Source organism: Rickettsia finnyi, from assembly GCF_049668125.1.
Classification (GTDB): Bacteria; Pseudomonadota; Alphaproteobacteria; order Rickettsiales; family Rickettsiaceae; genus Rickettsia; species Rickettsia kotlanii.
Genome location: NZ_CP187160.1, coordinates 1 through 461373 on the forward strand (window position 1 = coordinate 1; position 461373 = coordinate 461373).

Sequence of the window (461373 nt, forward strand, 5' to 3'; positions counted from 1 at the left end):
TGCGGCTCGACCGCGATATCTTAGGACATAGTCTGTGATGCAAGATCCCCCGTGGTCATAAGCCACGGGATGACAATGGAACTGTACAACGGCAGGTATTTAGCCGTTTAATGGCTATTAAGGAACTTATCCAATTAATCTAAGTTAAAATTAATTAAACAATTATGTCGACTCACATAAATCTGCTATATTAGCTTTACCTTTATCCATTCCTTTATCTTTATAATGTTCCATAACGGAATGATAAATTACCTAACTGCTCATCTAGAATATCTCCGGATTTACCTTTTAAATTAGGTAATCTTGACACTAAGCTTTCAATATCTTTTTTGGTACCTTCAACATCTACTTTAGCAGAGTTTGAATTTGATTCTTTCATAATTTACTCCTTTATTAGTTTACATTTTGCATTTTGTTAAGCAAATTATTTTGCCTACAAAACTTATACGATACTCCTCTTATAAGCACTTTACAATAGCCTAAACAATAAAAAAACCGAATCTAAACTAGATTCGGCTAAATTTAATGATTTTTTATTTCGTATTACTGCTACTTACTACCGAACGAAGAAACAATTTTATTAATTAATGATTCAATATTAATTGCTGATTGAGTATATTTTATCTCTTCATTAGCCGCTAAATTTTCATCGTCATTACCTGGTACAATTGAAATATATTTACCTCCAAGTAACCCGCTGGTGACTACTTGGGCTTTAGAATCTTTAGGTATTTTAACATCATCATTAATATTTAGATACACACTTGCATAAAAGCTATTTGGATCTAAAGTAATTTTCTTTACACTACCGATTTTTATACCTGAAATCATTACGTCGCTTCCAACTGCTATCCCTTCTGCACTTTGGAAATGAGCAGTTACCTGATAGCCTTTTGAGCTAGTTATAGAACTACCTGTTTTGTAGGCAAAAATCAAAAATAGCAAAGCAATAATTAATACTACAAAGCCTATAATTGTTTCAATAATGTTCTGTTGCATTGTTTTTTATATTTTATTAATTACGCGGTTGCCATCTATTATATTTAAGATTTGATGTTTTAGGCAACTTTTTAACTATTTTATTATTCTTTTGCCATGGAAAAAGCTGAATATTTTTTGGTATCTCATTTACTAAATGATGTAACCAAGCGTGCCAACTTGGCGGAATTTTTGTAGGTTCATTTACATTTTTATAAATAACAAACCTCCTTGGACGCCCTACATAATCAATATTACGGCTTTCATAATATTGATTTAAAAACTCATCTTCTCCTACTTTTTTGTGAAAAAAAGTAATAAAAAACTTATCTATCCACGACATTTTAAAATTTCTATAGCAGTTTCTCTTCCTTGCACTGCAAGTTTATCGGCAACAATATTACCGCTATTATTTGCATGACCTTTTACCCATTTCCAAATAATAGTATGTTTACTCAATTCTGCGTATAATTTTTGCCATAAATCGGCATTTTTAACGGGTTCATTGTTGCTTTTACACCAATTATTTTTTATCCAATTATGAATCCAAGCGGTAATTCCTTGTTGCAAATATTTACTATCGGTATAAATCTCAATATTACAAGATTTTTTTAAAATCCTCAAGGCTTCAAGTGCTGCCGTAATTTCCATACGATTATTAGTCGTATCTAACTCATACCCAAATACTTCTTTGCTAGTATCATTAAATTGAAGCAAAGCTCCCCACCCTCCGGGACCTGGATTACCCGCACATGCACCATCAGTATATATCACTACTTTTGAATCCATAATATGCATTAACTAGGTTTAGGTTTAGAAGAATTACGAAACTTATCTAACATTATAACATTTGGACTTGAGGATGATGAAGTCTGATAACTTTTATTATTACTTATTTCCTCTTCATGTTGAGGATTTTCGTGTATATTTAACGACTGATTAAAAGTGAGACTGTAATTATTATTGGAATCAACAAAACTAATAAGTGCATCAAAAGGTACGTAAATTATTTCTTTCACACCGTCAAAACTTACCGTTAAAGAAAAGCCCGTATCATTTACTATTAAATTTTCAAACTGATATTGCAGTACTATTGTTATCTGTTTCGGATATGCCTGTTTAACTTTTGAAGATAAAATTACCGCGGGGTTATCGGTTCTGTACGATATGTATATTAACTGATCCCAATATAAATTTTCATGCTGAATTTTTGTTAGAATTTTTTTCACAAATTCTAGCATATATTCATGCACAAATTTTTTATATTCAATATTCATACGAGAAAAATAAATAAAAATAGGTCGACGAAGTTTAATTTGAACAGTTTACGTCATTGCGAGGAAAAACTGTAAGTTTTGACGAAACAATCTCAGGAGTCCTACTGTATGAGATTGCCACATTCTCTACGTTCGCTTGCAATGACGAGATCAACCATTTTTAGGCAATGCCAATTTTTCAAATTAAACAAGTATTAAGTGAGGGTTTTTCTGTTGCCCGGCACACCCTCCAGCCGCGTAGGGTTAAGCTGCTAAAGCTAAACGACCTACAGAACGATTATTATCGTTTGCGTTTCTTTGTTTTGACCCATATGGCAAAAGCCATCGGCGGAATCATCCCGAGTAAAAGCAATCTTTTTATTAGGCACGTCGATCCTATTTCGCCCCCCAAAAATACTCGATGAACTTATTTAAACTTTTCTACATAATGTAGCTAATAAAGAGAAATTTGAAGGCGACACGGAACGCAGAACTGCAGCGTACACGCAAGTAACGTGAGGATTCGAGTACCGGATCAACGTACAAATTACCTTTAGGAGCAAGTTATTTAGAAAGTTTTGGTGGAGGCGTCGGGTACTGCCCCCGAGTCCGCAACCTCTATTCTAAATTACGTTTATTACTATAGCTATATTAGCACCAAATATTATGCCTTAATTTGATTAAAATGTAAAGGTCAAATAAGAATGCTAGATTTATATTAAAAATGGACTTATAATAAATGTTTAGAATTCTAAATTAAAAACTTAATTATGCTACCAAATCTTGGGATTATCGCCGGCAGAGGTTCATTACCTTACTTAATAGCAGGTAATTATACAAAGCAAGGCGGTAATTGCTATATAGCGGCAATTAAAGACGAAGCTGATATAGATCAAATTAAAGATTTTGAATATAAGATTTTAAAAATCGGTATGGTCGGGGAAGCTATAAAATATTTTAAGGAGCATGAGGTAAAAAATATTATTTTTATCGGTGGAGTTAATAGACCAAATTTTAAAAATTTAGCCGTAGATAAAATAGGCGGTTTATTGCTTTACAAAATAGTTGGGCAAAAAATTCGAGGAGATGATAGTTTGCTAAAAACAGTAGCGGATTTTTTTGAAAGTTACGGTTTCAAGGTAATTTCAAGTAATGAAATATATAAAAATCAACAAGATAACTCCAATATTATAACCAATACTAACCCTATAAGTTCAGATAAAAATGATATTGAGCTTGGAATAAAATTATTGAATCATCTAAGTGCATTCGACATCGCACAATCGGTTATAGTTGAAAGTGGCTACATACTTGGTATAGAGGCTGCCGAAGGAACGGATAATTTAATAACGAGATGTGCAGATTTACGTAAAAATCCTCATGGAGGAGTATTAGTAAAAATAGCGAAATTAGGTCAAGATAATAGACTAGATATGCCGACGATCGGTCCTAATACTATAAAAAATCTTGCTAAAGATAATTACAAAGGGGTAGCGATTCAAAAAAATAACGTAATTATAGTCGAAGAAGAATTAACTATAAAACTCGCTAATGAACATAAAATTTTTATAACAAAATGTTAGCAATAGGTATTACCGGTAGCTATGCATCGGGCAAAACTTTTATGTTGGATTATTTAGCGGAAAAAGGATATAAAACTTTTTGTGCCGATAGATGCATAAAAGAATTATATCAAGATGTAGTTTTGCAAACTCAGATTTTAAAATTACTACCTGAACTTGAGTCTTTCAATATTAGAAAAATCAGTAATTTAATTTACAATAACGACCTAGCTAGAGAAAAACTACAAAATTTTATTTACCCCTTACTAATAGATAAACTCATTTTATTTAAAAAAGAAAATGCTAATTCCAAATTTGGCTTTGCCGAAATACCGTTGCTTTATGAAGCTAAATTTGATAAATATTTTGATTTTGTCGTAACAATATACTGCTCTGAAGAAATAAGAATGCAAAGAGCAAGAACGAGATCTTCGTTTGATATAGAAATTTATAATAAAATCAAAGAAATTCAACTATCACAAGAGAGCAAAATAGCAAAAGCAGATTTTGCTATAAATAGCGGCGTTGATATGTTAGACTTGGAAAAACAAATAGCGAAGCTAATAAAGAATTTGGAATGTCGAGTTTAAGAGAAATAATTTTAGATATTGAAACTACGGGACTTGACCCACGACAAGGTCATCGAATCGTTGAGATCGGTGCTATTGAGATGGTAAATAAGGTATTAACAGGCAGAAATTTTCATTTTTATATTAATCCTGAGCGAGATATGCCATTTGAGGCTTATAGAATTCATGGCATATCCGGCGAATTTTTAAAAGACAAGCCTCTATTTCATACAATAGCCGATGATCTTTTAGAGTTTATTTCAGATAGCAAACTGATTATTCATAATGCTCCTTTCGATATTAAATTTCTAAATCACGAATTATCATTATTAAAAAGAACCGAAATTAAACTCTTGGAACTAGCAAATACTATTGATACTTTAGTAATGGCTAGAAGCATGTTTCCAGGCTCAAAATATAATCTTGATGCATTATGTAAAAGATTTAAAATTGATAATTCAGGTAGGCAGCTTCACGGAGCTTTGAAAGATGCAGCATTACTTGCAGAAGTATATGTAGAGTTAATGGGCGGTAGACAATCCGCTTTTAAAATGGTTGATAAATCTGCCGGAATAAATAATTTAGCAACTAATCAAGTAAATAACAAAACAGAGCAAGCTACTATTGTTATTAAACCTACAAAAGAAGAGCTGCAAAAACATAAAGAGTTTCTCAGTAGGATTTTAAAAACTGCTTAGTAAAACATCATTGCGAGGAGAGGCAAAGCCTCGACGTGGCAATCTCAGGAATTTTATATTATTTCATGAGATTGCCACGCTCCTTTTAGTCGCTCGCAATGACGATTATCAACAAGCCCCTTAAAACTTATCTATGAAAACAAATTTTCTTGTATTTATAACCTTTACAATACTTATCTCTTTAGGCTTTTGGCAGCTTAGTCGTTTAAAAGAAAAGAAATTATTTTTAGCTTCAATGCAAGCTAACCTAACCTCACCTGCAATTAATTTAGCAGAAATTCAAGATGGTTTACCTTATCACAAAGTAAAAATTACCGGTCAATTTTTGCCTAATAAAGACATATATTTATACGGTAGAAGGTCAATGTCGAGTGAAAAAGACGGATATTATTTAGTTACTCCTTTTAAAACCATAGAAAATAAAGTTATTTTAGTAACACGAGGTTGGTTCAGTAATCGCAATAAAAATATTATCACGCAAGCTACAAACGACCAGCAGCACGAGATTATCGGTGTTACCATGCCATCAGAAAAAACTCGTATCTACTTACCTGCTAACAATATAAAAAATAATGTGTGGCTAACGCTAAATTTAAAAGAAACATCCAAGGTGTTAGGCTTAGATCTTGAGAATTTTTATATTATTGCGGAAGGAAAAGATATTAGCAATCTAGATATTTTATTACCTCTTACAATAAATCATTTAGCAGCAATCAGAAATGACCATTTAGAATACGCCCTAACTTGGTTTGGACTTGCTATTTCTTTAATCGTAATATATGTAATTTATCGGCGTCGTTATATGGCTGTGGATGTCATCCCGCGAGCTTGTAGCGGGATCCAGAAAAATAATTAAAAAGACTGGCCCCCGTGGTCAAGCCACGGGGTGACAGTAGAAAATCGATACATAAATGAGTGATTTACAAAGAGAAGCATCCGATCCTAATTACTCCGTTTGGGTATCAGCATCTGCCGGTACCGGTAAAACCAAAATCCTAACCGACCGATTTCTACGTCTGTTAATAAAGGGCGTAGAGCCTTCCAATATTTTATGCCTTACTTTTACTAATGCTGCAGCTATAGAGATGCAAGTAAGAATTAATAGCAGACTTAAATATCTTTCTCTTTGCAACGCCGAGCAACTAGAAGAAGCACTTTTCTTAATGAGCGGCAATAAGCCATCGCCACAAGAAACAGAAAACGCAAAAACTTTATATGATAAAATACTAAATAACAATAAGCTTTTAAATATCTATACAATTCATGCTTTTTGTCAAAAAATCCTTAACACTTTTCCCTTAGAAGCCGGCATAACACCAGAATTTAAAATCCTTGAAGAAACTAAATTACAAGATATCTTCCTAAATATCAGAAACGAAATTTACTTAAGCGATGAACATAATGACTTAATTAAAATTTTACTTAACCGATTTCATGAAATAACTCTGCAAGATATTTTTACCGAGATAATCGAGCAGAAAATTAAATTCAGAAAGTTATTTATAAATAAGCAAATTCCCAAAGAAATATCTAATAAAAGATTAGCGTTAGGGGAATTAAATAATATTTACGATAAGGTAAAAAACTTATTTGCCGAGTATGATGTGGAGATAGCACCGAAAGAAATTTTTTTTACCAAAGACGGAAAAAAACGACAAAGCCTTTTATCAAAAGAATTACTAAGGAAATATCCTAAATTATTACTAGAGCTAGAAAAAATTACCTCTGAAATTTACCGATTAGATGAGCTGCGTCGCATAGAAGAGCTAGAATATCATACGAACTTACTTACTAAACTTGCGCATATTATTTTAAAAAAATACGATTCATATAAGGCAGAAAATAATTTACTCGATTACGACGATTTAATTTACTACACCGAGAAATTACTAAATAATAAAACTACTCATGAGTGGTTGCTGCATAAGCTGGGAAGCGAGATAAATCATATTCTTGTCGATGAAGCACAAGACACAAGCCCCCCGCAGTGGAATATTATTACTACTTTAATAACAGAGTTTAATGCTGTAGAGAGGCCAAATAATAGTGTTTTCATAGTCGGCGATGATAAACAATCGATCTTCAGTTTTCAAGGGGCTGATCTTCATAATTTCAACTTAGTAAATGAGCGACTAAAAGCAAATCTTACAAATGCTAATAAGAAATTCAAAAATATCACACTTGAATATTCTTATAGATCATGTACAGAGATTTTACAATTTACTTATAATGTTTTAAAAAATATAAAATCCAATTACCCGAGTTTATTCCTTTCGAATAATCCTTTAATATCCTCATTTCGTACACATCAAGGCTCTGTAACGGTTTGGCCATTAGTGACGAATGAAAAACAAGAAGAGCTTTTTTGGGCACTACCTGAAGATTATGAAAATTCTAAATCTGCTGCCGATTTACTAATAGAAAAAATCGTAAATTTTATAAAAGAACAAATAGAAAGCGAAGAAATTTTACCGTCTACTGCAAACAGAATATCTGAAAAAGATTTCATGATATTAGTCAGGAAGAGAGATGAATTTAGTAATAATCTGATCAAAGAACTTAGCAAAGCTAAGCTTAAAGTTGAGGTAAGCGATAGAATGAACCTTAAGGAAAATCTAATTATAATGGATTTAATTTCATTAGCTAAATTTGTGTTACTACCTGATGATGATTTAAATCTTGCCGGTTTACTAAAATCACCGATTATTGGAATAAACGAGCAGCAATTATACGAACTTCTTGTAAATAAAAGTGAGAATAGCTTATGGGATATACTCTCTTCACATGAGGAGATATATAATAAGTTAGATTCTCTAATTGAAATTTATAAAATATCGATTGTTGAGAACTTCTTTGATTTAGTGGTGCATAATCTAAATTTACGCGAAATTTACGATGATGATAGTGATGATATGATAAATGAGCTATTAACATTAAGCAAAAACTATGCAAATGATATAGATAATTCACTGCAAGGATTCGTTGCTTGGTTTGAAAATAACGATATCTATATTAAACGTGATATGGAGCATTCAGACAAAATAAGAGTAATGACCGTCCACGGCTCTAAAGGACTTGAAACTCCTATTGTTATATTATGCGATTCTACTACTTTACCGATAAGCAACAATAAATTTATTTGGGATGATAAAGGAGAAATATTTTTCTCTGTTAATGCTGCCGATACTCCTGAGTTTTTGCAAGAGCTGAAAGAAGCTGAAAAATTAAAAGATTTGCAAGAATATATAAGACTACTCTACGTTGCAATGACAAGAGCTAAAGACAGGCTGATTATATGCGGTTTTAGTAATAAATCTACCACTCCTGAAAATTGCTGGTATGAAATAGCCAAACAAACTTGCGATAAATTTCTCAATTAGTAGCTGCGATATTAATATACTACTAAAACATACATATATTTAAATAGCGTCTTATGTTAAAAATTTTAGAAAGTTTCTTTGAAAATAAAGCAAGAATTAAAATAGAAAGGTTAAACAATTACCATCCCTGCATTATGCTTATGAAAAAGGTAATAAGGAATAATACTTAAATTTTTTTAAGGCTTGTTTATACTTTGTTATTTTAGAAATAACAACTACAACAAGAAAAATCACAATACTTATTAACAGAGGATATAAGATATTTAACTGATCAAACATCATTAATTTCACAGAATTTAGTTAGATACTACATAATAGTAGTAACATTTATTTCAATTTAACTCCTATATCTTAAATTTAAATCATTTATATTTAGATATTGTCATAAGAAAATTAATAAGATTTTTATTGAAACCGCTACTTCTAAAATAGATAGCATAATAATTTATGCATTATGATAATAATCATGCCCTGATAAATCAGATTTAAGAATACCACAATTATATTCATATGAATCTAAATAAGCGTGTAATTCATGAACATTTTGTTCTATTTTTTCATAATTATATTTATATGAGTTTTGGAATTTTTCAACTAATTTACCTTTATTAACAACTTTTTTATAAATATCTTCTTTAAAAAAACCATCTTTTTGTTCTTCACTACAAAAGTAATCTTTAAATTCACTATGTTTTTTTGGTAAATTAGAGATAAATTCTACAAATTTTGCTAATTGAATATTGGTCATTAGAGTAAATACCAAACCTATATTTTCTTTATATTGGTTAACTCTGGAAATTTCATGCTCTATTGTATCTTTTTGTTCAATTTCAATAACATTATTAGATAAAATAACTAAATCTTTTTTATTAACCTCTTGCTTTTCAGATTCCTTTAGTTTTATATTCAATATTTCCTCTTCTAATGCCTCTTTACTAAATAATTTTTTAAATGCAGCAAGCCACGAACCAAAAGCTGTACTTTTTAAAATATTCTTTTAACTTCATAACTAATTTCCTTGTTTATATTTTCTTAGTTTAATTTATAGTACTAGTTGGAAGTAATCAAGTTATAGAGCTAAGAAAAATTAATACTTTTGTAAAAATTATATATAGCGTAACAATTGAAACACAGCTTTAAAATACTAAAAATAATTTGACTATTTTAGAAAATTTTAATTAAATCTATTAATAAACTCAATCGATAATACAAAATATGAAAACAGCTTTTATCTTCCCCGGTCAAGGGTCGCAATTGATCGGCATGGGAAAAGATTTTTATGATAATTTTAAACCCGCCAAAGAAACTTTTCAAATCGTTGATGAAGTACTAAACCGAAAACTCACTGATATAATTTTTAATGGACCTTCTGAAGAACTTACCTTAACCACTAACGCACAACCGGCATTAATGGCAGTATCTATGGCAATAATAAATATTATCAAAGCTGAAACCGGTAAAAGTTTGGATAGTCTTTGCGATTATGCTGCCGGTCATTCGTTAGGTGAATATAGTGCTTTATGTAGTACCGAAAGTATTAACCTTGAGACAGCAGCAAAACTACTTCATATACGTAGTACATCTATGCAGGAAGCATGTCCTGAAGGTGAGGGGAGCATGGCGGCTTGTATCAATATTCCACTTCAAAAACTTGAAGAAATATTAGAAGAAATCAACAAAATAAATTTATGCCAAATTGCCAACGATAACATCGAAGGACAAATAGTTATTAGCGGCAAGACCACAGCTATAGATCATGCTATTAGTATAATTAAAGATTTAGGTTATAAAGCGATAAAGCTGAAAGTCAGCGCTCCATTTCATTGTAGCTTAATGAAGCCGGCAGAAGAAAAAATGCGAGCAGTTCTTGATCAAGCTGTAATTAATAAGCCTCTGATACCGATAATCCTCAATTATACCGCCAAACCTACTCTAAATCCTACAGAAATCAAACAAAATTTAATTCTTCAGATATGCGGGCGAGTTAGATGGCGTGAAACTTTAGAACTATTTCACAAATTAGAAATCGCTCATATAGTAGAAATAGGGGCAGGAAGCGTACTAACAAATATGCTCCGGAAAATTAATTATCCATATAAGTTAAGTAATATAAGTAATTTAGAAGAACTACAGAATTGTTTAGATAACGTTAGTCAATAACTGTCTCTAATAACTTCTGATTCATAAAGTTTTTAAATTAACTTAATATTATTATATGCAAATTAGTTTTAGTTTTTTTAAGCAATTGCTAGAATTATTCACTAGTGATTGGCAGAGCTATTTAGACAAGGTAATAGAGGATTTTAAAATTTAGCCTTAACAGATACTAATGATACATTTTTAAAAGAAGAATGTTATAAAAAAATTGCTCTTATCCAAAAAGACATTAAAGAAGGTGAATCTCCATGGTATGTTGCTCCTTTTAATAAAATAGATCATGCAAGTTTATTACTTACCAATATTCATATATGAGAGTATGAGAGCTTGATTATCTAAATCAAATACGGTAAAAGCAGTAAAAAATATGCTGCGAAATAACTTCAAAGATATATATAATCCGAAAATTTATATTATTGCTAATTATGAAGAACCTATAATTAAAAACTATACAATAATTAGTAAATAATATTAGAACACTAGACAGCGAGTTAGTAGCAGATATTCAAATATCATCAATTTTATTTTGTAGATTTTCTTATTACTCAGTGTACAATCATTTTTATGGCTGCATATTTTGAAGAATTACAAAATTTTCATCAAAATTTAGATAACCTCAATTTTTTAGTACCGTTACAAAAATATATTCCCGAATGCCAACCAAAAGACTATAAGAGTTTTGTCAATCTTAAAGCAATAACTGGGAATAGATTTTTAGTTAAATATCAGAAATTATTTGAGAACATTCAGAAATATTATTTAGCATCTGTAGTGATAGTGAGAATTTTGTACAATTGTTAATTTCAGACTCTTATCATCTTAGCTTAAACAAACGAATCGAAATTATAGAGTACTGAATAGATAAATATAAAAATGATACTAAATCTATTTATTATATAACCCAACAACTTTTTGATATTTGTGATGATAACACGGATATTAAAACTACCAAAGCCACGGCTAAACAGTTTTACAAATATATTGAATATTTCCGTAGTTGGGATGATTTACCTAGTTATTGGTATATGGACTTTAAAGGGCTACCCGGATGTGATAAAGAAACTGTAATTATGGACAATTCCGTAAAACCGGGGAATGATTATATTTAGTTAGAAACATTATAAAATAATTCTAGAAATTTTGCTTATTAGATGATATAAAATAAAGCCATAACCGGAGAGATGGCCGAGTGGCCGAAGGCGGCGGTTTGCTAAACCGTTATACGGGTCATACCGTATCGAGGGTTCGAATCCCTCTCTCTCCGCCAGTCTGGACAGTTAGCCAATTCTTGTAGTGCTATCTAAGTATAATCTTTATCACCAAGCATATTATAGCTTTCCGGCATATATTTATGTTTCAGCCAAATCTCAAGGCTACTGATAATATAAAGGTTATTTTTAGCTCTGCTAATACCGACGTTTAGGACGTTTGGCTTTTGCGTCATGATATTTCTTGCACCTTTATCAAGAGGATGCTGAGCTCCTAGTAGTATTATTACCGTATCGTTTTCTTTGCCTTGAAATGCATGATAGTGCCGATATTTTTATATCCAAATGCTTGAATTGTTTTCTCATATCTTGAATTGTCATATATTTCATTCAATTTTCTACGAATAGATTCACTGTAATCTTTATACATTGTAATAATGTAAATTTGTTTGAGCAAATCATCCCCATTTTTCTCTTTTAATACTTGTTTTAATAACGCTAGTAATTTTTGGCTTCCGATTCATATTTATAACGTTGAACCTTATTATCTTTTATATCTATCCATTTTGAAGTACCTAAAATCGTTCTAATATCAGAGTTACAGTCAGAGGTAGCAAAAATCATTTTGTCACCGTAAGCTATTTTGTTACATATTTTAAACATCGGATTTTGGCATCTTCTATGCACTAATAATAAAGGCAAACCAACCGTAACATCATCTATTTTTGTTTGATATAAAGAATTACGGTCAACTAGGTTTTGCAATGAAACTTCTGAAGGTGACCACTCAAGATATGAAACCTTAAAATGTTCACATAATTTGTTCATTAAATCTTGCTTTAATATAGAAATAGGATCTGTTTGCAGCGGATCACCGACTACTACGACTTTTTTTTGATTATTATAGCGGTATCTGTCCTCCTGCTTCATCAATAAATAACCAAGGAATTTCATTATGTTCGGATGTTGCCAACATTTTATCGAATAAGTAAAAAGTTGTAGACATAACAGGTATGACCATAAATTTTGCCAAGCAATTTTGTTTATCTTAGGGTCACCCGATGAATGCACTGCCATATCAAAGAAATATTGCAGGCTATGCCAAAAATTATCAGCATTAGCATTTATAAATATCTCATGTAATCTTACAGCACTTATGAATAATTTTGATCTTAATTTTTCAAACTCTTTATCAAAGTAAGGAGTGACTTTATTTAAATCTTCAAAATTTTCTTGCCAATTTTTTCCAAAATAAATCTTCTTCAAAATCCTTAATATTGAAATATTTATCTTTTAAACTTACGATAGCCAAGCTTATATCGTCGTTAAGCTGTTTTATTTCTTCTACAGAAGCCTCAATTTTCTTAATTGCAGCTTTAATATTCTTAATATCAGTTTTTATCCGGTCAAATTCTTCTGAAGATTTATTTTTTAGCTTAATTAAATCCCGTTTTTGCTCATAGCAAGAATTGTATTTTGCAGTTTTAAAAAATGCATGAATTTTTTCAAAAAAAACCAAATTTAATAATTTTATTTCACAATCAATTTCAAGTATTTTAGAGCTTTTATAATCAAGCTCTAATTCTAACTCATTTTGCTCTTCTTTTTTTCTGCATATATCGCTCCTAAATCCTCTTCCTTAATTAACTCTCTTTTCTTTTTATTAAATTCAATAACTGACGCAATATTTTCATAAACTTTATGAATTTCACTGTATAAATTGTTAAAATCAGCACACGCTTCTTTCCATTCATTATTAATTTCATCTATAGAATTACAATATTCAGGTTTAAATGTACAGGGACTTTATCTTTACATTTATTATTAACTAGCAGATTAAGATATTGCAGCATTTTATGTTTTTCATCATTCTTATCATCGTTTCCTTCTTCATCTTTATATTTCTAAAACTTATTTGAAAATCTCTTTTTATTTCCATGATTACCGAGCACCGCAGCAAATATACCCCAATCTTTCTCTTTTTCCTCTTCCAATAAAAGTTGTTTAAAATAACTTAAATTTTTATTCTTATATAGAAAAAATGAGAAAAATCCCACGGGCAGGTAAGTAAAGTCAGAGTTTTGATAAATTTAGGTATAAGTACGTTTGTAGCTATCGCAAGGTTACCGCCAATACAATGTGACCTATTAAATTAATGTCTTTAATTTTCAAATTATCTATTACTTCGATTATTTTATGCACATAATCGTCTAGTAAATATTTAGGTTCCTCAATCTCTAGCCAATCTATTAAATAAACTTCACCGTAGCCTCTCAAATTTTCAATAAAACTTTGTCACGAGCTAAAAAAATATTTCCAGTGAGTTGAAGATAGAGGGGATGATTAGGAAAGTTTTGATGTCATCCTGACTTCTTTCTATGTCATGCTCGACTTCCCCTTTGTCACTCTCACGAAAGCGGTTTTACTGGAACCCGTGGACAAACCACAGGATAACGCCGAGTAATACAATACCTATAATGCTCTGTTTGCATTACTATTTTACCTGATTTTAAATATTTATTACCTAAATTATGTGTCTTTATATAATTATTATAAAGGTTAAAATATTCCTGTAGTTTATTACTATCTAGCATTGAGAGTATCTCATCTTATTATTAGTAATTCTTGACAAAAGGCTAAATATATTGTATAAGTTCAGCACCGTCAGAATGTAATAACAATATATAGGCTCTAAAGTTTTAGGGGAAATATCTTTTCATAAAATCTTGAAGTGCTTAAGTTTTTTTTTTGTCCTTAGGGATTTATAATGCTAAGTACCTCATCACGATCGTTTAAAAACAAATTCAGAACGGCATTTTGGCCTGTGCATAATTACGAACTCGGAAAGTTTATTCCAATGAGTACCTTAATGTTTTGTATTTTATTTAATCAAAATGTTTTACGAATCTTAAAAGATAGTATTTTAATCTCCGAGATTAGTGCAGAAATAGCAGGTTTTGCTAAAGTTTATTGCGTTACGCCTGCCGCTGCTTTATTCGTGATTATTTATGCTAAAATGATTAATTATCTTACTTTTGAAAAAATCTTTTATTATTTAAGTGCATTTTTTATCAGCTTTTTTGTTTTATTCACTTTTGTAATCTATCCTAATATTCATATTTTTCATATACATCCCGATAATCTAGCTAACTGGATGGAACGTTATCCTCATTTTAAGTGGTATATCTCATTAGTAGGTAATTGGGGTTATATAGTATATTATAGTCTTGCCGAGCTTTGGCCTAATGTTTTTTACGTATTATTATTTTGGCAGTTTGCTAATGAACTGACTACTACCGAAGAAGCAAAAAGATTTTATACTCTCTTTTCGCTATTCGGCAATTCTTCTTTAATATTAGTCGGCTTTTTAATGATGAATCTATCATCAGAAGATACTATTATTAAGAAGTTTATGAGTATTTCGGATAGTAAAATCACTTTAGTTCAAGTATCCACAACAATTGTGGCAATTGTTGCTATTATTTGTTGTTTGTTAGTTAGATTTATTAGCAAGAACGTTTTTACTAATCCGTTATTTTATGCTAAAGCAAAAAGTGGTAGATCAACTTCAGAACGTATGGGGCTAATTAAAAGCTTTAAATATATTGCGAAATCAAAATATTTATGGCTACTTTTAATTTGTTCGGCAGCTTTCGGATTTGCTATTAACTTAGTCGAAGCCGTATGGAAAGCAAAAATTAAGGAATTATATCCGACTGTAAATACCTATGCTGAATTTAACAGTCTATATATACTTTGGACAGGCGTGGCAATAATGGTTATGACCATCATCGGTAATAACGTTATGCGTATGCACAACTGGTTTGTAGCAGCAGTTATTTCACCGGTTATAATAATGGTGACCGGCATTTTGTTCTTTGTACTTATCGTATTTGACCAACAAATTTTATCATTATTTGATGGAGCAATTTTAATGTCACCTCTTGCTCTTGCCGTTTCAATCGGTGGTATTCAAAATATTTTAGCTAAAGGTACTAAATATTCTATATGGGATACTTCAAGAGAAATGTTATATATCCCTCTTGATGAGGAGCTTAAAACCAAAGGCAAAGCTGCGGTTGACGTGATAAGTGCAAAAGTCGGCAAATCCTCTAGCGGTCTTGTGCAATCTATTATTTTTACTTTAGTTCCAACCGCTACTTTTATCTCAATCTCACCAATTCTAATGGTGGTATTTACTTTTGTATGCTTAGCGTGGATTTATGCAGTAAGAAAAATATATTTTGAATATCAAAAAATAGCATAAAATAAATTATTGTCATCCCGCAACTTAATCACGGGATCTAAGGATACAGCCTGTGACCAAGATACCGTGGTCAAGCCACGGTATGACACTGAACGCGTTTTTTGATCCACACGGGCCATACCCTTTTTAGCTAGGAACCTTACAGCATAAAACTATCGATGTTACTATGAATCAATCTCTCCTAAAACTTTAGTCTCTATATTATCTAAGAAAAATCTCCATCTTTTAAGATAGGATCAAATTCGTCTTTACTTTGAGAAGAAGGCGGTTTAAATGAAGTTAGGGTAACTTTTTCACTCTTTATAAAATTATGAGGCTGAGGCTGATCCTTAAGTTTAATAGTAACAACTTCGCCTACTAGAGAGTTCGTATGTCTGTTCTCATTAATTGAATCTGGATGCGTAATTTCTAGGTTTTTTGGAGTGTTATCTTCCTTGTTCTTACTACGGAATGAAACAATTCTAGATGATGGCATTTGATTTACATTTTATTTAAAAAACGCTATTATAGGGCAATAATTTATATTTAACAAGCAGGATGGTTAATTGTCATAAACTTTTCTATCATTCTAGTAACGGAACGTTCTAGCTCAATATCTAATTTCGAATAATCAGAAAAGTTAAACCATTTAAGTTCATTCGATTCGTTATTTTTTATAAAATTATCATTATTTACTGTTTTTAGTAAAAATCGTACATCATAGTGATAATGAGCAGGCTCCTTATGAGTTGGCGGAATATAATGGGTGTCTATATCAAAAATCTCCTTATTTATCGTTTTGATTTCATTAATTCCGGATTCTTCTATAGCTTCTTTAACCGCTACATTTAATATATTACTATCTCCATCACAATGACCGCCTGGTTGAAGCCACTTATCAAGCTTTTTATGGTGCATCAATAAAAATTTAGTTTTATCATTATTAAGTAAAAAAGCCGAAGCAGTGAAATGTCCTATTTGTAAATCTCAGCTAAAAGGGTTTTCATATTCATTTAAAAATTCAAGCATTTTTGTTTTTGTAACCATTTCTTCAGGATATGTACTACTGTAATTTTGTAGTTTAATATGTAATTCATTCATAATAATAATTTTTTATGTATAGAGCTTCGATATTTAACTCAAATTTCTCTGCTAAGTCAAATGAAAATAATGTCATAAAATTATATTGTCCATGTTTCATGGTAATTATCATTGACAATTAGTTAATGTTTAGTTATATATCGCATAACTAAAATTTAATATTAACTAATTAGGTTGATTTTTTAACAAAATAGTCAAGTCATTTAGAAGTGATGCAACCCCTTGATATGGTAAGCTTGCAGTAGTAGGAGCATGTGCTGTTGGAATTTATGTGATAGCAGGTGATTTACTTAAATCTCCGGCTTTTATTCTCAAATGTGGTGCCGATGTAGTAACAACAATGGGAGCAATTCTAGCATATGAGCATTATACAGAAGCAACTTCGCAAGGAAGTCCGATGGAATTGATAGGAAATGAAGCACAAGCTGAAATATAATAATAAAATATTTTTAACGAATTGAGAGGACACACCGACTCTAAATTTGTATTCATTTACCATTCAAACCGTTTTTTAGTCTAATTTTGACTTGTTTTAAAGAACGAGGAGTTGCGTCCGTAACTTCAATTTCAATATTTTCTGAAATATCTATTCTAGTACCGATAGCCGGAACACTACTGACTCTAGTCAATACTAATCCACCTATCGTATCAAACTCGTCATCATCATTTTGTAGCTTTTCTCCTGTTATTTCTTCAAGCACTTCTACTTCAACACGTGCATTTGAAATAATTGTTGAGTTATTAATAACCTTGAAATTATCGCTATCTAATTGCTCATCATGCTCATCATCTATTCGTCCTACTATTTCTTCTATAAGATCTTCAATAGTAACTAAACCGTCAGTACCGCCATACTCATCAACAACTATTGCAATATGTGTTCTCTCACGACGCATTTTTGCTAACAAATCTAATAATTTCATAGAAGGAGCTGCAATTATATGCTTACGTATAAGCTTTTTTAAATGACCGTTTTGCTTTGTAGCCAATGCTTTAAATAAATCCTTGATATGAATGAACCCTACTACATTATCCAAAGTACCGTCATATATAAGAGTTCGTGTATGTGGGACTTCTAACTTAATAGACTCACTTAATTCTTCTAGATTCGTAGTTAATTTTATTGCCGCAATATCGGGACGTGGTACCATTATATCTTCAATAGTTTTATCTTCTAGCTCCAATAAATTAGCTAAAATATTACGTTCGTCTAAAGTCATTTTTTGGCTATTAATTTTAAGGCGTTTTATGACACCAAAAAAATTATCGGGCGTTTTTGTTTTTCTAAAAAAATTTTTTATCGGAGAGAATAATTTTCGTACAGTAAAAATTAACTTATTATTTTGATTTTTTTTACTAGAATCTTCTTTTTTTGAAGATTTTAACATAAATTTTTTTATTTAGTTAATAAGGGGAGAAAATACCGAAATATGATAATATTTCAATTTCTAGATTTTCCATAATATTTGCTTCTGTGTCATTTTGATGATCAAACCCCATTAAGTGTAAAATACTATGTATTAAAAGATGAATAAAATGATTCTCAAAAGTTTTTTGCTGCTCGCACGATTCATTATATATTACCTCATAACAAAATGCTATATCACCTAAATGCATATAATCAGAGTCACCTAAAAATTCAAGTTTAGAATATAAATCCTGCCAATTTAATTCATTGCTTGGAAAAGAAAGAACGTTAGTAGCTTTTTCTATATTACGAAATTGTTTGTTTAAGGTCAATATTTCTGCAGCATTTGTTAGTAAAATTGATAATTCAAATTGTTTTATTTTACTAAAATTATCAAACCGCAATAAAATATTTTGAGTTATTTTTTTGATTAAACTCTTATTTATCTGCTTATGCTCACGCCATTTGTTGTAGTTTCTTACAATTTCTACGTTTATCATTGTACCAAATATTGAATGAATAGCCGTTATAGACTTAGCTGCAACTTAAGAGCATATTTTAAAAACTGTATATCTTCATTAGAGATAACGTTAATTTTAGATTTTAATCTTAATTTGCTTACTGTCATTATTTGATCAGTTATGACTTTACCTTTTTTGCTACCTATCATTACGTGTGCTTCACAAGGAATAGCATTTATCGATGTTACTAGTAAAGGTATTACCTGCACACGATTTAATGAAGCATTTGAGTAATTATTGCCGGTCTTACCTTAGCGACTTCCCCACCTAACACAGGATTAAAGTCGCCCACCATACCTCACCTCTTGTCATAAAAATTGTGTCCTATTAACTACCCACTCATTGGCCTGCTCCTCAGCTTTTGTATCTTGAGCCCTGGCTTTGTAAGCGACTCCAAGCTCCTCATTAATTACATAAGGTTTTAATTGCTCAATAAATTTGCTAATTTTACGTTCACCTATTACAAGAATAAAGCCTATAATAAACCGCTTCATCTATAGTAATGGATTTCTTCTGCATAAAATGCTTGTATACACGTGACACGTATGATATCATATATAAATTAATCAACATGAGGATTATTTACTTTAGTAAACCAAGATAATAGCTATGAAAACTGACCACACAGGCAATAAGCATGATATTTTAAGACACCAGTTTTTGTTGGTAATTCTCTTTTAATTTTTGAAAATCCTCATCGGCATGGTATGAAGAACGAGTTAGTGGGCTTGCCGAAACCATCAAGAATCCTTTTGTTTTTGCTACTCGCTCTAGATATTTAAACTCTTCCGGCGTAACATATTTTGTGACCTCAGCATGATTTTTGGTAGGCTGCAGATACTGCCCGATAGTTAGAAAATCAACCTTTGCTTCTCTTAAATCATCTATAACCTGTACTACTTCATTTATTTCTTCCCCAAGTCCTACCATCATACCGGATTTTGTAAAAATTTCAGGAGATAATTTTTTGATATTATGAAGTAAGCTTAAAGAATTATAATATCTAGCCCCCGGTCTAATCGTTTTGTATAAAGACGGTACTGTTTCGACATTATGATTAAAAACGTCAGGTTTTGCATTTGCTATTATTTCAGCTGCTCCTTCTTTTCTTAAAAAATCGGGTGTTAGAATCTCAATAGTAGTATTTGGCGATGATTTTCGGATTTCGCTAATACACTCCGCAAAATGTGAAGCTCCGCCATCCTCAAGATCATCACGATCGACGGAAGTAATTACTACATGCTTAAGATTTAGCTTTTGTACCGCCTCCGCTAACCTTCGCGGTTCATGCGGATCAAGTAAATCCGGTCTACCCGTTTTAACGTTACAAAACCTACAGGCTCTAGTACAAACTGAACCTAAAATCATCACAGTTGTATGTTTTTTTGACCAGCACTCACCAATATTAGGACAAGCAGCTTCCTCGCACACAGTATTTAATCTCAGATTCTTTATTAAATCTTTTGTATTATAGTACTCTGTAGAATTAGGAGCTTTTACTTTTATCCAATCAGGTCGTTTATTTAAATTAGCCATAAAACGGAAATAATTCAATTAATTTTGTCACTTCATTTAATACTTTCTGCTCAAGATCGCTATTATCTTCATTATTTTTTAAGCCGTCTAAAATATCTGCTACCATATGACCGACTAATACAAAATCCTTTTCTTTAAAGCCTCTAGTAGTACATGCGGGAGTACCAAGGCGAATACCTGAAGTGATAAAAGGCGAAGTGTCATCAAACGGGATAGCATTCTTATTACACGTAATCCCTGCTCTATCCAAAGAATTTGCAGCACGCTTACCCGTGATTCCGTCTTTACGCAAATCCACTAAAACAATATGATTATCGGTACCACCTGTTAATATATCATATTCTCTTTCTTGCAAGCTACTTGCTAAAGCTTTAGCGTTACTTATTACCTGCTGAATATAACTTTTATATTCAGGCTGCAAATTTTCTAAAAAAGCTACGGCTTTTGCGGCGATTATATGCATTAACGGACCACCTTGTAGTCCTGGAAATAATGCAGAATTTATTTTTTGACCTATCTCTTCATCGTTAGATAAAATTAAACCACCTCTTGGCCCTCTAAGTGTTTTATGAGTAGTAGAGGTAACAACGTGAGCGTAAGGAATAGGGCTTTGATGCTCACCTGTGGCAACAAGTCCTGCAATATGAGCAATATCTGCCATAAAGTAAGCTCCTACTTTATCCACGATTTCTCTAAATTTTGCAAAATCAATATTACGAGGATAAGCAGAAAAACCGGCTATAAGTAATTTTGGTTTATGCAAATCCGCTAAGCGTTCAATCTCATCATAATCGATTAAATAAGTCTCTTTATTTACGCTATAAGAAACGACGTTAAACCATTTACCGGACATATTAGGAGCTGCACCGTGCGTTAGATGCCCGCCGCTATCTAAGGACATACCAAGCACCGTATCACCCGGCTGTAATAAAGCAAGATATACAGCCTGATTTGCTTGTGATCCTGAATGAGGTTGGACATTTGCATATTTGCAGTTAAAGAGTTTTTTTACTCGTTCTATAGCTAAATTTTCAGCTTTATCTATTTCCTCGCAACCGTTATAGAATCGCTTACTTGGGTATCCTTCAGCATATTTGTTAGTCAGAAGCGACCCTTGAGCTTCAAGCACAGCAGAACTTACGAAATTTTCTGATGCAATAAGTTCGATTACGCTACTTTGACGTAGCTTTTCATGCTTTATTATTTCATTAATCTCGTTATCCGTTTCGTGTAAATTATTATTAAAAATATTCATTCATCCTCATATTTTTTTGGTTTTGTTGTGTGGATATCTAATAGTCATTGCGAGGCAAAATTGAAAATTTTGACGAAGCAATCTCGTACCAAAATCCTGAGATTGCCACGCAGCCTACGGCTGCTCGCAATGACAGTTATTTATAAAATTAATTGCAATCTCAAGCCCCCGTCCATCTATTGAATGAGCAAGAGACGTTAATTTATGTCCGCTATGCTCTATATGCAGCTTAGATAAATAGTTTGAAGCATTATACATCTCGCTAACACCGACCACCTCATCTAATTCCCCATGAATCAAGCATATAGGAGTAAACTTATTATTAACTTCCATAGGTGGAATTAATGCACCCGAAAAACCTATAGTACAGAAAAACGGCTCTTTTTGAACTAGTGTTAAATATAACCCTATCATCGTACCTTGAGAAAAGCCAATAATGATAGTATCTTTGTTGGTTAGATTTAATTCGTCCTGCTTTTGCTTTATTATATCTTCAACCTTAGAAATATTATTTGCAATTAGCTTTGCCATAATATGCGGGCTGCGGTCTTGCAAACTAAACCATTGTCTACCATAAGGCATCATATCATAAGCCTCGATACCATGCGGGGAAATAAAATAACAATGGGGTAAATAATTTTTGATATAAGGCACAAGTCCTATTAAATCATGTCCGTCTGAGCCGACACCGTGCAGTAATACTACTAGCTTCTTCGGCGGCTGCTCTTTACTTTCTACTTCGGGGTATTCTAAATATTTGCTCATGTGTTTATATGTTTATGTACTTAAAATATTAAGGTTGAGTAGTAGTATACGAAGGTCAATTTCAAAAAGAGCGAGGAGTCTGCAAGGCAAGGAGCGGAGCGTATACTGAATACGTGAGCACCGCAGAACTTGCTAGACGACTACGCCAATTTTTGAAATTCACCGAGTATACGCTTTCAACATCTTCTCAAGTTCTCCACTTTGATATAACTCTCTAACAATATCACATCCACCAACTAATTCTCCGTTAATGTATAATTGTGGGAATGTCGGCCAGTCACTAAATTTTTTTAAATCTTCACGTAATTCAGCATCAAAAAGTACATTAATATCACAAAATTCTACACCTAATTTATTCAAAATAGCTACTACGATTCCTGAAAATCCGCATGCAGGCGACTCTTTAGTACCTTTCATGAACAATACTACTTTATTATTTTTTATTTCATTTTCTATAAATTTAAAATTTTTATTTTCTAGCATTTTAAGACTCAATAATTTATCTTCTAAAATACACTTTCTATAGCAATATATGCAAGCACAAATAGTTAATAAAATTTTTGAGATTTTTAGCCAGAATAATCCAAATCCGAAAACCGAATTAATATATAAGAATGATTTTACCTTATTAGTAGCAGTAATATTATCTGCTCAAGCCACCGATATATCAGTAAATTTAGCAACTAAATCTTTATTTGAAACTTATGATACACCAGAAAAAATTTTAGAACTCGGCGAAGAAGGACTTAAAAAATATATAAAATCTATCGGACTATTTAACAGCAAAGCAAAAAATATTATTGCATTATGTAAAATATTGATCAGCAATTATCAAGCTTCAGTACCGAATGATTTTAAGGAATTAATTAAACTACCGGGCGTTGGCAGAAAAACTGCTAATGTTGTGCTAAATTGCTTATTCGGCATGCCTACAATGGCAGTTGATACGCATGTCTTTAGAGTAGCCAAAAGGATCAGGCTTGCTAAAGGCGGTACTCCTGAAATAGTAGAAAAAGAGCTACTGCAGATTATCGATAAAAAATGGCTAACACATGCCCATCACTGGCTAATTCTGCACGGCAGATATATATGCAAAGCTAGAAAACCCGATTGCGACATCTGCCCTATTAAAGAGTATTGCAATTATTATTTTCACCTTAAATAAGAGTTATAGTAAATCTTATAAATTACCAATTATTTCTGAATAATATTCATGTTCTATAGAATTAGGTTTAAGATCAAACGTTGCTAATGTTTCTAAATGACAAGTAACGAATGGTGCACCTTTTACCTTACTCCCTGAATAGATACGGATGTTTGCAAAACCAAGCGAATTCTCCTTCCATTTGTGCACTAGTTAATTCATGTAATATATTACCGTTTTTATCATAAAGACTAAATAAAGTTTTGTCATTATCCTCAATAAGTTTTATAGGGTTTTGTTTATTATCTAAATTTTCGTGCTGATGTCCTATATATTTTTTATCTAAAACTCCTTTTTTCTCATATTCTTTAAGAATTATTTGTGTCATTTCCTTTACCGGTACAGTAATCATATATTCTTTTTTATTAGAATAAATACTTTGGCACAGGCGGCAATAAAACTATGAAGTTTAACTGCAAGATTTTTATGTTTTATAATAAAAGGTTTTGCTTGATATATTGGAAGTCTTGCTATACCAGAATGCGAGATAAAGCTTGCATTTTGAGAAGTCAGCATGGTTATAAACATCTCTATAGATGAAGTATCACGCGAGTCACCTTTGTGTCATATTTTATTGGAAACAAAGGCTCTACACATCGGCTAAGCCTTGATCATGATAATCTAAGCTAGCGGAAAAGGCATACTTCCCCTTATCAAAATTTTTTATCACCAGATCTATTGCCTTGATAAGCACTTTGAAAGCTACTCTGCTTACCCAAAAAATCTTGCCAAACAGACATATTCGCTCCGTTGACTTTTACCATATAAAAATGTAAATCATCTTCCTGTTTATAATGATGAATTTCTGAATTTACTTTTTGTATTTGTGCCTCTTGTAACTTTTTAAAAATACCCTGTAAATCAGAATATTATTTATCTATTTTACTGAAATTATACTTAGAACCAAGCCGTAAAGCTCACCCATACTGCATTTTGATTCCATCTGGGGTTTTAGCTTCTTTACATGCAGCTTTTATAAATTGACTGAACTGTTCTTCATCTTTAGTAAAATTATTTTTTAAATCGCTCTAAGAATTTTTTTAATAAAGCCTCTTTTCTGCGATCTGTCATATTAACATTCAGTATGATTAGTAATATTTATGCCTGTTTTTAATCTTAAATTAAAAATATCTTCCATATATCTATAGAAGGTATAAATTGCTATAGTTTGGGGCTTAAAAGATGAATTATCATTTAAGTGCAAAATAAAATCATTTACTTCTTTCCAATTTTCATAAGTTGATATATCATTTTATCCTTGACTATATAAGGATTTTGAAGAAAATTAAAAATCTCTTGTAAGCTTATTCCCTCTAAATTTGTACAATTTAAGACACCGTCTTTCATAGAAGATAGTGCTTCTTTCGATTGATCATTGATTTCTTTCATTTTATAAATCTTTTAAAGATTAATTCTTAAAGAAATTAATATTTTGTCAACAAAATATCTTATGTGATTATAAAGATACGGCTAAGTGATGTGTACAAATACTTTAAATTTTAATATATTTGCAAGTTGACAATTTTTGGCTTACTTCATAATATCTAAGCTCAATTTGATAAAGGTAAAATTTATGCGTTCAGCACTTATAACTGCTATATTAGTAGCTGTAGCTTTCTTAACAAGTGCTTGTAATACAATGCAAAGTGCAGGTCAAGATATGCAGGCAGCCGGTAAAAAACTTAAAGATTCAGCAGCAAGCAATAAGCCTCAAAAAGGTTGCGGCTGTCCTCACAGCTCAGCTAACTAAATATACTGTTTTTTATAATGAGTCGTCTGCCGATTCTTCATTTACTCGGAGTATATATCGCAGACGACTTTTTATTTTTCCGCCTTATCAATTTCTGCTTTTAGCTTTGCTATTTCTTCTTTTGCAAGTATTGTTTCTAGAGGCTCTTTATCAATTAGCATTTCTTTTGCTATTTCAATATTTCTTCTAGCTTCGCCTTCAGCTCTCCCTTCCTCTTTCACCTTTTTAAAAGCACTAGTTTCAATTCTAAGCCACTCTAAACGATTTTCATATTCCTCTCTTTCTGCATATTACCTCAATCAAGCACGGTTAATGCTTTTTTTAATACATCATTATCCAATTCTTTCGGTAAATTATCTTTATTTAATAAATCATTACGTGTTAAAAATGCTAGCCATATACTAAAGCATTTTTAACTTTCTTGACGACGTCAGATAACTCCTCCTTAGAATTCTTAGCAAATTTATTAAGCTCTATCGTATGTAACTCTATATCTTTAAAATATACTAAATCACTTTTTATTTCCTTTAACTGAAAAGACTTAATATTCATCTGTATCTGTAATACTGGTAAAGTTAAGTATGTGTATCCCTATTATTTTATTTAATGCCGCATAATCTGATCCCTATTTCAGTTGCTCCGTATACATTTTTGCCCAGTAATACAAAGCTCTGTTATCGTAATCCGTTGCATCGGTTACTTGGATTTCGATATTATACCTTTTACTGCTCTCACTTTTTGGCTTTTATATCAAGTATAGATAGTGTATCGGCTTTAAAATTCTTTGGATTATACGGATTAAGTAATGTTACTTCTACAATCTGATCTTTCTCACTTACTTATCGAATTAATAAGCGATATCAATAAATCTTTATGCTCTTCTACTCCGAAGATTTTTTTAAACACTAAATCTACTCTCGGATTAACTTTTGACATATTATTATGTTACTGAATATTACTTTCTCTCTATTTTTGCATATTCTGAGGTAAATATTCTACTATAAATTTATATTAAATCTTTTGCTTATTCACCAATCTATATATCTCTTTTTTACTATAAACATCTTTGAATTTGTCATAAACAAGTTCGGTAGTAGTTTTGCTACTTAAGTTTTTACTCAAGCAAAGTTCTATAAATTTTTCTAAATTTTTTTGTTGGTTTTGTTCCTGTATATTTCCTGAAATCAACAATACTATCTCACCTTTTAAAATATTATTTTGATAGAACTCTATTATTTCATCTATATCCCCTGTTTTTATTTCTTGATACAGTTTAGTTAACTCACGAGCTACACATATGTCTCGGTTTCCTAGTATTTCCTTAGCTACCGATAAAGTATTTATCAAACGAGGAGCCGTTTCAAAAAAAATCAAAGTAGCCTTAAGATTTACTAGTTCATAAAAAATCTTTTTCTTACTTTCTATAGTTTTAGGTAAAAACCCGTGAAATAAAAATCGATCAGTAGGAAGAGCCGATAAAGTTAGAGCAGTAACCGGTGCAGATACTCCCGGTACTACGTCTATATGACAATTAAGATTACATATATCTCTAACTAACTTGTAGCCGGGATCAGAAATTAAAGGAGTCCCTGCATCAGAAATTAAGCTTATTATATTGCCCGATTTTATTAAACTTATGATATTTTCTCTATCTTTCTTGTCACTATGATCATTATAAATTTGTAATTTTGTATGAATGTCATGTTTTGCTAGCAATTTTTGTGATATTCTAGTATCCTCACATAAGATAATATCCGAATTTTTTAAAGTCGATATAGCACGAAGCGTTATATCTTCAAAATTACCGATCGGTGTTGAAACAATATATAATCCCGGTTTGGAAAGATATCTAATCATAGTTTTTTAATTTTAAGTAACATTATGGCTAGTATAAAACATAAACTACGAATCGTTCTATCATTTTTTTGCTTGATATATTTAACGTCCTGTCAAACTCCTAAAGAAGAACCTATAAGTTTTCCTAAAAAAGAACAAACAGAAATTGAGATTGCAATTTTAATGCCAAATCAGGGCCCTGATAGTATTGTCGGGAAACAATATAAAGATTTAATTAAAATGGGACTTAACGACGGAATCAAATCTTACATACATGTTACTTCTTACGATGGTTCAGACGAAAAAAACGTTTTAGCCGCTATGGATAAAATAGTAGCACGTAAAACTAAGATTATTTTAGGTCCTCTATATTCTAACTTTACCTCTCTAATAGCTGAAAAAGCAAAGGCAAATGATATTATTATAATAACTATGTCAAATAATCCGGCTCTTGCAGAAGATAAATTATTTGTATTCGGTCATGCACCTTTAAAACAACTGATACGTATCATTAATTATTACGCAAGTAACGACCATAAAGATTTTATGGCATTATTACCTAAAGGGAAGCATTCGCAAACTATTAGTCAAGTAATGCAAAATATATTGATTCAGAACAATGCATCATTATCACACACTGAATTTTATGAGGATAATCCTGAATCTATAGCAAAAGCCGCAAGAAATATTTCAGACAATACCGATATTATAAATGAACGTAGCGACACGACAAAACCAGTTATTTATCTATCAGACGATCCAAAAAATTTAAACCTACTCGCTGATAGTATTCGTAAATATAATTTAGATAAAAAGGCTATTTTAATCGGTGATAATCGTATTGATATCGATTACCCTGAAAATATCGATATTAGCTTTACCGGCTCTTTAAATTTACTCAATAGCAACGTTCCGGATAGGGCAAAAGACTTAGGTATTAACCATATAGGCTTCATGCATCTTCTTTCTTATGATTTAGGATGTATGACTGCAAACTATATAGGCAATGAATTTGCATCTGAAAGGTTTTTAAATAGAATGAACAGTAGACAACCTTATATAGGTTTATCCGGTAATATTCATTTCATCGATGGAGTAGCTCAGAGACGATATGATATTATTAGGAAAGAGAATGGGATATATTATACTGTTTCAGGAAATTAGGGCGTTGTTGTATCTTGGTCATTCAGTGGCCTGACCATGTGTTGTACGAACGTTCAGGATGTCATCCCCGCTTCCGCGGGGATGACATTGAGTAGGTTTTCAAGCCATGCAACAAGGCTGGTCAAGCCACGGGATGACAAAGGGACACTAAAGATTAATTATTTATTTTTATCACTACCATCGTCTTTCATGCCGTCTTTAAAAGCTTTAAGACCTTTAGCAAGATCAGACATGACTTGCGGTAATTTGCCGGCACCGAATAATACAAAAATAATTAATAAAACTATTAATAAATGGCTAAAGCTCATTCCCATGATATTTTTGCTGTATAAGTTAAAATTTAATTATATAAGATATTATAGCTCTAATCTAGGATAAAATAATTAAAGAAATGTTGACTAAAAAACAATTTTCAGAATTTTTTGCTACTTTTTTTTATATCGGGAAAATAAAATACTGCCCAGGCACTTTTGGATCGATTGCCGCTTTCCCTCTAACTTATTTCTTAATATATTTTATTGTTAATAACAAAATAATCATTCCTTTCTTAAGTCTCACTCTCGGTGAAGCTCAACTTGTCAGTATATTTATTATAAGCTTTAGCCTATGTTTGACACTCTTAATACTCGGCACTTATTTTACTAAAATATATTTAAATTATACAAATTCAGAAGATCCTAAAGAAGTGGTAATTGATGAAGTAGTAGGGCAAATGCTAACTATCGTTTTAGTATTTTTTTCTGCTTTATTTGCTAATGAATCGTATTTAATTAAATATTTTAGTCCGCTAACAATAAATATTATATTACTTTTCATATTACCTTTTGGTCTATTCCGATTTTTTGATATAGTAAAGCCCTGGCCTATTAATTGGTTGGACAAAAATATTAAGGGTAGTATCGGCGTTATGCTTGATGATTTGCTAGCCGCAATATTTGCTGCGGTAACTCAATACGCAATTATATTTGTGTTAATAGATATTCGACAATAGATTTGCTATAAAAAAAGATCATTGACTAATTTCTAATATAATAATATGATACGATAAATATTTATTAATTTTTAAAGAGATAGTTTTCATGTTCGCAGTTATAAAAGCAGGTGGAAAACAATATAAAGTAGACAGAGATAGTATTATTAAAGTCGAAAAAATTGATGGAGAACTTGGCTCTAAAATTCAGTTTGATCAAATTTTAATGATTGGCGAATACTCAAAGCCTTCTTTTATTGGGACTCCAATAGTTAAAGGGGCTGTAGTTACGGCTGAAATTACTAACCAACTTAAAGATAATAAAATTATAGTCTTTAAGAAAAAGCGTAGGAAAAATTATCGTCGTAAAGCCGGTCATCGCCAAGAATTGACGGAATTAAAAATATTAGATATTACCAAACAATAATAATAACTTAAAAGGAATTATAAAATGGCAACCAAAAAAGCCGGTGGTAGTTCTAGGAACGGAAGAGACTCAGTCGGTCGGAGGCTGGGAGTTAAAAAATCCGATGGACAATATGTAATACCCGGTAATATTATAGTTAGACAACGCGGTACAAAAATTCATCCTGGAACGAATGTAGGGCTCGGCAAAGATCATACAATATTTGCTTTGATAGAAGGTAGAGTAGAATTTTTAACTAAGCGAAATCATAAAATCGTGAATGTTAAAGAAATTGCCAGTGCTTAAGTATTGCAGTTTGATCTACTAGTGTTACGTGGAACGCAAAATGCTTTTTATGGCATTGTTGCGTTGATTGGTAAAATCTACTTTGTCACCCCGTGGCTTTACTACAAGATCCATAAAAACAATTTAAAGTACTCAATTATTAGTATTTTAAGCTGGATCTCGCGATTAAGTTGTGAGATAACAACTGAAAACCGTTCCACACAATAATGTCTGTAAGCAAGCTAGATGACAACAGGCGGAAATTAATTATATAACATAATATTCTATTAGGCTTTCTTTACTTATGGCCTTAATAATTCAAAAGTTCGGTGGCACTTCCGTTGCAAATATTGATAGAATAAAAAAAATCGTTCCTATCATAAAAACCGAAATAGCTAAAAATAACCAAGTAATTGTAGTAGTTTCGGCTATGGCAGGTGTTACTAATCAACTTGTCACATTGTGTAATGAAGTATCAAGCCTTAACAACATTTCTCAATTTGCAGAATATGATGTAGCACTTTCTAGCGGTGAAATAGTCACTGCTTCATTACTAGCGCTCGCTCTTCAAGAAGAAGACATAAAGGCGCGATCATTTCTAGCTTGGCAATTACCGATACTCACCGATAATAATCATAGTAAAGCTTTAGTAGAATCAATTACTACAGATTTACTAGAAAAATATTTACAGTTAAATACCGTCCCTATAATAGCCGGTTTTCAAGGAATTAACAAATCCAATAGGTTAACTACTTTGGGCAGAGGAGGATCTGATACTACTGCCGCCTTAATCGCTGCAGCTATGAAAGCTGATAGATGTGATATTTATACGGATGTGGAGGGAATATTTACTGCTGATCCAAGAATTATTCCAAATGCCAAGAAGATAAAAGAAATAGATTTTTTAGAAATGTTAGCACTAGCATCAAGTGGAGCAAAAGTACTACACCCTAGAGCCGGAGAGTTAGTAATGCGGTATAAAATAGATATGCGTGTTCTGTCAACATTTTCACCAGATACAGAAGGTACGTTAATCACTTCAAAGGATAAAAATATGGAGAATGGGATTATTAACAGCATTACTTCTAATAAAAATTTATTAAAAACATCTGTAAAGAGCATTTCTTTAAGTTTTTTGCAAGTTGCAAATATGATTACACAAAATAATAATCATATTGAGTTTATGCAAGAGATAAAAAATAATGCAGAATATAGTTTTATTACAAATTTAACCGATAAAAATAATTTACACGCTTTACTGACTAATTTAAAAGATGATAAGCAGATACAAGGTTTTACTTTTGATACCGAAATTGCTACAATCTCTCTTATTGGTTATGGGATTAAAAATGATTGTAAATTACTTGAAACGATATTATCAAAGTTAACGAAAGATAATATAAATGTTAACATGATACAATTATCAGAAGTTAAAATTAACTTATTCATAAATGATCAAGATGCAGAAAAAACAATTTTTAATTTATATAATCTTTTTAAAATATCTTAGATTCTACATCTGAGATTTAATTTATAGTAAAAGAAGTGGAAAAGACATGGCTCCTACTACAAAAAAATTTTATAATTTGTAACAAAAAAAGTTAAAATAGATTAATTTAAATTTCATATATTAAGACCTAAATACTTCATTCAATAGCTTAAATTTATTATTTTCATTATAATTATCTTCTATTTACTATTTATTAGTTATATATTAATAAATAAGTCTAAGAGGTTATCTATGAAGTTATTTTAACTCTCAATTTTTAGGAGTAAATTTTACAGGAAAAAATAATGAGCGCAGAAGATATAAGGTCAAAAGAAAGATTTAATCGGATTAACGATATATCAGAAACAAATAAAGATGATTCAGAAGAAATTAGAAATAATTTTAAAAAATTTGTACTGAATATATTAGAAACAGACAATATAACCCCGTATAAGTTAAGTGAAAAAACAGGTACTCATGAAACAGCGTGGAAAAATTTTCTAGATGGTCGTACAAAAATGCCTGATATGGGAGCAATTGTTGCTCTTGCAGATTATAAAAATGTTCCACTAGATGAAGTCATAGGCAGAGATATAAATAAAGCAAAAAAGATAACGATAGAAATAAAACAAACTCCGGAAATATCGGCATCTATAGCTAAACTACCAAAAGATATACTTCAAGAAGCCATGTTGATAGGAGAAAAAACTAGAGGATTTATTCATAAACCAACAAATAAAAAGACAAAATCTTTTGCTGAACAAGTTAAAAGCTCTAATAAACCGAAAGGAAGGTCTATCTAAATAAAAATCTGTTTTTCAATATTGATACTAATATAAAACTTAAAACCTTACTTGATATTCTAAAATGGGAAATAACTTCAAAACGACCAAAAGGGCCAACAGCACTGCCGCTTACTTCCACTGTGATATTCCACCACAAAAAATAACTAGCAGTAAAAATACACAGCTAAATCTCGATCGCTTCAGACAAGATGAATTTAAGGACGAGTCTGCACATTGTACATTAGTACATGACTACAGACAAGTTTCACGAAATTCATTAGTATCAAGCAATCGAGATTACGCTGTACGAGTAGCCTACATAAGGCATGTAACCTTTTGAATTCAAATAGACGGTTTAAATATCTTAACCGATCCGGTATGGTCAGAGCGGGTTAGTCCTTTTACTTTTGCAGGACCAAAAAGAGTGGTAAAACCCTGTATTAATTTTACCGACTTACCTAAAATAGATGTTATATTAATAAACCATAATCACTATGACCATTTAGACATCAGAACAATTAAAGATTTATGGGTACGAGATACTAAATCATCAAGCTTTTGTGTTCTAATATCTTTGTGGTGCAATAACTTAACTCTTAAACCATTCTTCTGCATTGCTAAAGAAATTTCTTGCTGCAACAATTCTTCCAAATGATCTTCATAGTCATATTCACGTTCTTTGCAATTACCAATATCTAGATACTTCTGTTTGCATCGGTAAAACTAATATTTCCTTGTATACATAAGATAATAAAAATTATAGATTTATGAAAAATTTTATGCATAATATTTAAAGTTAAAAAAAATACAAATAAAGATACTTACATTCATTATTTTCGTCAAGATTTATTTTTTACCTATCACGGTTAAATAATATGATCATAGAATAAGCAAGTACGGCAAACATGCAAAGATATAAAATCGGGAATAGGTTAAAATCAAATGATTTTATTACCTTTGCACAAATATAATTAGCAGTACCAGACATTAACATTGAGCCGATATTATGTCCTAAACTTATAACACGATAGCGTTCTTTAACTACAAAAGACTTAATAACTATACTATGAGCAAGAGCATTAAAAGGTGCAACTGATGCAGCTAACATTAAACTAGCTGCAAGCCCTAAATTAGTCATTTGATATTTTACTGCTATCACAAAAAATACACTTGCTGTAATAGTACATATAAATGCGATTTTTAATACCGAATTAACTCCTAAGCGATCGGCAATAAAACCGGCAATCGGCATGCAAACAGCAAAACATATTACTATTAAGACCGAAAAAGCACTCATAATAATACCGACTGAAGGTAATACGAGCGGTAAATATTGCTTCATAAAGATGATCGCAATTTGATATGTTGCTCCAAAACCTCCAGCTAAAAATATTAACCGTGCAATATTTTTCCATTGCTTTTTAATTATAGAGCTAAGTTTTTCAATAGAATCTTGGCTATAGTGTGCTTTTTTAAACTCCGGTGTTTCATCAAATTGCCGGCGATAATAAAGAGTTATTAATGCAAATGGTAAACTTAGTAAAAATGGGATACGCCAACCCCACTCCGGAAAAATATGAGAATTAAAGAAATTAGTTGCACCGATTCCGCATAATAAACCCATTACTCCTGTACATCTAGTTATTGCCGAGGCAGTAAATCGGTATTTTGCTCCTAAATGTTCAATAACATAAATCGCTGCACCGTCATATTCCCCTCCAATAAAAATACCTTGCATGAAGCGACATAAAACTAAAATTATTGTACTCCAAACTCCTATCGAGGGATAATCGGGCAATAAACCTATTATTAAGGTAGGGATTACAATACCGATAATCGTAAAACTTAAGGCTTTTTTTCGACCGTATATATCCCCTATACGTCCAAAAATATAAGCACCCATAGGCTTTGATAAATATGCTGCTGCATAAACGGCAAAAACATTTACAAGCTTTGTTAATAGATCAGTACTGGCTGAAAAGAATTTATCAGCGATAATTGCCGCTGAAAAACCATATAAACTATAGTCGTAATATTCAATAATAGTGCCTAAAAAAGCACCAAGAACTTTATTGCATGATTTTGTTTGTTTCATTTTAAAGGTATACTGTGAGTAAACGAAAAGTAGGTAGACGAAGTTTAATTTGGAAAAGAGCAAGGCATCTTGAAGCTGATAACCGCAGCATACATACTAGTACGTGAGGATTATCAGCAAAAGACAACGTAGCCAATTTTTCAAATTAAACGAGTATACATGACCACTTTGGCCGTTACTTAAAATCCTTCAAAGACCTTTATGTAAAGGTGGACTTCATATATCTAAACTGAATTAGTATTAGACAGGGACGATGTCCTGAAAGTTAGTGGTAGTCCTAGGTTAATATTAAGCTCACGAACCAAGCAGCCAAGAACTAGTATATCACTTTCCCATTTTACGTGCAAGGTTTTCTAGGTAACCTGCTATAGTAGCTAAGGTTTCTGCGAATTTTTCTTCGTCGGGATGATTTTTGTGAAGACCGTTTTTATTAAGTTTTTCTGTTAGACTAGTTATTTCAGCTTGCGCATTAAGTGATGCCATAACTAATAATAGCTCAAAAGAGGCTGTGGGACTACCAAGTTTAATTTCCGCTATTTTATCATTCAATTTATTCGCTAAAGATAGTAACTCTTCCTCATCTCCATTATTACAATATAATTGAAAACTCTTGTTATTTAATGTTACCGTAACAATTGACATAATTATTTTTGCTGTTTTTTTATTTCTTCAAGTTCATTAATATAAATGTTAATTTGATCTAGCATTGTTATATAATTATCTTTTAATGCTTTATTTTCGTTTTGTAATTTTTGAACTTCATTTTGATTATTTACAAGCATACTCAACAAATCATCGAGTTTATGTTCTACTTCTTCCATTAATTTCTTTAGACTGCTTACATAATTTGCTTCTAAAGGTAATTTGTACGTCGATCCTGTACTCGCATCCTCACATACGTCTATGTACGCTGCGGTGCCGTGTTCCGTGTCTCCTTTAAATGCCTCTTTATTAGCTTCGTTCTGTAAGCAGTCTAATATTTCATTATCCATCTTCGTTTAAGCGTTAATTATGAATGGATGACTTACCATAATAATTGATAACATTATAATAGATATCAATACTAATTGCTTTTTACGTTTATAATTTATCAATATCGTAGCTTTTTTATTATTTAATAATTTTTCGGTTTCGTTCTGTTGAGTAGCTTCTATCTGCTCTGCATTTCTATCTTTTACATTAAGATAATCCAAGTATAATTTAAGTAACCTCTTACATATACTTCTCCTGGTAAAACATCAAAATCACCATCTTCTAAAGCTACTAAATATTTTTTTCTAATTTTTAAATCACTAGATACCTGATTTAAAGTTTTACCTGAATCTAACCTAATTTGCTTAAGCATTGACGACATAATTTACTCAAGTTTTTGTAAGAATATTTCAAATTTCTTGTTTGCTAAAATAATTATATTTAAGTCTATAGTTTCTTGAGCTTTGATTTCTTTAATAAAATCAAGAAAATTTCTAACTAAGTTATTATTATTATCAATCCATAAATCTAAATCAATAGTTGTTTTAGATTTATTAATTATTTTTATTAATAATCTACGTTGTTTGTCATATAAATCATCTTTTAACGATTGAATACCTAAGCGACGCCAAAATGAATCGTTCAATTGCCTATCACAAGCTTTACGTAACCAATCAAGACTAAACATATCACTTATAATAAAATAAGCTTTTGCTATCTCTTTATTATTCCCTGAAGTCTGTTTTGTTACATATATAATGTCAAATACTGAAATTAAATTGTCAAATGTAACGATAGTAGCAGCCAATGATTCCGCTACCCCACTAGTGGTATAATAATTCAATTTTTCTTCAAATCTTATTTTAGTTTCTCCGACTAATAAAGTATCTACCGTTTTTCTTAAGTTTTGTGCAGGAACTCTAAACTCTTCTATAGTGTCACTAATATTAATAGGATGTTTTAAATTTTTAATAAACCATGAAATACCTCGACGCATTAATTTCGTTATTTCGGTAAACATGTCGATTTTTACATTGTAATCAATATTAGTAGGTAGCTTACTTATCGTTTCCCATATATCATCAAGATCAAAAATTTCACAAATAATGGTATATGACCTTATTATATCACAAAGAGGAGCCCCAATCTCACGCTTTACAATACTAATAAGCGGTCCACCAAGCTGATTCATTATTTTATTTATAGTAACGGTTTTAATAATCTCATGTTTAAGTGGATGAGATAAAATTTCATTACGAAACTTTTTTTGCATCATTTCAGGGAAATAATCTATAAGATATGCATCAAAATATTTATCATGGGAAAAAGTAGAATTAATTAACTCATGATAAGCAGATCTCTTACTATATGATAGCAATATGCAAAGCTCAGGACGAGTTAATACTTCACCGCTAATAGCTCTGCTATTCAATTCTTCTGCACTAGGCAAGAATTCATTTTCCCGCTCTAATACTTTTTCTTCTTCTAAAAGATCTATAAATTGACTAAGTATATTAACAGTTAAAGTAGGAGATAGTTGCATAATTGTTATTGCTTCGGTTTGCTTATAATTATCAAGTAATACTAACTCTTCAACTTGCTTTGTCATATCGTTTAGAAGTTTATTACGTTCTTCTAAAGTAATTTTTCCTGAGGTTATCGCACTACTTAAAGCAATCTTGATATTTACCTCATGATCAGAGCAATCAACACCTGCTGAATTATCAATAAAGTCAGCATTTATGCGCCCGCCTTTTTTAGCATATTCAACTCTACCTCTCTGTGATACCCCAACATTACCGCCTTCTGCTATAACTTTTGCTCTAATTTCTTCACCGTCACATCTAAGGTTATCATTTGCTTTATCACCGATTTCTAAATTATTTTCCGTTTTAGCTTTGATATAAGTGCCTATTCCGCCATTCCACAATAAATCAACATCTGCTTTTAAAATAGCTTTAATTAATTCTTCCGGTGATAATTCATTATCATTTATATCAAGTAATTTTTTAATTTCCGGTGATAATTTTATTAATTTACTACTGCGTTCAAATACTTTGCCTCCTTTAGAAATAAGCTTAGAATCATAATCAGACCAATTAGAACCCTTTAAATTAAATAAACGCAAACGCTCATTAAAACTTGATAAAGGATCAGGAGTAGGATCAATAAATATATGTTTATGATTAAAGGCAGCAACTAACTTAATAGCCTCTGATCTGAGCATACCGTTACCAAACACATCTCCCGACATATCTCCTATACCTACGACGGTAATAGGGTCTTTTTGGACATCTAACCCTAAAGTTTTAAAGTGATTAGTTACGGAAATCCAAACTCCTTTGGAAGTAATAGCCATTTTTTTATGATCGTAACCTGCAGAACCACCAGAAGCAAAAGCATCATCAAGCCAGTAATTATATTCTCTTGCCACACTATTAGCATAATCCGAAAATGAGGCTGTACCTTTATCGGCAGCAACCACTAAATAAGGATCTTCTTTATCATAAATAATAACGTCTTTTGGATGTACTACTTTACCGTCAATGATATTATCAGTTATGTCTAATAAACCTCTAAGGAAATTCTTATAGCATTCTACCACTTTTTCCATATATTCATCACGAGTAAGCCCTTCCTCAGTAAAATGAACATAAAAGCCGCCTTTAGCACCGACAGGGACAATAACGGAATTCTTAGTCATTTGTGCTTTCATAAGCCCAAGGACCTCAAGCCTATAATCTTCTGCTCTATCCGACCATCTAAGCCCTCCGCGTGATACGGGACCGCCTCTTAAATGAACAGCTTCAAAATTTCTAGAATAAACAAATGTTTCGGCAAACGGAACAGGTTTAGGTAAATCCGGTACTTTTGAAGAATCAAACTTAAATGAAAAAATATGTTTATGTGGTTGATAGTAATTTGTTCTAGTAATAGCATTAACTATACCAAGCATATTACGTAGTACTTTATCTTCACTACTCATCTCAACGGTTACTAAGTAATTATTTAGTTTGTCTTTAATTACGTCACAATTATTATCCAAATGTTTAGGATTAAATTTTATATCAAATAGATTTACCAACATTTTTGTATATTCGGGATGTTTAAGTAACGTTAACTGTACATAGCCTTTACCGTAACTAAATCCCGTTTGATGTAAATATCTTGTTAAAGCTTTGACGAGTTTAACTTGCTTCCAATTAAAACCGGCAAGCACTATTAATTTACTTAAAGAATCATTAGCAAGAATCCCAAGTGCCATTTTGTCCAAAGCTTCTTCAACATTTATTTTTAATTCGGTAATATTATCCTTTACAGGTACAATAGAAGTTAAGATAAAATTATATATCCAGCTTTCTTTGATTTCGAGAGCCTCATTAATTGCAAAAGTTTGTTCATCAATTGCTTTAAAACCTAAATTTTCTATTGGCGGCAATATGTTAGAAAGTGCAAGTTTTACTTTTGGACTATATATTTTTAAGTAAAATTCCGTTTCATTTACAGAAACTAGATTAAACATATATTTTTGTGACTTACTTGCTTCCGTTAGATATTCAATATCTACTAAAGCTATTTCCGGAGAAAATTTTTGCCGATAATCTGCCGAAAAAATATTATCAAAAAGCTTTAAATTAATACCTGCCTGATATTCGCCAAATTTTTTAGAAAACTTAAAATAAAAATCTTCACTCCAACGTGTAGAGATACGATCTAAATCTTGCTGTATTATTTCTGCTTCAAAATTTATTTTATGTTCCCCTTGTGCTTCAAGCGTTACAAAAAGATAAGAAAAATTACCGGCTACTTCGGTGATATAGTTGGATAAAATTTTACTACCGAATTTTTCTGCTAAATAACAATCTATCATATTATGCATTTCAGCCGTTAAACGTTCTCGTGGCAGAAAAATTATGATATTAAGAAAAGAACTAGACCAATCATATTGAATAAATAATTTAAGCTTCTTACTCATCATACTTGAGAGCATATGTAAACACATACAATATAAATCGCCTTGATCAATTTGTATTAAAGCTTCTCTCGGTAACGACTCCATTAAAATTCTTAACTTATCAGCATTATAACCAGATAATGCAAAACCGGCTTTCTCAATTACAAAATTAAATTTTTGTCGTAGGATTGGAATATTACTTATTGAATGGTAATACATATTTGAATTATATATACCGAAAATTATACTTCCCGAAATATATTCACCCGAAGAGTCAAATTTTTTCACTAAGATATAGTCGATTAAATTATCTGAATAGATAAGCGACGCACTATTTATTTTACCGAGTATTATTAATTGATTTTGATATAAAGGATTAGCAGAACATTTTATAATATCATCAATCTCGTCTTTTACTTCTTGCCATATTTTTGCTGCTCCTATTTCATTGCTTAATTTTAAAGATTTTACTTCAAAATCAAGAGTCCCTAATAAAACCAAATTATCGTTTTGTAACCAATTTAAGAATTCTTTAGCCTCTTTAAAATTTAATTTATAATTATCAATTATATTTTTAGATAAATCTTGTAATTTTGTGAGTAATTGCGGTAAATGGCTATAGCTTTGCTCTAACTTTTCTAATCTTTCATTTATAGCCTCGGTTAAAAATGTAGTAGTTTTATCGTCAAAATTGCCTAAAATGGTTAAATGTAGTATTGATTCTGATTTTTCATCCGACACAGCATTTTCTAATATTTTTTCTAATTCTCCTGTACTATTTCGGACACAGTTTATTACCGGATGGAGTAAAAACTTAGTTTGCAAATTCATGTTTTTAAGCAGACATATGATAAAATCAACAATATGCGGCTTATTATCAAGTAATATCAAGACATTTATTGCCGGATCATTTTCGATAACTGCCTTTGTTATTGCTATTTTTCTTGCTCTTGCTATCCTTTGCTTAAAAAACTTAAAGGCTTCATCTGCAAAATTTTGAAATAATTTTGCTCTATTCTCAAAATCATAATCTATCGGAATATAATTTAAAAACCTTTGAACAAAATCTATATATATGGAATTTGACTCACGTTCCTTGCTAAGTTCTAGAATTTTAGTTTTATAATTCGGGATTTGACAATTTAAACGACTAAAGTTTAAAGAGGTTGTTTTTGGGGTCATGATTTTCTTAAGTAATAATAATATGATTATTTCTGTTGTTATTATATTATATAAAATAACTTAAGCAAGAGGCATAGAAAATAAGTGGAAACGATATTTGCACAAAGCTCTGCATTCGGTAAAGCAGGCGTAGCGGTTTTTAGGATTTCTGGTCCTAAAAGTTTAGAAGTTTTACAGCTACTTACCGGTAGAAAGGACTTTAAATCGAGATTAATGTATTATCAACAAATTACAGTCCCTGAAACTAAGGAGCTAATCGATAATGTTATGGTTGTTTATTTTAAGTCACCTGGTAGCTTTACCGGGGAAGACGTAGTCGAAATTCACACGCATGGCAGTAAAGCTATATCTATAATGCTGACAAATGCATTATTAAATATAGCTGGTATTCGTTTGGCAGAAGCAGGAGAGTTTACCAAAAGAGCTTTTTTAAATAACAAATTTGATTTAACGGCAGCAGAGGGGATAGCCGATTTAATTAATGCCGAAACTATAATGCAGCATAAGCAAGCAATTAGACAAGCAAGCGGCAAACTTGAAGAATTATATAATAATTGGCGTAGTCAGCTTTTAAAAATTATCTCTCTGCTTGAAGCTTATATAGATTTCCCGGATGAAGATATACCTGATACCGTCCTTAATGAAGTTACTAATACTCATACAATTCTTGTCAATACAATATCGGAATATCTTAATGATAACAGAAAAGGAGAATTACTACGAAGTGGTCTTAAGCTTGCAATTATCGGTCCGCCAAATGTTGGTAAGTCTAGCTTACTAAACTTCTTAATGCAGAGAGATATAGCGATTGTCTCAAATATTGCAGGAACTACTAGAGATATAATTGAGGGACATTTAGACATTGGCGGCTATCCTATTATTTTACAGGATACAGCAGGTATAAGAGAAGAAAGTAGTGACATTATCGAGCAAGAAGGTATAAAACGAGCTATAAATTCAGCTAAAACAGCAGATATTAAAATTATAATGTTTGATGCCGAAAAATTAGACTCCTCTATAAATGAAGATATTATTAATTTAATTGATGAAAATACTATCACAATAATTAATAAAATCGATTTAATCGAAGCTAGTAAAATCTTTGCTATTGAAAATAAATATAAATGCTTAAGAGTTTCAGTAAAAAATAATATTGCTCTTTCAAGCATATTAAAAAATATTGAAAATATTGCCAAAAACATGGCAGGATTTACCGAAACTCCTTATATAACAAATCAGCGTCATCGTAACTATTTACAACAAGCTCTCTCACATTTAACGGCTTTTAGCTTAGATAATGATTTAGTTCTAGCAACTGAAGATATTAGAATGACGGCACGCTGCATCGGTGCAATTACGGGTGTTATCAACGTAGAAGAAATACTAGGCGAGATCTTTAAAAATTTCTGCATAGGTAAGTAATATTGTATAGCTCGTTCTATGTCATTCCCGCAAGGTATTATTGCATGGACACCAAATCGTCATTGCAAGCAACTGTAAGGAGCGTGACAACCTCATGAAACAGTAGATTTCTTGCATAACCTCTTTCTAAAGATAATTTGTATGTCAATCCGGTACTCGCATCCGTTTCCTGTAAATTCCTCTTTATAAGATAGGTTATGCAAGAAGTCTAGTACAAAATGCCTGAAATTGCCACGTCGAGGCTTTGCCTCTCCTCGCAATGACGAAAAAACGAAACATTACAGCATAACAATCATCTTTCTCAAATCTTTCCAATTAATTTATTTTAACTTTATCTTGACAAAAATATTAACATATTTTAGAAACCACCTTTTATTAATTAAAGGAGTAACATTATGGCATCTATATTAAATATAAATTTTAAATGCGTTATGCCTATATTTGGAAATGAAATAGTAAGCAGTTTACCGGGTAATATAAGCCACATCATTCATAAATTAAGTGGTACTATATTTTCATCAGTATATAGTACTGTTGCAAGAACTTTTAAAAAAGGTTATATAGTGGATAATACACAGTGTAATTGGAAAAACATTGCACAATCTTTCAATGAGTCCCCAAATGATTTTTCAATACTATACCAAGAGTGCAACAATGGTTTAAATACTCCAATAAATAATATTTTTATCGATGCTGAAAATAATCCTCATATACTTTTACAACAAGCCGTAACACCTCATCAAAACGGTACGGCTAGTATTCTTGGACAACTTTATAAAGTAATGAATGATTATATGTTCTCTCAAGGCAATATTACCGAAACTAGCGGAGCTGATTTCTTAGGTTTAAATGAATGCACTACAGAAGAAGCTATGAGTGCTTTACAAAACTATAACGCTTATAAAGAAACTTTAATCCCTCGTGAATCGTTTATAAATACTCTTGAAAATACTCTAAATCACTTAGGTCTCTCTTTAGATAATGTCTCTCCTACAGAAATAGGTAAAAATATTTTAGATCAACTCGGTAAAGCTTACACTGCCTCTACTACAGAAAGACCTAACGATGATACAAATGACGGTGGATATAGCGGTGCTTATATAGCTGGAGTAGCATTAGGAACATTAGCTGTAGGTACTATCTTAGGGTATTGCATTAAACATGGATGGGATTGGTATAAGGGAAGAAATATAAAAAATGAAAATTTAGATTTAGTAATGAAGAATAAAGAATTAGCATTTATAAAACTACTACATGAAAATTTTAAGAATAATGCAGTTATATTAGATGAAGTTATAAAAATTAATAATTTACATGATATTATAAAACTAGCAAAATCTATTAAGGGATATGAATTCTCAATACTACCACTAACTAATTTAAATAATGAAATTGTAAAATTAAATTCCCCATCCGCTATAGCAATAAACTTAGATTCTGCAAGCGGAATATTGCATGAAATATGTAAGAGTCTTGGCGGTGATGATAGTCTTAAGACTATCAGCAATTTTGCACGCTTAATAACAATTATACGAACAGTAAATCCTAAGTCTGAAGAATATAAAGGAAGCATTACAGAAATATTTGAGATATTTAACCCTCGTTACACAGATATTGACTATCAAAATTGCAAAACGCCGTTATTAGCTGATGTATCATCACCATACGACTCCTCAGGTATAGAAAGTATAGAACGTTGTTAGTACCATAACAAACCATCATTGAAAAGAATAGAATAACGCTTAGCAGAATTAGAAAAAATATTTAGTAATGATTTATAGCCTTGAAAATATCATCATCTCATTTTATTAACTACCTACTATAAAAATAAGCACTAAGATCATTATTAACCATTATGGTAAATAGTGCAAAAATAGCAAAAGATGCTAAGGTTTCTATACCAGTTCATCATATTAATGTAGAGAGGTAGATGCTTTAAAAGGAGGAAGAACATACATAATCACACCCGCCAATATTAGCATGATTATTCCTAGAATAATACTTACTATATTAAATGCATTTATAAAAGTAACATTAACCTCCTTAATTAATGCGTGAGCAAATGAAGGTGGTAGTTGATAATTATTCCTTCACTGATTGAGTCATGAGCTATTTCTGCCATTGATACAGAAACACCGTGAGGGATTACTAGATTGTTACTATATATAAAAGACAATACTCACAATAACAGCTATACCTAATACATTACCTAATTCATATGCTGTTTCTTGTAATGCTGCTGCACCTCCGGATCTCTCTGCCGGTACTGCATTCATCATAACTGTTACGGTGGTAGAGAGCCATAGACTACTTCCTATACCAAGCAATCCAAGATATATCATATAGTATTCGATAATAAATCTCTATAGTCTAATATACTAGATAAAATCAATGATATAGTAGTAAAGATAAGCCCACTAAACATTAATTACACGTGCGATAAATCGTGTGAGTAAATATGGCATAACTAAAGATACAATTAAAACAAAAACTGCTGCAGGCAACATATTAAAGACCTGCATACAAAGGGCTTAACCCTTTGATAAACTGTAACCATAAGATACATTATGAATCCTAAGGCACACGTAATCAGCAAATAAACTATTACTCCTATACTAAATGCTAATTAAGAATAAACGCATATCCACTAACGGATCATCACTTTTAAGTTGGCGTAAGGTAAATATTATTAGTAACACAATGCCAATTAATAGCATCCCGCCGGATGCTAGATTCATAATACCGTATTTAGCCAACATCTTAATGCCTTGAACTAAAGCTGCCATCCCACAAAATGATTGAAATACTCCTATCCAATCCCATGGTTCACTACTAGGATTAGATGATTCAGGAATCCAAACTATGCTGCCAAAAACAATAATTACTAATGCAATAGGTGCATTTATAAAAAATGCAAACTGCCAACTTAAAAGCTCAACCAATACTCCTCCTAGTACTGGTCCTATAGCTGCTCCTACGGTTGCCATTATTCCCCACACGAATATTGCGATCATACGTTCATGTGTATTATAAATCATCACTGATCCTCCTAACCCAAGTAAAACACAACATAATACTAATCCCCATGCACTATCAAATACATAAACTAACATTGAAGCGATGGAAAAAACTAGAAGTCCCACAAAGTAATAATCTTTTACGCCCAAATCTATCTCCTAATGCACCTGCGGTAATTAGAAGACCTGATAATACTAATGCATATGCATTGATTATCCATAATTGTTGTAAATTAGATGGTTTTAAATCAAGGATTATAGTAGGCATAACAACATACAAGACTGTAGCATCCATCGATACCAAAAGTAAGCAAATGCTTAAAATAATTTAAATATGCCATCTAAATTTATATAGATATAGATGATGAATTATCTTTAGCGATATATTCAGTTTGCGGGAATTGTGATACCATATGTGATAAGTTATTTAATAAGGGTTTTACTAAATCTATCTTTTTTGAGAACTATGGAACTGTTAACAAGTAATTTAATTAGCTTTAAAATTTATTTTGTTAATAGTCCTAGGTTAATTCAGTTGGTAACATAGTAAGCAAGTCCAAATCAATTAACCATAACACAAGTAAATTTAACATCTAAGCATCACCTAGTATGGAAGTCAAGATTTAATCTTACAAGCACAATAACATAAATAAAATTTGATTTTTCTTTCTCAAACTTATATTTTAATTGGTAAGTTTATAATATGGAAATTTATGTCAAATACAGATAAGGAAAGAGCCATTGCTGCAGCACTCGCACAAATTGAAAAAAGCTACGGTAAAGGTTCGGTAATGAAACTAGGGCAGCGTCCGAATATTGATATAGAGGCCGTATCGACCGGCTCACTTGGGCTAGATATAGCTCTTGGAATCGGCGGTGTTCCCAAAGGTAGAATCATCGAGATTTTCGGTCCTGAAAGCTCAGGTAAAACCACTCTAACATTGCATTTAATTGCAGAAGCTCAAAAAAAGGGTGGTACATGTGCTTTTATTGATGCCGAGCATGCATTAGACCCTGCTTATGCTAAAAAATTAGGTGTAAATATTGATGAGCTTATTATTTCACAGCCCGATACAGGTGAACAAGCCCTAGAAATTGCCGATACATTAATTCGCTCCAGCGGTATTGATATGATAATAATAGATAGTGTTGCGGCTTTAGTACCAAAATCAGAGATTGAGGGCGAAATGGGTGATGCTCAAATGGCTTCTCAAGCAAGGTTAATGAGCCAGGCTTTGCGTAAACTTACCGCATCAATTAATCGCACCAATTGTATTACTGTTTTCATCAATCAAATCAGAATGAAAATAGGTGTGATGTTCGGTAGTCCTGAAACTACGACAGGCGGTAATGCCTTAAAATTCTATGCTTCTGTTAGGATCGATATAAGAAGAATCGGCTCCATTAAAGATAAAGAAGAAGTAATAGGCAGCCAAACCAAAGTAAAAGTAGTAAAAAACAAAGTATCTCCTCCATTTAAAACTGCAGATTTTGATATAATGTACGGTTCAGGTATTTCAAAAGAAGGCGAGATAATCGACCTTGGAGTTAAGCTTGATATTGTTGAGAAATCCGGCTCTTGGTTTTCCTACAAGAACATACGCATAGGTCAAGGGCGTGAAAACGTCAAACAATATTTAAAAGAACATCCACAAATTTCCAACGAAATTGAGCAAATAATACGTGAAAAATCGTCAAAAATTACTAATATAAATCTTGGTCAAACGGAGGAAGCAAATGATTGATTTAACAGGTAAAACTTCCTTAATTACGGGAGCTTCAGGAGGCATAGGCGGAGCTATAGCGAGGTTACTGCACAAACTCGGAAGCCATGTAATTATTAGCGGTAGTAATGAGGAAAAATTAAAATCCCTTGGAAAGGTTGTAAAAGATAATTATACGATAGAAGTATGTAATCTTGCCGATAAGGAAGAATGTAGCAATTTAATATCTAAAGCATCAAAGTTAGATATTTTAGTATGTAATGCCGGTATTACTAGCGATACGCTAGCAATTAGAATGAAAGATGAAGATTTTGATAAAGTTATTGATATTAACTTAAAAGCAAATTTTATTTTAAATCGTGAAGCAATAAAAAAAATGATACAAAACAGGTATGGACGTATTATTAACATATCTTCAATAGTAGGCATTTCAGGTAACCCCGGGCAGGCTAATTATTGTGCTTCTAAAGCAGGTTTAATAGGTATGACCAAATCGCTCTCTTACGAAGTTGCAACCAGAGGGGTTACGGTTAACGCAGTAGCTCCAGGATTTATTAAATCAGATATGACCGATAAACTAAATGAAAAACAAAGAGAAGCTATAGTACAAAAAATTCCGCTAGGCACTTACGGTATGCCGGAAGACGTGGCAAACGCAGTCGCATTTTTAGCAAGCGATCAGGCATCATATATTACCGGTCAAACTATACATGTAAACGGCGGTATGTTAATGGTATAAAAATTAATAAGATTATTTTGTGCTAGCATAAAATAATTTTTTGTGCTAGAAGTTCTTTTAAAGATAAAATGCAATGTTTTAAATAAATATTCATACAAGTTAAAATAAGGTCTAATAGCTGCATAACCGCTATTATACGGCATATAAAATTAAATGATTTATGGAGTTCAAAATTATGAGTACAACGGATAAGATCGAACAGAAAGTTATTGAAATGGTTGCTGAAAAGCTAAATAAAGATAAATCGATAATAACTACGGATTCAAGATTTATAGAAGATTTGAAAGCCGATAGCCTTGATACCGTAGAGTTAATGATGGCAATAGAAGTTGAATACGGTATTGATATCCCTGATGATGAAGCCACTAAAATTAAAACCGTATCCGATGTTATAAAATATATCAAAGAACGCCAATCTTAATCTGCATAAATTAAATCCCTAATAGATAATTAAAAATGTCGAATCAAAGAGTAAATAAAAGAGTAGTTATTACCGGACTTGGACTTGTTACTCCTGTTGGACTGAATGTTAGCTCATCTTGGAAAAATATTGTAGATGGAGTAAGCGGTATAAAAACTATTACAGAATTTGACACTTCTAAACTTGCGTGTAAAATTGCCGGACTTATAGATAACTCTGAGAAAGATGGATTTAAACTTGAAAATTTCACACAAGCAGATGACGTTAATAGACTAAGTAAAATGGATAAATTTATCCATTACGGAATAGCAGCCACAACCGAAGCAGTTGAAGATAGCGGCTGGTTACCCGACGATGAAAAATCTCGTGATAGAACCGGCTTGATATTAGGTTCAGGAATCGGCGGGCTTAAAATGATCGAAGATACCTCTATCAAACTTTATCAAGAAAATAACGGCAAAGTTAGTCCTTTCTTTATCCCCGCTTCATTAATTAATCTTTTATCCGGTCTTGTTTCTATAAAATACGGTTTTAGCGGTCCAAACCAAGCGGCAGTAACAGCTTGCTCTACAGGGGCACATGCTATAGGCGATGCTATGCGTATAATAAAGCACGGCTATGCCGATGTTATGATCGCAGGCGGTGCGGAAGCTCCAGTTACACCTGTCGGAGTTGCAGGTTTCGTTGCTGCTAGAGCATTATGTACTAAATATAACGATAATCCTGAAAAAGCCTCAAGACCTTGGGATAAAGACCGCAGCGGCTTTGTTATGGGTGAAGGAGCAGGCGTTGTAGTCTTAGAAGAATATGAGCATGCTTTAAATCGAGGGGCTAAAATTTACGGTGAAGTTATAGGATACGGCTCTACAGGTGACGCCTATCATATGACAGCTCCACATCCTGAAGGTAGAGGAGCTTATAGAGCGATGAGAGACGCAATGCTAGATGCAAATATCATGCCCGATATGATTGATTATATTAATGCACACGGTACTTCTACTACACGTGGTGATGGGATAGAATTAGCAGCCGTACAAAAATTATTTTTAGAAGCGAATCCCAAAGTTTTAATGTCTTCTACTAAATCATCAATAGGACATTTGCTTGGTGCAGCAGGAAGTGTTGAGTTTATCTTTTCAGTTCTTGCAATTAGAGACCAGATTGCACCGCCAACCTTAAACTTAGATAACCCTATGGATGAGGTGAATATAGATTTAGTTGCACTTAAAGCTAAGAAAGCTAAGATAGATTACGTGCTTTCCAACTCGTTCGGATTCGGTGGTACTAATGCTAGTTTAGTGATTAAGAGTATACTCGTTTAATTTGAAAAATTGGCACAAAGTCCTATACTGTGGTACTCACGCATTAAGTATACGTTCCGCTCCTGGTCTTATGGATTCCTTGCGCTTTTCCAAATTAAACTTTGTCTACCAACCTTTAACTAATGTCATTCCTACGAAGCAGGAATCCAGTAAAACATATAAAAACTTATTTTTATTCTATCAAATATGTAATTTTGTACCAATATTAAGGTTAGTTTTCTAGATTCCTGCTTTCACAGGAATGACATAAAAACTAGCCAATAATCAACTATGACCCCAATTTATTACATTAAAGACGGTAACTTAAGTTTTGCGGATAAAGTAATTTTATCTGATTTAGAGCTTTATTTGTACAAAGGCGATAAGATTTGTCTTATAGGACGTAACGGTTGCGGGAAATCAAGCTTAATGAAAGTCATATCAGGTGATTATGAGTTAGATAACGGTGAATTATTTCAAGATCCTTTAGTTACAATCGGTTATTTAAGACAAGATATTTCTATAAAAACTCATTTAACTGTTTATGATTTTGTCTTACAACAAACAGATAGTACAAAAGAAATAGATAAATACCAAATCGATATAATTCTAGAAAAATTACAAATCAACGGAACAGATAATTTATCCACCTATTCAGGTGGTCAACTGAGAAGAGCAAGCCTTGCTAAAGCTTTAATATTAGAGCCGGAAATATTACTACTTGATGAACCAACTAACCATCTAGATATTGCAACAATCGAATGGTTAGAAGAATTTGTTAAATCTTATAACGGTGCTATTATTTGCGTTAGTCATGATAGAACATTCCTCTCAAAGGTTACTAATAAAATTTGGTGGCTTGATAGAGGAATTTTACGTAAATCCGATAAAGGATTTAAATTTTTTGATGAATGGCAAACAATTATCATAAACCAAGAAGAAGCCGCTCTTCGGAAATTAAATAAAAAATTATCTCAAGAAAATGAATGGTTAAATGCCGGTGTTACTGCTAGACGTAAACGGAATCAAAAGAGACTTGTGGATTTGAAAGCTTTAAGAGCAATAACACAAGAACAGACTGCAAAACTAGCTAGTGCAACACAAAGAGTTAGGGCAGAACTTGCCGAAAATATAGCTAAAAGTAAATTCATTATTGAAGCAGATAATATTACTTTTAGTTATAAAAATACTAAAATTATTGATAATTTTAGCTTTCGTGTAAAAAAAGGCGAAAAAATTGGTATAATCGGTGCAAATGGCTCAGGCAAATCTACCTTTATCAAACTAATAACAAAACAGCTTACCCCTGAAAGCGGCAAAATTATATATGGCGGTCATTTAGATATTTCATATTTTGATCAACATAGAGAAAAACTAGAGTCTAATCATACATTACAACAAACTTTATGTCCTACAGGCGGTGATCAAGTATTTTTGCCAAACGGTAAAACCATGCATGTTGCCGGTTATTTAAAACAATTCATGTTTAATCCTAAACTACTTAATGCAAAAACTGCTATTTTATCAGGCGGTGAAGCTAATAGATTATTACTTGCAAAAATTCTAATTCACCCTGGAAATCTGTTAATTTTAGATGAACCAACTAATGACCTCGATATGGATAGTCTGGAAATTTTACTAGATATACTTGCAGATTATTCAGGTACTATAATAGTCGTGAGCCATGATCGTGACTTTTTAGATAGGTTAGTTACTAGAACTTTAGTTTTCGCTCAAGGTAAAATTCATGATTTAACAGGAGGTTATGAAGATTATAAGCAGTATTTTACTACCTCTCCTATAGCCCAAAAAGCTTCAAAACCACTACCACTAACTTCTCAAAAAGAACCTCTAAATAAAAAGCTATCTTATAAATATCAGCGTTTGCTTGAAACATTGCCCAACGATATTGAAAAGCTAGAAATATCCATCAAACACTTAGAAAAAGAACTTGAAGACGTTAATCTATATTTAGATAATCCTCAAAAATATAACCGCATTACTAGCCAATTAATTAATGATAAAAAGACACTAGACGAGTTATTAAATCAATGGCTAGAAATATAAGATTAATTTTTATTAAAATTTTCTTGACTTGATTATTAACTTTTGTTAACGTTTCTTGGCGTTAATATTAAAGATGATGAGCATGTATGTCTGATATAACAGCTACATTAAAATATAAATTCGATAATTTAAAAGAGCATCTTAAAAATTCTTATTCGCGCTCTCAAATAGAAACAATTCTAGGAGAATTGAGTAGTTTACAAAACGAAGCAGCTTCATATGGCTTGAATTTTGATATATCCAATCTAAAAGAGAATGCTGAAACTAAGCTCAAGAACTATGAAGTAGAACAATCTATTGAGAAAGCTAGGGTTCAAGAAGAAGAATTTCTAAAATCACAAAGTGCAATAAAACTTGCCGAAGAAGAAAAAGAAATCGCACAAAGAATTGCTGCACTTAATAATTTGCATAATGAATTTATAAAAAATATTACTAAAGATACTAAAAGAATTAAAGAAAGTAATAAACGTTTAGATAAGATAATAAATAAACTGGAAAAGGAAAACATTATTGATCATGAAGAGTTAAATCGTGAAATATTAACTCATGAAGAAATATTTAAACTAAATCAAGCTTATAAAGTATTACATAAAAACCATAAAAAAATAACTGAAGAACACAAAAAAGCACATACAGAATTAAATGAATTAAATACAACAATAACGAATTTATCACAAAAATTACAAGAAAAAGGCTTAGCACCAAAAAAAGTTAAAGAATTAAAAGGAGAATTAGAATTTCACCAAGAAATGCTAAAAATACATAAGGCATATGTAGAGAAGATTGACAATAGTAAAAAAATATTAGATCAAGAAATTATTAAACTTGAAAAAGAACACAACATAAATAAAGATAAAATAAAGAAATTAGGAAGTGATATTAAAGAGCGTTATAAAAAAGCACCAGAAAAATATTTAGACGCATATGAAAAATATGTAGTTCTAAAAAATCAGCATAAAGCAATTAAGACAAACGGCGTTGTAAAGGATATAGAGCATCATAATAAAGTAATAAATAAAATTAACGTGGATAAAACTAAATCTTTAGCTAATAAAATCAGAGAACAAACACAAGTAAAAGATACTAATACTGGGAGTTTATCTCCTGCTCGTACTCCTAATATTAAAGTTACAAATAATAAAACGAGAGGAATTTAACTAAAAATAGTAATATTTAACTAAATAGTAATATTTTATGTCTAAATTTAAAAATTTAACTCCTGAACAAAGAAAAGCAGCTTTAGAAGCTGCAAAAGTACAATTTGAAGCACAACAAAAACAACATAACGCAATATTTAACGACGCTATGCAAGCGAGTAGTCAAATCCACCAATATAATCAAGATTTAGGTAATTGTGTGGATAATGCTTCCAAAGATATCAAACTTGCCGGTAAAGCTTCTAAAGGCGGATGTGAAATAATATAACATTCTAAAAGCTGTAACTATATAGTTGCAGCTTTTGTATCACTTTGAATTAAGCTTGAAAGACCTATTGCCTGTATTTTTTCTGATAATTTAAAGCTAATCTCACCTGGAAATATTACATTAATTTGATCAAGTTTTAAATCTTCTAAAGATATTTGCATTGATTTTGTAATGCTCGGTGTATTTGTATATTTAATTTCAAACCCCAACCGTTTTCCATTTTTAAAAATTAAAAGATCTATTTCCGCTCCATTATGAGATGACCAAAAATAACATTCTTCGGGTTCGGCTTTATAATATCTAATAATTTGTTCTAAGGCAAATCCTTCCCATGATGCACCTATTTTAGGATGAGTGCTTAAAGATTCATAATTATTTAAGCCTAATAAAGCGTGATATATTCCACTATCTCTAAAAAAGATTTTTGGAGTCTTAACTTGTCTTTTTTTAAGGTTTTCATACCAAGGCTGCAAGATACGGATCATAAAAGTTCCCTCTAAAATATCTAAATAATGCTTTGCGGTATGATATGAGATAGATAAAGAATTTCCAAGTTCTGAAGCATTAAATATATTAGCGTGATAATGGCAAAGCATTAACCAAAATCTACGTAACTGCATAGACGGCATTGTAAAACCTAAATTTGGTATATCTCTTTCTAAAAATGTTTTAATGTAATTCTGACGCCATAAAGCACTTAACTCTTCATCATCGGCAAGATATGATAAAGGAAATCCGCCGCGTATCCATAATTGCTGAGTACCTGACACTTCAGATAAGGTAAACGGTGTCATTTCAATATAACCTATTCTACCTGCTAGTGTTTCAGAACCTTGTTTAATTAAGTCTCTTGATGCACTGCCCAATACTAAAAATTTAATATCAGTTGTATCAACAAGAACTCTTAAAATAGGGAATAGATTTGGCGTATACTGAATTTCATCAATAATAACAAATCCTTTTAGATCAGACAAAGCAAGCATCGGTTCATTTAATCTTGCTAAATCTAAAGGATTTTCAAGATCAAAAATATTGATTTTAGGAATATTATAAGCTTCTACGAATTGTTTAGAAAGTGTAGTTTTTCCGCACTGCCTTGGTCCTAACAAGGCACAAACTTTATGAGTTTTAAAATGTTTTATTATTGATGAAAGGAATTGTTTTCTAAGCATTTAAATTAGTACCATGAAAATTAGAAACATAATATCTAATTCTCAGTATAGAAAGAAAAAACGACAAAGTCAAAACGCTTTTTCTCGTTCTGCAACTATAATCGCATGTATTTTTTTAAGCGTCCGGTCAAAGTCATCGTTAGTAACTACATAATCATACTCATTAGCATGTGATATTTCGTTTTGTGCCGACTGCATACGTAATTTTATTGCTTCTTCATTATCGGTCGCTCTATTTCTTAAGCGTTGTTCCAATACTTCAATATTAGGAGGCAATACAAATATAGCAACAACCTTAGTAGCATTTTTCTTAATACTCCTTGCTCCTTGCCAATCAATATCAAACAAAACATCCAAGCCTTGATTTAATAATATTTCGACATATTCTTTAGGCGTACCGTAATAATTATCGTATATTTTAGCATATTCAAGGAATTTATTCTGCTTAACTAATTCGTCAAACTCTAGACCGGTCTTAAAGTAATAGTTTATGCCCTCTACTTCTCCTAAACGTGGTTTTCTTGTAGTTGCCGAAATAGATAAACGCAAATTATTATCTATTTTCAATAATGCTTTAGCTAAACTCGACTTACCTGTACCTGAAGGGGAAGATAAAATTATAATCAGTCCTTTAGAGTTCCTCGAAAGTTCTACTTCTAGAGGTAATTTAGACGTCGCTGCGATGCTACGTTCCATGTCTCCTTTAAATTCTTCTCTATAAGCGAATTTCTGCAGAACTCTTGTCTTTTTTGTTGTCATATTTTATGTTTTATTTCGTAGGTACAGCATATTTTAGAAAGATTTAGACAAGATGAATTTAAATGCAAGCCTGCGAAAACAGTAGGTAAACTACATGAGTACAGGCGAATTATGCAAAATTCGCTTGTATCAAGCTTTATGAATTATTCTGTACTTTTCTTTTTATTACCTCATCCATAGTACAATTAAAATATTTTGCTATTTTTAAAATAGTATCTATTTCAGGGTTGAATTCACGATTAGCTTCCGCTCTCATAATTCTGCTAACAGTCGTATAAGGGATATTAGTGACTTCGGCAAGATATTTACGATCTATCTTTTCTTGTTTTAATTTTTCTTCTAAAAATTCTTTTACTTTAGTAGCAAGTGCCATATTAATAACCTCTGAATAAATAAAGGATAGATAGATATATACAAAGTGTGTCGAGTATTACCAGCCTTGTTACATGGATCGAAAAGCCTACTCAATGTCATTCCCGCGTAGATGAAAATCTAGTAACACCATATAAAAACAAGTTTTTATATGGTTATTTTATCAAATATATAACTTCTGTAACAATATTGAAGTTATTTTGCTAAATTCCCACCTACACGGGAAAGCTTTGTTGCGTGGATCAATGCCACCTCTGTCATCCTGCGACTTGATCGCGGGATCCAGTTAAAAATACTAAAATTATTAGTATTTTTTATTGTTGTTTGGCCCCCGTGGTCAAGCCACAGGGTAACACACAGGGGATGGTACCGGTCCATGCAACAAAGCCCCGATTCTGCGGTAATGACAGAGTACAAAAAAACAGAAATTACTCCTTAGGCAATAATACTTGTACAAATTCCGTTTTAGATAGATCAGCTGCTACGTTTACCATCACATCATGTTCCGTAACTTTAGACACATAGCCCACTAAAATACCTGCAGGATAAATATTACCGTGTCCAGAGGTTACTATCTCCTCATCTTTCTGTACTAAATGATTGCTAGGCAAGTATAAAATTTTACTATTATTATTATTACCTGCTAAAATACCTTGTTCTCTTGAAGAATTAGCTTTAATAGGTATTCTAGAATTAACATCACTAATTAACATTACTTTAGCATAATTATTACTCACTTCTATTACTTTCCCTACTAATTTTCCTGAATTAACAACGATTTGATCAGGTTCAATGCCTTGCTTTTTACCTGCAGCAATCAAAGCAGTTCTAGAAAAGGGATTAAAGGAAACACTCAGTAATTTAGTAGTAATATATTCAAATTCTTCTTCCTCAGCAATCGTTAACAAATCTTTTAATGCAATGTTTTCAGCTCTTACCGATTCTACTTCACTTTGTAAATGTTGTAATCTTGCTATCTCAAGTTTAAGTTCTATATTTTTTCGTTCTAAATCTTGAAAATAAACAAATTTTTGTGTTATTGAATTTATATATTCAAATATATCTTCATAAACTGCTAAACCAGTTGATACTATACTACCAGTTACTTCAAGTGATATACTAGATATTTTTTTAGGTGTAGTAAAAAATAAATATACAGACAATCCAAGCCCAAATATAACAAAAAAACGCTTAAGAGTATTTGATATTATTCTTATTAATTCTAATGAATTTGAAGAATTTTTTACTCTATTTGCAAGTATTGCCATTTTTAATCCTGTTTAAATAGTACATGTTTTAGCTTTGTAAAATCTTCAAGTACTTTTCCTGTTCCAAGCGCTACACAAGAGAGGGCATCATCTGCAACTATTACTGGCAATTTAGTGGCTTCACTAAGAACAAAATCAAGATTTTGTAATAATGAGCCGCCGCCCGTTAAAACAATTCCCTTATCAACTATATCTGAAGATAATTCAGGAGGTGTGGCTTCTAGTGCTACTTTTACCGCTTCAACAATTTGACTTACCGGTTCAATTAGACTATCAGCAATTTGTCTTTCGTTCAATATCATTTCTTTAGGAATACCGTAAATTAAATCACGTCCTTTAATTTCCATCTTTCTCGGCTCAGCATTTTCATCTACATAAGCCGTACCTATTTCTTGCTTTATTTTTTCGGCAGTAGCCTCACCTATCAATAGGTTATAGTGCCTTCTTATATATGAGATAATAGCTGCATCCATCTTATCACCGCCGACTCTTACCGACCTTGCATATACTATGCCCCCTAGTGACAAAACCGCAACTTCGGTAGTACCTCCTCCAATATCAACAATCATCGAACCGGTCGCTTCCGTTACGGGTAGCCCTGCTCCGATTGCTGCCGCCATAGGTTCTTCAATTAAATAGACATCCCTCCCCCCTGCACTTTCTGCCGCTTCTTGGATAGCACGACGCTCAACCGGCGTAGAACCGGAAGGCACACAAATAACAATTGTCGGCCCAAAAAAAGAGCGACGATTATGCACCATTCTAATAAAATACTTTATCATTTCCTCTGCACCCTTAAAATCAGCAATAACACCATCTTTTAAAGGTCTTTTTGCTTCAATATCCGTAGGAGTACGCCCAAGCATCATTTTTGCTTCATGACCATAAGCATAAGGCACAAAAGCACCGTCTTTTTTTATTAACGCAATAACAGAAGGTTCCCTTAGAACAATTCCACAATTTTTTTGATAGACAATAGTATTTGCCGTACCAAGATCTATGGCCATACCGGAAGAAAACCCTTCCAAAAATTTCATTATCATTTTATTTTTTCTCTCTAAATTCTAAAAACACTTCTATAGAACTGTTGACAAAATAAACAGTCCTATATTAAATTTCTTTATAATGTAACATAATAAAGTTACTAATAAAAAATATTAGCATACTAGGTAATAAAATAGCAGCAATTAAAGACAAATTATTATAAGTAAGTATTTTTAATAATATTTCTGATAACGAATATGCTATAAAACCTGAAAATAAACCTAATAGCAGTATTTTTTCTTGGGAATTATCATGCTGTTTAAGACTAATAAAACAACTTGCTAAAATTACGGTTGCCATCATCATTATAGGCTTAAATAATTGCTTGTAATAATAAATTTGATAATTAATAGCTGGTAACCCTGAATTTAATAATTCATTAATTAATTTAGGTAAAGCCCAAATAGAAACCATTTCAGGACGAATAAATTTATTTACTAAACTATTAATTGATAAATTTGTTGGCATAGTTAAATTATTGTAAGCCTTAGTTTCCTCTTTTGTGAAAACTTTAACTCTATTTAAATGTAACATTTTATTTTCAATAATACCGTATAATGCATCAATTCTCTTTAAAAAAGAATTATTATGATCAACAAATAAAATTGTAATATTATTTAATTTTTTCTCGGCAACATTAATAAATTGTGTGTGGATAATTTGAGTTTCATTATTTAAAGATTCAAAAAATAATAAGCCTGATTTATATATTATACCCTCACTCAAGGCTTTTTTAGTTAGTTTTGCTTCTAATAACTCATATTTTTGTAAGCCTATAGTACCGATAGGATTCAATATAGTCGTAAACACTATACCTAACATTAAAGTTACAATACATGGAATAACAAGCACTTGCCAAATATGAATACCGCTAGATAACATAGCCGTTAATTCATTATTTTTTGTTAGATTTCTAAGAAAAAATAACATAGCGGTAAAACTAATTAACGAAGATACTTGACCTAGTAAATAAGGAATCTTATATAAGATAAGTCTCCAAAAAAAACTAAAAGGAACATAAATATTTTTGAATTTTTGTAAAAGATCAAAAATATTTGAGATAATTAATAGCCCGATTAAAAGAAATAATATAATAAAGAAACACTTAGAATATAATTTAGTAAGATACCAAGAAAGTGTTTTTAGATTAATCATTATAAATTCAGTGCTAAATGCGAATTTAAATAAGAATTTGTGTGGTGGGGCTGGTAGGACTTGAACCTACGACCACACCGTTATGAGCGGCGTGCTCTAACCAACTGAGCTACAGCCCCTTTTCATTTGAAGTTTATATAATTATAATGCAGTTAAGTCTAGTAAAATTTTTATATTTTTGAGGTATTGCCTAAAACACAGGGCAATATGGTTCAGTTTTTTCGTCATTGCGAGGAAATTACAAAGTAATTGACGAAGCAAAATCTCAGGAGTTTGTTGTTATTTCATGAGATTGCCACGCAGCCTATGGCTTGCAATGACGATTTGGTATCCACGCATCAACGCTTTCGCAATAAATAATAACATCAAGTTATAAATAAAAAAGGCCGAGTAGTAAAATCGACCTTTTAGGATACTATAATTAGTAAATAATTTTAGTGGTGTACAACTGTTACAGCTCTACGATTATAAGCAAAAGCTTCTTCAGTATTACCCATCATAGCAGGTCTATCTTTACCATAAGAGATTGTATTTAATCTGTTATGATCGATTCCTTTATGAACTAAGAATTTTTTCGCTGCTGCTGCTCTTCTTTCACCTAAACCTAAGTTATATTCTCTGGTACCTCTTTCATCGCAATGTCCTTCAACAGTAACTTTTACTTCAGGATGCTTTGATAACCAGCAAGCTTGTCTCTCTAGTTCTTCTTTAGCCTTTGGTGATAAAGCAGAGCTATCAAAAGCAAACCATACTGCATTTCCTGCATGCTTCTCGAAATCTTTCATTAATGAAGTTTCTTCACCTTGGTTCATATTACCGTCAAATTGTGGTACTCTTTTTGTTGTATTACACCCTGCAAGCACAAATAATGCAAGAAAAGCTAATGTAATTTTTGTTTTCATAATTAAACTCCTTGAGATTATAATTTATTAATATTGAATTCATTTTAGCTAGTCATAAAACTAAACTAACCAAAAGCTATGTGAGTTAGTATATATCATTATTTTATTAGTTTAAAGGCTAAAATATTATAAAATGCAATTACTCATGTATAAATGTGGTAAAAATATCATTTTTATAATATAAGTATATACTTTGGATAAATAGATAGATGAAGTTTAATGGGGAAAAGAGGAATCAATTTTGAAGCTTATAACCGCAGCATATATATAATATGTTTATAAGCAAATAAGTAGCGTTGCCAATTTTTCAAATAGACATCTTCAGAAACTCGCTTATAAAGAGGCATTTGAAGGATACACGGCACGCAGAACCGCAGCGTACATAGAGGTACGTGAGGATTCGAGTACAGGATCAACATACAAATTACCTCTAGCAGTAGCGTTTCTGAAGATGTCTAATAAAATGAGTATATTCACCATCTAATAAATGCACTACCCCAAGTAAGACCTGCACCGATAGCTGAAAATAGTAGAATATCACCTTTTTTTATTTTGCCTGATGCTTTGAGAGTGCTCAAAGCAAGCGGAATAGAAGCAGCAGAGCAGTTAGCATGTTTTTCTACAGTTTTTACTACTTTATGCTCTTCTATATTTAATAGTTCAGCGAGTTTATTTATAATACGGATATTTGCTTGATGAGGTATAAAATAATCAATATCGCTTACACTGAATTGATTAGCATGCAGTAAATCTTTTATAGATTGTTGCATTTTTTCTATTGCATGACGAAATAATTTTTGCCCCTGCATAACTATTTTGCCACTAATACCGTTCATACTTACACCACCGTTTGTGTATAAAATTTCATAATCAGCTCCGCTTGAGAAGATATTACTATCTATTAAACCGGAATCATCACTACTACGCTGTAATATTACGCTACCGGCCCCATCACCGAATAAAACGCAAGTAGTCCTATCATTCCAATCTAATAACGACGTCATTTTCTCGGCTCCTATAAGCAAAATAGTTTTATATTTACCTGATGAGATGAGAGAATTTGCTACTTGTAAACCATAAACAAAACCAGCACATACTGCTTGTAAATCAAAAGACGGTATATTAGTTAAACCAAGAGAACCTTGAAGCTTAGAGGCAACCGAAGGGAAGCTATTATCGGGAGTAGTAGTACATGTAATAATTAAATCAATATCATTTACCGATATCCCTGCATCTGCTATAGCTTTTTCAGCTGATTTTAAAGCAAGATGGAAAGTATATTCTGTATCACCTGCTATATGACGCTGCGTAATACCTGTTCTTGTTCTAATCCATTCATCGTTAGTATCTACGAATTTTGCAAGCTCGTCATTACTAACTATTTTTGAAGGAAGATACCCGCCGCAACCAATAATTTTACAGGTCATAAATCTTTTAGGCTACTTCTTCAGTTTTAATTTTCTTTGTTACTACTGGACGATTATTATAAGTACCGTCGACTAAAGAAACGTGATGCGAAAGCTTATATTCACCGGTTTGCGAATCAACTATTACGTTAACTTTACCAAGTGCTAAGTGCGAACGTCTCATATTACGTCTTGATTTTGATGTTTTTTTCTTTGGAACTGCCATTATTAGCCTCTCTAAATATAAATAAAAAGTATTTGTCAAATTAGTGGAGCAGTATATTATAATCTTGTAATAAAATCTAGATAAAATTAAACTTATGAAAATTTTTATAACATGCATTTTTAGTATATTAGCCTTTTGTTCCTTAAGCGGCTGCAAAACTATCGAAAATAGAGGACAATCCATAGATGATTCGGCACTTGTAAAATTAGAGTCTAAAAAACTAAATAAAACAGAAGTTGTAGAGTTAATAGGTACGCCTACTATGATACCGGAATATTCCCAAAATACCTGGTATTATGTTGAAAGAGTTATGTCTCAAAGAGCTTGGCTCAATCCAAAAATTGAAAAGCAGAAGATAGTAAAAATTACGTTTGATGCTAATAACTTTATGCAGGAAGTAGTAGTAATAGATGATTCTCATAGACAAGATATAGAAATAGTCCATGAATATACTAGGACATATGGCACGGAACTTAACGGACTACAAAAATTTGTTAAAAATTTAGGTAGATTCAATAAAACCACTGACGGAAATAAAAACAAAAGCAAAAATAAGAAAAAGAGATAAGTACCTTCTTAATCATCATTGTGAGCCATAGGCTGCATGGCAATCTCATGAAATAACAATAAACTCCTGAGATTGCTTCGTCAATTACTTACGTAATTTCCTCGCAATGACGATTTGATACTCACGCAGGCGTAACACCAATACCCATAAAAATACCCATAAAACAAAAAACTATCTAATATGATTTCGATATTTAGTAAATTAAAACAAAGTTTATCTAAAACTTCTAATAAAATATCAGGAGGTATCGACAAAATATTTTACAAGAAAAAATTAGATGCAGAAACTCTAGAAGAGCTAGAAGAACTACTTATCTCAAGTGATATGAGCGTTTCGGTAGTAACTAATATTATTGAAGAGTTTAAAAAGATAAAATTTGACAAAGAAATAGATAGTGATACAGTAAAAGAAGCCCTTGCTAAATTAATAGAGCAGCAGCTATCAAAATCAGAAATTCCTTTTACTTTAAGCGAAAATAAATTAAACGTAATTTTAGTTTGCGGTGTTAACGGAGCAGGTAAAACCACGACTATAGGTAAGCTTGCTGCAATGTACTCGGCACAAGGGAAAAAAGTAGCAGTTGCAGCCTGCGATACTTTTAGAGCAGCTGCCGTAAATCAGCTAAGTACTTGGGCAGATAGAGCAAATGCACTACTTATTACCAGTGCAGAATCGGCTGACCCTGCGAGTGTTGCTTATCGCGGGATGGAAGAATCGATAAAACAAAATATCGATATACTTTTTATCGATACGGCAGGTAGGCTTCATAATAAGAAAAATTTGATGGATGAACTGTCTAAGATTGTAAAAGTTATAAAAAAACTAGACGAGAATGCCCCTACTCATAGCGTTTTAGTCATTGATGCTATTACCGGACAAAATACTTATAACCAAGTAGAACATTTTAATGATGCTACTAATTTGACGGGGCTTATCGTGACTAAACTAGACGGCAGTGCTAAAGCGGGCGTAATTGTCGGAGTAGTACAAAAATTTAATTTACCCTTATACTTTATCGGTATAGGCGAGAAGATAGAGGACTTAAAAATATTCAACCGACATGATTTTGCTAGAAATCTAGTGGGATTGTGAGGTTTTGCTACGTCATTGCCCGCACGAATATTGAGTCGTCATTGCGAGCAGCCGTAGGCTGCACGGCAATCTCATAAAATAATAAACTCCTGAGATTGCTTCGTTAATTGCTATGCAATTTCCTCTCAATGACGATTTAATTAAAAATAAAATCATAAAATGACTCAAAAAAATACTTTATTGCTCATAGACGGATACGGATTTGTTTTTAGAGCCTATTATGCACAACAACCTTTAACTTCACCAAAAGGCGAGCCTGTCGGTGCTCTTTATGGTTTTACTTCAATGCTGCTAAAATTACTGAGCGACTTTAAGCCTAAACATGTCGCTGTAGTATTTGACAGCGGCGGGAAAAATTTTCGCCATCAGATTTATCCCGACTATAAAGCTAACCGCCCTCCACCCCCTGACGATTTAATTGTACAATTACCTTTAGTTCGTGATGTTGCAAGTAACTTAAATTTTCCTATTCTAGAGAAGAACGGTTATGAAGCCGATGACATTATCGCAACTTTTGCTACTAAAACTGCTGCACTTGGCAAACATGTAGTCATTATCTCTTCCGATAAAGATTTATTACAGTTAATGACTGAAAATATCAAGATATATGATCCGTTAAAAGGGAAATATATTACGGAGGATGATGTTGTTAAAAAATTTGGCACTACTTCTGATAAATTACGTGAAGTAATGACTTTAATCGGCGATAGATCGGATAATATTCCAGGTGTGCCATCTATTGGACCAAAAACTGCAAGTAGTCTTATAACGCAATTTGGTTCTGTAGAAAATATATTTAACTCTTTAGACAAAGTCTCAAACATAAAACAACGTGAAACTTTACAAAATTCAAGAGAAGCGGCGTTAATTTCATGGCAGTTAATAGGGCTTGATTCTAATGTTGATTTAGATTTTCAGCTAAATAATTTAGAATGGTCACCTCCAAATAGCGATAAATTAACAGAATTTTTACAGGAATACGGTTTTAGATCTTTATATAAAAGAGTAGAAAATTTATTGGATATTAAAATTAATGACCACAAAGAGATAGCGGATAATAAAGTAATGGAAATAAAAGAAATTAATAATGCTAATGAGTTAGCAGACTTTGCTAAAGAAGCCGAAAAAATAGGAATATTCGGGATATATTTATTACAGCATAAAGGAGCTAATCTTGCTTTTATTTTATCACTGCAAAACCAAAGCTATATTATTAAAATTTCAAACACTTCTCATGATCTATTTTCTTATAATACTAAAACTAATAACAACTGGTTTTCGGATATAATCTTCAATTTACTAACCGATAAATCCATAAAAAAAATTACTTACTCTCTTAAACCTCTACTTAAATTTTATGCAAACCAATCTCATGACGTTACTGCTATAGAAGATTTAGAATTAATGCAGTATGCATTATCTGCCGGTTTAGCACAGAAAAATTTATTTAAAGAAGTTTTGAAAGAAACTTTGATAGCAAATATAATTATCGAATCAGCAAAAATAGTAATAAACTTTATCGCACTTTATAAGCAAACTATATTGGAGCTTAAAGACAACAAAACCTTTAGACTGTATAGCAACATTGATTTACCTATTTGTTTTATTTTAGATAAAATGGAGAAAGTGGGTATTACAGTAGATGCTAATTACCTAAAACAATTATCCGCTGAATTTGGAACAGAAATTCTAAAACTTGAAGAAGCAATTTTTGCTCTTAGCGGAACTAAATTTAATATTGGTTCGCCAAAACAATTAGGCGAAATCCTGTTCGAAAAAATGCAATTACCTTTCGGTAAAACTTCAGCTAAAGCAAGCTCTTACTCAACAGGAGCGGAAATACTAGAAAAACTTAGTGAGCATGGATATAATATTGCAGATTTGTTATTAAGATGGCGGCAACTGACAAAATTAAAGAATACCTACACCGATAGTTTGCCGAAACAGATAGATAATATAACACATAGAGTACATACGACATTTTTACAAACTTCTACCACTACAGGAAGACTTAGCTCACAAGAACCTAATCTACAAAATGTACCTATTCACTCTAGTGAGGGGAATCAAATCAGACAAGCTTTTATTGCTGAAGAAGGTTATAAATTAATATCTGCCGATTATTCTCAAATTGAGCTTAGAATATTAAGCCATATCGCAAATATAGATGCACTAAAACAAGCATTTATCAATAAAAACGATATCCATACTCAAACTGCTTGTCAGATCTTTAACTTACAAAAACACGAACTAACTAGCGAACATAGACGTAAAGCAAAAGCTATAAATTTTGGTATCATTTACGGTATAAGTGCTTTTGGGCTTGCTAAGCAATTAAACGTTACTAACGGTGAAGCATCCGAATATATCAAGAAATATTTTGCTGAATATAAAGGAGTGCAAGAATATATGGAGCAAACAAAAGCTTTTGCAAGTAGCAACGGCTATGTCACAAATTGCTTTGGCAGAAAATGTTTTGTACCTCTAATTCATGATAAAAAGCTTAAACAATTTGCAGAACGTGCGGCTATTAATGCTCCGATTCAAGGAACTAATGCCGATATAATTAAAATTGCTATGATCAAGCTAGATCAAGAAATAGAAAAACGTAAACTTAAAACAAGATTAGTACTGCAAATTCATGATGAATTACTATTTGAAGCACCGATTGATGAAGTAGAAATTATAACACCTATTATTAAAAAAATCATGGAAAATTCTACTCATATGGATGTACCGATTATAACCGAAATTAGAGCAGGTAATAACTGGATGGAAATTCATTGAAGGTGTATTATTTTCCTAGCTAAAGGCGGCGTTATTGCATGACCTGATGTCATTCCCACTTTTGCTGGAATGACATAAAACATCATATATTAATATAACATTTGAAGAATTTTATATTCACGTCTGAGTCAATTTCTGAAGGACATCCGGACAAAATTGCCGATCAAATTTCAGATACGGTACTTGATGAGATTCTAAAACAAGACCCTAACGGTCGTGTTGCCGGTGAAACATTTGTAACAACCGGTCTAGTTCTAGTGAGCGGCAAAATTACTACTAGTACCTATCTATGTGGATATTGAGCAAATAGTACGTAGCAAGATACAAGAAATCGGCTATAATAATCCAAATTATGGATTTAACGGTAGCTGTTGTGCCGTAATTTCAGCTATCATTAAACAATCACCCGATATAGCTATGGGTGTTGACAATGCAAATGACAATGAAATAGGTGCAGAAGACCAAGGTATGGTTTTCGGTTATGCCTGTAATGAAACGGATATTTTCATGCCCGTACCGATTTACTACGCTCATTTATTAATGAAAAGGCAAGCATATTTACGTAAACAAAATATCTTGGCTTAGCCGATGCAACACAAGTCACGTTACGATATGAAAATAACAAACCAATTGCCATTGATGCAGTAGTTTGATCAACTCAGCATCATCCGGGAATACAACAAAAAGACCTTATTGACAGTAATGGAAGAAATTATTAAACAGGCATTACCAAGCAATTTACTTCATAAAGATACTAAATACCTAATTAATCCGACAGGCCGGTTTGTTATAGGCGGTCCCGTTGCAGATTGCGGTTTAACCGGTAGGGACATTATCGTGGACAGCTATGGAGGAATAGCAAGACACGGTGGCGGTTGCTTTTCTGGAACAGATCCAACAAAAATAGATAGATCGGCTGCTTACATGACACGCTATATTGCTAAGAATATAGTAGGAGCAAGACTTGCCGATCGCTGTGAAATACAAATATCCTACGCAATAGGCGTAGCTGCTCCCGTATCTGTTTATACTAAAACTTTCGGTACTAGCAAATTAAGCAACGAACAAATTACTAAGCTCATAACACAGCATTTTGATATGCATCCAGGAAGAATTATTAAACATCTTAAGCTTCGCACTCCATATTATCAAAAACGGCTTCTTACGATCATTTCGGCCGAGAAGACAAAAATTTTACATGGGAACAATTAGATAAAGTAGATATATTGAGGTGAGTAATTATTGACATTTATTTATTCGTAATACATGATTATTTTTATCCCTGTTTAACTAATTAGTTAAAAATATGGCTGAGAATATAAATAATGATAATCAACTTACAAATACTGCTCTAAAAGAGAATAACCAAAATAAGCTGAAAGAGCATTATGAAAATATCACTCAAACCTTAAATAACACGGAAATATGAGTATGAAGCAAAAGCAACTCAGTACTGCGAAATGCTTGACGATGCCCGTACCTATGATAAATCTACAAAAGATTATAATTTAGGCTCAGCTCATTTTATAACGGCTAGTGTATAAAGCTTAAAATCCTGACGAAAATACAGGTAAAAAATTAGACCATTTTATGGATGGTTTAGATGAGCTTTATAAGCAATCCTTTTTAGTACGTAATTTAACTAGCTCAAATGAATTACCACCAGCAGAACAGTTAAAAAAATTTTTAGAAAAAACTACAGATGAAATATATGATAAACTACAAAAAACTGGAGAAGTATATTTATCATATTCTAATGCTCCTACTAATACACGATTACATGCAAATGTTATAAAATCTTCTAAAGAAAACGGAAAAAATTATCGTATATATATAATGCCGGTGCTGGGGTAAGAGCAGATAATTCAAAACTAAATCAAACACCAAAAGATCAATTATCTAAAATAAATGAAACAATAGAAGCAAGAAGTAAAGCAAAATTCAGCTCAATTAAATATGCACTCAAAAATCAAACAGATAAAGAATATTATATTTTCTATATTATCTATAAATGAAATAGAAACAATAAAAGCTCATAATAACGAAATCAACAGATTCAAATCGGAGCAATTTATTAATCCAATAGCTGATTCAAGAAGAACAGTTACCGGACAAACTTTAGGGAATTGTAGTAGCAGGTCAATAAGAGAAGCTTTAAGAGACAATGTACCGGATTCAGAATTTCGTGAAATATATGATTTTATTATACAAAATCAAGTATCACAAATAATATCAAACTTAGCAAGTGAACAAAAAAATTTAGCAAATATCTTAAATATACCTTTAATAAAAGAACTAAGTATCTCAAATACAACTTATCAAAATCAATTTCAAAAAGATATTGCCAATTCAGCTACTAATTATTTTGATACTTTTTTTTATAATGAAGGGCATACACCCAGCACAAAAGAAAAGTTATTTAATAAAGTTGCTAAAGAATCTAATTTAAAGTATATCAAGATTGATCTAGTAGATTGTTTATCTACTGTGTTTTCCCTATAAGGACAACGATTTACCTATTACCGAGGATCTTTTAAAGCCTGTTATAAACCATATCCAAACTTGTTTTGAAGATCATGAAATCACTCCCTCAAAAAAAATTTTAGAAAATTATAGATTATATAAATCTAACAAAGAACAAATCATTAAAGAGCTATCAGCAAAATGCTTAAATGATAAAAAATGATAAAGATGTAAATATACTTATCAAAGCACAAATACAAGTGAAAATAGCAAACCGCCCGGCTATAGATATTTTCCAACAAATGAAACAAAGTAATACTAACCCTAAACCGCTAGAGCTATCGGAAGAATATAAGAAATTGGATGATGTCATAAAAGATATGGCACAAAAATACAAAATGACTATACCGGAAGCAAAAGCATCTGAAGAAATCACTCAAATGGTCAAAGATTTATAGTAAAAATAAATTTAATGAAGAAATAACACCTATAAAAGCTCAAAAATTAGTAGATGAATTTACGCAGCAAACTCTAGATATTTTTGGAGAGAATAAATTCAGAGACTCACCTATAATTGAAACAAAAAACGAGCATATTAATATACCGCTCCCGAACGTAGCAAAACAAGAAACTACTAACCTTAACTTGGATACAAAATATACTCAAAAAATTCGCCTGTATCAAGCTTTTTGAATGACGCTGTACTTAAAGAAGAAAAACAAAATTTAATAAATGCACTAATAACTGAAGTTAATAAAAATCGATCTAATAATACAGGAGTATTAGAAGATAAAAAACAAAAAGTTAAAGCCGATAATACATTCAATAAAAATTCAGAACCTAAAAAACAAACTATCAAAAATAAATTTTATAAGTATTTAAGTAAATTAACGAGAAAATTGAGATTAAAATCCATAAGTAATTATTTTAAAGAATTAATTAAAGATCCAAATCTTGAGCAAAATATCAATTTAAAAAAAGAAGCAAAGTTAATAGCAGACAAACATCGACTAACAAAATATATAGAACTTAGCGATAATAAAAATAATAATGCAGTATTTAGCGGAAAAAAAACATCAAAGAATATTACTCAATTATAGATTCATTTTACCGTTAATTCAGGTATTGCCTATAAAAAATTGACTCAAGGTTTGTCATTCCTACAAGGCATTGGATTTGTTGCATGACTCGGTTTTTTCGTCATTGCAAGGGAAATTACGCAATAATTGTACGTCCGCAATCTCAGGAGTTTGTTATTATTTCATGAGATTGCCACGCAGCCTATGGCTGCTCACAATGACGACCCGGTATCCACACAACAATGCCTTGCGGGAATAACAGCGGAAAACCGAACCAAGCAACAACTACGCTATTTACTATATCCTTTTAAAATCTCAAAATCTTGCCCTTGGAGTAAGAATTTTTCAGGTAATGTAATTTTTGCTACAAAATTCTTTACATCTGCGCTTTGTAAATAGATTGTAGCTTTAGCATTACTCTGATCTTCGTTATTTATACGAGCTGCAAGCAAGGTAACTATCTGCCGTAATTCTTCATGATTTTGTGGATAAAACTGTAGTTCAAATTGTTTATTATTAATTGCATCCTCAATTGATGAAAAGCTTTTTGCCGTTAGTTTTATTCCTCCCTCATCTTTAACTATGTCACAATCAACAACTACCAAACTTTTAACATCAAGCAAATGTACATAATCTTTTAAAACTTCCTCACTAAAAATACTAAGTTCAAAGATATTCTCAGGATCGGAAAGCACGAGCGTCACAAACCTACCTCTTGCCGACATACGAGAATCCTTTTTTTGTATTACACCGGCAAGATTTACTCGGTTAGTACCATCAGGTAAGTTATTATGCAAATCCGCAGTATTTAAAATATTTAAACGACTAAATATTTCTTGATATTCCGTAAGAGGATGATTAGAGATAAATAAACCCATAGCCTCAAATTCATAAAAGGCTAAAGTATTTTTATCGGCATAATCGCTTGATACTAAAATAGTTGGACTTAAACTAGAAATTTTAATTAAGCTCAATTGATTAGATTCCTGCTCTTCGTGATATGAAGTTGAATAAGAAAGCAATTTTGGAATGCTTGACAATAATTGCAATCGATTATCATGCAGCTCATCAAAACAGCCTGACTTGATTAAATTTTCCAATAATTTACTGTTAATAGATTTGGGGGGTAATCTTTCAATAAAATCAGTAATTGATTTAAACGCCCCTCTTGCTTTTCGCTCATCCGTTACTAACTTACCGAAATTCGGCGTGACTCCCTTAATAGCACCTAAAGCGAAGATTATTGCACCCGCGATGTCATACCGTGGCTTGACCACAGTATCTTTTGAAATTTCCTGGATCCCGCGATCAAGTCGCGGGATGACAGTGTCCGAAAACTTTACACTAAAATACCCTTCAGAAATATTAATATTAGGTGCAGTAATTTTTATGCCGTTATCTTTTGCTTCTTGTAAAAATAAATTAATTTTATCGTGATTATTCAATTCAAGATTTAAGCATGCTACTAAAAATTCAGTAGGATAATTAGCTTTAAGATATGCAGTTTGGTATGAAATAACACCGTAAGACGCAGCATGTGCCTTATTAAAACCGTATCCAGCAAATTTAGCCACGGTTGCAAAAATGGATTTAGCTTGAGATTCCGAAATATTATTAGCAACTGCTCCTTTAACAAAAATTTCTTCCTGCTCCTCCATTTCTTTTTTTATCTTCTTACCCATTGCTCTACGAAGTAAATCGGCAGCTCCTAGCGTATAACCTGCAAGAACCTGAGCAATTCTTTGTACCTGCTCCTGATATATCACCACGCCGTAAGTTTCTTCTAAGATTGGCTTCAATAGCTCATGTAAATAATCAGGCTGTTGTAATTTATGCTTACAAGCTATATAGGTAGGAATATTTTCCATAGGACCAGGACGGTATAACGCACCAAGAGCTATCAAATCATGTATAGAATCAGGTTTAAGGCGTCTAAGTGCATCTTTCATCCCGATACTTTCAAATTGGAAAACGCCGACTCCTTTACCTTTACACAACATTTGATAAGTCTTATTATCATCAAACGTCATATTGTTAAAATCTACTTCTATCCCTTGCTCTTTAAGCAGTTTCTTACAATCGGTAATAACCGTTAGGGTTTGTAGCCCTAAAAAATCAAATTTAATTAAACCGGCAATCTCGGCATATTTCATAGAATAACCGACTACCAGCATATCGGAGTTAGCATCTTTATATACCGGTACTATATCGACTAAATCAGTACCTGCTATTACGATTCCTGCAGCATGAGTTGAGGAATGCCTATGCAGCCCCTCAAGAATTAACGAAGTATCAAGCACTAGCTTAATTAACTCCGCTTCACCGTCTAAATTATACAACCCATTACCTTTAGCGGCATTTGCAAGCTCCGGGACTTCACGCATTGCCTGTTCTAAGCTAACTGGATTAACTGCACTAAAAGGGACAAGCTCCGTTAGATAATCAGCGAATTTATAAGGTAAGCTAAGCACACGAGCGACATCCTTAATTACAGCCTTTGCCTGCATCTTACCGAAAGTTATAATCTGTCCTACTCTATTATTACCGTATTTGGAACGTACGTAATTAATTACTTCCTCACGCCTTTCCTGACAAAAATCAATATCAAAATCAGGCATTGAAATACGTTCAGGATTTAAAAATCTTTCAAATAATAAGCCAAATTTAATCGGATCGAGATCAGTAATAAGCAAGCTCCAAGCAACAACCGAACCTGCTCCCGATCCTCTACCTGGTCCGACTAAAATACCCTCTTTTTTACTCCATTTAATAAAATCAGATACAATCAAAAAATAACCGGCAAAATTCATATTACAGATAATATCCAGCTCATAATTAAGACGAGCAAAATATTCGGTTTTTACTTCTTCTTGATTCTCTAACGAAATATTTTCAGATTTAAACTTTGTAGCAAGCCTTGCAAGCAACCCTTCTTTTGCATCTTTTCTAATTAAATCCGTTTCACTAATATCTTTGGTGGCAAAATTAGGCAGCATCGGCGGGTTTGGATGTGCGGCAAAATAACAACGCTCTCTTAAATTCACGGTATTTTGGATGGCACTAGGTAAATCGGAAAAAAGCTCTATCATCTCATGCGGTGACCTAAAATAACAATTTTCACTAACTGTTTTTCGATCCAGATATTCTTTAGTAACACCGGCTGATATACATAACAATACATCATGTGCATCATGCATGCTTTTCTCACTAAACAAAACTTTATTAGTAGCAACAAGCGGAATAGCAAGCTCGGCAGCAATTCTAATATAACTATCCTCAATAAACTGTTCTTCCGGTAGCTCATGTCTCATAATCTCAAAGTAAAAACGATCTCCTAAAATTTCCTGTAATTTACGTGCAAACAGCATCGCTTGTTCCTCGTTGCGAGCTAGCAAGCATTGCCCGACAATACCGTCGGTATAACAGCATAATCCTATTAATCCTTCTTGATATTCGATTAAATCTTCAAAATCAATGTGATCGCATATCTTACGATCATTTTTAGTAAAAGTAAGGCTTGATAGTTTGAGTAAATTTTTATAGCCAGTTTCATCTTTAGCTATAAGCAAAATTTGAGCAAAAATATCTATATCGTATTTTATATTTAGAATAACTCCGTGTATCGGCTGCAGTCCCTTTTTTATTGCATATAATGCAAACTCTAATGAGCCGAATAAATTTCCCTTATCTGCCAAACAAATAGCAGGCATTTTATTCGATGAAGCAAGTTCTACTACCTTCTCAATCGTTAATGCACTTTCTAGAAAAGAATAAGAGCTTTGAGTTCTTAAATGAATAAATTCAGGTCGCATTTTAAATTAATGTTAAAGTTTATTGTATACTGTATGACTCTTTATGTTATTCCCGCGTAGGCGGGAATAACATCAGCAGCCTTAACGACAAGACTAAATTTTACTTCCGACTGCATAATATCTAAAACCGATTTTTTTCATTGCTTCATTATCTAGTATATTTCTAAGATCAATGATTATCGGTGATTTTACTAAATCATAAATTTCTTGCCAATTAAGTTCTTTAAATTCTGACCATTCAGTTGCAATAACTATAATATCTACTGATTTACAGGCTTCAACTGCTGAATCTAAATATAGCAAATTTTTATGTTCCAAATTCTTTTTAGCATTTTCAAGACCGATAGGATCAAATGCTTTAACATATACATCTTTATTTAATAAGATCTTTACAATTGCGATGGCAGGGCTTGTTCTCACATCATCGGTTCCTGCTTTATATGTTAAGCCTAAAATTGCTATATTTTTACCTTTTAAATCTCCGTCTAACAAAGTAGCTATTTTATCTACCATATTACTTGGACGCTGCTTATTACTTTTAATTACTGCCTTAAGAATCCTACAATCTATATGATGATTTTCTACAAGATTATTTAATGCTAGAATATCTTTTGGAAAGCACGAACCACCAAAACCAGGTCCTGCATTTAAAAAATTTTGACCGATTCTTTGGTCAAGTCCTACACCTTTAGATAAATCTTTAATATTACCGCCGATTTTTTCACATAAATCAGCCATCTCATTAATAAAAGCAATTTTGGTAGCTAAGAAACTATTTGAAGCATATTTAATAAGTTCGCTCGTCACTAAATCGGTAACCACAAACTTTGCACCTTGTAAAGGTGCATAAATTTTTCGCAATATTTCCTCTGATTCTTTATTATTTACACCGATAACTATACGATCAGGATATAAAAAATCTTCTACCGCACTCCCCTCTCTTAAAAACTCAGGATTAGAAGCAACATTAAATGAAAAGCCTCTTGATTTTAAATAAGCTATAATATTACTGCAACTACCTGGCGGAACGGTAGATTTTATGACTATTAAACAATCTTTATTTATATGCTCGAAAACTTTATCAATAGCATCATAAACATATTTTAAATCCGCTTCTCCCAACCCTTTTGAAGGTGTACCGACCGTAATAAATATTGCATCAGCATTTTGAAGTTCATTATTATAAATATTTGTAAATTTTAACCTATCAGATTCTAAAGCTTGCTTAAGATACTCATCAAGTTTAGCTTCATAAATCGGTAATATTTGCTTATTTAATTTGGATATTTTAACCTCATCATTATCAAGACAAGTAACATTATGACCTAAATACCCCATAATAATACCTGAGACTAATCCCACATATCCGCTACCGATAAATGTAATATTCATAATTTTTTGTGATTTTTATATTAAATTTTTAAATTATACGTTATATTCCAAGTGTATACCTCAAATAAATGAAGAGTAGTATAGACGAAACTCAATTTCAAAAAGTGCAAGGAGTCCACAAGACGAGGAACGGAGCGTATACTTAATACGTGAGTACCGGAGTACTTGTAGGATGACGTAGCCAATTTTTGCAGTTCTATCCGAGTATATAAAGCTTTTATCATATTTCAATAGATTTACAAACTCAAATGAATTTGATTAAAAAAACCTTTATTAGTATTGTTATAATTCTGATTTCATTATCTTTGGCTATAACTCTAACTGTTTATAGTGCAAATAAAGGACACTTAAATGAACCTTTGAAAAAAATAATTGAATTTTATTTAAGTAAAAATGATATAAAGGCTGTACTACATAATTTAGAATTTAAAGAAAACCGATTATCCATAGATAAAATTTCCTTAAGTCTTATAGATAATGCTAGAGGAGAAATTAACGATTTTAATCTTTTCTTTAATTTTAAAAATTTCTTCTCTAATTCGTTAATAGAGGCTAATTTTAATATCGATAAAATTTCTGTAATTTCAAATAACGATGAAGAAATTATAAATACTTCAACGACCGGTGATTATTCGTTAAATATAATTAAAAAAGATTCCCTAACCGACATACGACTAACTTCAATAAAAAGTGATATCTTAACTGATAAACAAGGAGTAGACTTACCTCTAGGAAATGCTTTATGCTCATATAAAACCACCTATTCTAAAGATAATCCAAAGACCGTTAATTGCAAACTCACCTTTGGGGACAAAGCTTTTTTATCACTAAGCGGTATAATAACCGATAAAAATATCGATGCAAGTGCAGCTGCCACAAATATGCCTTTAATAATTTATCAAACAGTCGAAAAAATTATTCCGGATAATCCTATAATCTCATATTTACGAGAACATATAAAACAAGGTTACATCCAAAACGGAGAATTAAATATTAAATTAGATAAAAATTTTTTAAAAAAAAATATTTTAGTAGAAGATAATTTAAAAGCAAATTTACATATCTCGAATTTTGAATATAAATATCATACAGATTTACCGCCTTTGACTAAAGTTGATATTAATATAATCATTTCAGGACCGGAAATAAAATTTCTAATTAATGAAGCATATAGCGGTAAAAGTGTCGTTTCAGACGGTATTATGACTTTCAAATGGGAAGGACCGGATAAATCACAATTTGTTTTTAATGCTACTGCTAAAGGTGAAATTAATGACTTAATTGCCTTTGTTCCAAATGATACATATCAAAATATTAAAGCTCAAAATATTGATCTTAAAAAAATCAAAGGAACGGCAAATTCAATAATAGAGCTAATAATTCCTATTAGCCCCAATATCCCTAATAGCTATAATGTTTTGTCGACATTAACAAATATCTCTTTTAACACCTTAGACAATAATATCCTATTACAAAACGGTGAAGCCAAAGGTAGTTTTAAAGATAATAAACTAAATATTAGCGGTAAAGGTAACATTAATAATTATGCAAGCAGCTTTACTTATGATCATGATATATCGGATAAAAATAATGAGTGTTTACTTAAAATAAAAAGCAATATTGCAGCAAATAATCAAAGATTTGGAGTATTCAAATTAATTTCAGGCAGCACCGTTTTAAATTTTGAGTATAAAAAACAGCATAATAATGAGAGTTTTATTACTGTTAATTCTAATCTTAATAATTTAGAATTTTATATAGATAAAGTATCTATTCATAAAAAATTATATAAAAAAGCCAATTTATATTTATATACTAAATTAAATGATAAAAATTTTGATAGAAATATTGAATTTAACCTTTCAGGGCAGGATAATCTAAAAATTAACGGTAATGCCTTAATTAAGAAAAATATTTATAATATTAATCTAGCCTCTGTTAAACATAATCATACGGATTTAAAAGGACAAATAATCATAGATAACCATAATCTTAATACGGCACTTTATGGAAGCGTATTAGATTTATCAAATGCTAATATGATGCAGTTTTTAGAAAAAGCGGGAGATTCTACACGTAATATTAATTTAAAAACTAATATATCAAAAATACTTTTAAAGAATAATATAATTCTAGGTAATCTTGATTTAGCAATTAAATGTGATAAAGTGCGGTGTTTCTCCGGCTTTCTAAATGCTAATATTGATAATAAAAAAGTTAAGATGTCGCTTACCGCTAAGGAAACTTTTGAACAATGGTTAATTGAATCCGATAATGCCGGAGCATTGCTTAAGGGACTCGGAATGTATACCACTATGCAAAACGGTCAGATTAACATCAACTTAAATACAAAAAGATATGAAGTAAAAAAAGGTGAAATAGTGCCAATATTAGACGGCAAATTTTCTATAAAACATTTTACGGTAGTCGATACTCCTTTTTTAACACGGCTTGTTTCCTTTGTTTCGTTGCCGGGTTTTCTTAGTTCAATAACTAATAATAAAAATATTTTATTTGAAGATATGAGCGGTAAATTTAATTATAGAGGAAATATAATTACAATTTTTGATACGGAAGCACATGGACCATTTTTTGATTTTACTATGACAGGTAATATTGATACTAAGCAGCAATTAATTATGGTTAAAGGAAATGTTATTCCTTCCTTTTTCTTAATCAGCACTATTGTAACTAAAATACCGGTAGTCGGTAAAATATTTTCCAAAGTCGCTCCTTACTCCCTAAAAATGAAATATTAAGTAACTATTTAAAGCTATTAGATTGCGTGTACAAAATTTTTAATCATTCCTTTATGTCATTCCTGCGAGGCATTATTGCTTGTGTACCTCATCGTCATTGCGAGCGACTGAAAGCGTTGTTGTATGGCTTAAAAAACGTGTTCGGTGTCATACCTTGGCTTGACCACGGTATCCAGAAAACAACTAAAAAGACTAACAATATTAGTATTTTTAACTGGGGCCTGCTACAAACTCATGGGATGACAGAGGTGGAAGTAAGCCATGCAACAAATCCACAGCTACAAGGAGCGTGGTGGGAATCCAGAAATAATAATAGAATATTCTGTAAATCAGAATTTTTTACTGGATTGCTGCGTCGAAACTTACAGTTTTTCCTCACAATGACGTTGAAGATCAATTCACGCAAGAATGACATAAATAACCATACATATTTAATCGGTATTTTACTTTTAGGCTTAATTTCCGGTCTTACGTTCAATTTAATTTTTTTTACAGTTCCATATCAATTATCCGAAGCAAAATACACCACTGATATAATAGGTTCGATATCACTAGCTGCATTTCCGTATTGCTTAAAGGTCATATGGTCACCTTTTATAGATAAATACTCTATACCTTTTTTATGTTCTAAATTCGGTCACAGGCGTGGCTGGGCATTGGTATCACAAATATTTTTAATCCTAGCGATGACAGGGTTCTTAAATATAGGCCCTTGTAATAACTTACATATTACTGCAATTATCTTATTTATTATTTCATTCTGCAGTTCTACACAAGATATTGTACTTGATGCATATAGAATTGAGAGACCTACATCTAAAGAAGAGCTTTCAATGGCTTTTACCTTTAGTAGCATAGGGTTTCGTTTAGGTATGTTACTTGGCAGCGTCGGTACTTTATATTTATCAATTATTTTCGGCTGGAATACAGTATATAAATTTGCTCTATTCATTACTCTAATTGGACCTATAGTAATTTTATGTATCCAAGAACCACAATCAAAAGAAATACACCATACAACTACTAATTTAATAGGATTACAACAATATTTTGAAGTTATTAAAAAAAGTATTATCTCCTTAAAAAATGAACAACAATATTTACTGCTAATTATATTGTTTATCTTTTTATATAAAGCTGCGGATTCTATACCTATGGCTATGAGTTCGCCTTTATTGCTAGATTTAAGTTTTACTACTCATGAAATTGCCGTTATTTACAAAGCTTACGGGTTACTAATCATGATCATCGGAGGAGCTTTAAGCGGCGTTTTAGCTGCAAAAATGGGTATATTTCATAGTGTCTTAATTGGTGGAGTTATTCAATTATTGTCACCTCTTATGTTTATGATTCTTGCTACTATCGGCTATGATATAAAGACATTTATAATAACTGTTACAGTACAAAATTTTTGTGCAGGCTTTGCAGGAACTATTATCTCTATCTATTTTGCTAGCCTTTGCAATAGTGAATTTGTTGCCACACAATATTCTATTATTGCATCTTTTAGCTCTCTTAGCCGTATTATTCTAGCTAGCCTTGGCGGTATTTGTGCAAAATATCTTACTTGGCCTGTATTCTTTTTAGGTAATACTCTGTTTAGCATGTTATTTATCCCGATATTTTATAAAATATATAGAAAGAAACTAGGCTTTGTGAATATTTCTAAAAAGATATGACAATTATTAAAAAAGGTTTATAATATTGATATACATATTTCTGCAAAATGAAGAGTCAGAATTTTTATGAAACTATATAGTTTTCAAGAACATTTATTAGAATTAAAAATAAGGCTTCTTAGAATATTTACTACTTTTATAATTATATTTGCTATTTGCTATTATTTTAGCGACAATATTTATAGTGTTTTATTAAAACCGCTTGCTAAGCTAAGCGGTGATACGGCACGAAATATAATTTATACAGGACTTACAGAAGCATTTTTTACCTATATTAAACTTGCAGCTTTTACTGCTTTTACTATTATTATACCTATAATTGCTTTGGAGTGTTATTTATTTATCAGTCCCGGGTTACACCGCCATGAAAAAAAAATTATCGCTTTTATTCTTTTTATGTCGCCTATTTTATTTTGGTGCGGTAGTATTTTTGTTTTTTACTTTGTAATGCCGAAAGCTTGGAATTTTTTTCTTAGTTTTGAAAAACGTGATATGATAGTACCGATAGTTTTGGAAGCAAGAATTAGCGAGTATCTAAATTTAGTTATTCATTTAATTATTGCTTTTGGAGTCGCTTTTCAACTACCAGTTGTGATAATGATATTAAATATACTAAAAATAGTTAAGGTACAAACACTTAAGCAAAAAAGACGCATTGCCGTGGTAATTAACTTTATTATTGCAGGAATATTAACACCTCCTGACATTTTCAGCCAGTTTGCTCTTGCAATACCGCTACTTTTATTATATGAAACTTCAATAATGATATGTAATTTTATAGAAAAACCGAGGACACTAAATGTTAAATATCAAATGGATTAGAGAAAATCAAGAATTGTTCGATCAAAAGCTTAGCCAAAGATTTATTGAACCTATGTCTAGTAAAATTGCTATGCTCGACGGAGAGAAAAGAAAAATTACGAGTTTAATTCAAGAATTTCAGCATGCACGTAAGGTAAAATCAAAGATTTTAGGTAATATGGCCTCTAAAAGCGGCGAAGAGTTTGAAGGGTTACAAAGAGATGTCAAACATATAAATGAGAAGTTGGAAGCACTTGAACAGGATTTAAATAATAATAACGAATTAAATGAACTATTAAATATGCTTCCTAATATTCCAGACGAAGAAGTACCTTACGGAATGGATGAGAGTATGAATAAATTAGTTCGTACTTACGGAGAGATAAATCCAAATGCTTTGAATAAACAGCATTTTGAACTAGGTATAAAATTAAATTTAATGGATTTTGAACAAACTGCTAAAATTTCTGGAACTAGATTTGTAACATTAAAAGGTGATTTAGCAAAGCTAGAACGTGCTTTAATTAATTTTATGATTGATGTTCATACTAAAGAGTTGGATTTCTTTGAGATATCACCTCCGGTATTAGTTCGAGATAATGCTATGTATAATGCAGGACAACTACCTAAATTTGCCAAAGAATCTTTTGCAACAACCAATGGTTACAGACTAATTCCAACCGCAGAAGTATCTTTAGTAAATATAGTCGCCGATACTATTATACCAAGAGAAAAATTACCGATACGTTATGTTGCTTACACCCCGTGCTTTAGATCAGAAGCAGGTAGTAGCGGTAGAGATACAAGAGGTATGATTAGATTACATCAGTTCGGTAAAGTTGAGCTAGTATCTATTACTACCCCTGAAGAATCAAAAAATGAGCATGAATATATAACTAATGCATCAGAGACTATTTTACAAAAACTGAATCTTCCTTATCGTGTTATGTTACTTTGCACCGGAGATATGGGATTTGCAGCAAAAAAAACCTATGATATAGAAGTATGGCTTCCGGGACAAAAGCAATATCGCGAAATTGCTAGCTGTTCTAATTGTGGAGATTTTCAAGCACGTAGAATGAAAGCAAGATATAAAGAATTCGGCAGTAACGAAACTACCTTAGTTCATACTTTAAATGCTTCAGGATTACCTATCGGAAGAACTATGGTCGCAATACTTGAAAATTATCAGAATGAAGATGGATCAATAACTATACCGGATGTCTTGATAAATTACATGGGAGGATTACAAAAAATCACTGCCTATAGTGAATAAGTGTTTATCAACTATAAATATAATAAGGTAAAGTTTCTAGTTGTTGTTAAATTGGCTTTGTTGCATGGCTCTTATGTCATTCCCGCTTTCGCGGGAACGACATCGAGTAGAGGCCTACGGTTGCTCGCAATGACGACTCTAGCATCCACGCAGGCAAAGCTCATTAGTATATACTCCTGTGAAATGAAGAGTTGTTATACGAAGTTCAACTTGGAAAAGAGCAAGGAGTCTGTAAGCGCCGAGCGGCAGAGCGTATACTTAATACGTGAGCATCCGAGGACTTACACAGACGACGTAGCCAATTTTTCAAGTTGAACGAGTATACAAAACGATAATTTAAATTCAGGTTATTTGTGTTTAGTGGTTTACGAAAATTTGACAAAGATATATATAATTATAATGCTCCTAATTTTATACCTATAGCATGTCATTATAATGAAAATACTTTACTTACCAAAGACGGTAAATTACTACAAATTATCAAAATACACGGCATTAACTCAGAGAAAATAAGCGATAACATACAAAATTTACGTGAAATGGTTAGAGTTTCTATAAAAAAGAATATAACCAATTATGATTTTGCTTTTTGGCTACATACAATACGAGAAAAACAAAACTTAGACGATTTAACTCCTTACAAAAAATTATTACCGGCAAATATTCATAGCCTATGGCAAAGAAAAAACCATTGGAATGATAAATTCGTTAATACTTTATATATATCTATAGTACATGATTCTGCTAAAGTTAACATCACAAATTTTAACTCTTTAATAAATTCTTTATCTAAAAAATTAATTACTGATTTTGAAAATAACTACTTAGATTCAGCTTTTCAAAAATTAGACAATATCACTAATAATATTTTAAATGATTTAAACGAATTCAGTGCTGAAAAACTCGGTATAATATTTGAAAATGATAATGTTTTTTCTAATCCTTTATTTTTATATAATCGAATAGCTAACCTTAATAATAATGATTGTTTGGTACCTATCATAGATTTATCTGATGCACTAGGTAGAAGTATTTATACAATTAGCGGCGATAAAATGGTAGTTACGGATCATAAGAAAAATAATAAATTTGCTTCTTTACTATCTATAAAAGAATATCATGAAACTCCTTCTAATACACTGGATAAATTTTTACAGTTACCAATTGAATTAATAATAACTGAAATATTTTACTTTATTAGCAAAAAACAAGTAATATCCAAATTGCATGGTCAAGATTATATTCTAAAAATTACTAACGACTCAACTTTACTTAATCACAAAGGGATTAATAAGCTTGATACAGCTAATTTAGATTTTCAATTTTGTAATCAGCAAATTTCAATTGCCGTTATAGAAGAAGATGAAAATAAACTAGATGCAGCCGTAGCTAAAGCATCAACCGAACTTTTTAAACTTGGTATTATTCATGTAAAAGAAGATCTTAATATTGAGCAAATATTTTGGTCGCAATTACCTGCTAACTTTGCCTTTATACGTAGAATGTCGCCATTATCCGTAGAGCATATTGCTTCTCTTACCGCTCTTCATAATACTACACTTGGTAATCAATATAATCCTTGGGGTAAGGCTATAACTTTACTGCGAACCGAGAAAGGCACTCCATATTTCATGAATTTTCATGATAAAACGAATAAAGGTAATACTTGTATCTTTGGTACGGAGAAAACCGGCAAAACCGTATTATTGAACTTTTTAATATCAGAATCGACTAAATACGATCCAACAATAATTTATATCTCTAATAATAATGATTCTAAAATTTTTATCGAGGCAATAGAAGGCAAATGGTTAGAACCGGACAAACAAATTATCAATCCATTTTTAGTAGATGATACAGAAAAATCACAAGCATTCATTTTAGAATTTTTAAAATTAATCAGTGGTCATTATATTTCACCTCTTAGCGAAATAGAGATATCCTTTCTAGAGAAATTAAAAAATAAAATTTTATCAATTGAAAAAGAAAAACGTATTTTTTCCGATATTTTAAAATTAGAAGATTTTAAGGAGGAAGGAGGAATACAAATACTTGATAAACTTAAAGTTTTTACTGAAGAACAATTATATTCCGGATTATTTGACGGATCGTCTCTTAACATTGAAGAAGGGAAAGTTATAGGGTTTAATTTATATAAACTTTCTGATGAGCCGTTTTCTAAACAATTTTACCCAACGGAGAGAAAATTTTTAGAACAATTCAATAATAATTTAAAGAAACACCAAAGTATTAGTGCAGCAGTAATTTATGCTTTTACTTATCATTTAAGTTTAGTTGGCACAAAACCCAAAATATTTGCTGCCGATAATTTTGATAAACTTTACAGACCTGAGGTTTATTATGATAATATAAATTTAATCTACAATAATTTGTCTCAAAATAACGGTATTTTCGTCAGTAATTTCAATTTTATTTATCTTAAGTCATATCCAAAATATACTATAAAACCTTGGCTTGATTTAATTAATACTAAAATTATTCTACCATCTGACGTTAAAATAGAAGATTTAGATAAAATTTTAGGTTTAAGCGAGCCGGAAATACGAAAATTATCACAGCTAATACTTTCTGCAAGAATGTTCTTAATTAGTAAAGACAATGTATCAATAGCTTCTGAATTAAGTATTGCCGCTTTAATAGGCGTTGTCCGTATTTTATCAAGCAGACAGGAGGAAATGGATATTTATAAAAAAATACTTGAACAACACCAAGGCCCTCCAGATAATTGGGTTAATTACCTATATAATGAGTTAAATACGGACTAATATTTCACTCTGTCATCCCGTGATTTATTATGGGATCCAAAAAAGATTAAAAAGGACTGGAGCCCTCTACAAGCTCGTGGGATGACAATAATTTATTATGAACTATAAAAACAACGAGCATAAAGAATATCCAAAGTGTTAAAAAAATATTTACTATTTTTCTTATTTTCATTTTTCTCATTTAATGTATATGCATCTATTTGGGATGATATAGTCAATTGTCTTAGCGATCCATGTAATTGCGGTCAAAATGAGAGAACGGAAATTTGGAATAAGGATGGAGGCATCAATGCAAAGCCAAGAGGGCCTTTTAAACCAAACACATTATGCCCTCCTTGGAATAAAAGCGACGGTCGCGATAATGATACTTGTTTATTAAAATTTGATTACCCAGGTACATTTATCGGTTTTTTACTCCATAGATGTGCGGAAGAAGCCCCTGATAGTAGTTACTTTACTCCCAAAATTCGTATTAGAATTCAAAGCTGTAATGCCGTAGCTTGTTGGCATCAAAACTCTACTTTAAATTGGGATGGAGAATGTGTATTATGGCCTACAGGTTACGGTCTACCTCTAACTAGAGTCTGTGCTAGAATTGCCGTACCGGATATGCCTCCACCTCCCGGGATAAATGTCCCGCCTTCCCCTGCAGATCCAGGTTATACCGATGGAGTACATCTCAATAAAGTCGGTTATACAGAAACTGATAATAAGATAATCGGTGTCGACGGAAAAATAGTTACTTTAAAATCTCCTAAACTTTGTGCTTATAGCGATCCTGGACTTGTTAACCTTGTTTCAGATTCCGGTGTACATCTTGATCCGATGGACTGGAATCCTAATCGTCAACCTCTTCATCACACTAACGAACTTAGCCCTATCGCAAAAGTATTAAAATTTTTAGTTGAAACGATAAAAGGAGCCAGTTTACCAAGTTTATTAGGGCAGCTTCTTGGTATGATAAATCAAAATTCAGAATTTATAAAAGTACTTCAATCAATACTTAATGCAATAGGAGAACTTTTTAATTTTTTTCCTACTTTAATAATAAAAATTATTGAAACACTTGGGTCATTAAACGGTTCTGTAGATAGCTATTCTTTTGGTTGTGTACAATTACCTTTAGGACCTTTTCCACCGCCATATTGTCCAAATTTAAATTATATTAGCATTAATCCGCGTGTTAATAATGTATGTAGTATAAAAGATGCAAGCGGCAAGTTTGACCAATCTTCTACTAGTCCGGCTTGTGTAGTGCCATCTAATATTAATGTTAAAAACAATATTGTTAATAATACCATACGTGTCAGCTTTAGCAATCTTGTCCCGCTTTGCACGAGTTCTCGCTCTGACCTCGAAACTTGTGTAGAACCACGTAATATAGATTTTTCTTCAGCAAAAATTACTCATACTAACACGGCTTTTAAAGATTTAATTAAATCGTGTAAGAATACTTCAGGCAACACTCCATGTATTAATACAGAAATTTCTACGCCATGTAGTGTTACGGCTAACGGTTGTAATGAGGGATTTAGAATAGTATATTCGCAGAAAATTGGAAATGTAGAAACACCCAGCGATTACTACATAAGCGATATACCAGACTGTCCAAGTTCTAATTCAACTACTTGTCAAAAAGTGTGGGGAGTTAATATCGGCGAATTTAAGGATGTAAGCGTAAAATTTCCTAAGGTACAAAAGCAAGATACAACTAGCTTAATGCCTATAAAGACAGATGTCACCTTAAAAGACAATAACGGTAAAGATAGAAAGCTTTATGTCTCTATTAGTAATACCGAAGACGATAAGCAAAATCCTAATAATATTTGCTTATTTGAGTCTGGTAATTTAATAGATTGCGTACCGAGAGTAAATCATTCTTACAGCTTAGCTACTTATGAATGTGCAAAGCAATATGCCGGAATTACCTGTACTAATAATAGCAATCCCAACGATGCTTATTATAAACCGCAATTCATTGCGTCAGTACAAGTCAGAGAAGGCAACAATATCATAGATGAAACAAGCACCCTTGTAACGCCGTTAGCATACGCCGGACCTCCACCTCCCAACCCCACTGACACAGAAAGCATAGTAATGCTTGCTGGTTATAAGTATAGTTCTTCCGTTGTGTTTATACCTAAAGATCCAAAGGAAGATAAATATATTGCTATGCCGTTTTCAGAAGAGCATGCTCTAAATCAGTTGACTATTTACGGTAAATATAAAGACAATAAAACACCTTATAATAGTAATGGAAAGCCTGACTCAAGTGCGGTATATTTAAAATATTTAGAATATATAAACGGTAAATATATCCAAGGTGGAACACATGCCTGCTTGATGCCGAAAAATTTCCAACATTGTAACCCTATGCTGCGTCCTACTTTACCTGATGGATCACCTATGCCCGGTTACAATAATGATTCGACAAATTGTGTACTTGCTAAACTCAACAACAACAATACTATAAATTGTAAAGATTTTAAAAATAAATATAACGTTAAATATCCAAATCTTGGCTTATGTAAAAAAGATACAGATCTAACGCGCTGTACTCTAGAAGAAACAGTGTCAGGTCCAGGAAGAGGTATTACAATTTATACTTGCAATATAAATAATATTCCGAGTAAATGCTATACCAATAACGATAAGGCTAATACTCCAATCTGTGTTTTAAGTAGGAATTATACAGATAGAATCGAGCCAAAACCTAACATAGGACCAATATTAGTACCGCTAGATCCTTCAAAATATTATACAGTGACATATACAAAAGGAGATAACAATACTCCTCCTGAGCCGACATACAAAGCTGAGACTGAGGATGTAAGAGATAAAACTTGGCAAGAGCTAAATCTTTGTGTTCCTATATTAGTACCTACTTGTGCTAAAATTCCTAGCACAGAGGAAGCTCCCTCCGGTAACAATCACGGTAATGCAGAATGGCCTGAAAGCGATATAGGAGAACTTGCAACAGGAAAATGCCCGACGAATTGGATACCTATTGATCCTAATAAACCTTTAGAACGCTATTGTTTATCATATTTTGATAGAAAGGTTGTCGAGTTTGAACCTTTAGGCAAAAATGTTGGCTGTAGAGAATCTAAAGGATTACCTATAAAAGTTAGTTATAACGACTTTCCATCAGACCAATTACCTGAGACCCCTTATAATCCGGTAACTAAAATAGGTGACTATATCTTAAACAAAAAACCGGTACCATATATGAGCATTATGGCATTTCCACAGGATGGAGCACGTATAGATGCAGGAGATCACCTAAACAATACAATATTGCATACTGTAGAATTCAAAGTAACTTTAGATGCAATAATAGACGATATTGAGTATTTTAAAATAAAAGATTTATGGTATGATGATTGCATATTAATATATGTCAACGACATAAAGTTACTTAGCCTCCCTACTAACGTTGATTCTCTAGATGAGCAAAGGTACTGTAACAATGGACAGGACCAAGGTCAAGCATTACAAGCTAAAAATTTACCGCTTGATATAAAGCATTATTTAAAACAAGGAGAAAATACTATAAAATTCCAGCTAAGAGTTATGTTTAGTGGAGGACTATATTTCCACATGCAATATAAAATGAAGAGATAAATAAATGAGTTGGATTATTTTTTATACGGTAATCGCTGCTTTACTGATTCTCGATTTGGGAATAATACACAAAAAAAACACCATAATGAGCTTTAAAGAAAGCATACTTTTCAGTCTTTTCTATCTTGTAATAGCTTGTTTATTCGGTATCTATGTTTACTATAATACGGGGGTAGATCATGCTCGTGAATATTATACTTGCTTTCTCATTGAGAAAGCTATGTCACTTGATAATATTTTTATTATCTCTATTATATTCCAATTTTTCAAAATTCCCGGACAATATCAACATCGTGTTTTATTTTTCGGTATAATAGGCGTAATAATATTCAGAGCCGTAATGATTTACGGCGGTATTATTCTTATAAATAAATTTGCCTGGTTATTATATATTTTTGCCGTAATACTTATTGCTACAGGTATAAAAACTTTCTATGTATCACATAAAACTTTTGATATACAGAATTCTTATATTTACAAGTCAATAATAAAAAATCTAAATATTACCCCTAACCTTGCAGGGAATAAATTTGTTGTTAAACGTAATAACAAACTATATTGTACCCCCCTTTTTATATCTCTAGTACTGATAGAAGCAATAGATTTAGTCTTTGCTATAGATAGTATACCGGCAATATTCGCAATTACTAATGATGTTTATATAATTTATACTTCAAATATTTTTGCTATTTTAGGGCTTAGAGCGTTATTTTTTTGTTTAGCAGAAATTGTAGAATGTTTCAGTTATATAAAATATTCTTTGGCTTTAATTTTAATATTTATCAGCTTTAAAATATTTATTCATCATTATATAGCGATTCCGGCATATGTTGCGCTCACTGTAACTATTACTTTATTACTATTTGGTATAATTGCTTCCATAATTAGGAACAATATGATTGACCATTAATAAAGGAGGTATATAATATTTTTTTATTTTTTAAGCAATTATAATGGCTAAATTACTAAAATTATTTTTTATTACTATCATCATTCTTAATAACATTGCTTTCGCAAAAGAAATAGGGTTTTATATAGGAGCAGAAGGCGGAATAGTTGAACCGGTCGTTAGTAAATTCCGACATAAACACTCAAATACCGAAATAATTTTAAAAAAATCAAGTATGTATAGTGGGAAAATAGGCTATATAATATATCCAAAGATAGCTATTGAATTCTCAGCAACTTATCAACCTAAATATCATCTGCATTACGTATTACCTCAGCAAAATTTAAGTAATGGTCTCACTATTCCTAAAACCCCAGGTAATACTACCGTATTATCAAATATATATATGCTAAATCTTATTTATGATTTAGAAAAAATAAAAACTTTCACACCTTTTGCAATACTTGGAGGTGGAATAGCACAAGTAAAAGTTAAACCTACCTCTTCTAGGTGGAGTGTTATAAATAGCGATTATTTTAAAGTAAGAAAAACTCATAAAAATTGTGTTGCTTGGCAAGCAGGTCTTGGAATTTCACAAGATGTAACTTCAAATTTAAATATTGATGCAACTGCAAAATTACAAACAGCATATAGAGTAAGAATTAATTATGATACACTTGATATGAAAACGGGGCAATTCGTGTCAGCAAATCCTATCAAAAAAACTATAGCCGTTGGAGAATTTGGCGTAGGATTTACTTATAGATTGCCATTTTAATAATTCTGTGAAATATTTATATGAAAGCTATAATGTCATCCCGCGGCTTGACCGCGTGATGACACGAATAATTCAACTATATAAGGAAAAAATATGTCTCCAAAAGCTACTAACTCTTCCCCTAACGGTCATGATAAGATGGCAAAAAAAACACATTCCGTACAATCTGTTGTTAACGGTGCGGTTTCAGATCATAACACTTATGATGAAGTACCGTATGAAAGCTACCCATATGCTCTTACAAATCCTTATCACTTAAGTACACTTGCAACTCTTTTCGGTGTAAATGCTCCTGAAGTCGAGAATGCTAAAATATTAGAGCTTGGTTGTGCAGCAGGCGGTAATTTAATACCACATGCAGTTCTTTATCCAAAAGCTTATTTTGTTGGGGTTGATTTGTCTAAGGTACAAATTGACGAAGCAAATAAAAATGTTAAAGCACTAGGATTAAAAAATATAGAGTTCCATCATTGTTCGATAACCGATATTAACGATTCTTTCGGTAAGTTTGATTATATAATTTGCCATGGCGTAATTTCTTGGGTACCAAAAACCGTTAGAGATAAAATTTTTGAAGTTTGTAATAAAAATCTTAGTCCAAACGGAATAGCATATATTAGCTATAATACCCTCCCTGGCTGGAATATGGTCCGTACTATTAGAGATATGATGATGTATCATTCTAGCTCATTTGCAAATGTACGGGATAGAATAGCTCAATCTAGATTGTTACTAGAATTTGTTAAGGATAGCTTAGAAAACTCTAAAACTCCTTATGCAGAAGCATTAAAAACCGAAGCAGGGCTACTGGCTAAACAAACCGATCATTATTTACGTCATGATCATCTAGAAGAAGAAAATGCTCAATTCTACTTCCATGAATTTATGAATGAAGCAAGAAAGCACAATTTACAATATTTAGCCGATTGTAATCTTTCGACTATGTATCTCGGTAATATGCCGCCGAAAGTAGTAGAGCAGTTAAAAACGGTAAACGATATAGTGAGAACCGAACAATATATGGATTTCATTACGAATCGTCGTTTTAGAACCACTTTACTATGTCATAGTGATGTGAAAATTAATAGAAATATTAACAATGATGATATAACGAAATTTAATATAATCTTTAATATAGTGCCTGAAAAACCACTCAAAGAAGTAGATCTTAATAATGCTTCCGAAAATTTAAAATTCTTCTTAAACGGCAATAACGACACTAACTTAACAACTAGTTCGCCTTATATGAAAGCTATTTTATACACTTTCAGCGAAAATCTAAATAATCCGTTAAGCTTTGAGAAAATAACCACTGAAGCTAATAAAAAGCTACATAATACTAAATTAAATGAAATCAAAGCTGAGCTTTTAAATAATGCAATGAAGCTAGCACTACAAGGTTATATTAGTATTACAAATCAGAAGCATCGAAATAACCCTGAGCTTGATAAGCCTAAAACAACAAAAATGGTGATACATCAAGCAACCCATACACCTTCTATGTGGGTTACAAATTTAAAACATGAACCGATCGGCGTTAATTTCTTTGAGAAGTTTGCACTTAGATATATGGATGGTAAACATGATAAAAAAGCAATCATTGAGGCTGTACTTGGTCATGTAGAAAAAGGTGAACTCACTTTAAGTAAAGAAGGTCAAAAAGTAGAAAATAAGGAAGAAATACGCAAAGAACTAGAAAGCTTATTTATTCCAATGATCAAGAAATTTGCTTCTAATGCTTTGTTGGTGTAGCCAATTTGTACTATGTCATACCGTGGTCTTGCCACGGTATCCATGATACTAAACAAAAATTATTTATTGATTCTCCTACGCCAATGGCGTATAATTATTATGAGTAAAAAACTGATTTCAGTTGTTGAGCTTCCAGAGTTTCAAAAATTTGCTAAGAATAATTTAAATGAAAAAGAATGCTTTGAAATAATACATTACATTGCTGCTAATCCTAACCAAGGTGATATAATATAAAGGCACTGATTAATAATAAAGGTAAAAGTGGCAGTATAAGAATAATTTATTTTTACTACAATGAAAATATGCCGGTATTTTTAATAACCGGTTTTATAACCAGTAAGATGGACAATATTAATCATAATAGTTGTAATGAATTAAAAAAACTAACTGAAGAATTGGTAAAATTATATGTCGGACGAGGCAAAAATAAATAATAAAAATACTAATCAAACCGACAAAAGTATATTAATTGGAATGCAAGAGGCTGTTTTATACACTAAAGGAAAATTAAAAGTAAATAAACATGATATAAAATTATCTAATATAGACGTGCATGAAGCAAGAGATAAGTTAAAATTAACACAACAACAATTTGCTACAACATTTGGAGTGAGTGTTGCAACTTTAAGAAACTGGGAACAAGGCAGAAGATTACCTACCGGAGCTGCAAAATTACTTCTTAAGATTATTGAGAAAGAACCTAATGTTGTAAAACGAGTTTTACGAGGATACAAATAGAGATAAGACACAACCTATATAAACACCATGCCTATATTTTTTTATTTATTTGCAACATTAATAACTATCAGTAGCTTGTGCGTTGTCTTAAGCAAAAATTCCGTATATTCAGTATTATGGTTAATTTTTGCATTTATTAACGGTGCAGGGCTTATGATTTTGCTTGGAGCAGAATTTTTAGCTATGATGCTGATAGTGATTTATGTTGGAGCTGTATCAGTATTATTCTTATTTGTGATAATGATGCTAGATATGCATTTTAATAAGACAATAACACAGCTAAAAGCAAATCTAGCTTTAAGTATTTTTATAGCTTTGATTATGTTTGTCGATTTAGTAATAATTATTTTACTTGGTACTAAAAATATTAATTTCAACTCCAATGTATCGTTTGCCATAACAAATAATATCTCAAATACTAAAGCAATAGGAGGCGTACTCTACACAGACTTTATGCTACCGTTTCAAATGGCGGGCCTTATATTATTTGTCGCTATGATTGCATGTATTACGTTAACACTAAAGAAGCGTGAGGGAGTAAAACGTCAAGATATATCAAAACAACTACGTCACAATAAAGAAAATACCATATTAATGACAAAACCTATTCTAAATAAAGGTGTTGAGAATATTAAATATGAATGAATATATTTCGCTTAATCATTATTTAATCTTAAGCAGCTTAGTTTTTACTATCGGAATGTTTGGATTATTTATGCATCGCAAAAATATTATCAATATATTAATGTCTATTGAGTTAATGCTGCTTGCAGTTAATATAAATTTTGTTGCATTTTCCGTATATATGCAAGAATTATCGGGACAAATTTTTAGTATTATAATCTTAACCGTAGCAGCTGCCGAAACCTCAATCGGGCTTGCAATATTACTAATATATTTCCGTAATAAAGGCTCAATTGAAATTACCGACATTAATCAGATGTGGGGATAATGATGTATCAAAATATTTCCATAATGATCATCATGTTACCGCTTGCATCTAGCATAATAAACGGGTTATTCGTAAGGTTAATAGACAAAAAATTAGCGCAAGTAATTGCAACCGGCTTTGTATCTTTATCTGCCTTATTCTCATTAATAATATTTTACGATGCGGGCTTAGACGGGAATATAATCCATATTAAATTATTACCATGGATTGAGGTTGGAAATTTTAAAGTAAATTGGTCGATTTATATTGATCAGCTAACTAGCATAATGTTTATAGCAGTAACATGGGTGTCAAGCGTCGTGCATATCTACTCGCTTGGCTATATGGCCGAAGATAAAGGGATTATACGCTTCTTGTCTTTTCTTTCTTTATTCACTTTTTTTATGTTAATGCTAGTATCTAGCGATAATTTCTTACAGTTATTTTTTGGTTGGGAGGGCGTCGGCGTTTGCTCATATTTACTAATAGGTTTTTGGTATTCAAAAGAATCAGCCAATAAAGCAGCGATTAAAGCTTTTATAATAAATAGAGCCAGCGATTTTGCTTTTATCTTAGGCGTAATGACGATTATTGTTTATTGTGACTCGGCAAATTACAAAGATGTATTGTCATCTGCAGAATTATTATCTAATATAAAAATATTTTTACATTTTTCCATTCTAGACATTATTTGTTTATTATTATTCATCGGTTGTATGGGTAAATCTGCACAGATCGGTTTACATGTATGGCTTCCTGATGCGATGGAAGGACCGACTCCGGTATCTGCACTTATTCATGCAGCAACCATGGTAACGGCAGGAGTATTCTTAGTAGCACGCTGCTCGTATTTATTTGAATATAGCCCTTTAATTCTACAATTTATTACGATTATCGGCGGTATTACTTGTCTTTTTGCTGCAAGTATTGCTATTATGCACAGCGATATCAAGAAGATTATTGCTTACTCAACTTGCAGTCAGCTTGGTTATATGTTCATGGCGTGCGGAGTATCTGCCTATAATAGCGGAATATTTCACTTAGTAACTCATGCCTTTTTTAAGGCCTTATTATTCTTATCAGCCGGCAGCGTAATACATACCGTTCACGAGCAAGATATTTTTAAAATGGGTGATTTAAGAAATAAAATGCCGGTAACTTATGGCAACTTCTTAATCGGCTCACTTGCACTAATAGGGATTTATCCTTTGGCAGGATTTTACTCTAAAGACTCGATTTTAGAAGCAACTTATAGTAGCGGCTCGTTTATGTTTATTTTTGGAATAGCAACAGCAATACTTACCGCTATTTATTCAATGAAGATTATTATGTTGGTATTTCATGGCAAAACTAAGCTAGAAAAAGATGTTTTTGAGCATGCTCACGAACCGGCTAAAGTAATGAATAATCCACTTATATTACTTGTCGCCGGAAGCTTTTTTAGCGGTATGATCGGTTATTATTTACTTGCTATGGACAAACCAAACGGTTATTTCCATGCAAGCCTATTTAATTTACATATTTATAAATTACTAATTAGCCACCCACCTTTATATATTAAGCTACTACCTATGGCAGTCGGTATAGTGGGGATTACTACTGGGATTTACTTATATAAGTCAAGTACTGTTATGTCATTCCCGCAAAAGCGGGAATCCAGTAAAAATATTAAAAACGCCCGGATCCTGCGGTCAAACCGCGGGATGATACCCCTTGTATTAATTTCCAACATATTACGCAATAAATATTACTTCGATGAAATATATAATTGCTTAATTGTGAAACCTATTAACTGTTTAGCTTCTTTATTTTATCTTGGCGATCAGCAAATAATCGATCGTTTTGGACCAAACGGTTTTTTACGAGTCGTTAATTGCTTTAGCGTGCTTACCGGCAAAATACAAACAGGATATGTTTTTAATTATGCTTTGTATATAGTATCATTTATTGTTGTCACAATTAGTTACTTTGTTTGGAACAACATAATGTACTGATGTTATTTGCGTTAAAAACTAAAACCGTCATTGCGAGCGAACGTAGAGAGCGTGGCAATCTCATGAAATAATAACAAATTCCTGAGATTGCTTCGTCAATTACTTCGTAATTTGTCTCGCCATGACAGAAAAAAACTCATAAAATCTTAAAGAATGTTAGAATTACCTATTATATCTATCAGTATTTTGCTGCCGCTAATAAGCGTGCTATATATTTTGCTGTTTATTAGTCAAAGTAAAAAAGCAGATAAACCGATATATGTAATGTATGTTGCAGTGCTTAGTTCTGTTTTAACATTCATCTCAACTATCTATATTTTAATAGAGTTTAACTCCTCAAACCCCGCTTATCAATTTGTTGAACGCTACGCTTGGCTTGATAAGATCGGGCTTGAATTCCATGTAGGCGTTGACGGTATATCAATATTTTTTGTAGTTCTCACTTCTTTTCTTACTCTTATTTGTATAATTGGAAGCTTATTTACTGTTAAAAAATATATTAAAGAATATTTGGTATGTTTTTTATTAATGGAATCTTTTTGTATAGGGGCATTTACCTCGGTAAATTTACTATTATTTTATCTGTTTTTTGAAGCAATATTAGTGCCGATGTATATTATTATCGGCGTATGGGGTGGCGAGAATAGAATATATGCGGCTCTTAAATTCTTCTTATATACGTTCTTTGGTTCTGTATTTTTCCTACTTTCATTAATTTATATTTATAGCAAAATGCATAGCTTTGATTTAACCTATATCTTTCAGCTTACCGATAATATTCCATTATTTGCTCAGCAAATTTTATGGTGGGCTATCTTTATTGCTTTTGCCGTTAAAATCCCTATGATTCCTTTTCATACTTGGCTACCCGATGCACACGTACAAGCTCCAACCAGCGGCTCGGTTATTCTTGCCGGTATTTTGCTAAAACTTGGCGGTTACGGTTTTTTAAGAGTATTACTACCTCTATGTCCGAGTGTATCACAAGAATTTGCAATCCACGTAATTTACCTTAGCGTTATTGCTATAATATATGCATCACTCGTTGCTCTTGCTCAAAAAGATATGAAGAAGATGATAGCATATTCATCTATTGCACATATGGGATATGTTACAATAGGTATTTTTAGCTTTACTGAAGCCGGAGTTAGCGGAGCAATATTTCAGATGCTTAGCCACGGCTTGATTTCTTCATGTCTATTCTTAATAGTCGGTACTTTGTACGAAAGATTACATACAAAAGAAATAGCTAAATATGGTGCTGTAGCAAGTAAAATGCCGGTGCTTGCCACATTTTTTATGATTGCAATGCTCGGCTCTGTCGGGTTACCCGGAACTAGTGGATTTATTGGAGAATTTTTAAGCCTGCTTGGGATTTATAAGGTGAATGTAGTAGCAACCTTTATAGCAGCTCTCGGCATAATCTTCGGGGCGGTTTACATGCTGAAATTATACAAAGCAGTAATGCTCGGTGAAATTACCAATAAAGAAATTATGCATTTCAGAGATTTATATAAATATGAAATAATCTCAATAGCTCCTTTAATATTATTAATTATTTACTTTGGTCTAATGCCGAGTTCTATTTTAAATGTATTTAGCTTATCGGTGGAAAATTTGCTGGTAAAATTTTAATTGCTTACAAAAAATATAAATGCTACTTTAATTATAGAACTTAAAAGTGAGATTTATATAAAAAATAGTAAAAGAAGCTAAAAAATCAACTATGAATTAAACAATACAACTAAAAACTAGGTCAAGAAGCTAATAAGGTAACAGGCATAGATATAAGTCATGTGGTAAATCCTGATGCATCAGATCATAAAGAAGCTTGAAGAGATGCTCGTGAGAAACTTGGAATTGGTAATAATAATCAACAAGATAATACAGAATTAACTGGGGCCACACCAGAAGAGCATCATGAAAATTAAATTTATTAAAAAGCAACAGATGTCATACCGTGGCTTGACCACGATATCTAGTAAAATTATTAGTATTTTGAATTGCGTTTATGGATACCGTGGTCAAGCCACGGTATGACAAGGACATGCTATCACTTCATCAATTACAATTTAAAAACTTATTTGATCTAAATATTACTTTTCTTCCTTCTTCTATCACATATATAAAAGGAGCTAACGGTTGTGGGAAAAGCTCGTTGCTACGAATGATAGCAGGAATTATGCAACCGAGTAGCGGTAATATCTACTATAGAAACTGTAATATTAACAATATCGCTAAACTTTACTGCACTTATATCGGTCATAATTTAGGTCTAAAATCAGAAATGACTGTTTTTGAGAACCTAAAATTTTGGTCGGAAATTTATAATTCCGCTGAAACCCTATATGCTGCTATTCATTACTTCAAATTACATGACTTATTAGATAAAAAATGCTATAGTTTGTCTAGCGGAATGCAGAAAATCGTAGCCATAGCAAGGCTTATTGCTTGCCAATCTGACTTATGGCTACTTGATGAAGTTGAAACTAACTTAAGCAAAGAAAATAGGGATTTACTAAATAATCTAATTGTCATGAAAGCAAATAGCGGCGGTATTGTTCTCCTATCCTCTCATCTAGAAAGCTCTATAAAATCTGCACAGATATTACAGCTTGATTAATTATTATTGTTTTGCATATTTTTATAAATCTCCCAATGTACAATAAAAAATATAAGGCTAACTATAATTCAAATTGAACAATCAATTATTTTGTACTTACAGCATGTATTTTAGTTAACTTCTATATATTATTCTTATAACTAATTCTCTTGTCTTCTAGCTCTTTTGGAGGCAACCCTTTTAATTGTTCATATAAATCCTTATCAATATGATTTTAGCTTTAAATATTGCTCATTAGTATTATATTTTATAAGTTCCTCTTATTCCGGTAGGAATAATGTAATGAATGCATTCAATGTAATAGAGAGCGTTTCAATAAAACTATAGTAGTAACAAAACAAACTACCATACTATAAATCTGTTTTATAAACATAATTTTTTAGTTTTTATAATTATTTACAATTAAGAGAATAAAAATCAAAAAAAAGAAAAGCAATAATTAAATTACAAAGGTTTATGCAATCTCGAATGCAAGGTTCGAATTTTCATGATATATTTTTTTAATTTAACTTTTTTGAAATGAACCTATTAACAGAATCACAATAGCATAATATACGTATATATTCCGAATAAATGAATAGTAATTAAACGAGTATATTACCTATACTCGTAATCTTTGTGTAGTTTACTAGCAAGTGCCTGTTCCCATCTATTGCCATTTTGCAATAATCTTTCCTTATCGTAAATAAGTGCGGTATGAGTTAGACTTGCAAACTCAAAATTAGGACCTTCAACTATTGCATCTACAGGGCAAGCTTCCTGACATAATCCGCAATAAATACATTTTGTCATATCTATATCATAACGAGTAGTACGCCTGCTGCCGTCTTCTCGTTCATCCGCTTCAATTACTATCGCTTGTGCCGGACAAATCGCCTCACAGAGTTTACACGCAATGCAGCGTTCTTCACCGTTTTCATAGCGACGCAGGGCATGTTCACCCTTAAATCTTGGACTAACAGGGCTTTTTTCATAAGGATAATTTATGGTAACTTTGGGCTTAAAGAAATACTTTAAAGTCAAAACCATCCCCCTTACTATCTCATATAGAAAAAACGATTTTAAATAGTTTATCATAAAAATTATATATTAAAGATCGATGTATTTCTGCGGGGCATCATCCGCATGGATACCGAGTCGTCATTGCGAGCAGCCAGCCATAGGCTGCGTGGTAATCTCGTCAAATATCCTGAGATTACTTCGTCAATTACTTCGTAATTTCCTCGCAATAACTGGTAAACCAATGACAATAACACCTAAATACTCGGTAAATTATCTGTATAAACAAGCACGCTTGATACTAACACCACCCAAAATAAAGTTAGAGGTAAAAATACTTTCCAGCCAAGTCGCATTAATTGATCATAGCGATATCTTGGTAAGGTCGCTCTAATCCATAAAAAACAAAACAATAAGCATCCAACCTTAAATACAAACCAAAAGAACCCCGGAATACAATCTAACCACGATATATTAAAGGGCGGCAAGTAACCTCCTAAAAAGAAAGTCGTAGTCATTGCACTAACTAATATCATATTAGCATATTCACCTAGAAAAAATAAAGCAAATCCCATAGAGGAATATTCAACATTATAGCCAGCGACTAACTCCGATTCTGCTTCAGGTAAATCAAAAGGTAATCTATTTGTTTCGGCAAGCACCGAGATAAAAAACACGACACCCATAGGTAGTAGCATTAAATCAATCCACCACGGCATTGTTCTTTGTGCTTCAATGATCTCACTTAAATTGAGAGTACCGGTAGTAAGTAGCACGGTAATAATAACCAACCCCATCGACACTTCATAAGAAATCATTTGGGCAGAGGAACGTATAGCTCCTAAAAAAGCATATTTTGAGTTACTAGCCCAGCCAGCAATAATAATACCGTAAACACTTAAAGAGGAAATAGCAAGAATATATAAAACACCTACATTAATATCTGCCAGAACTACGTCCTTTGCAAAGGGGATAACTGCCCAGCCAATTAAACTTAATATAAAAGTTATCATCGGTGCTAAAATAAATAATATTTTATCGGAATTGGTTGGAATGATCGGCTCTTTGAATAAGAGCTTAACCGCATCAGCAATAGGCTGAAGTAATCCAAACGGACCGACAACGTTAGGTCCTCGTCGAAGCTGCATTAATCCAATAACACGACGCTCTGCATATGTTAAATACGCAACGCACAATATTAAAGGGATAGTAATTGCAACTACCTTTAGAGCGATGATAATTAACGGAAAAATATATTCAAAAAAGAGTTCTAGCATAATTGTACCCTTATTATATCATTCCCGCACAAGTGGGGATCCAGAAAATAATTTATAAAAAAAGAGCTGGATTCCCACTTGTGCGGGAATGACATACGGGGGGAGAATAGCATATTTTTCATCATGCCGCCTCCTTGTCTCTTGCTTCCTTAGCCTTAACACACTTAGCCATAGTGACCGAATTTTTACTAATCACGTCCGTCATATAATAATTAATAGGTTCTGCAATTATAGGCTCTTTTGATAACTTATCTTCAGAGCTAAACTTACTAAATTTATTTTCTATAATTCTATCAATACTAGCAAATACCTTATATTCTTTAGCAAGCCTTACTCTTACTTCTTGCAAATTATCCATTCCGATATCTATTTTTAGATAACCGGCAAGCTCTTTAATAATTTCTATATCTTCTTTAGCTACTCCTACAGGCGATACTGCTTTTTCTGCTATTTGCGGTCTACCTTCTAAATTTACGTAAATTCCGCCCTGCTCGGTATAAGCAGCCGCAGGTAAAATTACATCAGCATTGCTAGCACCTGCGTCCCCGTGGTGTCCTTGATATATTATAAAAGTCGATTTCAGCTTATCAAATGGGACGGCGTCCGCTCCAAGTAAATAAGCAAGTTCCAACTCTTCAAGCCTAATAGGAGTATTAAAACCAATATCAAGACCACCAACTATAGAAGCGTGATTATGCAATATATTAAAGCCTTTCCAATCATCACGCATAATATTATATTCAGTCACTATCTTATGAATAAGCGACAATATAGCATATCCGTCATCTCTTGCATATACACCGTCACCTACTATAATCATCAGATATTTTGCCGCTTTTAAGGCTTTCGTAAACTCATGAGTACCAATGGCTAGTTCCTCAATAATCTTAATATCACTTCCTAAATCCTGAATTTTATAGGTTTGGTTATGCCCTCCACCTATTCTTGCTACTTTTAGTGAGTCGGCACGTACTCGCATACCTATTCTACTATTTAACACTGGAGCTATTTGCCTTGGATTTGCTCCGATTAGCAAACATAAATCAGCCTTTTCTATCTCTGCAATAGTAGTATTAAATAAATAATTGCCTCGCTGCGTGGTATCTAGTTTATAGTCAAACTGATTAACGCTGTAATTATTAGAGCCAAGCTTTTGCAATAATGTTTTTAACATAAACATTGCTTCAACAGAAGAGAGAGAACCAGCAATAGCAGCAATCTTTGCTGGTTTTACGGATTTTATTTTATCCGCTACTGTCTTTAAAACTTCACTCCAGCTAGCTTCTACTAACTTACCGTTTTTTCTGATATAAGGACGATCCAAGCGCTGATATTTTAAACCGTCATAACTAAAACGATTCTTATCCGCAAGCCACTCTTCATTTATTTCTTCATTAACACGAGGTAATATCCTCATTACCTCATCGCCTCTACTATCAATACGAATATTAGAGCCTTCGGCATCATGCACTCCAATGCTAGCGGTATGTTTTAGCTCCCATTTACGAGCTTTAAAAGCATAAGGCTTAGAGTTCAAAGCACCGACGGGACAAATATCGATCATATTACCAGAAATTTCGGAATCTAAAGTTTGCTCTAAATATGAAGTTACTTCCATTTGTTCTCCACGGTGAATAGCTCCCATTTCCTCTATTCCCGCTATATCGCTCGCAAATCTAATACATCTTGTGCATTGTATGCATCTAGTCATCGCTGTTTTAATCAGCGGTCCCATATATTTATCTTTAATAGATCTCTTATTTTCGTGGAATCTATTAGTACCTTTGCCGTATCTGAAAGCCTGATCCTGTAAATCACACTCTCCGCCCTGATCACAAATAGGACAATCTAAAGGATGGTTAATCAGTAAAAACTCTATCACCCCTTCACGTGCTTTTTTTACCATAGGCGTATCGGTATGAATAACCATACCGTTACTTACCGGCATAGCACAAGAAGCTATAGGCTTTGGTGATTTGTCCATTTCAACCAAGCACATACGGCAATTACCAGCGATTTTTAGACGCTCATGATAACAAAAATGAGGGATTTCTTTTCCTGCTTGTGTACAGGCTTGATAAACGGTGCTACCTTCTAATACTTCTATTTCAGAGCCGTCTATGTTCAGCTTTATCATTTTTATTTTATCCAATAAGTCATAGGGTTTGGGTATGCTTTGTCTTTTATCATATATTTAAAACCGATTGCAACACGAAGTATATACCAAACAGCGAGTATAAAATATAGTACTACTCCAATCATGATAAACGTAAATATAAAACATACAATCCACCCAAGAACCCCAAGGCAAAAAGTATGAAATAAAAACACGTAATGACTAATTGCAAAGTTATCACCTTTATCTTTGTTAAGATATGCAAAAAATACCCCGATTAACGGCAATATCGGAGCTACGATCCCACATAAATATAATATATATACCACAATTAAATTTTTCTTACCGCTCTCGGTATATTCTTTAAGATGCTTGTCCATATTTTTACCTTTTTATGTCGTTCCCGTGTAGCGTTATTGTATGGCTATCTGAGTTATCATTGCGAGCAGCCGTAGGCTGCGTGACAATCTCATGAAATAATAACAAACTCCCAAGATTGCGTACGTACAATTGCTACACAATTTCCTCGCAATGACGATACCAGCAAATTACCCCTTCAAACTCTCTACCACAAAATGCATAATACTGCCGTGCTTTATATAATTTATCTCATTATCCGTAAATATTTGCAATATTAAATCGATTGTTCTTATTTCACCGGTTTGTTTTTTTATCACGCATTTAACAGGATTATAAGAGCTTATATTCTCGCTTAAGCCTATAATGTCAATAGTTTCTGAACCGTCTAACTTTAAATCTAGTCTTGTATTATTGCCGTTAAAAGTTAGCGGTAAAATACCCATACCTACTAAATTTGAGCGATGTATTCGCTCAAAGCTCTCGGCAATCACTGCCTTTACACCAAGCAACCCAGGTCCTTTTGCTGCCCAGTCTCTAGATGAGCCGCTACCATATTCTTTACCTGCAAAAATCACTACCGATACATCATGAGCTTTGTAGTCCATAGCTGCATCGTAGATAGTTTGCTGCGTACCGTTTAACTGGTTTATGGTAAACCCGCCTTCTACACCTTTACACATCTCATTTTTTATACGAATATTAGCAAATGCGCCACGCATCATTACTTCATGATTTCCTCTACGTGATCCATAAGAGTTAAAATCTAGAGGCTCTATATGATGGTCCGTTAAATATTTAGCAGCAGGGCTGGTTTTACTAATACTACCTGCCGGCGAAATATGGTCGGTAGTAATAGAATCACCGAGAATTGCTAGAATTTTTGCAGATTTTATATCTTGTATATTATTCTTGCTGCCTATATCCTCAAAATAAGGCGGATTATTAATATAGGTACTATTCTTATTCCAGGTATAAGTAGAACTATTAGTAACCTGTAAATCTTTCCACTCTTTCGTTCCGCTAAATATATCAGAATATTTTTCTATAAACATAGAGGAATTAATTGAATTTGCAATAACTTCATCTATCTCTTCTTTGCTTGGCCAAATATCTTTTAAATAAATATTTTCTCCTATGGGCATATTTGTTAGATCTATATTAAGAGTGCCGCTAAGTGCATATGCTACGACTAAAATAGGCGAGCCGAGATAGCTTGCTTTAGTAAGCGGATTAATTCGCCCTTCAAAATTCCTATTACCAGATAAAACAGAAGCAACAACTAACCCGTGTTTGTTAATAGTTTCCTCTATTTCCGGATTTAGAGGTCCGGAATTACCGATGCAAGTAGTGCAGCCGTAACCTACTAGATTAAACCCTAATTCATCTAAATATTTATCAAGACCGCTAAGCTTCAAATATTCCGTTACGACTTTTGAACCAGGAGCAAGAGAAGTTTTAACCCAAGGCTTTACCTTTAACCCGTGTTCTAGTGCTTTTTTAGCAAGAAGTGCTGCACCAATCATAACCGAAGGATTAGAAGTATTAGTACAACTAGTAATTGCTGCAATTACCACATCGCCGTTACCGATTTCGTAATTCTGATTTGCTACAGCATATTTTTTATCAATGTCTTTATTTTCTAAAGCAAAATTCGGTAATTCATATTTAAAATTACTTGCTACATCGTTTAAGTTTACTCGATCTTGCGGACGTTTTGGACCGGCAAGTGAACTATGTACCGTAGATAAATCTAGCTCTAAAACCTCGGTATATTCCGCTGCATGTTCAAAATCATACCAAAGATTCTGCTCGGTTGCGTATTGCTCTACTAATCTGATTTGCGTTTTTTCTCTACCTGTTAGCTCTAGATATTTTATAGTTGCTTGATCAATCGGGAAAAAGCCGCAAGTAGCACCGTATTCAGGCGACATATTAGAAATAGTAGCACGATCGGCAATCGTTAGGTTTTTAAGCCCCTCACCGAAAAACTCGACAAATTTACCTACTACTTTCTTTTTCCGCAACATCTCGGTAACGGTTAAAACTAAATCGGTTGCGGTAGCTATGCCTGTTAATTTTCCTGTTAGTTTTACCCCAATCACCTCCGGCAGGATCATAGTAAGAGGTTGACCTAGCATGGCAGCTTCTGCCTCTATTCCGCCGACTCCCCAACCAAGCACCGATAAACCGTTCACCATAGTTGTATGGCTATCTGTTCCAACTAAACTATCAGGATAAAGGGTGCCGTCTTTATGCCACACGACTTTTGCTAAATATTCTAAATTTACCTGATGACAAATACCTGTACCCGGCGGCACTACTTTAAAATTATTAAATGCTTGCTGTCCCCATTTAAGAAATGTATAACGCTCTATATTACGTTTCATTTCCATTTGAACATTTTTATCGAATGAATCCTTAGCTGCATAAGAATCAACGCTTACGGAATGGTCTATTACCAAATCAACAGGAATAAGCGGGTTAATTTTTAACGGATCGCCTCCTATTTTCTTCATCGCATCACGCATAGCCGCCAAATCTACAATAGCAGGCACACCGGTAAAGTCCTGCATCAAAACTCTTGCTGGCATAAAATCTATTGCCGCATCAGATCTTTTAGTTTTTAGCCATTCTTTAAATACAAGTAAGCTTTGCTTTGAACCATTAGAACGTAATACATTCTCAAATAATACTCTTAAACTATATGGAAGCTTTTTTAAGGGAAGATCGATATCGCTTGCCACTTTATTTATATCGTAAATTTTGTATGAAGTATTATCGACTGATAACTCTTGTATATATTCTGAATTATGTACTTTTAACATTTGTTTCTCACTTGATTATATGTGGAATGAACATCGTCATTGCGAGCAGCCGTAGACTGCGTGGCAATCTCAGAAAGTTTGACAAGATTGCCGCATCCCTTCTTCTCACTCCTCACCATGACGGAAAAAAGCCTTACAATGAAATTAAAATAACCTTATCCCCAAACGTAGATTTTTCAAACAAATTAATGTTGATCTGATAAAGATTTTTGAAGATCGAGAAGCTTAGTTGCTATTTCCGCTTCACTTAAATTCGTAACGTTAATAGCCGTTTCCGTAGCTATATTAATATAATTTGCCGTTACTTCGATTACACCGCCGGAAATAAGATAAGTGTTTTCGGATTTATGCATATCATCTATATAAACCTGCACTAAACCGGCTTTTAAACTAACAATCATCGGAACGTGACTCGACAGCACTCCAAACATACCCTCCTCACCCGGCATTGTTACCATTTTAGCTTGCTTTTCAAATGCAATACTTAAAGGAGTAATTATTTTGACTAGAATTGTTGCATTCATAGAATAATATAGTAAAATTACTATGTCATTCCCGCCTACGCGGGGATGACATCAACGTCACTTCAACGTCTGCGCCTTCTCTATAGCCTCGTCTATAGTGCCGACCATATAAAAAGCAGCTTCCGGTAAATCATCGTATTTACCCTCTACAAGTCCTTTAAAGCCTGCGATAGTATCGGCTAGATTAACAAATTTGCCTGCAGCTCCGGTAAATACTTCAGCAACATGGAAAGGCTGCGATAAGAAACGCTGTATTTTTCTAGCACGTGCCACGGTTAGTTTATCTTCTTCGGATAGCTCATCCATACCTAAAATAGCGATAATATCCTGCAACGATTTATAAGTTTGTAAAACCTGCTGCACTTGTCTTGCTACACTATAATGTTCTTCACCAACAATCATCGGATCAAGTACCTGCGAATTACTATCTAACGGATCAACTGCCGGATAAATCCCAAACTCGGCTATCTGACGGCTAAGTACCGTTGTAGCATCTAAATGTGCAAAAGAAGTAGCAGGAGCAGGATCAGTTAAATCATCCGCCGGTACATATATAGCCTGCACGGAAGTTATTGAGCCGTGCTTAGTAGAGGTGATACGCTCTTGTAGTTCGCCCATATCGGTTGCAAGAGTAGGCTGATACCCTACCGCTGACGGAATCCTACCGAGTAACGCCGATACTTCAGAACCTGCTTGAGTAAAACGGAAAATATTATCTACAAAAAACAAAACATCTTGCCCTTCCTTCATATCTCTAAAACTCTCCGCAATGGTCAGACCGCTTAACGCAACTCTTGCCCTTGCTCCCGGCGGCTCGTTCATTTGTCCATAAACTAAAGCTACTTTTGACTTTTCAGGCTCTGCAAGGTTAATAACACCCGAGTCAATCATTTCATGGTAAAGATCATTACCTTCTCTAGTTCTCTCACCGACTCCTGCAAATACCGTATAACCGCCGTGTGCTTTAGCTATGTTATTAATAAGCTCCATTATAAGCACGGTTTTACCGACTCCTGCACCACCGAATAGTCCTATTTTACCGCCTTTAGTATAAGGAGCAAGTAAATCAATAACTTTAATACCGGTTACTAATATATTACACTCGGTTGACTGATTGGTAAAATCAGGAGCAGGCTTATATATAGAAGAAATATTTGAGCTTTTAATGTCTCCTTTACCGTCAATCGGCTCACCTACAACATTCATAATACGCCCAAGCGTCTCAGTACCTACAGGAATACGAATAGGACTGCCTGTATCTATTACTTCTGCGCCCCGCACTAACCCTTCCGTAGAATCCATAGCAATACAACGCACCGTATCATCACCTATATGTTGTGCCACTTCCAGTACTATCCTTTGTTTATCGTTATAGCACTCTAGAGCATTTAAAATTTCCGGCAACTCACCGTTATTCGTAAATTTTACATCCACCACCGCTGAAATAATCTGAGTAATTTTTCCAATATTTTTTGTCATGATTTTTTCTTTTGTTAAAAAATATACTACAAATAAAATGAAGGACAGATAGACGCAGTTTAATGTGGAAAAGAGCAAGGCATTGCATATTTTTTGACACGTACATACTAGTACGTGAGGATCAAAATATGAAACAACGACGCCAATTTTTCAAATTAAACGAGTATATCTAAACCGCTTCTGAACCAGCTATAATCTCTATTAATTCCGTAGTAATAATAGTCTGTCTTGATCTATTTAATTTTAAAACTAACTTGCTTATTAAAGCATTAGCATTATTTGTTGCATTTTCCATAGCGGTCATTCTAGCCCCCTCCTCACTTGCTCTACTTTGTAGTAAAGCATAATTTATTTGGGAATTCACATATAAATTAATTAGATTAGAAATGAGATTCTCTCCCTCATATTCATAATTATAGTCAATTGATTTGGACTCGCCTACTATGTCACTTGTCGCTCTCCTATTATTTATAGGTTCCGCTCCTCGTTCCTTGTATCCGAATCCGACTAAATTAACTATAGGATTACCTATCATAGAATCATCCTGATATTTTGCTACCGGTAAAATCTGTTGTCTAGTCATAATTTGAGTCATTGCATTCTTAAATTTATTAAAATATATAACACAATTACTAATTTCTAGATTTTCTACTGCCGACATAATTTTTTGTTTTACTTGTAGCATCAGATTTTCATCATGAATTTTGGGTAACTCAAAATAACTATCAATATAATTTACATATTGCCTTTTTAGTGCTTCGTAACCTTTTTTTCCAATAATGATAAGTTTTATTTGTTCGCCTTTATTTTCTAACTCTTTAATATCATTCTTAACTTGCTTAATTATACTGTAATTAAACGTTCCGCATAAACCACGCTGTGATGTCATAACTATCAATAAATTTGCTTTATTCGGCACGGTATTAAAAAATTTCTGCTCTTCTATAGATAACTCATACATATCAATTGATAATATAGCAGACATCATTTTACTAATAGCCTCAATATAAAAATTTGAATTGGCTATTTGACTCTTTATTTTTGCCATTTTAGAAGCTGATACTAGTTGCATTGCTTTAGTAATCTTTTGTGTAGATTTAACACTTTTAATTCTAGTTCTTAACTGCTTTAAATTTGACATATTTATTTAGTATTTTTATGTCATTGCGAGGAACGAAGCTTGGTTGCAATCTCATCAAATATCCTGAGATTGCCATGCTCCTTTCAGTCGCTCGCAATGATGATTTAGTATCCACACAAAAACAACATCATCTTATTTTACAAAGTCCTTAACGAAGTTTTCTAAAAATGCTTTCAGTTTCTGCTCGGTTTCTTCGGTTATACGTTGCTCGTTTTTTATTGATTCCAAAATATCTTTTTTATTTAACCTTATCTCCGTAAGCATTTTATCTTCAAATTCTTTTACTTTCTGAAGCGGGACATCATTTAAATATTTCTTAGTTCCGACATAAATACTTACTATTTGTTCTTCTACCGGGAAAGGATGATATTGAGCTTGTTTTAATATCTCAACTAATCTTTTACCGTGATCGATTTGTGCTTTAGTGGTAGGGTCTAAATCTGATCCAAATTGCGAAAAAGACTCAAGCTCTCTAAATTGAGCAAGCTCTAGCTTTACCGAACCTGCTACTTGCTTCATAGCCTTTATTTGTGCTGCAGAACCAACACGGCTTACCGAAATACCGACATTAACGGCAGGTCTTACGCCTTTATAAAATAGCTCACTTTCTAAGAAAATTTGACCATCGCTAATCGAAATAACATTTGTTGGGATATATGCTGATACGTCACCTGCCTGCGTTTCGATGATAGGAAGAGCAGTAAGTGAACCGCTGCCTTTTTCCTCTGACATTTTAGCAGCACGCTCAAGCAACCTTGAATGCAGGTAGAACACGTCACCGGGATAGGCTTCTCGCCCGGGAGGTCTTCTAAGTAATAATGAGATTTGTCTATATGCAACAGCATGCTTACTTAAATCATCATAAATAATAAGTGCGTGCATGCCGTTATCACGAAAATATTCGCCCATACTACAGGCAGAATAAGGAGCAATGAATTGAAGAGCTGCAGCTTCCGAAGCAGTAGCCGAAACAATGAGTGTATAGTCCATGGCTCCGGCATCTTCTAGTTTTTTTACTATTTGTGCAACACTTGATCTTTTCTGCCCAATAGCTACATAAATACAATAAATTTTATCACTTTCATTAGTAAGTGAATGAGCTTGTTTTTGATTAATAATAGTATCAACAGCTATAGCCGTTTTTCCGGTTTGCCTATCACCGATTATTAACTCTCTTTGTCCTCTACCTATTGGGATTAACGAATCTATAACCTTTATTCCGGTTTGTACGGGCTCGCTCACGCTCGTTCTTTCTATTATCCCCGGAGCCTTCATCTCGATATGTCTGTACTCTTCACTTGCAATATCGCCTTTGCCGTCAATAGGATTACCTAGAGCATCAACAACACGACCAAGCAAGGCTTTTCCTACCGGTACTTCTAAAACTTCTTTAGTTCTTTTGACATTATCACCTTGCTGTACTTGGTTATCATCCCCCATAATTACAGCACAAACACTATCATTTTCCAAGTTTAAAACAAGGCCCTTAACACCGGATTTAAATTCTACTACTTCACCGGATTTTACATTAGCAAGACCGTAAATTTGGGCTATACCGTCACCGACGGTTATTACCTGCCCTACTTCCTCAAGCTCACTTAAGCAATTAATATTAGCTATTTCCTTTTGTAATATTTCAGCTACTTCAATAGGCTTTAGTTTCATGTGGTTTATGTCTCCTAATTTTCTTGTCATTGCGAACGAGCATTGCCCGTGTGGATACCGAGTCGTCATTGCGAGCAGCCGTAGGCTACGTGGCAATCTCATAAAATATCCTGAAATTGCTTCGTCAATTACTTCGTAATTTCCTTGCAATGACTATATAAATATCTATACAGCAATATTAACTGTCTTTAAAGCTTTCATTATTTTCTCTAAACTACCTTTTATTGAGTAATCTTGCAACATACTATCATATTTAATTACAATACCACCAATAATAGTACTATCTATATCAAATAATATTTCTGTTTTTTGATTTAATTCTTTTTCTATACGAGATTTAATCCACTCCTGCTCTTTAGGTTGTAACTTATTTGCAGCAATAACCTGAACTATCTTTATATTTTTACTTTCATATAGTAAAGTATTATAAGCATCTACTATATTAGATAAAATAGCAGTACGAGAATTTTTTACCAATAACAATAAAAAATTTTGTACTATTGTGCTAATTTTGATATTTTTTGCTAACGAATTGACTGCGTTAATTTTGTCGTTCTTATTTACTATAGGAGAAAATAGGAACTCTCTAATATCAAAATTATCGGTAATTATACGGTTTATAGAAGTAATTTCTTCAAAGATCTTATCTTGTATATTATCAACCATAGCGTTATTAAATAACGCTACTGCATAACTCTCGATTAAATTACCTTTGTTCATTTTCTTAATTTATATCTCCGAAGTAAAATGAAACATATGCACGAAGATCAACTTTAACAAGAGCAAGGAGTCTATAAGGCGAGGAGCGGAGCATATACTTAATACGTGAGCACCACAGCTCTTATAAGACGACGTAGCCAATTTTTGAAGTTCATCGAGTATTATATATGTATTGCCCTATCATAAGCAGAGAATACTGATTCATGCATCATTTCCGATAAAGTCGGATGTGGGAAGATAGTGTTAATTAAATCCAACTCCGTTCCTTCTAAAGTTTTTGAAACCACATATCCTTGTATTAATTCCGTAACTTCCGAGCCTATCATATGAGCTCCAAGCAGCTCGCCCGTCTTAGCATCAAATATAGTTTTAATTAAGCCATCGCTATCACCACTGACTAAAGCCTTACCGTTAGCTCTAAAAGGAAATCTGCCTATTTTAAGCTCATAACCTAAGGTTTTTGCTGCTTCTTCAGTCAAACCGACGCTTGCTATTTGCGGCGAAGAATAAGTGCAACCAGGAATATTATGTTTATTAATAGCATGCGGTTTTAAACCCGCTATGCTTTCTGCTGCAATAATACCTTCATGGCTTGCTTTATGAGCTAAACAAGGCCCTCCTACTACATCGCCTATAGCATAAATTCCTGATGCCGCAGTTTGCATTAATTCGTTAGTAGTTATATAGCCGTTTTCTACTTTAATTTTCGTTTTCTCAAGACCTAAATTCTCCGTATTAGCTGTAATACCTACTGCCATAAGTAAAATTTCAGCTTGTAATTTTTGTATTTTATCTGCTAACTCTAACTCAACTTCTATCTTATCTTTTGATTTTGTTTGCTTAATTAACTTAGCATTTGTAATAATTTTTATACCTTTCTTCTCAAAGTTCTTATGAGCGATTCCGGTAATTTCCGTATCTTCAGCAGGCAATATTCTATTATGTGCCTCAATTATGGTAACATCCACACCAATACTATTATAAAACGAAGCGAATTCTATACCGATGGCACCTGAGCCGACAATAATCATAGATTTCGGCACATGCTGCGGTATCATAGCTTCTTTAGAAGTCCAAATTTGTTTACCGTCAGGCTTAAAGCCTTTTAAAACTCTAGATCTTGCGCCGGTAGCTATAATAATATTTCCTGCTTTTACTGTAGGTTTATCATTTATATTTATTACCTTATTTCCTGCAAGACTTGCTACTCCGTCTATCACGGTCACTTTGTTTTTTTTCAGTAGTAACTTAACACCGCTTGCAAGCTTATTTGAAATATCTCTTGAGCGTTCGACTATTTTCTTAATGTTGATTTCAGCACCTTTAGCATCAATTCCATAATCTTTAGCATGTTTTATATATTCAAAAACCTCAGCAGATTTAAGCAAGGATTTAGTCGGTATACACCCCCAATTAAGACATACCCCACCCAAATGCTCTTTTTCTATTAATACAACTTTTTTCTTTAATTGTGCTGCTCTAATTGCTGCAACATATCCACCTGGACCACCGCCTATAACGGCTACATCATATTGTTCCATTTTATTTTTATTTTGTTAGTTTGTTATGAGCATTAACGTCATTGCGAGGAGATGCACAGCATCGACGCAGCAACCTCAGGAATCATACACTATCTCCTGAGATTGCCACGTTCCTTTCAGTCGCTTGCAATGACGGAAATGGAAATGACACTAGAGTATACTACTCTTCAGCATCCATCTATTCTTTTCATGCATCTTAATTCGTCCAATAATCATAGTCGGCTGTACCCTCATCGCCCTCTGCATGTACTACTTTGAGTCCCTTATATATGTATCTCTAATAATATCTTGATCCTTTGTTAGACTTTTAAGCATTTCATTTGCTGTTGCGTTTAGATTTGCCTCATCTATAGATGCAAGTTTTATTAAATCTGATAATGCTGGGACTTTAGCACTTAAACTTCTTATTCTTTCAACAAGCTCATCTAAGCTTTCAAAGCTTCATACTGCCCCTCAAATAATAAATGTAGACTTCTAAACTCTACTCCTTCTACATTCCAATGATAATTTTGTGTTTTAAAATAAAGCATAGCTATCTGCTAAAATTTGTTCTAAAGCTTTTACTACTTGCATAATACCCTTAAATTTCTATGAACTTTTTGAGTTTATAACATTTTTTTAGATACTTCAAGCGATATTGAAATTTATATAACTTCACCTAATTGCAATGATTATATATTAATTATTAATTTTTGTTAATAATTTCTTGACTATCAAATAAGTACTGCTGATTATGCCCTTCAATTTTAAAAATCCAAAGGAATAGCAAAATGATACATCAATTAACTTCATTTTTAACCACTGTGGCAAGAATTACTACAGCAAGAGCAACAATTGGAGATAAAGAATATAATATGCTTCAAATAGGATATAACGGAGAAAATTATTATATAGATCCTACTACAAAAAATTTAATTGTATCAAATTGTCCTAAAAATAATATGGCAGCGATGGAGTGTAGCAAAGGAATTGAATTATTAAATAGCGATATTATGAACCTAATATTTAGAGGGTTTTTCAAAATAAAGAAAGCGTTAACTATAGACGAGGCTATTATTACTGCAGTTAATGATAATGGAGACGATATATGAGATTATATATTTAAAAAACAAGGTGATAATACTTTTATGTATGAGGAAGCATTGATGAAAATATGTCAAGAAAATTTTCGTTATTATTTTGATCCACAAAATTATACTAAAATTTAAAACCCTACTATTGAGTATATACTCTTAATACTGCAGCAACTAATAACCCTATTACTATAGGTTATAGTAAAGGATGCGAAATACTTGAGGTACTTAAAGGCAATAATTTGAATGGAATTTCTTCAGAAATAAAGGATTTAATATCTAACCCAATATCTAGCACTACTCAAGGTACTAGCACAATAGAAAACTTATTAGAACTCATAACAAAAGACTTATCTGAAATAAATCCGATTAATAACACAATAACAAGCTCTACTGCCGAAATTTCTGAATCAATCTTTTCCAATAACACTGAAAGTTGGACTGAAACGGGAATAAATTTAATTAATAACACCGTAGCAAACCTTACTAATACTGCTTTCAATACAACTTACAACTCTCAAGACAATATGTGTGATGAGAGTGATAACGATAATTCCTTGGTTGCTCAATATATAAGCATTGGCACAGCTGTAGTTGCCTCCATAGCTGTTATAATAGGTGTAGGGATAAACTTGGTATGTTAGAAATAAAAACACAACAAAAGCTAAATTAAAACAATATATTGATGAAATTGAAGCTGAAAAACTTGCTACTGAAATTAATGAAGATGTTACTACTGAAAATAACACTCTACTTGATAATGATCATGCTGTAGTAGATATGACCGGAGTCTCCTATGAAGAAGAAGGTACTTATAAGTATAGATAACCTAGAGTATTGCTTTTTAATCAACAACCAATAGCAAATTCACTGTTGGTTGTTCCTTGAAAATAAAAATTGAGATGTATTCCAATTCTTTATTTATCAATTCTTTTAGCTTTTCTTTCGCTGCTTCTTTAGAACGTTGCCCTGCATAAGAATCATAATTTTTATTATTATCTTCAATGAAATGTACAAAGAAAACTGTTCTGTCATTTTTTTGTAGTCAACCTATAAACCATCCGATTTTACGATCCTTTAACTTTACAGTTCTATCTTGGCTAAATTTATTACCGCTGCCTGTTTTACCGTAACGCTTCCAACAATCTACAAAATCTTCAATAAACAAAATATTTTTAGTCATTTCTTGGGCTTTATTTAACACTTACAGGCAATTTATTCTCTGCTAGTTTCTGAAGAAAAGCTAATTATTCTTACGGTGAAATTTCTAAAGAACTAGAAAGCCATGCATTAGTTAAACCGTTATTCTTTCCTTTATCTCCTGAAATATCACGATTACCATAATCAAATTTTGTTACATAATCACGAAATTTTTCAATACCTAATTCTTTAGTAATAATCTGAGAATACCAAACACAGCTATTCTTCATCCAATCTTTAGGTGTTTGGGATTGTTTCCAAACTTCAAGATAGTCAGCATATCTTTCTTTAAAAGGTAATTTTGGATGAGTTTCATCAATTAAAAACCCATCATCATAACCCATTAAACTTATAGCAATTTTAAATGTTGAGCATGGAGCATAACGAGACTTGCAATTACCTTCTTGAATTACCTTCTTGGTTTATAATTTTCATTAACTAAAAAATAATCCGCTCGAGTTATAAAAGGTATAGTAAGTGATATTAGGGCAGTGAGATATAAAATAATTTTTTTCATAGGTTAAAATAAAAATAGGGGGTTTTGTTGCATGATATAGAGAACAGGGCATGACATCGGCTTAAACTAATTATACAGTTTAGTAAATTTCCTGCGATTGATCTTCCTTACTCGGTACATAATCAAAAATATCATTATTATCTTGATTATCAATCATATCTTCATTCTCAAGCATCTGAACATTATTTACTTTAAATGCTTCTATAACAGTACCGCTTGGTGTAATTTTACCAGTTGCTTTATCTACGGCAATTAGCTTAATTGAATCTGGAACTTTGAAAGACAGCGATGGCTCATCCTTATAAGCATTACTCATAAAATCAATAAAAATCGGTAATACTACGTTTGAACCTGTTGCTCTTTTTCCAAGCTCTTTCGGTGTATCATAGCCCACATAACTGCCAACTACTATTTTGGGTGTAAAACCTACAAACCATGTATCTTTACTATCGTTACTAGTACCGGTTTTTCCGCCGATAATTTTCCCTAACTTCTTCGCAGCATAACCGGTACCTCTATCTATTGCTCCGGTTAAAAACGAAGTAATTTGATAATCACTAGCTTCATCCGTAACTCTATAGATATATTCTTTCGGTATTTCTAATATTGCGGTATCTAAATTACTATCCGAAACATGACAAGCAAGACATTCTCTATCATCTCGCCTATAAATAATTTTACCGTTACGATCTTTAATTAATTCTACAAAATGAGGCTTAACTTTTTTACCGCCATTAGCAATAATTGCATAAGCATTAGTCATTCTGCTAAGTGTAGTTTCAATTGAACCAAGTACCATAGAGTAAACTTTTTTTGGTTCATTATTAATACCGAAACGCTTAATTATATCCACAATTTTTGTAAGTCCTACGGCAGTTGCGACTCTTACGGTTATAAGATTACGAGATTTTTCAAGACCAGTACGCATAGTGATTTCACCTAAAAACTTACCCTCATAATTTTTAGGACGCCAACTAGGCATCCCTGGACCTTGCGAAATCTCAATAGGTCCATCATTAAAAATCTGATTCGGCTTAACACCGTTTTCAAGAGCTGCTAAATAAACAAAGGTTTTACTCAAAGAACCGGGTTGACGAAGTGCTTGAGTTACTCTATCAAATTTACTTGTGGAAAAATCATAACCACCGACGCTTGCAAGTACCTGTCCGGTATTTGGGTTCATAACCATAATAGCACCGTTTACTTCAGGAATCTGACGAAGAGCATACCCCTCTTTTATAGCCTCAACCACTATCACATCACCTTTTTTAAGCAAGGTCTTAACTGATTTAAGATTACTTCTTGCCCATTTCATTTCAGCAATAGGCATCTTAGATTTGCTGCCGTCTATAAGTCCAATCTCTACATGATTATCGGCTACATCTAGAACTACAGCTAATTTATACTCTAAAAGCGATGGAGGAGTCGGTAGTTTTTTTAGCTCTCCTTGCCAATTATCAAGAGAAATATTAGCTATAGGCTTTCTAAAACCACACCTTCTATCAAACTCCCTTAGACCTTTTCTTAGAGAGTTTTCAGCTAATTGCTGCATCTTTGCATCTAACGAAGTAATGATAGTAAGACCTCCGGTATAAAATTCTTCCTTACTATTTAACATCCTAATTACTTCTTCTCTGACCTGTGCAGCATAATAATCTGCCGTAACAGTTTCTTCTTTAGCTCGTTTACGCAAAACTATCGGGCTATCCATAGCTTCTTTCGCAGCGTCTCTTGTTATATAACCATCTTCAAACATACGTGCTATTACGTAATCACGACGAGCTTTTACTCTAGCATAGTTTCTCTCAGGATTAAGTTCGGAAGGAGCTTTAGGCAGTGCTGCAATAAAAGCTGATTCTGCAATAGTAAGTTCCTCTATGGATTTATTAAAATAATTTTGTGCAGCTGCCGCAACACCGTATGCACCACGACCAAAAAATGTTTGATTAAGATATAATTCTAAAATTTGATCCTTAGTAAATACTCTTGAAATCATATAAGAAAGAATCGCTTCTTTAATCTTACGTTCAAGAGAAACTTCGTTAGTTAGCAGAAAATTTTTAACCACTTGCTGAGTAATGGTAGACGCTCCTTCCATACGCCTATGATGTAAATAATTAGATATGTTTAAAAATGCCGCTCTAACTATTCCAAGCAAATCAACGCCGGGATGGTTATAGAAATTCTTATCCTCAGCTGCAATAAAACTTTCTATTAGCGAACTCGGTACGCTATTAATCGGTACAAATACACGACGTTCAAAAGCGTATTCCTCCATTAATTTGCCGTCACGGGAATAAATACGCGTGACCGACGGTGGATAATAACTTGTAAGCTGTGAGTAATCAGGCAAATCACGTGAATAGTGGTATATTATATAAGCAGTAATCCCGCAACCTACTAAAATAAGGAAGGCAAAAATTTTTAAACAAAAAAGAAGAGATTTATACATGACTTATAATATTTCGCCGGCTAAACTATTAAGTGAAGCCTTAGTAACTTTTACATCAATGATTTTACCAAGTAAAGATTTATTAGGGTTTTGAATATATACGGACTGCATGTATGGAGTTTTACCTATTATCTGGTCGTCGAATTTACCATTGCGATCAAATAGAACTTCCATAGTACTACCAACACAACTTGCATTAAAAGCTAGTTGCTGAGCCATGAGTTCTTGTTGTAATATAGTTAATCTCTCTGATTTTATATGTTCAGGTATTTGGTCAGTTCTAGTTGCACCAGGTGTGCCGGGACGTGGGCTATATTTAAACGAATAACACTGACCGTATTTTACTCTGCGGACCAAATCTAACGTATCCTCAAAATCTTCATCTGTTTCACCGGGAAACCCGACAATAAAATCAGAGGATAAAACTATATCGGGCCTTGCTTCTCTTAAGCGATTAATTATATCAAAATAATATTCCCTATCATGTTTGCGGTTCATGGCTTTTAATATTTTATTTGAACCTGACTGCACTGGTAGATGTAGAAACGGCATTAATTTAGGTTCGGTGCCGTGCAGTTTTATTAGATCATCATTCATATCTATCGGGTGTGAGGTGGTATAACGTAATCTCTCTAAATTGGGAATTTGTGCTAGATGTTTGAGTAAATCGGCTAGACTAAATATTTTATCTGCAGAACCTTTACCATGATATGCATTGACATTTTGTCCAAGTAACATAATTTCTTTAGCACCGCCACTAACTACTTTTAGTGCTTCTCTGTAAACCTGCTCTACATTTCTTGAAAATTCAGCACCTCTAGTATAAGGTACTACGCAGAAAGTACAAAATTTATCGCACCCTTCCTGTACCGATATAAAGGCACTTGTTCCTTGCGGATATAATTGCTCAGGTAGCTGATCAAATTTTGCTTCTTCAACAAAATCAAGATCGATTAAGTGCTTTTCGTGTCTAACGACTTTTGAGATTAATTCCGGTAGGTTATAATAAGATTGCGGACCGACAACAATATCAACATAAGGAGTTCTTGTAAAAATCTCCTCCCCTTCCGCCTGTGCAACACAACCGGCTACAACTATTATTGCAGAACTTAAACCTTGTTTTGTTCTGGTATCTTGTAGTTTCTTAATACGACCGAGTTCAGAATAAGTTTTCTCGGCTGCTTTCTCTCTGATATGACAAGTATTTAGAATAATAACATCTGCTTCTTCAATATTTTCAGTAGGTTCATAGCCAAAGGGATAAAGCAAATCCTGCATCTTAACGGAGTCATAAACATTCATCTGACATCCGTAGGTCTTAATATAAAGCTTCTTACTCATAATTTTTTATATATATCTTTAAACTAAAGGCCCTAGTATACGAAGATCAACTTCAAAAAGAGCGAGGAGTTCACAAGGCAAGATGAGCTGCGTATAACGTAATACGCGAGAACTGAAGCTCTTGTAAAACGACTCAGCCAATTTTTGCAGTTCATCGAATATACTATAAAAAGTTTTATATTATACTATATTTATATCAATCTTTAAACTCAAACCTTGATGGGCATTGCTCAATAACTATAGATATCTTTAAAAGCCCCCGTCATTGCGAGGAAAAACTGCAAGTTTTGATGAAGCAATCCAGTTAAAAATGCTAATATTTTTATTATTTTTGCTAGATTACCATGCTCCTTGCAGTCTCGCTCGCAATGACGACTCGGTATCCACGCAGGTAATGCTGAGTTAGGAATGACACTCAATCCTTACTGATTAATTCTTGCGGTGATTTCTTTTAATTTTTCTATTCTTTCAATAAGACAAAAGCAGCTGTTCTTTAGTAATTTTATAGTTTTTATCATATCTTGCATCAACATAAGCTTTTTCAAGAAGCTCAAAACACTTTTTTTGTTCTTCGGTTAATTGAAGAAATACACTCCATAATTCATTGTCATAATTTTCTGCCATGCTACCTAGTTCTTGTAAATTATGTAATTCAGGTTTGTAGTTTGAGAACACTAATAAAATAGAACTGTAAAGACTTTCCGTAGCTTGATGAATGGCAAAGGCTGATAAAGCATACTCCAAATCGTTTAAATAAGTAGTTGCCCCTTTAAAAACCTTTACCTCTACCAAACCAATATGCATAATAATCTTTAGCCTCGCTAAGTATAAATTCACCGCTATCATATAAAAGAATACCTTCTTTTTTTATATCGGTATAAAAATAACGTCCTTTTTCTAACTACCTACTTATTTCCTCTATTGACTCTAGAATTATCGATATTCTTGAATCATAAGGAATAATTTGCTTAGGGTTTATTATTCCTGTGTTTTCTAATCTTATATATATTATCTTTTAATCTTAAAGCAGTGTATCCTTTATATTGACCTTTTTTTAGAATTATCAAAATATCAGTATCGCTATGTGATAGCCGTGAGGTAGATCACGTACCCAATCGCCTCTAGCAAAAGAGCCGTACAAGATAATCATAGCGATTTTTCCTGTACAATATCTAAAATCTGCTGCACTATAAAATTAAGCCTTGCTCTAATTTTAAGAGAACGTTCGGGTAAGGTGGTTTTCATTTACATATCTATACTTTATATTTTGCTGCTTTTAGCTTTTTTATTTCTTCTATTGTAAGCTTAGTATATCGTGCTATTTTCTCTATAGGTTCGTTCTCTATTAGCATTTCCAGTTTCAATTTTCTCTTTCTCTATGCCCTTCTCCATCCCGGCATTAAACTTTTCTTTAAACTTGTCTATTTCTTGTTGTATAGCCATTTCAGCTCTAAAATATCATGCTCCTATTCTGTCCATTTATATTGCTCTAAACTTGCATATGCCGATAACACAATTTCATCTTTAATCTCTTTTGGCGGTTCTTGTTCTTGCGAAGCATATTTTAATAAATGCAACCATTCATCGGTATCATCATCTTTAAGATCATTTTTTTTAAACTTCCCTAGTTCAATAAATACATAAGTTAATGAAAACAAATATTGTTTATGGGGATTGCTTTCTTTTATATGATGATAACTAATATACGGCAATTCATCAGGCAAAGCTTTTGCTCCTATGATAGAAATTATTACTACCGGCAATAAATCCTTATGTTACATATCCTTCTTAATTTGACTAACGTAGGTATAACAACTGTAAAGCTGCGTTCTATTAAGATAATCTTTCTCCATTTTACGCTGCATCTCGATTATATACCATCTACCGGTTTCATTTTTAACTTTTAGATCGAACAAACTTCTTTGCCCTTCAAGAAATAAAGGTAACTGTTCAGTAGTTATATAGCTTAAATCTATGATTCTATCTCCTTTCGATAACCTAAGAAGAGAGTTCAATAAATTTATTAATTTTACTTTATCGCTAAATAATTTTTTAAATGCGACATCATTTGTACCGTCTAAATATCTTTGGTAAGTTTTTATACATAGCAAATTAACTTCAAGCAGTAAATTACTTTTACAATTTATTATCAGTACTAGGCTTCTTGCATAACCTATCTTATAAAGAGGAACTTGAAGGAAACACGGGACACAGTACTGCAGCGTACATAAAAGTACATGAGGATGCGAATACCGGATTGACGTACAAATTACCTTTAGAAGGAGGTTATGCAAGAAGCCTATTTAATACCTATCATTATCATCATACACTCCCCAAATTACTTTCTTGGAAATCCAACCTGTGTAATCCTTACATGTAATTTGGCAGAATTGTTCTTTACATTTTTTTAAACTACAACGAACTTTTGGCATTAATTTTGCTATAACTCGACTTTTAGGATCTACGGATTTAGTAAGTTCTATTTCCTTATCAGAAGTAATAACTACTGATCTTTTACCTGATAAAACGCTTGAATGTATCCAACCGCCTTCGCCGTTAATGTCACGTACTTGTCGCCATTGCTTGTACTCTGCAGTTATTTCTACCGGTTCGCCTTTTTTAACAAACACCCATTCTACGGCAGATTTAGTAGTTGGTCCGCTCCTTGCATTTACTTCATTAGATTTTATTGAAACAAATCTCGGAATAGGCAATGTTTTATTATCGGCATTAATTGTTGTTGATAATATTACAATAATTAAAGTAATAAGAATTTTAATCATTATCTTCCGCTTCAGATAAAGCATCCTCTTTTTTTGCTATTATATAATTACCAAGCCTAAATTGTACTTTTATTCTATTAATTTCCTGCTCGCTAATACCTATATTTTTTAGGACTGTTCCACCTATTTGTAATCCAGCCTCATAACTTTCCGGAATAATAGTTGTGGCACCTAAATCATAAAACTCTCTAGCATTTTTTAAATTTTTTAACTTAACGACAACCGGTATATCCTGATAATTACCACTAATTGTTTTAAGCGATTTCTTGATAGTTACTTGATTATTCATAGTAAGTATTATAGCGAATGCTCTTTCCGTACCTAATGCCTTTAGAGTATCGGCTTGCGATACATCACCTTTAAAAACCGGCAAACCGTTTGATAGCTCTTCTTTTACTCTATCATCATCTAAATCAAGTATTACGTAACTTATACCTTCTGCTTCCAAAACTCTTGCTACCATTTTACCGGTATTACCGAGTCCGGCAATAATAATATGGTTTGTTAAATCTCTTGCACCAAGCTCAATCATTTGAGTCGGAGTTTTACCAAGTCCTTTATCCACTTTCTCAGCAATCTTTTGCCCTAAAGCTGCAAGTAATGGAGTAAGTGCCATAGTAAAAGTAACTACGAGTAATAATATATCGGCAGTACTTTCTTCTAATACTCCACTATCTTTACCTAAACTGAATAATATAAAACCAAACTCTCCGCCTTGCGATAATAATAAGCCTGAATAAAAAGCAACTCCTTTATTAAAACCGAATAAAATACAAAAAGCCGTTATGATTAAGGTTTTTATACCTATTAAAGCAATAGATAAAGTAAGAATATGAGATATTTTTTCATACATTTCTAGGGCATCGATATTCATACCCACGGTCATGAAAAACAATCCTAAAAATAAACTTTTGAAAGGATAAATACTTTCCTCTGCCTGCAATCTAAATTCAGTTTCCGCAACTAATACTCCGGCAACAAATGCTCCTAGAGCTAAAGATAAACCAAATGTTTCGGTAGCCCAAGCAGCAGAAAGTACTATTAATAAAGTCATCGAAATAGGTAATTCGCTTGCATTATTACTTTCTGATGAAATGAATGAAAATACAGGACGAAGAAAAACACGACCGACAATAAATATCGTAAGTAAGGCCGTTACGGCTTTTAAGAGTGCAATACCAAGAGCCGCTGCAAGCGAGGCTTTATTGTTACCGGCAAGTAACGGAACTATCACAAGCAATGGCACTACGGCTAAATCTTGTAGTAACAGAATAGCTAAAGAAACTCTCCCTATTTGCGTTGATTGACTACGATTTTCCTCAATAACCTGCATAACAAGTGCCGTAGATGAAAGGGCCAGACCACCGCCGGTAATAATAGCCGCACTACTATTGCCGTCTATAAGCACCATTGCACCGGCAATTACTATAGCGGTTGTTAAAACTTGCAAACTACCGAGACCAAATACATATCGTCTCATAGCTTTTAATCGCTCGAAGGATAACTCAAGTCCTATCGCAAATAATAGAAATACTACACCAAGTTCACCTAGTAACTTAGTTTGGTCATATGTTACGATTTTTAAACCGTGATCACCTATTGCAGCTCCGGCAATTAAGTAACCAAGTACCGGACTTAATCTAAGACGTTTAAGTATAGCCACGATAAAAACCGCAGTACCGAGTAAAATTATAACATTAATAAGAATATGATCGTTCATCTTTTCCAAATTTCTTCTAACTTAAAATGCTCCCGTACTTCAGGATAAAAAATATTAATTAAAATAGTACCTGCATCTATTAGTACCCATTCTGATTTACCAAGCCCCTCAATATTACTATTTATACCAGCATTATTTTTTAATTCTAAAGCTACATATTCAGCAATTGCTCCAACATTTTTAGTCGAACGACCGCTAGCAAATATAATATAATCGGCTAATTTATGTTTTCCTGTTAAATCAATTACCTCAATATCTTCTGCTTTTTTCTCACTTAAACATTCTAAGATAAATAATTTTAATTCTTCAGTTTCTTTTTTCATAATAATTAATAAATGACATAATAATATTAATGATTATATGCATAAGAGTCGATTTTATCAATGAATGTTTAAAATTCTATAATAAAAATTCATATAAAGCTTTACTTTAAGCAAAAAAACTTTAATTAATACTTAAATTAATATTGATAAAATAATGGCAATATCTGTAGAAGAGTTAGAAAAAATACTTAAAGAATCATTTCCAAACAGTACAATAAAAATTACTGATTTAGTAGGAGATCAAGACCATTATGCCTTAGAAATATCAGACGTTCAATTTAATGGACTTTCTTTAATTAATCAACATAAATTAGTAAAAAACGCCCTCATGTCTGAAATATTAAATAAAAAACTACATGCAATTACCATAAAAACTATCGCAGTTCCCGAAAAATAATTACAAATACTAATATAATAATCCTTATACAAATTCAACTTATTATTTAATTTTATGCAAACAGCTGATTATATAGTAATCCACTATTCGGTTTTTAGAAGTTTACTTTAAGTCTTAGCGTACCGGACTAAGCATGGTATTTTTTAGCTAAGTTCAGACTGTAATGCACTCCGTACTCCATTCTACCCTTCTTAATTACTGCACCTGCCCCTAAATCATAGCAAATGAAGTTTCTTTCCATAGATAATTATAACCCCCAACTATTTGACCGCTATAAGAAGGTTACGCCTTCTATAAATAGGTTATTTATAAAGTTATATAAACCGTATATAGAGCCCATATTAGTTCTGACCTTAGTAACATTGCTGGCTTTAGCATTTTGGTAACGTAACTTCGTATCGACTCTAGTATAAGCAGCACCCAGAACTATATTATCGTTTATAATGGTATCAACCCCGATTGAGCCACCAGTAGATTTAGCTTTATAACCGCTCAGTCCGTTAAAGGCTTTTTGTACTGCCCGTAATATAGGCTAGCCCATACCCTGTAAATGGAATTATTAGCTTTACTTTCATCAAGTTCACAATCACCGCCTCCGACAGCTACACCTCTCTTACGTGATGTGGCATCTTCTGCTGCAGGATTTGTAGCGTTGTTATTTTCATCTTCAAGAGCCTTAACTCTCTCTTACTTTTTGATTACCGATACTAGTATTATCTTGTGCAGCATTAAAGCCGTCGTTCGCTTTAGCATGACTTATTCCGCTACCTGAGCTTCCACCACTACTTGTACCTGCAGAATTATCTCGGCTACTACCTATAGCAGACATATCGCTACCGGAACTACTTACCCATGCCGTTACTATTATTAGTGGGAGACACACCTGTTGCTTTAGGATTACCACTATTACCGTATGGACTACTTCTGCTGTTGGTTACACCGCCTTTAGTTATACCTCCCAAACTAGAACTGCTCCCTTGTGCTGAAGAGTTACCGCTATTAGCATACCGGTTGCAGCAGGACTATTATAACTTGGGCCACCGGCACCACTCTAACCACTAGAAGCCGTTGATGGACTGTATACATCCGAACCAGGAACTGGACTATTGTAGCTTGAGCCACCTGTTGACGGACTGTTATAACCCGTAGTACCTCCAAAGCTATCGCTTCCTCCAGTTGATAACTGGTTAGCGCCTACGTTTGAGGTTGGAGTCGTTACGACCGAAGGAAGCATTCGGACCGGAAGGATTGCCTTCGACATTAGCAGGACCGTTAGGACCAAAACCACCGGTACCAACTGAGGGGCTACCGCCGCCTGTACCAATATTACCTCCTGTAGTTCCTCCTGTACCAGGTCCGTTAGGACCAAATCCGTCTGTGGCCTGAGCCGGAGTAGTCGGAGTATTATATCCTGCCGGATTGCTAGGTGTTACGTCGTAGCCACCCGGAGTGGTAGGCGGAACATATATATTGTTAACTACACTACCGCTAGTTGGTGGCGACTGTAGAGAGCTAAAACCTCCAACACTCGGACCGACGGAACGACCCCATTGGGGTTATAAGCGGAGTAGTTATTCTATATCTCATTTGAAGGTCTTTGAATTATAGGTAAGAGATGTTCAACTACTTCTCGTCTTTGCCCTACAAGGGTATTTACTATAACATTACCGACAAGAGTATTTATTAAAATTTTGATGATATTATCTATTGTTACATCTCCTGTTGGTTCTATCGGTAAAAGTACAAAGGAATTACCTGTAATTTGCCATCTGATAAAACCACCTTCATTAGCGGTTACATTAAACGGTAAGCTTGCAGCATTACCGACTATGATATTACCTCCTGCCGTGGTGATGATAGGATAAGCACTACCCTGCCCAATACAATAGCAAACGGATTATTTTGTGCAGTTAAAAATACTTTAATTGAAGAAACATTTGATAAATCAAAGGTACTACCGCTTGCGAGTACTATATTACTACTATTAGCGTTGCCTGTTTGCCCTGCATTTATAGTATCATAGAAGACATTTATAATAAACTCACCGGTAGGAGTAGCAGAGCCTGTATAAGTAACTTTATTATTACCAAGATCGAAAGGTATATTACTTCCTGAGATATTGTCCCCGACATTTACGCTAGTATTATCACAGGTAAACATCATTGTTGCTTATAGTATTTGCTCCTAAATCCAATGCAATAAAAGCGGTTTTCTTCGGTGCAAAAGTAATAGCATTAGTGCATGTTACCACTTTTTGTAACCATACATCATCATCGAATTTATGACTACCGCCGTTAATCGGTGCTTGTACAAGTACAGCATTAGTGTATTCTGCTGAAGAGTTGCTGCTGCTCCCTTTGAAGTTCTCTGAAACGATTTTTGTTTTGTAATGAAATTTTGTTGTTGCTCTTGGCACTTTAACACCGCCGACCGTGGCTGACGGAATGTCTAAACTTCTACTGTTATAACCGGTAAATACCGCTGATTTATCGGCATCAATAGTAATATCTTTAGCATAGGTATCCCCTTTTACCGTGTCTTTATTACTACTAAACTAGTTTAAGGTTTAAATTCTCACCGCCTAAATCATCGGCAAAACCATTATTAGCGTTAAATATTGCCGTACCTTGATTATTACTTGGTACCGAACCACTATCGCTAGCTCCAGTTGTTAAATCATTTGATATTGCAAGAGTATGGATTTTATTACCTGTGGTCGTAATTGATTCATTTATTATACTTGTATTATTAAGGCCTAAAGTTGCAGACTGAGCAGTAGTAAATGAAATCGAGCCTGTTTTCACGGTACCTCGAATTGTAACATCACCCCCGTCTATTTGAACTATATCGACCATTCCTTTAGTACCTATACTACTGGAATAAGTAATAGCAGTAGATTCATCAAAAATTACCACGCTATCCTCAGGATTTATAGCTAAAGCAAAAGGAGAAAAGCTTGATCCTTCAGAAATATCTAAACTATTCGTTGTTCCCTTAAATTTTATGTCGCCACCATTTATTAATATTACATATCCTGCATTAATACCTCCGGTACAATTTAATACATCACCGCTAATAGTTATATCACCCACTTTTGAAGTACTGCTTACCTATAGCTCCACTAACGTAACGCTGCTTGAACCGGTAAACATTAAATCCACAGCTTTACCGCCTGTGATGTTAATATCACCGGTTAAATTAGTTGCTTGAGCAAACACTATATGACCCGTGCCGGTTCCTTGGATTTCAGCAATTGACATATTACCGCCGGCGTTAATCGTAACAGTGCTGTTGTCAGCACCCGCTTTTAACATTGCAAGGTTCATAATTGTATTCGTTGAATTTCCATTACCGTCAACTGTACCTATAGTACCGTTAGTACCTCCGGTACTTGTTATATTACCGGTAATAGCTAATGTTATATTATTTGCTATATCACTAGCAAATAGTGCGGTACCGGCATTATTTTGGAAATTCATATTACTATCAATCTTTACAGCCCCAAACTCGCTATTAATAGGACCGGAAGGAGTGGAGAAAAAAACATTTGATCCAACTATCATATAGCAACTTTTACAACGGATACGTCGATATTTGGGGTATTAAGAGCAGTTATTACCAGTGTTCCGTGCCCTGTAAGTTGTACTTTACTCACCAGATTTGCTTTTGTTCCGATAGCATACTTATTAGCCATACCATCTATTGTTAACTTGGTATTAGCATTTCTTGCATTTATCTCAACTACACCGATATTTGAAACAACTGACTCTACATTACCTGTTAACTCTATAGTACTGTTCTTACCGCTAGCTACGGTAGTCATTAACTTTAAAACAGATGCGGGATTCACGAATGTAACACCTGATGCATCTAATGGAAAATCACCGTTTAATGCCTCAAGGGCATAAACGGCTGGTCCAGCATTAACCTCACCAATATTAATTTGGGCAATCTTAGCCGAGGTAAGTGATGCATCGGCAAAAACACCCCGCCAGCAGCAATAGTAAGCACTGCAGTATTACTCATATCAAGTCCATTTGTACCTAACATAGCATTAGTACCAACAACGCCGACATTACCACTAACATTTATAACAGCAAGGGGATTTGCCTTTGTACCAGGAGTTTCATTACCAAAATTACCCTGCAAAGTTAACACATTGTTATTAGGTATAATACTAGAAGTACTACTTAAATTGACGCTACCACCTCAACCGGCAAAACCATCGACACTATTCATAAAGGTAACTTGTTGATGGTTGCTAGTAGTTAAACCAAATACGGATTTAGTATTATTCAAATTAATACCACTTCCTAGCGTTAAAGCCTTGTTAGATACATCTATCGTAAATGCTGCGGCTGCATTTCCCTGCCCGATATTAATTGTGTTTACCGTACCTATACTTGAATCAGTAGCCGTTAAAGTAGTGCCGGTAGTATAAACGTTTAATGTTCCTGTGTTCCCGTTTTTGATTTTGCTGTTAAGTAAATAACCTGCAGGATTTGCTCCCGAAAACTCTAAAATACCGCCATTGGTAAAATCCACGTTACCGCTTGTTGTAAGCGAGTCTTGTAAATTCGCCACAGCATTGTTACCAAGTGTTAAAGAAGTAGCGGATACACTTTTTTGAAAGATAACCGTTTTATTACCTGCTGCATTAACAGTAATTGCTCCAATATTATTTATGACTCCGGTAACGCTACCGCCTCCTAAAAATACTAACTTACTGTTAGTTGCTGCACTACTTGTCACTGCTGCTAAAGTACTGACATCATTAACGTTAACCGTACCTGCAGACCCTTTAAAATCAGTCTGTCCTGTAATAACTGTTATATTAATAGTTCTGGCCCCACCAAAAGTTGCATTACCGGTAATATTTCCTGTATATGTTCCTGTTCCGCCAATAATATTACCCGTAGTATTTGTTGTAAGTTGGCCTGCTCCGACCGCAGCATTACTGGTAAAACCCCCCACAACTATAGCTACCACACCTGCATTATTTATGGTAAGAGTATTTGTACTAGATGCTCCGACTATCACAACATCCCCTGCTCCGTTAAGATTCAAAGCCGCAATACCTGTTACAGGTCCAAGCATACCTACTCCTAAAACATTAACAATGCCGTTAACACCTCTGCTACTTGTTACTGCCGCTAAATTACCGCCCGTAGCAAGGTTTATTGTACCAGCATTATTGCCTTGAACATTTAATATATTAAACGGATTTGTAGCTCCTACATTACCGATAACCGTACTATTACCAACAAAATTTAATATATTCGCATCTCCTCCTAATTTTTGTTTAAAATAAATTAATTCGGCAAATCGTATATAAAACTTAAGAAATACAAGGGTAAAACCTATCTATTTTAGCTTCTTAGTAAAAACTGCAAAACTTTATTAATTTTTGTACCTCTTATGTCATTCCTGCGAAAGCAGAAATCCAGTAATCTTTAATGTCATGCTGCAAATTGATTGCGGGATCTCAGGACACAGTCTGTTATACAAGACCGGGGTCAAGTCACAGTATGACAGCAAAAAAGACTGGATTCCCGCTTCCACGGGTATGCACATAAGGGCCATACAACAAAGCCGCAGGACTGACACAATGACACTTAGAACCTAACAAAACCACTTTTTCTAGGTAAAATCTATAAATTTTTACATAAACAAATTGATTTGCTACGAATAATAGAGTATATAGTATAGACATAATTAATTATCGGGGCGTAGCGCAGCCTGGTAGCGCATCTGGTTTGGGACCAGAGGGTCGGGAGTTCGAATCTCTCCGCCCCGACCATAAAAACATAAATTATAATGTCAAAAGACGACCTCATTCAGTTTACAGGTACAGTACTTGAACTTTTACCTAATGCTACTTTCAGAGTAAAGCTTGAGAATGATCATGTAATTATTGCTCATACTTCCGGTAGGATGCGTAAAAATCGTATCAGAATATTACTAGGAGATAAAGTTATGGTAGAAATGACTCCTTATGATTTAACTAAGGGGCGTGTGATTCATCGTCACTAGTCTTTATAAGTATGAAGCAGAACAGAAAAAACCTACCGATTATATTAGCATCAAGCTCTCCTGCAAGGATTGAGTTACTAAACAGAATCAAAATTATCCCTTCACAAATTATTCCGGCAGATATAGACGAAACACCTAATTTGCGAGAATTACCCGCTCCCTTAGCCATAAGACTTGCTTACGAAAAAGCTATAAAAATTGCATCTCAAATAGAGGAATCAGCTATAATTATAGCTGCCGATACCGTAGCGGCAGTAGGTAGAAGAATATTGCCGAAAGCTAATACTTATGAAGAAGTCAAGAATTGTATTAAGATGTTATCCGGGCGTCGTCATCGTGTCTATACCGGTTTATGTATTATCAAAAAAGAGAATGATCAGCTTACAGTTAGACAAAAAATAGTTCAGACTATTGTTAAGTTCAAAAAATTAAGTGATGAAGAGATTAATTTTTATTGTTCTTTGGATGAGGGAATAGATAAAGCCGGCGGATGTAAAATTTCCGGTTATGCAGAAGCTTTTATCTCATTTATTTCCGGCTCATATTCAAATGTTATGGGATTACCTTTATTTGAAACAGTAAATGCTCTAACTTCTTTAGGTTTTAGATGTTCAAGTGTCATGCCTGCAAAAATGAATTATTGTCATTCCGCGACTTGATCGCGGAATCTAGTTAAAAATACTAAAATTATTAATATAATAATTTGTTTTTCTAGACCCCGTGGTCAAGCCACAGGGTGACATTAAATGTTTTTGGATTCCTGCGATCCACGCACATAAATTACCTAGCTACTTAATTCCCAGGCTCATCCAAATGACTTCTCTCATAATTTTCATGACGCTCTTGAGCTTCAATACATAATGCAGCAATAGGTCGTGCTTCTAATCTTTTTATACCTATTGGGTCGCCTGTTTCTTCACAGTAACCGTATTCCCCATTTTTAATACGTGATAATGCTTCTTCTATTTTACTAATTAATTTACAATATCTATTTCTACTACGAAGCTCAAAAGCTCTTTCTGTTTCATGAGTAGCACAATCGCTAAGATTGGATTCTTTTAAATTTTCTTCCTTTAAATGATTTAAAGTCTCTTGAGATTCCTTTAATAAATCCTCTTTCCATCTTAAAAGTTTTTGTCTAAAATATTCTAGGTGATTAGGACACATATATTCTTCATCTTGAGAAGGTTTATATCCCATAGGTAATTTAGGCGTTTCTAGCATATTAATATCTCAATATTAGCTTTAATATATTATGTTTATAAGGTTTATAAAATAGTATATAACTTAAAATTAACGCAAGAAGATTATGAATATATTAATAATATATTTTATTTTTTAATTGGATATGCGGTAGTATATACAGCTTCTAAATGCTTTATACTTGTTTTAGTATAGTTTTGTGTAGTAGAGAGACTTTTATGACCTAATAGCTCTTGAATAGAGCGTAAATCTGCACCATGCTCAAGCAAATGTGCAGCAAAACTATGTCTAAATGAATGAGCAGTTAAATGCTGTGGTAAACCATAAAAATGCTTTAATTTAATTAATTCACGATTAAATACCGGTGGCTGCAATTTCTTACCCTGCTTTCCTCTAAATATGGGTTCATTATCACCTAACTTATATGGCAATATTTCTAAATATTGGGTAATTAAATTTTTAGCAATTGGTAACCACGGAATTATTCTTTCTTTACTACCTTTACCTATTATTCTTATAAATTCTAGATTTTGTAGATGAAGTTTCGTAATTGATAATGCTTCCGATATACGTAGACCTGAAGCATATATAAGAACAAGTAGGGCTTTATTTCTAAGTTCTACCCACTTAACATTTCCGTATTCTTCAATATGTTCAAGTGATATTACTACATCATCTTCCGATAAAGCTTTTGGTAACAATTTAGTCTTTTGAGGAGATTTTATAGAAAAAATTATATGACTATTTAATTGTGTTGTTTTCTCTAAAAACCTATAAAAATTTTTTACTGCAGATAAACCACGTGAAATTGAAGAAGTGGTAAAATTATCACAGTTACGTTTTGCAAGCCAACTTCGGATGAATCTTATATCCGCGGTTTTAATATGATTTATCGTTACAAGCTCTGAATTATAATAATTCATAAACTCAAGGAAATGCTTAAGGTCATTATTATAAGAAATTACTGTATGATTAGAGTAATTTCTTTGCAAAACGAGGTATTTTTGCCACTTATTTATTAATGCTTGAATTGATGTATCTAACATTTATAAAAACTTAACTATTTTTAATATTATTCTTAATGCTAACAATCAACTCATAATTTTATAAATGTTAGCATGAATTGAGGGTTTATGTTTACATATACGTAACCTATAAAACACAAAAAATTTTTTAAGTAAAAAATTTAATTTATTTTATGAGAATGAATAATGTGAAATAATACACAATTTTTAGATTTAATGAAATCCTATATGCATCCAGCATTTTATATGAGTTCTATTGCAAAGAACTATGAATATTTTTTTATAACTAAAATTGCTACAGAAAGCATGCAATCTTTGCTTAAGAAAAATTCCAAAATTATACAAAATAATGTTAATACTATTTTGAATACTACTAAAGAAGCAACAACTTCTAAAGATTTCAAACAAGCTAGTGAATGTCATCAAAAATGTTTAAAATCTATTTATATCTTTTAGCTAATGGATTCCTGCTTTCGCAGGAATGACATAGTGGAAATCTCCTCTCAGTTGCTCGCCTTTCTGTTTAACCAATTTTGTAAATAAGATTCTGCTAGCCCCTGATCTTCTATAATAATTACATTTTCAGCATTACGTTTATCGGCAGCAGCCGTGAAATTAAACGAACCGGTTATTACTTTCTTTTTATCAATAATTATAACTTTATTATGAGCGATTCCCGGTACTTTATCTATACCTACATCAATTTTTGCTCGTTGTAATTCATGTAATTTAGAAAATTTTTGCTTTAAATTACTACGATCAAGCAATATTCTAACCTTTACTCCTCGCGCTTGTGCATTAATAAGTGCAGTAGTAATTAACGCATCGCTCATACCGTATGCCTGCATATAAATAGATTCTTCAGCTTTATCTATCTGATTGGCTATAAACTTAGTACAACCGGCAGGCGGAGTAAAACATGTACTAACTTTACTGCTTGAAAGCTCTGAAATATTGTAATGCTTTATTTGCAGAGCAGATAAAGCTAATGATTTTTGACTTATTAGATTAGTAAAATAATCCAGATTCTGTCCATAAATACCTAAAGCAATTCCCAAGATAAAGGCAATAGATATTTCTATAAATTTATTATTTTTTCTCTTCATGACTTATTTATATTTTAGGCGTTGCATAGATCGGCTTTTCCGTCATGGCGAGGAAAATTACAAAGTAATTGACGGATCAATCTCATGAGATTGCCACCAACAACACCTACTTCTTTACGTAACTTCCTGGAGCTTCTTCAATAACCTCTAAATTCTGATAATCTAAAGAATATACTAGCTTATTATCATTATTTTTTATAAGCCAATTAAGCCAATAATTCTACCATGAGCCTTTATATTCCGTAGCTTTCATAAGCCACTCATGACTATTTAAACGTAAGTAGTCATTAAGCCAATTATATTTAGCACTAGCAGGAGGGTTAACTATACCTGCTACATGCCCTGAATCCGATCCGTGAGACAAAAAATCTTATGTCCGTTTAATAATTTTACTCCATCATATATTGAACGCCATGGAGCTATATGATCTTCTTTTGCGGCTACGAAAAAAGAGTTACAATCAACTTTTCCAAGATCTATTTTTGTTCCGAGTACCTCTAAATTATTAGACTCTTTTAGCAAGTTATTACAATATGTATTTTATAAATATTCCTAATACATTTTTGCCAGCAAGTTAGTAGAATTCGCATTCCAATATAGCAAATCAAAAGGCATCGGTTTTTACCGAGTAAGTAATTATTGACAAAAAATGTCTAAATTAAATCATTAGCCCTTAGTAAACTAAAGCTATTTGATAAATATTACCCATCAAAATAGCCTTTTAGTTTTATATCTTCCTTAATGTAGTTAATCGTAGCTTCATTAAAAAATATTCCAAGCTCGCCAGGATGAGTATAATCAAGCAAAATAGTAAAGAAAGTAGCACTATGAACATATTTTTTGCTTTGAAGTAGGCGATAATTATAGCAAGGAATGTACCTCCCCATGCAATATCTGACAAAATCAATTTTCTCAAAACCAAGATTTCTAACATACTCACAAGGTACTAAAATACCGATTTTTGGACCGCAGCGTATATACTAGTATGTGAGGATCAAAAAATATGAAACAACGACGCCAATTTTTCAAATTAAACGAGTATACCTTATATCTTTAAACTATTCCACATACTATTAACCTTGTCGATAACTTCCTGACTCATTTCTATTTTTTTACCCCATTTTCTATTTGTCTCAGGGTATATTTTATCGGTTGCATCTATTCCCATTTTACTACCAAGGCCTGACTCAGGAGATGCAAAATCCAAATAATCTATCGGGGAATTATCTAGAAAGCTCGTATCACGCCTTGGATCGCTTCTTGTTGCTATTGCCCAAATTACTTCTTGCCAATTACGAACATCAATATCGTCATCTACAACTATAATAAACTTACTATACATAAAGTGCCGTAAGTAAGACCAAATCCCAAGCATTATTCTTTTAGCATGACCAGGATAGGATTTTTTAATTGATACTACCGCAACTCTATATGAACAACCTTCAGGTGGAAGCCAAAAATCGACTATTTCTGGGAATTGTTGCTGCAATATAGGAATAAAAATTTCATTTAATGCTTCACCTAAGATTGATGGCTCATCAGGCGGTTTTCCTGTATAGGTGCTTAAATATACTGGATTTTTCTTCATCGTTATTGCGGTAACCGTAAATACAGGAAATTCCTCAACATCATTATAATATCCGGTATGATCCCCAAAAGGACCTTCAGGCAAATACTTCTCTAAACTTACATAACCTTCCAGCACTATTTCACTATGTGCAGGTACTTTGAAGTCAATAGTTTTGCATTGTACCAACTCTACTTTTTCATTACCGAGTAAACCAGCAAAATTATACTCCGAGATATTCTCAGGTATCGGTGTAACTGCTGCCAAAGTTACCGCTGGATTTGCCCCGATAACGATAGCAGCAGGAAAAGGTTCTTTTTTTGCTTCTTTCCAACGTTTATGATGCTCTGCTCCGCCCCGTAACTTTAACCAACGCATCAATAGCTTATTTTCTGAAATAACCTGCATTCTATATATGCCAAGGTTGTAATTATCGATTTTATCTTTTGTTGGACCTTTAGTAACTACTATACCCCAAGTAATTAAAGGCGAAATATCATCAGGCCAACATCTTTGGATCGGCAATATATTGATATTCGGTTTGTCAATGACGATTTCATGACAAGCTGCTTTTGATACGGTTTTAGGAGACATAGCAAATATACACTTAGCAAGCGGTAACATTGACAATGTTTCTTTAAAAGATGCGGGAGGTTGCGGCTGTTTAAGGAATGCTAGTAAAACGCCAAGTTCTCTTAATTCTTTGGGGGACTTAAGTTTAAGACCCATACAAATACGATTTATACTAGCATAAAGATTAGTTAGAACAGGTATGTCGGACTTAATGCCGTCGGCTTTTATAACATTTTCAAAAAGTAATGCAGGTCCGCCTTGTACTAATACTCTTCTACTAATTTCAGTAATTTCTAAGTCAGTTTTAACCTCAAGAGCAATACGCTTTAACTCACCGTTTTTTTCTAAAAATTTTACAAACTCCGGTAAATCTTTAAAGCTCATAGTGTTATTTTTTTGTTTATAATGTGCGGCTTATTTTATCGTCATTGCGAGCAGCCATAAGCTGCGTGGCAATCTCATTAAATATCCTGAGATTGCTTCGTCAATTACTTCGTAATTTCCTCGCAATGACGATACGGTATGACCTGATGGATTTCGCTACTTACTAAAATTAGCTTTTACCTGCATATCATTCTGAATAATTATGTAGTTAATTAGCTCGTCAATTACAGAATTTTTAATATTATATATTATATTTTTTTCTGAATTGACACGAATATTTTTAGCTGTTAATTCATCGATACTTCTAGATTTAATATGTGCAAAATATACTTCATCGCCTACTTGAAATACAGGCGTATTACTTCCTATTTTAGTATTAAAAATTGATAATAATATTTCAGGAGTTAGCATCAGATCATTTTCCATTTCGGATCTAATATAGCTTTTTTGGCTTATTTTTATTCCGGTAGCTTTAAGCTCTTTTATGTTCTCTTGATCTGCATTATATTCCTTTGCTAAATCCTTGATAATCTTTAAGTTTACATCTGCAATATTCCGCTTTATCCAAGCTTTATTTACCTGCTCTTTAATAGCATCAAATTCAGGTATTTTTGCCGGCTGAATAGACTTTAATTCTACCAATATAAGATAGCTTTTATCCTCTGTTTCTATAGGATAAGATAATTCACCTTCCGAAAGCTCAAAAATACTATCGGCATTTTCAGCAATTATTTTATCTTCAATAAGCTCTGCATAACTGATATAGTTAACGTTTTGTATCGGTAGCTTATATTTTTCGGCAATTTCAACTAAACTAGAACCGGCTGCCGTCTCATCTTCCAGCTTTTTAGCAAACTCCATATTAAGTATGTCGATTTTTTGAGCCTTTAATAAATCATGTAATTGTTTTTGTACCGCTTCAAAACTTTGATCACCGAATTCATCTTTATTTTCATTATAAAATTCTAACAACTCATCTTGAGTAACTGAGACTTTTAAATCCTTAATATTAGCTTTAATATAAGCAAAGCTGCGTTTCTCAGGTACCTCAAACACGGTTTTATTATCTTGGTAAAAATCTTTTAATTGCTGACCGGTAGGAGTAGAGATTTGTAAATCTTTCGGTTTATTTTGTAAATCTATTTGTATCAATTCTACTTCTCTTTTTTCAGCCATATAATCTACTATATTGTCAGTCATAGCTTTAGGAACATAGAAACTTTTTACAAAAGTACCGACAAAAATATTTTTCAGAGTTTTTTCTTTGAAGTTTAATAAATATTTTTCTTCATCCATATAAGAATTTCTAAAATAAGTTTTAAAAATTTCTATATTGAAAACACCTTGCTCATTTTTAAAAACCGGTGATTCTTTAACTAAAATTTTAACTGTATCATCACTTAGATCTAAGTCATAATAACTCACTAAATAATCTAAGACATTATCGTAAACAAGCCTTTTTAGGATTCGGTTATCAATATTTAACTGTGCTATTTCTTCATCCGTTAAACTTGTCCCCGTTTGCTTACTTATAGCATTAATTTCTAAAGATTTTGCTCTTAAAAAATCTTCCTGGGAGATATGTTTCACATGAGAAAAAGTAACAATATCGCCGCTTCTTCTTCCGTTTAATACATCTTTAATACCAAAGCCGACAAAAGCAAAAGCTATCATTGTGAATAAAATCCGCATTATAAAACTATCGGCAGTTTTTCTAATATTATCTAACATAATTTTTTATTTAAGTTTTTATCGTCATTGCGAGGAAATTACGAAGTAATTGACGAAGCAATCTCAGGATATTTGAAGAGATTGCCACGTCGCTTCGCTCCTCGCAATGACGCTTCTCAAGACTACATTATAAAGCAAAAAAGCCTATATAGTCAAACTATATAGGCTTTTTATGATTATAGAACGGTTAATTAAAAATTAACACGAACTTTTATACTACCCTGCTGAGCGAAATACTTACTTCCGATATTGGTATCGTAGTTAAGCCCGTATTCCATCATTTTATGCTTAGCAGTAACACCGACACCGACATCAAAACTTGTTTTGCTTTGCTTAAAGCTGTTGGTTGGGAGAGGAACAGCCATACCTTGTAATCTTGCATCAATCGCCGGAACTTTATTCTTGAATACATAATCGACCATTGCGTAAAGCTCAGGTGTTAGCACTATTTCATTGACATTGATATTACTTGATACTTTAGCACCGAGTAAACCGTCAAAAGTATTGTAGTTTTTGCCTTTAACGGTAAGATTTTGGTAAGTAGTACCGGTTTCCTTATAACCCTTATCTTTGATAGTCGAATATCTAAGCCCAACTAACGGTGTTAAGTTAATGTTCTCAGACATCATATAGGTATAACCAGCCATTAACTGACCTGTATAGCTTTCGGATTTATATTTACCGCTTGCAGTTTGATCACCGACAGTCTTTAGTGCCGTTGCAATAATACGTCTTGATTTGCTTCTTATCTTATTATCTGAGTAAGATGCTATAGCTTCAACGAAGAGATTTTCATAAGGTACATCATATAAACCGTATAAAGAATAGATGTTGCTCTCTACCTTATTCTTATCGCCCGTTTTATTATTTTTTAGCTTAATGTCAGTATCGGCTCTTGTATATGCAAGTCCGAGTGCTAGATCATCGCTAACGAAGCCGTCAAAACCTATAGTACCACCAGTTGTATCAGACTTATAACCACTTATATTGTTACACATCTTCTGCGTTGCATTACCGACAAATGGACTTATCCATGCACCAAACTTAGCATCCATATCTCCATCACCGGAAGAAACAGGACCTTTATTCGCTGCTTGTACTTTATCCATTCTAGCATTTAGAGCAGTTATATTACCTGATATATTACTCGCTACAACTTGATTATTAACAGCAGCTATAGTATCGCTAGGTTTTACAACATCTTGCATGAGGTGAGTTGTAGCATCTGCTTCCTGTAGCGGCGTCATTAGACCAAAGTTATTGAAAGCTTGACGTGCATCTGAACCATTGGGAGCATTCTCCATTAACTCAAGCGATTTCTTTATATTTGCAGCATTTGGGATATTTGCGAGCGGTCCACCCGGTTCAAAATCTTCATCTATAATATCTGCAGCTATATCCTCTGCAAATAACGTTAAAGTCGATGCATCAAAAGTAAAATCAACAAAACGGCTGTCATTATTAATAGTTATTTTAACATTCTCTTCAGGAGTAGGCTTTAAACCACCTGCTGTTTCTGCAGATATTACCGTATATTTTGTATCTGGGCTTATATTATTAATGTCGAAATTAGTAGCAGTAACAACAAGTGCTAAAGTTGAAACCCCTGATAAATCAAGAGTACTACCTGATTTAATTAAGATATTACCACCTAACTTAGCTGCTCCGTCAAAAGTAGTATTTAAGGTTAGCGTATCAGTAAAGCTACCGGTGCCAGTATATGTTACTTGATTTGCACCTAAAGTAAGTGTAGTACCGCTACCTGTTATATTACTATTAAAGGCTAGGCTATTGCCGAAATTAATAGTAGCACTGTTAGCTACAAAGCTGGTAGCCGTTACATTTTTAGCAAAATTAGTGGTAGAACCTTTGGCTAAAGTAACCGCACCTGTATTAGTGAATGTATCGGCAAAACTTGTAGTACCGCCAAGTGTCGCTGTACCTTTTGCGTTAACACTGCTTGCAAAACTTGTAGCACCTGCTGTTGTGATATCACCAACCGAATTAGCTACAGTCCCTACAACACCGCTAACACTACCGCCATTCGTGAAGTTTAGCTTCAGAGCCTGACCACCGTTTCTATTTATACTGCCTGTTAAGTTAAAGTTTGCAGGTAATGTTAAAGTATTTGTGCCTGTACCTTGGATTTTGCCGATTTTAACGTCACCGCCTTTGGCAATAGTTACATTTCCTGCACCTACTTTTAACATAGCAATCCCGTTTACGCTATTAAGATTACTTGCACCTAAAACTATTAACGTACCGTTATTAGTACCGCCGGTATTTTGGACTGCTCCCGCAACATTTACATTGTTATTTAATGTTACCGTACCGTTTTTTGCATTAAAATCTAAGGAACCACCAATATTACCGGTTTGAGTTAATTGAACAGCATCATTAAGTAAAACTACATTTGCTGTAGTAGCTCCAAGTTCTAATTGACCTGTAATATCAAGCACTATATTTTTTGTATTAAAAGTGGTACCTGCCGTGCCGCAATCTCCCGCTCCTTTGAAAATTATAGCTTGTAACTTATGAGCTCCACCAAACGTCTTGCCTCCGGCTATCGTTAATTTTTTTCCTGCAGTTACAGAATTTAATGTTACTATACCCTCACCGTCATTCTCAGGATCTATATTCGCACCTAGTGTGATCGTACGGTCATTTCCTGAACTATTTTGTAATATTAATTGAGCATTCGCATGTACAAATTGAATATTTCCTGCCGGTACATTTAAATTACCATTATTTGCATCAATCGTATAAGTAGCATCGTTTATTTGTATAGTACCAGCATTACATGCTGTACTACTAGTAAAATCTGCATGCTTGTTAATAAGCACGTTCTGTATACCTGCTAAATTTACATCGTCGGTTATTGTAACGGTATTATAAATAAGTAAAGTGTTAAATTTATTACCGCCTCCATCACCGATATTTCTAGCGGTACCTGCTACATTACTCCCGATATTCAGGCCATTAACCCCACCATCAAAGACTACATTACCTTCATTAGCACCGGGAGCTACTAAATCAGCTGCTAATAATATATTTTTTACTCCGACTCCGGTTAAGTTAGAAAGTGTTAAAGTAGAATCTAGAGCTCTAAAATTAATATTTTGAGCATTTAATATAGTAACATCACCAGTACTTGCATCAATTGCAAAAAGATTACCAGCTCCAATATTGATTTCTGCAACTGTTCCTATAGTTGAATGATATGCCGTAAGTGACTTTGTATTAACATTTAATATAGCGTTATTGCCGTTTTCTATAGCTCCTTTAAAATAATAAGGGATTGTGTTACCACCACCATCAAGAGGTCCGTTAAACTCTAAAGTACTCCCAACTCCAAAATCTATATTATTCGCAGCTAGGCTTCCTCCAGCTTGTAATGTTATTCCTGCTCCTACATTCACTGTTGCTAATGCTGCCGTATTACCTATATTGCCAGTTACTGTACTATTACCGGCAAACTTTGCTATACCATTATTTGCATTACCGGTATTATCTATCGCTCCGGTCACCACTACAGGATTCGTAAATGTCACTGCTGACGCATTATCCGTTAAGTTTATTGCATTCGCTTTTACCACTTCGCCTTGTATTTGTAGCAAACCTGCTCCTACATTTATCGTGGCTAATGAATTTGTATTACCTATATTCCCGGTTACTTGACTCAATGCACCATTTAAATTTAAGACACCTACATTATCAACGCCTGTGGTGTTATCAATCGCACCTGTTAATACTACATTTGCATTTGTAAGGGTTAATACTGACTCAGCATTTGTTAATTTAGTCGTAGCAGCCTTAATAACCGCCCCATCTAACTTGGCTGTACCTGCTCCTACATTTATCGTGGCTAATGAATTTGTATTACCTATATTCCCAGTTACTTGACTCAATGCACCATTTAAATTTAAGACACCTACATTATCAACGCCTGTGGTGTTATCAATCGCACCTGTTAATACTGCATTTGCATTTGTAAGGGTTAATACCGACTCAGCATTTGCTAATTTAGTCGTAGCAACCTTAATAACCGCCCCATCTAACTTGGCTGTACCTGCTCCTACATTTATCGTGGCTAATGAATTTGTATTACCTATATTCCCAGTTACTTGACTCAATGCACCATTTAAATTTAAGACACCTACATTATCAACGCCTGTGGTGTTATCAATCGCACCTGTTAATACTGCATTTGCATTTGTGAGGGTTAATACCGACCCAGCATTTGCTAATTTAGTCGTAGCAGCCTTAATAACCGCCCCATCTAACTTGGCTGTACCTGCTCCTACATTTATCGTGGCTAATGAATTTGTATTACCTATATTCCCAGTTACTTGACTCAATGCACCATTTAAATTTAAGACACCTACATTATCAACGCCTGTGGTGTTATCAATCGCACCTGTTAATACTGCATTTGCATTTGTGAGGGTTAATACCGACTCAGCATTTGCTAATTTAGTCGTAGCAGCCTTAATAACCGCCCCATCTAACTTGGCTGTACCTGCTCCTACATTTATCGTGGCTAATGAATTTGTATTACCTATATTCCCAGTTACTTGACTCAATGCACCATTTAAATTTAAGACACCTACATTATCAACGCCTGTGGTGTTATCAATCGCACCTGTTAATACTGCATTTGCATTTGTAAGGGTTAATACCGACTCAGCATTTGCTAATTTAGTCATAGCAACCTTAATAACCGCCCCATCTAACTTGGCTGTACCTGCTCCTACATTTATCGTGGCTAATGAATTTGTATTACCTATATTCCCAGTTACTTGACTCAATGCACCATTTAAATTTAAGACACCTACATTATCAACGTCTGTGGTGTTATCAATCGCACCTGTTAATACTGCATTTGCATTTGTAAGGGTTAATACCGACCCAGCATTTGCTAATTTAGTCGTAGCAGCCTTAATAACCGCCCCATCTAACTTGGCTGTACCTGCTCCTACATTTATCGTGGCTAATGAATTTGTATTACCTATATTCCCAGTTACTTGACTCAATGCACCATTTAAATTTAAGACACCTACATTATCAACGTCTGTGGTGTTATCAATCGCACCTGTTAATACTGCATTTGCATTTGTGAGGGTTAATACCGACCCAGCATTTGCTAATTTAGTCGTAGCAGCCTTAATAACCGCCCCATCTAACTTGGCTGTACCTGCTCCTACATTTATCGTGGCTAATGAATTTGTATTACCTATATTCCCAGTTACTTGACTCAATGCACCATTTAAATTTAAGACACCTACATTATCAACGCCTGTGGTGTTATCAATCGCACCTGTTAATACTGCATTTGCATTTGTAAGGGTTAATACCGACTCAGCATTTGCTAATTTAGTCGTAGCAACCTTAATAACCGCCCCATCTAACTTGGCTGTACCTGCTCCTACATTTATCGTGGCTAATGAATTTGTATTACCTATATTCCCAGTTACTTGACTCAATGCACCATTTAAATTTAAGACACCTACATTATCAACGCCTGTGGTGTTATCAATCGCACCTGTTAATACTGCATTTGCATTTGTAAGGGTTAATACCGACTCAGCATTTGCTAATTTAGTCATAGCAGCCTTAATAACCGCTTCCCCAAGAGAAAGGGTGCTTGCCCCAACGCTTATTTGAGCTGCTGGGTTAACATTACCTATTGTTCCGTTAATGGCAGCATCTGTATTGACAGTTATTATACCTCCTCCATCTATATTTCCTGCAAGTGTTATCTTTGCCTGGGCTGCAGATTGTATAATTAGTGCAGCATTTGCTCCCCCTAAAGTTATATTTCCTAAACCTGTATAATTATCGGCAGGAACATTAAAACCATGATTTGCAGCAACAGCATTAGTACCGGTTAAAGTTAAGCTTTTGCCGTCAATAATAGTAACAGGCAACAAGTTACCTCCCGTCATAATCGAACCAACAACGGTATTTTGAGCAATATTTAAACCTACAGGAGTAGTATCCGCAACATTTATAGCCGTAATAATACGATCGGCTACATCTGCAGTGACAAGATGATCACCACCGTAAGTAAATGCCCCATTGTTTTGAGGACCGCCAGCAGGATTATTATTAGCTAACCCCCCAGCCGTTATCTGATTCCAATGATTGGCATCAGCAAGATCACTAAATGCTGCATTATTAGTAGTAATAACACCTGCAGCAACACCGAGTGCCCCGCTACTACTCAGCATTATCGCTGCGGTTGAGGTGGTGAATAAAGCGGCTTTAAGACCTTGTTGTATTGCTTTTTGAAATAATTTTGGATAAATATTGGCCATATGTAAACCCTAATAAAATAAAAAGTGTTATAACGCAACTTTTTTAATATGTCTATTATAATTAATAATATAGATGATATTTTTATAATGTATAGATTATATGTCATTCCTGCTTTCGCAGGAATGACATAAGAGCCATGCAACAACACCCTACCTCTCAGGCAATAATATCTCTCTTTTACCTGTATGATTCGGTGGTGAGACTATTCCCTCTTTCTCCATCTTCTCAACTAAGTTGGCAGCTTTGTTATAGCCAATTCTAAGCGACCTTTGGATATAGCTAATGGAAGATTTGCGTTCGTCACGCACTATCTGCACAGCTTTTTTGTAAAGCACTTCATCAGAGGTGCCGTCACCGATATCAATGCTACTATCGTCTTCTTCAGGTTGCTCGATAACGGCAGAGATATATTCAGGCGTACCGCTCTCTTTCAAATATTCCGTAACTTGCTCAATTTCGGCTTCATTAACAAACGGTCCATGTACCCTACTTATCTTGGAAGTACTCCCCATAAATAGCATATCACCCATACCGAGTAACTGCTCAGAGCCTTGCTCTCCTAAAATCGTTCGACTATCGATCTTAGAGGTAACTTTAAAACTAATACGACTTGGAAAATTGGCTTTAATGACACCAGTAATAACGTCTACAGAAGGTCTTTGCGTTGCCATAATAATATGGATGCCTGCCGCTCTTGCCATCTGAGCAAGCCTTTGAATCAGCATTTCAATATCCTTACCGGCAACTAGCATTAAATCAGCCATCTCATCAACGATAACCACTATGTAAGGTAGTTTTTCCATGTTCATTGTAACGGTTTCGTAAATAGGCTTACCTGTTTCAGGGTCAAAACCAGTTTGAATCGAACGCTCAATTACCTTATTCTCTTTAACCGCTTCTAAGATTTTTGCATTATAACCTGCGATATTCTTAACACCGATATTGCTCATCATTCTATAACGGTTTTCCATTTCCTTAACTGCCCATTTAAGAGCAACTACCGCTTTAGAAGGCTCGGTTACCACGGGAGTTAGCAAATGCGGTATTCCATCATAAGCCGATAATTCAAGCATTTTCGGATCAATCATGATAAAGCGACATTCTTCGGGCGTATAGCGGTATAAGAGCGATACAATCATCGCATTAATACCGACGGATTTACCTGAGCCGGTGGTTCCTGCTACTAATAAATGAGGCATTTTAGCAAGATCGGCAATCAGCGGCTTACCTGCTAAATCTTTACCCAAGACTAACGGCAATAAAGTTGATTTGTCTTGGTATTCTGGGGTCTCTATAAGTTCTTTTAAGCAAAAGAACTCACGCTGCTTATTAGGAAGCTCAATACCAAGTACGTTTTTGCCAGGTATGACTGCTATCCTTGTTGATAAAGCAGATAGTGAGCGTGCTATATCGTCAGATAATCCTACTACCCTTGATGTTTTCGTGCCTGCTGCCGGCTCAAATTCATATTGAGTTACCACCGGTCCTTGATTGATATTAATTATCTGCCCTTTAACTCCAAAATCATTCAGCACGGTTAATAACTCTTCAGCCTTTTGTTTAAGCTCTGAGGAAGAAGCTCCTTTTACATGATGGTTTTCAGGATCACGTAATAACGAAATAGGCGGCAATTCTGCTATTTCGCTTTGAGATATTTTAGGGCTAACAGGTTTGCTAAAGAATTTTATAGGATTTACAGGTACGGATCTCACTTCTTCAGGGAATTTTACTTTTTCACTTACAGGCTTTTGATAAGAAGAAGTTATATTTATCTTATCATTGTTTTTAGTAGGAAATAATCTTATCGACGACAATCGTGAAAATACATTATGTAAAAAAGATTGTATCCAATAGACTAAAAATTTACCTAGCTTAATAATAAAATTACTTAAAGAAGTAAATTGAATTTCAAATAAAACAACTAATATAATAAAGGTAAAAAATATTAATAATAAGTATAGTTGATTTGTAAATTGCTCAAAAAAATTAGAAGCTATTATTCCAATAGCTCCACCTGCATTTGCCGGTATGAATTCTAGCTTAATCTTAGATAATAATGTGCTACTGCTAACGAGAGCAAGCAACATTACAAACATACGGATAAATGAGCCGCGATATCTTCCATACCAACAATTTCTCCCCCAAACAAAGCAAGCAAGCGGTATGATAAAAGCAGCCAACCCAAAAAATTGATATAAACAATCCGATAAATAAGAGCCAAAAATTCCGACTAAATTACTATGGTACTCTGTTGTGACCGAGTTAAAAGACGGATCGTCTATATTATATGACGTGAGAACAGTAACAATCCCAAGCCCGATTATCCCTAAGATAACCGCTTGTACCTTATTGTTTGCAAGAATTTTATTTATGTAATATAGCATAGTTTTAAATATTAAGCTAAATTATGAGTTTTATATCTTTTTCTATAATACTCTATAGGCTTTTCAATAAAGAAATAATTATTACTGTTATAAAAGTAACCAACGTATTAAGAAATGTCCCATTATCAGTCCAATATGAAATAGCAGGTAATATATTATACAAGACAATTAAATGACAACAATATATTGGGTAAGAGAGTAAAGCAATTAATTTGTCTAACTTATTATCTTTGGTTAAGTCAAATATTTTTCCTAAAGATAGAGCAAATAAACAATAAAAAAGTAATTTTTTAGTTGAGGCTCTATTGGGATAAATGGAAAAGTAATAATTATTAAATAATATATAAATAGAGTAATTGACTAAGCCAAGACTTTTTTTCGTTTATTTCTTGATTAGAATAAATATAAAATGCTTGACTACCAATTAAGAAAACTGCAAGTGCAGAAGGAAAGAATCTATAAAACCAAGAATCTCCTATAAATCCATTAAACTGAAGAATAATTCTAGTAATTAAAGATATACAAATTATGGATAAAATATAGATATTTTTCTTTTTTAGAATCCAAGGTGCTATTAAATAAAAAGAAATTTCTAACCCAATTGATCAACCAGGAGGTATCAACAAAAATTGATAAAGAGGAGGCATGGAGTCAATAAAGTATTTTGTAAAATGTACTGTATTATTATTAATGCTAATAAACATTGTTACATCTTGCAACAACATTGTTAGATTTGTAAAAATTAAAAAAACAGCCGGAAATGGGAGATTACACAATTGCCTTAAAAAAGAAAATTTTTGCTGCAAGAAGAAAGTAACTAAAATACAAAAGATATAAGTAGAATAAAGCCTTAAATATCTACTTTTCCAAAATTTTATTTTGCTTGTATAATTGCTCTGAATCATAGCCATATAAAAGCCGGAAATCATGAAAAAAGATTGTACTGCAATTGTTGCACCTATAAATTTAAGAAATAGATGAGAAGTTGAATGTGCAGCCACAACAGAAAGAGCAAATAATAACCTAACTACACCCATTATGTTAAATAATAATTATATTAGCAATTATATAATATCCAAAACCTAAATCAATTAACATAGCAGCACTTCTCAATAATAGGATAAGTTATTTACATTAAAAGAACCATTTTGTATTATGAAAAATATATTTTTTTACTTGAAGGAAAGATAACCAAAATTCATGACCATAAAAATCCACACGGAAAAAGATTTCATAAAGATGCGGGCAGCAGGAAAATTAGCTGCAGAGACGCTCGATTTTATTACTGACCACGTAAAACCGAACGTCACTACTAATAATTTAAATGGCCTTTGTCATAATTTTATTACTTCTCATAATGCCGTTCCTGCACCGTTAAATTACAAAGGCTTTCCGAAATCGATTTGTACTTCTATAAATCATGTGGTTTGTCACGGCATTCCAAACGATAAACCGTTAAAAAACGGTGATATAGTAAATATTGATGTTACGGTAATTTTAGACGGTTGGTACGGTGATACTAGCCGTATGTATTATGTCGGTGACGTAGCAATTAAGCCAAAGCGTCTTATTCAAGTCACTTATGATGCAATGATGAAAGGGATTGAAGTAGTTAGACCCGGTGCTAAACTCGGTGATATCGGACATGCTATTCAAAGCTATGCCGAGAAACATAATTATTCTGTGGTTAGAAATTATACGGGTCACGGTATCGGAAGAGTTTTTCATGACGAACCATCAATATTAAATTACGGTCGCAGCGGCACGGGTCTAACGTTAGAAGAAGGGATGTTTTTCACCGTTGAACCTATGATAAATGCTGGTAATTATGACACTATATTAAGTAAACTAGATGGATGGACAGTTACTACACGTGATAAATCATTATCGGCTCAATTTGAGCATACTATAGGCGTGACTAAAGATGGTTTTGAAATATTTACGTTATCACCTAAAAAACTTGATTATCCTCCATACTAAACTGTAGGGTAAAAATTGATTTTGTTGTATGGCTTCTATGTCATTCCCGCGGGACATTGTTGCGTGGATCGAAAAACGCACTTGGTATCATCCCGTGGCTTGACCATGGGATCCAAAAAGCATTGAAAAAGACTAGATCCCACGATCAAGTTAGCTAGGATGACATTAAAGATTACTGGATTCCCGCTTTTAGCTAGGAATAACATCAGCAACATTTTACTTATTTATAATTTGAATAAACATAAAGAATGTTAGAAAATAATTTGTTAGAATTTAGTAATGATGAAATAGATACGCCTCATTATATAGGTTACCGTAAAAGAGAAAAAGAATACTTCGTTGCCGCTGGAGCAGAACATTTTTCTGATTACGAATTACTTGAAGTAATGTTATTTTCGGCTATCCCTCGTAAAGACATAAAACCTCTTGCTAAAACTTGCTAAAAAATTACTTGATCATTTTGATATTACGGATTTAATTAACCTTGATAAGGAAAGGCTACTTAGTATTAAAGGCACCAATGAAAATTTATATATCAATTTTGCTCTAATACGTGAACTGATAAATTAGAGTATTGAAACAAAAAATAATAAATAAAAATATTAGTGCTTCTTGGAGTTCTTGGATTGATTATTTAAAAGTTAATATGGGCAATATGCGACTCGAGCAATTTCGTATATTATTTTTGAATAAGAAAAATATTTTAATTGCTGATGAGGTTTTAAGTCAAGGAACTATAGACCAAGCTGCGGTATATCCACGTGAGATAATTAAACGCGCTTTATTTAACGAAGCAAGCAGCCTTATACTTGTGCATCATCATCCAAGCGGTAGCCCTGAACCTGCAAAAGCCGACATTCATATGACAAATAAGATAGTAGAGACATGCCAAACCGTAAATATTATAGTTTTAAATCTAATATGTTCCTATGAATATAAATAGCTACAGCACATTATTTATTTTTTCTTTTATATCCACCGCTATATTAACATATATATTAACTAAATATCTTCCTACTATCGGTTTAGTTGATATACCAAGTAACCGTCGTTCTCATGATAAGATAACACCGCGCGGCGGCGGTCTTGCTATTGTAGTTGTTGTAATGATTACTTTGAGCGGGTTTGAATATATAACGAGCAATAACTTTGTTAATTCAATAAAAATACTACCGTTATTATTGGCAATTGCTTCGATTTCCTTTTTAGATGACTTAAAAGCCGTACCTATTCTAATTCGTTTAATAGTCCACTTAATTTGTGCAGCTTTTGCTATTTTTCTTTTTTCGCAGCTAAACTCTGTACATATACTAATATATTCTATTTTAGTTATAGCTTTAAGCGGTTTTATTAATATATATAATTTTATGGACGGTATAGACGGTATGAGTTGTGTGGAATCTATCCATCTATCTAGCACTATGCTTATATTATGTTTTTTACAATTTCCGGCTATTAATAATCCATATTTTATAGCTAGTGTAAATATTATTATTCTTGGTTGTTCTTGTGGTTTTTTAATATTTAATTGGCATCCGGCCAAAATATTTTTAGGAGACGTGGGAAGTATTAGTCTTGGATTCTTAACGGGTCTTTGTTTGCTCCTGCTTGCTCTTACAAGCACTAATTTATTTATAGCTTGTGCTATTGCTAGCTTATATTACATCACTGATGCAGTGCTAACCATATTAATTCGGCTACTCAATAAAGAAAAAATTTGGCAGCCTCATTTAAAGCATTTTTTTCAAAAAGCAGTACAAAAAGGTAAATCTCATAAACAAGTAGTATCGATTATAGCAGTTTGTAATATATGTTTAATGATCATATCGGTTACATCTTTACATTTTCCCGTAATATCTATAATGCTTGCTTTAGCCGTCATAACTTTAACAGTGCAGAGTTTATTAAAATGAAGCTAATTAAAGAGGATATCGATAAAATAGTTAGACGTATATTTGCCAAACAACATCCATTGCTGCCTGAAATCATGATTAACTGGAATAAAATAGTCGGGTTTAACTTCAGCACTAAAGCATTACCTTTAAAAATCACCACCTATACTTATAAAAAACAAAAGATTAATACGCTGTTTATACAAGCTGAAGATAATGCTACTGCAGCAAAATTACCTTACTATCAAGATATTATTCTAGAACGTATTAAAATTTATTTAGGCTTTACAGCAATACATCAAATGAACGTAACGTTTTATAAAGGAAAAAAGAGTCTTTAGATTAAGAGTTTGTTGGCATGAATATCAATGCCATCTCGACCATAACTCCGCAAACTTGTAGGTGTTGTTGCCTGGCTCAGTTTATGTCATTCCCGCGGAAGCGGGAATCCAGAAAAATAACTTCAATATTGATATAGAAGTTACAGATTTGGTAAACTAAACATATAAAAAACTTGTTTTTTTATGTTTTACTGGATTCCCGCTTCCGCGGGAATGACATCGTACGGGCTCTTTTCGCACCATACAACAACTCCGCAACCGTAGGATCTAGAGAAAATAATAAAAATGCTGTAAATCAGAATTTTTTACTGGATTGCTTCGTCAATTACTTCGTAATTTTCCTCGCAATGACGAAAAAGCTGAATCATGCGATAATACCTTGCAGTCGCTTAGCTCATGACGTCTCAGTATCCACGTAGGCAATACCAAGGCACACAAACAAAAAAAGGAGTCTTTATTAAAAGACTCCTTTTTCGTGTTAATAGCTTGTAAAAAGAGACTAATTACATATCAAATCTTAATCCTGCCATTAAGTTATGACCTTTATAATGGGTTCCGCCAAATTTAACTTTATTCCCGTCAATAGTTTTGGTGGTATTTTTTGTTTTACCGTAATCTCTCCAGCTATAAACTAGTTCAGCTTTTACACCTTGTGCAACTTCAAATGAAGTTCCTAAAGATAATTGATAAGCAAAGTTAGTGTTGTTTTTCGTAGTACCATTGAAAGTGTTAGTTACACCACCTTTAATATCTTTAGCGTTAATTTTTTCCTTTACAAAAGCAGCACCAACACCTGCACCTGCAAATACTTTAAACATGCTTAAATCGACGAAATCAACATAACCGTTAAGTAATAAACTTACAATAGTAGGTTTATTTTTTACTGAGGAAGAATTACCGTATGGATAAGTTTTTGATTTCTTTAAATGACTACTTGCTACCGCTCCAATTGTTAAATCGGTTCTTAGATTATCCATGATATAGTAACCCACACCGATCTCACCTGTAAATCCTGTATTAGACTTTAACTCAAAATCTGCTCCTTTAGGTTTTGTTTTGTTAAAAATCACACCGCCGGCATTAAGTTTTAAATACCATTGATTTTCTACAGATGATGACATCGATGAATTAGTAGATGAATCTACAGAAGAATTCATATCGCAATCAGCAAATGAAAGACCGGAAGTTAAAAGTGCGGTGCTTGCAGCTGCTATTAAAAGTAATTTTTTCATATTGTTAAATTTTTCCTTTAAATTTTATTAGTTGTTAGTAAAAACGATATTAGATAATAATTTTACAATTTTTACCTAAATTCGATAAAAAATAAGTTTTAAGTAACATTTCTGAGTTGTCATCTAATGTCACTCCGTAGCTTAACCACGGTATCTAGAAATACAACAAAAGACTGGATCCCGTGGTTAAGCCACGGGATGATTTTAGGTTATTACCTAAAACTATTAATATATTCTTGTTAATTATATATCAAATCTTATACCGGCTGTTAAGTTGTGGCTTTGATAACGTACACCACCGGTTGGTACACTTGTTCCTTGGTAAATTACATTCTTACTTTTTGTTCTACCATCATCTATCCAGCTATAAGCTAGTTCTACTTTAACACCGTCGGCAATTTGTGCAGAAGTACCTAAAGTTAGCTTGTAAGAAATATTAGTTCTGTTTTTAGTGTTAGATGAAAGACCAGTTATCCCATTATATGTAATTTTTTCTTTAACTAATGCAGGACCAACACCGGCACCAGCAAAAACATCGAACATATCAAAATTAGTTAAATCTACATAACCGTTAATAAGTAAACGTGTAATAGTAGGTTTATGGCTTACTGAAACATTAGTACCGGTAAAAGGTGCATTAGTCGCAGCTCCGGATTTCTTTAACTTTCCACCGATTATAGTACCTAAAGTTAAATCGGCTCTAAAGTTTTCAGAAATATAATAACCGATACCTAAATCAACTGGAACAGTTGTATTAGATTTTAATTTAACACCGGTTGCCTTATCTTTTTCTCCATTAAACATTGTTGCACCGGTATCTATTCTTAAATACCACTCATTATCCATGCCCTCGGCAAATGATACGCTAGAAGATAAAATTGTTGCACTTGTAGCAGCTATTAAAAGTAATTTTTTCATGATTAGCACCTCAAATTAAATAATTAAACATTATCTTAAATGGCATATATAACATATTATATTTTTTAGTTCTATATTTAATCGGCAATTAGATTCATATAATAAAGCTTTTATTAAGTTTTGTGACAAAATAAACACATCATATAGTTAATTCATGTTATTTTAGGTTCTATGAAGATTTCTAAAAGATTTAATTTTTGCTATTTTTTGCTACAAATTATAAGATTTTTTTGAAATAGGATTACTTCAAAAAGCTTATAATTTTCGCTTCAAAATATCTCACAATAACAAATCAATTAGAAACCTTCATAGAACCTATGTATTTATTAAACTTATCTTTCTCATCTTTAAATTTATCGGCATCAGGCAAAGCAGGTTTTTTTTGGGTAATATTTTTCCATCCTTTATTTTCTATAAAATCTTTTGCACGTTCTACCCATTCTATTAACCCCGGTGATTCAGGTTTAATAGCACCTATAGGACAATCAGGAACACAAACGCCACAATCTATACATTCATCGGGGTTAATGACTAACATAAAATCATCTTCCCTTTCACCTTCATAAAAACAATCTACAGGACATACTTCAACACAATCGGTATATTTACATTTTACACATTCATCGGTTACAACATAAGTCATTTTATTATCTGTTTTTGATTTTGTCGATTAATATAGAAGTTCTTAAAAGTAATACTAATAGAAAATATAATATAAAACTAATAAACATGATAATTAAAGGTTTTAGCATTGAAAAGTGAATAGTTGGACTCCCTAGCCTTAAAACACTAGCAGGCTGATGCAGGCTATACCAAATATTTACCGAGAATTTTACTATCGGTATGTTAATCAGTCCGATAAGAGCAATAATAGAAGAAGGATTTTGTGCCTTTCTTATATTATCCGCACTATTCACTATAATAATATAGCTTAAATATAATAAAAATAATATGAGCATGGAGGTAAGTCTTGCATCCCAAACCCACCATGTCCCCCATATAGGCTTTCCCCACAAAGAACCTGTTACTAAACTAATCAAAGTAAAAGTAGCCCCAACATAACTAGAAGCTACGGCTAGCAAATAGCTAATAGTAGTTTTCCATACTAAATAGCTAAAGCTGCATGCTGCCATGAAAACATAAACACCAAGAGCCATCCAAGAGGCAGGGACATGAACATACATAATGCGTACAAAATCACCTTGCTGATAATCTAGCGGCGAAACTATAAGGGCTAAATAAAGACCTATAATCATCATTACGCAAGTAGATATAGCTAATATAGGTATTATAACCTTTGATAATTTATTAAAATAATATGGGGTTAATAGTTTTAGCATGTTTTCCTACTTCTTTATGTCATTCTTGCAATCCTCTATGTCACTCTGTGGCTAGAAATAACAGTTCTTATCTTCTTAAAAAACTCTTTCATTAATAGCCCCGAATCTTCGGCAAGAATTCCGCTATATATTTCCGGTCTATAAAAACAAGCACTACTGTTAAAATATCGCAAATTACTTTCGACTGCTCCGTGCTTAGAATCAGAAACCCCGTAAAATAAACGTTTTAACCTGCTATGAGCTATAGCTGCCGCACACATAGCACAAGGTTCTAAAGTAACGTAAATATCATAATCATTTAAATTTTTAGAAGATATAAGATTACATGCTTCATTAATAGCAATAATTTCAGCATGATAAATAGTGTTATTTTTTTCTTCCATATTGTTATGGGTACTAGCAATAATTTTCTGATTTAACCTATCTACAATTACCGCTCCGACCGGGACTTCATTTTTATCAAAAGCAATCTTGGCCTGTTTTAAAGCTTGCTCCATGAAAAAATTATTAAAATTAGCTTCTTTATCTAACAATATATTCACGGTAATTTACGTATTCTTCGATTCCAAAAGGATCTTGGTGGATAATTATTTCAGCTTCCGGAAATTCCTGCAATATTTTAAAAGCAATCTCATCGCTAATTTTATGAGCATTATAAAGCGACATATTGCCGTCCATTTCCAGATGGCACTGGATAAAAGCTTTTTGACCAGCATATCTAGTTTTCATTTCGTGCATACCTTTTGCCCCTAAATGGTTATTAACTATCGAGATAATTTTTTGTCTATCTTGTTCGGGTAATTCATGATCTACTAAATTTTTAAATGCCTTGTTAAATAAAGAATAAGAAGAGTGAAATATATATAACGAAATAACTACACCGAATAATGGGTCAACAAACCAAAAATAATCACTTAAATTTATAGAGATAATTACTATAATATTAGTTAGTAAGTCCGTGAAATAATGAAGCTTATCGGCTTTTATTATTTCCGATCCTGTTTTTTTAATTACATAAGTTTGGTAAAGCACTAAAATAATTGTTAAGAATATACATACATACATTATAGTAGTACCGTCGCTAATATTCTCCGGTTTTGTTTTTTCAAATAAAGATTTAACCGAAGAAAAGCCTACAAAAAAAGCTGAAGCAAAGAAAAATATCGATTGAGAAAAAATTGTTAAATCCTGCATTTTTTCATACCCGAATCGATGATGATGATCCGGTGGTTGCAGGGCAAATCTTAAAGCTATTAGATTAATAAAGGAGGAAGTTATATCAAGCATTGAATCAATTAAAGAAGCAAGGATTGATTGCGAATCGGTAACAACCCAAGCATATAATTTTATACTTAAAATAATTAATGCCGTAGTAACCGATAAATAAGATGCCGATTTTATTAACCGATTACGGCTATTAGTATCCATGACAAATCTTTCCAATTTATTTTTTGTAGTTTAACAAAGAAAATATAAAATTCAATTATAATGAGGTTCCGTAAATTAAAAATAATATTTTAAAAATACAAATAATTTAAATTTTGTTTACAGAATCTAGTTTTAGCTTTACAAAATTCTAAAAACCATATACTTATTAATTATATATTAATTTAGAGAGAATTATATGAAACTATTATCTAAAATTATGATTATAGCTCTTGCAGCTTCTATGTTACAAGCCTGTAACGGTCCGGGCGGTATGAATAAACAAGGTACAGGAACACTTCTTGGCGGTGCTGGCGGCGCATTACTTGGTTCTCAATTCGGTAAGGGCAAAGGACAGCTTGTTGGAGTAGGTGTAGGTGCATTACTTGGAGCAATTCTTGGTGGACAAATCGGTGCAGGTATGGATGAGCAGGATAGAAGACTTGCAGAGCTTACCTCACAGAAAGCTTTAGAAACAGCTCCTAGCGGTAGTAACGTAGAATGGCGTAATCCGGATAACGGCAATTACGGTTACGTAACACCTAATAAAACTTATAGAAATAGCACTGGTCAATATTGCCGTGAGTACACTCAAACAGTTGTAATAGGCGGGAAACAACAAAAAGCATACGGTAATGCATGCCGCCAACCTGACGGACAATGGCAAGTTGTGAATTGATAGACAAAACGTCATTGCGAGAAGAATTATGCAGTAATTCGACGAAGCAATCGCAGGAATTTTATTATTTCATGAGATTGCCACGCAGCTTATGGCTGCTCGCAATGACGTTATGCAACCTATGATTTTCATAATAACAAGTACGGCATTTAAACATAATGATCGCATTCCTGATAAATTTACTTGTAAAGGACAAAATGTTTCAATGCATCTAGAATGGAGTAATGCTCCTTCAGATACTAAATCTTTTGCACTTATAATGGATGATCCGGATGCACCGGTAGAAATAGCACCGCCACACGGTATATGGGATCATTGGGTAATGTATAATATTTCTGCTTCTATGACTAAGCTTTCAGAAGAACAAATAGATAGTAGTATTAAAATATTTTTTTAAACTATATGCTCTAAATGATTATCTTGAGCTTGCTGAGAATGCTAGCAAGCAAGATTTAGTATTAGCCCTGCAAAAACATTTACTTGCCGAGGCAGAACTAATTGGCATTTATTCTATTTAATGAATGCTATTTATTGCCTACTGTGTCACATCCCGTGGCTTGACCACGGGGTCTAGAAAAATAACTTAAAACATTAATAACTTTAGTATTTAGATCTTGTGGTCAAGCCACAGGATGACAGAAGTGAACTGACACATGCAAAAACCTATAATCGAGTTTCGTAACGTATCTAAAAAATTCGGTAATAAATTGCCGATAAATAACGTTAGTTTCACTGTCAAAAAAAATAATATCACTACTTTAATCGGACCTAACGGTGCAGGTAAAACTACCATAGTACGATTAATGCTTGGACTTGAAAAACCTACAAGCGGCGAGATTATAATTGATCCCAAACTAAAAATTGGATATGTACCGCAGAAATTCGGATTACCCCCTGATTTACCTATTACAGTAAAAAAATTTTTAGAGTTGTTAGCACTGAGTAATTTTAATAACAATATTAAAGAGATTAACTCATTTATTGATTTGGAACATATAAAAGAGCAAGAAATTTCTAAGCTCTCAGGAGGGCAGTTTCAAAAGGTAGTTCTTGCATGTTCAATAGTTAATAATCCCGACTTAATTATTTTAGATGAACCGTTACAGTCTTTAGACGTAACAAGCCAACAAGAATTTTATCAGCTTATTAATTTGATTCGTAAAAAGCTAAATATTACGGTTTTTATGATTTCTCATGATTTATTTACCGTAATAAAAAACTCTGATCAAGTGATATACTTAAACGGTCACATATGTTGCAGCGGAATACCAAATGAAATAACTCCTAACTCTGAATTCTCAAATGCACTTTCTGCTCTAGGCTTCTATACCCACCACCATGACCATAAGCATTAGAATGCTTGCATAACTTATTTGTCTCCAAAGGATCTCTCCTTATTAGCTATGTTATGCAAGAATTCTATTATACTTGAATTGTATTCCACGCTCACCTAAGCTTGTTCTGTAGCATCACCTATCACCTCTACTTTTAATGCATTGTGATCCGTATTATTGAACTGAGTTAAATCATTTTCATTGGTATTACCTGATTCTTGTTGGCCTGTTATCACATTAAACAATTCTTTCGTAGTGAGCCTGGCCTTAGATAAGCTTTTTACCTTATAACTATTTTCAATAAAGAGTTTCTGCTGACCTACTTCCATAGCAAGTAATTTTTTTATACTAAGACCATCGTCAATTAAGATTTTTACCCGCAAACTATTTTTAATAACTAAGTCTTGCTGACTTGGTTCCATTGCAAGTAATTCTTTCACACTAACACCGGCGTCAGTCAAAATTTTTATATTATAGTCATTTTCAACAAAGAATTCTTGTTTATCGTTTTCTATATTCGAAATTTGTGCAAAAGTAAAATAAAACCTATGTTAAGCAACGATATTTCCTCTTCTGTTAAATCTCGGTTAATTTGCTTACTTATTATAATTTGTTGTAGTAATTTACTATCAGTTTTTAGCTCTTCAATAGTAGAATATTGATTAACCTTTATTAGTATTTTTTCCTAAGTTTAATTCTATTGTTGGTACTTCTCTTGTAATAGGATAAACATTTGTTGCATCGTCATATATAAATCTTGCTCCATTGGTTTTGGATGAAGTATAGTGTTTATATCAAGTTTAGGAGTTTGTCCGCCACATCCTACATATAAATTTAATGCTTGTTTTTGTAATGCTTCTCTCAATTTATTTATTATAGGTACAAATAATAATTTATCTTCTTTCCCTAAATGCTCAAATGAATCTAGTACCATAGCAGTGGCTTTTTCATTCTTTGTTCCCTCTCCAGCAAGCCAAGCATATGACTGAGCTCTTATATTTCCTTTATCATCCGTAATTATATAAAAACCGGCATTTGCTTTACTCATACCATCTAAAACACATCTTTCGGAATCATACCCTATAGATTGGCAAGAATTACTAAATTTACCAAGCATAAAACCTTTCATATCATCGGCAGGTAATATTTAGAAATACATCAAATAGCAAATTATATAGAGTAACTTGCTATTTATATTAGATCACACTAAACATTGCTTTAAATATCTACCGGTATGGCTTTCCTCACAGGCAGCGATGTCGGCAGGGGTGCCACATACAACTATCTTACCGCCTTTGTCGCCACCTTCAGGACCGACGTCAATAATATAATCTGCAGTTTTTATAACATCTAAATTATGCTCGATAACTAAAACGGTATTGCCCATATCAACAAGTTTATGTAACACTTTTAACAATTTATTAATATCGTCGATATGTAATCCCGTAGTCGGTTCATCAAGTATATAAAGCGTTTTACCAGTTGAACGTCTTGATAATTCTTTAGCAAGCTTAACGCGTTGTGCTTCACCACCTGAAAGAGTAGTAGCAGACTGACCGATTTTAATATAGCCTAGACCCACTTCATTTAAGGTAATCAATTTTTCATAGATTAACGGTATTTTTTCAAAAAACTGCATCGCATCTTCTACAGTCATCATCAAAATATCGGCAATAGATTTACCTTTATATTTTATTTCAAGCGTTTCTCTATTATATCTGTGACCGTTACAAATATCACACTTTACATATACGTCAGGTAGGAAATGCATCTCTATTTTTATTAGCCCGTCACCTTGGCATGCTTCACATCTACCACCTTTAACGTTAAACGAAAATCTGCCTACTTTATACCCTCTAGCTTTTGATTCAGGTAATTCCATAAACCAATCCCTAATATGGGTAAAGGCACCTGTATAAGTCGCAGGGTTTGAACGAGGAGTTCTACCTATCGGAGATTGATTAATATCGATAATTTTATCAATATATTCAAGTCCTTTTAACTCTCTATATTTGCCGGGAAATACTTTGCTAGTTGGCTCTAAATGCTTTAGAGCCGCTTTATATAGAGTATGAATCATCAAGCTTGATTTACCGCTTCCCGATACTCCCGTTATAGCGGTAAAAGTACCAAGCGGAATTTTGATATCCACATTATCTAAATTGTTGGAAACCGCCCCAAGTAATTCAATTGCCCTATTATCATGCCCAACTCTTGTTTCAGACGGCACTTTGATTGTTTGACGACCGCTTAGATACCTACCTGTGATACTTTCTTCAAAATTCTTTATTTCTTCAGCATTTCCTTCCGCAATAACACGACCGCCGTGAATACCGGCTCCCGGTCCTATATCAATAATATGGTCTGCTTCATATATTGTTTCTTCATCATGCTCGACTACCAAAACGGTATTACCCAAATCTCTAAGCCTTTTTAGTGTCTCAATTAATCTTGTATTATCTCGTTGATGAAGACCAATAGACGGCTCATCAAGTACATATAAAACACCGCTCAGTCCTGAACCTATTTGAGATGCAAGACGAATACGCTGACTTTCCCCCCCCGATAAAGTACCTGCTTCTCGTGATAACGTTAGATAATCAAGCCCGACATTCATAAGAAATTTTAATCTCTCGGTAATTTCTTTGAGTATACGCTCAGCAATAAATAATTGCTTTTTACTTAATTTTTCTTCTAAGTGATTAAACCATTTTTGCAAGGCTGCAATACTCATACCTGCTACTTCGCCTATATGAAAATTTGCTATTTTAACACATAATGCTTCGTCTTTTAATCTAAACCCTGAACAAGCAGTACATTTATGCTCTGACTTAAATTTAGCTAGTTCTTCTTTAATTAAAACCGATTCTATAGTACGGTCCTTTTCTTGCAAACTTGGTATTATACCGGCAAAAGGTTGTTTTATTATTTGCGTTTTAGAACCATCGTGAAATTCAAACCTTATTGCCTCTTCTCCTGAACCTTCAAATAAAATATCCTTAACATTTTGTGATAAACTTACAAAAGGTACTTCAATAGAAAATTTATAATGATCGGCAAGAGCCTTTAAGGTCTCTAGGATAAATTTAGAAGCTGTACTACCCCAAGGCACTATTGCACCGTCTTTAATAGAAATTCTTTGATCCGGAACTATTAAATCTCTATCAAAGAAAAACTCCTTACCTATCCCTTCACATTTAGGACATGCTCCAAAAGGGCTATTAAAAGAAAAGATTCGAGGCTCTATTTCAGTAAGCTGAAAACCCGATACCGGACAAGAATATTGCTCGGAAAAAGTAATACGCTGATTTTTTTTAAACTCGCTCTTAACTGTCGGCGGTAATTCTACAATTTCTAAATAAGTAATACCCTCAGCAAGATTTAACGAACTCTCTAAGCTATCTGCAAGTCTATTACCTAAACTTTCGTCTAGGACTATTCTATCAACGATCACTTCTATATTATGCTTCTTATTTTTATCAAGTTTCGGTAAATCATCAATTTCGCAAACTTCCCCGTTAACTATTAATTTCTGAAAGCCTTGCTTTTTCAGATTCATAATTTCACGCTTGAACTCACCCTTATGTCCTCTAACAATAGGAGCAAGTAAATATATTTTCGTCCCCTTAGGTAGTTCGTTAATTATATCTACCATCTCGGAAACTGTTTGGCTATGTATCGGAAGACCGGTTACCGGAGAGTAAGGAATACCCACCCTTGCATATAATAACCTAAGATAATCGTAAATTTCCGTTATAGTTCCAACCGTAGAACGTGGATTTTTGGAAGTAGTTTTTTGGTCAATTGCAATAGCAGGCGATAATCCGGAAATAGATTCTACATTAGGTTTATTTTGTAAATGTAAGAATTGCCTTGCATATGAAGATAAACTTTCAACATATCGCCTTTGACCTTCTGCATAAATAGTATCAAATGCTAAAGAAGACTTTCCTGAACCGCTAAGACCGGTGATAACAACAAATTTATTCCTTGGAATATTAACATTTATATTTTTTAGATTATGCTCTTTAGCACCGCGTACCTTAATATATTCTTGGTTCATAATCACTTCACTACAAAATTTTTGAGATATTTTTTAAAAAACCTGTAGTATTATAGGCTCTTTTATTTTATTATTGCAATAATAATATTTTATAAGTAGGTAGTAATCTATGGCAGGTAGTTTAAATAAAGTAATATTAATAGGTAATGTAGGACGTGATCCGGAAATGAGAACTACGGGCGAAGGGAAAAAAATCATTAATCTTTCCTTAGCAACAACTGAAACTTGGAAAGATCGCATTACCAGCGAACGAAAAGAACGAACTGAATGGCATAGAGTAGTGATATTTAGTGAAGGGCTAGTATCTGTTGTAGAACGCTATGTCACAAAAGGTAGCAAATTATATATTGAAGGTTCATTGCAAACCCGTAAGTGGAATGATAATTCAGGTCAAGAAAAATATACCACGGAAGTTGTGTTACAAAACTTTAATTCACAATTAATATTATTAGATAGTAAAAACTCTAATAATCATACTCAAGATTCAGGGCATAGCGAATATAAACATCCTGAAACTAAAAATTATTCTTTTGACCATAGCGACTTAGATGACGAAATACCGTTTTAATCAAAATTGTTATGAAAAATTTCATTTGGGCAATAATATTTTTAATACCAATATTTCTTTCAGGGTGCTCTACTACTCATGATGTAGCTAGCAGGGTAAAGCATTCGCAAGATATAGCAACTCAAAATAACTTTCAGATGAGACTAGTAAACGGTGGTGATTTTACTCTTACGACTTATCAGCGTATTACCGACCGTAACCTACCTTTTGTATTCTATATTGAGGGAGATGGACATCTTGCAGATGGATCTGCTAATTCCGACAACCCGACTCCCGTTAATCCGATGCTCTTAAAGCTTGCTACAATGGATAAAAGACCGAATATTGTTTATATAGCAAGACCTTGCCAATATACTCCTTTAGAAATGAACTCAAAATGCATTAGCGATTATTGGTTAGATAAAAGAATGGGGCAGGAAGTCGTAGAGTCAATTAACAATGTCATAAATATTATCAATAACGGACAAAAATTTAGCTTAGTCGGCTTCTCCGGTGGCGGCGGGCTTACAATATTAATTGCCGCTCAAAATAGTAATGTTAAAGATATTATAACGATTGCCGGTAATTTAGATACTAAAAAGTTTGATAAATATCATAATTATCGTGGTTACTTAGTTAAATCTTTAAACCCGATAAATTATGCAAAACAGGTTAATAATATCCCTCAATTACATCTCTCCGGCATGGATGACAAAAGAGTCCCGCCTTTCATAGCAGCACTTTACGTAAAAACAAGTAACTCACCGTGTGTAAAAAAGCAAACTTTTCCTAATATTTCTCATGCAAAAGGTTGGGATAAAGTTTGGTCTAATATATTAGATATTCCTCTGATTTGTAATTAGGCATTAGGACATATTATTAATTTATATTCAAGCACTTATCATGGCTTTTGCCCTTAATATTATACCGGCTGTACCAAATTGTTTTAGACATTTTCCAATCTTTAAACGCTTTACTTCCGTAACATTACATATGCTGTATCAGCTGCTTGTATGTATGTTATTAGCTCTTTTGGTTTTCCTCATTTAATAAAAACCTTTGGAAACTGGGGAGTATTAATTATTATGATTCCAACAAGTATTAGATTTGGTATATTTCATTTTGAAAAATTGGAGAAAGAAAGTGGGAATTATCCGACAAAATCTTTTGCTCCTTCTCCGGTGATGTCTGCTTAATTGATAAATATTTATAGCAGGTTTCCTGTAATATCTCTTAGTTTAAGATACTCAGCAAAAATTATAAAATTGCGTATTATTAGAGAATTAAAGAAAATAATCAGAAGTTTTAATAATTATAATCTATAATATTGCCGATGTTTCAAGCCTTGCAGGCTAAGACCGCCTTTAGCACGCATCCATCGCAGTAACTCGTTGTTAGCAGCATTTGCATATTCACCTCGGTTTAGCTTTTGCCGCAATGTTGATGCTTGAAATGCCCCAGCCCCACAGTTAAAAATAAACGAGATTAAGGCGGCTTGTTGGTTTTCGGTTAATGGCACACCCTAGTGGATGATTACCGATACATTTACCAGCTTCGAGTAATTATTATTTATCTTTCTATAGATCCTCGCTTGCTTTTTTGCGATATATTCTTGGGAGTAGTGGGAGTAATAGAATAAGAAAGGGGAAAGTTATGTTTGTTAATAGTAGCCCTTATACGTTCTAGTGTTTGTTTAGTATTTTTATTAGCATGTGTATCCATATAAATACCTACTTCTTTCTGTTCTTTTTTGAAAGCTTCTTTATTTCCTATGTTAGCCAAAGCTTTAAAACTATGTTTTATAACTTGTCCAATATTTTTAAAAACATGCGAATTATCTTTTTTAGCTGTTTCTTTGCGCCATATATCTAGATTCTCTAATTCTTTTTTGATTTCTTGAGAAATTGCTTTTTTGTTGTCAGGATTTTCCTTCCTTTTTTCATAAGTATTAATAATCTTTTCTAATTTTTCTTTAAACTCTTTTTCGTTATTACTCGATTTTAAATTAAGCATTACACCGGAATGGCCTGATGATAGCTCTTTGAGGGTATTAATAATCATTTCTTCTTTTAATCCATTATTAGCTCCATTAAGCAAATTTTCATATTTATGTCTACATATGGAGCTATACTTGTGATATCATGATTATTAAATATTAGTTAACACAAAAGAAATTAAAGCTTTAATTAATAAACTTGAGAAATATTTTTAATATTTCGTTTTACAAGGTGATAAATTTACTATTTAGAAGAAAGAGAAAAGCTGCTTAGTTTAGAGACTTGGTGAAAGACAATTAATATTCAGTTAAACGGTCAAAAGCTTGATTTTATGCTGCATCTACGGTTTGATACGTTTATAGAAATACCGAAAAATGAAGAATGGCGCACCCTAAAGGATTCGAACCTCTGACCCACAGATTAGAAATCTGTTGCTCTATCCAGCTGAGCTAAGGGTGCTAAACATTTATGGTAAACATAATATCAGTTTAAGCAAAGTTTTTCAAGGATTCTTTATTAAAAATAATAAGCAAATATGATAAAAAATATTCATGGATAAATTCTACAATTACAATTCTTCTTCACATCAGGCTTTACTTAGTTTTAAAGTAAAGCCTAATGCTAAACAAAATCTAATTAGCAATTTTGTAATTATTAATAATATCCCATATCTAAAATTATCTATAAAAGCAATACCAGAACAAGGTAAAGCAAATGAAGAAATCATAAATTATTTAGCAAAAGAATGGAAATTATCACGTAGTAATATCGAAATTATTAAAGGTCATACTCATAGCTTAAAAACGATATTGATAAAAAATATTAATGAAGACTATTTAAATTTGATTATCAATTCCTATATTAAATAAGGTGCAGTTGTTGCTAGACTTCCAATGTCATTCCCGCATAGGCGGGAATCCAGTTTATATTTATTATTTTCTAGATTCCTGCTTCCGCAGGAATGACATAAGCAGTCATATGACGAAAAAATAATTTATTAACTGGAATAATTATGACACAAGAAAAAAAGAAATTTGATGCCGAGGTTGGCAAGATTTTAAATTTAATGATTCACTCTCTTTATAGTAATAAAGAGATTTTTATGAGGGAGTTAATTTCCAATGCTTCGGATGCTTGTGATAAATTACGTTATTTATCTCAAAGTAACAGTGAATTAGTAGCTGGCGATAGCAATTTTAAAATTACGGTTAAAGTCGATAAAGATAACGGACAAATCATTATTCGTGATAACGGCATCGGTATGAATAAAGACGATTTAATTGAAAATCTCGGTACTATTGCAAGATCGGGTACGGCAAATTTTCTTAAAAGCCTATCCGGTGATTCTAAAAAAGACAATATGCTAATCGGTCAATTCGGTGTTGGATTTTATTCAAGCTTTATGGTAGCCGATAAAGTGACTGTAACCTCAAGAAAAGCTGGGGAAGATAAAGTCCATATTTGGGAATCAGACGGGCTTGGTGAATATACTGTCTCAGATTCAGATAAAGAATTCACAAGAGGCACGGAAATCGTTTTACATATCAAAAAGGAAGAAGATACATTCCTTGATCATTTTAGATTAAAACACATCGTTAAAAGCTATTCCGATCACATAGCAGTACCGATATATTTCTTTGATGAAGCTGGTAATAATGAAATCCAGCTTAATTCAGCTTCTGCATTATGGACAAGACCGAAATCGGAAATTACGGAAGAACAATATAAAGAATTCTACAAAAGCCTATCTTATGCCGTTGATGACCCTTGGATAACTATGCATAATAAAAACGAGGGAGCTATAGAATTTACTAACCTACTTTTCATTCCATCAAGCAAAACATTTGATTTATTCCACCCTGATCGCAAAAGGCGAGTAAAATTATATATAAAAAGAGTATTTATATCTGATGAGAATATAGATTTAATCCCGTCATATTTAAGATTTTTACGAGGCGTGGTTGATTCAGAAGATTTACCACTAAATATTAGCCGTGAATCACTGCAGCATAACAACGTGCTTGAGAAAATCAAAAATGCTATTACAAAAAGAGTGCTTGGCAAGCTTAGAAAGAAGAAAGAGGAATCACCTGAAGAATATAATAAGTTTTGGGCTAATTTCGGCGGTGCTTTAAAAGAGGGTTTATGTGAGGCTACTACCGATCATGAAAAATTATTAGAGGTATGCATATTCAGAAGTGCCTTGCATAATAAAATGATCAGCCTTGACGAATATATAGCGAATTTTAAAGAAGGGCAGAGTACTATATATTATTTAAGCGGTGATAACCCCGATAAATTACTTTCAAGCCCACAAATCGAAGGGTTGTTAAGTAAAAAAATCGACGTATTACTTTTTACCGATACAGTGGATGATTTTTGGGTAAATGTTAATAGCAAATATAAAGAACATGCTATTAAATCAGCGACAAGAAGCGATATCGATGTAGAGCAAACTACTTCACAATCTGAGGAGAAAAATACAGATAGTAAAAAACCCGATGATGAATATAAATTGCTAACAGATTATTTTAAAGAGACACTAGGGGAGTTGGTAAAAGAAGTTAAGATCTCTAAAAAACTTACTTCAAGTCCTGCTTGTCTTGCCGTTAGCGACGCTGCTATGGATATTCGTATGGAAAGATTTTTGATTGAGCAGAAACAAATAGCTAATGCCTCTGCTAAAAACCTAGAGTTAAACCCTAAAAATAAAATCATAGAGAAAATCTTTAACGACTTAAAAGCAAATAATAAAAATAATGAAGAATTGGTTAATCTAATATTTGATCAAGCCTGTATTTTAGAGGGTGAACCGGTTGCTGATACAGGTGCATTTTCAAAGAGATTAAACGATATTGTACAAAAAACCATATTATAACTTTAAACTTTTTTAATTTTAATGTAGAATAGTTGCAAACGTGAGTTTGGAAGTATTGTTCTGTTCAATGTCATTCCCGCGTAGGCGGGAATCTAGAAAGAACATTCAAAATATCTGATTATAGAATTTTATAATTAATAAAATGGATTCCCGCCTACGCGGGAATGACATCGAGGAAATGTCTTATTACGATATTATATTTAGCAAACATATAGATAAGATTAAAAGCGAAGGAAGATATCGAGAATTTAAGGCCTTAAAAAGACAAGCCAATAATTTTCCTTTTGCAGAACACGCTAATAAACAAATAGTTATGTGGTGCATTAATGACTATTTGGGTATGAGTAAACATGCAAAAGTAATGCACGCTTCTATAGATGCCTTGCTAAAATACGGTGTTGGATCAGGTGGAACTCGCAATATCGGCGGTAATAATATCGCCATTCTTGAGCTTGAAAAAGAACTTGCAAATTTACACAAAAAGCAAGCAGCTTTAGTTTTTACATCTGGTTTTGTTGCAAATGATACAACGCTTGCAAGTCTTGCTAAAATCATGCCAGATATAGTATTTTTCTCTGATGAGCTAAATCATGCATCAATAATTGCAGGGATTACAAGTTCAAGAGCCGAGAAATATATATATAGACATTTAGACGTTAAGCATCTAGAAGAGCTTTTACAATCAGTCGATATTAATAGACCGAAAATTATTGTTTTTGAATCAGCTTACTCTATGGATGGTTTTTTCTCACCTATCAAAGATATAATCAACTTAGCCAAAAAATATAATGCTTTAACCTTTATTGATGAAGTGCATACGGTCGGTTTATACGGTAAACAGGGTGGCGGTATTGCCGAGCTTCTTAATTGTAGTGATCAAATCGATATTATTCAAGGGACGCTTGCCAAAGCATATGGTACTATCGGCGGTTATATTACTAGCAACAATAATTTAGTCGACGCTATAAGACTAACCGCTCCAGGGTTTATTTTCACTACTTCATTGCCGCCGGTAATTTCTACCGCTGCAACACATAGTATTAGACATCTTAAAGAATCGAATGAAGAACGAATAAAACATCAAGAAGTAGTTACAAAACTTAAAAATTCTTTTGAACATTTTAATATACCTTATTTGAAAAATGAAAGTCATATAGTGCCGATAATTATTGGTGATCCGATTAAAACGGCGGAAGCCTCAAATATGCTCCTTAATGAATACGGTATTTACGTTCAACATATCAATTTTCCAACCGTACCGAGAGGTACAGAACGCCTCCGAATCATCCCAACCCCTGCCCATACCGACAAAATGATCAATGATTTATCTGTAGCTTTAGTGCAGATATTTACTGAACTTGATATAGAATTATCTTCTGCTAAAGAATTTAACGAAGAAGTACGCTTAAATCTTATTGCTTAACGCCGTTGTGATGGAAATTACGCAGTAATTGACGAAGCAATCCAGTAAAAAATGCTGTCAATCAGAATTTTTTTAATTATTTTTTTGGATTGCCACGTCGCTTCACACCTCGCAATGACGATTTGGCCTCCACGCGACAACACTTTCAGCTGTTTAGCTCATGACAATATCTATCTTTAACTTAATAATGTCTAAAAAATAAAGTAATATGAATTTTTTACTGAATATGTCTTTTTTTGACCACAAAACTGCAATTATTAAACTCTTAAAACTCATGCTGGCAAAGAGTTTACTGCTTATAAAGTAGCAACCTGGCTAATTGATACTTATCCTGAAGAAGCAAAGAAAAAAGAGGAAGTAAGCAATGACAAACGATTACTTAATGCTAAAAGCAAAGTAAGAAAGAGAAAAATTATTATCATGACTTATAGCAATGAATTGAACAAGCTATTGAATGCTATACAAAAAATAGAACCGGAAATTAAAATAACCAAGAGAGAACGCTGGTTTAGATATTGTTATGTTAACAATATTAATAACATAATTAATTATGATAATAAATGCTATGAGATATTTGATCTTAAATCCGCAATTATTAAGTTTCTTAAGATTAATACCGGAAAAGAATTTACTACTTCCCAAATAGCCGTATGGATAGTTGAAACGTACTCTCAAGAGGCTGCTCGAAAAGTGCAAACAAGTAACGATAAGCTATTAATGAACGTTAACAAGATGAGTAACACAAAAGAAATACTTTTGTATAAAAATGAAATGAAGACGCTATTACCTACAACCATACCAAAAATAGAACCGAACATTAAGATAATAAAAAAGGGAAATCGGGCTAAATATTGTTATATTAATAATACCGATAAGATATTTGATATATCCAAAATTATTAAAGTCCTTGAAAATTATAAGAAGCAGAAGCTTACTGCTATGGAAATGACTCAATTGCTGTTAAGTGCTAATGCGAAATAGTTAGTGATTATAAAAATAGACGACTATATGCCAGCAAAGGTGAGTTCTGCGAAACTCACAGTTAGCAATGCCTAATCCTAATGGGATTTTACAAAAACTATTGCATATTTCAGCTCTTTAGTTTATTTTGATTAGCAAACTATATACAGAATTAATGGATTATTAAAATGGGAATTACCATATTAAAAAATGAAGGATTGGATTTTCATGCAAGAATTTCTACTCCTTTAAGTGAGATAGATGACGATATTCAAAAAGAATTACTTGATTTAACCAAAAAAGTTAAAATAGCAGGTTTTAGAGCCGGTAAAGTACCGGTTTCAATTGTTAAGAAAAAATACGGTACTTCTGTCAGGAATGATATAATAGAAAGAAGAATTAACCATTCAGTAAATCACGTTATTAAAGAGCATAATCTAAATATAATCGGTAGACCCAAAATTGAAGAATTACAAAACGAATCCGATAAAGCTTTAGAATTTACCGTAAAAATAGAGCTGCTACCTAAAATTACTATTCCAGATTTAAAAAAAATCTCACTAGATCGTCCAAAATTAGAAGTAAACTCTAAAGATGTTGAAGAACAACTAGAAAAACTTGCTGCATTAACAAAAAATTATACTAAAGAAAGTAAAGCAAAAATAAAAGATGGAGATCAGGTTACTATTGATGCAATCGGGTACATCAAGGAGAAAGCTTTTGAGGACGGTAAATTAAATGATTTTAAGGTAATAATAGGTAGTAATGCACTTATTCCCGGTTTTGAGAAACAATTAATAGGTTTTAAAACAGGTAGTGAAGTAGATGTTAATGTTACTTTTCCTGAAAATTACCATGCTAAAGATTTAGCAGGTAAGGATGCTCATTTTGTAGTACAAATTAAAGCAGTACATACTGCAGAACCTACCGTTATCGATGACGAATTTGCTAAAAAATTCCAAAGTAATAGCCTTGAAGAATTGCGTACACATTTTACTAAACAAATAGAAAATGAGTCGGAAGAAGCTATTAATACTATAATGAAAATGAACTTATTTGATAAGTTAGAAAAATTGTTAGATTTTGATGTACCGGAATCTTTATTAGAGCAAGAAAAAAATATTCTAAAGTCCGGAACCGATAAAAATGAACAAGATGAATCATTATTGAAAGACAAATCCTCTCAAGAAATAACAGCATATTATAATAAATTAGCCCTACGCCGTGTGCGAATAGGCTTATTACTTGCTGAATATGCAAAATCTAAAAATTTGCAATTAGAGCCTGATGATTTAAGAAAAGTTATTATGCAACAAGCACGTAATTTTCCTGGGCAGGAAAATATGATATTTGATTTTTATAAAAATAATCCTAGAGCAATTGAAAGACTTAAAGGTCCTGCCTTAGAAGATAAAGCTGTACAATATATATTTAATCACGAAATAAAGCTTAAAGAAAAGAAATATACTAAGGAAGAGCTAGAGAAATATCTAGAAGCAGAAGAGCAACGTATTACTTTAATTTAAAGTTTATTAATTGTCATTGCGAGGGGATATTATTGCGTGGATATCAAGTCATCATTGCGAGCGAACGTTAGTGAGCGTGGCAATCTCAGGAATCCTCGCAATGACAATCCTCAGTATCCACGCAGGCAATACCTAGTAGTATTACTCCTGATTTTTTATAGTCTCCAAAGCAAGTTGGACTATTTTATTTACTCCAGCATTAGTGTAGGTAGAGATAGGAAAAACTTCTTTATTAGTAACTTTCTGCAACTTATTTATTTTTTCCTGTATTTCCTCATCTGTGAGAACATCGCATTTATTAAGACATATGATTTCGATTTTATTTTTTAGATAATCGGAATATGATTCAAGCTCAAGACGTACCGTATTATAATCTGCAACTACATCATTACTAGAGCCGTCTATTAAATGTATTAATACATTACATCTTTCTATATGCTTTAAGAATTTATCGCCAAGTCCGTGACCTTGATGAGCCCCCTCAATTAAGCCAGGAATATCGGCTATGATAAATTCTTTGTCATCAACATATACCACTCCAAGATTCGGCACTAAAGTAGTAAAGGGATAATCGGCAATTTTAGGCTTGGCTGCCGTTACAACGGATAAAAAAGTAGATTTACCGGCATTTGGAAGCCCCACAAGCCCAATATCAGAGAGAAGTTTTAAACTTAAATGAATCCACATTTCTTCAGCAATTTCTCCTTCCGTACGCTTTCTTGGAGCTTGATTAACCGATGATTTGAAATGGCTGTTACCAAGACCGCCACTTCCTCCTTTAATTATTTCAAAGCTTTGATCATCCACAGTGAAATCATGCAATAATATATTGCCGTCCTCGGAAAAGATTTGAGTACCGATCGGAACATCAAGAACTAATGATTTTCCTGATTTACCGCTTCTATTTGAATCTTTACCGTTTCCACCGTTTTCTGCGGTAAAATGCTGTTTATATCGATAATTTACTAGCGTATTAAGATGGTGATTACTCCTAAAAATAACACTACCGCCACGTCCACCATCACCACCGTCCGGTCCGCCTCTGTCAATAAATTTCTCACGATGGAAACTAACACAACCATTGCCGCCGTTTCCACCTTTTATATATATTTTAACTTCATCAATAAAATGCATATGATTTATATTTTCAACGTTATTGCGAGGAGCGAAGCGACGTGGGCAATCTCATCAAATCTCTTGAGATTGCTACACTCCTTGCAGTCGCTCGCAATAATGTTTACCGCTCCCGAATCCCCTTATACTCTCTATGTACATAACCGGTGTAAAGCTGTCTAGGTCTGCTGATTTTTTGTTCAGGGTCTTCGTGCATTTCTTTCCATTGTGCCATCCAGCCTACGGTTCTTGCTATTGCAAAAAGTACCGTGAACATTTGCGACGGTATACCCATAGCTTTATAGATAATACCCGAATAAAAATCAACATTTGGATATAATTTTCTCTCAATAAAATATTCATCTTTAAGAGCGATAGCTTCAAGTTCTATTGCTATTTGTAAGAGTGGATTGTTGTCTAGCTGCCCAAGTTCCTTTAATACTTCTTTGCACGTTTCTTTAAGTACTGCGGCACGCGGATCATAGTTTTTATATACACGATGACCAAAACCCATTAACCTAAATGGATCATTTTTATCCTTCGCTTTAGCTATATATTTAGGAATATACTCAGAACTACCGATTTCTTTAAGCATATTTATTACCGCTTCATTAGCCCCGCCGTGAGCAGGTCCCCAAAGTGCGGCAATACCCGTGCTAATACAAGCAAAAGGGTTAGCTCCGGATGAGCCGGCAATTCGGACTGTTGAAGTAGAAGCATTCTGCTCATGATCGGCATGTAGGATAAATATCTTATTAAGAGCATTTTTTATTATTGGATTTACTTTATATTTCGTACAAGGCGTTGCAAACATCATATGCAGAAAATTTTCGGTAAAATCTAACGAATTATCAGGATAAATAAACGGTTGTCCTATAGAATATTTATAAGACATCGCGGCAATGGTAGGTATCTTAGCAATCATTCTAATAGCGGTAAGTTCGTAATCTGGTTCCTTAAAATTCAATAAATCAGGATAAAATGCTGCAAGAGAACCGACAGCCGCAAGCATAATAGCCATAGGATGAGAAGAGCTACAAAAGGTTTGAAATAAATAGTGTAATCTTTCATTCACTAATGAATGATGAGCAACCTGTTTAGTGAAATTATTATACTGCTCGCCACTTGGTAGTTCCCCATACATCAATAAATATGCCACTTCTAAAAAATCACCTTTCTCAGCTAAGTCTTTAATATCATATCCTCGATGCCGCAAGATTCCTTTATCACCGTCTATATAGGTGATAGTAGACTGACAAGAAGCAGTAGACATAAAACCCGGGTCGTAAGTAAAGCAATCGGCTTCCGCAGATACCCTACTTATATCGATTACATCCTCACCGATACTTGCTTTAAGTATAGGTAATTTAAATATTTTTCCTCTGATTTTTAATTCAGCAAATTCTGAATCATTATTATTTTCATTGGTCATATGATGGATACACCTTATTTTTATACATCAGTAAGTATAACCCTAATTTAATGAAATTAGAAATGAATTATGATTTATTAGGATTTAAAAATTTTCTTTAATATCTTACTCAACTTGCAAGGTTAATGAAAATTTAAAACGCACATGCTGCTATTTTCAACTGCAAGCCTAAAGCGTTTAATAAAGATCCTATATTGTCGACACTTGGATTACCTTTGCTAGATAACATTCTATATATATGTTGTCTATTTAGAGCTTCTTTAGAGATTTTTGCTATACCTCTCTTGCTATAATGGCTTCTTTTAAAGTAACCATTATAGCTCATTATTATGATCCACGAAATATTGCTCTAATGTTTCATTAATATACCCTACTAATATTTCCTCATTTTGTAATTTTGCTTTTACATAATCTGTAAACTTTCCATATAACACCCTCAATTTCATTTATAAACTTCTTCTATTATTTCCAAGGCTTTTTTAATATCTTTGCCTTGAGTATCTTTATTACCTGCATTTAATAGCAGAATATCTGTTATAAAAATTGTATTTGTTTAGTGTTTTGAGCTTAACTAGAGATGATTACACTGTCGCATATATACGACTAATTGTCCAGTAGCAAATTATTTTGAAAAGTACGTGAAGCTGTGAGTACTAGATTAATGTACAAGTTATGCAAGAAGTCTATTATTGACTAAATACTCCTTAATCTTGAGTAAATCATACCAAGAAGTACGTTTTTGCATAGGTTGGCGGAGTAAATAGGCAGGATGGAAGATTGCCGTAGTTTGAATAGGAGCGGATAGATATTTATTGGTATAAAAATAATATTCTTGTCTTATTTTAGTAATACCTGAATTTTTTCCAAGTAAGCTAGTTGCAGCCGTGCTACCGACTAGAATAATTAGCTGTGGGTTAATAAGCGCAATATGCTTCTCGACAAAAGGTCTACAAATATCGACTTCTTCGAACGTCGGCTGTCTATTAGCAGGAGGACGCCAAAATACCGTATTAGTAATATAAGCATTATTTTTTCGTGAAATTCCGATAGCGTGTAGCATATTATCAAGTAAATTGCCACTTTCGCCGCAAAAAGGTATTCCTTTCAAATCTTCGGTACTTCCCGGGGCTTCGCCTATTAACATAATTTTAGCTTCCAAACTACCGTCACCGAAAACCGTATTAGTAGCAAATTTCTTAAGTTCACAACCATTAAAATTTAGTAGAGATTCTTTTAGTTCTTCGATATTATTAGCTTTATCGGCAAGAGATCTTGCTAGGGTTATATTATCATGAACTTTATCATTCATATTGAATACAGTTTCTTTTGTAGACATAAGTTTTACTTGTGGCTTTTCAGTTAGTTCAGTATTATTACGTACCTTTAATTGCGGTGGATGTTCATGGCAATAATATTCAACACCGATTGCACTTAACCATTTAAGCGTATTATTCATTATCTTAAAATAAAATATGTTAAAATATTCCGTACCACACGAACTAAATGGCATAAGGCTTGATAAAGCTCTATCATCACTTCTTGAAAATGTCTCAAGGAATCAAATCCAAAAAGCTATTAAAGATTCGCAAGTACTAGTTAATGATGTAATTATTTCTGATCCTGATGTTTTGGTCAAGGAGAATGATATTATATTATTTTCTTTTAAAGAACCTGAAGAGCTAAAAATTGCAGCAGCAAATTTAGCACTTGATATAATATATGAAGACGATGATTTGATAGTAATTAACAAAGCTGCAGGTATGACGGTACACCCGGGAGCAGGGCATCATAACGATACGCTTGTTAATGCTTTATTACATCATACAAAAAACTTATCGGATATCGGCTCATCAGAAAGACCCGGGATAGTACATCGTTTAGATAAAGACACTACGGGCTTGATGGTAGTTGCTAAAAATAATAAAGCACATATGCTACTTGCAAATCAGATAGAACAAAGGCAGGTAATACGGAAATATAAAGTGTTAGTGTGGGGAATAATAAATCCACTAGAAGGAGTCATTAAGAATAATATAGGTCGCAGCCGAAGCGATCATCAAAAAATGACCATATTAAAATATGGCGGCAAAGAAGCCGTTACACATTATAAGACTCTAGAATTATTTTATAAAGGTAGTATTAGTATGGTGGAGTGCAAGCTTAGTACTGGTAGAACTCACCAAATTAGAGTACAGCTAAGCCATTTAAAGCATTCGGTAGTCGGCGACCAAACTTACGGCAATAACGACCGAAAAATTGCTCATTCTCCCCCTGAACTAAAAGCAAAATTAATTGATTTTAAACGTCAAGCCTTACATTCTTGGTATTTAAGTTTTACTCATCCGACTAGTAATGCGATTATGAAATTTTCTTGTAAGTTACCAAGGGATATGGAAGAGATAATTAGTTTATAATTGACAAAAATATTAATTTTTTAATATAAAATTAAGAATTAATATTTAAAAGATTTATAAAATGAAAAAAGCTAATACTAAATTAGAAGAAGCCTTATATTCTATGGAAGAGGGTATTTTAAACCTTAGAAAACAAAAAGCGAGCTTAGAAGAGATTTTTACTTTTCTGCAAGATTTAATTATTTCATATATCATTATAGAGAGTGGCCAGAAGTAAAAGATTTTATTTTAAAATTAGGTAATAATTTATCTTTTAAACCGCAATCTATAAAAATTGCTAGCTCTTCCCAATAATAGTACAGAACATGAAATTAAAATTTCTGAATTCGTCAATGAAATTCTTTCTCTAAGATTAAAAACAGGCATAAATATTAATAATAGTACGTATATTGATGATGCAAATTATAGGAAAGAAATTTTATTAAAAAAATTTTTAGAAGAATTAAAAAAAATGATTTTAATGAGCAAGAAGCACAATTAAATAAATTTATAAAAGTTGCATGTACAGAAGCAAAAGCACCTGATAATATAGACATGCAATATATGCAAGCTCTGCGGATTTTCTCTGAATTTGATTTCAGTAAAATAGATGAAAAATATTCTAATTTACAACATCTTTTTACAAAGCTATATAAAGCACAAGAAGTAAAATCAGAAATTTATCATTATGAAGTAGAAGATGATTTACATTTTTATATGGTAAAAGTTAATGGAGTAAATGTAACTACTTGGCAAAATTTCTTAAAGAAACAGGGGGAGTTTATAAACCAGTCTAGGAAAAAAGAATATAGAAAAGCTTTTATGGGACTAGATGCTGTTGACTCTAGCATAGAATATCATGACCAAGATTTAAGAGATGTATATATGTAGTTTTTACCTATAATAAAGCATGGGAACAGAAAAGTAGTATTGATATACCATCGGTAGAAATAATTATAACTATGGCAGCTTCCAAAACGCAAATTTTATTTCACATATAGGAATAACAACAGCTCCAATATATGACTATAATAATACTAAAAAACATTCAAGTCTTTCACTTAAACTTCATAGTTTTATTGCTAAATGTGCAGAGATTATTTATCCTAACAAAAAAGAATATATATGATTACTGTTCCAACAAAAAATATGACTCATATTATTATTAAAGAATATGAGAAAAAACAAATTTTAGATAAAAAATATATAGGACATCAAGACACTAGAATATATTTTAAAAAATCAACAAGAAATTTTAGGTGAGAAGAAAGCTCCCATAAAATTTACCGAAGCAGGATATGGTACTTTTTCTGACTTGATTTTGTATGGGAAAAATGGTGAAGTACTAAATAAACTAACTGCTAACCAGATAAAAGGAGAGTTCGCTTGGTTTTGTACTAGTTCTTATTTATTAAAAAATCAACACGAACAAGAACCTTTAATCACTTGTGATTTAGAAACATTAGCAAATCTTAGCTTTAAAATAGCTATATAGAACATGAATATTATTCAGAAATAATTGGTGATATAATAACATAAAACGGTTTATGAAAATAATTAAAATACCTAAAACCAAAAATTATCTTAAAATAGTAACTCTAGAACCCGAATATTATAAGAATAAATTTGGTAATAATATATTTCGTGAATTTACTGAACTTAAAAAACGAGCAACACTAGGTAGTATAGATGAGATTTTAGAAATGAAAAATTTTGGCAGAAAATAAAACTTTCCATGCAATGTTCTATAAAGCAAATTCTTAGTAACGCTACAGATAAATTAAATAAAATAGGTATTAGTTCGCCGCAATTAGAAGCACGAATTTTACTACAGCATGTTATAAATAAACCTATTGAGTATTTACTTATTAATCTTGATGAGCAGTTAAATGAAGCCGAGATAGAAGCTTTTGAAAAACTGTTAGAGAGAAGATTAAAGCATGAACCGATAGTATATATTACAGGTGTTAAAGAATTTTACTCACGTGAATTTATTGTTAATAAACATGTATTAATTCCAAGAAGCGATACTGAAGTTTTGGTGGATGTTGTATTTCAATGTCATTCCCGCTTTCGCGGGGATGACATAAGCGAAAACTGCAATGACAAATTCTTAAATATCCTAGAACTTGGTACAGGTAGCGGCTGCATTGCTATCAGTCTATTATGTGAGTTACCGAATGCTAATGTAATTGCGACTGATATAAGTCTTGATGCTATAGAAATTATTAAAAGTAATGCGGCAAAATATGAGGTAACGGATCGCATTCAGATTATTCACAGTAATTGGTTTGAGAACATTGAAACTCAGAAATTTGATTTTATCGTTAGCAACCCGCCATATATAGCTCTCAGCGAAAAATCAGAGATGGCAATTGAAACAATCAATTATGAACCGTCTATTGCTTTATTTGCTGAAAAAGACGGATTGCAAGCTTACTTTCGCATCGCCGAAAATGCCAAACAATTCTTAAAACCAAACGGTAAGATTATATTAGAAATAGGGTTTAAACAGGAAGAAGCGGTAACCCAAATTTTCTTAGATCATGGTTATAATATTGAAAGCGTTTATAAGGACCTACAAGGTCACAGTAGGGTAATATTATTTTCTCCTATTAATAATCGGTTATATGCAAGACGTATCGGTAAAAGCTTATCAGGAGTATAACAGAATTTATTAGATAACAAACTACCAAAATATTTATTTTCTAAAGAAAAGCTTGTAAATGAAAAACGTAAAGTATTTCTTGAGATAGGCTTTGGTATGGGTGAGCATTTCATTAATCAAGCTAAAATGAATCCTAATGCACTTTTTATTGGGGTAGAGGTATATTTAAATGGAGTTGCAAATGTTTTAAAACTTGCAGGCGAACAAAATATCACGAATTTTTTATTATTCCCTAATAATTTGGATTTAATATTAAATGAGATACTAAGTAATAGCCTTGATGGAATTTATATTTTATTTCCCGATCCATGGATAAAAAATAAGCAAAAAAAGAAACGTATTTTCAATAAAGAACGACTTAAGATTTTACAAGATAAGCTAAAAGACAATGGTAATTTAGTATTTGCTTCCGATATCGAAAATTATTTTTATGCAGCAATAGAGTTAATACAGCAGAACGGTAATTTTGAAATTATAAATAAAAATGATTATTTAAAACCGCACGATAACTATGTAATTACCAAATATCATCAAAAAGCTATTAAGGCGAATAGAACGCCGAAATTTATGATTTTGCGGCACGTTTTAGGCGATCATTAATTGCAGCCCCTATATTCACCTGAGGTATAGGGCTAACTGCTATACCTCTTACATCATGAGATGCAGCATAATCGTCAAGTATTCTTAAATAAGCATAAAGATTTGCAGCGGCTTCTATAAAGTCACCTTTTACACTTAAGTTTAATGAAAATCTTCCTGTAAGATTGCTATTGCCAAAATTTAATCCGATTTCTTTATCCTCTAAATTTATAGCATTTAGCCTAACCGGTACTTTTGGTGAATAGTGTTTTGCAAGCATTCCCGGAGCTTTTATAGTACTTGTCTCTGATGCTTTTAAAACTTCTATCCCTAGTATTTCTCCTAAAATTTCAGCAGTTATAAACCCTTCTCTAAGAATAGTAGGAGTAACAGTTGTTGTATCGATTATCATTGACTCTAGCCCATATTTAGATTGATAGATTTCAGGTGCTAAAATAAAAATTTCCTGATTATCCTTAAAATGTTTTGTTACATGCTCAGCGTTAGTCGGACTAATATAGTTTGAAGGATTAGCACTTGGGGCAGCTATAGGTATACCTGATTGTCTGATAAGCTCTAACGCTACAGGATAAGACGGTATCCGAAGTGCTATGGTATTTAGTCCTGCTGTTACGCTAGGGGCAATATTTGCATTCTTTTTTAAAGGAACAACTATAGATAATGGTCCAGACCAAAAATTTTCTGCTATTTTTGTAGCTAAATCGTCAAACTCCCCTATTTCCTTTGCTTGCTCTATGGAGGAGACATGCACGATAAGCGGATTGATAGCAGGGCGCTCTTTGAACTGAAAAATCTTTAAACACGCCTCATTATTTGTGGCATCCGCACCAATCCCATAGACTGTTTCAGTCGGGAAAACAACCACTTTACCTGATTTTATAAATTGAACTGCTTTGTTTATCATAAGCGGTTAAACTTAGCTACTTTATCAAATAATTCGCACATATTCTGTAATAACGACAAACGATTTTGAGCGATCTTTGGATCAGAGTCATTAACGAGTACATTATCAAAAAAGCTAGTAATGGGAGTTAATAGAGATGATAATAAATTTAAGGCTTTCTTATAATCTTTATCAGCTATACTATCTATAATTTGCAGAGAAATTTTTTGGATTACTTCAAATAATTCTTTTTCAGGTTGTGTACTAAAAAGACTCGCATCAACTAAGCCGGTAATTTTCTGATCACCAATTATATTGCTAGCTCGTTTGTAAGCATTTAATAATTGCTTGCCTGCGTCTTCTATTAAAAATTCTTTTAACGCATCAAGCTTAAAGTTTGTATCTACTAAATTTAAGTCAAGAACTGCATTAATTAACGCAATATCATAGTCATTTTTAAAATAAAATTTTGCTCTTTCTTCAAAAAAAGATATGATTAAATTCTTATTTTCGTCAGATGAATCTTTATATAAGTTTATAGAAAAATTAATTAAATCATTAAAATTTAGCTCTAATTTATTTTCAAGTATTATTCTTATTATACCAAGAGCTTGACGTCTTAAAGCATATGGATCACCTGAGCCGGTTGGTGCTTCCCCTGCTATCATCAAACCTACTAAACTATCTAGCTTATCAGCTAAAGCAAGTAAAGCCGCATTTCCGCTTGGTACATTGTCGCTCAAACCTTGCGGTTTATAATGGTCTCTAATTGCAGCGGCTACTTCTGCATTTAGCCCTTCATGTTTTGCATAATAATAACCCATAATCCCCTGTAAATCAGGAAATTCCCTGACCATCTCAGAAACAAGATCACTTTTGCAAAGTCTAGCTGCTGTAATCAAATCCTTATTATTTGGAGCTATATAATTACAAATATCGGTTATGCGTTCAATTTTTTCTCTTAAATTACCAAGCTTTGCATGAAATGTTACAGCTTCTAATTGGCCTAATCTTGATTCTAAAGTTTTAGCTATATCCTGCTTACAAAAATATAAAGCATCCGAAAGACGTGCCGATAGAACTTTCTCGTTACCTTGAATAACTAGTTCAGCATTTGTAAATCTGCCATTACTGACAAAGAGAAAATACGGTGTGAAATTTCCTGTTTTATCAAATAAACAAAAATATTTCTGATGCATACGCATCGAAGAAATAAGTACTTCTTTAGGTAACTCTAAAAATTTTTGCGGGATTTGTCCAAGCAGTACAACAGGAAATTCGCTAAGCCCTGCTACTTCTTCTACTAAACGATTATCTTCTTTTATAATTAAATCATGAGAATTTGCCAGTTCCAGTAAACCGGTTTTAATTATTGCCTCTCTCTTTGCTCTTTCTAAAATAACATGATTTTCTAAAAGCTTATTTCTATAATCTTCAAAATCTGTTACTTCTAATTTTTTATTATCAGTAAGACGATGCCCATATGTAATATTATTAGCGGTTAAATGCCCAAATTGCATCGGTAATATTTCGCCGTCAAATATGCATAAAATATTTCGCAGAGGTCTAATCCATTTTATTTTGTAATCACCCCAAAACATCGATTTTGCCCAACTATATTTATTAATAGCCTCTATAATAATCTCCGGCAAAATCTCTTTTATTTCTCTTTCTTCTGTTTTTTTGACAAAGAAATAATATAGCTGATTACTAATTAATTTAGTAGAAAGCTCTAATTTACTAACATTATGAGCTTTACAAAAGCCGTTAATAGCGGCTTCCGGAGCTTCTATGCTTGGTCCTTTAATTTCTTCCTCTTTTGGCAAAGTTATCTTTGGCAAATGGGTAGCATGCAGCGTTATCCTACGAGGTCCCACGAATACTTGTACTTTTGCAAATATTTCGTTTTCTTCAAAAATTTTCGTGAATATATTTAAATAACCCTCTTTAGCATTTTTTTGCATACAAACCGGAATTTCTTCGCTAAATAGCTCTAATAATAACTCGCTCACTTGTTCATCTCCAACCATTTTGTACAACAAATTCTAGCTAAATGACGCACTCTTAAAACATAAGAAGCACGCTCAGTGACGCTAATTACTCCAAGTGCATTTAGTTGATTAAATGCATGACTTGCCTTAAGGCATTCATCATAAGCCGGCATAGGTAAATTAGCTTTGATTAATCTCTCACACTGGTCTTCGCTATCCTTGAAATGTCGCAGTAACATTTCACTATCGGCAAGCTCTAAATTATATTTTGAAAATTGCCGTTCAGCTTCGAAATCCACTTCACCGTATTTTAAAGCTTTTTCGCCTACTTGCCCGTTCCAATCAAGCTCTCTTACTTCATCAACACCTTGAATATATAAAGCAAGCCTCTCGAGTCCATAAGTGATTTCACCGGCAACGGGACGGCATTCAATACCGCCGATTTGCTGCATATAAGTAAATTGCGATACTTCCATACCATTACACCATACTTCCCAGCCAAGCCCGGCAGCACCTAAGGTTGGCGACTCCCAATCATCTTCAACAAATCTAATATCATGAATTTTTAAATCTATGCCTAAACATTCTAAGCTTTTAAGATATAACTCTTGAATATTATCCGGCGACGGCTTTAAGATAACTTGAAACTGATAATAATGCTGCATTCTATTAGGATGCATGCCATACCTGCTATCCCCTGGTCTTCTTGATGGCTGAACATATGCAACAGACCAAGATTTAGTACCAAGGCAGCGAAGCACAGTTGCAGGGTGAAACGTACCGGCTCCAACATGGGCATCGTAAGGCTGCAATATTGCACAGCCATAATCCTGCCAATAATTTTGTAATGTCAGAATAATTTGCTGAAATGATAGTTTTTTCATAGGGTATTATTATTGGGAAAGAAAATTTTGATCAGTTAAAAGGATCGAATATTTTTATATTAAACATATTATAATGTTTGATATTTCTAGTAACGAGTATCATATTGTTTTGTTTTGCCTGTGCAGCTATTAAAGCATCGATTGCATTCGTACTATCAATACTCATTAATTCACTCCACTCCTCACATATTTCTTTGTCAATATTATTATTCTTTCTAACCATTTTTCTAATTTCAAACTTGCTATTTTATCTTTCTTTGCTAATTGTGATATTCCCTTTCTTATTTCGCTGATAGTAATACAAACTTAAGTGTAACTGACTAGAATGAACAATTGAAAACCATGCTGCTACTTGAGAATTGGATTTTTTCTTTTGAATTTCAGATACAACATTAGTATCTAATAAATATTTCATAATTCAAAATCTCTAGCATACCCTTTTGCTCTCTGAATATCCAAATTATCTGTCTTAGGTATGCTCAATAAATATTCTTTGAAATCAGGTTTTTGTTTAGTAAGTTGTTTATAGTCTTTTATACTAATAATTACAACTGCTTCTTCACCCCTTTTTGTAATACATTGAGGGGTACCATGCATTGCCATATCAATAATATTACTTAACTTATTCTTTGCTTCGTGTAACTGCCATTTATTTATATAAAATCCTCATATAGCTAGATTGTCTAGATTATTGTAATATAAAGATTCAAAAAAATAAAATATTTTTTTATTAATTTGAGGTCTTAATAATACTCCTTGCCGATCTCGATTTTAGGGCGATTGTTTGCTACTCGCCAATCGTTAGTATCACGAAAAGAATAAACACAACCGCAAAATTCTTGTTTATAAAAGTTCTCTTCTTTGGCAATTTCGTACATTCTGCTAGCACCACCGTCTTTACGCCAATTATAAGTCCAATAGGTCACCCCTTCATAATGAGATGCCGCCCTAGTTCCTGATTCATTAATTTGGTTCATATCTTTCCATCTAGAAATACCAAGCGAGCTAGTTATAACTTTAAAGCCGTTCTCATAAGCATATAAAGCCGTACGCTCGAAACGCATATCAAAACACATTGTACAGCGTATACCTCTCTCAGGCTCAAACTCCATCCCTTTAGCACGCCTAAACCAATTTTGCGGATCATAATCTGCATCGATAAATTCTATATTATGTTTCTCGGCAAATTTAATATTTTCGTTTTTACGAAGCTCATATTCTTTTTTAGGATGAATATTAGGATTATAGAAAAAAAGCATAAACTTAATGCCGGTATCGATCATTTTTTCCATTAAAGGGCCAACACAAGGAGCACAACAACAATGGAGTAAAACCTTGCTTTCACCATTTGGTATTTCAAAAACTTCGCTCATATTATATTTACTAGATTCTTTTTATAGGTTTCTTTATAGAATTTTAGAATTATAGAAGATAACAAGGCAAGTACAATTAAATAATATGCAATAGCATAATTGTCTCCGGTAACTTTCGTTAATATTATTGCTAACATTGGAGCAGTACCGCCAAATATAGCAGCTGCAAGGTTGTATGAAAGTGCAACACCGGTAAATCTTATGCTAGTCGGAAATATCTCTACTAAAACCGTTGGAATAGGCCCCATATAAATGCTAATAACTCCAGCAAATATTACTTGAGATATTATAGCTAAAGTAAAATTCATCGACCCTAAGGCTACAAAAATAGGATAGACTGATAAAATTAACAAGATAATCCCCCATATTAGTACAGGACGTCGCCCCACCTTATCTGAAACATACGCAGATATAGGAAATACTATCATCATTACGATTAATATTATACTACTAACAATTGTGCTTTGCTGATTAGTATAACCGAGTGTTTGCATAAAATTACTAATAAAAACCGTAGCAGTATAAAAAGGAGCAGTTACGGTAATATACAGACCCAGTGCGATAATTAGTTCTTTTGGGTATTTTGTTAATGTTTCTCGTAAAGGAAAACGTGCTAAACGCCCTGTTCCCTTAGCTTTTTTATAAATAGGACTTTCTGCTAGGTTTTTTCTAATATATAAACCTATGGAGCTAATAAATAAACCGGCAATAAAAGGTATCCTCCAACCCCATTCAAATAGCGTATCGGCAGGCATAAAATAAGAAAAACCGGCCGCTGTACCAAGTCCAAGCAGCATACCGCCGCACATACTAACAAATGAGCTACTCCCCGCAAGTCCTCGCTGCTCGAACGAAGCATGTTCTACAATATACGAAATACAACCGCTAAATTCCCCTCCTAAAGAAAAACCTTGTATGAGTCTGATAATAGTTAAAATAATAGGAGCGGCAATTCCAATAGTTTTATAACTTGGTAAGAGCCCTATCCCGGCAGTCGGTATTGCCATAGCTATAATACCCATCACCAAAGCAGTACGTCTACCGAATCTATCACCTATATTACCGAAAATAATACCGCCGAGCGGGCGTACTACAAAGCCTGCAGCAAATACCGCAAAAGTTAACGTCTCTCGCATTTCTGGATCCGGAAAAAAATGCTGACCTATAATATAAGCAAATTGCGCATATAATGCATAATCATACCATTCTAAAGCGTTGCCGATCATGCCGGATATTACTACTTTTCTCATTAAGTTATTTTATTGATTAAAAAAAAGATAATAAGAGTAATATTTTATATTCTCAAGTAAAAATAGCTTTATTTCATGCGAATAGCTTTGCTTGCGTTGATAACATAGTCGTCATTGCGAGGAGCGTAGCGATGTGGCAATCTAGAAAAATAATTAAAAAAATTCTGATTTTACAGAATTTTTACTGGATTACTTCGTCGAATTACTGCGTAATTCTTCTCGCAATGACTATACCCTATCTATGTTTTTCATTAACCACTTTCTTAGTTAATTTAGCATTGATTCGAGAAGGAGAAACTTTAATATTTTGTTTGATGTTTTTTATTTTTTCTTGAGATAGAAGACTTTCTTTATCATTTTGTAATGTTTTCATAAACTTATCTATATTGCTTTGTTCTAGTTTTATTGCATTATCATTATTCAAAATTAATCCTCCAATTTTTTCACCAAGTTCAGGTGCATATCTGATGGCAAAAATTGATGCCGGTACAACTATGATAGAAAAAGCCGCTCCCGCAGTCGCAACACTGATTGCTCCGACTAATAAAGCACAAACAGCACCGGCGATTTTTCCGGTTGCTTGTTTAAATATATTACTTTTTTGTGTAAATACTAAAGACATCTCTAATATTTTATTAAATTCTTTCTTTATATAGATGGTTGCTTCATCAATATTATTATATTTCTTCATGGCATACATTACAGAAGCCTTAAACAATTTTTTGTGAGACTCCGCATAATTTATTATTTTGTCAAAATTCTTCTCTTTTAAAAGAGTTTTAAATATATTTTTAATTTTTTCTTTTTCAGTACTATTTATTTCATCTCCAAAATACACTTCTACAAGATTTTCTGCTATTATATCTTGTGATTGCTCTAAAATATTATGCTTATTTTGCTCATTTTCGTCTTCAGAAGTAATCATTATTGCAAATAACTCTAATGCTACGGAAAAATTATCATCGTTAATAACCCGCATACCTAAATAATTTTTGAGTCTAGAAATACATTTATTAATATATTTTTCAGCTTCTGGTTTAGAATTAAGCCTTAACGTATAATCTATAGCAAGCATATTTGCAATAGTAGAGCAAGTAGATTTCATAAGATTATTGACAAAATTATTAACAATATCTTTTTTAAATAAATTAGTATTTACGTTATTAAGTACTATTGCATTATTCATTTTGGTAATTTATTTTGAGGCTAATTCTCTGATATATAATATCAATTTAGCATAAATAAGATTAGGAGCATGATTTACTGAAAGTTTATATATATTCTTAGGTGTTAACACTTCTTCATGACGTACTCGTACAAAAGATATAAGAGTATTAGGAGGCATATAAGAATAAATTTCAGAGAATATTTTTAGAAAAGTCAAAAAATCTGCACACGCATATTTTATATTTATGCTATAATTATTTACATGAATCGATTCACCTTCTCCTTCAATCGCCTGAACATTATTTTTAAAAAATACTGAATTTATAAATACATCTATAGGTTCTACTAAATTATATTTATTGCTTAAGCTTTTTATTTTAGGAATTAGTTCTTGATAATTTAAGCAACTCACACTACTTGGCACACTTAAATCTACATATTTGTTGTACGATTCTAATATTTCTTCTTTAGAGTTAATGACAGAATAAAGCTTTAAAACTTCCTCTGTTAGATTTTCTTGTAAAACTTGTTTATCAAGAATAGATTTACTGTATTCTTGCTGGACAATTTTTATTATCCAAATAGTTAAGGAAATAAAGAAGAAATATATGATAAATTGAAAAAATATAAGATTCTTTAAATACATAATATATTTTTCAAACATTATTTTTACCTTGGGTTATTAGTGCCGTTGCATGGTTTATGTCATTCCCGCGTAGGTTTAAAGTTTTTTAAAAGCTTGATTTATCTCGCTTTACTCTGGATTCCCGCCTACGCGGGAATGACATGGAATATTACGTTTTATTATCAACTATATTAACCGATAAAGGAATTACTACCTTACCGAATATATCAAGTATTTTATCCTTATATATAACATAATCTATCTGCAAATTAGATAATTTATTTTTTACGTTTGTCATATGATCATCTAGCATCTTTAGAGATTCATCTACCGATAGATTATTAGTATGATATTTAAGTATTAATTTGATTATTAATTGTCTCTTAGAAACTAACAAAATATTATCTATATTTGTTAATTCCCATTTAATTTCTTCTAATTTAAAAGCTGGATTTAAAGTAATTATTAACCTTTTAAGCAAATCAAACGGCAGTGGGACCGGGGCTTCTAGTAATTTTTCTATTACATATAAATCAGCTAGGCTAGCAGTATTTTTAATATTATATTTGTATTCTTGATTTGTTGCATAATATTTTTCATTAATAGAGTTTATGTCTTTGTAATTTTGTTTTGTATTATATTTGATAATACCGACCACTAATATTAATATTATAAGTAATGCACTATATAATTTAAATGTCAGATCCTTTATAGTAACTAGTTTTTTTATTGATTTTAAATTATTATTATAAGCGGGAAAACTCTTATATTCTAGAAACAGTCTACTAATATTCGTATCTATAAATCTTTCTTTTTCTAGAGTTTGCTTATTTAGTATATTATCAACCGGTATAAAGATTACAGGGCGTTCTTCAAAATTTGTTGATTCTAATAAAGATTTTAACTCTTCATCTACTATAAGAATTATACAGGCTCTTTGGTCAAGATTACTTATATAGTTTTTAAATAATATCAAACAATCATTAATTTCTTGTTCTATAATACCTTGAACATAGCCGGTTGTTTTATCAAATGGATACTCAAGATTTCTAATTGTTATTATATTATTTTTATGTTTGATAATAAATTTCATACCGCTAGCTTGTGATGCATATACACAAATTTGAAAATAATCGTTATATTTATCATTTTCTATATTCCGCACTATTTTATTTATAATAACTTTTAGCTCTAACGTTAAAAAGTAAATGCCTTTTAAATCAAGAGATCTTTTATCTATAATGCATGAAATTATATCACTTAAGGGTGTTTCAAATGGACACGACATAATTAAAGTCGACCAAATTTCACTTGGGGTAGTAGTAATTTCGTAAACACAATGTGCTATAATGTCTTCTTTATTAAAATAACCTTCAATAAATTGTTCAATAGGATCAAGTTTAACTATTGACTGTAATATAGGTATTTGATCGTGCCGTGTTTTACATTCACTGCCGTCAAGTAAAAAATAAATATCGCTTTTTGGAAATTTACTAAAAAAGTTTTTATAAGGATTTAAGTCTATCTGTTTCCGAGTAGGGATAAATAATTTATCTAATAATTTATTATCGAGAAAAGTACTAAGAAATACACCTTTATTACCTAGTAACACCACAATCTTTTTTCTTTTGAAAGAAAATATTTTTAATTTTGTAGCAAATTGAACAAAATGTAATTTGATCGACTCAAAAATATTTTTCATAAATAAATTTATTTTAATCATAATTCAGTGTATTTTACTATACTGGACGTCATTTCTGCGTGGATACCCGAACCGTCATTGCGAACGACTGATAAGGAGCATGGCAATCTCAGGACTTTGGTACGAGATTGTGTACGTACAATTACTACGTAATTTTCCTCGCAATGACAAAAAATGATCCTCTCCGGAATGACATAACATTAAATAATATATCTTACCATGACTAAATTTACCACCGAAGAAGTTAGAAGTAAATTTATAACTTACTTTAAAGCAAATAATCATACACATGTACCGGCCAGCTCGTTAATTCCACACAATGACCCTAGTTTAATGTTTGTTAATTCCGGAATGGTACAATTTAAAAATGTTTTTACCGGACAAGGAAAAAGACCTTATAACAAAGCGGTAACTAGTCAAAAATCTCTTAGAGCCGGCGGCAAGCATAACGACCTTGAAAATGTCGGTTATACGGCAAGACATCATACCTTTTTTGAAATGCTAGGTAATTTTTCATTCGGTGACTATTTTAAAGAACAAGCCATATATTACGCTTGGAATTTATTGACTAAAGAATTTGAACTCCCAAAAGACAAGCTTTATGCAACAATTTATCATACTGATGACGAAGCAGCTTCTTATTGGAAAAAAATAGCAGGTTTTGGGGATGATCGCATTATAAAGATCAAAACAAACGATAATTTTTGGTCAATGGGTGATACTGGCCCTTGCGGTCCTTGTTCCGAAATTTTTTACGACCACGGTGAACAAATATATGGCGGACTTCCCGGTACTAAAGATGAAGACGGTGATAGATTTATCGAGATTTGGAATATGGTATTTATGCAATATGAACAAATCGATAAAGATACTAGCATAGAATTATCGCAAAAATCTATCGATACCGGTATGGGTCTTGAGCGTATGACGGCAGTATTACAGCATGTTAATAACAATTATGATATAGATTTATTTCAGGAAATAATTAATTTTACCGAAAATATAGTAAAAGCGAAAGTAGAGGGAGAAGCTAAATTTTCTTACCGAGTTATTGCCGACCACTTACGAGCAAGTAGCTTTTTAATAGCTGACGGCGTTATTCCTTCAAATGAGGGGCGTGGTTACGTACTTCGCCGCATTATGCGAAGATCCATGAGGCATGCTCATATGCTTGGGGCAAAAGAGCCGTTAATGTATAAATTACTGCCAAAACTTGTTGATTTAATGGGGAATGTTTATCCTGAACTTAAAAGAGCAGAAAGCTTTATAAGCAGTATCTTAGAACAAGAAGAAATTAGATTTAAAGCCACATTAGAACGTGGTCTCAAACTTCTTGCCGAAGAAACAGAAATGCTAACAAAAGGTAATGAATTATCAGGAGAAGTAGCATTTAAACTATACGATACTTACGGATTTCCGCTTGATTTAACCGAAGATATTCTAAAAAACCGTGATATTTCCGTTGATCATAAAGGGTTTGAAGAACAAATGCTTATGCAAAAAGAACGTGCTAGAAAATCTTGGCTTGGCTCCGGTGAATCAAAAATCGATCAGTTGTGGTTTGATATCAAAGAGCAACATGGTAGCACGGAGTTTTTAGGATATACACTGAATGAAGCAAAATGTAAAATAATTGCATTAATCAAAAATAATAATTTAGTTAATGATATAAAAGAGATAGATACACAATTCCTGCTAATCAGCAACCAAACTCCTTTCTACGGTGAATCAGGCGGTCAAATAGGTGACATCGGAACGATATTTGCAAAAGATTCTGAAATAGAAGTAATAGATACTTTAAAATATTTAGGCTCTATTATAGTCCACAAATGTATTTTGAAAAAGGGGCAGATTAACGTAGGCGAGAATGCTAATTTTAGTATAGACATAAGATATAGGCAAAATTTAAGAATTCATCACTCGGCAACGCATATATTACATGCAGTACTGCATGAGGTACTTGGTAAACATGTTAATCAAAAAGGTTCGTTAGTCACTCCAACTTATTTACGCTTTGATATTAGCCATTCTAAAGCTGTGACTAATGAAGAAATTACCTTAATCGAAGATAAGGTAAATGAGATTATTAGAGATAATCATGAAGTAACTACTACATTAATGGCAACTGAAGATGCAGTTAAACAAGAAGCTATGGCACTGTTTGGCGAGAAATACGACTCTGAAGTAAGAGTAGTTAAGATGGGGGAGACTTCTTTAGAATTATGCGGCGGGACGCATGTCAGACGTACCGGTGACATCGGTTGCTTTAAAATCACAAGCGAAAGTGCTATAGCAGCAGGTGTTCGTAGAATTGAAGCAGTTTGCGGTGAATTCGTAATTAAATTAATGAGAGAAAATGATAGTTTACTTAAATCGATAGAAAGTAGTTTAAAAACTAATAAAAATGAACTTATTACTAAGGTTAATAATATCTTAGAGCGTAACAAGGAAGTTGAGAAAGAGTTAGAAAAAACTCATTTAGCTAGTTTAGATTTAAGTATAGAGCAAATTGAAAAGCAAGCTGCACAAATAACAGGAATAAAACTATTATACAAAAAAGTAGGAAATATAGACAATAAAATATTACGTCAAGCTGCCGAAAATTTAACAAAAAAAGTAGAAGATTTGATAATGGTATATATTGCCGAGGGAATTGGTAAATTATCTATTACGGTTGCAGTGAGTAAAGCTATAACAGACAAATACAATGCAGATATAATTGCAAAAAAACTTTCTTTATTCTTAGGTGGCAGCGGCGGAGGTGGCCAAGCAAGCCTTGCTCAAGCCGGTGGAAATGATATAGGTAAGCTAACTAACATCCATGAAAAATTATACAGTTTATTGACAGTGTCGTAGTGTACTAATTTAGGATGTCATTACGAGTGTGCTTTGTAGATGGATACCCGGTTATTATTGTGAGCAACCGTAGTACTTGCGTGGCAATCTCGTCAAATATCCTGAGATTGCTTCGTCAATTACTTCGTAATTTTCTCGCAATGACAAGGTGGTATCCACATAACAATGCCTATGCAGGGAGACATTGTAATGACAAAATTTATGGTTGTTAATACGCTGCTTTCACAAAATAAAGACCGGCGGCGGGAGCAGTAGGACCGGCGGCTTTTCTATCTTTGGCTTCTAGAACATCTTTAATTTGTTCTGCCTGCCAAATATTTTTACCAACAAGTACTAAACTACCGACAATATTACGTACCATATGATGCAAAAATGACGGGGCTGAAAGATATAATTTTATTTCTTCGGCTTCTTTAATAATATTAAGTTCAGTTAAAGTTTTAATCGGTGATTTTGATTGACATGAGCTAGCCCTAAATGAAGTAAAATCATGTTTACCTAATAGATAAGCGGCAGCTTGTTGCATAGCCAGAACATCTAAAGGTGAACTAATCCACCATGCTCTATTTAAATCAATTACCGATGGATAAGGTCTATTAATAATTCTATATATATAATAACGAGAGGTAGCTGAAAACCTAGCATGAAAATTATTGGGGACTAATTCACAATTCCATACTCCTACGGCATACGGTCTTGCAAAATAGTTGATAGCCGTAATAATTTTGTGAGGTTCTAAATATTTTGAAAGATCAAAATGTGCTACTTGACCTATAGCATGAACACCGGCATCTGTTCTTCCTGACCCAAACAATATCACCTGTTCACCGGAAAATTTATAAATCGCTTCTTCTAATATCTGCTGTACCGACATTACTCCTGCTTGTCTTTGCCAACCTGCAAGATCCGTGCCTAAATATTCAATGGTAATTTTATATCGATACATAATAGCCCACTGTCATCCTGTGGCTTGACCACGGGATCTTGTATCACAGCCCGTGTCCTGAGATCCCAAATCACGAGATGACAGTATAAGTATTATCATGCTTCTAGTAAATCCGATGGATTACCGTCACCACGCTTTCCTCCGCTTCTAAAGCTATTAAGTTTTTTGGATCTAATAGGATGTTGTAACTTTCTTAAAGCTTTTGACTCGATTTGTCTTATACGTTCTCTAGTTACTTTAAATTGCTGCCCTACTTCTTCTAATGTATGGTCAGTATTCATACCTATACCGAAACGCATTCTAAGCACTCTTTCTTCACGAGGCGTAAGGGTTGCAAGTACTCTAGTGGTAACTTCTCGTAAATTTGACTGAATTGCCGCATCAATCGGTGCTACTGCATTCTTATCTTCGATAAAATCGCCTAATTGACCGCCGTCACTATCATCACCTACGGGATTTTCAAGACTTATAGGTTCTTTAGCTATTTTCATGACTTTACGTACTTTATCAAGCGGCATTGAAAGACGGTTAGCGATTTCCGTTGCTGTTGGTTCGTATCCGAGTTCATTAAGCATTTGTCTTGAAGTACGTAGTATCTTATTAATTGTTTCAATCATATGCACAGGAATACGTATAGTCCTTGCTTGATCGGCAATAGCTCTTGTTATAGCTTGTCTAATCCACCACGTAGCATAGGTAGAGAATTTATAACCACGGCGATATTCAAATTTATCCACCGCTTTCATAAGTCCTATATTACCTTCTTGAATTAAATCTAAAAACTGCAATCCTCTATTAGCGTATTTTTTAGCGATAGATATAACTAAACGTAAATTCGCTTCTATCATATCTTTTTTTGCTTGTAGCGTTTGTCTCTCACTTTTTTGTATAGTATTCACTAGTTTTTTAAAATCATTAATTAAAAGACCGGTTTTAGATTCTATAATCGATAATTCAGCAATCATTTGATCTATATAATCCGATTCTTTAGTTATTAACTCTTTCCAAGCGACTTTTTTATTTTTCAGCATTTTTTCTTTCCATGCTGCATTGATAACCGATCCTATATATTCATCAAGGAAATTTTGGCGAGTTACTCCATATTTTTCAGCAAGTTTTAAAAAAGCTGTTTCTTTATTTATTAAATCACGATTTATTCCATACATCTTACCTAAAATTTCTTCTGTTCTTTTAGAATTAAAATGTATTTCCGAAACTTCATTTATTAATAATTCCAAATTATTATATTTTTTGCTATTTTGTAAAGCCTTCGGATCAAAAGATTTCTCATAACATTTTTTAGCTTCAATGAGTAGCTCTTCGCAGATAAAAGAAATCTTTTTCATACGCTCTATAATATTAGGTAATATCTGCGTTTCTACTCTAGACATAGATAAGTGATTATCCTCATGCTCTTCTCCTTCGGTCTCACTACTATGTTCTTCATCATTTTCGGGTGTTTCGTCATGTAACATGTTAGCTTCTAAATCTATCAGATCACGTAGTAACATTTTTTCATTAACTAAATCTTCATACCATACTATAAAACAACGCATAGCAATAGGGCTTCTACATAAGGAAGCAGTCATTGTTTTATGTCCTTCCTCAATCCTTTTTGCTATTTCTACTTCATTTTCACGAGTTAAAAGATCGACTCCCCCCATATCCTTAAGATATAATCTTACAGGATCATCGGTAGTACCTATATTTTCTTCTTCTACCTCATCCTCAGATTCATTATCAACATTGGTAGATAGCTTAAATTCTTCATCCATTCCGATATCAAGCTTAATTTCATCATCTTCATTAGATTCTAAAATATCTACCCCCGCATCGGAAAATTTTAATATAGCTTCCTCTAATTGTCTTATTGAAGGATTTTTATTAAGAGGAAGAGCGTTGTTTATATCATCATAAGTGACCGGTATCTTTTTAGATTTAGCTTTTTTAAGTAAACTATCTATTTTATCTAGATCATTGTTTATATTGCTATTGCTCATTAAATACCCTATATGCTTTTTTCTTTTAAAAGAAGTTTGAAATAATTAAGTTATCGTGTGATTAATAAAAGATTCGTTTAAAACTTGAAGTTCATTTGCAATCTTCAGAATTTCTTTTTTATATAGTAAAACTTTTTCAAAGTCGTGATTGTCATTACTGTTTATGGTAATAGCGTATTCTTGTTGTAAACTTATTAGATAATATTTCTTATGTAGCCACTGCCATAATAAATCCAGTCTGATATTATTTTTATTAAATGAGATATCTAAAAACAAATTATCCGTTTTTGATAATAATAAAAAAATATCAAAAAAGCTAGTTTTTTCCACAATTGCAGTAATTTCACTTGCTTCTACGTTATTATCTATAATCTCGTTTAAATACCAATTACGGAATTCTTCAAGCGATTTATTATTAAAATTTAAATTTAAGATGAAATCTCTAATATCTTTTTCTTCAAGAATTATAGGAAATTTAACCAACAAAGCACAAAAAGCGTGTTCTAGTATTTCAAGCTCCGAATAGCCGTGACTTAAAATTATAGGAGCCAAATTTGAGTTTTTAGTTGTAGCTTTCTTCTGCGTTGTGACTAAATTTTGCCATATTTGATCTTTAAAAAACCTATAATAACTTGCTTTTAAAGCACTATCCGATATTTTACTGCAATAATTTTTTAAATTTTTTTCTAAATTAGCTTTTGCTTCCGCAGTTTTAAAACTCTTGCCGCTATACTCAATATGCCAAATCATTTCTGATAAGCTTATTCTTTTATCTATAAGCTTTGCAAAAAAATCAGCACCGTTTTTATTTACTGCATCGTCAGGATCAAGTCCGCTTGGTAACTTAATAAAAGAAATTTTCTTTTCACTATTAATAAGCGGTAATGCTAAGTTAATAGTTCTTATGCTAGCTTTCATGCCTGCATTATCTCCGTCAAGACATAATATAATTTCATCGCCAGCACGCCATAATTTATGTAAGTGATTCTTGGTAACGCTAGTACCGAGACTCGCAACCGTTTCACTAAAACCTGCTTGATGTAGTGCTATAACATCAAAATAACCTTCTACTAAAATCGAATGATTTTTTTTATAGCTACTGCTTATCGCTTTATGCTCACCGTATAGAGTTTCACTTTTTTGAAATACTGTAGTTTCAGGTGAATTTAAGTATTTAGGCAGCCCCTCCCCTAGTACTCTACCACCAAAGCCTACAATTTTATTGTAAATATTTCTAATTGGAATAGTAATACGGTTAGAAAATAAATTATATATTTCACCGTTTTCTCGCTTGCCGATTAGCCCTGCTTTACCAAGCTTTATAATATCTATATTTTTATTGTGAAAAAATTTTTCAAATTTATTATTCTTCGGGGCAAAGCCTATTGAAAACTCTTTTACTGTTTCTTCGGTAATACCCCTTTCGTGTAGATAATGTAATATTTCAGGTGTTAATTGTGTCCTGAAAAACTTATTGGCGAGTTCTAAAATATTTAGAATTTCATCAGATTCTTCATAAAATTCTTTCTGTTTCGCAGTTAATTTCGGTATCTCTATACCGTAATCGGTTGCAAGCTTTATAGCAGACTCATTATAAGATAAACTGCTAATATTAGAAGTAAATTTTATAACGTCACCGGCTGCTTTACAACCAAAACAATAGAAAAATCTCTTACTATCACTAACCGTAAAAGATGGGGTCTTTTCTTGATGGAAGGGACATAAACCTACATAGTTACCAGATTTTCTAGTTAAAGCTACTTTTTGCCGCACTACATCCGATATGTTAATACGGTTTCTTAAGAACTCATAAAATTCCGGTGCAACTCTCATTATATTACAATATGTAGGAAAGAATAGCTGTAGAAATACAATAAGAAAGCGGTATAGACAAATTATCGTTAATTCTTAAATCTTTTGAATAAAATTCAGCTACTGTAGCCCCTATGCAGCTTATAATAATAATAATAAAACTTGTATTATATCCTAAATAGAAATACACTAATATACTTATAAAAATTGCAGAAACTAAAAAGGTAATAGAACCGGCTATAGATTTACCGTTACCTAAGCTATTTCCTATTTTAACGCCGACAAGAGCCGCTAAACAATCTGAAATAATTAAAATTAACCACGAACAAATCACTAAATTTTTAGGAAAAAGAAGAGCAGTTAAGAAAAAACCGAGCATCATAAAGCTAACACCGCTTAAAGCAAAAGAACCGTTATTTTCTTCAAGCCTTATAACTGTTGAAAAAAATCTAGTTACAAATTCGCTAATTTTTGCATTATTATGACGTGATATATCTAAATATAATGTAATAGCCGTTATTATAAATAATAATAACGTAATAATAGCGGTTCTTGGAATAAATAAATAAAGCAGCGGAAATATTATAGCCGATAGGTGGAAAATTTTACGCTTTTTCTCAAAGTCAAAATCTTTAATTTCCATAAGATTACTAATTTGTCGCTATTGTTATATGAGGAATAATGCCAACATCATTGCAAGCAGTATTCAATGTCATACCACGACTTGATCGCGGTATCCAGTCTTTATTAGTTTTTTCTGGATTCCTGCTTTCGCAGGAATGACATAACAGAATCCGTTTAGACAAGGACCACTTGCAATGACGATATTTAGGCAATGCCAAATAATTAAAAAGGCTTATTTGACAAATTTCACTATTACAAATATACTTGCTGAAATCTATATTATTGAAAATAGTATACTAAAATTACTAAATCTATACAATATAATTATGAATACAAAATTTCCTATCACCGCTAAAGGTTTTGAAAAATTAGAACACGAGCTTAAACATTTAAAACATGTAGAACGTAAAAAAATTAGTGAAGATATAGCCGAAGCACGAGAACACGGCGATTTATCCGAGAATGCGGAATATGAAGCGGCACGTGAGAAACAAGCATTTATAGAAGGGCGTATTAAAGAGCTTGAAGATATGACGGCAAGAGCGGAAATTATTGATATTGGTAAATTATCGGGAGATAACATAAAATTCGGGGCTACGGTTACTTTGATCGACAACGATACTGAAGAAGAAGTAACATATATTATTGTAGGAGAATATGAAGCCGATATAACTAGAAAAAGAGTTTCAATCGCTTCTCCTATAGCAAAAGCTTTGATTAGAAAATCGGTAGGTGATTTTGTAGAAGTTACAACACCGAAAGGATCTAAATCATACGAAGTAGTTACCGTTGAATATAAAGAACTAGAACTTTAATTTGATTTTTTTGTCACTATAAACGTTAACCGTATGACTTGTTATGTCATTCCCGCCTACGCGGGAACGACATCGAATAGGTTTTTCGATCCATGCAACAACCCCTACTCTTTGCAATGACGATTTGGGTATCAACAACGCAGGTATGACATTATTAATTACTTCTTCTTAAACATCTCGAGCATTCTTTTTGTTACTATAAATCCGCCGAAGATATTTATAGAAGCAAGCAGCGTTGCAAAATACCCTAGTAGACCGGGAAACCCAAAAGCAGAGCTACTTGCAGCAATCATAGAACTAAGAACTATAATACCTGAAATAGCGTTAGTAATAGACATAAGCGGAGTATGGAGTGTAGGCGTTACTTTCCACACAATATAATAGCCCACAAAAGAAGCTAATACAAAAATAGTTATAGCAAATATTAGCGGATCTATAGTACTTGTGTTTGTTTGCCAACTAGTATCTATTACCAAATCTTTTAATTTATCTGATAATTCTTGGGTATTATGGGCAATTTCAGCAGCCTGTTTAGCCATTATCGGTAATTGATTCATATATTTAATTTCTCACTCACAATTTTTCCGTCTTTAGTAATCAACATCTCACGTACTAATGCATCATCCATATTAAACTTACCGTCTTGCAATGCATAGGTTAGAAAATTATACAAATTCTTAGCATATAATTTTGAGCTGTCGGTAGCAACTTTAGTAACAAGGTTTGATAAACCTATTATGGTAACTCCGTGCTTAGTAACAATCTTATCCGGTTCTGAACCTTTCACGTTCCCACCTGTACTAGTCGCTATATCAACAATCACTGAGCCACGCTTCATAGATTCTAGCATTTTTTCCGTAACAAGCAGAGGTGCTTTTTTTCCCGGAATTTGTGCAGTAGTAATAATTATATCATATCCTTTAATAATTTTTGCTAAAAACTCTTCTTGTTTAGCTTTATAATCTTCCGAACTCTCGTGAGCATAACCTGATTTATCTTGTAAATCCTCCTGTAATGCCGGTGAAACAAACTTAGCTCCTAAGCTTTCTACCTGCTCTTTGGTAGCAGCTCTTACATCATATCCTGCAACAATGCTACCAAGCCTTTTTGCCGTTGCAATAGCTTGAAGACCGGCAACACCGATACCAAGCACTAAAGTTTTACACGGTGAAATCGTCCCTGCTGCCGTCATCATCATAGGAAAAACCCTTGTGTAATGATAACTTGCTTCAATTACCGCTCTATAGCCTACTAAGTTACTTTGAGAAGATAAAGCGTCCATATTTTGAGCTTTAGTAATTCTCGGCACAAACTCCATAGCAAAAGTCGTAAGGTTTTTTTTAGCTGCCACTTTTATATATTCATGATTTAAATAAGGCGATAATAATCCTACAATAATTGCTCCTTTTTTTGCAAATTCAAGCTCACTATATTTATCCGTAACGGATGAAGGTTGCACCTTTAATATAATATCAGCATCAGAAATAATTTCGAGTGGTACCGAAGATATTTTAGCACCTAGAGCAACATATTCTTCATCAAGAAAACCGGCATGAAGCCCTATATCTTTTTCTACCATAACCGCATAGCCTTTTTTGACTAGCAATCCTGCTACTTCAGGCGTTATAACGGCTCGTGTTTCATGCTTGGCTTTTTCTTTTAAAGCAACGATTTTCATAAATATTAATTATATTTTGCATTAACTGAATACATAAGGTATTTTAAACATAATTTAAAATATAAAACAACGAAAATGAAAAAAATATTTTTTCTAATCATTATTTATCTTTTTGTGAATTTAAGCTTAGCATTTGGGGCAGATGATAAAACAGCTATTTCGGAGCTAAAAACTTATCTACATACGATAAAATCGGTTGCGATAGATTTTACTCAAGAAGATTCATACGGTAAAATAGTTAAAGGAAAATTATTGATCCATAAACCTTATAATTTTAGATGTAATTATTATCCTCCTTTCCCTTTAGTTATAATAGGTACTAAAAATTTCGTATCGATGTATGATTATGATATGGAGCAAGTAAGTCGTATTAATAGAAGCGAAAATACATTTAATTTTTTATTAGAAGATAATGAGCATTTTGACAAGGATTTTGTTTTTGAATCGGTAATTAACGAAAGAAATATTTCTAAAATTACTATCTATCATACTCTAACGGAAAAACGTAGCGAAATTACTTTTAATAAAGCTACTCAACAAATTGAAGCATTAAAAATATTTGAAGATAATAATATAGTCACTATTACTTTTGATAAAATAGCTCAAGTACAAAAATTTTCCGATGATTTGTTTAAATTAAAAAACCCTGAAATATTCGGTCCTCCTGAAAGATTAACAAAATCGGAAATAGAAAAAAAATATATTGTTTCTTGAAAATAAACAGGTTATGTTAATTATGCTAGTAGTGGGCATTGTACCTGTTTAGTCGGTCAGGTCTGAAAGGAAGCAGCCAGAATAGGATTCGATGGGTCATTACTAGCATTATTCTAATTTTGATGTCATTTCTACAGCAAGACGGCTCGTTTTATGTCATTCCCGCGAAAGCAGGAATTCAGTAAAACTTTTATATGTTTATTTTACAAAATACGTATTTTGTAGCAATATTAAGGTTATTTTCTCTAGATTCCCGCTTTCTCGCGGGAATGACATAGAGAACCATGCAATAAAGCTAGTTTTCTGCTAAAATGACATAAAAAGTCTTATAACTATCGTGCTAGATATAAATTCATCAAATCAATATATTCCTTTTGCAAGGAAATATCGTCCTAGTAACTTTGCCGAGCTTCAGGGGCAAGAGGTATTAGTCAAAGTTTTAAGCTATACTATTTTAAACGATAGGCTTGCCGGAGGCTATCTTTTAACAGGTATTAGAGGAGTCGGTAAAACTACTTCCGCCCGAATTATTGCTAAAGCCGTAAACTGTTCTGCTTTAATTACCGAAAATACGACTATTAAAACATGCGAGGAATGTACGAATTGCATCAGCTTTAATAATCATAATCACCCTGATATAATCGAAATTGATGCGGCAAGTAAAACTAGCGTAGATGACATACGTAGAATTATAGAATCCGCCGAGTATAAGCCCCTACAAGGTAAGCATAAAATCTTCATTATTGATGAGGTACATATGCTCTCTAAAGGGGCATTTAATGCACTTCTTAAGACACTGGAAGAACCGCCACCTCATATAATATTTATCTTTGCAACGACGGAAGTACAAAAGATACCTGCAACTATTATCTCAAGATGTCAACGTTATGATTTAAGGCGGTTGAGTTTTGAAGAGATTTTTAAGCTACTTGAATATATAACTAAGCAAGAAAATTTAAAAACCGATATAGAAGCACTAAGAATTATAGCTTACAAATCGGAAGGGTCGGCACGTGATGCAGTCTCTATTTTAGATCAAGCAGCTAGTATGTCGGCGAAATCTGACAATATAATTAGTCCTCAAGTAATTAATCAAATGCTTGGGCTTGTCGATAGTTCGGTTATAATAGAATTTGTCGAATGTATTATCTATAGAGAGACGGAAAAAGCTATAAATTTAATAAATAAACTTTACGGTTCTTCGGTTAATCTTGAGATTTTTATAGAATCGGCATCAGATTTTATTGCTTATCTTAATAAAGTAAAAATGTTACCTAATTATAGTTTGCCTATATATGAATCATTTAATGATAGAACTAAAAGTATATTAGATAAAACCAGCTTGCCGCACTTATCAATCTTATGGCAAATATATAATAAGGGAGTAGGGGAAATAAAAATTTCCTATAACCAACTAACAGAAACGGAAATGTTAGTTATAAAATCTATATATTCGACGTCGCTACCCTTGCTTACAGATTTTGACGGTAATAATCAAAATTTAAACCAATCAATTAATCCGGAGATAAAAAAAAAATTTGAAATTGTAGATTTTCTTGAATATTTATATAAAAATAATGAGATAGATATATATTATTTCCTGCTCAATCATACGGAACTTAAAAATCTCAGTAATAATAGATTAGAGTTCGTAAGTCTTGAAGTTACAAGCAAAATAAAAAGACAAATAGAAGATTTGTTAGCTGCTTTTACTAATGAAAAGTTTGAGATAGTAATAATAAAAGAGCAGAACAAGCAAACCTTAAAGAATCAGTTAATTGGTAAGATTGAAGCAAGTAACGATTTTGGTTTAATTAAAAAACATTTCCCAAATATAACAATTTCGGATATTTTACTTAAAAGCTAAAAATATATAGGATAGAATTATGGTAAATTTTAATCAGTTTTTAAAGCAAGCCCAATCAATGCAAAAAAAAATGCAAGAAGCTCAAGAGCAAATGGCAAATGCAAGATATACCGGTAAAGCCGGCGGCGGACTTGTTGAGGTTATTGCAACCGGTAAAGGCGAAGTTGAAAAAATTTCAATTGATGAATCTTTATTAAAAGCAGAAGAAAAAGAAATGCTTGAGGATTTAATTAAAGTTGCCTTTAATGATGCTCAACAAAAATGTAATGAAGATTCTCAAAATTCTTTATCAGGAGCTTTAAACGGTATGAGCTTACCACCAGGCTTTAAAATGCCGTTTTAACACGGCTCTTATGTCATTCTCGCAAAGATCCGTGTTGAGTGGATACAAATCATTATTGCACGCGAACGTTAGTGAGCGTGGCAATCTCAGGAATTCTTTCCAAGATTGCTTCGTCAATTTACTATTGTAAATTTCCTCGCAATGATGGAAAAACTGCTCCACGCAACAACGTCTTTAGTCGCTTAGCTCATGACGATTTGGTATCCATATTTATTCACAAAATATCATCACAATAAGATGTATCTATCCCCAACATCTCGTTAAGCTCTATTTGTGCTATCTCAGGCAAAACTTTAAGTTTCTCTTTTAATATTTGATATTCTTCATTGTTGTCATCATTATATATTTCTTTATATTTCAATAGCGTTTTATCCCTAAGAGAAGGGATAATCATATCGTTTAGTTTATCTAATTTTTCTTTTTGCTCTTCTGTTAGCTCTTTTTTACCGGTTTCTAAAAAACTTTTCACATTACGAGCATCTTGTAAACAACATCAATATTATAATTAGTATCCAAAAGTTTTATTGATGCTTTCCAAGCTATAAATTCTATTAATTTTTCAAATGAAAATTTCTACTAAACTTTCCGTTTCTACATTCTTCTACCAATTTATGAAAATCATCTTCACAATTTACGTCATCAGGATTATTCTCTATCTTAAGTAGTACTTAAACTATATTTTTTTGCTTAGAATAGAAGCTATATGCAGAGGTATATCATCGTGTTCATTTAGTGGTACTGCTGCAAACTCATTAGAAACAGCCATCTTATTATTGACAAGTTCTTTGATCTTCTTAATGTCTTCATTGTAAATAGCATTAAACAAATTGATTTTGAAATCGTTTTCGTCATATTTAGATTTATACATAAAACCCCTTTTATTTAAAAAAGGCATGTTAGCACTTTTGGATATAAAAGTCAAAAAATAATTAATAATTTAACTATTTCTTAATAAAAAGGAAATTTGTAAAAAATAGACATCTTTCCAAAGCAGTGTATAGAGAGGAATTTAAAGGATACACAGAAACATTTGCCGCTGCAGCATATATATATAGACATACGTGAAGATTAGGGATGATGATCGACATACAAATTGCCTTTAGAAGCAAGTTATGCAGGAAGTCTAATAACTCAAGATCAATAAATCCTTATCAACCCTGAAACCTTTGAAACGCTCAAGTAGCGACATACCAAGAAGCGAAATATCAAGGTCACCAAGACCTACATGTCCTTTGATGTTCTTAAATTCCGTACCGATTACTACACTATTTAAGGTTATAGGGGCGGCTTTATTTTCGCCATTAGCTGTTAAATAAGTTCTAGTATATTTTAATTTAGTTAAGTCAAAGCCTAATTTTTGAGCATCTTCTTTAGTTAAAGCTATATCACTTGCCCCTGTATCTACCATAAATTTTATTTTAACGTTATTTACAAAAGCATTGATATAAAAATGCCCGTCTCTGCTACGGGCTATAATAATTTCTCCGACTTCAGTAGACCATTTATATGATGGAATTAAAGCAGACATTACTCTATGATAAACGTAGTTCAGCTCAAACCTAAAAGCATAACCAGTTATTATAACTAAGAAAATTACTGCCCACATTGCTAATTGCAAACAAAATCTGCGTATTTCATTTTGGCTAATAGTACTGTAAATTATACTAAATAATATTAATAATGACGCACAAAAACTCCCTATATTTTGTGGTGCTTTAAAAAATTTTGGATAATGTTGATTGATATATTTGTATAATAAACCGGTTACAATTACGGTGCTGCAAATGATAAAAATAAGTTTTATAAGTTTTTTATTCATATAATATACTACAAGTAAATAAAGAATAGGTATACGAAGTTCTATCTGAGTATACAATTTTAATCTATATAATCAAACCAAAGTCCCAGCCCATTTTTAAGTGGAAAACTACCTTCTTGGTTCACTAGAATAATAATTCTAAGTTCTTCTGACGGTATAAAGCCAATAAAAGAATTAATTTATAGCCTGAGTGAAAAATTAAATCCTTATTTGAGTGTCCTTTTACTTTAAGAATACGCCATCCAAGAGCATAATATGACTCAATCATTTTTTGATCAATAGGCCAAATCGGTTGCCATTTAAATCCAAAAACATCTTTGTTTGATTTTACTCTTTTATACATACGATCTAAAGTACTTTTAGCAATAAGATTCGGTTTATAACCAAAACTAAGTGTGAATATTTCAATCATTCCATCTATCGATGCAAAAATACCGGCAGATGCAGGTACCGTCTTTGGGTAATAAGGCGGGAACGGCAGCAATGTTATTACCTCCTGTCCGTCTATTATTGCTTTAGAATGCGGATAAGCAAGTTGTACATTCGGCCCTAGCGGTAATATTTGCATATCTTGCGTTTTAAGCGTTGTACGCAAATTATCTGCAGCATTTAAACTTGATTTTTTACAATTTAAAGCTTCTTCAAGTAAACTAAAAACTATGTTACTATACTTATAGCATTGCCCGGGTTTACAACTAGCTTGTTGTTTTTTTAGCAATGTTAAAAGCTTTGAGCGATTCATTCCTTGCTCAATTTCAATATTTCCTGAGAATTGATAACCTGTTGTATGGCTTAAAATATTATTAAGACTAATAGCATTTTTTAGGTATGAATTTTTCGTCAAAATCTTAATTTTCTTGATCTACCATTAATGCAATTGCAGTTGCTGAAACAGCTTTTGAAACCGATGCTAAATAACTATTACCTTTCTGATTTCCAAACGTTGTTTTATAAATAACTTCACCTTTGTATAAAATTGAATTGCTCCTCCTTGTAATTCTTCTTTTTGCAATTCAAGCTTTTTAGTTTTTGCGGTAATTCTACTTGTATCTGTGCCAAAACTGTACGATGTGATAATAGTAACATTATACTAAAAAATAGGATAAACTTTTATTCATATGGCGATATTATTTATTGATTCTATGTCATTCTTGCGAAAGCAGGAATCCAGCTTTCTAAATAAATTATATACTAAATTTTTATCGAATTTTTGTATTTTTACCATTTTTTACTAGATTCCCGCTTTCGCGGGAATGACAAAAGCTACTTTTAACCACTATTGCCTTTTCTTTATCTTTTAATCTAATAGTAGCAAGCTCTAATAAATATTTGTCATCTAAAGATTCAATAATTTGCTCATATAATTCAGCCAGAATTAGATAAGCAGTCGGTTTATTATGATTTAATAAGGCAACAGGCTCCCACTTGCCTTATCCAATAATACAGTAGTTCTTTTAATTCTGATATACTAACTGCTAGATTTGCATAAATATGTTCCATTATTGATTCCAAGTAAACGAAGAAAGTTATACGAAGATCAACTTGGAAAAGAGCAAGGAGTCTGCAAGACTAGGAGCAAAGCGTATCCTTAATACGTGGCTACCTGCAAACTTATTTAGATGACGTAGCCAATTTTAAGTTCATTGAGGATACATATAATTAATACTAAATTAAATACTAATTATAGGCTATAAATTTATCTTTATATCAAGAAAATCACATTAAATCGCCGATATTCTCTAAAAACAACCTAGCTCGATGCGATGCCGGTTTATTAAAAAAATCCTCGGCAAGCTGATTTGCTAAAATCAGTCCTTGATCCATAAAAATAACACGATCCGCTATTAATTTTGCAAACTTCAAATGGTGCGTGACCACTACCATGCTCATTTGATCTTTTAATAAATTAATATTCTCTATAACATCTTTAATATTTTCAGGATCGAGTGCCGAAGTCGGTTCATCGAATAACAAGATTTTCGGCTTCATCATTAAAGCTCTTGCTATTGCGGTGCGTTGCTTTTGCCCTCCTGATAGGCTGGCCGGATACGAGTCAAATTTGTACGTTAGCTTAAATTTTGCAAGCAATTCTTTTGCCATAGAAATTGCTTGTTCTTTTGGCAAATTTAAAACATTTACCGGCGTATAGATTAGGTTTTCTCCTACCGTTAAATGCGGGAATAGATTAAAATTTTGAAAAACCATACCAACTTTTAAACGAAGCTTTCTTCTATCTTTAAGCAATAGCTTCTTCCCGTCTACCAAAAAAGTACCGCTACTTGGTTCTTCTAAATTATTTAAAATTCTAAGCAGAGTAGTTTTACCGCTTCCCGAAGGACCGATTATTACAGTAGTTTCCTTAGTAGTAAAACTTAAATCAATATTCTTAATTGCATAATTCTTGCCATAACGCTTACAAACTTTTTCTAAAATAATCATAACTAGACCGTAAATTTATAACCGTCATAAAGCGGCTTAACGTTATTTGGAAGCATTTTCGTAATCTCATGATAATCTATCGTGTGTCTCATATTGGTTAATAATATCTGCTCAGGTTTATATTTTTCACGCCATTCTAGAACTTTATCAAGCCCTGCATGATTCGGATTTGATTTATAATCCATACAATCTAATATCCATATTTTTATATCTTTTAAAAATTTATCTGATTCAGGAGGAAAATCGATTACATCGGGCGAATAAACAAAATCACCTATACGTAAGCCCAAACTATCTATAGGACCGTGATGCTGTCTAAAAAATTGTATTTCGATAGTATTAATCTTAATTTTATCAAAAAAACTAACAGATTGAGTTGTGAATAGTCGCCCAAGCTTAAATAACTTATTGTTAAATAGATAATCAAATTTTGTATGGAGCTTTGCCGTACTATCGTGATCTGTATAAATTTCAAATGGCTTGCCTTGCATAAAAGTAAATACTCGTAAATCATCGATGCCATTAACGTGATCGGAATGATAATGTGTTAATATAGCACAATCGAGCTTATTTAGCTTTTCTCGTAATAGTTGATTTCTAATATCAAAACCGAAATCAACTAATATTTGACTATTTTCATCGTTAATATATATTGTTGATCTAGTCCTTTTATTGTATTTTGAAGGAGATGTGCAAGTACTACAATCGCACCCGATCACCGGTACGCCTATAGATGCTCCACACCCAAGTATTGTTACTTGTAACATAAATATTTAAAATAATGTTTGAAGTTTTTTATAATTTTTGCGGCTTAAATCAAGAAATATTCTTATTTTTGAATAAAATTACTAATATCGGCTTTATACCTTATTTTTTTAAAATAATTTCATTTTGTTTTAATATCGCTAATTTCGCCTTAATATATATTTTATACTGTATATATTTTTATATTCAATTAAAGAAAACCAAAAATGATAAGAAGCGACAAAATAAATTCTGGCACAATTATAATAAGTTATTTGAAATCGGTATAATATACGGGGCATTCGGTTTAATTTTTACCGCTCTTAAATTTTCAGTTAATTTCCCTCGCCCTTATTGCAGTCTTCCTGTAGATAGTTTCATGACCATAATAAATACTGTAAACGAAAGATGCTTTTCAAGCTTTCCAAGCAGCCACGCAGCTCTTAGCGTGTTAGTAACGTATTTTGCTTGGAATTATATAAAATTACCATTAAAAATCTTAATGATTTGTGTTATTATGCTCGTGTCTTTATCTCGCATAAGTCTTGCTATGCATTACCCAAGTGATATAATCTACAGCATTATTATTGCATTTATAACAATACTGATAGGTAAGTTAATTTATCGCATCTTTGCAAATCATATAATAAGAAAGATCAGGGATTTTCTATTAATGAGGCAGTAATTAAGAAAAAACATATAAAAAACTTGTTTTTTAATCTTGAAAGTTTTTAATATGCGCGCTACATTATTGAAAGAAGATTTTTATGTCTGCTGATTCTATTGTGCGAGCCCGTATTAATGAAGACGTGAAAGAAGAAGCAGCTTTAGTGCTTGCTGCTATGGGACTTACTTTATCTGATGCTGTTCGTATGCTGTTATTTCGTGTTGCTCGTGAAAAAGCATTACCGTTTGAGCCACTTATCCCAAATGATGAAACAATTAAAGCTATGAAAGCTGCAAGAAGCGGCAAATTAGTTCATGTTGGTAATATCAATAATTTGTTATCTGATTTAAATGAGAACGATTAAACGTACTGCACAGTTTAAACGTGGAAAACGTAAACATGGAATAAATTTGGATGATATTTTACTGAAAGCAGTTAGGTACTTGGTTGCTGATATAACATGTCCTATACATATGAGAGATCATGCCCTTATAGGTAATTGGCAAAGATTGTAGAGATTGTCATATTAAACCGGATTTAGTATTAATTTATAGAAAACCCGATGCTGATACATTGGAGTTAATACGATTAGGTTCACACAGTGCACTACTTGGTTTTTAATTATTTTGAAATGAACCAGGAACGAGTTCCCACAAAACCTATCTAACCATCCATAGTACGTACTGGACAGTTTTTGAAAAGCGTTTGATGTCGCTCCTAGCTAAAAACGAGAATGACATCAAAAAACCAAACAAACATTATGCTACTATACCGAAAATACTTTATAAAAAATATCTTACCGCTGCTTATAGTCGTTACTTTTTCAGTAACTAGTATAGTATGGATAACGCAAATATTAAAACTTTTATATTTATTTGATAAAGGTATAAAAGTTATGGAGTTCTTCAGTTTAATAGTTTTAGTACTTCCTACTTTATTATTTATTCTGTTACCGGTAATAACAGTTATTACCATGATCTATATCTATAATAATTTAAAAGTCGAGCGACAATTAATTATATTACAAGCTTCAGGAGTTAATAATATACAGCTAGCACTGCCTGCTTTATATGTCGCATTAATAGTTATGTTACTTGCTTATTATATATCTTCTACCATCCTGCCGTTATCTCATATAAACTTAAAATCACGTTTAAACTTTATAAAGAATAATTATATCTCAAATATGATTGAAGAGAAAACTTTTAATAAAGTAACGAAAGATATCACTGTTTTTATAGATAAAAAATCAGCAGGAAATATTATGAACGGCGTAATAATATTTGATAATCGCAATGCTGATAACCCATCAGTAGTATTTGCGGGCTCAGGTACTCTTAATATATATGATAATAGCCCGATTTTTGAACTTAATAAAGGCATAAGACAAGAATATGACGTAAACGGTAATTTAACTCAGTTAACTTTCGATTCTTTAATGATAAAACTGCAAAATGATAATAATCCTTTAGTATCACAAAGAACTAAACATAATAAAGAAGCAAATGAATATTATATAAGCGAATTACTTGCCCTTCCTCATGATTTAGCTATTACTAAAAAAATTAAATTAATTGCTGAAGCACATCAAAGAATAATTTGGCCTTTATACAATTTTGTATTACCTTTTGTAGCACTTGCAGTTTTTTTGAGATATCCTTATAGCAAAAAAACAACTTTTATGCCGGTATTATTTTCTGCCTTAACAGTATTGCTAATTACTTCAATTCATTTTATATTACAAAATTTTGCTTCAAAAAATCTAGATTTTATTTTTGCTTGTTATTTCAATTTGGTTATTGCTTTAACGATCGGATTATATTTATTTGTTAAAAGAATATAAATTTATTAGACTATTTTATTCCAAGCTCCACGAGAATTTTTAGTAAAACAATCTATTTTGTTTTCCTGTCCGGTAAATTTATTTATTTTAACTGTTAATTCTTTTAAATCTTCTGGTAAATCGGTTATTATAATTATCCTTTTGAAAACTCTTATATACTCTTTTGCTTGTAAAATTTTTCCTATATTTGTAGGCGAAATAATAACAAGCACACTAGCATTATTAGGATTTTGTAACTCATCGGTAATATAAATCGGCTGTTTTTCAGGCTGCGGATCAAGTTTACTACCGTGAGGTATAAATTGCTTACGTGAATAAGTCCAAAGATTTTTATTGAGCATTTCTTGTTGATCTGCATCTGCAGTTAATATCACGCTTTTAAGAGCAGAGTGATAGCATTTTTCTATCAGAAGCAATATCGATTTTAGAAGCAACTCATCGCTTGTTTGATAAATACTAAATTGCTGCATAAAAATGTTATGTTATTTTTTATGAGAAAATTTAAGTGGTACGGATGAAGGGACTTGAACCCCCACGCCTCACGGCACAAGAACCTAAATCTTGTATGTCTACCAGTTCCATCACATCCGCGTATGGTAATGCCATTCCTGTAAAAGGGTGGCCTTGTTGCATGGATTCTAATTCCTGCCTCTGCAGGAATAACATCAAAGTATTTCCATCAAAAAGTTATAATACACATCATATAATTTTTGTAAATCGCTAATTTTTGTGTATTCGTTTATTTTATGTGCCGTTTCAGATAATAAACCAAACTCTACTAACGGACAATAATTTTTGACGAATCTTGCATCCGACGTACCGCCGCTTGTAGAGAATTCAGGCTTTATTTTAAGCGTATGCTCTACTACTTTAGCAAATTCTTTTATTTTATCGCTAGGGTTCTGAATAAAACTTTCAGCAGAACTACTATATTCTAACTTATAATCTACTTTATATTCTTTACAATGCCGTTTAATAATTTCTTCTACCTGTTTTGCTAAAGTTTCTGCACTATGTAAATTATTAAAACGTATATTGAAAGATGCTTCCGTACTTGCCGGAATTACGTTTGAAGTATTATTACTGACCTCGATATTCGTTACTTCAAGATTTGAACGTTGAAAAAATTCAGTACCTTCATCAAGTTTTATACTTGTTAACTCATTCAATATTATTATTAAGCAAGGCAATGGGTTATTTGCTTTATGAGGATAAGCTACATGCCCGCTTAAGCCTTCTATATTTAATTTAAAGTTAACACTTCCTCTTCTGCCAATTTTAATTGCATCGCCTATTTCTTTTTCACAAGTAGGTTCACCGACAATAGCAAAATTTATCTTATATCCTTGATCATAAACATATTGCAGCATTTCTTTAGTACCATGCTTTGCTTTTCCCTCTTCATCACTAGTAAGTAAGAAACTAATGGAACCTTTAAAATCGGTATTATTTTTTATAAAATCTAAACTGGCAGCTAGAAAGCACGCTATAGCCCCTTTCATATCCACCGTACCTCTGCCATATATCTTACCGTCTTGCTGACTAGCTTTAAATGGACTCGCATTATGCCAAAGCTCATGATTGCCTGCCAGCACTACATCTACATGACCAACAAAGCAAATATTAGGCTCATTGCTACCGAAAACAGCATAAAGATTAGTGACTTGCTCGCTTTTAGAATCACCGAATATTTTTATTTCGGTCTTAAAACCGTGCTGTTTAAGCAAATCATCAATATACTCAATAGCTCCATCGCTCTTAGGAGTTACAGACTTAAAACCAATCAAATCTTTTAAGTAGTTAATGTACATCAATTATTGCCAAAGAGAATTTAATGTGGTTTTTAGTTTGTTTTCAAATTTAGTTTTTAAAGTTGTCAATCTTACTTTGATTATTATCAAGCTCTGTTACTATTTTTTGCTGTTCTTCAAGAGGCGGGATAGGAATTTGTAAATCCTCTAAATCTTTCAAATAAACGTGAGGTTGACCTGATCCAGCTTGCTTTTGGTATATTATATTTTGCTGAGATTTTAAAATATAATATAGATATTTAGTTAACAATAGTTTTTCATTAATTGAATAGATTACGTTACAATCTGAAGCCCACATTGGCGAATTATGATACCAAATATATCCAGCATATACTCCCGATAAAGAAATAGTGATTATGTTACCGTTAAAATTATATTGATTATGTGAATAAGGACTAACCCGACCAGCTGCTATTACTGGAATATCCCCCTTAATTGCAGTATTAATGTTAATCATTTTACTTTTTTACCTACTATTAATGTTGTATACTCCTTATGTTCAAGAGATAAAATATTACTTTTTAATTTATTGATAACGATATCGCCAAATTTAACAATTTCCCATTGTTTATTTATTTCAAAATAAAGATGCCAATTATCTGCCCCTCTATTATCTTTTGATAGCTATTCAATTCTTCAATAATTTCCTGTTTTTCTAGAAACGGAAGAGGAATATAAACTGAGTTTATATGTTCTCTATTTAAACCAGGCTGAGTACTTTTATTATAAGCTAAGTTCTTTAATTTGATTTTGAATTATATCGCTATTTAAACAATAAAACAAATAAGATTGATGTATAGGTTTCCCTCTAAAAATATAAACATGTTCATTAACCATTACTTCTATTTGTGGTAAAATTTTATCATCTACAAAACACACTTTACCCGTTAATGCTCTGTCTTTACACATTAAAATATCATTGTTTTTCACCAATCCTTAGCTATTTGATAAAAATCGAGATCTATAAAAGGAATTTTAGATAAATTTAATTTTCCACCCTCGCCTGTTTAAATCATTTATACCGACAATTTTTCTTTTTTTATTGTCTAGGATAACGCCGATATTCTTAACCTCATAAAACCAATATTCTTTTTGATTATTCGGTTTATGTGCATCGATAAAATAAAGTATTGACGTTTTTACTCCTGTATAAGGTAAAAAAATACCTTGCGGTAGAGAGATAACGAGTTGCAGCTTTGCTTTTGATAGTAAAAATTGACAAACAGCAGCGGTGTCTTTTCTGAATAAGAATCCTTCAGGTACTACCAATGCCATTCTACCACCCTCTTTTAAATTTTGCAGGCAATGCAAAACACAAGCAGCATCACCGTTATTTTTTGCAATGCCGTTATAAAAAGAGGAGTTATATGACTTTCTGTTATAGTTTTGCCGTTTTTGTTAGTTTTTTTAGTGATAGTTTAAGAAAATGGCAATTAGTAACAATTACATCAAACTTTAACTGTTGATCAGTTAAGGGTTTAACATCATTAGGGTTCTCAAGACTATTTATTTGCTGAATTCCGCTATGTCTGTCACCATGCAAAATCATATTCATCTTAGCGATTCTAGCGGTTTTGGTTAACTCTCGCCCATATAATGTATTAAATCTTAATTTTTCTAAATCTTCACCGGTATTAATTATATTATTTTCTTTGATATAATTAAAAGCTTCAGTTAAGAACCAACCGGTACCGCAAAAAGGATCATAAATTGTTTCTTTAAATTTAGGATCAACCAAATTAATAATGGTTTTAACGATATTTCTCGCTCGGTGTAAAATATTCGCCTAAATCATTTTTCCGTTGATGTAGTTTTTGCTAAGAAACACTCGAATGCATCGCCTTTTATATCTGTATCTATCGTAGATAAAATAAGAGGATCAATTGCATCGATAATGTGACGGAGAGTAATGGAATTGCCTAGAGAAATAGGCGTAAAAACACCGTCACCATATTTATTCTTAATTTGTTCTATAACATAGCTATTAATGTAACCGATAATATCATCGTTGGATTGTGCTTTGATATTATTTCACCAAGATTTTTTGTTGTTTTCGCTTAATAATTTTAAGAATAATATATTTGCAAATTCGCTAAATCTTTCTATTTCTGCTTGGAACCCTTCACTTCTTAAAAGATTATTCAAGTTTTTAAATGTCGATATTAATTCTTCACGTGATACTTTAATTTCTTTCCAAGCTTCATTACTGCTTGCTTCTAAAAAAGCTAATAATTCTTTTTCATGTAGTAATTCCCTTACTTCATCACCGTTAATATAAGCTCTTCATTATTAGCAACAAAACGAGCTTCGCAGTAAGCTCCATTACAAACACTATAGGTACATCAAGCAATTTTGCATATTCCGTTGCTTGATCTAAAGCTTGCCTTAAATCCACTCCTGTTTTTTTGCTTCTATTTTATTGCAATAGGTTTATCATTATTACTTTCATATAAGATATAATCTGGTCTTTTTCCGTTTAATCTTATCTGTTCTGTTTTGGATTTTGGAAATAAACATTCTTTTTATTATCATTATCTATATACCATCCCTTATTTACAAAGTTATTGCTGATAATCCATTCAGTTTGCTGTTCTGCTAACATAAGAATTGCTTAGATATTTTTTTTGTAATTAATAATTATATCTTCTTACACTTATTATACAAGCTTATAAAAGTACAAAAAACAACTTTTTATCTCACTAAAAAATAAATTATTGTTATGGATTTATATAGATTTTTGACTTTCTTAATGAATTTAAATAACTTATTATTATGAGCTTGTTATAACTAATATTAAAATCATGAGTATAAATAACCAGTTAAAAGAATTAATTAAATCAGGTACTTTTGTCGGTATATTATTAATTATTGCTTTTACCTTAGCAATAATTGTCAACAATAACATTGTCCTAACAAAATATTATTTCTTCTTTTATTTACAGTAAATTTTACAATAGGAAATGTAAGTTTACAAACAACTTTTATAGAGTTAGTTAATGACGGTCTCATGACTTTCTTCTTTTTATTAATAGATTTAGAGATGAAATTTCACCTAGTAGAAGGTAAACATAAAAATAAAAAAAACTAATATTACCTGCGGCGGCAGCCCTTGAAGGTGTGGTAATTCCTGTCTTAATATACATGTTTTTTAATTACGATAAACCGGGATTAATAATATTAATTTCCTCTATAATTATTCATCTTGTTTATATTGAATTATCGACAAATTAAACAATTATTTTATTATATAATTTTAGGTTTATTATTATGGATTAGTATGGTGGAGTCAGGTATTCACGATACTTTATGCAGAGCCATTAATAGCACTTTTTATACCTGTTAATATAAAAGGAGAATTTAACACTTCTTTTAAAAAACTTGAAAACTTAACTCGTCCTTTTGTAAATTACTTTATTTTACCACTTTTTGTATTTATGAATTCCGGTATCCTTTTAGAAAATTTTGCATTTAAAGGCACTTGTTCCAACTCAATACTTGCTTTAATTTATGGGATAATATTTGATTTATTTGTAAGGAAGCAATTAGGTATTATGTGCTATTTTCATATCCATTTGTAAAATTTAAACTCTGTAATTTACCAAGTGATACTTCATGGTTAAAATTTTATTCTATAGCTATACTTGGAGGGATTGGATTTACCCTAAGTTTATTTATAGGTAGTATTACGTTTGAGAGCAGCTGCCCTTCAAACTCTATGAGAGCTGCAGTAATAATAGGCTCTTTAATTTCTGCATTATTTGGCGTAGCCGTTCTAAAATATTGTACTGGAAAAGAGTAAAGGAGCAAATTAAACGAGTATACTCATTAAATAACGATGATAGGATTTTAATAACACATTATATTTTTGTTTGGAAAAAACAGGAGATGGTACTATATAGATATTATTAGAAGAAGGAATCGCTTTTTCAAGCTTATTTAGCATAAAAGGTATATTATAATTATGCTCTACTAAAATTATTGAAGTAAGATTGTAAGTTACAATAAAATCAACCACTTTCTTAATATTATCTTCTTCAGACATTATTTTATTCGGAGCAAGTATTACCTGCTGTTCTATAACATCACGTTCCTTTAACAAATTTTTTAATTGCTCTGTAGATTCTATACCAGTAATAAATAATATAGGTGCATAGCCTGCTTTAAGCCAAGCAATACCGGTTTCAATTTTATGTCCTCCTCCTGCAAATACTATTATTGCATTAGTGGTATTACTATTAAGCTTATAAGAATTTATTAAATATAAATAATAACCAAAACCACCGACCCAAAAAGCAAAAATTGTGAGTAAAAATTTTCTGATCATTTAAATATTTTATTAAATTCAGTTTGAATAATTTTATCAAATTCAGACATTTCAACATGAATCCCTAACTGATTTAAAGATGTTACTAAAGAATTTTCAAGTCCACAAGGAATAATCCCATTAAACTTACTTAAATCTGTTGAAATGTTTATAGCTACACCGTGATATGTAACCCATTTTCTTACTCTAACACCTATTGCAGCAATTTTAGCAAATTCATCTTTCCTTACTTTTACCCAAATTCCTACTTTATCTTTAATAATATATGCTTTAATTCCAAAATAATTTAAGCTATTTATAATCCATTCTTCAAGCATTTTTATATATAGCTTTAAATCTTTGTGTCGATTTGGTGAAGCTAAATTAAGAATTGGATAAATAACACGCTGACCCGGTCCATGAAAAGTAAATTTACCGCCACGTCCTGTGTAAATTACCGGAATATCACCGTAATTTAATAATTCTTCTTGTTTATAATTAGTACCGGCTGTATATACTTCCGAATGTTCAACTAAATAAATAATTTCCGGCTCATGATCACTAATTACTTTGTTAACGTAATCTTCCATTAATTTCAAAGTAACTTGATAATCCGCAAAATCCGGTATAGTTATAAATCTTATCATATTAATTCAGATTTATATTTCAATATTAATGCATCTAAAATTGCTATGGTTTCAGCATCCAAATCACCGGAAAAATTACTAGGACGAAAATGCATTTGAAACGAAATTATAATATCTTTCATATTAGAGTCTAAAATGTCGGTAACTTCAAGTTTATAACCGTATGTAATAAATTTTTGCTGAATTGCTGCAATATCGGTTATGTCGACTTGCGGCAATAGATCGTTAAACACCTGTTCATCATACCAAGCTCCAATATCGTTATCATATAATAGTTTCCAAGGAAATAGCGGGCCAGGGTCCTGTTTTCTACCTGGAGCAATATCAGAATGCCCAACCACTCTAGTAGGTTTAATATCATATCTAGCAATAATCTGTTTACACAAACTTATAACACTATTAATTTGCCTTTCCGAATAGGGTAGCCAAACTATATCATTGTTTTTTGCATTTACTTCAAAAGCAGGATTTACGATTTCAATACCGATTGATGTATCATTAATACGCTCATGACCTTGCCAGTAACTTACTCCAGCATGCCATGCTCTATCATGCTCTTCTACTAATTGAAATATATGTTCAGGGTTTTTATTGTTGATTAAATAATGGCTACTTAACTTTTCACCGGTTAGAAAATCTAAAGACTGCTTAAAATCACACTGTGTATAATGTAGCACTAGAAATTTAATACGTTTATCAAATCCCACAGCTCTATAAGATGTTTTATCGATTACTATCATATATAAAAATTTTAAAGGATGTCACTATTGTATGTTTTTTTCTATATAATTCCTGTGAAAGCTTGCTTGCATGGATCGGTAAATCGTCATTGCGAGAAGAATTACGCAGTAATTCAACGAAGCACTCTCAAGAGTTTGTTACTATTTCATGAGATTGCCACGCAGCCTACGGCTTGCTCGCAATGACGATTTGGTATCTATATAAAGATAGTCCCAGTATGACAAGAAAAATTTTGATGGTGCCGGATATCGGATTTGAACTGATGACCTACCGCTTACAAGGCGGTTGCTCTACCACTGAGCTAATCCGGCATATTAATATGATTATAGAGAAGAGATATGTGTTATCATACCGTGGCTTGTATCCAGAAAAACAACTTATAATAGTCAACTTTACTAAATCCCGCAATCAAATAGCAGGATGACAGGGTCTGAATTGATCTACACAGTCAATGCCTACTCGTAATAACGAAAATACACTATAAACTAAGCTTCTTTAACTTCCTTTTTACTTAGTCTAGCTTTGCGGTTTTTTGCTTTCACTTCCATTTCCTTTTTAACTTTCTCAGGAAGAGTAACACCCACTTGCTCAATAAATTTTGCGACTCGCTCAGTTGGTTTAGCACCGGTGCCAAGCCAATATTCTATACGATCTTTTTTTAAAACAACACGCTCACTATTATCTGAAGCAAGCATTGGATCATAAGTTCCAACTTTTTCTAAAAAGTCACCGTCACGAGGTGCTGTTGCGTTAGCTACTACTACACGGTAAAAAGGACGCTTTTTAGCACCGCCTCTAGCTAAACGAATTTTTACTGCCATATATTACTTACAATTATTTTATTTTTTCTTCTTTAAAAAGAACATGTTTTCTAACTACTTTATCATACTTACGAAAAGAAAGCTTCTCGGTTTGGGTTTTCGGATTACGTTTCTTTACCCAAAAAACACCTGTGCCGGCAGTACTTACTAGCCTTACCAAAACACTTTTATTTTTCTTTGCCATTAGCTGACACCTTAAATCAAGATATTATTTTATTATTCTAAGAAAAGCAGAATAAAACGAAATTGAAGAATAGTCAAGTAAAAACTAGGCATTGCAAAATAAAGAGAGATACGTCATTGCGAGCGACTAAAGAAGCGTGGCAATCTAGTTTTAATTTCCCGAGATTGCCGCACTTCTTGCAGTCGTTCGCAATGACGCCAATTTTTCAAATTAAACGAGTTACCGTCCAAATAAGCGTTCAATATCCTTAATCTTCAACTCAATATAAGTAGGTCTGCCGTGATTACATTGACCTGAAAGCGGCATATTTTCCATTTGACGCAGTAAGGCATTCATTTCATCTGCCGATAATTTTCGTCCTGCTCTAATAGAGTAATGACAGGCATAAGTTTTCGTTACATGTTCGATTAACTCTGTCAAAGCTATATTCTTGCCAAAATCCGATAAATGATCGGCGAGATCCTGAATTAACTTTTGTACGTTTACATCTCCAAGAATATTTGGAATTTCAGTTACTATAATAGATTTTTCGCCGAATTTTTCTAGAGTTAAACCGAGTTTATATAGTTTTTCTCTATGGTCATATAAATAACCTGCTTTTTTTTCATTTGGCAGTTCTACTATCTCAGGGATAAGCAAACGCTGTTTGATTAACTCTTCCGTTTTAAGGTAATCTTTTATTTTTTCATACCCTAAACGTTCGTGTGCTGCATACTGGTCGGTAATCACTATACTATCTTCGGTTTGTGAAATAATATAAGTCGTATGAAGTTGTGCTTTAGCTGCCCCAAGTTTATATTGTTTACGGATTTGCTGTTGTTCTATACGGTTTTCTACTTCTTGTTCTATTTTAGCATGTGATAATGTATCGATTAATTTTTGACAAACATGATTTTGAGGAACTGTATTAAGTGTAGAATGAGTAGTAGGTCTATAATCTGCCGATTTACTATTAACATTTATAACTTTACTTACTGGCGATTGTTTTTTAACTAAAGGATTTTTAAATAACTCAAGAGCATCAGAGGCGATAGTAGTAGAAGTAACATGGCTTTTATTTGTTAAAGCATTTTTAATTGCTTCTATTAATAAGTTTCGCACATAATTCGGGTCATGAAACCTAACCTCTGCTTTTGCCGGATGTACGTTAACGTCAACAAGTTGCGGATCGATTTGTAAGAATATAGTACATAGCGGATAACGATCACGAGCTAAATAATCTTGATATGCTACCCTTAAAGCTACCTGTAATAATTTATCTTTTACCGGTCTATTATTAATAAATAAAAATTGATCTTCACTTGAAGCTCTATTATACGTCGGGCTACTAGTATAGCCGCAAATAGAAAAATTAGGTGTTTTGAAGTCTATATAAACGGCGTTTTTTATAAAATCATCACCTATTACATCAATTATACGCTGTTTTAGGTTAGTTTCAGCATCTTTATTTTGTCCCTTTAGTTTTAATAAATTCTTGCCGTCATGTGTTAAACTAAAAGAAATTTCAGGATGTGCTAGAGCGATTTTCTTAACCACATCTACAGTTGCTGCAAGCTCTGTTTTATCGGCTCTAAGAAATTTTAAACGTGCAGGTGTTGCGAAAAATAAATCACGTATCTCTATTTTAGTACCTTCATTATGAACAGAAATAGTAACTTGTTTTTCATTGCCGCCGATTAACTTAATCTGAAATGCTTTGTCGGCATCTCGTTTTTTAGAAGTAATTAGCATTTTGCTAATAGCAGCAATAGACGGCAGTGCTTCACCCCTAAAACCGAAAGTATGAATATTTAGAAAATCACTTTCATCAAACTTAGAAGTTGTATGACGTTCAACGGCAATTTCTAATTCCTTATCAGTCATACCGATACCGTCATCGGAAATAATGATTAGATTTTTACCGGCACGTTCTAAAATAATATCTATTTTAGTACTACTTGCATCAACAGCATTTTCAACTAATTCCTTTACTACCGATGCGGGCCTTTCTATAACCTCACCGGCAGCAATTCGGTTGATAGTACTTTCTGACAGAAATTTTATAGTCATTTTGTTACTAATTTAAATTTCTTACTACAATATGGGCAGATAACTTCCTTTTTTTCTTTATCTATCTCTAAATAAACTTTCGGATGGTCATATGGAAGTTCTTTGCCCTGGCAAGATACAGATGCATCAACGCTATTAACAATTTCCATAGATTTATACATTATTTCTTTAAAGTGTAATCTAATATAAGTTACTTTTAAATAAAAGACAAATATTACTTGATTAAATATGTCATCTCGTGACTTGATCAGTTGTGTTGCATGGTTCTAATTTTCTCGTCATTGCAAGGAAATTACGTAAGTAATTGACGAAGCAATCTAGTGCCAAAGTTCTGAGATTGCCACGCAGCCTATGACTGCTCGCAATGACGATTTAGCTGGCTGGTACAAGCCACGGTATAACAGTACATATTTTATAAGGAGATAAAAAGGAAAGACAAAGTAGCAGTTATTACCAGTTCTACTAGCGGTATCGGGCTTGAAATAGCAAAACATTTTGCAAAACTTGAGTCTAAAATAGTTATTAACGGTCTTGCAAAAGAAGATGAAGTAGCTAAAAATTCAGCAGAATTGAAAGAACTTGGGGCAAGGACTGTATTTTATCAAGGAATAAATTTGGAAAAACCTGATGAAATTCATTCTATGTTTGAAAGGATAATAAAAGAATTCGGTAAAATAGACATATTAGTAAATAATGCAGGTATTCAGCATGTTGCTCCTATCGATGAATTTCCTGAAGATAAAACAGATTATGAAAAAAACGGCTTCGGGCGAATTGTTAATATCGCTTCCGCTCATGCATATGTCGCATCATCTTTCAAGTCGGCATTATGTGGCAGCAAAGCACGGTATCCTTAGGCTTACCAAAACCGTTGCTTTAGAAGTGGCTGAGAATAATATTATACAGTTAATGCTATCTGTCCCGGTTACGTCAACACACCATTAGTAAGGAATCAAATAGCAGATACTGCTATAGCTAGACATATCAGTGAAGAATCAGCGTTAAGGAATGTAATCCTTAAATCTCAAGCTACGAAAAAATTGTAGAAGCTGATGAAATAGCAAACTTAGTAATATTCTTATGTGACGAAAAAGCATCATCAATAACAGGTAGTGGACTCTTGATAGATGGCGGCTAGACGACATAGTAGTTTTTAATTTGTAATATTTGTTAGTTATTGAGAAATAACTAACAATAAAAACTTCTTGCAAAAATTTAACTTACTCCTTTACACTTGAAATAAACCACAATTTATTCAAGGAGGAATTTATGCCAGAAAAAAACATCTACATTTTCAAACTGAAGAAACTGAATTAAATAGAGTAAAAATGCTAAATTTTTTAAAGATGAACTGGGCAGCCCCATAGATGGGCAATTAGTTATAGGAGAAGTTGAAGAAGTAAAAAAAGAATTTTCTAGACCCGTAGAAATTGAGGTAAAGCGTAATTTGGGTAAGTTAAAAAAAACTCTAGCCTATCTTGGAATTATTAAAAATATAGTAAGCAAAGAAGAGAAAATTATAGGTACCTATGAATTAGACAATTTCACTAATGATAAGAATTCTATAGAGAACTTTTTAAACAACTTAGATTTCCATGAAGAAAAACTTTACGCATATGATCTTAGTGGTACAAAAGTTGGAGAAGTAGGTGATTTTGGAAAAGTAGTATTAGATGAGAATATTAAGCTTGATGAAACTATTCTTCAAAAAAAATGGAAAATTCTTAGATTTAGAAGGTAAAGCTTTACAAAATCAAAACCAGTTTATACAAAAAGGTAGCGGAGTTTACCATTTAAGTATTGCTACAGACATAAAATATTTTGATAAAGATTGAAGTATTAAGACTTCAAAAAGTGTTTTACGAACTTAACACAAAGCCCGTAAAAAGTGCTCTTAAAGGTAACAGAGAAGCTGCAAAAATAGGAGAAAAACTACGAAAACAAGAAGAACAGAAATTTGCAGGAATTAAAAAGCCAAAAGGAGCTAAACTTACAAAAGTAAGAATTCCGGTAGTTCCCACTAGAGGATAACTAGGTTATAAGTGCTTGACCATTATAACGTGTATATTAAATAGTTATGACCAAATTAATATGTACGTTATAATAGTCATAATTTATTATGACTATTATTTAGCCTTTTGCATGTCTAATATAGCTTGTATTTGAGCTTGTGTCTCAAAGTCATTTGGCTCTAATTCTAATGCTTTGTTGTATGATTCAAGAGATAAATCGTATTTGCCTAATTTTTCCAAAGTAAGACTTTTATTAAGATGTGCTTTATAATCATTGATATTTAATTTAAGTGCTGCATCAAAAGCTTTTAATGCTAAATTATATTTTTTAAGAATTCCAAAAACTATTCCTTTATTCAAGTAAGCTCTAAAATCATCAGGATTAAGCTGTATTGTTTTATTATACACTTTAATAGCTAAATCATATTTTTAAAACCTACTCAAAATTGTTCCTATATTATAATATATGTCAGAATAATCTAAATCGTCATCATGCCTATATGTGAGTGCTCTATGCATATGCCTCAAGAACTGCTTTGTAATTTTCAAGTTCATCGAATAATTTATTCTTATTAAAATAAGCATAAGAATAATTAGGATCAATTTCAATTGCTTTATTGTATGCTTCAAGTGCTAGTTCGTATTTTTCAAGCTTTCTTAATATTTCTGCTTTATTGTTATAAGCATAAGAATGACTTGGATCTACTTCGATTGCCTTATTATAAGCTTCTAAAGCTAAATCGTATTTTCCCAACTGAGAATTAATACCGCTCTTTTATTAAGATAAGCCTGAAAATGATTAGGGTTTAGTGCAATTGCTTTGTTATAAACTTCAAGGACCAACTCATATTTTTCAGGAAACCTAAGTCTCAGTTTCTTAGTCTAAATCCATATCCAATATATGCATTTGCATCATTCGGATTTTGTTTTATAGCTTTATCACATTCTGCTAATTCTTTCTCAAAATCATTTGCAACTGATTCAAGTTGTTTATTAAACAAGAACTTATAACCACAAAAATATATTACTATCACCACAAGAATTAAAATGCCGACAATTAAATATTATAAAAGTTACTTTATTATATTATAAATTATACTTTATAAATGATGTAACTTGTCTATAATAACTAAATTAGTAATTAAGTTATTTAAAGCTCGATGAATAATAGGTCTAAGTTCATTTTTTTATCTGCTATTTCAGGTAATGTACTCGAATATTATGATTTTACGGTATATTCAGTTTTTTCGCCGATTATTGGACAAGTTTTTTTTCCAGGCGAATCGGAATTCATTAGAATTCTTCTAAGCCTTGGGGTATTTGCGGTTGGCTTTCTGACAAGACCGATAGGAGGCATATTATTCGGTTATATCGGTGATAGATACGGTAGACGTATCGCTTTAATAATCTCGATGCTAGGTATGACTATTCCGACCTTTATTATGGGTCTCATACCCTCATATGTAAGTATTGGGATTTATGCCCCTATAACTCTAGTTATAATGCGGCTTATTCAAGGTTTATGTATTAGCGGTGAAGGAACGGGAGCGGCTATTTTTATCCTTGAACATCGTCGAAATTTAAGACCGGGTTTTACGGCAGGTTTAGTACATGGTTCAAATATTGCCGGTACCTTAATTGCAACATTTGTCGGTATTATAATAGAACGTTATTTCTCCCATATAGATTTTGCTTGGCGTTTTGCTTTTCTGCTTGGTGGATTTATGGGTCTTGTAGGATTTTACTTGCGATTGCGTGTATCGGAAACACCGATTTTTAAAATGCTTGAGAAAAAGAAACAAGTTCTTAAAGCACCTTTTCCCAATGTAATTAGAACTGCTTGGAGATCGATGTTTTTAACTATGTGTATAGGTGCTATCGCTAGTAGCGTTATGTATTTAGTAAAAACATATATAAATGTTTTCTATTATAATGTAATGCATCTTAGTAATACTATTGCTTTATCATATTTAGCGTATAGTTCGTTTATTGCGATGATAGCGATGCCGCTTGCCGGCGGTATTGCCGATATTATCGGAAAATTTAAAATGGCAATGCTTGTTGGTGTTGCTATCTTGATATTGATTTTACCGACCATGTTACTTATGTCGACAGAAGAGATGTGGCAACAAATTATAGCTCTTACAATACTTGGTATGCTCGCAGGAAGCATAGCAGGTACAGCTTATATACTCGTTATATCCTTGTTTACAGCAGAACAAAGATTTACCGGTGTTGCTTTCAGCTACAATTTTGCAATAGCGATATTCGGTGGAACTTCACCTATTATTTCTCGTTGGCTTGTAGAGCGCACAGGCTTATTTTATGCTCCGGCTTTTTATATTATGATCATTGCTACTGTATTTTTAGTGATTATGTATATGATGAGGAAAATAATTAAATCGTTGCTTAATAATTATGAACATAGAAAATAAAGAAATAACAATTAGTTGGTTTACTAATTTACGTGATTTATTGTGCAAAGAATTTGAAAAAATCGAAGAAGAATATGCACAAATTAAAGGTTTAAAACCGGCTAAGTTTGTATACTCAAACTGGCAACGTAACGGCGGTGGTGGCGGTGTCATGTCTCTCATGAAAGGAGAAGTATTTGAAAAAGTCGGGGTTAATATATCTACTGTATTCGGTGAATTTTCTCCCGAATTCCGCAGCGAAATTCCAGGAACAGAGCTAGACGGGAAATTCTTTGCAACAGGCATTTCATTAGTCGCACATCTTAAATCGCCACTAATTCCCGCTATGCATTTTAATACTCGTTATATAGAAACTTCTAAAAGTTGGTTTGGCGGCGGTGGTGATTTAACACCTTTTTATCCGGAAGAGAACGAAACTGCAAAGTTTCATGCAGCTTTTAAAGAAGCGTGCGATAAGTATGATTCTAGCTATTATCCCAAATTCAAAAAACAATGTGATGAATATTTTTATCTGAAGCATCGAAAAGAGCCGAGAGGAGTAGGCGGAATATTCTATGATTACTTAAATAACGGTAATTTTGAACAGGATTTTGCCTTTACACAGGACGTAGGTAAGGCTTTGTTGTCGGTATATCCTGAAATCGTTAGAAGTAAGTTATTTTTACCTTGGACAGCTGAGCAGAAAGAATACCAGCTTATAAGGCGAGGTAGATATGTAGAATTTAATTTGCTATATGACCGCGGTACTAAATTCGGCTTAATGACCGATGGAAATGTCGAAGCAATATTAATGTCATTGCCACCTGAAGTAAAGTTTAATTGACTTTTTTGAAATCATAACCGGAATGGCAAAATGCTATTCCGGTGTGTTGAAACTTCTGTCAAAAGTAAGAGTATTTTCCACAAAACCGATGCAATCCTTGGTTTATAGTGAAATGCATTGAATTAGATGATATTTATAAGAAATATTTTATTTTTTTAAGGATATAGCGAATATCGCTAATGCCAACCCATTTATGATATGAGATATATTATTTAAAAATTAAAAAATGAAATAGAAATGTCACCTAATTCAATGCATTTCACTATAACAAATTTTTTTACTTTGTAAGTTTAGGCGGCAAATAATGTTCTGTTGAGATTACTTTTTTACCAGTTTTATTTTCTCCTATTTTACCTACAACCTTACTTTCTTCCATTCCTGTTGCATTATTAGTTTCTGCTACCTGACGAGTAGATAATTTAACAAGAGCAGTAAAAATTAATTCTGCTTCATTCAAGTGATCACGTAAATTTTGCTTTGTTAAGCCCTTTATATTTTTGTGTTCTTTAAATTATACCAGCCCATTCTTGATGAATAATATTAGTTAATATAGCAAATTCATTCTCTTTTGTTACTTTATGATTTTTCCAGTAGTCAGTTATGTTTCCTGCCCCATCATACGTTATTGAATCCATTTCTCGCTACGACCGTGTCGTTTCCAATTATCGATTGCTCTATCAATTGACTTTTCCGGATTAGAAATTTCTTGAATCCTCTCATAACCGACTTTAGCAAGCCATTGTTTAAACGGTTCTGCCTTTGGAGATGGAATAGATTGTATAATACGAAGTAATGACTCTGTATTTGCACAGTCTGTTATATATTTTTTTCCATCTGTGGCAGTTAATCTCAGTCCGTGACAATTTGTCATGACCTCACTTTTTTCTTCGTTTAACCTTTGTTTTAGTTTTCTCCAATAAGCTCCAGAATCACTACTATCAATCAATGCTCATACTACATCGACTACTGAAAATCACCATTTGTTATTATGCAAAATTTTTCTAATAGTTTTATCTTTAAAGATTACTAACTTATTAAGTTCATCGCTATTATTCATAATGTTCCATATTGTTTTTTATGAATTATAGATATTCTAAATAAATTTTACAACTTATATTAGAAATAAAAAATCTTTTAGATAAATAAACTATTAATTTAAAATAAGTTATAGATTGACTTTTAAAAGTTAAGTATAAGCTTTAACTGAAATAGTAAAACAATAGGGTGTAGCAATCTCTACCAAAAGTGAGAACATCTCTCACATAACTGATGTTGATCCTCGACCTTATGGGTCGGGGAGATAAATAGGCATGTCCAGAGCTTAAAGCATTGTTTTAAGCAAAACCTATTATAGCTGACTTTTGGCAGTTTTGCTAACTCCCTGACCACCAAGGGTTTATTTCTCTTTGGTGGTTGAAACTTAAGCAATTTAAGTTTAATTAATCGGGAGTAATTACATATCCAACCAAACTAACAAGAGCCTACTTGAACTCGTAACAGAGTTTACTTTAAAAGAAAATTTAGAAATCCTAAAAGTTGAGATAGCAGAGTTGCTAGAAAGACTTTTGAAAAAGAGAGATATCAATGCAATAGAGAAAACACTTAGCAGAATTAGAAGCAATATTTGGTATTGCTAAAGTATAGATGAGCAGACGTTACTTTATTTATGTCATTCCTGCTTTCCTTTCACGGAAAAACATTGCCCGCATGGATCAGTTTTAACATCATTGCGAGAAAATTACATGAGTAATTGACGAAGAATACAATCTTAGGAGTTTGTTATTATTTCCTGCTCGCAATGACGATATATCTTTAACAATCTCTTTTCAAATAAAAAGAGTATACTAGTCAAATGGTTTCACTATAACCATAATCACTGCAACAATCATGCAAATAGCCGGAATCTCATTAACTATGCGATAAAATTTTTCTGAATGAACATTCTTACCATTTGCAAAATCTTTTCGCCATCTTGCAAGTAAACCGTGAAATATCACTAAAATTAATACTGCAAACATTTTAACGTGAAACCAAATATCAAGAGCAACAAACCCGTAAATATGAGCATTTATTAAACCAAAAATAAATGTGCTAATCATTGCCGGATTCATAATGAATCTGAGTAATTTTAGCTCCATTACTTGTAAAGTACTATCTAGCTCACTACCTATTTTAGCTTTGATATGATAAACATATATTCTAGGTAAATAAAGAAGTCCTGCCATCCAACATATAGCAGATATCAGATGGACTGACTTAAACCATAGATAGTAACTTGCCATTCTTTTCCTTATTAATTTGTTAATTTACACAAACATTTAGTAAATTCGTTTGGACATATTCTTGTACTAGAGCTACTCATAACTAAATTAGTATCAACCTTATTAATAAATCGTAGTAATATATTTGTCAAACTATTAATAAAAATTTTATTTGTTCCAAGTGTCGGAATCCGGGTATATTGAATTTCATATTTATCTGCGATTAATTTATATTCAATATCAAGCTCTACTAGTGTTTCAACATGCTCGGATACAAAGGATATAGGTACGATAATTATGTCTTTTTTTAACTTTCCTGCTAGCTCTATTTCGTCTTCCGTATTCGGTTTTAACCACTCTATAGGTCCTACTCTACTTTGATAAGTTATCTTATAATCTAGATCTTTTATATTTAATTCTTTAACTATTGCTTGTACTGTTTCTTTTATCTGAAAACTATAAGGATCGCCTGCTTTTATTATTTTTTCGGGTAACCCGTGAGCAGAAAATAATATACGAAAATTTTTATCGTATAGTTTTTCTTTAATTAATGAAACATGGGCTTTTATAAAATCTTTTTCTAGAGGATAACAGCAAATTGTTTTAGTTGGAATATCAATATCAAGGTTTTGTAAAAAATTTTTAACCGATGATCCTGTCGTAGTACTTGAAAATTGAGAATATAGAGGCAATAATATTATTTCACTTGGATTATATTTTTTTATTTGACCTATTACTTCTTTAACAAACGGTGCTGAATATCTCATATTTATAAAAATAGCGAAATCTTTTTTTATAAGTTGCTTTAACTTTTCGGTTAGTGCTAATTTCTGCTCCTCTGTTTCCTGAAGTAAAGAAGATTTACCACCGATTAAAGAATAAATTTTTTGAGATTTTTTCTCTCTAGTAATAGAAATTATTTTAGCGATAATATAACGCAAAGGATTTGGTAGATTAATTATAGCTTTGTCATAGAATAGATTAAATAGAAAAGGCTTCACTGATTTAAGGTCTTTTGGACCGCCTAAATTAAAAAGTACTATTGCTATTCTTTTCTTCATACAACCTAACATATTCTGTCAAAAATTCTACATTTTCCGTAGGTGTTTCAGGCAAAATACCATGTCCTAAATTAAAGATAAAATTCTTTCCTTTCATTACCTGAAGAATTTTATAAGTTTTTTCTTTAATAATTTCTTTATTAGTTAATAATACAACCGGATCTAAATTACCTTGTACTATTACTTTATCACTCCACTCTTTCATTTTTTCAAGAGGGACCATTTGATCTACGGCTAAAATATCTATCGGTACTTCTTTTATAAATTTTTCATACAATAATCCCGCTCCTTTAGGAAAAGCAATTATAGGAGTTTTTGGAAAAACTTCTTTTACTTTTAGTACAATCTTTTTTGTTGGCTCTATTACAAATTTAGTAAATTCCTCTTCTGCAAGTACTCCTGACCATGAATCAAAAAGCTTTAAAACATCTACTCCAGATTTTGCTTGATTTATAAGGTGATCAGCTGTTTTTTCCGTAATAAAATTTAATAATTCTTCAGCAAGTATTTTATTTTCATATATGAATTTTTTGCTCGTTTTAAAATCCTGTTTTCCTTTTCCTTCTAGCATGTAACTCATCACTGTCCAAGGACTACCTACAAATCCTATTAAAGAAGTGGGGGATGGTAATTCTTTTTTTACTTTTTTTATTATTTCATAAACCCTTTCTAATTTATCATTCGGATTGATTTGCAGATATTTAAGATCTTCTTGTGATTTGAATTGCTTTAATATAGGCCCTATATTTTCTTTAAAATCCACTTCCCATCCAAGAGCATGAGGTAAAACTAATATATCGGAAAAAATAATAGCTGCATCAAATCCATAACGTTTTATCGGTTGTAAGGTTACTTCCGTTGCTTTGTTAACATCATAACAAAAATCTAGAAAATTTTTTGTTGTTTCTCTTACTTTTTTATATTCCGGCAAATATCTACCTGCTTGACGCATAAACCAAATAGGTATTTTATTACTATTTCCTTTTAACGGATTTATAATTTGTTTCATGCAATTACTAAAAATATTAAAATAATAAGTATATTTATTATTTGTTGTTTATATAAATAGAATTATGTAGATTAAATGTTTTAAACAGAGTTATCAACAAAATTTTCATTAAAATTTTCTTAAAAAAATCGTATTTTTAATTATTATTCACATAAGTTTGTAATGAATTTATACAAGTGGATAATTAGGTGTAAAATTCATTTATAGCTTAGAAAAGACTATTTTTTCAAAGAAAAATGATATTTATTCACAATTTTATCCACAAACTATTTATTTAAAAGAAAATACACTAGATTTACTTGATTTAATAAGGATTTGAGGAAATTTTTAATAGATTTTAATAGGAAAAATAATAAGTTATTAAAAAATTTATCCACAATTACATGTGTAAAGTATGACAAAGCTAATTATTCACTTAGTTTCAGACTCTTCCGTGCAAACTGCAAAATATGCAGCAAATTCTGCCCTTGCACAATTTACTTCCGTAAAACCAAAATTATATCATTGGCCAATGATTAGAAATTTGGAATTGCTAAATGAAGTATTAAGTAAAATAGAATATAAACATGGGATAGTATTATACACGATTGCCGATCAAGAACTCCGAAAAGCTTTAACGAAATTTTGCTATGAATTAAAAATTCCATGTATTTCTGTAATAGGTAAAATTATTAAAGAAATGTCTGTTTTTTCAGGTATTGAAATAGAAAAAGAACAGAATTACGACTATAAATTTGATAAAACTTATTTTGATACACTTAATGCCATAGATTATGCTATAAGACATGATGACGGACAAATGCTTAATGAGTTATCAGAGGCTGATATAATATTAATAGGTCCTTCTAGAACTTCTAAGACACCAACTTCCGTATTTCTAGCGTATAACGGTTTAAAGGCTGCCAATATTCCTTATGTTTATAATTGCCCCTTTCCTGATTTTATAGAAAAAGATATAGATCAATTGGTAGTAGGACTCGTTATTAATCCAAATAGGTTAATTGAGATAAGAGAAGCTAGATTAAATCTATTACAAATTAACGAAAATAAAAGCTATACGGATTTTAATATAGTACAAAAAGAGTGCCTAGAAGTCAGAAAAATTTGTGATCAAAGAAATTGGCCGGTGATTGATGTGTCGACTAGATCAATAGAGGAAACAGCAGCTTTAATAATGCGAATATATTATAATAGAAAAAATAAATATAATAAATAAAAAGATTTTCATTATTTACAAGTAGAAGCCTGTACTTTATAATTTTATTTATAAATGTAGATGTTGTCCATATGAATCCGAAAACAACACTATGTCATTCCTAGCTAAAAGTAACTTTGTTGCATGGATTGAAAAACCTACTCGATGTCATCCCCGCGCAGGCGGGGATCCAGAAAAATAACTTCAAATATTTATATAGAAGTTACACATTTAATAAAATAAGCCTAAAAAAACAAGTTTTTATAGGTTTTACTGGATTCCTGCCTACGCGGGAATGACATAAAAGCCATATGGACAATGCTACAAAAACATAGAGGGATTTATGGCAAATAACGTAACGGATAGCTCTTTTAAAAGGGAAGTATTAGAATCGGATTTACCTGTACTGGTTGATTTTTGGGCAGAATGGTGCGGACCGTGTAAAATGTTAGCACCGATAATAGATGAAATCAGTAAAGAATTACAAGGCAAAGTAAAAGTACTTAAAATGAATATTGATGAAAATCCTAACACTCCTTCAGAATACGGTATTCGTAGTATTCCAACGATAATGTTATTTAAAAACGGTGAACAAAAAGATACTAAAATAGGTTTGCAACAAAAAAATTCTCTTTTAGATTGGATTAATAAATCTATTTAATATTTATTTTATGTCACTTAGCCATCCAAAAGTATTTATAGAGATAACTAATGGTTATGTTGAAGGTATTGATACTCATAAAAGAGCTCAAGGTTTAAAGCATTTCTTCTTGAAAAAAGGAGTCTCTCTTTCTCCAAATATACCTATATTAAACAATATTAATTTTTCTTGTTATGAGGGAGAAAAAATAGCTTTTATAGGGAGTAACGGTTCGGGAAAAAGTTCTCTTCTAAAGCTAATCGCCGGAATATATCCGTTAAAATCCGGTACAGTCAAAGTTCATGGAGATATTGCGGCAATTATAGATATGGGAGTTGGTTTTGAGCCTGAGCAAACTGGTCGTGAAAATATAAAAATGTTAATGCTATATAATAATATGCTGGATAAATATAGCAAAAAAATTGAAAAAGAAATTATAAATTTTTCAGAACTTGGTAGTAAAATTGATTTACCGATAAAAATTTATAGCTCCGGTATGTTATCACGTCTTGCTTTTTCTGTATCGATATTTCAAAATCCGCAGATTCTATTACTTGATGAAATTTTTGCGGCAGGCGATAATTATTTTATAGAAAAATCTCTTAGTTTAATGAAAAATAAATTTAAAAATACTCCTATTTCAATAATAGTAAGCCATCAAGAAGAAATTATAAAAGATAATTGCGATAGATGTATTTTATTAAAAGACGGCAATATTATAGGTGATGGTACACCATCGGAAATGTTTAAAATCTATAACCAACAGTAAGGAAATTCATAAATGATAAAGTATTTTTTTTCTAAAAAATACTGGCGGGCAATAGCATTACTAGTTAAAGCTTCTATAATTAGGCAAAATAAAGATTCTTTTTTAGGTTCTTTATGGAGTTTAATTCAGCCTTTTATTCACATAATGGTAATTTCATATTTTTTCGGTTTTTTATTAAGACAGCCGAGAGAATTTATGGTAATGAACTTAGTCGGTGGTATTCCTTTGTGGAGTTTTATAGTAAGCAGCTTAACGATTTGTTCAAGTTCTTTAGTTATACGTGATCAAATAATAAAAAAAGTTAGAATTTCTAAGACTTTTTTTCCTGTTGCGGATAGTTTAGGGCAATTATATACTTTAATTTGCTCATTTTCAGCAATGTATTTTGCTTTTATTTTATTATTTCCAGAAAAATTTTCTTGGCAAATAATATTTATGCCGATATTAATTTTGCCCTTAATAATATGTGTGATTAGCGGTTCTATCGCAGTAGCATTTTTAACACCGTATATTCGAGATATTCCGCAAATGTTGAATGTTATTCTTGGAGTTATTTATTGGAGTATACCGATAGTTTATCCATATTCGCTAATTCCGGAGTCTAAAAAGATATATTTTGAATTTAATCCGTTCTTTTTAGTTATAAGACCCGTACAAGTGTTGGTGATTGACGGAACATTACCGGATATGATGCTAATAGTTAAGTCTATTATAGTTGCATTTATTACTGTTTGTATCAGTTATTTAATTTATAGACAATTTTCTAAAAGAGTTATTTATTATTTATGAAACTTGGTTTTAATCTAGATTTTAATGAATTAGATTTAACCGGACTTAAAAAATTAGATCAAATATTTTTAGATTATCTCTTTAAAGCCGATAGATCTTTGCATAAAGATTTAATGTTATTTAGATCGACTCCTCTCTCCATTATTCCAAAAGATTATTCCGAATTTTTGCTAAAAATTTCCCCTCATTTAGACGATTTTTTAGCAGAGTTATTTTGTATTTCAAAAGAAATAACGATATCAAGGTTAAAACATAAAGATTTTGATATTATTTATGAATGTAAAAGAAAATTTGTTCAACGTGTTGCCGTAAAAAAATATCCACCGGAAAAGATAAAAGATATTGATTTTGAAGATGTGTATTTAAAGCTAACTGATTTAATAGGTGTGAATTTTACTTCTAGAGAATTTGCCAAACAAATAATTATATGGCAACAGGCAGAAGAAAGTTTTACAGAAGAATTAGACATAGCAGCTAGGTATGCTGCGTATAGGGTTTATTCGTGTGAGGGTATCAAGCCACAGGATGATATCCTATTCAACCTTCCACAAAAACTAGATAAAGAAAATCTAACGGACGATAAAAAAATATTAAAATATCAAAAAAATGAGAGAGTAGATTTTGAATATACAGATTCTTTTTTAAATCTAGATGAAGCTTTAAACCATTCTCATTATTGTATTTATTGCCATAAGCAGGATAAGGATAGCTGTTCTAAGGGATTACTGCAACCTCAGAATCATCATTGCGAGGAGCGAAGCGACGTGGCAATCTCTGGAGATTTGACGAGATTGCCATGCTCCTTGCAGTCGTTCGCAATGACGGATTTAAAACAAGGTTGCCCGTTAAAACAAAAAATTTCTGAAATGAACTATGTTAAGGCACAAGGTTTTAACCTAGGTGCTCTTGCTATTATCGTTATTGATAATCCGATGGTTGTAGCAACAGGTCATAGAATTTGTAATGATTGCTCAAAAGCTTGTATTTACCAAAAGCAAGATCCGGTAAATATCCCATTAATAGAATCAAATATTTTAGAAGAAACGCTTAAATTACCTTACGGCTTAGAGATATATTTACTGCTTACTCGTTGGAATCCGCTTAATATTTATGCACCGCTTCCGAAAGAACCTACTAATTATAATATTTTAGTTACCGGTCTTGGTCCTGCAGGTTTTAGTCTTAGCTATTATTTATTACGGTCAGGTCATAATGTTGTGGCTATTGATGGTTTAAAAATTACTCTAATGCCCTTTGACGTTCATAAGCCTATAAAATTTTGGCATGAATATAAAAATTTGTTATCGGAAAGAATGCCAAGAGGATTTGGAGGGGTAGCAGAATATGGGATTACCGTTCGGTGGGATAAAAATAATCTCGATATATTGCGGCTAATATTAGAAAGAAATAATAATTTCAAATACTATGACGGAGTAGCTTTAGATTTTAATATAACGAAAGAACAAGCTTTCGATTTGGGTTTTGACTATATAGCTTTTTGCATTGGAGCAGGTCAGCCGAAAGTTTTAGATATAGAAAATTTTGAAGCTAAGGGCGTAAAAACGGCTTCTGATTTTTTAATGACTTTGCAAAGCGGAGGGGCATTTTTGAAAAATTCTAATACTAATATGGTAATTAGGATGCCGATTGCGGTAATAGGCGGCGGTCTTACTTCCTTAGACGCAGCAACGGAAAGTTTATATTACTATAAAAAACAAGTAGAGGAATTTGCCGAAGATTATATAGAAAAAGATTTAACGGAGGAAGATAAAGAAATAGCTGAAGAATTTATTGCTCATGCAAAATTGTTTAAAGAAGCTAAAAATAATGAAGAATTAAGAAAGGTTTTTAATAAACTTGGGGGCGCTACTGTCTACTATCGTGGAAGATTGCAAGATTCGCCGGCATATAAATTAAATCACGAGGAGCTAATATATGCATTAGCACTCGGTGTTGATTTTAAGGAAAATATGCAACCTTTAAGGATTAACGTTGATAAATACGGTCATGTGGGATCTGTGGAGTTTGAGAATCGAAACCATCATTGCGAGCAGTCAAAGACTGCGTGGCAATCTCAGGAGTTTGGCTTAACAAGATTGCCGCGTCAATGCTACGCATTTCCTCGCAATGACATCAAAACCAAAACCGTGATTATGGCAATCGGTATAGAAAATAACACTCAATTCGATGAGGATAAATATAGTTATTTCGGTGATTGTAATCCTAAATATTCGGGTAGTGTAGTGAAGGCTCTTGCTAGTACCAAAGAAGGGTATGACGCTATTAACAAAAGGCTTATAAATAATAATCCTAGCTTTAAAGGTAGTTATAAAGATTTTTGTACGCAGCTTGATTATTTGCTGACTTCTAGGGTTAATAAAATAAATATTTTAGATGATAAAACTTTTGAGTTGATAATTCATTCGCCGCTTGCTGCTAAAAATTTTAAGTTCGGACAGTTTTTTCGCTTACAAAATTATTCTAAAGATGTTGCTAAGTTAATAGAGCCTGTAGCCTTAAGCCCTATCGATATTGATGTAGAAAAAGGTTTAATTAGCTTTATAGTTTTTGAAGTCGGTAAATCTACTAGCTTATGTAAAACATTATCCGAAAATGAGAAAGTAGTTTTAATGGGACCGACAGGTTCGCCGCTAGAAATACCTCAAAATAAAAAAATAGTTATTGTTGATTTCGAAGCCGGTAATATAGGCTTATTAAAAGTTCTAAAAGAAAATAATAATGAAGTTATATTTGTTACCTATCCTGATATAAAAATCCGTAAATTCGTTTCAGTGGATATAGTAATAATTAATGCTTCTCCTGAAATAATAGAAGAATTGCAAAGTCTAAAAAATGAAATATTCAGTGAAAATACAAAAATAATAGTTAGCGTTAATTCATCGATGCAATGTATGATGAAAGGAATTTGCGGACAATGTATTCAAAAAGTTAAAGGAGAGCAGAAATATATTTTTGCATGTAGCCAGCAAAATCAAAATGCAGAAATAGTTGATTTTAAGAGCTTGAAAACTCGTTTACGCCAAAACTCTTTGCAAGAAAAAATGAGAAAATTAGTGGCTAATTCATCCATGATTTAATAGTTTCAATTAACTTTTCTAGTTGTTCAGGTGATAATTCACCAATTTTTTTTGAATTTTATCACTTCTTATAGCACTAATTTTATCAACCATAATATGAGATTCTAAATTAAGACCATTTAGCTCTGTAGGAGTTAATAACAGGCGAAAAGTTGGGGCATCTATTAAATCCGTTGTTAGAGGGCAAACTGTTATACTGGGATGATTTTTATATAAATTAGGTTGAACAACAACAGTGGGGTGAGGTTTACCATAATCTCCAGATATTACACCAAGCAACAATATTTTTTTTTATTTCTATTATTTCCATTCATCTAACCAACTTTCTTCATTGTGTTTTAACCATAAGTCAGCATCAGGATTGTTTTCTTTACTAGCTAATAAGGATTGACGTTTAGCTTCTTTGGCTAGGTCTGAATTTTCTAGTTGTTTAAGATATATACGTATTGCTTCACTAATTATCCAACTTTTTCCACGGTGTAAATCATAAGTTGCTTTTTCAAGTTTTTTACTTAAATTTATTTCTAAGCATATACTAGTCGTAATACTTTTTATCCTCCTTATAATATTAATTGTAACACAAAGTGTTACATATCGCTAGTTAAATAAATTTACTTCTCAAAACGACAAAATGCTCTACTACTATTTTGCTTAAGAAAATCAATAATTTGTATTACTATAGAATTATTGTTATATTTCTCGGCAACTTGTTTTATACGCTCAGCAAAATTACTTTCACCTGAGAAGATTTCTTCGATAGCTTTTAAAGCACTTAAAGACTTTACTTTATCAAACCCTTTTCTATTCATACCGATTAGATTTAAGCCCTCAAGCACCGCACGTTTGCTACTTACAAGCCCAAACGGTATTACATCTGCTCCGACCGGCGATAGCCCGCCGATCATCGAATATTCACCGATTCTAGCATATTGATGTACGGCAGACAGTCCGCCGATTATTGCATAATCACCTACCCCAATATGACCTGCTAGGTTTACATAATTAGCAAATACTACATTATTGCCGATTTTACAATCATGACCTATATGGACGCCGACCATAAATAAATTATTATTTCCTACTCTTGTCACCATTCCGCCGTCTTGGCTTCCTGCTTGTACCGTAACATATTCTCTAATAGTATTATTAGAGCCGATTATCGTGCTGGATCGCTCATTAGCATATTTTAAGATTTGTGGAGGTTGACCTATTGATGCAAAAGGATAGATTACGGTATTTTCGCCGATTTCGGTAATCCCTTCAATTACTACATGGGATTTTAGCTCGACATTGTCATGAAGCACAACTTCAGGACCTATAATACAATACGGTCCGATTTTTACGTTTTTACCAAGCTTTGCACCTTCTGCAATTACAGCTGTAGTATGGATATTAGAATTTGACACTATTGTCCCTATGCTTTATCTTTAATCATTGCGGTAAACTTACTTTCTGCAGCTATTTCACCTTCGACCGTAACCGTACTTGAAAATTTCCATACGTTAGCTCTTTGCTGATCAATAACAGCGTGGATATGCATAGTATCCCCCGGCTGAACAATTCTACGAAATTTTGCATTTTCGATAGCCATTAAAAACACTTCTTTATTCTTAGTAGAACCTAAAGATTTAGCAACTAATATAGCAGCTAATTGTGCCATAGCCTCAACCATTAGAACACCGGGCATAACAGGCCTTGCTGGAAAATGTCCTGTAAATTGCGGTTCGTTAGCAGTAACGTTTTTAATACCTGTTATTGATTTGTTAGGATCGATTTTAAGTACTCTATCTACTAATAAAAATGGATAGCGATGAGGTATCCAATCCATGATTTCGGTAATATCTATAATCATTTATTTAGGTCTCTTCTTTAATGTAAATTTTCCGTCATTGTATGAAATAAAGTACTAAAATCAGCACTTTTTGCTAATTTTTTTGGATTGCCACGTGGCCTATGGCTGCTCACAATGACGACTCAGGTATTCATGCAATAACACAGCTCTTTTCAATAGCAAGCTACTTTTTTAATTTGCTATTAGAGGTCTTTAGTAATTGTTTCATAATAATAGATTGTCTATGCCAATCCATGATAGGAATTGCAGGGCTGCCGCCGACAATTTTACCTGCTTCTATATTTTGTGCTACACCGCCTTGTGCCGCTACCTGTGCTCCGTCGCCTATATTTAGATGTCCGGCGATTCCTACTTGCCCTCCAAGAGCACAATATTTACCGATCGTGCTACTTCCTGCTATACCTGTCTGTGCTACGATAATAGAACCTTTACCTATTTTGACGCCATGCCCTATTTGTACTAAATTATCTATGCGGCATAAATCTTTTATAATTGTATCTTGAAGTGATCCTCTATCAATAGTAGTATTTGCACCGATTTCAACATTATTGCCAATTTTAACTATTCCTATATGAAATATTTTGTGATGTATGCCTTTTTCGGTAGAAAATCCAAACCCGTCTTGTCCAATTTTTGCGCCTGCAAGTATTACGACGTCGTCGCCTATAATTGCATAATTTATTGAAACATGTTGTTCTATTCTAGCGTTTCTGCCGATATTTACGCCTCTACCTATAAAACTTCCAGCTTCTATAATACTATTATCACCTATAATAACATCGTCTTCAATAACTACATTGTGACCTATATAACAATTTTTTCCGATAGTCGCCGAATCTGCAACAATAGCGGATTTCATTATTTTAGCAGGGTATGATTTAATAGGAGCATAAAAAAAATCTATTAATTTGCTGTAAGCAAAATATGAATTCTGGGCGTGTAATAAAACAGTATTTGGATTTGCTTCTCCCGTAAAATTTTTCGGTACTATACAAGCAGCAGCTTTAGTAGTTTTTAAAAATTCGGAGTATTTAGGATTGCTTAAAAAGCTAATATCATTTGGTGATGCTTCCTGCAGAATTTTAATATTATGAATAGCTATATCTTCATGAATCTTAGGAGGTTCTATAATATCATGTAAAAAATCTATAATTGCCGTTAGTTTTCGTGGCCCTAGATTTTTATAAAAATTACTATTTACCATATAACTTTAAGCAAATTAATCATTAGCGACAGTATATAAGTGATAGTTTTATTATGCAACAAAATTTACAGGTGGCATAAAAGGTATTGCTAAGTAAAGAATGATATCGTCATTGCAAGCAGCCGTAGGCTGCGTGGCAGTCTCATGAAATAATAACAAACTCCTGAGATTGCTTCGTCAATTGCTATGCAATTTCCTCGCAATGACGGAAAAACTGATCCACGCAACAACGTCTACTTGATTGTAAGATCTAGGAAAAAAATAGATAAAAAGTCACAAATATTAATTTACATTGTAGCTATTTTTTGTTGCTGAATTATAAAGTTTTTTTGAAATAGAAGTAGCTGTTTTTAGTACAAATCTTATCAATTTTTACAAAAATATTAATAATCTAATTTTTTAAAGCCTAAATTATATTAACTAAATCAAGGTATTGAAAATGTTAGAAATAAACAACTTAGCCTTTGCAGGTGGTGGAGTAAAAGTCATCGCGTATGCAGGGGCTCTAAAGGCATTAAAAGACAAAGATTGTTTAAAAAAATATCCAGAAAGTAGTTGGAGCTTCCGGTGGTGCAATAGCTGCTTTCTCCATAGCACTAGGATATCAACCGGAAGAAATTGAGGATATACTTAAGAGAATTGATTTTAATACATTTTCAGATCATACTAGTAAATGGGACCAAGTGTATAATCTTGTATTCTACGGAGGGTTAAATTCTGAGAAATATCTGGAAGAATTTTTAGGGCAATATTAAAAGACAAGGGATTTGACCCCGATATTACTTTTAAAGCTACATGACAGTCAAAAAACAAATATAGATTTATACGTAGTGTGTACTAATCTTAGTACTCAATTTCTGGAAATTCTATCTTATGAAAATGCTCCTGATGAGAAAGTCGTAAAATTCGTATACGCTTCAGGGGCTTTTCCTATATATTTTCAGCTCGTACAAAAAACTGTTCAAGGAGTAGTTTCAACATATGTGGATGGTGGAGTTACAATTATCCGGTTGAGGTGTTTGATGATAAAACTGCAGCACGAAGTCTCCCTCAAACAGATAATAAAAATTATAAAACTCTTGGGTTTAAACCAATCAATAAAGAAATATTAGAAGCTTATCAGAATGGTACAGAACCTAAACCGTTTGTGGATACTACTACTGTTGTGGGTTAACTATATGCATTAGCTGAAGTTCTCACAAGCTCTGACTTGATAAGTTGTTTTCAGAATCATGATAGAACAGTTTTTATTGATGATCATAATATGTCAGCTTTAAGTTTTGATATCACAGCTGAACAAAAAGAAGTATTAATAAATTCAGATTATTCTGCAACTTGTGACTATGTGACGAGAATGGAGAATATGATGCTTGCAGGACTAGGAGTAAACGATTCTAATGATAGCCTTGTATTATAACAACGCGAGTGGATAACCCGCTATTCGCTTTAATCTTGTTTTACAGATAGCATAAAAACGTTGCAAACGACTGTAAGCGTTGTTGCATGGCTCGGAAAACCCGCTCGATGTCATTTCCGCGAAAGCGGGAATGACATAAAACGAGTCATGTGAGCAATACCAATTTTTGAAATCAATAATCATATTGACTTGTTTAAAGTTTTGCTTAGAATCATCTTGGAACAGCTAAGGTTGTTCTGGAGTATAGAAACCTCCATCAACAGGCGGTAAAATCACCGTTAAATTGATTTATTCCTCGATATTTTATGGTCGGGGAGGTAGTAGTCATGTTCAGGGCTTAGAGTATTAATTTTAAGCCTAAAAACTACTCAGCTGTTCTTGTTGACGGTGTTTCTAACTCCCTGATCACCAATCGGGTTTTAACTTAGCTTCTTGGTGATCAAACTTGAATCATTTAAGTTTAACTAAGGAGAACTAAGCCATTATGAATAGTAGAAATAGCTATTATTGAGCCATATCTAGATTTTTTTATTAAAAATAAAGACTTATTACGTGAAATTTATCCAAATGGTATAAATAGGGAATTAAGAATAGAATTTATTTTAGTTAAAAAACCTTACGCATCATATTCTTACTACAAATTAATTAGAAATTTATTCAATTTATCATACCGAAAATTATACTTATAATCGATAAACAATTTTTAAAAGCATCGCTTGGTTTATTTTTTCAATTATTCTTGGCACTGTATTATATCTAAACTTAGTTAAAATTTTTATCTATGATAAGGATGATTTTGTATTGAACATACGAGCTTTAAAAAGTAATGAAAATTACTTTAAAAAACTGATTAACTGGGAGTAATTAAATAAGCAAAATTTAAATGGTGGAGGCAAGTATACTCAAATGCTTTCAAGAATTGAATTTTATTTTGAGAGGTGAGAGGATGCGAATCCTTGATAAAATGAAAGAGCAATTTTTGAAAGCAGAAGAGTATAGACGATTTGCTCCACCAAGCGACAGTATATTAAGTAATACTTTATAGATTCAGGATTATTATTTTGTTCTTGTAAATAAGATGCTAATAGTTCCTTATTTACTTTCACTTTTTTATAGAATTTTGTAGCATATGCAATTTTAAAAAAATTATCTAAACCATTGTTACTTAAAAAAGTTTTATTTAGAAATGAAGCTAAATTTTTTAATAAGTTTTGTTGTTTTTCTTGCAATAATTCCCTTACCTCAGCAAATGCTTTGTACATATCTGCGTAGTAGCTTGCAGCCATATTCCCATTATTGTCAGCACGAATAATCATCTCAGGTGGCAGCAGCTTAATAAACTCTAGAGAAACTGCTATCATGCTTTTTTTAGCTGCAAGCATTAACAATGTCCTTCTGAATTTATCAATAGCGTTAATATTTTCCTCAAACATTCTTGGAATAAGCTCTATACAAACATTATCTAAATCACGCCACATAGCCTTTGTTAATGCAGGCTGACCACATATATTCTCGATCGTATTAATAAGCCTTGTCAGACATCTTAGGAATAAGTTTTAAACAAGCTTCTTCTAAACCTGCATCAGCAGCTAAAATTAAGGCTGTATTACCATCCTCATCGGATTGATTAAATAAATTAGTATTTTTTATTTTATCAATTAATTTTTCAACTTCTTTTTTATCTTCATCTTTTATGTGTATTACACGTGTTAATTTTTCTAGTAAAGATATTAGTTGATTATATAATATTTCATCTGATTTTTCAGGTATTGATTCTTTATGTATTCCAAAAATTTTTTTATACGTATAAACATAATTTATCCTTATTAACCTAAAGTTAATTAAAATTAAGAAATAAGTTTACAGATGAAATAGAAATTTAATTGAAGATATAAAATAACAGGATTTAAAGTAAGGAATGGTGGTGGCCACGGTTGGAATTGAACCAACGACACAAGGATTTTCAGTCCTTTGCTCTACCGACTGAGCTACGTGGCCGTATATACTCGATGAACTTGAAAAATTGGCTTCGTCGTCTTTGTAAGTCCTCGGATACTCACGTATTAGTAGTATACGCTCCGCTCCTCGGCTTACAGACTCCTTGCTCTTTTCCAAGTTGATATTCGTCTATACTATTCTTTCATTTATTAGGATGTAAGAACAAGAAATATAACTTAAGCTTATAATAGATTAATCGGCTTTTGTCTATTCTTAATTAGTAATATTAGACAAAAATACTTAATTATGATATTATGAGTGTTTATTTTTATAACGGTTTTTATGATCAAAATCGGCAATATTAAGCTTTCTTCAAATATTATACTAGCTCCAATGTCGGGTGTTACGGATTTGGAATTTAGAAGATTGGTGAAAAGATTTGGTGCAGGGCTTGTAGTTTCTGAAATGGTAGCAAGTAGAACAATGATTGTGGAATCTAGGCAGTCACTAAAAAAAAGTGCCATTATATGTGATGATGATGCAACAAGTGCTTGCGTACAGCTAGCAGGCTGTGAGCCGAATGTGATAGCAGAAGCTGCTAAAATGAATGAGGGTATGGGGGCAAAAATTATCGATCTTAATTTTGGCTGTCCGGCGAAAAAAGTAGTAGGCGGTTATTCAGGCTCAGCTCTAATGAGGGATGAGCAGCTGGCAGCTAAAATTTTTGAAGCTACCGTTGAAGCGGTTAAGCTGCCGGTAACCGTTAAAATGCGTATGGGTTGGGATGATAATACGAAAAACGCTCCGACTTTAGCCAAAATTGCTGAAAGCTCAGGTGTTCAGATGGTTACCGTTCACGGTAGAACTAGATGCCAGTTTTATTCCGGTAATGCCGATTGGGATTTTATACGATCAGTTAAAGAATCGGTAAAGATTCCGGTTATTGCTAACGGTGATATTACTAATTTTGCTAAGGCAAAAGAAGCCCTACAAAAATCCGGTGCAGACGGTATTATGGTCGGTAGAGGAGCATATGGCAAACCTTGGCTTATTTCGCAAATTGATCATTATCTTAAAACAGGTGAAGAAAAATCTGCTCCCTCTATAGCAGAGCAGCTAGATATTGTAACCGAGCATTATGAGGCAATACTTGATTATTATGGTGAATCTGTGGGCATACCTATTGCACGTAAGCATATTGGTTGGTATAGTAGCGGTTTACCGAATTCAGCAAAGTTTAGAGGTGCTGTTAATTTAATGAACAATCCTCTAGCTGTAAAAGAGAAAATTGTGGAATTTTATACGAGCGTTATGGAGACGAATAAATTAAAAGAATTTTAAATTTTATTTTTGTAATATTGTTTTTTAGTTTAAGCTATGCAAGTGAAAAAGCAGTAATTATAACTGATTATAAACCGGTATTTTTGTTTGTAATTGCTGAAAATAAAAAAATAAGAATTGCTGTTCGTTCTTATTTAAATAATGAAAAATCATATTTCGTTTTAGTAGATCCGAATTCTTTTAAAACTGAAATAGCCCTACAAGAGCTGGTAATTTTACCTAAGAATAAAATAGAAAAAGAAAATCTTCTAAAAAAATTAAGTAAAACTCCGTATATTAAAGTTTTAAATAAATATAGCTCTGCACCTTATATACAACAAAATTACGGTGCTACGAGTAGCATGATGTATAAAGTAAAAGGACAGTTCTTGACAATTGACATGTGTCCTTCTTCCAAAAGCTCTTAGAATTATCGATCAAACTAAATAAACCTATTCCGATTGCTATATGTGTTTCAGGATTATGGATTAATAAGCATACAGAAGAATTCTTATGGTTATTAAAACAACAAGAAAACGGTTATTTACAAATAGCATGGGTTTAATCATTCATTTAGTCATCCTTATTTTAAAAATAAACCTCTTGAAGATAATTTCCTTCTTTCCAATAAAGATGATTTTGAAAATGAAATATTAGAAGCAGGGAAAATATTAGTAAGTTATAATATTGCTCTGTCACCTTTCTTTCGTTTTCCTGGATTAGTTTCCAATCAAACATTAATAGAAGAACTAAAAGATTTGGGATTTATTCTGCTTGGGAGTAATGCATGGCTTGCTAAAGGCGAAAAAGTTCAAAATGGTGGTACACGGTAATAGTAACGAAAAAGCCGGAATGGATTTAATTATGCCGATGTTACCGGAATTAAAATTACTTCCTATTGAAAAGGTGTTTTTATTACATAGACAATTGATTAGTTAGATATTAATAATACGGTAACCCATAGTTGTTCTTATATCACATGAAGAATATGAAAAATTTAATCAGCTTGAAGATATATATTGGGCAATGCAAACAAAAAATGCGAGTAAAAGTGATTTTTTATCAGAGGAAGAGAGTAAGGATTTTTTAAATAAGATATTAAATATCTTTCTTATAGGAAAAAGAAATGATGGAGAAGTTTATTAATTATTTAAAAGAAAAATTAAATGGTTCATAATTATAACTTAACTTTTCTAGTAGGGCTTTTATCTCTTTGAATATCAAGTTTTGTATCGAATAGCGGAGAATCTTGTAAAAAATCAATAAGGGAAGATTCTTGTGAATTTTCTTTATGATTTGTTATTATACTACATAAACGTTTATTATTATCTAATACTTCTAGATTTACTTCGATTAAAGGCGGAGTAAGTAAATGCTTAATAATTTCAGACCATTCTATTAAAATTAAATTACCGTTTAATGCCTCTTCAAATCCAAGTTCATAAATTTCTTCAGGTGATTTAAGACGATACAGGTCATAGTGATATATAGTGAAGTTAGATGCTTTATACGTTTGCAGTAAGTTAAAAGTCGGGCTTATAATGCTTGTATTTTCACCGCAAAAATATTTAATAATTTCACGACAAAAAAATGTTTTACCTGCTCCAAGGTCACTGTTAAGTAAAACTATATCATTTGGTTTTAAGCTTTGTGCTAAAAGCTTTGCAAGCTTCTTTGTCTCTTCTTCGCTATTTAGTGTATACATTTTTTAACTTGATAAATCATTTGTAAATATTGATTCTGAAAAGTGTTGGAACCTATATTCTGCACATTCCAGTTTTCGCTATTTAATATTATTATTTTAGCGTTTAATTTGTCGTATAATCGTGAATTTTGTTCATTACTTAAAACAAGACATTTGTTATTAGACTCTTTAATTAAATCTTCTAGCTTGCTTATATATCGGAGGCTTTTTTGACTTTCGCTATATAATTTTGCAGTTTTATTAGTATTAAGAAAAAAATACTCGCTACTGTCACTTAATAAAATTACGTCTTTTATCGTTGCAAGCTCATTATTTTTAATCTCTTGTAGCTTATTTAATTCTTTAAGTGCTGTTGAAAGGTTATTATTAATATCTTCTTGTAGCTCAGGAAAGTTTTCACTAAATATTCGTGCAAATTCCTGTAGTAAAATCACAGCATTATTAAGATCAAGCCAAATATGCCAATTATCTTTTATAGTGGTTAAAGATTTAATATCACTGATTTTTATAATGTTTTTGCTATGATTATCAATTAATTTCTCGGCAAAACCGTCAAATTGTTCATTAATATAAATTGCTATATCAGAATTTTTGACTTTTACTAAATCACTAGGTTTTAAATTATAATGATGTGGGCAGTCACTACTAATAGCTAAGCTCTCGATATCCGCTTTGTCCTTAACAAGCATCGAGACAATACTGCCGATTGGCGTAATACTTACAACTATCTTAGGCTTAGCATAGCTAGTAAGGCTGAGGAATGTAAGGAATAGTAATGCTAGGTATGTCATCTCTGCGAAGGCTTGCTTACGTTGATACCAAATCGTCATTGCGAGCGACTGAAAGGAGCGTGGCAATCTCAGAATTTTGGCACGAGACTGCTTCGTCAAAATTTTCAATTTTTCCTCGCAATGAGGGTTTGACATACTAGCTCTCATAATTTCGCCAACAACTCTAATTTACTAGGTTTAAAATCCTGCTCTATCCAAAAATTTTTTAGATATTCTAGTTTTGCTCCTATCTCTTTTTTTTCTATATTCATATTTAACAAATCATTACCGTTTACTTGGAATTTAGGACGTAATAACGCATCATATTTAAGGATAAATTCTTTTACTTGTGAATGATTTAATTTACCGATTATGCTAGCTGCTAATAAATATTCCTTATAATTCTTTTTTTCAAACCAAATTTTTTTCATGTTAAATTTAGCGTCATTCAGAAAGTTCGTTATTGATAATATTTGCATTGCTTCATGTTTTGAGAATTTCCAATCTAGAAAGACTTTTAAATTTAAATCTTTTTGACAATATAATAAGAGTGCATATCGAGTAACTAATTCTAATTTAAAATCATTTGCCTGCTCAAAAAATTTTATTTCATAATTTTGGATAGAGAATATTAGTTCTAATATTCCTATTTCAAACATAGCTTTTAAAATTTGTGCTGCTCTTTTTGAAACAATAATTTTATCCATTTCGCTTTTAATTCGCTCTCGTGATAAAGTTTTTAAGCCGTCTTTTAAAGCTTTACATGCTTTAAAGCTGCCATCATCAAGCTGATTCGCATAATAGCTAGAAAACCGAAAAAAGCGTAGAATTCGCAAATAATCTTCTTTAATTCTATCTAGAGTTTTTCCTATAAATACAACCTTTTCCTGCTGCAAATCCTTAAACCCTTCAAAATAATCATATATCTCGTTCTTAAAGGGACAATAACTTAAAGCATTAATAGTAAAATCTCGTCTTACGGCATCTTCAGCAAAATCGTTGGTGAATATTACTTTGGCATGTCTACCGTTACATTCAATATCTTTCCTAAGAGTTGTGATCTCAAATTTTTCATTATTTAAAATAGCTGTAATCATGCCGAATTTTAAACCGGTCGGAATAGTTTTTATTTTAGCTCCAGATAAAATATTTATTACTTCACTAGGTGTCAAATTAGTAGCTATATCTATATCGTAGCTACCTTTCTCAAGTCGATCTCTTGGATAACTTGCTTCTAAAGGTAATTTGTACGTCGATCCGGTACTCGAATCCTCACGTACGTTTATGTACATTGCGATTCTGCGTTCCGTGTTTCCTTCAAATTCCTCTTTATTAGCTTTGTTATGCAAGAGATCTAGTAACGCATCACGTACGCAGCCGCCTATAAGTCTTGCTTGTCCTTTTTCATTTAAGAGACTCAAGATTTTTCTATATCCTTTTGAGGGGATTTTTAGTATTTTGTGTGTAACTTGCATTACTCGATTTTACCTAAAGTATCGGATAGTTTTTAAAAAGACTTTGATGTCATTAATGTTAAAAACTAGCATTTTTTACTGGATTGCTTCGTCAAAATTTACAGTTTTTCCTCGCAATGACGGATAAACCTATCCACGCAACAATGCCAAGCGGGAATGACATAGAACAAAAACAGTCCGGTACTAAGATTTTACCGTATATTCCTTTTTATTGCAAAAGATAAGTATAACAGGGCTTTTTTTTAACAAAATCTTTATTAATCGTTATTAAGCTCCCGCGGCATTTAGATTTATAATTGAGATTAATATGAATTTCAGCTTTCTCACAATGATTATCTTTATTAATGACAATTTTTTGTCCGTAGTTGGTTAAAAATAAAGGTAACACCATACTATCTTTTTGTCCAAACCAATTAGCTCAGTAAGTTCTATTGAAAGCAGGTATTTTATCAGCATATATTACTAGTTTATTTTCTTTATCTTTAACGCCTACCGCCATATGATTTGCATCAAATATTAATTCCGGCTTTGGGGAGTAGAACATAAATATAAAAGATATTGCCATGATTGCAAGACCAAGCAAACGCCAAGCAGTTTTCCATATACAAATCCAAAAAAGCCGAATAAAAAGAGTAATATGCTGAAATTGGTAATATAACCGAAATACCATACAGCAGCCGGTAAACTATTAAAGCTGATTTTATTATTATATCAATAAAGAATCCCATAAGCTTTAGGATATAGTTATCAAACTCGATCATGGTAAAAGGCAGAGATAACAAAGCAAGTGGCATAAGAAAAAATGACGTTATCGGAACGACAATGAGGTTAGAAAGAATTGATTAATTACTACAGGTGCCGTTATGATGCTTGCTAAGATAAGAAGCTTGAATAAATATTTGAGGCTGTATAAAATTTTACTGCTCTAAAAATGCCTTTCTTTTCTCCAAGTAACCATGAATTCTTTAAGTAAAATTCATAACCAGCAACAAGCGATAATACGGCGATAAAAGATAATTGGAAACTTGGATAAAAAATATATTCGGGATTTAACGATAATATTATAAAAGCCGCAATTGCAAGTGAACAAAGGGGAAAGCAAGAGCATCCAATAATAATACCGTAAATAAAAATTGCAGCAGTAATAAAAGCTCTAGTCGCTGCTATTTTGCATACCGCTTAGTTCTAAATAACCACAGCTTCCTATTAGCGAACAATAAACAGAGATTAATTTTATATTGAAATTATGTGCCAAATAATTTGAAAGATTTAATAAAAACCTTGTAGTAAGGAAAATAATCACCACGACTAAAGATAGATGCAATCCTGAAACACAAAGCACGTGTGATATACTGCTTTGCCTCATATCCTGCATTATTTGCCTGTTTAAACCTTTCGTCTCGCCAAGTAATATTGCAACTACAAAATTCCCTTTATCTTTTCCTAGCTTTTCTATTAAATTATTATAAATATGGGAACGCACTCTATAAATAAAACTATCAAAATTTGTTTCATTACGTTCTATAATTTGCGGCTCAGACATCGCATAGCCGTTTGTTCCAATATCCGATAGATAAGCGTAAAAACCAAAATCATAACCTTATACTATTTTGCGGCTTATAGAGCTTAGCAAACAAAGTAATTCGGTTATTTACCCTAATTTCTTGTATATAACTTTTTGTAAGTTACGATTAATTTTTTCTATTTTTATGCGACTTAATACTACTTATCCTCCTATAATAGTCGGTTTTATCGATTCTATTTTACCGCTAATTTTAGTGATGATAGCTTTATAAAGCATTTCGCTATGTAAATTTGTTACACGATATTTAGAGATGAATATGCCAAAAATAAAAGCAATAATCATTCAGTAAGTAAACTGTAAAAATATATTAGAATTTCTAGTAAAGGTTAATATTAAACAAACACAAAAAATGAAAAAATTGTTGTAAATGAAAGCTCAAAATCAAGCGAAAAATAAACAATAATACCGTAAATAAAACTAACAAAATACCAAATATTTAAATTATTATACTCCCAAAGTTATTTTAAAATATTGTAGTGTTGTCATTATACTTCATATCTTGTTATATTTTCAATAATTAGAACAAAATTCTCTTGTAATTATAAGTTAAGTTAACTTATATATTGCTCTTTAATTAACTTATTTGTTATAATATCTAAACGTTTATGTATATAAAATTTTAATTTAAATTGAGATGTTTGTAATGAATAAGTTAACAGAACAATTTTTACTAAAAAAATCAAGATTTTTAAAATATTCTCTGTTTGCCTCTATTTCAGTAGGAGCAATAATTGCAATACCTTTTGAGGGTATAGCGATGAGTAAAGAAGCATTTCGTATCGACCTCAGTAATAAATTGTTGAATAACTTGTCACAATTAAATGGAAACAAAGATACGACAAATACCCCGCAGCAGATAGGAACAGTAATTGTACCGGAACCAGAAATAAACACATATACTCCATCTGAAATAAGAGAAATGAAAATATCTAACAAACCTAAGGCATCTAATCCGTTAAAAGATGTTCCTGTAGAGGATCATTATAAAGTGGTAGCACGTAGTAAGTCTGATGTCGGGAAAGCAAGAAAAGTACGACCAATTACTAGGCGCAAAACATTTGTAGGCACTGGAAAAACGGAACAAAGTCAAAATACTTATACTCCTGAATCGACAGAACAAATGCCTCAAAAACCAGAGATTATAATAACAGCGTCTTCGCCTACTGTTAGCCCAGCTTCAAATAGTTTTGTCACTGCACCTAATACACCAAATACTACCCTGACATTACCTGAACATTATACTACGGCACCTGGTAGTACTTCATCATCAACACTGGCGACTCCGTATCAGCCTACTCCAGATTCTAAACCAAATGATAGTTTAGGAGCTAATACACCACCAAACATAAACACAAACTCAAAGGCAGCACGAAGATTATCGTTTAGCAGTAGCGACCCGCAACAACAGGCAGTGCAATCTAGCTCACAGATTAAACCAGAAGTTCCTTCGAAGCTGACATTTGTACCGTTGCCTATAAAAAAAAGCAGTACTGAAATTGCAGCAGGAATGGTAAGTAATATATCACGAGTTAATGAGATGATAGGAATCAAGTTAGCTGAAGTAACACAGGCTATTAAAGATACCACAGGTAAAAAAAATAAAAAACCATTGCAGAAGTTGTATACGCAGCTGACTTCAGCACAAAAAACAACAGAAGCACTCAAGTCAAGAGCTGAAGAGATAGAAACAAAAATCAAAATAAGTGAAAATAAAAATAAAATAAAGAAACTTGAAAAAGAGTTAACAAGTAAAAACAATGAAGCAGATAGATTATTTCAGAAAATAGAAAAAATAAATATTCCAGCAAATAAAGTTTCGATAAAATCGCAGGAAACAGTTCCGGTTACAACGGCGTCAACCAAAGTTAGTGCGTTTCAAGCACAGCAAGCAAGAATTGATGAGGCTCGGCAAGGTATATTTGATAAAAATAAATCGCGTGGAGATAAGGCAAGAAAAAGTAGTGCTGGAACAGAAAGAGAAAAGAAAAAACAAGAAGCACAAAAGCAGTTATCGGAAATAAAGAAACAAGAAAAAGCTATAAAAACGGCAGCAGATAAAGCTAAAGAAGTAGTTGCTAGTGTGAAAAAAGAAACAAGTAGAACGGCATTACGAGCCATGCCAGATGAAATGAATGGTTATTCTGAACAATTAAATAAGATAAAGGAAAATCTAAAGTTATTAACTCCTGTTGTTTATAATAGTTCTACCGGTTCTACTTATAAGCAGCCGCAAAAAGCAAAGCCAACCATACCATTAAGTCATGGGGTTCAGAGAATTTTAGGTGAACAACCAGAGGATGCAGAAGGGTATTTAGTGCCAATAAAAGTTCAGCAGCAAATGTTGCCGAGTCAAGAAATAGAGGACCCTAAAAGTATGGGTTCAGGCTTGGGGAGCTTATCAAGCGGCACTTTAGGTAAAGAAATAGATGAAGATGTCAGATTTTATTCAGGTTGGGGAAATATGCCGTATACGCAAGCTGCTAATGTGAATAGTTCATTAGAAGGTAATCTGGCGTTAGGTATGCTGCAGCAGCAAATACAAGAAAATCGTTCAAAAGTATTTGGACAGCTTCCAAGTCATTCAAAAGATATTTACGAGACTAAGGCTTCACAATGCATTAATTATTTGAATAGCATGCAGCCAAATCAGTCAAATCAAGCTCAAATAGATGGTGTAATAGATAGTTTAGCAACAGAAATGAGAAAGTTAAGTGCAGATCAATTTAGTCAAAAATTAGGTGAGATTGCACATTTTGCCAGTATAAAGGCATATGAAGGTTTGTTCGCGAAATTATATGAAATTCAGCAAGCTAAAATTCCGGAAACTCAAAAAGTATATGAGCAAGCGGAAATATTTCAGTCTTATGCAGAGTATGAAGAGAATTCAAGCAAAAGTGATACTCCAGTATTATCACGCTCGTCTTCAGCTAAAAGTGTAATATCATCAAATTTTGAAGAAAAATCAGCATTGTTACAAACCACAACTACAGATGAAAACTTGAGATCTGACAAAAATTGGAAAAATTCTGCACCATATTCTTCAAGTCCAAAGTTTGACAAAAGAGGATTAGACTATTTAGATTTAGCTGGTGACGCGTTCGTTCAGAATCTAAAACAACCTGATACGTTAACTATAGAAACTCTTGGTTTAATAACGCCAACACAAAATACAACGGTTGCTAAAAGTGACTCATCGAGGAAAATAGAAACAGATACAGATGTAGATGCTTCAATATATAATACTGCTCCCCCTGAGGTACTAAAAGAAGCTGAAGCTTTACTTGATAGATCACAAGATAGACTAAATTTGGTTGATAGTACTATTAAAAAAGGTACACAGCCATTATCTAATTTATCTACTATATATGAGTCGGTTAGTAATGAGAATTTAGCATCAGAAACAATATATAAGACAGAGCAACCTAAGCCATCTATAAGTTACGAGAATACTAGTAAACGAAAATTACCTATACCATTATTCAGAAGTGCCGAGCTTGACAAGAAATTAGAGTATTTGGATTTGGAAGATAAACTATTAAAAGTAGAGGAAGCTAGAATAGTTAAGGAAAAGCAAGCTATTGCCAAATTGAATCAAGATCCAGAAAACCTAGAATTTAAGCAGTTAGCTATAGAAGCAAGAGACTTATCTTCAAAAGAATCACAATTAAAAGAAAAAAGGCAAGCCATAGAAGCCGCATTTTCTTTAAATGAAGAGTATTCAAGCACAGATGTATCAATATCACGTTCCTATTCAATTGATGATATAACCCGTTCACCTTCGGTTAGTGGCTTAGAGGATTTAAACAATTCTAATGTTATGAAATTAGGGGGATTAAAATCTAAACATGAAAAAATAGCCAATGATTGTAAAGCTAAGGAATTGGAATTAGATACTTTAAATCACGATGATCCAAAATTTAAGAAGTTAAGGAGCGAAGTATTTGAGATATCGAAAGAAAAGATTTTGTTAGAAGGGGAGATAAAGCATCTAGATACTGAATCTAAACCTAAGGTAACTGAGAGTAAGCCGGTATTTTCATGTTCATCTTCAGTTGGTAGCATAAACAGCTTCTCTAATGGTGATGATTTGAGTAGTCGTGATGTTGTAACTCCAGTAGATACTCTAGCTATAGAAATTGATACCTATATAAGAGTATTAAGCAATAAAATACAAAAAATAGAAGAATTGCCTGATTCAAGTTCTAGAAGTGAGGAACTTAATCATATTAAAGAAGCAATAGCTTATGTAAGTAATCGTATACAGGATGTAGAGGAATTAAATGAAGAAATGCTTTTAGCAATAAATGCAAGATTACAAGAACATGATGAAAAAATTTCTTCGTTACTTCTAGAGAAGTATACAGGCGAAGAAGCTGCAGATATTCTTGCTCAGTCATTGTTACAAGAAATGTTAGTGTCGGATGGTAAATCAGAATCTACCTTACCCGCAGGAGATGAAGAACAAGAAGACACAGAAGTAAGTAGACAATTATCTTCATTACCTGCACTTGCATCAAGTAATGAGTGTGCATTAGCATTAAGTGATGATAGAGAAAAGGAATGTTTAGCATTAGGTGATGGTAGCGAAGATGAAGAAAGTTATGATTCAGGGTTTGAAGAGGAAGAAGAAACAATAGGGCAATTATCCGATTCCGATGGGGGTAATCTTAAAATAACGGAAGTTGATACGGCTATTCCTCTTGAACAGGAAGCAAAAAAAGAAATGCAAACGCAAATTTCAGAAAACGCTCCTACTTTAAATCAAGCGAAAGTTGTTAATACTATTGTAAATAATATGATTCGTAACAGATTAGATGCATCTATGAATATGTCTAATAATATGGTAGCAGTGGCAGCCGGTGATGAAGAAGAGTCTCATATAAAAAGAGGTTTGTGGATGCGTGGTATGTACGGCACTAATAATCATGGACGCGTTGAGAATATGACCGGTTATAGAGGTACTAACAAAGGTGCTACTATTGGGTTCGATGCTGAAATCGACAATAATATCGTAGGTATAGCTTATAGTAATGTTCATTCAGTATTTAAATTTAAAAATAGTAAAAATAATGATAAAGAACTTATTAATAGTCATGTGGTTTCTATTTACGGACAAAAAGAATTACCGAAGAATTTTGCACTACAAGCTTTAGTATCTGCTTCTAAAAACTTTATTAAAGATAAAACAACTTATTCATATGGTGATACTAAAATTAGAAGTAATATAAAACATCGTAATCATAGTTATAATGCGGAAGCATTACTGAATTATAATTATCTTTTGCAGAGTAAGCTCGTTATTACCCCGAATATCGGTTTAAGATACGGGAAGTCACGAGACGGGGTATATAATGAAACCGGTGTTAACGTACAAGAAATAGCTCTTACAATGAAAGAGAATAATATATTGTCTGGAATTGTCGGTACTAAAGTCACAGTACCTTTAAAAGATGCTCTAAAATTTAATAATTTAGGCCTAACCTTCCAAGGAGCGGTAGAACATAATTTTAAAGAGAAAACCCAAAGAATAAATAGAGTTGTTAAAATATTTGATAATACATTCAAACATGATTATCTAATACCGAAGCAACCGAAAACATCCTATAATTTAGGAACGGGTATTATAGGCAGTATCAAAAATACTACTATTTCGTTGGATTATAATTATTATCTAAATAAACATTATAGAAGTCATCAAGGTAGTGTTAAGCTTAAGGTAAACCTATAATTTTTATACTTGCAATATTTGCAAAGGTGTTGTATAAAACTTCTAACTTACTGTCATGCCGTGGTCATAGCCATGGTATGACTAATATATCTATATTGCCTACTTAAAATTAAGGCCCCTTCGTCTAGCGGTTAGGACACCACCCTTTCACGGTGGGAACACGGGTTCGAGTCCCGTAGGGGTCACCATTCTATATTTTCCTATAATATAAGATCTTAAATAATCTAATTTTAAATTCAGAATAAAGATAATAGTTGAAAAATAATAACTTTTAATTTATAACGTTTCAAAAATTTGATTGAAAATACAAAGTTTAGTTCAATTAATATTATACAATGCAACTAATAAAATTTTATGAAGTATATTTATGAAAGCAGATGTGTTTTCTTCAAAAAACCTAGTTAACTATTCTCAAACTATAAGTGACTATCAAACAATTATAGTGTATCTAGAAAGCATGCCCCTTCATTTGTTCATTTAGATTTAGCAATCTACATTTAACGCTTCCGCAGCTAGAGGGAATAGCTGCTAAAATCCAAAATAATAATTTTATCGGTAATGTAAGCTGGGGCAAGATGCCTAATGCTTCTAGTGAGTTTGTACAAAAGATTGAAATAAAATTATCTTAAATAATCAAAACTATAAGCACCCTACCGACTTTGTCCATGGTTTATTTAGTTTACATGCTTATATGGATTCTACAGAAAATGATATTGTAGAGTTTGCTGTAGAAAAAGAAAATAATGAAAAGGTCAAAACTCGAAATGAACAATTAAAAGACTGAAAAATATTTAACAAGCCTGAAATAGGTAGATATTATGCAGTAGCATATGTAAATGAAAAAGTAAAACAAATGGTACTTACCTATCGAGGTACTACATTTGAAAAATTAGATTTGCTTAAAACTAATTCACCGTTTAAAGCTCATTTTAAAAGTATTTTAGGTGGACAGATAGTGGCACAGCAAGCGGCCTCATATGAAGCTACAAAGGAGATTACCAAATATGCTGAAGAGAATAATTATAATTTATCTTTCACAGGTCATTCTTTAGGTGTATGGTTCGCAGAGCTTAGTTTATATTTTGCTCATAGAGATTTTCATTATCCAAAAGCAAAGGCAATCACATTCGATAGCCCGGGTTTAGCTACAGAAAATCTTCAGCCGCAGATATATAGCCATGAAGCTACCTTTGACGTAAAAAATTTAAATATAACAACTTATTTATCAGCTCCGAATTTTGTTAATGTCTGTAATCCGCATATTAATAAAGCATATAGATTATTTCCTAAAATTACTCTAAAGCATACAGGCAAGATAATAAAGGTAATCGATCAGCTTATAAGCGGTAATATTGCAACCGGACAATTTTTAGAGGTTTATAAGCATTTAGAAAATAATGCCGCACAAGGTTGCCCATCAAAAGAGCTCATAACCCCTGAGGGAAAATTTGAACTTTCTTACAAAGGTCATTATCGTATAAAAGAAGTAAATTTGTCTGTAGATATAGCAAATACAAATAATAAGGGCAGTAGCGATTGGTATCTAGCACAGTTGAGCAAATTGAGTATAGATAAAAAAGAAATACCAAATTTAATAAAACAACAGTTAAAAGTAATAAAAGAACTATATGAAATAAAACCTCAATATGGCAAATATTATATATTTCTAAAGTTAAAGTAGATGATTTAAGAGAGCAAATTTTAAGGTTAATTGCAGTAAGTAGGGAAGCAAAGGAAGTATTAGAAGACTGCAACGCTTATACTCCTAATGAATCAATTAAAGTTACAGAAAATATAATTAGCAATTTACTCCCTTTATCAACTTATAATCTGATTGTCCATAGAAATTTTACAACAAATAGAAGAAACTTTAAACGAAAAACGATTTGTAACAGTTAGTGTTTTCGCTGGAGCCGGTAAAATCACTCTAGCTATAAAATATGGAGATAGACAAACACAAGCGAAAAAGAAAATAGTACGTTTTATTAACGCAGATTCTGCAGACAAAGTCCTTGAAGCATATAGACAAAAGAATTTTTACTATTTACGTAATAGATGAAAAGGAAGAAAACATAATAAGATTAGTCCATGAGAGGATTGCTAATTTAAATTCAGCTATATTATTTATTTTTAATAATGTTGAAGATCATAAAGATATAGATAGAGCCTTATCTTAACAGTATAATTAATATACTTAATGATAAGGCACAAGTGATAATTACTACTAAAAATAATAATTTAAGTGATGATATAGAAAATATTATATTAGAGTCTTTTAGTAAAAAAGAAGCGATATTATATTTAAAGAAATCTCTAAAAAATAGCTTAAACAAGAAAGATATTGATAAATTAGTAGAAGACTTTGGTAGTAACGATGCTGCATCACCTTATAGGCTATCTAAAGCAGTAGCATATTTAAAAGCAAATAAATTACTTAAAGTAAATGATTACATTAATTACTTTAAAAATAACAAAGATAATCATATAGAAACTGTTTTATTACTACAATTATTAGAAAAATCACCTTTAGCTTGGCAGATATTACAATATTCTGCAAGATTTAGACCATGATTTTATCAGTATAGAGATTTTCAAAGAATTATTTTTAATAGATGAAGAAAAGCTACAAGAACCTATAAAAACGTTAGAAGCATTATCGATAATGAATCTAACATAACACAATAGACAAAACGGCTTACAATTACATAGATTAATGCAATTTATAACAAAGCAATATATAAATAAATATAAAGAACATGCGATAGATGAAAAAGAGATTTATACAAGACTAGCAGAAATCTTAGATGATTTATTTCCAATATTAACAGATGTTCCAAGTGAAGACTAGGAAATTTCTAAAATATTTTATCCCCATGTAGTAAAAATATTAAATGATGATATTGAAATTGATAAATGTAGAAAGGTAAATTTATATCAAAAAATAGGTTATTATAATCTATATTATGTAAATTTTCGTTAAAATTTTATAAGAAAGCTTTAAAAATCGATCAAGAATTAGTTCACCCTTCTTTTATTGCTAGCTCTCTTAATAATATCGGAGTGATTTATGAAAATTAGATAATACATACGAAGCTATAGAGTAAACAATCTTATTTAATATACGTACAAACTTTAGGTTTAGGTCACTACAAAGCTAAAAGCTTATCTCAAAAAAATTGCATCAGAATTTATAAAAAATAATGAAACTAGGGAGTTTATATTACAAAGAGGCGATTTTGAGGAAGTTACATTAGAAATTAAATAAAAAATACAAAAGAATGTTTTAAATAAAATATATATTAATGCTGCTAAAGATAAGTGGAATAGTAAGTTCTCAATCTTAGGAAATTGGGGGGTGAAAGGCTATTTAGGCGATAGATATTTAGCAAAACAACTAGGAGTGTTATCTGATCTTAAAAATATAGAAATAGCTAAAATGTTATATTTTGAAGCGATTTGCTTGGGAGCGATTAACAGTTCTAGTAAAAACTTCACTTGTGTAAAAGAATTTGTTAGAGCCTATCCTGAATTAACAAATAAGATAACAAACGAACATCCTGAATATTTTATTGCTGGCTCAATATTACGGGTATGTGTTAATGATGAAGCAATTTTAAATAAATTGCTAGCTAGTGGTTAGTGTGGCTATGTATCTTTACCCTCATCCTGAGGAAAATCAGATTTATCCATTAAATTTTTAGCAATGTTGCTTTCTGAAAGCTTAACTGATTGAAAATATTCGGATACAAGTTTTATCACTTCATCACAAAATTCATCTTGTAGCTCTTTACTTGCGGTTGATTTTTGGTTTTGCATTAACTGTATAGCATCAGATTTTTTATGCTCTAAAAATTCTTCAATTTCTTTAGTTTTTTTTTGAATGATTTTTTTGGTAACTTCATTACTTTCTTCTATCATTTGAGAGCGTAAAGTTTCTAATTTCTTTATTTGTTCGTTGGTGTGTTTAAAGAGCAAAGCAGCATCTTCTTTTAACTTTTCAGCTTTTAGAACTTTTTCTTGGACTTCTAAAATCTTAGCATCTAAAGAATTTAAAATGGCTTTTTTTGCTGGTCTATAAACTAAATATATAAAAATTACAAAACTAACGGCAAGCCAGAAGCTCTCATCTAGGAAATTCATTATTTTACTTTTATATTTTGTAGTAAATTCATATCTGCTTTAGTGCCAGCTATTTTTTCAATAATATTAACTGCAAGCTTTATGATTGCTGCGCTTTTATTAGTTCTAAATTGCTTAGCAGCTAAATTTATATCTTCAATGTTTTTATTTATAGCGTTTTTTAAATCTTGCTCTAGATTCTTTTTTTTAATTAAAAATTCTGATTCTAAAGAGTCTATTTTTTCTTTTTTTAGCCTATCTATTTCAGTATTTGTTTTGTCTATTTCTTCGTTATAATATTTATTTAGCTTTTCTACTTCTATGGTCAATGTATCTGCTTGCGTAATATTATCTTGAATATTTGTTTGTCTATTATTAAAAATTTCTTCAGCTTTTGGAGTTATAAATTTATAAACAAAGATATACAATAAGCCGAAAGTAACGATAAGCCAAAAAATTTGTGAATAATAGGTAGCAATATCAAATTGAGGCATCTTATTTAAAAATGAATTTTAAGAAAAAATAAGTAACATAGCAATTACAAAGGAAAAAAGTCCCATTGCTTCAGCAAGACCTGCACCGATCAGAGCCATTCTTTGTAAGTTTTCTGTAGCCGAAGGGTTTCGTGCTATTGAACTAAGTAGAGAGCTAAATATATTACTAACGCCTAAAGCTGCACCGTACATGCCGATAGCCATAAATCCTGTACCAATAAATTTTAAAGAAACCATGTCCATAAAAAACCTTACTTTTAATTAATCAAAAAATTTTATCTAATTATCTGTATAATAGGCTTTTTGCACAACGAAGCTAATAAAGAGGAATTTGCAGGAAACACAAAGCACAGAACCGCAGCGTACAAAAAAGTACGTGAGGACTCGAGCATCGGATTGACGTACAAATTACCTTTAGAAGCAAGTTGTGCAAAAAGCCTAGTGTAAATTAATAGCATCATTAAGATACATACAAGATAAAATAGTAAAAATATAAGCTTGAAGTATTGCAACAAAAATTTCAAACCCAATGAGTATCACCATAAGAGGGATTGGCAGAAATTTCAAGTAAATCATTAATGAAACGGTAAAACCGGCTATTACTTTTAATAAAACATGTCCCGCCATCATATTAGCGGCAAGTCGCAATGATAAACTAACCGGTCTTGCTAAATATGTAAATAGTTCAATTACTATCATCAACGGTGCTAACCATAAAGGAGTACCGTGCGGTAAAAAAAGGGTTAAAAAACGTAAGCCGTGTTTTACAAAACCGACTATAGTTACCATTAAAAATACTAGAATTGCCAAGGTAAAAGTAACGATAATATGACTAGTAGCAGTAAAGCTATAAGGTGTCATACCAAGTAAATTACAGAATAAAATGAAAATAAATAAACTAAAAACTAACGGAATAAATTTACGTCCTTTTACTCCTATATTCTGATTTAACATATCAGCTACAAGATTATAAACTATTTCAGCACTCACTTGTAATCTAGAAGGTACTAATTTCCGGTTATAAAAAGCTAAGTAAAAATAAGTTAGAGCTAAGATGTTAGCAAGTAACATATAGATACTCGAATTAGTAAAGCTGACGTCAAAACCGAACATTTTGATGTCTATTAATTTTTTGATATCAAATTGTGCTAAAGGGCTATGAGTCATTTCCTTACTTTTTATTATTTACTTTTTGCCTTATAATGTTAAAGCCGGCAGTCATTCCTATTATTGTAAATATAATAAGAAATAAAGGTTTAGAATTAAAAAATTTATCCGTAAATATTCCAATTACGATACCTACCATTGTACCTGAAACTAAATCTACAGCGATAGTGAACGGGCTAATTTCTTGCTGAATTTTAGGATTAGAAAACTTAGGAGTTTTTAAGTCTTTAATTCTTGCTTTGATATCTTTTAATTTTCCCGTATTCATTAGTTTATCTCCGTCATTGCAAGAAGACGCCATAGGCATCAATGAAGCAATCTCAGGATATTTAATGAGATTGCTGCACAGTTCTACGACTGCTCGTAATGACGATCTAAATTACAAACTCATTTCATTTTTTGCTTTTTCTTTCTGCTCCTCTAAAGCTTTATCAACTGCTGTGGAAATAGTATCTATGCTATAACTTCCTGTTTGTACTCCGTTAACGAAGAAAGAAGGAGTACCTATAAATTGGGGTGCTTTTGCTACAAAATTGGTATTAGCAATTAGTATTGCAGTAATTTTATCATTATTTAAACATTGTTTATATTCTTCCGGAGAAATACCGCCAAGTTGTCCTATATCAGTTAATAATTCTCTGTATTTATTGCTATATGCCCACTTATCTTGTTGTATTAATATGATATTATGAAGTTGTGTAAAACTATTTGTATCCCCCTTGCAGCGGGCTAAAATTGCAGCATCTAAATCTTGTTTAGTAGCAATAAATTCACGAACCACATATGCAATTTTGTTAGTATCAATATATTTTTTCTTAAGTTCCGGAAAAATTGTTTGATGATAATAAGCACAATGCGGACAGGTAGGAGAAAAATACTCGACTACTATAACATTTGATTTTTTGTTACCGAGAACCATATCATTATCATCAACTTTAAAAGTGACTTTAACAGGTTTTATTGCAGGATTTTTTTGTTCTTGTGAAACCGGCGTTGATACTTCATCAGTCTGATTATTATCATTAGCAGGAACTATTGATTCAGCCGTATTTTCAGAATTTACGGCTTCCTGATTTGTTTCTTTAGAAGTTTCGTTATTTTGTAGAGTTTCGTGCTCTATTATTTGTTTTTCCTCATGGTTCTTATCTTGTGCTTTTTCTTCTGAACAGCTACTCAAAAATAATAAAAATATTAGCACAATAAAAATACTTCGCATATTTATTCCTTATAACTTATTAATATTATTTATAATAAGATCGTATCAATTTTATTTCAATAAAAATCTCTACTTTATAATAAAAGCAAAATGTGCTATGCTATAGAAAATAATAATCTAACATTAAGTTCTTAAGGCACTAAAACCACTACGAAGGAGTTAATATATTATTTATAATAAGATCGTATCAATTTTATTTCAATAAAAATCTCTACTTTATAATAAAAGCAAAATGTGCTATGCTATAGAAAATAATAGTCTAACATTAAGTTCTTAAGGCACTAAAACCACTACGGAGGAATTAATAATGGCAAATACAACACAATCCGAACAAAAATCCGAGTTTAAAATAGGGCAGAGAATTGTCTATCCTGCACATGGGGTTGGTGAAATAACAAATATAGAATATCATACTATTGCAGGTACTGAAATTAAAGTATATGTAATTTCCTTTTCGCAGGATAAAATGACATTAAAAGTGCCTGTTAGTAGAGCTGCGGTTGTTGGTCTTAGAGCGGTTGCAAGCAGAAAAGATTTAGATGTCATATATTCAACTCTTCAAGGTAAACCAAAACCAGGAAATAGAATGTGGAGTAGAAGAGCCCAAGAATATGAAGGCAAAATTAACTCAGGTAATATTGTAGCCATAGCCGAAGTATTACGGGACTTACATAAAAATGTTGATAATGATCGTTCTTACAGTGAAAGAACACTCTACGAATCAGCTTTAAATAGACTTGCAGGCGAGCTTGCTATCCTTGAAAACATCCACCCAACCGAAGCAATTAATAAGTTAGTTGAAGTATTGCGTGAAAAATTAGTAGCATAGTTATACTCGTTCAACTTGAAAAATTGGCTGTGTCGTCTTTGTAAGTCCTCGGATGCTCACGTATTAAGTATACGCTCCGCTCCTCGGCTTACAGGCTCTTTGCTCTTTTCCAAGTTGAGCTTCGTATAGCTACTCTTCATTTACTCGGATTATATTTTTATGGATTGGCTGTAGTCTACGACTACCCGCAATAACGGAAAAGCTGATCCATACAACAAAGCAGACTTGACCACGAACATTTTAATTACTCTACTAACAGATAATTCATCCGGAATTTCTCAAGGGATGTATTAACTACATAGTCAACAAATTCTTTTAATAATTTTGGATCTGTTACTTCCTGTCCTTTATCGTCACAAGCAGTTAAAAGTTTTGAATTAATTTTTTCAAGAACGCCTTTCTTAATATCATCAATATTATGCGTACCATCTAACATTTCTAAAATATATTTTTCATGTATCGGTATGCCTACCATATCGTTAAGTCTATTAGTGACGCTAAACACGCTAGTTACATTATTAAAATGTGCTTGTTTTGCTTGGTATCTTGCAAATTCGCTAGTTTTAGGTTTTTCGGTGATAGTTGCTATAGCATGAGGTTTGGTCTCAAATATTTTGAGATAACCTTGAAAAATGAATATGATAAAATGCTGTTCTAATGCTGCTAAGAAATCTTGTAATTGATATTTACCAAGCTTTTTAAAAGCTTCTTTTGCTACTTGTTCTAAGCTTATCGGATTGCTAATATTTTCGGCATATACATATAAAATAGCTTTCATGATCGGCGAAGTGGTTGAAATAAAAGGCTCAGGTAAATTTTCGTAATAGAAGCTAACATTTTCCTGTTCGTTAGTTAAATCAACAGCTTTTTCTAGAATTACCGGTCTAATATTAAGGCTAGTAAAAAACTCTTTTAAATTATTAAATTCAATTTTTCTGTTTATAGGTATGTTTTGATGACATAATAATGTCGAGCGGAACTTTCTATTAGTGATAAAATCCATATATTGCTCAGTACGAACAATATCATTAACGGCTTGTAGCTTTTCTGCTGCCTGAGTAGGTAAATTACCGATAAACATTGCAGTAAGCGACGTATCACCTAAGTAATTTAGATGATTTTTTTGAGCTTTTTCTATGAATTGGTGAAAATATGTACCTGTATTAATTTCGCCTAAATATTCATGTAATACATATGAGTCCGTATATGTAGATAATAATTTTGTTTCATCTCGTAAGAAATTAGAATAAGGCGTTGTGGAGCTTTCTAATGAGTCATTGATGAACTTTAAAAGTAATTTAGCTTGCTGTAATTTATCATGGCTAGTATTAAATAGCTCTGAATGGAACATAATCATTTCACGTATTGTTCCCTGCATATTCCAGCCCGGGAGCGTATTATAGCTTACAAAAGCTATGCCGTTGGGATTTAGCAGTTTATTACAGATTTCGAGTATTTTATCTTGTACTTCTTCAGGTACCCATGAATATACGCCGTGACAAACTATGTAATCAAACTTACCGTATGACTCATCAATGTCCAATATAGATAATGCCTTTAGTTCGGCATTTTTTATTTTCAAATCACTGATAATTTTTTTACCTAATTCTATTTGTGTTTTGGATAAGTCAACACCTAGAGATTGTGATTTAGGATATGTTTCAGCAAAGTTAAGCAGATTAACACCGATTCCACAACCGAGTTCAAGTATTTTAGCAGTTTCAAGAGGTGGAGGGTTTAGTCCGAATAGCTTGCCGATAGTTCTTAAATAAGGTGGGGAGGTATAACTGAAAGTAAATGGAGAATAAGGTACTTCATCATAGGATATTTTATTAGATTGTTTTGTCATAGTATTTACATAAATTAAAAATTAATTTTAAGCAGTTTCAAAAGATTAAGCAATATATTTATATACAAAAAATTTTAAATTTAACTAATGTTCATATAATATGTAAGTGAAGTGTAATTTTATTTTATGAAAAATAATAATAATTATTTTGGTTTTTTAAGAGGTGCGATAAAAATCAAGAAGGATGTTATAAATTTTTTTGTGAATCTGATTGGGATAGTGCTTTATTGTATGGATCAGAAAATACTCTTGATGTCATTCCCGCTTTTAGTGGGCGTTGTTACGTGGTACGAGAAAAGTGTTCAATGTCATTCCTGCGAAAGCAGGAATGACATTATTACACAAACTATAACTTAATCAATTGTGCTTTAGTTGCAAAATTTTCTATTCCCTCTAGATTGGTATTGGTAACCCATAGTTGTATGGTTAAGCCAGTAAAAAATTCGATTAAATATTGACGTTTTTTGTCGTCTAAATGCACAAAGACCTCATCTAAAAGTAAAATCGGTGCTATTTTAGTTAGCTTTATAGCATAATTCATTTCAGCAAGGATTATTGCAATTAATATAGCTTTTTGTTCACCGGTAGAACAGAATTTGGCTAAGATATTTTTCTTTTGATGCTTTACTAAAAAGTCACTTTTATGAACTCCAAAACTAGTGCAACCAAGTAGTTTATCTTTGCTTCTTGTTTGATAAAGTTCTGCAGTAATAAAACTAACAATATTTTCTTTGCCGTTTAATATTTTTTGTTCAACAATGCCGTCAATCGATAAATCGGCTTTTGGAAATTCATTTTCAAGGTCATCTATTGCTTGCTGCATAAATTCTAAGGTTTTTAAGCGATTATTAGCAATATGGTTAGAAATATCAGCCATCTTTTCCTCAATAATTTTAAGCCAATTATCATCTCTTATATCTTCTACTAGAATTTTATTTCTCTCATGCATGTAATATTCGTATTTACTAACTAGTTCTGCATGCTTTGGATCAAAATTATAAACTATTCTATCAAGAAATTTTCTTCTAGCACTGCTACCGCTTGTAAAGATTCCTTCCATGTGCGGAGTCAGCCATACCATGCTAGTGAATTTACTTAACTCATTATTGGCTATTTTACTTTCGTTATACTCAGTTATCCTTCTATTAGAACTACGTTTAAATTGGGTGGTAAATTCTGCAAGTCCTAGCTTACTTTGCAATAGAGCTTTAACTAGACAATGATCTTCTGAAGTTTTGCATATATCGGCAAGTTTTGCTGATCTCAGTCCTCTTCCTGGATAAAATAGCGATATAGCTTCTAAAATATTAGTTTTACCGCTGCCGTTTTCACCTATTAAAATTATTGGTGTATTATCTGTTTTTAGTTCAAGATTTTTAAAATTACGATAATTCTCAAGACTTAAGAAATGTAGGAAGATATTTTTCATTTTATGAAAGAATAATAGTTAAATTATTGATACGTTGCATTTATACCGTCTAGAAATTGCCATAGTAGTTTTGCTCCTTGATGTGTTCATTTTTGTTCTTTTGAGCTTAAATTATTAATCAAATTTGCACATTCTTGTGTATGGCTATCACTTTACTATGAACAATGAAAAATTGTAAAGTTCTGTAATCTGAAATTCCATAAAATTTTTGTAATCCTTGAATTTTAGAGTCAGATCCTTTAGGAGTCTGACGCTCATAAGCATAAAGTACTCCAAGACCTATAGAAAAAGATTTCTCTGTTAATTTAAAATAACCTTGAACAAGTTTTTGAGTTAAATCTAATTTAGGTTCTGAAGTGAGTTGGTTTCTTAAACATCCGAGTCCTTCAGTGAAACGTTTCCATAGTTCCGGGTGATTTTCTTCACCTTGTTCTTCTTCTATAAGATTACCAAGTAATATTTGTCTAGCTTGTATATCACTACATTTGGAATGTATTGCACTTATATAACGTGGGAAAGCTGTAACGTGATGATAATATTCTTTTGTGTAAATTTGTAAAGTAGAATGAGCAAGTTTTTCCATATTCCATAATTGATAAAATGGATGATTTAAGAGGTTATATTGCTCAAGATTTTTATATTAAGCTGTTATAAAAATTTCATCTTACCTCCTTTTAGAGGTTATCAGTAAAAGGTTTTTCGTCCCATGACTATAATATTATTTTTTACCATCTGATAAAACTCCTTAGTATAAGACCAAAGCATCTGACCTTTATTACCTTCACCCCTTGTGGATCACATGCCATTATACCGATGATTTTTCTATTTTTCATAAGATATAGTTCAATGCATTGAACTATACATATTTAATCATATGGTCTGCTACAAAAAATCTTTGATGCTCTATAACATTATGCACTTGTAAATAATCAACTACGTTTTCCATTAAATATTTTGATATTGCTATTGTTTCTAAGTCTCTTTCCGATGCTTTGGAATTATAAAAAGCAGAAATATAAGATTTTCGTGAGTGTCCTACCAATATCTCGCATCCTAGATTTTTAAATTCTTTAATGATGTTGTAATATATAAATTTTGATAAATGGATTTTCCAAAAACCAATTCCAGGATCAAGAATGATATTTTGTCTATCAAATCCACATTTTTCTAATTTTGTTATTTCTTGCTCTTTCCATATATTTAAGCTAGTAAGCGGAGATTTATCGAAATCAAGACATTTTTGTTTTTGCGGTGGAACGGTTAATAGAATGCATAGTAATAATTTTACAATTATAATCGGCAATTAATCGTAATGTATAATCATCTAGATTATTTTTAACCAAGTTGATACAGGAAATAGGGTATTTTTTAACACGTTTAATTACTTCAGGAGTAAAACTATCAATACTGACTATAACTTCCTTAAGCTCTTCAAGAACATTATCAAGTCTTGCATATTCTTTATCTTCATTAATAATTAAAGCAGCAGGACGTGTCATTTATCAAGCATACAAAATTTCTAACGGCATCTTCTTTATAAAAACTCAATCCTCCATCAGAAAAAGAATCAGGAGTAATGTTTAAAATACCGACAAATTGAGGATTAAAAACAAGAGAGCGTATAACTCCTTGATTTTCAATTAAATGTGCTATTTCTGCAAAGATTTTATTGTTGTAAAAATTATTGATCGGACATGAATCACGACATTCCAAGCTTAAACCTGCAATTAGATGAATAAAGAAACGGTCTGTTTAATAATTCAGGATGTGGTATCTTTAAATCAGGTAAATCTATATGGCAATTATTCCAAAGTAGGATATCTAAGTCAATAACTCTTGGAGACCATTTATCGTAAGAGCTTGCTCGACCTAGTTGTTTTTCAATCTTTTTAAGCTCAATTAGAAGTTTACTAGGCGTTAAAGTACTTTTGCCCTGCATCACCATATTTAAATATGGTTTATCCCAAGCTTTATCTGCATTAGGTGGTAGAATAGCTTGTGTTTCAAAAACAATAGCTTGCTTAAGCAATATAAAATCACAACTTTTTAGTAAAATTTAGCGCTTTTTTAATATTTAAAAGTCTATTACCTAAATTACTGCCTATAGAAATATAAATCATAGTGTCTCCTTTCCTGAATAAGAAAAAGAAACTCCGCCATGCACTCCTGAAACCGGTGATTTTAATTTAGTAACGGTTACGTTTAGAAAAATCTTTTCTAATTTAGATTCGATAAAATTGTGATAAAGAATATCATATATTTGTGCGGCTAAATACTCGATAAGATTAAAGTGATTTTCTTGAGAAAGTTTTTGTACTAGCCGATTTCTGCATAACAAACAGTATCGTTTATATTATCCGTTACAGTAGCAAGGGGAGGAGTTGAGAGAAAGAGTTTTATGTTAATTTTTACAGGTTGAGCTTGGTGTTTTTCTTGAGTACTGCAGCCAAGATGTACCCAAATTATTAGTTCCGAAATATTAAGTTTACATGAATAATTTAAGTTGAAAGTTTGATACCTATCATAATATTAATATTAGGTTAGTATAAGCTCTTTATAAAAAGATACAATAGTTAAATTGATATACCGCCACGTTTTTTAAAGCCGATATGAGCTTTTTCAAGTTTTTTAATAAGTCTAGGTGAATATGATTTAATGTTTTTTTCCTTGCCGCCTTCATATTTTTTAGCGAGTTTCATGCCCCCTTTGATCATATTATAGGCGAAGTTCATTAGCTTCGTTTCGCCTGCTATTCTTTTTGGGTTCATAAACATATAAATTTGATAAACGGCAAAGCTTTTTAATAAACGTTTTAAGTTTATTCTAGCTTGTGTGGTTAAACCTTGTAATTTGTCTTTTGGGTTTGCAAGGTTTTTATTAGCATCTCTAACTATTTTAGAATGCTGATGCATTAAATAATTACTGACTTCGGCAACATTCTTGTTAATGAGCTTCTCATCCATTTTAAGCATTTTAAGCTTTAAGTTTTTAGTTTTACCTAAATACTTACGGATTAATAAGATAATCCGACTTTGCAGTTGAGTTAAATCCATAGTTTGTTCATTTAAGATAGCAAGTGTTCGTTCCATCTCATACTCAAATTCTTCATTTTGGCTTAATTCTTCAAAAATTTCCTCTACCTCTTTACTTTCAAGTACAAGATCGTCACTAATACCCATTAATGCATCTTTTATTTGATCAGCAATTTTTTTGGTATCTTCGGAAAATTGATTATTTGTCATAATCTAATTCATCGTTAAATATAGCTATTTTTATACTAGCACCACATTTCTGTTTGTCTATAAAAATTGTATTAAGAGATGTTAAATTTTTCTCATTGAGGATACTCTGAGGAATTATAACAAGCACCTAACATATTGCTAGAATCTTCATTATTATTATAATATGGTCTAAATGAAGAATTAAGGTTTAAATCATTGAACTTAAGTAAAAGGTTCTTTAAAGTATGAATCATGTGACCGGCTTGTCGTAATATTCATATAATCAGTTTCTAGTTTTTCTTCTTTAAATTTTTCTACTAAATTTTTATATTTTTCAGTTTTTTGTATAAATTTGAGTTGACTACACGGTGAAGAAATTATTGATGTTAACTCTTTAGACAAATCATATAATATTCCATTAAGGTTTAGGTCTTCCTTGTTCTTCTATGAGAGCTTTCGTATTAAGACAAAATACTTTTAGTGAATCTTGCAGACTTGTTTCTGATATATCTAGATTATATTGGTTATAAAAATCACCTTGGCTTGAATTCAATTATTTCTGATGCTAATTTAGCTATATTTTGCGGATTCTTTTGCTGTATTTTCTTTTTTAGTTCTGATTCTTTGAGATATAATAAATGAATCTTTATCTTTGCATATTGTATGCTTAAATGATTCTAATAATTTTTCTTTTATATTATATGCCCCGAGGTAAATTAATCGTTAAACCATTTTGCAGAATTAAATGTAACCAAATTTTCTTTTTCGGAAAATTTGATGTTAGATAAATATTTAAGGTAATTTAGAAGATTCTCTAATTTATTTTCTGATTTCGTTATTGCTAAAAGCTGATTTAATTTTTTAACGATTTCTAAAAAATTTCCTATAGTGTTGGCATTGTCTTTTAACTGTTTATAATAATTTACTATATCTATTAATTGTTTCAGTTTGTCTGTTTTAGGCAAAACATCTTCAAAACTTAAATTATTTTCTATATATGTTTTAAGCTCATTATGTTGAATTTTCACTGTCGATTGTTATTTTATTATATTCATCTAGAATGATATAATTATCATCGCTAATATTTAATAGATTTGTATAGTCTTTTGCTTGCTCGCTAGCTTGAGGTAATAAATAGAATCTTTTATTTTATTAATGATACTCTTTTGTTCATCACTAAAATTACTGAGTTTTATAGTGTCATCAATAATTTTAGATATACGAGTATAATTATTGCTTACTTGGACTATCGGTCACTACTATAGATAAATTACCTTCATTTATATCAATATATCTCAATAATTTAGTAAATTGTTCAAATATACCGACAAGTTTTTCTAGATTGGTTTTGACAAGGGAAGAGTTAGAGTTTTTGGTTTCAATATTTTTTATTGCTAATATAAATTTAGTAAGAGTCGTACTTAGAATTTTTTGTAGGAAAAATTTGTCAATAGTAGATTCAGAGGATGAATTAGCAGCATCCAAATAAGAACTGTTATATGTTAAATATTTTGCTTTTTTTATATAAAAACTATCTAAAATATTTGAACTTGCTGTTAGACTTTTTTTGAGAAGTCCCAATCTCCATACTCATTACTTTCTAATATTAATTCACCGTTTTTAAGAAAATTAGCTATGAGATTTAAATCTTCTTTCTCTTGCCCTAATATAATTATAGCTTTATTACTCCTTTCAATAATAGATTCTATTTCTCACTATCTTTATTAATTAAGTCGATAAAATTTTTATCCTTTAACATATCAGATATAAAATTTTCCATTTCTGCTTCCTTTATTTCTTCTTTTTTTAACATCATTATATCCCTCATATTTTCTGCTTTATTGTGTTCAATATTATTTGTTATTTCAAGCGAATTTTGATTTAGGAGTATTTGTATCGGTTGAGTTGCATTGTTGTTGTCATTTAGTATTTGAAATAAATGGTCTTCAGAAATGGTACTATCTACTATTGCCGTATGTTCTTGTTTTTTAAATTTATCATTTAAATGTTTTACATAAACGGTATAATTGTACATAATTAATCCGTTTCTTAATTGTTTTTTATTTAATAATCTTAACTCAACAAATTTCAATTTAGTTAAAAAATTAATTAATTTTTTAACTAACAATATCGCAATTTAGATATTACGATATTTAATATACTGAAAGATGATTTTTATTGCATATATGATAAAAATAAGTTTTATTATAAATAAATATTAATAATTACTTAGGTTATGAGAAATAATAAAAACTAAATGTATATTATAAAAATTTTTATAGCCCTAGCTATGATTATGGGCATAATATTTTTATGTTTATTGTATTCTTCATTAACTCCGTCTAAGCTTAAGATTGGTGCGAAAACTAGTAATATGGACGATTCGCCTAAAATTAAGTTTACTCTTATAGATCAAGAAGGAAAGAAGTTTGATAGTACCCATTTGCAAGGTCATTTAAGTTTGATTTATTTTGGTACTACCTATTCCTTATATGACAATCAAGCACTAAAAAGAGTAGAAGATATTATTAAGATTTTGAAGAAAGAGAATATTTTAGTATAAGTAATTTTTATTACTCTAGATTCTGAGCATGATACAAGTGAGGTATTAAAAAAATATTTAGAAAAATAGATATTTATAGGTTTAACGGGGAGAGTCCAAGATATTGAACAATTAGCAGATCAATTTAAGGTTTTCTATACATCCAAAATATTTGATGTAAAAACAAACAAATATGAATTACAACATTTTAATTTTGTGTATTTAATTAGCAGTCAGGAAAAATTTTTTAAGCATTATTGCTTAGGCTTACCGAAAAATGGTTAACAGATAATCTCTAAGCATTGCCTATTTGTGATGAGAAATGTATTTCATCAATGCCTAAGTGTTTTAATGCATTATGCCATTTACTTTCAGGATTATCGGCAAAAATAAATTCTTTATTACAATCCATAACCAGCCATAGATTTTTCTCTAATTCTTCTTCAAGCTGCCCTGGTTTCCATGCTGTATAACCGACAATGAATAAGCTATTTTTAGGTCCTTTACCGAAAGCTATATCTTCTGAAATTTCTAAATTAGAGCTTACTGCTAAATCATTATGGAAATCCAATAACAAATTTTTATTATAATCGCTAGAATGAAGAAAAAAACCTTTTTCATGTTCTATGGGTCCGCCAAGATATATAGGAACCGTAATCGGGGTTGTTATTTCATCATTTTTTATTTTAAAAAACGATTTTAAATCTATATGATTTACTAAGCGGTTAAATATTAATCCTATTGCTCCTTCTTCCGTGTGTGATAACATATAAATTAAGGATTTATGGTAAATGCCTTTTGTAATTACATGCGGTGTAGCAACTAGTGTTTTACCGGATAAGTTATGAAAAATTTTATCGCCCATAAATTAAACTTTAATTATATAATATATAAGATTTAAATCCAATTATTCAATAGAAGTTAACAATAATGATCACATTTTTTGATATTACTATTTTTGCTATTATTACTCTTTCCTCCTTTTTTGGCTTATATCAAGGCATAATCGGGTTTACAACTAGAATACTCGGTTTTATTACTTCTATAATGTTAGGATATTTTTTATATCCATATATTTCTGACCTAATTGGGAAATATATGGATAATGAGGTTATAAGAATAATTATTGCCGGTGTTATATCTTATGTTATTGCTTTAATTTTATGTGTTTTTATAGTTTATAAATTTCTTGCTATAATTTCATTTATGAGAAACGGTTTTATTGAAAGATTCTTAGGGCTATTAGCAGGATTGGCCGTAGGTACTACTATCTCGTTAGTACTATTTTTTATAACAATGATCTTTACTTCTGAAAACTATTTTAAAAGTAAATCTTTAAAAGATTTTGTAGTAAGTAGCAAACAGAGCTATGGAGGAGTACTGAAAGTTTCCGTTACTACTGATTATTTAGATGAATTAAGTAAAAATATTATAGTTATAATTCCAAACGAGACTTTAAAATCTATTGAAATATTTGAAAATAAAGACCTAAATAATTTCAAAAACTCTCTTAAGAAATTGAATGATTCTAACAATGATGAGGATGTATTTTCTCGAGAATTACAAGATGAGCTTTCTAATATAGATGATGAATAGGATGTTATTTTGACGTCATTGCGAGGAAATTACGACATTGTTGTGCGGATCGAAAAACGTATTCAGTGTCATCCCGTGGTCAAGCCACGGGATGACAACGGAAAACTGATCCACGCGGGCAATGCCTACTCGCAATGACGATTACCTACCAAACAAACACCATAACCCATGCCTTTCATTAAACCAGCCTATTTTCCTTAAATTTCATAAATCACGCCATCGTAAATAATTAATAAATATTAACTAATAGTAAATTTATTCATTAATTATTGTGTGTCGTAAATAAATAGTGTATAATGACCGATAAGTTAAGTGGTAAAATCATTAAAAGCAATAAGTTATAGGGGAAATTATAACTAATAAGAAAAAAACTTTTTTTAATAAACTTTTACTAGCAACCAGTAGTATTGGGCTACTTGCAGCATGGGAGGCTTTGCGGCAGATATTATTCCGGCAGGAAATCCATCTTCTAATATAGGTACGATGAATGATTGGAGATATAATCACAACCATTATCTTCCGCAGGATAATGACAATATTATTATCGCAGAAAATAACCATAGGGTTAATTTTGCCCAAAATATTAATGATATTAATCTTTATGGTTTTAATGGGGTATTTACTATTATTGAAGGCAATCCAACTACAAGAGTTAGTATTAACAATATAACTAACGTTGACGATCAGCAAACTCAAAGGGCAGTTCAAAATGCTTTAGGAGCACTTCTTGCATATGGAGCCAATAATAATGCAAAAGCAAAGCTAAAGCTTACAAGCGGTAATGGAATAGGTTCTGAGCTAACCATTACCGGTAATATTACTACTACTAAAACTATCTATGAGAGGAGAGGTAACTTTTGTAAAGATTCCTGATATTTATGAAATCAGCTTACAAATTAAACAAGTTTCTAAAGTGATGTTTGAAGGTAATCATGAACACAAATTGCATAATGATATTCATTCTAGACAGCCTAATTTTGATTCGGGGACTTATAATATTCGCACGCAGGACATTACAATTAACGGTAATGCTAACATTAACAGCTCGACATTTGATCTTAGACGTAACGTAATTCTTACCGGTGATGTAGTATTTGAAGGCAATATTACTATAAATGCTTTAGGAGAAAGCGGTATAGTTTTTCAAAATCTCCCTACGGCATTCGGTACAAATATTGTGATTAATATTAATAAGGCTCACACGGTGAATGATGTAGCCGCCCTATCAATTTTGAGGATGAATAATGGAGATGCATTTGTTCCTAATGGATATACTTATACTGCAGCTACCGGAACCGTTGCTTTACTGCACGGATTACAAGTACAACAAGTAGGAGTGCAAGCAGTGGCACAACCGGCATATGCTCAAGCAAGAGCGGAAGCAGCGATAGTAGGAAACGTAAATAGTAGCAAGAGAAACATTAGATATGTTAGGACAGAGGCAAACACGACTATAGCAAGATATGGTAGCGGCTCTGGTGGGACAGCAACAAGTAGACAGAGAAAACTTAAGGTTAAGACAAGCACAGAACACTAGCACGAATACAAGCCGAGAATCCGCAACAATTAGCAGATGCACAGCAATGATTAAATGCTGCACGTGCAGGAGCCGATATAGGGGAACAAAATCGAGCACAGCAAGCTTTATTTGATATTCGTAATGTTCCGTTTGTAGCACAGTGCGGGATACCAAATCGTCATTGCGAGCAGCCGTAGGCTGCGTGGCAATCTCATGAAATAATAATAAACTCCTGAGATTGCTTCATCAAATTACTTTGTAATTTTCCTCGCAATGACGAAAAAACAATATCCACGCAGCAATGCCTCATCGCCTTGTGAGTTCCTTGCTCTTTTTGAAGTTAATCTTCGTCTACCATTCTTCATTTCACATCAGTATACTCATAATTCCCTAACCGGTTTTAGTACTAACTTTTTGTTACTAAAGATATTGATTTTAGAAAAGAAATTACTTTTTGGCTTTTTAAAATCACGTTGATAATTTTCACCGGTGACAGCATTATAGCTAGTAATTAAAGAAGGTATAACCTCGTTATAATATATTTTATAAAGGTCATGCATAGTTTCTTTGGTAGTTAAATATCCCCATTTTACGGCTTGTTGCGGTACTCTTGCTAAGGCTTCAATGCAGGCTATCGCTTCTTCAATTTCAGGGTTTTTATTTTTATACACGTCAGCTGCCGGTGATAAATTAGCTTGCATATCTTTAAACATAGCATCAATCATTAATGCCATATATTTATCGGTTTTAAATTTTCTTACAAATATTAGATTATTCTTACTGCTATAATTTAAAAGCCGAAATTTATATATAAAAATCATGAATTTTATAGCATAAACTTTTAAGCCGCTAACTTTATTTGCATTATAAAATTTAAGTTTCGTTTCATAATCTAATTGCTTTTTCATACCTGCTTTAAGGAGCTTACTCAGCAAATTATGACAATGTATTATGTCATTTTTTCTAGCAATTCGTACTTTCTCGGTAGCTTTAGTACCGGAAAAATTAGCCGAATGGCGAGTTATTGGCCTGCCTTTATCATCTCTTTTTATATCGGCAAAATGCCCAAGCTCTTGGGCTGCGATAATCTGAAGTCTTGCTGCCGCAGCAAAGCCGTTGCCGTAAGTCGGATGATCTTTATTGTTTTCAGCAAAAGGATTACCGCCGCATGAAACAAAAATAGCTACGTCCTTGCCGTTAGTGCTTTGCATACCGCTATTACCGCCTACTCGTTGCCAGCTAACCATATCCATCATATCGCCGATATTATGTGAGTAGGTAAGAAATACTTCCGTCTTATTAAGAAGAAGCCACCTTATTACGATTGGATGAGCCGATTGAACAAAAATACGTGCTAGCATTTCGGTTACTTCTTTCTTAATTGGCTGTAGCTTTTGTATTTGCTTTTTTAAATTATCGAAAATTGATTTTATTTTTTGATCTGAAGCGGAATTTCTGTATAAATTTTGAAAAAGCTTGGTAGTTTTAGGGATTAAATGCGGGCTTGTTAGTTCTTCTTGACTAACCATTAAGCTTATATTAAGAGCAGGTTCGGTAAACCTTGCAAAATTGCAGCAATCATCGGTATCTATCCGTAATTTACCGGACTTAATTAATTGCATAGCCAAATGCTCATACTCTATTTCCATGTCCTGCTTATAAATAGCAGGAACATGGTCAAGAATGTGATATATGCTAGTCATTTTAAAAATTTAGTGGTTATTTTCTATATTACCTGTTGGTAGTACATCATCATTTTCGTCTATATTTAAAGGTATGAGCTCTAAGTTAAATACAAGCTCAGGTTCATTAGGTACGTGCTTCGGTTTAGGTTTTTCTTCAAATATGAGGTTTACAACAACATCTACCTTAGGGAATACTCTATCAAAGCAATCTTTAAAAAATTTATCTGACGATTTTAACTTTATTGCATCTAATGCGTTTTGTCTACCATCTTCATTTTTAATACATATGTTAATTGCCTCTCTCCTAAAAAATAAATGAGGATAATCATCGAAAATTTTTGTAATTAGCTCCAGCTGTTGCTTGCTAAAATATTCGAGTTTTTTCAAAAATGGTTTTGAGCAATCAACCGAAAAGCAAGATATCTTTATACTTCGCAGCTGTCTGCTTTTTGCTTTCTCAGTTATTATTTCGGGTTCAGATACTTGCTTTTCCATTTGCCATAAATCGTACTCTACATTGCCGGGAGTAGTTTTCTTTATATCATCCCATGATGGGCTTAATCCTTCTTTTGTAGTAGTTAAAATTTGATTTAACAACGATTTAGAACTCTTTAATATATCTTCTGCATGATGATACATATAATTAATCAAAGAAATGGCATCTTGAAACGCTAATTTTTCCATAGGATTACTATTCATTTCTTTTGTATTATTGGTATCATAACGAAAAAATTTATTTTGCATTGGCAAGTTAGTCGTAAAGAAATTACTGAAATCTGTCTCATTATTTTTTTTTGATTTCTACACTCCTTAAATTAGCAAAAAGTAAAGCTAATCTCTGTAGATCTTGTCCTACAGGTACGGTTATATCAGATTGTTTATTAATCATTTTACAAAATTTAGTAAGTACATATACTAGCTTTTTTTTCTTCCTTAGAGTTAAACATATTATCATTGGCATCATGCAGAACTGCTATTAGAGCAGTGAGTGGCAATAGAATTTAAAAAACCGGACGCTGCTATGTCGCCAAGATAACAAACCCATTTTATAAGAGAAGAGGTACTCGCACGTTAAATACCCTGCATCAGGAACTACTAGGCCGCTACTTACAGCACTAGCAGCAATACATACATTGTGTAAAGTCATATTAAAACATTTATAATATTCTTCTAATTTAGGGTTAATGACTTTCAATTTTTTAATTTGGTTGTTTATATCTGCAGTATACCCAACATTTACAGATTGTAACATTTTTTTTATGTCTGTAATTGCTTGCGCATGTCGAGCTATATCGTGGTCATGTTTAGCTATTATGCTTATTAATGCATTTAATGTTTGACTCACTTCTATTATATCATGCGAATCTTTATTATTAAACGAAGTTAATTGACTACTATCTCTCGATAGCATCGGTGAATTAGTAGTTTGATTAAGTTCTGGAGTTATTTGACTGAGAATTTCCTGAAATTCTTCCTCATTCTCTGGACAAGATATATATTTGTTAAGTACAGTACCAGCTTCGCTTAATTTGCTTGCTTTATAAAAAGCTTTTCCTAATAAAACATCAGTATCTTTAGGTTTAGATGTATATAGAGCTGCTTGTCGTAATGAAGCTACTGCCTTAAGGTAAAGGTCTGTTTGTTCAACATTATTATAATACTCCAACTAACTTTTCCCAACACAAGTAAGTGATGCCTGCATAATAATAGATATGTAGAAAACTTTTATATTGTTTAATTAAGGTAAATATATTAAGTGCTTCTTTATATTCATTTTTACTTAAAAGTTCTCTTCCGTTAGAGATTAATTGGTTTACGATCTCTTTCATCTTCTAATCTATTATTAGTTAATTGTTTAAATCATATTATGGTCGCCGTTGATAGAAATAGTCTCACTTGTTATAAATCCAGCATTTTCATCAACTAAAAATGCCACGGCTCTAGCTATTTCTTCCGACTGTCCTAGTCTTTTTTTGGGATACTATTAACGATTTTAACAAGCACGTCTTCGGGTGCTGCTCCTACCATTTTGGTTGCAGTATACCCTGGAGCTATACAGTTAACGGTGATATTTTTAGAAGCAGTTTCACGAGCAAGGGCCTTAGTAAAGCTGATAATTCTGGCTTTAGCAGCAGAGTAATTAGTCTGCCCAACCTGCCTTGCTTGAGCATTAATTGAACTGATATTTACTATACGACCGTAATCTTGGTTTTGCATCTGTTCCACTACGCTACTAGACATATTAAAGCAAGAATTGAGATTAACGTTAATCACATCATTCCAATCTTGATGACTTATTCTATGTAGCATTTTATCTTTGGTAATACCGGCATTATTTACAAGAATACTTACTGGTTTTGTAAACTCCTCTTCAATTTTCTTTACTGCTTTTCTAAATTCTTCAAAATCCGCAATATTCCAGCGTTTGGTTTTTATACCGTATTTTTCTTCCATTTCTTTAGCAGCGTTGTAATTGCTGAAAAAATTAGCAACTACCATAAGATCCTTATTTTTTAATTCTAAAGCGATCGCTTTACCTATTCCTCTAGTACTGTCTGTTACAATTGCAAGTTCTGACATTATTTCTCCATACCTATATTTTGACTTTTATTACATTTAACCGGTGGGATTATACTTGGTTTAAGCTGTGCCACCAATTTAGTTAACGATTTAACAACTTTCCTATCACTGCGTATTGCGATAGATTCTCTAGGGTGATTTTTTCATATTCTGCATCTATCTTTTTATCCATCTTTTTTTGGTCTTCAATTTTATTAGTTTTAGCAGTTAATGCCATTATAGTAGCAAGTGTTTCTTTTCTACTTTTTGGAATGACTCTTTTATTTTCTTTTTTAGTGCCGTAATAACTTATTGTTGCACCGCCTGCATAAATAACTACCTGCTTGCTGAACAATATGACAGTTTTTAAGTAATTGTTTATCGATGTCTGTTTCTTTATTATACCGGTATATTTTGATACTGCTTGAGATATTTTATTATGTTCATTAAGCCCTTCTCTATCTTTACCGCTGGCACACATTGTTAATATTTTTTCCTGAGGTAAATTTATTAAACTAGTGGTTTTAGTTTCTTGTTTATTTTGTCTTATTTTCGCTGTTAAATTACTTAAGATATCTGATATATTTAGATTAATATTTTCTTTATTAAAAGATATAAAAGGAAGTTTTGTCTCGAAGGATACTCTATACAAGGAATATCTGCTTGCTCAATATTTTTTCTTAATGTTATAGCTTTTTTAAATATTTCTTTTTCCTGATCCGTTAAATTTGCATTGTTAATTATTTTTGCTGTATTTCCTTTATTAGGTTTATTTATCCTAAAAAACGTTCAAATTTGCTTCTAGGTTTAATATGTGCTTTTAATTCATCAATTCCTTTTTCAGTCGGTAAATTTTCTGTTATTTTGTTTAAAGTATCACTCACTCCTGCAAAGTTATTTGTTACTCCTATAAGTCTAAATAAATTAAGAGGAGTATTAGTATTTTTCCCACCGACATTTTCCATAGATTTTTTTTGTCTGATCAACAATTGTGGGATCATTGCCAGCTTCTATAGGACCTGAGTTTAATGTATTAGTATGAAGAGTAATGCCGTCTTCAAGCCATTCTTGGGCTTGGCGTGCATTTAAGTCGGTAATTTTTTGTCTAGAATCTATATCATTTGAAATCGAGGCTAATGTACCTGCATGTTTAGATGTAAGCAATGTTTCAAAAATTTTACCGTCTTTGTCGGTTATTGCCCCAATTTTCTCAAAGGTGTTTTTCATGCCAACAATTTGTCATAACTGGGTGGGATAACATGCCTACCATTTTAAATTGTATCAGTATAATGATCAACAAGCTTTCTCTCCCATTCAGGCATTACATTATACCAGTTTTTACCATCTCTATTTTGATATTCTTGCTTTTGTTCTTCTGTCAAGCCTTTAAAAGCTACTTCCGCTTCGACTACAATATGCTCTTTTCCCTCATCATTGAAATTTTGAAAATCTTTAGCAACATTTAATTTTTTATGAGCATTTTTAATACCATTTTTTCCTAGCAATTCGGCAACACTGTCAATTTCAGCTTGCATATTTTGTGAGATGTAAAACTATTAATAAATTTTACTACTTCTTTATTGAATTTCAGCACAAGCTCAAGTTTATTTTCGCTCTTTGCTTTGTCTATCGCTCCTCTGATAGCATTTAAATATTGCATTTCAAAAGCTTTAGTGCCTAAAATAATTTTTTCATTGGGATTGTTACGACCACCGTTACGTATTAATATTAGAGTTTCACCGTTTTTCCCTTCAATTTTAGTAAGCTTTATACCGGTTTTCTCATGACGTAAAATTGCTAAACCCCGTAATGCCTCGGTAAAGCTGCCTTTTTCAACAGCTTCTTCAATTTTAGCTCTATTTGTTTCTAAAGGAACGCCCACTCCGGGTGTGGTTAAAAATTCTTTTGTATGATTTAATAAAAGCTTCTTATCGTTATCAAATTGTTTTTTTAATGATGAAAGCATTATAATATATGATAGTTGTGCATCTCTTGTTATTTTAATTAAAAATTATTATATAAAAATAGTCTAGTTAAAAATATTTAACTTTATTAATTAAAATATGTTATTTATATGAATATTGATAAATTTACTGCACATGCTAAATCAGTGATAGCTAGTAGTCAATCACTTGCTGCTAAAAATGATCATCAGCAAATATTACCTTTGCATTTATTATCTAGTCTTTTAAGTGAAGAAACAGGTATAATTCAAACTCTTATTGATAATACCGGCGGTAATATAAATTTATTAAAAAATCAAGTTCAGCTAGAACTAAATAAAATCCCAAAAGTTCAGGTTGAGGGAGGGGGACAAGTTTATTCTTCTGCTGAAGCTCTTAAAGTTTTAGAAAAAGCTAGTAGCATTGCTAAAGACAGTGGGGATAGCTTTGTAACCATAGAGTGTATGTTTGAAGCATTAACTTATGATAATACTATAGCCGGTAAAATTTTAACGAATAATGGAATTAATAATAAAAAAATAGCAACAGCTATTTTACAGCTTCGTAAAGGCAAAAAAGCAGATACCGAATCGGCAGAAAATAGTTACGATGCTTTAAAGAAATACGGCAGAGACGTAACAGAGCTTGCCGAAAGCGGTAAGCTTGACCCGATAATCGGGCGTGATGAAGAAATAAGAAGAACGGTGCAGGTACTATCACGACGTATGAAAAATAATCCTGTATTGATCGGTGAACCTGGAGTCGGTAAAACTGCTATAATAGAGGGACTTGCACAACGAATATTTAGTAAGGACGTACCTGAATCGCTTATTAATTGCCGTATTATTGAGCTTGATATGGGAGCTTTAATAGCGGGAGCTAAATATCGAGGCGAATTTGAAGAGCGTCTTAAAGCAGTGCTTAGCGAAATTAAAGAATCAAGCGGTGAAATTATTTTATTTATCGATGAATTGCATCTATTAGTCGGTACGGGAAAAACCGACGGTGCTATGGATGCCTCGAATTTACTAAAGCCGATGCTTGCTCGTGGTGAGCTGCATTGTATCGGTGCTACTACTCTAGATGAATATCGTAAATATATCGAGAAAGATGCGGCACTTGCTCGTCGTTTTCAGCCTGTTTACGTGAGTGAGCCAACGGTTGAGGATACTATATCAATACTTAGAGGAATTAAAGAAAAATATGAGCTGCATCATGCAGTGCGAATTTCCGATAGTGCAATAGTTGCAGCAGCGACGTTATCAAACCGTTATGTTACCGATCGTTATTTACCTGATAAAGCTATTGATTTGATTGATGAAGCTTGTAGCCGTATGAAAATAGAGCTATCAAGTAAACCAGAAGAGCTTGATGAGCTGGACCGTCGTATTATTCAGATAAAAATAGAGCTTGCAGCACTTAAAAAAGAAAATGACGAGCATTCTAAAAAGAAAATAGAGCATTTAACTACAGAATTAGAAAAATTAGAGTCTAAATCCTATGATATGGGAGCTAAATGGCAAGCTGAAAAGTCTAAACTACAGCAAACACAAAAGCTCAAAGAAGAACTAGACCGTAGCCGAAACGAGCTTGAACGTGCTGAACGTGATGCTAATCTCGCTAAAGCTAGTGAGCTAAAATACGGAATTATACCTGAGATTATGAAAAAGATTCAGGAAGCCGAAAGTCAGGATAATAAAGGGCTGTTAAAAGAAATTGTATCAGAAAGTGATATAGCAAGTATTATCTCTCGTATTACTGGTATTCCAATTGATACGATGCTATCAAGTGAACGTGAGCGTCTGCTTGTGATGGAGCAGAAATTACGAGAATCGGTAATAGGGCAGGATGAGGCAATTAAAGGTGTTAGTGATGCGGTAAGAAGATCACGTGCAGGGATTCAAGATATTAACCGCCCGCTTGGTTCGTTCTTATTCTTAGGACCGACCGGAGTCGGTAAAACCGAGCTTACCAAAGCCTTAGCTGGTTTTCTTTTTGATGACCGTAATGCAATACTTCGTATAGATATGTCGGAATATATGGAGAAGCACGCTATTTCTCGCCTGATAGGAGCTCCTCCCGGCTATATCGGATATGATCAAGGTGGGGTGTTGACGGAGGCAGTAAGACGCCGTCCTTATCAGGTAATATTATTTGATGAGGTTGAAAAAGCCCATCCTGACATATTTAATATTATGCTGCAAATACTTGATGAGGGAAGATTAACAGATAGTCAAGGTATAACGGTTGATTTTAAGAATACTATAATAGTTTTAACATCTAATTTAGGTGCTGAGATACTCGTTAATCAGAAAGAAGACGAAGATACATATAAAGTAAAGGATGAGGTTATGGAATATGTAAAAGCAGTATTTAAACCTGAGTTTTTAAACAGACTAGACGAGATTATATTATTCCATCGCCTAAATCGTAATAATATTCATGATATAGTTAAGATACAGCTTGAAAGCTTAAAGAAAATTTTGCTAGCACAAAATATTATTCTTGAACTTGATGAATCTGCCTTAAATTATTTAGCCGAAAAAGGTTATGATCCAAGCTTTGGAGCAAGACCCTTAAAACGTCTTATCCAGCGGGAAATACAAAATAATTTAGCCAAAATGATTTTAGCAGGCGAAATAAGTAGCGGTAAAACGGTTAAAATAAATGCAAAGAATAAAGAATTGAAGGTAACAATGCGTTGATTAATTTTTTCTGAATAACGAATTATCGCATCTAATAATTATTGATTTTGTCATTGTGGGCTATTAAAAGATTTGTTGCATGGCTCAAAAAACGCGTTTGATGTCATTCCTGCAGAAGCGGGAATGACACAAAACGAGCAATGCAACAAGACCACAATTAAAAGGAGTATGGTCATCTAAAAAGTAATAAAAAAATTCTATTAATTATTATTAATAACATTCAATTTCAGCTAATGTTATACTTTCAGCACCTGATAATTTATAATCATCAGTATTAGTAGAGTTAGGAATTTGTAAGTCAAATAATAGTGTTTTGTCTTCTTTGTACGGATCAACTAAGTAAGAATTTGTAATATCTGTAACTATTGGCGATAAATAGGTTGTTGTTTCAATAAGCTTATCAATGGCATTCTGTCCATCTTTTAATATTTTATCGACTAGTTTTTTATCTTTATAAAAAGTATTTACAGCCCCTATTAAGGTTGTTGATATCTCATATATAATAACACCGTTTTTAATTATATTGGTTATATTGGTTATATTAGAGTCTAATTTTTCTGTTTTAGAAAAAATTAAAGAAATAACAGTAGGATATTTATTAAATACATTAGGTAGTGCTAAAAAAGTATTTACGACTGAATAGGCAGAATTGGCTGCTTCTGAAAAACAATTAAATGCTTTGTGTATGTTTTCATAATTGCTATTGCTCATAAACTTACCTCTTTTTTATATATGTAATTGCCATGTTTCATGGTAATTACATATCATACTACTAAATTAAGAAGTGTCAATATTAAAAAATTATATTTCTTCTTAGAGGATATCAGTAAATAAATTTTAATTACTAATATCCTCTAAACTCCACCTAGCTTTTGGACAGAAATTCAAAGGAGTAAATAACTTATTATTGTAACGCTCAAGTCCTGCATATGCAATCATTGCAGCATTATCGGTGCATAAGTGGATAGGTGGATAAATAAGCCGATAACCATATGTTTTAGCACAACTACTTAATATTTCTTGTAAATATTTATTAGCAGCGACACCGCCGGCAATAACTATATTCTTTTTATCAAAATTATTTGTTATTTGTTCATATGCTCTAATAGCATCTTGTACCTTACTACTTAGAATTTCTCCTATAGTAAATTGAAAACTTGCCGCTATATCATTGATTACAGTATCATTAATTTCCTTTAAATTCATTATTAAAGTACGCACGGCAGTTTTAAGCCCTGAAAAGGACATATTGCAATTACCGCTGTTAATTATAGGTTTTGGAAATTTATATTTATGAGGATCGCCAAGTTTTGCTCTTTTCTCAATTTCAGGTCCTCCGGGAAAAGCTAAGTTTAGCATTGTGGCTACTTTGTCAAAGGCTTCGCCTACGGCATCATCTATAGTAGATCCTAGTATTTTATATTTTCCGAGACCTAAAACTGCTACAAATTGGCAATGTCCGCCCGAAGCTAACAAGAGTAAATAAGGATAAGGAATATTATCGGTTAGTCTTGCAGTTAAAGCATGACCTTCTAAATGATTGATTGCAATAAAGGGTTTGTTAAAAGCACTGCTTAGCGATCTTGCAAACGTTGAGCCAACTATAACACCGCCAATTAAACCTGGACCGGAAGTTGCAGCAATTGTACTAATGTCCGTTAATTTAGTGTTGCTTTCTTTTAAAACATTTTTTAATGCTTTATCTAGATGCGATAAGTGAGAACGTGCAGCAATTTCAGGTACTACTCCTCCAAAAACTGCATGTTCTGTATGTTGTGAAATGATTATATTAGATAAGATTTCTCGATTTTCGGTGATTATAGAAACAGCTGTATCATCACAGCTTGATTCTATACCTAAAATTTTTATCATTCAAATTGCAACTAATTAGAGACGTTGTTAAGTAAAAAATGATAGTTTGCGTCATTGTGAGAAGGTGTTGCCCACGTAGGTGGGAATGACATGACAGGATCCATGTGACAACACCAACACCCGATTGCAATCACGATATCTATCTTTATTTAATAATGTCTAATGAGATACCTTTAAGGTATTTAATTGATTATACAGCTTATAAATAGATTGTTCGGCATCAATAATTTTTTTATTAACTATTTTTAATAGTTTTTCCGAAGGTTTTTCTGTTATTTGCGTTGCAGAACTTACTTGCTCCGCTAACTTTTTAAGTGATTCTTGTATTTCTACAAAAGATTTTTTAAATTGTTCTTTAATAGTAATAGATGATTCTTCAAGCTCTTTAATTTTTAAGCATAAATTGTCTAATAAATGATCTATTTTAGTTTGCATTAAAGTCAATTTTTGCTTTTGTTTTGCACTAAGATAGCTTAAAGTTTCTTGCATTTTTGCCTGTATACGTATTTTTGTAGTACGTTCAAGTTCTGAAGCTAAACCGATTTTACTCATTAAAAATATTATCCATTTGTGAACGTCAAAATGATACCATTTTGCACCGTTACGATAATCTGAAGGAAAAGCATGATGGTAATTATGCCAATTTTCACCGAGTAAGAATAATGCCATCCACCAAATATCTCCGGCAGTGCCTTTGTAATATTTTTTACTACCGGCAAAGTGGCATAAAGAATTAACGCAGAAGGTTGCTTGCTGCTGTAGGAATCTACCGAGCCCCATAAATAAAAATCCTGCATATGCTGATTGTATAGTACCGCCGACTAAGTAACCGATAAATAAAGGCACGACAATATTCATAAAAGCTGCTATTTGCCAATAATATTTTAGCTGCCATTTTAATAAATTGTTTTTCCCGTGCTTAGCCCAAGTAATACGATCAATAGACTTATAGCTACCGCTTCCGACTAGCATCCATCCTATATGAGACCACATAAAGCCTAAAAATTTATTATCAAATTTTAAAGGAGTATGCGGATCTTGGTCTTGATCCGTATATCTATGATGTTTATAATGATTCGATGCCCAAGATAAAGCTGGTCCTTGTAATGTTCCTGCAGACAGCATAATTAAGACAAACTCGGCATATTTATTTATTTTATAGGCATTATGAGACCATAACCTATGCAAACCGATCCCAACGGTAATATTATTAATATAATAACTAGCAATTATAAAAATAACTTCAGCGAGCCCTATTCCATAATCAAACGAATATTTAACTACAAGAGATATAATAAAAATAGGATAAAATATTAAAGCAAATAAAGCGGGCTTATTTAGTTTATTTAAATTTAGTTTACTTAACATAAAATTTACAGTTTTTAGTTATAAAATATATAAATCAGCAACGAATAAAATCTTAATTATATTATACATAATATTAATATAACATACTTAATGCATAAATACAAAGAAAATTTTGACAATAAAATTCTAGTTAATTTAGACAATAACCGATAAAATGAACGGTTGTAATAATTAAATTGTCTTTCCCTAAGGTCTCTCTAATCCTTATTTATATGAACATTTATGAGACGTTCATTAAATCTTGACGCGAAAATACTTTGGAACCTGAAAAAAAGTCGTACAATTTTAAACTCAGTAGGACCTAGACGAATATTCAGTCCGTCTTTGTATACTTTTTCAGTATTTAAATCAATATTTAGATTCTTAAATTTAATAATATTATCTTGTACAACTGACTTGGAACGTCTCTTTAAAGTACCTACTATTTGCTCAGATAAGAAGGGCTTATAAAAAAATAGCACGTTATCGTCTATTTCTGTTAAACGTTATTTATTGTTATTAAAGGATTTTCTTGTAATTCTGCACTAATAATCATGATAGCAAGCGGCTGACTAAAAAAATAAGTTAATGCTTTGTCTAGAGTTGCAGCCCTCATTATATTAAATCCTGCTCTCTCTATATCATTACTTAAAGAAATATTAACATTTTTTTATTTTTTGCTTCTATAATTAAAACTTAAGGTAATAGCTTATCAAATACTGAATTAATCTTCTATTAATATTTAGTGAATAATTAAAATTTTTGTAATAATTTCTAATTTATTAGTAATTTATTAGGGTTTATAGCAAACTTTTTATAAAAAGAAACAAAGAAATAATAATTTTTTAAAGATAATACTTGAATTTAATAGTTTTAGTTGCTATAAATAGTTTTATTTTAAAGTTTGTTTGTTGGAGATTCTTATATATCATGAGCTTTTATGAATCAGTTTTTATTATACGTCAAGACGTACCATTAAACGATATAGATAAAATTGTTGATGATTTTGCTAAAATTATTAAAGATAATAATGGCACTATAATAAAAAAAGAATATTGGGGGTTAAGAACTTTAGCTTACAAAATCGGTAATAACAAAAAAGGACATTATTATTTTTTAGGTCTAGATATTACTGGTAATGTAAAAGAAGAGCTAGAAAGAAAAATGAAGCTTAACGAAAATATCATTAGATTTCTTACAATTCAAGCAGATTCAATTAGTAATGAACCTTCACCGATATTAAAAAATCAAAGTACAGAGAATACTCCGGTAATTGACGTAACGATTAATAATTAAATTTGTAAGCATTAAGGTTAAAGAATGTTAAAAAGTAATAATGCTAGTGAAACAGCTGCTCGCAAGGTAGGAGATAAAACTGCTAAAAAAGTATTTTTTAGAAGACGTAAAGGATGCCCTCTTTCTGTGCCTAATGCACCTGTTATTGATTATAAAAATCCTGAGCTTTTAATAAAATTTGTCTCTGAAGGCGGTAGAATGTTACCAAGCAGGATCACAAATGTTTGTGCAAAGAAACAAAGAAAGCTAAATAATGCTATTAAAATTGCAAGAATTTTAGCGTTATTACCTTTTGTATTTCAAGCTAAATAAAGGCATAATACATGGAAATTATATTAATAAAACCCGTAAGAAAATTAGGTAAAATTGGCGACATACTCAAAGTAGCAGACGGGTTTGGTCGTAATTATCTTTTACCGCAAAAATTAGCTATTAGAGCTACTGAGCCTAATAAAGAGCTAATAGTTAAACAACAACACGAATTTGAAGCAAAAGATAAGCAAATAAGAGAAGAAGTAGAAAAAATTAATACTCTTATTAAAGATCAAAAATTAGTTTTTATTCGTCAAACATCAGATGACGGTAAACTTTTCGGTTCGGTTACTAATAAAGAAATAGCCGATAAATTATCTGAAAATGTATCTTATAATATTTCTCATTCAAATATTATTCTTGATAAACAAATTAAATCTACTGGAATTTATACAGTTGAAATAAGACTCCATGCAGAGCTTAATGCTATAGTTACAGTTATTGTTGTAAGATCAGAATCAGAAGCACAAGATTATTTACGTGAACAAAAGACTGAAACTTCAGAAGATTTAGCTAAGTCAGCATAAATTTTCTTTATCATCTAATGGTGTGGTTTTTTGTTACCATTGCAAAAGCAGGGCATTATTGTATGGATTGAGAAACTTGCTCGATGTCATTCCCGCGTAGGCGGGCATCCAGCATAAAGCAAGCTTTTAATTTCAAAAATTTGCTGTATTTATACTTTTTTCTGGATGCCTGCTTTCGCAGGAATGACATAAGCGCCATGCAACAACGTATCCCGCCTCTACGCGGAAATGACATACTACTACATTTGACCACAATATCCAAATACTTTACAATACTAACATTTTTCAACCATGCTATATGAAAAATTTGAGTATAATATCAATAATCTAATAGGTAATTTTGGCTTATCTAAAATATCAATTGCAGTATCTGGTGGGAGCGATTCGGTAGCACTTCTTTATCTTGCTAATATTTGGGCAGAAAAAAATAATATAGAATTATTTGTTATATCGGTTGATCATAACTTACGGGAACAGTCGAAGCAAGAGACCCATTATATCCAAAATATCAGTAATAGTCTAAATCGCAAGCATTATAGTTTATCTTTTGACCATCAAAATAATTTTTCCAATTTACAAGAAAGAGCAAGAGAAGGACGCTATGATTTGATGACAAATCTATGTCTAGAACTCGATATATTAGTACTTTTAACTGCTCACCATGAAGATGATTACGTAGAAAATTTTTGTTTAAGATTAGAGCGTAATAGTGGTATATTTGGACTTAGTAGCAGTAATATCAATTGGTATAATAATATACAAATAATTAGACCGCTATATAATATTCCAAAAAGTGAATTAGTAGAATATTTAGTCAGCCATAATATAAAATGGTTTGAAGATGAGTCAAATTCATCTGATAAATATAGACGAAATGTTATTAGGCAAAAATTAGCTAAAGGTGCAGATTATATTAGACATCTTTCCAAACCAGCTTATAGAGAGGCATTTAAAGGAGACATGGAACGCAGCACCGCAGTGTACACAAGCGTAGGTGAGGAGGCATTGTTGCGTGGACCGGTAAAACTCACTGTGTCACCCCGCTGTGGCTTGACCACGGGGTCCATAAAAACAATAAAAAGTACTAATAATTTTAGTATTTTTAACTGGATCCCGTGGTCAAGCCACGGGATGACAGAGGTAAAATTGATCCACGCAACAATGCCACATGAGGATGCGAGTACCGGAACGGCGTCTAAATTACCTCTAGCAGTGAAGTTTGGAAAGATGTCTAAAGCCGCAATCATCTCACAACAACTTAAAATCAACAAACTTATAGAAAACGAGTTTAAGCCTGAATTAATATCGGCGATAGCTGAAGCGGTCAAGATTTTTGAATATGGCTTTGCTTTTCTTGATTTAGTTAAATTTGATAAGTTTTCAAATGAGGTGAAAGTACAAATAATTAATTTTTTACTGATAATAATTAGTGGACAATCTAGAGCAGCTCGTTTTTATTCGGTAGAACCTATTTTGAAATTAATTACTCAAGACGTAAACTTTAAGAATACACTTCATGGTTGTATAATTAAGCGTATACAAAACGAGTTACTTATATACAGGGAATTCGGCAAAAAATTACCTGAGAGTAAAATATTACTAGATAAATCTGTTATTTGGGATAATAGATTTTGTATCACAAAAAATCAAGAAACTCCAAATTGTTTTGTAACTCATCTATCGTTAGAAGATTATAAAATAATAAAGAAACAATTAGATTTAGAACCTTTGAAAAATCTATCCTGCAAAAACCACAATGCAGTTTTATTGACCTTACCTATCATTAAAATACTTGAAAAAGTTATAGCAATACCACATATATCATATTATGATAACGACATGTGGAACTTTGAAGTATCTTTTTCTCCAAATTTTGTATCTCGTTTCACCCATTTTTGCTAACACCGGTATTTAAGAGGTTATCTGTAAATAAATTTTAACTACTAATTAAAATTTATTTACAGACCTCTCTTATACCAATAAAAAATTTTATTAGGTTTTATATCGATGAATAATCAAGGTAGAAGTATTTTAGTTTGGGCAGCACTTTTTATTTTTGTAATATTACTTTTTAATGTGTTCCAATCTGACGGTTTACTTGGCGGAAGAAATAATATAACTTTCTCGGATTTTTTAACACGAGTTGATGAAAAGACCGTTAATTCGGTAAAAATTCAGGGTAGAGTAATTGAAGGCACTTCAAATGACGGCTCTACTTTTAACACTTATGCTCCTGATTATCCTGATTTAGTAAATCGTCTTACTAGCAATGACGTTAATATTGAAGTAGTGCCTCTTGAAACAAGAATGAATACCTTTTTAGGCTTTTTAATTTCTTGGTTTCCTATGCTTTTATTGATAGGTGTTTGGATTTTTTTTATGCGTCAAATGCATGGAGGTGGGAAAGCCATGGGGTTTGGAAAATCTAAAGCTAGGTTGCTATCAGATAAAGGACCAAAAATTACCTTTAAAGATGTAGCCGGTATCGATGAAGCAAAAGAAGAATTAACTGAAATAGTAGATTTTTTAAGAGATCCAAGCAAGTTCCAAAAGCTTGGCGGTAAAATACCGAAAGGCTGCTTACTTATAGGTCCTCCCGGAACCGGTAAGACACTTCTTGCTAAAGCAATTGCAGGTGAGGCTAATGTTCCGTTTTTTAGCATATCCGGCTCTGATTTTGTTGAAATGTTTGTAGGTGTCGGTGCAAGCCGTGTGCGTGATATGTTTGAACAGGGTAAACGTAATGCTCCTTGTATTATCTTTATTGATGAAATTGATGCGGTAGGTCGCCATAGAGGTATCGGTATGGGTGGTGGCAATGATGAACGTGAGCAAACCTTAAACCAAATGTTAGTCGAAATGGATGGATTTGAAGCAAATGAGGGAGTTGTGATCATTGCAGCTACAAACCGTCCTGACGTTCTTGATCGTGCATTATTGCGTCCCGGTAGGTTTGATCGTCAAATTGCCGTTGCAAACCCTGATATAAACGGTCGTGAGCAAATTCTAAAAGTACATTTAAAGAAAATTAAATATAATAGTACGGTACTAGCACGAATTATTGCTCGCGGTACCCCGGGTTTTTCCGGTGCTGAACTTGCTAACTTAGTTAATGAAGCTGCTCTTATTGCTGCAAGGCTTGGTAAGAAAGAAGTAGATATGCACGACATGGAAGAGGCAAAAGATAAGGTGCTGATGGGAGTTGCACGTCGCTCTATTGCAATGTCGGAGAAAGAAAAAAGGTTGACTGCATATCATGAAGGCGGACATGCCTTAGTAGGACTTTATTGTCCTGCAGCATCACCTATTCATAAGGCTACGATTATACCGCGTGGTAATGCTCTTGGGATGGTGCAAAGACTTCCTGAAACTGATGAATATTCTCAGAATCGTGAACAGATGGAATCATCTATAGCAGTTTATATGGCAGGAAGAGTAGCGGAGGAAATTATTTTTGGTAGAAATAAAGTTACCTCAGGAGCTTCGTCGGATATAAAAGGTGCAACTAATATTGCAAGAGCGATGGTTACAAAAGCAGGTTTAAGTGATTTAATAGGACCGATATTTCACGGTTCAAGTGGTGACGATATGTATGGTAGACAACCTAATAATGAAACCTCGGAAGCTACTGCAGAGTTAATTGATGCTGAAGTTAAAAGAATTATTACGCAAGGATATGAATTTGCAAAAGATATTTTAACAAAACATATAGATCAACTTCATACCTTAGCAAATGCTTTAATTGAATATGAGACATTGTCCGGTCAGCAAATTAAAAATTTACTTAGTGGTAGAGCTTTAGATTCAGAAGAGGAGAATAAATTTCCTTTTAATGATTCATCTACTATAAAAATAGATAAAGAAAAATCACCTGAGAAAACAAAAATAACTAAAGCTAAAAAAGAAAATTCCGCTTCCTCAGTTTAATAGTATAATTTATGTATAAATTTATAGATTTATTTTGTGGTATCGGTGGTTTTAGAAAACCCTTTAAAGGGTCTTGAATGTGTTTTTTCTCTGATATAGACAAAGATGTACAAGAAGCATATAAAAGAAATTTCGGTGATAAGCCATACGGTGATATTACGGAAATATCAGCAAAATCCCTAAACATGATATTTTATGTGCCGGTTTTCCTTGCCAATCTTTTAGTATTTCAGGTAAGAGGCTTGGTATAGGAGATGTAGACTCTTGTATGAAATAATCATCATAAACCCTATATATTATTGCTTGAGAATGTTAAAAATATTCCGAATATTAATAATGGCAGCGTAATTGAAACTATAGACCAAAAATTAAATGAGATTGGCTATAAAGTATATAGAAATGTGTTAAATGTTTCATTATTTGGAGTACTGCAAACAAAGAGAAAGAGTTTATTTTTTGTTTGTTTACGAAAAGATTTTAGCAGTGAATATACACATATGTAAAACCGGAAGAGTCTTATGAAAGGATTTTGCTTAATGATATTTTAGAACAGGATGTTGAAAAAACGTATATTATTAATAGAGATGATGTTGTTTTAGATAAAACACCGGTTGAAAAATAATTAAAGCCAATTAGGATTAGTCAAGTTAATAAAGGTGGTCAAGGTGAAAGGATGTATAGCCCTTTCGGTCATTCACTTTATCAGCTTTTGGTGGTGGTGTCGGGCACCGGTCTTTATTATATAAATGATAAGATAAGAAGACTAGCAATCAATGAATGTAAATATTTAATGGGTTTCCCTCAAGATCATTATGTTGCAGATGGATTAAAGGGTTATAGGCAATTCAGTAATTCCACAAATAATAGCAAATATATATGACTCAATAAGAGCAGTTTAATGGATAATGGAATATACTCGATCAACTTCAAAAATTGGCTACGTCGTTCTACAAGTACTGTGGTACTCACGTATTAAGTATACGCTGTATTCCTCGTCTTGTGGACTCCTGGCTCTTTTTGAAGTTGATCTTCGTATAATGGATTGCTAACTATAAATATCGTCATTGTGAGTAGGCATTGTTGCGTGGACCAGTAAATACATCTTGATGTCATTCCTGCAGAAGCGGGAATCCAGTAAAACCTACAAAAAACTTGTTTTTTTAGGTTTATTTTGTTAATACTAAGACTATTTTTTTTGGATTCCTGCTGCTGTGGGAATGACATCGGTATCCACGCTGGCAATATCTTGTAAGTAACTGTAAGTAGCATGGCAGAGACATTAATGTCATCCACGTAACAGATATGAAAGATTGTTAATTAGCTAATTATTTTGTATAGTTCTAAAAACAAATTTTAAGAGAGTACTTAAATGGCAGAGTTAAGGTTACCGCCAAATTCAGTAGTAAAAAAAGGTAGAGAGCATAAAGAACAAGAGAAAATGCTTAAACCTAGAAAGATAAAAATTTATAGGTATGACCCTGATCTTGATGAGAATCCTACTATCGATAGTTTTGAGATAGATTTAAGCAAAACCGGACCGATGGTTTTAGATGCTTTAATTAAAATTAAAAACGAAATCGATTCTACTTTAACTTTTAGGCGTTCTTGTCGGGAAGGAATTTGCGGTAGTTGTGCAATGAATATTGACGGTACAAATACTTTAGCATGCATAAAACCAATAGAAGATATATCAGGCGATATCAAAATCTATCCGCTTCCTCATATGAAAGTAGTGAAAGATTTAGTACCTGATATGTCACATTTTTATGCACAATACGAATCTATAGGACCTTGGCTCAAAACCGATAGCCCTACCCCTTCAAACTCTGAAAGGTTACAGTCGATTAAAGACCGAGAAAAGCTTGACGGTTTATATGAGTGTATATTGTGTGCTTGCTGTTCTACTTCTTGTCCTAGCTATTGGTGGAATGGTGATAAATATTTGGGGCCTGCGATTTTACTACAAGCATATAGATGGATTGCCGATTCAAGGGATGATAATACCGGTGAACGTCTTGAAGCTTTAGAAGACCCATTTAAGCTTTACCGTTGTCATACGATTATGAACTGTACTAAGACCTGCCCGAAAGGCTTAAATCCTGCTAAAGCTATCGGTAAAATCAAAAGTTTAATTGCAGAACGTCACGGTGTGTGATTCTTAATTAATTATTTTTAAAAATGATAAAATAATGCAAAAAGCAATTATTTTCTGTTGATTGTAATAATACCATGACGCAAGGTGACATGAATTATTGTGTCGCTGTAGAATATAAGAAAGTTGATAAGAAACTAAATCAAATATACCAAGAAATATTAGCACATATTTCAGACAAACAAGAACAAGTTAATTTACTTAAAAAATCCCAAAATTTATGGATTAAGTACCGAGATGCTGATTGTGAATTTCAAAGTTTTGGGGTTTATGGCGGTTCCGTATATCCAATGATACTGCTTATGTGTCTTACAGGAAAAACCGAAGAGCGTATAAAAGAATTTATGCTGAAATGTGAAGAAGGAGACTTAAGTTGTCCATTTATAATCAAGACTTAGAACCTAGGTTTTTTGTGGACATTTCTAATTGATTTGCTATTTTGAGGTATTTTGTAGCGCAAATTAATAAGATTTTTGCTGGAATAGTTATTCATATTTCAAAAAAATCTTATAATTTGCAGCAAAAAATAGCCAAAGTTTAATCTTTTTAAAAATGTCCACAAAAAACCTAAATTAATTCATAATTTGTAATACTTTAAATAATTCTCCCATTTGTTTCGGTGATATTAGTCTTTCTACCTGTCTTTCTATTATTTGTGCCTGCTCAGACATCTTTCCAAACTCTACTTCTAGAGGTAATTTATACGTCGATACGGTACTCGCATCCTCACGTACTAAAGTGTACGCTGCGGTGCTGCGTTTCGTGTCTCCTTTAAATTCCTCTCTATAAGCGAATTTGGAAAGATGTCTATCATTAAGCTTGTCTTGCAATGTTTGTTTGCGTAATAAGATTCCATTTTCTATTAAAAAATCTCGTTGCGATATTGTATCTATTACGTTTAGTTTGCTGTTTTTAGCTACCGTCTTTAATGCATAAAAATCCACATGTGCCGATAAATCAGCTGCTCCAAGATTTTCAAGGATGGGGCAATATTTATGGTTTTTAACCGCTTGTAATGTTTGATTATATTGATATCTAGTTCTACAATTCGGAGCTATATCATAGCCGTAATCTATTATTAAGCTACTGCCGCTTAGTCTTTTTAGATGCTGCGCTATAAATTTTATAATTTCTATCGATTTATACGATTCTTCAAGTACTGCCCCGTCTTTTGCTTCAATATGAGTATGCAGCAGATATTCTTGTAATTGCTTATTAACGCTTATTTTATCGTATTTAATTCTTTCGTCTACCGGCTGCACTACAAATATTCTTTCATACCATAATTCCTTGACTTTAATATATTGTTTTATCGGTATAGCATCAAAGAATTCGTTAGCTATTATTATAGTAGGCTTTTTTGGTATATCTTCTATAAATGATTGATGACTAATCGGTAAATTAATATCTTGTAAATTAGCCTTTTGATGAGCAATAAAATTTTTATTAATTTCTATTAGTTCAATTGATAAAGCTTTATAAAATTCTGGTACTAATTTTGCAGTACGTAGTAAATCACGCATTAATAGACCTCGACCAGGACCAAGCTCTACTAAACTAAGACTTTTTGGGCAGCCAATTCTTTGCCACTCTCTGATACACCATAAGCCGATAATTTCACCGAATAGCTGTGAAATTTCAGGAGCTGTAACAAAGTCACCTTCGCTAGCCAATGATTTTACTTGCTTATAATAGGAAGTAGGATTTAAGTTTAATACCTCCTGCATGAGGACATCGCAAGTAATATAACCGTTTTGATCAATTAATTGTCTTATTTTGGATTCGATTGACATATTAAATAACTTCCTAAAAGTAACATAGGTACAGATAAAATTTGTCCCATAGTCAAGCTATCTAAAATAAATCCGATTTGTATGTCGGGTTCTCTAAATATTTCAATAGTGATTCGGAAAAGACCGTAAAATGTTAAAAATATTCCTAAGTTTAAACCGCACTTTTTAAGAGTTTTGTGCTTAAATGTTGCATATGCTAAGATACTAAATAATACTAAACCTTCAAAAAAAGCTTCATATAATTGACTAGGATGTCTTGGCATCAAATCACTATTCGGAAAAATCATACCAAAAGAAGTATTTGTAATACGTCCGTATAGTTCGCCGTTAATAAAATTAGCGATTCTACCTAAAAATAATCCGATAGGTACTACGGTGGCTATTATATCCGTGAGACTTAAAAAATTAATTTTATATTTTCGGCAAAACAAATAAGCAGCAATAATCACCCCTAAAGCTCCGCCATGGAAAGACATCCCGCCTTCATAAGTTTTTAAGATATCTATTGGATTTGAAAAATATCTAGAAGGGTTATATAATAAAACAAACCCTAGTCTGCCTCCGACTATTATGCCTATAACGGCATAAGTAATGAAATCTTCTAGATTTTTTTTGGTAATTTGAGGCTTAAATTTTTCTATAATTTTATTTGCATAGAACCAGCCTAGTAAAATTCCTATTACATATGAAAGAGAATACCAAGAGATAGCAAGTGGACCTATAGAGAAAATAATTGGATTGATATTAGGAAATGTCATAGATAAATAAGTTATTTAATTCATTTAACGTCTGAGTAAAATTACGTAAGTAATTGACGAGGCAATTCAGTTTTTTATTATTTTTATGGGTTGCTGCAGCTGCTTTGTGGCTTCGCAATGACAGTATCTATATTTGCTTAGCAATACCAAATTTTTTGAGTTAAAATTATTGATAAAAATAAAATTCTTAGTAAGAATAAAAAAGATTTATATTTATAATAATAATGATAGGTAAAATATGCAATATGTAATGGATCTATATCACACCTCAAGTACTGAGTTAGTATTATTGTTTGTTATGTTAGTATTTCTTATACCGGTGATATTTCTAATTAAAAGATTAATTTTTATTCCTGTAAAAAATTATTTAACTAGACATCATTATGATGATTATGAAAGGATAAAAAAATATCCTATATTTCGTTATTTATTACATACTTTATTAGCACTTTACTTTGTATGTTGGGGAAAGATTTTTCATTCTACTTCTTTTAAAGCGCATGTATTACTGGGAATCAAAGATACTATAGTAATCTTATATACTGGTATATCTGTAACGATGTTATTATTAACGCTTATAGATGCTTTTGTAGATCTGTATCACAATAGAATCAAAGCCGTTACAAAAAATGCACCGCTTAGCTTATATTTTCAAATATTAAAAATTATTATCATAGTTATTGCAGCAATGGTAACTATTTCATATATATTAAATATTTCGCTTAGTACATTCTTAACAAGCTTAGGTGCAGCCGCAGCTCTTTTAACATTTGTTTTCAAAGATACCGTTTTAGGATTACTTGCAAGCTTGCAACTAACTACTCAAGAAATTATTAATATTGGAGACTGGGTACGTATAGGCGAAATTGAAGGAACAGTTGAAAAAATTACTATTTCCATAGTAACAATTAGGAATTTTGACCAATCTATTTCCACAGTTCCTACTTACAGCATTTTAAATTCTAACGTAACTAATTATAGAGGAATTAGTGAATCAGGAGCAAGAAGGGTAAAGAGAGTATTTAATATTAATATGGCAACTATTAACTTCTGTGATGCTACTATTTTAAAAGCACTAAAAAAATCTCCTTATATATCAAAGGATGTAATAGATAAAATCACTCTTGATAAAGAAGAGAAAAATTTAACCAACATTAAACTATTCAAATTATATATTCAGGAATATCTAAAAAATAATCCGGCAGTTTATACCGAAGGGTTTACTTTTCTAGTAAGACAGCTTGAACCTACGATTTATGGGTTGCCTATAGAAATATATATCTTTGTTAAAGAAGTAAATTTAGTAGGTTATGAAAATATACAGGACAGTATTTCTGAACATTTCATTTCTATACTTCCTGAATTTAAATTAAAAATATTTCAGAATGTAGTAGTGGTATAATATATCCGAAGTAAAATGAAAAGTAGTAAAAATAAAAAAATAAATTAAATTTGTATCCAAGATGGAAGTTGTCTTTCATCTTGGATATTCAATACTTTTGAAAGCAAAGTAGTATATATACTACTTGATTATTTTCTCTAAATGCTTTAAAACTTAGAGCTTTAAAAATATTAAAATTTAAGACCTAGGAATGAATAATAATATAATTAATTTAATAGCCGCTATTATACTGTCTTTAAGTATAATTTTCGGTTGGCAGTATTTTGTTGTAAAACCTGAACAAAAAAAACAGCAACAGCAAATACAAATAGCAGTACAGAAAGCAGAAAATTTAAAGAAACAACAGTTAAAAGCTTTAGTTAAACCTGCAACTGGTGAAGAAAGTCAAGTACAGCGTATTAAAATAGAATCTGAATCACTTACCGGTTCTATTTCATTAAAAGGACTGAGGTTTGATGATTTAATATTAAAGAAATATAAACAAGATTTATCTAAAAATAGTCCTGAAGTGAGATTATTTTCACCGGCTAATACAGAAAATGCATATTTTGCTGAAGTTGGTTTAGTTAGTAATTTATCTAGTGTAAAACTCCCTAACAACGATACTATATGGAATAGTGATAGTGAAATATTAAGCCCTGAAAAACCTGTTCATTTATTTTGGGTTAATGAAGACGGAGTTAAATTTTTAGTTACTATTACTGTCGATAAAAACTATTTATTTACTATAGAGCAAACCATCGTTAATAATAGTGATAAAGAACTGCCTGTGCAATCTTACGGTTTAATAAATCGTAAATATATTGCCGTAGAGAAAGCGGTGAATATATTACATCAAGGACCTATCGGGTGTATAGACGAGAATCTTAAAGAATATTCTTATGATGATATTAAAGATAAGAAAAGTGAAAAATTTGCAGCAAGTAAGGTTAACTGGATAGGAATTACCGATAAATATTGGTTATCTTCCTTGATTCCAGATAAATCAGGTAATTATAGCTCGAATTTTAATTATGCTCTTACGCAAGGGACTGAAAGATATCAGGTAGATTTTATTTCACCGGTACAAATAATAAAGCCCGGCGAAAATTTTTCAATTAAAAGCAGAATTTTTGCTGGAGCAAAAAAAGTAGACTTGCTTGATAAATATGAAAAGCAATATGATATTAAATTATTTGATAGAGCTATTGATTTTGGCTGGTTCTATATAATTACCAAACCGGTTTTCTACGCCATGAATTTTTTCTATGGCTATGTCGGTAATTTCGGTGTTAGTATATTAATTGTTACGGTTATAATTAAGCTATTAATGTTTACTTTAGCCAATAAGTCTTATCGTTCGATGAAAAAAATGAAAAATTTACAGCCGGAAATCGATAGGATAAAAATTTTATACAGTGATGATAAAGCACGTTTAAATCAAGAAATTATGGCTTTATATAAAAAAGAAAAAGTAAATCCGGTAGCTGGTTGTTTACCTATACTTGTTCAAATTCCGGTATTTTTCTCCATCTATAAAGTATTGTATGTAACTATTGAAATGCGGCAAGCACCGTTTTACGGCTGGATTAAAGACTTATCTGCACCTGATCCTACTACTATTTTTAATTTATTCGGCTTATTACCGTTCTCGCCGCCGTCATTTTTAATGATTGGAGCATGGCCTATTTTAATGGCTATTACTATGTTCTTACAGCAAAAAATGAGTCCTGAACCTGCGGATCCGATGCAAGCTCAAGTAATGAAATTTATGCCGCTAATTTTTTTATTTATGTTTAGTAGTTTTCCTGTGGGACTTTTAATATATTGGTCTTGGAATAATATTCTATCCATCATTCAACAATATTATATTAATAAATTTAATTAATTAATGAGAATAGATAAAAATTTACCTAATTATCTAACTATTGCTCGAATAATGGTAATTCCAGTTATTATACTGGTATTTTATATAAATAATTCACTTGCACGTAAACTTGGGGCATTATTATTTGTTTTAGCTAGTATTACGGATTTTTTTGATGGTTATATTGCAAGAAAATATAATTTAGTTACAAGTTTCGGCAAGATGTTTGACCCCATAGCAGATAAGCTACTTGTAGGTTGTGTTATTATCATGCTACTAAAAAAAGATAATGTAGATGAGATACCTTGCTTATTAATTTTAGCACGAGAATTTTTAGTTAGCGGTCTTCGGGAATTTTTAGCTCTAGTAAAGGTTAGTGTGCCTGTATCGAGACTCGCTAAGGTAAAAACGTTTTTACAAATGTTTGCTTTATCGATATTGATACTAGGCTCAAAAGGTTCAGGAATTATTTATTTAGATATAGTAGGGGAAATAATTTTATGGATTGCTGCTTTTTTAACAATCATTACAGGTTATTCTTATTTTAAAGCCTGTAAGAAATATTTTTAAATAGGAGAATTGTGTGATACATGTAAAATATATAATTTTAGGGTTTATTATGGTGTCTAGTTTAAATCTTTACGCTGCTAACAATGATATTATTGCCAATAAGAAAGTTGTAAAGGTAGAAGTCAGTAATGAACATTTCAAAACATTAAATGAGGCTTCTACTCTTTTAATTAGTTGTGTAGATTTTAGATTAATAGACGAAACAGATAAATTAATGGAACAATTAGGATTAGAAGATAATTTTGATAAAGTATCACTGCCCGGTGCATCGCTTGCTCTCGTTAACGACAAATATACTTATTGGGGAAAAACAATAGAAGATACTATTGAGATTTTGCAAGAATTACATAACATAAAACAAATTGTTTTTCTTGATCATAGAGAATGTGGAGCTTATAAAATACTTATAGGTCAGGAACAGCTAAATACCAAGGAAAAAGAAACGGCAGCACATGCAGTAATTTTAAACAAGGCCCGTGATATAATAAAAGAAAAATTCCCCCAATTAAAAGTTTATACTTTTTTAATGGGTCTTGATGGTGTAGTAGAGCAGATTTATGAAATACCTAACTAAAAGCGGAGTTGTTGTATGGATAGGTTTATCCGTCATTGCGAGGGAGTTTGTTATTATTTCGTGAGATTGCTGCATAGCCTACGGCTGCTCGCAATGACGATTTTTTGACCCGTACAATAACGGCTAAGAAAAGTAATTTATTTTGTATCTTTGCTCTTATTATCATTAGAATCAGCAGTATTATTCTTTTGGTCGTTTTCTGCCGATAGTTTAGAGATAGATAGTTTTTGTTTATATTTTTGTTGCTCTGCTAAAAAATTTTGAGCCTCTTTGGAAAGGCTGTTATATAGTTCACGTTTCTTCTTATTAATCTTGACTATTGTTACTCTATATTTTTGTATCTCCTCCCGTACTTCCGGTTTTATAGTACCGGCGTAAGCAGAAAAATCATCTATAATTTTTTGTGTTGTAACATCGTTAGTTTTTGCTGCATCTTTTTTTGAGCCGTCAGAAGTTGTACTATTGGCAAAGCAGCTTGTACTAAGTAAAATAGCTATTCCAAATATTATTTTTTTTATCATATAAACCTTAAGTCTTATTCTTGATAAGTAGACCATTTTTAAGTCTAATAGTCAATAGACTTCTTTTGGAACTCTACTTCTAGGGGTAATTTGTACGTCAATCCGGTACTCGCATCCTCACGTACTTTTTTATACGCTGCGGTGCTGCGTTCCGTGTTTCCTCCAAATTCCTTCCTATAAGCGAGTTCGAAAAGAAGTCTAATATATAATAGAAATTATATGTATTTTCTATTTGTATTTTATTGTTTGGTGAGTATAAATATACTAATAGTTGGAAAAATATAAAATTATGCAAAATATACAATATTATAATAATAACGCTCAAGAGTTTTATAGCAGAACAATCAATGCAGATTTGTCTGATAACTATAAAGCATTTATTAGCTATTTACCTGAACAAGTTCATATTTTAGATGTCAAGTTACTGCTTTTAACGGTTCAACCGAAATGTTTAAATTAGCTACAAAAGCAACCGGAATAGATGTACTGCACTCCATTTTTCAAGATATCGATTTTAAGGAGTCGTTTGATGGTGTTTGGGCTCAAGCAACTCTCCTTCATGTGCCTTATAATGAAACAATCAATGTGTATAAAAAATTCATGCTGCATTAAAGCCGGAAGGCATTTTTTATGCTTCTTACGGATAGGATACAGTTCAGATATTATACAACGTGATGATCGTGATTTTTACAATATGCATAAAGATAAACCTTATTTTTGAAATAGTTAAAATATGGACGGAAAAGAGTAAGAGATTCTCTCCAAGTAAAGAGGCATTATGGTTAAATTTTATTGTTAAAAAAAGTAAAACAATATGATTAGATTAGTTTACTTATTTCTTGCTTTAATAATCAGTTTTAAAATATACGCAAAGGAATATAAAGGCTTAACATATAATCGTTATGAAAAAGATGAGCATGTGATTCATGTATTAACTATTGATCCTAAGAATTTGGGGTTAAAACTAGTTAAAGCTCATAATCAGGTTATAGTATAGGCAGAGAAACAGTAAACGTTATGGCACACCGCACTAATGCAGCTGCTGCTATTAATGCTGGATTCTTTGAAATCGCCGGTAATGATTTTTCAAACCTAAAAGATATTACTTTCTATAATGATGTTTGGGTGTCTCCCACATTAACGCCGTATACTATAACAAAGAAATTTTGATTGATCAGAATAGGTCTAATTTTATTGTTACGGCAATAAGTAAGCATGGTGATAATCAAATTCCACAGAAAGGCTTTTATTGTCCTTTCCACAAGAAACAAGTTAGCCGGTAGTAAATATAAATGATTCTGTAAAGTTAAATTTAGAATTTATCGATAAAGACGGTAAGCTTATAAATTTAAGTAACACTGCTTTAATAGTAACCGGTATTCCCTGATTGGTTCAAAACGGTAAAAATGTTGTAGGTAATCCAAAGCAAGATGATCCGGCTCATGTTTGTATTGCCTTAGGAGTGTGTAATGACGGCACTATAGTTGTAGTCGAGCATATTTATAAGCAACATGTAAAAGCCCTTAAGCTTGTGCAAGTAAGATCAATATTATGGAAAGAGAAATGTTGATAAATTAACAATCCCTGAAGCTTTAAAAATTTTAGAAAAACACCTTGTTAATGATACTGTGATAGGGTTAACTAAAACAGAACTTGCAGATTATATGTTAAGCCTTGGATATGAATCGGCAATCAATTTAGACGGTGGCGGTTCTTCTACATTATGCATGGGCGGAAAAATTATAAATAATGTAACAGGTGATGAAGATGAAGCTTTAGGCGAACATCTCGTGCGTCCCGTATCCGATGCAATAGTATTATACCAAATAATATAAAGTAAATTTACGTTGCCTTAACAAGGAACAATATCATTCCTGCGAAGGCAGGAATTCAGTAACTAAAAGATATAAATGTATTTAATTTTCATATTAAAAGTTTGGATAATTTCGTTTTTTTTTCTAGATTCCCGCTTCCGCGGGAATGACATACTCAAATTTTAGCTAGAATGATATTTGAGATTGAGAAAACTCTAAGATTTTATATTTTCCTGCTCCGTTGCTTTTTTACGCATTTCTAAATATTCTTCTTTAGTCATTATTTTTTTGGGAGCTAATCTAAAAATACTTTTCCGTTTAGATGATCGCTTTCATGCTGGATAACTCTTGCTAAAAATCCTTCTGCGATACCTTGAATTTGATTTCCATTTATATCATATGCGTGATAATGAATTTTCTTGAATCTTGCTACCGGTCCTATAGCATTTTCAACAGAAAAGCGTCCTTCGTAATCTTCATGTTTATCAATACCTATCAGTTTATATGAGGGATTAAGTCAAATAGTTTTAGGCATTGTATCCTTAAGGTCAGGACGCCATTTTTTTAACTTTGCATCTTCATGTATTGCAAATATTATTATACATTATACATTTTGATATGCCTATTTGCGGTGCAGCAAGTCCTGCACAATTTTCTTCTTGATCATATTTCTTTTCTAAAATAGATATATCACGTAAATCTTCTGAAGATAACAGAAAGTTTAAAGTTTTTGCTTTTATTCTAATAGTTTTATCCTCTGAACTATTTAAGGTTTGAATGTTCAAAGTTACATATTGCGGTAATGAAATATTGTTTTCATTTTTCATATTTCTTTTACGCATCCTATAGTTAATAATTTTATTTAATTTCTTTTGAGAAAAAATCAATAGGTTTGACTTTTCTAACATATTCTAGTACAATATTTATCTTCAAAATAAATAGAAAAATTTAATTTATGAGTACTCCCAAAAGTGACAATTATCTCTCGGAACTAAGCAAGGTAATTTGGCCTATAGAAAGATATGAAAATAAGAAGTTTCTTCCTATGGCGTTTATGATGTTCTGTATTTTATTGAACTACTCAACGCTTCGTTCAATTAAAGACGGGTTTGTAGTAACGGATATAGGGGCAGAAGCAATAAGTTTCTTAAAAACATATATAGTACTACCTTCTGCCGTAATCGCTATGGTAATTTATGTTAAGCTCTGCGATATTTTAAAGCAAGAAAACGTGTTTTATGTTATTACTTCATTTTTCTTAGGGTATTTTGCATTATTTGCGTTTGTTCTTTACCCTTACCCTGATTTAGTGCATCCTAATCCTGAAACCATAGAATCTTGGAGTTTAGCTTATCCTAATTTCAAATGGTTTATAAGAATAATTGGGAAATGGAGTTTTGCATCTTTTTATACTATGGCAGAGCTTTGGGGAACAATGATGCTTAGTTTATTATTTTGGCAATTTGCTAACCAAATTACTAAAACCGATGAAGCTAAACGTTTTTACTCAATGTTTGGTTTACTTGCTAATTTAGCATTGCCTGTAACATCCGTAATTATTGGCTATTGCTTGCATGAAAAAACTCAAATAGTTGCAGAACATCTAAAATTTGTGCCTTTATTTGTTATAATGATAACAAGTAGCTTTTTGGTAATATTAACATATAGATGGATGAATAAAAACGTTCTAACCGATCCTAGACTTTATGATCCGGCATTAGTAAAAGAAAAGAAAGCTAAAGCTAAAATGTCATTAATAGACAGTTTTAAAATGATCTTTACTTCTAAGTATGTAGGTTATATTGCATTGTTACTTATTGCTTACGGTGTTTCAGTAAATTTAGTTGAAGGTGTTTGGAAATCCAAAGTAAAAGAATTATATCCGACGAAAGAGGCTTATACTATATATATGGGTAAGTTCCAATTTTATCAGGGTTGGGTTGCAATTGCTTTCATGCTTATAGGTAGTAATATTTTAAGAAAAGTATCATGGCTAACTGCAGCTATGATAACTCCATTAATGATGTTAATTACCGGTGCAGCATTTTTTGCATTTATCTTTTTTGATAGTGTTATTGCTATGCATTTAACAGGTATTCTTGCTTCAGGTCCTTTAGTACTTGCTGTTATGATCGGTATGATTCAAAATGTTTTAAGTAAAGGTGTAAAATATTCTTTATTTGATGCCACTAAAAACATGGCGTATATTCCGCTTGATAAGGATTTACGAGTAAAAGGGCAAGCAGCTGTTGAAGTTATCGGAGGAAGATTTGGTAAATCAGGCGGTGCTATTATTCAATCTACATTCTTTATTTTATTTCCTGCATTTGGTTTTGTAGAGGCAACTCCTTATTTTGCTTCTATATTCTTTGTAATAGTAATATTATGGATATATGCCGTTAAAGGTTTAAATAAAGAGTATAAAGTTTTGGTAAATAAAACCGAAAAATAGAATTTGTTAAAATTTAATTTTGTAAAAAAAACAAGCTTCTAAGAGTCTAGCGGTAAATAAATTTTCATTAATAATTAAAGAGCTTTTTTGTTACAAATTATAAGATTTTTGTGAAATATGAATAATATTCCTTCAAAAATCTTATAATTTGTAACAAAAAAGCTCTTTAATTATTAATGAAAATTTATTTACCGCTAGACTCTGAAACTTGCTTTTTTTATAGTCGGAGGGTTTATAATATGACAAATACAAGATCCAAAATTAAAACTCCAAGATCGCCATATGTAAAAAAATATAATAGTTGGCGAGTAAGGATTTTGTATTCTATTATTATAGGTTACGCAACTTTTTATTTTTGTCGTCAGAATTTTAATATAGCAACTCCTGCTATAAGAGAATATTTTGGGGTTACTAAAACACAAATTGGCTGGATATTAACTGCTTCATCTATTATGTATGGAGTTAGTAAAGCTTGTAACGGATTTATTAGCGATAAAGTTAATGCTCGGGTATTTATGGTTTTGGGTCTTTTATTTGTCGGGATCATTACTATGCTAATAGGTTTTTCAGATTCTTTATGGCTTATAGGAATTTTATGGATAGCCAGTAACTGGTTTCAATCTATGGGTTGGCCTCCTGCAACAAAGATGCTTACTCACTGGTTCGTTTCAAAAGAACTTGGAACTAAATGGGCTATGGGTGCAACTTCTAATCAAATAGGTGGTGCCCTTGCTATGATAAGCTGCGGTTATTTAATCGATAAATTTGATTGGAGAGCTGCCTTTTTTGTTCCAGGCGTAGTTGCTTGTGTAGTATCGCTTTTTTTATATAATAGGCTTCGTAATTCTCCAAAAGAAGTAGGTTTATCTACCGTAGAGGAATATAAAGAATATCCGCCTGAAGCTATAGGAGATTATGAGAAGCTATTAACTCCACAATTACTTAAAATGGTCTTTTATAATAAGCTAATATGGTATGTTTGTTTAGCAAACATGTTTGTGTATATAATACGTTCCGGAGTAATTTATTGGGCTCCAACATTTTTAAAAGATTTACGTAATATAAGTCTTGCAAATGCAGGCTTACAAATTGGTTTATATGAAATGATAGGTATCCCAGGGGCATTAATAGCAGGTGTTTTATCTGATAAACTATTTCAAGGTCGTCGAGGTCCTGTTGCATCCATATGTATGGTATTGCTTAGCTTATTGTTAGTCTTGTTTTGGAAACTTCCTATTCACAGTGAATTATTAAGTATAGTAATTCTTTCTTTAATAGGCTTTTTTGTTTCAGGACCTCAGCTCCTTGTAGGTATAGCAGCTGCTGATTTTAGTACCCGTCAGGCTGTTGGTACGGCTAATGGATTATCAGGGTTATTTGGTTATTTAGGAGCGGCTATTGCGGGAGTCGGCGTAGGATGGATTAGCGATAATTATGGTTGGAATGGGGTATTTATATTTTTCAGTATTTCTGCTCTTTTAGGAGGAGGATTATTTGCTTTAATATGGAATTGTTCAGCTAAAAAATAAATTTAATAATTATAATAAATAGGTTACAAAATGACAATACAATATACTTTTTCAATGATTAAGCCTGATGTTATCAAAAGGAATAAAATAGGGCAAGTTAATACTTACTTAGAAAATGCCGGTTTAAAAATAGTAGCTCAGAAAATGAAATTTTTAACTAAATATGAAGCTGCATGTTTTTATGATGAGCATAGAGCAAGACCGTTTTTTAATAGCTTAGTTGAATATATTACTTCAGGAGCGGTAGTACTTCAAGTGCTTAAGGGGGAGGATGCTATAACTTTAAACCGCACCGTTATGGGTGCAACTAATCCTGCTGAAGCTGAAGCGGGCACTATTAGAAAAGATTTAGGCGAATCAATTGAGGCTAATAGTATTCATGGTTCAGATAGTGAAAATAGTGCGAAAAGAGAAATCGAATTTTTCTTTAATAAATCTGAAATTATAGAATAATTAATGCTAAAATATGACGTAATAGTTATAGGCGGTGGACATGCAGGCGTAGAAGCAGCTGCCGCTTCTGCACGTCTTGGAGTCCCTACTCTCTTAATTACGTTAAAACCGGAAAATTTAGGCGAAATGTCTTGCAATCCAGCAATCGGTGGCATTGCAAAAGGCACATTAGTTAAAGAAATCGATGCACTTGATGGGTTAATGGGTTATGTTATAGACCAAGCCGGTATACATTATAAAATGTTGAATGAGACTAGAGGACCAGCAGTTTGGGGACCTAGAGCTCAAGCTGATCGAAAGCTTTATAAAAAAGCGATGTATCAAATATTAACAAATTATCCTAATCTAGATATATTATATGGAAAAGTGGAAGATATAGAAATTAAATCTTCTAAAATTGAAGCGGTTATTTTAAATAACGGTAGCAAAATTCTTTGTCAAAAAATTATATTAACTACAGGTACTTTCCTATCAGGTCTTATTCATATTGGACAAAAAAAAATCCCTGCCGGTAGAGTAGATGAAGAGCCTTCGTATGGATTATCAAATACATTAAAACAAATAGGTTTTAAACTGGCTCGTTTAAAAACAGGTACACCGCCTCGAATTGATGGACGTACTATTGATTATAGTAAAACAATTGTACAACCCGGCGATAAAATCCCTCGTCCTTTTTCTGAATTAACAAATATTGTTAATGTTTCTCAGATAAATTGTTTTATCACAAAAACAACCTCAGAAACTCATGATATTATACGTGAGAATCTTGATAAATCTGCAATGTATTCAGGGCAAATAGAAGGAATAGGACCGCGATATTGTCCTTCTATTGAAGATAAAATAGTCAGATTTAGTACAAAATCAGAGCATCGTATATTTTTAGAACCTGAAGGGTTAGATGATTATACGATTTATCCAAACGGTATTTCTACTTCTTTACCTGAAGATGTGCAACATAAATTAATCAAAACAATACCAGGATTAGAAAATGTAAAGATTTTACGTCCAGGTTATGCTATAGAATATGATTATGTTGATCCACGTGAAATAAGTGTTACGCTAGAGACAAAAAAAATAGCTGGATTGTATTTGGCCGGGCAAATTAACGGTACTACAGGATATGAGGAAGCCGCAGGGCAAGGTATAATAGCCGGTATAAATGCTGCTTTAGCAGTAAAAGATCAAGCGCCGTTTATGTTAACAAGAGCAAATAGTTATATTGGAGTAATGATTGACGATTTAACAACATTTGGTACTATTGAACCTTATCGTATGTTTACTTCTCGCTCAGAATATAGATTGTCTTTAAGAGCAGATAACTCTGATTTACGTTTAACGGAATTAGGGATGAAAATTGGAGTCGTATCAGAAAAACGTAAAAAAATATTCACAAAAAAATGTGAAGATATAGAAAAAATAAAATCATTATTAAATACTTTGTCTTTAACTACTAGTAAACTTGCTAAAATGGGTATACAGGTTGCACAGGATGGTACATATAAAACAGTATTAGACTTATTTAAAATACCTAATTTTAATGTTGAACAAGCTATTAAAATTTTTCCTATGCTTAAAGAAACACAAAATAATAACATTTTGCAATTACTCTATATTGAAGCAAAATATGCTTCATATTTAACTAGACAACATGCAGATATTAATTTATTTCAAAGTGAAGAGGCGCAGTTCATACCTAAAAATATTGACTATTTTAAAATACCAAGTATATCATTAGAGATACAGGAAAAACTTTCTTCCCATAAACCTACTACTATTGGTGTAGCACGTCGAATTCCAGGGATTACACCTGCAGCAATTACGGCTATTATAATTTATTTAAAAACTAAATATAGTGATGGAAGTTCCACGTGAAATAATTGAAAAGTTAGAAATTTTTCAAAAGTTAGTTAAAAAATGGAATAAATCAATCAATCTTGTATCGGATAATACTATACATAATTTTTGGCAACGTCATATATTAGACTCATTACAATTAATACAATATATTGATAATAAAGAAATACATTTGGTTGATATAGGAAGCGGTTCCGGTTTGCCTGGTATAGTATTATCTATAGCGGGGGTAGCGCAAGTAAGTTTAATAGAAGCTGATTTACGTAAATGTATATTTTTAGAAAAAGCATCAAAGATATCAAATAATAACATACAAATAATCAATCAAAGAATAGAAAAAGTAGAAATAGATTGTAGTATATTAACTTGTAGAGCTTTCTCTAACTTCAATACAATATTTAATTGCATAAAAAATATTTCAGTACGCGAAAAATTTTTGTTATTAAAAGGAAAAAATTATTTAACTGAAATAGTAGAAGCTAAAGAGAGATGGTTATTTGATTATTTAATACATCAAAGTATTACTTGTGAAGAAGGGAAAATTCTAGAAGTTAGTAATTTAACAAAAATGATATGAAAGTAATTGCTATTGTTAATCAAAAAGGAGGGGTAGCTAAAACTACAACTACTGTAAATTTAGCTACAGCTTTTGCTGCTGTAAATAAAAAAATTTTAGTTATAGATCTTGATCCTCAAGGGAATAGTAGTACCGGTTTTGGAATTAGTCAGCAACAACGCAAAAATACTATATACCAAGTATTAACAAATTTAATAGAATTGCAAGATGCAATAATTTCTACAGATATACCAAATTTAGAAATAATTACTTCAAACACTAATCTATCTGCAGCTGAATTAGACTTAACAAAATTAAAGGATCGAGAATATATTTTAATGAAGCTATTGGCAGAAATAAAAATATTATATGATTATATAATTATTGATTGCCCTCCTTCATTAAATTTATTAACGGTAAACGCTTTAGTTGCAAGCGATGAAGTACTGATTCCAATGCAATGTGATTTTTATTCTTTAGAAGGATTAAGTCATTTGTTAAAAACAATTGAAATTGTAGAGAAAAAATTAAATCCTAAGATAAAAATTGCAGGTATATTATTTACAATGTATGATAAGCGTAATCGTTTAACTGAACAAGTAGAAGATGATGTTAGAAAATGCTTAGGAGAATTAGTATTTAAAACCGTTATTCCAAGAAATATTAAACTATCTGAAGCTCCTTCATATGGGAAACCGGCTATTATATATGATTATAAATGTTCGGGAGCAGTTGCATATATAGAACTTACAAAAGAAATCTTAGAAAGATATGGCGAAAAATAAAGGACTAGGAAGAGGATTATCTTCATTACTTGGAGAAGAAGTTATTTCTATAGAATCAGAAATAGTACAAATAATAAATATTGATAAAATAAGACCAAACGAGAATCAGCCTAGAAAAAACTTTGAATATGATAAAATAAAAGAATTAGCAGATTCTATATTGAAGAATGGTTTATTACAGCCTATTATTGTTGATAATAATTTCCAAATTATAGCAGGAGAGCGACGTTGGCGTGCATGTAAATTAGCAAAAGTTTTAGAGATACCGGTAATTATAAAAAATTTAGATGCTAGAGAGAGTATGGAAATAGCATTAATTGAGAACATACAAAGAACTGATTTAACAGTAATGGAAGAAGCACGTGGCTTTAAATATTTAATAGAAAATTTTAATTATACGGCAGAAAAATTAGCTGAAAGGCTTGGTAAAAGTCGTAGTCATATAGCTAATTTATTAAGGCTGAATAATTTGCCGCAGTCTATTCAAGATAAAGTAAATGAAAATATACTAAGTATGGGGCAAGCTCGGTGTTTAATAAATCATGAACATGCAGAAGTAATAGCCGATCATATTATAAATAATGATTTAAATGTACGTCAAACAGAAGAACTAGTAAGACAATGGTATAAAAATGAGTATACAAAATCCCCTAATAATAACAAAATAGGAAAGCGTTTTTTAAAGGACAACGCTAAGGATAATGATCTAGAATTATTAGTAAAAGTTTTATCAGAAAAATTTGGTATAAAAATAACAATCGAAAATTATCCATTAGGTGGAAAATTAATATTTCATTATAAAGATTTGGCAGAATTAGACTTGATATTATTAAAATTAAATTAAAATGCATATGGAAAAATTATAAGTATAAAAGTATACACAATCCTCAAGCTGCTAAAATTAAAGTATATATACAGCATTTTATTTCTTAAGATAAATATCTAAACGAGAAAAACAATGATAGAAATTACAATGTCTGATTTTGAATTATATGATCATAGAGCAATAAATTCATACAATACAGTAGTAAATATATATATCGGTGTAAAATAATAATATAAGGAAATAATTTATGTCATATCAATATGTTTATGAAATGGTTGGTTTAAGCAAAACTATAAATGGTAAACGAATTTTAAAAGAAATAAATTTATCATTTTTACCAAAAGCTAAAATCGGTATAATAGGTCCAAATGGAGCAGGCAAATCAACTTTATTAAAAATAATGGCAGGTATTGATAAAGAATTTGAAGGTAAAGCAACGGCTAAAATTGGTATAAAAGTAGGATATTTACCTCAAGAACCGTATCTTGATGCTAGTAAAAATGTTTTTGATAATATCATAGAAGGTCTTCATGAAAAGAAAAAACTTATTGATGAATTTAATTATATAAGTAACAAATTTGCTGCTGAAATCACTGATGAAGAAATGCAAAAGCTTTTTGATAAACAAGCAGAATTGCAAGAAAAAATAGACAATTGTGATGGATGGAATCTAGAACGTGAAATAGAGATTGCAATGCTTGCTTTACGTTGCCCACCAAAAGAAGCAGATATTACAAAAATTTCCGGTGGAGAAAAAAGAAGAGTAGCTTTATGTAAATTGCTTTTAGAGAAACCTGATATGTTGTTACTTGATGAACCTACAAATCATTTGGATGCAGAATCAGTTTCGTGGCTTGAGGATTATTTAAAGCATTATGAAGGTACTGTAATAGTAATTACCCATGATCGTTATTTTTTAGATAATGTTACAGAATGGATATTAGAAATAGATCGTGGAAATTGTATACCGTGGGAATCAAATTATAGTTCTTGGCTTGAGCAGAAGCAAAAAAAATTAGCTTTAGAAAATAAAGAAGACGATGATAGAAAAAAACAATTGAATCGTGAACTTGAATGGATTCGTCAAACTCCAAAAGCTAGACAATCAAAAAATAAAGCGCGTATTACAGCATATCAAGAGTTATTAAATAAACAACAAGAACAAAAAACCGATCCTACTCAAATAATTATACCTAACGGACCTCGTTTAGGTGATTTTGTTATTGAAGCAGAACATATAGCTAAAAAATTTAATAATAAAATATTATTATCAGATTTTAGTTTTAAAGTTCCACGTGGAGCTATTGTAGGAATTATTGGACCGAATGGAGCAGGTAAGTCTACTTTGTTTAATATTATTACAGGTAAAATAATGCCAGATAGTGGTTCTATTAAAATTGGTCAAACGGTAAAATTAGGTTATGTCGATCAATCACGGGATCATTTAGATGATAATAAGACTATATGGGAAGAAATTTCAGAAGGTCTAGATGAATTACAACTTGGTAATAGAATAATTAAAAGTAGAGCTTATTGTGCAGCTTTTAATTTTAGAGGCGGTGATCAACAAAAAAAAGTTGGACAACTTTCAGGTGGAGAACGTAACAGAGTACATTTGGCAAAATTACTAAAAGAAGGAACAAATGTTATATTATTAGATGAGCCGTCTAATGATTTAGATATTGATACGTTAAGAGCACTTGAAGATGCTATTTTAGATTTTGCAGGTTGTGTATTAGTGATTAGTCATGATAGGTGGTTTTTAGATAGAATAACCACTCATATTATATCATATGATAAAGAAAATAATGCTACATGGTTTGAAGGAAATTATCAAGATTATCATGAATATATGCTAAGTACTAACAGGGAAAGTATTTTAAATCCAAAATATAAACATAAGAAATTAATATAAATATGTCTTTAACGCAAATATTATTAATTTTATTTGTAGGAATATTGGTAACAAAACCGCATGATATTTTTATAATTATTAAAGAATTAAAAAAAATAAAAGCGTATTTAATTAATATTAAGTCGTCTATTGTAAAAAATATAGATGAACCGTTAGAAACAGAGCAAATAAATTTTTATTTAAAAAAAATTATTAACCTAGAAGGTTATTATCATGGTAGTTATGATTTAACGACAATAAAAGAAAAATATTATACACTAATAATTAATAGAAAATAAATCAATACCTGATATAACAGAGAAACACTAATCCGTGCCTCGTTCAATTAATTAAATCTAAGAATTATGCAAAAAGTAGTAAAACTTAACAATATCAAAATAGGAAATGATTTACCGTTTGTTCTAATTACAGGGCCTTGTCAGATTGAAGGCAAAGATCATGCTTTGTTTATGGCAGAAAAACTTGTTAAATTAACTAGCAAGCTTGAGATTCCATTTATTTATAAATCTTCTTTTGATAAAGCTAATAGAACTTCCATACATGGGATTAGAGGACTTGGTATTGAGAAAGGTTTAGAAATTTTATCAAAAGTAAAATCTGAATTCAATTGCCCTATTGTTACTGATGTTCATTCAGAGAGTCAATGTACTGAAACAGCCGAAGTAGCAGATATTTTACAAATTCCGGCATTTTTATGTAGACAAACCGACTTGCTTCAAGCTGCAGCAAAAACAGGTAAAATAGTAAAAGTAAAAAAAGGACAGTTCCTAGCTCCGTGGGATATGAAAAATGTACAAACAAAACTAGAAGCTTTTGGAGTAAAGGATATATTATTTACAGAGCGAGGAACATGTTTTGGCTATAATAACTTGGTATCTGATATGCGTAGTCTTGCAATAATGGCAGAGTTAAATGTACCTGTAGTTTTTGATGCCACACATTCCGTTCAGCAACCGGGCGGGCTAGGAGGCAGTACCGGCGGAGAAAGAAAATATGTAGAGTTACTTGCAAAGGCAGCAACTTCTGTAGGTATCGCCGGTATGTATATGGAAGTACATCAAGACCCCGATAACGCTCCAAGCGACGGTCCATGTATGATAAAGTTGGATAATCTGGAGTCCATTCTTATCAAACTAAAAAAATATGATAAAATTACAAAAGAAAAATAATTTCAAATTTTACCTTTCAAAATATATATATTTAATGAAACATTAGTAAAACCAAATGGCGGGCTTGCAGAGTTTATCAATGTAACCGCTTTGGATTTTAGTAACTAAAAACCTTATCAAGTAACCGATAATGTAGCATCTAATAAAGAACAAAAAAAATCTTATGAAGAAGCATTAGAATGGCTTGATAAACTTACGGGATCGCAAGCTGAGCATATTGTTATATCTATAAATGAAATAAAAGCCAATGCTCATTATTATTGAGGTATAATCTATGAAAATAATAAATCGGAATTAGATTGGTTTAAAGCAATAAGAGAATATATTAATGCTCTGGAAATTGAAAAAGATTTTAACTTTCTCTATGGTCATGATACAATTCCGTACATTTTTAGCAATATTTGTAAAAAAATAGGTGGATTTTTTTTAAATTTAGGGAGATTCTATAAGGACGAAAATAAAAGCGAAATAGTAACTAAATTGCTTCTTGAAGTAATAAAATATTTCAAGGTAAGTTTAAGTATAGACCCGACCCGATAGAAGAGTGTAGTTTTATTCTTAGAGAAATTTTTAACATCCCTAAGAATAAAAAAGAAGTAGAGAATTATCTATCTTTAAAAAAAGATCTTTATATATCTTTAGGAGAATTTTTATTTAAATTAAATTTAGTACCGCTAGCTGCTTTTGAATATTTAAAGGCTGTAAGTATAGCTAGCCTTTAGGAAGAACAAAAATTATTGTTAAAAGTTCATAAAGTTTATAGTATGGAGATGGAGGACAATACTGCTTTTATATGCTCAATGCTTGATAAAGGTAAGATGGAAGATCTGAGTATAGTTACTAAAGAGGCTGACAGAACAAAATTTTTAAGTGATACACAGACTATAATAAATGATTTTGTTTCACTGCCGGAGCCACAAGCCAAGGAGTGGCCAGAAGTACAATAAAATCAAAATGAGCAATTGACTAATGATCAACAAGAAGTAAACAAATGCCGATTAATACAGGACATGGGCATTGGGTAAGAGATAATATTTACTTATAATGATCCTTTGGGTAGATCGTTAAATAATCGTCCTGACTTAGTCAAACTTATTACCGAGGTTTGCTCGGATGCAGCAATAATGGATTTAAAAACTCAACAAGAAGAAGGAAATACTTCGGACTGCGGAGTTTTGGTATGCGATGATTTAATAAGACAATCTCAAGGCCTTAAAATTCTCTCTACGGGGCAATGTAAAGGACAAGGACTAAATTTAAGAAAATCTCAAGCTGAAACATTAAAACAAAATTTAATAGCTCTCAACAAGCCCAAGAACAACATGTTTATATTAACATAGATAGTAATTCTTCAGATAACGAAGAATACAAAGATAATAACGTTAATAGTAATGAAGTAGAGCGTCCTCCTTATGATAATAATGACGAAGTTGAGGTAGGTGGAGCAACTATGCAACTTAATGATTAACATTAAAAGTTTGACGTTGCGATGTAATAACAATGCCCACTCGCAATACTTGCATTTACACCGAGAAAGAATTACCGCAGCCGCATTTTGCTTTAGCTTGCGGATTACTAACGTTGAAATATGAACTGCCTAGCTCTTCTATAAAATCAAGAGTGCAATTTAGCATAAATTTTTGAGAGATAGGATCAATAATAATTGTAGTATTATGTTTAGTAATGACATAATCGTCTTGCTCTATATTATTTTGTGAGACTAGTTCGTAATTATACATAAGTCCTGAGCAACCGCCGCTATCAACCGAAACTCGCAGTACTAAATTCTTATCTTTTTCTAGCTTTACTAACTCGCGAACCCGTTCAAAAGCTCTATCTGTAATTGTTATCGTCACTTAAAATTACCTTGTAAAAGTCTCATAAATTATATAGTATATCTTGATATTTTTCAAGTTGGCTTTGTTATGTGGATACTCAATTGGCATTGCGAGCAGCCGTAGGCTGCGTGGCAATCTCATGAAATAATAACAAACTCCTGAGATTGCTTCATCAATTGTTATGCAATTTCCTCGCAATGACGCCAAAGTTAGAATCACACAACAATGTCTTTCAAAATAAAGGATAACGATGCTTGCTTCATACGCTTCTGATCCTCTTAAAAGTAGGGGAAGATTATATAAGGAAATCCCGACCTCTTATAGAAACGAGTTTGAACGTGATCGTGATCGCATTATACATACTAATGCATTTAGGCGTTTGCAATATAAAACTCAAGTTTTTATTAATCACGAGGGAGATCATTACAGAAATAGGCTAACTCATTCTCTAGAGGTTTCAACTGTGGCACGTTCGGTTGCTAATACTTTAAATTTATCAAATGATTTAGCTGAGACAATAGCACTTGCTCATGATCTTGGGCATACGCCTTTCGGTCATGCGGGAGAGCGGGCTTTAAATGAATGTATGAGAGAGTATAACGGCTTTTCTCATAATGCTCAATCTTTAAAGATACTAACATTACTTGAAAAAAGATATGCGGCTTATAATGGAGTAAATTTAACATGGGAAGTTTTAGAAGGAATAGTAAAACATAACGGTCCTATATTAGGCGAGATAAATGAATATATAGCAGAGTATAATAAGCAAAATGATTTAGAACTTAGTACCTATGCATCAGCAGAGGCTCAAATAGCAGCTCTTGCCGATGATATTAGTTATATTTCGCATGATTTGGAAGATAGTATCAGTGCTAAAATTATCGATTTTAATAGTCTTGCTGAACTTAAATATATTGATCAACATGTTGTTGAACTCAAGTCAAAATTTAAAGGTATTAGTTCCTCATGTCTGATTTATGAGGTAGTACGTAAGCTAATACATGAGTTAATTACCGATTTATTATGGCAAACAAAAGAAAATTTAAATAAAGAAAAAATTACTAACATAGATGAGATACGTAACTTGAATTATCAGATAGTGGATTTTACGGAAAAAACTAATGAAAATATTAAGGAAACTAAGAAGTTTCTTCATGAGCGAGTTTATAAAAGTAATAAAATTACGGCCATCAGTCTTAAATGTACTAAAATCGTACAAGGTCTGTTTAAGGTTTATATGGATGATATTAATTTATTGCCGGTTAATTGGAAAATGCTAATAGATTCTAATGAAACATATAGTAAAGCTAGAGTTGTTGCTGATTATATAGCAGGGATGACTGACCGTTTTGCCATTCAGGAATATAATCAGCTCTGTTCGACTTCCTACATAACTTGTTTCTTAGGGTAATTTGTGCGTCGCTCCGGTACTCGCATCCTCACGTACTAAAGTGTACGCTGCGGTGCCGCGTTCTGTGTCTCCTACAAATTCCTCCTTATTAGCGAGCATTTGTAAGAATTCTATTCGCTGAATTTTAATAACATTTAATAATTATGAATATATTTAATCAATTGAAACAAGATATAATTGTGGCAAGCAGGCAATTATATAATAATCAAGAAATAGCAAATACTGCTACTATTGAAACACCGAAAGATAGTTTTAACGGTGATTTATCAAGTAATATTGCAATGATTATTGCAGCTAAAGAAAGTATTGCTCCTCGGGAAGTAGCTTTAAAATTTAAAGAAGTCCTTATAACATTACCTTATATTGCAAGTATAGAAATAGCAGGACCGGGCTTTATTAATTTTACTATAAAAGCTGATAGTTGGCAGGCATCAATAAAGGATATTTTACAGTATGAAGAACAGTTTTTTGAAATTGATATAGATAAAAGCAGAAATATTAACATCGAGTATGTTTCAGCAAATCCCACCGGTCCAATGCATATAGGGCATGCTAGGGGTGCGGTATATGGTGATGTGCTAGCAAGGATTTTGCAAAAGGTAGGTTATTCCGTTACAAAAGAATATTATGTTAATGATGCAGGCTCACAAATAAATGATTTAGTTAGTACGGTATTATTACGTTATAAAGAGACTTTAGGTGAGCAAATTACTATCCCTGCCGGGTTATATCCGGGAGAGTATTTAATTCCGCTTGGGCAAATTTTAGCGAAAGAATACGGCAATAAATTATTAACAATGAACGATGCTGAAAGGTTCAAAATAATCAAAAGTTTTGCCGTAGAAAAAATGCTTGATTTAAATAGAAAAGATTTAGCAGATTTAGGGATTAAACATGATATATTTTTCTCTGAGCAATCATTGCATGATAAAGGTGAGATAGAGGAAACAGTTAAACTACTGGAGCATATGGGGCTAATTTATGAAGGTACGTTACCTGCCCCTAAAGGTAAAATTCACGAAGAGTGGGATAATAGAGTTCAAAAATTATTTAAATCTACTCAGTACGGTGATAGTCAAGATCGTCCTATAGAAAAAGCTGATGGAAGTTGGTCTTATTTTGCTTCTGATCTTGCATATGCTAAGGATAAAATAGAGCGGGGAGCGAATCACTTAATTTATGTACTTGGTGCCGATCATAGTGGATATGTTAAAAGAATTGAGGCAATAGTTAAAGCTTTAGGTAAGGAGCAGGTTAAAGTGGACGTTAAAATCTGTCAATTGGTCAATTTCGTTGAAAACGGTGTGCCGGTTAAAATGTCAAAACGTCTTGGGAGCTTTGCTAGTGTACAAGACGTAAATCATGAGGTGGGGAAAGATATCATAAGATTTATGATGTTGACTAGACAAAATGATAAGCCACTTGATTTTGATTTGGTAAAAGTGAAAGAACAATCAAGAGAAAATCCTATCTTTTATGTACAATATGCACATGTGAGAACGATATCTATTTTATCAAAAGCTAGAGAATTAATGCCTGAATCTTATAATAACTTTGAAGCAGGTAAGTATGATTTATCTTTATTATCCTCTGAAGAAGAAATTGAGATTATAAAACTTTTGGCTAGCTGGACAAAAACATTAGAAGCATCTGCAAAATATTTTGAACCGCATCGCATCGCATTTTATTTAATAAATTTAGCCTCAAAATTTCATTCTATGTGGAATTTCGGTAAAGAAAATAGCGATTATAGATTTGTAATTAAGAGCAATAAAGAATTAACTCTGGCACGCCTTGCTCTTGCAAGTGCCATACAGAAAGTTATAGCTAGCGGTCTCGAAGTGATAGGTGTAGCACCAATGAACAAAATGTAGTTAGGTTTTCATCGTCATTGCAAGGAGGTATTGCTCATGTGGATACTGAGTCGTCATTGCGAGCAGCCGTAGGCTGCGTGGCAATCTCATAAAATAATACTCCTGAGAGTGCTTCATCAAAACTTACAATTCCCCCTCGCAATGACGTTTTTCTATTATCAAATTACTAAATATGATCAATAATATTTTTATTAAAATATTTCTAGTATTTTTAGTATGTATATCCGCTATTTATTTTGGTTATCAATATTATCAGAATAGCAAGCCGGTAATTACTATTTATCCTGATGAGCTGCCTACAAAAATAAAACCGTCTATAATAGAAAATAACCAAATAGCAGCAGTACATAGTACGATATATGAAAATCTTATTGCTAAAGATACAAATATTAAAACTGTAAAATTGCTTCCTGACCCTGAGAAACCTATGAGTATAGATTCTCGTAACCAAAGTCAAAGCGATGAATCTTTTGGTGAAATATCTAACCTTGTTGCATTAATAGAGCCAAATAATAACTCCAAAAATGAAACGGATTTAAATATAATAAAGCTTGAAAAAGGAAGTAAAGATAAGGTTAGTAATGCTAAAAATTGTAAAAATAATGAAAGTTATAAAGTACAACTAGGTTCGGTAAAATCTGAAGCAGAAGCAATGAAAGAAGGGGAAAGAATAAAAAAGCAATTCCCGAAAATTCTTAAAAATGTTGTTATCACAACTAAAAAAGTTAAATATGACGATGGCAAATTTTTCTATTTAATCTTAGCCGGTGATTATGGTAGTCTTAGTCAAGCTAAAGCGGTTTGTAAGAAATTAGCTTATAATAAGCAGAGTTGTGTGTTGAAGTGATATTTGTATACTCTTATGTCATTCCTGCGAAAGCAGAAATTCATCATAAAGCGAGATAAATCGAGCTTTTAATTTTAAGAATTTGCTGTGTTTATACTTTTTGTCTGGATTCCTGCTTTCGCAGGAATGACATAGAGAACCAAGCAACAATAACTGCTCGCAATGACGAAATAAAAACTAAATAACTTATGAAAGAAGCTAAAATAGAAAATATTGACTTTGGTAATGCATTATCAGAGCGTTATCTTGCTTATGCGTTATCAACAATTATGTCACGTTCGCTTCCTGACGTACGTGATGGACTCAAGCCTGTACATCGTAGGTTATTATACGCAATGCTACAGTTAAGGCTTGAGCCGAATGCTGGCTATAAGAAATGTGCAAGGGTGGTCGGTGACGTAATAGGTAAATATCACCCACACGGTGATGTGGCAGTGTATGATACCTTGGTACGCCTTGCTCAGCATTTTTCGTTGCGTTATCCTTTAATTGATGGGCAGGGTAATTTCGGCTCTATCGACGGTGATAATGCAGCAGCTATGCGTTATACCGAATCACGTATGACAGACATATGTATGTTATTAATGGAGGACATCGATAAACATACGGTAGATTTTCGCCCTACTTATGATGATTCCGATTTAGAACCGGTAATAATGCCGGCAAGTTTTCCGAATTTACTAGCTAATGGTTCTGAAGGGATAGCAGTCGGTATGGCAACCAATATACCGCCGCATAATTTACATGAGCTTTGTGATGCTCTAATACATTTAATCGACCATCCGAAAGCTGAAATTAACGATATAATGAATTTTATCAAAGGTCCTGATTTCCCAACCGGCGGCATAATTATTGATAAAGCTGAAGTTATTAATGCTGCATATATTACTGGACGTGGTAGTCTGAGAGTGAGAAGCAGATGGGAAAAAGAGGAGCTAAGTTACGGTACATATCAGATAGTCGTAACCGAGATACCTTATCAGGTTCAGAAATCAAAACTTATAGAACAAATAGCAATATTACTAAAGGATAAAAAAATTCCCCTTGTTAGCAATATTAGAGATGAATCAACAGACATTATAAGGTTGGTTATAGAACCGAGAGATCGGGGATGTGATCCGCAAATAGTTATGGAATCTCTATTCAAGCTAACGAATTTAGAAAGCCGCATTCAGTTAAATATGAATGTGATCGGCAGTAATAACGTGCCGAGAGTAATGAATATTTTAGAGATTTTACAAGAGTTTCTAGATCATAGACAAAATATTGTTACTCGCAGATCAACTTATCTTTTAAACAAAATCAAGCATCGTTTAGAAATTCTAAAAGGGCTTAGGATAGCTTATCTAAAGCTTGATGAGATAATTAAAATTATTCGTGAAGAAGATGAGCCAAAAGCGATAATGATGGAGCGGTTTAAACTAACCGAAATACAAGTCGAAGCGATATTAAATACCCGTCTTCGCTCGCTTCGCAAGCTTGAAGAGCAGGAAATTATTAATGAGCATAGTAATTTGCAGAAGCAACAAGCTATATTAGAAGAAATTCTAAATAATCCTAAAGAACTATGGGAAATAGTTAAAAAAGAAATCAAAACAGTACAAACGAAATTTGGATTAAATACGGTAATAGGAGCAAGGCGTACAAGCTTTGAGGAAGTAACGCTTACGAATCAAGTAGTTGATATAACAGCTTTCATTACTAAAGAGCCAATTACTATTATCTGCTCAAAAATGGGGTGGGTGCGTTCGTTAAAAGGTCATAACACCGATTTATCGACTATCAAATATAAAGAAGGTGATGCAGAAAAATTTATTTTAGAAGCTTACACGACTGATAAAATATTAATAGTTAGTTCAGAAGGCAGATTTTTTACTTTGCTTGCCGATAATATTTCCAAAGGTAAAGGAACAGGGGAATCTATAAAGCTACTTGTGGATATAGGTAATAACGATATTACGAATATTTTGGTCTATAAACCTGATCAGCTTTTATTACTTGCAAGTAGTGTAGGTAAGGGGTTTTTAGTTAATTCAAATGAAGTAATGGCTCAAACAAAAACAGGAAAGCAAATTATGAATGTACCGGATGGTCATGTATGTATAGCTTGTTTGCCTGTAAACGGGGATAGTATTGCTTGTATCGGTGAAAGTCGTAAATTACTGGTATTTAATATAGATGAAATACCTGAAATGAAAAAAGGGCAAGGTGTAACACTGCAAAAATTTAAGAATGCTAAGCTTCTCGATATTAAAATATTCAATAAAGAAGACGGCTTAGGTTGGAATAACAATGGAAAAGTAAAACTTGAGAAAAACATTGTTGCATTTTTAGGCAAAAGAGGTAGTATCGGTAAATTACCTCCTATGGGCTTCCCAAAAAATAATAGATTTTCATCATAATTATAATAAAGATTGAGTATATACAAAAAAATAGCATATTTTATATGGTTTGATACAAGCGAATTATTTATAAATTCGCTTGTACCGTTCTATTATTAAAAGTTTTTATAGGCTTTTAAACTCATATTACCTATTTAAATTAATAGATATTACTATCTCCTACTCCTATAACATCAACCTGATCATCCTGATAACCTTCCTCTAATTGATAATATGTAAAATCTTCATTATTATTACCGAAAAGGTTATAAACACCAGTTAATAGCGTATTACTATCTTTGAAAAATTGAATTATAGTAGAACAATCCTCTCTAATTGTATCTATTAAAGGTTTTTCGATAGTAGCAGCCATAAGTGCTGGTATCTTTATTGCATCAAATTTGCTTATAACGTGGTTGGGGCTTGAAATTTTTTTAAGGTAAAACCTATCCTCATTAAATGAGGGATTGCAGTAATATATTTATCTATAATGGTTTCCATCATGTTTTTAAATACATTTAATATAGGAGAGAAAAGATTTTCATTGTCCTCTGATGCTGGTTTTCGATGTTCTGAGTTACATATCTTTAGTTATCCTGTTGCATATTAAAAAACTTCAATGCTGCCTCAAAATTCCCGTCTTTTGTATAGACTTCCTGAATATTTAAAGCATGTAATATTGTAAATATTTTTTTAAGTTGGAACTACAAAATTATATGCATCTTTAAATAATAATTTAGAAGCGGTTGCATATCTTGTAACTGCGTTTAATCCATTTACAAAGGAATATCCTGAGCTTGTAAATTGAGCATGATTGTGTTACTCCTGTTTTAAAATAATAAAAATCATATATCACATAATTACCATATATTATGGTTACGTCGCAATATATGGTAATCAGAGAAAATCAATATCTAAAAATAAAAAAAGTAAAATATATAATTTTATTTAATCAAAAGGCAGTATAGCATAAATTTTTCAAGGTTCGCCGATACTTGAAGTACAAAAGCTAAGCATAATTTGACAAGAATTAGAGAGCTGTAAGCTAAAAAATGGTTTAAAGATTTAACAGAAGAGAAAACAAGATTATTACAACGACGTAAAGTTTATTGATAGTTCAATTAAAAAAAATGGAATAATCAAGGTATAAGATTGCTCTAAGCCTTGATTATAATAGTGATGGCAATTAATTTGTAAATAATTAAAACTTAAGTTTTGTACCTATAAGACCAACAGTACCTCGTGTTGTTTTACTAAGTGCTTCAGGGTAATATACAGGTTTACCTTTAGCTTGGAAATGAGAAATTTCAGCATATGGTAATAAACCAGGCATGATCTTATATTCAGTAGCGAGGCTTACAGCATCAACGGTGTTTTTATATCTTGAAGTTTTAAGATATTCAAGACTTGTTTTTATAGGTCCTTGTCCATAAGCAACTGCTCCATTGTAATAATAGGTATCACGACCGACTTTATAATATTCCTTAGCGGTTAAGCTTTTACCTAAATTACCGTAAGAAGCACCACAAGAGAAATTACCGTAAGTAAATACAGCTCCAAGATTATATGCTTTTAAATTAGAAAGCTTATAGGTATTAAGCACTTGAATTGTAGTCCCATCCATTTTAGCATGAATAAGACGACGAGCAGGTTTACCGTATTCTCCGGTGACAGATAATTTTAAGTCTGCATCTTCGCTAATTTCATGTTCATAAGTTAAGCCGGCAGAAAAAGCATCCCTAATATTCTGATTAATAGTCATGGTTTCGTTATTCTCGAATTTAATCGTCTTTATTCCAGTTTTAGAAACACTAACTCCGTTTCTGCATGAGCTTTTAAGCGTTAAATTATTTATATCTCTATTACCACCTGTATTAGCAGTATCGGGAGTATAAGAAACTCCGGCTTGGAAGCCTTTCATTTTAGGCGTGAAAAAATTCAATCTTCTAGCTCTCTCAGCTTTATCATTGATTTGATTAAAAGAATTAGAGTATGACGCAAGATAAAAGCTAGCATTAGTATCAAAATCCGGTTTTAAACCGTTATATCGCATATATTGACCGTCAAGTAGAGCATATCTAGACCATCCTCCGGTGCCTGCAGTTACTTGATTACCAGTAATACGCAACTTAGAGCTTGCGTCAGCAGGAGAGCCGAGTTCTACTTTACCGTAACTAGTTTCAATAAAGATATGTGATCCATTATAACTTGTAGAGGTTTTTGCTTTTGTAGTAGGCTGAAGCACTATTTTAGCACCTGCTATTACATCATTGATAGTTTTAGCAATAGTGGCTGCAAACGCTGCTTCTGTGTAAAACCCTAGCTTTTTCCTGTTATCAGTTACATTTTTATCAAATAAAATTAAATGATCCTGTTTAATATAACCGCTTTCAAATAAATAGAATCCTTCTAATTTTATTTCAGTATCAGAATTAGAAATAATAGGTGTTAGATTTTCTTCGGCAAGACCAGCCGATGCAAGGCAAATAATACTTGTAGCTAATAATAATTTTTTCACTTTAATAAAGCTCCTATCAACTTAAATAAAATTTACTAATACAAAATAAATTTAGTATAAATATAAATCAACTATACTATAATTATAATAATACTTTTCAGAATTGACAATAAAAAACTATTTTAATTTGTAATAATTTAATTTCAAGTATATAATGTTGTATTATTATCACTATCATTATTCAAGTAGTATTAGACTTATAGTTTTAAAGAAAAATTTTGTATTGTAAATAATTATGAGTTATAATTATTAGTTTATTAATTAAATCAAGTTTTGATTATGGCTATAATGTCAGATAAGTGGATAAAAGAAGCTGTTATAAATCAAAGTATGATAAGGCCCTTTGCGGAAAAGCAGGTAAGAGTGCATAATAACGAAAAGATTATTTCTTACGGCTTATCTTCTTACGGCTATGATGCTAGAGTATCTAATGAATTTAAAATATTCACCAATATAAATGCTACTACGGTTGATCCAAAAAATTTCAGTGAATATAATTTAGTTGATAGAGAAGTAGATGTGTGTATTATCCCACCTAATAGCTTTGCCCTTGGCAGAACTATAGAATATTTTAAAATACCGCGTGATATATTAGTTATTTGTGTCGGCAAGTCCACTTATGCAAGATGCGGTATAATAGTAAATGTGACTCCTTTAGAACCGGAGTGGGAAGGACATGTAACTTTAGAGTTTTCTAATACTACTCCATTACCTGCTAAAATATATGCAAATGAAGGAGCTTGTCAGTTTTTATTTTTAAAGAGTGATCAAATTTGTGATACTTCATATGCCGATCGCCAAGGAAAATATATGAAACAAGTAGGCATAACTTTACCGCTAACATAACTTTTTTATGTAGAAAATTATATTAAATTTTTAATAAGGATTTTTATGAGTACAATAAACACCAATACTAATGAGACAATGCCGCATATTTCCGTTAATGCACAATATATAAAAGATTTATCTCTTGAGAACCCTTCTGCCCCGTCTTCTCTTGCGGCTTTGGATCAACGCCCTCAAATTGATCTATCTTTAGATATAAATATTACTAATTTATCGGAAGAAAATTTCTATGAAGTAGAGTTAAATATCGAGGCAATTGCAAGAAATGAGAAATATAAATTATTTCAAATAGAATTAAAATATGCTGGAGTATTTAATTTAATTAATATTGATTCTGAACAACATCCGGTTTTATTATCCGTTCATTGTCCGGCAATGATATTTCCATTTGCTAGAAAAATTATAGCTAGCTGTACTCAAGATGCAGGATTCCAGCCTTTAATGATTGATCCTATAGATTTTGGTGCCTTATATCATAAGAAAATATCGGAGCATCAAAACTAAGAAAATTATTTAATAAATTTCATTTTAAATGCCATGGTTTTTAAATTACAGATAGAGCTTAATAGTAAAGATTTTATCAATTTGATTAAATATTCTTTACTTATGTTATTAATGAATGTATAAAGCACTAGATAAAAAATTATAGTTTAGTTAACAATAATTAACTGTAAATTATAGCACAATATAAAAATTGAATTTTATGGAGAAAAATAATGAGAGTTTTGTTAATTGAAGGTGAGCCGGAAATGGCTAACTTAATTGAGCTAACTTTAGCTTCAGAAGGGATAGTTTGCGATAAAGCTTCAGTTGGTGTAGAAGGTTTAAGACTTGGTAAAGTTGGTGGTTATGATCTAGTAATCTTAGACCTTATGTTACCGGATATTAGTGGTTTTGAGATATTACTAAGATTGCGTGCTGCAAAAATAAAAACCCCAATCTTAATTTTATCTAGCTTAACTGATACGTATCAAAAGATTACTGGTTTCTCTTCCGGAGCCGATGATTATCTAACCAAGCCGTTTGTAAGAGAGGAATTAATTGCTAGAATTAAAGCTATAGTTAGACGTTCTAAAGGTCATGCAGCATCAGTATTTAGGTTTGATAAGGTTAGCATAAACCTAGATACTAGAAGTGTAGAAGTTGACGGCAAAAAAGTACATTTGACGAACAAAGAATATGCTATTTTAGAGCTATTAATACTCCGAAGAGGAACTATCTTAACTAAAGAAATGTTCTTAAATCATTTATATAGTAGTGTTGATGAACCGGAAATGAAAATTATTGACGTATTTATTTGTAAACTTCGTAAAAAGTTAAGTGATGCTGCCGGCGGTAGAGATTATATCGACACAGTATGGGGGCGTGGTTATATGCTAAAAGAATATGATGAGTTACAACAAAAAGAAATTTTAGTACAAGGAGCATAATTAATGCCTTTATCTACTTCTTTACTTGGTAAAAAAAGTACTTATAAAGATAGTTATGATGTGACTTTATTATTTAAAATTCCACGTATAAATCATCGAAACGCACTTGGAATAAATAGTAATAATCTTCCGTTTTACGGTGTAGATGTTTGGAATACATATGAACTATCTTGTCTTAATATGAACAGTAAGCCATGGGTTGGAGTAGGCACTTTTTATATACCGACGGATTCTGAAAATATAGTAGAATCAAAATCATTTAAATTATATCTAAATTCTTTTAATAACTTTGTTGTTGAATCAGTAAAAGAACTAGAAAGAATTATCTTGCAGGATCTAAGTAATGTTACACACGCTAAAGTAACAGGACGTATATTTCCTATAAATACAAAAGTAGAATTTGGTGTTCCAAGCGGTAAAAATATCGATGATTTAGATATAGTATGCAATAATTACGGTGCACCCGATAATAGTTTAATTGAGTATGAAGATGTTTTGGTAGAAGAAGAGATTAATTCTAATTTACTCAAATCAAATTGCCTAATAACCGGTCAACCGGATTGGGGTACAATCGTTATAAAATATAAAGGAAAAAAGTTAAAACATGATTCTTTTCTGAAATATTTAATATCTTTTAGAAATTATAATGAGTTTGCAGAGCAGTGTGCTGAGCGTATTTTTACAGATATTAAAAACGCTATAAGTCCTGATTTTCTTTCTATTTATATAGTATATACTAGGCGTGGAGGAATTGATATTTGTCCCTATCGTTCTACCGATAAAAGTTATACTTTACCTAGCGATAAACGATTTATTAGGCAATAATCACTTTTCTAATCCATAAAAAAATCTGTTTGTGAGAAAGGTATTGTCAGTGTGGATTGAAAAACGTATCCGTTGTCATTCCGTGGCTTGACCACGGAATCTAGCTTAAAATACTCATATTATTAGTATTTTAGATTTTTTTATGGACCCCGTAGGTCAAGCCACGGGGTGATACAGTGGATTTGGTCCATCCAGCAATGTTCTGACTATACAGGAATGACATAAACGAGCCACGCAATAACGCTAATCAAGGAGGGAGAACAATCAAAAAATACTTTACGTAAGCAAGCTTTTCGCAGGATAGCAGTTAATATAATTTTATGATTCTTTTATAGGATTTTGTGGAGGCTTTAGGCTTTCTACTATTTTATTCAGGTCTGTTTGACTACAGATCCCCAGTAATACGGGATCACGAGGACGAATAGAATTCATATTCCAATGGCTACGGGTTCTAATAGCATCTATAGTAATTTTAGTAGTACCTATTAATTTAATTATTTGATGGTCTTGGATGTTTGGATAATTAGACAATAACCAATATATAGCATCCGGTTTATCTTGACGTCTTGCTATAGGAGTGTATTTAGCACGCTGTTTTTTCTGATTTTTCATCAATTCGTCAGCATGGCTATGTGAAATTTGTAAATTAGCATTAGGATCTTTACTGCAACGCTCAATTTCCTCTAAAGTTAACTGACCGTTTGCAATTGGATTTAGACCTTTTATAGATTGTGCTACTTCACCGTCCGCCATACCTTTTATTTCAAATTCATGAATACCGCAAAAATTGGCAATTTGTTTAAAAGTTAAAGAAGTATTTTCAATTAACCACATAGCCGTGGCTTTTGGCAGAAGCGGTAATATTTTTTGCGAATTCATGATAATTGTTTTTTGGCTTAATTTAAGAAATTATAACAAATAGAGTTATTTAAGTCAATCTGCATTTAGAAACTTAACTATCTCCTCAACTACTTTCTTAGCATCGCCGAATAACATAAAAGTATTATCGTGATAAAATAGCTCATTTTTTATACCTGCATATCCTGATGCCATAGAGCGTTTAATAAACAAAATCATACGTGCTTTTTCGACATCGAGTACCGGCATACCGTAAATTGGACTGTTCGGATCATTTTTAGCAGCAGGATTAGTTACGTCATTTGCCCCAATCACAAGCACTATGTCAGTGGTAGCGAAATCTCTATTAATTTCTTCAAGCTCAAGTACTTTCTCATAATCTATATTAGCTTCTGCAAGTAAAACATTCATATGCCCCGGCATTCTACCTGCTACCGGATGTACGGCAAAACGTACATTAATATCTGAACGTTCTAATATATCAACCATTTCTTTTATGATATGCTGAGACTGGGCTACTGCCATACCGTAACCGGGAACAATTATCACCGATGATGTATTAAGTAGTAAATGTGCCGCATCTTCAGGGCAGCTTGTTTTTGCTATTTTATCGTCGTCTATATCCTTGTTAATTCCAGTAGGTGCAGGCAAAAAGGCCCCAAAAATAACCTTAATTAATGAGCGATTCATCGCTTTGCACATTATATAGCTAAGTATAGCTCCGCTACTACCGACTAATGCTCCAGTAATAATAAGTAGGCTATTGCTAAGCGTAAAGCCTATACCTGCTGCCGCAAAACCTGAATAAGAATTTAGCATTGAGACTATAACAGGCATATCTGCACTGCCTACCGGTATTATTAGTAATACTCCGATTAACAGTGATAAAAAGACTATTAGATGAAATAAAAATATATTCTCTGAACGAATAAACGATATTATTAGAATAACCAATATTATTGCCGTTAATAAGCATATATATTGCTGACTGTAGAATTTTAACGGGCTACTTTTCATTAAGCCTTGTAGTTTTAGAAAAGCTATAATCGAACCGCTAAAAGTTAAAGCACCGATAGAGATGCCTACTGATATTTCTATTAATGCATTAATCGGTAAACTTCCTGCTATTCCTATAGAAAAATTTTCAGGAGCAAGTACTGTAGCATAAGCTACAAATACCGCAGCAAGACCGACAAAAGAGTGAAATCCCGCTACTAATTGAGGCATTGCCGTCATGGAGATTTTAAGTGCGATAATCCCGCCGATTACAGCACCTAATAATATGGTTGCTATAATGGGTAATTTATGAGTAAAATCCGGTAGGAAAAAAGTAACGACGACTGCTATCGCCATCCCCAAAATACCTATGGTACTGCCTAAACGTGCTTGTTTCTGTGAGGATAAGAATTTGAGTGATAGAATAAAGCAAACAGCCGCAACTAAGTATAATAACTGGATAATTTGTAGGGACATAGGTGAATGTATGTTTATATTATTAGCTATTTAGTGTCATCCCGCATGACCAATAAAATAAAAAAACTGGATCCCGCGATCAAGTCGCGGGATGACAAATACGCTTCAAGAACCATGCAACAAGGCTAAAAAGTAAATCCTATACCTATAGAAACCATTAAAGGATTAAGTTTAACTTTAGAGGTCACAGTTTTATTCCCTACTAAATTCGGTTTATACTCAAGTTTAGGATTTAAGAAAAATTGTCTTACGTCAATATTGATTAAAGTATCATCTTTAGCATAAAAATCTACACCTATTTGTCCTACGGCACCGTGTCCGTTTCTAATTTTAAGACCGGTAGCTTGCGTAAGCATATAAGAACCGTGATAACCTATACCTATATATGGTCTTATTCCACCGTAAGGAGCTATATGAAATTGTCCGGTAACTGTTGCAGGAATCATATAAATAGGTTTGTTTTTTCCTAGTTTGACATTATCAATGCCATAATTATGCGCAACGGCGGCAAGGGATGTATATTTAGTGCGTAAAACATTAAAGCCAAGTGATAATTCAGTAGCTAAATAATTATTAAAGAATATAGTAGTGGACGCATCACCTCCATAACCGTTTTTTGCAACTTCTCCTACTGAAACAGGTTGAGGAGAGGTAGGAGTAGGTAATCCTTTTTGCTTAGCACTTGAAACAACACCTCCTAGACGCATCTTGAAAACTAAACTGCCTTCGTTTTCGTAATACGGTGTACTATCATAGTCAGGAGCAGAGTCTACATCCTCATGCATGCTTTTAGCAAAACTATTAATACTTATGCTGGATACAAACAAAATTATCCCTAATTTTTTCACTATTCTTAACATATAATTATAACCTTTACTTGCTTAAAATTGATTACCGTATTATTATATAAAATTTTTATATATTTATACCATTGTCATAAAAGATAGAATTCTTTTATGCTAAAAGTCAAGACATTTAAGTAAAATTATAGAAATAATTGGAGCATATTAATGAATGATGCATTAAAAACATATTTAACCGGTATAGGTTGGTTTTTACTTAGTTTAGTAAGTAGTAGTGCCAATGATGTAATGTCTAAATATCTTGGGACTCGTTTACATAGCTTTGAAGTAGCTTTTTTCCGCTTCTTTTTCAGTAGCATAGTTTTACTACCTTTTGTTGTTTATTATGGTAAAAATACTTTAAAAACAAGTCGTCCTTTTGTACATATATTAAGAGGGTTATTATTATTTTTCGGTATGACTTCTTGGACTTACGGTCTTGCCATAGCTCCTGTTACTACTGCAACAGTCGTAAGTTTTTCTATTCCTTTATTTACTTTAATACTTGCCGTATTTTTTCTGAACGAAAATATTATTTGGCCAAGATGGGTAGTTACCGTAGTAGGATTTATAGGACTTGTTGTTACGCTAAAACCGCATGCCGAGGATTTTAACCCAGAAATTTTGTATTTTGTATTAGCGGCTATTTCATTTGCTATGCTTGATATTATTAATAAAAAATTCGTAATAAAAGAATCGATGATTAGCATGCTATTTTATTCGGCAATAGTAACTGCTATAGTGTCGTTACCTGTAGCATTGCAGTATTGGCTAATTCCTAGTAGTTTTGAATTAGCTTTATTGTTTGTACTCGGTAGTAGCGGAAGCTTAATATTATTCTTCCTACTTAAAGCTTTTTCCATGGTAGATGCAACCGCTACCGCTCCTTATAGATATTTAGAGCTGGTGATTTCGACAATAGCGGCATATTTCATATTTAACGAATTTCCTGATAAAAGCACACTTCATGGAGCAGTAATAATAATTCCTACCACCTTATTTATAATATATTCCGAAAAAAAAGCTATGAATAGAAAACATGAATCACAGTAAACTAGTATTTTCAAGCGGTATCGCTAACACTTTTGAATGGTATGATTATGTATTATTCGGTTATTTTGCACCCATAATAGGAACAAAATTTTTTCCAAATGATGATGCTAATACTTCTTTACTGCAAGCTTTTTTAGTATTTGCTATAGGTTATTTGGCAAGACCGTTGGGCGGCATATTTTTTGGTGTTATTGGTGATAGATTTGGACGCAAAGTAGCCTTAACTAGTGCGTTATTTTGCATGTCTGCCCCAACCGTATTGATAGGAATATTACCAACTTACCATACTATCGGTATAACTGCGACTATATTAATGATTTGTGTACGAATTCTACAAGGATTATCAATGGGAGGAGCTTTGACCGGCTCTATTTCCTTTATTATTGAGCATACTAGCCATAAACACCAAGGCTTCACCGGTAGTATTCCAATGTCTAGTATATGCTCCGGTTTATTGTTTGGTTCTGTTGTTTCTTATATCGTTAAGAATATCCTAACAGCTTCACAATTTGATAGTTTTGGCTGGAGAATACCTTTTTTACTTGGTTTTTTTATTCTTTTTGCAGCATTTTATATTAAAAAAAATACACACGAAACACCGAATTTTAAAAATATAAAAGAGCAGAAAAAGATTTTACGATCACCGTTAAAAAAAGTCATTACCAATTATTGGTTTGATATATTAATCTCGATTTTTATCAATGCTCCCGGTTCGATAATATTCTATCTAACTACAATTTACTTGGTATCGTTTTTAAAAATCAGCTGCAACTTTACTGAAAATGAGGTAAATAGCCTTGCTAGCGTGTGTTACATGATTATGATAGCCGTAACTTTATTAAGCGGTTATCTATCCGATATTATAGGTCGCAGGAAAATTTTTGTAATTAATCTGATAATAATTATTGTAACAACGCCGTTTTTATTTAATAATTTTGAGAATGGGGCCTTCACAAGTGTAATTATCTCACAATTGATACTTGCTATACTTGCTGCTAGCTATATCGGTCCTGAACCGGCATTACAAGCAGAATTGTATCCTACAAATATACGTAACACTGCTCTCTCTATTTCATATAACACTGCTACAAGTATTTTTGGTGGTACTACACCTTTTGTCTTTGAATATTTAGTACACAAAACAGGGCATGTAACCTCAGCAGTTTATTATGTCATATTAAGCTGTATTTTTGCATTGATTGCCTTATCTTTTTACAAAAATAGAAGTTTAGATAAAATATGAAAAAAATTACAAAATCTGCAAACCTAGTTGAATTTAATAACAAAATTGTAGTCTTTAAACCTAAGAGTTATTATTATGGCGATGCTTGTGAACATATAATAACTGAAAAGGGATTAGTTTTTGCCAGTATTTCTGAGGATAACATCAATCATTCCAGAACTTTAAAAGAAGTAACTAGTGACGAAGTAATTTCAAGGATAGATCTAGACTTATTCGGTACATGATGTCATAGAGTTACTACGAGTGTAACGGCTGACCTTCTACAACAAGAAGAAAACGGTTGTTTGGAAATGAGGCTTGTTACTGCAGAAGAGATACCCAATTACACAAGTTAGTACAAGATAATAAAATGATATTAGCATGCAAAACCAAAGAAAAAACACTAAAGATTTTAAGTGATTATTTACAGAAAGAATTTGGGATGCATGCTAATGAAACTACAGTAGCATCTTATGATGGGTTACATATAAGTGGAGCGAATAAAGAGCTCGAATAAGAGCTTTTTTGTAAATAGTAAACGAATTTCCAAAATTTTTCTTGATTTAATGACAAATATGTGGCAAAAATGGAAATAATCTTGCTACTATAGCTCAGGGGTAGAGCACTTCATTGGTAATGAAGAGGTCGGGGGTTCGATTCTCCCTAGTAGCACCACCACACATCCTAAGCTTTGTGAGTTTTTAACCTTTCTTAAAAAACTCATATGCTAATTTTAGTCTAGTGTCTGTCAGATACTATTATAGTATTATGTTATATTTTATAAAGCTAAGTTGCAAATGATATAAAACTAATGTATGATTTACATTTAAAATACGGTAACGATTATTTTATTATATGATAGACGTTCTTCTTTTTGTACATATTACTATTGCAATATTGCTAATTATAGTTATTCTGATGCAGCGTAGCGGATCGGATGGAATTAGTAGTATAAGTGGCGGTAATAATATGGGAGTAGTCAGTGCTAAAACAGTCGGTAATTTTCTTACTAAAAGCACTATAATACTTACAACATTATTTTTAATAAATGCAATAGTACTTGCTAACCTTTCCTCAAAAAAGAAATCTGATTTAGTTTCTAAGATTAATGAAATTGAAGAAAATCACGCAGAAAATAGTTTACCTATAGCTAAATAGTTACAGCTTTATCTTAGTAATATCTCTCATACTTCTCATTATCTACCTTTGTTGGTATTGTTGCGTGGATCAGTAAAATCCACTGTGTCACCCCGTGGTCAAGCCACGGGGTGACAGATACAAGTACTGGATTCCTGCTTTTGCAGGAATGACATAACAGGAGTCATGTAACAACACCTATGGATCAATGGCATGACATCAGAGAATTTAGTATAGTTTTCAGAACTCCCAATATATATTATTAGAGTACAGCAATATTTTTGCACCTAAAATAATTTTAGAAATGTCTATAGAATTTAATATAAAAGAAAAAATTTATATCATTTTATGTACGTTTTTTACAGTCCTTATTATAGTAGGAAACTTAATATATCAAAAATTTGTTTACCTTAATATTTTTAATTTTTATATTCTTGAATTATCTATAGGAGCAATTTTTTATCCGTTAACTTTTTTATTAACGGATTTAATAGCTGAGTTTTACGGTAAAGAAAGAGCCAATTTTTGTGTAAAGCTTGCTATTATTTTAAATATAATAGTAGTTTTAATAATTAAGTCTCATGGATAAATTGGAAGCTACTAATATCTTTTTTAGCATCAACTTTTGCCTGTTATATAGCTCAACTTGTTGATATTAATCTCTATTTGTGGATACGTAAAATTACTAAAGGTAAATAATTTATGGATAAGAAATAATTTTAGTACGGCAATTTCTTTATTTATCGATACTTTTATTGTAATTGGGATTAATATTTTTCCTTTTGACCAATTAGGTCATCTGGTACTTAATAGCTATTCATTTAAACTATTTTTTACTATATTTAATACCCCAGTATTCTATGCAGGAGTTTGGTTAATAAGCTTATTCATTAAGAAAGGATAAGCTCTTAGGAAAAGCTTATCCTTATTTAAATTTTCTATTGGTGATTTACAAATTGACTTTTAGTTTAATAAGTCCTTGATGGCTTTGATACTTTTTATGCGTATAATAATTATACTCAAGTAGAACATTTATATTTTTTCTACTCATAAGTATATTACTACCGATATTATATCCAAGCTTAGGTTGTTTTGGTATAATAATTGTTTCTTGTAATGTTTGTCCTTTAAAAGTCGCTTTTGCATTAACTTTTGTATTTTTATTATTGAAGTGATGCTCAATATTACCATACAAACTTAGTGTTAATACTATATTGTTTGTGGTCACTATAGGCTTAAACACTATTTTACCGCCAAGGCTACTTTCAAATAATTGATTTGATTTCTTTTGAATCATGAGATTTTCTATATCTACATTATACTCTTTATAGTTGCTAGCTCTTGAATAATCATATTGAAAACCGATATTAGGAATAAAATGTAAATCGTATTTTGTATGATATTTATAATTTAATGAAGTTTGAAAACTTAAATTATTGTTTTGATATTTTCCAATTATATTATTAATACTTTTAGATCTATTCTTAATATAATTATGACCGTAAGATGTTATAGCCTGCAATGAGAAACCTTGAATTAATTCTTTTAGACCGTAAATGCTTAAAAGATGACCGTTAACTGCTGTTTCCCCTAGTTTTTTATTATATTTAATTTGGGATTCCAAACGGCTATAAGCTATTCCTATAACATCATGACTATTGATGAATTCAGCATCAGTCCCGATAGTTATGCCGGTTGTACGACTTTGATATTTTGGAATATTCTTCCAAGTTCCTTGTTTGTTGATGTTGTATAAGCCGCTAATCCATACCCCTCTGTTTATACTAGCGTCTTCATCACCGGCCCCTATTACAGCAACCTTTAATCTATCACTTAAAATATTATAGTGAACAGGTTTGTGAAGAGTTGAAGTCGCCTTAACTAATATTGCTACTTTCCTACTAGTGTCATCAGATACCTGTTGTCTCTGTGTTACCTCATTCTGTTCTGTAATTGCTTCAGTTTTGAATGACACATCGATAGCTTCATCTTCGCTTTCTAAAACTATATCTTTTTTTAATTCTTCGTCAGTGGTGCTATTGCTTTCTTCTAATTCTTCTTCATCAGTTTCATACCCTTGATCGTCTTCATCACTAGATCTTAATGTTAGAAGTGATTTTGTGTTATCTGATGATTTATCATTTGTGCTATCGTTAGAACTCAATAATCTCGGTGATAAAGCGGTTTTTGAATCAGATTGCTCTGACTTTTTATCGCTATCTTCAGGTTGTGTATCATCCTTTGATTTATCATTTGTGCTATCGTTAGAACTCAATAATCTCGGTGATAAAGCGGTTTTTGAATCAGATTGCTCTGACTTTTTATCGCTATCTTCAGGTTGTGTATTATCCTTTGATTTATCATTTTTGGTATCGTTAGAACTCAATAATCTCGGTGATAAAGCAGTTTTTGAATCAGATTGCTCTGACTTTTTATCGCTATCTTCAGGTTGTGTATCATCCTTTGTTGAGGATCCGTCATTTGTAGCTTCGTTTTTTTGTTGGAATAATTGTAATTTTTTCAGGTCTAAACGTCCTATTTTCTTTTCATTGTTACTATTTTCTGATTGAATATCACTACCATATTTTTGTTCTAGTTCATTAGACTCTGTTAGTATTTGTTTAACATATAGAAACAATTCTTGATCTTTTGTTAACTTTGAAAGTTTAGATTTATAAATGTCATGTACTTCTTGCCCTATTTCAGTTCTAGGACCTATAAAATCAGAGTGAGCAGTATTAAATGCCTCTTTTACCGCTTCTTCTGGATATTTTGTCAATTGCTGTGTATAAATATCATGTACTTCTTGCTCTATTTCAGTTCTATGACCTATAAAATCAGAGTGAGCAGTATTAAATGCCTTCGTTAATTTTTTGCTAAGTATAATATTATCTTCAACATATTTAATAAATTCTTGATCTTTTGTTAATTCCAAAAGTTTAGATTTATAAATATCATGTATTTTTTGTCCTATTTCAGTTCTAGGACCTATAAAGTCAGAGTGCCTAGTCTCGATTGCTTCGTGGATTTTTGCAAAATACTCATTATTTTGATGAATGTGAGGTAAATTTTTTGAATGCTCCAATGCCACTGATTCTACTATAGCTTGTTCCAATAAATCGGCATCAGAGTGTTTTGCTTTATATCCTGCTGATTTTTGTCCTGATAAAGTAAATTCTTTATATCTTACAGCTATATCGGAGCTAAAGTTATAAATTTTTGGAGTTGTTTTAAAAGTAGATGTATTTAATTTAGTAATCCCTAAACTTGTTAGATAAGCTAATTCCAAATCTTGTGAATCAGGCAGTGGCGGTGGTGGTGGTGGCATGTCCCCGGTATGGATGTGTTTTTTAGCTTTTTCTTGCGAGCACTCTTTAAGAGCTTTTAATATTGTATGCATATTTAATTTATTAGCAAGAATTCTTATTTGTTCATTGCTCATGTTTTTAAATGAAGGCAAAGCTAATCTTAATTGATCTAAATTATTATTACTTGTGAGTTTGATAGTAGTAGCTTTTAAAAACTCTTTTAATAATTCGGGGTCTTTTTCCTTTACTATAGCAATAAACTCATTGTTAGGTAATTTTGTTGTAATTAATTCTTCAAATTTTATTGTGCTTAAAATAGCTGTTCTTAAATCATCAAGTTTAGCCTGTGCTTGATCAGAATTAATTATTTTTCTTAAGTTTGTATCTTCTGTTATTAAAAAAGTAGCTTGTTGTACTATAGTTAATGTATTAGGGTTGTTAATTAACTCTTCGATTCTATTGCCAAATATATCTTGATCGAAGTTTTTTGCATTAGTATAGGCAAATTTTAATTGTTCAAACGGATTTTGTTTGCTCTGTAACTCTCTAATCAATTCTGATTTATTGAATTCCAGTTTAATAGGTCTCTTTAATTTTTCAGATATTTTACATGACGATAATAAAATACGTTTTATTGCATCATCAGTGTCTTCATTGAAAAGATTTTGAATTATCTCTTCGCTTGTTATTGTTTTCCTACCATTTACGGTTATATCTTTTATATACGGGTCTTGAGCAAGGGTGTTAAAAGCTTCCTTAGCTTTTTCTGTGATTTCAGGGGTTGAAACGCTAAATAAATTTATAAGAGTTTTCTCGTCAGCTCCTTGGTTGGCGTATGATTCTGTTAATATTTGACGTATAACATTTGTAAGATCAGCTTGTCTTTTTATAAGCTGATCTTGTAAATTATCAGCTTTTTGACCTCCTGTCTCAGTTCTATATTCTGCATATAGTTTGGCATAAGCTGTCTCTGGCGTGCTTCTGTCTGTGCTGGTTGCACTAGAAGCTGCAGGCTGAGGTAGCACTTTTGGTTGAACAGTAGTATTGCGAGTAAACTGAATATATAATGAATGTATGCGAGGATATTCTGCTTGTAACTTATTTAAATCAAAATTGTTAGAGTTGCTACTAAAGCCTTGAGAATTTAAGGGAGGTGGTGGGGGCATGCTTCCATTTAGCGGTAGAGGAGGCGGATTTGGAATGCCCCCATTTAGCGGTAGAGGTGGTGGATTCGGAATGCCCCCATTTAGCGGTAGAGGAGGCGGATTTGGAATGCCCCCATTTAGCGGTAGAGGTGGTGGATTCGGAATGCCGCTTTGTGTTTGTTCTAAATTATTTGCATTATTACCTACTGCTAACCCTAAAATTTTATTGGTTTCATTGCTGAGTATGTTATTATCAGATAATATTACTTTGATTACTGAATTTAATGTGTGTTTATTTACTTCTTTGGCTAGTTTAATCATATCGTCTTTAGTTAAACTATCTATTATTAGCCCTTTATTTTTTAGTTCTATATTTATTTCTTTTACTATTTCTGGTGTTAAAATATAGGCGCTTTGTACAATATATGGTTGCATTATGTTTTTTAACTCTAATTGCAGAGCTAAAAAGTTTTCTACTGAACTCTTATCTTTACTTGCTGCTAGTTTGATAAGATCTAATCGTGCCTTTTCTTCAAATTGACTATTAGATATATTTCGTGTTGCATAGTCTTGAATTCTTTCAGCAAATTTAGTTTTTTCTTCAGAAGAACTATTTTCTAATAATTCTTTTAAAATAGGTCTATTGTTAACATCAATATTGGTCTTGAAATCTAATTGTTCCTGATCATTGCTAAATAATACCCTTTGAATAGTATCATCATTAAAATTACTTAAGATAGTCGTTACTGCTTCTTGTTTATAACTACTATTTACTTTAAGATTTAATGCTGCTATAGGATCTGTTTTAATAAGATTTTTGAATTCTTCAATATTTTCTTCTTGTTGTATTATTCTATTTATATTCTGTTGAGACTCCGTTAAATTACCCTTACTTTCTTTAGTATTAAAGTAAGTTTTAAAAGTACTTATAGGATCAAAAAAATATGGTTGTTTCTTTTTTCTACCCGTGAAAATCCCTGAAGATGTTCCTGTATTATTTCCTTGATTTGACATATACCAATGGTCGTTTTTGCTCCCGCTCTTTTTTTGAGAGTGTCCGGCAGACGGTGTAGTAGTATCATTGTTGTTTAGAAACGGTTTCGCTTCTATTCCGGCTCTTATTTGGTCTATATAAGAAGCTGCTTTTACTGGTCCTATCTTAAATTCATTCATTAATTCGTCAGCGTTAGGGATAATATTATTATCTATATAGTATGATTTTTTACCAAGCATCATCTGAGTTGCTATTGATGCAATATAGTTTTTTGCCTCACCTTTATCAGCACCAAATTTCTGCTCTAGCTCTTTTTCTGTAGGAATAATATTATCAGCTATATATTGTGGCTTTTCTTTGTCCATCACTTTAAGTCTGATTGACTTAATATAGCCGTCTCTATTATCATCACGAGATATACCAAACCTATTTTTAAACTCTTTTTCTGTAGGAATACGGCTATCGGCTATATATTGTCCCTTTGCGTTTTCCATAATTTCAGTTCTTATTGAAGCAATAAAAGATTCTGCATCATCTTTATTCATGTTAAGAGCAGTCCTTATTTCTTTCATTTCAGGGATAATATTATTATCAACATAATGTTTGTATTTAATATCTCTGTTTATTGAGCTGATATATAGCTCGATTACCGCTTGTTTGTCTTTTTCTGCACGACGTACCTTTTGATCGTGTTCTACATTATTGTCTATTTTGCTAGGGTCATAACTTATTCCAAGATTTGTTGCTGCTTCTATAGCTGTAGGAACTACACCTTGATTAATATATTCTTGTTTTTTTGTATCAAAATCCTGTTGTTTTATTCTTTCGATGTATAATAAAATTTTAGCTTTTGCTTGTCTTGCTTTATGTCTAGTATTATCTAAAAAACTTGATAAATCTGTTTCCTTATACTTTATTCCGAGATCATCTTGTGCTTGAGTAAAACTAGGAACTAAATGTGCTTCTTGCCATTTTTTGATTTTTTCATTTGGAGTCAAATCTTTCCAAATATTTTTTTGCTGTGTTGAATTGTGCTTTTCCCATGCCGAAGTTTTACTAACTAAATCTTTAAAGCTTGCCGCTCTAGCACTTGTACTTAAAAAGCTACTAGTCAATAAACATGTTGACATGAAAAAAGTTAAAACATATTTTTTTGAGTGGGAATTTTGCAAATTCATTCAAACCTCGATAGTTATTATTTTTAATAAACGAGGCGAATTATATAATATATGTTAATTTATGTAAGCTATTAATTACTAATTTTTGTTAACCAATGATATTTTTTAGCCAGAATGTGTTTAATATATCACATGCTAATGTATACTCCGAATTTTAAACTTTTTTCAAAAGGAGTAAGATGTAATACTACTTTTGGAAATGTACTGCAGTTTTTGGTAAATAAAATATGCAAATTCAATTTCACTTATATAACACTTTTAGCCGTACTAAAGAGGTTTTTAATCCCCAAGATCAAGCTAACGTAAAAATGTATGTATGTGGACCGACTGTTTATGATAATCCTCATATAGGCAATAGTAGGTCGGGAGTAGTATATGATTTACTTTATCGTATAGTTATAAAAATATTCGGTGAGAAGGCAGTAAAATATGTACGTAACATTACGGATGTTGATGATAAAATTATCGATAGAGCTGCACTACTTGGTATTACTATTGATGAGTTGACTGATAAAGTTACGAAAGAGTTTCATAAAAATATGGCATATTTAGGTTGTATGCTACCTAGTATTGAGCCGAAAGCTACAAAGCATATTGATGTAATGATTGCAATAATAGAACGCTTAATAGCAAAAGGTCACGCATATATTGCTGATAATCATGTTTATTTTGATGTTTTATCATCTCCAAATTATACAGAATTATCTAACCGAAATTTAGAAGAAATGTTTGAGGGAGTACATGTAGAAAATAGTAAAACCAAAAAAAATCCACAAGATTTTGTATTATGGAAACCGGCAAAGCAAAATGAATCGGCAAATATGAATTTTGAAAGCCCCTGGGGACTTGGTCGCCCTGGATGGCATATTGAATGTTCAGCCATGAGCTACAAATATTTAGGTGAGAATTTTGATATTCACGGCGGCGGAGCAGATTTAATCTTTCCGCATCATACCAATGAGATTGCTCAAAGTAGATGTGCTTTCCCAAGTTCTACCTATGCTAAATATTGGGTACATAATGGGTTTCTAACGGTTAACGGTGAGAAAATGAGTAAATCTCTTGGTAATTTTATTACCGTAAGGGATTTAATGGATAAACAAATTCAAGGAGAAGTAGTCAGGTTATTTTTATTAAGTAGTCACTATAGGCGTCCTATTGATTATAATGATAAAGCTATAGAAGATGCTAAGAAAATTTTAGATTATTGGTATAGAGCGATAGAAAATATTAATGTGCAGCAAATAGATTTACCTCATGATTTCATGCAAAGCTTACTGGATGATATGAATACGCCGCTTGCCGTTAAAATCATTAATGACTACGCTAAAGGTGTTTTTATTTCTAAAACTGAAGAAGAAAGGCAGCTTAACGCCTCTGCTATTATTACTTGTGCTAATTTTATTGGTTTAATGAATAAGACTCCACACGAGTGGTTTAATAGTGGTGTGGATGAACTCTATATAAATGAGCTTGTAAATAAGCGTTTGGAAGCAAAAAAACAAAAAAATTGGTTATTAGCCGATCAAATTCGTAACCAGTTATTAGAGGAAAAAATAATTCTAGAGGATCAACCTGACGGTACTACTATTTGGCGAAAAGAATAAAAGCTTGTAAATTCGCAATATGCGTATATAATTTATAGACTTGTAAGTTGTCATTGCGAGGAAATTATGTAATAATTGACGAAGCAATCTCAGGATATTTGATGAGATTGTCACGCAGCCTACGGCTGTTCGCAATGACGATTATCCAAAACTTAAGCAAAAAATTCACACGTAAGATATATGTTAGTTCATTAGAATGGACATCTTACGGAGGTATAAACTAACAATTAGGAGAATTTAAAAATGTCAAAAATACCATCTGTTAACATTAAAGAATTATTAGATGCGGGCGTGCATTTCGGTCACAAGACCTCACGCTGGAATCCTAAAATGGCATCTTATATATATGGTGAACGTGATGATGTTCATATAATCGATTTAAGACAAAGTGTTGCTTTAATGAGAGTTGCTTTGAATGCAATATATGAAACCGTAAAAAAAGATGGTAAAATATTATTTGTAAGTACTAAAATACAGGCAAGCGATATTATAGCGGAATATGCCGAAAAATGCGGGCAGTATTACGTAAATCATAGATGGCTTGGTGGTATGCTAACTAACTGGAAAACTATTGCGGGTTCAATAGAAAAGCTAAATAAGTTAGACAAAACCTTAGAAAACGAAGAATCCCTTATGGGTTATACTAAGAAAGAGATACTCGATATGAACCGTAAGAAAGATAAATTACTTCTATCTCTTGCCGGTATTAGAAATCTTAATTCTAAACCTGATCTTCTAGTAGTTATTGACACTAATAAAGAGCATATCGCAATTAATGAAGCGGTAAAACTTAATATTCCTATAGTTGCAGTAGTTGATACTAATTCTAATCCTGATAATGTAGATTATCCGATTCCGGGTAATGATGATTCTATAAGATCAATAAGACTTTATTGTAGTTTATTTGCAGATGCGGTATTACAAGGACTGGAAGAATCAATGAAAGCTTCAGGAGTTGATATAGGTGCTATGCAAGAGCATACAGATAAGGCGTTAACTTCTAAAAATGTTTCTAAATTAAAACAAGCGAAAAAATTCTCTAAAACGAAAAATATTGATGAAGAGACAAATATAGAATTTAAGCAAGCATTAAATGATGCCGATGAAAAAAATAAAAGTTCTGATAATGTATAAGTGTTGTTGCATGGATCGGCTTTTCCATTGTTATCCCGCGACTTGATCGCGGGATCCAGCTTAAAATACTAATATTAGTATTTTAAATTGTTTTTATGGACCCCAGGAGTAAGCCACGGGATGACATCGAGGTTGTTCTTCGAGTCACAACCCAAGCCAAATATAATAATTAAGGAGAAAGTAAGGTATGAGTGAAATAAATATAAGTGCTGCAGTGGTTAAAGAATTAAGAGAAAAAACCGGTGCAGGTATGATGGACTGCAAAAAAGCATTAATAGAAACCAGCGGTAATTTTGAAGAAGCGATTGATTTTCTTCGTAAGAAAGGTTTAGCTGCTGCTGCAAAGAAAGCCGGACGCATTGCTTCTGAAGGTTTAACAGCTGCAAAAGTTGATGGGCTTACCGGAGTGGTAATTGAAGTAAATTCTGAAACGGATTTTGTCGCTAGAAATGAGCAGTTTCAGGAGCTAGTTAAGGATATTGCAAATCTTGCAGTAATTGCAAAAACTATAGACACGCTAAAAACATTTAAAATGCAAAGCAGTAAATCAGTTGAAGAAGAAATTATAGAAAATATCGCTACAATCGGTGAAAATTTAACATTACGTCGTATGGATATATTAGAGATATCTGAAGGAGCAATCGGTTCGTACGTGCATAATGAAGTTGTACCGAATTTAGGAAAAATTTCCGTATTAGTAGGTCTTGCGTCTAATGCAAAAGATAAAGCAAAACTAGAAGCTTTAGCTAAACAAATTGCTGTTCATGTAGCAGGAAATAACCCGCAAAGTATAGATGATTCAAGCTTGGATCAAGCACTCGTAGAGCGTGAGAGAAAAGTATTTTTTGAGAAATCTAAAGAAGAAGGAAAGCCTGATAATATTATAGAAAAAATGGTAGAAGGTAGAATACGTAAATTCTTCTCGGAAGTTGTATTGCTTCAGCAAAATTTCTTATTTGAGCCTAAACTTACCGTTGCGGAAGTAATTAAAAATGCTGAAAAAGAACTCGGTGCAGAAATTAAAATCGTCAAATTTATTAGATACGAACTTGGTGAAGGTATAGAACATGAAGAAAAAAACTTTGCCGATGAAGTAGCTGCCATTACGCAAGGTTAATGGGCTTGTTTCATAGATTCAATGTCATTCCCGCGTGGATAACCAAATCGTCATTGCGAGCATGCGTTGTTTTGCAGACACAATTCTATCCTGTCATCCCGCGACTTGATCGCGGGATCCAGTAAAAATATAAAAACAACTAATACTAGTTATTTTTATGAATACCGTGGTCAAACCACGGTATGACACCGAATATGTTTTTCTATCCACGCAATAATACCTTCCCGTAGTCAATTGAACTAGGTGACAGTAAAAAACTTGTGAATGCTCACTCACACCTTTTCAAAGCAAACAAAGGTGAATTTAGGATAAGTGCTTATTCTAAACTCGTATTTATAATATCTCTCTAACTACAATCAACTATCTATTAATAAATAATTTTCGGTTTTTTACTTTATAATAAAAGATTTATATTGACTTAATCATAGAAAATCTTACATTAATTATTATTATTAGTTTAAATGAAGAGCATTTTATGTCAGGGACAAAAGAGGAATATGCTGTACAAATTTATGCTGCCGAAGAGCATCGTAGGAGACAAGCTAATTATAGTGATAATGATGCCGAACTGCTTGGAGTTATTATAGTATGTGCCGGTTATGCATATTATAAAGCAGTAGAAGGGAGATTAAAAGTTATCGTCACAGGAAGTAAAATTATAGAAAACGCCTATAAGATAGGAAATGGACAAATAGCAGTACTCGGTACTGATGCCGAAAGTAAAATAACTTATATAACAAAGCATCCTTCGTCTCGAGGGTAATACGAATACTCCCACGCAGTTGATGACAACTAATCCTGTAAATCCTTTAGAGCAAACTCCCCCTAAGACTCCTAACTCTAAAAGAGAAAATGCTAAAATATACGGAAAAAAACTGGTAGATAGTGCAAAGATTGGAGCTAAAACCCTTTCAAACGCTTATAAAGTGACAACCGGTACAATAGAAGTCGTCGGTCCAGGAAGTGATTTTAACAGCAACGGTAAGGAAAAATTTATATTTTCTGAACCTACTAAGCGTAAAGTTGTTTAAAAAGAATTTAAAACCGAAAACGGTTATAAGTGCGGTATTGAGTTGGAAGAGACAATTGAAGCTTCCTTAACATTAAGATTAAATAACAAGCGTATAGTTAAGATTAAAGAATTTAGAAGTATGATTTCCCTGATACTACAGAAGATACGGGAGAAACTTTTGATATTTCGCTAATTTTAAAATATTCTGATGGGGCCGGGGCCAACATGCCTAAAGCAGATCCTGATTTTTTAAAGATACATTACGGTAGAGACAGAAAATTAAATAAGTTATCGTTGCCAAACCCACCTATAATTTTTCATAACCAATGATATCCGGCCTTAACCGTTTATAAAGGTGAATTATGTTCTTTGCCTATAAGTCGTGGGTGTTATAGGTCTTTGAATAAGAAAATACTAGAAAATAACGGAAGTATAGAAATTAGTTACGTAGATCCTGAATTTACAGCTTTTAGGAGAATAAGAGTTTTTAGTTAAATTCTATCAGAGAAACTTCGTAATTACTTTTAAATATTCATCTAGGACTTTTTGGTTATCCTTAACAAATTTTAAAGCATTTTCGCGGTAAGCTTTAAGTTCTAGAGAATTATTAGATCTGAGTAGATATGTTAGTTTGGTTAGTAAATCTTCACCATTTTTGATTTGGATAGCTGCTTTATTTTGCAGTACGCCTTTAGCGATATCGGTATTTTTGCTCATATCGGGACCGAATATAATACAATTAGAGAAATATGCTGCTTCTAAAATATTATGCCCGCCTTGTTTAAAAGAACCGCCGATAAAAGAAATTGTAGCTACAGAAAAAAATAGTCCCATTTCGCCGAACCTATCAATTATATAAAGATCATCGCTTAAAACAGGTAAATCATTTTGTGATTTAGCGGTAGCGGATAAATTATGTGATTTACAATTATCGATAATTGATTTAACTCGTTCAGGATGTCTTGGAATTAAGATAATATAGCAGTCTAAAAACTGCTCTTTTAGGTTTTTGATTATAGGCAAAATCACCTCTTCATCTTCGGGGTGAGTGCTGGCAAATAGCACGATTCGCCTATTGTCTAAATGTAAGCTTAATTTTGATAACTCTTCTTGATTGACCGGAAGTTTTTCGTTGGCAAATTTAATATTGCCTAAATTCACTGCATCTGATACGCCAAGTTTATTGAATTTTTGTAAGTCACGCTCGTTTTGTACGATAATTTTACTGCAATTTTTGAGAATAAGCTGAAAAAAGCTTTTTCTTTTTAGCCAAGCTTTAAACGATTTATCGGAAATACGAGCATTAACTAGTAGTAATTTACACTGCTTTGCACCCTCATTAATAGTACACGGCCATAATTCCGATTCTATAAAAATGCCTAAATCAGGTTGCCAATTTCTTAAAAATTTTCGAGTAAAAATAATATTATCTATCGGTAAAAATTGGTGAACTGCTATTTTAGGTAATTTGGCAGTTAATATTTTAGCGGAGCTGTTAGTCCAAGAAGTTACTAGAAAACGAACGTCAGGGTAGCGTTTACTTATATTATGTATTAATGTTAAAGCTGCCATAGACTCGCCAACGCTTGCTGCATGAATCCATATCAGCCTGCGTGCATAACTTGCTTCTAAAGGTAATTTATACGTCGATCCTAACCCTTCATCCTCACGTACTAGTGTATACGCTGTGGTTCGCAGTGAAGTGTCTCCTTTAAATTCCTCTTTATTAGCGGACGTTTGCACGAAGTCTAATGAATCGTCTTGTCTGTGTTTGCCAATAGCAAAACGCTCTTGGATGCGTCTTATATCTTCTTTACCTATTAATAAACGTATAAGAATTATGATAAAATAAACAGGTAATAATATAAAGCTTAAAGCATAATATAATAACATCATTTCTTTAAACTTTCTGTTAAGCTTGCTAACTGTTTTTCAAGGCTTATATGGTTTTGTATTTTATCATTTGTGAGTTCTAAAGGTGAGCCAACTATGATTTTAATGGTACCAAACGGTAGGGGTATTATTAATTTATCCCAACTTTTTAATCTGAAACATCTAGAAGTGGAGCTGACTATAGTAATAAGTTTTGTGTTATATCTATAGGCAATTTCGGTAATGCTGCTATTTACTTTATATACGGGTCCTTTAGGACCGTCCGGTGTGACTATTATATTTGCACCTTGAGATAACTGACCTATAATATTACGTAAAGCTCCAATGGGATTTTTATTAGTAGAACCTACTATCACTCTGCAACCGAATTTTCCTACTAGATCGTTTAAAATTTTTCCGTCTAAATGCGGTGATATTAAAGCATAGATATTTCTATGTCCTATAAACATAGCCGGACTTAAGGCAAGCATATTATGCCAAAATGCAAAGATTACCCCTTGTTCGTTTAGGAATTTTTCCTTGTTGCCGTTATCGTAAAATATAAATTTCTGCTTTGAAGTAAAGTAAACAAAACGCAAATACCAATATAGTAAAATAGTAATTATACTAAGTACGTATTTATTATTTTTTAAAAATTTTTTAAAAACTTTCCGCATTATTTTTTTTGTTGGTTTAGGTGGCTTTTTAACTTTTCCATTTCCATCATTGTGAGGAAATTACGAAGTAAGTGACGAAGCAATCTCAGGATATTTGATGAGATTGTCACGCAGTCTATGGCTGCTCGCAATGACGATTTGATATCCATGCAAAGCCTTAAGCAGGAATGATATCGATTGTTCTCTCAATTCTAATACAAGCTTCTTCTAGCTCTTCCATAGAAGTAGCATAAGAGATTCTAAAATATCCCTCTAAGCCGAAAGCGATACCAGGTACTACGGCAACTTTTGCTTCTTCAAGTAAATACTCGGCAAAATCATTACTATTTACAATAATTTTTCCTGATTTAGTTTTATGCCCAAATATTTTATCGCATTTAACAAATAAGTAAAACGCCCCTTCCGGCTTATAGCACTCAAAATATTTTACTCTTTTCAAAATTGATAAAGCAAGATCACGCTTTGTTTGACAATTTAAAGCATTAGGCTTTATATAATCTTGAGGACCGTTTAATGCTTCAATAGCAGCCATTTGACTTATTGAACAAGGGTTTGAAGTACTTTGCGACTGAATAATAGTCATTGCTTTAATCAAAGCTTTAGAGCCTGCACCGTAGCCTATACGCCAACCCGTCATAGAATAAGCTTTAGATACTCCGTTTACGGTAAATATTCTCTTTTTTAAATCAGGTGCTATTTGGGCTAATGTATAAAATTTAAAATCATCAAAAGTAATATGCTCGTAAATATCATCGGACATTACGTTTACATGTGAATATTTTCTTAAAACTTTAGCAATATTTTCTAGTTCTTCAAAATTATAGCTTACACCTGTTGGATTACTAGGTGAGTTAATAATAAGCCACTTAGTTTTATCCGTAATTGAACGTTCTAAAGCTTCTGCACTTAATTTAAAGTTATTTTCAAGTCCGCAATTTACAAAAACAGGTGTTCCTGTGCTAAGTGCAACCATATCAGGATATGAAACCCAATAGGGTGCTGGAATAATTACCTCATCCCCTTGGTCTAAAGATGCCATAAACAAATTATATATAACTTGCTTACCGCCGGTGCTTACTATTATTTCATCAAGTTCGTAATCTATATTATTTTCACGTTTGAATTTGTCTTTTATTGCTTGCTTTAAAAGAGGCATACCCTCAACGTTAGTATATTTAGTAAAGCCGTCTTTAATCGCTTTAATCGCCGCTTCCTTAATATTGTCAGGCGTATCAAAATCAGGCTCACCGGCACCGAGTGTGATAATATCAACACCCGCTTTTTTAAGTTCAAGAGTTTTTTTTACGACTGCAAGGGTCGGCGATGGTTTTATAGAACTTAGCCTCGTAGAAATAATTGACATAATTTGAGTCCGTATTAAATGAAAGCTATAGTAAAATCGGTAATTTCAAGAAATAAATATTTATAATGAAATCTACAATTATATATTATAATTTGTTTAGTATTGACAGAATATATTAGTCTATGTTCGTGGTTAATTCTACGTGACCATAAAATTGATAATATATGTTTTAAAGGTTCGTGCTTACCTATACCTGTAAATGGTGCTTCTTGGATATTTTTTAATATCGTATTTTTTCCAATACGCTAAATCCTCCGCTGCTGCTATTGTCCACTCAATCTCAATCATCTAAATTAACTTTAGCAAACTCTCCTCTTTTTGCTTGTTCGATAGATTTTTTTATTCGATTCGCATTAGCCGGATTAGATTATAAATATAATGTTTATAATGTTTCTTTTGTAGATTCATATTCTTCTTCGGTTAAAAGAATAATATTCTTATGATTCTTTCTTTTAATAAGATAAGGGACATGATCGTTTTCTACGGTATTTAGTACAGAGCTTAAGTTTTTTCTAAATGAAGTGCCGCTAATTGAGTTCATGAGCTACCTACTGATGTACATATAACATGTACATCCTAGCTTCAATGCCATTAATTTACAAGTAAAATTATTATTTTATTTAAAAATTTATCAAGATATGCTTTATTATAGTAAGTAATATTAATTTAGTAATTAAACTATGTTCGGTAAAATAAAAGACAAAATCAAACATTATTGCTTAACTATAATAAATATACCGCATTTTATTAAGAATAAAATTTTAGAATTTAAAAATTATATAAGTGATTGTAAATATAAATTCTCTCATTTAGCTGCAACTAATTATCAACTTGGACTTGATCATTTATATAGAGGTAATTTAAATGATGCATTACTTAGGTTTAAACTAGTGGATAAATTTTTTAATCCTAATGATTCTAAAGTATATTATCAACTCGGATGGGTTTATTTTTTAAAAAATAATTACAGGCAAGCTATAGAATATTTAGAAAAATCTAATGAAAAATATAAATCTATATTTATAAATTTTTTGGAAAATTATAAGGATATTACTGAAATACCTCAAGAAATTTGTGGGAAATATCGTGATTTAACCGCACAATATTATCCTACTATTTTTAATAACGATAAAAATATCCATCTTCCGTATAGGTTTGTTAATGAAGCACTTAAGCAGATATCTGATTTACCGGATAATTACTCTATTTTGGAACTTGGAAGTAATATAGGGCTTGTAGGTTATGAAATACAAAAACGTTTTCCGGAAAGTTTTACTTTAACCGGTGTAGAAGTTTCTGCTTTAATGAATGAGTTACAAGAAACATATTACCCGAACACTAAAATTTACGATCAAATATATAATATTGCTATCGATGATTTTTTAAAACAAAACTCTAATAAATTTGATATTATTTTTAGTTTTTGCGGATTATCGTTTACTAACAATTTAATAGAATATTTTAATTTAATATACTCATCTCTTAATAAACAAGGGTATTTTGTCCTTTGTTTACCGAATGCGACGAAGACACAATTTTCAGTAAAACGCAAAGAATTTATTTTTAATTTGAATGAAATAAATAATTTTTTACAAAAAAATAATTTTACTATATTAACTTCGGAAGAAATAATACTAGCGGAAAACAATAAATATAGTATTATTGTTTGTAAGAAAACAGCATAAATCAATGAAAATATTAATTATATTATCCATTATTTTATGTTCATTATCGATAAGAGCTGATTTTGAATATGTTGATAATGACATATATAACTATAATGGTGGAAGAAATGAAAACAGTTGCTTGGAAGTTTATGATCCATACGAAAAATTTAACCGTAAAGTGTTTGTATTTAATTCTGTGTTAGATTATATAATATTGCGTCCTTTAGCGATAGGTTATAAGAACATCACGAATGATTATGTAAAAGCACGCGTTAATAGTTTCATCAGTAATGTCGATACACCGCTTACGGCGGTAAATTACGGGCTTCAGTTAAATTACGATAAAACTATGAAAAGCGTTTGGCGGTTTCTCATTAACACGACGCTTGGCATAGGCGGTTTATTTGACGTGGCAGGTAAAGTAGGTTTGCCGTCTTCTGATCGTCAAACTTTCGGTAGTACCCTCGCACATTATGGAGTTGCCCCAGGTCCTTATTTAGTATTGCCGATAATCGGTAGTACTAACACAAGAGATATGATGGATTCGGTCATTACTAATTATGCTCTTAATCCATTAATGTACTACACTCATAATGATTTTGACTTAGGAGTACTAGCAGTTAGTAAAATAAACGATCGATATGTTGTATTACCGTTTAGTGATTATGTGATGAAGAATTCTACTGATCCTTATGTGGCTATTAGATCAGCATTACATCGTGCTCGTGAAGTATCGGTTCAATATCCTGAAAATTTTAAATGTCCTAAACCCAAGAATTAATGAAATTAAAGAGGATTATATGCAAAAAATTATTACAGGTTTATTTTTATTAGTTGTGACGTTTTCCGCTTATTCTAATGAAAAAGTGCCTGCTGGTTTGAACAGTTACGTTACTAATTTAGTAAATGAAGCTTCTAGTATATTAAACGATAGTAAGTTATCTGAGCGAGTAAAAATTGCTAAAGCACGTGAGTTAATGTCTCAGAACCTAGATTTTGATTGGATGGCTAAATATACATTAGGCAGAAATGGGATAAAAACTTTATCAGGTGGGCAGGTTCAGGAATTCATCAAAGTTTACTCTAAATATGTTACTAAATCTTATACTGATTTAATAAAAGATTATAAAGGCAAACAGCCTAAAATAGTAGGAGTTCGTCCTTTAAGCTCGACCGATTTTATGGTTGCTATGAATATCATTAGTAATAAAGAGCAAGACCCTATTAAAGTAGAATATCTTGTACGTGAAATGAAAGGAAACGGAAAAGACGTTTTTAAAGTTTCTGATATAATTACGGAAGGTGTAAGTCTTATTGGAGCTCAACAAGACGAGTTTACCGATACTTTAAAAAATCAAGGCTTTGAGGCACTAATACAAAAATTAGAAAGTCGTTCTTAAGCTTATTTCACTGTCATCTTAAATCGTCATTGTGAGGAGGTATTGTTGCGTAGACACCTAGTTGTCATTGCAAGGAAATTGCATAGCAATTGACGAAGCAATCTCAGGAGTTTGTTATTATTTCATGAGATTGCCATGCAGTCTACGACTGACTGCTCGCAATGACGATATAGATATCCACGCAACAAAGTTCGCTCGCTAATAGCGTTAAACAACATAAATCATTCACATGAAAATCTTAGCAGGCAGTAGTAATAAGTTACTCGCAAAACGCATTTAGCTATAGCATTAAATATTAAATATATTGAGTCGAAAATTACCTATTTCAATGATTCCGAAATAAAAGTAGAAATTCAAAAATCGTTTCATAATGAAGATATAATAATAGTGCAATCCACATCAAAACCCGTTCATGATCGCTTAATTGAGTTGTTTTGCTAGTAGATGCAGCAAAAAAAGCGGGAGCAAATCGAATAATTTTAGTAATGCCTTATTTTGGTTATGCAAGGCAAGATAATATAAATTCTCAAAATATAATTCCTGCTAAGTTAATAGCAGATTTTTTAGAGAAGCTCGGAGTAAACCGTGTAATTACTATTGATTTACACTCCGATAAAATAGAGAAATTTTTTAATATTCCTGTTTCTAATCTTAAACCTATAAATTTATACATCCCGTTTTTAAGAACTTATAGCAATTTCGTTATAGTTGCACCTGATAAAGGAAGTATCAATCGAGTTCAAAAAATTAGTAATTTACTAAATATAGATTCAGTTTATATAAACAAAGAAAGGGATATAAATAATAATTGCGAGATGATATCAATAACAGGTAGTGTAAAGGGCAAAAATTGCATATTAATTGATGATATTATAGATAGTGGAGAAACAATCGTAAAAGCAGTGAGATTTTTAAAAGAACATTCGGTTTTATCGGTTAGTGCTTTTATAACTCATGCAGTGCTTTCTGTTGGTTCTAAAAATTCGATAATAGACCTCTTGGAGAACGAAGCTAATAAAGAGGAATTTGTAGGAAACAAGGAATGCAGCACCGCAGCGTACACTTTAGTACGTGAGGATGTGAGTACTGGATTGACGTACAAATGACCTTTAGAAGCAAGTTGTGCAAGAGGTCTATTAGACAATGTTTTTATCACGGATACTATAGAAACAAGTGACTTATCTACAAAATTTCATATAATACCCGTATTGTCTATCATCGTAAAAGAGTTAATAAATATACTATGAACTTGTGTACTGTAGAAATAAATCTATCTACAATAAAAAATAATTACCTTTTATTACAAGATATTTGTAAAACCTCATTAGTCGGTGCTGCCGTTAAAGCTAATGGTTACGGTCTTGGAGCAGTACAAGTTTCTAAAGCTTTAATAGAAGAAAATTGTAGGCATTTTTTTGTGGCCTCAAGTGAAGAAGGAGTAAATTTACGCAACGCTTTAGGATTAGATGTTAATATTTTAGTTCTTAACGGCGTTTTTGAACATGATGCTTTAGAGCTGATAGAATATAATTTAACACCTGTCCTAAATAACTTAAAACAAATAGAAATTTGGCAAAAATTTAGTAATGTGAAAAACAGATTATTGCCTTGTTATTTGCATTTCAATACGGGGATTAATCGTCTTGGCTTAAGCTCTGATGAGATAGAGCAGCTAATTAATGATCGTGATTTGTTACAAGGGCTAGATTTACAATATATTATAAGCCATCTAGCTATATCCGAGGAAATAGATAATCCTTATAATCTAGAACAATTAAACAGATTTAAAGCTTATTTACAATATTTCCCAAACGTCAAAGCAAGCCTTGCTAATTCCGGCGGCATATTTTTAGGACAGGATTACCATTTTGATTTAGCAAGACCGGGGGCAGCCTTATACGGTCTTAATCCCTTAACAAAGAATCCCGTAACCTTAAAAGCTCCTATAATTCACTTACAGAATTTGACACTAGATAGCCATATCGGTTATAATATGACTTTTACAACTAAGCGTGATAGTGTCATTGCAACGTTACCGCTTGGTTATGCTGATGGGTTTAGTCGTAATTTTAGCAATCAAGGCGAAGTATTTATTAACAGTCGTAGCGTTCCTATAGTAGGGCGAGTATCGATGGATTTAATAAATATCGATGTTACCGATCTACCACCGTCCGAGATTTTTCTAGGGCAGGAAGCGGAAATTATCGGAAATTATTGCACGCCCGATAAAATAGCGAGTATTATAGGTACTATTGGGTATGAGGTATTAACTAACCTTGGTAGTAGATATAAAAGAAAATATATCGGGTAGATATCTGTGTCCATACCATGGCTTGACCACGGTATCCAGAAAAAAATTAAAAAAGACTGGATCCCACAATCAATTCGTGGGATGACATTAGAGGTTACTGGATTCCTGCTTTCGCAGAAATGACATAGCGTACTTAAATTAAATAGAAAAAATACAAATGTTATTCAATATAGCTAATTCGGTCGGTAAACGTACTATAAAGTTTGCACAAAGTGTAGGTAGTTTTTCTCTATTTAGCTTTGCTGCCGTTAGTACTATCATAAGACCGCCTTTATATTTGAGTTTAATCATCAGACAATTATTATTTATCGGGTTTCACTCGCTTCCGGTTGTTGCGATGACGACTTTTTGCTCAGGGGCGGTACTTGCATTACAGAGCTATATTGGTTTTGCCCGTTTCTCAGCTGAAAGCTCTATTGCAACGGTAGTAGTATTGTCGCTGACTAGAGAGCTTGGACCTGTCTTAGCCGGACTAATGGTAGCGGGAAGAGTTGGGGCATCAATCGCCGCCGAAATAGCCACAATGAGAGTAACGGAGCAGGTAGATGCTTTATATACTTTATCTACCGATCCTATTAAATATTTAGTTTTTCCAAGAGTAATAACAGCTATTATTACAATGCCTTGTCTTGTTTTAATCGGGGATATAATTGGTGTTATGGGCGGTTATTTGGTAGGGGTATATAAACTTGATTTTAATAGTGCAGCTTATTTAACCAGTACTTTTCAGTATTTAGAACCGATTGATGTAATTTCCGGTCTGGTTAAAGCAGGAGTTTTTGGGTTTATTATTTCTATAATAAGTTGCTATAGTGGCTATTATTCAGGTAAAGGGGCTAAGGGAGTTGGAAGAGCAACGACCTCGGCAGTAGTGAATTCTTCTATCCTTATCTTAATCAGTAATTATTTAATAACCGAATTATTTTTTAAAGTGTAGGTATACTCGTTTAATTTGAAAAATTGGTTTTGTTGTTTTATATTTTTTGATCCTCACGTACGTTGATGTACGCTGCGGTCAAAAAATATAAAACGTCTAGCTCTTTTCCAAATTAAACGAGTATACAGTTTTTTTGTTTATTTGGAGTATGCATGAGTGTAGAAGAATTTAAAATTAAAATTCGGTCATTATATAAATCATTTGCTAATCATAAGGTATTAGACGGAATAGATTTGGATGTAAAAAAGGGCAGCTCATTAGTTATTTTAGGTGGTTCCGGTAGCGGCAAATCTGTTCTAATTAAAAATATAGTAGGATTGATTAAACCTGATAAAGGTAAAATTTTTATTGATAATGTAGAAATTCAAGATATCTCAAGTAAACAAAAATTTGAGATTATGGATGGTATAGGTTTTTTATTCCAAGGCGGAGCATTATTTGACTCCTTAAATATACGTGATAATATTACTTTCGCGAATAAAAAATTATCTAAGAAAGAAAAAAACGACCTTGCCGGTGCAAAGCTTAATTCCGTTGGTTTATCCCCTAGAATACTCGAGCTTTACCCTGCTGAATTATCGGGAGGAATGCAAAAAAGAGTAGCCCTTGCTAGGGCTATTTGTAGTACACCGTCGATTTTATTTCTTGATGAACCGACCACAGGGCTTGATCCTATCATGGCAAATGTTATCAACGAATTAATTATAAAAATCCAAGAAGAGTTAGGGGCAACTACGATTACTATAACTCATGATATGATTAGTGCCACAAAAATAGCTAAAGAAGTAGCTATGATTTATCAAGGAAAAATTAAATGGTACGGTAGTAAAGATGAAATGCGTAATAGTGATAATCCTTATTTAAAACAATTTATAAATGGATTAACTACTGGGCCTATAGAAGAGGTATAAAATGTTTAAGAACTTATTATGTATAATAATATTTCTAGGTATAAATCTAAATGTTTATGCTATAAATTCTAGCTCTTATACGACAGATGATATAATAAAAATAGTAATTATTCTTGGAATAGTTATTTTAATTGTTAGTCCTGCAAAATTCCGTATAATCGTTATCGGTACTATGTTAGGTTTGTTTTGTGCCTATTTCACGTATAAATACATCGTACCTATCTTTATTTCTTTACTAAATGGACCATAAAGATAAATATTGCTATTAGTGATGCCCCACATCTCAGCTATTTTCTCTTCTAATAGTATCAATTTATATTCTACAATTAATCTAAAGCTCTAACTCCCCCGTGATAGCCATCTAATTCAAAAGAATTGGGATGTATATGATGTAATATTTTTAAATGCATCAAAACCTATTATATTAATCATATTAGTATTTATTATCAATACCATTTAAAGTAGTACGAATATCTTCCAAGTATTAGATGATTCAGGCAAATCATTACAATTATTCGTACTTTTATTAAATCTTGTTCTATCAATTCATTCTGATTAAAGTCAGTAATTAATTGCTCTAACTGTTGTGAATTAATATTGCTAGCTAATGCTATTTTATTTAGTTTTTTGTTTTATTACTACTAAAAATATTTATGAACACATCTTTTATTTTTTGTGCACTTTTTTGCATCTAGGGTTTTTTAATATTACTATCTTGTTGGTAGGTAGAATGAGTGAGTGCTAATGTTTTATTCATTTCTGAACGCACACTTTCCAACGTATTTAAATTGTTAGATAATAAATAATCAGTTTTAGCTATTAAATTATTTACAATTTTTGTTTGTTCTTGATCATTTAGATTCAATTCGTGAACTCGATTACTAATATTTTTAGTTACTACATTTTTTACTAATTTTGGATTAGTTTTTTGAATTCCCTCTGCTACTTTAGTAAGTGGTCTTGATATTTGATTAGATCCTAATAAATATTGCTGAATAATATGTTTTTGTTGGATTGCATTTAAAGAAGCGATTAGGTATATTTTTATTTTTAGTTAAATCAAAAGCTTTATAAAGTGCAGGACTATTACTTCCTATACTTAAATGTATTTGTTTAGCAGCGGTTGTTTTATCCTCTCTACCCGGAACAGTTACCTGTTATTGGATCAAATATAATTCCTGATGGGGCTCCCTTGTCTTCTATATCTGCAGATTTTATATTTACGTTAGAGTGGTTATTTAATTCTTGTGTTACTTTACGAATATTATCATCTGATACCGCAATTGATACTGCAGATCCATCATGTCCTCCTACTACATAAGCTTCTAATTTAATTAGGAGGAAAGTTGCTTATTACATCATGTGTTAAAGAACTAGCATCAGTAAATCTGTCAACATGGGCTAATGCAGTTTTTTTAGTTAATGGATCATGTAAAATTACAGCAACGCATTGTTGAATGTTATCAGTACCTATCTTTTCTTTATCAGAAAAACCAACTTTATGCTGTCCCACACGAACAGCTTCATAATCAACTATATCTTGCTGTAACGAGTAAGCATATGCATACTGCGCTATTGATTTTCTTTACGGTTTTGAGTTTTATAAGCAGTTCCTAAAGCTAATCTTGCCATTAATTCTTTAGTTTGGTCATTATTAGCTTGGCTTTTTATTAAAATTGCTTCTTGCTTTTTAATAAATTTATCTAATGTTCCTTGTTGTTGATGTGCAGTGAATAATTCTTTGTATGAATTTTCTACATTATAATATTGCTTTGCTTCAAAAGAATTCTCTATGCTATCTTGAAATTGTTGAATAGCATTATCAAACAGTCCCAGCTATTGATAGCTACGTCCTATCATAGTATTAATATAGGAAAGAAAATTACTGTCAGTTTGACCTATAGCAATTTGTTCAGCTTGTTGTAGTTGTTTAAGAGCAACAAGATGATTGCCTTTGCTATATAATTTTAATCCTTCATTATATACAAAAAGCTGCTTGATTATGATCAATTTGCTCCTTTGTACTTAATGGTTTTGGAGTAAGATTACTAATATATTCCGGAAAACCTGAAGGCAACTCTCCTAATTTTTTAATTAGTTCAGTGATATTACCTTGAACTGGTTTCTCATTAATAAGCATAGATTTATAATAGTTTAATTAATTTATATTTTTAAAACTCTGTTATTTAATAAAAATCAAGCATTAGCTAATACTTAGCTACAAAATAATTATCTCTTGACACTAGGGGAGTATTGCTTTATATTTTTTATCTATTGTATATACTCGATCAACTTCAAAAATTGGCTACGTCGTTCTACAAGATCTGCGGTGCTCACGTATTAAGTATACGCTTCGCTCCTCAGCTTGTGAACTCTTAGCTCTTTTTGAAGTTGATCTTCGTATATGACTCTTCATTTACTTGAAGTATATTTTATAAGTTTTAAGGTATTTAGCTTATGTCTCGTAAATGCGAACTCACAGGTGTGGGTGTTTTATACGGCAACAATGTATCACATTCTCAGCGTAAAACTAGAAGACGTTTTGAACCTAATCTAAGGTCAGTTAAGTTTACAAGTGATATAACAGCCGGGAAATATAGATTATCGGTTAATGCTAGATGTATTAGTTCAGTGGAAAAAGCCGGGGGTTTTGATGCATATATTTTAAAAGCCGATGATAATGTTTTATCAAGTAACGCTAGAGCTATTAAGAAAAAAATAATTCAGACTAAAACGGCAAAATCATTATGAAAAGCGGTATACATCCAGAATATAAAAAGTTTTTGATTAAAGTAGGAAGCGATGTTTTTGAAACAATGTCTACTCATCCTACAGGTGAAATTTTAATGGATGTTGATTTTAGAAAACATCCGGCATGGAATAAAGATTCCGGAAATGTAGTAAATCAATCGAACAAAAGTGTTAGTGATTTCAATAAAAGATTCTCAGGTCTTTCTTTCGGTAGTAAGAAAGAAGCTAGCTAAGCTTTGTTTGTGGATAACAAATCGTCATTGCGAGGAAATTGCATAGCAATTGACGAAGCAATCTAGTAAACAATGCTGATTTATAGAATTTTTTTATTATTTTTTCTGGGTTGCCGTGTAGTCTACGACTACTCGGCATCTACGCGAATGACACTAACAATATTCACGTAGTATTGGACTAAGTCAAAATATAACACAGATAAATCGTCAATTCTCAATTATTGCGGGGTGGAGCAGCTCGGTAGCTCGTCAGGCTCATAACCTGAAGGTCGTTGGTTCAAATCCAGCCCCCGCTACCATATTTTTTAATGTCATGCTAGCTCACTTATAGCATTATTGAAGTCTGCTGATGCCATTCCTAACTCAGTGTTGTTGCATGGTTTGGTTTCCTGTCATTGTGAGAAGGTATTCACGCAGGCAATACCTAATTACATCCAATACGAAAGCAAATTATGACTACTCAGAAAATAGTGCCTACAAAATCAACTGATGGCAGTAAGCTTTTTCGTCATCAAGCTAAATTTGTAGCCGGTGCTATGAATATAAATCAAATCCCCAATTTTTCATTACCGGAAATTGCTTTTGTCGGTAAGTCAAATGTCGGCAAATCAAGCCTAATAAACACGATATGTAATAATAAAAATCTTGCTAAAGTTTCTAATACTCCAGGGCGTACTAGGCAAATCAATTTCTTTAACCTTGCAGATAAACTTATTATAGTTGACCTTCCCGGTTATGGTTTTGCTAATGTTCCTATATCAGTCAAAGAGCAGTGGGGAGTGTTAATTAGTTATTATTTACGAAATAGTTATAATTTAAGGTTAGTTAACTTATTGATTGATTCAAGAAGGGGTATAAAAGAAAATGATAAGACAGTAGCTGATCTATTACTTGCAAATAAAAGAGAATTTCAAATTATTTTCACAAAATCCGATAAAGTTACGGATCATAAAAACCTTAACGATGAAGCACAGAATTTTCTTGCAACTTTAAACTACTCATGTAATGTTATGTATGTAAGTAGTAGGAGTAAAGAAGGTGCAAAAGAACTTAAAGCTAGTTTGGCAAAATGCATCAAACCTCAAAAATAAAGAGGTAGATAGTATTTCTTCATTAAATAACATTGCTATAATTAAGAATATAATAAAGTGTAGTCGTGAGTTGAAGAATCAAGCAATAGTTCTAAAATTACCTGCTACTATTATTATTGACGATAAATTATTTACGGCTTTTATTGAATCTGTTAGATTGCTTGAGATGTGCGGTGCTAAAATATATATAGTACATGATCATATTGATTTACGAAGTTCGTCTTTAATATCACAAATAGATGAAAATTTTAGTCAAAAAATTAGTAAAATAAGCGACTATAGTTCTCTAAATAATCCTATTATTATGGAAATTTTATCCAGTTACGTTAACAAGCTTATAGTAACAAAGTTAAGTAGTATAGGTTGTTATGCAGTTGGTATTTCAGGTAAGGATGCTAATTTACTGCAAGCAAAAAAATCAAAACTATCTTACCGAAAAATTGTAAATCATGATGTTATAAATATTGGTTTTTTAAGCGAGCCTATTATGATTAATCCAGAAATTTTATTAAATTTTGCAGATAATAATATTATACCCGTGATAGTACCGTTTGCGAGCGACGATCAGGAGAAAACGCATTTATTAAATGTTAACTTAACGGTAGCAACAATTGCTTCTGCATTAAGTGCAGAACATTTAATATTGCCATATGAGATATTACAGGTATCCGAGACGTTTCCATATAATATAAAAATACGAGATATTAACTTGTTGAAATCAATGTTGGATGATAGTAATAATTTCATCGAAGAGGCATTAATTAAGATAGCAGTTAATGCCCTTGAAAATAATAACGGTTACGTACATTTTGTGAATAGTGAAGCACCGAATTCAATATTGTCAACTATATTTGATATTAATATAAATTAATAGAGGTTTTTTATGGCAGGAACATTAGCATCCGATCTTTTATTTGTAGGGTTAACTAGACCGCCGATGATATTTGGAGTAAGTATTAAGTTTGCTGCATTAAATATGATAATGACGATGATAGTATTTATTTGGAATAACGGCATTATGATTTTATTCATTGCAACTGCTTTGCATTTGGTAGCTTATATTATATGTTTTAAAGAACCGAGATTCATAGAGCTATATTTAAATAAAATGTCAAGAACTAGCCAATGTCCTAATAAATTTTACTACGGAGCAAATTCGTATAATATTTGAGTTTTATATCATTCCCGCGTAGGCAGGAATCCATTAACATTTAATGTCATACCGCGCCTTGATCGCGATATCTTAGGACCCAGTCTATGATACAAGATCCCGTGGTTGTAGCCACGGGATGACAACAAAAAATCTGGATCCCCGCCTACGCGGGAATGACATAAAAAAAAGAGGTATAACTGACAAAATCAAAATAGTTAGGTGAGGTAATGAAATTATTTAGAACTAGAGCAGCTAAAGAATTAAGGTCTAAACAAGAAAGACCCACTTCGCATTTTATTCCTTATAAATGTCATTGGGATAGTAATACTATTTTAACAAAAGATAATTCTTTATTACAAGTTATTAAAATAAATGGATTTTCTTTTGAAACTGCTGATGATGAAGATCTAGACATTAAAAAGAATATCAGAAATGCCTTACTTAAAAATATGGCTTCGGGCAATATCATTATGTATTTCCATACTATTAGAAGACGTAAAGCAGTAATATTTGACGATACGGAATTTACTTATGATCCTACCGTAAAAGTCCCTAATGATTTTATTACTTATTTAGGTGTAGAATGGCGTAAGAAACATGCTGGAGCTAGGTCGTTTTTTAACGAATTATATGTTAGTATTTTATATAAGCCTGATACTGGCGGTGCTGCTATAGTTGAGTACTGTCTAAAGAAGCTTAGACAGAAATCTAATAAAACCGCTTGGGAAAACGACATGAAAGAGATGAAAGAAAATCTTCAAGAAATGTCAACTAGAGTGATTAATACATTCAGAAGTTACGGAGCAAGATTACTTGGAGTTCGTCAAACGCAGTCAGGTATTTATTGTGAAATTTTAGAATTCCTTTCATCTTTAATCAATTGCGGCGATTCACCAGGTCCTGTAGCATTACCGCGTGGTACTATTGACGAATATTTACCGACTCATCGCTTATTTTTTGATTCTCGTACTATTGAAGCAAGAAGTCCGCTTGGCAAGAAATATGCCGGAATGATCAGTATACTTGAATACGGTCCTAATACTTCGGCAGGAATTTTTGACGGATTCCTGCAAATGCCTTTTGAATTTGTTATGACGCAAAGCTTTGTCTTTGTTAATAGAACAGTAGCGATCGGTAAAATGCAATTACAGCAAAATAGAATGATACAATCCGGTGATAAAGCTACTTCACAAATTGTTGAAATTAATACGGCCCTTGATATGGCCACTAGCGGTGATATCGCTTTCGGTGAGCATCATTTATCGCTTTTATGTTCTGCAAATAATATTAAAGCTTTGGAAGATATATTGTCAATGGCAGCAGTTGAGCTTTCTAATTCAGGAATTCAGCCGGTTAGAGAGAAAGTTAACATGGAACCTAGCTATTGGGGACAGTTGCCGGGAAATATGGATTATATAGTGCGTAAAGCCACTATAAATACTCTTAATATGGCTAGCTTTGCCTCACAACATAATTATCCGCTCGGTAAAATTAGAGATAACCATTGGGGAGAATATGTCACAGTACTTGATACTACTTCAGGTACACCGTTTTATTTTAGTTTCCATGTAAGGGATGTTGGACATACTCTCATTATCGGTCCAACCGGTGCCGGTAAAACAGTTCTTATGAATTTCTTATGTGCTGAAGCACAAAAATTCAAACCTCGTATGTTCTTTTTTGATAAAGATCGAGGAGCAGAAATATTTATACGTGCTTTAAACGGAGTTTATACAGTAATTGATCCGGGTTTAAAATGCAACTTTAATCCTTTACAGCTTGAAGATACTAGTGAAAATAGAACGTTTATTTTAGAGTGGCTTCGCGTGCTTGTAACTTCTAACGGTGAAAGTTTAACTGCACAAGATAATAAAATCTTGTCTCAAGCGGTAAGCGGTAATTTTAGATTAGAAAAACAAGACAGAAGGCTTAGTAATGTTATAGCATTTCTTGGTATTGATACACCAAATAGTTTGGCAAGTAGGATTGCAATGTGGGTCGGTAAAGGTTCACACGCTAAGATATTTGACAATGAAATAGATGATATTGATTTACAAAAAGCAAGAGTATTCGGTTTTGATATGACTGAATTACTTAAAGATCCTGTAAGCCTTGCACCGGTATTACTATATATTTTCCATCGTATTAATATCTCTTTAGATGGGCAGAAAACTATGATAGTACTTGATGAAGCATGGGCTTTAATCGATAATCCGGTATTTGCACCTAAGATCAAAGATTGGTTAAAAGTGTTGAGAAAATTAAATACTTTTGTTATATTTGCTACGCAGAGTGTTGAAGATGCCGCAAAAAGTAGAATTAGTGATACGTTAATTCAACAAACAGCTACGCAGATTTTTTTACCTAATTTGAAAGCTACAGATATTTATCGTAGTGCATTTATGTTAAGTCAGCGAGAATATATTTTAATTAAAACGACTGATCCTACTACACGTTATTTTTTAATAAAACAAGGAATAGATGCCGTAGTTGCAAAAGTTAGCTTAGATGGTATGGATAACATAATCAGTGTTTTATCCGGTAGAGTTGAGACTGTAATATTGCTCGATCAAATTAGAGAGAAACACGGCAATGATCCGGATAAATGGTTACCTATATTTTATGAAGCAGTTAAAACATTATAAATGCCTGTCTGTCATCCCACAGCTTGACCGCGGGATCTTGTCTCACAGACTGTATTCTGAGATCCCATCAAGCCACGGGATGACATTTTTACAATGCGAGGCAAGTAACTAGTTATGAAATTATTTCCTCGTAGTATACTTATAACATTAGTATTAAGCTTTGCCCTAAATTTAGGGCTAGTTACTAAAACGCATGCTAAAGATACTCTTGATAGCATTGTAGATATTTTGAGTGGTTTAACTTGCGAAACCCAAGGTGTAGGCGATTTGCTGCGTGCTGAATTTTCTCATACATGTATTGTTGCTCCGTTCTTTACTTTTGCAGTAATGAATCTTGTCTCTCCCGTTTTATACATGAATACGTTTTTAAAGCTTAAAATAAACGACAGTGATTTATTTAACGATAGTAATTTTGGGAATTTCCCCGGAGGTCAATGTACTCGTGAAAACAGAATTGATCCTAAAAATCCAGAATTACGCTTTGCTTTATGTAATAATACTAAATTAATTGTATCTCGTGCAAAATCTGTTGCAGAATCGGCACTTGCTATTGCTAAAGCCGTCTTAACAGGGAGCGACCCTTGGGATGATATAAAGAAAGCGTGGGTAAATAAAAAAAAGGAATATCATGTTCCATATAGTGGTAAGCCCGGTGATGACGGTTTTGCATTTGATGTAGGCTTTCCTGTAATATATTGGAAAGTTATTCAAGATAAAGATAGAATATGCGTATCGACAAAAGGATTTACAGGAGATATCCCCGTCGGCTGTAAATATATGAAAGAGCCGTTTCCAAAATCCATGTATAATAACTTTATGGATGTAGCAGATAAGGATTTTATTAAGGATCCAAATAAAACTCCTACCGATCCTTTAGCTTTAGTTTCCTGTAGTGCAGCGGGTGATGGATGTTATCAAAAAGCTTATAATGCTTCAAAAACTGCAGTAGTCATGACTTCTCCTCTTATAGAATGTATGAGGCAAATGATTGCTAGATTACTAATTAGTAAAGATGTTTGTAGTTTTGATAATGTAAGCCAAGTGGTTAATTTGGCTTCAAGGCAAGATAGTGCATTCTTTCAGTTTCAAGTAGGAATGTATAAAATAGTTACGGCTTTTCTAACTTTATATGTTATGTTTTTTGGTTTTAAACTATTACTTGCAGGTGAAGTGCCGCCAAAAAGTGAGTATATAAATTTTATATTGAAAATGCTATTCGTAACTTATTTTTCAATAGGAATTAATATAACCCCTGGTAATGGTTCTCCGTATGACCGGTTAGATGGTATGATTCAGTGGGCGTTTCCTTTCTTACTTGACGGTATAAACGGTTTAGCCAGTTGGGTTATGAATGCTTCTCCGTCCGGTTTATGTAAATTTAACAATCTTTCTTATGACGGTACCGTTTCTTATATTGCATTATGGGATGCATTAGATTGTAGGGTAGCTCATTATTTAGGGTTTGATATATTATCTACGTTACTTGTCGAAAATGCTTATCGCAGTCATGATTTTTTAAATTTTGATTTCTTTAGTTTTAGTGCTCCACCATATGTTTATTTGTTAATTCCGGCAATAATCTCCGGTAATATGATGTTGGTGTCACTCGCTCTTTCTTATCCATTACTTGTGATTTCGGTTGCTGCCTTTATGGTTAATGCAACGATTATGTGTATGATATCTATAGTAATACTTGGTATTTTGGCTCCTATTTTTGTACCTATGTTTTTATTCGCATATACAAGAAATTATTTTGATAGCTGGGTTAAACTAATGATCTCGTTCTTGCTGCAACCTATGGTGGTAGTTACTTTTATGATCACGATGTTTTCGGTATATGATTATGGTTTCTATGGTAAATGTCAATATAAGAGCAAGTTAATTCACAATAGTATAGAAGACAAAATTCAAGGTGGCATTACTTCTAAGAGGGATGTTTTAATATTTTACATTAATAATGATTGGGATGATACGTCACAATATCCTGATAAAGATGCCGTAGAAAGCTGTCAAAATAGTTTAGGTTATATGTTAAATAACCCTATTACCGCAGCATTTAACTTTGCAAAAGATAGTGTAAGTGAAATTGTCGATAGTAAACCGGGTAATACCCCTACCGATAAATTTCTTGCTAAATTCCAGTTTTTATCGGGAGTAGTTTTGGGGCCCGGAATGTTTTTCATGTCTCCAAAAGTGCTTTTTGAGAAAATTAAAAATATTTTGCTTGCGTTAGTTACGGCATGTTTTACATTGTATTTGATGTATAATTTTAGTAGTCAGCTAGCTGAATTTGCTGCAGATATGACGGAAGGAGTAGCTCTTAATAATGTTGCTATAAAACCGCAAGCAATATTTAAGGCAGGTATGGCAGTACTTGCTACTGCGGGTGCTGCAACTAATAAGGGGGGTGATCAGATAGTAAGTAGAGGAGGAGTTGGTGATTTAAAAGCTGGTCAAGGTGGAGGAGTAGGTGATTTAGAGGTAGGGAAAGGCAGACTACCAAATGATAATATTGCTGCAAGCGGAGGTACGTCGGCACCTGCGGTAACAACGCCGACAGCTTCGTCTTCTGTAGCAACTTCTAGACCAAAAACTGTAAGTAGTGAAGCAAGATCAGATATTGTTACTCCTCCTGCTCCTACAGAAACTGTTTCACCACCGCCTGCTAGTATTAGAACTTCTATTTCTACACCTGCACCACAAAGTAATATTGAAGCTGAAAGTGTTGGAAAAATCATAAGAGATAATAATCAAGAAAGTAAAAAAGAGATTGATAATACTCCGCCTTCACAGGAAAAAGTTGACAGTACAAGTAAAGGTACAGGAGTAATTGATTATAGTTTTAACTTACAGAAACATGATAATCCGACAGGAGTAAAGCAAATACGGGAAAATGCAGAGATTCGAGATAAACGTGCAGAAGTAGGGAAAGCTTGGAACGAATTAGTAGTAAGCGGGGGAGGAAGAATAAGAGACCAGCAAGGTGAAGAAACATCGGAGCGACGTGCGAATGCAGAAAAGAAATGGAATGAATTAGTCGATAGTGGTGTAGTAACTGAGATAAGAGAAAGGGATAATAATGTCACTAATAAATTTGATAAATTAGCTGATGAACTTAATAAGTCAGACAAAGCAAAGGTAGAAGAAAATAAAAATATAGAAAACGATAGAAAAGAAGATAGTACTACTATGTCACCGCAAGAAAAAGTTGACAGTACAAGTAAGGGGGCAGGAGTAATTGATTATAGTTTTAACTTAAAGGAATATGATAATCCGACAGGCGTAAAACAGATACGGGAAAATGCAGAGATTCGAGATAAACGTGTAAAAGTAGAAAAAGCATGGAATGAACTAGTAGCAAGCGGAGGAGGAAGAGTAAGAGAACAAGAAGGAGGAGAAATATCAGAACGACGTGCAAATGCTGAAAAGGTATGGGATGAGTTAGTAAAAAGCGGCGTAGTAACAGAAAAAAAAGATAATAGTTCTAATGAAAACTCTTAAAACCTTAAAGATATTTATTATAGTTTGTATAGCGTCTGTAAGCTTAGCTAGCTTTGCTGGTTTTGGAGAATCATGTTCTAGTTTACCGACTACTTCAGATGGGTATTTAGAAACGGACACGGCATATGGCTATATAATTCGTAATATTGATATGAAAGATCCGAGAGGTAATTGTAACTCAGTTGCATCTAGTATAACGTTTTGTTTTAAAAATATAGAAGGTAGTAGTAGCCCTTGCACCATGTATACTTTAAATGAAGGTAACTCTAAAAAGATTAGTGATTTAAGTACCGATAATAATCCTGATCTTGGGGCAAATCCTGTATTAAAGAATATCGTTTTAACGGTTAAAAAATGGGATAATGATCTATGTTTAGTTATGCCTACGTCAAGGGGACCGATGCCGGTAGCATGTAAATCTTTGAGTGCTACACCGACTCCACCTCCTCCTGAGGATGAGAATTGTAATATAGGAAAAAGTTGCTATACGGGAAAAAATTATAGCCAATCGTTAATTAATTTTTCCGGTCTTGCAGTTCAGTGTTTGAGCGAAACGCTTAATAAAATATTTTTTGCTGGAAAGAGTTGTAGTGCTCAAGATCAAAATTCTAGAATAACTAATCTTGCTGCTTTTTCTACGTTTCAAGGTTATTTAAAGAGAATTATAGGTGCGGCATTAATTCTTTATACTATGTTTTTTGCCTTTAATATGGCTCTAAATACAGAATATGCAAGTACTGAAAAAATAGCTCTTTTTGTAATAAAATTCTTATTTGTTGCTTATTTTTCTATCGGTCTTGGACCTTTAGATTTTAGCAGCGGTCAGCCGACAAAAGAAAACGGTATGTTAAAATATGGATTACCTCTTTTGACAGGAGCAGCACCGGACTTTGCACAGATGATCTTTAATGCAGCAGGTTCTAGAGGATTATGTCAATTTGATAATTCAAAGTATAAGGACGGTTATAAATTTTACGGTTTATGGGACGCGATTGATTGCCGTATAGGTTATTATCTTGGCTTGGATTTACTTTATAATATAGATAAGAATGGAGTATTAGGGAATGTGGTCGGCAATGGCCCCCGTGGTAATAATACACCTATACCTAATTTTGATTCTGACGGCAAAAATAACAGACCGAAGGATTTAAGTAAAGCAGGAGCACTTAGATTTTTTACCGTTATGTTTGGATTCTTTATGGCCGGAAACGTTATTATACTTGCAGCAGGTTTAGTATTTTCTGTAATATTTTTATCTATACTTTTATATTTTATTACGCATTATTTAGTTTGCATGATTACTATTTACGTTATGACATATATTTCTCCTATATTCATTCCTATGGCTCTATTTACTCGTACAAAAGCTTATTTTGACGGGTGGCTAAAAGTATGTATTTCATGTGCATTGCAGCCGGCAGTAGTAGCAGGTTTTATAGCTTTATTAATAACTATGTATGATTCCGCAATATTTAAAAATTGTGAATTCCTTAGATATGATTATGAAAAAGGGGATATTAGATTTAGTACTTTTGAGTTAAGGCTTCCTGTTGGTGGGGCAGATCAATGTCAGGAAAGTTTTGGATATAAAATGTTAAAATATTATGCAGGTGAAGGTTGGGAAGAGCATTTATTGATACTTTTTCCAATAAAATCAATTGTTAGAGATGTTGTATCTATTTTAGCGGAACTTTTATGCGTATTAGTATTTTCGGTTATTTTTTATTACTTCTCTAAATCTATAGGGCGATTTGCTTCTGATTTAACTAATGGTCCTAATATGGATGCAGTAACGGCAAGTCCAACTAAAATCGTTGATTTAGTAAAGAAAGGAGCCGCTTTCCTTAAGGATGCTGCTATGGCTTTGCAAGGTAAGCCGCTGGTAGGAGATAAGCCGGATGTTGGAGGTAAGCGTAAAGAGGGAGAGCAGCAAGGCGGGGATTCAGAAAGTGGCACAGGCAAAGGATTAGCTGATTTAGCAAGCGGTTCGGGTGGAGGTAAATGATAGAATATGCAAGGTAACTTATTAAAAGTTTTAGGAGTACTTGCTATAGTAGCAACGTTAGTTTGCTTTATTTTTGCAGCACTTGGTATGATAGGAGCAGTAAAAGTCGGTGACGGCTGCTACATGAGATATGCGTCGGATGGTAAAGGAGTGGCGGATTCAATAACCGGTACTATAACCCTTAATGCTAATGCTAATTATGTAAACAGTACTAAGATGTTGCCCGACGGCACGAATCTGCTTATTCCTGATCCTACTCGTTATGGTGAATGGCTAAATACTCAGGTGCTAGTAGAAAACAGCCAACCAGTGAATTTACAAGTGGTCGGTCAGGTTAGTTTGTGTTTAGCTTATATACCAAAAGATAATTTACAACGTACAGGGGCTGGATCTAATTTAGACGATAACGGTCAAATGATCCCGATTCCTCGTATTAACGATACAAATAATCCACCTGTCTCTCTAATAATGGATGCAAAAAATAATGAATGGCGTAATATTGCTGAATTATACGCCAATGATAGAGTTTTAGTTTCCGTATCTCCTAATTTTGCCAATACGGATGCGACAGTTAAGGATGCTTTTAAAGGTGCTGAAGTTACGAAAGATTGTTCAGAGAATAAAAATACTTATAATCCAATTTGTGGAAAATATTCTGTTTATTCAGGTGAGTATGTCAATGCTTGCGAGTTAAAAGAGAAGTATTGGAATTGTCAAGTCACATTGAGGTGCCCTACCTGGCATGAGCAAATAGCTTGCGACTGGGGAGAGCTCGGCTGTAGTACTTATTGTGATAAGGTACCAGAATGTACAGAGCAATGTATGGCTTGGGTTAATGTAACTAGACCAGCACCAGAAAACTACCTAGATGATGAGAGTTTTACATTTGCGTGGTCTGACAACACAGGTAATTTATTTATCGACTATGCAGCCCTTCAATGTTCTAATAATGCTCATATTCCTCCAGGGGATAGGTGTCCTGATATTGTTAGTAATCGTAATCCAAAAGATAAAGATTATATTGGAGGTGTAAATTGTACTTCGGGCATATGTAGCGATGGAGTTTTTCAAAAGCATCGGAGATTTTGGTATACGGCAGACGGTAAAGGAGGCCAAGGACCAACTGGATTAATATATCAAATGAATGATGCAGGTTCTGTAAGTCAAGCTCTGCCTTCTAAGCTAGAATTTGCGAAATTTGTTGCAGATACAGATCAACCGTCTGACTATAAAGATAAAGACGGTAAATATTTATATAAAGTTATATATAATATACCTTTTAACAGTAATGTTACAAAAAGTTATTTACAATATAGGCTGTGGTCTCCTACATCACAAGATAGTAGTAAGAATACGGGAGGATACGTTTTAAATATTAAACAGACTAAATGTTATAGAGAAAACGGTAATAGTTTTAATGATACTTTTGATGATCGAGGACGAGTGCAATACATAATAGTAAAGCCTTCGGAAAACCCGAATACTAGCGGTAAAACCTATTCACCTCAAGGAATTAACGTTGATAGTGAAGGTAAATATAGCTTTAACGCAAATGAGGCGGGTTATATATGGATGAAAATCCTAAATGATCCTGGTAATAATTTAAAGGACTATAAAGATAGTGAAGGTAGCTATAAAGTACATTTCTCAACATCCTTAAAAGTAGGAAGTTTTTCTATTAAAGTAATGAATCCGTTACTTCAGTTATTTAAAACTAAAGTGCAAGGGGCTGCTACTTCTATTTTTAAAAATATGGTATGTTATAAAGCTAATGATAGCTCGTCCTGTACTAACTTTTTTACCTATATTAAAGCAATTTTAATTCTGTATGTGATGACTTACGGAGCAATGTTTTTGCTTGGTTTTGCTAAGATAAACCAAAAAGAGCTAGTAATTAGAATAGCAAAAATCGGGGTAGTTAGCGGACTTATAAACGGTAATACCTTTGAATTTTTCAATAACTATCTTTTTGATGCAATTACCAATTTTTCAGACTCAATTATTGCTAATATGAGTGGATATAGTTTGTTTACTTCTACTAATACTATTTCTAATCCTTTCATGTTTTTAGATGCAGTAATGAGTAAAATATTTTTTAGTCAAACCTTTATCGCTCAATTACTTGCACTTCTTTCTCTTGGGCTTAGTGGTATTATATATTTTATAATTACTTTTATTGCGGTTGGTATAGTAATTATTACGGCGCTTAGAGCTGTTGCCGTTTATATTATGGCATTTATGGCAACTTGTATATTAATCGGTATAGCCCCTTTATTTATTAGTTTCTTATTATTTGATTTTACTAGGTATTTATTTGATAATTGGGTGAGGTTTACGATCCGCTATATGATAGAACCGGTAGTTATGATGGCAGGTATTATAGTGCTAACACAGCTATTTACCATTTATCTAGATTTTGTTTTAGGTTATAGCGTGTGTTGGAAATGTGCTTTACCGATAAAAATTCCGTTTATCGGTACTATTTTACCTATTGCATTGCTGAATGTACCTATCTTCTGTATTAATTGGTTTGCCCCTTGGGGAATGGATTATATGTCGGGTATGATGGGAGTAAATATGCAAAATATCGTAGCTCTAGTTATTATTGCTTACGGTATGTACGGTTATATCGAATTCTCAGGACGTATGGTAGTAAAATTAACTAGTGCTGTTGGGCCTTCGGCTACTGAAATTGGTGGTAGAATGTCTCATGATGCAGGACAAAAAGCATTAAGTTCAATAGGAATGGATGATAAAACAAGACAAGGTATTACCGGCAGAGCGGAAGCACGATTAAAACAACGCAATAAGACATTAGATCAGGCTGAAAAAAATAGGAAAAATACGCCAAAAAGAAGGGGGCGAGAAGACAAATGAAGCACCACCTAAACCTGAAATGCCGAAATAGAGGGTGAATCGCAAATCGTCATTGCGAGGAAATTATGCAATAATTGACGAAGCAATCTCAGGAGTTATTTCATGAGATTGCCGCGTAAGCCATACGGCTTGCTCGCAATGATGGGTTTACTATTTAATACTATGGGCAAGCCACGGTATAACGTGTTGGATAACAATTTAAAATTATGAAAATTCTTAAGAGTTTAGTTTTATTAGTTTTGTTTATGGCGATGCCAGCTAAAGCCGATGATGCTTTTGCATGGATGTCAACCAGTTTTGGCGAGTTAAAAAGCTTATTCGGTTGTTTAGAAGTGCCTGAATTTACAAGTTTTCAAGAGGGTAATATAGGAATTAGTTTATCTACAGCCGGGATTTGGCAATCAACAGGTAATACTGTTAAGAAAGGTCAATTGTTAAAAATAAATTGGTCTACTTCAGGTATTACTCCTGAACCTAGAAAATATCTAGTATTATATAGAATTGATCCAAGGTTTAGTACGCCGCAAGTTTTCATTAAAACTTATAATTATTCTAAATTACAATTTGAAGCTTTAGGATTCCCTCGTTTTGTTACAGACAATAACAGTGAAACACCGGGGGGGACTATACCGCCTGATAAAGACCTTGATGCACTTTCATTTACTAAAATGTCTGATTTTGTTAAATATTTTAACTATTCTAACGGTAATTCGAGAATTGAAGTTAAGGCCGGCGATGTAGTAAATATTAGTTTAGTTGGTAAAGATAAATTTTTTAGCCCTAATACTCTAAAACTTCCTAATACCGTAGATAATATTTTAACACAGGAACTTGATAGCTCGATATTCGCTGCTTCTGCACTTTATACTCAAAGTAACCTTGGAAATTTTGATAATAGAATAATTTACTCTTCTGCAGAGCAGGTGTGTAATATGATAGATGAGGAAAGAAAATTTGTATGTAGCGGCACGGGTACTGCTACAAAGTATAAAAATACCGGTAATGGAATAATAGTCGGTAAGCCTATGATAACGGAAGCGGTACAGTATTTCATGGGCTTAATTAATGCTTGTCCTGCTAATGCCGGTATAAATACTAGCCCTGTTTGCTATTACGATCAAGGTAGAGGGATGATAATTAAAGTAGGCGGGCAGGTTATTAAGGGACGAGATCAGAGTTTTGTAAATTCAGGCAGCACTCAAAGTAGCTTTATATATTATCAAGCCACTAGCGGTGGTACTATGGATTTTACTAGCGATTGGCAAGTTAGTAACATGTTTAGTAATTCAGTTTTAATGAGTGATTGGAGCCGAAATTTTTCAAAGTATGCTAGTTTTGTAGATTATATAAATAAGAATGATTGGTCAGCTAATTTTTTATATTTTGGTCGTTATTCGATGATTGTTGAAATAGGTAATGGGGCAAATGCAATTAATCCTGATGATCAACAAAATATAAAGTTAGAATATTTAATAACATCTGATGGTACGTTACCTGATCCATCTGTTCGTGGTACGCCGGTAGATTATAACTTTGCGGCTGATGCCCCGCAAGATGGATATTTATGGTTAAGGGTGGTAAATCCTAATAGTAATATACAAGGAGTAGTTAGTGTAAATTATGCTAATTATACCGGTACAACTTGGTTTTCTGATATAATATATAACGGTGCTATTAAACCTATTACCGATCAGTTTAGAACTTTTAGTCAAAACTTTTATATTAAGTTAGTTAAAAATTCTGCAGTGCAGAATTTAGCTAAAGCTGCATTAACCCTTTATATTACTATATTTGGGTTGATGTTCGTTGCAGGAGCATTAAAATTAACTGCCGTAGAAGTAATAACACGTATATGCAAAATAGCTATAGTAGCTTTTTTAATTAGAGAAGAAAGTTGGAGCTTCTTTAATACATACTTCTTTAGTGCATTTACTGATGGTATTGATTTCTTTGTAACTAACGTAGTAGGTGCTACAAGCTCTAGATCTAATATTTTTGGTTTTATTGATCCTATATTTGATAAATATACTAATGGTAGGATTTGGGGATTACTATTTATTGAATTATTACAAATACATAATGGTTTAGCATTTATCGCTATTATAACCATTTATTCACTTATTACTTATTTTAGAGCTATTTTAGAAGTTATAATAGGTTATGTTATTGCATTCATAGGGGTAACTGTTATGATTTCATTGGCACCATTTTTTATAATATTAATGTTATTTGAAAAAACTAAAAGTTTATTTGATAATTGGATATCGACATTGCTTAGCTATGTAGTGCAGCCGACAATATTATTGATTTTCTTTTTATTGATAGATCAGGTTTTATCTGAGCAGCTTTTAAAAGTGGTAGTTAGAGCCTGTTGGGATACTCTTATACCAATAAAAATAGGGCTTGATTTAACAAATCTTGGTATTCCGATTTATTTCTCTTTTACATTACCGTTCTTACCCGGAATACCTTTCTATGTACCGGATGTTCCGGAAATTAGTAGCTCGAATATTCTAACGAACAATGCTAATACTTTCTTAGTATTATTTACTACGGCTTTATTATTTTATTCATATTGCTTGATGTCATATAGTTTAGTAACTTTTGTAAATATAGTAGTTGGAATGCTTACAAATGTTACACCGGCACGAATATCAGGAAATTATCAAGAACGTTCTGATCCTGTGGGAGCCGTTATGCAGGATATAAATTCGGTAACAAAACCGGTTAAAAAGGCTGCAATGGCTCCGGTTAGAGTTTTCAAAGACAAGATAATTGATCAAAATTATAAAGCTAGAAAACCGGAAGGAGGTGGTGAATTTACAAATAAATTTCTTGCTGAGCGTAATGATGTGAAGAAAGAGGAAGGAGAGAAGAAAGAATAATTGTAAATATTTTCACCGTCATTGCGAGGAAATTACATAGCAATTGACGAAGCAATCTCAGGTATTTAGTACTGCTTCATGAGATTGCCACGCTCCTTTAGTCGCTCGCAATGACGTTGAAATTAAGACATATGGAAATAACACATAATAAATGAACAAAAATATTTTTATTGCATTATTAATATCGCTATTGCTGCTTTCCGGTTGTACCGGCGATACTTGTATTGATCCTGATGATTTTGGTTTTATCAAATTCAATATCTCTTCTAGGTATGATCCAGAAGAAATTACTTCAAGACATGAAGGTGATCAGGTAGCACCATGGCGTGATAGTGCTTATAAAGTAAACGGCTATCCTTTAACCATTATGGTAAGACCGTGGAGTTATATATTTGGCGATAAAAATACTTCAGGTCAGTTATCTGCATGGTGTCCATGGTATGGTCAAAAAAATAACACAACTACTTTGGCTGCTTTTTGCGTTAAGCTACAACCGTGTACTTTTTGGGATAATGATAGACTTGATATGTGTACTCCTAATCCCACAAATCAAAATGATGCAATGGTTAGTAATGCTCCATGTATAATGACAAACGGTGTCGGGCTTTATTTTCTTATTGCCGCTAAAAATACCGATCCCAATATTTCACCGGACTCACAGCGTAACCCGCAAGGTATAACTCAGCATTTAGGAGAGCTTACTTCGAGTGTAGGCTATGCATTTCATAGTATTAGTAGTACAGGACAATTCTTGCAAGCCGGCGGTATAAATTATCAATATAAAGGTGAAGATAAGTCAAAATATGCTCAATCTCCTCTTTATTTTAAGATTATAGATAAATTTTATGATGATAATAGCGGGCAATATAGATTAGTAATAAAGTCCGGAGTTACTGATACTAGACCTGATCCGCTACAATTTTTAACGGATTTAATAAAAGGAGTATTATTTGGTAAGGATGGGATTATAAAGAAAACTTATCAACAAATAATTGATACGTCAGGTTATAGGATAAGTGTCTCGGCTATTTTAACTCTATATATAATGTTTACAGGCTTTTCCTTTTTAATAGGTAATATAAACCTTACTCATGTCGAACTTATAGTTAGAATATTAAAAGTTAGTATAGTCTCAATATTATTACGTACGGATAAAGCTTGGACATTTTTTCATGATTATTTATTCGTATTTTTTATTGATGGGGTTCAGCAAATACTGCAAATAATTAATGAAGCTGCGGCTACCGGTCCCGGTTCTCAAAGCTTGCTTGGGTTACTTATTTCTCCTCAAACTTTATCTAAATTATTTTCTTTACTATTTGTTGATTGGCTTGGTTTTATATATATCATTCTATATTTAATAGCCTTATATTTTATTTTCTTTCTTATATTTAAAGCCACTATTATCTATCTAACCGCTCTTATAACTATCGGTATGATTATAATTATGGGACCGATATTTATTTGTTTCATGTTGTTTAATATAACTCGTTCGTTATTTGAGAATTGGTTAAGACAATTAATATCATATGCATTACAGCCTATAATTTTATTTGCCGGTATCGCTTTTATTTCAATGATCATCAGAACCGAAATATATTCAACGCTTGGTTTTGCGGTATGTAAACATGATTTTCCTAATTTAGGTCCGATAAATGAAATATTCGGTAGTTTCCTTGAGGATATAGATCCAAGCCTGGGTCATTCAATATTTTATTGGTGGTTCCCAGTACCGATGAAAGGCGGTATAAATAATTTCCACAAAGCAAATATATTAGTTCCTAAAGATCATATAATAGTAGATGATTCTTGTAAGAATGACCCTGATAAATGTAAGCATTGTGCTGCGTATGAGTGTATAGATGAACGCTATATTGAATTACCATTTTTAGATTTAGTTAAAGATGCAAAAAGAATTAGTAATTTTATAAATGGGAAATTTGTCCAACTTGACGGGATATTACTAATTTTTGTGTCTATTTATTTGCTAAGTAAATTTAACGATACTGCTATATCGACGGCACAATTTATTGCCGGTACTTCAGGTAATTTAACAGACATACAAAAAGTTAATCAGCAATCTTATGAATCTGCAGCGAAACAAATGAATAGACCGCTAAATTATGTGGCTAAGACGGTAAGTGCACCTGTAACTAGCCGTGTAAGTGCAGGGAAAGAGCAAACTCGTATGTTCTTTGCCGAGAAATTTGAAAATATGATGATGGGCAGGCTTGAAAAGCAAGCTCTCGGTTCTTCAGCAAATAAAACCGTACAAAATGAGGTTAAGAGAAAATACGGTATAGATTCTAAAGATGTAAAAATGAGTGCTATTACGGATTATGAAAACGGTATTGCAGGATTATTAAAGAATTTACCTAAGGGGAATGAATTAAAAGTAAAAGAACTATCGCAAATGAAGTTTACTCAGCTTCGAGATGAAATTGCTGCAAATAAATATGGAGTGAAAGATTACGCTGCTTTAAGTAAAGAACAAAAAGCTGAGCTTGATAAGTCATTAAAAGATGCTAACTTACGTGAACTCGCTAGCGATGCAAACTTTACTAGAGATTATCAAGATGCTTATAAAAATGCTCACCAAGAAATGTCAGGGCGAGGTATTGGTCTGTTCGGTAAGAATATAGGAGTGCTTAGAAGTTGGCAAGAGATAGAGCATCGTGTTGGTACAAAACGTAAATTAAAAGAAGAAAAGCGTGTAGGTATAGGCGAAAAAATATATGCAGGTTATACAGGAATAAAAAGAGGAGCTTTAACTGCAATAGTCGGTAAAGATTTACGTGATGCTTATGAGGGTAATCTAACCAGTGCCGAATGGCATGATTTTGAATATAACGATCCAAGGCTTAGAACTTATAGCGAAAAATTAAAAGATGATGAAAAAGCACGAGAACATGAAGAGCTCCAAATGCATATTAATAAAGAGGCGCTAGCTGTTCAAACAGATATATTATCACCGGAATATCTAGCAAGACTAGAACAAGCAGGTAGACATAGTGATGTGGAATATTATCAAGAATTAGCTCGAAGAAAGCTTATTCATGAGGTGCATAGTAGGTTATTTGAGGAAGGTGAACCGGTAATGATGGGTGACAGATTTATGCGTGAGAAAGCTACTGATTCTCAGATGCGAGATATGATAGATAACGCTCATAGAAAACATGCAGAATTTATAGATGGAGATCGATATATTCGTCGCCAAGAGCATTATGATATTATGCACGAGAAAGCCCAGGAAAATTTAGAGCAAACTTATAAAGAGCTTAAAGATCATTTCAAAAGAGATGATATCAAGATCGAAGAAATGCCGGCATTAATAGCACAAAAAGTTAAAAATACCGCTGGGGGAGCTGAAATAGACCAAAAGATTACGGAAGAGCTTAATAACTTTAATGCTGATGTTAAAAATTATGAATATAGTACTGAAGTATTAAATAAAATAGAGGATAGAAAGCAAGTCATTACCGATGCAGTCAATGCTCAGATCGATCAGATTAATAAATATAGAGAAAATGCTAAAATGCAACCCTATGTAAAGCCTATAGTAAACGGGGGTAGAAAGCTAAGAAAATTAGAAGATCATTTAGGAAATATGTAACTAATAGTTGTTTTTAAACAATTATAGTATATAGAATATGTAAAAACAAAAGTATTGATGAACGATCAAACTAAAAATGATTCTGAAGAACTCAAGTATTTATCATCAGATAAAAGCTTAAAACTGCAAAAAGTTGGGAAGAAATATTTACAGAACTAAGCTCAAATCCTACTAATGATTTTTTTTCTGAATGAAGAGAAGATTCTCCACTGCAAGAACGAAATTGAAAATTATTTAAATGATTGATATATAACTCTTATGTCATTTATGTTATTCCTGCGAAAGCAGGAAGAAAAATAACTTCAATATTGATACAGAAGTTACATATTTGATAAAATAAGCATATAAAAAACAAGTTTTTTTATGCTTTACTGGGTTCTCGTTTTCGCGGGAATGACATTAAGGGTATTTTCCAAACTACGCAACAATGCCTACACGGAATTCGAATATACACTGTTGCGTTAATAGCACTTAAGAAATGCCCGCTAAAAACAATAATTAGTTTTCCTTTTATTAATTAACTTATATACTATCTAATTAAGTTAGTGATTAATTTATTAAGGGGTTTATGAAGAAGCAACATATAATAAACGAGACTTTTTTAGATGCCATTCTAGCTAAGAAATTAGGTACTACTTGATACTCCTCCAAAAGAAATCAACGATCCTGACTTTTATGAAGCAGCAAAAAAAGCCGTAGAGCTTGTGAAGAAAAGGGAAGCTATTATGAAAGAGTCGCTTCATACTGATGAGCTTATGTCTGTGGTAGTTCATAAGGAAAATGGACTACGTACCGAACGTTGTATAAACCATGCTTTCTTAATGGCAGTTGCTACCTTTCCAAAACCGTTCATTATTACCGATGTAATATGCGTCCTACTCTAGAAGATAAGCGTGATGTAGTGCAGAATGCTATTGATTTAATGCATATGAGCAAAGAAGACAAGCAGGTTAGAGTTGCGGTATTGTCGGCAGTTGAGACGGTAACTTCTGCAATCCCTACAACCCTTGATGCTGTTGCTTTATCGGAAATGGTAGATAGAGGGCAAATTACGAATGCTATAGTTGACAGACCGCTTGTGTTTGATAATGCTATCTCTTTATTTGCTGCAGAAGCAAAAGGCATTAGCTCTTCAGTTTCAGGAAATGCCGATATATTAGTAGTACCTGATTTTGAATCAGGCAATATGCTTACAAAGCGGCTAAAATATTGGGATCAAGCGGTTATGGTGGGTATCGTTCTTGGAGCCCGTGTGCCTATTATTTTAACAAGTAGAGCCGATCCTATGGATATGCGTGTTATTTCCTGTGTACTTGCTTCATTTATTTATAATCACACTAAGGCGAAGCTACATATCCAAGCAGGTAAATAATGAAAAATGTTATGTTAATAGCTAATGCCAGCTCATCTAGTTTAAAAATTTCTATTTTTGAAATTCAGAATAAAAAAGTTAAGGATAAAATTTATAATATTTTTTTAGAAAAAATGATAATAAAATATTATTTTATATAAATAAAAAACAGGCATCTGCTAACGGCATTAAAGATGATGCTATTGAAAATTGAAATGATAATTGATCTTTTTGAAGATTGGTAGAAAAAACAAGAAAATCTCAAGTTAATTGCAACCGGTTACCGTATTGTCCATGGCAGGAAAAATTTTAATAAGTTATTGTTAATGAAAAAGTTAGTGAAGCTTTAAGAGCATTAATACCTCTAAGCCCCTTGCATCAACCTTATAATTTGCAGGTACTGGATTTATTTCTTCAAAAATATAAAGAAATCTCACATATAGCTTATTTTGATACGTCGTTTCATTTTACCAATCCTCCTATTACAAAAGCTTTCGGTTTACCGAAAAAATATTATGATAAAGGGATAATTCGTTACGGTTTTCATGGGTTATCATATAAATATGTTAGCAGCCATTTTAAAGAAATGACAAAGGAAGATTTACCTATAAAGACTATTATACCTCATTTAGGACGCGGTAGTAGTCTATGTGCTATTAAAAATGGTCTTAGTCTAACAAGGTCCATGGGCTTTAGCGTACTTGACGGTGTTATGATGGGTACAAGGACAGGTAACCTTGATCCTGGAGTAGTGTTATATCTTATCGATCATGAGCAAATGACTACGAAAGAGTAACCGAGTTACTATATAAGAAATCAGGATTACTCGGTATGTCCGGTGAAAGCTCCGATATGCGTACTTTGCTTGCCAGTAACTCACCTGATGCTAAATTTGTTATAGATTTATTTGTGTATCGCATTGTACTTGAAATAGGTAAGTAAGCTAATTGTGGCACTTGAGGGCGTTGATTGTCTAATTTTTACTGCCGGTGTTGGACAGAATTCTGCTGTAATACGAGAAATGATTACTGAAAAACTTTTATGGCTAGGCATTAAAATAGATGATGCAAAAAACCAAAAAAATGAGCATCTAATAAGAGCTGAAAGCAGTAAGGTTAAAGTTTTCGCTGTGCCGACAAACGAAGAGCTAATCATCGCTGAGGAAGTGATGAAGTTTTTATAACACAAATTGGTTGATTTTTAATTACTTATACCTCTGTTTTTCTTTATTAACTTTTTTTGAAATAAAACATATGCAACTATAGATATATTTTTAACTTAAATTTGGGGGAAGTTATGCCGGAAGATTTTGATAAAAAGAAAGCAGAAAAACAAATAAAATAAAGGATATTAAAAATAATAAGATAAATCCATATAATGATGCAATGCAGAAAGATTCTAGAGTGGATTGATGCAGAGGCAAGTTATAGCTAAAAACGCAGCAGCAGGTTATGAGACAGTATTAAAAATAGAGCAGCAAGCAAAAGAAGCAGGTATTAGTTAGATAAAGATGCTATGAGACGCTTAGAGAAAATAACAAGTCGTTATATAGAAGCTGCTAAGAAAGCAGAATTTCAAAAATTTCAAAGTGATCAAGCTCATAACACGCATCTACAAAAAGCTGAAGCATTTAGGAGTGGTACAACAGCTGCTGCTAAAAAAACAAGAAAAGAAGATTATAGGACAGGTGGGTGGGGTAAATAATTAAATTATAATTTAATTGCGTTAATTGGTACTGTCTACTATTTTAAATGTATGTCTATACTTCATGCTACAATCTTAACCGTTTTTCCTGAAATGTTTCCTGGAACTCTAGGACATTCTTTAGCAGGACAAGCACTAAATAAAAATATTTGGTCATATGATGTTATTAATATTCGAGATTTCGGTTTAACTAAGCATAAAAATATTGATGATGAGGCTTATGGCGGTGGTAACGGTCTTATAATGCGTCCTGATGTTCTAGGCAGTAGCATAGATCATGCTCTTGCTTTAAATCCTAATGCTGAAATGTACTATCCTTCACCTCGCGGTAGAGTCTTTACCCAAAGCTTTGCTAAAGAGATGTTGAAAAATAAAAACCTCATATTCTTATGTGGACGTTACGAAGGGATTGACGAACGTGTAATTGAAGAGTATAATATTAAAGAAATTAGTGTAGGCGACTACATTTTATCCGGCGGAGAAATACCTACCCTCACCATTCTCGATTGTTTAATTAGACTACTGCCAGGTGTTTTAATGAACCAAAATACCTTATCTTCTGAGTCTTTTGAAGAAGACGGAGAATTTAAGGGCGGGCTTGAATGCGGCCTATATACAAGACCTGAAATTTGGCGTGATCGAGCTGTACCGAGTGTTTTGTTATCCGGTAACCACAGGCTAATTAATGAATGGAAAAAAGAGCAATCACATATGATTACTAAATTACGCCGTCCGGAGTTACTTAAAGATTTATAGAGTTAAGGAGTTAAACAATGAATATTATTGACCGCTTTGAACAGGAAAATATTTCAAAGCGTACTGCAAATAAAAAAATTCCTGATTTTGAAGCCGGCGATACAGTTAAGGTAACTGTTAAAATTATTGATAGATCGATTGAGAAAGACGGTAAGGAGAAATTAACGGAAAGATTTCAAGCTTATGAAGGTGTAGTTATTGCAAAAAGAAATCGCGGTATTACTTCATCTTTCTTAGTACGTAAAATTAGCCACGGTGAAGGAGTTGAAAGACGCTTTATGACTTACTCGCCGATAGTACACTCTATTGATGTAGTAAAATACGGAGTAGTTCGTCGTGCTAAACTTTATTATTTAAGAAATAGAAGTGGTAAGTCGGCTAGAATTAAAGAGAGGCATATCCCTATGACTAAAACTAAGGCAGCAAAAGCTTAAATATATTTATATCTCTTATGTCATTATTGCGAAAGAGTGCATTACTACGTGAATACTAAATACGTCATTGCGAGCAGCTGTAGACTGAGTAGTAATCTCATGAAATAATAACAAACTTCTGAGATTGCTTCGTCAATTACTTCATAATTTCCTCGTAATGACGTATGCCTTAAATCCCTAAAGTATCTCTATAAAGCTCAAGCATAGCGTCCTGCTCGGCAAGTTTATCTTTATCCAATTTCTTTAGTTTCAATATAGATTTCATAGCTTTAACATCAAACCCATGTGAAGAAGCATCTTGGAAGATATCTTTTACTTCTTGAGATAAATCAGCTTTTTCTTGTTCCAATTTTTCTATTTTGCTTATATATTGCTCTAATTGTTCTTTTACTACTACTTCTGACATAAAAAATCATTTAACCTTTTTGAATTTACTATATAATACAAATATAATCCTTATTCAACAAAATATATAATAATGCAAATTTATCCTTTAAGACTTTTACCTAATAAAATCGATTTGGATTTTATGAATTTTAAAAAAGTTAGCTACACTTTCTCAATTATTTTATCACTCATTAGCTTTATTTGGATCGGTATATATAAATTTAATTTCGGTATTGATTTTGCCGGCGGTATAGTTATTGAAGTAAGGCTTGACCAAGCTCCTGATTTGCCAAAAATGCGTGGGGTTCTAGGCAAGCTTGGAATAGGTGAGGTGGTCTTACAGAATTTCGGTAGTGAGTGTGATTTATCGATTAGATTTGGTAGTAGTAATGAAGAAAATCTCATGAAAAATATTGAGTTAATTCAAGCATCTTTGCAAAGTAATTTTCCGTATAAGTTTGAATATCGTAAGGTAGATTTTGTCGGTCCGCAAGTCGGTAGGCAGCTAATAGAAGCGGGGGCTATGGCGATGCTATTCTCTTTCTTAGCGATTATGGTTTATATTTGGGTGCGTTTTGAGTGGTATTTCGGTCTTGGTATACTTATCGCCTTAGTACATGACGTAATACTCGCTCTTGGGTTTATGAGTATGACAAAGCTTGATTTTAACTTAAGTACTATTGCTGCAGTGTTAACTATTATAGGTTATTCCGTTAATGATTCGGTAGTAATATATGATAGGATTAGAGAAAATTTACGTAAATATCATAAAAAAAATATCATGGAAATTATAAATTTAAGTATTAATGAAACTTTATCCAGAACTATTTTAACTGTCATGACCACGCTGCTTGCCAATTTAGCCCTTATTCTTTTTGGCGGTGAGGCAATCCATAGTTTTAGCGTACTTGTATTTTTTGGGATAATAGCCGGTACTTATTCCTCAATTTTTATCTCTGCTCCGATACTTACAATGTTTGTTAATAGGAAGTTTAATAAAAAAGTAATAGAAAGGTAAAGAATCGTCATTGCGAGCAGGCATTGTTGTGTGGGACCGGCTTCATCGTCATTGCGAGTGGCCGTAGGCTGTGTGACAATCTCAGGATTTTGGCACGAGATTGTTTCGTCAAAATTTTCAATTTTCCCTCGCAATGACGTTTTTAAGTCATAACGAGAATAGTTTATGCTAAAAGAAGAAGACAAAATTTTTACTAACCTGCATGGGCAGCAAAGCCATGATTTGAAATCTAGCAAGAAGCGAGGCGATTGGGAGAATACTAAAGCTTTGCTTGATAAAGGTAGAGATTTCATCGTTGAAGAGGTTAAGAAATCAGGGCTTAGAGGGCGAGGAGGTGCCGGATTTTCTACCGGTATGAAATGGTCATTTATGCCTAAAAATTTAGAGAAGCCTTGCTATTTAGTAGTAAATGCCGATGAGTCTGAGCCTGGCACTTGTAAGGATCGTGATATATTAAGGTTTGAGCCGCACAAATTAATAGAAGGTTGCTTGCTTGCAAGCTTTGCTATAGGCGCAAATAATTGTTATATCTATATTAGAGGTGAGTTTTATAATGAAGCCTCTAATATTCAGCGTGCCTTAGATGAAGCCTATAAACAAGGGTTAATAGGAAAGAATGCTTGCGGTTCGGGCTTTGATTGTAATATTTATTTACATCGTGGGGCGGGTGCTTATATTTGTGGCGAAGAAACGGCATTGCTTGAAAGTTTAGAGGGCAAAAAAGGTATGCCTCGTTTAAAGCCGCCTTTTCCTGCCGGCTTTGGGTTATATGGCTGTCCGACTACTATAAATAATGTTGAGTCTATCGCAGTAGTGCCAACCATTTTAAGACGAGGAGCTAGCTGGTTTGCTGGTATAGGTAAACCTAACAATACGGGAACTAAGATTTTCTGCATATCAGGGCATGTTAACACGCCTTGTAATGTTGAAGAAGCAATGGGCATTTCGTTAAAAGAATTGATTGAGAAATATGCGGGTGGTGTTCGTGGTGGATGGGATAATCTTAAAGCCATAATCCCGGGTGGTTCTTCCGTGCCTTTACTTCCTAAGTCATTATGTGAAGTGGATATGGATTTTGATAGTTTAAGAACCGCAGGTTCCGGACTTGGTACAGGCGGTATTATAGTTATGGATCAATCTACCGATATTATTTATGCAATAGCAAGGCTTAGTAAATTTTACATGCATGAATCTTGTGGGCAATGTACTCCTTGCCGTGAGGGTACGGGTTGGATGTGGCAAGTTATGATGCGGCTAGTTAAAGGTAATGCCAAAAAATCTGAGATAGACGAACTCCTTAATGTTACGAAAGAAATAGAGGGGCATACTATCTGTGCTTTAGGTGATGCGGCAGCTTGGCCGATTCAAGGGCTGATACGCCATTTTAGAAGCGAGATTGAGGCGAGGATAAAGAGTTATAGCGTGGTTTGACTTTATCGTCATTGTGAGGAGATATTGCCCGCGTGGATACTAAGCCGTCATTGCGAGCAACTGAAAGGAGCGTGGCAATCTCATGAAATAATAACAAACTCCTGAGATTGCTTCGTCAATTACTTTGTAATTTCCTCGCAATGGCGATTCCAATTTATAAATAATTAAGAGATTATGCAAACAGATAATACAAAATCAAACACTAATAAAACAGCTAAGCAAGAGTGGGGGTCTTTTGCTTTTGTAATATGTATCGCTTTACTTATTAGAATACTTATTATGGAGCCGTTTACTGTTCCGACCGGGTCTATGAAAGCAACCATACTTGAGAATGACTATATATTTTCTACGAAATATAGTTATGGTTATAGTAATTATTCTTTATCTTTTTTTGATTTTATTCCTCTTTTTAAAGGGCGAATATTTGCTCGTGAACCGGAGCGTGGCGATATTGTAGTTTTTCGTCCGCCTAACGATATGAGTGTTAGATATATAAAGCGTTTAATAGGACTACCCGGCGATAAAATTCAATTGATTGATGACGTAATATATATTAACGACAAAAAAATAGAACGCACGGAAGTTGGAACTTATATAAGCGAAGAGGGAATAAAATATTTAAAGTTTAAAGAAACACTGCCAAACGGTAGAACATATTTTTCTTATAAGCTTGCTCCTATTTATGGCGTTATATATAATGATAGATACGGTAATACGGATGTTTTTTATGTACCTGAAGGGAAATATTTCTTTTTAGGGGATAATAGAGATCAGTCAAATGATAGTAGAGTAAATCTTGGATTTGTACCGTTTGAAAATTTTATTGCTAAAGCACAATTTATTTGGTTCTCAACAAAAATAACTTGGTGGGATAATGATATAGGCGTTATTAATCTAGTACTAAAGTTAAAGCCATGGATTGAATCTGTTAGGTTAAATCGAATTTTCAGAAATCTTTATAATACGGATGCGTAATGGAATCATTTGAGAAGTTAGAAAAGCTACTTAGCTATAGTTTCAAAAATAAAGAGCTTTTAATAGAGGCATTGAGTCACCCGTCTTTAAGGCAACATCACGAGTACAAGAATGATAAAGATTATGAACGATTAGAATTTCTAGGTGATGCCGTATTAAATTTAGTAATCACAGAAATTTTATTTAGAAATTTTGCAAATTATAATGAGGGGAATTTAGCGAAAATTAGATCATATTTGGTTTGCAAAGAAACAATATGCATGGTTGGAGCTAAACTTACTTTAAAAAATTATATAATTATGACTCATGGCGAAGAAGTAGCAGGCGGGCGTGATAATCTTAATAATATAGAAAATGCCACAGAAGCTTTAATTGCAGCTATATATCTTGATAGCAATATTGAAACAACCCATGATATTATCAAGAAGTTATGGGCAGAATTTATAAAAGTTCAGAATTTAACGGATTATGACCCAAAAACTGCTTTACAAGAATGGGCTCAAGCTAGTGATCATCACCTACCTATATATCGTCTGATAAAAAGAGAAGGAGACCCCCATTCATCGACTTTTACGGTTCTTGTAAAAGTAAAAGATTATGAACAAACAGGTACTGGTCACGCAATAAAAGAAGCAGAGAAAAACGCAGCACGAAGCTTATTGCATAGACTTAAAAATGACTAATAGACATCTTGCCAAACCAGCTTATAGAGAGAAATTTAAAGGAGACACGGAAGCACTTGCCGCTGCAGCGTACACACTAGTACGCGAGGATGCGAGTACTGGATCGATGTCTAAATTACCTCTAGAAGTGAAGTTTGGGAAGATGTCTAATCAGAAAACGGTATCGGTTTGTATAATCGGGCGACCTAATAGCGGAAAATCAACTTTATTAAACAGAATAATTGGTGAGAAACTTTCAATCGTTACCCCAAAAGTTCAAACTACTAGGTCAATTATTACCGGTATTATTACCTTAAAAGATACGCAGGTAATTTTATACGATACGCCCGGTATATTTGAGCCGAAAGGGAGCTTAGAGAAAGCAATGGTAAGATGTGCGTGGTCTAGTTTGCATAGTGCGGATTTAGTTCTGTTAATTATTGATAGTCTAAAGTCGTTTGATGATATAACGTATAATATTTTAGATAAGCTTCGCTCACTTAATATTGTTCCAATATTTTTATTGAACAAAATAGACATCGAATCAAAATATCTAAATGACATTAAAGCTTTTTTAACAGAAAATCATCCTGATAGCTTGCTTTTTCCTATATCTGCTTTATCAGGCAAAAATATTGATGGATTACTTGAATATATAACAAGTAAGGCCAAAATTTCTCCTTGGCTTTATGCGGAAGACGACATCACGGATTTACCTATGCGTTTTATTGCAGCAGAAATTACACGAGAGCAGTTATTTTTAAATTTGCAGCAAGAACTCCCTTATAAATTAACCGTACAAACCGAAAAATGGGAAGAGCTTAAAGACAAATCTGTAAAGATTAATCAAGTTATAGTAGTTTCAAGAGAGAGCTATAAAACTATAATACTCGGTAAAAACGGCTCTAAAATCAAAGAAATAGGAGCCAAATCCCGAATGCAAATGGAGAGTTTTTTTGGATTTCCTGTTCATTTATTTTTATTCGTTAAGGTGCGTGAACTGTGGGAGAATAATCAAGAATTTTATCAGTATATGAAGATATATAGCTGTCACCCTGTGGCTTGACAGGCTTTGTTGGATGGTTTTTGATGTCATTCCCGCGAGAGCGGGAATGACATAAAAGCCATATAATAATGCCAATAAAAATAACATTAAATAATCATGATAATACTTGGGATTGATCCAGCACTTGGGAGTCTTGGATGGGCAGTAGTGGCAAAGGAGACCGCACAGTTGAAATATTTAGCTAGTGGTATTATTAGAACAAATAGTAAGGATGCAATTCATCATAGACTTGCTTTTATTAATAGTACATTAGAAAAAGTAATATTAGAATATCAACCAAATATGGCAGCGATTGAAGAAACATTTGTTAATACTAATAGCGTGACTTCTTTAAAGCTTGGATATGCTAGAGGGGCGATAATGTCGCTGATCGGTAGATATAATTTGGACATGCGAGAGTTTAAGCCAAATACGGTAAAAAAAACTGTAACAGGATATGGGCATGCAGAGAAAGACCAAATTTTGCATATGATAAAGCTTTTGCTGTCTGGCACTTCCTTAATTACCAATTCCGATGAAGCTGACGCCGTAGCGATTGCCTATACCTGCTTAGTTACAAAAAATTATTAAAATGAATCCAATAATAATATTAGTTGTCCCGCAAATGGGTGCGAATATCGGTGCTACTGCAAGAGCAATGAAGAATTTTGGCTTAAATGAGCTTAGAATCGTAGCTCCAAGAGACGGCTGGCCTAATGAGCAAGCACGTAGTAATGCAGTCGGAGCGGTTAATATTATAGATCATGCAAAAATTTTTGATAGCCTAGAGGATAGCATTAAAGACCTCGAATATTTATATGCTACTACTTGTATTAAAAGGGCTATGAATAAAGATTATGTATTTTCGCAAAATTTACCTTTAGATTATCCAAATTCTGAAAAAGTCGGGATAATGTTCGGGCGGGAAAATAATGGGCTTAGCAACGCAGAAATCGCATTTGCTAATAAGATTATCACTATTAATACAACCGAATTTAGCTCATTAAACATTGCTCAAGCGGTTATTATTATATGCTATGAGTTGTTTCGTAATTCTACGCCCAGAGAGGATGTACATAACATTCAAAAATTAGCTACTAAAGAAGAAATAGAGCATTTTTTAGTAAATTTATTCGGCAAACTTGATAAAGCCGGATTCTTCAAGGTTTCCGGCAAAAAACCTGCTATGCAACAAAATATCACTAATATATTTACACGTATAAATAGTCTTTCTTCCCCTGAAGTCCAAACTCTGCAAGGTATTATTAAATCTTTAAATCAATGATATTTAGTAATTTCTTATTCGGTTATATATTTCATCAGCAAGCTTTTTATCATAAGTATTAAGATGTCATATTACGATCAGTCAGCATATAAATCCATAAACTCTCATCATTTATAATACCGGCAAAAAAAGCTTCCTTTATCACTTCTTTAGGATAGTGAAGAACTGTGCCTTTTTGAGAAAAATATTCTTTTAAAAACTTCCAAGCGCGCTCAAAAGTAAATTCATATTTTTGTATAGTGGCATCAATATAAGCCCTATCTTCTGTTGTCGGTTTTAAATAAATATCTTCAAGCATCATAAAAGCTTTACGAAATTTTTCAAGTTTAAGGTTTATTTTTGACATATATAATTTTTTTTCATTTAATATATTTTTATAAAGTTCAGAGCTTATTTTAGTACTTTCAAACCTTACACAATCTATTTTTAAAAGCGTGTCGGCATTCTCTATAATAGACATAACTTCTAGTCATTCTTGATCTGTAATATTAGGGCAGATAATTGCAATATCAATATCGGAACGCTCATCGTTATCCCCTCTAGCACGAGAGCCAAAAAGTCATATTTCGTTGACAAACGGTAAAGATTTTAGCTTATTAATGAATATATATGATTGTATATCTTTATCCATATAATTACCAGCTTTTGATTAAAGATTTAATAATTTCAGCTACTCTTTCTGCTTCATTTAAGGGTTGGTAGCTATATTCTTCTAGAACAATAGCCGACTTATCAAAAATTCTTGCTATCTTCTGTTCTACTAACTGCTTTATAAAAATTTTATGCTTTGAAGAATTAAAGTTTGGTGGGCAGAATATATAAAGAGGCTTGCCGCTTGAAGCTGCTTCACTGCACATTGAGATTGAGTCGGCTGTAGAGATTATATATTTTGCCTTGGAGAACATAGCTATATAAGGATTATAGCCTGCGCCTTCATTCGGGTCATAAATAATTGTGGAGGACGGCATATTATTTTTAATAATTGATTTTACAGTGTGTGGTGTACGTCTACTAAAACTAATGAAAAAAGGTATTTTTTGATTAGTATATATTTTATTTAATAATGAAGCAAATAAAACTGCTTCATCTTCATGGAAATTAAATTTTTTATTATTCCCACCGATTATCACTGCAATAAACTGTTTAAGATTAGGATAATGTTTTGGGAGTTCCAAGTTCGCCGCGGCGAACTTTTCGGTTACATTATTGATAGCTCCGTTGATGGGGATGATGTTTTTAAAGTCGTCATTGCAAGGAAATACGAAGTATTGACGAAGCAATCTAGTAAAAAAGCCCTGAGATTGCTTCAGCCACTTTGTGGCTTCGCAATGACGTTGGTCATGATAAGGCAGAATAACGGTATCAAATGCATTGTAAGGAAGATTAGGCTGCATTATTTGTATTAACTTGATATCTTTAAATTTCTTTTTTAAATAAAATGCTAGTACTGCCGTTCTTCTTCCAGCGGTAATTATCATATCAGGCGGGGACTTATCCAAAAGATACTGCAATAGCTCACTTTTTATATGAATAGGATAATATTTTAGTAAAAAGTTCGGTAGCTTAGCTAAGCAATTATATTCAAGCTTAATTGTTGTATATTCTTCCGTTAATTTTTCAGCAAGTGCAATAGCCTGATGGGTGTTGCCTGTTCTATCATCTGCCAATACGTGTATTTTCATTGTAAATACTTCTCTAAAGGTAATGTTAATAAGTTTGTTAGAGGTAGTGACTGATCGCAAGCCTCGGCTATTTGCGGTGTGATCGGAATTTGAGCGATTAGTGGTATATTATATTTTTGCGATAAATATCCGCCACTATTATTTTTAAGCATATAGCTCATATTTTCAATTATTCCTAAAATAGGTAAATTTAGTTTTTGATATAAATCTATAGAACGTATTACGTCTATTTCTGATATTTTTTGTGTTGTAGTTACGATTATTACGCCGTCTAAATGATAATTTTCTAGTATACTTAAATGAATATCACCTGTCCCCGGCGGCATATCGATAATTAAATAATCTAAATTACCCCATTTTGTTACCGATAATAATTGATAAATAGTCTTACTCGCCATAGGACCACGCCAAATAATTGCCGAGTGGTCTTTAACGAAGAAGCCTATAGACATAATTTCGATGCTTTGAGCAAGTACCGGTATTATTCGTCCATCTTTCGTTTCCGGTACTTCGTTAATGCCGAATATATGCGGAATTGACGGACCGTAAATATCCGCATCTACTATCCCGATTCGGTAATTTGCTAGACTTAATTGCTGAGCGATAAGAGCCGATATTGTAGATTTCCCGACTCCGCCTTTACCTGATGCTACTAAGATAATTTTTTTTACATTTTCTACAAAATGTTTTGGTTTTTGAACTTTTGTCTCCATCGGTTTACTTTCGGTAAAAACAATTGTTATTTTATTTACTTCCGAAATCTCGTTAAGTTTATTAATTGCCTTAAGTCTAATTTCTTCAGCTTCTAACTTGTTTTTACCTGATATATTTATTGAGAAACCGATATTATTACCTTTAATTATAATATCCGATATAACTTCATTTAAAAAAGTACCGTCTTTAAAGGTAATATGCTGAATTTTATCTATAATTTGTCGTTGGTGTAAATTCGCCATAATTAAGTTTCCTTTTTAAAGCTGTTTAAGCTCATAACTTGACGTTATATACTATAATATATATAATTATCTCATCTTTAAAATAATATAAAACAACAAAGCAAATGCTTAATAAAAAATATATCTCAATTTTAAAAAAATCCCCATGGAAAGATTTTGATTCTGATAAAGAAGATAACATATTCACAAGACCGCGTAGAAATCAATTTAATTTTGATCAATTTCAATTCCCGTTTAATTTCAATGCTAAAACAATAATTTTAGCTGTTGTCGCAGTGGTTGCTTTATGGCTCGCTTCTGGTATTTATGAAATAAAAGAAGGCGAAGAAGCAGCGGTAATAAGATTTGGGCGTTTTGTGCGTAAGGGCTATCCCGGGCTTAATTATCATTTACCGGCGCCTTTTGAAAAGATAATAGTTGAGAAAGTTAAACAATCACGTCGGATTGAGATTGGTTATCGTACAAATAGCTCTCTGCGTAGTGGTGGCGATAATACTAAAAATATTGTCGGTGAAAGTATAATGCTCACCGGTGATGAAAATATCGTTGCTTTAAATTGTGACGTAATGTGGCATATTAATAATCTTGAAGATTTTATTTTTAACGTACAAAGACCTGCAGAAACAGTAAAAGCAACAGTCGAGAGTGCCGTTAGGGAAGTCATAGGCAATACTCTTATTTCTTGGGTATTATCCGATCAAAAGCAGGAGATTACTTATAAAATAGAGAAATTAGCACAGAAGATATTGGATAGTTATAATGCCGGCGTTATGATTGAGAAAGTACAATTATTAAAAGCCGAGCCGCCTGCCGAAGTAATAGACGCTTATAGAGACGTGCAAACTTCAAAAGCAGATAAAGAAAAAGAAATAAATCAAGCTCAAGCCTATAATAATAAGATTTTGCCGGAAGCTAGAGGAGCGGCGGCAAAGATTATACAAGAAGCAGAAGGTTATAGAGCAGAAGTTATATCGAAAGCAGAAGGTGATAGCCAAAGATTTAATGCTATTTATAAACAATATGCTACAGGTAGGCAAGTAACTAGAGATAGATTATATTTAGAAGTAGTCGAAGAGATATTAGGCGGTTCAAATAAAACGATTATTAATAATGCACTACTGCCGCACATGGCTATTAAACCATAGGGGTGCGATGTCATTCCCGCTTTCGCGGGAATGACATCGAGCGTGTTTTTCACTCTATACACGAATGACATCTAAACAACAAGGAATATTAAATGCAACAAAAGATTTATTATATAATTTTTACAATTGTTTTTGGGCTGATATTGATTTCTAGCTCCTTATTTTCAGTTGACCAACGCCAATCTGCAGTAGTATTCCAGTTTGGTGAGGCGGTTAGAACTATAGAAAATCCAGGACTGAATATTAAAATCCCGTTTATTCAAAATGTTGAATTTTTTGATAAGCGTCTTTTAGATGTTGAGGTTGAGGCAAAAGAATTAACGGCTGCTGACGGTAAACGAGTTATCGTTGATGCCTACGCCAAATTCCAAATTAATAATCCCGTAATGTTTTATAAAACGGTACATGATTATCAAGGTGTGAAAATTAGGCTGACTCGTAATCTTGAATCGTCAATGCGTAAGGTGATAGGTAAAATCTCGCTAAGTAGCCTTTTAAGTCAGGAACGTAGTAACGTAATGTTAAATATCTTAAATCAAGTGGACGGTGAAGCTAAAAGCTTTGGTATTGATGTTGTAGATGTTAGAATTTTAAGAGCAGACTTACCAAAAGAAAATAGTGCGGCTATTTATCGTCGTATGCAAACGGCACGTGAAAAAGAAGCAACCCAAATTAGAGCGGAAGGACAAGAAGAAAGCGTGCGTATTCGTTCAAAAGCAGATAAAGAAAGTAAAATAATACTTGCTAAAGCTTATCGAGATGCACAAATTATTAAAGGTGACGGCGATGAGAAAGCGGCAAAAATATATAATGCTGCTTATTCAGTCGACCCGGAATTTTATAAATTTTATAGATCACTTTTAGTATATAAAAATTCTTTAAAGAAAGAGGATACTAATTTTGTAATTTCACCTGATGCTGAAGTTTTAAAATATCTAAATCTGACTAAGTAGTATACTAGTCTATCTAATTTTTATTTACTTGGAGTATATGGTTAATCTGAAAATAGTTCTTGTTATAATAGTTTTAATATCAAGTAACTTTGTTCTAGCAAAAGAAAATAGTAAGTCTTTAAAAGTAGCAGCTCAAGAAGAGAATGAATTTATGGAAATAAATTCTGCTCCTTTAAAAGTAAGTGAAGCCGCCCGTTATAGCTTTGCCGATATAGTTGAACCGTTAATTCCTGCAGTCGTTAATATTTCAACAATAGAATATGTTAATAGTAAATCGGAAAATGCTGAGAAAGATCCTCTGCAAGAAAAAGTTAATGGTTTTTTAGAAAAGCTCAATATACCACTGAATTTGGAAGAGGTCGATCAAACTCCGAAAAGTGTCCCGCTTGGTTCAGGATTTATTATTGAACCTAACGGCTTAATAGTGACAAACTATCATGTAATTGCAAATGTTGATAAAATTAATATCAAACTTGCAGATAATACCGAATTATCGGCTAAATTAATAGGTAACGATACTAAAACCGATTTAGCTCTCTTGAAAATAGATAGCGAGGAACCTCTACCTTTTGTTGAGTTCGGAGATTCAAATGATGCAAGAGTAGGAGATTGGGTTATTGCGATTGGTAATCCGTTCGGTAATCTAGGCGGTACGGTAACAAGCGGTATTATTTCTTCTAAAGGGCGGGATATCGATATAGATACGGACAATATAGTCGATAATTTTATTCAAACGGATGCGGCAATTAATAACGGTAATTCCGGTGGTCCTATGTTTAATTTGGACCAGAAAGTAATCGGCGTAAATACGGCAATTTTTTCACCGCTTGGTACTAATATAGGTATCGGTTTTGCAATACCGTCAAATACTGCAAAGCCTATAATCGAACGTCTTAAGAAAGATGGAAAAGTAAGTAGAGGACGCCTTGGAGTAACAATACAAGATTTAACCGAGGAAATTTCTGAAGGGCTAGGACTTAAAAATACTAGGGGGGTGTTAGTAGCTAAAGTACAAAAAGACGGCCCAGGTGATAAAGCAGGCGTTAAAACAGGTGATATAATAATAGAGTTTGCAGATATACCGGTTAAAAATACTAAAAAATTACGTGTAATTATTGCAGATGCTCCTATTGATCAGGAAGTAAAAGTAAAAATACTTCGCGATAAAAAGGAGCTTGAATTACCTATTAAAATTACTTCGGATAATGAAGAGGTTACCAAAGATTCTATAGAAGAGACCAATAAGAAAGAAATAACAAATAAAGAAGAAAATAATTTATCTATTACTAAAAATAATATTACTTTTGGTAATTTGACTGAAGAACTAAGACAAAAATATACTATTCCTCAAGATAAAATAGGAATAGTTATAACCAATATTGATGAAGAAGAAAGTAGCTTCAAAATTGGCGATCTGATAACCAATATTAATCAGGAAAGCATAGACGATATAAGTAAGCTAGAAGAATTATATGAAAATGCTAAAAAATCAGATAAGCAAAATATTTTGCTCCTGATTGAAAGGGGTAGTAGTAATATGTTTGTACCATTGCAGGTTATGTAAGACATAGAATGTAAAAATAATACCTAAATAATTTATGAATGAAAAAATAGCAATTTTAAGTGCATATAGTTTTGTTAATATAGAAGAACCGGCGAATTTGATACCGAAACTTTTGCTTATCGGTAAAAGAAAATATGTTAGGGGTACTATTTTATTAGCTAATGAAGGCTTTAACGGTTCTTTTTCAGGTTCATATGAAAATGTAAAGCTTGTACTTGAAGAATTGATAAAACTGACCGGGCCCAAAGATGTTAACGTTAAAATAAATTATAGTGATGTTCATCCTTTTCAGAAATTGAAAGTCAGACTTAAGAAAGAGATCGTAGCAATGAACGTTGATGATTTAAATATTGATTTGTTTAAAGGCGAATATATAGAGCCGAAAGATTGGGATGAATTTATCACAAAACAAGATGTTATAGTAATAGATACTCGAAATGATTATGAAGTAGAGGTCGGTACATTTAAATCAGCAATTAATCCTAATACCAAAACATTTAAACAATTTCCTGCTTGGGTTCAGCAGAATCAAGACTTGCTCAAAGGTAAGAAAATTGCTATGTTTTGTACAGGTGGTATCAGGTGTGAAAAATCCACCAGCTTACTTAAAAGCATAGGTTATGATGAGGTATATCATTTAAAGGGTGGAATACTGCAATATCTAGAAGATACACAAAACAAGAACAATTTATGGCAAGGTGAATGTTTTGTCTTTGATGATAGGAGAGCAGTGACAGATGATTTATCGCCCGTAGAAAGACATTGGTTACAGAGATAGATGTCGTTGACCGATTGAAGCGTGTAATATGTCATTCCCGCGAAAGCGGGAATCCAGAAAAAAGAGAACTTTTAATTTTAAAAATTCAGTATATGTGTATTTTTTAATTACTAGATTCCTGCTTCCGCGGGAATGACATAACCTTTTTTTATTTGTTAGCAATATATGACTAAAACCAAACAAGAAATTTATAATAAGCGTCCAACTTCGCCGCATTTAACTATATATAAGCTGCAAATAAGTTCTACATTATCAATTTTGCATCGTATGACCGGCGTAGCTTTGTTTTTTGCAGTGTCAATCTTGGCATGGTGGTGGATTCTTAGTAAATATGACAATAATTATTTACAGCTTGTTGAATGCTGCATTATAAAAATATGTTTAGTAGCTGTTAGCTACGCTTGGTTTTATCATTTATGTAACGGCATTCGGCATTTATTTTGGGATATCGGTTACGGTTTTTCTATAAAATTGGTTAATATTACCGGTTGGTGTGTAGTGGTAGGATCTGTATTATTAACGGTATTGTTATGGGTGTAGTAATTAAAAACGTCATTGCGAGGAGATGCGTAGCATCGACTTGGCAATCCTAGAAATAATAACAAATGCCTGAGATTGCTTAGTCAATTGCTATGCAATTTCCTCGCAATGACGAAACGCTAAAACAAATAATAGAGAAAATTAATGGTATATGATTTTAAAGCAGAAATTGTAAAAGCAAAAAATAGCAGTTCTGCTAAAAGCGGTTCTCATCATTGGTTATTGCAAAGAGTAACGGGGATTATATTAGCTTTATGTTCTGTGTGGCTAATATATTTTACGTTAACCAACAAAAATAATGATATAAATATTATTATGTGGGAGCTTAAAAAGCCTTTTAATGTAGTAGCTTTGTTAATTATGGTAGTTATTTCATTGTATCATGCGATGCTTGGTATGCGTGTAGTAATTGAGGATTATATAAGTTGTCACAAATTACGTAATACATTGATTATAATAGTGCAATTATTTTGCATTATGACTATTGTAGCTTTTGTAGTAGCGATGTTTTATAAGGGATAAAAATTGTCATACCGCGGCTTAACCGCAGTATTCAGGAAACAATTTATAGCATTATTGTGTATTGAATTACTGGCCCCTGTGGTCAAGCCATGGGGTGACAGAGGTAGACAATTCACGTATCAAAATAGTAAAAAATTAATTTAATGACCAAAGCGTATAATATCATTCATCATAAATTTGACGTAGTAGTTGTAGGTGCAGGCGGAGCAGGTCTTCGTTCTGCATTCGGTATGGCTAAAGAAGGGCTAAATACCGCTTGTATAACTAAGCTGTTCCCAACCCGTAGTCATACTGTGGCTGCTCAGGGCGGAATTAGTGCGGCTCTTGGGAATATGGGCGAAGATGATTGGCGTTGGCATATGTATGATACGGTAAAAGGTTCTGATTGGTTAGGCGATCAGGATGCCATTGAGTATATGTGCAAAAACGCTACCGATGCGATTTTAGAGCTAGAGCATTACGGCGTACCTTTCTCAAGAACTAAAGAGGGGAAAATTTATCAGCGTCCTTTTGGAGGAATGACAACAGAGTACGGCAAAGGAAAAGCAGCTCAGCGTACATGTGCTGCGGCAGATCGTACGGGGCATGTCATACTTCATACTTTATATCAACAGTCACTAAAACATAAAGTACAGTTTTTCGTTGAGTATTTTGCTATTGATTTATTGATGGAAGATGGTAAATGTAGAGGCGTAGTTGCGTGGAATTTAGATGACGGTAGTCTGCATTGTTTTAGAGCGCATAATGTAGTGCTTGCAACGGGTGGATACGGGCGTGCTTATTTTTCGGCGACGTCTGCTCATACTTGTACGGGTGATGGGGGCGGCATGGCGATTAGAGCTGGTCTTCCACTGCAAGATATGGAATTTGTACAGTTCCATCCGACAGGTATATATTCGGCAGGCTGTCTTATTACCGAGGGGGCAAGAGGCGAAGGGGGATATCTCGTTAATGCAAACGGCGAGCGTTTTATGGAGCGTTATGCTCCTGCTGCAAAGGATTTAGCTTCAAGAGATGTAGTTTCAAGAGCAATGACTATAGAAATCAGAGAGGGGAGAGGAGTCGGCGAGCATAAAGATCATGTATTTTTACATTTAAATCATTTATCGCCTGAGATTTTACATAGTCGTTTGCCTGGTATCTCTGAGACGGCTAAAATTTTTGCCGGTGTTGACGTGACTAAGGAGCCGATACCGGTACTTCCTACGGTACATTATAATATGGGTGGGATACCGACGAATTATCACGGTCAAGTCATAATCAAAGACGGTAAAAATCATAATAGCGTAGTAAAAGGGCTTATGGCAATCGGTGAAGCGGCTTGCGTATCAGTACACGGTGCTAACCGATTAGGATCAAATTCTTTGCTTGATTTAGTAGTATTTGGTAGAAGTTCTGCATTAAAAGCAGCCGAGCTTATTAAGCCTGCGAGTCCCCACAAGTCTATAAAAGAAGAAAGCCTTGAAAAAATTATAAATAGATTTGATAAAGTCCGCCACGCTAACGGTAATATTTTAGTTGCAGAGTTAAGGCTTAAAATGCAAAGAACTATGCAAAGCCATGCTTCGGTATTTAGAACTCAAGAGGTACTAGATGAAGGAGCAGGAATGATTAGTGAAATAAGAAGCGGCTATAAAGATATAAAAATTAACGATAAATCTTTAATTTGGAATAGCGATTTAGTGGAAGCCTTAGAGCTAGATAATCTACTTGATCAAGCTTTAGTAACGGTATATTCGGCAGCTGCAAGAAAAGAAAGCAGAGGAGCTCATGCACGTGAAGATTATCCTGATCGTAATGATGGGGATTGGATGAAGCATACTCTTAGCTCTATCGATGAAGCAGGTAAAGTAGTTCTTGATTATAAACCTGTGACTTTAACTACTTTAACCGATGAAGTAACAGCAGTCCCGCCGGCGAAGAGAGTGTACTGATTAATGTTCTTATGTCATTCCTGCGCAAGCAAGCAGGAATCTAGAAACCTTTAATGTCATCCCGCGATTTAATCGCGGGATCCAAAAATGCTTATTTTTTTAGATATCGCGGTCAAACCGTGGTATGACAATAAAAAAATATATATAAAATATGTTTGAGTATTTAATAAAATTCTATCCAAAAATCTTTTTTATTGTAGAGGGAACTTTGGTAACTTTAAAATATAGCGTTATTGCCGTTATATTCGGTTTAGTAATAGGGATGCTGTTCGCTATTTGTAAGGTAAATAAAAATCGTGCTTTAAGGCTTTTTGCGAATTTCTATACTTCTATTTTCAGAGGAACGCCTTTATTAATTCAATTAAGTATTATTTATTTTGCTTCACCTTATATTATAGGCATTAAATTTAGTGTGTTTATGGCGGGAGCTATTTCTTTTTCTCTTAATTCAGGAGCATATGTTTCCGAAGTAATCAGGGCAGGGATTAATGCAGTTGATAAAGGGCAGTTTGAAGCGGCTGAAGCTCTTGCTATTCCAAAGTTTTTAATAACGAAAGATATAATTCTGCCGCAAGCAGTTAGAAATATTTTCCCGTCATTAGTAAATGAGCTTGTAAATTTGATTAAGGAATCAGCCATTATTTCTATGCTTGGAGAAATGGATTTAATGCGTAGAGCACAAGTTGTATCAATTGAAACATATAATTATTTTTTTCCAATGCTTATTGCTGCGTGCTGTTACTATATTTTAGTGATGTTAATCAGCTTTATAGCAAAAATCATTGAGAAAAAAATGATTGTTAATTAAAACATACTTGCTTTTATGGAAAAAGTAATTATAATTTAAATTTAGTGTAACTTACAAATTCTTATAATTTGTATTTAGAAATGATTGAAAATAAAGGGTGGAAGTATTGTCCACCCTTTAATTATCGTATATATAAGTTTTTTTTGGAGTATTTTTTTTAATGCCGACATATAATCAATTAGTACGTTTTGGGAGAAAGTCAAAAACTCGTAAGACCAAATCTCCTGCCTTAGAATCTAATCCTTTTAAAAGCGGTGTTTGCCTAGTTGTAAAAACCGTTACCCCTAAAAAGCCTAACTCTGCACTTCGTAAGATTGCAACGGTGCGTTTAAGTAATAAAAGAACCGTAAATGCATATATTCCTGGTGAAAAGCATAGTGTAAAGGAACATGATAGGGTGTTAGTAAGAGGCGGTCAGGTTCCTGATCTTCCGGGGGTGAAATATCATATCGTACTCGGTGCTTATGATATTGCCGGAGTTAAAGGACGTAAGCAAGGTCGGTCACGTTATGGTGCTCCTCGTAAACAAGTTGCAGTTACAAAAAAATAAATTATTAGTTAGAGAGAAAAAATAAAATGTCACGTCGTCATGCCGCGGAAAAGCGAGTAATTTTACCTGATATGAAATATAACAGTATTTTACTGTCAAGATTTATCAATAATGTTATGAAAGAAGGGAAGAAAGCCCTTGCAGAGAAAATTGTTTATTCAGCCTTTAATAAAATTGAAAAGAAGCATAGAGTTGATCCATATCAAACCTTTAATAATGCTATGCATAACGTGAAGCCGCATTTAGAAGTAACTTCGGTTAGGGTTGGAGGAGCTAATTATCAAGTCCCGACGCATGTTGATGAAAGAAGAGGATATGCCCTTGCTAGCCGTTGGATTATTAATGCTGCGTCAAAACGTTCTGAAAAAATGATGATTGATAAACTTGCCGAAGAGCTGTTTGAAGCTTCTAATAATAGAGGCGTTGCCATTAAGAAGAAAGAAGATACTCATAAAATGGCCGAAGCTAATAAAGCTTTCTCTCATTTTAGCCCTAAAAAAATGAAATAAGGTAGGGTAATGAGTAAAATAAATAAACTTGAGCATATTCGTAATATCGGTATATGTGCTCACATTGATGCCGGTAAAACCACAACTACCGAACGTATTTTATATTATACCGGTAAATCGCATAAAATGGGTGAAGTTCATGAGGGTGGTGCTACCATGGATTGGATGGAACAAGAACAAGAGCGTGGTATAACCATTACCTCAGCTGCTACTACTTGTAGATGGCAAGATAAAATAATTAATATTATCGATACTCCTGGACACGTTGACTTTACTATTGAAGTAGAGCGTTCGCTTCGTGTTCTTGACGGTGCGGTTGCAGTATTTGATGGTGTAGCAGGTGTTGAACCGCAGTCAGAAACAGTTTGGAGGCAAGCAGATAAATATAATGTTCCTAGAATGTGTTTTGTCAATAAAATGGACAGAATGGGAGCAGATTTTTATAGATGTGTTGAAATGCTCAAAGATCGTTTAGGAGCAAAACCGCTTGTTATTCAGTTGCCTGTAGGGATTGAAGAAAATTTTAAAGGTATAATTGATCTTGTTAAAATGAAAGCAGTGATTTGGAAAGATGAAGCACTTGGAGCTGAGTATTTTGAAGAAGATATACCTGCCGATATGAAAGATGAAGCTGAAGAATATCGTGTTAAATTACTTGATATGGTTGTTGAGTTAGATGATCATGTTATGGAAAAATATTTATCAGGTGAAGAAGTAACAGCAGAAGAGATTAAAAGATTAATCAGAAAAGGTACTATTTCAGCAGCATTTTATCCGGTTTTATGCGGTAGCGCTTTTAAAAATAAAGGGGTACAGCCTTTACTTGATGCCGTAGTAGATTTCCTACCTTCGCCTATTGATATAGGTATAGTAAAAGGTATGGAAGTAAGTACCGGTGAAGAAAAAGATTTCCCTATTTCGGTAACTGAGCCTTTTGCAGCTTTAGCATTTAAAATTATGAATGACCCGTTTGTCGGTTCATTAACTTTTATTAGAATATATTCAGGTAAAATTACTTCAGGAACAACTGTTATTAATACCGTAAAGAATAAAAGAGAAAAAATCGGTAGAATGCTATTAATGCATGCTAATAATCGTGAAGATGTAAAAGAAGCATCAGCAGGTGATATAGTAGCTTTAGCAGGTCTTAAAGATACTACCACAGGTGATACGTTATCCGATATTGATCAGCAAGTAATCTTAGAAAGAATGGAATTTCCAGAGCCAGTAATTGAGCTTGCGGTAGAACCTAAATCAACAGCTGATCAAGAAAAAATGGGCCTTGCACTTTCTCGTTTAGCAGCTGAAGATCCATCATTTAGAGTGTCAACTGATTATGAAACAGGACAAACAGTGATAAAAGGAATGGGAGAACTCCATTTAGAAATTATCATTGATCGTATGAGAAGAGAGTTTAAGGTCGAAGCAAATATTGGAGCTCCTCAAGTAGCATATCGTGAAACTATAACAAAAGCTTGTGAAATCGATTATACCCATAAGAAACAATCCGGCGGTGCAGGACAATTTGCTCGTGTAAAAATTATTTTTGAGCCTCTAAAAGAGGTAAAAGATCTAAAAGATGAAGATAAAAATAAAAATTTTGTCTTTGAAAGTAAAATCATCGGCGGTGCCGTGCCTAAAGAATATATACCAGGTGTTGAAAAAGGATTAAATAATATTAGAGAAACCGGTGTTGTCGCCGGTTATCCTATGATTGATTTTAAAGCAACTTTAGTTGACGGTGCGTTTCATGATGTAGATTCTAGTGTACTTGCGTTTGAAATTGCTGCGAAGGCAGCATTTAGAGAAGGGATGCCAAAAGGTAATCCTAAATTACTTGAGCCGATTATGCAAGTTGAAGTTATCACTCCTGATGAATATATGGGTGATATTATAGGTGATTTAAATAGTCGTAGAGGACAAATTCAAAGCATGGATCCAAGAGGGAATGCTCAAGTAGTTACTGCGAATGTTCCTTTAGCGGAAATGTTTGGTTATGTTAATACGCTTAGGTCTTTATCTCAAGGTAGAGCTCAGTTTAGTATGATATTCTCTCATTATGATCAAGTGCCGAGTCAAGTAGCTGATATTATTAAAGCTAAAAAATAATTTAGGGGTGAGATGTTACGTCTTACAGAAATAAATGTTGTTTTGCTGTGGCAGCTTATAAATTATAAATACTGTTTATTATAGTAATTTTTGAATAATAACAAATTTTTTTAATAAATTTTATTGATTTTTTATTAAAAATATGATAGGAGTGTAGCTCAATTGGTAGAGCGCCGGTCTCCAAAACCGGAGGTTGCGGGTTCGATACCTGTCGCTCCTGCCATTATAGGCTTAGAGCTTTTTTGCTATAAAATATAGAATTTGTACAAAATTTGCTTATAGAGAGAAATTTGAAAGAAATACTTCACCTCGAATCGCAGCGTACATACTAGTATGTGAGAATTCCAGTGCTGGATCATTGTCTCAATTGCCTCTAGAAGTAGAATTTTGTAAGAAGTCTAATAAATTACCTAACAAAAATATGTTTAAAGAATATAAACTTTATAAGTTTTGTGAACAAGTTAAACAAGAAACTTATAAGGTAGTTTGGCCAACTAGAAAAGAGCTTGTTGCTTCAACATTAGTAGTGGTAGTAGCAGTTTTTATTTTTAGCCTAATTTGTTTGGTACTTGATTATAGTATACATAACATAATGCAGCTTTTGCTTAATATCGGCAAATAGTATAAGGAATAAATGGTGACAGAACAGAGTATAGATAATATATTGCCGTCTTCTGACAAAAATGTAAAGCAGTGGTATGTAGTACATACGGCATCAGGAGCAGAGAAACGCATTAAAGAAGATATGCTTAGAAAAATCGCTAAACAGAAAATGACGGATTTTTTTGAAGATATATTAATACCTGTTTTTGGAGTTTCTGAAGTTAAACGCGGTAAAAATGTCAAGGTAGAAAAAAAACTAATGCCGAGTTATATCTTGATAAAGATGAATATGACTGATAAATCTTGGCATTTAGTAAAAAATATATCTGGAGTAACCGGCTTTTTAGGAAGCAAAACCACGCCAAAAGCTCTTGCAGAAAGTGAAATACAAAATATTTTTAATAATTTGGAAGCAGAAGCTAAAGAAGCAAAGAATTCTAAATTGTATGAAGTTGGTGAAATAGTGACTGTTATAGACGGTCCTTTTGAAACTTTCATGGGTACAGTAGAAGAAATAGATCAAGAAAAAAATAGGTTAAAAGTTTCAGTTGCAATATTTGGTAAAGCAACTCCAATAGAACTAAATTTTAATCAAGTAAAGAAAAATGATTAAAAGTTGGACTAAATACGGTTTATTAATTACTTAAGCTGTATTGTACGAATATTCAGGATGTCATTGTTGTGGGATAATGCGTCGTCATTGCAAGCAGTCGTAGGCTGCGTGGCAATCTAGAAGAAATAATAAAAAACTTCTGATTTATAGAATTTTTTTCTTCCTTGTTTTGTCAAAACTTACAGCTTTTCCTCGCAATGATGGGAAACAAGATTCATGCAATTGTTACAAAGTAATGTTAATTTAAGAGAAAAATAAGGATATTTATAAATGTCTAAGAAAGCAATAAAAGGTTATATTAACTTGATAATTCCGGCTGCCGGAGCCACTCCTGCACCTCCTATAGGACCGGCCCTAGGACAAAGAAAAGTTAATATTGCAGCATTTTGTAAAGATTTTAATGATGCTACGCAAGGTATGGAAAAAGGAATACCTCTGCCAACCGTAATTACCGTTTATGAAGATAGTAGTTTTTCTTTTAAAATAAAAACTCCTCCTGCTTCTTACTTTTTAAAGAAGTATGCTAAAATTACTAAAGGTTCTAGTGCTACTAAAAAAGAAGCCGTAGTAGGTAAAGTTACTATGGATGATTGTCGTGAAATTGCAAAGTTAAAAATGCCTGATTTAAATACAAAAAATATTAAAGCAGCAACAAAAGTTATTTGTGGTAGTGCTGCATCTATGGGACTTGAAGTAGTAGGGAATTAATTATTATGTCAAATAAGAAAGATGTTGCTGTAAAAATTAGCGGCGGTAAAAAGATAAGAGAAGCTAGAGAAAAAGTAAAATCAGATATTTTATATAATTTAACAAATGCAGTTGAACGATTAAAATCAGCATCATATGTTAAATTTGACCCAACCTTAGAAATAGTTATGAAGCTTGGAATTGATCCTAGGCGTTCCGATCAAATGGTACGTGGTGTAGTTAATTTACCTGCCGGTACAGGCAAAACCATAAGAGTTGCCGTTATTTGTAAAGAAGAAAGAGAAGAAGAAGCTAAAAGTGCCGGAGCAGATTTAGTAGGTTCAACAAATATTATTGATGAAATTAAAGCAGGGAAAATTAATTTTGATGTATGTATAGCTACTCCCGATATGATGGCAGCTATAGGTTCAGTTGCAAGAATTTTAGGACCAAAAGGTTTAATGCCTAACCCTAAACTTGGTACCGTAACTTTAGATATTAAAAATGCTATTAAAAATGCTAAAAGCGGTCAGGTAGAATATAGAGCAGAGAAAGCAGGTATAATTCATGCAGGGCTTGGAAAATTATCTTTTTCAGACCAAGATTTATTAAAAAATTTAAATGCGTTTATTGAGGCAGTAATTAAAGTAAAACCTCCCGGATTAAAAGGAAGTTATTTAAAAGCAATGTATTTATCTTCTACTATGGGAGCATCGGTACAAATAGATTTAACTAGTATAGCATAATTTTTATAGTCGTTTAACGGTAGTATAGTAATAATAAAAAAATTTTGTTATTTTAAGCATTTGTATCAGTTTAAATATATTAAACTGTATTATAAAAGGAGAATTAAAAGGTGTTAAGATCAGAAAAACCGGTAGCAGTAGAGGATATTATAAATATTTATAAAGAATCGCCTTCTATAATTATTACTCATTATCACGGGTTAACCGTTAGTCAAGTGAGTTCGCTTAGAGAATCACTTAAATCTAAAGAAGCAGGTTTTAAAGTAGTTAAAAATACTTTAGCAAAAATAGCTGCAAATCAAACAGGGCTCGATAGTATTGCTAATTTATTTGCGGGTCCTACTGCTATTGTTTATTCTAAAGAACCGGTTGAGATGGCAAAATTAGTAGTTAATTTTGCTAAGGCTAATGATAATCTTAAGATTATCGGTGGGATAGTCAATGATCACGTATTAGATGAACATTCAATAAAAGAACTTTCTAAGTTACCTGCACTTAATGAGCTTAGGGGTAAAATTGTTGGGTTATTACAAGCACTGGCTACTAAGGTTGTAGGTGTTTTACAAGCCCCATCTTCGAGTATGGCGAGAGTAATACAAGCACATGCTAGTAAAAATTAACTTAAAGGTTACTCATCAGGTATTTTAATTGATAATTAAAGAGCTTTTATAGTGACAATTAATAAGGTTTTTTATTAGGATATTATTCTTATTTTAAAAAAGTATTATAATTTGAAGCAAATAAAGAATTTAATTAACTTTAAAATACCTGATGTAGTAATCTCTCAATATAAAAAAAGTAAAAAGGAAAAAATTATGGCAGATTTAGCTAAAATTGAAGAACAATTATCATCATTAACATTAATGCAAGCAGCTGAGCTTGTGAAAATGCTAGAAGAAAAATGGGGTGTATCTGCAGTAGCTCCTGTAGCTGTAGCAGCTGCCGGTGCTGCAGCTCCTGCGGCTGAAGCAGTAGCTGAAAAAACTGAGTTTGAAGTAGTTTTAACAGCTGCCGGTGACAAGAAAGTTGAAGTAATTAAAGTTGTGAAAGATATCACAGGTCTTGGTTTAATTGAAGCTAAGAAATTAGTTGATGAAGCTCCAAAGCCGATTAAAAGCAATGTGAAAAAAGCAGAAGCAGACGAAATCAAAGGTAAGTTAGAAGCTGCCGGAGCAAAAGTTGAATTAAAATAATTGTTTCTGTACTGGGTTCTGTAAAGAAAAGTTGCATTATTCGTATTTTAGATATTTTTAAGTAAAAATTAATAAGATTCTTGTTGAAACAGTTGTTTTTATTCCAAAAAAAATCTTATAATTTTCAATCACAAACAACTAAGTATAGATTAATTTTTTTACAGGACCTAATGTTTTTGCATTACAGTGAAATATTTTATAGCTTTAAATTAACTTCTTAAAATCCAAAGAGCCTTATTCAAATTTAATTACTAAAATAAGGCTCTTTGGATTTTAAGAAGTTAATTTAAAGCTAATTTAAGTTATTTTTTTGAAATAGGATAAAGCTATTACATTAAAAATCTTATTGATTAAAATAATTTTGTTAACGTACCATACGTCTAGAAATTTAAATTATTGAAATTCTCTAGGTTCTGTGAAGATTTCTAATTGATTTTTAGTGAAAATTAATGAGATGTTTGAAGGAATAGCTACCTATTTTAAAAAAATATTATAATTTGTTGCAACAAACAAATAACCAAAATCAAATCTTTTTGGAAATGTTCGTAGAGCCTACACAAGATCTAAATAAGAAACTTACTAGGTTTCTTTAATTTAAGTTCTATGTAAAAAAATTTACAACAGTATATTTTACTGCAAATTATAAGCATTGTATTGAAATAGGGTATCTATTCCAATAAAAACTTTACTGTTTAAAATATAAATAATTTAAATTTTATATACAGAACCTAGGTTCTGAACACTTTTGATTAATGATTATAATTAGGAGATATTTTTAAGCGAAAATTAATAAGATTTTTGAGAGGAGAGTTTATTACTATTTCAAAAAAATCTTATGATTTACAGCTAAAAAGAGTCATAATTATGATTATTCTATTAAAAGTGCATAGGACCTAATCACTGCAATACGGGCAGTAATTTTATCAGTCAGGAGATTATATGGTTTCATTAAGGGATAATATAGAAGCACAACCCTTGTCACATAATAGAAGAATAAGAAAAAATTTCGGTCACATAAATTTAGTAGCAGATATACCGAATTTGATTGAAATTCAAAAAAATTCATATGAGAAAAACTTTCTACAGTTAAATATTAAAGATTCTGAAAGAAAAAACAAAGGTTTACAATCTATATTAAACTCAATTTTTCCTATTTCAGATTCCTCCAATATTGCTAATTTAGAATTTGTAAAATATGAATTCGATACTCCAAAATATGATGTAGCAGAGTGCAGTCAAAGAAGTTTAAGTTATGCTGCTCCTCTTAAAGTTACTTTAAGATTAAGTATTTGGGATATAGATGAGGATACTGGTACTAGAGAAATTAAAGGGATTAAAGAGCAAGAAGTATATATGGGTGATATCCCATTAATGACTAAAAACGGTACTTTTATTATCAACGGTACGGAAAGAGTAGTTGTATCACAAATGCATCGCTCACCTGGTGTATTCTTTTATCATGATGAAGGAAAAGTCCACTCTTCCGGCAAGCTTTTATATTCTGCTCGTGTTATTCCATATAGAGGGTCTTGGCTTGATTTAGAATTCGACGCTAAGGATATTATTTATTTCAGGATTGATAGAAAAAGAAAGCTTTATACTACTACTTTGCTTAGAGCTATAGGTATGAGTACTGAAGAAATTATAAAATTTTATTATAATTCAGTAACTTATAAGCTTGTTAAAAATAAAGGTTGGGCGGTTAAATTTATACCTCAGCATATTACTGCTCATCGTTTAACAAGTGATTTAGTAGATGCAGATACCGGAAATATTCTACTGAAAGCAGGACAAAAAATTACTCCGCGTTTGGCTAAAAAATATTTTGGGGAAGGGCTTAATAATATTTTAGTAGCTCATGAAACTTTAATCGGCAAATATCTATCCGAAGATTTAAGAGATCCTGCAAGTGATGAAGTATTAGCAAAAATCGGTGAAATGATTACTGCTGATATGCTAAATGTTATTAATGATCTTAAAATTAAAAATGTTAACGTATTAGTAATCAATCCTCAGTCCGGTCCATATATACGGAACACCTTATTTGCTGATAAAAATCAGGATCGTGAGGCAGCATTATGTGATATTTTCAGAGTTCTAAGACCAGGCGAACCTGCTAATATCGAAGCGGCTGAAAGCCTGTTTTATAATTTATTCTTTGATGCGGAAAGATATGATCTTTCGGAAGTTGGGCGAATAAAAATGAATTCTAGGTTAGAACTGAATGTTTCTGAAGAAGTTACGGTTTTAACAGTTGATGATATTAAAAATATCGTAAGAGTTTTAGTAGAACTTAAAGACGGTAAAGGTATCATAGACGATATTGATCATTTAGGTAATAGAAGGGTTAGATCGGTAGGTGAATTGATAGAAAATCAATTTAGAATAGGTTTAGTCCGAATGGAAAAATCTGTAATTGAAAGGATGTCGGCAGGTGATGTTGATACTGTAATGCCTCATGATTTAGTAAATTCAAAAATTTTAGTTTCAGTAGTAAAAGAATTTTTTAGTACCTCCCAATTATCCCAATTTATGGATCAAACCAATCCATTATCAGAAATAACTCATAAAAGAAGGCTGTCAGCACTCGGTCCCGGAGGTCTTAGTCGAGATCGAGCAGGTTTTGAGGTGCGTGACGTACATCCGACTCATTACGGTCGTATTTGTCCTATTGAAACACCTGAAGGTCAGAATATCGGGTTAATTAACTCTATGGCTACTTATGCTAGAATAAATAAACATGGTTTTATAGAGAGTCCGTATAGAAGAGTTAAAGATGGATGTGTAACCGATGAAGTGGTATATCTTTCTGCTATTGAAGAAGGTAAATACAAAATCGGACAAGCAAATTCTAAAGTTAATAAAGACGGAAAGCTGCAAGGAGAGTTTATTAATTGCCGTGTTGAAGGCGGTAATTTTGTAATGGTAGAACCGTATGAGGTAGATTTCATTGATGTGACTCCTATGCAGGTAGTATCGGTTGCAGCTTCTCTTATACCTTTCTTAGAAAACGATGATGCTAACCGTGCTTTGATGGGTTCAAACATGCAAAGACAAGCCGTTCCTTTAATTAAAACGGATGCACCTTTTGTAGGTACCGGAGTTGAAGGGGTAGTAGCTAAAGATTCCGGAGCGTCAGTGCTTGCATTACATGACGGTATTGTTGAGCAGGTAGATTCAAATAGAATCGTAATTAGAACTTTAGAACAAAAAGTTGATGGTTCTCCTTCGGTTGATATTTATAACTTACTAAAATTCCAAAAATCCAATCATAATACTTGTATAAATCAAAAGCCTTTAGTTAAGGTCGGTCATTACGTTAAGAAAAACGATATTATAGCTGACGGTCCTAGTACGGATAACGGTGAAATTGCTTTAGGTAGAAACGTGCTTGTAGCTTTCTTACCTTGGAACGGTTATAATTTTGAAGATTCCATTTTAATATCCGAACGTATAGTAAAAGAGGATGTATTTACATCTATTCATATTGAAGAGTTTGAAGTAATAGCTAGAGATACACGCCTTGGTCCTGAAGAAATTACCCGTGATATACCGAATGTAAGTGAAGAAGCGTTGCGTCATCTTGATGAGGTCGGAATAATTTATATAGGTGCAGAAGTAAAAGCCGGTGATATTTTAGTTGGAAAAGTAACACCGAAAAGTGAATCGCCTATTACTCCTGAAGAGAAGCTACTACGTGCTATTTTTGGGGAAAAAGCTTTTGACGTAAAAGATTCATCGCTGCATGTACCTTCCGGAGTTAGCGGAACTGTAGTAGAAGTAAGGGTATTTTCTCGTAGAGGTGTAGAAAAAGACCAGCGAGCTATTGCTATTGAAAAACAACAAATTGAAAAATTAGCAAAAGACAGAGATGATGAATTAGAAATTATTGAGCATTTTGTGTTTAGTTGGCTTGAAAAGCTTTTAGTAGGGCAGGTGATTATTAACGGTCCTAAGCAAGTAAAAGTAGGACAAACTATTACTACTGAAATGCTAAAAGGCTTATCTAAAGGGCAATTTTGGCAGATTACCGTGGAAGATGCAAATGTAATGAATGAAATAGAGCAGATAAAGACTCATTATGATGAGAAAAAAGAGGCGCTTGATAAAAGATTTGCTACTAAGGTAGAGAAATTGCAAAGTGGTGATGATTTACCTCAGGGAGCTTTAAAAGTAGTAAAAGTATTTATTGCAACTAAGCATAAATTACAACCCGGGGATAAAATGGCAGGAAGACACGGAAATAAAGGTGTTATTTCACGTATCGTACCTGAAGAAGATATGCCGTTTTTAGAAGATGGAACTGTGGTAGATATCGTTCTTAACCCTCTAGGTCTTCCGTCCCGTATGAATATAGGACAGATTTTAGAAACGCATCTTGGGTGGGCATCAATAAATTTAGCAAAAAAAATATCTACCTTAGTAAAGGAATATAAAGATAAACATATAGGTATTGAGCAGATTAAGAAATTCTTAATTGAACTGTATGGAGAAAATATTAATTCTATACTTGAAAGACCAGAAGAAGAGATTATTTCTTTTTGTAAGAAAGTAAGTAAAGGCGTCCATTTTGCAACTCCTGTATTTGACGGGGCAAAAGTTCAGGATGTTAAAGATATGCTAAAGCTTGCCGGTCAAGACCCTTCAGGACAAGTGAAATTAATTGACGGTAGAACCGGTGAATATTTTGACCGTCTAGTAACCGTCGGGCAGAAATATTTGCTGAAATTGCATCATTTAGTCGATAATAAAATTCACTCCCGTTCTATAGGACCTTATAGTTTAGTAACGCAGCAACCGCTTGGAGGTAAGTCTCATTTCGGCGGACAGCGTTTCGGGGAAATGGAATGCTGGGCATTACAAGCTTACGGTGCAGCTTATACGTTACAGGAAATGTTAACGGTTAAGTCGGATGATGTAAACGGTAGGATCAAAACTTATGATTCTATAGTACGCGGTGAAAATAATTTTGAATCAGGCATTCCTGAATCATTTAATGTTATGATAAAAGAATTTAGATCTTTATGTCTTAACGTAAAACTTGAAGTAACTTCAAGTTAAGAAAGATAGGTCATTTAAGCAGATAAAAAACTTGTTTTTTATCTGTTTTACTGGATCCCCGCTTTTGTGGGAATGACATATAGGGTGCAATAAGAACTCTTGGTAGACGAAGGTCAATTTCAAAAAGAGCTAGGAGTTCACAAGGCAAGGAGCGGAGCGTATACTTAATACGTGAGAGCACCGCAGAACTTGTAGAACGACAACACCAATTTTTGAAATTCACCGAGTATATACGAGTAATTTTTAAGGAAAAGTATTTATGAGCGTAGTAAATTTTTACGGACAATTAAGTAATACTCAGCAATTTGATCAGATAAGGATTAATATAGCAAGTCCCGATCAGGTACGTTCGTGGTCTTTCGGTGAAGTAACAAAACCTGAAACAATTAACTATCGAACTTTTAAACCTGAGAAAGATGGTTTATTTTGTGCAAGAATTTTTGGTCCGGTAAAAGATTATGAATGTCTCTGCGGTAAATATAAGCGGATGAAAAACCGTGGAATTACGTGTGAAAAATGTGGCGTTGAAGTTACGGTTTCTAGAGTAAGACGTGAAAGAATGGGGCATATTGAACTTGCAGCTCCCGTTGCTCATATTTGGTTTTTAAAGTCGCTACCTTCAAGAATTAGTACACTTCTTGATATGACAATGCGAGATGTAGAAAAGATTCTTTATTTTGAAAATTATGTAGTAGTTGATCCAGGGCTATCAATTTTACAAAAAGGCGAACTCTTAACAGAGGAAGAATTACAGAAAGCAAAAGATAAGTACGGTGAAGATGCATTTACTGCCTCTATAGGTGCAGAAGTAATACAACAAATGCTTAAAGAGCTTGATTTTTCAAAGTTAAAGCAAGAATTATACAAGGAATTACAAACCACTTCTTCAGAAGTCAAAAAGAAAAAATTAGTAAAGCGTTTAAAATTAGTAGAGGATTTTTTAGAGTCGGAAAACAAGCCGGAATGGATGATTATGGATGTTTTACCGGTTATTCCTCCTGAAATTAGACCGCTTGTTATGCTTGACGGCGGAAGATTTGCTACTTCAGACTTAAATGAACTTTATAGAAGAGTAATTAATAGAAATAATCGTTTAAAGAAATTAATAGAGTCAAAAGCTCCTGATATAATAGTCAGAAACGAAAAAAGAATGTTACAAGAAGCGGTGGATGCGTTATTTGATAACGGTCGTCGCGGTAGAGCAGCGAAAAATGCTAATAAGCGTCCATTTAAGTCATTAAGTGATATGCTTAAAGGTAAGCAGGGGCGTTTCCGTCAGAACTTGCTAGGTAAGAGGGTTGATTACTCAGGACGTTCGGTTATCGTGGTAGGACCTGAGCTTAAACTTCACCAGTGCGGTTTACCTAAAAAAATGGCTCTGGAGTTATTTAAGCCGTTTATTTATTCTAAGCTTGAGTTGTACGGCATCGCTACAACTATTAAAGCCGCTAAAAGAATGGTGGAAGCTGAAAAATCCGAAGTGTGGGACGTGCTTGAAGAAGTAATTAGAGAGCATCCGGTTTTACTTAATAGGGCTCCGACGTTACATAGGCTTGGTATTCAAGCATTTGAACCGCTATTAATTGAAGGTAAAGCGATCCAGCTTCATCCGCTTGTGTGTGCTGCGTTCAATGCGGATTTTGATGGTGATCAGATGGCAGTACATATCCCGTTATCGATTGAAGCACAGCTTGAAGCTAGGGTATTTATGATGTCTACAAATAATATCTTAAGCCCCGCAAACGGTCGTCCTATCATTGTACCGGATAAAGATATAGTGCTTGGTTTATATTATCTAACCCTTGCATTTGATAATGAAGTAGGCACAGGGATGATGTTCTCAGATTTAGCTGAGATGGAACATGCTTTATATAATAAATTTATAACTATTCATACAAAGATAAAATATCGCAGAAATCAGTTAAATGCCGAAGGTAAAATGGTCCCTGTTATCATTGATACTACTTACGGTAGGTTAATGGTCGGTGAGTTATTGCCTTCTAACCCTAATATAGACTTCAAGTTTATTAATAAACAACTAACTAAAAAAGACATATCATTAGTTATAGATTTAGTTTATCGTCACTGTGGTCAAAAAGCTACGGTAATTTTTGCCGATCAGCTAATGAAACTAGGTTTTAAATATGCTTGTTCTTCAGGTATTTCTTTTGGAATGGACGATATGGTAGTACCGGAATCTAAGAGTACTCATATCAACGAAACTCAGCTTGAAATAAAAGAATTTGAACAACAATATTCAAACGGTTTAATTACTTACGGAGAGAAATATAATAAAGTAGTCGATGCTTGGTCCAGATGTACCGATAGAGTAGCAAACGACATGATGAAAGAGATTGCTACACCGCCGGTTAATGATGCTCCAAATCATCAGAAAATAAATGCTATATATATGATGGCTATTTCCGGAGCAAGAGGTTCTTTCCAGCAAATTAAGCAGTTAGGCGGTATGCGAGGTTTAATGACCAAATCAAACGGTCAAATTATACAAACTCCTATTATCTCTAACTTTAAGGAAGGATTAACTGAATTTGAGTGTTTTAATTCTGCTAACGGAATGCGTAAAGGGCAAATAGATACGGCTTTAAAAACGGCAAGCTCAGGTTACTTAACAAGAAAATTAGTAGATGTTGCTCAAGATTGTATTATTACTGAAAAAGATTGTGGAACTGATAAAGGAATTGAAGTTAAGAGTGTTATTGAAGGCGGAGAAGTTATAGTACCTTTAGCTGAAAAGATTTTAGGTCGTACTGCTGCTGTTGATATATTTCATCCGGTAACTAATGATCTAATTCTCAATAAAGGCGAGCTTATTAATGAAGCAAAGTTAGAGCAGATTGAGTCGGCGGGACTCGACAGAATTATGATAAAATCCGTATTAACCTGTGAAAGTACTACCGGTATATGTAGCATATGTTATGGTAGGGATCTTGCTACCGGTACATTAGTATCGGAGGGGGAAGCAATCGGGGTTATTGCTGCTCAATCTATCGGTGAACCGGGTACGCAGCTTACAATGAGAACTTTCCATATCGGAGGCGCGGCAACAAAAGGTGCTGAGGTTTCTTCCGTAGACGCTTCCTATGACGCAAAAGTGAAAATTATAAGTCGTAACGTTGTTATTAATTCCGAAGAACGCAAAATTGTTATGAGCCGAAATTGTGAATTATTATTGCTTGATAATAACGGTAATGAAAAGGCTCGTCATAAAATTCCATACGGTGCTAGATTACTTGTTGATGACGGTGATATGGTGATTAAAACTCAAAAACTAGCAGAATGGGATCCTTATACTATACCGATTATCACGGAGAAGTCAGGTAAAGTTTTATTCAAAGATATGGTTGAGGGTATTTCTATTCGTGACGTAACTGACGAAGCGACCGGAATACCGAGTAAAGTTATTATTGAATCAAAGCAATATTCACGTGGTGCAGAATTACGCCCGCGTATACAGCTTTTAGATGCTAAAGGTGAAGTTATCACCTTATCAAACGGTTTAGAAGCTAGATATTACTTGCCGGTTGGAGCAGTTTTAAGTGTAGAAGACGGAGTACAAATATCGGTAGGTGATATCATTGCACGTATACCGAAAGAATCAACCACTACTAAAGATATTACCGGTGGTTTACCGAGAGTTGCCGAGCTTGTAGAAGCAAGACGCCCTAAAGATCATGCAGTTATTGCCGAAATTGACGGTAGAGTAGAATTCGGTAAAGACTATAAATCTAAAAGACGTATTATTATACATCCAATTGATGAAACAATGTCTATTGAGTATATGGTACCAAAAGGCAAGCATGTTGTAGTTAACGAAGGTGACTTTGTTAAAAAAGGTGATTTATTGATTGACGGTAATCCGGTACTTCAAGATATTTTAAAAGTAATGGGCGTAGAGGTTCTTGCAAATTATATTGTTAAGGAGGTTCAAGCCGTTTATCGTCTACAAGGTGTAAAGATTGATGATAAGCACATAGAAGTTATTATCCGTCAGATGTTACAAAAAGTAGAGGTTACGGATTCAGGCGGAACTACGTTATTAGTAGGTGAAAAAATAGATAGACATGAATTTGATGAGATAAATGAAAAAGCTATGAAAAACGGTTTAAAACCTGCTGAAGCACAATTAATATTACAAGGTATTACTAAAGCTTCTCTGCAAACTAGATCGTTTATCTCTGCGGCATCATTCCAAGAGACTACTAGAGTTTTAACTGAAGCAGCTATTGCTGGTAAAGTAGATAAGTTGCGAGGACTAAAAGAAAACGTGATAGTTGGACGATTAGTACCTGCTGGAACCGGTTACTTTATGGATAAAATGCGTAAAGCAGCCGTAAAACTTGATGAAGAGAATGTATAAATATACTAAAGATAGAACTTAAAAAAATTGACTGTGTCGTCTTTGTAAGTCCTAGGATGCTGAACGTTTAATATACGCTCCGCTCCTCGACTTACAGACCATTTGTTCTTTTCCAAGTTGATCTTCATGTACCGGATAGTTTATAAAAAAACGTCATGGCAAGCCAGCATTTATGCTGGTATGGCAATCTCATGAAATAATAACAAACTCCTGAACTGGCTTCGTCAATTATTTTATAATTTGCTCGCAATGACAGGGGGGGAGTATCCACGCAACAATGCCTTCCTAGCTTAGAAGCGGGAATCCAGAAAAAGAACCTTACTACGCATTAGTGACAAAAAAAGCCTATAAAAACTTGATTTTTATAGGCTTTTTCTTATTTCCCGGTTGCAGAAATGATACTTTAATAACAAGCAATCGGTGCTGTTAAATGCTCGTAGGTTTGACCTAAATAAGATACTGATTGTTCAAAGAACGTATTATTATAATTACTGTATGCTAAAAAAGAATCTTCATGTTGGAAGTTTTTAAGTGTTTCTTGATTTTTAGATATCTGAATTTCTGCTAAACAATGTTCAATATAAGTTTTCAGTACTGTTTGACGAATTTCATCATGTAAAGCTTGTAACATGAGTAAGTTTACTAATAATGGGTTAATACCATTATTTGCATTAGTAGTAATCGTAGCTTCTTCGTGTTTTTGATCAATAGACATCTTTCCAAACTTCACTTCTAGAGGTAAATTAGACGTCGACCCAGTACTTGCATCCTCACGTATGTCTATATACACTGCAGTACTGCGTTCCGTATCTCTTTGAAATTCCTCTCTATAAACTGGTTTGGCAAGATGTCTAACAGGCACTTCAGAAATTAAAGACTCTTCATTGCTTACTTCTACCTTCTCTATTTCAAGATTTTCTGATTCAGCATTGACTTTTTCTTCAAAATTTACCTCTGGGAAAAGTGCTATCACATCTGTTATTTCAAGTTTTCCTCCTTTTTTACCTATTTCATAAGCTTTAGTAATAATTTGTTTATAAATAACGTCAATTAACGCTCGTGTTGTTTGTATTTCATCAGAATAGTTAATTCCTCCTTCATTCCAAAACTTTACTATTTTAGACAAAGCAGGAATATATTTACCGGCCTTTGCTAAAAATTTTTGTATAAATGTAGGTTCAATAAGAGGGATTAATGTAGGATTTTCTTCATATTGTCTAAATACATACTCGACAATTTTAGGTATATTTTGATCTGGTTCTACTTCGTCAGGTAAGCCGTGTAATATTTTTTTGGCTGTTGCTTGACCCATCTTCTCATGCAAAATATTAACCCCGATCCATGTCCATGCCGGATTAGCCGTAAAACAAAGCTTTGTTATATAAAATGCTAGCGATATAGGTAGAGATAATAACTTTAAATAATTAAGGCAAGTATATCGTATTGGATGAGGCGTGAGACTATAAATCTCATTCATATCTTGGTTTAACTCACATGATACTTTAATCATTTTATACTTCTGCTTAATTAAATAAGAAGTGATGTCATGTACTGGCATATTATTACTTAAATTTAACTAATTCATCAGTAAGATATAAAAAACGTTAACATTTGTCAAATGCTATTTAATGAGATTTTGTTTTAAATCAATTATAATACTTGCAAAGTTTTATCAAGATAAATAGAATGATCCAAAGTCAAAAATAATATAAGGAGTAAGTATTAATATGAGGAGTAAGTATGCTTAACATAAACTTTGTGAATGAAGAATCATCTACTAATCAAGGTCTAGTAGTTTTTATTGATGAACAGTTAAAGCTTGATAGTAATTTAATAGGACTTGATCAACAACATCATGGATTAATTTCTAAAACTATTCAAAATAAACTGCAATTTACCGGTAAATATGGACAGATCAAGGTTATTCCGTCTGTCATTAAATCAGGCGAGGTTAGATATTTGATAATAGCAGGTCTTGGGAATGAAGAAAAATTAACTGAAGCAAAAATTGAAGAGTTAGGTGGTAAAATCTTACAGCATGCAACCGGTTGTAAAATTTCTACTATCAGCTTAAAACTTACAAATAGAATTAGCAAGTTTACATCTCAAACATTTGCATCTTTAGTTGCTAGCGGTGCGTTTCTTGCTTCTTACAGATTTGATAAATATAGAACTACCTTAAAAGAAGCAGAGAAGTTCGCAGTAGAGTCAATTGAAATTTTTACCAATAATAGCACTGAAACGGCAAAATTATTTGAAATCAAAAAATTAATTGCTGAAGCAGTATTTTTTACAAGAGATATAAGTAATGAACCGTCAAATATTAAAACTCCTCAAGTTTATGCCGAAAGAATAGTTGATATATTTGAACCGCTAGGGGTAGATGTTGATGTTATCGGTGAACGTGAGATGAAAAACCTTGGTATGGGAGCATTACTTGGTGTGGGGCAAGGTTCACAAAACGAGTCAAAGTTAGTGGTGATGGAATATAAAGGCAGCAGTAAAGATGCTCCGACTATTGCTTTGGTCGGTAAAGGAGTGATTTTTGATACAGGCGGTATTTCATTAAAACCGTCAAGTGATATGCACTTAATGCGATACGATATGGGAGGTTCTGCAGCAGTTGTGGGTACCATCATTGCGGTTGCCGGTCAAAAATTACCTATAAATCTAGTCGGTGTTGTAGGGCTTGTTGAAAATATGCCGTCTGGTAATGCACAGCGTCCAGGAGATGTAGTAACTACCATGTCAGGGCAAACTGTTGAAGTTTTAAATACCGATGCAGAAGGGCGTTTAGTACTTGCTGATGCTGTTTGGTATGCACAAGAAAAATTTAAGCCTAAATGTGTGATTGACGTTGCAACTCTAACAGGGGCAATAACCGTAGCACTTGGTAATACATATGCTGGTTGTTTTTCCAATAATGATGAGTTAGCTGATAAGTTAATAAAAGTAGGGGAAGAAGTTAATGAAAAACTTTGGAGAATGCCGCTGCACGATGAGTACGATGCAATGATTAACTCCGACATAGCCGATATGGCAAATATCGGGAACGTACCGAGAGGTGCCGGAAGCTGCATAGCTGCACATTTCATTAAACGTTTCATTAAAGATGGAGTAGATTGGGCTCATTTAGATATAGCAGGCGTTGCAAATAGTAATAAAGCTTCAGCACTCGGTCCTAAGGGGGCAGTAGGATACGGCGTGAGATTACTAGAGAAATTTATCAAAGAATATACTTAAATGCTATTCTTGTATTGCATTGCCTGCATGGATACCGAGTCGTCATTGCAAGCAGCCGTAGGTTGTGTAGCAATCTTATCAAATATCCTGAGATTGCTTCGTCAATTATTTACGTAATTTTCTCGCAATGACGGAAAAAATTATCCACATGGGCAATACTGAGCTAAGAATGATATTAAACTTCGTCTATTTACTATTCGTTTATTCTGAATATAATTATGAACACAATAAATAAACCTTATATATTTGTTATAGGTAATGAGAAAGGCGGAGCAGGTAAAACTACCTGTTCTATGCATCTAATAATCGCTCTGCTTTATCAAAATTATTCGGTAGTAAGTATAGATACCGATTCACGTCAAAGTTCGTTAACGAATTATTTAAAAAATCGAGATTTATATAATAAACACAATCCTGATAAACCTGTATTAGTACCGAAACATTTTCATATATCGGAAAGCGAAGTAGAAGAGCAAGCAAAGAGTTTTGAGCAGATACTCAAAAATAATCAGGATGTCGATTATATAGTGATTGATACCCCAGGCAGTCATACTCCTTTATCAAAGGTTGTTCATTCTTACGCTGATACAATTATTACACCGATTAATGATAGCTTTCTAGATTTAGACGTAATAGCAAAAGTCGATAGCAAGGATGAAATTATTAGCCCATCAATATATAGTCAAATGATTTGGGAACAGAAAATGGAACGCGCTAGTCGTGATAGAATTAGTATAGAGTGGGTAATACTTCGTAATCGTTTAAGTAATCTTGATGCATTAAATAAAAGACGCGTAGGAAATGTATTAGCTAAACTTGCTAAAAGAATTAACTTTAAACTTACAGAAGGATTTAGTGAACGTGTAATATATAGGGAGTTATTTTTACAAGGTCTAACATTATTTGATCTAAAAACTGCAAAATATGATAGAGCATTTAATAGCTCACATGTGCTTGCACGTCAAGAATTACGAAATTTTTTAGACTTTCTAGGTATTAAGGCTGCGTTCAGAGGTTAATTTCTATTAAAGTTTTTCTTGTATAAAGTTAAAATATATATATAATGTACAAAATTAACATGTTTTAACTTTTATAAGAGAAACAAATGCCAAATATTGCTGAAAATATTTCAAAACTACCGGAAAAACAAGAAAAAGTTAATAAGCTTGTTGATCAATATAAAAATTTAACTCCGGAAGAACAAAAAATTGTTGATAGAAAACTTAAGTTACATTTTACAAAAGAAGAGCTAGAACAAGATGAGCTTAAATCAAGAATGAATAGGATACGTAGTAATTTGTCTAAGCAAGACCAAGAAAAACTACAAGCAGGTAATAATTCTATAGGTGAAATAGCAAAAGATGTATTATCGTTAGTTAAAGGAATAATAAATCTAGTTGAAAATGTTGCAGAGATAATTAAAAATCCTAAGAAAGCAATATATGAATGGATTAAAGGTGAGTTAAATCAAGTAAAACCTCAACAACAAAATTATCAGCAATGCCCATCAAAGCCAAAAGCTGCTGCAATATCAAGATAAAACTTTGGCAAGATAAATTTTTAGTTTTTATTTGTGAAAATTTGCAATTTTATGTATATAATATAGGGGGAGATCGTATAATAAAAATGCATAAATACAGAACTCATAATTGTAACGAATTACAAATATCCGATGTAGAAAAAGAAGTTAAGCTATCCGGTTGGGTACATAGAAGAAGAGATCACGGGAATCTAGTTTTTATAGATTTACGTGATCATTACGGTATAACTCAAATCGTGTTTACTGATCAAAACCCTCAGCTTATGGAGGATGCAAGTCGTTTGCGTTATGAGTCGGTAATTACGGTAAGGGGTATAGTTGTAGCAAGATCAGAGGACACGATTAATAATACGCTTCCGACAGGTCATGTTGAAGTGCTAGTTGTGGAATTTAGTGTTGAGTCAGCTGCGGACACTCTACCTTTTGTTATTAATACCGAAAAAGACGCTCCTGAAGAGTCTAGGCTTAAACATCGCTTTTTAGATCTTAGACGTGAGAAATTACATAATAATATAATACTCCGCTCACAAATTATTTCTCATATTCGTCATTTGATGACGGCAAGCGGTTTTACCGAATTTCAAACTCCGATTTTAACAGCAAGCTCACCTGAGGGGGCTAGGGATTTTTTAGTACCGAGTAGAATGCATCCGGGTAAGTTCTATGCATTACCGCAAGCACCTCAGCAATTCAAGCAGTTATTGATGGTGTCAGGCTTTGATCGTTATTTCCAAATTGCTCCTTGTTTTCGGGATGAAGATGCAAGAGCCGATAGATCACCTGGTGAGTTTTATCAGCTAGATGTAGAAATGTCGTTTGTTACACAGGAAGACGTATTTAGTACTATTGAGCCTGTGATGTATGATTTATTTACTAAATTCACGGATAAGAAAGTATCAGAGACTCCTTTCATTTGTATTCCATATAATGAATCTATGCTAAAATACGGCTCTGATAAGCCTGATTTGCGTAACCCTATTATAATTGCCGATGTAACTGAGATATTTAGAGATTCCGATTTTACAATCTTTAGAGAGAATATTAAAAAAGGTAGCATAGTTCGTGCAATTCCTGCACCTAAGGCAGCTGCACTGCCTCGTAGTTTTTTCGATAAAATGATAGAGTTTGCGATATCAGAAGGAGCAGGTGGACTTGGCTATATTCAGTTTAGTGAAACCGGTGAAGCAAAAGGACCGGTAGTAAAATTCTTAAGCTCGCAGCAATTAGAGAGTCTAAAAGCTACAGCTAGTATTAGTAATGGTGATGCTGTATTTTTCGCTAGCGATAAGAAAGAGAAAGCTGCTAAACTTGCTGGTAAGGTTAGAATAAGACTTGGTGAAGAGCTTGATTTACTTGAAAAAGATTGTTTTAAATTCTGCTGGATTACCGATTTTCCATTCTATGAGTTAAATGAAGAAACAGGAAAAATTGATTTTAGCCATAATCCGTTTTCTATGCCGCAGGGCGGAATAGATGCTTTAGAGCAAGCTAAAACCACTGAAGAGTTATTAGAACTTACCGCATACCAATATGATATTGTGTGTAATGGTATTGAACTGTCCAGCGGTGCTATTAGAAACCATAAGCCGGAAATTATGTATAAAGCATTTTCCATAGCAGGTTATAGTGAAGAGGAAGTTGATAAGAGATTTGGAGGGATGATTAGAGCATTTAAGTTTGGAGCTCCACCACATGGTGGAATAGCCCCCGGTATTGACCGAATCGTTATGTTGCTTGCGGGAGCAGCAAATATAAGGGAAATAATTGCGTTTCCTTTAAACCAGCAGGCTGAAGATTTACTAATGAACGCCCCAAGCTATGTAGAGGATAAAGCGCTAAAAGAGCTAAGCATTATGCTCTCACCGTCTGCTAGAAAAAATGCAGAAAAAGAATAAGAATTTATAGTTGTTGTATGTTATTATGTCATACCGCAACTTGGCCTATAGTATGTCATTTCGAGCTAAAAGCGGAGAGCCAGTAACTATTAATCTCATCCTGTGACTTGATCTCAGGATCTAGTCTTTTTAAAATTTTTTTCTAGATACTGTGGTCAAGCCACGGTATGACAGCGAAAAGTACTGGATTTTCGCTTTTAGCTACAGAAATGACATTAGGACTATGCAACGACTCTGTGACTCGTAATGACGTTTAAGGCATACACTCAACAATGCTTACCTTTGTTGATGTCTTTCCTTCCTAGCTTGTAATTTAGAGAATGCGATTCCTTTTACTGTTTCTACTCTTTTTGTTTGGAGTCCTGCTTGCTTCTGCTGTTGTAGTACATTACCAATTTTTATACTTTCTGCTATAAGTTTTTCTGTATTATGAATTTTATTTAAATTCTCAGGAGCAATTTGTTTCATAAAATAATTTGAGATACTAGGTAAACTTCTCTTTTCACAAAAATTTCCTACCTTGTAATATATAGTATCTTTAGAATTTAACTTGCAAGATTTAGCATTTGATAAGTTGGTCATGTTTTCGATATTATCCTGATATTTTAAATTTTTCTTTATACCCTCAATATCTTGCTCGGTAAGACAATTTTCTTTTTTCAAGCCTATAGAAATTTTAATTTGATAATTATTTTCATACGTCCACTCTTTAGCATATTTACCTTCAATTGTAATGTCATTATCTATTGTATAGAGTACCGGGTCTTTTACAGGTGAATTAGCGCAATCCTCTAACCAACCACCATTGTTAAATTCAGGTAAAACATTCCTTTATAGTGTTTGCTCAAATCATCAAAATTTTTAATATTAGTGGATAACGCAATATTTTTTGGATCAAACCCAGCTTTTTTTAATTCATCAATTTTTTGATCAACTATTGCTTCCATCTGTTTCTCATCAAATTGACTTATCAACTAAATGAGAAATTACCTGCTTTAATAGCAGCACTGTAGCCAACACCAGGATGTGCACATTGCAGCTGTTGATTGAATCATACTGCCAAAATTCTTATGAAATGCTAAAAAGAGCGACCATGATCAATTTTGGTTATTGTTTTACCATCCTGTACCATTAAATTACCAGCATGATAATCTACTTCCCCCAGCATATGACAAGCAGCTATGGCTTTTTCAAATTCTTCCAACTTTTTTAAATTTTGATCATTAGCTCTGACTCTAGTTTGACCTGATAAACCGGAAAATTCTGTTAGTGTTACAGCATTATCAAAAAATTTAGAACGTACATAAAGTGAATCAGGGTGTTTTTCATCCGCTGTTACCAGCCCTTCTTTTGGTGTGTGATCATGTAATAAAAATTGATACATGGTAGGGCCTATTAATTCTTGTACTCCGTCTCTTCCGGTCAGTAATAGTCTGTTTTGGTGCCTGATTATCTTGTATTTTTTGGCATGCAGCATGAGTTTTATAAAATAAAAGTATTACCGACGTTATCTTTAGCAACATAGCCGGCCGAGACGCCTGCTGCTTTTTTTCCTGTCCCCTCAAACTCAGCTTGCTGTGCCACCCTCTTATCACGTAGCAGAGCATCAATTTTGTAGGATCATTAGGATTTCTTATTTTTTTAAGTTTCCTGTAATCTGCGTTATATCGGCTATCATCTAATTCAGCCTGTCATTTAATTGCCTCTGCCATAACTAAATGCTGTAAAAGAGGTGCATCGATTATTTCCCTTAATCCCTTGTTTTTATCTCCTGGAAACAAGCTTTTTATTATTGTTGTAACTTTAGCTAAATTCTTAGTGTTTAAATCGGCTAGGGCCATAAGCTTATATAGGCTTTCAGCAGTAGGAGATTGATCATTAGAAAGGTCAATAACAGATTCGGCAATGCCTTCGCAGGTTCTCAATATTTTGGCATTCAATTCTATATCGTTAGTTTTCAGGGCTTTAAAAAGTTGCTCGTGTAATAACAATTTCTGTTGAGTTTTCTCTTTAAGACATAAAAATAACCTGATTAATATTAACTAATAGTGAAAAAGTGTTGTTACGTGGGTCCAAATCCTCATCATTGTGAGAAAACTACGCAACCATGCCACGTAGGAATGACATTGAATAAGTTTCCAAGTCGTGCAACAAGGCCCCCGCTTTTGCGGGGATATAACATCGAGATCTTTTTAAAAACTATTCAGTACTATAGATTTGATCATGATATAATAATGAAAAAACCGAAGCAATGAAATAAAATCATGACTTTGCAAGAATGATACCAATTAATCTCTTCTATTGCCTAAAAATCTCATTAAATATAGGAAAAGATTTATAAAATCTAAATATAAAGTAAAGGCTGCTATAATAGAAAGCTTTTGTCCTACTTCATCATTTCCTGCCATGTAATACATAGACTTAATCTTTTGAGTATCCCAAGCAATTAATCCCATAAATATTACTATTCCAATAAGAGAAGTAGCAAAAGAAAGAGCCGAACTTTTTAGAAACAAGTTGACTAATGAAGTAATGATAAGACCTATAAGACCCATTGCAAAAAATGAACCCATAGATGTTAAATCTCTACTTGTACTATAACCGTATAAACTCATTGCTCCAAAAACGGAAGAGCAAATAAAGAAAGTACGAGCTATTGATGCACCGGTATAAATAAGAGCTAAATATGCAAGCGACATACCGGTTAAACCGGCATAAACCCAAAATAATATTTGTGCCGTTTGCAGGTTCATTCGTCCGAAGCCCATAAAGAAATATAAAGCAATACCGAGCGGAGCAAACATTATAATAGTACCGAAGCCTGTTTGAAACATTAAATTATAAATAGGCTCAACTGATATAGTCGTTACGGCTGCTACACCGGTTAGTAAAAGTGCTAAAGCCATATAATTATATACTTTAAGCATGTATTTTCTTAAGCCTTCATCAAAAGTTTTATTTTTTGAGGCGGCAGTTAAAGTTTTTGTATAATCGATCATAAGTAACCTTAGGATTATGTTATTTACATAATAAAATATAGCCTCTTAAAGGTATTTTTTCAAGCTATATTAATTATATTTTATAAATATCTTGCATTGAATATAAAGCAGAAGGTTTATCTTGTAGCCAAATAGCGGCTTTAATTGCACCAATAGAAAAAGAATTTTTATTCAGAGCTTCATGTTTTAAGGTGATTATTTCATCGTCACCTAGGAAAGATATTTCATGTATACCGTGAACATTCCCACCACGAAGCGAGGAAATACCTATTTCTTTTTCGCTTCTTAGTCTATTACCACGATTAAATGTTATATTTAATCCTTTTTTGTTTGCAATTGTTTCAGCAAGCATAACAGCAGTTCCTGAGGGTGAATCTTTTTTATTACGGTGATGCGTTTCTAGAATTTCAACATCATAATCATCTAGTATTTTTGTTACTTCTTTAGCTAGATAGCTAAGCAAATTAGCTCCTATACTCATATTTGCAGAATATAAAACAGGTAAAGTTTGAGCTGCTTTTTCTAAAAGCTTAAAATGTTGAGGTTGGAGACCTGTGGTTCCGATTACTAATTTTGTATTATGTTTTAATGCATAATTAATTAATTTTTCTAATATTTCAGGGGTAGAAAAATCGATGATCACATCAGAATTTTTACAAAAATCATCTAAATCATCTAAATTATTAGTACTATTAAATTTTGCTGCAATTTTGCAATCTTTAAATTTATCTATTCTCTCTAGAATGGTTTCTCCCATTTTACCGGTAGAACCACTAAGACCGATATTTAACATATTGGCAATATATACTCCTAATAAATGAACAGTAAGTAGACGAAGTTTAATTTAGACAAGAGCAAGGCGTCTAAAGTCTTTGGATCGCAAGTGTATACTTAATATAGTTCAAACCGCAGATCTTATTAGACGATGCCAATTTTTCAAATTAAACTAGGTTCTGTGAATATTTCTAATTGATTGGCTATTTTGAGGTATTTTTAGCGAAAATTAATAAGATTTTTGCTGGAATAGTTACTTATATTTCAAAAAATCTTATAATTTGCAGCAAAAAATAACCAAAATTAAATCTTTGTATACGATTTATGAAAATATAATAGAGGCTTTAAATCATTTTTAATAGCGGTATTTATTACTTCACCGATAAATATAACATGATCACCGGCATCGTAAGAAGCATATTTATTACACTCTATATGATAAGTTGCACCGTTTATTAAAGGGCAATCAGTTTTATTGCCAAGCTCATAATCAATTTTTGTAAATTTATTAGATTGTGATTTAGCAAAATGTTTTGAGATATCAATTTGATTCTCTGCTAAAATACTAATTGCAAACTTATCACTTTTTTGAAAACTGTTTATACTAAAAGAGTTTTTATTAAGGCAAAATAATATTAACGGCGGTTTTAAAGATACGGAAGTAAGAGAACTAGCAGTAAAGCCAAAAAGTTTGTTATTGTAATTTGTTGTTATAATAGTCACTCCCTGAGGGAATCGGCTCATAGCATCTTTAAATTGACTTTCTGTTACTGTCCCAGCCATTTTTTCATAATTTTGTTAATAGTCCCGTCTTTTTTTAATGAATCGATTGCCTCATTAATTTCATTAATTAGTCCTGAGTTTTTAGACATGCCTATAGCAAAATCGGATGAAAATTCTTCTAAAGTACTGCTTTCTAAATTTAAATTATTTTCTTTTAATTTTTTGCCTTGAAATTCCTCAGAAATAATAGCATCTATGACTCTGGCTTTTAATTCTTCAACCAACATTAAATGATTTGCTAAAGAATGAACTTTAATATTTATCGTCTGTGATAGATCGTATGCTTTTTTTTCTAAAACACTACCGAGCTGTACCCCTACTATTTTATTTTCTAGATCTTTGCTATTTTGTATATTATCGCCTGTTCTATATATTATGGCAAATCTTGCAGTAGCATAATTATCGGAAAAGCTGATATATTCGGCACGCTCCGGTGTTACGGAAAGCTCCGCCACCGCAACATCAATATTTTCACTAACCAAAGCTGCAAGTAAACCGTTAAAGTCGAAGTTTTTTATGATAACTTTTTTATTTAGACGTTCGCTTATTGCTTTGATAATATCAATATCAATCCCAACAATCTCTCCGTTTTGGATAAATTCATAAGGAGGATTATCTGCGGCAGTACCGACTATTAAAGTTTTTTCCGTTTCTTTTTTTTCACAAGAAACTAGTAAGCAAGATAGCAAAAATATTTTCAGAAATTTCATAAAAATAATGTTTTAAGTTTGAGTATGTTCTGTGTCATCCTACGAGGCATTGCCATTGTTGTACGGATATCAAAGCGTCATTGCGAGGAAAATTACGTAGTAATTGACGAAGCAATCTCAGGATATTTGGCGCGATTATCACGTAGTCTACGGCTGCTTGCAATGACGATGAAACTGAACCATGCAACAAAGTCTATGGTTGCTCGCAATGACAGGAAAATCTATCCACGCGGGCAATACCTTCAAAGGAATAGCATCAAGAACTCAATTTCTCCTTTAAAAGCTGATTCACAAGTTTCGGATTAGCCTTACCGCCGGTTTGTTTCATTACCTGCCCTACAAAGAAACCGAATAATTTATCCTTACCACTTCTATAACCCTCTACTGATTCAAGATTTTCAGCTATTACCTCGTCAATTACCGTGTTTAGCATGTTATTATCCGAAACTTGTACAAGTCCTTTTTCTTCTATTATTTTATCAGGTGCTTTACCGGTTTCAAACATAATTGCAAAAACGGTTTTTGCAATTTTACCGGAAATAGTATCATTTTCTATTAATTTTATCAGTTTTGCAAAGTTACTAGGGGTAATTTTGCATGCATTTATTCCTATCGATGCTTTATTTAATTGGCCGAACAATTCACTAGTTAGCCAATTAGTAAGCATTGTAGGGTTACATTCATTTGCTGCTTTCTCAAAATACTCAGCAACCGATTCATCGGCTACTATTACTTCGGCATCATATTTACTTAAGCTAAATTCCTTCATATATTTTTCAATCTTTTGATCAGGTAGCTCAGGTAAATTTGCTTTTAGCTCATTTATTAACTCATCAGAAATAACAAGTGGTAATAAATCGGGATCAGGAAAATATCTATAATCAAGTGCTTCTTCTTTTAAACGCATAGTTCTTGTTTCGCCGCTATCGGTATTAAATAGACGTGTTTCTTGAATTATTGCTTCACCGCTTTCAAGTAAGTCTACTTGTCTTTTGGCTTCAAATTCTATTGCTTTAATGATATTACGAATTGAATTAATATTTTTAATTTCGCATCTTGTGCCGAGTGGTTCGCCGTTACGTCTTACTGAAATATTAGCATCGCAACGCATCGAGCCTTTTTCCATATCACCGTCACAGCTGCCAATATAACGTAACAAATTTCTTAGCTTTTTTACAAATTCAGCTGCTTCTTCCGGTGATGATATATCAGGTTCGGTCACAATTTCCATAAGCCCAATACCGGCACGATTCAAATCGATAAAGCTGTAATGTGGTGATTGATCATGCATAGATTTACCCGCATCTTGCTCTAAATGCAAACGGTTAATACGAATAGTTTTAAGATCGCCGGTACTAGTCGATATTTCCATAGTGCCGTTTTGTACTATAGGATAGTAAAATTGCGAAATTTGGTACCCTTGCGGCAGATCGGCATAAAAATAATTTTTACGATCAAATACTGAATATTTATTTATTTTAGCTTTAAGCCCAAGTCCTGTTTTAATTGCTTGGTGTACACAATGTTTATTTAATACCGGTAACATCCCGGGCATTGCTGCATCAACATAGGCAACCTGCGAATTTGGACTTGCTGCAAAAATAGTACTACTTCCTGAAAAAAGCTTAGATTTTGAGGAAATTTGAGCATGGATTTCAAGCCCTATTACATATTCCCATTTCCCCGTATTACCTTCAATATATACCATAATTAAAAACCCTTTGGCTCAAATTTAATATGTTTTACACCTGACTCAATTGTCGATGCTACTTTCAAAACATTATATTCGTCTAATTGTTTACCTATAATCTGTATCCCAAGAGGTAAACCGCGTGCCGATAATCCAGCAGGAACCGATGCACAAGGTAAACCGGCTAAACTTGCAGGAATAGTAAATAAGTCGTTTAAATACATAATAGTCGGATCATTTTGTTTTTCACCAATTTTAAAAGCTGCGGTCGGGGCAGTCGGTAATAAAATGGCATCAACTTTTGCAAAAGCATTATTAAAATCGTTTGCAACTAAACGACGTACTTTTTGAGCTTTTAGATAATATGTATCCATACCACTAGATGATAGCACATATGTTCCAATCATAATACGACGTTTTACTTCCTCCCCAAATCCGGCTGATCTAGTCATTTCATACATTTCGTCAAGCGTCATATTTTCACGTTCTACTCGAAGACCGTATCTAACGCCGTCATATCTAGATAAATTTGAAGAAGCTTCAGCCGGTGCTATTACGTAATAAACAGCAACACTGTATTTAGCATGCGGCAAAGTAATATCAACTATTTCAGCACCGGCGTTTTTAAGTAGTTCTATGGTATCCTGCCACATTTTCATAATATCAGGTTCAATAATACTACCCTCACTAAGGCTAAGAGGTACGCCTATCTTCATATTTTTCATAGAACTTCCGATAGCGGATTGTAGCTCTGGAACTTCTGCTTTAATCGAAGTAGAATCTTTTTCGTCAAACCCCATCATCGCTTCAAGCATAATGCTACTGTCTAAAACGCTTCTAGTAAATATTCCTGCTTGATCAAGGGAGCTAGCAAACGATATCATTCCGTATCTTGAGCAACGACCATATGTTGGTTTAAAACCGACTAAACCCGTAAAGCTTGCAGGTTGACGTACCGAGCCGCCTGTATCGCTACCAAGAGCAGCAGATGCCATAAATCCGCTAACTGCCGCGGCTGAACCGCCTGAAGAACCACCTGGAACTAAATCAGCATTATCATCATTTGCTTTCCAAGGGCTAATTACATTTCCAAAACAACTAGTGATATTTGCTGAACCCATAGCAAACTCATCCATATTGGTTTTGCCGAGCATCACACCGCCCTTATCAAGAATATTTTGTGTGATACTTGATTCATAATTAGGTATAAAATTTTTCAGTATATTAGAACATGCCGTAGTTCTAATTCCTTTCGTGCAGAAAAGATCTTTAGCGGCAAACGGGATACCCTCAAGGGGTCTTGCGTTATTTCGAGCATAATTTTGATCGGCTGCTTCAGCCTGTTTTAAAGCTAAGTCAAAAGTTTCGGTAACATAAGCATTTAGGTTTCTATGCTTCTCTATTTGTTTAATATGTGCACCTATTAATTCCGTACTTGTAAAATCTTTATTTTTTAGACCTTTTATACTGTCTGCTACTGTTAGTGTGTTTAGTTCTGTCATAATTATTCAACAACCTTTGGAGTAATAAAATATTTTACTTCTTTAGCCAGCTGAGCACTATTTCCACTTACATTATCAAATAACTCACTTGATAAATCAGAACTTGTAACGGCGTCCTCTCGCATTCTAGCATTCATATTAGAAACCGAACTTAAAGGCTCTATATCTTTGCAATCTATTTCATTTAAAATATCGATCATATCCATAATAGTACTAAGCTGAGTAGAAAATTTTTCTACAGTATCTTCTTCAAATTTTAATCTAGCTAATTTTGCTATTTTCTGTGCTTTTTCTTTTGTTATCATAGTTTTATTATTTTGAGTGGTATAATCTGATGTTATTTTCATGAAGGCTTGCCTATGTGTACGGTATTTCTGTCATCCTGCGACTTGTGAGCTAGATCCTGGATACAGCCTGTGATACAAGGTTCTATAGCCGATTTTATTGCATGACTCCTTTATTTTATTAAGGCAAAAAAGCTAATTAGTTATTTTTTTTAAATTATCTTATTATCAAAACCACCATTAACTTTCTTTTTTAATTTTTGATATATCTTTTAGTTTATAGCCATTAATATTACAGATTGTTTCAAGTACTTCTAATATATTGGCAATTTCTCCATATACTCATCTTGTAAACATTCCTCTACTGCTTCTAGTAGTTTATTTTTTAATAGTTCTTTATACTCATATGATTCAGCAATATGAGTTAACTGGTATCCTGCCTGATTTTAAGATAATTTCTGGAATTAAATCTCTGACTAATTTTGTCAGTATAGATTCAATTTATGTCATTCTCGCTTGGCATTGTTATTGTTGCCTGGATCGATTTTTCTGGATTGCCATGTCGCTTCGCTCCTCGCAAGGTATTGTTGCGTGGATCAATCCACCGCTGTCATCCCGCGACTTGATTGCGGGATCCAGTTAAAAATACTAACATTATTAGTATTTTTTATTGTTTTTATGGACCACGTGGTCAAGCCACGGGGTGACACAGTGGATTTTACCAGTCCACGCAACAAATCTAAAGCAGGAATGACATAGAAAATCAAACAGTCATTATTTCTTGTTCTTTTTGTTTTATTACCGAGTCAACTTTACTACTATAATCATCGGTTAGCTTTTGTACTTGTTCAGATAAGCTATGATGCTCATCTTTTGCGATAACGTTATTCTTTTCTAGCTTTTTAAGTTCTTCATTGCCGTCTCTTCTAATATTACGTAATGCAATTTTAGTATCTTCACCGTATTTATGAGCAAGCTTTACCAGTTCTTTACGTCTTTCTTCAGTTAAAGCCGGTATCGGCAGTCTGATTAATTGACCGTCCGTTGCAGGAGTTAAGCCAAGATTTGCTATCGTAATTCCTTTCTCTACCGATGATACCATAGATTTATCCCAAACCTGCACGTTAATTGTTCGTGCATCAGGGGTGGATAGAGAAGCAACTTGTGAGAGTGGCATTTTACTCCCGTAAGCTTCCACGGTTACGCTATCAAGTAAATTAACTGAGGCTCTACCGGTACGTAGCCCTTTAAGCTCATGATCTAAAACTTTTAGAGCTTTCTCCATCTTTTCTTGTAAGTTTTTCTTTAAATGCTCTTTCTCCATCTTTATTTATCCATATATTATTTTTTCTAGATTGCCACGCAGCCTACGGCTGCTTGCAATGACGATTTGGTCTCTACACAACAACACCTATGCGGGAATGACATAAAAATCATACAACCATTCACACTACAATATATTATTCCTCAATTGTCGTATATTCCCCTTCATCTTGTATTACTCTAGCAAAGTTGCCCTGTTCTTTTATCGAAAATACCCTTATAGGTAATTTATTTTCTCTTGCAACTGCAATAGCTGCCGTATCCATGACTTGCAGATTATTAGTTATAACATCTTTATAGCTAATAGTGAAATATTTTTTAGCATCCGGATTGTTTTTAGGGTCGGAATCATATACACCGTCAACCTGAGTTGCTTTTAATAAAATATCGCAATTCATTTCGATCGCACGAAGTACTGCGGCACTATCGGTTGTACAAAACGGGTTACCCGTACCGCCGGCAAAAATTACTACACGCTTTTTTTCCATATGTCTTTTAGCTTTGCGGCGAATATAAGGCTCGCACACACTCATCATAGGAATAGCCGATAGAACTCTTGTATAGATATTGAGGCTTTCCATAACGTTTTGTAAAGTTAAAGCATTAATCACCGTTGCAAGCATACCTATATAATCCGCTGAAGCTCGGTCCATACCGACAAGTGCTGCATTAATCCCGCGGTAAATATTTCCACCGCCGACTACAATAGCGACTTCTACTCCTAAATCGATAACTTCTTTAATATCGCTAGCAATCTTTTTTATTACGTTATATTCATGTCCAAATTGCTTATCTCCCATTAAAGCTTCCCCTGATACTTTCAGTAAAACTTTTTTATACTTTAGAGCGTTTATATCTGATATCATTTTCTGCTTCAAGTTGTTTTTAATATCTGCTTAATTTTTTTAATCATTATACCTCTTTGTAGGTCGGTAATCGATGATTTATTGAGTGCATGCACTAATAACATATTATTATTTATATCAAGTGTTACTGTACCTGGAGTTAGAGTAATCGAATTACCATACATTATTTCGCCTATTTCTTCTAGCCCTTCTGCGTCAACCCATTCAAAAACCGGCTCTATTCCTATCTTTCTTTGCCAAATTATTTTAATAACCGCGAAAGCCGATTTCCATATTTCTAATAATAACCAAGGAAAATATAATATAAATTTAATTTTAGTGAGTATTAACATTTTCGGTTAATTTGATTTTTGAAGTAAAAGGTATTAGTAGCATTATAAATACAAATAATAACCCTATCATATTAAATATATTATTTATTGCAATTACAAAAGCATCATGATTTAATTTGTTTGCTAATAACAAATATGATGCTTTTTCGGGATTCAAAACTTTTCTGCTTAATAATTCAGTATAAGAATCTAGTTGTTCTAATGCCATTATAGAAGTAGACGAGATATTTTCCGATAAATATTGCATAAAGGTTTTAGTATCATTAGTAAGTATAGTACTGATTATTGCAAGCCCTACCGCTCCTCCTAAATTACGAGTAAGATTATAAAGCCCGCTAGCGTTGCCTATTCTTTCTTTCGGCATATTGCCAAGAGCTATATTATTAGTCGGTATAAAACAAAACATTAATGAAAGCCCTCTAACAAATTGAGGAAGCACAAATGCAGCAAATTTAGAATCAGGCGTTAGAAAACTATTCAAATGACATCCAAGAGCAAACCCTCCAAGCCCTATAATAAGCATCAGGCGTAAATCTATCCCTAGCCTTAACATTCTAACGGCGAGTGGTGCAGATAAAAATTGTGCTCCGCCCGTCACCATCATAGTAGTCCCGATTTGTAATGTATCATATCCGGCAATAGTAAAGAGAAATAGCGGTAATATATATACTGCCCCGTATAATCCGATACCCATAACGAACGAATAAAGGCAACCAAAAGTAAAGTCTTTATAAAGAAATGTTTTTAAGTCTAAAATTGGATTAATAAAGGTTAGTTCTCTAATGATTAATAAAATAAAACCTAAAACTACTGCAATACTTAAGAATAATATTAAATTATCCTCAAGCCAACCTTTTTTGTTTCCTTCTTCTAACACATACTGTAATAAGCCGAGCGTTAAAGCCATTAATAATATACCGAGAAAATCAAAATTTTTCAGTAATTTATAATTTGGTTTATCAAAATCCCCATATAAAAAAACTACCGTGCATACGAAAATACCGGGTATGACGTTTAATAAAAACATAAAATGCCATGATAAAATCTCCGTAATATATCCACCGAGTGTAGGTCCTAAAGTAGGGGCAACAGTTACGACAAGTCCAATTAAGATAGTAACGATAGGACGTTGCGATGCAGGAAAAAGTATAAAAACGGTACTAAAGACCGTCGGTATCATAGCACCACCAAAAAAGCCTTGTAATGCTCTAAAGATAATCATGGATTCAATATTAGTTGCAAGCGAACATAATACGCTCATAACCGTAAACCCTAAAGCTGCAATAAAATAAGAAATTCTAGTAGCAAGTAACCTTGCTAAAAAGCCGGTAATAGGAATAATGATAACTTCAGCCATTAAGTACGATGTTTGCACCCAAGAAAGTTCATCGCTTGAAGCGGCAAGACCGGCAGCTATTAGGGATAATGAGCTAGCGACAATTTGAATATCAAGTACTGACATAAACATGCCGACAACCATACCAAAAAAAGCAAATAATTGCTTTTTAGAAAGAGCAGGCGGTTGTAAATTATCATTTGACATAATTAAATTATACAGTTTAAATTAAATAAAGTTAATAAGTGACATATATGTTTAAAATAAAAAATTATCGCACAACTTTTAATTAAACTATTTATTAGGATATAAGTAGACAAGACATAATGTATGGTAATCATTTTATTTATATTTAGCAAATAATAAGTATGTGATTGATTTATTAAAAATATTTACTATAATATTAATTAACTATAATTGATTTATCAATATGCAAAACCCAGCACAAAAAGTTATATCTTTTTCAGAGCATAAATCTGATATAGAACGCATAAAGAAATCAATAGAAGAGGGATGGGCGATAGTAAAGTTAGTACCTAATAACGACCGTTTTATCGGGCTTTTAGAAAAGATTTCGCATGCTGAAAATGAAACAATCTATATTCCTCCAAGAAAAAAGATAATAGTTAATTAACACGAATAGCGAATTATTATATAATCTGTTATTCGGCTTAAGAAGTTGAATATAAAAGGTGACAATTGGCTTTCGCTTTTTATATAAAGCTAAGTATATATTATTTTTTAGAAAAACTTATAATTCTTTACAAAATATAATGGAATTACCTAAAAAAGATAGTTTTGTCTTACACCGCTCTTAAAAAGATCTTATTGTCATTTCCGTGTAGCATTGGTGTTGTTGCATGGATTAATTTCACCTGTCATCCTAGTTCATTTGTAGCGAAATCCAGTTTAAAATACTCAGGTGACCTTGCGGTTAATAAAATGCATTACCGCAGTTGCTGCAATCTTACCTATATTATGGCTCAGGGAAGCACAAATGGCGTCATGTTCTCTTGTTACCGTCCTGCTCCTGCTCTAAAAGACTGTAAGCACTTAGCAATATCCCGTTATTAGAATTTAAAGCTGGAGTAACGCTCCCCGCTATTTTATTTTCTATCTTCTGCCCTAAACCAGATAGTGCGTTGTTATTTACAGCATTTACTGCAAGTTCCGTTACTTTCTCTATCGCTACCATCTTCGCCAGCTGTACTCCCGATGCTTTCGCTAGCTCTATGATGATCTTAAAAAAGTTTCCAACTTCAATCTTTCAAGCATTTTGATAGTTCAATACTCATAGGTCTTATTGGTAAGTAAAGGTTTATTTTCTGCTATAGCTTGCTAACGTTCTTTCGTGATTGCTTCTCAGCATCTGTAATCTTCATCTTGTCTTTTTATTAAATCAAATTGGGCAAGGTAGGTATTTAGCTTTTCTTGAGCCTTTGTCACTTCTCCATCTTTAGCGTGTAAAAATTCTATTAAACGCGGGACATCTTCTGGAAATAGTCTTGGATTACGCATTTGTATATATATTTACTATCAATAACCAACCTAAATTACGTCTATCCTCTTTAGAAGATTTAGGATAATTTATATATTTTTCATCATCCATAAAAACATAATCGCAATATTCTTCTAATATTGCTCCAGTATCATATAATTCGTCTAAATGAAAATGATATTGTTGATAATGTTTTAATATTACTTCTAAAAATTCACCTAAATTTTCTAAGGTTATATCTTCTACTGCAAATTCTACAGAATCAAAGAAATATAAATCTATATATTTTTGAAGTGTTTTTCTGATATATGCATCTTCTTCATTTATTTTTTCATACCATAATTTATCTGTCGTTGTTTATTTCATTTTGTTATTCCAATAATTTATACTGCTTCAAGGTTTCATTAAAGTTTTTATTACCTTATTTGCATGTTTGTGTTGTGATTAGGTTATTTTTTAAAATAGCGTCTCTCTCTATTTCTTTATATGTCCTTACATGAGCTACATTACCACCTGTATTATCAAATATTACAAACTGCTCATTTTTTATATCAACAGCAATCAGTCTTTCAGTATCATTACTGTTTTATAAGCATTTTTTAAAACCGCTTTAGGTTCTTTAGATGCTGGACTGTTTGACCACTTGGATTGATGGTGACAATAAATGATTAGTATTTTAAGTTATTTTTTTGGATATCGTGGTCAAACCACGGCATGACACGAATGCGTTTTTCTACATATTATTAGTATATCAGGTTCTACCATGCCTATCACAAATAGGGCTATAGTTTTATTTAGAAAATGGTGCCAATGTGGGGATTTGAACCCCAGACCTACGCATTACGAATGCGTCGCTCTACCAGTTGAGCTACATCGGCTGAAATATGATTATATTATGCTGAGATATGGATTCCTACGAGACATGTTTCGTCATTGCGAGCGACGACTGACAAGGAGCGTGGCAATCCAATAAAAAAATTTTAAAATGCTAAAGACTAGCAGCCTTAATTGGACCCCGTGGCCAAGCCCACGGGATGACAATGAAACATCTTTATAAATGCGTCGAAAATCTTAAATGGAAATGCTGCGTATCATCATATTTCTTCTTCTTAACCGCGAAACCCCAATCCATTCTGATCGGTGCAAAACGTGTTACCCAAATAAAGCCGAAACCAATGGAAGCTCTAAGAGATTTATCGTTATAAAAACCGTTTGGAGTTTGATATTGTTTCTTATTTAGGCCTACTCCCCAAACGCTTCCTAAATCCATAAAGACTGCACCGGTTAAATTAAATTCCTCAGGTATAGGTGTTGGGAAATTAAGTTCTGTTGAGAATGTGTAATATCGCTCACCGCCAAGTCCTTCGTTAGTGACCTTTTCACGAGGTCCTACACCACCGCTTGCAAAGCCTCTTAAACTATAATCACCTAAATTAAAGCGATCGGAAATTCTAATAATTTTTCCTCCAAGTCCTGCAATATCGCCTCCGGAAGCAGATAATTTTAAAGTAAGCTTGTTATGTATGAAAGATTTATAATATTTACCGTCAACTTCATGCTTTATATATTTGTTATCACCTCCAACGCCGGCAAATTCTTGTGTGCCACTTACTAAATAACCGTTCTTTGGAACAATTTTATTATCGGTTTGATCATAAGTAATAGTATGTCCTATAGCAGAAGTAATGAATCTTCCCATTTGCTCCTTTAAGAATATTGAGCTTGATGGAGTTGGAGCACTTAAAATATCACGTTTAATTAAATAATCTATTTCGTGACCTAAATCCTCTTTAATTTCATAACCAAGAGAAGTTTTGACTCCTATAGAGTGTAACTTATAGCTTTGATCAGTGGTATTTAATACACTAGCACCGCGTCCGGTATAGTTTCTAAATGTGTTTACGCCAAGTGATAAATCACGATCTAAAAAGTGCGGTGCGGTAATACCACCGTAATAGCTTGTAGTGTTTTTACTTACTTGTACACCGGCATTAAGCAGTTTCCCGGTACCGACTAAATTACGCTCTAAGCAAGAGAAACGTCCGAATAAACCGCCAGCAGTATTATGTCCTAAATCAAAACCTATAGAGGAAGTAGATTTTTCATCAACTTCAACGTTAACATCATATTTATCTTTAGCTTTAGTCGGAGCTAAGCTAATTGCTACTTTCTCAAAATAATCTAAATTTCTAAGATTACGCTCACCTTTTTCAATATATGAACGATTAATTATATCACCTTCTTCTATTTTAAATTCTCTTCTTATAACAGGGTCTTCGGTTTTAAGGTTATTAATAATATTAATTTTATTAATATAAACTTTATCGGCTTTTTCAATAATAAATTTAATATCTGCAGTATGATTAGCATTTTTCATTATATCCGGATAAACATTTACTGCAGGGTAGCCGTTCGCTGTAAAATATTCTCCGATTTTTTCAGCTATATCGTCAACCTTTTTCATATTGAAAACCTTGCCTTGCTTAATATTAACAATTTTATTAAGCGGTGTTATATCTATATTAGTTAATTTATTGTCTATTGTAATATTACCGAAGCTATATTTTTCTCCCTCTTCAATGCAATAGGTAAGGGTGAAATATTCTTTAGTATTATTGAGTTCTGCCGATGCCGAAATTACTCTAAAATCTGCAAAACCTACAGATTGATAAAACTCTCTCAGTAATTCTTTATCATACTCCATTCTATCAGGATCGTAAGTATCGTTACTTTCTAAAAAACGAAACCAACGAGATTCTTTAGTGAAAACAATAGATTTAAGTTCTGAATCACTATAATTTTCATTACCGCTAAAATAAATATATTTAATACCGGTTTTTGGTCCTTCTGCTATATCAAAAATAACCTTAACTCTGTTGTTTTCTAAATTTTCGATTTTAGGTGTTACCGTAGTAGCAAAACGTCCGCTACGTTTATAAATTTCTAATATTTTCTTTACATCTAATTCAATTTTAGCTTGGCTAAGAGATTCGCCCGACATTGTGTAAATTTCTTTAGCGAGCATATTAGTTTTGATTTTAGAATTACCGCTAAATACTACACTACTTATAAAAGGCGTTTCAGTAACGTTAACTATTAAATTACCATCATTTGTTATATGCATATTTATATTTCTAAAAAGTGAGGTGGCATATAAACGTTTTATTGCCTCATCTTCTTTAGAATTATTATAGGTTTCTCCTACCTTAAGCTTTAAATAGCTCTCAATAGTAGAACGCTCAACCCTATGGTTACCTTCGATAGTTATTTTACGAATTACAAAGTCAGCTAATGAAATATGATAATAAAAAATCGTTAATAATAAAATTGTTAACTTACTAATTGATCTGATTGTCACCTAAAACCTGCTTTAAGATTTAATTTAAATTTCTGTGTTTAAACCCGATGTCATCCTGTGGCTTGACCACGGTAAAAATAATAAATTAGATACCGAGTTCAAGTCGCGGTATGACAAAGAACTGGATTCCCGCTTTTAGCTAAGAATAATATAAAGTTCTCCTAACTAATTAATGCATTTAAACATAATTAATGTACTCCACTATAGTAGATAATATAAACGAGAGCAAGCAAATCTATAATTTAGGAAAACAAATTTTGTATATCGTTGGAAACAGCAATTATAATAAGAAAAATTATGATTATTGCTCCTAATTGTAACAAAATATTTTTAGTCTTAGGATTCGGTAATTTACCTGTAATTGCTTCATATAATATAAATACTAAATGTCCGCCGTCAAGTACTGGTATAGGTAGTAAGTTAAGTAACCCTAAATTAACGGAAAGCATTGCTATAAATAACAGATACATTTGGGGCCCACCAGTTATAGATTTGCCTGACTCCTTAGCAATAGCTATTGGGCCTCCTATCTCATCGAATGAACGTTTTCCTACAATCATTTGCGATATTGCGTTTAGAGTTAAAGCAGACAGATCTATAGTAGTATTAATAGCGTCCCAGAATCCTCCTAAAATTCCTATTTTAGTATGAATAGGTTCATTTTTAGCTATAATACCGATGCGAAGAGTTTTCTTAACTTGCTTTTCTTCGGAAGGTGATATAATTATTTCTTGAGGCATTATATTAACGATAAATTCCTCACTTTTTCTTTCTATAGTTAAAGTAGAAGAGCTAAAACCGTTAATTAATATCTCTCTCTGCACGTCCCCGAAATCTTTAACAGATTTATTGTTAACCTTAACAATTTTATCTCCTACTCTTAAGTCTGCTCTCTCTGCCGGTGATGAAGCTACTACATCACCTATTATAGGAGGAATCTCTGTTTTTCCAAAGTAACAATAAAAACCTGCAAATATTATTATGGCAAGTAAATAATTAATTAACGGACCTGCTGCAACTATTAAAAAACGTTCTAAACAAGATTTAGCATTAAAAGCTACTTTTTCGTTAACTTCTTTAGTCTTATCCATAAGGCTGTGATCATAGCCGTAAATCTTGACATAACCGCCAAACGGTATAAGACAAATCTTCCACCTAACTCCTTTTTTATCGGTAATGCCTATTAGTGCTTTACCGAAACCTATCGAGAATTCCTCAACTTTTACATTAAAATATCTAGCAATACAATAATGCCCAAATTCATGGATAAATACCAAGATACTAATTGTTATAATAAATCCTATTATAGAGAGCATAAAAATTTTATAAGTTTACTAATAAATTATTTTAAGGTATATCTTGCAAGGTTATAGATATCATTCCGTTGTTGTGAGTGGACGTTGCTCCTTGGTTCCCGATGTCATTCCCGCGAAAGCGGGAATCCACAGAAAAAAAATGAAGTAATCCAAATGTATTAGTTTTAAAAACTAATAGTATTTATGTTTTTTAATTACTGGATTCCTACTTTCGCGGGAATGACATCACGCCATATCACACTCGCAATGACTAAAATTAAATTTTAAATTTCTTTTCTCTATGAGTTCAAATACAATTAATAAAAAGTCGATTGCACGTATTGCAGCAGTGCAAGCTATTTATCAAAACATATTGCAAAATAATGACGATATGGATGATATCATGCAAAATGTACTTTCTTTTTATCAAAATAATAATTCTATAACAGATTTACCTGAGAATTTAAAAATATCATTAAGTATAAGTCATTTTAAAATGCTGGTAAAGTCAGTATTTGAAAATTTTAATAAACTAGACGAAATTATCGACAATCATTTAACAAATGATAAAGATCCTGCACATATGCCGATCTTACTCCGAGCTTTATTGCGTGTTAGTATATGTGAGCTATTATTTTGTCCTACTACGCCTGCTAAAGTAGTAATCAACGAATATACGGACATAGCAAATGATATGTTAAATGAGCATGAAATTGGTTTTGTTAATTCTGTATTAGATAAAATAGCAAAAGAGCATACTCGTTTAATTTGAAAAATTGGCTACAAGTACTGTAGTACTCAAGTATTATTAACGGCTTTTGTTCCTTGTCTTGTGGATTCCTTGCTCTTTTTCAGATTAAACTTCGTCTACTTATTCTTCATTTATTTATAAGTATAAAAGATTTTATGACAAATAATTTAAGCGGTTATAGAAATAAATTCGTTAGAGTTAAGACTTCTAAAAAACGCACCGTCTCTTCTAGTAATTGGCTTAGACGCCAATTCAACGATCCGTATGTTGCAAAAGCACGTATAGACGGCTTTAGGTCGAGAGCTGCATATAAACTACTTGAAATTCATGACAAATTTAAACTTTTTACTCCTAACATGAAAATTGTTGATCTAGGAGCAGCTCCTGGGGGATGGAGTCAAGTAGCTTCCAAGCTTATTAAAGCTTCGGATAATAACCTAAATAATAAAATAATCTCTATCGATGTGTTAGAAATCGAACCTGTTGCTGGAGTTGAATTTTTGCAAAAGGACTTTTTTGAAACAGATACGGAAGAATTAATTATTCAGGCTTTAGACGGTAGAGCTGATATAGTAATGAGTGATATGGCATCAAATACCATAGGCCATAAAGCTACAGACCATATAAGAACCTTACTTTTATGTGAGCAAGCTTTTGCATTTGCTTTAAAAGTACTAAAACCCTCTGGTCATTTTATTGCTAAAATTTTTCGTGGCGGTGCAGAAAATGAATTATTAAATAAAGTAAAGCGTGAATTTAAAACAGTGAAACATTTTAAACCTTTATCCAGCCGTAGTGAATCTACGGAAATCTATTTAGTCGCTCTAAATAAGAAATAATGAATATGAAAGGCGAAAGGTGATTTCTGCCTATAAATTTATTATATATGTTATTTTTTTATTTAACATGTTAGAGGATATAGATGATAGTTACTTATATCTCCTATTGTTTTGACTTCCTGAGCATATTCTTGACTGTAGCTTTGAAAATTATTATACATCCCAACTAAATTAGCTCCGGTTTCAGTTCCAACTATTTGATTATATAAATTATTTTTTAAATTTAGAGTATTTTTAGCATATTTTTGTGTTGCTGCTTCCCAATCATCTACGGTTAAAGTAATATTCTGTTTCAAATCAGAAAAATTAACGAGTCCATGTTTACTAATTCCGGATATGATTTCTTCAAAGCCTTCGACTATTCCATTAATTCCTAGATATTTTGTAACTTTTTGTTTGGCAAAATTATATAAATATGATACCCATTCTTCTGATTGTGATAGTGCTGTTTTTTTACCAGGAAGTACCATTGTTGTTTTTCCAAAGTGCTTATTAGTAATATTAATAAGATTATGTTTTGCATTATATATCTTAGAATGGGTAGCTAGCTCTTCTATTGGCGTTGTTACTTTTCCGGTAAATAAATTTTTTTTAATGCCTCTTTCAATTATCGGTTTTGAGCCAGGGCTATCAAAAGTTGTAGATTTATTAAAATGTAGGTTGCGAGAATGTATTTCTACTAAGGTTAAATCTGCAATTATTGCTCCAAGTGAATGACCGCTAGTATTAAAACTATATTCTGTAGCTTTACTTAAGCCGCCTAATTTGTTAATTATTTCATTAACAAAATCCTGAAGTGGAGTTAGTTTAGTAGGTAAATAGTGCAGAGCGATAAGCAAGTCGTCTAATAAATCATATATATTGAATTTTGTGCCGGCACTAGCAATATGAACTTCTTTAGTTTCTTTATTTATAAATGCGACGGCTTTATAATCATATTTAGCAGTGCTGATATTATCACATGAAGCAGTCAGTATTTCCCAGCCGCTATCTGTTAATTGTTCATTGACCTGTGATGCTTTTAGCTTATAAATATTTAAATCATCTGTTTTATATGCGAGGTCTAACCCTATATAAGCAAGCTTTTTGGTGCTAATATGTTTAGTATTTTTATACGTAGGCATATCTACCTCTTTTTGATTAATTTTACCATAAAATATGGTTTTTCTAAAAAAATGTCAAGTCAAATATTAATGCTTATTAATCTATTATTAAAATAAAGATTGACATTTGATTACTTTTATTATATAGTGCACTTACATTAATATTTAACAACCATAAAATATGGTACTTAAAAAAGGAGATAGACTATGTTTACATCATTAATACATAACTTATTCAGAAGTAATAAACCGATTACTTACTTATCTTTAATAGCAAAAGCAAAAGCAGATTATAGTTTTTATGCAAAATTAGCATCAGGAAGCTTTCTTGCAGGAATAAGTAGTTTTTTTTCATCTAGTAGTTGGTTAAGCAAAATACCTTTAATAACAGGGGCTGTTTTTGGTACTAGTTATGGGGCCAAAGGCATTATGGATAGTAATGAACAAATAAAGCTTTTTACTAAAGCTCATGAAGCAACTAAAGTTGAAGAGTATTTGGCTACTTCGCGGTTAGGAAGTTTTGTATACGGTACTGCTATAGATAAAAACGGTATAGATAAATTTACTGGTAAATATATTGAAGGAATAAGCGGTAAGATAATATCTAATGCAATAACTCGCGTACCAACCTTAAGTTTAACAGAAGACGGCGTTAGTTACAAACATAATGGTGGCTATGAAATAGTAGAATCAACAGATCGTGCGTTATATCAGGAAATACCTGGCGTGAAAGGACAATATACAAATAAATTAGTTCTAGATACTAGTATTCTTCCTTTACATGCTTGTATTATTCAGCAGCTAATACAAAATGGCTATTCAAGTGAAGATATTGAAAAAGCTTTAAGTTTAGGAACTGTTGCACAGAGAGAAAGTTACAAAGATAAGCAATTAGCAGAATACAAGCCAAATTTGACAAGTAAGTTATGGCATGGTACAGAAAAAGCTATGCAAAATAAAGCAGTAGAACTTTCAAAAGAAATACAGAAATATGCTGAAATAAATGAAGCTTATAAAGTATTATTTAATTATCATACTTCCAGTACTAGTGAAGAACAAGAAGAGCAGTTTTATAGCTTTAATTATAATCATCTTAATGATGATCAAACTCAAATCTTAGGAGATGAGGGAGATGAAGGATATATATCTGATATTGCCTAGTAACTAAATACAAAACTTTCTAGAGAGTAAGGTTATATAACCTTACTCTTTTTTATTTAATAACCTCTTTAGCTCTCCTTTCAAAAGCTATAATCATTTTTTCGGTTGCTTTGGTAAAATAAGTACCGATGAATTTATCCAGTATTACGGATTTCATTTTAAAATCAATAAAGAATTTTAATTTAGTTCCTGTCGTGCATGGAACAAATTGCCAAGTACTTTTTAAATATTCAAAAGGTCCTGAAATAGCTACCGTATTAATCAAATATATTCCATCATCTGTTATTTCGCTTGTAACTTGTGAGTTATATTTTTCTGAAAAGCCTTTTAACTGAATTACTAATTCAGCAATAACCTCTTGATTATTTTCTGAAATAATTCTAGAAGCAGAACACCAAGGCAAGAATTTAGGATAAGATTTTACATCCCAGACCAAATCAAACAATTCTTGCGGTTTATAGGGTAAAATTTTAGTGTGTTGAAGGCAAGGCATTAGAAATCTGTGACTTTACCTTTATGCTGCCAGTCCCCGTATCTTGTTGGTTCTAGACCTTTAACATCGCCAATTTCTTTTTCTTTTGGTAAATTTTCTTCTTCTGATATATTATTAGACATCTTTACAAACTTCGCTTTTAGAGGTAATTTAGACGTCGATCCGGTGCTCGCATCCTCACGTATGCCGATATACGCTGTGGTGTTGCGTTCCGTGTCTTCTGTAAATTCCTCTCGATAAGCTGGTTTGGAAAGATGTCTATTATCTTTTTTATCATCCATAGTACTAAATATATGAAATATAACCGTATTTATATTAATAGTCGTTTAGCTGAAAATAGCAAGCTAGAATTAGCAAGTGATCATGTTCATTATGTTAAAACGGTGCTACGTCTTAAAGTAAATGATGGCTTACGTCTCTTTAACGGTACGGATGGAGAATTTCTAGCACAAATTAACGATATAGGTAAAAATAACCTATCGGTTAGACTTAAAGAACAGTTAAAAAAGCCTTATACAGAATCTACATTAACTCTTGCTGTTGCTATAATAAAGCAAGATAAATTAATGCTTGCAATAAATATGGCTACGCAACTCGGTATAACTAAAATTATTCCGTTAATTACTGGGTGGTGTCAATTTAGATCGGTAAATATCGAACGTTTAACGAAATGTGTTATTGAAGCAACAGAGCAATCAGAACGTCTTACTCCTCCGATAATTGAAAAAGCTATCACAATACAAGATTATCTAAAAAAGAATAATAATTTGATGTTATATGCTAATGAACATGAAAAAGAAGAAAATTCTATATTACGAATTTCATCATCACTTAGTAATAGTGATATAACTATTATTGTAGGACCAGAGGGAGGTTTTACTAATGATGAGCTGGAACTTCTTGCCTCATATAAGAATACAAAATCTATAAGTTTAGGAAGTAATATATTACGTGCTGAAACAGCAGCAATAACTGCTATAGCACAAGTGAAGTTGTTAGGTCGTTATTGCGAGGAAATTGCATAGCAATCAATTGATGAAGCAAGCTCAGGAGTTTGTTATGATTTCATGGGATTGCCACACAGCCTACGGTTGCTCGCAATGACGAAAAGATAGAGTTACTTCACCTTTTCTATTTTGGGTGTACAAAATAGCTTACCTAAACAAAGGAAAGAATATACACCACAAAAGCCTATAATTATATAAAGTATTGTAACAATAATTGGAAATGAGCCAAATAAAAGTGTGACTAAATTAAAATTAAATAATCCGACTAAGCCCCAATTTATAGCACCTATAGAAGATAATAAATGTACAGTAGTAATAAGCGGATTATTAGAAGTATTTATTAACATATTTAAGCTCCTTTTAGTTAAACGTAAAAGACCTTGTTGTGTGGCTCATACCTCTGTCATCTCACAACTTGATAGCGGGGTCCAGTTAAAATACTAAAATTACTAGTATTATGGGTTACATTTTTGGATCCCGTGGCGAGGCCTTGGGATGACACTGTGTGCGTTTTCCGAGCCATGTAACAAAACTAACGTAAAATAATCATTTCTCATTTTGAGCTATATGTCTAATAAATTTTATTATTCTATAATTTATTAATCCTTCTTAAAAGTTTGATATATTACAGGTATAACAAAAATTGTAAATATAGTACCGATGCTTAATCCTCCAACTATTACAAAGCCTATAGAATTACGAGCAGCAGCACCGGCTCCGTCTGCAAAAACTAGAGGTAAAGCTCCGACTACGGCAGCAAGAGTAGTCATAAGAATTGGACGCAAGCGAAGTTTTGAGGATTCTATTATAGCTTCTTGAACCTTTACTCCTTTTTCTCTTAGCTGATTAGCAAATTCTACTATCATAATAGAATTCTTAGTAATTAATCCAATTAAAGTAATAAGTCCGATATTACTATACATATTAAGGCTATTACCGGCAAGCCAGAGAGCAAGTACACCGCCGGTTATTGAGAAAGGTACGGCGAGTAATATTAATAAAGGGTCAGTAAAGCTTTCAAATTGAGCTGCAAGCACTAAATAGATAAACATAAGAGCAAACACAAATGTTATAAGCATATTACTGTCTGCCTCTCTCATTTGTTTAATTTCTCCGATATATTCAATTATAGTATTACTAGGATCAAGTAATTTAGCGGCTATTTTATTGATTTCATTAATTGCATCATCAATTTTCCCGTCAGGAGCAAGATCAGAAGAAATAGTAACAGATTTTGAATTATTATAATGACTATATGATTTTACTGATATTTTTTCCGTAATATTGGCTATCGATTCAAGCGGTAACATATTATTATTTTTTGCTCTGATTAAAATTTTACTAAAATCGCTAATATCTTTTCGATCTTTTTGATTAAATTGTAATATAACGTCATATAAATCATTACTCATTCTAAAATTCCCGATTTGTTGACCTACAAGTAAATATTGTACCGTTTTGCCTATATTTGCCAAATCCATTCCGTATAAATAAGCCTTATCACGGTTGACTTCTATACTTATAGTTGGCATTGCCGATTGTAAATTTCTATTGACGTTTAAGAAAATAGGATTTGTTTTCATTATATCAATAAATTGTTGTGATATTTTATCTAGATCATCATATTCAAGGTTCGTTTGAATAGTAAACTCGATAGGGCTACTTGCATTCCCGCTAACCATTGAACGTGGATCCATAGCGCAAATCGACATGCCCGGTATTTCAGAAAACTGTTTATTTAACATATTCTTAATAGTTTCTTGGGAACGAGAACGCTCACTCCAATTTTTTAGAGGAATGAATCCAAAAACATTATCGCTACCGCCTGCACCTATTACCATCAGATAACCTAATATATCTTTATAATTAGCAAGGATTTTTTCGGCTTCTTTCACTACTTTAGTAGAAGATTCTAAACTAGAACCTTCAGGACCTTTAAGAGAAACTTGTAAAAATCCATCATCTTCTTGGGGTACGAAAATTCTTTGAGTAAATTTAAAACTAATAATTAGCACTATAAATGATGATGCAATAATGATGACAAATTTCTTTTTATTGTCAAAAGTTAGCTTTAGATAGTAAATATATTTATTTTGAATAAATTGTAGAATGTCGTTAAACTTTACTAAGAATTTCGGTAAGTCCGTATTATGTTTTGTAACCATACGACTTGACATCATAGGAGTTAAAGTTAAAGCAACAAATCCTGAGAACAAAACACAAAATGCTAAAGTCCAAGCAAATTCAATAAATAATTTCCCGATAAAACCCTCTATAAAACCCATGGGTAAAAATACGGCAGCAAGCGTAATAGTTATAGCAATGATTGCAAAGCCGATTTCTTTAGAAGCAAGCATAGCCGCTTCCATGGGTTTATGCCCCATTTCATTATATCTGAAAATGTTTTCAAGCATAACTATCGCATCATCGACCACTAAACCTATAGCAAGTATCATAGCAAGGAGCGTAAATATATTAATAGAAAATCCAAAAGCATACATTACGCTAAAAGTACCAATCAACGATACCGGAATCGTCACAAACGGAATTAAGGTAATTTTAGCAGAAGCAAGAAATAAATAAGTGACTAAAACTACTAATATTAAAGCTTCAAAAATTGTTTGAAATACTGCATAAATTGATGCTTTTACAGGCGTTGCTCCATCATATGCGATACCCATGCTTATTCCTTTGGGCATGGATTCTTTAATTCTTTCTAGTGCTTGAGTTACTTCATGTGATAAATCTATGACGTTAGCTTTTGATGCTTTTATAAGACCAAGGGCAATAGAGCTTTTGCCGTTATATCTAAAGATTATGTCCTCATCGGGAGAAGTTAAAGATATTTTTGCTATATCTCGTAATTTTATGATACCTCCGTTTTGTACTTTTAGAATAATATTACCGAATTCTTCCGGTGTAGATAAAGAACCTTCAAGAGTTACTATAAAATTATTACTTTTTGTTTTAATCATACCTGCGGGATAATCTTTATTTTGCTCTTTTATTGCGGATTCAATCTCCAATACAGAAATTTTATGTTGATATAATTTTTTAGAATCGGGTTCTATTCTCATTATATATTCCCGACCGCCGTAAATTTGTGACTGTCCTACGCTTTCAAGTTTATCTAACGGTGTTTGTAGATTATCTTTGACGATCTTTGTTAATTCTAAATCGCTATATTGATCACTTTCAACGCTTATGAAGAGGCTTGGGAAACTATCGGCATCAAGTTTTGCAACTGATGGGGCTTTCATATCTTGCGGGAACATATAAGTGATATCCGATATTTTGGCGCGGACATCGTTTAGTGCTACTTCAATATCGGTAGATAATAGAAACGATAAAGTAATACTACTTTTGCCGGTAGAACTTTGAGAAGTTATATAATCTAAATTTTTAACCGTCTTTAAAGCTTTTTCTATAGGTGTCGTTATTGCTTGCTCCATATATAAGGCATCGGCACCTGCATAATGAGCTTCGACATTTATAATAGGAACTGAAATATCTGGAGTGCCTCTAATTTGTAGTTTGGTAAAAAACATTGCTCCAAGAGCTACGATAACCAAATTCAAAACTGTAGCAAAGACAGGGCGTTTAATACAAATTTCAGATAATAACATTGGATTTAATATATTTTTCTTTAAAAATTTTATTCTAAATTAATGTGAATAGCGAATTATTACATAATCTGCTATTCGGTTAGAAATATTCTATATAAAAGGTGAAAGACGGTTCCCACTTTTTATGTAAATGAAGTATATATTGTTTTTTATTAAAAAAAATTTTTTCTAGAGTAGAAAATTAGTTTTTGTAATTTACTACTGACAATAAATTAGGGTTTTAATGATACATTTTCACTTTAATTACTTGATTAAGATAGTTTTAACAGTATTACTGATGTAAAATGGCTACATTTTTCTATAAATTAATATAATAACGTATATATTTTAAATTTTGTAAATAACTGGCATTTGCAGTATGTGGGTAGTTTGTTATAATTAACTCACATAAAAAATATATTGATGTATATTATTGCTAGTTGTATATATTGTTTTATAAAAAAAACATCAATACATATTAACCTATTAAAGGAGAATTGATTTTATTATGAGTACGCATAACAAAAAAGAACCAAAAAAAATGAATAAAACCGAATTTATAGCATTTATGACCGACCATGGTTATAATCATAAACATGCTTCACATAAAACATTAACAAAAGCTGAGGCCGAGAAAGCACTTAATTTAGTTCTTGATAGTGTGATTAGTGCTATAAAGAGTCACCATAATATTAATATAACAGGTTTCGGTTCATTTGAAATACATCATAGAAAAGCACGTGAGGGTCGTAACCCAAAAACCGGAGCAAAAATGAAAATAGATGCTTACAATCAACCTACTTTTAGAGCCGGAAGAAAAATGAAAGAAGCTTGTAATTAAAAGAAGTAACGTATTTACAGTACTAATAATTTCCGAACCCCGTTACAAGCTTGCGGGGTGACACTAGAAAAACCAGCTCATGCAACAATGCTCTGCAAAAGCCGGAATGATATAGAATACTTCTTAAGTACAATTCATGACGATATTACAACCATTGATAGAACGCCTAGAGTTTAACTTAAAACATAATAAGCTATACAATAGCTGGCTTATCGAAGCCGAAAATATAGAGCAAGTTTTAAAAGATTTAGAAGAGTTTATATATGTTAAGCTTTTTAAGAATAGCATTCCTCTTGAAAACAATCCTGATTATCATTTCATCGCTAGGGAAACTTCAGCTACATCTAATGCTAAAAATATTTCTATTGAACAAATAAGAAAATTACAATACTTCTTAAGTAAAACTTCTGCAATTTCAGGTTATAAAGTTGCAATAATTTATTCGGCGGATCTTATGAATTTGAATGCAGCGAATTCATGCTTAAAAATTCTTGAAGATGCACCAAAGAATAGTTACATTTTTTTAATTACTTCAAGAGCTGCAAGTATTATTTCTACAATTAGATCAAGATGTTTTAAAATTAATGTTAGATCATCTATCCATCATACTAAAAACGAATTATATTCCGAGTTTATTCAGTCGATAGCAGATAACAAAACGTTAGATTTTATTAATCGCTTTACTACTAAAGACCGAGAATTATGGCTAGATTTTATTGATAATTTATTATTATTAATGAATAGAATCCTTAAAAAATCTGCCAACGTTAATATTGAACTTCTAGATTTGGAAAATAAGATTTTTAATAAACTATCAAATAGACACCCTTCATATTTACTGCAAAAATTTACCGACATAAAAAAGTTAATATATAATACCATTGATTATGATTTGGACTTAAAAACAAGTTATATATTAGTGGTGAATGAGTTTTCTGGTAATTAACACGATACTTTCTATGTTATCCATAAAACAACAAAATATATTGAGAGAAATAATACTCTTTTTTTTTAATAGTTAATAGATATTCAAGATAGAAAGCGGTTTCCCTCTAGAATATAAATTTAATTTATGTTTTATTTTGACTATTGTTCATTTACTCGTAGTATATATTAGGTTTTAGGAACTTTATAAATTAAATTATTTGCATGTTTAAAACTTTAACACAAAATTTAACGAAGATTTTTGATAAGCTAGTTAGCTCAGGCATTTTGACGGAAGCCCACATAGATGCTACTATGCGGGATATAAGAGTGGTTCTTTTAGAGTCAGATGTTGCATTACCGGTGATAAAAGATTTTATAGCGGCAGTTAAACAGAAAGCTTTAGGGCAGGAGGTTATTAAGTCTGTTTCACCTGGACAGATGATAATTAAAATTATCCATGAAGAGATGATCAATCTCTTAGCTTCAAGTAAAAGTGAGACAAAGCTAAATTTAAATTCAAAGCCGCCCGTAAATTTCCTAATGGTAGGGCTGCAAGGAAGCGGTAAAACTACGGCGAGTAGTAAGCTTGCTTTACGGCTTAGAAATCAAAATAAGAAAGTTTTACTTGTTTCTTTGGATACTTACAGACCAGCCGCACAAGAGCAACTCGCTATACTTGCAAACTCAGTACAGATTAATTCATTACCTATTGTGCAAGGTGAGAAACCCCTCGATATTGTCAAAAGAGCTATTGCTGAGGCTAAAATTTCTGCTTATGATGTCGTAATTTATGATACGGCAGGTCGTACACAAATTGATAAAGCGATGATGGAGGAAGCGCTTGCAATAAAAAAGATAGTGGAGCCTACAGAAACTTTGTTAGTAATCGACAGTATGATAGGGCAAGATGCAGTAGTTACGGCAAGTAGTTTTAATGAAAAGTTAGAAATTTCAGGATTAATTTTATCTAGAATTGACGGCGATTCCAAGGGTGGTGCAGCACTCAGTGTAAAATATATTACTAAAAAGCCGATTAAATTTTTAAGTAGCGGTGAAAACCTAACTGATTTAGAAGAATTCGATGCTGAACGTTTAGCTTCTCGAATACTGGATATGGGTGATATTATCTCTTTTGTTGAAAAAGCAGCTAGTATCGTTGATAGAGAAGAAGCCGAAAAAACGGCAGCTAAATTAAAAAAGGGTAAGTTTGATTTAAATGATTATCTTCAGCAAATGAGAAGTATAAAACAAATGGGAGGTTTTGGAAGTATACTTAGTATATTACCGGGTAGCGGTAAAATTATGGATCAAATAGATCAATCAAAATTAAATAGTAAAATAATTGAACATCAAGAAGCAATTATTTTATCTATGACGCCAAAAGAACGTAAAAATCCCGATATAATTAATGCTTCTCGTAGGAAACGTATAGCTGCTGGAGCAGGAACTACGGTACAAAAGGTAAATATTTTGCTAAAGCAATATAAACAAGTAAGCGAGATAATGAAAAAAGCCAGTAAAATGAATCCTAAAAATCTATTACGTAGCAGAATTGGAAAATTGTTTTCTTGAATTTATATTATATCTACATTATGTCATTCCTGCACAAGCGGAAATCCAGTCAAGCATATAAAAACAAGTGTTTATATGGTTATTTTATCAAGTATGTAACTTCTGTAGCAATATTGAAGTTATTTTTCTGGATTCCCGCCTACGCGGGAATGACATCGAGTAGGTTTTCCGATCCATGCAACAATGCTGACTTGATCGCAGGATCCAGTTAAAAATACTAAAATTATATGGACCATGTAGTCAAGCCACGGGGTGACCTTTTCCTTAAGTTGACACCCATGTGTCTTTGCAGGAATGACATCGACGTTTTTTTTAACTATCAAGTAGTATAATAAGTAACACATGATTGACTTAGTTAGTGTTTAATTTAATTAATTTTTAATTTCAAAGCATTTGCAAAAAATGTATAAATATTGATCAAATAATTGGCACTATCTTTTAAATCACTACCACTACCATGCCCACTATCTACACTTTCTAGAAAGTAAGTTTTAGTATTTGGGTTTTTCTCAAGCACATACTCAAAAATTCTTCCATGCCATGGGTGTACACGCTGCTCTAATACTAAATCTGTAATTAACACAGCTTAATATTTTTGCGTTAAAGATAAATTCTCTAGCGGTGCATATTTTTTAATATGTGCTAGATCTTCTACTTTTGCTGGATCACCATATTCTGTAACCCATGAATGTCCTGCTCCTAATTCTTTATATCGTATCGTATCAACTATCGGCACTTCACATGCTATAGCTCCAAATAAATCAGGACGCTGCGTCATTGCAACACTTACTAGCAATCCGCCGTTACTTCCTCCTTTAATTCCTAAATACTCAGGGCTAGTAATATTTTGCTTTATTAAATCCTCTGCTACTGCAATAAAATCATTCAAGCCGGTTTGACGTTTTATTTCTTGAGTTGCCTTATACCACTCAGGACCAAACTCTCCGCTACCTCTAATATTAGCAAGAACACTAACCCCGCCATGTTTAACTCATACTTCATTTTCCATGCGAGAGAAATATGGAGAGTTGATTACTTGAAAATCGCCGTATGCTTCAAGTAATGTTGGATTCTTACCATCTTTGTACCTTTTTTATAGACAATAAAATATGGTATTTTAACTCCATCCGAGCTTGTAGCGTCCTTTTGATCTACAACATAATTTTTGCTATCAAACGGATATAAAGGCTTTCTAATAACTTTTAATTCATGAGTTTTATCCCATAAATAGCTAGTTGGAGGAACTATAGAATTTTCTATAGTAATTAATGCATCTTCTTCCTCATCATCAGACAACATACCAAAAATTGTATTTTCATAAGACAGTTTAAAAGTTACCGGTTTTGTCCATTCATTATTTTCTAATGTAAAAAATGTTACTACTTTTGAAATAACATTCTCATAGCTAGTTAAAAATACCGTATCTTTAGTCATGCCTACAAAATACAATACTTCCGTCTCTTTTGGGGTAAATAATATTTTAAAGCTAGCTTTATCGCTATCTTCTTTTAGAAGATCAGCGTAGTGTATGGCAACAAGTGACCCTGCTTTATATTACTATCTTTAAATTGCCAATCGGAATGCAGTAGCCAAAATACATATTCTTTAAAAGAACCTTCAGGTGTTGCATCTGATGGCATATTTATTTTTTGTAATTTTAAGCTCTCATCTTTAATATCTAGAATATAATTATCGTAATTATAAAAATCCTTATCTGCAGATATAAATATTAAAGATGAAGAAATATTATCGGATAAAAGCTTACGGCTGTTACGGCTGATACAAGTATATAATTCTTTGGTATTTCAAATAGTTTTTTGGCTTTCTCTATAGGTTCTCCTCGCTTTCATATGTAGAGCGTGCTAGGATATAAAGAGTTAGTCACTTCCTCTTGATGCAAAACTGGATTAAATAGAATAGTATCTTGATCAACCCAAGTAGGGACAGTAAATTGACCTTCTAGTAATTCCCTGCTCCTTGTTTTTGGCTCAAAACCATTTTTTACAAAATCTTTTTTCTCTAAATCCCATGCTCTCAAAAACATCTCATCCTTACTGCCAAATGACATGGTAATTAAGAAACGATTAGGGTTTTGAAAACAATCGCTCCCACCTCGATACATTACTTTTTTACCGAGTTTTTTGGATCATTTATCAAAATCGATTAGCACTTCCCAATTTGGTTTATCTTTCGAGTAATTCTCAGCCAATGTCCTACGCCATAACCCTTGCGGGTTTTTATAGTCCATCCAAAAATTATACATGTAACCTTTAGTATAGCACCAAAAGGAGTTTTTCTTTGATCATAGCAAACAGATTCTATTTCTTTCTTAACTACCTTATAAGTAGGCATAGATTGGCAAGCCTTTTCTGTTTATCAGTACGCTCTTTTGCCCATTTTAGAGCTTCGTCTAGAAATTTAGTGTCTTTTGGGTTATATATTTGTTCATTATTACTTCCCATAGCTTGAACACAAAAAGTTAATAAAAAAATTATGAAATAGTGGGTAATTTTTTCATTATTTTATAATATCTATTAAATTAAAAGCTTTATTTAAAGTTTTCTTTGAATTAGAATAGTGTTTTATCATACACCTTGAATTAAATCTTTTTAGAAATGTCCACAAAACCTAAGTTAGCACTAAAAAATACAAAATATGAGAGTGATGGCTAATGATTTAAGTATTTATATCCATTGGCCTTTTTGTTTGTCAAAATGTCCATATTGTGATTTTAATTCTCATGTGGCAAGTACTATAATAGATCATAATCAGTGGCTTAAATCTTATGAAACTGAAATTGAATATTTTAAGGATATTATTCAAAATAAATATATAAAATCTATTTTTTTTGGAGGCGGTACTCCCTCTTTAATGCATCCTGTAATAGTTGAAGGCATAATAAATAAAATCAGTAATCTAGCAATTATTGATAATCAAACCGAGATAACTCTAGAAACTAATCCCACATCCTTTGAAACTGAAAAATTTAAAGCATTCAAAGCCACCGGAATTAATCGTGTTTCA

At 32.6% G+C, this 461373-nt stretch carries 438 protein-coding genes, 12 tRNA genes, 3 other RNA genes and 54 pseudogenes (1 of these 507 only partly in view); 251 read left to right on the top strand and 256 right to left on the bottom strand.

The window, feature by feature from the left end:
• Nucleotides 1–165 precede the first annotated feature (165 nt).
• From ACPKKV_RS00005 to ssrA, 6 genes and pseudogenes are all read right to left on the bottom strand, one after another.
• Nucleotides 166–379 (bottom strand): annotated as a pseudogene (locus tag ACPKKV_RS00005) (hypothetical protein); the annotation flags it as partial.
• A 170-nt stretch (nt 380–549) separates the two neighbouring features.
• Entirely contained in the window at nt 550–999 is a 450-nt protein-coding gene (gene mlaD / locus ACPKKV_RS00010) for an outer membrane lipid asymmetry maintenance protein MlaD (protein ID WP_064464281.1), read from the bottom strand.
• Between the two features lie 16 nt (nt 1000–1015).
• On the bottom strand, nt 1016–1321 hold the full coding sequence (locus ACPKKV_RS00015; RefSeq protein WP_392505552.1) for an NADH-ubiquinone oxidoreductase subunit NDUFA12 family protein: 306 nt from the start codon (nt 1319–1321) through the stop codon (nt 1016–1018).
• Nucleotides 1309–1776: a ribonuclease HI gene (gene rnhA, locus ACPKKV_RS00020; RefSeq protein ID WP_392505554.1), complete on the bottom strand. Its 468-nt coding sequence runs from the start codon at nt 1774–1776 to the stop codon at nt 1309–1311. The genes ACPKKV_RS00015 and rnhA overlap by 13 nt, the downstream gene beginning before the upstream one ends.
• Nucleotides 1776–2255 (bottom strand): ClpXP protease specificity-enhancing factor SspB, encoded by a 480-nt coding sequence (locus tag ACPKKV_RS00025; protein ID WP_392505555.1) that lies wholly within the window; start codon nt 2253–2255, stop codon nt 1776–1778. The genes rnhA and ACPKKV_RS00025 overlap by 1 nt, the downstream gene beginning before the upstream one ends.
• 197 nt (nt 2256–2452) lie before the next feature.
• Nucleotides 2453–2930, bottom strand: a transfer-messenger RNA (tmRNA) gene (gene ssrA, locus ACPKKV_RS00030).
• A gap of 74 nt (nt 2931–3004) precedes the next feature.
• Here ssrA and ACPKKV_RS00035 point away from each other — a divergent pair.
• The 5 genes from ACPKKV_RS00035 (at nt 3005) to ACPKKV_RS00055 (ending at nt 8443) form a co-directional block, all read left to right on the top strand.
• Nucleotides 3005–3817: an LpxI family protein gene (locus ACPKKV_RS00035; protein ID WP_392505556.1), complete on the top strand. Its 813-nt coding sequence runs from the start codon at nt 3005–3007 to the stop codon at nt 3815–3817.
• Nucleotides 3811–4386, top strand: a complete 576-nt coding sequence (gene coaE / locus ACPKKV_RS00040; RefSeq protein WP_392505557.1) for a dephospho-CoA kinase — start codon at nt 3811–3813, stop codon at nt 4384–4386. Before ACPKKV_RS00035 ends, coaE begins: the two co-directional genes overlap by 7 nt.
• The gene (gene dnaQ / locus ACPKKV_RS00045; protein ID WP_392505558.1) at nt 4374–5063 is read left to right on the top strand and encodes a DNA polymerase III subunit epsilon; all 690 of its coding nucleotides are present in this window, start codon (nt 4374–4376) and stop codon (nt 5061–5063) included. Before coaE ends, dnaQ begins: the two co-directional genes overlap by 13 nt.
• Before the next feature lie 133 nt (nt 5064–5196).
• Nucleotides 5197–5919 (top strand): SURF1 family protein, encoded by a 723-nt coding sequence (locus ACPKKV_RS00050; protein ID WP_392505559.1) that lies wholly within the window; start codon nt 5197–5199, stop codon nt 5917–5919.
• A gap of 55 nt (nt 5920–5974) precedes the next feature.
• Nucleotides 5975–8443 carry a UvrD-helicase domain-containing protein gene (locus ACPKKV_RS00055; protein WP_392505560.1) on the top strand — a complete coding sequence of 823 codons (2469 nt, stop codon included), beginning with the start codon at nt 5975–5977 and terminating at the stop codon, nt 8441–8443.
• A 445-nt stretch (nt 8444–8888) separates the two neighbouring features.
• Here ACPKKV_RS00055 and ACPKKV_RS00060 read toward each other — a convergent pair whose 3' ends face one another.
• Nucleotides 8889–9353, bottom strand: a complete 465-nt coding sequence (locus ACPKKV_RS00060; RefSeq protein WP_392505561.1) for a hypothetical protein — start codon at nt 9351–9353, stop codon at nt 8889–8891.
• Nucleotides 9354–9658: 305 nt separating this feature from the next.
• Here ACPKKV_RS00060 and fabD point away from each other — a divergent pair, with 305 nt between their 5' ends.
• The 4 genes and pseudogenes from fabD to ACPKKV_RS00080 all read left to right on the top strand — a co-directional run bounded on the left by fabD (nt 9659) and on the right by ACPKKV_RS00080 (nt 11867).
• Nucleotides 9659–10603 (top strand): ACP S-malonyltransferase, encoded by a 945-nt coding sequence (gene fabD / locus ACPKKV_RS00065; RefSeq protein ID WP_392505562.1) that lies wholly within the window; start codon nt 9659–9661, stop codon nt 10601–10603.
• Between the two features lie 561 nt (nt 10604–11164).
• Nucleotides 11165–11401, top strand: coding sequence for a hypothetical protein (locus ACPKKV_RS00070; protein WP_392505563.1), 237 nt, complete (start codon nt 11165–11167; stop codon nt 11399–11401).
• A pseudogene (locus ACPKKV_RS00075) lies at nt 11395–11709 on the top strand (hypothetical protein). Before ACPKKV_RS00070 ends, ACPKKV_RS00075 begins: the two are co-directional and overlap by 7 nt.
• 66 nt (nt 11710–11775) lie before the next feature.
• Nucleotides 11776–11867 (top strand) — tRNA-Ser (locus ACPKKV_RS00080).
• A gap of 33 nt (nt 11868–11900) precedes the next feature.
• Here the strand turns inward: ACPKKV_RS00080 and ACPKKV_RS00085 are convergent.
• From ACPKKV_RS00085 to ACPKKV_RS00095, 3 genes and pseudogenes are all read right to left on the bottom strand, one after another.
• Nucleotides 11901–12044 (bottom strand): hypothetical protein, encoded by a 144-nt coding sequence (locus tag ACPKKV_RS00085; RefSeq protein ID WP_392505564.1) that lies wholly within the window; start codon nt 12042–12044, stop codon nt 11901–11903.
• A gap of 988 nt (nt 12045–13032) precedes the next feature.
• A pseudogene (locus ACPKKV_RS00090) lies at nt 13033–13327 on the bottom strand (hypothetical protein); the annotation flags it as partial.
• Nucleotides 13328–13831: 504 nt separating this feature from the next.
• A pseudogene (locus ACPKKV_RS00095) lies at nt 13832–14402 on the bottom strand (alpha/beta hydrolase); the annotation flags it as partial.
• Nucleotides 14403–14575: 173 nt separating this feature from the next.
• On the opposite strand from ACPKKV_RS00095, the gene tlc5 reads away from it, so the two are divergent.
• A complete protein-coding gene (tlc5, locus tag ACPKKV_RS00100; protein WP_392505565.1) occupies nt 14576–16075 on the top strand; it encodes a GTP/GDP exchange transporter Tlc5 in 1500 nt (499 codons plus the stop codon).
• A 205-nt stretch (nt 16076–16280) separates the two neighbouring features.
• Here the strand turns inward: tlc5 and ACPKKV_RS00105 are convergent, their stop codons facing one another.
• From ACPKKV_RS00105 to ACPKKV_RS00115, 3 genes are read right to left on the bottom strand one after another with little or no spacing between them, the layout of a single operon-like run.
• Entirely contained in the window at nt 16281–16550 is a 270-nt protein-coding gene (locus ACPKKV_RS00105; protein ID WP_392505567.1) for a hypothetical protein, read from the bottom strand.
• Nucleotides 16551–16600: 50 nt separating this feature from the next.
• A complete protein-coding gene (locus ACPKKV_RS00110; RefSeq protein ID WP_392506890.1) occupies nt 16601–17032 on the bottom strand; it encodes an NUDIX hydrolase in 432 nt (143 codons plus the stop codon).
• 9 nt (nt 17033–17041) lie between these two features.
• Nucleotides 17042–17155: a nucleoside triphosphate hydrolase gene (locus tag ACPKKV_RS00115; RefSeq protein ID WP_392505568.1), complete on the bottom strand. Its 114-nt coding sequence runs from the start codon at nt 17153–17155 to the stop codon at nt 17042–17044.
• 271 nt (nt 17156–17426) lie between these two features.
• Here ACPKKV_RS00115 and ACPKKV_RS00120 point away from each other — a divergent pair, with 271 nt between their 5' ends.
• Entirely contained in the window at nt 17427–17591 is a 165-nt protein-coding gene (locus tag ACPKKV_RS00120; RefSeq protein ID WP_392505570.1) for a hypothetical protein, read from the top strand.
• Between the two features lie 52 nt (nt 17592–17643).
• On the opposite strand, the gene tlyC is transcribed toward ACPKKV_RS00120, so the two are convergent.
• The 8 genes and pseudogenes from tlyC to grxD all read right to left on the bottom strand — a co-directional run bounded on the left by tlyC (nt 17644) and on the right by grxD (nt 23123).
• On the bottom strand, nt 17644–18543 hold the full coding sequence (gene tlyC, locus ACPKKV_RS00125) for a hemolysin C (RefSeq protein WP_392505571.1): 900 nt from the start codon (nt 18541–18543) through the stop codon (nt 17644–17646).
• Nucleotides 18544–18559: 16 nt separating this feature from the next.
• Entirely contained in the window at nt 18560–19063 is a 504-nt protein-coding gene (gene ybeY, locus ACPKKV_RS00130) for an rRNA maturation RNase YbeY (protein ID WP_392505573.1), read from the bottom strand.
• A 26-nt stretch (nt 19064–19089) separates the two neighbouring features.
• The gene (locus ACPKKV_RS00135) at nt 19090–19293 is read right to left on the bottom strand and encodes a type II toxin-antitoxin system PemK/MazF family toxin (protein ID WP_392505575.1); all 204 of its coding nucleotides are present in this window, start codon (nt 19291–19293) and stop codon (nt 19090–19092) included.
• Nucleotides 19294–19392: 99 nt separating this feature from the next.
• Nucleotides 19393–19603: pseudogene (locus tag ACPKKV_RS00140) on the bottom strand (hypothetical protein).
• Nucleotides 19604–19729: 126 nt separating this feature from the next.
• Nucleotides 19730–20620, bottom strand: a complete 891-nt coding sequence (gene lipA, locus ACPKKV_RS00145; protein ID WP_392505577.1) for a lipoyl synthase — start codon at nt 20618–20620, stop codon at nt 19730–19732.
• The gene (gene glyA, locus ACPKKV_RS00150; RefSeq protein WP_392505579.1) at nt 20613–21875 is read right to left on the bottom strand and encodes a serine hydroxymethyltransferase; all 1263 of its coding nucleotides are present in this window, start codon (nt 21873–21875) and stop codon (nt 20613–20615) included. Before glyA ends, lipA begins: the two co-directional genes overlap by 8 nt.
• Before the next feature lie 114 nt (nt 21876–21989).
• Nucleotides 21990–22640 carry an alpha/beta hydrolase family protein gene (locus ACPKKV_RS00155; protein ID WP_392505581.1) on the bottom strand — a complete coding sequence of 217 codons (651 nt, stop codon included), beginning with the start codon at nt 22638–22640 and terminating at the stop codon, nt 21990–21992.
• Nucleotides 22641–22799: 159 nt separating this feature from the next.
• Nucleotides 22800–23123, bottom strand: a complete 324-nt coding sequence (grxD, locus tag ACPKKV_RS00160) for a Grx4 family monothiol glutaredoxin (protein ID WP_392505582.1) — start codon at nt 23121–23123, stop codon at nt 22800–22802.
• A 49-nt stretch (nt 23124–23172) separates the two neighbouring features.
• On the opposite strand from grxD, the gene nth reads away from it, so the two are divergent.
• Nucleotides 23173–23805, top strand: coding sequence for an endonuclease III (gene nth / locus ACPKKV_RS00165; RefSeq protein ID WP_392505584.1), 633 nt, complete (start codon nt 23173–23175; stop codon nt 23803–23805).
• Between the two features lie 127 nt (nt 23806–23932).
• Here the strand turns inward: nth and ACPKKV_RS00170 are convergent, their stop codons facing one another.
• The 3 genes from ACPKKV_RS00170 to ACPKKV_RS00180 all read right to left on the bottom strand — a co-directional run bounded on the left by ACPKKV_RS00170 (nt 23933) and on the right by ACPKKV_RS00180 (nt 25233).
• Complete coding sequence (locus ACPKKV_RS00170; RefSeq protein WP_392506950.1) at nt 23933–24172, bottom strand: hypothetical protein; 240 nt, start codon at nt 24170–24172, stop codon at nt 23933–23935.
• Between the two features lie 20 nt (nt 24173–24192).
• On the bottom strand, nt 24193–24360 hold the full coding sequence (locus ACPKKV_RS00175) for a hypothetical protein (RefSeq protein ID WP_424492219.1): 168 nt from the start codon (nt 24358–24360) through the stop codon (nt 24193–24195).
• A 699-nt stretch (nt 24361–25059) separates the two neighbouring features.
• Nucleotides 25060–25233 carry a hypothetical protein gene (locus tag ACPKKV_RS00180; RefSeq protein ID WP_392505588.1) on the bottom strand — a complete coding sequence of 58 codons (174 nt, stop codon included), beginning with the start codon at nt 25231–25233 and terminating at the stop codon, nt 25060–25062.
• 184 nt (nt 25234–25417) lie between these two features.
• Between ACPKKV_RS00180 and ACPKKV_RS00185 the strand changes: the two genes are divergently transcribed.
• Nucleotides 25418–25594 (top strand): entericidin, encoded by a 177-nt coding sequence (locus ACPKKV_RS00185; RefSeq protein WP_392505589.1) that lies wholly within the window; start codon nt 25418–25420, stop codon nt 25592–25594.
• A 71-nt stretch (nt 25595–25665) separates the two neighbouring features.
• On the opposite strand, the gene ACPKKV_RS00190 is transcribed toward ACPKKV_RS00185, so the two are convergent.
• The 5 genes from ACPKKV_RS00190 to rsmI form a co-directional block, all read right to left on the bottom strand.
• On the bottom strand, nt 25666–25815 hold the full coding sequence (locus ACPKKV_RS00190; protein WP_392505590.1) for a hypothetical protein: 150 nt from the start codon (nt 25813–25815) through the stop codon (nt 25666–25668).
• 169 nt (nt 25816–25984) lie between these two features.
• Nucleotides 25985–26146 carry a hypothetical protein gene (locus ACPKKV_RS00195; RefSeq protein WP_392505591.1) on the bottom strand — a complete coding sequence of 54 codons (162 nt, stop codon included), beginning with the start codon at nt 26144–26146 and terminating at the stop codon, nt 25985–25987.
• A gap of 73 nt (nt 26147–26219) precedes the next feature.
• On the bottom strand, nt 26220–26306 hold the full coding sequence (locus tag ACPKKV_RS00200) for a PD-(D/E)XK nuclease family transposase (protein WP_392506891.1): 87 nt from the start codon (nt 26304–26306) through the stop codon (nt 26220–26222).
• Between the two features lie 119 nt (nt 26307–26425).
• Entirely contained in the window at nt 26426–26530 is a 105-nt protein-coding gene (locus ACPKKV_RS00205; protein ID WP_392505593.1) for a PD-(D/E)XK nuclease family transposase, read from the bottom strand.
• A gap of 75 nt (nt 26531–26605) precedes the next feature.
• Nucleotides 26606–27451 (bottom strand): 16S rRNA (cytidine(1402)-2'-O)-methyltransferase, encoded by an 846-nt coding sequence (rsmI, locus tag ACPKKV_RS00210; RefSeq protein WP_392505594.1) that lies wholly within the window; start codon nt 27449–27451, stop codon nt 26606–26608.
• A 24-nt stretch (nt 27452–27475) separates the two neighbouring features.
• Here rsmI and ACPKKV_RS00215 point away from each other — a divergent pair, with 24 nt between their 5' ends.
• Nucleotides 27476–28594: a penicillin-binding protein activator gene (locus ACPKKV_RS00215; protein WP_392505596.1), complete on the top strand. Its 1119-nt coding sequence runs from the start codon at nt 27476–27478 to the stop codon at nt 28592–28594.
• 158 nt (nt 28595–28752) lie between these two features.
• On the opposite strand, the gene tatA is transcribed toward ACPKKV_RS00215, so the two are convergent.
• Nucleotides 28753–28908 carry a twin-arginine translocase TatA gene (gene tatA / locus ACPKKV_RS00220; protein WP_392505597.1) on the bottom strand — a complete coding sequence of 52 codons (156 nt, stop codon included), beginning with the start codon at nt 28906–28908 and terminating at the stop codon, nt 28753–28755.
• A gap of 77 nt (nt 28909–28985) precedes the next feature.
• On the opposite strand from tatA, the gene ACPKKV_RS00225 reads away from it, so the two are divergent.
• The 6 genes and pseudogenes from ACPKKV_RS00225 to ACPKKV_RS00250 form a co-directional block, all read left to right on the top strand.
• On the top strand, nt 28986–29585 hold the full coding sequence (locus tag ACPKKV_RS00225; RefSeq protein ID WP_392505599.1) for a phosphatidylglycerophosphatase A family protein: 600 nt from the start codon (nt 28986–28988) through the stop codon (nt 29583–29585).
• An 88-nt stretch (nt 29586–29673) separates the two neighbouring features.
• Nucleotides 29674–29991, top strand: a complete 318-nt coding sequence (gene rplU / locus ACPKKV_RS00230; RefSeq protein WP_392505600.1) for a 50S ribosomal protein L21 — start codon at nt 29674–29676, stop codon at nt 29989–29991.
• A 24-nt stretch (nt 29992–30015) separates the two neighbouring features.
• Entirely contained in the window at nt 30016–30276 is a 261-nt protein-coding gene (rpmA, locus tag ACPKKV_RS00235) for a 50S ribosomal protein L27 (protein WP_392505602.1), read from the top strand.
• Between the two features lie 283 nt (nt 30277–30559).
• The gene (locus ACPKKV_RS00240; protein WP_392505604.1) at nt 30560–31765 is read left to right on the top strand and encodes an aspartate kinase; all 1206 of its coding nucleotides are present in this window, start codon (nt 30560–30562) and stop codon (nt 31763–31765) included.
• A 284-nt stretch (nt 31766–32049) separates the two neighbouring features.
• Complete coding sequence (locus tag ACPKKV_RS00245; protein ID WP_392505605.1) at nt 32050–32547, top strand: helix-turn-helix domain-containing protein; 498 nt, start codon at nt 32050–32052, stop codon at nt 32545–32547.
• Nucleotides 32548–32890: 343 nt separating this feature from the next.
• Nucleotides 32891–33071, top strand: a pseudogene (locus ACPKKV_RS00250) (MBL fold metallo-hydrolase); the annotation flags it as partial.
• On the opposite strand, the gene ACPKKV_RS00255 reads toward ACPKKV_RS00250, so the two are convergent.
• The 7 genes and pseudogenes from ACPKKV_RS00255 to ACPKKV_RS00285 all read right to left on the bottom strand — a co-directional run bounded on the left by ACPKKV_RS00255 (nt 33022) and on the right by ACPKKV_RS00285 (nt 40733).
• A complete protein-coding gene (locus ACPKKV_RS00255) occupies nt 33022–33168 on the bottom strand; it encodes a hypothetical protein (protein WP_392505608.1) in 147 nt (48 codons plus the stop codon). The pseudogene ACPKKV_RS00250 and the gene ACPKKV_RS00255 sit on opposite strands and share 50 nt — an antisense overlap.
• Nucleotides 33169–33382: 214 nt before the next feature.
• Nucleotides 33383–34624, bottom strand: coding sequence for an MFS transporter (locus ACPKKV_RS00260; RefSeq protein ID WP_392505610.1), 1242 nt, complete (start codon nt 34622–34624; stop codon nt 33383–33385).
• Nucleotides 34625–34780: 156 nt separating this feature from the next.
• A non-coding RNA gene (ssrS, locus tag ACPKKV_RS00265) (6S RNA) lies at nt 34781–34939 on the bottom strand.
• A 9-nt stretch (nt 34940–34948) separates the two neighbouring features.
• Nucleotides 34949–35266: a cell division protein ZapA gene (locus tag ACPKKV_RS00270; protein WP_392505612.1), complete on the bottom strand. Its 318-nt coding sequence runs from the start codon at nt 35264–35266 to the stop codon at nt 34949–34951.
• Nucleotides 35267–35268: 2 nt separating this feature from the next.
• Entirely contained in the window at nt 35269–35616 is a 348-nt protein-coding gene (locus tag ACPKKV_RS00275; RefSeq protein ID WP_392505613.1) for a palindromic element RPE1 domain-containing protein, read from the bottom strand.
• Nucleotides 35617–35622: 6 nt separating this feature from the next.
• Nucleotides 35623–35978 (bottom strand): annotated as a pseudogene (locus ACPKKV_RS00280) (helix-turn-helix domain-containing protein).
• Between the two features lie 3 nt (nt 35979–35981).
• Nucleotides 35982–40733: an NAD-glutamate dehydrogenase gene (locus ACPKKV_RS00285; protein ID WP_392505614.1), complete on the bottom strand. Its 4752-nt coding sequence runs from the start codon at nt 40731–40733 to the stop codon at nt 35982–35984.
• A gap of 84 nt (nt 40734–40817) precedes the next feature.
• Here ACPKKV_RS00285 and mnmE point away from each other — a divergent pair, with 84 nt between their 5' ends.
• Both mnmE and ACPKKV_RS00295 read left to right on the top strand, forming a co-directional pair.
• Nucleotides 40818–42155, top strand: a complete 1338-nt coding sequence (mnmE, locus tag ACPKKV_RS00290; protein WP_392505616.1) for a tRNA uridine-5-carboxymethylaminomethyl(34) synthesis GTPase MnmE — start codon at nt 40818–40820, stop codon at nt 42153–42155.
• A 395-nt stretch (nt 42156–42550) separates the two neighbouring features.
• Nucleotides 42551–43858 (top strand): DUF5460 family protein, encoded by a 1308-nt coding sequence (locus tag ACPKKV_RS00295; protein WP_392505617.1) that lies wholly within the window; start codon nt 42551–42553, stop codon nt 43856–43858.
• 456 nt (nt 43859–44314) lie between these two features.
• On the opposite strand, the gene ACPKKV_RS00300 is transcribed toward ACPKKV_RS00295, so the two are convergent.
• The 3 genes from ACPKKV_RS00300 to ACPKKV_RS00310 all read right to left on the bottom strand — a co-directional run bounded on the left by ACPKKV_RS00300 (nt 44315) and on the right by ACPKKV_RS00310 (nt 45440).
• Nucleotides 44315–44497, bottom strand: coding sequence for a hypothetical protein (locus ACPKKV_RS00300; RefSeq protein WP_392505618.1), 183 nt, complete (start codon nt 44495–44497; stop codon nt 44315–44317).
• Nucleotides 44498–44770: 273 nt separating this feature from the next.
• Nucleotides 44771–45268: an MFS transporter gene (locus ACPKKV_RS00305; protein ID WP_424492230.1), complete on the bottom strand. Its 498-nt coding sequence runs from the start codon at nt 45266–45268 to the stop codon at nt 44771–44773.
• On the bottom strand, nt 45249–45440 hold the full coding sequence (locus ACPKKV_RS00310; protein ID WP_424492220.1) for a hypothetical protein: 192 nt from the start codon (nt 45438–45440) through the stop codon (nt 45249–45251). Before ACPKKV_RS00310 ends, ACPKKV_RS00305 begins: the two co-directional genes overlap by 20 nt.
• A 445-nt stretch (nt 45441–45885) precedes the next feature.
• Between ACPKKV_RS00310 and recA the strand changes: the two genes are divergently transcribed.
• The 7 genes from recA to ACPKKV_RS00345 all read left to right on the top strand — a co-directional run bounded on the left by recA (nt 45886) and on the right by ACPKKV_RS00345 (nt 52849).
• On the top strand, nt 45886–46917 hold the full coding sequence (gene recA, locus ACPKKV_RS00315; protein WP_392505621.1) for a recombinase RecA: 1032 nt from the start codon (nt 45886–45888) through the stop codon (nt 46915–46917).
• Entirely contained in the window at nt 46910–47635 is a 726-nt protein-coding gene (fabG, locus tag ACPKKV_RS00320; RefSeq protein WP_392505622.1) for a 3-oxoacyl-ACP reductase FabG, read from the top strand. Before recA ends, fabG begins: the two co-directional genes overlap by 8 nt.
• A 160-nt stretch (nt 47636–47795) precedes the next feature.
• Nucleotides 47796–48056: an acyl carrier protein gene (gene acpP, locus ACPKKV_RS00325; protein ID WP_008579292.1), complete on the top strand. Its 261-nt coding sequence runs from the start codon at nt 47796–47798 to the stop codon at nt 48054–48056.
• A 35-nt stretch (nt 48057–48091) separates the two neighbouring features.
• Nucleotides 48092–49378: a beta-ketoacyl-ACP synthase II gene (fabF, locus tag ACPKKV_RS00330; RefSeq protein WP_392505623.1), complete on the top strand. Its 1287-nt coding sequence runs from the start codon at nt 48092–48094 to the stop codon at nt 49376–49378.
• Nucleotides 49379–49648: 270 nt separating this feature from the next.
• A complete protein-coding gene (locus ACPKKV_RS00335) occupies nt 49649–51424 on the top strand; it encodes an ABC-F family ATP-binding cassette domain-containing protein (protein WP_392505625.1) in 1776 nt (591 codons plus the stop codon).
• Nucleotides 51425–51510: 86 nt separating this feature from the next.
• Nucleotides 51511–52581 (top strand): actin-based motility regulator RoaM, encoded by a 1071-nt coding sequence (gene roaM / locus ACPKKV_RS00340; RefSeq protein WP_392505626.1) that lies wholly within the window; start codon nt 51511–51513, stop codon nt 52579–52581.
• Nucleotides 52582–52618: 37 nt separating this feature from the next.
• Nucleotides 52619–52849, top strand: coding sequence for a hypothetical protein (locus tag ACPKKV_RS00345; RefSeq protein WP_392505627.1), 231 nt, complete (start codon nt 52619–52621; stop codon nt 52847–52849).
• A 17-nt stretch (nt 52850–52866) separates the two neighbouring features.
• Here ACPKKV_RS00345 and ACPKKV_RS00350 read toward each other — a convergent pair whose 3' ends face one another.
• The 8 genes from ACPKKV_RS00350 to pal form a co-directional block, all read right to left on the bottom strand.
• Nucleotides 52867–54021, bottom strand: coding sequence for an ATP-binding protein (locus ACPKKV_RS00350; RefSeq protein ID WP_392505629.1), 1155 nt, complete (start codon nt 54019–54021; stop codon nt 52867–52869).
• A 69-nt stretch (nt 54022–54090) separates the two neighbouring features.
• Nucleotides 54091–54780, bottom strand: a complete 690-nt coding sequence (gene gmk, locus ACPKKV_RS00355; protein ID WP_392505630.1) for a guanylate kinase — start codon at nt 54778–54780, stop codon at nt 54091–54093.
• Between the two features lie 136 nt (nt 54781–54916).
• The gene (locus ACPKKV_RS00360) at nt 54917–55153 is read right to left on the bottom strand and encodes a helix-turn-helix domain-containing protein (RefSeq protein ID WP_004997409.1); all 237 of its coding nucleotides are present in this window, start codon (nt 55151–55153) and stop codon (nt 54917–54919) included.
• A 427-nt stretch (nt 55154–55580) separates the two neighbouring features.
• Complete coding sequence (mreC, locus tag ACPKKV_RS00365; protein ID WP_392505632.1) at nt 55581–56420, bottom strand: rod shape-determining protein MreC; 840 nt, start codon at nt 56418–56420, stop codon at nt 55581–55583.
• Between the two features lie 2 nt (nt 56421–56422).
• Entirely contained in the window at nt 56423–57463 is a 1041-nt protein-coding gene (locus ACPKKV_RS00370; RefSeq protein WP_392505633.1) for a rod shape-determining protein, read from the bottom strand.
• Between the two features lie 67 nt (nt 57464–57530).
• Complete coding sequence (locus ACPKKV_RS00375; protein WP_392505634.1) at nt 57531–58619, bottom strand: LptF/LptG family permease; 1089 nt, start codon at nt 58617–58619, stop codon at nt 57531–57533.
• 42 nt (nt 58620–58661) lie between these two features.
• A tRNA-Ile gene (locus ACPKKV_RS00380) sits at nt 58662–58738 on the bottom strand.
• 315 nt (nt 58739–59053) lie between these two features.
• Nucleotides 59054–59521: a peptidoglycan-associated lipoprotein Pal gene (pal, locus tag ACPKKV_RS00385; protein ID WP_392505635.1), complete on the bottom strand. Its 468-nt coding sequence runs from the start codon at nt 59519–59521 to the stop codon at nt 59054–59056.
• 219 nt (nt 59522–59740) lie between these two features.
• Between pal and ACPKKV_RS00390 the strand changes: the two are divergent.
• Nucleotides 59741–60005, top strand: a pseudogene (locus tag ACPKKV_RS00390) (palindromic element RPE1 domain-containing protein).
• On the opposite strand, the gene ACPKKV_RS00395 reads toward ACPKKV_RS00390, so the two are convergent.
• Both ACPKKV_RS00395 and rpmF read right to left on the bottom strand, forming a co-directional pair.
• Nucleotides 59995–60948 carry a beta-ketoacyl-ACP synthase III gene (locus ACPKKV_RS00395; RefSeq protein ID WP_392505636.1) on the bottom strand — a complete coding sequence of 318 codons (954 nt, stop codon included), beginning with the start codon at nt 60946–60948 and terminating at the stop codon, nt 59995–59997. The pseudogene ACPKKV_RS00390 and the gene ACPKKV_RS00395 overlap by 11 nt on opposite strands.
• A gap of 7 nt (nt 60949–60955) precedes the next feature.
• Entirely contained in the window at nt 60956–61153 is a 198-nt protein-coding gene (rpmF, locus tag ACPKKV_RS00400; RefSeq protein WP_392505637.1) for a 50S ribosomal protein L32, read from the bottom strand.
• Nucleotides 61154–61247: 94 nt separating this feature from the next.
• On the opposite strand from rpmF, the gene ACPKKV_RS00405 reads away from it, so the two are divergent.
• From ACPKKV_RS00405 to ACPKKV_RS00445, 9 genes and pseudogenes are all read left to right on the top strand, one after another.
• On the top strand, nt 61248–61721 hold the full coding sequence (locus ACPKKV_RS00405) for an outer membrane protein assembly factor BamE (protein ID WP_392505639.1): 474 nt from the start codon (nt 61248–61250) through the stop codon (nt 61719–61721).
• A 180-nt stretch (nt 61722–61901) separates the two neighbouring features.
• Nucleotides 61902–62813, top strand: coding sequence for a signal recognition particle-docking protein FtsY (ftsY, locus tag ACPKKV_RS00410; RefSeq protein WP_392505640.1), 912 nt, complete (start codon nt 61902–61904; stop codon nt 62811–62813).
• A 159-nt stretch (nt 62814–62972) separates the two neighbouring features.
• Entirely contained in the window at nt 62973–65600 is a 2628-nt protein-coding gene (gene polA, locus ACPKKV_RS00415; RefSeq protein ID WP_392505642.1) for a DNA polymerase I, read from the top strand.
• Between the two features lie 101 nt (nt 65601–65701).
• Nucleotides 65702–66835 (top strand): annotated as a pseudogene (metK, locus tag ACPKKV_RS00420) (methionine adenosyltransferase).
• A 71-nt stretch (nt 66836–66906) separates the two neighbouring features.
• Nucleotides 66907–67144, top strand: a pseudogene (locus ACPKKV_RS00425) (hypothetical protein).
• Between the two features lie 46 nt (nt 67145–67190).
• Nucleotides 67191–67454 carry a hypothetical protein gene (locus ACPKKV_RS00430; protein ID WP_392505643.1) on the top strand — a complete coding sequence of 88 codons (264 nt, stop codon included), beginning with the start codon at nt 67191–67193 and terminating at the stop codon, nt 67452–67454.
• 102 nt (nt 67455–67556) lie between these two features.
• Nucleotides 67557–68102: a hypothetical protein gene (locus ACPKKV_RS00435; protein ID WP_392505644.1), complete on the top strand. Its 546-nt coding sequence runs from the start codon at nt 67557–67559 to the stop codon at nt 68100–68102.
• 170 nt (nt 68103–68272) lie between these two features.
• Nucleotides 68273–68521 (top strand): hypothetical protein, encoded by a 249-nt coding sequence (locus ACPKKV_RS00440; protein WP_392505645.1) that lies wholly within the window; start codon nt 68273–68275, stop codon nt 68519–68521.
• Between the two features lie 441 nt (nt 68522–68962).
• A complete protein-coding gene (locus ACPKKV_RS00445) occupies nt 68963–69163 on the top strand; it encodes a hypothetical protein (protein ID WP_392506894.1) in 201 nt (66 codons plus the stop codon).
• 269 nt (nt 69164–69432) lie between these two features.
• On the opposite strand, the gene dnaE is transcribed toward ACPKKV_RS00445, so the two are convergent.
• Together dnaE and ACPKKV_RS00455 are read right to left on the bottom strand one after the other, a co-directional pair.
• Nucleotides 69433–72954, bottom strand: coding sequence for a DNA polymerase III subunit alpha (gene dnaE / locus ACPKKV_RS00450; RefSeq protein ID WP_392505646.1), 3522 nt, complete (start codon nt 72952–72954; stop codon nt 69433–69435).
• A 93-nt stretch (nt 72955–73047) separates the two neighbouring features.
• The gene (locus tag ACPKKV_RS00455; protein WP_392505647.1) at nt 73048–74346 is read right to left on the bottom strand and encodes a UDP-glucose dehydrogenase family protein; all 1299 of its coding nucleotides are present in this window, start codon (nt 74344–74346) and stop codon (nt 73048–73050) included.
• A gap of 248 nt (nt 74347–74594) precedes the next feature.
• Between ACPKKV_RS00455 and ACPKKV_RS00460 the strand changes: the two genes are divergently transcribed.
• The 17 genes from ACPKKV_RS00460 to ccmA all read left to right on the top strand — a co-directional run bounded on the left by ACPKKV_RS00460 (nt 74595) and on the right by ccmA (nt 96976).
• A complete protein-coding gene (locus ACPKKV_RS00460; protein ID WP_392505648.1) occupies nt 74595–77105 on the top strand; it encodes a YhdP family protein in 2511 nt (836 codons plus the stop codon).
• Between the two features lie 26 nt (nt 77106–77131).
• Nucleotides 77132–78784: an MFS transporter gene (locus ACPKKV_RS00465; protein ID WP_410528167.1), complete on the top strand. Its 1653-nt coding sequence runs from the start codon at nt 77132–77134 to the stop codon at nt 78782–78784.
• A gap of 66 nt (nt 78785–78850) precedes the next feature.
• The gene (tatC, locus tag ACPKKV_RS00470) at nt 78851–79606 is read left to right on the top strand and encodes a twin-arginine translocase subunit TatC (RefSeq protein WP_392505649.1); all 756 of its coding nucleotides are present in this window, start codon (nt 78851–78853) and stop codon (nt 79604–79606) included.
• The gene (gene serS / locus ACPKKV_RS00475) at nt 79584–80861 is read left to right on the top strand and encodes a serine--tRNA ligase (RefSeq protein WP_392505650.1); all 1278 of its coding nucleotides are present in this window, start codon (nt 79584–79586) and stop codon (nt 80859–80861) included. Before tatC ends, serS begins: the two co-directional genes overlap by 23 nt.
• Before the next feature lie 353 nt (nt 80862–81214).
• On the top strand, nt 81215–83647 hold the full coding sequence (locus tag ACPKKV_RS00480) for a VirB4 family type IV secretion/conjugal transfer ATPase (protein WP_392505651.1): 2433 nt from the start codon (nt 81215–81217) through the stop codon (nt 83645–83647).
• Between the two features lie 135 nt (nt 83648–83782).
• A complete protein-coding gene (locus ACPKKV_RS00485) occupies nt 83783–87271 on the top strand; it encodes a hypothetical protein (protein WP_392505652.1) in 3489 nt (1162 codons plus the stop codon).
• Nucleotides 87272–87275: 4 nt separating this feature from the next.
• Nucleotides 87276–88181: a TerC/Alx family metal homeostasis membrane protein gene (locus ACPKKV_RS00490; RefSeq protein WP_392505654.1), complete on the top strand. Its 906-nt coding sequence runs from the start codon at nt 87276–87278 to the stop codon at nt 88179–88181.
• Between the two features lie 43 nt (nt 88182–88224).
• Complete coding sequence (locus ACPKKV_RS00495) at nt 88225–88938, top strand: outer membrane protein (protein ID WP_392505655.1); 714 nt, start codon at nt 88225–88227, stop codon at nt 88936–88938.
• A gap of 93 nt (nt 88939–89031) precedes the next feature.
• Complete coding sequence (locus tag ACPKKV_RS00500; protein WP_392505656.1) at nt 89032–90690, top strand: methyltransferase regulatory domain-containing protein; 1659 nt, start codon at nt 89032–89034, stop codon at nt 90688–90690.
• Nucleotides 90691–90732: 42 nt separating this feature from the next.
• The gene (locus ACPKKV_RS00505) at nt 90733–90924 is read left to right on the top strand and encodes a hypothetical protein (RefSeq protein WP_392506898.1); all 192 of its coding nucleotides are present in this window, start codon (nt 90733–90735) and stop codon (nt 90922–90924) included.
• Nucleotides 90925–90992: 68 nt separating this feature from the next.
• Nucleotides 90993–91124 carry a hypothetical protein gene (locus ACPKKV_RS00510; protein ID WP_392505658.1) on the top strand — a complete coding sequence of 44 codons (132 nt, stop codon included), beginning with the start codon at nt 90993–90995 and terminating at the stop codon, nt 91122–91124.
• Entirely contained in the window at nt 91099–91428 is a 330-nt protein-coding gene (locus ACPKKV_RS00515) for a helix-turn-helix domain-containing protein (protein ID WP_392505659.1), read from the top strand. The genes ACPKKV_RS00510 and ACPKKV_RS00515 overlap by 26 nt, the downstream gene beginning before the upstream one ends.
• 27 nt (nt 91429–91455) lie before the next feature.
• A complete protein-coding gene (locus tag ACPKKV_RS00520; RefSeq protein WP_392505660.1) occupies nt 91456–92073 on the top strand; it encodes an NADH-quinone oxidoreductase subunit J in 618 nt (205 codons plus the stop codon).
• Nucleotides 92066–92380 (top strand): NADH-quinone oxidoreductase subunit NuoK, encoded by a 315-nt coding sequence (gene nuoK, locus ACPKKV_RS00525; protein ID WP_012151334.1) that lies wholly within the window; start codon nt 92066–92068, stop codon nt 92378–92380. Before ACPKKV_RS00520 ends, nuoK begins: the two co-directional genes overlap by 8 nt.
• On the top strand, nt 92380–94353 hold the full coding sequence (nuoL, locus tag ACPKKV_RS00530; protein WP_392505661.1) for an NADH-quinone oxidoreductase subunit L: 1974 nt from the start codon (nt 92380–92382) through the stop codon (nt 94351–94353). The genes nuoK and nuoL overlap by 1 nt, the downstream gene beginning before the upstream one ends.
• A gap of 153 nt (nt 94354–94506) precedes the next feature.
• On the top strand, nt 94507–95988 hold the full coding sequence (locus ACPKKV_RS00535; RefSeq protein ID WP_392505663.1) for an NADH-quinone oxidoreductase subunit M: 1482 nt from the start codon (nt 94507–94509) through the stop codon (nt 95986–95988).
• Between the two features lie 412 nt (nt 95989–96400).
• Nucleotides 96401–96976: a heme ABC exporter ATP-binding protein CcmA gene (gene ccmA, locus ACPKKV_RS00540; protein WP_103897490.1), complete on the top strand. Its 576-nt coding sequence runs from the start codon at nt 96401–96403 to the stop codon at nt 96974–96976.
• Between the two features lie 597 nt (nt 96977–97573).
• On the opposite strand, the gene nuoI is transcribed toward ccmA, so the two are convergent.
• The 12 genes and pseudogenes from nuoI to ACPKKV_RS00600 all read right to left on the bottom strand — a co-directional run bounded on the left by nuoI (nt 97574) and on the right by ACPKKV_RS00600 (nt 112196).
• Entirely contained in the window at nt 97574–98053 is a 480-nt protein-coding gene (gene nuoI, locus ACPKKV_RS00545; RefSeq protein WP_392505664.1) for an NADH-quinone oxidoreductase subunit NuoI, read from the bottom strand.
• A 179-nt stretch (nt 98054–98232) separates the two neighbouring features.
• Complete coding sequence (gene nuoH, locus ACPKKV_RS00550) at nt 98233–99252, bottom strand: NADH-quinone oxidoreductase subunit NuoH (RefSeq protein ID WP_392505665.1); 1020 nt, start codon at nt 99250–99252, stop codon at nt 98233–98235.
• Nucleotides 99253–99373: 121 nt separating this feature from the next.
• Entirely contained in the window at nt 99374–101389 is a 2016-nt protein-coding gene (gene nuoG, locus ACPKKV_RS00555) for an NADH-quinone oxidoreductase subunit NuoG (protein ID WP_392505666.1), read from the bottom strand.
• A 2-nt stretch (nt 101390–101391) separates the two neighbouring features.
• Nucleotides 101392–101748: a DUF4870 family protein gene (locus ACPKKV_RS00560; RefSeq protein ID WP_392505667.1), complete on the bottom strand. Its 357-nt coding sequence runs from the start codon at nt 101746–101748 to the stop codon at nt 101392–101394.
• A gap of 168 nt (nt 101749–101916) precedes the next feature.
• Entirely contained in the window at nt 101917–104553 is a 2637-nt protein-coding gene (acnA, locus tag ACPKKV_RS00565; RefSeq protein WP_392505668.1) for an aconitate hydratase AcnA, read from the bottom strand.
• Between the two features lie 185 nt (nt 104554–104738).
• Nucleotides 104739–105077 carry a F0F1 ATP synthase subunit epsilon gene (locus tag ACPKKV_RS00570; protein WP_392505669.1) on the bottom strand — a complete coding sequence of 113 codons (339 nt, stop codon included), beginning with the start codon at nt 105075–105077 and terminating at the stop codon, nt 104739–104741.
• Nucleotides 105078–105134: 57 nt separating this feature from the next.
• Entirely contained in the window at nt 105135–106556 is a 1422-nt protein-coding gene (atpD, locus tag ACPKKV_RS00575) for a F0F1 ATP synthase subunit beta (protein ID WP_392505671.1), read from the bottom strand.
• 169 nt (nt 106557–106725) lie between these two features.
• Nucleotides 106726–107697, bottom strand: coding sequence for an ATP synthase F1 subunit gamma (gene atpG, locus ACPKKV_RS00580; RefSeq protein ID WP_392505672.1), 972 nt, complete (start codon nt 107695–107697; stop codon nt 106726–106728).
• Nucleotides 107698–107829: 132 nt separating this feature from the next.
• Nucleotides 107830–109362: a F0F1 ATP synthase subunit alpha gene (atpA, locus tag ACPKKV_RS00585; protein ID WP_392506900.1), complete on the bottom strand. Its 1533-nt coding sequence runs from the start codon at nt 109360–109362 to the stop codon at nt 107830–107832.
• Between the two features lie 165 nt (nt 109363–109527).
• Nucleotides 109528–110082: an ATP synthase F1 subunit delta gene (gene atpH, locus ACPKKV_RS00590; RefSeq protein ID WP_392505673.1), complete on the bottom strand. Its 555-nt coding sequence runs from the start codon at nt 110080–110082 to the stop codon at nt 109528–109530.
• A 161-nt stretch (nt 110083–110243) separates the two neighbouring features.
• Nucleotides 110244–111623 (bottom strand): dihydrolipoyl dehydrogenase, encoded by a 1380-nt coding sequence (gene lpdA, locus ACPKKV_RS00595; protein WP_392505674.1) that lies wholly within the window; start codon nt 111621–111623, stop codon nt 110244–110246.
• A 150-nt stretch (nt 111624–111773) separates the two neighbouring features.
• Nucleotides 111774–112196 (bottom strand): annotated as a pseudogene (locus ACPKKV_RS00600) (Dps family protein).
• Between the two features lie 197 nt (nt 112197–112393).
• On the opposite strand from ACPKKV_RS00600, the gene ACPKKV_RS00605 reads away from it, so the two are divergent.
• Both ACPKKV_RS00605 and ACPKKV_RS00610 read left to right on the top strand, forming a co-directional pair.
• The gene (locus ACPKKV_RS00605; RefSeq protein WP_392505675.1) at nt 112394–112714 is read left to right on the top strand and encodes a hypothetical protein; all 321 of its coding nucleotides are present in this window, start codon (nt 112394–112396) and stop codon (nt 112712–112714) included.
• A gap of 224 nt (nt 112715–112938) precedes the next feature.
• Complete coding sequence (locus ACPKKV_RS00610; RefSeq protein WP_392505676.1) at nt 112939–113340, top strand: hypothetical protein; 402 nt, start codon at nt 112939–112941, stop codon at nt 113338–113340.
• Between the two features lie 263 nt (nt 113341–113603).
• Here the strand turns inward: ACPKKV_RS00610 and ACPKKV_RS00615 are convergent.
• The 9 genes and pseudogenes from ACPKKV_RS00615 to rsfS all read right to left on the bottom strand — a co-directional run.
• Nucleotides 113604–113879 (bottom strand): annotated as a pseudogene (locus ACPKKV_RS00615) (penicillin-binding transpeptidase domain-containing protein); the annotation flags it as partial.
• A gap of 70 nt (nt 113880–113949) precedes the next feature.
• The gene (locus tag ACPKKV_RS00620; RefSeq protein WP_392506901.1) at nt 113950–114306 is read right to left on the bottom strand and encodes a penicillin-binding transpeptidase domain-containing protein; all 357 of its coding nucleotides are present in this window, start codon (nt 114304–114306) and stop codon (nt 113950–113952) included.
• Nucleotides 114307–114492: 186 nt separating this feature from the next.
• Nucleotides 114493–116865: a penicillin-binding protein 1A gene (locus ACPKKV_RS00625; protein WP_392505678.1), complete on the bottom strand. Its 2373-nt coding sequence runs from the start codon at nt 116863–116865 to the stop codon at nt 114493–114495.
• A 3-nt stretch (nt 116866–116868) separates the two neighbouring features.
• Nucleotides 116869–118206 carry a tRNA (N6-isopentenyl adenosine(37)-C2)-methylthiotransferase MiaB gene (gene miaB, locus ACPKKV_RS00630; RefSeq protein ID WP_392505680.1) on the bottom strand — a complete coding sequence of 446 codons (1338 nt, stop codon included), beginning with the start codon at nt 118204–118206 and terminating at the stop codon, nt 116869–116871.
• A gap of 468 nt (nt 118207–118674) precedes the next feature.
• Nucleotides 118675–119052, bottom strand: coding sequence for a HEPN domain-containing protein (locus ACPKKV_RS00635; RefSeq protein ID WP_392505682.1), 378 nt, complete (start codon nt 119050–119052; stop codon nt 118675–118677).
• A gap of 620 nt (nt 119053–119672) precedes the next feature.
• Nucleotides 119673–120500, bottom strand: a pseudogene (locus ACPKKV_RS00640) (Rpn family recombination-promoting nuclease/putative transposase).
• A 9-nt stretch (nt 120501–120509) separates the two neighbouring features.
• A complete protein-coding gene (locus ACPKKV_RS00645; protein WP_392505684.1) occupies nt 120510–120989 on the bottom strand; it encodes an SH3 domain-containing protein in 480 nt (159 codons plus the stop codon).
• Nucleotides 120982–122709, bottom strand: coding sequence for a monovalent cation:proton antiporter-2 (CPA2) family protein (locus ACPKKV_RS00650; protein WP_392505685.1), 1728 nt, complete (start codon nt 122707–122709; stop codon nt 120982–120984). The genes ACPKKV_RS00645 and ACPKKV_RS00650 overlap by 8 nt, the downstream gene beginning before the upstream one ends.
• The gene (gene rsfS, locus ACPKKV_RS00655) at nt 122706–123032 is read right to left on the bottom strand and encodes a ribosome silencing factor (protein WP_004997291.1); all 327 of its coding nucleotides are present in this window, start codon (nt 123030–123032) and stop codon (nt 122706–122708) included. Before rsfS ends, ACPKKV_RS00650 begins: the two co-directional genes overlap by 4 nt.
• Before the next feature lie 154 nt (nt 123033–123186).
• Here rsfS and ACPKKV_RS00660 point away from each other — a divergent pair, with 154 nt between their 5' ends.
• The gene (locus ACPKKV_RS00660; protein WP_392505687.1) at nt 123187–123429 is read left to right on the top strand and encodes a BolA/IbaG family iron-sulfur metabolism protein; all 243 of its coding nucleotides are present in this window, start codon (nt 123187–123189) and stop codon (nt 123427–123429) included.
• Nucleotides 123430–123700: 271 nt separating this feature from the next.
• Here the strand turns inward: ACPKKV_RS00660 and ACPKKV_RS00665 are convergent, their stop codons facing one another.
• Together ACPKKV_RS00665 and ACPKKV_RS00670 are read right to left on the bottom strand one after the other, a co-directional pair.
• Nucleotides 123701–123958 carry an autotransporter domain-containing protein gene (locus ACPKKV_RS00665; protein ID WP_392506902.1) on the bottom strand — a complete coding sequence of 86 codons (258 nt, stop codon included), beginning with the start codon at nt 123956–123958 and terminating at the stop codon, nt 123701–123703.
• A 147-nt stretch (nt 123959–124105) separates the two neighbouring features.
• Complete coding sequence (locus tag ACPKKV_RS00670; protein WP_392505688.1) at nt 124106–124258, bottom strand: hypothetical protein; 153 nt, start codon at nt 124256–124258, stop codon at nt 124106–124108.
• 419 nt (nt 124259–124677) lie between these two features.
• Between ACPKKV_RS00670 and ACPKKV_RS00675 the strand changes: the two genes are divergently transcribed.
• Together ACPKKV_RS00675 and ACPKKV_RS00680 are read left to right on the top strand one after the other, a co-directional pair.
• Nucleotides 124678–124815: a hypothetical protein gene (locus tag ACPKKV_RS00675; protein WP_392506951.1), complete on the top strand. Its 138-nt coding sequence runs from the start codon at nt 124678–124680 to the stop codon at nt 124813–124815.
• Between the two features lie 308 nt (nt 124816–125123).
• Nucleotides 125124–125294 carry a hypothetical protein gene (locus tag ACPKKV_RS00680; protein ID WP_392505690.1) on the top strand — a complete coding sequence of 57 codons (171 nt, stop codon included), beginning with the start codon at nt 125124–125126 and terminating at the stop codon, nt 125292–125294.
• On the opposite strand, the gene ACPKKV_RS00685 is transcribed toward ACPKKV_RS00680, so the two are convergent.
• From ACPKKV_RS00685 to ACPKKV_RS00715, 7 genes are all read right to left on the bottom strand, one after another.
• Nucleotides 125257–125592: a hypothetical protein gene (locus ACPKKV_RS00685; RefSeq protein ID WP_392505691.1), complete on the bottom strand. Its 336-nt coding sequence runs from the start codon at nt 125590–125592 to the stop codon at nt 125257–125259. The two genes, ACPKKV_RS00680 and ACPKKV_RS00685, sit on opposite strands and share 38 nt — an antisense overlap.
• The gene (locus tag ACPKKV_RS00690) at nt 125576–125845 is read right to left on the bottom strand and encodes a hypothetical protein (protein ID WP_392505692.1); all 270 of its coding nucleotides are present in this window, start codon (nt 125843–125845) and stop codon (nt 125576–125578) included. The genes ACPKKV_RS00685 and ACPKKV_RS00690 overlap by 17 nt, the downstream gene beginning before the upstream one ends.
• 133 nt (nt 125846–125978) lie before the next feature.
• Nucleotides 125979–126344, bottom strand: coding sequence for a hypothetical protein (locus tag ACPKKV_RS00695; protein ID WP_392506903.1), 366 nt, complete (start codon nt 126342–126344; stop codon nt 125979–125981).
• 195 nt (nt 126345–126539) lie between these two features.
• Nucleotides 126540–126992 (bottom strand): hypothetical protein, encoded by a 453-nt coding sequence (locus ACPKKV_RS00700; protein ID WP_392505693.1) that lies wholly within the window; start codon nt 126990–126992, stop codon nt 126540–126542.
• On the bottom strand, nt 126989–127252 hold the full coding sequence (locus ACPKKV_RS00705; protein WP_392505694.1) for a hypothetical protein: 264 nt from the start codon (nt 127250–127252) through the stop codon (nt 126989–126991). The genes ACPKKV_RS00700 and ACPKKV_RS00705 overlap by 4 nt, the downstream gene beginning before the upstream one ends.
• 65 nt (nt 127253–127317) lie before the next feature.
• On the bottom strand, nt 127318–127587 hold the full coding sequence (locus tag ACPKKV_RS00710; protein WP_392505695.1) for a hypothetical protein: 270 nt from the start codon (nt 127585–127587) through the stop codon (nt 127318–127320).
• 51 nt (nt 127588–127638) lie between these two features.
• A complete protein-coding gene (locus ACPKKV_RS00715) occupies nt 127639–128526 on the bottom strand; it encodes a hypothetical protein (protein ID WP_392505696.1) in 888 nt (295 codons plus the stop codon).
• A 626-nt stretch (nt 128527–129152) separates the two neighbouring features.
• On the opposite strand from ACPKKV_RS00715, the gene ACPKKV_RS00720 reads away from it, so the two are divergent.
• The 3 genes from ACPKKV_RS00720 (at nt 129153) to ACPKKV_RS00730 (ending at nt 130121) form a co-directional block, all read left to right on the top strand.
• A tRNA-Pro gene (locus tag ACPKKV_RS00720) sits at nt 129153–129229 on the top strand.
• A gap of 17 nt (nt 129230–129246) precedes the next feature.
• Complete coding sequence (gene infA, locus ACPKKV_RS00725) at nt 129247–129462, top strand: translation initiation factor IF-1 (RefSeq protein ID WP_010977828.1); 216 nt, start codon at nt 129247–129249, stop codon at nt 129460–129462.
• An 11-nt stretch (nt 129463–129473) separates the two neighbouring features.
• Entirely contained in the window at nt 129474–130121 is a 648-nt protein-coding gene (locus ACPKKV_RS00730) for a Maf family protein (protein WP_392505697.1), read from the top strand.
• A 133-nt stretch (nt 130122–130254) separates the two neighbouring features.
• Here ACPKKV_RS00730 and dksA read toward each other — a convergent pair whose 3' ends face one another.
• Complete coding sequence (gene dksA / locus ACPKKV_RS00735) at nt 130255–130686, bottom strand: RNA polymerase-binding protein DksA (protein ID WP_392505698.1); 432 nt, start codon at nt 130684–130686, stop codon at nt 130255–130257.
• A gap of 107 nt (nt 130687–130793) precedes the next feature.
• The gene (locus ACPKKV_RS00740) at nt 130794–131711 is read right to left on the bottom strand and encodes a tyrosine recombinase XerC (protein ID WP_392505699.1); all 918 of its coding nucleotides are present in this window, start codon (nt 131709–131711) and stop codon (nt 130794–130796) included.
• Between the two features lie 207 nt (nt 131712–131918).
• On the opposite strand from ACPKKV_RS00740, the pseudogene ACPKKV_RS00745 reads away from it, so the two are divergent.
• Nucleotides 131919–132137 (top strand): annotated as a pseudogene (locus ACPKKV_RS00745) (phasin family protein); the annotation flags it as partial.
• 56 nt (nt 132138–132193) lie between these two features.
• Here the strand turns inward: ACPKKV_RS00745 and pld are convergent.
• The 9 genes from pld to ACPKKV_RS00790 form a co-directional block, all read right to left on the bottom strand.
• Nucleotides 132194–132796 carry a phospholipase D gene (gene pld, locus ACPKKV_RS00750; RefSeq protein WP_392505701.1) on the bottom strand — a complete coding sequence of 201 codons (603 nt, stop codon included), beginning with the start codon at nt 132794–132796 and terminating at the stop codon, nt 132194–132196.
• Between the two features lie 220 nt (nt 132797–133016).
• Entirely contained in the window at nt 133017–133160 is a 144-nt protein-coding gene (locus ACPKKV_RS00755; RefSeq protein WP_392506952.1) for a hypothetical protein, read from the bottom strand.
• The gene (locus ACPKKV_RS00760; RefSeq protein ID WP_424492221.1) at nt 133130–133318 is read right to left on the bottom strand and encodes a hypothetical protein; all 189 of its coding nucleotides are present in this window, start codon (nt 133316–133318) and stop codon (nt 133130–133132) included. Before ACPKKV_RS00760 ends, ACPKKV_RS00755 begins: the two co-directional genes overlap by 31 nt.
• Before the next feature lie 179 nt (nt 133319–133497).
• Complete coding sequence (locus ACPKKV_RS00765) at nt 133498–133683, bottom strand: hypothetical protein (protein WP_392505702.1); 186 nt, start codon at nt 133681–133683, stop codon at nt 133498–133500.
• A 158-nt stretch (nt 133684–133841) separates the two neighbouring features.
• Nucleotides 133842–135320: a UbiD family decarboxylase gene (locus ACPKKV_RS00770; protein WP_392505703.1), complete on the bottom strand. Its 1479-nt coding sequence runs from the start codon at nt 135318–135320 to the stop codon at nt 133842–133844.
• Nucleotides 135321–135476: 156 nt separating this feature from the next.
• Nucleotides 135477–137051 (bottom strand): SurA N-terminal domain-containing protein, encoded by a 1575-nt coding sequence (locus tag ACPKKV_RS00775; RefSeq protein WP_392505704.1) that lies wholly within the window; start codon nt 137049–137051, stop codon nt 135477–135479.
• A 191-nt stretch (nt 137052–137242) separates the two neighbouring features.
• On the bottom strand, nt 137243–143368 hold the full coding sequence (locus ACPKKV_RS00780) for an autotransporter outer membrane beta-barrel domain-containing protein (protein WP_392505705.1): 6126 nt from the start codon (nt 143366–143368) through the stop codon (nt 137243–137245).
• A 150-nt stretch (nt 143369–143518) separates the two neighbouring features.
• Complete coding sequence (locus tag ACPKKV_RS00785; protein ID WP_392505706.1) at nt 143519–145753, bottom strand: DNA translocase FtsK; 2235 nt, start codon at nt 145751–145753, stop codon at nt 143519–143521.
• 605 nt (nt 145754–146358) lie between these two features.
• Nucleotides 146359–146790 carry an acyltransferase family protein gene (locus ACPKKV_RS00790; RefSeq protein ID WP_392505707.1) on the bottom strand — a complete coding sequence of 144 codons (432 nt, stop codon included), beginning with the start codon at nt 146788–146790 and terminating at the stop codon, nt 146359–146361.
• A 163-nt stretch (nt 146791–146953) separates the two neighbouring features.
• On the opposite strand from ACPKKV_RS00790, the gene map reads away from it, so the two are divergent.
• From map to ACPKKV_RS00815, 5 genes and pseudogenes are all read left to right on the top strand, one after another.
• Nucleotides 146954–147733, top strand: coding sequence for a type I methionyl aminopeptidase (gene map, locus ACPKKV_RS00795; RefSeq protein WP_392505708.1), 780 nt, complete (start codon nt 146954–146956; stop codon nt 147731–147733).
• A gap of 248 nt (nt 147734–147981) precedes the next feature.
• Nucleotides 147982–148303, top strand: a pseudogene (locus ACPKKV_RS00800) (DNA repair protein).
• A 4-nt stretch (nt 148304–148307) separates the two neighbouring features.
• Nucleotides 148308–148676 carry a JAB domain-containing protein gene (locus ACPKKV_RS00805; protein WP_392505710.1) on the top strand — a complete coding sequence of 123 codons (369 nt, stop codon included), beginning with the start codon at nt 148308–148310 and terminating at the stop codon, nt 148674–148676.
• Nucleotides 148663–149646 carry an MraY family glycosyltransferase gene (locus tag ACPKKV_RS00810; protein WP_392505711.1) on the top strand — a complete coding sequence of 328 codons (984 nt, stop codon included), beginning with the start codon at nt 148663–148665 and terminating at the stop codon, nt 149644–149646. Before ACPKKV_RS00805 ends, ACPKKV_RS00810 begins: the two co-directional genes overlap by 14 nt.
• Nucleotides 149643–149966, top strand: a complete 324-nt coding sequence (locus tag ACPKKV_RS00815; protein ID WP_392505712.1) for a DciA family protein — start codon at nt 149643–149645, stop codon at nt 149964–149966. The genes ACPKKV_RS00810 and ACPKKV_RS00815 overlap by 4 nt, the downstream gene beginning before the upstream one ends.
• A gap of 503 nt (nt 149967–150469) precedes the next feature.
• Here ACPKKV_RS00815 and ACPKKV_RS00820 read toward each other — a convergent pair.
• From ACPKKV_RS00820 to ACPKKV_RS00845, 6 genes are all read right to left on the bottom strand, one after another.
• The gene (locus ACPKKV_RS00820) at nt 150470–151198 is read right to left on the bottom strand and encodes an outer membrane protein (protein ID WP_392505713.1); all 729 of its coding nucleotides are present in this window, start codon (nt 151196–151198) and stop codon (nt 150470–150472) included.
• Nucleotides 151199–151441: 243 nt separating this feature from the next.
• Nucleotides 151442–152116 (bottom strand): adhesin Adr, encoded by a 675-nt coding sequence (locus tag ACPKKV_RS00825; protein ID WP_392505715.1) that lies wholly within the window; start codon nt 152114–152116, stop codon nt 151442–151444.
• A 292-nt stretch (nt 152117–152408) separates the two neighbouring features.
• Nucleotides 152409–152759 carry a ferredoxin family protein gene (locus ACPKKV_RS00830; protein ID WP_392505716.1) on the bottom strand — a complete coding sequence of 117 codons (351 nt, stop codon included), beginning with the start codon at nt 152757–152759 and terminating at the stop codon, nt 152409–152411.
• 4 nt (nt 152760–152763) lie between these two features.
• Nucleotides 152764–153456, bottom strand: coding sequence for a heme ABC transporter permease (locus ACPKKV_RS00835; protein WP_392505717.1), 693 nt, complete (start codon nt 153454–153456; stop codon nt 152764–152766).
• Nucleotides 153457–153491: 35 nt separating this feature from the next.
• A complete protein-coding gene (locus ACPKKV_RS00840; RefSeq protein ID WP_392505718.1) occupies nt 153492–153998 on the bottom strand; it encodes a nucleoside deaminase in 507 nt (168 codons plus the stop codon).
• Nucleotides 153979–154884: a cation diffusion facilitator family transporter gene (locus tag ACPKKV_RS00845; protein WP_392505719.1), complete on the bottom strand. Its 906-nt coding sequence runs from the start codon at nt 154882–154884 to the stop codon at nt 153979–153981. Before ACPKKV_RS00845 ends, ACPKKV_RS00840 begins: the two co-directional genes overlap by 20 nt.
• Before the next feature lie 196 nt (nt 154885–155080).
• On the opposite strand from ACPKKV_RS00845, the gene ACPKKV_RS00850 reads away from it, so the two are divergent.
• The 3 genes and pseudogenes from ACPKKV_RS00850 to ACPKKV_RS00860 all read left to right on the top strand — a co-directional run bounded on the left by ACPKKV_RS00850 (nt 155081) and on the right by ACPKKV_RS00860 (nt 156915).
• A complete protein-coding gene (locus ACPKKV_RS00850; protein ID WP_392505720.1) occupies nt 155081–155560 on the top strand; it encodes an RT0821/Lpp0805 family surface protein in 480 nt (159 codons plus the stop codon).
• 121 nt (nt 155561–155681) lie between these two features.
• Nucleotides 155682–156078, top strand: a pseudogene (locus ACPKKV_RS00855) (YbhB/YbcL family Raf kinase inhibitor-like protein).
• A 135-nt stretch (nt 156079–156213) separates the two neighbouring features.
• On the top strand, nt 156214–156915 hold the full coding sequence (locus ACPKKV_RS00860; protein ID WP_392505721.1) for an ATP-binding cassette domain-containing protein: 702 nt from the start codon (nt 156214–156216) through the stop codon (nt 156913–156915).
• 95 nt (nt 156916–157010) lie between these two features.
• Here the strand turns inward: ACPKKV_RS00860 and ACPKKV_RS00865 are convergent, their stop codons facing one another.
• The 3 genes and pseudogenes from ACPKKV_RS00865 to uvrA all read right to left on the bottom strand — a co-directional run bounded on the left by ACPKKV_RS00865 (nt 157011) and on the right by uvrA (nt 160957).
• Nucleotides 157011–157355 carry a hypothetical protein gene (locus ACPKKV_RS00865; protein ID WP_392505722.1) on the bottom strand — a complete coding sequence of 115 codons (345 nt, stop codon included), beginning with the start codon at nt 157353–157355 and terminating at the stop codon, nt 157011–157013.
• A 470-nt stretch (nt 157356–157825) separates the two neighbouring features.
• Nucleotides 157826–158041 (bottom strand): annotated as a pseudogene (locus ACPKKV_RS00870) (hypothetical protein); the annotation flags it as partial.
• A 54-nt stretch (nt 158042–158095) separates the two neighbouring features.
• The gene (gene uvrA, locus ACPKKV_RS00875) at nt 158096–160957 is read right to left on the bottom strand and encodes an excinuclease ABC subunit UvrA (RefSeq protein ID WP_392505723.1); all 2862 of its coding nucleotides are present in this window, start codon (nt 160955–160957) and stop codon (nt 158096–158098) included.
• Between the two features lie 109 nt (nt 160958–161066).
• Between uvrA and ACPKKV_RS00880 the strand changes: the two genes are divergently transcribed.
• From ACPKKV_RS00880 to ACPKKV_RS00890, 3 genes and pseudogenes are all read left to right on the top strand, one after another.
• Nucleotides 161067–161525, top strand: a complete 459-nt coding sequence (locus tag ACPKKV_RS00880) for a single-stranded DNA-binding protein (RefSeq protein WP_392505725.1) — start codon at nt 161067–161069, stop codon at nt 161523–161525.
• A gap of 11 nt (nt 161526–161536) precedes the next feature.
• Nucleotides 161537–162367 carry an alpha/beta hydrolase family protein gene (locus tag ACPKKV_RS00885; protein WP_392505726.1) on the top strand — a complete coding sequence of 277 codons (831 nt, stop codon included), beginning with the start codon at nt 161537–161539 and terminating at the stop codon, nt 162365–162367.
• A gap of 40 nt (nt 162368–162407) precedes the next feature.
• Nucleotides 162408–162700, top strand: a pseudogene (locus tag ACPKKV_RS00890) (hypothetical protein).
• A 116-nt stretch (nt 162701–162816) separates the two neighbouring features.
• Here the strand turns inward: ACPKKV_RS00890 and ACPKKV_RS00895 are convergent.
• The 3 genes from ACPKKV_RS00895 to ACPKKV_RS00905 all read right to left on the bottom strand — a co-directional run bounded on the left by ACPKKV_RS00895 (nt 162817) and on the right by ACPKKV_RS00905 (nt 163960).
• A complete protein-coding gene (locus ACPKKV_RS00895; protein WP_392505727.1) occupies nt 162817–163023 on the bottom strand; it encodes a glycoside hydrolase family protein in 207 nt (68 codons plus the stop codon).
• Between the two features lie 50 nt (nt 163024–163073).
• Nucleotides 163074–163601 carry a hypothetical protein gene (locus ACPKKV_RS00900; protein ID WP_392505728.1) on the bottom strand — a complete coding sequence of 176 codons (528 nt, stop codon included), beginning with the start codon at nt 163599–163601 and terminating at the stop codon, nt 163074–163076.
• Between the two features lie 282 nt (nt 163602–163883).
• Nucleotides 163884–163960 (bottom strand) — tRNA-Arg (locus ACPKKV_RS00905).
• Between the two features lie 92 nt (nt 163961–164052).
• Between ACPKKV_RS00905 and ACPKKV_RS00910 the strand changes: the two genes are divergently transcribed.
• The 5 genes from ACPKKV_RS00910 (at nt 164053) to tig (ending at nt 170288) form a co-directional block, all read left to right on the top strand.
• Nucleotides 164053–164370, top strand: coding sequence for an A1G_07140 family DUF167 domain protein (locus ACPKKV_RS00910; RefSeq protein ID WP_392505729.1), 318 nt, complete (start codon nt 164053–164055; stop codon nt 164368–164370).
• Nucleotides 164371–164513: 143 nt separating this feature from the next.
• Nucleotides 164514–166379: a molecular chaperone HtpG gene (htpG, locus tag ACPKKV_RS00915; protein ID WP_392505730.1), complete on the top strand. Its 1866-nt coding sequence runs from the start codon at nt 164514–164516 to the stop codon at nt 166377–166379.
• Between the two features lie 178 nt (nt 166380–166557).
• Nucleotides 166558–167802: a 5-aminolevulinate synthase gene (gene hemA / locus ACPKKV_RS00920; protein WP_392506905.1), complete on the top strand. Its 1245-nt coding sequence runs from the start codon at nt 166558–166560 to the stop codon at nt 167800–167802.
• Between the two features lie 420 nt (nt 167803–168222).
• A complete protein-coding gene (locus ACPKKV_RS00925; RefSeq protein WP_392505731.1) occupies nt 168223–168783 on the top strand; it encodes a hypothetical protein in 561 nt (186 codons plus the stop codon).
• 167 nt (nt 168784–168950) lie between these two features.
• Nucleotides 168951–170288 (top strand): trigger factor, encoded by a 1338-nt coding sequence (tig, locus tag ACPKKV_RS00930; RefSeq protein ID WP_392505732.1) that lies wholly within the window; start codon nt 168951–168953, stop codon nt 170286–170288.
• A gap of 141 nt (nt 170289–170429) precedes the next feature.
• Here the strand turns inward: tig and obgE are convergent, their stop codons facing one another.
• The 4 genes from obgE to ACPKKV_RS00950 all read right to left on the bottom strand — a co-directional run bounded on the left by obgE (nt 170430) and on the right by ACPKKV_RS00950 (nt 174289).
• Nucleotides 170430–171422, bottom strand: coding sequence for a GTPase ObgE (obgE, locus tag ACPKKV_RS00935; RefSeq protein ID WP_392505733.1), 993 nt, complete (start codon nt 171420–171422; stop codon nt 170430–170432).
• A 103-nt stretch (nt 171423–171525) separates the two neighbouring features.
• The gene (locus ACPKKV_RS00940) at nt 171526–172833 is read right to left on the bottom strand and encodes a citrate synthase (protein WP_392505734.1); all 1308 of its coding nucleotides are present in this window, start codon (nt 172831–172833) and stop codon (nt 171526–171528) included.
• Between the two features lie 133 nt (nt 172834–172966).
• Nucleotides 172967–173158 carry a helix-turn-helix domain-containing transcriptional regulator gene (locus ACPKKV_RS00945; protein ID WP_392505735.1) on the bottom strand — a complete coding sequence of 64 codons (192 nt, stop codon included), beginning with the start codon at nt 173156–173158 and terminating at the stop codon, nt 172967–172969.
• A 345-nt stretch (nt 173159–173503) separates the two neighbouring features.
• Entirely contained in the window at nt 173504–174289 is a 786-nt protein-coding gene (locus tag ACPKKV_RS00950) for a uracil-DNA glycosylase family protein (RefSeq protein ID WP_392505736.1), read from the bottom strand.
• 16 nt (nt 174290–174305) lie between these two features.
• Between ACPKKV_RS00950 and ACPKKV_RS00955 the strand changes: the two genes are divergently transcribed.
• The 8 genes and pseudogenes from ACPKKV_RS00955 (at nt 174306) to trmB (ending at nt 178494) form a co-directional block, all read left to right on the top strand.
• Nucleotides 174306–175247 (top strand): RluA family pseudouridine synthase, encoded by a 942-nt coding sequence (locus tag ACPKKV_RS00955; RefSeq protein ID WP_392505737.1) that lies wholly within the window; start codon nt 174306–174308, stop codon nt 175245–175247.
• Nucleotides 175248–175308: 61 nt separating this feature from the next.
• Nucleotides 175309–175464: a hypothetical protein gene (locus ACPKKV_RS00960; protein ID WP_392505738.1), complete on the top strand. Its 156-nt coding sequence runs from the start codon at nt 175309–175311 to the stop codon at nt 175462–175464.
• A gap of 57 nt (nt 175465–175521) precedes the next feature.
• Nucleotides 175522–175728, top strand: coding sequence for a hypothetical protein (locus ACPKKV_RS00965; protein WP_392505739.1), 207 nt, complete (start codon nt 175522–175524; stop codon nt 175726–175728).
• Between the two features lie 62 nt (nt 175729–175790).
• Nucleotides 175791–176117 (top strand): hypothetical protein, encoded by a 327-nt coding sequence (locus tag ACPKKV_RS00970; RefSeq protein WP_392505740.1) that lies wholly within the window; start codon nt 175791–175793, stop codon nt 176115–176117.
• Nucleotides 176118–176351: 234 nt separating this feature from the next.
• The gene (locus tag ACPKKV_RS00975) at nt 176352–176489 is read left to right on the top strand and encodes a hypothetical protein (RefSeq protein WP_392505741.1); all 138 of its coding nucleotides are present in this window, start codon (nt 176352–176354) and stop codon (nt 176487–176489) included.
• A gap of 58 nt (nt 176490–176547) precedes the next feature.
• A complete protein-coding gene (locus tag ACPKKV_RS00980) occupies nt 176548–176721 on the top strand; it encodes a hypothetical protein (RefSeq protein WP_392505742.1) in 174 nt (57 codons plus the stop codon).
• A 52-nt stretch (nt 176722–176773) separates the two neighbouring features.
• The gene (locus tag ACPKKV_RS00985) at nt 176774–176953 is read left to right on the top strand and encodes a hypothetical protein (RefSeq protein ID WP_392505743.1); all 180 of its coding nucleotides are present in this window, start codon (nt 176774–176776) and stop codon (nt 176951–176953) included.
• An 8-nt stretch (nt 176954–176961) separates the two neighbouring features.
• Nucleotides 176962–178494 (top strand): annotated as a pseudogene (trmB, locus tag ACPKKV_RS00990) (bifunctional peptide chain release factor N(5)-glutamine methyltransferase PrmC/tRNA (guanosine(46)-N7)-methyltransferase TrmB).
• On the opposite strand, the gene ACPKKV_RS00995 reads toward trmB, so the two are convergent.
• The 10 genes and pseudogenes from ACPKKV_RS00995 to ACPKKV_RS01040 all read right to left on the bottom strand — a co-directional run bounded on the left by ACPKKV_RS00995 (nt 178460) and on the right by ACPKKV_RS01040 (nt 188390).
• Nucleotides 178460–179398 (bottom strand): L-threonylcarbamoyladenylate synthase, encoded by a 939-nt coding sequence (locus tag ACPKKV_RS00995; RefSeq protein ID WP_392505744.1) that lies wholly within the window; start codon nt 179396–179398, stop codon nt 178460–178462. The pseudogene trmB and the gene ACPKKV_RS00995 overlap by 35 nt on opposite strands.
• Complete coding sequence (glyS, locus tag ACPKKV_RS01000; protein WP_392505745.1) at nt 179395–181389, bottom strand: glycine--tRNA ligase subunit beta; 1995 nt, start codon at nt 181387–181389, stop codon at nt 179395–179397. The genes ACPKKV_RS00995 and glyS overlap by 4 nt, the downstream gene beginning before the upstream one ends.
• Entirely contained in the window at nt 181386–182252 is an 867-nt protein-coding gene (locus tag ACPKKV_RS01005; RefSeq protein ID WP_392505746.1) for a glycine--tRNA ligase subunit alpha, read from the bottom strand. Before ACPKKV_RS01005 ends, glyS begins: the two co-directional genes overlap by 4 nt.
• A gap of 31 nt (nt 182253–182283) precedes the next feature.
• Nucleotides 182284–182667, bottom strand: a pseudogene (locus ACPKKV_RS01010) (type II toxin-antitoxin system VapC family toxin).
• The gene (locus ACPKKV_RS01015; RefSeq protein ID WP_392506906.1) at nt 182664–182909 is read right to left on the bottom strand and encodes a type II toxin-antitoxin system Phd/YefM family antitoxin; all 246 of its coding nucleotides are present in this window, start codon (nt 182907–182909) and stop codon (nt 182664–182666) included. The pseudogene ACPKKV_RS01010 and the gene ACPKKV_RS01015 overlap by 4 nt, the downstream one beginning before the upstream one ends.
• 86 nt (nt 182910–182995) lie before the next feature.
• Nucleotides 182996–183625: an epoxyqueuosine reductase QueH gene (locus tag ACPKKV_RS01020; protein ID WP_014409708.1), complete on the bottom strand. Its 630-nt coding sequence runs from the start codon at nt 183623–183625 to the stop codon at nt 182996–182998.
• Nucleotides 183622–184875: a metabolite/H+ symporter gene (locus ACPKKV_RS01025; RefSeq protein ID WP_392505747.1), complete on the bottom strand. Its 1254-nt coding sequence runs from the start codon at nt 184873–184875 to the stop codon at nt 183622–183624. The genes ACPKKV_RS01020 and ACPKKV_RS01025 overlap by 4 nt, the downstream gene beginning before the upstream one ends.
• A gap of 235 nt (nt 184876–185110) precedes the next feature.
• Nucleotides 185111–186061 (bottom strand): RP853 family protein, encoded by a 951-nt coding sequence (locus ACPKKV_RS01030; protein ID WP_392505748.1) that lies wholly within the window; start codon nt 186059–186061, stop codon nt 185111–185113.
• Between the two features lie 9 nt (nt 186062–186070).
• Complete coding sequence (locus tag ACPKKV_RS01035; protein ID WP_392505749.1) at nt 186071–186706, bottom strand: hypothetical protein; 636 nt, start codon at nt 186704–186706, stop codon at nt 186071–186073.
• A gap of 130 nt (nt 186707–186836) precedes the next feature.
• Nucleotides 186837–188390 carry a hypothetical protein gene (locus ACPKKV_RS01040; RefSeq protein ID WP_392505750.1) on the bottom strand — a complete coding sequence of 518 codons (1554 nt, stop codon included), beginning with the start codon at nt 188388–188390 and terminating at the stop codon, nt 186837–186839.
• Between the two features lie 198 nt (nt 188391–188588).
• On the opposite strand from ACPKKV_RS01040, the gene alaS reads away from it, so the two are divergent.
• Entirely contained in the window at nt 188589–191225 is a 2637-nt protein-coding gene (alaS, locus tag ACPKKV_RS01045; RefSeq protein ID WP_392505751.1) for an alanine--tRNA ligase, read from the top strand.
• A gap of 208 nt (nt 191226–191433) precedes the next feature.
• On the opposite strand, the gene truA is transcribed toward alaS, so the two are convergent.
• The 4 genes from truA to ACPKKV_RS01065 all read right to left on the bottom strand — a co-directional run bounded on the left by truA (nt 191434) and on the right by ACPKKV_RS01065 (nt 196626).
• Nucleotides 191434–192171, bottom strand: a complete 738-nt coding sequence (gene truA, locus ACPKKV_RS01050) for a tRNA pseudouridine(38-40) synthase TruA (RefSeq protein WP_392505753.1) — start codon at nt 192169–192171, stop codon at nt 191434–191436.
• A gap of 95 nt (nt 192172–192266) precedes the next feature.
• Nucleotides 192267–194171 (bottom strand): RNA polymerase sigma factor RpoD, encoded by a 1905-nt coding sequence (gene rpoD, locus ACPKKV_RS01055; protein ID WP_392505754.1) that lies wholly within the window; start codon nt 194169–194171, stop codon nt 192267–192269.
• 45 nt (nt 194172–194216) lie between these two features.
• Nucleotides 194217–196004: a DNA primase gene (dnaG, locus tag ACPKKV_RS01060; RefSeq protein WP_392505755.1), complete on the bottom strand. Its 1788-nt coding sequence runs from the start codon at nt 196002–196004 to the stop codon at nt 194217–194219.
• Nucleotides 196005–196008: 4 nt separating this feature from the next.
• Nucleotides 196009–196626 (bottom strand): diacylglycerol/polyprenol kinase family protein, encoded by a 618-nt coding sequence (locus ACPKKV_RS01065; protein ID WP_392505757.1) that lies wholly within the window; start codon nt 196624–196626, stop codon nt 196009–196011.
• Nucleotides 196627–196933: 307 nt separating this feature from the next.
• Here ACPKKV_RS01065 and greA point away from each other — a divergent pair, with 307 nt between their 5' ends.
• Entirely contained in the window at nt 196934–197422 is a 489-nt protein-coding gene (gene greA / locus ACPKKV_RS01070; protein ID WP_392506907.1) for a transcription elongation factor GreA, read from the top strand.
• 158 nt (nt 197423–197580) lie between these two features.
• Here greA and ACPKKV_RS01075 read toward each other — a convergent pair whose 3' ends face one another.
• Together ACPKKV_RS01075 and ACPKKV_RS01080 are read right to left on the bottom strand one after the other, a co-directional pair.
• Nucleotides 197581–197979: an NAD(P) transhydrogenase subunit alpha part 2 gene (locus ACPKKV_RS01075; protein WP_392505758.1), complete on the bottom strand. Its 399-nt coding sequence runs from the start codon at nt 197977–197979 to the stop codon at nt 197581–197583.
• A complete protein-coding gene (locus tag ACPKKV_RS01080; RefSeq protein ID WP_392505759.1) occupies nt 197976–199100 on the bottom strand; it encodes an NAD(P) transhydrogenase subunit alpha in 1125 nt (374 codons plus the stop codon). Before ACPKKV_RS01080 ends, ACPKKV_RS01075 begins: the two co-directional genes overlap by 4 nt.
• 75 nt (nt 199101–199175) lie before the next feature.
• Between ACPKKV_RS01080 and ACPKKV_RS01085 the strand changes: the two genes are divergently transcribed.
• From ACPKKV_RS01085 to ACPKKV_RS01100, 4 genes are all read left to right on the top strand, one after another.
• Nucleotides 199176–199814 carry an outer-membrane lipoprotein carrier protein LolA gene (locus ACPKKV_RS01085; protein WP_392505760.1) on the top strand — a complete coding sequence of 213 codons (639 nt, stop codon included), beginning with the start codon at nt 199176–199178 and terminating at the stop codon, nt 199812–199814.
• 20 nt (nt 199815–199834) lie between these two features.
• Nucleotides 199835–199928: signal recognition particle sRNA small type (ffs, locus tag ACPKKV_RS01090), an RNA gene on the top strand.
• Nucleotides 199929–200151: 223 nt separating this feature from the next.
• Nucleotides 200152–201681, top strand: coding sequence for a DNA polymerase III subunit gamma/tau (gene dnaX, locus ACPKKV_RS01095; RefSeq protein ID WP_392505761.1), 1530 nt, complete (start codon nt 200152–200154; stop codon nt 201679–201681).
• Nucleotides 201682–201700: 19 nt separating this feature from the next.
• Nucleotides 201701–202024, top strand: coding sequence for a YbaB/EbfC family nucleoid-associated protein (locus tag ACPKKV_RS01100; RefSeq protein ID WP_392505762.1), 324 nt, complete (start codon nt 201701–201703; stop codon nt 202022–202024).
• A gap of 214 nt (nt 202025–202238) precedes the next feature.
• Here ACPKKV_RS01100 and ACPKKV_RS01105 read toward each other — a convergent pair whose 3' ends face one another.
• The 7 genes and pseudogenes from ACPKKV_RS01105 to ACPKKV_RS01135 all read right to left on the bottom strand — a co-directional run bounded on the left by ACPKKV_RS01105 (nt 202239) and on the right by ACPKKV_RS01135 (nt 207049).
• Nucleotides 202239–202493 carry a hypothetical protein gene (locus ACPKKV_RS01105; RefSeq protein WP_392506954.1) on the bottom strand — a complete coding sequence of 85 codons (255 nt, stop codon included), beginning with the start codon at nt 202491–202493 and terminating at the stop codon, nt 202239–202241.
• A 204-nt stretch (nt 202494–202697) separates the two neighbouring features.
• Nucleotides 202698–202946 (bottom strand): hypothetical protein, encoded by a 249-nt coding sequence (locus tag ACPKKV_RS01110; RefSeq protein ID WP_424492222.1) that lies wholly within the window; start codon nt 202944–202946, stop codon nt 202698–202700.
• A 201-nt stretch (nt 202947–203147) separates the two neighbouring features.
• Nucleotides 203148–203843, bottom strand: a complete 696-nt coding sequence (locus ACPKKV_RS01115; protein ID WP_392505764.1) for an aspartic protease APRc — start codon at nt 203841–203843, stop codon at nt 203148–203150.
• A gap of 124 nt (nt 203844–203967) precedes the next feature.
• A complete protein-coding gene (locus ACPKKV_RS01120) occupies nt 203968–204687 on the bottom strand; it encodes a serine hydrolase (protein WP_392505765.1) in 720 nt (239 codons plus the stop codon).
• Between the two features lie 355 nt (nt 204688–205042).
• Nucleotides 205043–205343: pseudogene (locus ACPKKV_RS01125) on the bottom strand (antitoxin).
• A gap of 216 nt (nt 205344–205559) precedes the next feature.
• Entirely contained in the window at nt 205560–206282 is a 723-nt protein-coding gene (locus tag ACPKKV_RS01130) for an amino acid ABC transporter ATP-binding protein (RefSeq protein WP_392505767.1), read from the bottom strand.
• 2 nt (nt 206283–206284) lie between these two features.
• Nucleotides 206285–207049, bottom strand: coding sequence for an MBL fold metallo-hydrolase (locus tag ACPKKV_RS01135; protein WP_392505768.1), 765 nt, complete (start codon nt 207047–207049; stop codon nt 206285–206287).
• Nucleotides 207050–207063: 14 nt separating this feature from the next.
• On the opposite strand from ACPKKV_RS01135, the gene ACPKKV_RS01140 reads away from it, so the two are divergent.
• The 4 genes and pseudogenes from ACPKKV_RS01140 (at nt 207064) to ACPKKV_RS01155 (ending at nt 209536) form a co-directional block, all read left to right on the top strand.
• Nucleotides 207064–207711 (top strand): phosphatase PAP2 family protein, encoded by a 648-nt coding sequence (locus ACPKKV_RS01140; protein WP_392505769.1) that lies wholly within the window; start codon nt 207064–207066, stop codon nt 207709–207711.
• An 82-nt stretch (nt 207712–207793) separates the two neighbouring features.
• Nucleotides 207794–208057 carry a type II toxin-antitoxin system RelB/DinJ family antitoxin gene (locus ACPKKV_RS01145; protein ID WP_012151450.1) on the top strand — a complete coding sequence of 88 codons (264 nt, stop codon included), beginning with the start codon at nt 207794–207796 and terminating at the stop codon, nt 208055–208057.
• A pseudogene (locus ACPKKV_RS01150) lies at nt 208044–208314 on the top strand (type II toxin-antitoxin system YafQ family toxin). Before ACPKKV_RS01145 ends, ACPKKV_RS01150 begins: the two are co-directional and overlap by 14 nt.
• A gap of 139 nt (nt 208315–208453) precedes the next feature.
• Nucleotides 208454–209536, top strand: a complete 1083-nt coding sequence (locus ACPKKV_RS01155; RefSeq protein WP_392506909.1) for an LptF/LptG family permease — start codon at nt 208454–208456, stop codon at nt 209534–209536.
• A 5-nt stretch (nt 209537–209541) separates the two neighbouring features.
• Here ACPKKV_RS01155 and ACPKKV_RS01160 read toward each other — a convergent pair whose 3' ends face one another.
• The 7 genes from ACPKKV_RS01160 to ACPKKV_RS01190 all read right to left on the bottom strand — a co-directional run bounded on the left by ACPKKV_RS01160 (nt 209542) and on the right by ACPKKV_RS01190 (nt 213085).
• Nucleotides 209542–210006 (bottom strand): DNA polymerase III subunit chi, encoded by a 465-nt coding sequence (locus ACPKKV_RS01160; protein ID WP_392505770.1) that lies wholly within the window; start codon nt 210004–210006, stop codon nt 209542–209544.
• Nucleotides 210007–210042: 36 nt separating this feature from the next.
• Nucleotides 210043–210127 (bottom strand) — tRNA-Leu (locus ACPKKV_RS01165).
• 74 nt (nt 210128–210201) lie between these two features.
• The gene (gene dapE, locus ACPKKV_RS01170; RefSeq protein WP_392505771.1) at nt 210202–211347 is read right to left on the bottom strand and encodes a succinyl-diaminopimelate desuccinylase; all 1146 of its coding nucleotides are present in this window, start codon (nt 211345–211347) and stop codon (nt 210202–210204) included.
• Between the two features lie 49 nt (nt 211348–211396).
• Complete coding sequence (locus tag ACPKKV_RS01175) at nt 211397–211804, bottom strand: restriction endonuclease subunit S (protein WP_392505772.1); 408 nt, start codon at nt 211802–211804, stop codon at nt 211397–211399.
• A 266-nt stretch (nt 211805–212070) separates the two neighbouring features.
• Nucleotides 212071–212277 carry a restriction endonuclease subunit S domain-containing protein gene (locus tag ACPKKV_RS01180; RefSeq protein ID WP_392505773.1) on the bottom strand — a complete coding sequence of 69 codons (207 nt, stop codon included), beginning with the start codon at nt 212275–212277 and terminating at the stop codon, nt 212071–212073.
• Between the two features lie 45 nt (nt 212278–212322).
• Nucleotides 212323–212658, bottom strand: a complete 336-nt coding sequence (locus ACPKKV_RS01185) for an N-6 DNA methylase (RefSeq protein WP_392505774.1) — start codon at nt 212656–212658, stop codon at nt 212323–212325.
• A gap of 67 nt (nt 212659–212725) precedes the next feature.
• Nucleotides 212726–213085, bottom strand: coding sequence for an HsdM family class I SAM-dependent methyltransferase (locus ACPKKV_RS01190; RefSeq protein ID WP_392505775.1), 360 nt, complete (start codon nt 213083–213085; stop codon nt 212726–212728).
• 309 nt (nt 213086–213394) lie between these two features.
• On the opposite strand from ACPKKV_RS01190, the gene ACPKKV_RS01195 reads away from it, so the two are divergent.
• The 4 genes and pseudogenes from ACPKKV_RS01195 (at nt 213395) to ACPKKV_RS01210 (ending at nt 215146) form a co-directional block, all read left to right on the top strand.
• The gene (locus ACPKKV_RS01195) at nt 213395–213625 is read left to right on the top strand and encodes a hypothetical protein (RefSeq protein ID WP_424492223.1); all 231 of its coding nucleotides are present in this window, start codon (nt 213395–213397) and stop codon (nt 213623–213625) included.
• Between the two features lie 523 nt (nt 213626–214148).
• Nucleotides 214149–214292, top strand: a complete 144-nt coding sequence (locus ACPKKV_RS01200) for a sodium:proton antiporter (protein WP_392505778.1) — start codon at nt 214149–214151, stop codon at nt 214290–214292.
• A 38-nt stretch (nt 214293–214330) separates the two neighbouring features.
• A complete protein-coding gene (locus tag ACPKKV_RS01205; protein WP_392506910.1) occupies nt 214331–214435 on the top strand; it encodes a Na+/H+ antiporter NhaA in 105 nt (34 codons plus the stop codon).
• A pseudogene (locus tag ACPKKV_RS01210) lies at nt 214435–215146 on the top strand (Na+/H+ antiporter NhaA). Before ACPKKV_RS01205 ends, ACPKKV_RS01210 begins: the two are co-directional and overlap by 1 nt.
• A gap of 9 nt (nt 215147–215155) precedes the next feature.
• Here the strand turns inward: ACPKKV_RS01210 and ACPKKV_RS01215 are convergent.
• The 8 genes from ACPKKV_RS01215 to ACPKKV_RS01250 form a co-directional block, all read right to left on the bottom strand.
• The gene (locus ACPKKV_RS01215; protein WP_392505779.1) at nt 215156–215671 is read right to left on the bottom strand and encodes a YdcF family protein; all 516 of its coding nucleotides are present in this window, start codon (nt 215669–215671) and stop codon (nt 215156–215158) included.
• On the bottom strand, nt 215668–216297 hold the full coding sequence (lipB, locus tag ACPKKV_RS01220; protein ID WP_392505781.1) for a lipoyl(octanoyl) transferase LipB: 630 nt from the start codon (nt 216295–216297) through the stop codon (nt 215668–215670). The genes ACPKKV_RS01215 and lipB overlap by 4 nt, the downstream gene beginning before the upstream one ends.
• Nucleotides 216294–217037: an N-acetylmuramoyl-L-alanine amidase gene (locus ACPKKV_RS01225; RefSeq protein WP_392505782.1), complete on the bottom strand. Its 744-nt coding sequence runs from the start codon at nt 217035–217037 to the stop codon at nt 216294–216296. The genes lipB and ACPKKV_RS01225 overlap by 4 nt, the downstream gene beginning before the upstream one ends.
• Nucleotides 217038–217274: 237 nt before the next feature.
• A tRNA-Thr gene (locus ACPKKV_RS01230) sits at nt 217275–217349 on the bottom strand.
• Between the two features lie 174 nt (nt 217350–217523).
• Complete coding sequence (gene rpsP, locus ACPKKV_RS01235) at nt 217524–217859, bottom strand: 30S ribosomal protein S16 (protein WP_392505783.1); 336 nt, start codon at nt 217857–217859, stop codon at nt 217524–217526.
• Nucleotides 217860–217872: 13 nt separating this feature from the next.
• Entirely contained in the window at nt 217873–218043 is a 171-nt protein-coding gene (gene rpmG, locus ACPKKV_RS01240) for a 50S ribosomal protein L33 (protein ID WP_392505784.1), read from the bottom strand.
• Between the two features lie 219 nt (nt 218044–218262).
• Entirely contained in the window at nt 218263–220092 is a 1830-nt protein-coding gene (gene mutL, locus ACPKKV_RS01245; RefSeq protein ID WP_392505786.1) for a DNA mismatch repair endonuclease MutL, read from the bottom strand.
• Nucleotides 220089–220253: a zinc-finger domain-containing protein gene (locus ACPKKV_RS01250; RefSeq protein ID WP_392505787.1), complete on the bottom strand. Its 165-nt coding sequence runs from the start codon at nt 220251–220253 to the stop codon at nt 220089–220091. The genes mutL and ACPKKV_RS01250 overlap by 4 nt, the downstream gene beginning before the upstream one ends.
• Before the next feature lie 321 nt (nt 220254–220574).
• Between ACPKKV_RS01250 and ACPKKV_RS01255 the strand changes: the two genes are divergently transcribed.
• The 4 genes from ACPKKV_RS01255 to ACPKKV_RS01270 all read left to right on the top strand — a co-directional run bounded on the left by ACPKKV_RS01255 (nt 220575) and on the right by ACPKKV_RS01270 (nt 222123).
• Nucleotides 220575–220949 carry an SDR family NAD(P)-dependent oxidoreductase gene (locus ACPKKV_RS01255; RefSeq protein WP_392506911.1) on the top strand — a complete coding sequence of 125 codons (375 nt, stop codon included), beginning with the start codon at nt 220575–220577 and terminating at the stop codon, nt 220947–220949.
• 215 nt (nt 220950–221164) lie between these two features.
• A complete protein-coding gene (locus tag ACPKKV_RS01260; protein ID WP_269473029.1) occupies nt 221165–221230 on the top strand; it encodes a hypothetical protein in 66 nt (21 codons plus the stop codon).
• A 309-nt stretch (nt 221231–221539) separates the two neighbouring features.
• On the top strand, nt 221540–221833 hold the full coding sequence (locus ACPKKV_RS01265; protein WP_392505788.1) for a hypothetical protein: 294 nt from the start codon (nt 221540–221542) through the stop codon (nt 221831–221833).
• Between the two features lie 80 nt (nt 221834–221913).
• Nucleotides 221914–222123 (top strand): hypothetical protein, encoded by a 210-nt coding sequence (locus ACPKKV_RS01270; RefSeq protein ID WP_392505789.1) that lies wholly within the window; start codon nt 221914–221916, stop codon nt 222121–222123.
• A gap of 95 nt (nt 222124–222218) precedes the next feature.
• Here ACPKKV_RS01270 and ACPKKV_RS01275 read toward each other — a convergent pair whose 3' ends face one another.
• Both ACPKKV_RS01275 and ACPKKV_RS01280 read right to left on the bottom strand, forming a co-directional pair.
• The gene (locus ACPKKV_RS01275; protein ID WP_392505790.1) at nt 222219–222512 is read right to left on the bottom strand and encodes a tetratricopeptide repeat protein; all 294 of its coding nucleotides are present in this window, start codon (nt 222510–222512) and stop codon (nt 222219–222221) included.
• Between the two features lie 103 nt (nt 222513–222615).
• Nucleotides 222616–223105: pseudogene (locus tag ACPKKV_RS01280) on the bottom strand (tetratricopeptide repeat protein).
• A 159-nt stretch (nt 223106–223264) separates the two neighbouring features.
• Between ACPKKV_RS01280 and ACPKKV_RS01285 the strand changes: the two are divergent.
• Nucleotides 223265–224539, top strand: coding sequence for an MFS transporter (locus tag ACPKKV_RS01285; RefSeq protein WP_392505791.1), 1275 nt, complete (start codon nt 223265–223267; stop codon nt 224537–224539).
• Nucleotides 224523–225362 (top strand): oxygen-dependent coproporphyrinogen oxidase, encoded by an 840-nt coding sequence (gene hemF / locus ACPKKV_RS01290; protein ID WP_392505792.1) that lies wholly within the window; start codon nt 224523–224525, stop codon nt 225360–225362. Before ACPKKV_RS01285 ends, hemF begins: the two co-directional genes overlap by 17 nt.
• A 277-nt stretch (nt 225363–225639) precedes the next feature.
• On the opposite strand, the gene ACPKKV_RS01295 is transcribed toward hemF, so the two are convergent.
• The 6 genes from ACPKKV_RS01295 to hemE form a co-directional block, all read right to left on the bottom strand.
• A complete protein-coding gene (locus ACPKKV_RS01295; RefSeq protein ID WP_392505793.1) occupies nt 225640–225819 on the bottom strand; it encodes a hypothetical protein in 180 nt (59 codons plus the stop codon).
• A gap of 49 nt (nt 225820–225868) precedes the next feature.
• The gene (locus tag ACPKKV_RS01300) at nt 225869–225997 is read right to left on the bottom strand and encodes a hypothetical protein (RefSeq protein WP_392505794.1); all 129 of its coding nucleotides are present in this window, start codon (nt 225995–225997) and stop codon (nt 225869–225871) included.
• The gene (locus tag ACPKKV_RS01305) at nt 225985–226308 is read right to left on the bottom strand and encodes a BRO family protein (RefSeq protein WP_392505795.1); all 324 of its coding nucleotides are present in this window, start codon (nt 226306–226308) and stop codon (nt 225985–225987) included. Before ACPKKV_RS01305 ends, ACPKKV_RS01300 begins: the two co-directional genes overlap by 13 nt.
• Before the next feature lie 898 nt (nt 226309–227206).
• Nucleotides 227207–227644 (bottom strand): protoporphyrinogen oxidase HemJ, encoded by a 438-nt coding sequence (gene hemJ / locus ACPKKV_RS01310; RefSeq protein WP_392505796.1) that lies wholly within the window; start codon nt 227642–227644, stop codon nt 227207–227209.
• Nucleotides 227645–227655: 11 nt separating this feature from the next.
• Nucleotides 227656–228696 (bottom strand): ferrochelatase, encoded by a 1041-nt coding sequence (hemH, locus tag ACPKKV_RS01315; protein ID WP_392505797.1) that lies wholly within the window; start codon nt 228694–228696, stop codon nt 227656–227658.
• On the bottom strand, nt 228653–229693 hold the full coding sequence (gene hemE, locus ACPKKV_RS01320) for a uroporphyrinogen decarboxylase (protein WP_392505798.1): 1041 nt from the start codon (nt 229691–229693) through the stop codon (nt 228653–228655). Before hemE ends, hemH begins: the two co-directional genes overlap by 44 nt.
• 394 nt (nt 229694–230087) lie before the next feature.
• Here hemE and ACPKKV_RS01325 point away from each other — a divergent pair, with 394 nt between their 5' ends.
• The 5 genes from ACPKKV_RS01325 to ACPKKV_RS01345 all read left to right on the top strand — a co-directional run bounded on the left by ACPKKV_RS01325 (nt 230088) and on the right by ACPKKV_RS01345 (nt 236184).
• The gene (locus ACPKKV_RS01325) at nt 230088–230909 is read left to right on the top strand and encodes a pyruvate, water dikinase regulatory protein (RefSeq protein ID WP_392505799.1); all 822 of its coding nucleotides are present in this window, start codon (nt 230088–230090) and stop codon (nt 230907–230909) included.
• A 322-nt stretch (nt 230910–231231) separates the two neighbouring features.
• Nucleotides 231232–231549 (top strand): thioredoxin, encoded by a 318-nt coding sequence (gene trxA, locus ACPKKV_RS01330; RefSeq protein WP_392505801.1) that lies wholly within the window; start codon nt 231232–231234, stop codon nt 231547–231549.
• A 10-nt stretch (nt 231550–231559) separates the two neighbouring features.
• Nucleotides 231560–232297, top strand: coding sequence for an ABC transporter ATP-binding protein (locus ACPKKV_RS01335; protein ID WP_392505804.1), 738 nt, complete (start codon nt 231560–231562; stop codon nt 232295–232297).
• Between the two features lie 12 nt (nt 232298–232309).
• Nucleotides 232310–233086 (top strand): ABC transporter permease, encoded by a 777-nt coding sequence (locus ACPKKV_RS01340; protein ID WP_392505806.1) that lies wholly within the window; start codon nt 232310–232312, stop codon nt 233084–233086.
• On the top strand, nt 233083–236184 hold the full coding sequence (locus tag ACPKKV_RS01345) for an FAD-dependent oxidoreductase (protein ID WP_392505808.1): 3102 nt from the start codon (nt 233083–233085) through the stop codon (nt 236182–236184). Before ACPKKV_RS01340 ends, ACPKKV_RS01345 begins: the two co-directional genes overlap by 4 nt.
• Nucleotides 236185–236202: 18 nt before the next feature.
• Here the strand turns inward: ACPKKV_RS01345 and ACPKKV_RS01350 are convergent, their stop codons facing one another.
• The 5 genes from ACPKKV_RS01350 to lpxD all read right to left on the bottom strand — a co-directional run bounded on the left by ACPKKV_RS01350 (nt 236203) and on the right by lpxD (nt 239240).
• The gene (locus tag ACPKKV_RS01350) at nt 236203–236463 is read right to left on the bottom strand and encodes a type II toxin-antitoxin system PemK/MazF family toxin (RefSeq protein WP_392505810.1); all 261 of its coding nucleotides are present in this window, start codon (nt 236461–236463) and stop codon (nt 236203–236205) included.
• 21 nt (nt 236464–236484) lie between these two features.
• The gene (locus ACPKKV_RS01355; RefSeq protein WP_392506912.1) at nt 236485–236757 is read right to left on the bottom strand and encodes a hypothetical protein; all 273 of its coding nucleotides are present in this window, start codon (nt 236755–236757) and stop codon (nt 236485–236487) included.
• Between the two features lie 38 nt (nt 236758–236795).
• Entirely contained in the window at nt 236796–237590 is a 795-nt protein-coding gene (gene lpxA / locus ACPKKV_RS01360) for an acyl-ACP--UDP-N-acetylglucosamine O-acyltransferase (RefSeq protein WP_392505812.1), read from the bottom strand.
• Nucleotides 237591–237598: 8 nt separating this feature from the next.
• Nucleotides 237599–238036 (bottom strand): 3-hydroxyacyl-ACP dehydratase FabZ, encoded by a 438-nt coding sequence (fabZ, locus tag ACPKKV_RS01365; RefSeq protein ID WP_392505814.1) that lies wholly within the window; start codon nt 238034–238036, stop codon nt 237599–237601.
• 163 nt (nt 238037–238199) lie between these two features.
• Complete coding sequence (lpxD, locus tag ACPKKV_RS01370) at nt 238200–239240, bottom strand: UDP-3-O-(3-hydroxymyristoyl)glucosamine N-acyltransferase (protein WP_392505816.1); 1041 nt, start codon at nt 239238–239240, stop codon at nt 238200–238202.
• A gap of 590 nt (nt 239241–239830) precedes the next feature.
• Here lpxD and ACPKKV_RS01375 point away from each other — a divergent pair.
• The 4 genes and pseudogenes from ACPKKV_RS01375 to ACPKKV_RS01390 all read left to right on the top strand — a co-directional run bounded on the left by ACPKKV_RS01375 (nt 239831) and on the right by ACPKKV_RS01390 (nt 240657).
• On the top strand, nt 239831–239995 hold the full coding sequence (locus ACPKKV_RS01375; RefSeq protein WP_424492231.1) for a hypothetical protein: 165 nt from the start codon (nt 239831–239833) through the stop codon (nt 239993–239995).
• Between the two features lie 75 nt (nt 239996–240070).
• Nucleotides 240071–240181 (top strand): annotated as a pseudogene (locus ACPKKV_RS01380) (alpha/beta hydrolase); the annotation flags it as partial.
• 74 nt (nt 240182–240255) lie between these two features.
• The gene (locus ACPKKV_RS01385) at nt 240256–240414 is read left to right on the top strand and encodes an alpha/beta hydrolase (protein ID WP_392505818.1); all 159 of its coding nucleotides are present in this window, start codon (nt 240256–240258) and stop codon (nt 240412–240414) included.
• 36 nt (nt 240415–240450) lie between these two features.
• Nucleotides 240451–240657: an alpha/beta hydrolase gene (locus ACPKKV_RS01390; RefSeq protein ID WP_392505820.1), complete on the top strand. Its 207-nt coding sequence runs from the start codon at nt 240451–240453 to the stop codon at nt 240655–240657.
• Between the two features lie 926 nt (nt 240658–241583).
• Here the strand turns inward: ACPKKV_RS01390 and ACPKKV_RS01395 are convergent.
• Nucleotides 241584–242135: a hypothetical protein gene (locus tag ACPKKV_RS01395; protein WP_392505822.1), complete on the bottom strand. Its 552-nt coding sequence runs from the start codon at nt 242133–242135 to the stop codon at nt 241584–241586.
• Nucleotides 242136–242579: 444 nt separating this feature from the next.
• Nucleotides 242580–242655, bottom strand: a tRNA-Phe gene (locus ACPKKV_RS01400).
• 282 nt (nt 242656–242937) lie between these two features.
• Here ACPKKV_RS01400 and dusB point away from each other — a divergent pair.
• Together dusB and ACPKKV_RS01410 are read left to right on the top strand one after the other, a co-directional pair.
• On the top strand, nt 242938–243936 hold the full coding sequence (gene dusB / locus ACPKKV_RS01405) for a tRNA dihydrouridine synthase DusB (protein WP_392505824.1): 999 nt from the start codon (nt 242938–242940) through the stop codon (nt 243934–243936).
• Nucleotides 243921–244854, top strand: a pseudogene (locus ACPKKV_RS01410) (hypothetical protein). The gene dusB and the pseudogene ACPKKV_RS01410 overlap by 16 nt, the downstream one beginning before the upstream one ends.
• Nucleotides 244855–245092: 238 nt before the next feature.
• On the opposite strand, the gene tsaE reads toward ACPKKV_RS01410, so the two are convergent.
• The 6 genes and pseudogenes from tsaE to ACPKKV_RS01440 all read right to left on the bottom strand — a co-directional run bounded on the left by tsaE (nt 245093) and on the right by ACPKKV_RS01440 (nt 249732).
• Complete coding sequence (tsaE, locus tag ACPKKV_RS01415) at nt 245093–245620, bottom strand: tRNA (adenosine(37)-N6)-threonylcarbamoyltransferase complex ATPase subunit type 1 TsaE (protein WP_392505826.1); 528 nt, start codon at nt 245618–245620, stop codon at nt 245093–245095.
• Complete coding sequence (locus ACPKKV_RS01420) at nt 245608–246558, bottom strand: metal ABC transporter solute-binding protein, Zn/Mn family (RefSeq protein ID WP_392505828.1); 951 nt, start codon at nt 246556–246558, stop codon at nt 245608–245610. The genes tsaE and ACPKKV_RS01420 overlap by 13 nt, the downstream gene beginning before the upstream one ends.
• Entirely contained in the window at nt 246555–247865 is a 1311-nt protein-coding gene (locus ACPKKV_RS01425; protein WP_392505830.1) for a palindromic element RPE1 domain-containing protein, read from the bottom strand. Before ACPKKV_RS01425 ends, ACPKKV_RS01420 begins: the two co-directional genes overlap by 4 nt.
• A gap of 418 nt (nt 247866–248283) precedes the next feature.
• Nucleotides 248284–248535: a hypothetical protein gene (locus tag ACPKKV_RS01430; RefSeq protein WP_392506955.1), complete on the bottom strand. Its 252-nt coding sequence runs from the start codon at nt 248533–248535 to the stop codon at nt 248284–248286.
• Nucleotides 248535–249231 (bottom strand): annotated as a pseudogene (locus ACPKKV_RS01435) (ComEC/Rec2 family competence protein); the annotation flags it as partial. The gene ACPKKV_RS01430 and the pseudogene ACPKKV_RS01435, both read right to left, overlap by 1 nt.
• 360 nt (nt 249232–249591) lie before the next feature.
• The gene (locus ACPKKV_RS01440; RefSeq protein ID WP_016769795.1) at nt 249592–249732 is read right to left on the bottom strand and encodes a hypothetical protein; all 141 of its coding nucleotides are present in this window, start codon (nt 249730–249732) and stop codon (nt 249592–249594) included.
• 361 nt (nt 249733–250093) lie between these two features.
• Between ACPKKV_RS01440 and ACPKKV_RS01445 the strand changes: the two genes are divergently transcribed.
• The 8 genes and pseudogenes from ACPKKV_RS01445 to ACPKKV_RS01480 all read left to right on the top strand — a co-directional run bounded on the left by ACPKKV_RS01445 (nt 250094) and on the right by ACPKKV_RS01480 (nt 258818).
• Complete coding sequence (locus ACPKKV_RS01445; RefSeq protein ID WP_392505833.1) at nt 250094–255178, top strand: autotransporter domain-containing protein; 5085 nt, start codon at nt 250094–250096, stop codon at nt 255176–255178.
• Between the two features lie 113 nt (nt 255179–255291).
• Nucleotides 255292–255366 (top strand) — tRNA-Glu (locus ACPKKV_RS01450).
• 665 nt (nt 255367–256031) lie between these two features.
• Nucleotides 256032–256859, top strand: coding sequence for a lipase family protein (locus ACPKKV_RS01455; RefSeq protein WP_392505835.1), 828 nt, complete (start codon nt 256032–256034; stop codon nt 256857–256859).
• Nucleotides 256860–257012: 153 nt separating this feature from the next.
• Entirely contained in the window at nt 257013–257237 is a 225-nt protein-coding gene (locus ACPKKV_RS01460; RefSeq protein ID WP_392505837.1) for a hypothetical protein, read from the top strand.
• 152 nt (nt 257238–257389) lie between these two features.
• On the top strand, nt 257390–257749 hold the full coding sequence (locus ACPKKV_RS01465; protein WP_392505839.1) for an NTPase: 360 nt from the start codon (nt 257390–257392) through the stop codon (nt 257747–257749).
• 142 nt (nt 257750–257891) lie between these two features.
• Nucleotides 257892–258026, top strand: coding sequence for a hypothetical protein (locus ACPKKV_RS01470; RefSeq protein ID WP_392505840.1), 135 nt, complete (start codon nt 257892–257894; stop codon nt 258024–258026).
• Nucleotides 258027–258083: 57 nt separating this feature from the next.
• Nucleotides 258084–258256 (top strand): annotated as a pseudogene (locus ACPKKV_RS01475) (tetratricopeptide repeat protein).
• Between the two features lie 277 nt (nt 258257–258533).
• On the top strand, nt 258534–258818 hold the full coding sequence (locus ACPKKV_RS01480; protein WP_392505841.1) for a hypothetical protein: 285 nt from the start codon (nt 258534–258536) through the stop codon (nt 258816–258818).
• A 5-nt stretch (nt 258819–258823) separates the two neighbouring features.
• On the opposite strand, the gene ACPKKV_RS01485 is transcribed toward ACPKKV_RS01480, so the two are convergent.
• The 3 genes from ACPKKV_RS01485 to ACPKKV_RS01495 are packed head-to-tail and all read right to left on the bottom strand — an operon-like array spanning nt 258824 to nt 260034.
• Nucleotides 258824–259318, bottom strand: a complete 495-nt coding sequence (locus ACPKKV_RS01485) for a F0F1 ATP synthase subunit B (protein ID WP_392505842.1) — start codon at nt 259316–259318, stop codon at nt 258824–258826.
• Nucleotides 259318–259791 (bottom strand): F0F1 ATP synthase subunit B family protein, encoded by a 474-nt coding sequence (locus tag ACPKKV_RS01490; RefSeq protein WP_392505843.1) that lies wholly within the window; start codon nt 259789–259791, stop codon nt 259318–259320. Before ACPKKV_RS01490 ends, ACPKKV_RS01485 begins: the two co-directional genes overlap by 1 nt.
• A gap of 18 nt (nt 259792–259809) precedes the next feature.
• On the bottom strand, nt 259810–260034 hold the full coding sequence (locus ACPKKV_RS01495) for a F0F1 ATP synthase subunit C (protein WP_014365151.1): 225 nt from the start codon (nt 260032–260034) through the stop codon (nt 259810–259812).
• 21 nt (nt 260035–260055) lie between these two features.
• Here ACPKKV_RS01495 and ACPKKV_RS01500 point away from each other — a divergent pair.
• Nucleotides 260056–260235 (top strand): annotated as a pseudogene (locus ACPKKV_RS01500) (palindromic element RPE1 domain-containing protein); the annotation flags it as partial.
• On the opposite strand, the gene ACPKKV_RS01505 reads toward ACPKKV_RS01500, so the two are convergent.
• The 3 genes from ACPKKV_RS01505 to ACPKKV_RS01515 form a co-directional block, all read right to left on the bottom strand.
• A complete protein-coding gene (locus ACPKKV_RS01505) occupies nt 260230–260958 on the bottom strand; it encodes a F0F1 ATP synthase subunit A (RefSeq protein WP_392505844.1) in 729 nt (242 codons plus the stop codon). The pseudogene ACPKKV_RS01500 and the gene ACPKKV_RS01505 overlap by 6 nt on opposite strands.
• Nucleotides 260959–260962: 4 nt before the next feature.
• Nucleotides 260963–261226, bottom strand: coding sequence for an AtpZ/AtpI family protein (locus ACPKKV_RS01510; RefSeq protein ID WP_392505845.1), 264 nt, complete (start codon nt 261224–261226; stop codon nt 260963–260965).
• A 111-nt stretch (nt 261227–261337) separates the two neighbouring features.
• A complete protein-coding gene (locus ACPKKV_RS01515; RefSeq protein ID WP_392505846.1) occupies nt 261338–262174 on the bottom strand; it encodes a DsbA family protein in 837 nt (278 codons plus the stop codon).
• 307 nt (nt 262175–262481) lie between these two features.
• Between ACPKKV_RS01515 and ACPKKV_RS01520 the strand changes: the two genes are divergently transcribed.
• Entirely contained in the window at nt 262482–263003 is a 522-nt protein-coding gene (locus ACPKKV_RS01520; RefSeq protein WP_392505847.1) for a CarD family transcriptional regulator, read from the top strand.
• Nucleotides 263004–263013: 10 nt separating this feature from the next.
• Here ACPKKV_RS01520 and ACPKKV_RS01525 read toward each other — a convergent pair.
• The 16 genes and pseudogenes from ACPKKV_RS01525 to ACPKKV_RS01600 form a co-directional block, all read right to left on the bottom strand.
• Nucleotides 263014–263116, bottom strand: a pseudogene (locus tag ACPKKV_RS01525) (palindromic element RPE5 domain-containing protein).
• A 131-nt stretch (nt 263117–263247) separates the two neighbouring features.
• Nucleotides 263248–264852 carry a methyltransferase regulatory domain-containing protein gene (locus tag ACPKKV_RS01530; RefSeq protein WP_392505848.1) on the bottom strand — a complete coding sequence of 535 codons (1605 nt, stop codon included), beginning with the start codon at nt 264850–264852 and terminating at the stop codon, nt 263248–263250.
• Nucleotides 264853–265198: 346 nt separating this feature from the next.
• Nucleotides 265199–266281 carry a DNA replication/repair protein RecF gene (recF, locus tag ACPKKV_RS01535; protein WP_392505849.1) on the bottom strand — a complete coding sequence of 361 codons (1083 nt, stop codon included), beginning with the start codon at nt 266279–266281 and terminating at the stop codon, nt 265199–265201.
• 23 nt (nt 266282–266304) lie between these two features.
• Nucleotides 266305–266912, bottom strand: a pseudogene (locus ACPKKV_RS01540) (CADD family putative folate metabolism protein); the annotation flags it as partial.
• 59 nt (nt 266913–266971) lie between these two features.
• Nucleotides 266972–267114: pseudogene (locus ACPKKV_RS01545) on the bottom strand (dihydrofolate reductase); the annotation flags it as partial.
• Nucleotides 267115–267137: 23 nt separating this feature from the next.
• Nucleotides 267138–267584, bottom strand: coding sequence for a dihydropteroate synthase (locus ACPKKV_RS01550; protein WP_392505850.1), 447 nt, complete (start codon nt 267582–267584; stop codon nt 267138–267140).
• Entirely contained in the window at nt 267511–267780 is a 270-nt protein-coding gene (locus tag ACPKKV_RS01555) for a dihydropteroate synthase (RefSeq protein WP_392505852.1), read from the bottom strand. Before ACPKKV_RS01555 ends, ACPKKV_RS01550 begins: the two co-directional genes overlap by 74 nt.
• A 200-nt stretch (nt 267781–267980) precedes the next feature.
• Nucleotides 267981–268310: a 2-amino-4-hydroxy-6-hydroxymethyldihydropteridine diphosphokinase gene (gene folK / locus ACPKKV_RS01560; RefSeq protein WP_392505853.1), complete on the bottom strand. Its 330-nt coding sequence runs from the start codon at nt 268308–268310 to the stop codon at nt 267981–267983.
• Nucleotides 268311–268397: 87 nt separating this feature from the next.
• Nucleotides 268398–268619, bottom strand: a complete 222-nt coding sequence (locus ACPKKV_RS01565; protein ID WP_392505855.1) for a dihydroneopterin aldolase — start codon at nt 268617–268619, stop codon at nt 268398–268400.
• Nucleotides 268598–268759 (bottom strand): dihydroneopterin aldolase, encoded by a 162-nt coding sequence (locus tag ACPKKV_RS01570; protein WP_392506913.1) that lies wholly within the window; start codon nt 268757–268759, stop codon nt 268598–268600. The genes ACPKKV_RS01565 and ACPKKV_RS01570 overlap by 22 nt, the downstream gene beginning before the upstream one ends.
• 95 nt (nt 268760–268854) lie before the next feature.
• Complete coding sequence (locus ACPKKV_RS01575) at nt 268855–269523, bottom strand: DUF5394 family protein (protein WP_392505856.1); 669 nt, start codon at nt 269521–269523, stop codon at nt 268855–268857.
• Nucleotides 269524–269724: 201 nt separating this feature from the next.
• Nucleotides 269725–269904 (bottom strand): hypothetical protein, encoded by a 180-nt coding sequence (locus ACPKKV_RS01580; RefSeq protein WP_392505857.1) that lies wholly within the window; start codon nt 269902–269904, stop codon nt 269725–269727.
• Between the two features lie 16 nt (nt 269905–269920).
• The gene (locus tag ACPKKV_RS01585) at nt 269921–270055 is read right to left on the bottom strand and encodes a hypothetical protein (RefSeq protein ID WP_392505858.1); all 135 of its coding nucleotides are present in this window, start codon (nt 270053–270055) and stop codon (nt 269921–269923) included.
• Between the two features lie 163 nt (nt 270056–270218).
• Entirely contained in the window at nt 270219–270467 is a 249-nt protein-coding gene (locus ACPKKV_RS01590) for a hypothetical protein (protein WP_392506914.1), read from the bottom strand.
• 265 nt (nt 270468–270732) lie between these two features.
• Nucleotides 270733–271083 (bottom strand): hypothetical protein, encoded by a 351-nt coding sequence (locus tag ACPKKV_RS01595; protein WP_392505860.1) that lies wholly within the window; start codon nt 271081–271083, stop codon nt 270733–270735.
• Nucleotides 271084–271207: 124 nt separating this feature from the next.
• Entirely contained in the window at nt 271208–271594 is a 387-nt protein-coding gene (locus ACPKKV_RS01600) for a hypothetical protein (protein ID WP_424492224.1), read from the bottom strand.
• Nucleotides 271595–271759: 165 nt separating this feature from the next.
• On the opposite strand from ACPKKV_RS01600, the pseudogene ACPKKV_RS01605 reads away from it, so the two are divergent.
• A pseudogene (locus tag ACPKKV_RS01605) lies at nt 271760–272329 on the top strand (SCO family protein).
• A gap of 10 nt (nt 272330–272339) precedes the next feature.
• Here ACPKKV_RS01605 and ACPKKV_RS01610 read toward each other — a convergent pair.
• Nucleotides 272340–272909 (bottom strand): YqgE/AlgH family protein, encoded by a 570-nt coding sequence (locus ACPKKV_RS01610; protein WP_392505863.1) that lies wholly within the window; start codon nt 272907–272909, stop codon nt 272340–272342.
• Nucleotides 272910–272974: 65 nt separating this feature from the next.
• Between ACPKKV_RS01610 and ACPKKV_RS01615 the strand changes: the two genes are divergently transcribed.
• The gene (locus tag ACPKKV_RS01615; protein WP_392505865.1) at nt 272975–273640 is read left to right on the top strand and encodes a CvpA family protein; all 666 of its coding nucleotides are present in this window, start codon (nt 272975–272977) and stop codon (nt 273638–273640) included.
• A 483-nt stretch (nt 273641–274123) separates the two neighbouring features.
• Nucleotides 274124–274928: pseudogene (locus tag ACPKKV_RS01620) on the top strand (hypothetical protein); the annotation flags it as partial.
• 611 nt (nt 274929–275539) lie between these two features.
• Here the strand turns inward: ACPKKV_RS01620 and ACPKKV_RS01625 are convergent.
• The 10 genes and pseudogenes from ACPKKV_RS01625 to ACPKKV_RS01670 form a co-directional block, all read right to left on the bottom strand.
• The gene (locus ACPKKV_RS01625; protein WP_392505866.1) at nt 275540–276862 is read right to left on the bottom strand and encodes a DUF2748 family protein; all 1323 of its coding nucleotides are present in this window, start codon (nt 276860–276862) and stop codon (nt 275540–275542) included.
• A gap of 9 nt (nt 276863–276871) precedes the next feature.
• Nucleotides 276872–277483, bottom strand: a complete 612-nt coding sequence (locus ACPKKV_RS01630) for a hypothetical protein (protein WP_392506915.1) — start codon at nt 277481–277483, stop codon at nt 276872–276874.
• A 337-nt stretch (nt 277484–277820) separates the two neighbouring features.
• Nucleotides 277821–278510: a hypothetical protein gene (locus tag ACPKKV_RS01635; RefSeq protein ID WP_392506956.1), complete on the bottom strand. Its 690-nt coding sequence runs from the start codon at nt 278508–278510 to the stop codon at nt 277821–277823.
• A complete protein-coding gene (locus tag ACPKKV_RS01640) occupies nt 278497–278673 on the bottom strand; it encodes a MarR family transcriptional regulator (protein WP_392505868.1) in 177 nt (58 codons plus the stop codon). Before ACPKKV_RS01640 ends, ACPKKV_RS01635 begins: the two co-directional genes overlap by 14 nt.
• A gap of 26 nt (nt 278674–278699) precedes the next feature.
• A pseudogene (locus ACPKKV_RS01645) lies at nt 278700–279424 on the bottom strand (SDR family oxidoreductase).
• Nucleotides 279425–279506: 82 nt separating this feature from the next.
• The gene (locus ACPKKV_RS01650) at nt 279507–280055 is read right to left on the bottom strand and encodes a hypothetical protein (RefSeq protein WP_392505870.1); all 549 of its coding nucleotides are present in this window, start codon (nt 280053–280055) and stop codon (nt 279507–279509) included.
• 121 nt (nt 280056–280176) lie between these two features.
• Complete coding sequence (locus ACPKKV_RS01655) at nt 280177–280368, bottom strand: hypothetical protein (protein ID WP_392505872.1); 192 nt, start codon at nt 280366–280368, stop codon at nt 280177–280179.
• A complete protein-coding gene (locus ACPKKV_RS01660; RefSeq protein WP_392505873.1) occupies nt 280340–280630 on the bottom strand; it encodes a hypothetical protein in 291 nt (96 codons plus the stop codon). The genes ACPKKV_RS01655 and ACPKKV_RS01660 overlap by 29 nt, the downstream gene beginning before the upstream one ends.
• A gap of 44 nt (nt 280631–280674) precedes the next feature.
• Nucleotides 280675–280938 (bottom strand): hypothetical protein, encoded by a 264-nt coding sequence (locus ACPKKV_RS01665; RefSeq protein ID WP_392505874.1) that lies wholly within the window; start codon nt 280936–280938, stop codon nt 280675–280677.
• Nucleotides 280902–281369, bottom strand: coding sequence for a hypothetical protein (locus tag ACPKKV_RS01670; RefSeq protein WP_392505876.1), 468 nt, complete (start codon nt 281367–281369; stop codon nt 280902–280904). Before ACPKKV_RS01670 ends, ACPKKV_RS01665 begins: the two co-directional genes overlap by 37 nt.
• Nucleotides 281370–281477: 108 nt before the next feature.
• Between ACPKKV_RS01670 and clpB the strand changes: the two genes are divergently transcribed.
• Entirely contained in the window at nt 281478–284051 is a 2574-nt protein-coding gene (gene clpB, locus ACPKKV_RS01675) for an ATP-dependent chaperone ClpB (RefSeq protein WP_392505878.1), read from the top strand.
• A 210-nt stretch (nt 284052–284261) separates the two neighbouring features.
• Here clpB and ACPKKV_RS01680 read toward each other — a convergent pair whose 3' ends face one another.
• From ACPKKV_RS01680 to ACPKKV_RS01690, 3 genes are all read right to left on the bottom strand, one after another.
• The gene (locus ACPKKV_RS01680; RefSeq protein WP_392505879.1) at nt 284262–284762 is read right to left on the bottom strand and encodes a DUF5424 family protein; all 501 of its coding nucleotides are present in this window, start codon (nt 284760–284762) and stop codon (nt 284262–284264) included.
• Between the two features lie 126 nt (nt 284763–284888).
• Nucleotides 284889–285923, bottom strand: a complete 1035-nt coding sequence (gene tsaD / locus ACPKKV_RS01685; RefSeq protein ID WP_392505881.1) for a tRNA (adenosine(37)-N6)-threonylcarbamoyltransferase complex transferase subunit TsaD — start codon at nt 285921–285923, stop codon at nt 284889–284891.
• A 159-nt stretch (nt 285924–286082) separates the two neighbouring features.
• Nucleotides 286083–287291: a fatty acid desaturase gene (locus tag ACPKKV_RS01690; RefSeq protein ID WP_392505882.1), complete on the bottom strand. Its 1209-nt coding sequence runs from the start codon at nt 287289–287291 to the stop codon at nt 286083–286085.
• Between the two features lie 909 nt (nt 287292–288200).
• Between ACPKKV_RS01690 and rpsF the strand changes: the two genes are divergently transcribed.
• From rpsF to ACPKKV_RS01735, 9 genes and pseudogenes are all read left to right on the top strand, one after another.
• Nucleotides 288201–288566, top strand: a complete 366-nt coding sequence (gene rpsF, locus ACPKKV_RS01695; RefSeq protein ID WP_392505883.1) for a 30S ribosomal protein S6 — start codon at nt 288201–288203, stop codon at nt 288564–288566.
• A gap of 24 nt (nt 288567–288590) precedes the next feature.
• The gene (rpsR, locus tag ACPKKV_RS01700) at nt 288591–288878 is read left to right on the top strand and encodes a 30S ribosomal protein S18 (protein ID WP_014120459.1); all 288 of its coding nucleotides are present in this window, start codon (nt 288591–288593) and stop codon (nt 288876–288878) included.
• A gap of 11 nt (nt 288879–288889) precedes the next feature.
• Nucleotides 288890–289405, top strand: coding sequence for a 50S ribosomal protein L9 (gene rplI / locus ACPKKV_RS01705; RefSeq protein WP_392505886.1), 516 nt, complete (start codon nt 288890–288892; stop codon nt 289403–289405).
• Between the two features lie 291 nt (nt 289406–289696).
• A complete protein-coding gene (gene tilS, locus ACPKKV_RS01710; protein ID WP_392505887.1) occupies nt 289697–291307 on the top strand; it encodes a tRNA lysidine(34) synthetase TilS in 1611 nt (536 codons plus the stop codon).
• A gap of 105 nt (nt 291308–291412) precedes the next feature.
• Nucleotides 291413–293332, top strand: coding sequence for an ATP-dependent zinc metalloprotease FtsH (ftsH, locus tag ACPKKV_RS01715; protein ID WP_392505889.1), 1920 nt, complete (start codon nt 291413–291415; stop codon nt 293330–293332).
• Nucleotides 293333–293409: 77 nt separating this feature from the next.
• A pseudogene (locus ACPKKV_RS01720) lies at nt 293410–293609 on the top strand (DNA cytosine methyltransferase).
• A 22-nt stretch (nt 293610–293631) separates the two neighbouring features.
• On the top strand, nt 293632–293835 hold the full coding sequence (locus ACPKKV_RS01725; protein ID WP_392505890.1) for a DNA cytosine methyltransferase: 204 nt from the start codon (nt 293632–293634) through the stop codon (nt 293833–293835).
• An 866-nt stretch (nt 293836–294701) separates the two neighbouring features.
• Nucleotides 294702–295487, top strand: a complete 786-nt coding sequence (locus ACPKKV_RS01730) for a succinate dehydrogenase iron-sulfur subunit (RefSeq protein ID WP_392505891.1) — start codon at nt 294702–294704, stop codon at nt 295485–295487.
• A gap of 74 nt (nt 295488–295561) precedes the next feature.
• Nucleotides 295562–295914, top strand: a pseudogene (locus ACPKKV_RS01735) (lysozyme inhibitor LprI family protein).
• A 142-nt stretch (nt 295915–296056) separates the two neighbouring features.
• Here ACPKKV_RS01735 and ACPKKV_RS01740 read toward each other — a convergent pair.
• Both ACPKKV_RS01740 and lgt read right to left on the bottom strand, forming a co-directional pair.
• Complete coding sequence (locus ACPKKV_RS01740) at nt 296057–297277, bottom strand: class I SAM-dependent methyltransferase (protein ID WP_392505892.1); 1221 nt, start codon at nt 297275–297277, stop codon at nt 296057–296059.
• Nucleotides 297256–298035, bottom strand: a complete 780-nt coding sequence (lgt, locus tag ACPKKV_RS01745) for a prolipoprotein diacylglyceryl transferase (RefSeq protein ID WP_392505893.1) — start codon at nt 298033–298035, stop codon at nt 297256–297258. The genes ACPKKV_RS01740 and lgt overlap by 22 nt, the downstream gene beginning before the upstream one ends.
• A gap of 238 nt (nt 298036–298273) precedes the next feature.
• On the opposite strand from lgt, the gene ACPKKV_RS01750 reads away from it, so the two are divergent.
• The 4 genes from ACPKKV_RS01750 to ACPKKV_RS01765 all read left to right on the top strand — a co-directional run bounded on the left by ACPKKV_RS01750 (nt 298274) and on the right by ACPKKV_RS01765 (nt 302427).
• Nucleotides 298274–299437 carry a mechanosensitive ion channel domain-containing protein gene (locus tag ACPKKV_RS01750; RefSeq protein WP_392505895.1) on the top strand — a complete coding sequence of 388 codons (1164 nt, stop codon included), beginning with the start codon at nt 298274–298276 and terminating at the stop codon, nt 299435–299437.
• A 190-nt stretch (nt 299438–299627) separates the two neighbouring features.
• Complete coding sequence (yidC, locus tag ACPKKV_RS01755; protein WP_392505896.1) at nt 299628–301304, top strand: membrane protein insertase YidC; 1677 nt, start codon at nt 299628–299630, stop codon at nt 301302–301304.
• A 3-nt stretch (nt 301305–301307) separates the two neighbouring features.
• The gene (pgsA, locus tag ACPKKV_RS01760; protein WP_392505898.1) at nt 301308–301853 is read left to right on the top strand and encodes a CDP-diacylglycerol--glycerol-3-phosphate 3-phosphatidyltransferase; all 546 of its coding nucleotides are present in this window, start codon (nt 301308–301310) and stop codon (nt 301851–301853) included.
• Nucleotides 301854–301866: 13 nt separating this feature from the next.
• On the top strand, nt 301867–302427 hold the full coding sequence (locus ACPKKV_RS01765) for a carbonic anhydrase (protein ID WP_392505900.1): 561 nt from the start codon (nt 301867–301869) through the stop codon (nt 302425–302427).
• Between the two features lie 137 nt (nt 302428–302564).
• Here the strand turns inward: ACPKKV_RS01765 and ACPKKV_RS01770 are convergent, their stop codons facing one another.
• Nucleotides 302565–302948 (bottom strand): hypothetical protein, encoded by a 384-nt coding sequence (locus ACPKKV_RS01770; RefSeq protein ID WP_392505901.1) that lies wholly within the window; start codon nt 302946–302948, stop codon nt 302565–302567.
• Between the two features lie 50 nt (nt 302949–302998).
• Nucleotides 302999–303148, bottom strand: a pseudogene (locus ACPKKV_RS01775) (palindromic element RPE1 domain-containing protein); the annotation flags it as partial.
• A gap of 89 nt (nt 303149–303237) precedes the next feature.
• Between ACPKKV_RS01775 and ACPKKV_RS01780 the strand changes: the two are divergent.
• The 6 genes from ACPKKV_RS01780 to ACPKKV_RS01805 all read left to right on the top strand — a co-directional run bounded on the left by ACPKKV_RS01780 (nt 303238) and on the right by ACPKKV_RS01805 (nt 304783).
• Complete coding sequence (locus ACPKKV_RS01780; protein WP_392505903.1) at nt 303238–303408, top strand: hypothetical protein; 171 nt, start codon at nt 303238–303240, stop codon at nt 303406–303408.
• The gene (locus ACPKKV_RS01785; RefSeq protein ID WP_392505904.1) at nt 303396–303560 is read left to right on the top strand and encodes a hypothetical protein; all 165 of its coding nucleotides are present in this window, start codon (nt 303396–303398) and stop codon (nt 303558–303560) included. Before ACPKKV_RS01780 ends, ACPKKV_RS01785 begins: the two co-directional genes overlap by 13 nt.
• A gap of 202 nt (nt 303561–303762) precedes the next feature.
• The gene (locus tag ACPKKV_RS01790; RefSeq protein ID WP_392505905.1) at nt 303763–303945 is read left to right on the top strand and encodes a hypothetical protein; all 183 of its coding nucleotides are present in this window, start codon (nt 303763–303765) and stop codon (nt 303943–303945) included.
• A gap of 20 nt (nt 303946–303965) precedes the next feature.
• On the top strand, nt 303966–304118 hold the full coding sequence (locus tag ACPKKV_RS01795; protein WP_392505907.1) for a hypothetical protein: 153 nt from the start codon (nt 303966–303968) through the stop codon (nt 304116–304118).
• 217 nt (nt 304119–304335) lie between these two features.
• The gene (locus ACPKKV_RS01800; protein ID WP_392505908.1) at nt 304336–304518 is read left to right on the top strand and encodes a hypothetical protein; all 183 of its coding nucleotides are present in this window, start codon (nt 304336–304338) and stop codon (nt 304516–304518) included.
• A 94-nt stretch (nt 304519–304612) separates the two neighbouring features.
• The gene (locus tag ACPKKV_RS01805) at nt 304613–304783 is read left to right on the top strand and encodes a phosphodiester glycosidase family protein (RefSeq protein ID WP_392506916.1); all 171 of its coding nucleotides are present in this window, start codon (nt 304613–304615) and stop codon (nt 304781–304783) included.
• Nucleotides 304784–304977: 194 nt separating this feature from the next.
• On the opposite strand, the pseudogene ACPKKV_RS01810 reads toward ACPKKV_RS01805, so the two are convergent.
• Nucleotides 304978–305604: pseudogene (locus tag ACPKKV_RS01810) on the bottom strand (peptide deformylase).
• Between the two features lie 113 nt (nt 305605–305717).
• Between ACPKKV_RS01810 and tlc1 the strand changes: the two are divergent.
• From tlc1 to ACPKKV_RS01870, 12 genes and pseudogenes are all read left to right on the top strand, one after another.
• Nucleotides 305718–307214 (top strand): ATP/ADP exchange transporter Tlc1, encoded by a 1497-nt coding sequence (tlc1, locus tag ACPKKV_RS01815; RefSeq protein WP_392505910.1) that lies wholly within the window; start codon nt 305718–305720, stop codon nt 307212–307214.
• 239 nt (nt 307215–307453) lie between these two features.
• Nucleotides 307454–308743 carry an MFS transporter gene (locus ACPKKV_RS01820; RefSeq protein ID WP_392505911.1) on the top strand — a complete coding sequence of 430 codons (1290 nt, stop codon included), beginning with the start codon at nt 307454–307456 and terminating at the stop codon, nt 308741–308743.
• A 30-nt stretch (nt 308744–308773) separates the two neighbouring features.
• Entirely contained in the window at nt 308774–309196 is a 423-nt protein-coding gene (gene ndk / locus ACPKKV_RS01825; RefSeq protein ID WP_392505912.1) for a nucleoside-diphosphate kinase, read from the top strand.
• A gap of 3 nt (nt 309197–309199) precedes the next feature.
• Nucleotides 309200–311068: a tRNA uridine-5-carboxymethylaminomethyl(34) synthesis enzyme MnmG gene (gene mnmG / locus ACPKKV_RS01830; RefSeq protein WP_392505913.1), complete on the top strand. Its 1869-nt coding sequence runs from the start codon at nt 309200–309202 to the stop codon at nt 311066–311068.
• Complete coding sequence (gene rsmG, locus ACPKKV_RS01835) at nt 311052–311627, top strand: 16S rRNA (guanine(527)-N(7))-methyltransferase RsmG (RefSeq protein WP_392506917.1); 576 nt, start codon at nt 311052–311054, stop codon at nt 311625–311627. Before mnmG ends, rsmG begins: the two co-directional genes overlap by 17 nt.
• Complete coding sequence (locus ACPKKV_RS01840) at nt 311624–312391, top strand: ParA family protein (protein WP_010976770.1); 768 nt, start codon at nt 311624–311626, stop codon at nt 312389–312391. The genes rsmG and ACPKKV_RS01840 overlap by 4 nt, the downstream gene beginning before the upstream one ends.
• Nucleotides 312378–313235 carry a ParB/RepB/Spo0J family partition protein gene (locus tag ACPKKV_RS01845; RefSeq protein ID WP_392505914.1) on the top strand — a complete coding sequence of 286 codons (858 nt, stop codon included), beginning with the start codon at nt 312378–312380 and terminating at the stop codon, nt 313233–313235. The genes ACPKKV_RS01840 and ACPKKV_RS01845 overlap by 14 nt, the downstream gene beginning before the upstream one ends.
• Nucleotides 313236–313464: 229 nt before the next feature.
• Nucleotides 313465–315132 (top strand): energy-dependent translational throttle protein EttA, encoded by a 1668-nt coding sequence (ettA, locus tag ACPKKV_RS01850; RefSeq protein ID WP_392505916.1) that lies wholly within the window; start codon nt 313465–313467, stop codon nt 315130–315132.
• A 2-nt stretch (nt 315133–315134) separates the two neighbouring features.
• Nucleotides 315135–315441 (top strand): annotated as a pseudogene (locus ACPKKV_RS01855) (DUF2672 domain-containing protein).
• A gap of 35 nt (nt 315442–315476) precedes the next feature.
• Nucleotides 315477–316301 carry a 3-deoxy-8-phosphooctulonate synthase gene (gene kdsA / locus ACPKKV_RS01860; protein ID WP_392505917.1) on the top strand — a complete coding sequence of 275 codons (825 nt, stop codon included), beginning with the start codon at nt 315477–315479 and terminating at the stop codon, nt 316299–316301.
• A 770-nt stretch (nt 316302–317071) separates the two neighbouring features.
• Nucleotides 317072–317248 (top strand): hypothetical protein, encoded by a 177-nt coding sequence (locus ACPKKV_RS01865; RefSeq protein ID WP_392505918.1) that lies wholly within the window; start codon nt 317072–317074, stop codon nt 317246–317248.
• Nucleotides 317249–317353: 105 nt separating this feature from the next.
• Nucleotides 317354–317641 (top strand): hypothetical protein, encoded by a 288-nt coding sequence (locus ACPKKV_RS01870; RefSeq protein ID WP_392505919.1) that lies wholly within the window; start codon nt 317354–317356, stop codon nt 317639–317641.
• Between the two features lie 183 nt (nt 317642–317824).
• On the opposite strand, the gene ACPKKV_RS01875 is transcribed toward ACPKKV_RS01870, so the two are convergent.
• Nucleotides 317825–318157 carry an iron-sulfur cluster assembly accessory protein gene (locus ACPKKV_RS01875; protein WP_392505921.1) on the bottom strand — a complete coding sequence of 111 codons (333 nt, stop codon included), beginning with the start codon at nt 318155–318157 and terminating at the stop codon, nt 317825–317827.
• A gap of 232 nt (nt 318158–318389) precedes the next feature.
• On the opposite strand from ACPKKV_RS01875, the gene ACPKKV_RS01880 reads away from it, so the two are divergent.
• Nucleotides 318390–319550, top strand: a complete 1161-nt coding sequence (locus ACPKKV_RS01880; RefSeq protein ID WP_392505922.1) for a deoxyguanosinetriphosphate triphosphohydrolase — start codon at nt 318390–318392, stop codon at nt 319548–319550.
• Here ACPKKV_RS01880 and ACPKKV_RS01885 read toward each other — a convergent pair.
• A pseudogene (locus ACPKKV_RS01885) lies at nt 319545–319649 on the bottom strand (palindromic element RPE1 domain-containing protein); the annotation flags it as partial. The gene ACPKKV_RS01880 and the pseudogene ACPKKV_RS01885 sit on opposite strands and share 6 nt — an antisense overlap.
• A 44-nt stretch (nt 319650–319693) precedes the next feature.
• Between ACPKKV_RS01885 and argS the strand changes: the two are divergent.
• From argS to parC, 3 genes are all read left to right on the top strand, one after another.
• A complete protein-coding gene (argS, locus tag ACPKKV_RS01890) occupies nt 319694–321424 on the top strand; it encodes an arginine--tRNA ligase (RefSeq protein WP_392505924.1) in 1731 nt (576 codons plus the stop codon).
• 172 nt (nt 321425–321596) lie between these two features.
• Complete coding sequence (locus tag ACPKKV_RS01895) at nt 321597–322271, top strand: SPOR domain-containing protein (RefSeq protein WP_392505925.1); 675 nt, start codon at nt 321597–321599, stop codon at nt 322269–322271.
• A gap of 188 nt (nt 322272–322459) precedes the next feature.
• Nucleotides 322460–324673, top strand: coding sequence for a DNA topoisomerase IV subunit A (gene parC, locus ACPKKV_RS01900; RefSeq protein ID WP_392505926.1), 2214 nt, complete (start codon nt 322460–322462; stop codon nt 324671–324673).
• A gap of 139 nt (nt 324674–324812) precedes the next feature.
• On the opposite strand, the gene ACPKKV_RS01905 is transcribed toward parC, so the two are convergent.
• The gene (locus tag ACPKKV_RS01905; RefSeq protein WP_392505927.1) at nt 324813–325025 is read right to left on the bottom strand and encodes a hypothetical protein; all 213 of its coding nucleotides are present in this window, start codon (nt 325023–325025) and stop codon (nt 324813–324815) included.
• Between the two features lie 828 nt (nt 325026–325853).
• Entirely contained in the window at nt 325854–327170 is a 1317-nt protein-coding gene (locus tag ACPKKV_RS01910) for a porin (RefSeq protein ID WP_392505928.1), read from the bottom strand.
• Between the two features lie 279 nt (nt 327171–327449).
• Here ACPKKV_RS01910 and dcd point away from each other — a divergent pair, with 279 nt between their 5' ends.
• From dcd to queF, 4 genes are all read left to right on the top strand, one after another.
• Nucleotides 327450–328016 (top strand): dCTP deaminase, encoded by a 567-nt coding sequence (gene dcd / locus ACPKKV_RS01915; RefSeq protein WP_392505929.1) that lies wholly within the window; start codon nt 327450–327452, stop codon nt 328014–328016.
• A 45-nt stretch (nt 328017–328061) separates the two neighbouring features.
• Nucleotides 328062–328520 carry a protein-export chaperone SecB gene (secB, locus tag ACPKKV_RS01920; protein ID WP_392505930.1) on the top strand — a complete coding sequence of 153 codons (459 nt, stop codon included), beginning with the start codon at nt 328062–328064 and terminating at the stop codon, nt 328518–328520.
• 212 nt (nt 328521–328732) lie between these two features.
• On the top strand, nt 328733–329446 hold the full coding sequence (ctrA, locus tag ACPKKV_RS01925; RefSeq protein WP_392505931.1) for a response regulator transcription factor CtrA: 714 nt from the start codon (nt 328733–328735) through the stop codon (nt 329444–329446).
• 3 nt (nt 329447–329449) lie between these two features.
• Complete coding sequence (queF, locus tag ACPKKV_RS01930; RefSeq protein WP_392505932.1) at nt 329450–330271, top strand: NADPH-dependent 7-cyano-7-deazaguanine reductase QueF; 822 nt, start codon at nt 329450–329452, stop codon at nt 330269–330271.
• 318 nt (nt 330272–330589) lie between these two features.
• On the opposite strand, the gene ACPKKV_RS01935 is transcribed toward queF, so the two are convergent.
• The 3 genes from ACPKKV_RS01935 to ACPKKV_RS01945 all read right to left on the bottom strand — a co-directional run bounded on the left by ACPKKV_RS01935 (nt 330590) and on the right by ACPKKV_RS01945 (nt 333462).
• The gene (locus ACPKKV_RS01935; protein ID WP_392505933.1) at nt 330590–331150 is read right to left on the bottom strand and encodes a cell cycle transcriptional regulator TrcR; all 561 of its coding nucleotides are present in this window, start codon (nt 331148–331150) and stop codon (nt 330590–330592) included.
• Between the two features lie 54 nt (nt 331151–331204).
• A complete protein-coding gene (locus ACPKKV_RS01940; RefSeq protein ID WP_392505935.1) occupies nt 331205–332602 on the bottom strand; it encodes an NAD(P)(+) transhydrogenase (Re/Si-specific) subunit beta in 1398 nt (465 codons plus the stop codon).
• A 125-nt stretch (nt 332603–332727) separates the two neighbouring features.
• Nucleotides 332728–333462, bottom strand: a complete 735-nt coding sequence (locus tag ACPKKV_RS01945; RefSeq protein WP_392505937.1) for an OmpW family outer membrane protein — start codon at nt 333460–333462, stop codon at nt 332728–332730.
• 150 nt (nt 333463–333612) lie between these two features.
• Here ACPKKV_RS01945 and ACPKKV_RS01950 point away from each other — a divergent pair, with 150 nt between their 5' ends.
• The 7 genes and pseudogenes from ACPKKV_RS01950 (at nt 333613) to ACPKKV_RS01980 (ending at nt 337760) form a co-directional block, all read left to right on the top strand.
• Complete coding sequence (locus tag ACPKKV_RS01950) at nt 333613–334497, top strand: DMT family transporter (protein ID WP_392505938.1); 885 nt, start codon at nt 333613–333615, stop codon at nt 334495–334497.
• Nucleotides 334484–335740, top strand: a complete 1257-nt coding sequence (locus ACPKKV_RS01955) for an MFS transporter (RefSeq protein WP_392505939.1) — start codon at nt 334484–334486, stop codon at nt 335738–335740. The genes ACPKKV_RS01950 and ACPKKV_RS01955 overlap by 14 nt, the downstream gene beginning before the upstream one ends.
• The gene (locus ACPKKV_RS01960; protein ID WP_392505940.1) at nt 335737–335964 is read left to right on the top strand and encodes a hypothetical protein; all 228 of its coding nucleotides are present in this window, start codon (nt 335737–335739) and stop codon (nt 335962–335964) included. The genes ACPKKV_RS01955 and ACPKKV_RS01960 overlap by 4 nt, the downstream gene beginning before the upstream one ends.
• Before the next feature lie 60 nt (nt 335965–336024).
• Nucleotides 336025–336236: pseudogene (locus ACPKKV_RS01965) on the top strand (hypothetical protein).
• An 83-nt stretch (nt 336237–336319) separates the two neighbouring features.
• Nucleotides 336320–336394 (top strand) — tRNA-Thr (locus ACPKKV_RS01970).
• A 180-nt stretch (nt 336395–336574) separates the two neighbouring features.
• A complete protein-coding gene (gene secG, locus ACPKKV_RS01975) occupies nt 336575–336877 on the top strand; it encodes a preprotein translocase subunit SecG (RefSeq protein ID WP_392505941.1) in 303 nt (100 codons plus the stop codon).
• A gap of 283 nt (nt 336878–337160) precedes the next feature.
• Nucleotides 337161–337760: pseudogene (locus ACPKKV_RS01980) on the top strand (queuosine precursor transporter).
• A 45-nt stretch (nt 337761–337805) separates the two neighbouring features.
• Here the strand turns inward: ACPKKV_RS01980 and ACPKKV_RS01985 are convergent.
• A complete protein-coding gene (locus ACPKKV_RS01985) occupies nt 337806–343481 on the bottom strand; it encodes an autotransporter outer membrane beta-barrel domain-containing protein (RefSeq protein ID WP_392505942.1) in 5676 nt (1891 codons plus the stop codon).
• Between the two features lie 227 nt (nt 343482–343708).
• On the opposite strand from ACPKKV_RS01985, the gene cysS reads away from it, so the two are divergent.
• The 5 genes from cysS to ACPKKV_RS02010 all read left to right on the top strand — a co-directional run bounded on the left by cysS (nt 343709) and on the right by ACPKKV_RS02010 (nt 348370).
• Nucleotides 343709–345088 (top strand): cysteine--tRNA ligase, encoded by a 1380-nt coding sequence (gene cysS, locus ACPKKV_RS01990; RefSeq protein WP_392505944.1) that lies wholly within the window; start codon nt 343709–343711, stop codon nt 345086–345088.
• A 243-nt stretch (nt 345089–345331) separates the two neighbouring features.
• Nucleotides 345332–346222 (top strand): 30S ribosomal protein S2, encoded by an 891-nt coding sequence (rpsB, locus tag ACPKKV_RS01995; protein WP_392505945.1) that lies wholly within the window; start codon nt 345332–345334, stop codon nt 346220–346222.
• A gap of 187 nt (nt 346223–346409) precedes the next feature.
• On the top strand, nt 346410–347339 hold the full coding sequence (gene tsf / locus ACPKKV_RS02000; protein WP_392505946.1) for a translation elongation factor Ts: 930 nt from the start codon (nt 346410–346412) through the stop codon (nt 347337–347339).
• A gap of 475 nt (nt 347340–347814) precedes the next feature.
• Nucleotides 347815–348102, top strand: coding sequence for a hypothetical protein (locus ACPKKV_RS02005; RefSeq protein WP_392505947.1), 288 nt, complete (start codon nt 347815–347817; stop codon nt 348100–348102).
• 22 nt (nt 348103–348124) lie between these two features.
• Entirely contained in the window at nt 348125–348370 is a 246-nt protein-coding gene (locus ACPKKV_RS02010) for a hypothetical protein (protein WP_392505949.1), read from the top strand.
• Between the two features lie 482 nt (nt 348371–348852).
• Here the strand turns inward: ACPKKV_RS02010 and waaA are convergent, their stop codons facing one another.
• From waaA to ACPKKV_RS02035, 5 genes are all read right to left on the bottom strand, one after another.
• Nucleotides 348853–350247 (bottom strand): lipid IV(A) 3-deoxy-D-manno-octulosonic acid transferase, encoded by a 1395-nt coding sequence (gene waaA, locus ACPKKV_RS02015; protein ID WP_392505950.1) that lies wholly within the window; start codon nt 350245–350247, stop codon nt 348853–348855.
• The gene (locus tag ACPKKV_RS02020; RefSeq protein ID WP_392505951.1) at nt 350244–350900 is read right to left on the bottom strand and encodes a lysophospholipid acyltransferase family protein; all 657 of its coding nucleotides are present in this window, start codon (nt 350898–350900) and stop codon (nt 350244–350246) included. Before ACPKKV_RS02020 ends, waaA begins: the two co-directional genes overlap by 4 nt.
• A gap of 157 nt (nt 350901–351057) precedes the next feature.
• Nucleotides 351058–352263, bottom strand: coding sequence for a pyridoxal phosphate-dependent aminotransferase (locus ACPKKV_RS02025; protein ID WP_392505952.1), 1206 nt, complete (start codon nt 352261–352263; stop codon nt 351058–351060).
• 14 nt (nt 352264–352277) lie between these two features.
• Nucleotides 352278–352505 carry a Txe/YoeB family addiction module toxin gene (locus tag ACPKKV_RS02030; protein WP_392506918.1) on the bottom strand — a complete coding sequence of 76 codons (228 nt, stop codon included), beginning with the start codon at nt 352503–352505 and terminating at the stop codon, nt 352278–352280.
• Nucleotides 352506–352645: 140 nt separating this feature from the next.
• A complete protein-coding gene (locus tag ACPKKV_RS02035; protein ID WP_392505953.1) occupies nt 352646–352804 on the bottom strand; it encodes a type II toxin-antitoxin system Phd/YefM family antitoxin in 159 nt (52 codons plus the stop codon).
• Nucleotides 352805–352943: 139 nt separating this feature from the next.
• Between ACPKKV_RS02035 and ACPKKV_RS02040 the strand changes: the two genes are divergently transcribed.
• The 9 genes and pseudogenes from ACPKKV_RS02040 (at nt 352944) to ACPKKV_RS02080 (ending at nt 359739) form a co-directional block, all read left to right on the top strand.
• Entirely contained in the window at nt 352944–353948 is a 1005-nt protein-coding gene (locus ACPKKV_RS02040; protein WP_392505954.1) for a methyltransferase domain-containing protein, read from the top strand.
• A 4-nt stretch (nt 353949–353952) separates the two neighbouring features.
• On the top strand, nt 353953–354711 hold the full coding sequence (locus ACPKKV_RS02045) for an MlaA family lipoprotein (RefSeq protein ID WP_392505955.1): 759 nt from the start codon (nt 353953–353955) through the stop codon (nt 354709–354711).
• A gap of 19 nt (nt 354712–354730) precedes the next feature.
• On the top strand, nt 354731–355330 hold the full coding sequence (locus ACPKKV_RS02050; RefSeq protein ID WP_392505956.1) for an MlaC/ttg2D family ABC transporter substrate-binding protein: 600 nt from the start codon (nt 354731–354733) through the stop codon (nt 355328–355330).
• Between the two features lie 315 nt (nt 355331–355645).
• Nucleotides 355646–356256: pseudogene (locus ACPKKV_RS02055) on the top strand (ribose-phosphate diphosphokinase); the annotation flags it as partial.
• A gap of 33 nt (nt 356257–356289) precedes the next feature.
• Nucleotides 356290–356433: pseudogene (locus ACPKKV_RS02060) on the top strand (palindromic element RPE1 domain-containing protein); the annotation flags it as partial.
• 140 nt (nt 356434–356573) lie between these two features.
• On the top strand, nt 356574–357641 hold the full coding sequence (locus ACPKKV_RS02065; RefSeq protein ID WP_392505958.1) for an alanine racemase: 1068 nt from the start codon (nt 356574–356576) through the stop codon (nt 357639–357641).
• Nucleotides 357642–357798: 157 nt separating this feature from the next.
• Nucleotides 357799–358578, top strand: coding sequence for an MlaE family ABC transporter permease (locus tag ACPKKV_RS02070; RefSeq protein ID WP_392505960.1), 780 nt, complete (start codon nt 357799–357801; stop codon nt 358576–358578).
• 152 nt (nt 358579–358730) lie between these two features.
• Nucleotides 358731–359489 (top strand): ABC transporter ATP-binding protein, encoded by a 759-nt coding sequence (locus tag ACPKKV_RS02075; RefSeq protein WP_392505961.1) that lies wholly within the window; start codon nt 358731–358733, stop codon nt 359487–359489.
• Between the two features lies 1 nt (nt 359490).
• A complete protein-coding gene (locus ACPKKV_RS02080; RefSeq protein WP_392505962.1) occupies nt 359491–359739 on the top strand; it encodes a DUF5510 family protein in 249 nt (82 codons plus the stop codon).
• 76 nt (nt 359740–359815) lie between these two features.
• Here ACPKKV_RS02080 and ACPKKV_RS02085 read toward each other — a convergent pair.
• The 5 genes and pseudogenes from ACPKKV_RS02085 to ACPKKV_RS02105 form a co-directional block, all read right to left on the bottom strand.
• Nucleotides 359816–360034 (bottom strand): annotated as a pseudogene (locus tag ACPKKV_RS02085) (hypothetical protein).
• A 146-nt stretch (nt 360035–360180) separates the two neighbouring features.
• Nucleotides 360181–360354, bottom strand: coding sequence for a hypothetical protein (locus tag ACPKKV_RS02090; RefSeq protein WP_392505963.1), 174 nt, complete (start codon nt 360352–360354; stop codon nt 360181–360183).
• 272 nt (nt 360355–360626) lie between these two features.
• Nucleotides 360627–361121: pseudogene (locus tag ACPKKV_RS02095) on the bottom strand (hypothetical protein).
• A gap of 204 nt (nt 361122–361325) precedes the next feature.
• Entirely contained in the window at nt 361326–361499 is a 174-nt protein-coding gene (locus ACPKKV_RS02100) for a hypothetical protein (protein WP_392505965.1), read from the bottom strand.
• Nucleotides 361468–361629 carry a hypothetical protein gene (locus ACPKKV_RS02105; RefSeq protein WP_392505966.1) on the bottom strand — a complete coding sequence of 54 codons (162 nt, stop codon included), beginning with the start codon at nt 361627–361629 and terminating at the stop codon, nt 361468–361470. The genes ACPKKV_RS02100 and ACPKKV_RS02105 overlap by 32 nt, the downstream gene beginning before the upstream one ends.
• A 317-nt stretch (nt 361630–361946) precedes the next feature.
• Here ACPKKV_RS02105 and rpmB point away from each other — a divergent pair, with 317 nt between their 5' ends.
• From rpmB to rplS, 17 genes and pseudogenes are all read left to right on the top strand, one after another.
• Nucleotides 361947–362240, top strand: a complete 294-nt coding sequence (gene rpmB, locus ACPKKV_RS02110) for a 50S ribosomal protein L28 (RefSeq protein WP_392505968.1) — start codon at nt 361947–361949, stop codon at nt 362238–362240.
• Nucleotides 362237–362473 (top strand): 50S ribosomal protein L31, encoded by a 237-nt coding sequence (rpmE, locus tag ACPKKV_RS02115; protein ID WP_004996719.1) that lies wholly within the window; start codon nt 362237–362239, stop codon nt 362471–362473. The genes rpmB and rpmE overlap by 4 nt, the downstream gene beginning before the upstream one ends.
• A 222-nt stretch (nt 362474–362695) precedes the next feature.
• Nucleotides 362696–362772 (top strand) — tRNA-Met (locus ACPKKV_RS02120).
• 153 nt (nt 362773–362925) lie between these two features.
• Complete coding sequence (gene yihA / locus ACPKKV_RS02125; RefSeq protein WP_392505969.1) at nt 362926–363564, top strand: ribosome biogenesis GTP-binding protein YihA/YsxC; 639 nt, start codon at nt 362926–362928, stop codon at nt 363562–363564.
• Nucleotides 363512–364435 (top strand): amino acid kinase family protein, encoded by a 924-nt coding sequence (locus ACPKKV_RS02130; RefSeq protein ID WP_392505970.1) that lies wholly within the window; start codon nt 363512–363514, stop codon nt 364433–364435. Before yihA ends, ACPKKV_RS02130 begins: the two co-directional genes overlap by 53 nt.
• A gap of 12 nt (nt 364436–364447) precedes the next feature.
• The gene (locus ACPKKV_RS02135) at nt 364448–364735 is read left to right on the top strand and encodes a type IV secretion system protein VirB3 (protein ID WP_392505971.1); all 288 of its coding nucleotides are present in this window, start codon (nt 364448–364450) and stop codon (nt 364733–364735) included.
• Between the two features lie 209 nt (nt 364736–364944).
• Nucleotides 364945–367362 (top strand): VirB4 family type IV secretion/conjugal transfer ATPase, encoded by a 2418-nt coding sequence (locus tag ACPKKV_RS02140; protein ID WP_392505972.1) that lies wholly within the window; start codon nt 364945–364947, stop codon nt 367360–367362.
• 114 nt (nt 367363–367476) lie between these two features.
• Nucleotides 367477–370863 carry a TrbL/VirB6 family protein gene (locus tag ACPKKV_RS02145; protein ID WP_392505973.1) on the top strand — a complete coding sequence of 1129 codons (3387 nt, stop codon included), beginning with the start codon at nt 367477–367479 and terminating at the stop codon, nt 370861–370863.
• Entirely contained in the window at nt 370850–372868 is a 2019-nt protein-coding gene (locus tag ACPKKV_RS02150; protein ID WP_392505974.1) for a TrbL/VirB6 family protein, read from the top strand. Before ACPKKV_RS02145 ends, ACPKKV_RS02150 begins: the two co-directional genes overlap by 14 nt.
• A gap of 6 nt (nt 372869–372874) precedes the next feature.
• Nucleotides 372875–375776 (top strand): annotated as a pseudogene (locus ACPKKV_RS02155) (type IV secretion system protein).
• Nucleotides 375777–375951: 175 nt separating this feature from the next.
• Nucleotides 375952–378630 carry a TrbL/VirB6 family protein gene (locus tag ACPKKV_RS02160; protein ID WP_392505976.1) on the top strand — a complete coding sequence of 893 codons (2679 nt, stop codon included), beginning with the start codon at nt 375952–375954 and terminating at the stop codon, nt 378628–378630.
• A 151-nt stretch (nt 378631–378781) separates the two neighbouring features.
• Nucleotides 378782–382243 carry a TrbL/VirB6 family protein gene (locus tag ACPKKV_RS02165; RefSeq protein WP_392505977.1) on the top strand — a complete coding sequence of 1154 codons (3462 nt, stop codon included), beginning with the start codon at nt 378782–378784 and terminating at the stop codon, nt 382241–382243.
• Nucleotides 382244–382811: 568 nt separating this feature from the next.
• Nucleotides 382812–383615 (top strand): annotated as a pseudogene (locus ACPKKV_RS02170) (bifunctional enoyl-CoA hydratase/phosphate acetyltransferase).
• Nucleotides 383615–384777 (top strand): annotated as a pseudogene (locus ACPKKV_RS02175) (acetate/propionate family kinase). The pseudogenes ACPKKV_RS02170 and ACPKKV_RS02175 overlap by 1 nt, the downstream one beginning before the upstream one ends.
• 365 nt (nt 384778–385142) lie before the next feature.
• The gene (locus ACPKKV_RS02180; RefSeq protein WP_392506919.1) at nt 385143–385298 is read left to right on the top strand and encodes a tRNA (guanine-N1)-methyltransferase; all 156 of its coding nucleotides are present in this window, start codon (nt 385143–385145) and stop codon (nt 385296–385298) included.
• Nucleotides 385299–385349: 51 nt separating this feature from the next.
• Nucleotides 385350–386054, top strand: a complete 705-nt coding sequence (trmD, locus tag ACPKKV_RS02185; RefSeq protein ID WP_392505978.1) for a tRNA (guanosine(37)-N1)-methyltransferase TrmD — start codon at nt 385350–385352, stop codon at nt 386052–386054.
• Between the two features lie 17 nt (nt 386055–386071).
• A complete protein-coding gene (rplS, locus tag ACPKKV_RS02190; protein ID WP_392505979.1) occupies nt 386072–386488 on the top strand; it encodes a 50S ribosomal protein L19 in 417 nt (138 codons plus the stop codon).
• 169 nt (nt 386489–386657) lie between these two features.
• On the opposite strand, the gene ACPKKV_RS02195 is transcribed toward rplS, so the two are convergent.
• Entirely contained in the window at nt 386658–386894 is a 237-nt protein-coding gene (locus ACPKKV_RS02195) for a DUF2312 domain-containing protein (RefSeq protein WP_392505980.1), read from the bottom strand.
• A gap of 72 nt (nt 386895–386966) precedes the next feature.
• Here ACPKKV_RS02195 and secF point away from each other — a divergent pair, with 72 nt between their 5' ends.
• From secF to ACPKKV_RS02230, 7 genes are all read left to right on the top strand, one after another.
• A complete protein-coding gene (gene secF, locus ACPKKV_RS02200) occupies nt 386967–387893 on the top strand; it encodes a protein translocase subunit SecF (protein ID WP_392505981.1) in 927 nt (308 codons plus the stop codon).
• Between the two features lie 165 nt (nt 387894–388058).
• Nucleotides 388059–389324, top strand: a complete 1266-nt coding sequence (nuoF, locus tag ACPKKV_RS02205; RefSeq protein WP_392505982.1) for an NADH-quinone oxidoreductase subunit NuoF — start codon at nt 388059–388061, stop codon at nt 389322–389324.
• Between the two features lie 174 nt (nt 389325–389498).
• Entirely contained in the window at nt 389499–390299 is an 801-nt protein-coding gene (lepB, locus tag ACPKKV_RS02210; RefSeq protein ID WP_392505983.1) for a signal peptidase I, read from the top strand.
• A complete protein-coding gene (rnc, locus tag ACPKKV_RS02215; RefSeq protein WP_392505984.1) occupies nt 390299–390982 on the top strand; it encodes a ribonuclease III in 684 nt (227 codons plus the stop codon). Before lepB ends, rnc begins: the two co-directional genes overlap by 1 nt.
• Complete coding sequence (era, locus tag ACPKKV_RS02220) at nt 390975–392027, top strand: GTPase Era (protein WP_392505985.1); 1053 nt, start codon at nt 390975–390977, stop codon at nt 392025–392027. The genes rnc and era overlap by 8 nt, the downstream gene beginning before the upstream one ends.
• 96 nt (nt 392028–392123) lie before the next feature.
• The gene (ruvC, locus tag ACPKKV_RS02225; protein ID WP_392505986.1) at nt 392124–392597 is read left to right on the top strand and encodes a crossover junction endodeoxyribonuclease RuvC; all 474 of its coding nucleotides are present in this window, start codon (nt 392124–392126) and stop codon (nt 392595–392597) included.
• Nucleotide 392598: 1 nt separating this feature from the next.
• Entirely contained in the window at nt 392599–393291 is a 693-nt protein-coding gene (locus tag ACPKKV_RS02230; protein ID WP_392505987.1) for an RNA methyltransferase, read from the top strand.
• 58 nt (nt 393292–393349) lie between these two features.
• Here the strand turns inward: ACPKKV_RS02230 and ACPKKV_RS02235 are convergent, their stop codons facing one another.
• The 4 genes and pseudogenes from ACPKKV_RS02235 to ACPKKV_RS02250 all read right to left on the bottom strand — a co-directional run bounded on the left by ACPKKV_RS02235 (nt 393350) and on the right by ACPKKV_RS02250 (nt 395929).
• Nucleotides 393350–393751, bottom strand: a complete 402-nt coding sequence (locus ACPKKV_RS02235) for an HI0074 family nucleotidyltransferase substrate-binding subunit (RefSeq protein ID WP_392505989.1) — start codon at nt 393749–393751, stop codon at nt 393350–393352.
• Between the two features lie 9 nt (nt 393752–393760).
• Nucleotides 393761–393817 (bottom strand): annotated as a pseudogene (locus ACPKKV_RS02240) (nucleotidyltransferase domain-containing protein); the annotation flags it as partial.
• Between the two features lie 109 nt (nt 393818–393926).
• Entirely contained in the window at nt 393927–394973 is a 1047-nt protein-coding gene (locus ACPKKV_RS02245) for a mitochondrial fission ELM1 family protein (protein WP_392505990.1), read from the bottom strand.
• Complete coding sequence (locus ACPKKV_RS02250) at nt 394970–395929, bottom strand: Mrp/NBP35 family ATP-binding protein (RefSeq protein WP_392505991.1); 960 nt, start codon at nt 395927–395929, stop codon at nt 394970–394972. The genes ACPKKV_RS02245 and ACPKKV_RS02250 overlap by 4 nt, the downstream gene beginning before the upstream one ends.
• Nucleotides 395930–396033: 104 nt before the next feature.
• On the opposite strand from ACPKKV_RS02250, the gene hflK reads away from it, so the two are divergent.
• From hflK to rpoC, 20 genes are all read left to right on the top strand, one after another.
• Nucleotides 396034–397074 (top strand): FtsH protease activity modulator HflK, encoded by a 1041-nt coding sequence (hflK, locus tag ACPKKV_RS02255; protein WP_392505992.1) that lies wholly within the window; start codon nt 396034–396036, stop codon nt 397072–397074.
• A 92-nt stretch (nt 397075–397166) separates the two neighbouring features.
• The gene (gene hflC / locus ACPKKV_RS02260; RefSeq protein ID WP_392505993.1) at nt 397167–398027 is read left to right on the top strand and encodes a protease modulator HflC; all 861 of its coding nucleotides are present in this window, start codon (nt 397167–397169) and stop codon (nt 398025–398027) included.
• Between the two features lie 37 nt (nt 398028–398064).
• Entirely contained in the window at nt 398065–399591 is a 1527-nt protein-coding gene (locus ACPKKV_RS02265; protein ID WP_392505995.1) for a Do family serine endopeptidase, read from the top strand.
• 34 nt (nt 399592–399625) lie between these two features.
• Nucleotides 399626–400369: an oxygen-dependent tRNA uridine(34) hydroxylase TrhO gene (locus tag ACPKKV_RS02270; RefSeq protein ID WP_392505996.1), complete on the top strand. Its 744-nt coding sequence runs from the start codon at nt 399626–399628 to the stop codon at nt 400367–400369.
• 165 nt (nt 400370–400534) lie between these two features.
• Complete coding sequence (gene sdhC, locus ACPKKV_RS02275) at nt 400535–400909, top strand: succinate dehydrogenase, cytochrome b556 subunit (RefSeq protein ID WP_392505997.1); 375 nt, start codon at nt 400535–400537, stop codon at nt 400907–400909.
• Nucleotides 400910–401053: 144 nt separating this feature from the next.
• The gene (gene sdhD, locus ACPKKV_RS02280; protein WP_392505998.1) at nt 401054–401431 is read left to right on the top strand and encodes a succinate dehydrogenase, hydrophobic membrane anchor protein; all 378 of its coding nucleotides are present in this window, start codon (nt 401054–401056) and stop codon (nt 401429–401431) included.
• Between the two features lie 143 nt (nt 401432–401574).
• Nucleotides 401575–403365 carry a succinate dehydrogenase flavoprotein subunit gene (gene sdhA / locus ACPKKV_RS02285; RefSeq protein WP_392506000.1) on the top strand — a complete coding sequence of 597 codons (1791 nt, stop codon included), beginning with the start codon at nt 401575–401577 and terminating at the stop codon, nt 403363–403365.
• A 151-nt stretch (nt 403366–403516) separates the two neighbouring features.
• Nucleotides 403517–404173: an amino acid ABC transporter permease gene (locus ACPKKV_RS02290; protein ID WP_392506001.1), complete on the top strand. Its 657-nt coding sequence runs from the start codon at nt 403517–403519 to the stop codon at nt 404171–404173.
• Between the two features lie 160 nt (nt 404174–404333).
• Complete coding sequence (rpsL, locus tag ACPKKV_RS02295) at nt 404334–404723, top strand: 30S ribosomal protein S12 (protein ID WP_004996647.1); 390 nt, start codon at nt 404334–404336, stop codon at nt 404721–404723.
• Nucleotides 404724–404749: 26 nt separating this feature from the next.
• Nucleotides 404750–405232 carry a 30S ribosomal protein S7 gene (rpsG, locus tag ACPKKV_RS02300; protein ID WP_392506002.1) on the top strand — a complete coding sequence of 161 codons (483 nt, stop codon included), beginning with the start codon at nt 404750–404752 and terminating at the stop codon, nt 405230–405232.
• 9 nt (nt 405233–405241) lie between these two features.
• A complete protein-coding gene (gene fusA, locus ACPKKV_RS02305; RefSeq protein WP_392506003.1) occupies nt 405242–407341 on the top strand; it encodes an elongation factor G in 2100 nt (699 codons plus the stop codon).
• A gap of 147 nt (nt 407342–407488) precedes the next feature.
• Nucleotides 407489–407564 (top strand) — tRNA-Trp (locus tag ACPKKV_RS02310).
• A gap of 198 nt (nt 407565–407762) precedes the next feature.
• Nucleotides 407763–407963 carry a preprotein translocase subunit SecE gene (secE, locus tag ACPKKV_RS02315; RefSeq protein WP_392506920.1) on the top strand — a complete coding sequence of 67 codons (201 nt, stop codon included), beginning with the start codon at nt 407763–407765 and terminating at the stop codon, nt 407961–407963.
• 15 nt (nt 407964–407978) lie between these two features.
• Entirely contained in the window at nt 407979–408557 is a 579-nt protein-coding gene (gene nusG / locus ACPKKV_RS02320; RefSeq protein ID WP_392506921.1) for a transcription termination/antitermination protein NusG, read from the top strand.
• A 270-nt stretch (nt 408558–408827) separates the two neighbouring features.
• The gene (gene rplK / locus ACPKKV_RS02325) at nt 408828–409265 is read left to right on the top strand and encodes a 50S ribosomal protein L11 (RefSeq protein WP_392506004.1); all 438 of its coding nucleotides are present in this window, start codon (nt 408828–408830) and stop codon (nt 409263–409265) included.
• A 5-nt stretch (nt 409266–409270) separates the two neighbouring features.
• On the top strand, nt 409271–409990 hold the full coding sequence (gene rplA, locus ACPKKV_RS02330) for a 50S ribosomal protein L1 (RefSeq protein ID WP_392506005.1): 720 nt from the start codon (nt 409271–409273) through the stop codon (nt 409988–409990).
• A gap of 110 nt (nt 409991–410100) precedes the next feature.
• Complete coding sequence (gene rplJ / locus ACPKKV_RS02335) at nt 410101–410610, top strand: 50S ribosomal protein L10 (protein WP_392506006.1); 510 nt, start codon at nt 410101–410103, stop codon at nt 410608–410610.
• Nucleotides 410611–410805: 195 nt separating this feature from the next.
• Complete coding sequence (gene rplL / locus ACPKKV_RS02340; RefSeq protein WP_392506922.1) at nt 410806–411183, top strand: 50S ribosomal protein L7/L12; 378 nt, start codon at nt 410806–410808, stop codon at nt 411181–411183.
• Nucleotides 411184–412122: 939 nt separating this feature from the next.
• Nucleotides 412123–416244, top strand: coding sequence for a DNA-directed RNA polymerase subunit beta (gene rpoB, locus ACPKKV_RS02345; protein WP_392506007.1), 4122 nt, complete (start codon nt 412123–412125; stop codon nt 416242–416244).
• Between the two features lie 259 nt (nt 416245–416503).
• Nucleotides 416504–420622, top strand: a complete 4119-nt coding sequence (gene rpoC / locus ACPKKV_RS02350) for a DNA-directed RNA polymerase subunit beta' (RefSeq protein ID WP_392506008.1) — start codon at nt 416504–416506, stop codon at nt 420620–420622.
• A 403-nt stretch (nt 420623–421025) separates the two neighbouring features.
• Here rpoC and ACPKKV_RS02355 read toward each other — a convergent pair whose 3' ends face one another.
• Nucleotides 421026–422180, bottom strand: coding sequence for a palindromic element RPE1 domain-containing protein (locus ACPKKV_RS02355; protein ID WP_392506010.1), 1155 nt, complete (start codon nt 422178–422180; stop codon nt 421026–421028).
• Between the two features lie 182 nt (nt 422181–422362).
• Here ACPKKV_RS02355 and ACPKKV_RS02360 point away from each other — a divergent pair, with 182 nt between their 5' ends.
• From ACPKKV_RS02360 to aspS, 4 genes are all read left to right on the top strand, one after another.
• The gene (locus ACPKKV_RS02360; protein ID WP_392506011.1) at nt 422363–423865 is read left to right on the top strand and encodes a leucyl aminopeptidase; all 1503 of its coding nucleotides are present in this window, start codon (nt 422363–422365) and stop codon (nt 423863–423865) included.
• 218 nt (nt 423866–424083) lie between these two features.
• Nucleotides 424084–424884 carry a division plane positioning ATPase MipZ gene (locus ACPKKV_RS02365; protein WP_392506012.1) on the top strand — a complete coding sequence of 267 codons (801 nt, stop codon included), beginning with the start codon at nt 424084–424086 and terminating at the stop codon, nt 424882–424884.
• A gap of 86 nt (nt 424885–424970) precedes the next feature.
• Nucleotides 424971–425405: a DUF3106 domain-containing protein gene (locus ACPKKV_RS02370; protein WP_392506013.1), complete on the top strand. Its 435-nt coding sequence runs from the start codon at nt 424971–424973 to the stop codon at nt 425403–425405.
• An 86-nt stretch (nt 425406–425491) separates the two neighbouring features.
• Nucleotides 425492–427300, top strand: a complete 1809-nt coding sequence (aspS, locus tag ACPKKV_RS02375) for an aspartate--tRNA ligase (RefSeq protein ID WP_392506014.1) — start codon at nt 425492–425494, stop codon at nt 427298–427300.
• Nucleotides 427301–427576: 276 nt separating this feature from the next.
• Here aspS and ACPKKV_RS02380 read toward each other — a convergent pair.
• From ACPKKV_RS02380 to ACPKKV_RS02435, 12 genes and pseudogenes are all read right to left on the bottom strand, one after another.
• Nucleotides 427577–429333, bottom strand: a pseudogene (locus ACPKKV_RS02380) (T4SS effector phosphatidylinositol 3-Kinase RisK1).
• A 255-nt stretch (nt 429334–429588) separates the two neighbouring features.
• Nucleotides 429589–430299 (bottom strand): Bax inhibitor-1/YccA family protein, encoded by a 711-nt coding sequence (locus ACPKKV_RS02385; RefSeq protein ID WP_392506015.1) that lies wholly within the window; start codon nt 430297–430299, stop codon nt 429589–429591.
• Nucleotides 430300–430372: 73 nt separating this feature from the next.
• A complete protein-coding gene (gene dapB, locus ACPKKV_RS02390) occupies nt 430373–431092 on the bottom strand; it encodes a 4-hydroxy-tetrahydrodipicolinate reductase (protein ID WP_392506016.1) in 720 nt (239 codons plus the stop codon).
• Between the two features lie 284 nt (nt 431093–431376).
• Nucleotides 431377–431856 (bottom strand): flavin reductase family protein, encoded by a 480-nt coding sequence (locus ACPKKV_RS02395; RefSeq protein WP_392506017.1) that lies wholly within the window; start codon nt 431854–431856, stop codon nt 431377–431379.
• Nucleotides 431841–432566 (bottom strand): ABC transporter substrate-binding protein, encoded by a 726-nt coding sequence (locus tag ACPKKV_RS02400; protein WP_392506018.1) that lies wholly within the window; start codon nt 432564–432566, stop codon nt 431841–431843. The genes ACPKKV_RS02395 and ACPKKV_RS02400 overlap by 16 nt, the downstream gene beginning before the upstream one ends.
• 256 nt (nt 432567–432822) lie before the next feature.
• A complete protein-coding gene (gatB, locus tag ACPKKV_RS02405) occupies nt 432823–434274 on the bottom strand; it encodes an Asp-tRNA(Asn)/Glu-tRNA(Gln) amidotransferase subunit GatB (RefSeq protein ID WP_392506019.1) in 1452 nt (483 codons plus the stop codon).
• Nucleotides 434275–434276: 2 nt separating this feature from the next.
• On the bottom strand, nt 434277–435758 hold the full coding sequence (gene gatA, locus ACPKKV_RS02410) for an Asp-tRNA(Asn)/Glu-tRNA(Gln) amidotransferase subunit GatA (protein ID WP_392506020.1): 1482 nt from the start codon (nt 435756–435758) through the stop codon (nt 434277–434279).
• Nucleotides 435759–435760: 2 nt separating this feature from the next.
• Nucleotides 435761–436063: an Asp-tRNA(Asn)/Glu-tRNA(Gln) amidotransferase subunit GatC gene (gene gatC / locus ACPKKV_RS02415; RefSeq protein ID WP_392506923.1), complete on the bottom strand. Its 303-nt coding sequence runs from the start codon at nt 436061–436063 to the stop codon at nt 435761–435763.
• A gap of 742 nt (nt 436064–436805) precedes the next feature.
• Nucleotides 436806–437366: a ribosome recycling factor gene (frr, locus tag ACPKKV_RS02420; protein ID WP_392506021.1), complete on the bottom strand. Its 561-nt coding sequence runs from the start codon at nt 437364–437366 to the stop codon at nt 436806–436808.
• A 136-nt stretch (nt 437367–437502) separates the two neighbouring features.
• Entirely contained in the window at nt 437503–438231 is a 729-nt protein-coding gene (pyrH, locus tag ACPKKV_RS02425) for a UMP kinase (RefSeq protein WP_392506022.1), read from the bottom strand.
• Between the two features lie 8 nt (nt 438232–438239).
• Nucleotides 438240–438563 carry a monovalent cation/H+ antiporter subunit E gene (locus tag ACPKKV_RS02430; protein ID WP_392506023.1) on the bottom strand — a complete coding sequence of 108 codons (324 nt, stop codon included), beginning with the start codon at nt 438561–438563 and terminating at the stop codon, nt 438240–438242.
• Nucleotides 438547–440106 carry a DHA2 family efflux MFS transporter permease subunit gene (locus ACPKKV_RS02435; RefSeq protein ID WP_392506024.1) on the bottom strand — a complete coding sequence of 520 codons (1560 nt, stop codon included), beginning with the start codon at nt 440104–440106 and terminating at the stop codon, nt 438547–438549. The genes ACPKKV_RS02430 and ACPKKV_RS02435 overlap by 17 nt, the downstream gene beginning before the upstream one ends.
• A gap of 223 nt (nt 440107–440329) precedes the next feature.
• Between ACPKKV_RS02435 and ACPKKV_RS02440 the strand changes: the two genes are divergently transcribed.
• Nucleotides 440330–440533 carry a DUF2674 domain-containing protein gene (locus ACPKKV_RS02440; protein WP_392506025.1) on the top strand — a complete coding sequence of 68 codons (204 nt, stop codon included), beginning with the start codon at nt 440330–440332 and terminating at the stop codon, nt 440531–440533.
• A gap of 369 nt (nt 440534–440902) precedes the next feature.
• Here ACPKKV_RS02440 and ACPKKV_RS02445 read toward each other — a convergent pair whose 3' ends face one another.
• The 5 genes and pseudogenes from ACPKKV_RS02445 to rseP form a co-directional block, all read right to left on the bottom strand.
• The gene (locus ACPKKV_RS02445; RefSeq protein WP_392506026.1) at nt 440903–441094 is read right to left on the bottom strand and encodes a hypothetical protein; all 192 of its coding nucleotides are present in this window, start codon (nt 441092–441094) and stop codon (nt 440903–440905) included.
• A gap of 64 nt (nt 441095–441158) precedes the next feature.
• A pseudogene (locus ACPKKV_RS02450) lies at nt 441159–441724 on the bottom strand (hypothetical protein).
• A gap of 475 nt (nt 441725–442199) precedes the next feature.
• Nucleotides 442200–442275 (bottom strand) — tRNA-Thr (locus ACPKKV_RS02455).
• A 173-nt stretch (nt 442276–442448) separates the two neighbouring features.
• Nucleotides 442449–444755 (bottom strand): outer membrane protein assembly factor BamA, encoded by a 2307-nt coding sequence (bamA, locus tag ACPKKV_RS02460; protein WP_392506027.1) that lies wholly within the window; start codon nt 444753–444755, stop codon nt 442449–442451.
• 242 nt (nt 444756–444997) lie between these two features.
• Nucleotides 444998–446071, bottom strand: a complete 1074-nt coding sequence (gene rseP, locus ACPKKV_RS02465; protein ID WP_392506028.1) for an RIP metalloprotease RseP — start codon at nt 446069–446071, stop codon at nt 444998–445000.
• Nucleotides 446072–446351: 280 nt separating this feature from the next.
• Between rseP and nusB the strand changes: the two genes are divergently transcribed.
• Entirely contained in the window at nt 446352–446822 is a 471-nt protein-coding gene (gene nusB / locus ACPKKV_RS02470) for a transcription antitermination factor NusB (protein WP_392506029.1), read from the top strand.
• 134 nt (nt 446823–446956) lie between these two features.
• Complete coding sequence (locus ACPKKV_RS02475) at nt 446957–447640, top strand: RlmE family RNA methyltransferase (protein ID WP_392506030.1); 684 nt, start codon at nt 446957–446959, stop codon at nt 447638–447640.
• Nucleotides 447641–447702: 62 nt separating this feature from the next.
• Here the strand turns inward: ACPKKV_RS02475 and ACPKKV_RS02480 are convergent, their stop codons facing one another.
• Nucleotides 447703–448764, bottom strand: a complete 1062-nt coding sequence (locus ACPKKV_RS02480; RefSeq protein WP_392506031.1) for a secreted effector lipase Rlip — start codon at nt 448762–448764, stop codon at nt 447703–447705.
• Between the two features lie 186 nt (nt 448765–448950).
• Here ACPKKV_RS02480 and ACPKKV_RS02485 point away from each other — a divergent pair, with 186 nt between their 5' ends.
• Entirely contained in the window at nt 448951–449904 is a 954-nt protein-coding gene (locus ACPKKV_RS02485) for a hypothetical protein (protein ID WP_392506032.1), read from the top strand.
• Nucleotides 449905–449956: 52 nt separating this feature from the next.
• On the opposite strand, the gene ACPKKV_RS02490 is transcribed toward ACPKKV_RS02485, so the two are convergent.
• Together ACPKKV_RS02490 and ACPKKV_RS02495 are read right to left on the bottom strand one after the other, a co-directional pair.
• On the bottom strand, nt 449957–450397 hold the full coding sequence (locus tag ACPKKV_RS02490) for a type II toxin-antitoxin system RatA family toxin (protein ID WP_392506034.1): 441 nt from the start codon (nt 450395–450397) through the stop codon (nt 449957–449959).
• Nucleotides 450397–450678, bottom strand: coding sequence for a DUF1674 domain-containing protein (locus ACPKKV_RS02495; RefSeq protein ID WP_392506035.1), 282 nt, complete (start codon nt 450676–450678; stop codon nt 450397–450399). Before ACPKKV_RS02495 ends, ACPKKV_RS02490 begins: the two co-directional genes overlap by 1 nt.
• Nucleotides 450679–450690: 12 nt before the next feature.
• On the opposite strand from ACPKKV_RS02495, the gene ACPKKV_RS02500 reads away from it, so the two are divergent.
• Entirely contained in the window at nt 450691–451422 is a 732-nt protein-coding gene (locus ACPKKV_RS02500) for a 16S rRNA (uracil(1498)-N(3))-methyltransferase (RefSeq protein WP_392506036.1), read from the top strand.
• 92 nt (nt 451423–451514) lie between these two features.
• On the opposite strand, the gene ACPKKV_RS02505 is transcribed toward ACPKKV_RS02500, so the two are convergent.
• Together ACPKKV_RS02505 and ACPKKV_RS02510 are read right to left on the bottom strand one after the other, a co-directional pair.
• Nucleotides 451515–451751, bottom strand: a complete 237-nt coding sequence (locus tag ACPKKV_RS02505) for a DUF378 domain-containing protein (protein WP_392506038.1) — start codon at nt 451749–451751, stop codon at nt 451515–451517.
• 252 nt (nt 451752–452003) lie between these two features.
• Complete coding sequence (locus ACPKKV_RS02510) at nt 452004–455030, bottom strand: efflux RND transporter permease subunit (RefSeq protein ID WP_392506039.1); 3027 nt, start codon at nt 455028–455030, stop codon at nt 452004–452006.
• Nucleotides 455031–455517: 487 nt separating this feature from the next.
• On the opposite strand from ACPKKV_RS02510, the gene ACPKKV_RS02515 reads away from it, so the two are divergent.
• The 3 genes from ACPKKV_RS02515 to ffh all read left to right on the top strand — a co-directional run bounded on the left by ACPKKV_RS02515 (nt 455518) and on the right by ffh (nt 458349).
• Complete coding sequence (locus ACPKKV_RS02515) at nt 455518–455850, top strand: HU family DNA-binding protein (RefSeq protein WP_392506040.1); 333 nt, start codon at nt 455518–455520, stop codon at nt 455848–455850.
• 136 nt (nt 455851–455986) lie between these two features.
• On the top strand, nt 455987–456796 hold the full coding sequence (locus ACPKKV_RS02520; RefSeq protein WP_392506041.1) for a DNA polymerase III delta subunit-related protein: 810 nt from the start codon (nt 455987–455989) through the stop codon (nt 456794–456796).
• A 203-nt stretch (nt 456797–456999) separates the two neighbouring features.
• Nucleotides 457000–458349, top strand: a complete 1350-nt coding sequence (ffh, locus tag ACPKKV_RS02525) for a signal recognition particle protein (RefSeq protein ID WP_392506042.1) — start codon at nt 457000–457002, stop codon at nt 458347–458349.
• Between the two features lie 367 nt (nt 458350–458716).
• On the opposite strand, the pseudogene ACPKKV_RS02530 reads toward ffh, so the two are convergent.
• Nucleotides 458717–460811: pseudogene (locus ACPKKV_RS02530) on the bottom strand (prolyl oligopeptidase family serine peptidase).
• A 193-nt stretch (nt 460812–461004) separates the two neighbouring features.
• On the opposite strand from ACPKKV_RS02530, the gene hemW reads away from it, so the two are divergent.
• On the top strand, nt 461005–461373 hold the 5' end (the start) of the coding sequence (gene hemW / locus ACPKKV_RS02535; protein WP_392506043.1) for a radical SAM family heme chaperone HemW. Its footprint extends 795 nt past the window's final position; only the first 369 of its 1164 coding nucleotides appear in the window; the start codon lies at nt 461005–461007; its stop codon lies off the right edge, out of view.

Coding starts and splice junctions, on each gene's coding strand:
- ACPKKV_RS01065 (WP_392505757.1), bottom strand. CDS start 196,626: ATGGAAATTAAAGATTTTGACTTTGAGAAAAAGCGTAAAATTTTCCAC.
- ACPKKV_RS01335 (WP_392505804.1), top strand. CDS start 231,560: ATGTCACTTAGCCATCCAAAAGTATTTATAGAGATAACTAATGGTTAT.
- ACPKKV_RS02010 (WP_392505949.1), top strand. CDS start 348,125: ATGACAACTAATCCTGTAAATCCTTTAGAGCAAACTCCCCCTAAGACT.
- ACPKKV_RS00955 (WP_392505737.1), top strand. CDS start 174,306: ATGTTAAAATATTCCGTACCACACGAACTAAATGGCATAAGGCTTGAT.
- ACPKKV_RS02135 (WP_392505971.1), top strand. CDS start 364,448: ATGGCAGGAACATTAGCATCCGATCTTTTATTTGTAGGGTTAACTAGA.
- recA (WP_392505621.1), top strand. CDS start 45,886: ATGTCAAATACAGATAAGGAAAGAGCCATTGCTGCAGCACTCGCACAA.
- ACPKKV_RS00765 (WP_392505702.1), bottom strand. CDS start 133,683: ATGGGGAGGTACATTCCTTGCTATAATTATCGCCTACTTCAAAGCAAA.
- lepB (WP_392505983.1), top strand. CDS start 389,499: ATGCAAACAGATAATACAAAATCAAACACTAATAAAACAGCTAAGCAA.
- ACPKKV_RS00605 (WP_392505675.1), top strand. CDS start 112,394: ATGATACATCAATTAACTTCATTTTTAACCACTGTGGCAAGAATTACT.
- ACPKKV_RS01505 (WP_392505844.1), bottom strand. CDS start 260,958: ATGACTCATAGCCCTTTAGCACAATTTGATATCAAAAAATTAATAGAC.
- rpoC (WP_392506008.1), top strand. CDS start 416,504: ATGAGCGTAGTAAATTTTTACGGACAATTAAGTAATACTCAGCAATTT.
- ACPKKV_RS00815 (WP_392505712.1), top strand. CDS start 149,643: ATGAAGCTAATTAAAGAGGATATCGATAAAATAGTTAGACGTATATTT.
- ACPKKV_RS01160 (WP_392505770.1), bottom strand. CDS start 210,006: ATGCAGCAATTTAGTATTTATCAAACAAGCGATGAGTTGCTTCTAAAA.
- hemH (WP_392505797.1), bottom strand. CDS start 228,696: ATGTTAGGTTGTATGAAGAAAAGAATAGCAATAGTACTTTTTAATTTA.
- pyrH (WP_392506022.1), bottom strand. CDS start 438,231: ATGATATCAGATATAAACGCTCTAAAGTATAAAAAAGTTTTACTGAAA.
- tsaE (WP_392505826.1), bottom strand. CDS start 245,620: ATGTATACACTAAATAGCGAAGAAGAGACAAAGAAGCTTGCAAAGCTT.
- ACPKKV_RS02195 (WP_392505980.1), bottom strand. CDS start 386,894: ATGTCAGAAGTAGTAGTAAAAGAACAATTAGAGCAATATATAAGCAAA.
- ACPKKV_RS02005 (WP_392505947.1), top strand. CDS start 347,815: ATGTCAGGGACAAAAGAGGAATATGCTGTACAAATTTATGCTGCCGAA.
- tilS (WP_392505887.1), top strand. CDS start 289,697: ATGCTATATGAAAAATTTGAGTATAATATCAATAATCTAATAGGTAAT.
- secF (WP_392505981.1), top strand. CDS start 386,967: ATGCAAATTTATCCTTTAAGACTTTTACCTAATAAAATCGATTTGGAT.
- rpoB (WP_392506007.1), top strand. CDS start 412,123: ATGGTTTCATTAAGGGATAATATAGAAGCACAACCCTTGTCACATAAT.
- ACPKKV_RS00345 (WP_392505627.1), top strand. CDS start 52,619: ATGTCTAAATTTAAAAATTTAACTCCTGAACAAAGAAAAGCAGCTTTA.
- ACPKKV_RS00535 (WP_392505663.1), top strand. CDS start 94,507: ATGTTAGAATTACCTATTATATCTATCAGTATTTTGCTGCCGCTAATA.
- ACPKKV_RS01630 (WP_392506915.1), bottom strand. CDS start 277,483: ATGTATCATCATGCAGAAGATATATTAAAGAGTTCTAAATCGTTGTTA.
- ACPKKV_RS00770 (WP_392505703.1), bottom strand. CDS start 135,320: ATGAGCTTTAAAGATTTACCGGAGTTTGTAAAATTTTTAGAAAAAAAC.
- ACPKKV_RS02050 (WP_392505956.1), top strand. CDS start 354,731: ATGCAAAAAATTATTACAGGTTTATTTTTATTAGTTGTGACGTTTTCC.
- ACPKKV_RS01425 (WP_392505830.1), bottom strand. CDS start 247,865: ATGCAAGTTACACACAAAATACTAAAAATCCCCTCAAAAGGATATAGA.
- rplU (WP_392505600.1), top strand. CDS start 29,674: ATGTTCGCAGTTATAAAAGCAGGTGGAAAACAATATAAAGTAGACAGA.
- ACPKKV_RS02265 (WP_392505995.1), top strand. CDS start 398,065: ATGGTTAATCTGAAAATAGTTCTTGTTATAATAGTTTTAATATCAAGT.
- nuoF (WP_392505982.1), top strand. CDS start 388,059: ATGCTAAAAGAAGAAGACAAAATTTTTACTAACCTGCATGGGCAGCAA.
- ACPKKV_RS02160 (WP_392505976.1), top strand. CDS start 375,952: ATGAAAATTCTTAAGAGTTTAGTTTTATTAGTTTTGTTTATGGCGATG.
- ACPKKV_RS00850 (WP_392505720.1), top strand. CDS start 155,081: ATGAAACTATTATCTAAAATTATGATTATAGCTCTTGCAGCTTCTATG.
- ACPKKV_RS00240 (WP_392505604.1), top strand. CDS start 30,560: ATGGCCTTAATAATTCAAAAGTTCGGTGGCACTTCCGTTGCAAATATT.
- hemJ (WP_392505796.1), bottom strand. CDS start 227,644: ATGGCAAGTTACTATCTATGGTTTAAGTCAGTCCATCTGATATCTGCT.
- tsaD (WP_392505881.1), bottom strand. CDS start 285,923: ATGATAAAAATTTTAGGTATAGAATCAAGCTGTGATGATACAGCTGTT.
- ACPKKV_RS00180 (WP_392505588.1), bottom strand. CDS start 25,233: ATGAAAGAAATCAATGATCAATCGAAAGAAGCACTATCTTCTATGAAA.
- tatA (WP_392505597.1), bottom strand. CDS start 28,908: ATGGGAATGAGCTTTAGCCATTTATTAATAGTTTTATTAATTATTTTT.
- hemA (WP_392506905.1), top strand. CDS start 166,558: ATGTCTTATTACGATATTATATTTAGCAAACATATAGATAAGATTAAA.
- ACPKKV_RS01395 (WP_392505822.1), bottom strand. CDS start 242,135: ATGTGGCGTGATTTAGATAATGTTTGTATAGAGCTTATTCCAAGAATG.
- ACPKKV_RS00285 (WP_392505614.1), bottom strand. CDS start 40,733: ATGACCCCAAAAACAACCTCTTTAAACTTTAGTCGTTTAAATTGTCAA.
- ettA (WP_392505916.1), top strand. CDS start 313,465: ATGTCATATCAATATGTTTATGAAATGGTTGGTTTAAGCAAAACTATA.
- rpsG (WP_392506002.1), top strand. CDS start 404,750: ATGTCACGTCGTCATGCCGCGGAAAAGCGAGTAATTTTACCTGATATG.
- rpsP (WP_392505783.1), bottom strand. CDS start 217,859: ATGGCAGTAAAAATTCGTTTAGCTAGAGGCGGTGCTAAAAAGCGTCCT.
- ACPKKV_RS02020 (WP_392505951.1), bottom strand. CDS start 350,900: ATGCGGAAAGTTTTTAAAAAATTTTTAAAAAATAATAAATACGTACTT.
- ACPKKV_RS00860 (WP_392505721.1), top strand. CDS start 156,214: ATGCAAAAACCTATAATCGAGTTTCGTAACGTATCTAAAAAATTCGGT.
- ACPKKV_RS02515 (WP_392506040.1), top strand. CDS start 455,518: ATGAGTACGCATAACAAAAAAGAACCAAAAAAAATGAATAAAACCGAA.
- dnaQ (WP_392505558.1), top strand. CDS start 4,374: ATGTCGAGTTTAAGAGAAATAATTTTAGATATTGAAACTACGGGACTT.
- ACPKKV_RS00730 (WP_392505697.1), top strand. CDS start 129,474: ATGAAGCAGAACAGAAAAAACCTACCGATTATATTAGCATCAAGCTCT.
- ACPKKV_RS01175 (WP_392505772.1), bottom strand. CDS start 211,804: ATGATTAACATTAATACTGCAATTAAGGGGGATATTCCAGTAATAGCA.
- ACPKKV_RS01655 (WP_392505872.1), bottom strand. CDS start 280,368: ATGGAAAATGTCGGTGGGAAAAATACTAATACTCCTCTTAATTTATTT.
- ACPKKV_RS00705 (WP_392505694.1), bottom strand. CDS start 127,252: ATGACTACCGTAGCTAGCGGTAAGAACAGTACTATAGAGTTAACAGGT.
- map (WP_392505708.1), top strand. CDS start 146,954: ATGACCATAAAAATCCACACGGAAAAAGATTTCATAAAGATGCGGGCA.
- ACPKKV_RS00115 (WP_392505568.1), bottom strand. CDS start 17,155: ATGAATGAATTACATATTAAACTACAAAATTACAGTAGTACATATCCT.
- frr (WP_392506021.1), bottom strand. CDS start 437,366: ATGGAGAAAGAGCATTTAAAGAAAAACTTACAAGAAAAGATGGAGAAA.
- tsf (WP_392505946.1), top strand. CDS start 346,410: ATGAGTGAAATAAATATAAGTGCTGCAGTGGTTAAAGAATTAAGAGAA.
- ACPKKV_RS01145 (WP_012151450.1), top strand. CDS start 207,794: ATGTCTGCTGATTCTATTGTGCGAGCCCGTATTAATGAAGACGTGAAA.
- ACPKKV_RS01820 (WP_392505911.1), top strand. CDS start 307,454: ATGACAAATACAAGATCCAAAATTAAAACTCCAAGATCGCCATATGTA.
- ACPKKV_RS02485 (WP_392506032.1), top strand. CDS start 448,951: ATGTTTACATCATTAATACATAACTTATTCAGAAGTAATAAACCGATT.
- ACPKKV_RS02370 (WP_392506013.1), top strand. CDS start 424,971: ATGCCAAATATTGCTGAAAATATTTCAAAACTACCGGAAAAACAAGAA.
- tlyC (WP_392505571.1), bottom strand. CDS start 18,543: ATGTTAAAATCTTCAAAAAAAGAAGATTCTAGTAAAAAAAATCAAAAT.
- ACPKKV_RS00715 (WP_392505696.1), bottom strand. CDS start 128,526: ATGCTTGGACCTGTAACAGGTATTGCGGCTTTGAATCTTAACGGAGCA.
- ACPKKV_RS01615 (WP_392505865.1), top strand. CDS start 272,975: ATGATCACATTTTTTGATATTACTATTTTTGCTATTATTACTCTTTCC.
- ACPKKV_RS01880 (WP_392505922.1), top strand. CDS start 318,390: ATGCTTGCTTCATACGCTTCTGATCCTCTTAAAAGTAGGGGAAGATTA.
- ACPKKV_RS00455 (WP_392505647.1), bottom strand. CDS start 74,346: ATGAATATTACATTTATCGGTAGCGGATATGTGGGATTAGTCTCAGGT.
- ACPKKV_RS00645 (WP_392505684.1), bottom strand. CDS start 120,989: ATGATTAAAATTCTTATTACTTTAATTATTGTAATATTATCAACAACA.
- ACPKKV_RS01625 (WP_392505866.1), bottom strand. CDS start 276,862: ATGACTAGCATATATCACATTCTTGACCATGTTCCTGCTATTTATAAG.
- ACPKKV_RS00460 (WP_392505648.1), top strand. CDS start 74,595: ATGAATTTGATTAAAAAAACCTTTATTAGTATTGTTATAATTCTGATT.
- ACPKKV_RS00810 (WP_392505711.1), top strand. CDS start 148,663: ATGAATATAAATAGCTACAGCACATTATTTATTTTTTCTTTTATATCC.
- recF (WP_392505849.1), bottom strand. CDS start 266,281: ATGAAAAATATCTTCCTACATTTCTTAAGTCTTGAGAATTATCGTAAT.
- ACPKKV_RS00520 (WP_392505660.1), top strand. CDS start 91,456: ATGCCTATATTTTTTTATTTATTTGCAACATTAATAACTATCAGTAGC.
- rpmA (WP_392505602.1), top strand. CDS start 30,016: ATGGCAACCAAAAAAGCCGGTGGTAGTTCTAGGAACGGAAGAGACTCA.
- ACPKKV_RS01420 (WP_392505828.1), bottom strand. CDS start 246,558: ATGAGAGCTAGTATGTCAAACCCTCATTGCGAGGAAAAATTGAAAATT.
- ACPKKV_RS01200 (WP_392505778.1), top strand. CDS start 214,149: ATGAGTATAAATAACCAGTTAAAAGAATTAATTAAATCAGGTACTTTT.
- ACPKKV_RS01985 (WP_392505942.1), bottom strand. CDS start 343,481: ATGAATTTGCAAAATTCCCACTCAAAAAAATATGTTTTAACTTTTTTC.
- ACPKKV_RS00260 (WP_392505610.1), bottom strand. CDS start 34,624: ATGAAACAAACAAAATCATGCAATAAAGTTCTTGGTGCTTTTTTAGGC.
- ACPKKV_RS00215 (WP_392505596.1), top strand. CDS start 27,476: ATGGCTAGTATAAAACATAAACTACGAATCGTTCTATCATTTTTTTGC.
- hflC (WP_392505993.1), top strand. CDS start 397,167: ATGCAACAAAAGATTTATTATATAATTTTTACAATTGTTTTTGGGCTG.
- ACPKKV_RS02140 (WP_392505972.1), top strand. CDS start 364,945: ATGAAATTATTTAGAACTAGAGCAGCTAAAGAATTAAGGTCTAAACAA.
- tlc5 (WP_392505565.1), top strand. CDS start 14,576: ATGCTAAGTACCTCATCACGATCGTTTAAAAACAAATTCAGAACGGCA.
- dksA (WP_392505698.1), bottom strand. CDS start 130,686: ATGCTAGAAACGCCTAAATTACCTATGGGATATAAACCTTCTCAAGAT.
- ACPKKV_RS01895 (WP_392505925.1), top strand. CDS start 321,597: ATGATCAATAATATTTTTATTAAAATATTTCTAGTATTTTTAGTATGT.
- nuoL (WP_392505661.1), top strand. CDS start 92,380: ATGATGTATCAAAATATTTCCATAATGATCATCATGTTACCGCTTGCA.
- ACPKKV_RS00960 (WP_392505738.1), top strand. CDS start 175,309: ATGAAAAAAGCTAATACTAAATTAGAAGAAGCCTTATATTCTATGGAA.
- atpD (WP_392505671.1), bottom strand. CDS start 106,556: ATGACAAAAAATATTGGAAAAATTACTCAGATTATTTCAGCGGTGGTG.
- ACPKKV_RS00775 (WP_392505704.1), bottom strand. CDS start 137,051: ATGTTAGATAATATTAGAAAAACTGCCGATAGTTTTATAATGCGGATT.
- pgsA (WP_392505898.1), top strand. CDS start 301,308: ATGAGAATAGATAAAAATTTACCTAATTATCTAACTATTGCTCGAATA.
- ctrA (WP_392505931.1), top strand. CDS start 328,733: ATGAGAGTTTTGTTAATTGAAGGTGAGCCGGAAATGGCTAACTTAATT.
- ACPKKV_RS01555 (WP_392505852.1), bottom strand. CDS start 267,780: ATGACACGTCCTGCTGCTTTAATTATTAATGAAGATAAAGAATATGCA.
- ACPKKV_RS01905 (WP_392505927.1), bottom strand. CDS start 325,025: ATGGCTGCTACTATCGAAAAACCTTTAATAGATACAATTAGAGAGGAT.
- rseP (WP_392506028.1), bottom strand. CDS start 446,071: ATGCTCTCTATAATAGGATTTATTATAACAATTAGTATCTTGGTATTT.
- ACPKKV_RS01135 (WP_392505768.1), bottom strand. CDS start 207,049: ATGTTACAAGTAACAATACTTGGGTGTGGAGCATCTATAGGCGTACCG.
- ACPKKV_RS02035 (WP_392505953.1), bottom strand. CDS start 352,804: ATGAACTCAATTAGCGGCACTTCATTTAGAAAAAACTTAAGCTCTGTA.
- rpmG (WP_392505784.1), bottom strand. CDS start 218,043: ATGGCAAAGAAAAATAAAAGTGTTTTGGTAAGGCTAGTAAGTACTGCC.
- ACPKKV_RS02445 (WP_392506026.1), bottom strand. CDS start 441,094: ATGGTAGCGATAGAGAAAGTAACGGAACTTGCAGTAAATGCTGTAAAT.
- ACPKKV_RS02400 (WP_392506018.1), bottom strand. CDS start 432,566: ATGAAATTTCTGAAAATATTTTTGCTATCTTGCTTACTAGTTTCTTGT.
- ACPKKV_RS01660 (WP_392505873.1), bottom strand. CDS start 280,630: ATGAAAAACACCTTTGAGAAAATTGGGGCAATAACCGACAAAGACGGT.
- alaS (WP_392505751.1), top strand. CDS start 188,589: ATGACTAAATTTACCACCGAAGAAGTTAGAAGTAAATTTATAACTTAC.
- aspS (WP_392506014.1), top strand. CDS start 425,492: ATGCATAAATACAGAACTCATAATTGTAACGAATTACAAATATCCGAT.
- ACPKKV_RS02395 (WP_392506017.1), bottom strand. CDS start 431,856: ATGGCTGGGACAGTAACAGAAAGTCAATTTAAAGATGCTATGAGCCGA.
- ACPKKV_RS01025 (WP_392505747.1), bottom strand. CDS start 184,875: ATGAGAAAAGTAGTAATATCCGGCATGATCGGCAACGCTTTAGAATGG.
- rsmI (WP_392505594.1), bottom strand. CDS start 27,451: ATGATTAGATATCTTTCCAAACCGGGATTATATATTGTTTCAACACCG.
- ACPKKV_RS01865 (WP_392505918.1), top strand. CDS start 317,072: ATGGAGGACAATACTGCTTTTATATGCTCAATGCTTGATAAAGGTAAG.
- hemE (WP_392505798.1), bottom strand. CDS start 229,693: ATGAAACAAATTATAAATCCGTTAAAAGGAAATAGTAATAAAATACCT.
- ACPKKV_RS01345 (WP_392505808.1), top strand. CDS start 233,083: ATGAAACTTGGTTTTAATCTAGATTTTAATGAATTAGATTTAACCGGA.
- ACPKKV_RS01440 (WP_016769795.1), bottom strand. CDS start 249,732: ATGATTATTGCTTTTATTTTTGGCATATTCATCTCTAAATATCGTGTA.
- ACPKKV_RS02355 (WP_392506010.1), bottom strand. CDS start 422,180: ATGCCAGTACATGACATCACTTCTTATTTAATTAAGCAGAAGTATAAA.
- nuoI (WP_392505664.1), bottom strand. CDS start 98,053: ATGATAAACTATTTAAAATCGTTTTTTCTATATGAGATAGTAAGGGGG.
- ACPKKV_RS00985 (WP_392505743.1), top strand. CDS start 176,774: ATGAAAATAATTAAAATACCTAAAACCAAAAATTATCTTAAAATAGTA.
- ACPKKV_RS00515 (WP_392505659.1), top strand. CDS start 91,099: ATGTCGGACGAGGCAAAAATAAATAATAAAAATACTAATCAAACCGAC.
- mlaD (WP_064464281.1), bottom strand. CDS start 999: ATGCAACAGAACATTATTGAAACAATTATAGGCTTTGTAGTATTAATT.
- tlc1 (WP_392505910.1), top strand. CDS start 305,718: ATGAGTACTCCCAAAAGTGACAATTATCTCTCGGAACTAAGCAAGGTA.
- rplK (WP_392506004.1), top strand. CDS start 408,828: ATGTCTAAGAAAGCAATAAAAGGTTATATTAACTTGATAATTCCGGCT.
- dapE (WP_392505771.1), bottom strand. CDS start 211,347: ATGTACATTAACTACTTAAAAGATTTGATTGGTTTTAAGTCTGTAACT.
- ACPKKV_RS01680 (WP_392505879.1), bottom strand. CDS start 284,762: ATGAGCAATAGCAATTATGAAAACATACACAAAGCATTTAATTGTTTT.
- ACPKKV_RS00175 (WP_424492219.1), bottom strand. CDS start 24,360: ATGCTGACTTCTCAAAATGCAAGCTTTATCTCGCATTCTGGTATAGCA.
- ACPKKV_RS00275 (WP_392505613.1), bottom strand. CDS start 35,616: ATGGATAATGAAATATTAGACTGCTTACAGAACGAAGCTAATAAAGAG.
- ACPKKV_RS00560 (WP_392505667.1), bottom strand. CDS start 101,748: ATGGACAAGCATCTTAAAGAATATACCGAGAGCGGTAAGAAAAATTTA.
- rpoD (WP_392505754.1), bottom strand. CDS start 194,171: ATGAGCAATAGCAATATAAACAATGATCTAGATAAAATAGATAGTTTA.
- ACPKKV_RS02385 (WP_392506015.1), bottom strand. CDS start 430,299: ATGATCGATTATACAAAAACTTTAACTGCCGCCTCAAAAAATAAAACT.
- dnaE (WP_392505646.1), bottom strand. CDS start 72,954: ATGCGACCTGAATTTATTCATTTAAGAACTCAAAGCTCTTATTCTTTT.
- nth (WP_392505584.1), top strand. CDS start 23,173: ATGCAAGCACAAATAGTTAATAAAATTTTTGAGATTTTTAGCCAGAAT.
- miaB (WP_392505680.1), bottom strand. CDS start 118,206: ATGAGTAAGAAGCTTTATATTAAGACCTACGGATGTCAGATGAATGTT.
- argS (WP_392505924.1), top strand. CDS start 319,694: ATGAATATATTTAATCAATTGAAACAAGATATAATTGTGGCAAGCAGG.
- htpG (WP_392505730.1), top strand. CDS start 164,514: ATGACACAAGAAAAAAAGAAATTTGATGCCGAGGTTGGCAAGATTTTA.
- rplS (WP_392505979.1), top strand. CDS start 386,072: ATGAATATTATTGACCGCTTTGAACAGGAAAATATTTCAAAGCGTACT.
- ACPKKV_RS02440 (WP_392506025.1), top strand. CDS start 440,330: ATGCAAAACCCAGCACAAAAAGTTATATCTTTTTCAGAGCATAAATCT.
- ftsY (WP_392505640.1), top strand. CDS start 61,902: ATGATTTCGATATTTAGTAAATTAAAACAAAGTTTATCTAAAACTTCT.
- ACPKKV_RS02475 (WP_392506030.1), top strand. CDS start 446,957: ATGACAAATAATTTAAGCGGTTATAGAAATAAATTCGTTAGAGTTAAG.
- ACPKKV_RS00295 (WP_392505617.1), top strand. CDS start 42,551: ATGGCATCTATATTAAATATAAATTTTAAATGCGTTATGCCTATATTT.
- gmk (WP_392505630.1), bottom strand. CDS start 54,780: ATGACAACAAAAAAGACAAGAGTTCTGCAGAAATTCGCTTATAGAGAA.
- rpsL (WP_004996647.1), top strand. CDS start 404,334: ATGCCGACATATAATCAATTAGTACGTTTTGGGAGAAAGTCAAAAACT.
- ACPKKV_RS00940 (WP_392505734.1), bottom strand. CDS start 172,833: ATGACCAATGAAAATAATAATGATTCAGAATTTGCTGAATTAAAAATC.
- yihA (WP_392505969.1), top strand. CDS start 362,926: ATGACTACTCAGAAAATAGTGCCTACAAAATCAACTGATGGCAGTAAG.
- ACPKKV_RS01020 (WP_014409708.1), bottom strand. CDS start 183,625: ATGAGCGAAGTTTTTGAAATACCAAATGGTGAAAGCAAGGTTTTACTC.
- ACPKKV_RS00510 (WP_392505658.1), top strand. CDS start 90,993: ATGCCGGTATTTTTAATAACCGGTTTTATAACCAGTAAGATGGACAAT.
- queF (WP_392505932.1), top strand. CDS start 329,450: ATGCCTTTATCTACTTCTTTACTTGGTAAAAAAAGTACTTATAAAGAT.
- ACPKKV_RS01515 (WP_392505846.1), bottom strand. CDS start 262,174: ATGCGAAGTATTTTTATTGTGCTAATATTTTTATTATTTTTGAGTAGC.
- ACPKKV_RS01690 (WP_392505882.1), bottom strand. CDS start 287,291: ATGTTAAGTAAACTAAATTTAAATAAACTAAATAAGCCCGCTTTATTT.
- ACPKKV_RS00910 (WP_392505729.1), top strand. CDS start 164,053: ATGGATAAATTCTACAATTACAATTCTTCTTCACATCAGGCTTTACTT.
- trmD (WP_392505978.1), top strand. CDS start 385,350: ATGTCTATACTTCATGCTACAATCTTAACCGTTTTTCCTGAAATGTTT.
- ACPKKV_RS01340 (WP_392505806.1), top strand. CDS start 232,310: ATGATAAAGTATTTTTTTTCTAAAAAATACTGGCGGGCAATAGCATTA.
- ACPKKV_RS00825 (WP_392505715.1), bottom strand. CDS start 152,116: ATGAAAAAATTACTTTTAATAGCTGCTACAAGTGCAACAATTTTATCT.
- ACPKKV_RS00680 (WP_392505690.1), top strand. CDS start 125,124: ATGATATTATCTATTGTTACATCTCCTGTTGGTTCTATCGGTAAAAGT.
- ACPKKV_RS00310 (WP_424492220.1), bottom strand. CDS start 45,440: ATGCCTACTATAATCCTTGATTTAAAACCATCTAATTTACAACAATTA.
- clpB (WP_392505878.1), top strand. CDS start 281,478: ATGAATATTGATAAATTTACTGCACATGCTAAATCAGTGATAGCTAGT.
- ACPKKV_RS01085 (WP_392505760.1), top strand. CDS start 199,176: ATGAAAAAAATATTTTTTCTAATCATTATTTATCTTTTTGTGAATTTA.
- ACPKKV_RS00350 (WP_392505629.1), bottom strand. CDS start 54,021: ATGCTTAGAAAACAATTCCTTTCATCAATAATAAAACATTTTAAAACT.
- ACPKKV_RS02520 (WP_392506041.1), top strand. CDS start 455,987: ATGACGATATTACAACCATTGATAGAACGCCTAGAGTTTAACTTAAAA.
- coaE (WP_392505557.1), top strand. CDS start 3,811: ATGTTAGCAATAGGTATTACCGGTAGCTATGCATCGGGCAAAACTTTT.
- ACPKKV_RS01490 (WP_392505843.1), bottom strand. CDS start 259,791: ATGCCTCAATTTGATATTGCTACCTATTATTCACAAATTTTTTGGCTT.
- ACPKKV_RS01155 (WP_392506909.1), top strand. CDS start 208,454: ATGCTACTATACCGAAAATACTTTATAAAAAATATCTTACCGCTGCTT.
- ACPKKV_RS02245 (WP_392505990.1), bottom strand. CDS start 394,973: ATGAAAATACACGTATTGGCAGATGATAGAACAGGCAACACCCATCAG.
- ACPKKV_RS00050 (WP_392505559.1), top strand. CDS start 5,197: ATGAAAACAAATTTTCTTGTATTTATAACCTTTACAATACTTATCTCT.
- ACPKKV_RS00205 (WP_392505593.1), bottom strand. CDS start 26,530: ATGTCAAAAGTTAATCCGAGAGTAGATTTAGTGTTTAAAAAAATCTTC.
- dusB (WP_392505824.1), top strand. CDS start 242,938: ATGATCAAAATCGGCAATATTAAGCTTTCTTCAAATATTATACTAGCT.
- ACPKKV_RS02080 (WP_392505962.1), top strand. CDS start 359,491: ATGTTTAAGAACTTATTATGTATAATAATATTTCTAGGTATAAATCTA.
- ACPKKV_RS00085 (WP_392505564.1), bottom strand. CDS start 12,044: ATGACGCAAAAGCCAAACGTCCTAAACGTCGGTATTAGCAGAGCTAAA.
- ACPKKV_RS02065 (WP_392505958.1), top strand. CDS start 356,574: ATGAACTTGTGTACTGTAGAAATAAATCTATCTACAATAAAAAATAAT.
- rplL (WP_392506922.1), top strand. CDS start 410,806: ATGGCAGATTTAGCTAAAATTGAAGAACAATTATCATCATTAACATTA.
- ACPKKV_RS01040 (WP_392505750.1), bottom strand. CDS start 188,390: ATGATTAAAATAAATTTATTTATGAAAAATATTTTTGAGTCGATCAAA.
- rpsF (WP_392505883.1), top strand. CDS start 288,201: ATGAGCTTTTATGAATCAGTTTTTATTATACGTCAAGACGTACCATTA.
- lpxD (WP_392505816.1), bottom strand. CDS start 239,240: ATGGTAAATAGTAATTTTTATAAAAATCTAGGGCCACGAAAACTAACG.
- ACPKKV_RS02435 (WP_392506024.1), bottom strand. CDS start 440,106: ATGTCAAATGATAATTTACAACCGCCTGCTCTTTCTAAAAAGCAATTA.
- ACPKKV_RS00055 (WP_392505560.1), top strand. CDS start 5,975: ATGAGTGATTTACAAAGAGAAGCATCCGATCCTAATTACTCCGTTTGG.
- ACPKKV_RS01945 (WP_392505937.1), bottom strand. CDS start 333,462: ATGTTAAGAATAGTGAAAAAATTAGGGATAATTTTGTTTGTATCCAGC.
- ACPKKV_RS00405 (WP_392505639.1), top strand. CDS start 61,248: ATGAAAATTTTTATAACATGCATTTTTAGTATATTAGCCTTTTGTTCC.
- ffh (WP_392506042.1), top strand. CDS start 457,000: ATGTTTAAAACTTTAACACAAAATTTAACGAAGATTTTTGATAAGCTA.
- fabZ (WP_392505814.1), bottom strand. CDS start 238,036: ATGATTATAGATATTACCGAAATCATGGATTGGATACCTCATCGCTAT.
- ACPKKV_RS00300 (WP_392505618.1), bottom strand. CDS start 44,497: ATGATATATCTTGGATTGCTTGGTATAGGAAGTAGTCTATGGCTCTCT.
- ACPKKV_RS00360 (WP_004997409.1), bottom strand. CDS start 55,153: ATGGCACTTGCTACTAAAGTAAAAGAATTTTTAGAAGAAAAATTAAAA.
- dcd (WP_392505929.1), top strand. CDS start 327,450: ATGGCTATAATGTCAGATAAGTGGATAAAAGAAGCTGTTATAAATCAA.
- ACPKKV_RS01510 (WP_392505845.1), bottom strand. CDS start 261,226: ATGAATACGGGAAAATTAAAAGATATCAAAGCAAGAATTAAAGACTTA.
- ACPKKV_RS00195 (WP_392505591.1), bottom strand. CDS start 26,146: ATGAATATTAAGTCTTTTCAGTTAAAGGAAATAAAAAGTGATTTAGTA.
- ACPKKV_RS01955 (WP_392505939.1), top strand. CDS start 334,484: ATGAATCACAGTAAACTAGTATTTTCAAGCGGTATCGCTAACACTTTT.
- ACPKKV_RS01665 (WP_392505874.1), bottom strand. CDS start 280,938: ATGCAAGCTGAAATTGACAGTGTTGCCGAATTGCTAGGAAAAAATGGT.
- ACPKKV_RS01030 (WP_392505748.1), bottom strand. CDS start 186,061: ATGAATAATGCAATAGTACTTAATAACGTAAATACTAATTTATTTAAA.
- fusA (WP_392506003.1), top strand. CDS start 405,242: ATGAGTAAAATAAATAAACTTGAGCATATTCGTAATATCGGTATATGT.
- serS (WP_392505650.1), top strand. CDS start 79,584: ATGTTAAATATCAAATGGATTAGAGAAAATCAAGAATTGTTCGATCAA.
- secB (WP_392505930.1), top strand. CDS start 328,062: ATGAGTACAATAAACACCAATACTAATGAGACAATGCCGCATATTTCC.
- ACPKKV_RS00495 (WP_392505655.1), top strand. CDS start 88,225: ATGGCTAAATTACTAAAATTATTTTTTATTACTATCATCATTCTTAAT.
- parC (WP_392505926.1), top strand. CDS start 322,460: ATGAAAGAAGCTAAAATAGAAAATATTGACTTTGGTAATGCATTATCA.
- ACPKKV_RS01285 (WP_392505791.1), top strand. CDS start 223,265: ATGAATAATAGGTCTAAGTTCATTTTTTTATCTGCTATTTCAGGTAAT.
- ACPKKV_RS00245 (WP_392505605.1), top strand. CDS start 32,050: ATGAGCGCAGAAGATATAAGGTCAAAAGAAAGATTTAATCGGATTAAC.
- tatC (WP_392505649.1), top strand. CDS start 78,851: ATGAAACTATATAGTTTTCAAGAACATTTATTAGAATTAAAAATAAGG.
- nuoH (WP_392505665.1), bottom strand. CDS start 99,252: ATGCTAGAACTCTTTTTTGAATATATTTTTCCGTTAATTATCATCGCT.
- ruvC (WP_392505986.1), top strand. CDS start 392,124: ATGATAATACTTGGGATTGATCCAGCACTTGGGAGTCTTGGATGGGCA.
- pal (WP_392505635.1), bottom strand. CDS start 59,521: ATGAAAACAAAAATTACATTAGCTTTTCTTGCATTATTTGTGCTTGCA.
- ACPKKV_RS00015 (WP_392505552.1), bottom strand. CDS start 1,321: ATGTCGTGGATAGATAAGTTTTTTATTACTTTTTTTCACAAAAAAGTA.
- atpH (WP_392505673.1), bottom strand. CDS start 110,082: ATGAACAAAGGTAATTTAATCGAGAGTTATGCAGTAGCGTTATTTAAT.
- ACPKKV_RS01445 (WP_392505833.1), top strand. CDS start 250,094: ATGAATAAGTTAACAGAACAATTTTTACTAAAAAAATCAAGATTTTTA.
- ACPKKV_RS01080 (WP_392505759.1), bottom strand. CDS start 199,100: ATGAAAATCGTTGCTTTAAAAGAAAAAGCCAAGCATGAAACACGAGCC.
- ACPKKV_RS01100 (WP_392505762.1), top strand. CDS start 201,701: ATGGTAAATTTTAATCAGTTTTTAAAGCAAGCCCAATCAATGCAAAAA.
- rpmF (WP_392505637.1), bottom strand. CDS start 61,153: ATGGCAGTTCCAAAGAAAAAAACATCAAAATCAAGACGTAATATGAGA.
- ACPKKV_RS00500 (WP_392505656.1), top strand. CDS start 89,032: ATGTCTCCAAAAGCTACTAACTCTTCCCCTAACGGTCATGATAAGATG.
- ACPKKV_RS02145 (WP_392505973.1), top strand. CDS start 367,477: ATGAAATTATTTCCTCGTAGTATACTTATAACATTAGTATTAAGCTTT.
- rnhA (WP_392505554.1), bottom strand. CDS start 1,776: ATGCATATTATGGATTCAAAAGTAGTGATATATACTGATGGTGCATGT.
- ACPKKV_RS01225 (WP_392505782.1), bottom strand. CDS start 217,037: ATGATAGTAATCGATAAAACATCTTATAGAGCTGTGGGATTTGATAAA.
- ACPKKV_RS00155 (WP_392505581.1), bottom strand. CDS start 22,640: ATGAGCAAATATTTAGAATACCCCGAAGTAGAAAGTAAAGAGCAGCCG.
- ACPKKV_RS02075 (WP_392505961.1), top strand. CDS start 358,731: ATGAGTGTAGAAGAATTTAAAATTAAAATTCGGTCATTATATAAATCA.
- ACPKKV_RS01750 (WP_392505895.1), top strand. CDS start 298,274: ATGCAATATGTAATGGATCTATATCACACCTCAAGTACTGAGTTAGTA.
- ACPKKV_RS00335 (WP_392505625.1), top strand. CDS start 49,649: ATGACCCCAATTTATTACATTAAAGACGGTAACTTAAGTTTTGCGGAT.
- waaA (WP_392505950.1), bottom strand. CDS start 350,247: ATGATGTTATTATATTATGCTTTAAGCTTTATATTATTACCTGTTTAT.
- ACPKKV_RS02430 (WP_392506023.1), bottom strand. CDS start 438,563: ATGTTAATACTCACTAAAATTAAATTTATATTATATTTTCCTTGGTTA.
- atpA (WP_392506900.1), bottom strand. CDS start 109,362: ATGAAACTAAAGCCTATTGAAGTAGCTGAAATATTACAAAAGGAAATA.
- ACPKKV_RS01640 (WP_392505868.1), bottom strand. CDS start 278,673: ATGAAAGAGATCGTAAACCAATTAATCTCTAACGGAAGAGAACTTTTA.
- ACPKKV_RS00430 (WP_392505643.1), top strand. CDS start 67,191: ATGGATGGTTTAGATGAGCTTTATAAGCAATCCTTTTTAGTACGTAAT.
- ACPKKV_RS01610 (WP_392505863.1), bottom strand. CDS start 272,909: ATGGGCGATAAAATTTTTCATAACTTATCCGGTAAAACACTAGTTGCT.
- ACPKKV_RS00975 (WP_392505741.1), top strand. CDS start 176,352: ATGATTACTGTTCCAACAAAAAATATGACTCATATTATTATTAAAGAA.
- lpdA (WP_392505674.1), bottom strand. CDS start 111,623: ATGGAACAATATGATGTAGCCGTTATAGGCGGTGGTCCAGGTGGATAT.
- ACPKKV_RS00885 (WP_392505726.1), top strand. CDS start 161,537: ATGAAAAATTTCATTTGGGCAATAATATTTTTAATACCAATATTTCTT.
- ACPKKV_RS01935 (WP_392505933.1), bottom strand. CDS start 331,150: ATGAATTCGCAAAAAATATTACCGCTTCTGCCAAAAGCCACGGCTATG.
- nusB (WP_392506029.1), top strand. CDS start 446,352: ATGAGTTCAAATACAATTAATAAAAAGTCGATTGCACGTATTGCAGCA.
- sdhA (WP_392506000.1), top strand. CDS start 401,575: ATGACCAAAGCGTATAATATCATTCATCATAAATTTGACGTAGTAGTT.
- secE (WP_392506920.1), top strand. CDS start 407,763: ATGTTTAAAGAATATAAACTTTATAAGTTTTGTGAACAAGTTAAACAA.
- ACPKKV_RS01770 (WP_392505901.1), bottom strand. CDS start 302,948: ATGATAAAAAAAATAATATTTGGAATAGCTATTTTACTTAGTACAAGC.
- nuoK (WP_012151334.1), top strand. CDS start 92,066: ATGAATGAATATATTTCGCTTAATCATTATTTAATCTTAAGCAGCTTA.
- ACPKKV_RS02365 (WP_392506012.1), top strand. CDS start 424,084: ATGAACACAATAAATAAACCTTATATATTTGTTATAGGTAATGAGAAA.
- lipB (WP_392505781.1), bottom strand. CDS start 216,297: ATGATAAGATTTATAACTATACCGGATTTTGCGGATTATCAAGTTACT.
- ACPKKV_RS00035 (WP_392505556.1), top strand. CDS start 3,005: ATGCTACCAAATCTTGGGATTATCGCCGGCAGAGGTTCATTACCTTAC.
- ACPKKV_RS01530 (WP_392505848.1), bottom strand. CDS start 264,852: ATGACAAAACAATCTAATAAAATATCCTATGATGAAGTACCTTATTCT.
- dapB (WP_392506016.1), bottom strand. CDS start 431,092: ATGTTAAATATCGGTCTTAGTGGTTCTACCGGTAAAATGGGAGAAACC.
- ACPKKV_RS01840 (WP_010976770.1), top strand. CDS start 311,624: ATGAAAGTAATTGCTATTGTTAATCAAAAAGGAGGGGTAGCTAAAACT.
- rpmE (WP_004996719.1), top strand. CDS start 362,237: ATGAAAAGCGGTATACATCCAGAATATAAAAAGTTTTTGATTAAAGTA.
- ACPKKV_RS00970 (WP_392505740.1), top strand. CDS start 175,791: ATGCAAGCTCTGCGGATTTTCTCTGAATTTGATTTCAGTAAAATAGAT.
- ftsH (WP_392505889.1), top strand. CDS start 291,413: ATGAATAATCAAGGTAGAAGTATTTTAGTTTGGGCAGCACTTTTTATT.
- gatA (WP_392506020.1), bottom strand. CDS start 435,758: ATGACAGAACTAAACACACTAACAGTAGCAGACAGTATAAAAGGTCTA.
- ACPKKV_RS01005 (WP_392505746.1), bottom strand. CDS start 182,252: ATGAAAAAACTATCATTTCAGCAAATTATTCTGACATTACAAAATTAT.
- rpsB (WP_392505945.1), top strand. CDS start 345,332: ATGTCAAAAATACCATCTGTTAACATTAAAGAATTATTAGATGCGGGC.
- ACPKKV_RS02235 (WP_392505989.1), bottom strand. CDS start 393,751: ATGTCTATTATAGAGAATGCCGACACGCTTTTAAAAATAGATTGTGTA.
- ACPKKV_RS01795 (WP_392505907.1), top strand. CDS start 303,966: ATGGCACACCGCACTAATGCAGCTGCTGCTATTAATGCTGGATTCTTT.
- ACPKKV_RS00650 (WP_392505685.1), bottom strand. CDS start 122,709: ATGAACGATCATATTCTTATTAATGTTATAATTTTACTCGGTACTGCG.
- ACPKKV_RS00740 (WP_392505699.1), bottom strand. CDS start 131,711: ATGTTAGATACATCAATTCAAGCATTAATAAATAAGTGGCAAAAATAC.
- ACPKKV_RS01130 (WP_392505767.1), bottom strand. CDS start 206,282: ATGATTATTTTAGAAAAAGTTTGTAAGCGTTATGGCAAGAATTATGCA.
- ACPKKV_RS00660 (WP_392505687.1), top strand. CDS start 123,187: ATGGCAATATCTGTAGAAGAGTTAGAAAAAATACTTAAAGAATCATTT.
- ACPKKV_RS00395 (WP_392505636.1), bottom strand. CDS start 60,948: ATGACCTGTAAAATTATTGGTTGCGGCGGGTATCTTCCTTCAAAAATA.
- ACPKKV_RS00185 (WP_392505589.1), top strand. CDS start 25,418: ATGCGTTCAGCACTTATAACTGCTATATTAGTAGCTGTAGCTTTCTTA.
- glyA (WP_392505579.1), bottom strand. CDS start 21,875: ATGAATATTTTTAATAATAATTTACACGAAACGGATAACGAGATTAAT.
- ACPKKV_RS02495 (WP_392506035.1), bottom strand. CDS start 450,678: ATGGATGATAAAAAAGATAATAGACATCTTTCCAAACCAGCTTATCGA.
- atpG (WP_392505672.1), bottom strand. CDS start 107,697: ATGTCAAATTTAAAGCAGTTAAGAACTAGAATTAAAAGTGTTAAATCT.
- ACPKKV_RS01950 (WP_392505938.1), top strand. CDS start 333,613: ATGAATGATGCATTAAAAACATATTTAACCGGTATAGGTTGGTTTTTA.
- rsmG (WP_392506917.1), top strand. CDS start 311,052: ATGGAAGTTCCACGTGAAATAATTGAAAAGTTAGAAATTTTTCAAAAG.
- ACPKKV_RS00025 (WP_392505555.1), bottom strand. CDS start 2,255: ATGAATATTGAATATAAAAAATTTGTGCATGAATATATGCTAGAATTT.
- ACPKKV_RS00785 (WP_392505706.1), bottom strand. CDS start 145,753: ATGCTATATTACATAAATAAAATTCTTGCAAACAATAAGGTACAAGCG.
- ACPKKV_RS00700 (WP_392505693.1), bottom strand. CDS start 126,992: ATGATAGTTGGATCAAATGTTTTTTTCTCCACTCCTTCCGGTCCTATT.
- ACPKKV_RS01250 (WP_392505787.1), bottom strand. CDS start 220,253: ATGTATAAATCTATGGAAATTGTTAATAGCGTTGATGCATCTGTATCT.
- obgE (WP_392505733.1), bottom strand. CDS start 171,422: ATGCATTTTATTGATGAAGTTAAAATATATATAAAAGGTGGAAACGGC.
- ACPKKV_RS00370 (WP_392505633.1), bottom strand. CDS start 57,463: ATGATAATGAAATTTTTGGAAGGGTTTTCTTCCGGTATGGCCATAGAT.
- uvrA (WP_392505723.1), bottom strand. CDS start 160,957: ATGAACCAAGAATATATTAAGGTACGCGGTGCTAAAGAGCATAATCTA.
- ACPKKV_RS01575 (WP_392505856.1), bottom strand. CDS start 269,523: ATGACAAATAATCAATTTTCCGAAGATACCAAAAAAATTGCTGATCAA.
- acpP (WP_008579292.1), top strand. CDS start 47,796: ATGGAGTTCAAAATTATGAGTACAACGGATAAGATCGAACAGAAAGTT.
- ACPKKV_RS01785 (WP_392505904.1), top strand. CDS start 303,396: ATGTTTAAATTAGCTACAAAAGCAACCGGAATAGATGTACTGCACTCC.
- ACPKKV_RS00505 (WP_392506898.1), top strand. CDS start 90,733: ATGATACTAAACAAAAATTATTTATTGATTCTCCTACGCCAATGGCGT.
- ACPKKV_RS02045 (WP_392505955.1), top strand. CDS start 353,953: ATGAAAATATTAATTATATTATCCATTATTTTATGTTCATTATCGATA.
- ACPKKV_RS02480 (WP_392506031.1), bottom strand. CDS start 448,764: ATGCCTACGTATAAAAATACTAAACATATTAGCACCAAAAAGCTTGCT.
- ACPKKV_RS02070 (WP_392505960.1), top strand. CDS start 357,799: ATGTTATTCAATATAGCTAATTCGGTCGGTAAACGTACTATAAAGTTT.
- rnc (WP_392505984.1), top strand. CDS start 390,299: ATGGAATCATTTGAGAAGTTAGAAAAGCTACTTAGCTATAGTTTCAAA.
- ACPKKV_RS00375 (WP_392505634.1), bottom strand. CDS start 58,619: ATGATTAATCTAAAAACACTTTCTTGGTATCTTACTAAATTATATTCT.
- ACPKKV_RS01485 (WP_392505842.1), bottom strand. CDS start 259,318: ATGAATTTCCTAGATGAGAGCTTCTGGCTTGCCGTTAGTTTTGTAATT.
- dnaG (WP_392505755.1), bottom strand. CDS start 196,004: ATGAGAGTTGCACCGGAATTTTATGAGTTCTTAAGAAACCGTATTAAC.
- ACPKKV_RS00270 (WP_392505612.1), bottom strand. CDS start 35,266: ATGTCAATTGTTACGGTAACATTAAATAACAAGAGTTTTCAATTATAT.
- ACPKKV_RS02270 (WP_392505996.1), top strand. CDS start 399,626: ATGAATGAAAAAATAGCAATTTTAAGTGCATATAGTTTTGTTAATATA.
- ACPKKV_RS01075 (WP_392505758.1), bottom strand. CDS start 197,979: ATGAATCAATTACCGATAATGGCTAAACAGGCTGCTGAAATTGCCCAT.
- ACPKKV_RS00440 (WP_392505645.1), top strand. CDS start 68,273: ATGATAAAAAATGATAAAGATGTAAATATACTTATCAAAGCACAAATA.
- ACPKKV_RS00105 (WP_392505567.1), bottom strand. CDS start 16,550: ATGCCATCATCTAGAATTGTTTCATTCCGTAGTAAGAACAAGGAAGAT.
- sdhC (WP_392505997.1), top strand. CDS start 400,535: ATGACTAAAACCAAACAAGAAATTTATAATAAGCGTCCAACTTCGCCG.
- ACPKKV_RS00305 (WP_424492230.1), bottom strand. CDS start 45,268: ATGTTAGTTTATGTATTTGATAGTGCATGGGGATTAGTATTATGTTGT.
- rplA (WP_392506005.1), top strand. CDS start 409,271: ATGTCAAATAAGAAAGATGTTGCTGTAAAAATTAGCGGCGGTAAAAAG.
- ACPKKV_RS01140 (WP_392505769.1), top strand. CDS start 207,064: ATGTTTGAAGTTTTTTATAATTTTTGCGGCTTAAATCAAGAAATATTC.
- yidC (WP_392505896.1), top strand. CDS start 299,628: ATGAATAATAATATAATTAATTTAATAGCCGCTATTATACTGTCTTTA.
- ACPKKV_RS00225 (WP_392505599.1), top strand. CDS start 28,986: ATGTTGACTAAAAAACAATTTTCAGAATTTTTTGCTACTTTTTTTTAT.
- ACPKKV_RS01960 (WP_392505940.1), top strand. CDS start 335,737: ATGAAAAAAATTACAAAATCTGCAAACCTAGTTGAATTTAATAACAAA.
- secG (WP_392505941.1), top strand. CDS start 336,575: ATGATAGACGTTCTTCTTTTTGTACATATTACTATTGCAATATTGCTA.
- ACPKKV_RS00635 (WP_392505682.1), bottom strand. CDS start 119,052: ATGATAGCGGTGAATTTATACTTAGCGAGGCTAAAGATTATTATGCAT.
- ACPKKV_RS01780 (WP_392505903.1), top strand. CDS start 303,238: ATGCAAAATATACAATATTATAATAATAACGCTCAAGAGTTTTATAGC.
- ACPKKV_RS01790 (WP_392505905.1), top strand. CDS start 303,763: ATGATTAGATTAGTTTACTTATTTCTTGCTTTAATAATCAGTTTTAAA.
- ACPKKV_RS02290 (WP_392506001.1), top strand. CDS start 403,517: ATGTTTGAGTATTTAATAAAATTCTATCCAAAAATCTTTTTTATTGTA.
- ACPKKV_RS00925 (WP_392505731.1), top strand. CDS start 168,223: ATGACTTATAGCAATGAATTGAACAAGCTATTGAATGCTATACAAAAA.
- ACPKKV_RS01035 (WP_392505749.1), bottom strand. CDS start 186,706: ATGTTTGAAAAATATATTATGTATTTAAAGAATCTTATATTTTTTCAA.
- ACPKKV_RS00670 (WP_392505688.1), bottom strand. CDS start 124,258: ATGTCTGCTATAGGTAGTAGCCGAGATAATTCTGCAGGTACAAGTAGT.
- ACPKKV_RS02500 (WP_392506036.1), top strand. CDS start 450,691: ATGAAATATAACCGTATTTATATTAATAGTCGTTTAGCTGAAAATAGC.
- ACPKKV_RS02105 (WP_392505966.1), bottom strand. CDS start 361,629: ATGCTTATTAATGAGAAACCAGTTCAAGGTAATATCACTGAACTAATT.
- rpmB (WP_392505968.1), top strand. CDS start 361,947: ATGTCTCGTAAATGCGAACTCACAGGTGTGGGTGTTTTATACGGCAAC.
- ACPKKV_RS00625 (WP_392505678.1), bottom strand. CDS start 116,865: ATGTATAAATCTCTTCTTTTTTGTTTAAAAATTTTTGCCTTCCTTATT.
- lgt (WP_392505893.1), bottom strand. CDS start 298,035: ATGACATTTCCTAATATCAATCCAATTATTTTCTCTATAGGTCCACTT.
- mreC (WP_392505632.1), bottom strand. CDS start 56,420: ATGGCAATACTTGCAAATAGAGTAAAAAATTCTTCAAATTCATTAGAA.
- ACPKKV_RS02505 (WP_392506038.1), bottom strand. CDS start 451,751: ATGTTAATAAATACTTCTAATAATCCGCTTATTACTACTGTACATTTA.
- ndk (WP_392505912.1), top strand. CDS start 308,774: ATGACAATACAATATACTTTTTCAATGATTAAGCCTGATGTTATCAAA.
- gatB (WP_392506019.1), bottom strand. CDS start 434,274: ATGGTATATATTGAAGGTAATACGGGGAAATGGGAATATGTAATAGGG.
- rpsR (WP_014120459.1), top strand. CDS start 288,591: ATGTTAAAAAGTAATAATGCTAGTGAAACAGCTGCTCGCAAGGTAGGA.
- ACPKKV_RS01215 (WP_392505779.1), bottom strand. CDS start 215,671: ATGATCAGAAAATTTTTACTCACAATTTTTGCTTTTTGGGTCGGTGGT.
- kdsA (WP_392505917.1), top strand. CDS start 315,477: ATGCAAAAAGTAGTAAAACTTAACAATATCAAAATAGGAAATGATTTA.
- era (WP_392505985.1), top strand. CDS start 390,975: ATGACTAATAGACATCTTGCCAAACCAGCTTATAGAGAGAAATTTAAA.
- ACPKKV_RS01730 (WP_392505891.1), top strand. CDS start 294,702: ATGGCAGAGTTAAGGTTACCGCCAAATTCAGTAGTAAAAAAAGGTAGA.
- ACPKKV_RS02250 (WP_392505991.1), bottom strand. CDS start 395,929: ATGGCGAATTTACACCAACGACAAATTATAGATAAAATTCAGCATATT.
- ACPKKV_RS01455 (WP_392505835.1), top strand. CDS start 256,032: ATGGTACTTACCTATCGAGGTACTACATTTGAAAAATTAGATTTGCTT.
- ACPKKV_RS00570 (WP_392505669.1), bottom strand. CDS start 105,077: ATGAATGCAACAATTCTAGTCAAAATAATTACTCCTTTAAGTATTGCA.
- ACPKKV_RS02150 (WP_392505974.1), top strand. CDS start 370,850: ATGAAAACTCTTAAAACCTTAAAGATATTTATTATAGTTTGTATAGCG.
- fabD (WP_392505562.1), top strand. CDS start 9,659: ATGAAAACAGCTTTTATCTTCCCCGGTCAAGGGTCGCAATTGATCGGC.
- hemF (WP_392505792.1), top strand. CDS start 224,523: ATGAACATAGAAAATAAAGAAATAACAATTAGTTGGTTTACTAATTTA.
- ACPKKV_RS00820 (WP_392505713.1), bottom strand. CDS start 151,198: ATGAAAAAATTACTTTTAATAGCAGCTGCAAGCACCGCACTTTTAACT.
- ACPKKV_RS02040 (WP_392505954.1), top strand. CDS start 352,944: ATGTTCGGTAAAATAAAAGACAAAATCAAACATTATTGCTTAACTATA.
- ybeY (WP_392505573.1), bottom strand. CDS start 19,063: ATGATAAACGTAGAAATTGTAAGAAACTACAACAAATGGCGTGAGCAT.
- ACPKKV_RS01495 (WP_014365151.1), bottom strand. CDS start 260,034: ATGGACATGGTTTCTTTAAAATTTATTGGTACAGGATTTATGGCTATC.
- truA (WP_392505753.1), bottom strand. CDS start 192,171: ATGTATCGATATAAAATTACCATTGAATATTTAGGCACGGATCTTGCA.
- mutL (WP_392505786.1), bottom strand. CDS start 220,092: ATGACTATAAAATTTCTGTCAGAAAGTACTATCAACCGAATTGCTGCC.
- ACPKKV_RS01470 (WP_392505840.1), top strand. CDS start 257,892: ATGCAATTTATAACAAAGCAATATATAAATAAATATAAAGAACATGCG.
- ccmA (WP_103897490.1), top strand. CDS start 96,401: ATGCTATCACTTCATCAATTACAATTTAAAAACTTATTTGATCTAAAT.
- ACPKKV_RS00830 (WP_392505716.1), bottom strand. CDS start 152,759: ATGACTTATGTTGTAACCGATGAATGTGTAAAATGTAAATATACCGAT.
- ACPKKV_RS01845 (WP_392505914.1), top strand. CDS start 312,378: ATGGCGAAAAATAAAGGACTAGGAAGAGGATTATCTTCATTACTTGGA.
- ACPKKV_RS01300 (WP_392505794.1), bottom strand. CDS start 225,997: ATGGATTCAATAACGTATGATGGGGCAGGAAACATAACTGACTACTGG.
- ACPKKV_RS01805 (WP_392506916.1), top strand. CDS start 304,613: ATGTTAAGCCTTGGATATGAATCGGCAATCAATTTAGACGGTGGCGGT.
- ACPKKV_RS02025 (WP_392505952.1), bottom strand. CDS start 352,263: ATGTCAATTATTTCTACGAGGCTAAGTTCTATAAAACCATCGCCGACC.
- sdhD (WP_392505998.1), top strand. CDS start 401,054: ATGGTATATGATTTTAAAGCAGAAATTGTAAAAGCAAAAAATAGCAGT.
- ACPKKV_RS01520 (WP_392505847.1), top strand. CDS start 262,482: ATGGCAAATACAACACAATCCGAACAAAAATCCGAGTTTAAAATAGGG.
- grxD (WP_392505582.1), bottom strand. CDS start 23,123: ATGCTAGAAAATAAAAATTTTAAATTTATAGAAAATGAAATAAAAAAT.
- trxA (WP_392505801.1), top strand. CDS start 231,232: ATGGCAAATAACGTAACGGATAGCTCTTTTAAAAGGGAAGTATTAGAA.
- ACPKKV_RS00490 (WP_392505654.1), top strand. CDS start 87,276: ATGAGTTGGATTATTTTTTATACGGTAATCGCTGCTTTACTGATTCTC.
- mnmG (WP_392505913.1), top strand. CDS start 309,200: ATGCTAAAATATGACGTAATAGTTATAGGCGGTGGACATGCAGGCGTA.
- lipA (WP_392505577.1), bottom strand. CDS start 20,620: ATGGCTAATTTAAATAAACGACCTGATTGGATAAAAGTAAAAGCTCCT.
- tig (WP_392505732.1), top strand. CDS start 168,951: ATGGGAATTACCATATTAAAAAATGAAGGATTGGATTTTCATGCAAGA.
- ACPKKV_RS00845 (WP_392505719.1), bottom strand. CDS start 154,884: ATGGATACTAATAGCCGTAATCGGTTAATAAAATCGGCATCTTATTTA.
- ACPKKV_RS00835 (WP_392505717.1), bottom strand. CDS start 153,456: ATGCTAAAACTATTAACCCCATATTATTTTAATAAATTATCAAAGGTT.
- fabF (WP_392505623.1), top strand. CDS start 48,092: ATGTCGAATCAAAGAGTAAATAAAAGAGTAGTTATTACCGGACTTGGA.
- polA (WP_392505642.1), top strand. CDS start 62,973: ATGACTCAAAAAAATACTTTATTGCTCATAGACGGATACGGATTTGTT.
- ACPKKV_RS00880 (WP_392505725.1), top strand. CDS start 161,067: ATGGCAGGTAGTTTAAATAAAGTAATATTAATAGGTAATGTAGGACGT.
- ACPKKV_RS00070 (WP_392505563.1), top strand. CDS start 11,165: ATGGCTGCATATTTTGAAGAATTACAAAATTTTCATCAAAATTTAGAT.
- acnA (WP_392505668.1), bottom strand. CDS start 104,553: ATGTTAAAAGTACATAATTCAGAATATATACAAGAGTTATCAGTCGAT.
- gatC (WP_392506923.1), bottom strand. CDS start 436,063: ATGATAACAAAAGAAAAAGCACAGAAAATAGCAAAATTAGCTAGATTA.
- ACPKKV_RS00790 (WP_392505707.1), bottom strand. CDS start 146,790: ATGGGTGTAGTTAGGTTATTATTTGCTCTTTCTGTTGTGGCTGCACAT.
- roaM (WP_392505626.1), top strand. CDS start 51,511: ATGTCTGATATAACAGCTACATTAAAATATAAATTCGATAATTTAAAA.
- ACPKKV_RS02490 (WP_392506034.1), bottom strand. CDS start 450,397: ATGCCTTGCCTTCAACACACTAAAATTTTACCCTATAAACCGCAAGAA.
- cysS (WP_392505944.1), top strand. CDS start 343,709: ATGCAAATTCAATTTCACTTATATAACACTTTTAGCCGTACTAAAGAG.
- ACPKKV_RS02165 (WP_392505977.1), top strand. CDS start 378,782: ATGAACAAAAATATTTTTATTGCATTATTAATATCGCTATTGCTGCTT.
- rplI (WP_392505886.1), top strand. CDS start 288,890: ATGGAAATTATATTAATAAAACCCGTAAGAAAATTAGGTAAAATTGGC.
- ACPKKV_RS01740 (WP_392505892.1), bottom strand. CDS start 297,277: ATGTCAATCGAATCCAAAATAAGACAATTAATTGATCAAAACGGTTAT.
- ACPKKV_RS00945 (WP_392505735.1), bottom strand. CDS start 173,158: ATGAGCTATAATGGTTACTTTAAAAGAAGCCATTATAGCAAGAGAGGT.
- nuoG (WP_392505666.1), bottom strand. CDS start 101,389: ATGATAAAGCTGAACATAGACGGCTCTGAAATAGAAGTATTAGAAGGT.
- ACPKKV_RS00780 (WP_392505705.1), bottom strand. CDS start 143,368: ATGGCCAATATTTATCCAAAATTATTTCAAAAAGCAATACAACAAGGT.
- ACPKKV_RS01940 (WP_392505935.1), bottom strand. CDS start 332,602: ATGTCCCTACAAATTATCCAGTTATTATACTTAGTTGCGGCTGTTTGC.
- greA (WP_392506907.1), top strand. CDS start 196,934: ATGAATACAAAATTTCCTATCACCGCTAAAGGTTTTGAAAAATTAGAA.
- ACPKKV_RS00995 (WP_392505744.1), bottom strand. CDS start 179,398: ATGATAAACAAAGCAGTTCAATTTATAAAATCAGGTAAAGTGGTTGTT.
- ACPKKV_RS00950 (WP_392505736.1), bottom strand. CDS start 174,289: ATGAATAATACGCTTAAATGGTTAAGTGCAATCGGTGTTGAATATTAT.
- ACPKKV_RS01670 (WP_392505876.1), bottom strand. CDS start 281,369: ATGCTTTCATCATTAAAAAAACAATTTGATAACGATAAGAAGCTTTTA.
- ACPKKV_RS01115 (WP_392505764.1), bottom strand. CDS start 203,843: ATGAATAAAAAACTTATAAAACTTATTTTTATCATTTGCAGCACCGTA.
- infA (WP_010977828.1), top strand. CDS start 129,247: ATGTCAAAAGACGACCTCATTCAGTTTACAGGTACAGTACTTGAACTT.
- ACPKKV_RS02230 (WP_392505987.1), top strand. CDS start 392,599: ATGAATCCAATAATAATATTAGTTGTCCCGCAAATGGGTGCGAATATC.
- ACPKKV_RS02510 (WP_392506039.1), bottom strand. CDS start 455,030: ATGTTATTATCTGAAATTTGTATTAAACGCCCTGTCTTTGCTACAGTT.
- ACPKKV_RS01325 (WP_392505799.1), top strand. CDS start 230,088: ATGACAAAGCTAATTATTCACTTAGTTTCAGACTCTTCCGTGCAAACT.
- ACPKKV_RS02360 (WP_392506011.1), top strand. CDS start 422,363: ATGCTTAACATAAACTTTGTGAATGAAGAATCATCTACTAATCAAGGT.
- hflK (WP_392505992.1), top strand. CDS start 396,034: ATGCTTAATAAAAAATATATCTCAATTTTAAAAAAATCCCCATGGAAA.
- rsfS (WP_004997291.1), bottom strand. CDS start 123,032: ATGAAAAAAGAAACTGAAGAATTAAAATTATTTATCTTAGAATGTTTA.
- ACPKKV_RS00685 (WP_392505691.1), bottom strand. CDS start 125,592: ATGATGTTTACCTGTGATAATACTAGCGTAAATGTCGGGGACAATATC.
- ACPKKV_RS01430 (WP_392506955.1), bottom strand. CDS start 248,535: ATGGTATTTCGGTTATATTACCAATTTCAGCATATTACTCTTTTTATT.
- fabG (WP_392505622.1), top strand. CDS start 46,910: ATGATTGATTTAACAGGTAAAACTTCCTTAATTACGGGAGCTTCAGGA.
- pld (WP_392505701.1), bottom strand. CDS start 132,796: ATGAAGAGAAAAAATAATAAATTTATAGAAATATCTATTGCCTTTATC.
- ACPKKV_RS00170 (WP_392506950.1), bottom strand. CDS start 24,172: ATGACACAAATAATTCTTAAAGAATATGAGAAAAAAGGAGTTTTAGAT.
- ACPKKV_RS00435 (WP_392505644.1), top strand. CDS start 67,557: ATGCACTCAAAAATCAAACAGATAAAGAATATTATATTTTCTATATTA.